Source organism: Haloplanus natans DSM 17983 (assembly GCF_000427685.1).
Classification (GTDB): Archaea; Halobacteriota; Halobacteria; order Halobacteriales; family Haloferacaceae; genus Haloplanus; species Haloplanus natans.
On the sequence record NZ_KE386573.1, the window covers coordinates 1213387 to 1658647 of the forward strand.

Consider the following 445261-nt stretch of genomic DNA (forward strand, 5'->3'; position numbering starts at 1 on the left):
CGATCCGTGGACGTACTTTCCGTACGGGACGAACGCCGCCCAGTTCGGCACGCTGTACGACCAGTTCGTCGCGACGGCGGCGCTGGTCGTCGGTCTCGGGAGTCCGTCGAGCGATCTGATCGCCAAGACGCTGCTCGTCGCCCCCGCGGTGTTCGGCGCGCTGGTCGCGGTGCCCGTCTACTACGTCGGCAAGCGTCTCGCCGGCCGCATCGCCGGCCTCTTCGGCGCCGTCGTCCTCATGCTCCTGCCGGGCCAGTTCCTCCAGCGCGGTCTCGTCGGCTTCGCCGACCACAACATCGCCGAGCCGCTCTTCCAGACTATCGCCGTCCTCGGTCTGATGGTCGCCCTCGCGGTGGCCACGCGCGAGAAGCCCGTCTGGGAACTCGTCCTCGACCGGGACGTGGAGGCACTCCGGACGCCGCTCGTCTGGAGCGCGCTCGCCGGCGTCGCCGTTGCCCTCTACATGTGGGTGTGGCCCCCCGGCGTCCTGCTGGTCGGCGTCTTCGGCACCTACCTCGTCTACCAGCTCGTCAGCGACTACGTCACCGGCGGCACGCCGGAACCGGTCGCGTTCGTCGGCGTCGTGTCGATGGTCGTGGCCGCGCTGTTGATGCTCCTCCAGTTCGAGCAGGCGACGTTCAGCCCGACCGACTTCGGCCTCCTCCAGCCCGCCGTCGCCCTCGGCGTCGCCGTCGGTGCGGCGTTCATGGCCGGGCTCGCACGGTTGTTCGACGACCGGGGGCTCGACCGCTCGCTCTACCCGGTCGCCATCGTCGGCCTCGTCGCCGTCGGTGCCGGCGTCGTCGCCGTTGCGCTCCCCGACCTGTTCCGGACCATCCAGACGAACTCCCTCCGCTTCATCGGGTTCAGTGCCGGCGCGGCGACGCGTACCATCTCGGAGGCCCAGCCGTACCTCTCGCCGACCGCCCTCAGGCAGAACGCGACGGACGCGACCGGGCGGATCCTGCTTGATTACGGGTTCACCCTGTTTACCGGCGTCGTGGCCGTTATCTGGCTGATCGCGAAGCCGCTGGTCGAGGACGGCGAGACCGAACGCGTCGGCTACGCCGTCGGGTCGCTCGCGCTCCTCGGACTGCTCTTCCTGATTCCCGGCCCCTTCCGAGCGATCGGTGACGCGTTCGGCATCGTCTCCGAACTCGTCGGCGTCGCGCTGGTGGCGCTGATCCTGCTGGGAGCGGTCCTCCAGACCAACTACGACGCGGAGAAACTGCTGTTCGTGATCTGGGCGGCGTTCATGACATCGGCCGCGTTCACGCAGGTCCGGTTCAACTACTACCTCGCCCCGGTCGTCGCTATCGCGAACGCCTACCTGATCGGGCAGGTCCTCGCGTATCTGGACCTCGACGGGGCCTCGATCGAATCCTCGATGGCGTCCCTGCGCGACCTGCAGGGCTATCAGGTGATCGCGGTGGTCGCGGCCGCTATGCTGATCGTCACGCCGGTGTTGCTCGTGCCGATGAACGTCCGCAACACCGGGAACCCACAGTTCGATCGGAGTAACACGGCCTGGGAGGCGGCCGGGAACACCGGCCCCGGTGCCGTCACGGAGTGGGACGGCTCGCTCCAGTGGGTGGAGGCCAACACCCCGACGCCGGGAACGTTCGGCGGCGCGAACAACGGGATGGCGTATTACGGCAGCTACGAGTTGACGAACGACTACGACTATCCCGCCGGCGCCTACGGCGTCCAGTCGTGGTGGGACTACGGCCACTGGATCACGGTCCGCGGGCACCGCATCCCGAACGCCAACCCGTTCCAGCAGGGGGCGACCGGCGCCGCGAACTACCTGCTGGCGCCGAACGAGTCGGCCGCCCAGAGCGCTCTGGGTGAGCGGGATACGGAGGCCGCGGGCACCCGTTACGTGATGGTCGACTGGCAGATGGTCAATCCCAACTCGAAGTTCGGCGCTCCGGTCGTCTTCTACGACGCCTCGAACGTCTCCGCCTCGGACTTCTACGGGCCGGTGTACACCAGCAGCCTCCGCGGGAGCTTCCAGCTCCGCGAGCAGCGGTACTACGACAGCCTGATGGTGCGCCTGTACGCCTACCACGGGAGCGCGATGGAGCCCCAGCCTATCGTCGTCGACTGGGAGCGCAGACAGGCCCAGACCCAAAGTGGGCGGACCATCACCGTCCGCACGGGTCCGCAGGGTAACCGGCCGCTAGTCCGGCAGTTAGACAATCTCTCCGCCGCCCGGGCGTACGTCGCCAACGACAGCACCGCCCAGATCGGCGGCGTCGGTCACTACCCAACCGAGCGGGTGCCCGCGCTCGAACATTACCGGCTGGTGAAGGTGAGCGAGTCGTCGGCCAACCAGTCGCGGTCGTATCGGGCGGCCACACGCCGTACCTTCGCCGTCACCGGAGTGCCGCCGTCGTCACAGACGGTCAATCGCCCCGCGTTCGTGAAGACGTTCGAGAAGGTACCCGGGGCGACCGTCACGAGCACCGGCTTGCCGCCGAACACGTCCGTCCGTGCGACGGTGCCGATGCGGGTGCCCACCTCCGGCGAGACGTTCACGTACACCCAAGAGACCCGGACCTCCCAGAACGGAACGCTGACCATGACGCTCCCCTACGCTACGACGGGCTACGACGAGTACGGCCCGTCGAACGGCTACACGAACGTGAGCGTCCGGGCGACCGGTCCCTACGTCATCGAGTCGGCACTCGCCGCTCAGAACGGGTCGATCGTCCAGTACCGCTCGGAGGTGCAGATCCGCGAGGGTCGCGTCAACGGCGACGTGACGGGCGAGCGGCAGGTGACGCTGAATCGGACCAACCCGTTCCAGAACCTGACGCTCGGCGGCGGTAACAGCTCCGAATCGCTCACTCCGGTCGATCCGGCCGACGGCGCGACCGACGACGGCACGAGCGACGGATCGAGTGACGCGACGGCGACGGCCTCGGCCCTCCACGCCGACGTCGCTGTCGCCCGCAGCTAACCCCGATGCGGCCCCTCCGATCCCTGCTGATCGTCTACTGCAAGGGCGTCTGCATGGGGGCGGCCGACGCCGTCCCCGGCGTCTCGGGGGGCACCATCGCGCTCATCACGGGCATCTACGAACGCCTGATCGCCGCTATCACAGCCGTCACGCCGACCCGAATCGTCGAGGTGCTGGCCGCTCCGCTCCCCGGTCGGCGCGACGACGCCCGCACGGCCTTTCTCGCCGTCGACGGCCCCTTCCTCCTCGCCCTCGGCGCCGGCGTCCTCTCCGCCGTCCTGGTCGCGACGCGCCTCCTCCACGTCGCGCTCGAATCGGAGCCCATCGTCACTTTCGGCTTCTTTTTCGGCCTGATCGCCGCGTCGGCCGTCGTCCTCCGGACGCAGGCGTCGCTCGACACGCCGGGACGGGTCGGCGCCGCCGTCGCCGGCTTCCTGCTTGCCTTCCTCTCGGCCGGCCGGGCCGCCGCCGCCCTCCCCGCCTCGCCAGTCGTCACCGTCGCCGTCGGCGCCGTCGCCATCAGTGCGATGGTGCTTCCCGGCATCTCCGGGTCGCTCATCCTCGTCATTCTCGGGCAGTACGAATTCCTCGTCTCCCGGCTGACGGCCTTCGTCGACGGCCTCCTCGGCCTCCTGGTCGGCGGGTCGGTCGAGGCGGTGCTCGACCCCGCGACGACGGTGGTTGCCTTCCTCGTCGGCGCCGTCGTCGGTCTCTTTACCGTCGCCCACGCCGTCCGCTGGGCGCTCGTCCACTACCGCTACGCGACGCTCGCCTTTCTGGTGAGTCTGGTCGTCGGCGGTCTACGCGCCCCCGTGGTGAAAGCGGGCGAGAACTTGTCGGCCGGGTGGACGGCCGACGCCCTCCTCGCGTTCGGCCTCGCGGCCGTCGTCGGTGCCGTCCTCGTCGGCGTCCTCGAGTATTACACCGACAGCATCGAAATCTGAGCTGGGGCCGCGCTGCCCGCGTGCCGCCCCCGCCGGCACCGACGGACCGCTCCCGGTCACTCCCTCGATACGGCGATGTTTCGCACGTCGCCCCCACACGCCGAACACGCCGTCAGCCGGGTTTCGCTCGCCTCGCGATGTGTACAGGCGCGGCACTCGTAGTACCCTTGGCCCGGACTGTACGGGTCTATGAGATTGTGTCGCATACTCACGATGATCGTACACCGTTCACCTAAATTACTGTTTCGCTCGGCGGAGAATCGGCCCGTACGGTGTTCATGTGGACTACGACGCTCGGTCCCGTCCGGCTTGCTGTAGGTCAGCACCGGCGGTTCGCCGGAACGGATCGGCGGCCCACCGGCACACAGTCACGGCAATCCGTATCAGTCGGCCAACCGGGCGACGGTGACGAACGTCTCCGGTCGGCGCTCGGCGCGTTCGACGAGCAATCCCGCGTCGGTCTGGAGAGCCACGGCGTCGTCGAGAGCGTACGTCTCGTCGCGAGGCGGCCCGGCGTCGCCGGCGCCGTCGTGGTCCCAGTCGACGGTGATCAGGCGCCCGCCCGGCCGGAGGACCCGTGCCACCTCCGCCAGCGCCCTCGCGTCCGCGAACTCGTGGAAGGTCATCGTCGAGAACGCGGCGTCGAGGTCGTTCGCCCCGAACGGCAGGTCGGCCGCGTCGGCCTCGACGAGTTCGACGGTCTCCGGCAGGCCCTTCTCGCGGTACTGTTCGTGCATGGTGGCCTGCACGTCGACGGCGTACACCGTCCCGACGTGCGGGGCGAGGTCGTCGGTGTAGAAGCCGGTGCCGCTTCCGAGGTCTGCGAGGCGCATCTCGGCGTGGGGCGCCACGAGGCCGTGGAGTTCCTCCCGCGAACAGTAGCGATACCGCTCGGCGGCGTCTTCCAGTCGCTTCGCCCGGTCGCTGTCGAAGGTGTGAAATCCCATGTGGTCCCCTGCCGCCGCGTGGCCATAAGTGCCGCGCGACGGGTAGGGTTAAATCCCCGGCCGGTGCTACTCGATCCATGGGCGTCACGATCAGAAAGCCGACCGCCCGGCAGTGCGAGGACTGCGGGCGGCGGGAGGTCTGGAACGACGCGACGAGCACCTGGCAGATCGCGCGCGACGACGACGGCGAACGCGTCGTCGGCGAGGTGTACTGTATCCACGAGTGGGACATCAATGGGACGTTCGTCCCCATTGAACGGGACGGCAACGGCGGCGTGGCCGACGCGTAAGGCGGATGCCCGATTCCGTCCTCGACGCCGCCCCGGCCCCGGTGACCGCCTACGTCACCGCTCCGCCGGCGGCGGCGTCCGACCTCGCGCGCCGCCTCGTCGACGCGCGACTCGCCGCCTGCGTCAACGTGGTCGACTGTACCTCCACGTATCGCTGGGACGATGCGATTCACGAGGACGCGGAGTCGATTCTGCTGGCGAAGACGACCGCCGACCGCTACGACGAGTTGGTCGATCGGATCGTCGACTGGCATCCCCACGACGTCCCCTGCGTCGAACGGATCGACGCCCGGGACGCGTACGGGCCGTTCGCGGCGTGGTGTGCCGACGCCGTCTCGGATTAATCCGAGTTTCGGGTCCGTGCCGACCCCCGGACGCGCTCGCTCCCCGCCACGACGGTGCCGTGGACGGCGACGAGGACGACGACGCTCCCGACGATGATGCCGACCTGGATCGGCGTCGAGAGGAGTCCGAGCGAGACGATGAGCGTCGTCGCACACGCCGGTGCATGGGTCGCGTCGGCGGCGATCATTCCCCAACTCGTCAGCACGACCGAACAGATGCCGCTGGCGACGAGGTGGAGGCCGGCGGCCGACCCCGGCGGCGGCGTCGCCGTCAGCGTCACGCCCGCGCCGAGGGCGGCGTACGCGAGGAGGCCGGCGACGCCGCCGATGGCGTGGCTGGCGACGACGCGGGAGAGTCGCTCTCGACTCCCCCTCCGTTCGAACGCGAGGAGAAACGCCGATGGTCCGAGACTCGGAAAGACGAACGGCTGGCCGCTGAGCCACCCGATGGCGCCGAGGACCGCAAGCAGGACCCCGCATAGAGGCTCGTGGTGACGGCTCACCGGAGCGACGCGAGCGCTTCGAGCGTGCCGTCCATGTGCGCCTCCTCGGTGACGTGGTCGGCGGCGGCGCGCGCTCGGTCGTCCGCGTTCGCGACGGCGAAGGACTCGCCGGCCACCGCGAACGTCGACACGTCGTTCTCGCTGTCGCCGACGGCGACGAAGTCGGCGGGGTCGACCCCGAGCGCCGCCGCCACCGACCGCAACCCGTCGCCTTTCTCCACGCCCGGCGTCACGAGGTGGTAGGCGTAGCCCGTATCCACCACGTCGAGGTCGAACTCCTCGGCGACGGCACGGAGGAGGGCCTCGTCCGCGTCGAGACTGATCGCAACCTCCGTCTCCCGCCAGCGGTTGACGGTGTCGGCCGCCCCCCAGCCCAGATCGCCACCCCGGTCGAGAAACGCCTCGGCCGCCGCCCACGGGCGCTCGGAGTCGACCGTCACCCGAACCTCGTCGTCGGCGTAGACGACGCCGCCGTGTTCGGCGATGACGCGTTCGGGGAGATGGAGGAAGTGACAGAGCGCGACCGGATACGGAAACGCCTTGCCCGTCGCGAGGACGACCGGGGCGTCCCACGCCGGCAACGCCTCGAAGACCCGGGGGTCGATCCCGCCCGACGACTGCGTCAGCGTTCCGTCGATGTCGAGCACCAGCGGCGGCACCATACCCGACCCAGCGGCGCGAGGGTCATAAACGGCGCGTCACGGGGCGAGCGCCGGTCCCGACGACCGTGCAGTAAACTACCCTACCCTACTTCGCTCACCACATACCGGGTTCGCTCGTTGGGGGTAGGGTTTTGATGTGGACTCCCGGTAATCAGTCGCCAGCAAGAGGCTGGTGACTCTCACCGCTCAATATCCCACCATTCACACGCACGTCTACTTGTGCGTCTCCGCTCCCCGACTTGGGCGAGGAACGGAGTTTGTGTTGCCGCTTCCGAGCGTACCGCACGCCAATATTCTTTGCAGCGTTATAATCCGCGTTCACTTCATACCCACACTTCTGGCACTCGAACTGTTCGCCGTGCCGGTTGCCCTCGTGCGTAAAGCCACAGTCCGTCCGGGAACACCGTTGGGATGTCTGGCTCGGCTCGACCTGCTCCACGGAGACCCCCCGTTCAGGGGCCTTGTAGGAGACGTATTCAAACAGGCGTCGGAACGCCCAGACGTGGTGCCACTTCGCGTCCGGAAGCCGCTCACGGATGTCCGTTAGGTCCTCGAACGCGATCACATCGCAGTCGTGTTCGACGGCTTCCGAGACGAGTTCGTTGGCGATCGTATGGCTGTACTGTTTGCGCCAGGCTTCCTCTCGCTTCCCGAGGCGAAGCAGGGCCTTGTGTGCGGCCTGCGTGCCGCGTTGTTGCATCTCACCACGCCGCTTCTCGAACTCACGACACCAGTGGTCGTAGTCGTCCCCCTGCCAAAACGTGCCAGTTGAGGACACAGCGAGGCTGTTGACGCCGAGGTCGATACCGAGGACCGTTTGCTCGGAGTGCCCGGTATCTTCCGAAACCCCATCGTCACCGTCTGTCCGCCGCGTCGAAATGTTGAGGTAGAACTCGTCAGTGGCCGCGTCGTACCGAAGCGTACTCTCGCGGAACTCGTAGTTCTCGGAGAGTACGTACCGCTCGTAGGGCGTCGGACTGTCTGCCGGGAGAACGAACGACGGTTCGACTCGGTCCTCAACAGTTGCCAGCGACACCTTGTTCCGGTAGAACGTCGCGCTTCGCGTGTCGTAGTCCATCGTTTCAGCGGTGAACGTCGGTTGAGAGACACGCTGTCCCTTTTTCCACCGTTCGACACACGCTTTGATGGCTTCGACAGCGCGTTTGATGGCGGCTTGGACGAGTTGGGCCTGTAGGTCCGTCTCCTCTCGAAGTTCGGCGTAGAGCGCGTCACGAACCTCTCGCTTGTTGGTCTTACACTCGGCGTAGGAGGTGTCGGACCAACAGTAGTCGGCGGTTTGGTTCGCGCAGTACAGGTATTGCTCGGCGGTTCGGTGGAGTGCGTCGCGTTGCTCGTCGGAAACGGCGAGTTTCACGACGGCGGTTCGACGCACACCCATAGTTTCAGAGAGTACCCGACGGTACATATACGCTTGGGAGTCAGTCGATCGCTGTGTGGCGGTTGTGTCCTCCCTTGTCGGTTTCCTCCCTGACCTACTCGCTCACTCCGTTCGCTCCTTGAGGTCGGGGGCTCTACTTCGAAAATGCTGAAGTGATCCGCCCGCCATCCTCGCCCATGCAGACGACCGTCCTCGTGATCGGCGGCGGCGCGACCGGCGTCGGCGTCGCCCGCGACCTGGCGCTCCGTGGCGTCGAGGTGGCGCTCGTCGACCGCGGCCGCCTCGCCGCCGGTACCACCGGTCGCTCGCACGGCGTCCTCCACAGCGGCGCCCGGTACGCCGAGGCCGACGCCGACGACGCGGCGGCCTGCCTCGCGGAAAACCGGATCCTTCGGGGGATTGCCACGGCCTGTATCGAGGAGACGGGTGGCTACTTCCTCCAGCTCGACGACGACGACCCCGACTACTTCGAGCGCAAGCGCGCGGCCTGTGAGGGCGTGGGGATGTCCGTCGAGACGCTCTCGGGCGCCGAATGCCGCGAACGCGTCCCCGCGGCTGCCGAGGCCGTCGAGCGCGCCCTCGCCGTTCCGGACGCCGTGGTGTCGCCGTCGCGGCTCGTCGTCGCGAACGCCGCCGCCGCACGCGAGGCGGGGGCGACCATCCACCAGCGGGCGCCGGTCGAGGACATCCACGTCGCGGAGGGCACCGTGGCCGGCGTCGATATCGGCGGGAATCTCGACACGACGATCCGTGCCGACGCCGTGGTGAACGCCACTGGCCCGTGGGCCGGGCGGTGTGCGGCGCTCGCGGGCGTCTCGGTCCCCATGCGCCCCACGCGGGGCGTGATGGTCGGCGTGTCGAACCCCGGCGTCGACGCGGTGCTCAACCGGTGTCGGCCGCCCGCCGACGGCGACATCGTCGTCCCCCGCGGCGACGAGGCGGTGCTCGGCACGACGAGCGTCGCCGTCGACGACCCCGACGACTTCGAGCGGAGCGAGGCGGAGGTGGAACGGACCGTCGCGGAGTGTGCCGCGATGGTACCCGGCGCCGACCGGCCCGTCCGGCGCACGTACTGGGGCGTCCGCCCGCTCTACGCGCCGGACGAGGCCGACGACGCCCGCGCCATCTCCCGCAACTTCGCCCTCCTCGACCACGGGGACGACGCCGACGGTCTGTTCACCATCGTCGGCGGCAAACTCACCACGTACCGGCGGATGGCCGAGGCGACGGCGGACCGGGTGTGTGACCGCCTCGGGGTCTCGAAGCCCTGTCGAACCGCCGACCGGCCGCTCCCCGGCGCCGAGGACCCGGCGCGTCTCGACGCGCTGGTCGACGAGTTCGGCGTCGACGCGCCGGCCCGCTAGCGGTCGCGGTCCCGCCGTACCGTCTCACCCGGCTCCGTCCGCGCGCCGGTGCCGAGGACGACGCCGGCGTTCAGCGCCGTATCGATGCCCGTCTTCACCGTATCGCCACAGACGACGCCGAACTTGCGTCGCCCCGTCGAGGTCGGCTTGCCTTTCACCCGCACGATAACCGGCTCGTCGTCGTGGCGGAGGTTCGCGACGGTCGTCCCCGCACCGAAGTTCACGTCGCGCCCGAGGACGCTGTCGCCGACGTAGGAGAGGTGGCCGACCGTCGCGCCCGCCATCAGGATGCTGTTTTTGATCTCGACGGCGTGACCCACCGTCGCCTCCTCGCCCACGAGCGTCGCGCCGCGGACGTAGGCGTTCGGGCCGACGCTCGCGCCCGAGCGGACGAGCGCCGGCCCCTCGATCACGACGCCGGCGTCGACCGTCGCGCCCGCCTCGACGACGACCGATCCGCGGCAGTCGGCGTCCGGGTGCACCTCGCCGTCGAGCCGACGCTTCAGGTCGCCCAGCTTCCACTCGCTGGCGGCGAGGAGCTCCCACGGACGGCCCACGTCGAGCCACCGGTCCACGGTCACCGCCCGCACGTCCATCGTCTCGCAGGTCCGTTCCAGTACGTCGGTGAGTTCGTACTCGCCGCGGTCGCTCTTGCCCACGTCCAGCCAGTCCCGCGCCGCCGCGGGGAAGACGTACGCGCCGGCGTTGACGAGGTTCGAGGCCGGGTCCGCGGGCTTCTCGACGACGCCGCGGACGTGATCCCCGTCCGCGTCCGTCTCCAGCACCCCGTAGTTCTCGGGGTCGTCGACGCGACAGGCGCCGACGGCGGGGCCGCCCTCGTAGAGGGCGGCGAGCGAGTCCCGGTCGTAGAGCACGTCGCCGTTCAGGACGGCGAAGGGGGCGTCGTCGAGACACTCACGCGCCGCCCGCACGGCGTCGGCGGTGCCGCGCTGGCGCTCCTGGACGGCGAACTCCACGTCCCGGTCGTCGAGGGCGTCGCGGACGCCGTCGGCGGCGTAGCCCACGACGACGACGACGCGGCTCGCTCCCGCCGCGCGGGCGCCATCGACGACGTGTTCGACGAGCGTCCGGTCCGCGACGGGGAGGGTCGGCTTCGGTCGACGGTCGGTGAGCGGGCGCATCCGCGTCCCCTCCCCGGCCGCGAGCACGACGGTCTGCATAGTGGGGACGTGAACGAGCGCCGACAAAGCCGTTGCGGGCTACGATCCGTCGACCAGCACCGCCCACCAGCCGTCGATGGCCCCGTCGAACATGTGTTCCGGGACGAGCGGTGCGGGGACGGGCCGGAAGCCGCCGTCGCGCATCGCCCCGATGCCGGTGTAGCGCTGGACCGGCCGCCCGGCGAAGTCGACGACGCGGATCTGTTTGTCCCCGTCGCGTCGGTAGGCGTACGGGAACCGCGCCCGGGGCGGACAGCCGAGCCCGTCGACGCCGTCGAGGCGAGCCACCACCGACCCGTCGGCACGCAGGTCCAGCCACGGCCCTACCGTTTCATCGGCAGCGGTGCCACTCCCATCCGCACCGCGCTCCACCGTGAGCCCGACTGCCTCCCGCGGCGTCTCGGATTCGCGCCACTCCAGCTCCGTCCCCACCGGCACGGCGGCGTACCCGCCCTCGGCCAGCGACACGCGGTCCGGCCCGGCGTGGAACGTCCGGCCCTCAGCGTCGACGGCGCGGACGCCGACCGGCGGCGCGAGCAGCGTCTCGATCCGGTCGGCCGTTTCGCGGTCGGGGACGACGAACAGCGCCGCTCGACCGTTGTTCCGGTCGTTCCACAGTCGGGAGAGCACGAGCGTCGGGTCGGCCTCCCGAACCCCTTCGATGGCGACCGATCGGCCACTCGACAGGAGCGCCGACACCGACGGCGAGTCCACGGACTCGGTGCGCTCCGGCTCGAACGGCCGGCTGTCGTCGTCGTGCGACGGCGATTCGGGTCGGGCGACGCCCGGAGGCTCCGCGGAACTCTCCGGGCGCGTGACGGTCAACCCCGCCCGGCGACAGCGGGCGACGCCGGCTTCCAGCAGGCTGTCGGTCATCACGGTCGGTACGGTTCGGTCGATCAAGTGGATTCCGCCCCTGCCCTCATTCTACCGTTACGCTCTTGGCCAGATTCCGCGGCTTGTCTATTGATCTCCCCAACCGCGCGGCCATGTGGTAGGCGACGAGCTGGAGCTGGACGTTCGCCAGTAGCGGCGCCAGCCGTTCGTCGGTCGTCGGGACGTCGAGGACGTAATCGGCGTACCGTCCGGCATCGGCGACGCCGTCGGTGACGACGACCACCGGCGCGTCCCGCGCTTCGACCTCTTTGACGTTGCCGATGGTCTTCCGGGCCGCCTCGCCCTCGCCGGTGACGACGGCGAACACCGGCGTGTCCGCGGTGACGAGCGCGAGCGGGCCGTGTTTCAACTCGCCCGCCGCGAACCCCTCGGCGTGTTCGTAGGTGATCTCCTTGAACTTCAGTGCTCCCTCGAGCGCGACGGGGTAGTCGAATCCCCGTCCGAGGAAAAAGAAGGCGTCGGCGTCGACGAACGTCTCGACCACGTCGGCGGCGGTCGACTCGTCGAGGACCGCCTGCACGTCGCTCGCCACCCCCCGGAGCTCGTCGACCAGTCGGCGCTCGGTGCCCCCGTCGGTGAGGTAGGCGGTGAGCAGGTTCAGTCCGACGAGCTGTGAGGAGAAGGTCTTGGTCGCGGCGACGCCGATCTCCGGCCCGGCGCGAATGTAGAGGACGTGATCGCTCTCGCGAGCGGCGGTGCTGCCGACGACGTTCGTGAGCGCGAGCGTCTCTGCGCCCCGCCCGCTCGCCTCCCGGAGCGCGCTCAGGGTGTCCGCCGTCTCGCCGCTCTGGGTGATGCCGACCACGAGGTCGTCGCCCGAGAGGGGCGCCGGCGCCGTCGCGTACTCGTGAGCGTAGTACGCGTTCGCCGAGACGCCGGCCGCCCGGAGCAACTGCGCCCCGTAGAGCGCGGCGTGATACGAGGTGCCACAGGCGACGAACTGCACCGTCTCGGGGCTGCCCAAATCGTCGAGTTCCTCGACCGTGACCCGGCCGTCGAGTTCGTCGACCCGGCCGCTGATGCACTGGCGGAGCGAGACGGGCTGTTCGTGGATCTCTTTCAGCATGTAGTGGTCGTAGCCGCTCTTGCCGGTCTGTTCGGCCTCCCACTCGACCGTCCGTACGTCCTTGTCCACTACGTCGCCGTCGGCGTCGGTGACGGTCCAGCCCGTGGCGTCGAGACGGACGAACTCGTCGTCGTCGAGGTAGATCACGTCGCGCGTGCGTTCGAGGAAGGCGGGCACGTCGCTGGCGACGAACGACTCGCCCTCGCCGACACCGAGGACGAGCGGCGAGTCGTGGCGGACGGCAAAGAGGGCGTCCGTCCCCGCGACGACGACGGCGAGGGCGTAGCTCCCCGCCAGGCGCTCGGTCGCCGTGCGCACCGCCGCCTCGGGCGCCCGGCCCGCACGGAGTTCGCGGGCCACCAGATGTGGCACCACCTCGGTGTCCGTCTCGGAGGTGAAGGCGACGCCCTCGGCTTCGAGTTCGTCGCGGAGTTCGCGGTAGTTCTCGATGATGCCGTTGTGGACGACGGCGACCCGCCCCGTCTCGTCGGTGTGGGGGTGGGCGTTTTCGTCCGTCGGCGGGCCGTGCGTGCTCCATCGGGTGTGGGCGACCCCGACTGGGCCGTCGATGGCGTCGCCCGTCTCGCCGTCGAGTGCCGTCTGCAACGCGTCGAGCTCTCCGGCCCGCTTCTCGACCCGGAGGCCGTCGCCGCCGACGGCGATTCCCGCGGAGTCGTAGCCGCGGTACTCCAGGTTCGAGAGCCCGTCGAGCAGGACCGAGAGCGTCTCGTCGGCGTCGCCGACGTAGCCGATGATGCCACACATCAGCGACGCACCTCCGCGCCCTCGGGGACGATGTCGTCGGCGTACGCCCCCGTCTCCACGCTCGCGTCCGGGCCGATCAGGGTGCCGGGCTCGACGGCCGCGCCGCCGCCGATCGTCGCGCGGTCCGCGGCGATACAGCCGAGGCGACGCCCTTCGTGGATCGTCGTCCCCACGCGCACGTCGGCCTCACCGCCGGGGATCGTCGCCCCCGGGCCGACGGTCACACCCTGCCCGGTCACGGTGTCGACGACCGTCGCGTTCGCGCCGAGACGGGTGTCGATGTCCAGCACCGAACCGTCGACGACGGCACCGGATTCGACGGTCACGTTTCGACCCAACGCGGTGTCGGGACCGACGACGGCGCCGGGGCCGACGACCACGTCCGGGCCGACGACGACCGGCGCCCGGAGGGTGGCGTCCGCGTGGACGCTCGCCGTCTCGTCGACGTAGACGCCGCGCGAGCGTTCGGGTTCGTCGACGAGGCCGGCGGCCAGCAGATCACGCGCGACCGTCAGGAGATCCCAAGGGTACGTCGCGGTCGACCACAGCCCCTCGATCCTGACGCCGCGGACGGCGTTGCCCGCGCGGATCTGATCGTCGATGGCGTCCGTCAGGTAGAGTTCGCCCGCTCGCCGTTCCGTCGATTCGATGTCGGCCAGAAGCGAGGGGCCACAGGCGTAGATGCCGGCGTTGAGGAGGCGGTAGGAGTCGTCGTTCGGTCGCTCGACCAGTTCGACGATGCGGTCGCCGTCGAGGCTCACGGCGCCGTACTCGGCCGCGCGGTCGCTCTCGACGACGCCGAGTGTCGCCGCGTCCGTCGTCGAGTGGGCGTCCATCACCGCCCCGACCATCCCGGCGGTCACCACCTCGTCGCCGTTGACGACGAGGAAGTCCGCGTCGATGGCGTCGCGGGCCTGTAACACCGCGTGACCGGTTCCCAGTTGTTTCTCTTGGACGTGGTAGGTGACGGTGCGGCCGCGGTAGGTGGGGCCGACGTGGTCCTGCACCCGGTCGCGCTGATACCCGACGACGAGGTGGAGGTCGTCGACGCCGGCGTCGATCAGCGCGTCCAAGACGTAGGAGAGTATCGGTCGGTTCGCGGCCGGTAACAGCGGTTTCGGCCGGTGTTTCGTCAGCGGCCGGAGGCGTGTTCCCTCCCCAGCCGCGAGAACTACCGCGGAGTCGAGTCGCATGAACCTGTGTTCGCGGTGACGACTAATAAGCTCCCGTGGCCGCGGCGTCGTGCATCCGAATCCTCTTTGCCCCGGCCCACGCCAACGCTACACGATGAAGATCGGTATCGTCGGTAGCGGCTACGTGGGAACGACAATCGCAGCCTGTTTCGCCGATCTGGGCCACGAGGTCATGAACGTCGACGTCGACGACGCGGTCGTCACGGCGCTGAACGACGGACAGGCGCCCGTCTCCGAACCAGGGCTGGACGACCGGCTCGGCCGATATGCCGGGGAGACGCTGTTCGCGACGACCGAGTACGCGGACCTCGTCGATTTCGCCCCCGACGCCGTCTTCCTCGCGCTCCCCACGCCCGCAACGGAGGACGGGAGCATCGACACCGCGATCATCGAAGCCGGCGCCGAATCGCTCGGCGAGGTGCTCGTCGACATCGAGGGCTACCCGACCGTCGTCGTCAAGAGCACGGTCGTCCCCGGCACGACCGAGGACACCATCGGCCCGATCCTCGAACGCGAATCGGGCGGCCAGATCGGGGTCGACTTCGGCCTCGCGGTCAACCCCGAGTTCCTGCGCGAGGGGAGCGCGGTCGCCGACTTCACCGACCCCGACAAACTCGTCTTCGGGACGGCCGACGACGACCGCGCCCGCGAGGCGCTCGAAGCGGTGTACGCGCCGCTCACCGACGAGGCCGACGTGCCGATCGTCCACACCGGCCGCCGCGAGGCGGAGCTGATCAAGTACGCCAACAACGCCTTCCTCGCCGCGAAGGTGAGCCTCATCAACGAGCTCGGGAACATCTGCAAGGAGTACGGCGTCGACGCCTACGAGGTGGCCAACGCCATCGGCCTCGACGACCGCATCGGCGAGCAGTTCCTCCGTAGCGGCGTCGGCTGGGGTGGGAGCTGCTTCCCGAAGGACGTAAACGCCATCGTCGCCGCCGCCCGCGAGGCGGGCTACGATCCACAGCTTCTACAGGCCGCCATCGACGTGAACGACCGCCAGCCCGAGCGTATGCTCGAACTGATGGACGACCACGTCGACGTCGAGGGGAAGCGCGTGGCCGTCCTCGGCCTCGCGTTCAAACCCGGGACCGACGATATCCGCAACTCGCGGGCCATCCCGATCATCGAGGGATTGCAGGCACGCGGCGCGGAGGTCATCGCCTACGACCCCAACGACGGGGCGCAGTCGGCGATGCGCGAGCGCTTCCCCGACGTGACGTATCTCGCCTCCGCCTCGCCGACGCTCTCGGGCGCCCACGCCGCCCTGATCGTCACCGACTGGCCCGAATTCGGCGATCTGGATCTGGAGTTCGACCTGATGTCGAACTCGGTCGTCGTCGACGGCCGGCGGGTCGTCGACCGCCGCGAGGGGATCACCTACGAAGGGTTGACGTGGTAGGTGGGGCGCTTATCGGACCCGCTGGACGCCGGTACCGGTGTGGAACCGAACGAACGGCGCGGATATATTTATATACTCCGGAGGCATATATATATTTGATTCTCAGCGGACCGCACCTCGGAGCCGCTGGCGGGGCTGGGCGACGATTCCTTGAGAAGCTACGGAGCAAATAATGTCAACACACACACAACCGGAAGCGAAGCAACCAGTCCACGGCATCGATATGGCGGCCCACGAGGAGTTCCTCACGTACGCCGAGGAGAACCCGGAAGCCGTCCAGTTCGTACTGAGCGCGGTCGGTACCGACGAGGGTCGCGTGCTGCACACCCGCTCGCAGACGCAGTCGTATATGCTCGGCGGGCAGGAGTTCGACCGCGTCGCTCGCGGGTACACCCAGCATTTCGGCGGCCACAAGGAAGTCGAGGAAGCCGTCGGATTCGTCGATCCGACCGACAGGGAGGAGGCCATCGAAGTCGCCCTGGCCGCCCTGACCGCCTGCATCAACGGATCGATTTCGCTGAGTTCGGCACAGGCCGGCGTCGACATCGACGAACTCGAGACGACGGTTTCGGTCGAGTTCGATCCGTCGGTCTTCCTCGGGCTGGAAGAACCGCGGGACTCCGACGGAACCCCCACGAACATGTACGGTGATCTTCGGATCGACATTCGGGTCAGCGGAGAGGACCTCGGCGACAACATCGTCGACCGAGTCGGGGAGTGGGTCACCCGTTCGCCCGTCTACAATCTGATGACGCTCGGGCACGAGGGCACCCCGCAGGTGTCCCGGATGTCCGACCAGGCACGCTGAGCAGTACCGACGACTGCCCCACCCGATTTTTAATTGACCTCGATTCGACGAAATCAGGCCGCCCGCTGCTCCGCTTCCAACCGCTCGATACCGATCGTGACGCCGATCCCTTCGACCTCCCACTCCTCGACGAGGCCGTCGGCGTCGGCGTCGAACTCCGCCGTCCGCGTCTCCTCCGCGATCAGGTCGCGGTGATCGTCGACGAAGCCGGCCACCCGGTCGTCGTCGACTTCGACCCGGGTGCGGATGCGCTCGTCGACGTCGAGGTCGAGTCGCTTGCGCATCTCCTGAATCCGCCGCACCACATCGCGGGCGTAGCCCTCCGACTCGATGTCGTCGGTCAGCGACGTATCGACGTAGACGGTGCCGCCCGTCCGGTCGTCGTCGACGGTCAGATCGAAGTCGGCGCCAGTGACGTTCTCGGGTGGTTCCGCACGGAACGAGACCATCTCGTCGGTCAACTCGTACTCCTCGCCGTCGACGGTGACGACGAAGCCGTCCGCGTCGAGGTCCTCGCGTCGCTGGCCCTCGACCGCAGTCATGACTTCTTGGGCGTCGCCGCCGAAGGCCGGCCCGACCACTCCCATCTCCGGTTCCGCGAGTTCGACCAGTTCGTCGAAGGCGTCGACCACCTCGACCGCGCGGGCGTTCACCCGGTCGGCGAGCAGGTCGGTGAGCGAGCGGACCGACTCGGCCACCGCGTCGTCCTCGGTCTCGACGATCACGCGCGGGACGGGCCAGCGGAGCTTCCGACCGCCCTGCTGACGGGCGTTCGCGGCCGCTTCCTCCACGGCACGGAGGACGGCCACGTCGGCTTCGAGGTCCGGATCGTGGTGTGTGTCGTCGACCGTGGGGTACGACAACTGGTGGACCGTCGTCGCCTCGCCGTCGAGGGTCTGGTACATCTCCTCGGCGAGATACGGTGTGACGGGCGCGAGCAGTCGGATCGTCTCGTCGAGCACCGTCGCGAGCGTGGCGTAGGCGCCGCGCTTGGAGGCCGAATCCGCCTCTTCCCACATCCGCTCCCGGATGGCCTTCACGTAGAAGCGGGAGACGTCCTCGGTGACAAAGTCGAGGACTGTGTTGAGCGCGTCGTGGACGGCGTAGTCGTCCCACGCCTCGTTCGCCACCGCCTTGACCGACTGCAGGCGCGAGAGCACCCACTCGTCGACGACGGTCAGTTCGCCCTCCGACAGGTCGGCGTCGGCGGGATCGTAGTCATCGAGCGCCATGTACTGTAGCGGGAACCGGAAGACGTTCCAGAAGATGTTGAGCGTCGACTGCGTCTCGCCGAGTCCCTCCCACTCGAAAGAGAGGTCGACCCCGTGTTGGTCGTGGCTCATGAGATAGGCCCGAAGGGGGTCACGGCCGAAGCGGTCGATGGCCTCCTGGGGCGTGACGATGTTGCCGAGCGACTTCGACATCTTCCGCCCGTCGCTGTCGTTGGCGAACCCGTGCATGACGACCTCCTCGTACGGAATCTCGCCGAGAGCGGCCGTGCCCATGCCGAGCTGTGACCAGAACCAGCCACGCGTCTGGTCGTGGGCCTCGACGATCAGGTCGGCGGGCCAGAGTTCGTCGAACCGGGACTCGTCGCCCGGGTAATCGAGCGTCCCCCACGTCGCAACCGAGGAGTCGATCCACACGTCGAAGACGTCCGGGACGCGCTCGTAGGTGGTGCCGTCCTCCGTGATGGTGAGGGGGTCGACGCTCGGGCGGTGGAGATCGATCGTCTCCGGATCGACCTCTTGATCGGCCCGCTCGGCCAGTTCCTCGCGCGTCCCGACGACGAGGATGTCCTCGGCGCTCGGATTCGGGTCGTCTTCGGGCACCCAGACGGGGAGCGGGATGCCCCAGTAGCGCTGGCGGGAGACGTTCCAGTCCGGCGCGTCCTCGACGAAGTTTCTGAACCGGTTGTCCCGTGCCCACTCCGGATGCCACTCGCTGTCCTCGATGTTGTCGAGGAGTTCCTCTTTCACGTCGGTGACGGTGATGAACCACTGGTCGGTGGCGAGATAGACGATGTCCGTATCACACCGCCAGCACTGCCCGTATCGATGGCTGGTGGTGCCCGACGCCAGCAGGTGGCCGTGTGCGTCGAGATCCGCGATGATGTCGTCGTTGGCGTCGCGGACGAACTGGCCGGCGTACGTCCCGGCCTCGTCGGTGAAGGTGCCGTCGCCGGCGACGGGCGAGAAGACGGGGAGGCCGAGTTCGCTCCCGCGTTCGAAGTCCACCTCACCGTGACCCGGCGCGGAGTGGACCAGCCCGGTTCGGTCCGCCTCGACGTAGTCGGCGGCGTACACCTGTCCGGTGCCCTCGCTATCGGCGTGGTCTGGCACCTCCTCGGCGAGCGGGTGATCGTAGGTCCAGCCGAGCATCTCCTCGCCCGACAGCTCCGCGACCACCTCGTAGTCCTCGTATCGCCCCTCGCGGAGCACGTCCTCGACGCAGGGTTCGGCGACGTAGAGCGTCTCCGTCTCGCCGCCTTTCGTCGCTTCGACCGCCTGATACGTCATCTCGGAATCGACGGCGACGAACTCGTTTGCCGGGACGGTCCACGGGGTGGTCGTCCAGACGACGAGCGAGCCCTCGCGGTCACCGAGTGGGAATTTGACGTAGATCGACGGGGATTCGATCTCGTGGTACTCCACTTCGTTGTCGGCGATAGCGGTCTCACACCGCGGGCACTGGTTGATCGCCCGCTTGCCGCGTTCGACGAGGCCGTTCTCGTGGACGCGCTGGAACGCCCACCACGTCGCTTCCATGTACTCCGGCGACACCGTGCGGTAGGGATTCGACCAGTCCATCCACGCGCCGATGGACTGGAAGTCCTCGTCCATCTTCTCCCGGTTCTCCTCGGCGAACGACTTGCACTCCTCGATGAACGCCTCCATCCCGTACTCCTCGATGTCCTTCTTGGAGTCGAAGCCGAGTTCCTCCTCGACTTTCACCTCGATGGGGAGACCGTGCATATCGTAGCCGGGGCGGTCGGTCACGTCGTAGCCCGACATCCGCTTGTAGCGGAGGATGGCGTCTTTCAGCGTCTTGTTCCACGCGGTTCCGAGGTGCATCTGCCCGCTCGTGTACGGCGGGCCGTCGACGAAAAAGAAGGGCGGATCGTCCGCGTGTGCCTCTTTCGCGGCCTCGTAGGCGTCGTGGTCGTCCCAGTACGCGTTCACCGAAGACTCCACGTCCTCGGGGGCGTACTGGTCGCTGACGTCGTCGGCGTCGTCCATACCCGACCCAATTCCCGCGCGTATATCAAAACGGTGGTCGCGCGCCGGCCGTCACATCTCCTGTTGGGTCGGTCGGATCAGGAGTTCGTTGAGGCTGACGTGCGGGGGCTGGCTGGCCGCGAACCGGATCGAACGTGCGATATCCGCCGGCTGGAGGGCGTCCATGGATGCCACCCACTCCTCCGTCTGTGCCTTGATTTCGGCGTCGGGGATGTGGTCCTGAAGCTCCGTCTCGACCAGCCCCGGCTCGATGAGTGTCGTACGAACGCCATCGTCGGTTACCTCCTGTCTGAACGCCTCGGTGAAGCCGTTGAGGCCGAACTTCGTTGCGTTGTAGCCGCTGGCGGTCGCGCTCGCTCGTCGACCTGCAACCGACGAGACGTTCACGATGTGGCCCCCTCCCTGCTCTTGCATGACCGGCAAGGCGGCCTTGGTCGCGTTCATCGGTCCGAGGAGGTTCACTTCGAGCATCTGCCGCCAGTCGCCAGTGTCTGCGTCCTCGACGGCTTCGAGGAGCATCACGCCCGCGTTGTTGACGAGGATGTCGAGTCCGCCGAGTTCGGAGACGGTTGTCTCGATCATCGCCGCCACCTGCGCCTCGTCGGTGACGTCCGTCGGGACGACCAGCGCCTCGCCACCGTCGGCGGCGATGCGGCCGGCGACCGTTTCGAGTTCGGACTCCCGCCGGGCGGCGAGGGCGACGCTCGCGCCCGCGTCGGCGAGCGCCTCTGCCGTCGCCTCGCCGATGCCCGACGACGCGCCAGTCACGAGTGCGATGTCTCCGTCGAGTGCGTTGGATACCATCGAGTCCGCGTCGGGGACAGTCCCCGAAAAGGCTGTTCGAACCGGAACGCGTGTGTGACGTTACCGAACGGTTTTAGCGCCGTCGTCGCCCATCCGTAGCTATGACGCTGGATGTCGAGGTGCCCCCACCCCCCGAACTGAACCAAGTCGATCCGAACGAGTACGAGGACGCCGACGTGGTCGGCGATACGGACTACAAGCGCGACGAGATCGAGGCGTTGCTCGAAGACGGCGCGTGGACCGAGGCGTTCACCGAGTGGACCGCCGAGACCGACATGGACGAGCGAACGTTCGGTATCGTCACCGATCTGGAGATGCTCCGGCAGTTCGACTTCTTTTGGGACTCCTTCGCGGAGCGTGTGGGCTACCACGCCCCCGGCATCCCCGAGGACTGGAAGGAGCGGGGGTACCACCCCGAGTTGGACTCGTGGGGGACCGTCTCCACGATCAACGCGGGGCTGACCGAACTCGGGCAGATCGTCTGTGACGTGTTGCTCGACGACTACATCGACTGGGAGACGGAATACGAGGCGCCGGACGACCTGCCCGACTTCGGGTAGTCGCCACCTCGGGTGGCTACGACACGCACCCGCCGTTCAGACCAGCGGGACCGACATCGTAACCACGCTCCCGCCCGCCGCCGACTCGCCGACCTCGAACCGCCCGCCGGCCTTGGTGACGGCCCAGTACATCAACCAGATGCCGAGTCGGTCCGCGTGATTCAGCGGCGTCTCGCCGCTTTCGAGCACCTGTATCTCCTGCTCCGGGATGCCGGGCCCCTCGTCGGCTATCTCGATGTCGACCCAGTCTCTCCGCGTCTCGACGCGAACGTCGACCGTCGGCGTCGACGACTCGTCGTGTTTGATGGCGTTGTCGATCGCCTCCTCGACGGCGGCGATCAGGCCCGTCGCCTCGACGCGACAGGGCTCCTCGGGGAGCGCCGTCGTGATGGTCGCGCCCGGGTAGCGATCCTCGAACACGTTGACCAGTCGGACGACGTGTTCGGTCAGTTCGAGCGGCCCTCGTGGCGATTCGTCGGCGGCGATGATGTGCTCGGTCTCCCGGACGGCTTCCGCGAGTCCCATGAGATCACGCGCCGCGTCGGTGATCGCGTCGAGCGACGCGGGTGGGTCGCCGCCGAACTCCTCTTCGAGCAACGCGACGTGGCCCTCGATGACGTTCATCTTGTTTTTCAGGTTGTGGCTGAGCACGCGGTTCAACACCTCCAGTCGGCGCTCCCTGAGCTTTCGGTCGGTGATCTCGGTCTGGAAGCCGACGAAGTTCGTCACGGCGCCGTCCTCGTCGCGGACGGGAGCAATATCGAGTTTCTGCCACATCCGTTCGCCGTTCTTGCGGTAGTTCACGATGTCGACGGCGACCGGCGTCTCGGCGCCGATCCGTTCTCGCAGTAGGCGACGGGTCCGTGGATCAGTGTCCTCTCCCTGCAGGAACCGGAAGCTACGCCCCAGCGCTTCCGAGCGGTCGTAGCCCGTCAGCGACTCGAACCGGTCGTTGACGTACACCATCGGGTTGTCCTCGCGGTCCGGATCGGTAATCGTGATCCCGACGGGCGCTTCGTCCATGGCGCGCTCTTTCAGACGGAGGTCGGCCACCGTCGCCGCGAGTTCCTGCGACCGCTCGTCCAGTTCGACGGCGGTCCGACGGCGTTCGACCAGGTTGCCGACCCGGGCGTGAAGCTGTGCTTTCCCCGCCGGCAGTTCGATCACGTCGTCGACGTACTCCCAGGGCGTCCCGCCCACGTCGGTGTCGGCGGGGACCAGCAACACGAACGGGAGGAAGACGCTCGTCCCCTCACGCACCGCCTCGATGGCGTCGGTAGCGCGGCCGAACTCGTCGTGGCCGAGCACACAGCAGTCGAACCCCGTCTCGAAGTCGGGGGAGTCGGTCGCCGTCTCGACGTGGTACCGTTCTCCGAGGGTCTCGGCCAACAGTTCGCGATTCCGCCCGGGGCCCATAAACAGCAGCACTCGCGGCTCGTCGACGACGGGAGAATCGCCGTCTCCGTACTCGGTCGACTCGCCATCTGTCAGTTTTTCTGACATTTATTCCCTGAACAGGTGCCTCGTTGTCGGTAGAGTACACCCGGACAAGTAACTGTTCGCCCCGTCCGATGTATCGTTCGACAGGTCACTCGGCAATTTATGTAGGTGACGACCGAACCATTCGTCATTCATGACGGTGACCGGTCGCCTCTCGACGGGTATCGAGGGCCTAGACGAAATCCTGCACGGTGGGTTTCTGCGCCAGCGGAACTACATGATTCAGGGCTCCGCCGGCTCCGGCAAGACAATCCTCGCACTCCACTTCCTCCAGGCCGGGGTGGCCAAGGGCGAGGCCTGTCTCTTCATCAACATCGAGGAGGACCTCGATGACCTCCGGTCGAACGCCGCGGCGCTCGGATTCGACACCGACGCCATCGAATTCCTCGATCTGAGTCCGACCGCGGACGTGTTCGTCGAGGACCGAACGTACGACGTATTCGACGCCGCCGAAGTCGAACAGGAGCCGCTTCGGGAGGCCATCGTCGACCGTGTCGACACGGTGGATCCCGACCGCGTCGTCGTCGATCCGCTGACGCAGTTCCGGTATCTCTCCGCCGACGACTACCAGTTCCGCAAGCAGGTCGTCGGGTTGATGCGATTTCTCGAACAGCGAGGGGCGACTGTCGTCTTCACCGCTCAGGACGCCCGGAACCAGCCGACCGAGGAACTCGAGTTCGTCGCCGACGGGACGATCCGGCTGGGGTCGGCGCCGTACGGCAAGACGGTACGGGTCCCGAAGTTCCGCGGGTCGAAGACGCAGGGAGGTGCCCACGCCTACCGGATCACCGACGAGGGGATGGTCGTCTTCCCGGCACTGGACCCGCACGACCACCAAGAGACGTTCACGACCGAACCGGTCTCCTCGGGTCTGCCCGCGGTCGACTCGCTCCTCAACGGCGGGCTGGAACGCGGGACGGTCAGCGTCATCAGCGGGCCGACGGGCGTCGGGAAGACGACCCTCGGGACGCAGTTCATGAACGCTGCCGCCGAGCGGGGGGAACGGTCGGTCGTCTACCTGTTCGAGGAGAACGAGCAGACGTTCCTGACGCGCTCGGAGGCCATCGGCATTCCCGTCCGCGGGATGATCGAGCGCGGCACGCTGAAGGTAGCGGAAATCGACGCGCTCGAACGGTCGCCCCAGGAGTTCGCCCACACCGTCCGGAAAGACGTCGAGGACGACGACACCCGAATCGTCATGATCGACGGCATCGCCGGCTATCGGCTGACGCTGAACGGCGAGACCGATATGCTGCTCCGGCGACTGCACGCGCTGGGCCGGTATCTCAAAAACATGGGCGTGACGACGATTTTCGTCGACGAGACGGCGGGGGTCACCGGCTCGTTCAGCGCGACACAGGAGAACATCAGCTATCTGGCCGACAACATCGTCTTCCTTCGCCACCTCGAACTCCGGGGTGAGCTCCGGAAGGCCACCGGCGTGTTGAAAAAGCGGACGAGCGACTTCGAGCGCACCCTCCGCGAGTTCGAGATCACGGCGGACGGCATCGTGGTCGGCGAACCGCTCACGCGGATGCAGGGCATCCTGAGCGGGCTGCCGGACGTCGTCGACGACCCGGATTAGGACTCCATCCGCTCGACGAGCCGTTCCAGTTGGGCCGCCCGCTCGTCGAGCGCGGCGTCCCGAAGGCGACGCTCGCCCTCGGTCGGACAGTCGAGGTCCGGAACCGGCGTCGGGTCGCCGTCGTCGTCGACGGCGACGAACGTGAAAAACGAGGAGGTAGTGGCGTGTTCCGTGTCGGTCCGTGGATTCTCCGCGCGCACCTCGACGGTCACGTCGATACTCGTTCGGCCGGTTCCGTAGACGTACGCCTCGACCACCACCACCTCCCCGAGGTCGATGGGGCGTTTGAAGTCGACGTGTTCCATCGACGCCGTGACGACGCCCTCGTTGGCAAAGCGCATCGCTGCGATGGCACCGCAGACATCCATCCAGTGCAACACCGCGCCGCCCAGCGCCCGACCGTGCGTGTTCGTGTCGTTGGGGAGAACGATTTCGGTCATCTCCGTGTGCGACTCCGCGAGCGTCGCGGGTCCCGTCTCGTCTGCCATGCGGGATGGGTGGCCGCGGGTGGTGAAAAGTCCAGCTTATCGCTCGTCGAAGTCGTCGATCCGCTCGGGTTCGAACTCGTCTTCGTCGCGGCCGGCCCGGTCGAGGACGCCGTCGGAGACGGTGATGGGACAGTCGACCCGGACCGCGAGCGCGATGGCGTCGCTCGGCCGCGCGTCGAAGACGAACTTCCGGGATTCGCCGTTCTCGTAGCGCTCCACGTCCACCTTGGCGTAGAAGGTGCCGTCCGCGAGGTCGTCGATCCGGATGCCGTCGAGGGCGCCGCCGAACTCCGTGAGCATCTCGACCAGTAAGTCGTGTGTGAGCGGTCGCTCGAACGGCTCCCCGGACAGCCCGAGTTGGATCGCCCGTGCCTGATCGGCCGTGATGACGATCGGGAGGTACTCCTCGCGGGCAGCGAGGAGGACCGCGGGGACGTTCGAGCCGTCCTCGCTCGTGCCCACCCCGATGCCGGTCACCTCGGCGGTGTGCTCCATACAGCCGCTTCGGGCGGCAAGTATGAATAGCTACGGGCTTTTTAAGATCGTTCGACGCTCACAACGTCGGCCGTGGCCCGACGCTCACAACGTCGGCCAACGCTACCGCCGCACGTACTACGCCGCACCGGCGATGGCGAGGACGAGGAGACCACCGAGGAAAAAGAGGAGCCCGGGCGGCAGTCCCGCTCCGGCGGCGTCGGCGGCCGTCGGCGCCGCTTCGGTGCTCATCGTCCCCACTCCGCCGCCGTCACCACCCGCGTCGGCGCCACCCGTCCGCGCGCCGAACGGGGCGCCGTCCAGATACCACTGCACGAGAAGGCTCGCGATGCCGAGAACGCCGACGGCGCCCAGGAGGTTCTTGAGGGCGCTCTCTAACCCCCTGCTCTCCTCCTCGCGGCCGGCGAAGACGACCAGCGGCCGGTCGGCCGGCGCGTAGCGGTTCATCTCCCGGCCCTTCTCGGAGTAGACGGTGTCGATCACTTCGATCAACCCCGCGTCCTCGAGGTTGCCGAGGTGGTACTGCGTGTTCTGGAGGGAGGTGTCGACTCGCTCTGCGACGTTCGCGGGCGTGTCGGGTTCGTCGTGGAGGGCCGCGAGTACCTCGCGGGCGGTGTCGGAGGAGAGCGCCGACAGCAGGTCGTCGGCGTCCTCGCTGTCGAGGCCGATGACACGCGGATCGGCCTCCGCCGCTGCGGAGGTGTCGGGGCGCGAGGGCAACAGGTCTGCCATAGTGTCGGTACGGTAGTGGCGCGCCGGGTACAAAACTTCCTCTCTCCAAGACCGAACCGGTCGTGCTAGACGCCACGCTGATCGGCTATATACCCCAATTTCGGCCGTCTCAAACCGTGTGAACGGCTCACAGCGAAAACGGATAAGTGTCTGGAGACCCAACAGAAAACTGCAATGAGTACACAGAAATCAGTCCGACAGCAGGCCGACTCGGTCGAGGCTACAGACGCGCTCCGACTCGATCAGGAGAAAACCGAACAGCTCGTCGAGGCGCTCAACACCGACCTCGCGGCGACGTACGTCCTCTACCACCAGCTCAAAAAGCACCACTGGAACGTCGAGGGCGCGGAGTTCCTGAACGTCCACGAGTTCCTCGGTGAGGCGGCCGAAGACGCGGAGGAAGCGGCCGACGAAATCGCGGAGCGCGCACAGGCGCTCGGCGGCGTCCCGCTCGCCGGCGGCAAGCGACTCGAGGAGAACGCCCCCGTCTCCCCCGAGGGCGACGATGTCTACGACATCCGCACCTCGCTTCGCAACGACATGGAAATGTACGGCGACATCATCGAGACGGTGCGCGAACACGTCGATCTCGCACAGGGTCTCGGCGACCACGCTACCGCCGAGATGCTCCGTCAGAACCTCCTGACGATGGAAGAGCACGCCCACCACATCGAGCACTACCTCGAAGACGACACGCTCGTTCTCGACTCGGCGACGAAGTAGCGACCGCCGATCCTGCTGGCGGACGGTCCCCGCCCGTCGCCTTCCGCGTTCGTTTCCGCCACCCGCAGCGACGGCTACTCGACGACCAACGCCCGCAGATCGTTGACGTTCGTCCCCGTCGCGCCGGTGCTGAGTACGGCGCCACGGTTGCCGAGGTAGCCGTAGGCGTCGCTGTTGCCGAGTGCCTCCCGAGCCTCGCGCACGTCGTCGACGGTGTCGGCGTCGACGATGGCGCCCGCGAAGTCGCTACTCCCGTCTTTCCCGTCGGTGTCGACGCAGGCGAGTGTCGTCCCCGGCGGGAGTTCGACCGCGGCGGCGAGCGCGAACTCCGCGTTCGGGCCGCCGACACCGTCGCCGCGGACGGTGACCGTCGCCTCCCCGCCGGAGAGGACGACCGCCGGGGCGTCGAGGGGGTTCCCCGTCGCCTCGACTTCCTCCGCGACGGCGACGTGGGTCAGTGCGGCTTCCCGCGCCTCGCCCCGGATCGACGACGAGAGGATGCACGTGTCGTACCCCCGGTCGTCGGCCACCTCGCGCGCAGCGTCGATTGCGGTGAAGCTGTCCGCGAGGACGTGGTTGCTCACCCGGTCGAAGACGGGGTCGTCGGCCCGCGGCGTCTCGGACAGATCGCCCGCTGCGCCGGCAGACAGCCGATTCCCGACCGTTACCGGCGGATCGACGCCGTACCGATCCAGCGCGTCGAGGGCGTCCGCGTAGGTGGATTCGTCGGGTGCCGTCGGGCCGCTGGCGATGACGCTCAGGTCGTTGCCCACCACGTCGCTGAAAACGAGGCCGACCACGGCCGCCGGCGCGGCGAGTTCGGCGAGGCCACCCCCCTTGAGCGTCGAGAGGTGTTTGCGGACGGCGTTGAGCGCGCCGATTTCGGCGCCGGCGTCGAGGAGCGCGTCGGTCGTCTCCTGCAGGTCCGAGAGGGGGATGCCCTCCGCCGGCGCGGGGAGGAGCGCGCTCCCGCCGCCGGTGATGATCGCGAGGACGAGCGTCCGGTCGTCGGCGTCGGCGACGAGTTCGCGGATGCGGTCGGTGCCGTCGACCCCCGCCTGACTGGGGACGGGATGGTGGCCGCGCCAGCGCTCGATGCGGTGGTCCTCGTGCTCGGTCGGGTCGGGCGTCACGACGGCGCCGGCGTCGAGACGATCCCCCAAGACGCCTTCGAGGGCGTCGGCGACGCCGTCCGCCGCCTTCCCGCCACCGACGGCGACGATGCGGTCCACGTCCGAGAGGTCGTAGGTGGCGTCGGCGACGTGAAGCCGGTCGCCGTCGAGGCGAATCGAGTCGGCGACGACGCGGTCCGGTCTCGCGGCGTCGATGCCGGCCCGGACGCAGGCCAGCGCCGTCTCCCGTCCGGGAGTCGATGCCAGCGCGGTTTCGTTCTCGATGGAGACCATACCCCGCCTCTCTCCGACAAGGGTAAAAAGCGTGCCCCAGTAGCGGGCGGTGATGAGTGACGCCGCCGCCTCGACGGAAACCGAGGGTCGTGTCCGCGTCGTGGGCACGGCCCACGTCTCCGCCGAAAGCGTCCGCGAAGTCGAAGACGCAATCGAGGCCGACCGGCCGGACGTGGTCGCCGTCGAACTCGACGAGGGGCGGTATCGACAGATGCAAGGCGAGACGCCCGACGACATCGAACCCGGCGACCTCCTGCGGGGCAACACCGTCTTTCAGTTCCTCGCCTACTGGATGCTCTCCTACGTCCAGTCGCGACTGGGCGAGAAGTTCGATATCCAGCCCGGTGCGGACATGCTCGCCGCGGTGGAGACAGCCGAGGACCTCGGGATCGACGTGGCGCTGGTCGACCGCGACATCCAGACGACGATCCAGCGCTTCTGGGCGCGGATGGGGGGACTGGAGAAGTTCCGCCTCGTCGGCGGCCTCGCCTTTGGCCTCACCGACGCCCGTGGCCTCGGCCTCGCCCTCGGCGTCTTCGTCGGCGTGATCCTCGGCCCCCTGCTCGGCCTGTTCGGCCCCTCACTCGGCCTCACGACCACCCTCCTGACGCGGATCACGGGGGGCGTCCTGCTCGCCATCGCCGCGGGCGTCGCCGTCCACACGGTCGCCGACGCCGTCGTCGAGAACCCCGACGACCGCCTGCTCGCCGCCGCGGGCGTCGGCGTCGCGGTCGGTCTGATCGGCGGCGTCGGACTCGGCCTCGCCGACGGCGTCGTCACCTCGCTCGGCCCCTTCGTCGCCCGCGTGGTCGGTAGCCTCACGCTCGGCCTCGCCGGCGGCGTCGCCGTTGGCCTCCTCGTCGGCGTCGGCGCCGACCGCGCCGGCTACGGGGCGACCGCCGACGAGGAGTTCGAGGAGTTCGACATCGAGGAACTCACCGACGCCGACGTGGTGAGCGTCATGATGGAGGAGTTCCGGACCTTCAGCCCCGCCGGCGCCCGCGCCCTGATCGACGAGCGCGACGCCTACATCGCCCACGAACTCCTCAGGCTCCGCGAGGCCGGCCACCACGTCGTCGCCGTCGTCGGCGCGGGCCACAAGGAGGGGATCGAAACCTACCTCGACGCGCCGGAGACGCTGCCGCCGTGGGAGTCGCTGGTCGGTACGGATTCGGGCGGCGGCGGGATTCCGTGGCTGAAGGCCGCGGGCGTCCTCATCTCGCTCGGCTTCGTCGCCTTCTTCGCTCTGCTGGCGATGGCGGGGGTCCGTGACGGCTTCCTCCTTCGCCTCTTCGCCGCGTGGTTCGTCGTCAACGGTGTCTTCGCCGCCGGTCTCGCCCGCCTCGCGGGCGCCCGGTGGGATTCGACGCTCGTCGGCGGCCTCGTCGCGTGGATGACCTCCGTCAACCCCTTGCTCGCGCCGGGATGGTTCACCGGCTACGTCGAACTCCGGCACACCTCGGTCAACGTGAGCGACATCGGGACGCTCAACGAACTCCTGAGCGACGAGGAGACGCCGATCCGGACGCTCGTCGGGCGGATGTTCGACGTGCCGCTCTTTCGCCTGATCATGATCGTCGCCATGACGAACGTCGGGAGCATGATCGCGAGCCTCCTCTTTGCGGTGTACGTCCTGCCCCTGTTCGCGACCGAAATCGGGGGCGTCGAAGGGGTGTCGCGGCTCATGCTCGAAGGCGCGCGCAACAGCGCCGAACTCCTCTGGAGGACCGTCGCGTGAATCTGACCTTTAGTTCCCGCGAACTCCAGGATCTGGCCATCGCGTGGGTCGCCCTCGGCGTCGCCTTCGCCATCTTCTTCGCCGGCGGCGGGAGCCGCGCCCTCTCCATGCTCGCCGACCGAGGGATCGTCGGCCCGCTTCTCGTCTCCTTGGTCACCGCCGGCCTCGGCTTTCTCCTGCACGAACTCGCACACAAGGTCATCGCGGTCCGGTTCGACCAGATCGCCGAGTTTCGCGCCGACTACGGCATGCTCTTTCTGGCCGTCATGAGCGCGCTGGTCGGCTTCCTCTTTGCTGCGCCCGGCGCCGTCCACCACCGCGGGCGCCTCACGGAGCGCGAACACGGCCTGATCGCGCTCGCCGGCCCGGCGGTGAACGGCCTTCTCGCCCTCGTGTTCGCGCCGATCTACGTCGCCGGCGTCCTCGTCGGGTCGCCGCTGCTCTCCCTGGTCGGCGGGCGGGGCGTCGCCATCAACCTCTTTTTGGCGGCGTTCAACCTCGTCCCGTTCGGGGCGCTCGACGGGAAGACCGTCCTCGACTGGAGCAAAGCGGTGTTCGTCCTGACGTTCGTCCCCGCGGCTGCAATCACGGTGTTCGTGGTGTTCGTACTGGGCATCGGCTTTTAAGCCTCGGCGGGCCGTCCCGACACCGTGATCCGTGCCTCGTGGCTGCTGACCGGCCTTTGTTTCCTCCTCCTGGGGCTGTACGGATCGGCCCGCCCCGACGAGTTGGCTCGCTTCACGGAACGGGTCGATGCGCTCGGGAGCAAACGCGACATCGGTTCCGTCGAACCGACCGATCTGAACGTTCGCCTGACGCGCCTCGTCTCGCTGTTCTCGACGCTCTGTGGGGTGGCCATCGTCGGCCTCGCGGTCGCACCCGTGTGACGCCGCCGACTCACCGAACGACTGTCACCGTCGCCTCGCCCCGTCGGACGGCCACCCCGACTTCCGAAGCCTTTTGCTGACTGACCGGTCAGTTAGTGTGTGACCGGCGACTCGCCCTCCACTTCGACCGACGACATCATGTGCGCGACGTATCGCGCCCTCTGTCGGCACGGCTACGCCGACCTGACGATGCAGGACATCGCCGACGAGTGGGAGAAGAGCAAGCCCGCCCTCCACTACCACTACGACACCAAACGCGGCCTGCTGCTGGCCTTTCTCGATCATCTCTTCGACTCCTACACCGACCGCGTCGCGGACCCCGAAGACGGGTCGCCGCGGGAGCGACTCCACGCCCTCGTCGCCGCCGCCCTCGACCCGCCGCGGGCGGATACGACCCGCGAACTCCGGACGGCGCTGTTCGAGGTCAAGGCCCAGGCCCCCCACGACGACGCCTTCCGCGAGCGACTGGAGCGGTTCGACCGGTATCTCCACGACGAAATTCGTGGCGTCGTCGGTTCGGGCGTCGAATCCGGTGCGTTCCGCGCCGACGTGGACCCCGACGAAACGGCGACGTTGCTCGTTACCCTCGTCAACGGCGCCCACTCCCGACGGATCGTCCTCGGCGACGACGCGGGCGTGCCCGAGGCGATCCGGTCGTTCGTCGCCGACCGACTCGTCGCCAACCGAGGGGCGCCGACCGACAGATGAAGTTCCCCGACATCTTCAAATCCCGCGACGAGTTCGACCTGACCTCCGGCGACGTGGGGAAGCCACTCTTCTATCTTTCCCTTCCCATCGTCGTCACCAATCTCCTCCAGACGGCGTACAACCTCGCCGACACCTTCTGGATCGGACAGTACAGCACGGACGCTCTCGCCGCGATCAGTTTCGCCTTCCCGATGGTCTTTCTCATCATCTCGCTGGGGATGGGGCTGGCGGTCGCGGGGAGCATCCTCGTCGCCCAGTATACGGGCGCAGGCGAGGAGGGCGAGGCGGAGTACGCCGCCTCCCAGACCGTCGGTTTCGCGGCTCTCGGCGCCCTCGTCCTCGGCGCCGTCGCCTATTTCGTCGTCGGCGACATCCTCGCACTCCTCGGCGCCTCCGAGGACGTCCTCCCCCTCGCGACGGCGTACATGGAGATCATCTCGCTCGGCATCTTCTTCATGTTCGGCTTTTTCGTCTTCATTTCGCTCATGCGGGGGTACGGCGACACCATCACGCCGATGCTCGTCATGCTCGGCTCCGTCGCCCTCAACGTCGTCCTCGATCCCCTGCTCATCTTCGGCTGGTGGATCTTCCCGCGGTGGGGCATCGAGGGCGCCGCCATCGCGACCGTCTTCTCCCGTGGTCTCGCGCTCGTCGTCGGCCTCTGGATCATGCTCTCGGGACGGCGCGGCGTCCGCATCCGTCCTCGAGATATCGTCCCCGACCCCGAGTACGGACGCCGCCTCCTCCGCATCGGCGTGCCCGCATCCGTCGAGGGGACGGGCCAGGCCGTCGCCATCAACCTCCTCATGTTCATCGTCGGCACCTTCTCGACTCCCGTCGTGGCGGCGTTCGGCATCGGCGTTCGCGTGTTCTCGGTCATCTTTCTGCCCGCCATCGCCGTCTCGCGCGGCGTCGAGACGATGGCCGGCCAGAACATCGGCGCCGGGGAACCCGACCGGGCGGCGCTGACCGCACGCGTCGCCGCCAAGACGACGTTCGTCGTCCTCGCGGTTGCGGGTGTGTTCACGTTCTTTTTCGCCGACGCCATCGTCTCGCTTTTCACGAACGACGCCGCCGTCGTGGAGGTGGGTGCGACCTTCCTCCGGTACGTCGCCCCCTCGTTCGGATTCATCGGAATCATGCGCTCGTACAACGGCGGCTTCCGCGGCGCCGGCCGGACGCTCACCGCCGCCGCCATCGCCGTCTCGATGCTCGGCTTGATCCGCCTCCCCATCGCCTGGGTCGCCTCCGGCTTCATGGGCCCTCCCGGCATCTGGCTCTCCTTTTTCGTCTCGAACGTCGTCGGCGCCGTCATCGCCTACGTCTGGTTCCAGCGTGGGGGGTGGCGGTCGGCCGACGTGGGTGGATCGCCGGCCGGCGAGGTGTCCGAAGACCCGGCGACCGACTGACACCGATCGCTGTCCGGGTTCCGGTGAGTCGCCGGACCGTCGTGACGAACCACCGCTACCGGCCGACGACGGCCGGTACGGCCCGCGGCAACACCTAAGTGCGCCTTCGGCGTACCTCCGGTCATGTCAACGGATTCGGATAAGGGCCCGACCTTCAGCATCTCGAACAGTGCCGCCCCGTCCACCACCGTCGTCGCCGGCTTCTCGGCGTTCGGGCTCGCGGGCCTCACGGCCGTCGACTTCCTCGTCGACCACCTCGAACTGGAGGAGACGGGGCATCTCAGCGCCGAATACCTCCCGTCGATCACGCCGTTCGAATCGGGGCGCCCGCGACACCACTCCCGGTTTTTCTCGCGTCCGGATCTCGACCTCACCGTCTTCGTCAACGAACTGTTCCTACCGACGCCCGTCGCCGACTCCTTCGCCGACACCCTGCTCACGTGGACCGACAAACACGATGTCTCGGAGATTCTGGTGCTCTCGGGCATCCCCTACGCTCACGGCCCGGACGAGCACGACACCTTCTACGTCGCCTCCGACGACTACCGCGAGCGCCGACTCGACGACACCGACATCCAACCGATGGGCCGGGGCTTTCTCGACGGGGTCAACGGCGCATTGATGTACCGCGGCATCGAGTCAAACCTCCGAACCGCCGTCTTCATCACACCCGTCCACGCGCAGGTGCCGGACGTGCCGGCCGCCATCCGTCTCGTCGAGACGTTCGACCGGGTGTACGACCTCGGCGTCGACGCCGGCCCCCTCGAGGAGTTCTCCCGGACGGTCGAGCAGTACTACAAGGACCTCGCCGCCCGACTCGAAGCGGTCGACGACCGGCAGATGCCCGAGGATCGGATGTACATGTAGCTAGAGCCACCCTTCGCTCCGGAAGTACTGGAGCATGGCCGCCGCCGTGACCGCCATCCCGACGAGGACGGCGGGGTAGCCGAAGCGCCACCCGAGTTCGGGCATGTTGTACGGTCCGCCGCCGAAGTTCATACCGTAGACGCCGACGACGAACGTGAGCGGCAGGATGATAGTCGCGACGACGGTCAGGCGCTTCATCACCTCGTTGGTCGACTGCGAGAGCGTGTTGAGGTAGATATCGCGGGCACCGCTCGCCAGATCACGGTACGTCTCGACGAGTTCGACGTGCTGGACGAGGTGGTCGTACACGTCGCGGTAGTACTTCTCCGTCGACGCAGCCACGTGATCGGCGTCGCCGCGAGCGAGGACGCTCACGGCGTCGCGGGTGGGCCAGACGATTCGGCGGATCGAGAGCAGTTCGCGACGGAGGCTGTTGAGAATTTCCAGGGTTTCGGTGTCGGGGTCGTCGATGATGCGGTCCTCGACGGCCTCGATGTCGTGCCCGATTTCGTCGAGGATACTGAAGTACTCGTCGACGATGGCGTCGAGGACGCGATAGGCGGTGAAATCGGCGTTCCGCCCGAGGAGCCGTGGCTCCTCCCGAGTGATACGATCCCACACCGACCCGACCGCCGGCGTCTCCTCGCCGGTGAGCGTGACGATCCAGTCGTGGCCGAAGAAGAGTCCGACCGGCTGATCGCGGATCTCCTCCTCGAACGTCGTCTCGCCGCCACGCAGCCGGGCGGTCTTGATCAGGACGAACGCGTGGTCGGGGAACAGTTCGACCTTCGGACCGACGTTGCTCCGCACGTCCTCGGTTTCGAGCGCGTGGAGGTCGAACGCCGTGCTCAGCCGGTCGAGTTCGGCGTCGGTCACGTTCGAAGCACGAATCCAGGTCGTCCCGCGCGCCACGCGCGCCTCGCGGAGCGATTCGAGGTCCTCGCTATCGTGGGGTTCCACCGTACCGTCGGTGTAGACGAGCGTCCGGATCACGCGCCCGCCCTCCGGCCCTCGCCGATGGACGCGAGCGTGATGCCGATCATGATCGCCGTGAGCGAGAACGCCCGTCCCGGATAGGCGACGAGGACACCGACGACGTAGCCACAGACGCCGGCGACGGTGAGACCGGCGCCGGCGATGAACGTCCGATCCATGTGCCCCGTTCCCACGGCAACAGTCAAATACCCTCGGCCGTGTCCCGCCACGGTACCGTCCGGATCGATCACGCCCCTGCGTGCCCGTCGACGAGTCCCGACCGATGCGGTGTGCTTTTGCGTTCGGCCGACGGCGTGTCGCGCATGAACGACGAGGACGACGCGGAGGCCGAGGAACTGACGTACGCGGCGACCGGCGTCGATATTGCGGAGAGCGAGGCGGCGACGGCCGCTCTCGTCGGCGCGGTGGGCGAGAACACGGGCGACTACGCCGGTCTCCTCGACATCGGCGACCGCTATCTCGGGCTGGCGACCGACGGCGTCGGAACGAAACTCCTCGTTGCCGAGGCGCTCGGTGACTACTCCACGGTCGGTATCGACTGCATCGCGATGAACGTCAACGACCTCGTCGCAGCGGGCGTCCGCCCCATCGCCTTCGTCGACTACCTCGCAATCGACGACCCCGACGAGGGGATCGCCGAAGGGATCGGCGAGGGACTCGCCGAGGGGGCCGAACGCGCGGATATCGAACTCGTCGGCGGCGAGACGGCCGTCATGCCCGAAGTCGTCACGGGGCTCGATCTCGCGGGCACCTGTGCCGGCCTCGCGGCGAAGGACGCGCTCTTTCCCGGGACCGCCGAGGGGGGCGACGCCCTCGTCGGGGTGCCGTCCTCGGGCATCCACTCGAACGGGCTGACGCTTGCGCGGACGGCGGTTACGCGCGAGGGGGCGTACACCGACCCCTGTCCGTTCGGGGACTACGACACCCTCGGCGAGGCGCTTCTCGAACCGACGCGCATCTACACCGACCTCCTCGACCCGATGCGGACTCACGGCGTCCACGCGGCGGCCCACGTCACGGGCGGCGGCTGGACCAACCTCGACCGACTGGGTGACTACCGCTACGTGATCGACGATCCGTTCGACCCCCAGCCGGTGTTCGACTACGTGCAGGAGGCGGGGAACGTCTCCGACGAGGAGATGCACCGGACGTTCAACATGGGGACGGGCTTCGTCGCCGCACTGGAGCCGTCGGACGCCGAGGCGCTGGCGGACGCGGTCGACGGCCGGGTGATCGGGCGCGTCGAGGACGGCGACGGCGTCGCGATCCGCGGGTTGGAGTTGTAAACAGGCGCCCGAACCGATTCCGGGACGGGGCGGACACGACGGCGACCCCGTCCCGAACGGGGCGTCAGGGCACGACTCGGGCTGGCCGCGGTTTCGGTGAAAAATCAGGAGAGTTCGGCCGCGATGTCGGCTTCGGTGATGATACCGACGGCTTCGCCGCTCTCGGTCACGATGACGGCCTTGTAGTAGTCCAGCAGATTGCTGATCTTGTCGACGGAATCCTCGCGCGAGACGGTGGGGAACTGCTCGCTCATGATCTCGGCGACCGCTTTCTGCCCGACGTTCTCGCCGGCGCGGCGGATATCGCTGTAACTGATCGAGCCGACGGGGAGCCCGCTCTGCAGGACGGGGAGCTGTGAGAAGGCCGCCTCCTCCATCCGGTGTTCGGCATCGGCGACGGAGTCGTCCGGCGCGACGCTGACCAGTCCCTCGTTCATCAGGTCCTCGGCCCGGACGACGCCTCCTTCGGCCTCGTCGAGGGCGGCGACGATGCGCCGCAGTGTCGACAGGCGCGGGTCGACGTCGCCGCCCTCGATCCGCGCGATCAGTGGCTGCGAGACACCCGCCATTTCGGCGAGCGCGCTCTGTGTCAAATCCAGCGAGGTCCGCCGCTCCCGCAGATCCTGTGGCGTGGGTAGTTCCATGTGGTCTAATAACTATAGGTTATTAAAATGGCTTTCGACCGCGATAGCGGCCCGTGGCGGAGCGGCGACGAGGTAACGGACAGTCGATCTCGAATCGAGCGGGGAGGACCGAGCAGTTCGGGCCCCAAAACTTATGTAAAATCTGACGAGAACTCTCCGGCGTATGCCCGAGTGCCAGAACTGTGGTGCGTTCGTCACCCGTGATTACGCCCGGGTGTTCACGCCTGACGGCGTGGACGAACCCCGCGTATGCCCCCGTTGTGAAGATATGGTCCGTGACGGTGCGGACGTCCGTGCCGCTCGCTCTCCACGAAACTCCTGATTTCGCCCCGCCTCGAGTGGAAGGGGCGGGATTCGAACCACGCGAAGCCGTGTGCCGACCGAGAACCGGCCGACTTCCCCGCCGGCCGCCGTCGACCTATGGGGTCGCCCGCGGTCGGCGAAGACGCTCTACCACTGAGCCACCCTTCCAGTACACTCGTACGCCGACAAGTCACTAATACGCGTTGGTGGTGCGGCCACGACGCGTCGTACGGGCTGTTGTACGTCCGTTCGGACGGTAGCCCACGGAAGCGGCGACCGGTGAAACGCCGGTACGACCGGCCGTCTCACAGTGATTATCGTAAGTCACCACCGGTGGTTCGCCAGAACGGGTCGGCGGACCACCGGTAGACAGTTACAATACACACCGTCACTCGCCCGGCCGTAAACCGAGGATGACGACGCTTCCGCGCGGTTCGTTCTCCTCGAAGGAGATAGTGCCGCCCGCGGCGGTGACGGTCCAGTGGGCCAGCCAGAGACCGAGGCCACTGCCGTGTTTCAGCGGCGTCTCCTCTTCCCGTCGCAACGCCTCCAGCTCGGAGTCGGGGATTCCGGGGCCGTTGTCCGCGACACGGAGTCGCGTGTAGTCGTCCGATCCCGACGCGGGGTCGACCGTCACGTGAACGTGTGGTCGGTCGGTATCGTTGTGGGTGATGGCGTTCTCGAGGAGGGTCTGGACGCTGACCGTGAGCAGTTTGGCGTGGGGGACGCGCACCGTCGTGCCCGCCACCAGATCCGTCTCGATGGTTACCGACGGGTTGGCGTCACGGAATCGCTCTACGAGTGGCGTGACGTGCGCGCCGAGGTCGACCACTTCGGTCGTTTGGCCGACGTAGTCGGCCGTCTCCACCAGGAGCCGAACCTGCTCGCCGAGTTCGATCAGTTCGTCGGCCGTCGTCGTGATTCGCTGGCCGGCGGTTCGGATGTCCTCGGATTCGTCTTTGGCGAGTTCGTCCGCCCAGCCCGTGATGACGTTCATCCGATTGCGAAGGTCGTGGCGCAACACGCGATTGGCGACTTTCAGCCGTTGTTCGTAGGTGTGACGGTCCGTTACGTCCCTGAACCGGAGCACGTAGCCGACGATCCGGTCGTGGTAATCCGAGAGCGTCGAATGTGTCACGTCGTAGACTCGTTGCTGTCCCTCGACGACCGCCGTCAGCGTCGTCCCCTCGATACCGTCGAGGTCGAACTCGTCGGTGGGGAACTGCTCGCCGATAGGATGCCCCTCGACCGCTCCGCCGAGGAGTCGATCCGCGGTCGGATTCGCCGTCACGACGAGTTCGTCTTCATCGAGGACGACGAATCCGTCGTCGGCGTCGGCGATGATCCGTCTTCGTGCGACCGGGACGCGTTCCAGCAGGTCGAACCGGAACAGTGCGAGCCCGAAACACGGCGCGGTGATAATGAAGGCGAAGGCGGTGTAGTCGATCGAGGGGGGGCCGCCCGGTTCGATCCCCAACGTGAACGCGGCGTTCGCGATCAGCGGTGGGACGGCACCGACGACCAGCAGGCCGGCCTGCGTCCGGTAGAGCGTCGATCGAACGACCGCGAGTGCCAGGAGGCCGAACCCGATAGGCGTCACGACGTAGGTGAACAATAGGTGGAGCAGATACGCCGGTCCGAAGGCGAACTCGACCGCGTGGAGCGACCCCTCGACTACGAGCGTCGCGTCGGCCCAGACGAGTCCGTGGACCGGGTTCGTGAGCGTCAGGAGGCCGAACACGAGCGGATCGGTGATCAGGAGCGCTCGCACCGGCCCCGTGAGCCACTCGTCGCGGTTCGTATACTGGATCGCAAACAGGAACCAGAGGGACGGGACGAGCCCTCCGACCGCGAGTCCCGACCGCTGCCAGACGAGTTGGGCGTCGAGCGTCGTGAACCCGAGACCGACCGCGTAGCAGAATACCCACCCACCAAGCGCCGTGATGAGACCGAGAAACGCCTTCGCAGCGGGCTCGGATCGGTGTTTCCAGCCCGCGAAACCGATGAAGAAAAACAGGCCGGCAGCTGCGACGCCAACGAGCGTATACACCGTCGGATCCCAGACCACGCCGGTGATGGGCGCACCCGAAACAAAAATACTCCGGCGGACCGGCTACTGGAAGCCGATCCGACCGCCACCGCGGTTGGCGAAGCTCTCGCCGCCACCGCCCTTGAACTGCTCTTCGATCTGTTCGTAGTAGTCCATTATGTCGTCCGTGATGGTGGGGCGGACGTTCTCCATCGCCTGCCGGAAGTGACGCATCTCGACTTCTTCGGCGTCGTCGTCCTCACGCAGGGCGACCATCGCCGCCTCGCGGGCGATGCTCTCCAGGTCGGAGCCGACGTAGCCGTCGGTGATCTCCGCGATTTCGCGCAGACTCACGTCCGGCGCGAGCGGCGAGTCCCGCGTGTGAATTTTCAGGATCTGCTCGCGGCCCTCCTGTTCGGGTTCGCCGATGAACACGAGGCGGTCGAACCGCCCCGAGCGGAGGAGCGCGGGGTCGATCATGTCCGGGCGGTTGGTCGCGCCGATGACCATGACGTTGCCCATCTCCTCAAGCCCGTCGAGTTCGGTCAGGAGCTGGTTGACGACCCGTTCGGAGACGTTGTTCCCGACCTCGTTGCCCCGCGACGGCGCGAGGGAGTCGAGCTCGTCGAAGAAGATGACCGTCGGCGCCACCTGCCGGGCCTTCCGGAAGGTCTGCCTGATTGCCTTTTCGCTTTCGCCGACCCACTTCGAGAGCAGCTGCGGCCCCCGGACCGAAATGAAGTTGGCGTTCGTCTCGTTGGCGACGGCCTTCGCCATCAGCGTTTTGCCGGTGCCGGGTGGCCCGTACAGGAGGACGCCTTTCGGGGGTTCGACCCCCATGCGGTCGAACTTCTCCGGCGAGGAGAGGGGCCACTCGACCGCCTCCTTGACGTTCTGTTTCGGGTTGTCCAACCCGCCCACGTCGTCCCACGTGATCTTCGGGAGTTCGACCAGCACCTCCCGCATCGCCGAGGGCTCCACCTCCCCGAGGGCGCCGCCGAAATCGTCACGCTTGACGATCATCCGGTCGATGAGACTCGGAGGGATGTCCTCCTCGTCGAGGTCGATTTCGGGCAAGTAGCGCCGGAGCGCCTTCATCGCCGCCTCCTTCGTGAGGCTCTCGATGTCGGCGCCGACGAAGCCGTGGGTCTCGTCGGCGAGGTGGTCGAGGCTCACGTCGTCCGAGAGCGGCATGCCGCGCGTGTGAATCTGGAGGATCTCCTTTCGGCCCTCCTCGTCGGGGACGCCGATCTCGATCTCGCGGTCGAACCGGCCCGGCCGCCGGAGCGCGGGATCGACCGAATCGACGCGGTTCGTCGCCGCGATGACGATGACCTGCCCCCGCGTCTCCAAGCCGTCCATCATCGTCAGCAACTGGGCGACGACCCGGCGTTCGACCTCGCCGGTCACGTCCTCCCGTTTCGGCGCGATGGAGTCGAGTTCGTCGATGAAGATGATCGACGGCGACTCGTCTTTGGCGTCCTCGAAGATTTCGCGCAACTGCTGTTCGGATTCGCCGTAGTACTTCGAGATGATCTCCGGCCCCGCGATGGAGAAGAAACTCGCGGAGGTTTCGTTGGCGACCGCCTTGGCTAGCAGGGTCTTGCCGGTGCCCGGCGGGCCGTGGAGGAGAACGCCCTGTGGGGGTTCGATCCCCAGTTTCTTGAAGATCTGCGGGTGTTTCATCGGGAGTTCGACCATCTCCCGCACGCGCTGGATCTCGCCTTGCAGGCCACCGATATCCTCGTACGTGATGCCGCCGCCGGTCTTCTCGAAGCCGGAGATGGGTTCCTCACGCAGTTCGACTTCGGTGTCCTCGGTGACGAGACAGACGCCGTCGGGCTCCGTCTCGACGGCGATCAGCGGGATGGCCTGTCCCGGCGACCGCATGAAGGGATGGTTCGTACTGCTCATCACGGGGACGATGTCGCGTTCGACCACCGGTCGCTTGAGAATCTGGCGTTTCACCATGCCGGCGGCGTCGGAGCCGAACTGGACGCTCGCCTCCTCCGGCGGCGCGAGGACGAGTTTCTCCGCTTTCGTCGCCTCGGCCTTGCGGATGGTGACGCGTTCGCCGATACCCACGTCCGCGTTCTGTCGGGTGAACCCGTCGATTCGGACCGTGTCGGTGTTCCAGTCCTGTCGATCGGCACGCCACACCTTCGCCGCCGTTCGGTCGGCCCCCTCGATCTCGATGATATCACCTGGCGACAGCTTCAGGTGAAGGAGCGTGTCGGGGTCCAGTCGGGCGATGCCACGTCCCGAGTCGTTCGGGTACGCTTTCGCCACTTCGAGTTGCACTTCGTTCATGATATACCCGCGAGGATGGCCGTATCTCGGTGGTGCCGCGGGATAAGTTTGTTGTCCCGTCTGACGGTCGGGTACTGTGTCATACCGTAGCATACGCCGAGGACGTACAAACGCCTACCGATCCTTCGTCGGATATCGGTCCCGGTGACCACGGGTCGAGCGGTCCGTCCGTTCCGCCCGCGGTCGCAAGTCGTTTGCCCGTCGAGAGCGAGCGGCCGGTATGAAGACGCTCGCGTTCGACGGCCGCATGGGAGCGAGCGGCGATATGCTTCTGGGCGCCCTGCTCGCCGCCGGCGCCGACCCCGCCGCCCTCGACCCCGTGACGGACGCCCTCGGCGTCCGCTACGTCGTCGGGTCGACGACCAAAGCCGGTATCGCTGCGACGACCGTCGACGTGGTTATCGACGACGCCGAGGATCACTCCCACGACCACGCACACGCCGAGGGTCACGGCCCCAACCGAACCTACGCCGAAGTCGTCGCCCTCGTCGAGGGTCTCGACCTGCCGTCCGAAGTCGAACGCGACGCCCTCGCGGTCTTTCGCCGTCTCGGCGGAGCCGAGGCGTCGGTCCACGGCACCGACCTCGACGACACGCACTTCCACGAGGTCGGCGCCGACGACGCCGTCGCGGACGTGGTCGGGACCTGTCTCCTCCTCGATGATCTCGGCGTCGACCGCGTCGTGACGACGCCCGTCTCGGTCGGCGGCGGGACGGTCGAGATGAGCCACGGCACCTACCCCGTCCCCGCACCCGCGGTTGCCGAACTCGCCGCTGACGCCGACTGGTCGCTCCGGGGCGGCCCGGTCGAGCGCGAACTCCTCACGCCGACGGGGGCGGCCCTCCTCGCCGAACTCGCCGACGGGGTCGAACGGCTCCCTCCCCTCGACGCCGACGCCGTCGGCTACGGCGCCGGCGACGCCGACGTGCCCGATCACCCGAACGTCCTTCGCGTCCTCGTCGGCGACGGCGGCGACGGCCTGCGCCGCGAAAGCATCTCCGTTCTGGAGACGGCCGTCGACGACGTGGCGCCCGAGGTGCTCGGGAGTCTGCAGGAGACACTCGCCGACGCGGGTGCACGCGACGTATCCATCGTCCCGACGACGATGAAGAAGTCGCGGCCGGGCCACCTGATCAAGGTGGTCGTCGACCCGTCGGACGCCCACGCCGTTGCCCGCCGCCTCGCGGAGGAGACGGGGACTCTCGGCGTCCGCGAGGGAAGCGCCGGTCATCGCTGGGTCGCCGACCGATGGTTCGAGACCGCGACGCTCGAAATCGCGGACGGGACACACGAGATCCGGGTGAAGATCGGCTCGGACGCCGACGGCGTCGTCTACGACGTGAGCGCGGAGTACGACGACGCGCTGGCGGTGGCCCGCGAGACCGGTCTGCCGGTGCGCGAGGTGATACGGCGGGCGGAAGCGGCCGTCGCCGAGGACGTGGACTCGGTGGCGGAGTAAGCGTTTCGGGGGTGGACACGATCCGGGTGCATGGAACGCGAACGCGTCTCCTCCGGTACCGAGTGGGAGTCGACCGTCGGCTACTCACGGGCCGTCCGCGCCGGCGACGAGATGCACGTCTCCGGAACGACCGCCACGGACGACGACGGGCAGGTCGTCGTCGCCGGAGATCCATACGCCAGACGGTGCAGGCACTCGACGACATCGCCGCGGCGCTCGCGACGCTCGATGCGTCCCTGACCGACGTGGTTCGGACCCGGCTGTTCGTGACGGATATCGACGACTGGGAGGCTATCGGGCGCGCGCACGGCGAAGCCTTCGGGGACAGCGAGGAACGACGTTCCTCGGGAAGGCGGCCGGCGACGACGATGGTGCAAGTCGAGCGGCTGATCGACCCCGAGATGCTGGTCGAAGTGGAGGCGGTCGCGCGGGATTAGCTCCGGTGTTCGTCGAGCGCTTCCTCGACGGTCAGGTCGCCGGCGGCGACACGGCGCGCGAGGGCGTCGTCGATGGAGCGGTCGTCGCTCGACACCTCCCGTGAGCGGTCCTTGATCCGTTGGAGTTCCCCCGCAGTGGGATCGATTTTCCGTGAGTCGATCCGTTCGCCGGCCAGTTGGGCGATGTTGACCGCGGCGAGTACGTCGCCCATCCCCCGCGCGCCGCTGCCGAGGTAGGGCGTGGTCCCCGTCTCGTCGACGAGTTCGACCGTCACATCGTCGAGGTCGTTGACCAGGCGGGCGCTCCGGAGGCGTGCCCCGTCGCCGACCCGGACCAGCGGATCGACCGCGTCGGCGACTTCCCGGCGGATCGTCTCCACCGCGTCGCTCAGGGGCACCTGGAACGCGGCGACGACCGTCTCCCCCGAGAGGACGGCGATGCCCGGCCGGACGCCGGGGTCGACGCCGACGACCGTCCGTCCCTCGCCGCCCCGGAGGAGGGCAAGCGCCTCATCGACGGCGCGGCGGGCGTCGTCGGCCATCGCGACGACGTGGTCCACGTCCCCGTTCCAGTCGGCCGCGTCGTCCGGCGCGGTGAGTACCACCGACGCCCCCTCGGGCAGGTCGTCGCCGGGTTCGATGGTCGTAAACGCCACCCTACGATCCCGGAGCAGATCGACGACCTCGTGGTACAGTTCGAAATCGGCGGTGGCGACGACGATCACAGTCGAGCGTAGCTCCCGCAGGGGTAAAACGTGTCGTGCGGGCGGTGACGTGGCTCGGACGGTGACCGGACTGCGAACCCCCGGCGACCGCGATCCAAGAGGAACACGAACCGCTGGCGACCGCAACCCCTGGGTTGCGGTCGCGGTGTCGAGGGTTTATCACCTACACCGACCGAGGGAGAGTGTGTCCGAGTCAGAGCCAGTGCCCACCGGCTGTTCGCCGCTCGACGACCTGCTCGGCGGCGGGTTCGAGCGGGGCACCGTCACGCAGGTGTACGGCCCACCCGCCGCCGGCAAGACAAACCTCGCGCTCTCGGCGGCGGTGCAGGTCGCCGCTGCCGGTGGCACGGCAGTGTACGTCGACACCGAGGGACTCTCCGTCGATCGCTTCCGACAGCTCGCGGCGGCCGAATCGGACGGGGACATCGAGGGGGTCACTTCCCGTATCGTCGTCAGCGAGGCCCACGACTTCGAGGAACAGGAGGAGGCGGTCCGTGACGCCGCCGACTTCGCACCCCGGGCGGAGCTGATCGTCCTCGACAGCGCGACGGGGTTTTACCGGCTCGAACGCCACGACGACGACGAGGGCGAGACGCTCCGACGGGTGGGCCGGCAGGTGACGCATCTCCTCTCGCTCGCGCGGAAACACGACCTCGCGGCGGTCGTCACGAACCAGGTGTTCACCGATCCCGACGGCGACCGGTCCCGGGGGCTCGGTGGTCACACGCTCGAACACTGGACGGGGACGGTCGTTCGGCTGGATCGGTTCCGGGGCGGGAATCGACGGGCTACGCTGGAGAAACATCGGTCGAAAGCCGCCGGCGAGACGGCGACGTTCCGCATCACCGGCGAGGGGCTGGCGGCGGGCGAAAAGACGTTATAGCTCGCCGAGCTTCCGGAGAAGCTGCCCGCGGTACTGCTCGTCGGCGATGAGCCCTTTCAGTTCGAGGACGTTGCGTTCGAGCGTGTCGGCGGCGATGTTGAACGCGTGGTCGGCGCCGTATCCCTCGCCGGAGCCGGCGACCTGTCCGCGGTTGGTCCGCAGGCGAATCTGACACTGGATCAGGGGCGTTCCGCGGAGCTTCTCCTTGTGTTCGTGGAAGCGGACGTGGGCGTGGTGGACCTGCATCTCCTGGTACTTGTCCGCGACCCCGGTGATGCCCTCGACGATCTCCTCGCGGCTGATGGTGTCCAGCAGGGCGACGTTGGTGATCTGGACGTCCATCTGTCCCTCCTCGGTGAAGGTGAGCGCGCGGAGCACGTCGGTCTTCGTGAGGACGCCGCCGACCTCGTCGCCGTCGGGCGTCGTCGTGACGACGAGACCCGAGATGTCGTTGTCGAGCATCGTCCGCACGGCGTTCTCGACCGACTCGTCGTCGGTGGTCGTCAGCACGGGACTGGTCATGAGGTCGTAGACGGGGAGGTCGAGCATCCGGTCGATGTCGCCCCGGCGGTCGCCGCGACCCTGTCGGTCGGCGTCGCGGACGACGAACTCGACGATGTCGTGGGTCGTGAGGACGCCGACGAGGGACCCGTCCTCGTCGACGACGGGGAGTCGGGAGACGCCGTGTTCGCGCAGGCGGTTGATCGCCTGTCCGACGTGGGCCTTCTCGCCGATGGTGATCACGTCCTCCGTCTCGATCTGTTCGACGGTCAGCGCGTCGAGGCTGTCGAGGACGGCGTCGAGGATGGCGTCGGCCGTGACGATCCCCCAGAGCGCTTCGCCCTCGTAGACGGGAGCGACCTTCGTGTTCCCTTCGACGAGGACGCGAGCCACTTCGCGAACGTCCTCCGTGCGGTCGACGCGGGGGGCGGATTTCATCAACACACCCGCCTTGGTGTCGTCCTCGATCCGCGAGCGGACGAGGTCACGCTCCCCGATCACGCCGACGTACTCGCCGTCTCGCGTGACGATGAGGCCCTTGGGATTCTCGCGGTCGAAGATCGAACGGACTTTCCCCAGCCGCTCGTCCGCGTCGACTTCGATGTACTCGGAGGTCGCAATCTCGGCAATATCCATATCGACACATGCGTCACCGGCCGGCTTCAAAGTTGTTTCTTCACGCCGCCCGTCGAGATCCGTTCCGTGGGGGCGTCTACGCACCGTCCAGCGGGCCGGCCTCCGAAGTCACCGCGGCTCGCCTTTCATGTCTGCCTAATCCTATGGCCCATACATGACGGAGCAAGACGAGCGTGAGACACTCCCGTGTGGACGTTGTGAGGAGCCGATACCGAGAGATATCGAACGGTGCCCCCTCTGTGGCTACCAGCCAGCCGGCCGGTCCGAGGTGGCGATCCGTCTCGGCGAGTACGCCTTCGCCGTCGTGGCCGTCGTCTCCGTACTGACCTTCGTCGGCGGCGTCGCCGGCCGCACCTTCGGCCTGTCCGTCGGCCCACTCGCCCGTCTCGCCATCGTCACACCCTACACCACCGGCGTCTCGGCGTTTTTCGCGTACTACCTCCACCGAAAGCGGCGCGCGACACCGACCGACGACGACACCTTCGGATGATCGATGTCGCAATTGTGTTTGCCCTTTCAACCTGAATAACAACATATGATATTCTACCCGCATGAAAAGTGGCCCTCTGTCATTTTCGGAGTGAATCTACCCCTTTTATTATGAGGAGCACGTTCGTTCACGTGGGGGAAAGGTGCCTCTGACAAACGTAGGACGAATCGTTTTACCGTCCATTTCCCCCGCTTTGACGCGTACGCGTATCGACTTGGTTTTCCATAATTCGGCCCGGAAAGCGGGTCGGTCTCGACTGCTCACGAAACTGCGCTCTCCGACTCTCAGAGCGAGTCAGCTTGAGGCAGCTACTCCAACGAAAGACTGAGTAGCATTGCTGAGGTAGGACCGTCCATCTGGACGCTCAAATATGCTCGAATATGTGACTGAATCGGGTGTTTCTGGTGGCCTTGTTCTCGATCTCGGTACGAAGGACGGTCGAAAAACGGCGAATCTCGACGCCCGTGTGATCGGTGTTGATCTCGATATCGATGAGAACGCCGTCGAAACCGTCACATTCGTCGCCGGTGACGGTAGACAGCTCCCGTTCAGAGCGGATAGTTTCGATATCGTCATCGCCGACCAGATATTCGAACATGTTCAAGATACCGAAGCCGTCGTCTCCGAGATTGCGCGCGTCCTCAACCCAGATGGGCGGGCCTACGCCGCGTTTCCACACCGTTTTGCACCGACGAAGCCGCACGGGCTCCCGCGTTGGTTCTCGATGCCTCCCCTCGAGTGGCGTCATCGGATCGCGTCGCGCCTCTGGTCTGGTGGACGCGAAGAGTACGCTTGTCACGGAAATTACCCTCTGACGCCGTTAGAGGCCCGGCGGATATTCGAAGAGCACTTCGGCGATGTCCGCCACGGGACACTTTCCTTCCGCCGCGAGTGTGCCGATCGTTACGTTCGCGAAGGCGGGCCTGCGGCCACGGCATTCGAGACAGTCCGCCCGGTTATCGAGACGGTTGCGGAGACACGACTCGGTGGGCGCGTCTTCGAATCGCTTTGGCCGCATCCCGAGTACGTACTCCGAGAACCAGTGTAGGTGCACTCCGACGGTAATTGAGCGCTGAAAAAGTGAGTGGGGGGGGGTTGAGGCAGATTCGATCGATGCGGATGTAACTTCGCTCGCTCTCTTTACCCAGATCCACCAGAACCGTTTTGGATTCCGCGGACCCTCCACTCCGCTCGTCGTTGCGAGGAATCCGAAAATGGGTTGGGGCAGATTTGAACTGCCGGCCTCCTCCATGTCAAGGAGGTGTCATAACCAGACTAGACCACCAACCCAGTCGTGACACGCTTACTGACGCATCCCCACGTACCCTCGGCTGGTAATTGAACCTTTCGAAACGCCAACCCGCAGGGTGATTCCGGGGGAACTATTAGGGCTTCCCGGAAGTCGTCGTCGATTCGCGCCGGGACGGCCTGGCGAACATCCACGGACCAGTACGAGGCTTCCTCACGGAACCGCGACGACAGGTTTAAGAAGATGTATAGATTTGTTCATCGTAACCCGAACTCATACACTGGTGTTCATCCATGCAGGATTATATCGAACGCGTCACCGACGGCGAGGATTTGACCGGCGAGGAGGCACGGGACGCGGCCCGCGCCGTCTTCGAGGAAGCGACCGAGGCCCAGATCGGGGCGTTGCTGACGGCGCTTCGGGCGAAAGGGGAGACGGAGACGGAGATTGCGGGCTTCGCGAATGGCATGCGTGACGCGGCACGCACTATCGCTCCCGATCGGTCGCCGCTGGTCGACACCTGCGGTACCGGCGGCGACGACTACGACACGATCAACGTCTCGACGACGAGCGCCATCGTCGCCGCCGGCGCGGGCGTCGCCGTCGCCAAACACGGCAACTACTCCGTCTCCTCTACGTCGGGGAGTGCGGACGTACTGGAGGTGGCGGGCGTGGACGTCGAAGCCGAACCGCCCGCCGTGGAGGCGGCCATCGAGCGTGACGGCATCGGCTTCATGCTCGCTCCGGTCTTCCACCCGGCGATGAAGGCCGTCATCGGTCCCCGGAAAGAACTCGGAATGCGGACGGTGTTCAACGTGCTCGGGCCGCTGACCAACCCCGCCGGCGCGAACGCGCAGGTGGTCGGCGTCTACGACCCCGACCTCGTGCCGGTCCTCGCCCGTGCGCTCGCCCAGATGGACGTCGAGCGGGCGATGGTCGTTCACGGCTCCGGCATGGACGAAATCGCCCTCCACGACGCGACGACCGTCGCCGAGGTGGACGGCGGCGAGGTGACCGAGTACACGCTGACGCCCGCGGACATGGGCCTAGAGGAAGCGCCTATCGAGGCCGTCGCGGGCGGCGATCCCGAGGCGAACGCGGCGGATCTCCGGGGCATCGTCGAGGGCGACGTGACGGGTGCGAAACGCGACATCATCCTCGCGAACGCGGGTGCGGCCATCTACGTCGCCGGCGCGGCCGACGACCTCGCGTCGGGCGTCGACGCCGCCCGCGAGGCCATCGACACCGGCGCCGCCGCCGCGAAACTCGACGACCTGCGGGGTGTCTGAACGGATGGTCCGGTCGAAGGTCTGTGGCGTGACGAACGAGGCCGATCTGCGAGCGGTGGCCGACGCCGGCGCCGACGCCGTCGGCATCATCACCGAGGTGTCGGTCGAGACGCCCCGCGAGGTGCCGCCGGAGCACGCGGCCGACCTCGTGGCCGCTGCGCCCCCTTTCCTCTCGACCGTCCTGGTGTCGATGCCCGACACTGCGACGCGTGCGGTCGAACTCGCGGGCGCCGTCGCGCCCGACGCCGTCCAACTCCACGGCGACTTCGACGGCGAGGAGATCAGGTACGTCCGGCGCGAGGCGCGCGCGGACGTGATCGTCGCCCTCGACGCCGCCGCCAACCGCGTCCGCGAGTACGACGGCGTCGCCGACGCCATCCTGCTCGACTCGACGACCGAGTCCGGTGCGGGCGGGACCGGCGAGACCCACGATTGGAACGCCGCCCGCGCCCTCGTCGACCACCTGTCGACGCCGGTCGTCCTCGCCGGCGGGCTGACGCCGGAGAACGTCGCCGACGCGGTGCGGACGGTCGATCCCTACGCGGTCGACGTCTCCAGCGGCGTCGAGCGAAGCGGCGGGGAGAAAGACCACGACGCGGTCGCGTCGTTCGTTCGAAACGCGGCGCTGGAGGTGTCGGCATGAGGGTGCGCGGAACGGCCGACCCGATTTCGGCCGTCGTCCGCAACGTCGCGGAGGTGGTCGCGTGACGCCGGATCGCGACCGCGACGCGTTCGTCGGCCCCCTCGACCGGGCGGAGCCGGTGATCGCTCATCTCGCCGTCACGCTCGATGTCGAGTCGACGCCGCTCTCGGCGTACGCCGCCCTCGACGACGACAGCGACTACGGCTTCCTGCTGGAGAGCGCGGAGAAGACGCCCTCCAGCGACCCCGAGGGCGCGTTCACCGCGGACGGCGAGGGTGCCGACCGCCACGCCCGCTACTCCTTCGTCGGTTACGATCCAGAGGCCGTCGTCTCGGTGACGGGAAGCGAGACGACCGTCGAATCGCTCGGCGGTCCGGCCGCGAACCTGGTGGCCGAAGCGGCCGGCACCGTCGACCCCGACGCCGACGTTCTCGACGCCCTGCGGACCGCTTTCCCCGATCTGGACCGGGTCGGGTTCCCCGACATCGACCGCCAACACCTCGACGGCGGTCTGGTCGGCTTCCTCGCCTACGACGCCGTCTACGACCTCTGGCTCGACGAGGTGGGGGTCGACCGTCCCGAACCGATCGTCCCCGACGCGGAGTTCGTCCTCACAACACGAACCATCGCGTTCGACCACGCCGCGGAAACGGTCGAACTCGTCTTCACGCCCGTCGTCGATCCGGACGCCGACCCCGGAGCGGTGTACGACGCCCTCCTCGACGAGGCGGCGGACGTAGAGGAGACGCTCGCTGCGGCCGGCGACCCCGAACCCGGCGGCTTCGTCCGCGCCGGCGAGACGGTCGGCCCCCGCGAGGAGTACGAGGACGCGGTGCGGAAGGCGAAAGCGCACGTCCTCGACGGCGACATCTACCAGGGCGTCATCTCGCGGAAGCGCGAACTCACGGGCGAGATCGATCCGCTCGGCCTCTACGCGTCGCTTCGCGAGGTCAACCCCTCGCCGTATATGTACCTCCTGCGCCACGGCGACCGCTCCATCGTCGGCGCCAGCCCCGAGACGCTGGTGTCGGTGCAGGGCGAGCGCGTCGTCTCGAACCCCATCGCGGGCACCTGTCCGCGGGGTACCAGCCCGGTCGAGGATCGCCGCCTCGCGGGCGAGATGCTCGCCGACGGAAAGGAACGGGCCGAACACACGATGCTGGTCGATCTGGCCCGCAACGACGTGCGCCGGGTGTCGGAGCCCGGATCGGTCCGTGTCGAGGAGTTCATGAACGTGCTGAAATACTCCCACGTCCAGCACATCGAGTCGACGGTGACGGGGCGACTGGCGACGGGATCGGATCCCGGTGCCGGCGGCGAGCGCTCGCCCCCCTTCGACGCCTTCGACGCCACGCGCGCGACGTTCCCGGCGGGAACGCTCACCGGCGCCCCGAAGGTGCGGGCGATGGAGATCATCGACCAGTTGGAGCGGGACCCCCGAGGCGTCTACGGCGGCGGCGTCGGCTACTACTCGTGGTCCGGCGACGCCGAGTTCGCTATCGTCATCCGGACGGCGACGGTGGAATCCGGCGATCCGGACCGGGTTACCGTGCAGGCGGGTGCGGGCATCGTCGCCGACAGCGACCCCGCGAGCGAGTACGAGGAGACCGAACAGAAGATGGGTGGCGTGTTGGACGCCATCGAGCGCATCGAATCGGCCCCCGAACCGGAGGCTCGCCGATGAAGGTCCTCGTAATCGACAACTTCGACTCCTTCACCTACAACCTCGTCGAGTACATCTCGGAGCATCCCGACCCCGTGACCGGCGACCCCATCGCCGTCGAGGTGCTGAAAAACACCGCGACGCTGGACGAGGTGCGGGCCGTCGCCCCCGACGCCATCGTCATCAGCCCCGGGCCGGGGCATCCGAAAAACGACCGCGACGTGGGCGTGACCAACGCCGTCCTCCGCGAGGTCAGCGCGTCGATTCCGACCCTCGGGGTCTGTCTCGGCCTCGAAGCGGCCGTCTACGCCTACGGCGGCACCGTAGGCCACGCGCCCGAACCCATCCACGGCAAGGCCTACCCCGTCGACCACGACGGCGAGGGGGTCTTTGCCGGCCTCGACGAGGGGTTTCAGGCCGGGCGCTACCACTCCCTCGTCGCCACCGAGATACCCGACCCCTTCGAGGTGACCGCGACCACCGCCCACGACGGGACGGACCTCGTCATGGGCATCCGCCACCGCGAATACCCCATCGAATGCGTGCAGTTCCACCCCGAGAGCGTGCTGACAGCTGCCGGCCACGACGTCATCGACAACTTCCTGCGCGCGGCACGGGTGCCGGACGCGGCCTAAGCGAGAAACAGCGACGCGATCAGGAGGAGGCCGACCACGATGGCCGCGATAGTCACCAGCCGCCACGCGATTTTCAGGACGATGCGGCCGACGACGACCACGACGCCGATAGCGACAATGGCGAGGAGTAACTGGCCGAGCGGCCCTCCCAGAACCCCGCCCATCTGGAGGAGCATCTGCGACGTGAGCGACATATCCGTCCCGACTCCCAGCGGAGGCATAAGTCTGTGGGCGGGACTCCGCTGTTGACGCCGTTCAGCATCCTATCATAATCTGGAGACGTAATTCCGGCTCGCGGCGTTCGTCGACGTATGGACCGTGCCTCGTGGTGACACGTCGGGGAGTGTTTCGAAGCCCACCGCGCGTAACTAACCCCCCTTTCGTTCAACTGGACATCACGCTGCAGGCGGTCGATTTCGTCCGTCAGATTTCACTTTCGCTCCGATCTACATACCGTTATATGCGTTGGGAAGTGAACGTGGAGTCGTATAGCGGCGACACGCCGCCGCCAAAGTAGACAGGAATCGGATAGATTGGCGATCGGAACCCAAGCCTTTACACCACCGATTCCACTTACAGCAACCGTCACGAACGAGCGGATTCGAGCCAGCTACCGGGCCGTGCCTGACCTCCAGGGGTGGGGTGAGACGGGCCGCGAACCGACCACCACGACGACCAACACATGAGTACGCACGACATCGAGGCCGACGAACTGGAACGACCGATCAAGCGGACGGACGGGGACGCTCTGGAGGAGCGACTCACCGCCAACGCCTACCACAACATCCTCCCGGCACGCTACCTTCGCAAGGACGCGGACGGGGACCTGATCGAGGATCAGGAGGATCTCTTCCCGCGCGTCGCGAAGAACATCGCCCTCGCCGAAGCGGTGTTCGAGGCGCGCAAACGGGACGTAGAGATCACGGTCACGCCCGACCAGTTGAAACCCGACCACCCCCGGCGAGACGAACTCGCCGCCGAGGTGTTCGGTGCGGGCACCACCGCCGACGCGGATGTCGAGACGACGCTCACCGAGTACAACGTCAACAAGTTCGCCTACGAGACGGTCGTCCCGGACCTGCCCGCGGACGTCCGAACGGTCGTCGAGGAGACCCGCGAGGAGTTCGAGACGTTGATGACGGATCTCTCCTTCATGCCCAACTCGCCCACGCTGATGAACGCGGGCGACGAACTCCAGCAGCTTTCGGCGTGTTTCGTCGACTCCCCCGAGGACGACATCGACGACATCCACCAGACGGCCAAGGAGGCGGCCCAGGTGTTCCAGTGTTTGACCGAGGACACCGACATCTACGTCGAGGGCGAGGGTGTCGTCTCCATCGCCGACGTGGACCCCGGCGACCGAGTCGTCCAGCGGGATGGCGACGGGCATCGGACGAGGACCGTCGACGCGACGCATGCGTACAACGACGCCCCGGTCCACCGTATCAAGACGGCGGTCGGCGTCGAGATCACCGGCACGCCGAACCACGAGTTGCTCGTCGACGGCGAGTGGCGCCGGATCGATGCCGTCGATCCCGGTGACATGCTCTCGCTCCGCCTCGGGTGGATCGACCCCGAGGACGCCACGACCGAACTGACGACCGTCGCTGGCGGCGCACGGTGGTCCGACCGGCGAACCGTCTCCAACGACGAAATCCTCGAACTCCACGCCGAGGGGCTCAGCGACTACGAGATCGCCGACCGACTCGACAGTTCGGCCTCGACCATCCAGCGCCGCCGCTCGCTCGAACTCGGACTCGACCCGAACGGGACCGGTGGCCGTCCCGGCGGGACCGTCAGTTTCGACGAGAACGAGTTCGACGCCCTCTATGCTGACGGCCGGTCGGACGGCGAGATGGCGCGTGAACTCGGCGTCTCCACACGAACGATCGCGCGTCACCGCGAGAATCGCTCGCTCGAGGCAAACGGCGAGGCCGTCAAGACCGTCCGTCAGCCGACCGAACTCACACCCGACCTCGCGGAACTCGTAGGGATGTGGGTCGGCGACGGATCGACACACGAAGACGGGATTCGCTTCCACCTCAACCGCGACGAAACGCTCGAACGCGTCGAACGGCTCTGTCGTGACCTGTTCGATACCGGACTCGACTGGCGCTGGGAGGACGGATGTTACGACGCCGTCGTCCACAGCCACGAGGTCAAACGCTGGTGGCTCACCAACTTCGGTGACGCGAAACCCGACGCTACGTCGGCGAGCGTTCCCGATGCGGTGTGGTGTGCTGATCGCGGGACGATCGGTGCGTTCCTCCGCGGACTCTTTTCGACCGATGGCAGCCTCCAGAACGACGCGTACCCCCGGTTCTGGACATCGTCTCAGAAACTGGTTGACGGCGTTCAGCAGTTGTTGCTCGGGATCGGCATTCCAGCGGGGAAGTGGGAGTACGACGCGGACCACCGCGAGTACTACAACGTCGGTCCGACGGGCGAGCGCGGACTCGACACGTTCCTCGATACGGTCGGCTTCGTGGATTCACGCGGCGAGACGATGGCCGAGACGTTGGAACGCATCGACTCGCAGGGTCCGAGCGTCGGGACCGTGGACGGTTCGACGTGGCGGGTTCCGGTCGAAACGGTCGCCGAAGCGGGAACCGCGACCGTCTACGACGTGACTGTCGACGACGACCACGAGTACGTCGCCAGTTCCGTCGTCTCCCACAACAGTGGTGGCGGCATGGGGTATGCCTTCTGGCGGCTCCGCCCCTACGGCGACGCCGTGGGCTCCACCGGCGGCATCGCCTCGGGTCCGATCACCTTCATGCGCACGTTCGACCAGATGTGCGAGACCATCGCGCAGGGCGGCGCTCGACGAGGCGCCCAGATGGGTGTCATGCGCATCTCCCATCCGGACGTGATCCAGTTCATCCACGCGAAAAACAAGGACGTCTCGCTGGCTCACACCCTCCGGCTGAACGACCCCGACGACTTCACGCACAACTCCTTTGCCGCCGCGCTGGAGGAGGCCCGCGAACTCATCGACGACGAGGGGAAGGTCCCGAAACACCTCCGCAACGCCGTCGAGGGCCACCTCTCGAATTTCAACATCTCCGTCGGTATCACCGACGACTTCATGGACGCCCTGCAGGCGGGCGAGGAGTTCACGTTCACCAACCCGCGGACGGGCGAGCCCCACGTCGCCACCCCCGAGACGAGGGAACTCTACGAGATGTTCGGCCTCGGCGAGTACGTCGAGGTGGGCGAGGAACTGTCGATGCCCGCCGAGGTCATCTGGGAGGACATCGTCGAGGGCGCCCACGAGAACGGCGAACCCGGCGTGATCTATCTGGAGCGGGTGAACAAGCAACATTCTTTCGATGTAGAAGAAAATCCAAGTCATAGAATACTTGCAACAAATCCCTGTGGCGAACAGCCGTTGGAGGAGTACGAGGCCTGCAACCTCGGCCACATCAACCTCTCGACGCTCGCCGACTTCGACGCGCCGGACTGGCGGGTGTGGGCCGACGAACACGAAGACGAGTACGACTCGGAGGCCGACGCGGTCGACGCCTTCCTCGAGGAAGCCATCGACTGGGACGCGTTCGACCACCGCATCGACTACGGCACCCGATTCCTCGAGAACGTCGTCACGATGTCGGATTTCCCGGTCGACGAAATCGAGGAGAAGGTCCGCGAGATGCGCAAGATCGGCCTGGGCGTCATGGGACTCGCGCAGCTGTACGTCCAACTCGGCATCCGCTACGGCAGCGACACGGGCAACGAAGTCGCCCGGCAGCTGATGACCCACATCAACCACGAGTCGAAGTGGGCCTCCCACGAACTCGCGGCCGAACGCGGTTCGTTCGAGGACTGGGACGACTCGAAGTACGCCGACCCCACCCGCTACCGCGAGTGGTTCGAGCACCACACGGGCGAGGACGCCGACGAGTGGGCGGACGGCTTCCCGATCCGCAACCACAACACGACGACCATCGCCCCGACGGGCACCACCTCCATGGTCGGCAACACCACCGGCGGCTGTGAGCCCATCTACAACGTCGCCTACTACAAGAACGTCTCCGACGACGTGCAGGGCGACGAGATGCTCGTCGAGTTCGACGACTACTTCCTCCGGACGCTAGAGGCGAACGACCTCGACATCGACGCGGTCAAGCAGGAGGCCCAAGAGCAGATGGCCGCAAACGAGTTCGACGGCGTCGAAGGCCTGGAGACGGTGCCGAACGCCATCGGCGAACTGTTCGTCGTCACCGGCGACCTGACCGGGAAGGAACACGCGGCCGTCCAGTGTGCGTGTCAGGAGGGCGTCGACTCCGCCATCTCGAAGACCTGTAACTTCCCTAACAGCGCGACGGTCGAGGATATGGACGAGGCGTATCGGTACATCTACCAACACGGCGGCAAAGGCGTCACCGTCTACCGCGACGGGACGCGCTCGAAACAGGTGTTGACGACCCGCGCTCAGAACACGGAGTTCGCGGACGAGGGCGAGGCCGCGGCGGCGCTCGTCGAACAGATCGAAGACGTGTTCGGGGGCCTCGAGGGCTTCCTCGACAACGAGGACGTACAGGCCGCCCTCGACGCCGAACTGGAGGAACTGCTCGCGGCCGCCGACGGCGAGCGCGAACTCGGAACCAAGCGCCCGCGGCCGGACGTACTCCACGGCGTTACCCAGCGCGTCGACACGGGCTACGGGAAGCTCTACGTCAATATCAACGAGGACGAGGCGGGACAGCCGTTCGAACTCTTCGCCAACATCGGCAACTCCGGCGGCTTCACCGCCTCCTTCACCGAGGCGCTGGCGAAGACCATCTCGACGGCCCTGCGCTCGGGCGTCGACCCACGCGAAATTGCCTCCGAACTGCAGGGCATCCGCTCGCCGAAGGTGGCGTGGGACAAGGGCGAACAGATCAACTCCATCCCGGACGCCGTCGGGACGGCGATGCGTCGCTACCTCGACGACGAAATCGACCGGCCGTACCCCAAACAGCAGAACCTGACGGAACTCGAGGAGGCCGAAGCCGAGGCCGGGGCGACGCCGACGCCGGCGAACGACGGCCCCGAAGCCGACGGCGGCGCGGCGGTGGCGAACGACACCGACGATACCGCCGACCTGCTCGCCGCCGGCGAGAGTCCCGAGTGTCCCGAATGCGGTTCGATGAGCCTCTACTACTCCGAAGGCTGCAAGACCTGCGAGTCGTGTGGCTGGTCGGAGTGTTGATCGACTGACGAGTCCCGCGTCCACCGACTCTCCTCTCGGTTCAAAGATCGACGCCCTGCGGATCGAAATATTTCCATCTCGACATCGCTCGACCGACCGGCGGAACAGTCATGTCGATGTGGTGTGTATATAAGAGTATGTCTGCTCGGTGTCCCCGTTGCGAGACGGCGATGTCTCGCCGTCACTGCAAGTACGTCTGTCCGAACCACGGGGTCGTCTACGACTGCAGCGATACGTTCTGGTGACATGATAGTTCACGATTCAGTCACGATCACGGCCGATCACGTTCGCACTCGCCGCCCGGCGGGGGGGTACCGACGATGGTGAGCGACGACGGCGTCGCCCGCGGGAAAGAGATTCAGCGGCGCACGGGGAAGACGTTCCACCTCGCCACCCGGCTCCTTCCCGAACGGGTCCGTGAGTCGACGTACGTCCTCTATGCCTTCTTCCGAGTGGCCGACGAAGTGGTCGACGACGCCGAGGGCGTCCCGCCCGCGGAACAGCGGGCGGAGCTCGAACGCCTGCGTGCGGCAGCACTCGGCGAGGAACCGACCGACGATCCGGTGCTCGACGCCTTCGCCGACCTTCGTGAGACCCACGATATCCCCGAGACTGACGTGAACACGTTCGTCGACGCGATGTTGACCGATGTGACCAAGAGCCGCTACGAGACGTTCGAGGAACTCCGGGCGTACATGGACGGCTCGGCGGCCGCGGTCGGGCGGATGATGACTGCGGTGATGGACCCCGACGATCCGGAGCGTGCGCTCCCGCACGCGACGGCACTCGGCGAGGCGTTCCAGCTCTCGAATTTCCTTCGCGACGTGCGCGAGGACATCGTCGAACGCGACCGGATTTACCTCCCCCAGGAGACGCTCGACGAGTACGGCGTCAACGAGTCCGACCTCCGGAACTTCGAGGTGACCGACGAGTTCCGCGAGGCGATGGAGCGGGAACTCCGGCGGACGGAAGCGCTCTACCGCGAGGGCGTCGCGGGCATCGAGTATCTCCCCGACGACTGCCAGTTCCCGGTGCTGGTCGCCGCCGTCCTCTACGCCGACCACCACCGGCTGATCCGTGGGCGCGACTACGACGTGCTCTCCGCGACCCCGTCCATCGGCACGGCCCGGAAACTCGCGCTCGTCGCCCGGACGCGCTGGCACTGGCTCTGGAACCGCGACCCCGAAACCGTCTTCATGCGGGTGAGCTGCGTCCCCGAGATGTCCGGTGATCTGGACCCCGAGCGCGGACGCGACCCGAACCGTGGGGTCGGTCGTCGCCTCCTGCGTGGCGCGGTCGAGGGGCTCCGGCGGCTGACCTAGAGCCAGCGCGGCCGGGTCGGCACGTCGAACCGCGCCGTCCGAACCAGTCCGAGCGCGAACAGGCCGCCGACCGCCGCCGCCCCCCAGTTGCCGAAGTAGACGTTGACCGCGCTCCAGAGCAGAACGAAACTCACCAGATCGTCGAGCGCGAACTCGCAGGCCTTCAGTCGGTCGAGCAGTGCCGACCGGTCGAGGACGGCGTCGAGGACGAGTACGGTCACCGTCGCCGATAACACCCACCCCACGAAGTTCGAGAGCGGGACGCCGTAGACGGCGCCGCCGGCGGGGTAGGTCCAGAAGCCAAGCGCCACGGCGCCGGGGTCGAGGACCAGATCCATCGCCACGACGGTGCCGATGACGGTCGGGAGTCGGACGCTCGCCGCCCGCGCCCGCGGGCCGAGGAGGAGCAGACAGAGCAGGTAGGCGTTACAGACCAGCGGCAGGAAGAAGACGGGCAGGCCAACGGGGACGCCCGCGACTGTCGGGCCGAGGTCGATGGCGTAGTGGAACTCGCCGTAGGGCCACCCGGTCCGCAGCCCGACGAACTCGATGGCGTAGGCGTAGCCGGCGAGGCCGGCGATACCGACCGCAGCCTTGCGGTCGATCAGCGGCGCGATGCCCACCAGTAGCGGCGAGCGCATGACGAGCGTCCCGAGCAGGATGAGCAGAGGGTCGAACGCGAACGGTGGGGGGACGACTCCCTCCGCGCTCGCGACGAGGAGGACGGCACCGACGACGGGGAAGACGACGGCGACGGTGAACCGATTCTCGCGGATCAGGGCGTCGAGGCGGGCCTGCATCTCGGTCCGGGCGTCGCGGCGGGTGGTCGCGGGCGCCCCGACGGTGCCCGTCCCCGCCCCGCCGTCGCCGTCGCTCCCGTTAGCCATGGACGAGCCCCCAGAGGCCGCCCATCGTGATGAGCGCGCCGACGACGGTGTTGACGGCGGGGAACCACCAGTACGCCCGGTCGGCTGCCACCGACGACCGGGCAACGAGGACGACGCCGACGGGGTACAGACCGATGAGGACGCCGAGCCGAACGTCGAGCAGGCCGAAAGCGACGGCGGCGAGCGCCCAGCAGGCCGCGCAGTAGGCGTAGGTCGCCCCCTCGCCGAGCGCCGTAGCCGTCGTCTCGATGCCCGCCCGGCGGTCCGGTTCGATGTCGGGAATCGCGGAGAAGGTGTGCATCGCCATCGTCCACAGCCACCCGCCGACGACGGCGAGGAGTGGTGGGTGGGCGCCGGCGACGGCCGCGTAGGCCGCGGCGCCGGGCAGGACGTACAGCCCGTTCGAGAGGGAGTCGAGCGGCGGGTGGACCTTCAGCCGGAACGGCGGCGCGCTGTAGGCCACCCCGAGTGCGAGGAAGCCGGCGAGCCACGGCCACGCGAGCGGCGGCGTCAGCGCCGTCGGTGCGAGGACGAGGAGGCCGTTGACGCCGACGGCGACGGGGACGAGTCGGTTCCCGCCGTAGCGCACTTCCCGGCCCTCCTTTTTGGGGTTCTCCACGTCCACGTCGGCGTCGAACACGTCGTTGACGCCGTACAGGAGGACGTTCGCGGGGAGGAGGAAGTACGCAAAGAGGGTGAGCGTGGTCGGGGTAAAGAGGTCGGCCGTCGACGCCGCGCCGTAGACGACGCCGACGGCGACGGGACCGGCGAGGTAGAGCCAGAACCGCGGGCGCGACAGCTTCACCAGATACCGCGCCGCGGCCGCCGTCATCGTCGCTCTTTCGCCATCCGCTCGGCCGTCAGGCGGCCGCTGATGAGACACATCGGCACGCCGATACCGGGCGTCGTATAGGAGCCGGTGAAGTAGAGGCCATCTACCTCGGTCGAGGCGTGGGGCGGCCGGAGCAGCGAAGTCTGGCGGAGCGTGTGTGCGAGGCCGAGCGCCGTCCCCTGCGTGCTGTTGTACCGGTCGGCGAACTCGGAGACCGAGAAGGACTCCTCGAAGACGATGCGGTCCCGGATGTCGACGCCGGTGTGTTCGGCGATGTCGTCGAGCAACAGGTCACGGAACTGCTCGCGGCGGTCCGGCCCGTCGTCGAGGCCGGGGGCGATGGGCACGAGGGCAAAGAGGTTGCTGTAGCCCTCGGGGGCGACGGTGTCGTCCGTCTCGGAGGGGACACAGAGGTAGTACGCCGGCTCCTCGGGCCACGATGGGTCGTCGCCGAAGATGGTGTCGAAGTGGGCGTCCCAGTCGGTCGGGAGGACGAGCGTGTGGTGGGCCAGCGGGTCCACGTCACCCTCGACACCGAGATAGAGGAGGAAGGCGGAGGGCGCGTAGGTGCGTGAGTCCCAGTAGTCGGCGTCGTACTGGCGGTCCTCGGGGACGAGGAGTTCCTGTTCGGTGTGGGCGTAGTCGGCATCGGAGACCACCTCGTCGGGGAAGAACTCGCGGCCGTCCTCGGTACGGACGGCGAAGCCGCCCTCCCGTCCCCTGATCTCCGAGACCGAGTGGTCCGTGTGGAACGTGACGCCGAGTTCCTCGGCCATCGCGACGACACCGTCGACGACGCCGCCCATCCCCTCCTCGGGGTAGTAGACGCCGAGGTTGAAGTCGACGTGGCTCATCAGGTTGTAGAGAGCGGGCGTGTTCGACGGCGCGCCGCCCAGGAACACGAGGGAGTACTGGACGATCTGTTGTAGCTTGGGGTGGTCGAAGTAGTCCTCGACGTGCTCTTGCATCGTCCCGAGCAGGGAGAGGCCGTTGGCGTACCGGAGGACGTCGGGGTCGACGAAGTCGCGCAGGCGGGCGCGGTCCTCGTAGACGAAATGCTCCATTCCCACGTCGTAGGTGTATTCGGCCTGATCCAGATACGCCTGTAGCGCCTCACCGGCGCCGGGTTCGTAGGACTCGAACAGTTCGCGGTTGGCGTCGAACTCCGGCAGTAGATCGACCCGGTCGCCGTCCTTGAAGAAGATGCGGTAGTGGGGGTCGAGGCGTTCGAGGCCGTAGTACTGCTCGGGGCGCCGGTCGAAGTCGCCGAAGAAGTCCTCGAACACGTCGGGCATGAGATACCAGGAGGGCCCCATATCGAACCGGAAGCCGTCGGCGTGGAGGCGACTGGCCCGGCCGCCGAGCTGTTCGTTTTTTTCCAGGACGGTCACGTCAGCGCCAGCGTCGGCGAGATAGCAGGCCGTCGAGAGGCCGCCGAACCCGCTGCCGACAACGACGACCGACCGTCCGTCGGCCGCCCCCGTCGACGGAGTACCGTTCATGTCCTCCCCTAGGGACGTGATCCGTATATACTACCCGCCACGCTCGCGCGGTGATCGCCCGCCCGCGGGGTCGCGGACTGTTCGGACAAACCACCGATACACAGTTACAATAATCCGTATCACAGCCGTCCGTTCAGCACCTTCGCCGCGACGAGGACGGGGTCCCAGACGGGGCTGAACGGTGGCGCGTACGCCAGGTCGAGGCGTTCGAGTTCGGCGACGGTCAGGTCGGCCTCGATGGCCGTCGCGAGCGTGTCGATCCGAACGGCCGCGCGGTCTTCGCCGGCGATGGCACCGCCGAGGACCCGCCCGCTCGTGCGGTCGGCGACGAGCGTGACCACCGTCTCGTCGCCGCCGGGGTAGTAACCCGAGCGCGACCCCGCGGTGATCGTCTCGCCCACGGGGTCGAAGCCGGCGTCGGCCGCCGCCTCGGCGAGGAGCCCGACACGTCCGCATTCGAGGTCGAAAGCCTTCACGACCGCCGTCCCGGCCACGTCCCCGACGGGCGTCGGATCGCCGGCGACCGTCGAGCCGATGGCCCGGCCCGCGCGGTTCGCCGTCAGCCCGAGGGGGACCCACGTCTCCTCGCCCGTCACCGCGTGGCGCGCCGTCGCCACGTCGCCCGCGGCGTAGACGGCCGGGAGGTTCGTCCGCCCGTAGTCGTCGGTTCGGATCGCGCCGTTCGGCCCCCGGTCGACGCCCGTCCCGTCGAGGAGGGTCGCGTTCGGTTCGATACCGATGCCGACGACCGCCATGTCGACCGGGCGCGTCCCGCCGTCGACGCGCAGGGCGTCGATCCGACCCTCGCCGACGAGTTCCTCGACGCTCGTCCCGGTGTGGACCGTGACGCCCTGCGCTTCGAGGGTCGATTCGACCCGTTCGCCGGCCGCCGCGCCGAACGGCGGGAGGAGGCGATCGGAGCGCTGGTAGAGGTGGACCTCGACGCCGCGGGCGACGAGCGCCTCGGTCATCTCGACGCCGACGTAGCCGCCGCCGACGACGGCCGCCCGCTCCGGTGGGTCGAGCGCGACGTTGTGGTCGACGCGGTCGGCGTCGACCGGGCCGTCGCCGAGGCGGTCACGGTCGTACTCCTCCGGCGCCGCGACGTAGGCGTCGATGGCCGCGGCGTCGTCGAGGCCGTGGAGGGTGAAGGCGCCGTCGAGTGCGGTGTCGAACGGCCCGGCTGCGGCGCTCGCGCCCGTCGCGACGAGCAACTCGGCGTAGGGCTGATCGAAGCGCTCGCCGTCGGCGTGGACGGTAACAGTGCGATCCGCGGGCGAGACCGACACGACTTCGTGGCCACGGCGCAGGTCGATACCCCGCTCCTCGGCCGCGGGGGGCGAGAGCGAGAGCAGGTCCGTCAGCCGCTCGACCGACCCCTCGACGAAGTAGGGCGTCCCGCAGTGGGCATAGGAGATCCACCGCCCTTTCTCGAAGACGATCACGTCCCGGTCGGCCTCGCGGCGGAACTTGCTCGCTGCACTCAGGCCGGCGGCGTCGCCACCGACAACGACGAACGGGTCGCCTGTCATAGCACCCCTTCGACGGGTGGCGACAAAAGCGTGCGCCGCACCTGCAGCGACGGTGCGATGCCGTCAGATCCGGTACAGGAGGTACCCGAGCAGGGCCGCGAGCACCGTCTCGGAGGCGAGCGCGAGTGTCTCGACGGGACCGGCGACGACGTGTGCGGCCAGATACGCGAGCGTCGACCCGCCGTGGTGGGTGCCGGGGCCGAGGAAAAAGAGCGGGCGATGGCCGCTCGCGTGCCACGCGAAGTAGCCGCCGACGTAGAGAATCATCAGGACGATGCCGCCGACGTAGAGTGGGCGGCGCTTCGCACCTCCGACGGCGGCGAGTAGGCCAACGACGAGAGCCACCCCGGAGAGGACGAACAGCGGCCACCGCAGGTCGGGCGGGACGAGGATGCCGGCGCTCAGATACGCCAGCCAGTTACTGACGCCGAGTGCGAGATGGATCACGGCGACGAGAACGACCATATGCGCCGCGACGACGTGGGCCGGATCGAAGGCGCGGAGGTTCACCCCCGGTACAACGGGCGAGAGGATAAAAACGACGCGTGTTTAGAACCGACCGCGGCGCCGGAACAGGCGCGTGAGAAACTGCTCGACCGGACCGGGCTTCGTGGAGACGGACACGCCGGGGAGGTAGTAGTCGTCCGCTGACTGCTCGTCGGAGATGGTTGCTCTACTCATACTCACGGATTTGGCCCGGAACCAATTAAAAATTCCGAAATAAAGTTAGCAAAACACAAATTAACATCCGTTATTGACTAACGTTCACACGGTTCGTCGGCGCACCGTCCGGGGATTCATGCGGCTGCCACGCTAACGACGGCTATGGACGGAACAAACGCCGTCGTTACGGGAGCGAGTCGGGGAATCGGTGCGAGCGTCGTACGGAGGTTCGCGGCCGAGGGCGCCCACGTCACCTGCTGTGCTCGGACGCTCGACGACCTCGAGTCGGTCGTCGAATCGGCGGACGGTTCGGTGACGCCGGTGCGGGCGGACGTCCGCGACGAGTTCGACGTGGAGCGGCTGATGGAGACGGCCGCCGGTGAGGGCGCTATCGACGTAGTGGTGGCGAACGCCGCCGTCAACCACGGCCCACCCGGAGAGAGTCCGCTCGGGGAGGAGTCGTACACGCGCTTCGACGACACGATGCGCACCAACCTGCGCGGCGTCTTCACGACGATACGCGAGGCGCTGCCACATCTCGCACCCGACGCGCGAATCCTCGTCCCGTCGGGGAGCGTTGCCCGGGAGTCGACGCCGGGGATGGGTGCCTACGCCGTCTCGAAGGCGGGCGCCGAGGCGCTGGTTCGGGGGTTCGCGGCCGACATCGACGGGTCCGTCGCCGTCGTCGACCCCGGCTACGTCGCTACCGACCTCAGCGGCGGCAAGGGCCGCGACCCGGCCGACGTGGCCCCGATGTTCGTGTGGGCGGCCCGCGACGCCGAGGACGCCGACGGCGAGGTGCTCGACCTGCGGGCGTGGAAGTCGGCCACCCGGTAGCCGAACCGAACGTATTATTAATTGCGTCAGTTTAGTTGTTAATATGCGTGTCTCTTCCATCGTCGGTCTCGCCAGTACCGGCGTCTTCGTCGGCCTCTCGGCGCTCGCGACGACTCTCGGTGCCTGGAAACTCCTCGGTATCTCGTGGGTGGCTTTCGCCGCGATGGCGCTCGGCATCCCGCTCGGTCGGCGGACGCTCGGCGACCGGTCGTGGGCGCTCGTCTGGGGCTACGGGCTCGCCGCCGGCGCGATGATCACCAGCGCGGCCGTCTTTCTCGTCCCGCAGGCCATCGCCCACGACACCAACTTCGGCGGGTTCGGCATCGCGCTCGGCCTGCTGGTGGGCTTTGCCGGCCACACCGTTGGCCACCGACTCGCCCACTACGACCTGCCCCTTGACCGCACCGTCGCCGAACTCTCCGCGCACGCCTTCTCCGCGGGGCTGATCATCGGTATCATCTACGGCAACATGCCGACGCTCGGTCCCATTCTCGGCCTCGCCATCGTCTCGCACAAGGGACCGGCGGGCTACGCGGCGGCTCGACGCCTCGTCTCGAAGGGTCGGAACCCGACCGTGCTCCTCCTCCCGGCGGCGGGCGTAGGCATCGCGGCCATCGTCTCCAGCCTGATTCAGCTCCCGGCCTCCGCGGCCGTTCGGGGTGTCGTCTTCGGCTTCGCCGCCGGCATCTTCCTCCACGTCGCGATGGACTTCCTGCCGCGGTGTGAACTCGGGAGCGACGTGCACGAACTCCTGACGGTCACCGGCGACGCACACGAACTGCTCGACCGCCTCCGGGTTCACGCCGTCCTCAGCACGGGTCTCGGCGGCATCGCCGTGTTCGTCGCGTGGGTCGTCGTCACCTAGCCGTACAGCCGGCGGAGCTGATACGAGATGCCGAGCCCCGCCGCGAGCAGGACGACGAGATTGAAAGCCGCCTGAAACAGCGACCGGTACTCCGGCTCGATCCACGTCCGGATGGCGTTCGAGACGCTGAGATACAGTTGGATCACGGCGACGAAGGCGAGGACGCCGAGGACGAGCAGGACGGCGTAGTTGGCGTAGCGGCGGACGCGCTCGCCGCGACCCTCGCTCTCGTCCGCGTCGGTACTCTCACTCTCGGGGATGGTGTCTGTCTCACTCATTGGCTCGTCCTCCGTGCGAGTAGGGCCGCGGCGAGGAGCGCAACGACGGCGACGGCGGCGCCGAAACCGGGACCGCCACCCGAGGTGGGCATCCCCGTCGCCTCCGGCCGGGGACGCTCGTCGTCCCCGTCGCCGCGGGTGAAGTCACTCACGCGCAGTTCCACGTCGCGTCGCGTCTCGTTGACGCTGATCGTCTCCGTCGGGTCCAGATTCGCCGCCCCGCGGGCGCTGTCGATGACGACCCCGTCCTTCCAGAGCACGGCGTCGATGTAGTAGTTGTAGCCCGTCGGCACCGTCAGCCGCGTCTCGACCGTCTCCGTGCGGCCGGGGCGGATCGACCCCACCGGGACCGAGGTGCGGTTGGCGACGATGTTCGAGTCGGCCTGCCGGAGCGTCACCGTGACGCGCAGGTCCCCCGGCCGGTCGTCGCCCGCGTTGGTCAGTGCCATCTGCAGGGCGAGTGTCGTCCGGTTGCCCTCCGTCCCGGCGACGGAGAAGGCGACCGGCGGGAGGGCGTCCGCCTCGGCGAAGCCCACGGCGCTTCGGGCGTACGGCGGCTGGAGGGCTTCGAGGCCGCGGAGTTCGCGCGTCCCGCTGTCGACCCGCTGGTCGTCGCGGTAGACGACCGCACGAATCCGGTAGCCACCCTCGCGCTCGACGGTCAGGTTCGTCGGCACCGCTACCTCGCGTTCCCCGGTCAGGTCGCCGGCGGTCGTCGTTCGCGTCGTCTCGACGAGCCCCGACTCCGCATCGACCGCCTGTATCCGCACGGTCACGTTCCGCGCCGGCGGGCCACGATGGGACAGGCGCGTCACGACGTTCAGCGTCACCGTATCGCCGGTCACGTCGCCGGCCGAAATCTCCATGTCGGCGATGTCGACCGGGCCGGGACGAACCGGTCGCTCCTCGCTCGGATCGGCGAGGGCGCCGGGGACGAGGACGGCGGCGACGACGGCCAGGAGGGCAACGCCGGCCGCCCCGGCGGCCAGCGTGGTTTCGCGGCGCATACGCGGCCATCCTCGTGGACCGGGCAAATGTTTTGGGGAGGGTAAAACCCCGTTTTATGCTACTCCGCCTCGATGGGACGCGCATGACCGTCTACGTCGTCGGCACCGACACCGTCGATACGAGCGCCGCGCTGTGTGATTATCTCGACCGCCGCCTCGACGCCAGCGATACGGTCCACGCCGTCAACTCCCTCCCCGGTGGCGACGCCACCGACGCCACCGACGCCCGCGACGGCGAGGACGCGGTCACCGTCGTCCAGTCGCGTCTCGGGGCCGTCGCGACGGTCGAGACCCACCAGTTCGTCCGCGGCAACGACCCCCACGAGGACCTCCTCGCCCACGCCGACGCCGTCGACGCCGACGAACTCGTCATCGGCGTTCGCAAGCGCAATCCGACGGCGAAAATCGTCTTCGGCAGCACGGCCCAGGCGGTCCTCCTGCGCTCCGCGCGTCCCGTCGCCGTCGTCCCGCTGACCTGACCGCCTCCGCTACCGGTCGAGGACCTCATCGAGGAAGGCGATCTGGTGGGCTACGGCCGTCTCGAACGCCGGGCCGAGCGCGTCGGCGTGACCGATGGGGAGACGGAGGAACGTCGATCCCTCGATCCGGTCGGCGGCGTCGGCGACGACGGCTGGCGGGGCAACGTCGTCGTCGGCGGCAGCGAGGAGGAAGGTCGGACAGCGCACCCGCTCGGCGTCGGCGAGCGGGCGGTAGCGAAACAGGGAGAGGAGTCCGCGGGCGGGCGTCGCGTTGTGCCAGTCGCTCCGCGGCGGAACGAGATCCAGATACGCGTCGCCGGTCGGGCGCGGCAGGACGCCGAACTCGTCGCGTCCGCCCACGACGGGGACGGATCGGGACCGGCCGAAGGGGGCGAGCAACCGGTCACGGACGCCGGCACCGACCGCACGGGCGAGCGCGCGCGGCGAACGAGCGCGGGCGAACGCCCGCCCGTCGAGCAGGGGGGCAACGGCGACGACGGCCGCCACGCGCCGGTTCGCGGCCACACGGACCGCGTGACCGCCGCCGAGGCCGAACCCCCAGAGCACGACCCGTCGGCGCTCGCCGTCGAGACGGCGGACCCGGTCGACCGCCGCGTTCAAATCCGTGATCTGTCCCGCGGGGTCGACGAGATTTCGTGGCTCGTCCTCGCTCTCGCCGAAGCCGCGGTAGTCGAAGACGAAGGCGGCGTAGCCCGCACGGGCGAAGCGCTCGGCGTACCGCGGGTAGCCGAACGTCGCCTCGGCCGCGAACTCGGGGCCCAGCACGATCACCGGCGGCGTGGCGGGTCGGTCCGGCCGGTAGAGTCGACCGCGACACCTCCGGCCCTCGCTCTCGAAGCCGAGCGTCGTCGTCGCCACGTCGAACCGGCGGGCGGGTGTCGCGGTCACCGACATTACGGGTCTTCCTTGAGCGTCTCGAGGACGCGCGTCGAGAACTCCGTCTCGGAGATGCGGTAGTCGCGCAGCCCCTCGAACCACTCGCCTTCGACGTACCAGGTGTTCATCACCTCGTCCTCGAACCGGAGGACGGTCGCCTCGACGCGTTTCGGGTTCCACTTATCCTCCTCGTCGAGGTCGATGAAGGCGTTCAGTACTTTTCCCATCTCCATGTGGTTGACCTCGTCGCCAGGATAGCCGGTGATGTACGACAGTTCGACCGGTTCGACGGCCTCGATTTCGTGAATGTCGACCCCGAAGTTCCGCAGTTCTTCCTCCAGTGTGGATTCGTCCATCATATCCGGTCTTGCATCTCGGCGGTCAAAACCCTTGCCGGCCGGTCGCGCCGCTTTCCGTGGTGAAAATGTGGGAGGAGGTGAGGCCGTCAGTTCGTGGTGGGCTTCGGCCCGAGTCCGCCGCGATCGATCATCGGGATCGCGGTCGTCGGCCCCGGGGTCGGCTCCGGTTCCGGTCGATCCCGTCCTCCGTCGGTCGTCGGGCCGCTTCCGGATCGCGGCTGTAGGGGGATGACGGGATCGATCGTGATGGTGGAACGGTTCTTCTGTGTCGTGCGTCGGGACGTGCTCATTGGGATGTGTCGTATGCTGTGGTGGTTGTGGAACTGCACTGCGTCATCGGGCCACGATCAGCATACGAGTACGACGCGTTGCATCGTAGTTCGTTCATAGCTCCCATCCATAATAAACCTTCATGATCGTTACTGGGTAAGATACCACGGCACGCGGTTTCACCGCCCACCGTTCGAACGTCGGTATCTTGAATGTCTTCGACTGCTTCTATCCGCCGAAGACGTGTCTCGAGTTGGTCCTGCGGTCGATACCGTGCCCTTGGTGGCCGCCGCGGTGTCGACCGACACTCTCGTGGTCTTCGGCATCGTGTTGCTCGCGCTCGGCCTGTTCGTGACGGAGCTTCTGCCTATCGACGTGACGGCTATTTTCATCATGGTCGTCCTGATGGTGTTCGGGAGCGACGGCGTCGTGAATCTCACCCACATCTCGACCGCCGAGGGCGTGTCGGGCTTCTCGAACCCGGCGACCCTCACCGTCCTCGCGATGCTCATCCTGAGTTCGGGCATCAGCCGGACGGGTCTCGTCCAGATCCTCGGCCGGAAGATGGCCGCCTTCGCCGGCGAAGACCGTGACCGACAGCTTCTGGCCACTATCGGCGTCGCCGGCCCCGTCTCCGGGTTCATCAACAACACGCCCGTCGTCGCCATCCTCGTCCCCGTCATCACCGACCTCGCGCACGCGGGCAAGACGTCGCCCTCGAAACTCCTCTTACCCCTCTCCTATGCTTCGATGTTCGGGGGGATGCTCACCCTCATCGGCACCTCGACGAACATCCTCGCCAGCGACGTGTCGGCCCGCCTGCTCGGTCACCCCTTCTCCATGTTCGAGTTCACCTCCCTCGGCGTCGTCGTTCTCGTCGCCGGCAGCCTCTATCTCGTGACCATCGGCCACCGCCTCATCCCCGAACGCGTCCCCGTCGAGGACGACTACGTCCAGGAGTACGCCATCGAGGAGTATCTGACCGAAGTCGTCGTCGAGCCGGAATCGCCGCTCGTAGGGCGGACCGTCGGCACCGCAATCCACCACGTCGACTTCGACGCCGACATCCTCCAAGTCGTCCGCGACGGCGACGAGTTCATCCAGCCACTCGGCCAACTGACGATCCGCGCCGGCGACGTACTTCGGCTCCGGGCGGACCGCGACACGCTCCAGCAACTGGTCGAGCGCGATACGTTGACCCTCACCGGCCACCCGCCGCGGACGGGAGAGGAACTCGAACCCACGACCGAGACGGCACAGACCCTCGTCGAAGTCGTCATCCCGCGTGGCTCCTTTCTCGCCGGCAAGTCGCTCGCGAGTTCGACCTTCCGCCAGCGCTACGACGCGAACGTCCTCGCCTTCCGTAGCCGGGGGGAGACCGTCCGCGACCACATGGACCGCCGTCGCATCCGCGTCGGCGACACGCTCCTCATCCAGGCGGCACCGGACAGCATCGACCGCCTCTCCGACAACGAGGACTTCATCGTCGCACACGAACCGGCGGAACCCCACTACCGAACCGAGAAGATCCCCCACGCCATCGCCATCATGCTCGGCGTCGTCGGCGTCGCCGCCGTCCCCTGGGAGACGGTCGGGACGACCCTCGCCGGCGTGACCGGAATCGGCGCTTTCGGCGTACTCGGCGCGCTCTCGCTTCCGATCCTCGTTACCGCGCTCGCCGGCGTCGTCGCGATGGTCGCCACCGGCGTCCTCGCCCCAACCGAACTCTACGACGCCGTCGAGTGGGACGTGATCTTCCTCCTCGCCGGCGTCATCCCGCTCGGCATGGCGCTCGAACAGACCGGTGGCGCCGACGTGCTCGGGAGCCTCGTCGCTGCCTCGAGCACCGTGCTTCCAGTCGTCGGCGTTCTCTGGGTGTTCTACGTCGCGACCGGTCTCATCACGGGCGTCATCTCGAACAACGCCAGCGTCGTGTTGATGCTGCCCGTCGCCGTCGAGGCGGCGACGCTGATCGGTGCCGACCCCTTCTCGTTCGTCCTCGCGGTCACCTTCGCCGCCTCGACTGCCTTCATCACCCCTGTCGGCTACCAGACCAACCTCTTCGTCTACGGCCCCGGCGGCTACAGGTTCACCGACTACGTCCGGGTCGGCGCCCCCCTCCAACTGTTTCTCTCCGTCGTCACCGTCGCCGGCATCGTCGTGCTGTGGGGCGTGTGAGCGTTTTCGTCCCCGCCCACCCACGAGACGCCGGCTCAGGCGGTTAGCGCACCGCGTCCGCCGCCGCGACCAGTCGCTCGACACGCTCGACCGAGACGGGGTTCGGGGCGTCCCCGCCCGCCTTGAGCGCGCTCCCGACGATGGCGCCGTCCGCGACCGAGAGTGTCTCACCCACCGTCTCGGCGGTCACACCGCTCCCGACGAACACCGGCGTGTCGAGTCCCGCCTCGTCGCGGGCCGCGACCGCCGCCCGCAGGTCGTCGTCGTCGGTCGCCCGTCCGGTCGCCGCTCCGCTCACGACCACACCGTCCGCGAGGCCGCGTTCGACGGCGTCGCCGAAGGCTTCCGGCCCGACCGCCGAGTCCCGCCGACCCATCGGCGCCGAGTGTTTGACGCCCACGTCCGCCAACACCCGAACGTCCGCATCGAGGCGCTCGCGGAGTCGCATCGTCTCGTGGGCACGCCCCTCCAGCACTCCCTGGTCGGCTACGCGCGCCCCGACGTGGACGTTGATCCGGACGAACGCGGCGCCCGCCGCGGCCGCGACGGCGACCGCCGACGGACCGTCGTTGCGGAGGACGTTCACCCCGACGGGGCGGTCGGTCGCCTCCCGTACCGTCCCCACGAGCGCCGTGAGTTCCGCGACGACGTGACGCGGCACCGACTCCGGGTAGAACGGTGCGTCGCCGAAGTTCTCCACGATCAGTGCGTCGACGCCGCCCGCGTCTAGGCGTTCGGCGTCCCGACGCGCGGCCGCGTGAATCGCCGTGCGTCCCCCGTCGGCATCGAATCGAGGGGCGCCGGGGAGCGCCGGCAGGTGGACCATGCCCACGACCGGTCGGTCGGCGCCGACGACGGCTTCGGTGTCCATACGCGAAGGGCGGTCGGCGACGAGTTAAAATTACACCAGTCCCGCCGGCTCCACCCCCAGAATCCCCCACTCGTGGCCCGGTAGGAGACGATCAGCGCGGTCGACCACCTTGGTCGCGCTCTCCCACCACGCCAGGTCGTCCATCGGCAGTCCCGGCACCGGGTCGCCGTCGTCGGGGACGTTCTCGAAGGTCTGTACCGCGTCGACGGCGACGACAGTCGTCCCCGCGTCCGTCTCCACCGCCACCGACTGGTGGCCGACCGTGTGTCCCGGCGTCGGAAAGACGGTGACGCCCGGGCAGAGCGCCGTCTCCCCCCGCAGCGGCGTCAGATCGACCGTCAGCCACGGCGGCTCCCGCCCCAACGACGTAGCCTCGTACCGGTCCGCGTGCATCGGATACGGGGCGACGGCGTACGCCAGTTCCCGCCGCTGGACGTAGATGTCGGTGTCGGCGTCGTCGAAGGGGCCGAGGCCGTAACAGTGGTCCCAGTCGAGGTGGCTGAGGACGACGGCGTCGATATCGCCGGGCGCGTACCCCTCGTCGTCGAGGATGGCGTCCAGTTTCTGACCTGGCTCTCGGTGGCACGCGTAACTCGGGTGTAGCTCCGCCATCAGGTCGACCGGGCCGAACCCCGTGTCGACGAGTATCGTCTCCTCGGCGTCGATCAGGTAGACGATGGCGGGCGCCTCGACGACGCCCTCCGCGCCCGCGACGAGGAGGTCGGCACCGACGCGAAAGGAGCCACAGCAACGGGGCGTGACGGTTGGGGGCATACGGGATGCGTCGATCGGCGACGGGATAAACGTTAGACAGCCACCTGGATGGTAGTTTCTCGAAGATACGTTGTATACAAACGAAACCACAGTTTCGCCGACGAAACCTCGTGTCCCAACAGTCACATGATGGTTATGCTTCCGGCGCCCCTCGGGTGAGCTGTGATGACGGAAGTCAACGTCGAATACTGTGTGCCGTGTGGCCTGCTCGAATACGCCTCCTCGGGGTAGTGCTCGCCCTCGGAATCACGATTCGCTAACGACTCGATTCGATTCATGACACGACTCTCGAAACAGTGGGTACAGCACAATCAAGTCGGCATTTACGCCGTCGGTGTCATCCTCGCAATTGGTGTCGGCCTCGGTCTTCCAAGCGCGAGCACGGCGCTGGAGCCGCTGATCAACCCCGTGTTAGCGGTGCTGTTGTACGTAACCTTCCTCGAGATTCCGTTCGTCCGAATCCGTCGGGCGTTCCGGAACGGCCGATTCATGACGGCTGCGCTCGGGATGAACTTCGTTGTCGTGCCGGTCGTCGTGTTCGCCCTCACCCGAGTCCTTCCGCAGGAACCGGTGATCCTCGTGGGGGCGTTTATGATGTTGTTGACGCCGTGTATCGATTACGTCATCACGTTCACCGAACTCGCGGGCGGTGACGCAGAGCAGATCACGGCCGCGACGCCAGCGCTGATGCTCGTCCAGCTACTGTTGCTCCCGCTGTACCTCTGGCTGTTCATGGGCCAGCAGGTCGCCGAGTTCATCGAAGCCGGGCCGTTCATCGAGGCGTTCGTCGTCATCATCGCGCTCCCGCTGACGCTCGCGTGGGCGACCGAATACTGGGCGGAGCGCTCCGAACGTGGCGCCCAGTGGCAGGACACGATGGGCCGGTTGCCGGTGCCGATGATGGGGGCGACGCTGTTCGTCGTGATCGCCTCCCAACTCCCGCGGGTGCAGGATTCGATCGGACAGGTCGCGGCGGTCGTCCCCGTCTACGTGGCGTTTCTGGTCATCATGCCGCTGCTCGGTCGGTTCGTGGCGGGTGTGCTCGGGATGGAGGCCGGCGAGAGCCGTGCGCTCGTGTTCACCGCTGTCACGCGGAACTCGCTGGTCGTTCTTCCGCTGGCGCTCGCGCTCCCGTCGGGCTATGCGCTCGCACCAGCGCTCGTGGTCACCCAGACGCTCGTCGAACTGACGGGGATGGTTGTCCTCACACGAATCGTCCCGGCCTGGTTAGTCCCGGATTCTTGATCTCGATGCCGATCGGAGTGATTGAGTCACAATCGCGGGGGTGGGTTACCGGCGCTCGTGGTGTTCGCCAACGAAGCCGACCGTGAGGAGGAACTCGTCGAACCGCTCGACGGTCTCGGCTGCATCCAGTTGATCGAAGAGATCCGTCACGCCGACTATCGAGCGAAGGCGGAACGCGGGGCAGTCGCTCACGAGGGGTGAATACGTTAAAGAAGTCCAGATGTTCGTTACTCCGAGCCGAACATCTGGCGCATCATCGGATGCATCTCCATCAACTGCTCTTCGGCGATCTCCTCGTACAGTTTGTACGTGATGGAGACGGTGAGCAGGAGGCCGGTCCCGGAGACCTGCCCGATGGTACCGAGCATGTTGGCGCCGACGGCGAGCAAGCCGACGAGCGCGCCGCCGATGACGGTCACCTGTGGGATGTAACGCTCCATGACCTTCTCGATGACCTGCGGGTTGCGCCGGAAGCCCGGAATCTGCATCCCGGAGTTCTGGATCTGCTGGGCGGTCGCCTCCGGGCCCATCCCGGTGGTCTCCACCCAGAAGATGGCGAAGATGGCGCCGCCGACGACCATGACGAAGAGGTCGAGCCCCACCCGGATCACGATCTGCCACGGTTCGGCCGCGGTCCCGGCGAGCCACCACATCCAGTCGGTGCGCGATTGGATCGGTGCCAGGTAGTAGAACAGCCCGGCGGTGGGCTGGCCGTTACTGTACTGCCCGAGCCACGCTGGCATCGCGGTCCACGTGCTGTTGAGGATGCGCCCGGCGAACTGGATGTTCGCCTGCAGGGCGCGCACGAGGATCATGGGCAGGACGCTGGCGTAGATGAGTTTCACCGGGAAGCGACCGCGAGCGCCCTTGACGCGGGCGTGCGAGAGGGGAATCTCGACGCGAACGCTCTCGGCGTAGACGACGATACCGAAGATGAGCACCGTCGTCACCAGCGCGAGCAACTGCCCCTGGCCGAGCAGGAGTGCCTGAAGCCCCTGTGCGGTGAGGGGCGAGGCGATCTCCTGGGCGCCGGTCAGGATGGCGAACCACGTCGGGAAGAAGCCGGGCGTGCCGCCCAGGCCCTCCCACGCGAACAGCCCGCCGACGAGCTGTTGGCTCACGCCGGCGATGATGAACAGTCCAACGCCGGACCCGACGCCCCACTTGCTGACGATTTCGTCCATGAACAGGATGAGGATACCACCGACGGCGATCTGGACGAACAGCAGGGCCTGGACGCCGCCGAGACCGATATTCAGCGACTGGCCGACGGCGGGGTCGGCCGGCAGGAAGTTGCCGGCGAAGACCATCGGCAGCCCGGTCAGACAGATCATGACGACCACCAGCAGCTTCTGGAGGCCCTGATACAGCACCTGATCGCGGGGGTCGTCCGTGTCGAGGCCGAGCAGATCGGCCCCGCCGAGTAGCTGCAAAACGATGCTCGCCGTGACGATGGGGCCGATCCCCAACTGGAGGATCGAGCCCTGTGACCCGGCGAGGATCGACCGGAAGCGGCCGAACAGGTCGCTCTGCGTGCCGGCGTCCAGCCCGAACAGCTGGACGTTCGTCAGGAAAAAATACAACACGAGAATGCCCGCGGTCCAGCCGAGCTTCCGCCGGAAGGGGACGTGCCCCTCCGGCCGCGCGACTGACGGCATCCGCGTCAGCACCGGTTCGGCGGTCTCCTTCCATCCCATGGGTTACTCCTCGTCCGACTCCTCGGAGTCGTCCGCCTTCTCGGCTTCGGCCGCCTCGCCGCGTTCGGAGAGGGCCGCGCTTCCGCCGGCGGATTCGATCTTTTCGACCGCGCTCGCGGTGAACGCGTCGGCGACGACCGACAGTTCGTTGCGGACCTGTCCGTCACCGAGCACCTTCACCACGTCGGCCTCGTAGCCGTCGTCGACCACGTCGCGGGCGTCGATGTGGTAGCCGTCGCCCGTCTCCTCGGCAACCCCGTCGGCGACGTAGAGGACGGCGTTCTCGTCGAGTTCCTGCACCGTCACCTCGACGACGTCGTCTTTCGCGCTCTCGGGGCGCTTGAAGCCGTGTTTGCCGATCGGTTCGTAGTTGTGGAACTCGTGTTTGGAGCGGCCCGCGCGGCCGCGACCGCCACGGTGACCGGCGCCGCGCCGGTTCTTGTGGGTGCCGCCACCGTGTGTCCTGGAGCCGCGCTGGCGTTTTTTCTTGTTCGTCATCGCATGGCCTCCAGCAGTCGGTCGATCTCCTCGGTGGAGTGTTTGCCGAGTTGTCCGCTCTCGACGGTCGGGTGCTTGACGCCCTCGTGGCCACCACGCGGCGGGTGAAGCCGGATCGATGGGGAGAGCCCCTCGTCGCGGAGCGTCGTCTCCTCGTCGACCAGCGCCGCCGCCAACTCGTCCACGCCGTCGTAGTCGGTGTTGGCCGCGGTCCACTCGTCGTCGATGTCGACCGAGCCTTCGAGGGGTTCGGCACGACGACGGATGAGCGTCGCCACCACGTCGGCCGACGGTTCGCCGTGGGCGACGTAGTCGTTCACCTTCGTGATCATGCCGCGATAGGTGTCCGTCTCGGGCACCAGCGTACACTGGTTGACGGCGTGCAGGTTGAGCATCGAGAGCGTATCCTGCACGTCACCGGAGATGTTCACCTCGCCGCGGATCTGGACGAGCGCTTCCATCACTCGTTCACCTCGCGCTGCTTGCGTCGCGCCCGCTGGGGCGTCCGCGACTGCGACGCGTTCTGGAGCGCGTTGTACGTCGCCTTCGCGAGGTTGACGGTCGTCCGGGTGTTACCGTTGGACTTCGTCCAGGCGTCCTGAACGCCCGCGAGTTCGAGGATGTTCCGCACCGTGGGTGCGGCTGCCAGCCCCAGCCCCTGCGGGGCGGGAATGATCTCGACGGTGACCGAGCCGGCTTTGCCCGTCGCCTTCCGGGTCAGGGAGTTGACGCCGCCCGCGCGGTCCTCCCAGGACCCCGAGCCACGGTCGACCTCGATGATGTTCAGCTTGGCAACGTCGATGGCCTTCTGGATGGCGGAGCCGACCTGATCGTCACGGGCCTCGGCGTAGCCGAGGTAGCCGTCGCGGTTGCCCACTGCGACGACACACCGGAACTTCACCCGGCGCCCGGAGTCGGTCATGCGCTGGACCATGTTGATGTCGAGCACCTCGTCGTCCAGCCCCGGAAGGAGCTGATCGACGATTTCGGCCTCCTTCAGCGGGAGACCGGACTCCAGTGCTGCCTTCATCGACGAGATGTCGCCGTCCTGTACCTTGCGGCCGAGCCGCGTGCGCGGTTCCCAGCCGTCGCCGTAATCGTTACTGCTCATTGTCCTCCATCAGTCGTTCGCGCACTTCGTCGAAGTGCTCGGGAAGCGCCGTCGCGTCGAAGTCGCCGCCGTACAGCGGTTCGTCCAGCTGTTCGGCGTACTCGGCGATATGCTCGCCTCGGTTTCGCGACCAGTCCGCGAGGACGCTCTCGCTGTGCGGAATCTCGAGTCCCGCGTCGATTGCGCCTTCCTGTACTGCGAACACCTTGTTGCCCGGCGTCGCCGTGTTGAGACCGATGTCGAGGACGGCCTCCGTGAGGCCGGCATCGAGCGCCCGCATCCCCGCGAGATACCCCGTCAGGTACGCGCTGGGGAGGTTGCCCGTCGGGGCGTCCCAGCCGTACTCGGCGAGGTCCTCGGAGGAGGCGGCCGCGTGTGTCTCGTCACCGCTCGGACCGGGAGTGATCAGCTGCGCCCTGACGTGCCGGTTGCTCACGCGAGCAACCAGGCGTGGCTTGCCGGATTTCAGCAGGCGCAACCTCTGGTGGTAGTCGGTTCGGTCCTCGCGGCGGCGCCGCATCGGGACCTTGTATCGTGGGCCTGTTGCCATCAGTCGTTCACCTCAACGTCGTAGTTGTTCTCGATGTACGCTTCGAGTCGCGCCACGCTCTCGAACTCCCCACCGCCAGCCTTGTTGTAGAGCTCGCGGTACTGGGTGCGGTCGAGGGGGCCGTCGTCGCGCAACTCGCGCAGACGACGCCGCTGGGCACGGATTCGACTCGTCCAGTTCGCCTTTTCGTTCTCGCGCGCGCCGGCCGTCCCGCGACGGGTGCCGGCGCCGGTCCGATGACCGTACGCCTGCTTGTCCGCCCGTTCGCGGGCACGGCCACGCGAGTTGTTCGACGCGTCTTTCTGCTGGATCGTGCCCTGATCGACCAGGTCACGGATGTCCTCGCGGGTGATCGCGTCCGCGATTTCGCCCTGCGCTTCGGGGTCGAACCAGACGCGGTCCTTGCCAACGTCGAGTACGTCGGCCGCGAGCCGTTTCTGTGCGCTCAGATCCGTCATGCTTTGTCCTCCGTCTCGACTTCGACCTCGACGTACGTCGGGTTGAGGACGCGAATCTCGCGGTCCTCACAGACGTCTTCGATCCGCTCGCGCTTGCGTCCGCCCACGCCGCTCGCGATGCGAACGGCCTCGCTGTCGGGGTCGACCCCCTCCAGGTCGTCCGTGTTGTGGACTCGAACCTCCTCGAAGCCGCTCGGGTGCAGGCCACGGGCGGCCGCCGGCGAGCGGTAGCCCGCCTCGACGGTCGCGCCCTTGCCTTTGATCCCGCGGCGCTGTTTCGAGAGGTTCCCGCGCGGCTGTCGCCACGAGGTCGGGGTGCGCTTTTTCTTGTGGTAGTCTTGCCGGTTGAACTGTGGCTTGCCCTGCCGGCGCTTCTGAACGAGCGCCCGGGCGGCCTCGTCGTCGAGGTCCGGGGTCTTGTCGGCGTGGCCGCGGGGACGGAGTTCCGTCTCTACGTCCTCGCTTTCCTCGACGTCCTCCTCGATCTCCTCTTCGACTTCGGCTTCGGTCTCCTCGCTGACTTCGAGACCACCCACGTCCGCTTTGATCCGTGCGGCGAGGGCGTTGCCGACGCCGTCGATGTCGGCGAGTTCGGACTGGCTCGCAGCCTTGAGGTCCTCGATGGACTCGTAGCCGGCGTCGCGGAGCGCCTCGGCCTTCGAGGGGCCGACACCACCGATGTCTTCGATCTCTTGGATGTCGTCTTCTGCGTCGCTCATCTACGCGCCACCTGCCTTCGGTTTCTTCGTGATGTAGACGCCGTCCTGGAAGACGCGGGTGTCCTTGTCGTTGACCCGCGTCAACTGTTCGATGTCGGCGGCGGTCTGTCCGACGGCCTCCTTGTCGGGGCCGGAGAGGCTGATCTCCTCGCCGTCGACCTGTACCTCCGTGTCGCCGCGGATCGGAACCGTCCGCGGCGCGCGTTCGCCGAGGAAGTTCTCGATGACGACCTCGTCGCCCTCGACGGTGACCTGCATCGGGAAGTGAGCGTAGAAGATTTCCATCTGATACTCCCACCCCTCGGTCACGCCGTGGAGCATGTTCTGGACGTGGCTCTCGAAGGTGCCGACCGTCGAACGCGTGCTGGCGTCGTCGGCCTCACTCTCGATTACCACGTGGTCGCCCTCGACGGACACCGACACGTCGGGGTACCAGAGGCGTCGCGTGACGCTCCCGTTCGGTCCCTCGACGGTCAGGTCGAGATGGTCCATCTCGGCGGACACGTCGTCCGGAATCTCGAGTTCTGTTCGGTTCATTGTTAGTAGACGTACGCGATCACCTGGCCACCGATGCCCCGTTCGCGGGCCTCGTAGTGGCTCATGACGCCGTGACTGGTCGTGACGACGAGTGCCCCGTAGTCGCGGGCGGGGAGATACCGTTTCTCCCACTTTTCGTACTCGTCGGCGCCCGCCGAGTAGCGGGGCTTGACGACGCCACACTGGTTGATCGCACCTTTCAGTTCGATCTCGAAGCGACCGGACTTGCCGTCGTCGACGAACTCGAAGCCGTCGATGTACCCGCGGTCGTAGAAGACCTCGAGTACCGATCCGATCACGTTCGAGGCGGGCTGTACCGTGTGGGACAGATGTCCCACGCTCTCGGCGTTGTCGAGTCCCGAGAGCGCGTTCGAGAGGGGGTCGTTCCCTGCCATTGTTATCGATACTTCTTGAAGCCCATGTCGCGTGCGACCTCTCGGAAGCACTGCCGACACAGGAAGATGTCGTATTTGCCGACGAGTCCCTGCTTGCGCCCGCACCGACGACACTGGTGTCGGTCGCCGGTTCGGGGCGAGGCGTGCTCGCCGGTCACGTCCTGTTCGTCCTGTGATTCACTCATTCTGTCACCTCGACGTCGAAGTTGGATTCGAGGAACGACACCGCGTCCGCGGCGTCGAGGCGGTGCCCCGACGGGATCGAGCGCGACACCTTATCGCGCTTTGCGACGCGGTAGCCCGGCCGCACCAGGTTGACCGTCACGTCGAGCCCGTAGATCCCGACGTTCGGGTCGTACTCCTGACTCGGGAACTCGGTGTGTTCCTCGATACCGAAGCTGAAGTTGCCGGTCTCGTCGAACTGCGAGGCCGAGAGATCGACCAGCGCGAGCGCCGTCTCGAGGAACTCCTCGGCGGCCTCGTCGCGCAGCGTCACCTTCGCACCGATGGGGTCGCCCTCGCGGATGTTGAACTCCTGGACGGTCCGCTTGGCGCTCGTCCGTACGCTCCGCTGGCCGGTCACGGCCTCCAGAATGTCCTCGGCGTCCGCGAGTTCGCGACCGCCTTCGCCGACGCCCATGTGGACGACGACTTTTTCGATTCGCGGTTCGCGCATCTCGTGGAACTCGGCGGATTCGGCGTCGCTCATTCGTCAGCCTCCTCGGTGAAGTTCTCGTCGATCACGACGACGTACTCCTCGACCGTCTCGAAGCCCTCGTCGTCGTCCTGGGAGACGGTGACGACGTTGTCGCCGCTACCGGGCGTGACGGTGATGTCCTCGATCGTACCGATCTCGCCGGCGTGGCTGCCGGCGACGGCGGTCACGAGTGCACCCTCCTCGTAGACGAAGTGGGCGACGATGTCTTTGGTCTCGTTGTCGACGACGAGCGAGTCGCCGGTGGCGTACTCCGTCCCCGCGTCGACGCGAACGTTCGCGCCGTCGTGGAGCGTCAACTGGATGTCGCCGCCGGTGACCTGCGTCTTGCGGGCGATCTTGCCGAGGCGGCTTCCGGCCGCGTCGGCGTCGACGGGCGTCAGCGCCAGCCGACCGCCTTCGTCCGGGAACACTCGGTAGAACTCCTCACGCTCGGGGAACGCGAGGATGTCGAACATCCCGATGGGGCGTTCGACGCTCGACGGCACGTCGCCGTTGACGTAGACGCCGCCCTCGTTGAGCGCGTAGTTGGCTTCCTTCCGCGAGTCGACGTAGCCGAGCACGTCCCGCAGGACGATGAGCAGGGGAACCCCCGCCTCGCCGTGCGGACCGGCGTCGGCCTTGACCGTCCACGTCGCGGTCTTCCGTTCGACCGGCCAGGACTTCGGGACCGAGAGTCGTTTCTGATGTCGCGTCATTCGCTATCCTCCAGTCGCGCCCGTCTGCGGTCGTCCTCCAGATCGAGGTCGGTCACACGGAGGTTGCTCGCGTCGAGCGGCCGGGGCACTTCTTCGCCGTCGGCCTTCTCGACGGTCACATCCTCGACGTGGACGACGCCGTCTTTGAGATCCACCGCGATCACGTCGGCTTCCTCGCCGGCGTGGTCGCCGCGGAGCACTTCGACGGTGTCGCCCGCGTTGACGCGAACCGATCGCTGGCCGTACTCCTCTCGGAGGTCGTCCGCGAGCGTGGCCTTGACCTGTTCGTGTCGCTCGTGCAGGGGCGCCGTTCGTGTCTGCGTGCGCTGTTTGCGTGGCTGTCGAGTCATACGATCATCGTTGCCGTGGATGCGATGCTCCCGAAGCGTTCGGCGACTTCCCGCGCGACGGGACCCTTGATCTCGGTCCCGCGAGGCTCTTCCATGTCGTCGATGACGACGGCGGCGTTGTCCTCGAATTTGACGCGCGTGCCGCTGGGGCGGCGGATGGGCTTGCGCTGGCGGACGACGACCGCCTCCAGCACCTGCCGGCGCATTTCCGGCGTGCCCTTGGTGACCGAAACGGTCACCTTATCGCCGATGCCCGCTTTGGGGTGTCGGTTCTTGGTTCCGGAGTAGCCCGCGACGCTGATGACCTTCAGCTGGCGTGCGCCCGTGTTGTCGGCGCAGTTGATCAGCGATCCCTTGGCGAGGCCACGAGTGACGTCGGCTTTCAGCGCCTCCATCACGCGTCACCTCCCAGTTTCTCGACGACCACGTGTGATTTGGTCTTCGAGAGGGGTCGGGTCTCCGCGATGCGGACCGTGTCGCCTTCCTCCAGGCCCAGACACGGGGGTGCGTGGGCCGGAACGCGACTCCGGCGTTTCATGTATCGGTCGTACTTCGGAACGCGAACGTCGTATTCGCGCTCGACGACGACCGTCTTTTCCATTGCTGTGGAGGCGACCGTGCCCTCCAGCGTCTGCCCGCGCACGGACAACGAGCCGTGGAACGGACAGTGCTGGTCGGAACAGGCCTCCTCCGGTTCGGTTACGTTCAGTCCTATCGCCATGTGGATACACCTGCCTTCTCGGTTCGCAAGGCGGGTCGTGAGAGCAGTCGTGCGCCATCCACCGTAACGTAGGCCACGTCCTCGCAACCGGCAGACTGACCAGTTCGGCTGGCAGTTTCCGACGGAAGTTCGGACGCGGTCCCCGACGCCTTCTCGGCGTCGGCGGCTTCATCTGTACGCGGTAGGGCAAACTCGAATGTCGTCCCCTGCTTGGGGAGTCGCCACACCCGATCCCCCTCGACGACGAGCGTCCGCATCGTCTCGCTAACGACGCGGCCGTTGATCCCGACTGCGTCGGGATTCGTCGACTCGACGACCCGCGCGTGCAGGCCGACGAGTTCGTGTCGGGTCAGGGTCTCGGGTGTGAGCGCCATCAGATATCGCCCTCTTCGCGCTGGATCGTCTTGATCCGCGCGATGGTCTTTTTCAGTTCGCCGGGTCGAGAGGGGTTGTCGGGCATCCCGCCGGCGGCCTGGACGGCCTTGGCGTTCAGCAGTTCCGTCTCGAGTTCCTCGAGTTCCGCCTCGCGTTCGGCGGGCGTCATGTCGCGAATCTCCGCAACGTGTAGGATCGCCATTATGCGTCCTCCTCCTCGTCGGCGGCTTCCATCTCTTCGACGAGATCGGCCGCCTCGTCCATCGTCTCCTCGTCGACCTCTTCGTCGACATCCTCGTCGGACGCCTCGGCCTCGGCGTCGTCGGATTCGTCGGCGTCCTCGTCGGGCAGTTCCTCCTCGACGACTTCCTCGACGATCTCCTCGTCGAGGCTCTCCTCGATGTCGTCGGGCGTCTCGGTCGGGACGTCGACCTCCTCGCCTTCGCTGACGTCGGGGATCTCCTCGGGCTCTTCCTCGAGGAGTTCCTCGACGCCGCCGCCGGTTTCGGCCGCCTGCTCGACGGGTTCGATATCGGCGTCCTCGGCGATTTCGAAGTCGTCCGGGAGTTCGGCGCCCGGCGGGATGATCTTCACCGTCACGCCGATGGTGCCGAGTTTCATCACGGCGACGCCTTGGCCCTCGTCCACGATGGACTCGGCGGGTTCGCCGTTGTGCTTGATGTAGCCCCGGTTGAACTTCTCGACGCGGCTCCGCGCGCCGGTGACCTTCCCGGACAGGACGATCTCGGCGCCGAGGGCGCCGGCTTCCATGATTCGGTCGATGGTCGTGTGGCCCGCCTTGCGGAAGTACCAGCCACGCTCTAAGGCATTGGCCAGTCGGTCCGCGACGATGCGGGCGTTCAGATCCGGTTCGTCGACTTCCTGCACGTCGATCTGGGGGTCGTCGAGGTCGAACCGCTCCTCGAGTTCCGTGGTCACCTTCCGGATGTTCTTCCCACCCTTGCCGATGACCATTCCGGGCTTTTCGGCCTTGAGGACGATCTGGGTCCCCATCGGGGTCTTGGCGACGTCCATGCCGCCGTAGCCCGCGCGGCCGAGTTCGTCCGCGAAGAACTCGTCGATCTGGGAGCGCTGCAGTCCGTTCTCGATGAACTGGTGTTCGTCTGCCATTATTCCTCACCCTCCTCGATGATCAGTTCCACGTCACAGAGCGTCGTGTTCCACGGGTCCGCGCGACCGAACGCGCGGGGTTTCCGGCCCTGTCGTTCGCCGACCTTGTGGGCGGCGACGTGTTTGATCGTCATAGATTCGCCCTCGAAGCCCTGTTCGTCCGCGTTGTTGCGGGCGTTCTCGATGAGCTTCAGGAAGTCCTTGCTGGCCTTCTCGGGGTAGCGACCGGCGTCCCAGCCGTCGATGTCGCTCCGGTGACCGACCCCGGAGTTGTGCTGTTTGAACGGAACGGACCGTTCCTCGTCGACGACTGCCTGGAGATACTCCTCGGCGTCGGCGACGGTCTCTCCTTTGATCGCGCGGGCGACGGCCTTGCTGTGCTTGAGGCTGATGGGCCGCTCTCGGAGCATCGCCTTGGCGGTCGTCTCCGGGTCGGCCTCGACGCTGTAGTTGATTCCCATGTGTTACTTGAGTGGCACGAACTTCGAGGACCGGGTCGCGCCGATGCCGGCCTGGCCGTGCTCGACCGAGGTTCGGGTGAGCTGGAACTCGCCGAGGTAGTGGCCGATCATCTCGGGCTCTACCTGGACGCGCTGGAACTCCTGGCCGTTGTAGACCGAGAAGGTCAGTCCCACGAACTCGGGCACGATGGGCATATCACGGAGGTGGGTTCGGATCGGGTCGTTCGCCGTCTCCTCCTCGCCCGCGTCCCGTGCCGTCTCGAGCAGCTTCTCGTGTTCGACCGAGAGCCCTCGGGTGATGGTTCGCCGCATTCGAGCGGGGAGCAGTTCCGCAACCTCGTCGAGCGACATCGACTGCAGCTCGTCGAGCGTGTGACCGCGGTAGGTGAACTCACCTTCGCGGCCGGTTCGGTATTCCGAGCTCATTATTTGTTCCCTCCGCGTCCGGTTCGCTTCGAGGCGATGTCACCCACTTTCCGTCCCGGCGGAGCGTTCCGCGAGACGGATTTGGGTTTGCCGGGGTGTTGCCGGCCGCCGCCACCGAACGGGTGGTCGACGGCGTTCATCGCGACCCCGCGAACGCGCGGCCACTTCGTGCCGCGCGCTTTCATCTTGTGATGCTTGTTGCCGGCCTTGACGAACGGCTTCTCCGTCCGCCCGCCACCCGCGACCACGCCGATAGTGGCGCGACACTGCGGGTTGAGGCGCTTGACCTGGCCGCTCGGTAGCTTCACGACCGCCACGCGCTTGTCGTGGGTCATGAGCTGGGCGCTCGTGCCGGAGGCGCGGGCGAACTTGCCGCCGTCGCCAGGGCTGCTCTCGACGTTACAGACCGGGACTCCTTCCGGAATCTCGGCCAGCGGGAGCGTGTTCCCCGGCTTGATCTCCGCGGAGACACCGACCTGGATCGTCTCGCCGACCGTCACGCCCTCGGGGGCGAGCACCAGCCGCTGGTCCCCGTCCTCGAACTCCACCGCGGCGATGGGCGCCGAGCGGGCCGGATCGTGTTCGATGTCGACGATCTCGCCGCTGATCGTGTCGCGCTCTTCGTCCTTCTTGTGACTGAGTTCGGCCTTGTAGCGGTGGCTGGGGGCACGGAAGGTTGGCCCACCACGACCACGCCGCTGGCCCTGAATGCGTCGTCCCATCTTAGAACACCCCGATTCGCGAGGCGATTTCCTGTGCGTCGTCGTCGGCCGAGAGGGCGACGACCGCCTTCTTCTCGCCGCGAGCGGTGATCTGCGTGTTCACTTTCGTGATCGTCACGTCGTAGCGGCTCTCGATGGCCTCGCTGATCTCCGATTTGTTCGCGTCGATGTCGACGATGAACTGGAGCTTGTTGTCGAAGTCCATCTCGTCCATCGCCTTCTCGGTGACCAGCGGATGCTCGATGATCGAGCTCATCGGTCGGCCACCTCCGCGACGGCGCTCTCGGTCCAGATCGTCAAGCGGCCGGCGTGCGTGCCGGGCGCCAGTTCCTCGGCGTTGACCTCCGCGGCCGTCGTCACGTCCGCGCCGGCGAGGTTGCGGGCCGCCGTCGACGGCTCCTCGCTCGTCACGAACAGGATCGACTTGGGCTCGCGGTACTTCCGGCCACGGGCCTTACCCTGCCCGGCTTTGACCGTCCGGCCGTCGTCGGCGCGTTCGACGTCCGCGTCGACGCCGAGCGCTTCGAGGAGGTCGACGACCTCGCGGGTCTTGACCAGATCCTCGAAGTCGTCGCTGACGACGAGCGGGAGGTCGAGATCCGTATCGAACGCGTGCCCACGCTCGGCCACGCGCTCGGCGTCGGTCGTCGCCGCGATGGCCGACCGGATCGCGAGTTTGCGCTCCTTGTCGTTGATTCCCTTGCCCTGGTCCTTCTCCGCTTTCGGCGGGTGCGCCTTGCGCCCGCCGACCGTCTGGGGCACGCGGGCGCCCTGCCCGTTCTCCCGGGGCACGTGGGCCATCCCGCGGCCGCTGCCGAAGGACTCAGCCGGGGTTCGCAGCCCGGCGTAGGGGTCGGCACCGTACGCCTGTTTTCGGTTCGCCTGGGCGGCCAGGACGGCACGCTTGATGAGATCCGGCCGGTAGGCCGTCTCGAAGACCTCGGGGAGGTCCACCGTGCCCGCATCCTCGCCGTTCAGATCGCGTACTGTTGCTTGCATATGTTATCCCTGATTGGATGCGGTCGACACGTAACGCACCTCGGGGTCGAGGCGCGGCTGGTCGTTCGGTCGGACGGCCGGGCGAAAGCGCAGGAGGCGCTGGTCCGGCCCCGGCAGCGAGCCCTTGACGAGCGCGTACGGCCCATCGACCTCGCCGTAGTTGACGAAGCCACCGTCGACGGACGGCTCGCTGCCCTCACCGATATCGATGAGGCGCTTGTTGAGTTCCGTCCGCTGGTGGTAGCCCGTCTGGCCCTGCTGGGGGACGGTCGAACGCACGCGGGACGGGTTCCACGGCCCGAGGTTCCCGATGCGTCGCCGCCAGCCCTGCCGGGCGTGCTTGCCCTTCCGCTTCTGGACGCCCCAGCGCTTGACGGGGCCCTGAGTTCCCTTCCCTTTCGTGATGCCGCTCGCGTCCATGTACTCGCCGGCGCGGAACACGTCCGACATGGCGTGTTCGCCGCCCTCGGCGAGGAGGTCGAGCGCGAAATCGGCGCGCTCGGAGAGCGCTCCGCCGCCGATTCGCGTCTCCATCACGTCCGGCTTCTTTTTCGGGACGTTCGCCAGGTCGCTCGGGACCGTATGCGTGATCATCCGCAGGTCGTCGACCTCACCGTCCTCGACGGCCTCGCGGAGCGCGTCGGCGTCCGGCTCGAAGCTGTTGTCCGCCGGCAGGTCGAGCGTGCGCGAGAGTTCCGGATGGAACTCGTCGGTCCACACTTCGGTTGCCGGCTTCAGTCCGTACGACGTATCTTCGTAGGCTCGCAGGGCAACGGCGCGCATCGGCGGCGTCTCGACGACGGTCACCGGGACCGACTCCTCCATTCCTTCGCGGGGGGAGTTGGCCTCGTCGTTGACCATGACGACGTGGGTCATGCCGGCTTTGTAGCCGGCGAACCCCTGCAGCGCGGGGGCGCCGTCGTCGTCGGGCCACGAGCGAATACGCGGGACTTCACTGGTCACGCGTTTGCGCGGACCGAATCCCATCGAGCCTTTTCGTGGTCTGCTTGGTTGTGGCATGGATTTACTCCGTGAGTGTCAGGGGCGCGAGCGACGCGAACATCGCTTCCTCGGTTCGCACCGTCTCGCTTCCCTGTCGCGGAATCGTATTCAGCCAGAGATCGAACCCCGGATCGGGTTCGACGCCCTCGCCGCCGCCGGCGGCTACTTCCTCGACAGCCACGTCGAGGATGGCCGGAAGGCCGCGCCCGGGCGCCCCGAAGGCGACCGTCAGATCACCGTCGCCGATCCGCCCGACGAGTTCCGTCAGGCGACCGACCGACAGTTCCGTCCCGTGGACGGAGGTGGCGATCCGAACCCCGGCGTCGGGGCGGGCCAGCACGTCCGGCAGGTCCGCGCGTTGGACCTCGAACCCCGGCAGGGGTTCGTCGACGATCCGTGCGCGGACCGGCTCTCTCGAAGAGATCCTGATGGCGACGCGCTCCCCCTCCTTGACTTCCAGTCCGTCCGGAGTGAGGAGGGAGATCGGGTGTTGCAGTCCGCAATTGACCCGAACGCGGCCGTCAGGTCCGACCTCGGTCACGATTCCCTCTTGTAACGACCCCGGACGCTCCGGTCCGGAGCCGGTCCGTGACGAGACGCGAAGGGGCGGCAACACGCCGACGTACTCCAGTTCGTCCCGCGTCCCCCACGCCTCGGTTTTGAGGTATGGGGGCGTCGCGGCGTACCGCAGGACCGTCTCGACGAACCCGCCTCCCCATCGGCGCTCGCCGTCCCGATCCGGGAAGACGACCAGCCGATCCGCCCGAAACACCGTCGCCGCGCGGGCGACGTAACCGAGTTTGCGAGTTGCCTCGCGTTTGTCCTCGGCTTCCCGGACGAGGGAAGACGGCACGAGCACGCTGAACGTCATGCCGGGCCGTTTCGCGTCACGTCACTAGACTGTAAGGGTCGTACCGTATCCTCCGGTAAAAGGGTAGCGAAAGCGCGCGGGCGACTGTGAGGGCCTGACACGGCTCAAAACGGCATTTCGTGGGGGGCTGTCACACGGCATTCGTCCCCACGCAGGCGGCCATTCGAGGCGGGATTTCGGAACCCTTAATAATCCGTCCCGGCTTGGTCCCAATGCGAAGGGCGCTGGTAGTGTAGTGGTATCACGTGACCTTGCCATGGTCACAACCTGGGTTCAAATCCCAGCCAGCGCATTTTTCGGATTCTACGGTCGACGAGCGGAGCGAGTCTGCCGAATCCGAAAATCGCCTCCCGGGATTTGAATCGGGGAGTGACGCGAACGCAGTGAGCGAAACGACCGTGGTTCAATATCCCAGCCAGCGCATTTCTGCCGACGCCAACCAACGAGTAGCACGAGACGCGAACGACGTGAGCGTCTCGGAATGGCGAACGGCGCAGCCGTGAGCCAGCGACCCGCGTCACGAGGCGAAATCGTCTCCTGTGGATCTGACCTTCACCGCCCTATGTCACCAGCCTCGTAGCCCGGCCTCGAAGACGACCACGACGGTCCGGTTCGCGAGCAGGAGGCTCGCGTAGGCAACGGCGGGGACGAGAAGCGAGTCGGTGCGGTCGTAGGCCGCGGCGGCGACGGCGAGCGTCGCGAGTTGGGCGAGCGCGAACAGCCCACCGGCCAGCGTGTCGACGCCCGCGACGCCCGAGAGGACGACGAACGCGAGAGCGGGGGCGACGGCGGCGTAGCGTTGGGAGTTCCGATTCGCCCGTCGGCCCGCGAACGCGGCGGCCCCGAGGAGAACGGCGAAGACGGCGACGCCGGCGAGTCGCCCGCGGTCGGGCAGCGTCGCCAACCCGCCGGCGTCGCCCACCAGCAGGAAGCCGGCGACGAGCGTGGTCAGGACGACGGCCGCGTCGCCGTCGACGACGCGGGCAGCACTCCCCTGTACGAGGAGCTGACAGGTCACGACGAGTGCGGGCACGCCGACGAGGAGGCCGAGGCCGGCGACGAGCAGGAGCGGCCCGAGGGGCGCGTCGGCGGCGACGGCCGTCTTCGTCAGGGCGGTGTACGGGACGCCGGTGGCGACGCCGACGAGTTTGGTCGCGGCGACGAACAGGAGGGGGGTCAGCGCGGCGGCGGCGAGGGCGGGCAGGTCGCTCGCGGCCGGGAGTGTCCGGCCCACGTCGGCGTCGCGGATGCGGGCGTACGCGCCGGCAAACAGGAGGAGCCCGACGAGAGAGAGGAGCCCGCTCACGAGGCCGGTTGCCAGCAGGCCGCCGTCAACCGACGGAGCTACCACAGTGGAGAGGACCCCGCGGACGAGTCGCGCCCAGAGGGCCAGACAGACGAGCGCGACCGTGAGGGCACCGAATTCGACGGCCAGTGGTGTGGTGGGGAACGTCGACTGGGAATCGATGTGGAGGGACATGCGGTCGCCTTCCGCGGCGACGTACTTAGTCGTCGCCGTGGCAGTATCAGTCCGGATACTTGCCGCGGGGTTCGCGGACGGCTCCGTCCCTCGTGCGGATAGGTATCGTCTCACAGTTACAATAAACACTATCAGTCGAGCGCGTCGGCGTACGCGAAGTCGACCTCGGTGGCGTCGGTGCACTCACCGTCGAGCGAAATCCGCCACCCGTGCAGCGCCGTCGGGTCCTCCAGCGCCGCGCGGAGCCGTGCCCGCACGTCGTCGACGTCGACGCCGTAGAAGTCGCGGGGGATGCCGTGGAGATATTGCAGCGCCGTCTCGAACAGGGAGCGCATACCGTCGTCGTTCTCGAAGTCGAAGTGTTTGTACGCGCCCGCGGCCGCCTGCACCATGCCGTGGAGGAAGGCGCTCTCGGTGGTGCCGGAGCCGTAGTTGTACCACTTGTCCTTCGGGATTGTTTGGATAGGTGTAACTAATCCCTAGCTATAAGAGAGCAGAGTGACTCTCTTGGAGAGAGGCGTGCCACCATGGCGAAATCAATGCGGGAGCGATACGAAACCGCCCGAAAGCGAATCGAGAACGACGAGGACGTGAGCGACGAGGAGAGGCAGCTAATACTCGAATTTTTAGATGCGAACGACTCCCGTCGGAACACCTACCAAATGCCCGATGGAAAGGTCAAGGAAGACGGGACGCTCGCTCGCTACGCACGGGCGCTCTGCCGCGTGGCACGGGACTTGGAACCGGAGCTGACTGAAGCTACTGCCTACGACATCAACTCCATGATGGACGCCTATCTCAACGGTAATGTTGCTGGCGTCAAGGATGGGGGATTAAAAAGTAGCACTGTGCGGAACTTTCAGGGCCCTACTCGCCGCTTCTACCTCTACCACGATGAGTTAGGAGTTGACCGGGAGGAGATTCACTTTGCTGAACAAGACGAGTCTTCCGTCGACGAGCGGGATATGTTCTCCAAGGAGGATGTGCAGGCCCTCCGCGAAGAAGCCAAACGCCGCGGTTCTCGGGACATCTGTCTCGTCGATCTACTCCTCTACACCGGTCAACGACGGAGCGCGATTTTAAATCTCAGGCTCAAGGACGTGAAACCGGAAGATGGGATCTTCTATCTCAACGACGACGATGGTGACCTCAAGGGTGCGAAAGGCAAACGACCCCTCTTAGGTGCCAATAAGGCCGTTCGTGACTGGGTGCGACAACATCCGACCGGCGATCCGGACGATTATCTCATCACGCACAAACACGATCAGAGCAATCGTGACGGCGTGGAGCCGGGAGACAAGCTAGATCCGAGTACCTTGTATCGACAGCTCCAGCGAATCGGGGACGCAGCCGGTGTGGACAAGCCAGTGAACGCTCACAACTTCCGCCACTACTTCGTGACGGTGGGTAAGCGGGACTATGGCATGGACAACGACAATATAAAGCACCTGATTGGACACGAACCGGACAGCAAGGTGATGGAACGCACCTATGCTCACCTCACTGATGAGGATCACATTGAGGCCGCCGAGGTGGCTCAGGGACTCCGCGATCCCGACGAGGACAGTCCGCTCACGCCGCCAGTGTGTGATCGCTGCGGGGAACCATTAGAGGGAGATTGGAAGTCCTGCCCCTATTGTGGGTTGGTGTACTCACCGGATGCCAAAGAGGTGGAGGACAAGGTCAGCACCGATGTAAAAGAGTCCTACAAGCAAACAGACCCCGACGATACGGAGACGCAAGCGAAGATAGACAAGCTGGATGAACTGTTGGATGATCCCGACGTGAAAGCCGCCCTTCTGGAGAAATTAGCCGACGAGTGATCGGGTGAGCGTTACTCCGGACGGGGTCAATAGTTAGAGTAACTCATTCTTCGGAATCAGTTTCTGTTAGAGGGTGTCATAGAACGAGTAGCACACCAAAGAGCAGGGTGGACGCTGAGGTGGAATGAGTTCAGCGACCCTGCAAGACGACCCTTCGGTAGAGACGTTCTTCAATGTCGCGGAGACCGAGACCCTAGCGTTGTTTGAGCATCTCTCCTTCGAGTTTCTCGAAGAGTTCGACGTGTTCGCCCCGGCGGAGACGGGGCGAACACGAGAGCACGAGCCACCAGAGCTGATGCGTGGCTTCCTCCACTGCTACTACAAGGACATCTACGGGATTCGTCCGGTTGAACGAGAGCTTCGGAACACGGTTGTCTGGCTGAGTTGTGGGTTCGATCGACCGCCGTCCAGAGACGCGGTCGATCGCTTTCTCACCGACCTCGAACACGTCGTTGACGAGGTGTTCGACCACCTCGTCGAGCAGGCCGCTCGGCGCGGCCTGCTCGACTTGACCTACTGCATCGATTCGACCGATGTGAGGGCGATGCCCGCCGATCAAGATGCGTCGAAGTGCTACGATCCAACCGACGACGAATACTACTACGGCTACGGCTGTACGATCGTCTCGACCGGGCAAAAGATCCCGATCGCAGCGGAGTTCACAGAGAGTAAGCAAGCACCAGAGGAGACGGCGATGCGCGTCACGCGTGACGCGCTCGCCGTCGAACAGCCGATCTGGATGGTCGGTGACAGCGCCTACGACACGCTCGACTGGCACGACCACCTGCTGGCCGCAGGTGTCGTGCCAGTCGTTCCGTACAACCCACGAAACACCGACGACCCGAAAGACATCGAATACAGGGTCGAAGACCGCATTGAACAACACAGCGAGGACGTTCAACTGAAGCAGTCCACGTTGGATGAGACGTACAACCGCCGTACTGGAGTCGAACGAACCAATGAATCAGTGAAGGACCGCGGCCTCGGGCGAACGCACGCCCGAGGCCGCGTCCACGCACGGGCGTAAGTATTCCTCGCGCTGTGCCTTCGCCTCGTTGTCGCTATCACCAACTACGAACGCGGAGACAATCCGGGAAGCACGATCATCACGGTGTGAGAAGAGTTCTATGACACCCTCAGCCTCTACACCAAAAACGAGGGCGAAGGTGTTCCGAGGTACGGCCCCCCAACGTTCTTCGAAGGTGACGACACCCTCCCTCGTCTCTCCGACGTCGAACGGGTAAGTGATCGGTACGATCCGCAAGTCGGGAGGACTACTATCGGAGTGGGCGACGATATCCACGCTTCCGGGCTAGTCGGCAGTCCGATACCACCCAGTACGACCGATCTACTCGGGATACTTCGCGAGCCCGATGTCGAAGTCCAATCCGTAGAGTGTGGGGGGTTGTCCCGGTGGTTCGATGTAGCTACGGAGAAATGCGACGATCTGCATGACCACGGGGTAGAGCAAGCTGCCTACAAAGTGTACTCGGTCCAGAAGTTCTTCGAACGGCTGCCCGTGTTACCGCAGCAGTACAACGAGTGGATTCGCCGCGAGTACGCCGACGGAAAACGCTACCTCCCCGAGACCACCGACGGCATACTCGAAGATCTAGAGACGTACGGTGGTCAGATAGACGATCTCCAGGCCCCTGCTTCTATATTCGGCGCCGTGAAGGCCCTGACCGAAATTGAGGAGGGGCTTCGGAAGGAGAACCCGATGTTCGAACGAATCCGTGACGAAGTCTCCGACGCTGTAGACGAGGGGTACCGACTGGGAATCTTCTGCCCACGGAAGAGTTGGGTACACATGCTTGAGGAAGCGCTACGGGGAGAAGGATTCGCGGACGACGTAGTCGGTTGGAACGTCGTGATTCTGAACAGTGACACTGTCCGCGACGCCCCACCTTGTCGACGACTCTTATTCACGGGATCGCAGCGTCCACAGTACGCCGGATTCTATCTCCACCCACGAGCCAAAGAAACCGTGGTCCTCTCGTACGATGGTCGCTGGGCCGACACAGTCGAGAGACACGCCAAACAGTACGTCCGTCAACTGAACGTAGCGACGTCGGGGTCACGCGAGAGACCGTATCCCGTTCCGAGTTCGGATGCGGGCCGTCCAACCGAGGTCGAAACCGGCAGTGGTGGACAGCTCGATACTGGTGAAACGTCGGAGAGCGGTATTCCCCAGAAAGGCGAGGCAAACACTCCGAAGGTGGATGTCGGCGACCTAGACGGCGAGAAATTGCGCCGTCTAACACAGCTGGCGGAACTCGCACCAACGAAGAACAGCGAACTCGCCGATGCGTGGGGATGCGACTCGGGATCGGAGGTTTATCAGTATCTCTCGTCCCACCTGGAGGAGTACTACACGCGAAACGAAGACAAGCTCATCGTGCCGACGGAGAAAGGCGAGCGTATGGTTGAAGAGGTCGTAGACGACCAATAAGTCATCTCTTGATCTTGTCGGTGCCGATGGCTTGGATCACCGCGGACTACTTCGGACATAATCTCTATCAGCGGTCATGGCTCATCTCATTATCCGAGATATTGATAAACACCGATCATTTCGTCAACTTCCAGCTATCGCACCGAACTGAAGGTTCCGGCAGTCCTTCGGATTTGCGCTACCAGAAGTCGTCCGCCCGGCTCCCCGTGGCAATGATAAGCCGGTATAACTTAATCCCCCTCTTGTGTGGCTGTGGGTATGCATAGCACTCTGCGGATTCGCGACTACGTGTTCGACACGAGTGCGCTTCGCGGTGCGGTTGAAACGATCGATTTGAATGAAGCGTCAGTTGAGGAAGGGTACTCCGAAGACGCAGTCTACGCGCTTTTTGACTACTTCTGTGACTGGGGACCTGTCAGAGAGAGCGATATCAATGTATCCGTATCTGAGGAATTGGCCAGCGTATCCGGAGGAGAGCGGGAGGCGTTGTTCAATGACTGTTGTGATCGATTAGCGGAGAATTTGCGGGGACAATATTCGATGGGGACGGATGCAGAGTCAATCGCACGAGTTGCGTCGATACTCGCGTCGGACAAACCTGTTACGGGGAAGTACGACTTCTTGTTACGACATCTCTGGCAATTTTCGAAGCACCTTGCGGAGTTTGATCCGAAAGAAAATCAAGCGATCAGCGGGGTGCAAGAGTTTTTGAATGCGACTCGGAACCTGCCACAGGAGTTCTTGCAGGCGAAAGAGAGTCAGTATGCCGGATCAGTGAAGGTGAACAAGATCCGGTACCGGTTACTGAAGAAATTCCACGTCGACGGGAAAATCGACGTATCGGTATTGGACAACATCAAGACAGAGGTGAAACAAGAGGATGGTGAGTCGATTCTACAAAATTGGCGTGACTATACGATCCTCGGACAAATCTACTACGACTATTTCAAGCCCAGATTAGATCACTATCTCCAGACACTCGCGAATCGGATCGTGGACGAGTTCAGCGAGTTGGAACTCACCACCCACATCGTGAATTTCCAGGGTGCGCAGAGTTACCTCAACGATTTTGCTTGGATTGCAGCTCATACGCCGCCATCACGCTCGCAAAAGGACAAGTATCAACTCTATCTCGGCATTCACGCGTCTCACCTCCGGTACGGACTCCACGTGGGTAGTAATCTGCGAGAGGGAGACTGGGAAACCGGTCGAGATCTCGATCAGGTTGAGGACCCATCCACGATACGCTTTGAAGAAGTCGTCGACAAACTCCGATCCGTCGAACGAGACTTTCGCCGGTTAGAGGGGTTGGAGATGGGAGAAGGGGACGAGGAGATAGAAATCGAACGGCCGAGCCAAGCGGACGAGATCGCTCGCCAACTGAACACGAAGAAGCAGGTGGTCTTCTACGGTCCGCCGGGCACCGGTAAAACCTTCGTCGCACAGCAGTTCGCTCACTGGTGGACGGCCGAGCAGGACGTGGACACGACGACCGGCAAGCGCGTCCGCACAGTCACGTTCCATCCCTCGTTCACGTACGAGGACTTCGTTGAGGGGCTGTCGGCGGAAGCCACCGAAGAAGGCAACGTCGCTTACGAGGTACAAGACGGAATTCTCAAGCAAATCTGCAAGGCTGCTCGTGCAGACTATCAACAAACACCGGAAGGCGAGGAACCACTGCGGTACGTGCTGATCATCGACGAAATCAACCGCGGAAACCTCGCACAGATATTCGGCGAGACGATCACGCTATTTGAGGCTGACAAGCGTGGGGTCGTGTCGACACAGCTTGCACACTCCGGTCAAGAGTTCACGATCCCACCGAACCTCTACGTGATCGGCACGATGAATACGGCTGACCGGTCGATCGCGCTCGTCGACGCTGCGTTACGCCGTCGATTCCGATTTATCGCGTGCCCGCCGGAGTTCGACAAGATCATTGAGGAATACGACTTGCCGGCTGATCCGCTCCAAGAGAGTGACGGGTTTGAGTCGTTACTGTGGTTGTCGATTGTGGCACTCCGGGAAATGAACGATCGAATCGTCAGATCGGCTGATCTCGGGAAAGGAAAGCAAATCGGCCACACACGGTTGTTCGGGGTTGAGACGATCGATGATATCCGTGATGTATGGCGATTTGATATTTTACCACTGCTGGAGGAGTACTACTTTGGACAGTTCGACCGGATCCAACAGGAGCTCTTCGATAGTGCAGGTGGCGAGCTCTTCGACTGGGAGCGGAAACAAATTCGTGATTTCACGGTTCAGGATCTCAGTGATGCCCTAGCTGCGTTTGCTGACGGTGACGTTGAGATGACGTACACTGAATTGAACACAAATTCGTCGACGAACTCTCGCAAACGGTGGGATCAAGAATCATTCTTTGAGGAGGTCAAGTCTTCGTTTGACCAAGAGGTAGTGGATGTGTATCGCGATTTCTACGAATTTGGGACTGTTGAGGCGGATGTCGTTGGCTATGGATCCGGGAACCAAATAGGAGCGGTTCAGTTCTACTGGGACGAGTATCACCAAGGGGACTATCTCGTCTATGAACTTCGGACAGACGGCACGCTGCAGTTCCGGTTCTGGGGGCGACAGGATTACGATCCAGAACTCTTTGAGGGAATCGTACACGATATTAATCCATTACTTGACGAGCCGATCGATGTTGAGTACGTGATGTCGGATGAATTCACTCGCCTCCAGATTCCGATAGAACGACTACAAGGAGACGAAGATCGAGAATTAGTGAAGGAGGCGATCCGTGACTTCGTTCAAAATTGTGCGACCCGATCTTTGTGATATCATATGACATCCATCTCAGGTGGAGCGTCAACGATTGAACTCAAGGAGCATGACCAATCAGAACCACTCGACTTGTCTGAGGATGTTCTCGATACTATCGACTCTAGGATCAACGAGTCCACGACGCGATTGGATTACGAGTATACCGAGAATGGGTGTGTCCGGCTCCAGACATCGTCGTACGTGGGTCTCGTTGCGTTGCCGGACGGGAGACAGATCCGAATCAGACCGAAAGCTGCAGGTGGGAATTTCCTGCGGCTCTTGTTGTATGCTCATGGCGCGACAGCGGCAACGATAGATGATACAGTAACAGCGCTTCAAGGAGAATTGTTTTTAGATGCAATTGGGTCACTCTTTCTGGATCGTTTGCAGGAAGTCGTCAAGCGTGGGCTCGGAAAGGAGTATCTGACGACAGAAGCGCGAGAGGAGTATCTTCGTGGCCGCCTCGACGTCCACCGACAGTTGTCCCGTGGGAACGTGGCGACGACCAAGTTCGAGATTGAGTACGAGAAGTTGACACACGATACGGTTCAAAATCAAACGATCCTCTACGCGACACATCTGTTGACCCGGCTGGTAACTAATCGATCTCTACAAGGTGCGCTCAGACAACGGGAACAGCAACTTCGACGGGAAGTCACATTACGGCCGGTACAAGCCTCGGAGTTAGAGACGATCCATTTGGATCGTCTTGACGCGTACTACGAAGATATACTTCGCCTTTCGCGTCTAGTTATCCAATCAATATTCGTGGATAATCTGCAAGGTGGGGCTCAAGAAACCTATGGACTGTTAGTAAATATGAATCGCATCTTTGAGGCAGTCGTAGAGCGTGCTGCGATAGATGCGGTCTCAAGAAAAGACGAGTGGCAAGTCGAAGGGCAGGCGCAGGTTAACGGGCTCGTCACCGGGGGGCCGCCCAGCATAAATATGTATCCTGATTTTGTACTCCGCGATCAACAGGGCACGGTACAACTTGTAGGGGATGCGAAATGGAAAACGGGGCGACCCAGTCAATCAGACATCTACCAAATGACGTCCTACCAACTGGCGGACGACGTTTCAGGACTACTTCTCTATCCCTCACAGAACGGGGCTATGGAAACGGAATACCAAGTTGATGACCGATTATCACTGCATCTCCGAGAATTACCTACTGGACAAGATGCTGCAAATTTCACAACCTTCGTTGCAGAATTGTCAAATGCAATAGCACGTGAATTTGCACGACTTACCTCGTATCCGTAGTCTTGCTCGCTTAACACGCGAGTAAAAAAAACCAATATCACAGATAGCAGATACAGACCCCGTCCGTTTCGATGACGAGCGATTGGTCTGTTCTGACGATCTTTGAGAGGTTGTCTGTGGTATTGATCGGATATGGCGCTCGTTAGTCTAACTCTCGGCGGTCTTCACGGTCGGATTCGGTGTACTGACCGGATCCGGTTTCCGTGTATTCGACATCGTCTGCACGACAGTGAACGCAAGATGTTTGATGTGATCGAAGGAGACAGTATGGGCGAGTATTTAGGCACCGGCAGTCTCTTTTGAAAATCGCGAACGAATTTCAGAACCAGATAGATGTTCCCAATATCATCGAAGACGCACGACTCGACGTCGAAACAGCCGTTGACGACACCGGTGTTCTGTCTCGAGTCACGCGACTTGTCCGAGGATAGCATACATGTCTGACCATTCATCTATCCGGCAGTTCGACGGGACGCTAGTCACGGCACAGTTCGGGGACAAAAACGTCGAACGGACAGCACGGGACGAATACCGGACGCTTCTCGACGAGCACGATTCTGTGGATGTGCTCGTCATCACGGGTGCGCCGACGAGTACGGATACGTTCAGGGAGACGTTAGGTGAGGACCTCCCCGGTGCGGCGACGCCGTACGTGACCTCTCTCGTCGTTCAGGCGACCGATGTCCTCAATCAGACCGACGATCGCGTCATCCTCTCCGACGCGCTACGGCGAGAACTCCTTCACCGATTCCTCGAAGACTACGAGTGGGAAACAGAGTACCTTCAACGGGCGTCTGAACAGCCGCCGTTCATCGAGGACGTGGACGCCGTAATGAGCACGATCTCCTGGCAGACAGTCACACCCGAAGAAACCCCGGAACTCCGTGACATCACGGCTGCGCTCGATGCGTTCCACGAGTGGCTGGCCGAACACGGTCACATGGAACGCGGGCAACTCATCTCGGAAGCGCTCGATGTGCTCTCCGGCGATGCCCGCGGCGATGTCGTCGATTTCGAGGCGGTGCTCGCAGTCGAGTTTGAAGAGTTCTTTCCGCTCGACCGTGCGTATCTCGACGCGCTCGCAGGAAGCTGTGACCTCGTCTGTATCGCCGAAGAGAACGCGAGTGTACGCCGCACATGGGTCGAGACAGGGCCCGTTACGGACTACGTCTCCTTCAACGAGTCCCGACACGGAGCGTCAGAGACGCCGTCGACACGACCGGCTGCCACAGCAGCGTATTTCGCCGACGAGGCGGTCCCGGAAGACCCAGAAACTGGATCGGTGTCCGTCCTCGCTACGGACTCCAGTGACGAGCAACTCGCCGAGGTTGCCAACGAGATCGAAGCCCTCGTCGGGCAGTCGTGCTGGAAGTACGATGACATCGCTGTCGCCACGAAGCAAAGTGGGAGTACCGTTACGGACACCATCGAAGCACTCGAACGCGCTGGGATTCCGACGGAATCGACGACCGTGACTGGGTTCGGTGATGACCCAGCGATTCGGGAACTCCTCGCTGCCGTTCGACATCTCGCCGCAGATGGGGAAGATGAGAGACCCGATCATGGCCCGGACCTCGATACGGAGCGCTTGGATCGCGTCAGCGAGATAGACAGCCTCGAAGAGGGGGTCCGCTGGTGGGCGACGGATTCGGGGTTGAAAGAGCGAATCGCGGAGCGCGCGACGCCGCTGGACGCACGGGCGCAGTTCGGGAACGTCAAGCGGGCGTTCCGGATGGCGGAGTTCCTCGAAGATACTTCGTTCGTAGATGCGACATGGGCGTCCTTCGAGGAGATGCTCGAACGCGCCCACGAGTACGCACCGCAACAAAACCAGACGAGTGCGACGGAACTCGACGGTGGTGTCCGCGTAGACCATCTGCAGGCGATTAAGAACGAGTCGTTCCGTGCGGTGTTTCTCGTGAACCTCGTCGATAGCGAGTACCCGGGTGACCCGTTCCTGACGCGGTTGTTCCCGACCGAGCGGGTCGCGGCGATGCCGGACTACCCCGGTGTTACGGACCTCGACGAGCCGGACGTGGATTCGACGTTCCCGACGAGGTCAACGGCGTCGAGTCGACCGTTCGCGCGGTATCACACGGAACACGCGCGGCGACGCCTGGCGATTGGGGCTGGTGCTGCGGACGAGCATCTGTACTGTTGTCTGTACGAGTTCGAGGACACCGCACTCGAAGAGCGTGCGCAGGCGTCGCGGTTTCTCACAGAGGTGTACGACCGCCTGCCGTGGGTCACCGACGCCGACGATTCCCACATTACGAGCGAGCAAGCGGCAGAGGACTTCCTGTTGTCGCGGGTTGACGACGCGCTCGCGGCGGTTCGTCGCGCGAACAGTCAGGACGTGACGGTGTCGCTCGACGAGGTGGAAGCTGAACTCGGTGAGATTCAGGATCTGCTCGATAAGAGCGGTGCGCGCGGGGAGGACCTTCGGCGAGCGTTGCGTGCGCGTGTCGAGTTCGCTAACGGGGAGGTGCGGCGATGAGCCGGGAATCCCTCTCGCCGTCGCGGTTGGCGACCTACGCGACATGTCCCCGACTGTACGATTACCGGTACGTGCAGGACGTGAACGCGCCGGACCGTACCGAACTCTACCTCAACCAGGGGACGATTTACCACGAGACTATCGAGGACGTGTGCGAGGCGACCAGCCGCGACGACGACCCAGAAGTGATTCACGACCGGGCGCTGCGGATTTTCGACGCGAAGTGGGACGAACACAGCAGTGCGGACGACTACGAATCACGAGCACACCGGGAGTACCAACGTGCTGAGAACCGGGCTGCGATAGAGTCGTTCTTCGCTCCCGATGGCGGCGTCGGCATCGACCACGCTCGCCACTCAGTCGCTACGGAGTGCTGGGTCGAGTGCGAAGTAGATGGGCGAGGGCTCCACGGGAAAGCAGACAACGTTATCCGGACTGACGACGGCCTGCACATCTTCGACTACAAGCGGAACACACGCGGAATGCTCTCCGACGGGACAGCCGAGTACCTCGGCGACCATCTCGACGGGGAGGCGCACGAGCCGAAGCGCGTGCGAAACGCGTTCCAGACGGCAACGTACATCGAGGGTGTGAAGGACGAACCGTTCTACGAGGATGGGATGGAGGTTCGATTCAGTTTCTACGGCCTGCTCAACAAAACGTCGTTCGAGAGCACTCCCACCGGATACGACGTGTCCGCTCGCGGGTGGTCACGAGAAACGACTGAGATTTACGACGATCACTACGACACGATCTGGGCACTCATTCGCGCTACACACGACGGCATCACGAGCGAGGCCTACGAGCCGGAGCCGTTCGAGCTCATCAACGAGGAGGCATGCCCGGACTGTGACTATCGAGAGATGTGTGCGGACCGCTTGTCGACGGAGGTGCGCCGATGAGCGACGACAGTGACGAGCACCCGTCGTGGTTCCCGGTCCCGGAAGAGGACGTCTCCCCAGAGCCCCAGCAGCGGGCCATCATCGATTCGGACGCGTACCCGATGCGAGTGCTCGCCGGGGCAGGGACGGGGAAGACGTTCACGATGGTGCGCAAAATCGAGCACCTCATCGACGAGGAGGACGTGTCCCCCGACCGGATTCTCGCGTTGACGTTCACGAACAACGCCGCGGACTCGATGCGTGAGAAACTCAACGCGAAACTCGGCGCGGCCGGGTACGACATCGACGCGTACACGTATCACTCGATCTGCAACGAGATCCTCACCGACTACGCGTACGAAGCAGGAATCGACCCGGACTTCGAGGTCGCCACGGACGCCGAGAAGTACGCCATTGTGCTGGACGTTCTGGACGACATCAAGTATCGGTCGGTCAAACCCAACGTGTACGGGAGCGACGGGTACGCGTCAGGAGCCGCGTCGAAGCTGCTCGACTTCATCGGATCGATGAAACGCAGCGGCATCACGCCCGACGACATCGACGCTTTCCTCGGCCCTGCCGACCGCGTCTACGAACTCGCCGATCTCTCGGAGCGCGTCGAGAACATTGCCAGCGACCATCTCGGCGGCCGGTCCGTGTCGAGCGTGCTGGATTCGCTTCCAGACGCACGCGCTGACCTCGTCGCTGAGCGCGACGCGCTCGGGACAGACGGAATGGAGGCCAGCGTCCACGACTTCATCGACCGCCTCGTGGATCTCTGCGACGAGCTGGAAGCAGCGTTCGAAGCCCACGAGACAGGCGACCGGGAGTTACCGGAAAACGCGTACAAGCTCCCGAAATACCTGCTCGGAGGGTACGCGAGCGGTGCGCCGACAGGCATCCCGGACGACCTCGATCTCGAACTCACCGACCACCTCGACTCGTTCCTCTCGGACTGCCTCACGGCCCGAGACCTGACGGCGGGCTATGCGGCCTACGAGCGTGAACTCGACGAGCGGGACCTCATCGACTTCGACGGCCTCGTCGTGGAGACGGCCGCACTGATGGACTCGCCGGTTGGCGAGGAAATCGCTGACCGATGGGACTACGTGTTCTGTGACGAGTTCCAGGACACCGACCGGCTGCAGTTCGACCTCGTCACGTCGCTGGTCACCGACGACAACCTGTTCGTCGTTGGTGATGACGATCAGGCGATCTACGAGTGGCGTGGCGCGAACGTCGCCAACATCACTAACGAACTCGACCGCGCGTTCGCCGCGCTCGAAGATGAACCGTTAGAAGAGAACTTCCGGTCCCGACAGCCGATCCTCAACCTGGCGAACGAAGCAATTCAGAAGCTCGACCACCGCGAACGACACAAGACACTGCAACGCGTCGACGAACCCGAGTACGATGGCGACACCGTCGCCACCGTCGAGCTCCCGGACGATGACGATGCGGACGGCGCGATCCAGCTTCGCACCGTCGTCCAGAATCTGCTGAGCGGCGCAGCAGACAACCTCGACGAGGCGTACGACCCGGGCGACATTGCCCTGCTTGTCCGGAAGAACGACCACGCGAAGCCGGTCATCGAGGAGTTCGAGGATGCCGGCATCCCGTACCAGGTTGCTGGTGATCTGGCTACGGAATCAGTCGGCGTCGGCACCGTGACTGCCTACCTGAAGGCGCTCGCACGGCCCGAAGACGAGGTGAGCTGGAATCGCATCCTCCTGATGCGGTACCGGCTCTGCGATGCGGATCTCCGTACGCTCAACGCGGGCGACGACTCGCTCGTTGACACGCTCCGCGAGACGCCACTCGACGAGTTCGAGGACCCCGACCGCGTCGCGGAGGCCCGTGAGCACGTCACGGAACTGCTCGATATTCGAGACTCGGCGTCGCTCAGTCACCTATACCGCGAGCTTACGGACATCACGAACATCGAGTGGTACCTCAGCGAGCAGGAACGCCGAGACCTCGCCCAGCTGGAGGACGTCATCGAACAGTACGGGGACAGTGCCGTCCAACCACCGCTCACGCCGGCATTCATCGATTCACTCGAACACTACGACTCCCTGTTCGACGAGAGCGGCTCGACACCGACGAGTCAGCCGGACGTCGCCGACGACGCCGTCAACGTGATGACCATCCACAAGAGTAAGGGCCTGGACTTCCCGGTCGTCCTCATCCCGCAAGTCACCGCCGACGAGTGGTCACCGAGTTCACGTACCTACGACGCACTCGAAATCGGCCTCTCGGACGGCCCAGAGGTGGCGTTCGCAGAGGACTTCGTCGAACGTGACGCCCGCGAAACCCGTCGTGTGTTCCACGTCGGGATCACACGCGCCGAGGACATCCTCGTATTGCAGGGTGGACGAGAGGAAGCCGACCCCGACGAAACGCATCCGATGGTAGAGGCGGTCGACGGCATTCTGCCATCCCGAACCCCGTGGGGACCGGAGCGGGGGAACCTTCCGATCTGGACCGACGTGCAAGCATGCCTCCCGGACGAGGCGGTCGACTGGAGCGACACGCTGGCCAGCGAGACCGTCGGGAAGATCGGCGGCACAATCAGACACGACGGCGACGAACTCTCGGTCGAGGGAGCGCCCGACCGCCTGTTGAACCTCGCAACGGCATCCATCGACGGAGACCTCACGACGGACGGTGAGCGATCGACGCTCCAGGTCGAATCGTTGACTGGGGCCTCGGCACCGTATCCGTCGATCTCACACAGCTACACGTCGCTGACGGCCTACGAGGAATGCCCGCGCAGTCATTACCTCGAATACGTGGTCAACGCTTTCCCCGACTATCGGAGATCCACACGCGATGATGAAGACGGCGTGTCACAACGCGATATCGGCGTGCTCTTCCACGACACTGCGGAGCAAGCCGCGAACCGGTCGATTCGTGATCGGGACGCGTGGTACGAAATCTGCGAACGACTCGCCAGCCAGCGCCGAGCGGAAGACGCACTCCCGGCTGCGAACGCGTGCATCGATCGGTACTTTGAGTTGGCGTTGAGCGATTACGAAATCGTGGACGCGGAACGAGAGTTCGAACTCGATCTTGATGGACACGAACTCGTGGGATACATCGACGCCGTCTACCGGCTGCCAGACGGTGAGTTACTCGTCATCGATTACAAGGCGACCGAACGGTATCGGAACCTGCAGGAGGATAAGCAACTCCCGATCTACCTGTTGGCCTGCCGCGACCTGTACGACGAACCAGTCTCACGCGCAGGCTACGCCTACGTCGGCGACATCGGACCGAACGTCGAGACGCGTTCGTTCGACGAATCGGAACTTCGTGCGGTTGAGGACGACATCGTGACCAAGATGGATAGAATCTCGAATTCGTCGTTCGAAGAGTATCGCGACGGTGAACACTGCCAGTGGTGTCGACACAACCAGCTTCCGTGTGCCCCACCATCGCTACGGAGCGACTGATTGCTCTCCGAAGATAGGTATCTTCGGTTCTGCTGAACCTCTCAGAAACTGTTAGGAACAGCGTGCTGAGCAGTGAAATCGTATACAGCACCCAGCGCCCTGCGTATTTCAGCCGAAGAAACCTGACTCAAACTTAGCATGGAAGTATGAACGTAGTGCCCGACTGGAGAGAAAGATCTATGTAGTGACCCCCGTCCTGACGTAGGTTAATGGGAGTCACGCGAGATGAGGGTAGGTATGGGTGAGAATATCCTAGAGTTGGATACGGAACGGATAGAGAACTTCATCGACCGGTATCTGGAGCTCGAACGCCGAGCCCAGCAGCCGTATGGCGTGTTTTCGTTCCTATCCGGGCGTCGGGAGAAAAAATATCAACAGACACTCGAGTATTTCTTGGATCCGAACAAGCCACACGGTTTCGGGGACACGCTTCTGGAAGTGTTCTTGGAGGTTGTTGGTGCCCCTAAATTGAATCTTGCAGCCCAACATGTCGAAATCGAGGAAGAGGTACACGTCGCAGACGACGATTCCGAGGGTCGTATCGACCTCGTCATCTGTGGCGGGCAGGCTCTGGATGACCACCCAGACTGGGCAGTCTTCCTGGAACTGAAAGTCGGGGCCGATGAGAACGAGAATCAGACACCAACATACGCCGCAGCAGACAATTGGCAATTCACGTGGTTCGACAGAACCGAAATCACGGTCGACGAACTCGACGAAACCTATGTCTACGTGAAGAAAGCGCAGGCAAACCCGCCTGAATCCTGCGAATTCGACGCGGTTGATTGGAGGACAGTCGCAGAAACATTCGATCATCGACTCCAGGGCTCGCTGTTCCAGTACCCGAACCGAAGCGTCATCCAGCTCACCGATTTCATTCGATCGCTACAGGAGACTGAGAACATGGACTCACCACTCGACGAAGACGAACTCGCCGAACGCCTCAAACTGTTCTTCGAATACGACGACGTCATCCAGCAGGTGGAACAAGCGCACAGGCAGTTCGAGAACGATTTCGACGACGTCAGCACCCACCTCACAGCTCGGTGGGGAGACAGAATTCGGGACCGGTTCGATGTGGCGGAGTCCGGGTGGAAGATTCGGTCGAACGACAGCCCGAAGTGGCAAGGATTGATGCCGGAGTACTGGGATCAGGACCCGTTTGGCTGGGATAGTACCGTCGCACTGTACTTCCGGATCCCATCCACGACTGAGCACCTGCGAAAGCAAGAACTCTCGTTCCGGTTGCGGCTGCCACCGCAGCGCAAAGTCCACAAGCAGACTTTCGAAGGAGATAGATCGTTCAATAGCGTGTTCACTGGGAAGTGTACAGGGGAGTATGAAGAGGGCATCCGTGTAGAGCTAGAGAAACTGGACGTGGACGAGATTACCCTAGGGAGGGCTTCTACGCTGTTCACCAAGACCTACGACCTCGATCCAGAGAACTTGGTCTCGTCTTATTTCGCCCAGGTTACTACTGCCGTCGACGAGTTTTGCAGTGAGAGTTCACAGTTGTTGAGGCTCCTGAACTCGGTGTTCGAAGAATCGTACGAGGACGTGTTCGGTGAACCGCCGGCTGGTGAGTTCTCAGGTACTCTGTCGAAACGGGAGTAGTCAACAGAGAGTCTCTTCCACCTAGGCAAGGGCGGGATTACTATTCTTTCAGTTCCTCGTACGACTCGACGATCGAGAGATCGCCCACTAACTTCTCGTCGAGTTTCGGACTGCGCGCATCGAGCTCGACCCGCTCGTGTTGCCAATCCAGTTCGTCCTTACCGCGCCACACGCCGTAGACGGTCACGCTCGGCAGTTCGACGACGCCGAACACGATGGCCAGCATGTAGAGCAACAGTTCGACATCGCGCCACGTCGCCGTAGTTTTGTCGGGGAGCTGATCGGGAAAATCGACACGCTGACCGAGCAGTCGATGCGCCCGCGCCCGTTCGACGAAGTTTCGATCGTTGCTGAACAGCAGGATATCGCTCCGATAGTCGCGATCGTACTCGTCGTACGCAGCGATGATCTCCTCGTCCCCCTGCTCGCTCTGCACTTCGACCGCCTGCTCGATGTCCCGGATCCGCCGATACGTAAGCAAGCCGAGGCGGCCGATGCGCGCCGAACCCAGTGGCTGGTTCCAGTACTCCTCGTAGACGGGGCCGAACGCCTCGACGAACGGATCGGTGTCGTGGCACTTGTCGTCCCAGGTCAGTTCGTCGCGAACACCAGTGGCGAGCACGAACCCGTTCACGTCGCCGACGCTGTCGCCGCCGTGAAGACCGAGCACGCGGTCGATCCGCCACGGCATGAGGTTCGTGTCGAAGCCAGCGAACGCGGGGGGATGCCCGGCCATCAGATCCGGATCGCCGTAGCGATTTAGGAACGTCTCGACCTCGTCGCGATTGGCGATGTCGACGATCCCACTCGCCAGAATCGCCTTGAGATACTCGTCTACCGCAGGGAGATCCTCGTACACTCGTTCCGGGTACTGACGGCCGATCTCTTCCCGTGCCGTCGCGTACTTCTCGACACCACTCGAAAACTCGATCGTCGCGTCGTCGCTGCCGCCGAGATCGACTGTCAAGAGTTCGCCGAGTTCGTCTGAAGGGTGTTCGACGGCGAATCTCGCATCGCCGCGATCGGCGAGTCGGTTCAACAGGATCGTGAGGTGCTCCCGTTTGATCCGCATCAGAACACCTCCGTGAAGTCGATGAGTTCGATGGCCGGTCGGGGAATCGTCGGAAACGACTCGCCGAAGTACTCGCCGTCGACGTGCGTGTAGTAGAGGTGGTCGACGTCGTACTCGAAACCCGCCCGGAAGCTGATGATCGACCAGAACTTCCGCCCGGGCGTGACGTCGATGGCGACGCTCGCGGCCGCGTCAGTGCTGGCTTCGAGCGCCGTCTTCAGATACTCGATGATCGCCTGAAAGTCGCGCTCGTCGGCGATCGTCTCGACCGTGATCGACGGCTCGCTCCCGCCGTGAGCGGTCACGACCGTCTTCATGAGCGATGTCGCGGCGTCGGTCACGTCCGCGATCACCGGATTGTTGAGCACATAGATGTCGGTCGGCACGAACTCGTCGTGACACGCGGCGGCGAGTGGATTCACCACGGGTGCGACGCTCGTGCTTCCGTTCGTGATCCACACCCGTTCCATACGCCACTGCAGTACGGCGACTGTGTTAACGATTTTCACAGTGCGTTTCGACTGGCACTACCGCCCACGCCCCAGCTTGACCCTACTACTTTGTACGGCGGACACGATGACCCGACACCGGCGTGTCGACGGTGACGACACGCGGAGGATGATTCTCGATGAAAGCCACTGATCGTGCCGAAGGCGCCTTACTGGGACTCGCGTGCGGCGATGCCCTAGGTCGTCCGGTCGAGTTCCGATCACCACGGCGTATCGAACGGGAGTACGGACGACTCGACGAGATGGTGGGCGACGGCACCCATCGCAAACCACCAGGCACCATCACGGATGACACCGAACTGGCGCTTCGGATCGCCCGCAGTCTCGTCGAGACGGGCACGTTCGACGGCGCGGACGTCGCCGACCGGTTCGTCGAGTGGTACCGGAGCGACCCGTTCGACATCGGCGGGCTCACTGCCGACGCTCTCCGACTGATCGATCAGGGACACGCGTGGGACGATGCTGGACAAACCTGCTGGGAGGCGCGTCCGGAGGGACAGAACGCGGGTAACGGAAGCGTCATGCGCTGTGCGCCCTACGCACTCGCCTTCGATGACGACGCATCCGCGCTGGTGACTGCGAGTACGGCCTCCTCTCGGATCACCCACGCCGACCCGCGGTGTACGTACGGCTGTGCCGTGCTGAACCTCACGATCGCGAATTGTCTGCATGACCGCTCGCAACCGCTCGCGGCCGCGCTGGAAACTGTCCGTGCCGACGCCCCCGACGAACTCGTAGACGCGCTCGAACCGATCGTTGCGGGCGCGGAACCAGAGCCGCTCTCGAACAGCGGCTACGTCGTTCACACGCTCCAGACGGCACTCTACGAGGCATTCACAGCCGAGGAGGTCAGTGAGGCGATCGTCGCCGCGGTCAATCGAGGTGGTGACGCCGACACGCTCGGCGCCGTCTCCGGGACAGTCGCAGGAGCCCGATTCAGCGCGTCGTCACTCCCGCCTGCGTGGCGCGATGCGATCGACGAGGCCGCCGAGCTTCGTGACCTCGCCCGCGAACTGTTCGAGGGAACGTATAAACCGGCGTCGTCCTGAACGCCGCTCTGGGACTCTCGTGCCGGTACGCGTACCGCGGATCCCACACGGCCTCTGGTCTTATTACGTTGGCCGACGAACGAATCGGTTGTGACCGAACGTCCAGGAGAAGACGCCGACGCGGACGAAATAGCAGCGTGGATGGAGGCTGATTTCGGCGAAGCTCTGGCTGAGGGAGTAAAAAAGGCGCTCAGTGACGAGTAGCTACTGATCTCATCCGACCCGAAATCGAGGCCAATCAAAGGGCGTGGCACCCGCTACTCGGATTCTCGTTATCGATCACTCTTTCAACACGATGACTGCGTACATCCCCCACCCCAGAACCCACAGATAGCGGCTCGGCGGTAAGTAGCAGCCACCGGGTATCCCCCGGTCGGTCACCGTCCCCGAGCGACCCGGTGTGGGGGTTGGGGGCACCGTAGGGCGATCCTAGGATCGCCCTTGGATTCACCTAGGGCAGACGTAGGGAGAAGCTTGACTGGGACGTAGACCGAACTCCCTACATGGGGCTCGTCAATCGTCTCCGAGGACTGTTCAGCGACCACGACTCGGAGGAGAGCGTGCAGTACGAACTGCTTCGGATGACGAAAAACGGCGGCTGGGAGAAACCTGGCCAAGTCAAGGTCGTGGGAGAGGGTGAGATCTACATCGGCCCGGATATCGACAAGCCTCAGAGTGACGATGATTGGCCGATCGACGGCAACCCCGGTCGCTATCGCTTGGTTCGACGGGTGAACGGGCGAATTGACAGCGACGTGTGGAGCTACGAGACCGACGATGCGGATGCGTATTACCGGCGCGAGCGCGAGAAAGACCGGCAACGAGAGAAACTCCGGGAGATGAGCTTCGAGGAAGTGGAACGCGAGTTTTTCGATGGCCCGGAGGAGCTGGACAAACACGATTTCGACGAAATCAGGGAACGCTACGAGGAACTTCGAGAGCAGCGATCTGGCTAATTCGACCACCGGGTATCGAACAGTCCCCGATCGTCCTCGTTCTCATCTCTGCTCGTCACTCAGCGTGGCGTGCTTCGATCTCGTCGCGCAGCCGACCGAGAACCGTCGTTTGCCACTGCTGATGGATTTCCCATTCATCCATGGTTTCGAGGTCGAGCCCTTCCCGCTCGACGACCAGCTTGTATGGCGGCTCGCCGTCGGGCGTCGCCCACACCCACGTTCCGGTCGAACTGACATTGCGTTCGATCTCGTCTCGACTCTCGATGAGCCGCTGGTAGAGTGTGGGCGGCGCTGCTTTACGAAAGTGAATTCGTACTTTGGAAACCTCGTCGGTCGAATTGACGACGAGTTCTGGCAGTACCCCGCTGACCGGAATGGCTCGCCCTTGCTTGTGAACCGCGCCGGAACGGGGCCGTACGTTCGTGTCGATTACGTCGCTCGTCGACTCGTCGACGAGTTTTGCCCAGTAGCGTCGCTGATGTTGCTGGAGCGGCGATTCGTCATCCGAGCGTGCCGGCGTTTCGGGGACGACTCGATCAAAGCCGAGTGCACTGATATCGCCCGCATTGCTCCGTACGCTCGTCTCGACGACCTGCAAATCGAGCCCTCGCGTCTGCGGCGCAAGCCAAGCGACGGTCTCGTAGATACGTGAGTCGAGTTCGGCATCGGTCAGCCACACGAGGACGTCAGCATCAGCGAGGTTTCCGTAGTGGATGAGTTTCCCGAGATGGTTCAGAGCGCTCGTCTTGTTGCGGTCGAACTGGGCCTCAACGACCACATCGACGAAACGCTCACCATCGTATCCCCGGGCGACGATATCCGCTCGGTATCCGTCGTACTCTCCATCATACGGCACCTCTGGTCTCAGGTTCCAGAGTTCGACTCCGATCGTCCGTTCGAGTTGGTCGTGGTACGGCTGGTGCGCGTCGAGTGCTTCGAGGTTCGCTCGACCAGCCAGCCACTTGGTGAACGATTCCTCGTCGCAGTAGTCTCCGACGCGGGCGGCGTAGGGTTCTCGCCGTGTCATTCGTTCTGCAAAGCCAGCAATTCATCGATAAGACTGTACTGATCCAGCAGATTGGTCACGGTTCGCCCGGACTCCGTGAGTCCCTGCTCCGTATTCTGCAGGATCGGCGTCGCGTGTGCGACATCGTTGCGCAGTTCGGTGACCGCACTGAGCCGGCTGCTCGCTTGGTGACCGGCGTCGAATCCGAGCGCCTCCGAGCACCGCTCGCTACTGGCGACGATCGTCACCAATGTCGAGAACTGAACGTAGTGAATCGGGTCGAGTGCCACTCCGGCTGCCTTGGCGTCAGCCAGACGCGAATCGATGTCATCTAACACGTCAGGTGGGATCGGTGCCGTCTCCTGCCACTCGGGGGCGTGCTCGAGTATCATCTCGCGAAGGATCTGCTCCAGTCGCGAGAGTTTGGTGTACAGGTGCTGATACACCGGTTCGGTATTGAGATCGGCACGAGTGAGAACTCCCGTGACTTCGCTCCGGTCCGCGAGGTAGTAGAACGGGCGCTCGTACAACGCCTCCAACACTTCGTCCAGCGGCGCATCTCCGGCGATGAGTACGTCGACAGTAAGCGACTCTATGCTGTCATCGAGCGACGCATCTGCTGGGGCGTCTGCCACAGCATCTCGTGTCACGTACCCGACCGGACGGCCATCCTCGTACACCGGCGCCGAGTCGTAATCCCGGTCGTCGAGCCACTCCGCCGCCTGCGCCACATCACCCGCAATGGGACAGGATTCTGGATCCGGCGTTGCGATTACACCTGCAGTACAGGCATCCGGCATAGTTCGTCCTCTGTATGGATTCTTATAATAGCGACCCCAAAATTGATTACCTACAAAAATTAAATATGGGTTAGAAATGCTCAGTAGGAATACTTATCTCGTCTACGACTGTATCCCGTACGACGAGGTATCGGAACTGCTTCCTCTCTCTTCGCTCCCCAGTGAGGCAGTCGTCCGCGACGCGGCCGCTGTCGAACTGGTCGAGACGATATCCAACGAGAGGATCCTCGCGGTGTCGCCAGTGAGCATGGCGACGGGATATTTACTCGCTCAAAAACCGTTCACGGTGGTGAAGCTCCACCGCCTCTCCAAAAAAAATACGACTCCGGAACTCAGCGACGGATACGAGGTGCTAGTGCTGGGTCGTCCCCGAGATCGTCGGAACCATTCACTCAGCGAGTACGCCTGATACTGTCGTCCTGTCGCGTCGTCAGTAGCGTCACACTGCGATTGATCAGATGATGTCCTTAGAGGGAGCGGGTATGAGATGTTTCCACTTTGATCAGCATCGTGCCCCTCAGAATCAGCGCGCTGCCTGTCGTCGATCACTCGGTGTGTTTCGTGAACGACCTACCACCCCAACACGGCGTGTCCACAGACGATCCCCGACGATCAAGTGACCACTTTTCAGATTTTGGCTCTGTTGAAATCCTTAACAACTGATAGGAACCGCGTGCGGAATAGGGAGAGAGAGTGGATGCAGCAACACGACAATACCGGCCCTCTGTCAGCGCCAGACTCTGAGTTAGCTATTCGCCTCAACGAAGATCGGGTGAAACGTATCTGTAAGAGTCAGTAATTCATCCACGATCGCGTCAACATAGGTGTCAAAAGAACTATCTTGGATTACGGCTTCATGACCTATCTTCTTTGACCCGATATTCACCTTCCGGTCAAGACGCCATCTGTAGTCTGGAAGTGCCCCCCTATGCTCTGAAGCTATCGTTTTCAGCCACTCTCGTTCCGCCTCTGTAAGCTCGTCTAAACTTTTGATTTGTAAACGGACGGTCGTACGGCCTGTCGCCCCGGTTTCGCCGACAAAGACATCGTATCGGATCGCATCGTGATGCTCTGGATGTGTTGATTTGAACGAAGTACGTTTATTGTACCCTGTGTACTCGAGATCTCGTTCGAGATGTCGTATCTCCGTCTCACTCAGGAACTGGTCTTCAATTCTACGGAGCGTATCGGTTGCGTCGGCTGTATTCGACGTGCGTGATTTCGTCAGTGCCGCTTCAAACACAGACCCGAGGAAATCGCCACCATCGTATGAACCACTCTTGATTTGTTCAAGAACGTCCTCATAGTAGATGATCGAATCGAACTCTGCTTCATCTTCCGTTGATACGTAGCTCTCTGGGGCTAGCAAACAGACTGTGTACGAGTCCCAGCCGTCACGTTCGACACGGAACTCTCCCCGGTTGTAGTATCGTTCGATCTGGTTCGGTTGCTTCTCGGCGGAGATTTTGTTCTCCACCAGTACGATATGTCGATCTCCAGTCGATGTGAGGAATCCGAACTCAATATCGGATTCACCTTCTCCGGCGTAACTCGCGTGTAGGACTCCCCCAATGTACCCTACGATATCGAGAGCGGAATCGGTCTGGGAGACAAACCAATGCCTAAACGAATCAGAGGTCTCTACCAACTGAGCTACCGAAAAATCGACATCGTGCTCCCCCACACTTCCGAATGAGGTACCCTGTTCGATCTTCATGTGCGACAATGTAGAGAGACGGTTGATGATGATTTCCCCCGATTGATCCGGTAAGTCTCTCCGGCGATACGCTTGGCCGACACACACCCTGTATTCCGCACTCTTACTGAACCCTGTCAGTAACTGAGGTATTCAACAAGGCTCAGACTTTGGAATGTAGGGCACATAGGGAATTCATACTCGGAGGAGTGGGATGAGGTAGACGTACAGGAGTGCTAGCGATCGGAGCGCCGGTTAGCTGCGTTTCATAATCAGGTTCTACGACCGCAAGAACAGCGGTATCACGGAAATCGAGTAGCAAATGTCCCGTGACTGCGACGGTCGGGTTGTGGCCCCGTGTCCCGTAAGTGACCCGCTCGCCGTCGCTATCGGGCCATCTGCGACTGTTCTCAACGAAGCGATCAATCAGGCTTCCGTTGCGTGAAGCCAATCACCAGACGGGGACCAATTATGAACACGACGCTCAATCTGAGAGTGGGCGGTGTCGCATCGTCCCCTACGCTCGTCGGCGCTCACGACCCATCTTCCAGCCGATTTCGACGGTTGACTTCGTCAGCTGCCCGACCTAGTTCTGGTGTTAGCGGGTAGACCGATGCTTCTTGCGGATACTACGGACGAGTATGATACCATGTGAGCAACTCTAACCTTGATGGAAACGGCGCTTCACCCCGTTTTAATACCTGAATCCGATTATGAAGAAAGGTTCATTCGAGCCAATCGAAACGTGACGAAACTAAGATACTGAACACAGTCTGGGAATATAGTGCTAAGTGAATAACTATACTTCGAGACGCCATAGAGTCGTGAGCACAAAATCCAGTTGACTGATGTTTCCAACCAGTGGCCGTGGAGCACGAGAGGGCAAGCAAATCAGACCGTGGGCGAAGGAGGGGATGCCAGAGGCACTCTATTACCTCTCACAGATGGATTTACAGTACGCACTCTACGAGTGGCTCTCGCAATTCGGCACGTGCTACTGTGAAGTTGGCGGTATCGACGGTCGGATCGACCTTGTCTGGCAACAGAAACAGCGTGGCCCAAGGCGGACGGTTGGGTTGGAAGTCAAGAACCACATGGGCTCGCTCAACACAGTAAAGCGGCAATTGGAAAAATACGAAGACTGGTTGCTATCTGATGTTGTCGGTGGGAGGCCAATTACGCCTGACGGAACGGTTGCAAGGACATCAACGCCACTATTCGATGAGGTCTGGCTCGTCACAATGCGGCGCGAATCACTCCGTGAATACGAGTGGGCATCGGGACAACTTCACTACAATCATCAAGAGCGCAAGCTTGAATATGCGATTACACCCGATAACGGCAACGACACTGGCCTCTCGCAGGTCGAGTTAACCCCATATACCGGCGAACAGCAGACGACGGCACGAATTGCACAGTTCTACCGTCGGCATGGCTACTGGGTCTCTGCCGAAGTGCCGGTGACGAGACCAGCACAGCGCCAGATTCGTGATTGTGAGGTCAAACGACGAGATCCGAAGTCTCAAATCGATCTGATCGTCGTCAAACGCGACGCTGTTCCCCCGATCACACCAAATACCAGAATTCACGGTATCGAAGTCAAATCTCGGTTTGACGCCTCGACGCGGTCCCGACTTCGCGAGCAACTGGACACGTATCTTGAATCCGGCGTCTGCTCACATGTCTCGATTGCAGTGCCCTCCGAACACGTTGTGGCAGCTTGTGAGTTCGCTACCGAAGTCGACGAGCGTGTCGGTGTACTTGCAGTACGATCCAACGATCGAGTCGATGAGGTTAGCCCTCCCACCCGCCAGCCCTTCAGGAAGCTCCCTGTTCTAAAGCGAGCCCATGATGGGCGCTTCATATCTCATCTCTGGAACCCGTGATGAGCCGTAATGCGTCTGTAGAAGGATGACAAATACAGCTGATCGTCGAACTCTCGAGAGGCTAAGCTGATCTGCAGCCGACATCGGGACAGGCCTAGTGAGTAGACGCTCTGTATGCAGTACGACCGCAGGAACATATTAATTCCCGATCATTTCTCCGACAGTATTCGAGCATCGGACCCAATCTTAGCGCCACTTCTGATCACGTATCCGCCGAATACGAGGGAAGATTAAATTCACGTCCGATCCGAGGTGCGAGGAGCTGCTGGGCCATCTCCGGATCGAGATATGTCGGATCGTCCAAGAGTCGCGCCATCAGTACAAGCGATCGGCCAAGTGATAGGGTGTCGGATTGCTCTTCTTCGTTCACGACTGGAAGGTTGATATCTTCGAACGCCTCTAACAGCCGATCGAGATCACTCACGAGGAGGCGCTTGATCGCCTCGTACTCGACGGCAGATAACGAGCGCTCAGTCGCAATTTTCTCTGCAACTGCGTCGGGGTCGACCTGAGACTGCGTTTCGATCGTAACTGTCGCCGTTCCGCTGGTAAACGGCCCCTCCAGCTCCTGATCGAGCGCCCGAAGCAGGCCGTACTCAACGAGCTGTTCGAACGGAATGCCGATGTCTCGCGAACCGGCGTAGAGGAATGTGATTGCCCCAATAACACCGGACATCTCGTCTTCGCGGAGTGGCAAGTCGTCCGACTCGGCGTCATCATCCGTCAACGGATGAAGTTCGGCGAACACTTGTTTCCGATCTTCCGGATCGAGCTCCTTGGAGAGCAGTTCGAGATCCTTCAGCGAATTCCGGATGCGCTTCCGCATCCGGTAGCGAGTATTGGTCTCGGACTGTTCCACCTCGTACTCCACCTCTCCGCGAAGATATTCTCTCTGGGCGGACGTCAGGAGGGCAGGATCACGATTCATACACAGCTTTTGATTATTTACTAACTAAGTTTTTGTGACCATAGGTAGCAACCACGCAAGATGATCCGAGCAGTTGAATCGACACGAACAGAGAAGCGCCCGTCAAACCGATACCGTCGACGTACTCGGCGTGGCAAGTCAGTGGAACAGGCACCCAGTTACCGTACCGAGCGGCGTCTACTGATCTCCGCGCGATTCAGACGCTCTAATTCACAAGGGGGATCTGGTCATTTGACTCCAAGAGAGCAATCGTGTAGAACTGACGAGTGCGACCATGCAGCCACCGAGGTGAGCGACTGATGACTGCTGGCCTCAGTTGCCCAACTTGTGATCGGTCGACACTCGAATCAGTCTCTGAAGACGCTATGTACGAGTGTGCGAACTGTGGGCAACGGACTCACGTCGTCAGGGCTGCCCGCGAGGATCTAGAAGATTTAGCGACTTCCGATCTTCCCTGTTCAGATATCGCTGAAACGCTGTTAGCGATCGTTCAAGAGAATGGATAACCGTCGTCTGCGTGCTAATGAGGCCGTGTTGGGTCTGACCCGGAACGACAACTCTGCTTCCCTGTTTCGCTTTCGTAGCTGGTCAACACGAGATTCCACTAATCAGAAGCTGTCTTGGACGGCATCCATCTTGCACTGAACACAGAGGTCGTCGAAGATACAGCCGACGTTGTCGTAGGGGCAGACGTGGTCTTCAGTTTCGACCGAGAGGCGGCGTTTCTGCTGTCGCCATTCGACCTCCCAAGCGTCGATAGACATCTCGCTGGAGGTGAAGACGATCTCGCCATCACGGTTCTCGATTTTCGCAACCGTCCCTGGCGCGAGTTCCTCTTTCACGACCGCGATGGCTTCCTCGTAGGACTGACAGTCGCGCCGCTCTCGGTCCGTGTCGAGCAAGACGACCGTGATCGAACGATCAGTCGTCTCGGTCGGGTCAGGGCCTCGTGTCACCATGTACAGCCGTCTCTTAGAGAATAATAAATTCTCGCCTGCTGGGAGGGTCGGTCGAAAGGAGACGACAGGAGAAACAGAAATAATAGCTCAAGCGTCAAGCAACGGGAGACAGACGCCATAGATAGGTATTACACTCGAGCGGTCGATTCACGCACGATGTACAATTTCGCTCCAGCGGCCGAGGACGAACGGATCGTCTTCGGCGCCTGTCGTCCGAATCACCCACGACGAGCGCCACCGGACAGTTCGGTCGACGATTGGGTGCGATATATGCAGGAACGAGACGTCGAACGCGTCTGCTGTCTGCTCGACGAGACACAGCTGAGCGAGTACGACGACCCCCTCGACATCTACGTGGCGGCGTTCGGTGAGGATCGCGTGAGGCACGCGCCGATCGAGGATTTCAGCGTCGTCGACCGGCAGACGCTCCACGAGACGATCCTGCCGTTTCTCGACGCGTCGACCGCCGCCTCGGAACGAGTCGTCGTCCACTGTTCGGCGGGCTCGGGCCGAACGGGACACGTGCTGGCGCTCTGGCTGGCACACGATCGAGGCTGTAGCGTCGAGGACGCCGTCGCCGAAGTACGTCGAATGGGACGTCGGCCGCTCGAGGCCGCGAGTAGGGCAGACTTGCGCGCGTTGCTGTAGTAGACTGTCATACCGGATGCGGTAACGCCTCTCAGCTGTGAAATCCGATCTCCCGCCAACAGTGCTCACGATAGGATCGGTCGGTGCGATTAGGTAGCTTGGACGACTACTCACCCATATGGACGATCACACCCGAGACGACACTGTGGGCCCCCCAACCTCGGGAGATCCCTCCGGGTGGGATACCGGCCGTGGACCATCTAACGGGTGGGAACACGGCACGCTCCGACGAGCAGTAATTCACGGCGTCCGTCTCTACAACGCCGGCGAGTACCACGAGGCGCATGATTGTTTTGAAGCAGAGTGGTACAACTACGGAAGCGGGTCGACGGAGAGCGCCTTCCTCCACGGGATGGTCCAAGTTGCCGCGGGCGCCTACAAACACGTCGACTTCGAGAACGACGACGGCATGCGCTCGCTGTTCGAGACAGCGCTCCAGTATCTCCACGGCGTGCCTGGCGACTACTATGGTGTGAACGTCGACGACGTGCGGGCGACCCTACAGGCTGCGCTCGACGATCCGGACGCACTCGATGGCTGGAAAATCGAGCTCGATGGCGACCGCCCCGTCGCGATGGACCACGACCGTGAGTACGCCGAGCGGCTGGAGTAACCGCTGGGATTAATTGGTACTTCTGAAATCAATCTCGAAGCAGTCGTGAGATTCGTGAAACGCGCCGGAGTTGTAGAGCCGGACGCCGTGGACGACGGCCTTGCGGAGCGTCCCGTGTTCCCACCCGTTCGACTCGCCGCGGTCGGCCCGCCAGCCGGTCGGGTCGCCCGAGACGGGTGGGCCGACGGTGTAATCGCGGGTGTGATCGTCCATAGTGGCTGCAGGCGGTCCACGGAGGTAATGGCTACGGCGTGTGCCTGTGCGGCAATCACGCGCCGCGACGGGACGGAAACGCACTTGAACGCCCGCGGCTAGATGTCGGTAATGAGGATTCGAGAGTTCGGCGAGGACCCCGAGGTGGCGGTCGTTGCCGGGGTCCACGGCGACGAACCCTGTGGCCCGGACGCGGTCGAGTCGTTGCTTGCGGAGCCGCCGGCGTTCGAGCGGCCGGTGAAGTTCGTCGTCGCCAACGAGAAGGCTCTCGACCGCGGCGTGCGCTACCTAGACGAGGACCTCAACCGGGCGTTCCCGGGCGACGCCGACGCGGCGAGCCACGAAGGGCGGCTGGCCCGCCGACTCGTGACCGAACTCGACGGCTGTGCGACCCTCGCTCTCCACTCGACGCAGTCGTACGCGGGGCCGTTCGCGCTGGTGGATACGGTCGACCCCGAGACGGCGGGGATCTGCGCTCGCCTGCCGGTCGACGCGGTGGTGGAGACGGACGCGTACGCCGGCGGTCGGTTGATCGACTACCCCCGGACGGTCGAGGTGGAGTGTGGGCTCCAGTGGTCGGAGGGGGCCGTCGAAAACGCCGCGGAACTCGTCCGGGCGTTTCTGGCGGCGACGGGGGTGCTGGCGGACCCGGGCCGCGACCCCCGCGACGACGTGCCGGTCTTTCGCCTCGCCGGGCGCGTGTCGAAAGCGTCGGCCGACGAGTACGAGGTGTTCGTCGAGAACTTCGAGCGCGTGCCGGACGGCGTCCCCTTCGCCGCGGCCGACGGCGAGAAGTGTGTGGCCGAGGAGCCGTTCTATCCGATCCTGATGTCCGCGGGCGGGTACGAAGATGTCTTCGGGTACGCGGGCGAGCGTGTGGGCCGACTGGCCGATTACGAGGTGTCCTCGCGTGGCGCGAGTTCGACCAGCGTCAGGTCGCGGTCGAGCATACAGTAGTCGTGGGGCGGGTCGCCGAGCACCTCGTCGATGCGGTATTCGGCGTCGAAGTCGACCCCGTCCGGGACGCAGTAGGCGTGGCTGGGGCAGTCGGTGTACGGACACGAACCGGCGAGTGTCGCCTTGCTTCCGGCGTAGGCGACTTTCGATGGGACGTTCGCGGGGACGGGCGCCGGTTCGACTTCGACGGCGCGAACGCCGCCGTCGTGGACCGCACAATCGAGCGTCTGGGCGTTCTCGCGAACGTCCGTGATCCGGTACCGCGTCCCCGGTGAGAGATCGAGGCATTGGCTGCGGTACGGGCAGCCCTCGCACGCGCTCGATTCACCACGGAAGACGAACTCGCGGCCGACCTCGGCGAGACGCGTCCCGATGAGCGTGACCTCGGACATGGGGAGTCGTTCTCGGTCAGGGTGGTTAAGCCTCGCGACCGACGAGTTCGTCGAGGCGGTCGAAGTAGTCCTCACGGGGGACCTGGTAGGCGCCGCGGTAGTCGACATCGCCGGCCGCGAACGCGCGAGCGAGGTCGAGAGCGGCCTTGGCGCCCGCCTCGCGGGTATCGGCCGTCTCCACCCGCGCCTCGACTTCCGGTTCGAGAAACAGCGTGATCGTCCAGCCGTCGTCCCGACGGGCTCCGGGGCGGCGGCGGGGCGACCCCGGCGAGACGTATATCGTCGGGAGACAGGGGGCCGGGAACGCGTCGGTGTCGAACACGTCCGGCCGGTAGGCCAGGATCGCCCGACCGCCCGCCTCCTCGTGCCAGAGCGTCCACCCCGCGGGGAGGTCGTCGAAGCTCATATTTCCCTCTCGTCCCGGCGAGCGTATAGTCCCCCCGGCACGAGGGGCCGCGCGAACGACCTCCGATCCTAACCGTTCGTCTTCGCGCAGACGGCACGCCGAATGGTCTCGAATCGGGAGGCACCGTCCGAATCGGTCGTGACGGACATGGACGACTCCTCGGGTGGACCGAAACAAGATTTATGTATGCTGAATACTGACAGTGTTTATAGTCTCGGTTACCAGCGGACCGAGCAGCCGTCGGTCGGACGCCCCGCCATCCCCTCGCCGCTCCAACGACCAGCATCCCGCGGTCGGGCGTGTCTTGTGGTATGCAGTGCCACACCATGCGACGATCGGTGGCCGGGCGACTGACGGGCGCGCTCGGGTCCGAGACTTCGAGAGACAATGACGAAGGAAACCCTCGAAGACCTCAGCCAGCATTACAAGGAATCGGTTCCGGCGGACCTCCGCGAAGCGAAGGCGTTCGACTGGTATCTGGACGAGGTGTACGACGATCCGCGGATCGCCCGAAACGCCCACCAGCGCGTCGCCGACATGTTCGACTACTACGGGACGGAGTACGACGAGGATGCCGGCGTCGTCGAGTACCTCATGGCCTCGGAGGATCCCTTACACGACGGGGAGAACACCTTCTACGGCCGCGAGGTTCACGAGTCGATCCACGAGTTCGTCAACAAGGTAAAAAGCGGCGCCCGGGGGCTCGGCCCGGAGAAACGCATCAAGCTCCTGCTCGGCCCCGTCGGCTCCGGCAAGTCGCATTTCGACTGGATGGTCCGGCGATACTTCGAGGACTACACCATGGACGACGAGGGTCGGATGTACACCTTCCGGTGGACCAACCTCTGTGACATCGTCCGCGATCAGGACCCCGCGGACGATACGGTCGTCTCACCGATGAACCAGGACCCCATCGTGCTCCTCCCGCAGGAACAGCGCGACCGGGTGTTAGAGCGGTTGAACGAGGAACTCGACGCGCCCTACACCGTCCGCAACGAGCAGTCGCTCGACCCCGCGAGCGAGTTCTACATGGACCGCCTGCTGGCCCACTACGACGACGACCTGAAGGCCGTCCTCGACAACCACGTCGAAGTCGTTAGGCTGGTCGCCTCCGAGAACAAGCGCCAGTGTGTCGAGACGTTCGAGCCGAAGGACAAGAAAAATCAGGACGAGACGGAACTGACAGGCGACGTCAACTACTCGAAAATTGCCATCTACGGCGAGTCGGACCCGCGCGCGTTCGACTACTCCGGCGCCTTCTGTAACGCCAATCGCGGGCTGTTCAGCGGGGAGGAGTTGCTGAAGCTTCAGCGGGAGTTCCTCTACGACTTCCTGCACGCCTCACAGGAGCAGACGATCAAGCCGAAAAACAACCCCCGCATCGACATCGACCAGGTGATCGTCGGCCGCACCAACATGCCCGAATACCGGGACAAGAAGGGCGACGAGAAGATGGAGGCGTTCAACGACCGAACGAAGCGGATCGACTTCCCGTACGTCCTCGAGTACTCCGAGGAGGCCGAAATCTACCGGAAGATGCTCCGAAACGCGGACGTACCGGACATGCACATCGAACCCCACGCGATGGAGATGGCGGGGCTGTTCGGCGTACTCACCCGTATCACGGAGCCAAACGGCGAGAACGTCACACTCGTCCAGAAGGCCAAGGCCTACAACGGCGAAATCGACGAGGCGGACGACGTGGACGTAAAGAAACTGCGCGAGGAGGGCGAACAGTCGGCCGATATCGCCGAGGGGATGGACGGCGTCTCCGCGCGGTTCATCGGTGACGAAATCGCCGAGGCAATCATGGATGCCACCCACCGCGGTCGCGCGTACCTCTCGCCGCTCTCGGTGTTCACCCACTTCGAGCGCAACCTGGAAAATCACGGCTCCATCCCCGAGGAGAACGTCGAGCGCTACCACCGCTATCTCGAACTCGTACGCGAGGAGTACAAGGAGCGCGCCATCGAGGACGTTCGCCACGCCCTCGCGTACGACGTGGACGAAATCCAGCGCCAGGGCGAGAAGTACATGGATCACGTGATGGCGTACATCGACGACGCGACCGTGACCGACGAACTCACCGGACGCGAACAGGAGCCGGACGAGACGTTCCTGCGCTCCGTCGAGGAGAAGTTGGAGATTCCGAGCGACCGGAAAGACGACTTCCGCCAGGAGGTGTCGAACTGGGTCAGCCGGCGCGCACGCGAGGGCGAGGGCTTCGACCCGCAGGACAACGACCGGCTGCGCCGCGCACTGGAGCGCAAGCTCTGGGAAGACAAGAAACACAACATCAACTTTTCCGCGCTGGTGTCGGCGAACGAACTCGACGACGACGAGCGGAGTGCGTGGGTCGACGCGTTGATCGAACAGGGCTACTCCCGCGAGGGTGCCCAGGAAGTGCTGGAGTTCGCCGGCGCGGAGGTCGCAAAGAGCGAACTGGAAGGATGACGGACTACATTCGCGCGGGCGACGAGGAACTCTCCGGCGCGTACGAGGAGCCGATGAGCCTGGAGGCGTACGTCGAGCGGGTGCTCTCGAACCCCTCTATCGCCTCCCACGCCCCGAAATACCTCCTCGAAGCCATCGAGTCGATGGGGACGCGGACGGTGATCGAGGAGGGCGAGGAGCGCGAACGCTACCGCTTTTTCGACGACCCCGCCAACGACGGCGAACACGCCATCCTCGGCAACACGGCGGTGTTGAACGGGTTCGTCGACGATCTGCGGACCATCGCGGCCGACCGGGGTAAACGCGAGAAGATTATCTGGTTCGACGGACCGACGGCGACGGGGAAATCGGAGCTCAAGCGGTGTCTCATCAACGGCCTCCGGGAGTACTCCAAGACCGACGCCGGACGACGCTACACGGTCGAGTGGAACGTCGCCAGCGCCACCGAGGATCGCGGCCTGAGCTACGGCGACGGGATCGACCGCGAGGACGACTGGTACGAGAGCCCCGTCCAATCCCACCCGCTGTCGGTGTTTCCCGAGGGCGTCCGGTCGTCGTTGCTCGACGACCTCAACGAGGCGGACCAGCTCCCGACCCGCGTCGAGGCCGACCTCGATCCGTTCTGCCGCGAGGCGTACGACCTGCTCGAGGAGCGCTACCGGCGCAACGGGGGGACGAACCTCTTCTCCTCGCTCACCGATCCACGCCACCTCAGGGTGAAAAACTACGTCGTCGACGTGGGCAAGGGGATCGGGGTCCTCCACTCGGAGGACGACGGCTCGCCGAAGGAGCGACTGGTCGGCTCGTGGATGCCCGGGATGCTCCGCGAACTCGATTCGCGGGGTCGGAAGAACCCACAGGCGTTCTCCTACGACGGCGTGCTCTCGCAGGGCAACGGCCTGTTGACGGTCGTCGAGGACGCGTCCCAGCACGCCGACCTGCTCCGAAAGCTCCTGAACGTGCCCGACGAGGGGCGCGTCAAACTGGACAAGGGCATCGGAATGGACATCGACACACAGTTGCTCATCATCTCGAACCCCGACCTGGACGTGGAGCTCGACCAGTACGCGGACCGCAACGGGCGCGACCCGCTGAAGGCGCTCAAGCGTCGTCTCGACAAACACGAGTTCGGCTATCTGACCAACCTCTCGCTGGAGGCGGAGCTGATCCGTCGGGAACTGACCAGCGAGACGGCGGTCTGGGAGGCCGAGGGGTACGCCGACCTCGAATCGCGGGTTCGGGAGGGGCTGACGCTGTCGATGCGTGACGGGCGCGGCGGCGCCGTCGAGCGCGAACTCGCCCCCCACACGATCGAGGCGGCGGCGCTTTACAGCGTCGTCACCCGACTGGACGGCGAGGACACGCCGGGCAGTCGCGGGCTCGTCGACAAGGCGCTTCTGTTCGATCAGGGCTACCTGCAGGAAGGCGACGAACGGATCGACGCCGACGAGTTCGACTTCGACGGCGACGACGGTAGCCACGGCGTCCCCGTCACCTACACGCGGGACGTGATCGCCGACCTGCTCCAAGGGGACGCCGACCGCCAACATCCCGACCTGCCGGTCGAGCGGGTCGTCATGCCCGACGACGTGCTCGACGCGATGGCCGAAGGACTCTCCGATGCTCCCGTCTTCTCGCGGGCCGAGGCCGCGGAGTACGAGAACCGCCTCGCGATAGTCAAGAGTCACATCTACGACCGACAGGAGGCGGACGTGCTCGACGCGCTCTTAGCGGAGAAAGGCGTCGACGAGGCCACCGTCTCGGAGTACGTCGAACACGTCTTCGCGTGGGCGAACGACGAGCAAGTCGACGCCGACCGTGGCCCGGTCGACCCCGATCCGCTCCTGATGAAGGTGTTCGAGACGGAGCATCTCGGCCGGTTCGGCGAGGACGCCTACAGCGGGGCGGCGCCGACCGACCGCGTCGAGGAGTTCCGCCGCGAGAAGGTCATCACGGCCATCAACCGCTACGCGTGGGAGAATCGGGACGAGGATTTCGCCATCGAGAACGTCGACGTGAGCGAGATTCCGGTGATCCGGGCCGTCCTCGACGCTCACGACTGGGGCGACGTGAAGCGGCTGTTCGAGGGGTTCGACCCCGCGCAGTGGACGGACCCGCCGTCGGAGACTGAGACCGAACGGCGCAAGGAGCGAACGATCGAGCACCTGCAGGCACAGGGGTACACCCCCGCCTCGGCCGAACTGACCAGCCGCAAAGTGATGCGGGAGGTGAGCTACCGATGGGACTGAGAGAGGACCTCGACCGCTTCCGCGAAGTCGGCGAGCGACGGCGCGAGGATCTGAAGGAGTTCATCCGCTACGGTGACCTCGGCGGGAGCGATCCGGACAGCATCCAGATCCCGATCAAGGTGGTCGACCTGCCGGAGTTCGCGTACGATCCGCGTGACCGCGGGGGCGTGGGACAGGGACAGGGCGGCACACCCGACGTGGGGCAGCCGGTGGGCCAGCCCCAGTCCGACGACGGCGACGGGGAGGACGGCGACCCCGGCGACGAGGCGGGCGACCACGAGTACTACGAGATGGACCCCGAGGAGTTCGCGGAGGAACTCGACGAGGAACTCGGCCTCGACCTGGAGCCGAAAGGGAAGGAAGTCGTCGAGGAGGTGGAAGGCGACTTCACCGAACTCACCCGCGCCGGCCCGAACAGCACACTCGACTTCGAGCGCCTGTTCAAACAGGGGCTGAAACGCAAGCTGGCGATGGACTTCGACGAGGAGTTCGTCCGCGAGGCGATGCGGGTCGCGGGCGCGACACCCGGCGAGGTGTTCCGGTGGTGTCGCGAGGAGAACATCCTCGTCTCGCGGGCGTGGATCGAGGACCAGTGGGGGGACATCCCGGAGGACGAGCGCGGGCGCTGGGGGAGCTTCGAGGAGATGACCGAGTCCGTCGACCGGGAGACGACGCTCCAGCGCATCCGTCGCGAGGGGCTTCGCGAGGTGCCCTTCCGCCGCGAGGACGAGCGGTACCGCCACCCCGAGGTGATCGAGAAGACGGAGAAAAACGTCGTCGTGGTGAACATCCGCGACGTATCCGGCAGTATGCGCGAGCAGAAACGCGAACTCGTCGAGCGGACGTTCACGCCTCTTGACTGGTATCTCACGGGCAAGTACGACCGCGCGGAGTTCGTCTACATCGCCCACGACGCCGAGGCGTGGGAAGTCGAGCGCGACGACTTCTTCGGCATCCGTTCCGGCGGCGGCACCCGCATCTCCTCGGCGTACGAACTCGCCGCAGGGATTTTAGAGGAGCGCTACCCGTGGGCGGAGTGGAACCGGTACGTCTTCGCCGCCGGTGACAGCGAGAACTCCAGCAACGACACTCGCGAGAACGTCGTGCCGCTGATGGAGGAGATTCCGGCGAATCTCCACGCGTACGTGGAGACCCAGCCGGGCGGGACGGCGATCAACGCCACCCACGCCGAGGAGGTCGAACGCGCCTTCGACGGCTCCGACGGCGTCGTCGTCGCGTACGTCTCCGATCCGGCGGACGTGACCGACGCCATCTACGAGATTCTGAGCACGGAGGACGACTCATGAGAGACGACCGCATCGACGCACGGAAGGAAGCGACGCGCCTCACCGAACCGGTCGAGGAGGCGGGAAATCTGGCCCGGAAGCTCGGCCTCGACCCCTATCCGGTCAACTACTGGATCGTCGACCACGACGAGATGAACGAACTCATCGCGTACGGCGGGTTCCAGCGCCGCTACCCGCACTGGCGGTGGGGAATGGCCTACGACCGCCAACAGAAACAGGACCAGTTCGGCATGGGCAAGGCGTTCGAAATCGTCAACAACGACAACCCCTCCCACGCCTTCCTGCAGGAGTCCAACTCGGTGGCCGACCAGAAGGCGGTCATCACGCACGTCGAAGCCCACGCCGACTTCTTCGCCAACAACGAGTGGTTCGGCCTCTTCGGCGACGGGCAGGGCGACGACCGGTCGGATCTCGACGCCGCGGCCATGCTCGAACGCCACGCGGAGACGATCAAGGGGTACGTCGAGGACCCCGAAATCGACCGCGAGGACGTAGAGCGGTTCATCGACGCCGTGCTCTGTCTGGAGGATACGATCGACCAGCACCGGGCGTTCGCCCGGGCCGGCGATCGGCGGGAACGGGACGCGCCGACAGACCTCCGGGAGCGACTGGACGAACTCGACGTCTCCGAGGACGTGCGCCGGCAGGCCTTCGACGAAGAGTGGCTGGACGAACTCGCCGAGGCCGAGCGCGCGGAGGCACGGCTCGAAGACCCCCACGCCGACGTGCTCGCCTTCCTCATGGAACACGGCCGGCAGTACGACGAGGAGTCGGAGAAAGCCGTGGCGTTCGAGCCGTGGCAGAAAGACGTACTCGAAATCCTGCGGACGGAGGCCTACTACTTCGCGGGCCAGAAGATGACGAAGGTGCTCAACGAGGGGTGGGCCAGCTACTGGGAGTCGCTGATGATGGGCGACGAGAACTTCGCCGACGACGACGAGTTCGTCACCTACGCCGACCACATGGCCCGCGTCCTCGGCTCGCCCGGTCTCAACCCCTACAAACTCGGCATGGAACTGTGGCAACACGTCGAGAACGTGACTAATCGGCGCGAGGTGGCGGACAAACTCCTCCGGGTCGAGGGCATCTCGTGGCGGAACTTCCACGACGTGATCGACTTCGACGACATCGAGGACCTGCTCGCGCCCGACGCCGCCATCGCGTCGATCACCCCGGAGACGCTCGAGGACCTCGATCCCGCGGACCCGCGGGTCGACGCCGACGCCCTCGACGCGGCACTGAACGGCGACATCGATATCGAGCAGTATCCCTGGAAAGTGCTAACCACCGCGGGACTGGCCGAGCGCCACTTCTCGCTGTGTAAGCCACAGAACCGCGGCTTCCTCCAGCGGATTCGCCGCTCCGAACTCGAACGGCTGGCGCGGTATATGTTCGACGACGCGAAGTACGATTCGGTCGCCGCCGCCATTGCGGACGTGGATTACGAGGCGGGCTGGCGGCGGATGCGCGAACTCCGCGAGAGCCACAACGACGTCACCTTCATCGACGCGTTCCTCTCCGAGGAGTTCGTGAGCGAGAACAACTACTTCACCTACGAGTTCTCGCAGGCGACCGGCGACTTCCGCGTCGCTTCGGACGTCGCCGCCGACGTGAAGACGAAGCTCCTGCTCCAGTTCACCAACTTCGGCAAACCAACCGTCGCCGTCTACGACGGCAACTTCGACAACCGCAACGAACTCCTCCTCGGGCACCAGTACAACGGCATCAGTCTCGACGTGGAGCAGGCAAAGCGCGTGCTCGAACGCACCTACGACCTCTGGGGACGGCCGGTCAACCTCATGACCATCGTCAAGGAGTACGACGAACACGAACTGGAGATCGCCCGCCGACGGAATCGCGAGCCGACGCCGACCGAGGTGGGCAAGCGCATCCGCTACGACGGGGATCGATTCGAGACGCACGACCTCGATCCGGAACTCGAAGAGCGGATCGCCGCCAACGACATCGACTACGACACGAAACCCGAGGACTGGCTGGCCTAGCGCTTCTTTGGCCCTTCGATCGGCGCGTTCCCGCCGCCGATGTGGTTCCGCCGCGCGCGCCGCGAGTGGATGCCCGCGAAGACGGCAAAGAGTCCGACGACCCCGACCGCGAGCGCCAGGTCCGGCAGTGCCGCGAACGGGTAGACGCCGAGCCACGCCGCGAGGATGATCAGGGACGCCACCGCCGACAGGCCAAGATAGAAGTCACACCACGGTACGTCGTGTTCGCCGACGAGTTCGAGGTAAAGGTCGAGATCGGTCGCTCGATCCGCGAGCGTGATCGTCCCCTCGTCCCGGTCGTAGTCGACGATGCCGGCCTCGTCGAGTTTCGGGAGGTGGGTCTGGTGCAGCGAGGTGTAGACCCGCTTGCGCTGTTTGTAGTTTACGTCGTCTACGTCCACGTCGTTCTCCCACGCCGCGATCCGCTCGGCGAGGTCACGCAGAGACACCGACCCCGGGTTCCGATTGAGATAGTAGAGTACGTACCGCCGACGCTGATTGCTCAGCATCGAGAATATCGTGTCCTTCGAGAGCCGTTCCGGGCCGGATGGCCCCGACGGATCTGCGTTTTGAGTCGACATTTGTTGGCGTAAGGCCGCGACGCTCGACAGAGGTGTCCACGAGAGCGAGGCCACCGTCCGAAACGATCCCCCCCGTGTGGACGACGCTCCGGTGCGTCGCCCCGACCACGTTCACACTCCTATGTGTCCGTTCGTATCATAAAGTCATGGTTTGAGATTCACAGATCAATAATCCGTAACGAAGGGCGACATCTGTCGACACGCTCGGTCGGGGGTTCGAACCACGGCACCGCGGACCGTTCCCTGATTCGAATCCCTTTCTCCTGTTTTCACTCGCTCCGTTCAGAATCATGCTCGGTCAGGGATTTGAACCACGGTCGCGGCGACGCCGCTCCCTGATTCAAATCCTTTCCCTGCGCGCTTTCCTCACTTCGTTCGAAAAGTGCTCGGTCAGGGATTTGAACCCTGGTCGTCGGCTCGAAAGGCCAACATCCGCTTCCGCAGTTCTCACGGTGGATTGGCGTCACGGTCGGTTACTGTCCACTCCGATCAACGGGAGCGAACATCACAGTATCCCGACTTGGTGGTTTCAGAGTGAAAAAGATGCGTGCCGATGGCAGTCGGCCAATCGTGACTCAATGAGAAACGGGAGATAGGCAACATGGAGATTGGCAATCGTCTGCGACGGTAGGGCACGTCCACGCGGGGGATACCGAACGGGCAACGGGATACGGGACGGTCGGGGTACTCCACAGTAATGTCGGATTGTCCCTGATTAGTGGCTACGGACAGCTGAGTAGTTTTTCGCCAAGAACACATATTGTCTCGCCCACTTCCTCGCCTACCCCAATACGGTTACACTGGATCGACGGCGTCGGCTCAGAGTCGGTCGGGGTGACGCCGTGGCCCAGGCGTTAACCAACATCGACCGTCAATACTACCTGCGTGTTGGTTAAGATACGATTCAGTCGGGGTGCAGTGAGGAAAGTGGTCGTGGTCGACGGCGCGGGCTTGCCGCACACGCTACCGGGGATAGCGTGTACGCCTACGCCGCGCACGTCGCCCGCACCGCATGACGGTGAGGGATTGAATGAGTCGGTGAACGAAACCGATGCATCGGGGGAGTGACCTACCCGTGCCCGATCCCGTACATGGTTTGATTAGACGGGTCGGGTTCCCCTTCTGGGGAGGCATTACCCTACGGTTGTAGGTCACTACCCGTGATTTGGTAGGTAGTGACACGACAAAAATGTTAGCCAATCGCTACTAACCGACTCTGGATAATGGAACAGCCGCGAGAAAAAGGAGTTACGCGCCCGCCGTGACGTAGGTGGCCGTTTTCAACCGTTGGTCACGTCACAGAGGTGGACGGGGGTGTACGCCCCGTCGTGGGTCATTTCCAACAGCCACGACACCGACCGTCTCTCACCGCTCGGGCGGCCGTCGTCATCAAGGATGATTAACTCCTCACCTTGAATCACGCCCCGCTCGGTGTCAACGTCGGCCTTGTAGACCGCCTTGAGGCAGTCGGCGTCGGGTAGGGCGGGGTATCGGATTGTCTCGTCGTTAGCATGGACTTCCAGCACCGATTCCTGGCTACCATCTTGGGTGACGATGATCGGCGCGTCTCCCTCAGCATCGGGGCAAAGGACTCTGAACCCGAACTGCGCCCGCAGTCTGGTTTTCAGTACCTTCTCGGCTATTTCGGAGGGTCGTCAGTGTCGGGGCGGGCTGGTTCAATGAACACTTCCTCGGGGTCGGCGTCGACTGGGTCAAGCGACATTACAACCCCACATTGGACGCGGGAGATTGTAAAAATTGTCACCTAAGTTATCCGTTCGTGGCGAACTTATTAGAGTGTTTTGGAGAGGTGAGGTAATCGGTAGACTACGTGTGCCTCTGCCGTCAATCCCCCCGTGAAAATAAGCTCATTGGGAGGGTCGATATGTCACGGGGGGAGGGGTTCGGTGTCTCTCTGAAAACGGGATTTAGACCCACCCCGTCAACACTTACGCGGAGAGAGGCGCGGAGCCACCCGTTCCAAATAATAAAATTTCACCCAAAATATCTTTAATTTATCTGGTCTTCTCGGTCGCTTACCACCGTTCACTTCTTTTTATTTTCTTGTAAAATTTGTCTGCGAGAAAAATCGATCCCATAATCCACCCGAACCCAAACACAAATTCAATAGATGCTGGAATGTGCGGTACAAGCAATCCGCCAATTACCATTAATCCAAACCCTACACAAAACGAAAGAAAACCCTCCGCACTCCCGTATTGTGTTTCCTCCTCGCCCGTCCGTCTTTGCCCCGTCGCTCGACTTCGGCCCCCACTGCTCTCTCCAGTGGGAATACGGTGGCCGTGGATGCTCTCGTGACAGCTCTTACAGACAGTCACGAGGTTTTGTGTGCGGTGGCTCCCACCCTTACTGACAGGTTGACGATGATGGGCGTGCAATTCAGCATTGCCGTGCCGACCACCTTGACGACCACAGTTCTGACACTGGTAGTTATCCCGCCTGTAGACGCGCTTTCGTCGTTGATCCCAGTCGTCGGGGTACTGACCCATAGCCATATATCAACATGACAACTTTTCAATCTTAGTTTCAACTGGTATCGAACTTCGGGACTGCTCGGGTATCACCCGCCGTCTATCGACCGTCACTAATCCCCGAGTCGCGGGGTATCAGAGAATAGCCTTTTCAGTCGCTGTCGTTGCCACTCATCGCCTGTTATTTTGCCACGGATAGGGACTGCGTCGTCGGTTCTGTTTCAATCGCCCTGTATCACACTCCGTGGACCAAGAAAATAGATCGGAAATATCTCAGATTTAGCCGAAAAGGTTCGTTAAACGCTCTTTCAGCGGCTTGTACTGCCAGCCACATCGGTGACATGTGAGGTAGTCGTCTTCCTCATAGCGTCGGACGTACTCTTCACAATTGGGGCAGGTTCCTTCTTTTCGAGTCGTCTCAAAATACTCAGACTTCGGTTTTGAAAAAACGTGGACATCAGTACCGTGAACAGATGAGACGACCATATAGACGTAATTGTCACCATGGTAGACGTTCTGCGGTCCACTAAACCCTGCTCCGAAATGAAGACCGTCCGACTGTGCTACTTCGGTAATCCAGTCGTCAGGATTCGGATAATAATCCCAGCCCTCGCTCTCGACAGCCTCAATTAATTCTTCCTCGTCTTCTTGTCGTTTCCCGTGTCCGTTCGGCATTTGTATATCTATAACCACTACTCGTATTGTCTAAGTGAAATATTCTGTGGAAGGTTCAACTACCACTTCCGCCTGAAACGGGTGATCAAGTTGAAGAACACCCGTCTGACTCCATTCGGAGAGGGTGCGAGGTGGTTATGATCGTCAGGAGAGCGGTGTCGACCAAGTGCTTGCTCAGTTTGCCGCCACGCCTCGGCAGTCGTCGCCATGTCGGGGTCGAGGACTGTCCCTCGGGGTATATCGTACTCCCAGAGCATCGACCGTCGGTCAAGATTCGAGATTCGTGTCGCGTAGGCATCGAACTGTGGATTGTACTGCTCTCGAACGTATCGACGGATATCGTCGAACTGTTCGCCTACATCGCGGAAGGCAACAGTAATGTGAAACTCGTAGAACCAGTCCTTATCGTAGCTCGGATAGCCCTCACAGATGGGACGGAGTTGGCGAGAGATTGACCGACGGAGGGACCGTAATTCATGTGACGGGATGACGTTCGCGTAAATGACCTTCGTGTCGGGGAAAGTTCCGAAGCCGTCGATGCGGTACGGGACAGCGTCGAAGTCCTCAAAGGTATCCAAGAGGCGGCGTTTGACTTCGGGACCGTCGTTGGTGTCGTACGGCCCAAACAGCGTGATGTGTGGCACTGGACGGGGATCGACGGCCCCGCGAACACCGAACTCGTCGGCTACGTCGTAAATGGTGTCCCGAAGCCGTCGCTTCAGATGCCCGCCCGTGCGGACTTCGATCAAGTACCGTCCACCCATGCGTGGTAGTCTATCAGTCGTGAACACACGGGAGTTCTATGCTTCTTTCCCTGTGGTATCCCATAGTGAGCAGTCTCTCTGTCTTTACCTCCCTGTGCCGTCGAAAGAGAATAAGGTGGGGCTACCTGTCGCTGTCGACCGTCAGAACCATTCCTTCACTCTGTAGTCGCTCCCACGTTTTGGGATGAACCTTCGAGATGTGGTTACTGAGTCCGCGTTTTGTTTCCACTTCCCGATCACACTCGGGGCATCGGTATCTATCTTCCCGCTCGGCCAACGACTCACCGTGAGCGAGTTTATGATGTATCCGCATCCCACGCTCGTCCTCGAAGTCGTCACGTCCGCACGACGGACACCGAGTCGCGTCACGGAACTGCCCGAGGGTCTGCTGAGTCATGCGCCACCTCCGTCAGTGACGGCAGTCGACTCTTGGGGCGCATCTATGGACTGCACGACTCGCTCGAAGTCCGCTTTCGGGATGCGCCAAACCTTCTCCTTGGCGTCGAATCGCGCTGTCGGTAGCTCCGAAAAGAATCGGAGATACGTCTTGAACGAGTCGCTACGCATTTGGCCTGTGCTACTGAACTGGACTGTGGGAGCCGTCGCCTCGTCGTGGGCCGCATCGTGGCACTGGCGACAGAGGAGGGCAAGGTTGGACAGCCTATCGGACCCACCTCGGCCACGCGGCACGATGTGATGCACGTCGAGGGTCGTGTCGGGACCAGAGGCACCACAGTTGACACACTGGCCTTGATCCCGCTCGATGACGGCTTCCCGCTTGTTTCGATTCATCGTTGTTTCTACCACGGACGGAATGGAAACCCCCGTTTACCCGCGATCTGGCTGTTGTCAGGTCAACAGAGGCCATTCAACCGTGGTATTGAGTCAACTATTCGTTACCTTTTTCCAAAAGTCTATCGAAGGTAGAGACGACGAAAATAGATTAACGTCGTATTTAGAAACTATGGTAGCAGATAACAATAACACGTCCGATGACTTTGATGTTGAGACTCCAATTTGGAAACTTGACCCATCAGAACAGTTGATTGTAGGTAAGGTGATGCAAGCTAATGCAATCCGAATGCAAATCAACGGTATTTCAGATGACGTAGTAGAGCCCGAGGATGTCGAGTGGGTGGCTGCTGACAGGCAGAGGGGAATACTGACGACCCGTGATAGAAGGTACATAAAGGACGAACTGGAAATCGACAAACAAGCAGAAAGAGACTTGAGATACAGGATCAGACAAAGAATAAAACAATCAATTTACGATATTGAGGGAATATCTCAACTTTATGACCAAGACGAGATAGATACTATATTCAACAACTTGGGCCCGTCAAATGTACATTTAGCGAAGGAAATATGCTCTTTCGGTCTGCGCTGTTGCTTGGCGATAGCGAATAACACAGAGGGCTTGTCGGAGTCTGATCTGTTTGAGGCAATAATATCTTCTGCAATCAAGTCAAGTTACAGGTGGTCAAGTAAGGAGACAGTGGATTCTGCATCAGTAAACATAGATTTTGAAATCATAGAGTTTAGCCAACCAGAACTCAAAGAAAGAATACTAAACGGCGAAGCAAGTCGTGCCGAATTTGAGAAGTATAGAAATCATGGGTCTGTTGGTACACTGATAGCTGAAGCTGAGGAACGTGGTTTAGAAGAGATTCGCGTGGATGATATGGGAATAGATGCCGTATATGAACTGGACGAACTCAAAGATCAACGGAGAGAATTGAGAGGATCATCAATTTCACTCCAAACTTTAATTGATAATGTTGGAGACTATACTGAATAATTATAAAATATGAATAAAATCCGCATAGGTGGGTGATGATTAGTCATCTGAAATTTGTCCCCACGATCTACCCCTCTTGATCATCGATGATCACGTAGCGAGTAATATGAGCGAATCTTTGTATTTCTCCACAGAGCTTCCGCGATCTATATCTCAAACCCCACGCTACTGGATAGCCAGTCGTGGGAAGCCGCCCATGCGATTGCCCCACCTTCCAATTCAATTGACTGGGGATCACCCGTCTTGTCGTCCTCGCAGAAGGGCGCAAGCGACCAGTGTGGGCGTTGATTGGCGACATACTGCATGTCGCTGTCGTCACTGGGAACGGCTCATAGCCCCATTGCTCGGCTACATGGCACCACGTATCCTCGGAGACCTCGTCGGCCTTCGGGGGATGATGAAGCACGACCCCCGCGTCTCTTTCCCCTGGTTCAACGGGATGATCGTCCGCAAACGCGCCCTTTGTATTTCGGACGTGTGAGTCGACGGCGGCTTTCGCAATGTCCACGGACACCTCGTCCTCGGGAATCTCGTTCTCACTCATGAGTTGTTAGCGTGAGCTTGGCATTTCTCACTGCCGCCGTCCCTAACGTGGACACTCATCGGGAGGCGGATGCAGTACCTGCCGTTATCCAACTGTTCAGCACATCGGCCACACTCCTCGGCCCGTTCGCGGGTTTTAGCACCCAACTTGAACTTTCTCCCGTCGCGTTTCGATAAGCCGAATTGTTCTCTCTCCTCTGCTGTGAGGGGGGCGCAATTGCCGTACTCGCTCCTCCACCGTTCATAGGGGCTATCGTCCCGTGTAATCCCGTCCATTATTAACTGTCGTCGTCATCGGTTTCTTTGAATGCCTGTACGTCGCCGTAATCGGGGAAGCCCTCGGAAGTCGACACCCACTGCCTCGAAGACACCCACGCAGCCACGGCGCGGTCGATTTCCCATGGCTCGGTCGCTCCCGCAAGGGCAAGATGGGGCATCTGTTGGGCAACGTAGACAACACCGCGAGTCGGGGTTACGTCACGGAGTCCGTCGATGCCGTCCCCCTCATCGCCACACCTCGTCGCCAGCAGCGGATCGTGTTCGATTCGCACTGCATCGGTGTTGACAACGTCGTGAGCGTCCCAGGAAGCACGCGAACAGCGTTCAACGTGTTTGGCGACGGGGCGACGGAACATTTCGGGGCTTACGCTATCGTCGGGATCAGCAATCCAACAGTAGATGTGCAGGTGAGGCGTAACCCACTGTCGGGTTCCCGACGTGATGCGGGCATACTCGAAGTCGAAGTCGTGTTTTTGACCGAGGCTATACCGCAGGGAATCCATGACTGCTCCGACGTTGGCGTAGAGGTCTTCGGTGAGTTGCCACGGCGTCACCACCTTGCCGTTGTCGTCCGTGGGGGACAGTCGCAAGGACACCAACACCGTGGTTAGTCCTTCCATTTCGGCCCGCAGGTAGGCATCCCCGTCGAGTAGATTCGCGTACCACTGACGGGCACTTTCGACCTTGCTTGTTCGATTCGGTGTCTCACGGTTCGATCCGACCACTCGGCGGTACACTTCGCGGGCGGTCCCCCGCGTCATCGGTTGTGGAGTGGGGCACACCTCCGTCACGGGCGTTCCTCCGTTACCGAATGGGTCAACGTTGCAGTCACCACAGCCGCAACCGACGAAGGGAGCGGGGAGGCGTTCGGGATCGACACTCGGGGGAGCGATGAGTCCCTGATCGTACCTGCTCGGTGGGACTCGGTGGCTGTCGTCGCGGGGAGACGGTGGCTTTGGTGATGGTGGCTTTTCGGAGTAGGGACATCTTGGCCCGCCCCCTTTGTCGTCACCATCTCCGACACCGCTACGGCCATCGTTTTCTCCCTCTCGATCCACGAACCGCGTGGGTGGATCGAGGGGTTCAGCCCCGCCGCTATCGGCGTAGAGGTCTTCGAGGGCGTCAAGCATCCGCCGCGTCCCCTACCCATCGTCACCGATGATCCCTTCACCACGGAGTCGGCGCGACACCGTCGACTGACTAACCCCGAGGGCGTCGGCCATCTCGTCCTGGGTTAGACCCTCGTCGACATACAGGCGGTGGAGCAGGTCGGCGTCCCGTTGGGGAAATGGGTCATACCGTAACCGCTGTTGAACGTCGTCGGGTAATTCTGGATTCTGTTCATCGTCGGTCGCAGAGAGTCGTCCGAAAGACATACTCTAATCTCCTTGGAGACGCTATACCGACGACTAAGGCCGTGACGGATACCCGATTCAAAGCCTTTATCCGAATCCCCAGTGTAGGAACAGACGCAGTTAGGTTCCCACGTAGCTCGGTGCTCACAACACCGAGGGAGATCCCACGTCGGTATCTTTTGTAGCATCGTGTCGCGTAGACTCGTCTCTCGTTTACCCATAGGCCACCCCGTCACTTAAGACTTTTTATAAAGTTTGTGGTACTTACGTGAAATGGCCGAGACCACAACGAAAGTCATCTACATCGTCGAGTCGCCCATACTATCGTTTCTGAGCCATCCAACGGCGCTTCTGATAGCCTCCAAATGAAACAGAGGGGTTTCTATCGGTCACGGCAGGAGCCGCTTTATATGCTCTATTTGCCCCGTTCACGAGACGGCGTCGACGTGGGGTGTTTCGTGTCCTACTGTTCCCAACAGAAATTGAAATACTGTGGGTTGGTGGTCGTCTCGGATAGTCGGAGACGCCACGGCTCACGCCGCTGTTGAGTTACCCCACAGCCGAACGACAGTCTGAATCTGTGGGGTAACGGCTACTGTGGAGCCACCTACGGTCGTCGACGGCCACTCTCTCCACGGTCGCGCCATGTCCACGATAGGCCACCGACTCGTCTATAATCGTCGTGAGCGGCGCGTGATAGCCGTCTGTCGTCGTTGACGGGTAGGCACTGACCGAGGACACGACGGGAACAGCGGCCTATTTTCGTCCACACAATGGAAAAATAAAACCACTTCTTCAACGAGATATGCGGTGCGGTCTGCGGTGACTGTGGTGTACCCTGCTATCGTAGATAGTCAGTAACTCCACGACGGCTTGCGGAGTGAACCTACGTAGGGTATCAATCGAACAGTACCGAGACGTAGGTGACTGTCAGGCGTCGGTCCCTGACGGTTCGCTCCATCTCGGTCAAGATTCCCTCGATACATATAGGTACAGAACTACTCACTATTAAGCATTACCCAATAGTTATCTACTATGAGGTGGCGCGGGGGTTCCCCGAATCGAAAAAGAACAGCTACGGGGTTCGATTACTCCAAGCGGTCGAGTACGTCCCGTCGCTTTTCAGGTGGCGATTGATCGTAGCGGGCCGTCGTCTGCGGTGACTTGTGTCGTAGCTGGTTCTGTGCTGTGGATAGGTCCGATTCGTCGATGATGTACGTCGTCGTCGACCGCCGTATCGAGTACCACGAGAGGGAGCGATTCGTCGTGTCGATTCCCGCGATCTCACACAGTCTATCGAGGACATACGAGAGGGAATCGGACGTGAACGGGTTTCCCTCCCTCGTCTGCCACAGTGCCTCGGTCCCCTCGTATTTCGGTCGGTGCCGTCGTTCGGAAAGCCACCGTGAAAGCATCCGTGCCGTTCGGTCGGTCAATGCGGATGCCCACTCGTTGTCATCCTTTCGTGACCCTTCTTTCGGGACACGAAGCAGGTTTCGTTCGGTGTCGACCCACGCGACAGTAGCGCGTTCGACTTCCACGGGCCGAAGGCCACAGTCGAGAGCGGTGAACACCAACGACGGTATCTTGAATCCGTTGGCTTGCTCGAAGTGACGGGGGCCAATCTCGTCTTTCGGTATCTCGTAGCGTTGGGCCAGGTGAATCTTCCACCTGTCCCGTTCGTCGGGTGACAGTCCATTGTAGTTCGGGACCGTCCCATACTCCAAGGCGGCTTCGCGGATACGTCGTCGTTCTTCTTCTGTGAGAAAGTCCCGTGACGTAGTGGTGCTTTGATCGTTGCTGAACGTCCGTTCGGGGTCCCACTGTTCGTCTCCGATGGCGTGGTGACGCCACTTGAATAGCGTCTGAATGGCCTTCTGGACGTTCGCTTTCGAGTCGGGGGCTTTGTCCCCGTAGGCCAGTTCCTCCATGTACGCGTCAGCATCGGCGTGTGTGACCGTCGTGGTGTAGGTGTCCCGACGGTCCCACGTCCATTCGTAGAAGTCATTAGCACGGTAACTGCGTCCCCGTGCCGTCCGTCTCGCGTATCCTTCGCCGTCGTCGGGGGACTTACCCTCGGCAAGCATCCACTGAATGAACCGTCGTCTGTGTTCGGCGTAATCGACGACTTGGCGCGGGTTCAGATACTCCTCGGTGCCGTCAGGGACGATTGCGATACCATCTATCCGTTCGTCCAAGGGGTGAACGTCCGTCACGGCCCGTCACCGTCCACCTGACTGTCCACGTCACCGTCCACTCGACTGTCCACGTCACCGTCCACTCGACTGTCCACGTCACCGTCCACCTGACTGTCCACGAACGGGACCGTCACTATCCGTGACGTGGTGGTTAGTCGAACGATACAACGAATCGGGTTGGTTCTATTGTCGGCCATGGTTCGGGATTCACTGTGACGTTCGTCCCCGAACTAATCGGACAGTAACGGGACTGTGAGCCGTAATCCACGGTGAGAAAAGTGCTCGGTCAGGGATTTGAACCCTGGTCGTCGGCTCGAAAGGCCAACATGATTGGCCGGACTACACCAACCGAGCGCCGCAGTTCCGACGAGGAGTGGACCCTTGATAAATCCGTCTTTTTCGGGCGCGGTCAGGTGACGTTCCGGAATTCGAAGCGGGCGCCGCCGTCCTCGCTCTCGGTCACGGTCACCGTCCAGCCGTGTGCCGTCGCCACGTCCTCGACGATGCCGAGGCCGATGCCGGTTCCGTCGTCGGCCGTCGTGTAGCCGAACTCGATGACGTGGTCGCGCTCCGCCTCGGGGATGCCGACGCCGTCGTCGGCGACGTAGAACCCGTCGGGGAGCGGACCGACCGTGATCGAGAGGCCGGGTGTGTCGTCCGCGGTGTCGTCGCCACCGTCTTTAACCGAATCGTCGGACTGCGTCCGGTCGTGGATGGAGGCACGCACCACGCTACTGTCGGCCTCCGGCCGACTGCTCGTGGAACCATGCTCCACACAGTTCCGAAACAGGTTCTCGAACAGTTGCTGGATTCGGGTTCGGTCGCCGCTGGCGTCGCGGTCGAGGTCGACGGTCAACGTGGCCGTCGCCGTCTCGACCTGTGCCCAGGCGTCGGCCGCGACTTCCCCCAGTTCGAGGTCGACGGGGTCGTCGACGGCGCGGCCCGCCCGCGCGAGAATCAACAGGTCGTCGACGATAGTCAGCATCCGTTCGTGGGAGTTCGCGACGTTCCCGAGGGCCTCGCTCTTACACTCCTCGCGCGCCACCTCGAGCCACCCCTCGGCGACGTTGAGCGGGTTCCGGAGGTCGTGGGAGACGAGCGTCGCGAACTTCTCCAGCCGGTCGTTCTGGCGGCAAAGCCGGTCTTTGGTCAGCTTGCGTTCGAGCGCGGCGCTCACCCACCGACCCATCAGATCGACGAGCGTGACCTCCCAGTCGGAGAACTGTTCGGTCCGCGGGTCGCTGTCGTAGAAACAGAACGTCCCGTACACCTCGTCGCCGACGAAAACCGGCGTGCCGAGATAGCAGCTGATTCCCCAGTCCCGGTTGCCGGCCCGCTCGACGAGGTCCGGGGCATCCTCTGCGACGTTCCCGAGGACGAGCGTCTCCTCCGTGAGGACGATCCGCTCGCAGTTCGTCGCGGCCAGGTCGACGGTGTCGCCAGCCTCTAGGTCGCCGGGCGAGCGGACCACCTCGAAGACGTATTCGTCGCCCCGGACGCGCGAGAGCGTGCCGTAGTCCATGCCGAGAACGCGCTGGCCGATGCGCAGGAGGTCGTCGACCCGCTCCTCGAACGTCGATTCCCGGTCGGCGATCGTCTCGTATATTTCCCGAAGGACGGTTTCGCGGCTCGCGACGCGGTCGTGGCGCCGACGCCGCTCGGTGATATCACGGAAACAGACGGACAGCCCCGTCTCGGACGGCGAGGCCCGCACCGCCAGCCACGCGTCGAGTGGTTCGTAGTACGCGTCGAAGCAAACCCGTTCCCCCGTCCGCATCGCCTCCCGGTATCGCTGCTCGAACGTCGTACCGACCGCTTCGGGGACCACCTCCCAGATGTTCCGCCCGACGAGCTCCGACACGGAGACGGACTCGCCGGCGGCGTCACGGATGACGGCGCGCCCAGTCTCGTTCAGATACGTGAACCGCCAGTCGGTGTCGAGTCCGAAGACGCCCTCGCTCAGCCGGTCGAGGACCTCCGTCGTGGTCGAATCGCCGTCGTCTCGACCGTCAGCCATCCACACCCACCGACACCATCGTCATACGTATAAGTAGGCGACTGCGTTCAAAAGCTCACCGGCGGTTCGTACTGTCGACCGTCTCCGTTTCACGATAGTCGGTGGCCCGGAGTGGCGAACATCGCACCGCCAGCCCCAGTCGTGGCCGATCACGACGGCGTTATCTCGAACGTCGTCGATACGCCGTCGGAAGTGCGGTGGAGCTGGAGTTCGCCGATGGCGGCCGTCGCGGTCAGTTCCCCCGTGGGCCAGTCGCCCGTCTCGAAGGTCATGGCGTCTTCCCACGTGTGGAGCCCCGCGGTGTCGACGCGCCGGTCCACGTCGCGGAACCGCCGAACCACCAGGTCGCCGTCGTGAACCACGTCGACGCCCTCCTTGAGATTGATCGTCCCCTCGGGGACCCGGAGGCGGTACCGGAAGGCGACGACGGCTGGCTGGCCGCGCTGGATTCGCTCGACCCGGTTCGCGGTCAGATCGCCCGGCTCAGCCCACGTCGAGACGACTGCTACGTCGAGCAACTGCGGCAGATACTGTCGCTCCGGGGGCGTCATCGTCGGTGCCGGCGTCCCGGTTGGCGTCGGCGTGGCGGTGGCCGTCTCGGGCGGCGCGGCCGTCGCCGTCGGCGTCCCGTCGGTCGAGGGTTCGGTCCCCGTCGAGCCACAGCCCGCGAGTCCGGTGATCCCCGCTAGGAACGCGCGTCGATCCATAGCATCCGGTGGGGGAGTCAGCATTATAAGGATTCGTCATACACTCCGGCGCGTCCCAGCCCGGGCGTGTCGTCGTCGGATCGGTCGAGCGCGCGGAGGCCATCACACGCCGGGACGTAGAGCCGGCCGGCGTCGACGACGCTGTCGTCGTGGAGGCAGAGCCGGCGGTCGAACTGGTCCTCGTCGTAGCCGACCGTCCACCGTTCGGTGCCGTCGGCCGACGACAGGGCGAACGCCGGCGCGCCGCGGACGCTCTTCCGCCAGCGGATGCGGTTGGCGTCGAGACCGACCGCCGCGCCCACCGTCGCCAACAGGAAGCCTATAGTAGCTCACACCTGATCGCAGGATTGCTCTGACTTACAAAGGCTACTGTAGCTGCGACGACCAGCGATCCGATGACATATCGGATGATGGATAGCTCCCCCGCTTATCATCGCCCGTCGCCGTCCGGCGTGTGGTTCGACCGGCCCTACACCTGCGGACCTTCCTCGTGGGGTTGGATCACGACGAAGCCGTCGGTGCCGGTGAACTCCATCTGGATGGATTCGCCGGAGGTCTGGCCGATTTCGATGGCCTTGTTCGTCCCGACCGACGGCGAGAGGTCGGTGCTCCACGCGACGGTGGCGTCGGGATCGGTGACGACCGGCGGCGTCAACACCAGCGGGTCGCCGTGGGTCGTGACGGCGACCTGTCCGGGGCCGGAGAGATAGACGTTCGTCAATCCGCCGGCCGCGGCTTCGGAGAGGCCGCCGATGGTACTGATCTCGTAGTCGACCGACGACTCGAACGCGAGTACGTCGGTGCCGTTGACCGAGATGGCCTCCTCCTCGCGTAGGTCGAGGACCTGTACCTTCTTGCCCTGGTCGGCGACGTAGAGGTGGCCGTGGCCCTCGGCCTCCATGACCGGCGTGCCTTCGCTCGAGACGGCGTCCTTGACGAACCCGGTCAGTCCACCTTCGGCCGAGGACTTCCCAGTGAAGGTCAGATCGCCGGTGTAGCCGATCATCGATCCGGCCTTGACCATCACCGTCCCGTCGACCGGGATATCCAGAAGGCGCTTGTTCTCCCGCTGGAAGCCGTCGCCACCCTCGGCGGGTGCGTTGGACCGCGTGAACTCCTCCAGTTTCATAGCCGCTCGGTCGTTCGTCCACGGATCACATATCGGTGGTGGAGACTCAAATCCTCGTTTGAGGGTGTCGTGGGAGTTTAGCTGTGGTACAGCGCCGTCATCATCCGCTCAGACAGCGACACAATTATTGTCTGAACGCCCGTCGGTGGTGAGCAAAATGGGCGTTCCGTGTCACCGCTCCCGACTGATAGTGTTTATTGTAACTGGTTACCGGTGGATTGCCGGACCGTCTTGGCTCCCCACCGGTAATGACTTACAATGAACACTATCACTCGTCGTCCCGAGTGGGACGACTCGCTCCTTGTGGGAGTCGGACAACAGGCCGACATTCAAATGCGACAAGAAGCGTGTGTTAGTCAGTTGAATAGTCGCATCGAATCAATAGGAGTGGGACACTCCGAATCTACGCCTGCAGGGTCTGGAGCCGCTGTGTCCACGGCGGATGCACGCTCTGACACAGAAACAGGAAGCCCCACCTTCAGCGAGGCCGCCAGGCCGAGCAGGGTGGGGTAGTTCACACGGTCCGGTCCGCACCTGTCTACCGATGTCGCCCGCCCTGTACGACCACGTCCGGCCGGTCGACGCCGACATCCCCGCCGGTGTCTATCGGGTCGTCGGCGTCGGCGACGGGACGGTGACGCTCCTCCGGGTCACCGACGCCGACGGGAACCGACGCCACACCGGCCGGACGACCACCGTCGACGCCGGGACGTTCGCGGACTTCGCCCCCGCCGACCCGCCGACTCGCTCCCAGTCGGCCGTCGAGGCCACGGCGTCGGCGCTGGAACTGGGGTACTGGTCCCTCCGAGCGTTCACGAGGGAACTGGCGACTCGCCCGCTCCTGACCGCCCTCTCGTTCGCTCCGGTCCTGTTCGGCTTCGTCGGCGACGGGGCCGTCCCACTCCCCGACCCTGCGTTCGGCGGATCGATCCTCGTCGGCAGTCTCGCGCTTGCCGCCATCGGGAGCGGGCGGCTGTAATCGGCCCGATGGCTATCCGCGTGCGATGCCATCCGGCAAACCCCCGACTCGTGAGGAATGCCGACGCCCCGCCGCGAAATTCGGCAGTCTGCGACGTGTCATTTTCGAATCGAAAGTTGAACAGGGTTTGAATCACCTCCTTCGAAAGAGTAACCGAACTAAGTGTGGGTCACGTAGCACTACCCGAGATGGGAGCACGCACGACGCACCTCGACGTCACGGGGATGACCTGTGCCAACTGTTCGACGACGGTCGAGGACGCGCTGACGGCCCTCGACGGCGTGAGGGGCGCGACCGTCAACGCTGCCACCGACGGTGGGACCGTGGAGTACGATCCCGACGCGATCTCCCTTCGGGAGGTGGTCGACGCCATCGAAGACGCCGGCTACGGCGTAGTCACGGAGACGGTGACGGTCGCAATCACCGACATGACGTGTGCGAACTGCGCGCGGACCAACGAGGTGGCGCTCGAATCGGTCCCGGGCGTCGTCGATGCGGAGGTGAACTACGCCACCGACGAGGCGCGGGTCACCTACCTCCCCCGGGACGCCTCGATCGACGCCCTGTACGACGCTGTCGAGGACGCGGGCTACTCGCCGGTCCGTGAGGAGAGCGACGGCACCGACGCCCGCGACGCCGCACGACGGGGCGAAATCCGCAAACAGCGTCGGCTGACACTGTTCGGCGCGGTGCTGGCGACGCCGCTGCTTCTCGCCCTCGCCGAGAAGTTCCTGCTCGGCGGCGGCGTCTTCCCCGACCGAATCTTCGGCGTCACCGTCGGCTGGGTCATGTTCCTCCTCGCGACGCCGGTACAGGCCGTCCTCGGCCGGCCGTTCTACAGAAACGCCTACAAGGCCCTCGTGAAGAACCGCCGTGCCAACATGGACGTGCTCATCGCCCTCGGGTCGTCGACGGCCTACCTCTACTCCGTGGCCGTCCTCCTCGGCGCCGTCGCCGGGGGCCTCTATTTCGACACGGCGGCGCTCATCCTCGTGTTCATCACGCTCGGCAACTACCTCGAAGCCCGGTCGAAAGGGCAGGCGGGCGAGGCGCTCCGGAAACTGCTGGAGATGGAAGCCGACACGGCAACTGTCGTCCGCGACGGGCGTGAGGAGGAGATTCCCCTCGAAGATGTCGAGGTAGGTGATCGGATGAAGGTCCGTCCCGGCGAGAAGGTGCCGACCGACGGCGTCGTCGTCTCCGGGCAGTCGGCGGTCGACGAGTCGATGGTGACCGGCGAGTCCGTCCCCGTCGAGAAGGGCGTGGGCGACGAGGTGATCGGCTCGACGATCAACGAGAACGGCGTCCTCGTCGTCGAGGCGACGAAGGTGGGTGCGGACACGGCGCTCCAGAGCATCGTCCGGACGGTCAGCGAGGCCCAGTCCCGTCAGCCCGAGATTCAGAACCTCGCCGACCGCATCTCCGCGTACTTCGTTCCCGCGGTCATCGCCAACGCCGTCGTCTGGGGCGTCGGCTGGTATCTCGCGCCCGAGACCCTCGCCGAGGCCGTCGCGTGGCTTCCGGTCTGGGGCCTCGTCGTGGGCGGCCCCGTCGTCGCCGGCGGCGCGGTGTCGACTTTCGAGTTCGCGGTGATCGTCTTCGCCTCCGCCGTCCTCATCGCCTGCCCCTGTGCGCTGGGACTCGCGACGCCGGCGGCGACGATGGTCGGGACGACCATCGGCGCACGACACGGTGTGCTGTTCAAAGGCGGCGACGTGCTCGAACGCGCGCGCGACGTGGACACGGTCGTCTTCGACAAGACGGGGACGCTGACCCAAGGCGAGATGGAACTGACCGACGTGGTGGCGCTCGGGGAGGGGGCGCTCCCCGACGGCGGGCAGTTGAGACGCCCCGACAGCCGCACCGAAGACGACGTACTCCGCCTCGCCGCGACGGCGGAACGCGGGAGCGAACACCCCCTCGCTCGCGCTATCGTCGCCGGTGCCGAGGCCCGCGGGATCGAGGTGGGCGACGCCGACGGCTTCGAGAACGTTCCGGGCCACGGCGTGCGGGCGCGGATCGACGGAAGCGCACTTCCGGGGACGGGTGGTGACGGCCCCGTCGAGGTGCTCGTTGGCAACCGGAAGCTCCTCCGTGACAACGGGATCGACCCCGCGCCCGCCGCCGACACGATGGAGCGACTGGAGCGTGAGGGAAAGACGGCGATGCTGGTGGGACGCGTGCCCGCCGGCACGGATGGCGTGCCCGCCGGCACGGATGGCGTGCCCGCCGGCACGGATGGCGTGCCCGCTGGCACGTTCGACGCCGACGGGGGCGAACTCCTCGGCATCGTCGCGACCGCGGACACGGTCAAGGAGCGCGCGACCGAGGCCGTGAGCGGGCTCCGGGCGCGCGGACTGGACGTACTCCTGCTCACCGGGGACAACGAGCGCACCGCCCGCGCCGTCGCGGAGCGGGTCGGCATCGACCCCGCGAACGTCCGCGCCGGCGTGCTCCCCGAGGACAAATCCGACGCGGTCGAGGCGATCCAGTCGGAGGGACGGCGGGCGATGATGGTCGGCGACGGCGTCAACGACGCGCCCGCCCTCGCCGTCGCGTACGTGGGGTGTGCCATCGGTTCGGGGACGGACGTGGCCATCGAGGCGGCGGACGTGACGCTGATGCGGGCCGACCCGCTGGACGTGGTGAAGGCGATCCGGATCTCCGAGGCGACGCTCGCGAAGATCAAGCAGAACCTCGTGTGGGCGCTCGGCTACAACACCGCAATGATTCCACTGGCGTCGCTCGGCCTGCTCCAACCCGCCCTCGCCGCGGGGGCGATGGCCATCTCCAGCGTCTCGGTGCTGACCAACAGCCTCCTGTTTCGCCGGTACGTGCCGGACCACGACTACGAACTCCTCGGACGGCTGCGCTGACGACCGAGCGCCTTTAGACACCCCCCATCGAAAGCGGCGGCATGGTACTCAGAACTCTCGATGGCGTCGAACCGACCGTCCACGAGGACGCCTACGTCGACGACGACGCGGTCGTCATCGGCGACGTGACGCTCGAACGCGCGGCGTCGGTCTGGCCCAACGCCACGCTCCGTGGTGATCACTATCCCATCGTCGTCGGCGAGGAGTCGAACGTACAGGACAACGCCGTCCTCCACGAGGACGCCGTCCTCGGCCCGCGGGTCACCGTTGGCCACTCCGCCATCGTCCACGCCGCGACGGTCGAGGAGGAGGCACTGATCGGCATGGGCGCCATCGTCCTCGACGACGCCACGGTCGGCGAGGGCGCCATCGTCGCCGCCGGAAGCGTCGTTACCGGCGGGACCGACGTCCCGCCCGGGTCGCTGGTGGCGGGCACGCCCGCCGAGGTAATCAAAGAGGTCGACGGCGAGATGGGTTCGATCGCCGCCGACGAGTACGTGAAACGGGGCGCTCAGTACGCCGAGTCCTCGCGGGTCGTCGACGAGGACTAGCCTTCGCCGACCATCCGATCCTCGTCTTCCCACTCTTTCGATCGGAGTTCGTACTTCTGGATCTTTCCGGTTGCCGTGGTGGGGAGGGTGTCGACGAACTCGACCTGTTTGAGCGTCTTGAACCCCGCGAGGCGCTCGCGGGTGAACGCGATCAGTTCCTCGGCGGTGACGCCCGGATCGTCCGGATTCCCGTTCGCTGGCACGACGAATGCCTTCGGTTCCTCGCCCCACCGCTCGCTCGGGGCGGGGACGACCGCCACGTTTCCGACCGCTTCGTGGTCGAACAGCGTGTCCTCGAGTTCGATGCTGGAGACGTTCTCGCCGCCGGTGATGATGATGTCTTTTTTCCGATCCTGGATCGAGATCATGCCGTTCTCGTCGACGGTCGCGAGGTCCCCCATGTGGTAGTAGCCCTCGGCGCGTTCGGAGAAGGCCTCCTCGGTCGCTTCCGGCATCTCCCAGTAGCCTTCCATCACCTGGTTGCCGCGGACGACCACCTCGCCGATGGTCTCGTCGTCGCGGGGGACGTCCTCGCCGTCCTCGTCGACGACGCGCACTTCGGTGCCGAGGAAGCCGAGACCCTGTCTCTTTTTCACCCTGAAGCGGTCGCGGCTGTCGTCGTCGAAGTGGCGCCGGGCCTCGGAGGTGGTGATGAGTGGCCCCGTCTCGGTGGCACCGTAGACCTGCATGAGATACCAGCCGAACTCGTCCTCGACGGTCCGGATAGTCGCCTCCGGCGGCGCCGACCCCGCGGTGGCGATGCGCACGTCGTTGTCACCCTCCGTGGGTTCGTCGTGGTCCTCGTAGTAGTCGATGAGCATATTCAGCACCGTCGGCGCACCACAGAGATAGGAGACGTTCTCCTCGCGCACCGTCTCGAAGATCCACTCGGCGTTGATGCCACGCGTACAGACGTGTGTCGCGCCCATGCCGGTGATGGCGTAGATGTGTCCCCACCCGTTGACGTGGAACATAGGGAGCGTCCAGAGGTAGACGTCGTCGTCCGTGATCTTCTGGTGAATCGCGGTGAGATAGGCGTGGAGCGTCTCACACCGGTGAGTCCGCATCACGCCTTTCGGGTCGCCGGTCGTCCCCGACGTGTAGTTGATGGTGATGACCTCGTCCTCGCTCATCTCCGGTCGGTCGTAGTCGGCCCCCGCCGATTCGACAACGGCGTCGAAGCCCTCCCAGTCGCCGTCGACGGCGTCGGGGTCGTTCGTGACGAACGTGCTGGTCGGTACGTCGTCGCGGATGGCTTCGACCTTCTCGGCGTAGTCGTAGTCGGCGTAGATGGCGTCGACACCGGCGTCGTTCAGGATGTACTCGAAGTCGTTCGGCGTGAGCCGGTAGTTCAGCGGCGTGTGGATCGCGCCATTCTGCATGATGCCGTAGGCGGCTTCGAGGTGGTAGTGGGTGTTCGGATCGAGCACCGCCACCCGGTCGCCCTTCTCGATACCGCGGGACTGGAGGAAGGCGGCGAACCCATCCGCTCGCTCGCCGACCTCGTCGTACGTGTAGCGTTCCCCGGTCGTCGCCACGACTGCCTCCTCGTCACCGTAGTACTCGCGGGCCCTGTCGAGGAACTCCGTCACCAGGAGCGGTTTCTGCATGCTCTCACGGTCTCCGTGCGAGTCCATAATTGTTTTTGTGAATGGTTCGGCGCGACGGGAGTCGGCAGTCGCCGGACGGAGTTGAGAGTGTGACACGTACCCACAGGTTGAAGTCTGTCGGGGGCAGAGAGGTCGGTAAGCCGGTCGGATCGGCCGACGGAGCCGTGACCGGACGACTGACCGCACCCGTCTTCCACGTCCGTGGCGGACGACGACAACGAGATCATGAGCGATACGAGCGACACCCGATCCCGACTCGACCGTGCACAGCGCCGCGAACTACGCAGTCTCGGCTGGCGATGGCTCGGTCGGAGTCGGGCGAAACGCCCCCGATCGATCGACCGCCGCCACCTCCTCGACGCCGACGCCGAGGAGACGACGCTCGTCGACTTGGACGCGCGGCTTTAGACACAGGGTGATGGATCGGCATGCAATCAAAGGCCATGAAGTCATCGAAGGCGAAGTAAAAGCCACTGGCAATGGCGCACACGTCCTCGTCCCAAAACGGTGGCGTGGAGCAGACGTAAAAATCGTCAGAACCTCTGAGTCTGACGAGTAACCGATGAACTACAATTACAGGTATCGCCTCACGCCGACTGTAGACCAGCGCGAGACGCTGGACTACCACCGCGATACCTGTAGACAACTCTATAACCACGCCCTGTACCGCTTCAACCAAATCCCCGAAGACGAGGGTACCGTCAAACAGCGCGTCCGCACGATCCGTGACGAGCTTCCCGACCTCAAAGACTGGTGGGACGCACTTACCGACGTGTACTCGAAGGTGCTCCAGCCTACCATCATGCGGGTCGCCAAGAACATCAACGCACTGGGGAAGCTCAAAGAGCAGGGCTACAAGGTCGGTGAACTTCGGTGGAAGTCACCTCGGGAGTTTCGCAGTTTCACGTACAACCAGTCTGGCTTCGAGCTCGACAAGAAGGGCGGCCAGACTGTGCTGTCACTGTCGAAACTCGCGGACATCCCCATCGAGTTCCACCGACCGCTGCCCGACGACGCCACGGTCAAGGAAGTCACGCTCAAAAAGGAGAAGACTGGCGAGTGGTTCGCCATTTTCGGGATCGAGAGGGACACAGAACCGCCAGCGAAGCCATCGCTGGAGGAGATCGACGCCGAGGAGGTGGTCGGGATCGACGTGGGCATTCGGAAGTATGCCCACGATACAGACGGCACAGCGGTCGAATCACTCGACCTCTCGGAAGACCGCGACAGGCTCGAACGAGAGCAACGGACGCTCTCCCGGAAAGAGTACGAGTCGACCAACTGGGAGAACCAGCGCCAGCGAGTGGCCGAGTGCCATCTCGACATCAAACGCAAGCGGCGTGATTTCCTGCACAAACTCTCGAACTACTACGCTCGGGAGTACGACTTGGTCGCCGTCGAAGACCTCGACGTGAAAAGGATGCTCGAATCGCCGCGCAACAGCCGCAACACGGCGTCAGCGGCGTGGAATACCTTCACCGATATGCTCGAATACAAGTGTGAGCGGGAAGGCACACACTTCGTGGAAGTTGACCCGGACGGCACCACCAAAGAGTGCGCTCAGTGTAGTGTCGAAACCGAAAAACCGCTGTGGGTGCGTGAGCACTCCTGTCCTGCCTGTGGCTTCGAGGACGACAGAGACGCAAACGCGGCGTGGAACATCCTTTCTCGCGGACTCACCAAACTAGGAGTGGGTCACTCCAAAGGAACGCCTGTGGAGACTGCGCTCCCTGCGGGAACCTCCCCGGTTCCTGCAAAGCGCGTCGTGGAAGCAGGGAGCCCCACCCTCAGCGAGCGCGTCAGCGCGAGCAGGGTGGGGTAGTTCACGGCGCGCCGGCGATGACGAACAGCGAGTCGGCCTCGGCGTCGATCCGTCGGGTCGCATCGGGGTCGACGCGCAGGGCGTCGCCGGCCGCCATCGACACCGTTTCGTCCTCGACCGTGATGGTCGCCGCTCCCTCGACGAGGACGTACACCTCCTCCTCCCCGTCATCGGCGTGGTCGTGAGCCATACCGCTCCAGCCTGCTTCCACGTCCAGCACCGACACGCCGAGGTTCGCACAGTCCAGGGCGTCGCGCAGGAAGTGAAGCCCGTCACCGACCGGATCGACGTCGTCGTAGTTGACGAGTGCGTGTGCCATACTCCGACGGTCGGCCGCGACGGATAAAAAGGGTCTACTCCGGTTCGACCAGCGCGTCGAGTTCGGCCTGTTCCTCCCGCGTCCCGACCGCCACCAGCAGGTCGCCGGGTTCGAGCGCCGTCTCCGGTGCCGGGTTCGAGATGGTCTCCTCGCCACGCTGGATCGCGATGATCGAGGTGCCAGTCTCCGTTCGCACCCGTGAGTCCCCGAGGGTCTTGCCGGCGACCGGCGAGTCGGGCACCACTTCGACCCACTCGATGATGGCGTCCCCGAGGGGCACCGACAGTGAGTCCACGTCGACCGACTCGAAGTACGCACCTTCGAGAATCGAGCCCAGTCGGTTGGCCTGTTCGCCTTTCAGATCCAGGATTTTCTCGCCATCGGCGTCGGAGCCGTCCCGGCGGAAGAGTTCGCACCGGCCGTCGTGGTGGACGACCACCACCACGCTTCGCTCCCCCGTGAGTTCGAGTTCGAACTTCCGGCCAACGCCGGGCACCTCCGACTCGTACACCCGCATACCCCAACTCCTCGCGGTTTCGGGTTAAGCGTGTCGTCCATCAGACGGTCACGAACCGCTCGAACCATCCGGACGCCCCCATCAGCGTCGTCCCCAGCGCGCTCATGACGAGGACGTAACCCACGGCGGCGGCGTAGATGGTGCGGGCCGTCTCGGGGGCGAGCGTCCCGCCGGCCGCCGAGAGCGCCACCGCGGCGATGATGAGCGAGAACTCGCCACGGGTGACCATCGCCAGCCCGACCCGAAGCGAGCGGCGGTCGTCGAGGTCGTACGTTCGGCCGCCGAGGAAGCCGCTGAGAAGCTTGGTTGGGGCCGTGACGACGACCAACAACAGGATGACGCCTGTAGCCTCGACGACCACGAACGGGTCGGTGACGACGCCGATCCAGAAAAAAAAGACCGCGGCGAAGACGTCCCGAATCGAGGAGAGCGCGGTCTCTAGGTCGTGGACATACTCCGTCGAACTGAACGCCATGCCGACGAAGAAGGCGGCGACGGCCTCGCTGACGCCGACGGCGAGGGCCGCGCCCGCGAGCAGGACCGTCACCCCGACGGCCCGGAGGATGAAATACTCCGTAGAGGGGGTGTCGAGGAGGCGTTCGAACAGCGTCGTCCCCGCGGCGACGAGGACGAGGAGGAAGGCGATGAAGGCGAAGGCGACGCCGATGGCGCGGGCCGCCGACCACACGTCGCCGCCACCCGAGACCAGCGCGACGACGACGGCGAGGTAGACGGCGACGACGAGGTCCTCGAAGACGAGGGTGCCGAGCAGGGGGCTGCTCTCGGGGTTGGCGATCCACCCAAGATCGAGCAGCGATTTCGTGATGATGGCGCTGGAGGAGATGTAGACGACGCCGGCGAGCAGGAGTGCGGGCAGGGGGTCGCCGAACAGGTAGACGCCGAGGGCGAGTCCGACCCCGAAGTTGACGACGAGGTCGATCACCCCCGCGCGTCCGATGCGTTCCTTGTCGGCCAGCAGGCGCTCCAGGTTGAACTCCAGTCCGAGAAAGAACAGGAGGAAGACGATGCCGAGTTCGGCGCCGATGCCGACGAACTCGCTCGCCGACACGGCGGGGAGGCCGGCGGCCCCGAGGACGAACTCGTTCAGGCCGATGCCCGCGAGGATGTAGAACGGGATGGGCGAGAGGTCGAGTCGGGCGGCGAGTAAGCCAACGGCGCCGATGGCCGCGAACATCACGCCGACTTCGAGCAGGCTCGTCTCAGCGGCCATCGGCCCATCCTCCGTTCGATCGCTCGTCGTCGCGAACGGCGCCGACCCGTACCGGCCCACCCGGGGTCCGGCCCGCCTCCGTATGCATATCCTACGCCGACCCGTTCCAGGGGTATCAATCTCCCGCCATCGATGTCTCAAACGGCCGTCTGTGCCTTCACGAGTGATTTACTCGCGGCCGCCGACGGAGCGGCCATGCGCCGACACAGACACGCACTCGCCGCCATCGGCCTCGCACTGTTGCTCGTAGCCGCCGGCTGTTCGGCCGGCACCGACTCCCCGGGAGCGACCACGGAAACGCCGGTGGAGCGCACGCCAGCATCCGAGACGGAGAGCACCATCCACGTCGCCGGCAGCGGCAGCGCGGACGCCGAACCGAATCAGGCGGTCGTCCGGGTCGCCGTCGAGGCCGTCGGTGCCGACGCCGCGACTGCCCGGCGTCGTCTCGCCGCGAAAACCTCGCCTATGCGAGCGGCGCTCGACGACATCGGCATCGACGACGATCGAATCACCACGGAACGCTACGACATCTACCGGGATCGGCGGCGTCCGCGTGAGGACGGTGTCGACCCCCGCGTTCAGACCGCGCGCCCCACGACTTCGAGATCACGGTCGCCGACCCCGACCGCGTCGGCGAAGTGATCGACACCGCTGTCCGCAACGGCGCCACCGAAGCCGCCGACGTGTCCTTTACCCTCTCGACCGAGTGCCGCCGGACCCTCGAACGGCGGGCCCGGAGCGCCGCGATGGCCGACGCCCGGTCGAAGGCACGCGCCCTCGCGACCGACGCGAACCTCACCGTCACCGGGGTGCAGGTGATTCGGACGGCACGGAGCGGCGCGCCCCGTCCCGTCGACGCCGGGGCGGCGATGACGGAGACGCCCGTCCCGACCGGCGCGTCCCCGTCCGACATCGAATCCGGGCCGGTCTCCGTGACGGCGACGGTTCAGGTCGTCTACGAGGCCCGTCCTCGGACGAACGCGACCGCCCGATAGTGATATACGTCATCGCTGGTGGTTCGTCGGCACGGGTGGGCGAACCACCGGCACACAGGTACGATACACACTACGAGACGGACCGCCGGTACTGACGGACGACGATCCGTCTTGTCCGGTTAGTCGAGGAGGCGCCCGTGTTCGTCGATTTCGCCGTTTCGAATCCGGGTGCTGCTGATTCGGTCGCCGTCCTCGGCGACGACGAAGGGCGGAGTGTGGATTTCGAGGGGTCGGAGGCCGTCCGCCTGCCGTGCCCGGTTGAGTTCGTGGGCGCGATGCTGCGCCTTCGCCTCCGGTGAGACGACGAGGGCGTCCACGTCCGCCCGTGTCGCGGCCGGGCCGCGTTCGTCCGTCAACTCGACGATTTCGTAGGTGGCCGTGTAGGCCCCGGCCGTCTCGTCGAGTTCGGCGTCGAGGGCCGCCCGCCGCTCCTCGAAGGGGCCGAGGAGGTCGGCGTGAGTGGGGTCGCTCCGCGTCCGCTTTGCCAGTTCCGTCGCGGTGAGGCCGACGATCACGTGTCCGTCGCCGGGGCCGTCGTGGCTGGCCGTCTGGAACGCGTCGTGTAGGAGGGCACGATGCCCGTTGTGGATCGGCGTGAACGTGCCGCCGAGGATCACGGTTCGATCGGCTCGGCTCATACGTCGGCATCGCACCTGAGTCACGTCAACGTGCCGGACCCACGGGAAGAATGACAAATAGTTAATTGGTGTGCGGCTGTAGGGTGGATATGGGACCGATCTTACTGGCGACGGACGGGAGCACGGACGCACGACAGGCCGCCCGTGAGGCGCTTGACCTCGCCGAGGACCGTAACGCCACGCTCCACGTCGTCTGCGTCGTCGACGAGCGACGCTTCGACGACCCCGCTCTCAGTTCGGCCGAACTCGCGACCATCTACGCGGAGGATCACGCGGTCGTGTCCGTCGACGAGGTGGTCGGGATGGCAGAGGGTCGACCAGTGACGGTCGAGGGGGACACCCGCCACGGCATCCCGGACGAGATCATCGTCGAGTACGCCGACGAGGTGGACGCGGACACCATCGTCATCGGCGAACGCGGCGACCACGAGGAACACTTCTCCGGCGTGGGCCGGCACGTCAGGGCCGCGACCGACCGGGACGTGATGATCGTCAAGGCCGACTCCGAGTCGTAACCGCCGCCCCTGCGGCGCGTGGCTTTATTTGCCCTACCGACGGATATGCGACGGAATGGGGGAAGCCGTCGTCCGACCCGTCCGGCGCCCTCACGTCGAGCCATGAGCGCCTCGTCAGGCGATGATGTCGACGGCGACGTGGACTGGCACACCCTGTCCGCCGAGGAGGCGGTCGAGCGTCTGGAGACGGACGTCGCGGGACTCGACACCGACGAGGCCCGTGACCGCCTCGACGCCTACGGGCCCAACGAGATCACCGCGAGCAACGAGTTGTCGCCGTTCCGAATCCTCCTCGCGCAGTTTCAGGATTTCCTCATCTACCTGCTCCTCCTTACCGCCGCTCTGTCGCTCGGGATCGGACTACTTCCGGGGTACGACCCCGACTACGCCGACGCGACGCTGATTCTCCTCATCCTCCTCGCCAACGGCGTCTTCGGGTTCGTCCAGGACTACCAGGCCGAGAAATCCATCGCCGCGCTCCGCGAACTGTCGTCGCCCGAGGCGACCGTTCTGCGGGAGTGCGACCCGACCGTCGTCGACGCGACGGCCGTCGTTCCCGGAGATATCCCCGTGCTCGAAGCGGGGGATTCGGTTCCGGCCGACGCCCGTCTCGTCGAGACGACGGAGCTACGGATGGACGAGTCGGTCCTCACCGGCGAGAGCACGGGCGTCGCGAAATCGGCCGAGTCGGTCGCCGCCGAGACGCCACTGGCCGAACGGGCCGACATGGTCTACATGAACACCCCGGCCGTCGAGGGCCGGGCGCGGGCCGTCGCGGTGCGGACGGGGATGGACACCGAAGTCGGGAGCATCGCGACCCAGATTCGCTCGGCACCGGACGAGCCGACGCCGTTCCAGGCGGAGGTTGACCGCCTCGGCAAACGGATCGGCTACGGCATCGTCGCGCTCATCCTCGTCGTCGTTGAGGTGGTTTGCATCGAAGTGATCCAGTCGCGCTACGAACTCTCGTTGCACTCGAACCCCTGGCTGGTCGGCGCCATCGCGACGACGATGGCGATGGCGATGGTGATCTGGGCCGTCTCCGAGCCGACGATGTTGCCGACGACGAGGTCGCCCGCGCTGTAGTAGGCGGCGTAGACCGACGTGACCATCTCCGGGACCGACGTGCCGATCGACACGAGCGTCACGCCGATGAAAAAGGGTGAGACGCCGTAGTAAAGCGCCAGATCCCCCGCTCCAGTCACTGCCCGGTCGGCACCCAACACGAGCGCCGCCAATCCCCCGAGAAAGAGCGCGGCCTCGACGAGCATCAGGTCCACAGTCGATCCGGGGGTGCTAAAGCGTGGGCGCTCCTCGCCACGGTGTGACAACGTCCCGATGTTTATAGCCCGTGCCGCTCTCACTCCGAGCTATGCCCGCCGTCCGACGACTCGTCCTCGACGTACTCAAACCCGTAGGATTCGTTCGTCACCAAGAGTTGAAGCGGGCCGACAAGCCGGAACGGCCGGACCGATCGATTGGCTGTCTTCACCCACAATTTGGTTACTATGAGTCTTGTCCGGGAACGATGGAAACACCAACCGCCAAGACTCGCCGGGATTCTGAACCACGGGAGGACGGTCGCCTCGCGCCGCTCGGCGCTGCGACTTCCCTGATTAAAATCCCGCCTCGACCATTCTCACTCCCTCGCCACGGCTCGGTCGTTCCGATGGACTCGCCGGGATTTGAACCCGGGGCCTCTCCCATGCCAAGGGAGTGATCTACCCCTGATCTACGAGCCCGCGTCGCAACGAATCGTACCGCGGTCCGAATAATAAGGGCTTCGACTCGTCCGTATGCGGGGCGGTCACACCGGCCTCGAGGCCTTCGAAACGGTTTAGTGCTCGATTCCCGAACGGTTCGACGGGAACGGCGCGACCGCAAATCCGACTCGCCTTCGGGCTTGGGATTGCGGGAGTGCGTGTACCGATCAGGTGCACATACGCTTCTGCGGTCCGTGCAGTTCCAATCATCTATGGCACGAATGCACACCCGCCGCCGTGGCTCGTCCGGATCGGACAAGCCGGTGGCAGACGAACCCCCGGAGTGGAGCGACGTAGACGAGGCAGACATCGAGGAGCGCGTGGTCGAACTCGCCGAGCAGGGCCACGACCCGAGCGTCATCGGGATGAAGCTCCGTGACGAGGGCGTGAAGGGCACGCCGATCCCCGACGTGAAGTTGGCAACGGGGAAGAAGCTCACGGAGATTCTCGAGGAGCACGACGCCGACGGCGACCTGCCGGCGGACCTCCGGAATCTGATGGAGCGGGCGATTCGCCTGCGCCGGCACATGGAGACGAACCCACAGGACCACCAGAACAAGCGCGCGCTCCAGAACACGGAGTCGAAGATCCGTCGCCTGGTCAGCTACTACCGCGGCGACGCGCTCGACGAGGACTTCAGGTACAGCTACGACGTGGCCGTCGAACTGCTGGAATAAGATGTCGACCGCGCCCGCAACGCCGGCGGACGCCGTCGCCGCGAGCGACATCGCCGCCGTGCTCCGCGAGGCCCCGTTCGTTCGGGTCGTCGCGGCCGCCGACGGCGATTCGCTGGCCGCCAGCGGCGTTCTCGCGCGGGCGTGCAGGGAGTTATCGATCCCCTTTCAGGTGCGCGTCGATCCGGTGCCCGATCCGGCGCCCGGCGAGGGCGACGACCTCGTCGTCGGCGTCGGCGCGGCGGGCGGCGATATCGCGCTTGCAGGCGCCGAGGCGGCCAGTCTCGTCGCGGCCGCGGTGGCGCGCGAACTCGGCGTCGCGCCCGACCCGATGCTGGCACTCGCCGGCGTAGCGTCGGCGGGTCGGCCGCTGGATGCGGGTGATGCGGCGACGCTGCTCGATGCGGCCCGCGAGCGCACGACCGTCGACCGTCGCCCTGGCGTAGCGACGCCGACGGCGGAGCTCGCGGACGGGGTGACACACTCGACGCTCGTCCACGCGCCGGTTTCGGACGACCCCGAGGCGGCGGCAGCGGCGCTGTCGGCGCTCGGTATCCCGTCGACCCCGAGCGACGAGGACCGGCGACGGCTCGCGTCGTGGCTAGCCATCGAGGCGACGGCGTCGTCGGCGCGGGCCGCCGAGGCAGTCGAGTGGGCACTTCGCCCGCACGCGACGCCCGAGGCGCCGTTCGCGTCGATCGAAGGCTTCGGCGACGCTCTCGACGCGGTCGCACGCGAGCGGCCGGGGACGGGTGTCGCCCTCGCTATCCGCGACGACGACGGCCTGCGGACGGCGGTCCTCGACGCGTGGCGCGATCACGCGCGGGCGGCCCACGGGGCTGTGACCGCGGCGACGACGGGCCGGTACGACGGCGTCCTCGTTGCCCGCGTCGAGTCGGACGACCCCGGCCGACTCGGGACGGTCGCGCGGCTCCATCGGGATTATCGGTCGCCGGAGCCGGTCGTCTTGGCCGTCGGCAACGACGCGGCGGCGGCCGCGAGCGTCGACGACGCACGCCTCGGCGACGCGATGCGCGAAGCGGTGCGGTCGGTCGACGCGGACGGATCGAGCGCCGGCGACGCTCGGCAGGCGACGGCGCGGTTCGACGGAATAGATGTATCGAGGTTCAGCACGGCGTTCAGGGAGGCGCTATGAAACGCGCTTGCATCGAGACGACCCACGACGACGCGACGACGATTGCGGCCGCACTCCGGCCGGACAACACGCCGTCGATGTCGACGGACGTGACGGACGACGTCGTCCGTACGACGATCGAACGCGACACCGTGGGCGGCTTGCAGTCGACCGTGGACGACTACGTGGTGAACCTGACGGTCGCGGCGACCGTCACACGAACGGCACGCGGACACAGACCCAACCATGAGTGAACGCTCAGTATCCAAGCAGAAACGCGGCAAGCGCTGGTATACGATCTTCGCCCCGGAGCAGTACGACCGGGCGGAACTCGGCCAGACGGTTGCCGATGAACCGGACAAGATAATCGGACGAACGATCGAAACGACCCTCGGCGAACTCACCGACGACGCCGGGGCGAACAACACCAAACTCACGTTCAAGATCACGGACGTGGGGTCGGACTCGGCGTACACCGAGTTCGTCAAGCACGAACTCACGCGGGACTACTTGCGGAGTCTCGTGCGCCGTGGCGCCTCGAAAGTCGACGCGACGATCACGGTGCTGACGACGGACGACTACCGCGTCCGCATCCAGCCCGTCGCGTTCACGACGAAGAAGGCCGACCGCAGTCAGGAGCAGGCCATCCGTCGCATCATGATCGACATCATCGAGGACGCCGCCGCCGAACGCGACTTCCAGTCTTTCGTCGAGAGTGCCGTCGAGGGCCGACTCTCCTCGGCCATCTACGGCGACGCGAAGACGGTCTACCCGCTCCGCCGGGTCGAAATCCAGAAACTCACCCTCGAAGCGCGACCCGAAGAGGTCGCCGCCGAGGAAGAGGCCGCCGTCGACGTGGACGAAGAGGACGTCGCCGTCGACGAGGACTGAGTCCGAATCCGACTTTTTTGCCGTTCGATCCCGAGCCGAAGGCTTATCACCACACCTATTTTAGGCCAACCTAAAATGGAGGGATCGACCGACCAGGTCGCCGGCGCGGTGTTCCGTGCGCTCACCCGGCGCGGACACGACGAGGTCAGGCGGGCAGTCGTGGAGACGTACGCCGCGGCGGACGAGGGAGTGGTGTCGGATCGCGAGTATCTCTCGCGGACGCTGTTTGTCGAGTTGCTCGACGCGCTCGATCACTACCTGGACAGCGAGCAACAGGTGAACGTGCTCACTGCGGCCGTCGAGGGGTTGGTGGATCGGTTCGCGACGGTCGTCGACGCCACGCCGGTTCCCATCTGCGCCGTCGATGCCGAGGGGACGGTCCAGCTGTGGAACCCCGCGGCCGAACGGACGTTCGGTCGCGACCGCTCGTCGATGCTGGGGCGGCCCTTCCACACTGTGTGGGCCGAGGGTACCGATACGGTCACCTTCGAGTCGTGTTTCGACCGCCTTCGTGCGGGGGAGGGGGTCGACGGCGTCGAGACGCGCCATCGCCGCCCCGACGGCTCCCTCCTCGATACGCGGGTCTGGGCCGCCCCGCTCGACGACGGGCGTGACCGGCCCGCCGGGGCGACGTTCGTCGTCCTCGACGTGACCGAACGGCTGGGCCGCCGCCAGCAACTCTCCGTGCTCAATCGGGTGTTGCGCCACAACGTCCGCAACGACGTAAACGTCGCGACCGGCCACCTCGACCGCCTCGCCGAACGGCTCCCGGACGACGATCCGAGCCTTCGGATCGTCCGTGAGCGTCTCGATGCGATCCTCGAACTGAGCGACACCGCACGTCGCATCGAGCGAGTCGCCGACCCCGAGCGTGCGGAGACGGTTCGGTTCGACCTCGTCGACGTCGTGACCGACTGCGTCGACCGGCTCCGCCGGACCGATCCCGAGGTCGACCTGTGGCTGTCGCTCCCGGAGCGGGCGCCGGTCGTCGGTCACGAACTGCTCCCGTACGCCGTCGAGAACGTCTTCGAAAACGCGGTCGAACACAACGACGCCAACCCGAGCGTGTCGGTCGATCTTGTCCCTCCCGCGGCCGACGCAGACCGACTCGTGGTCCGTATCGCCGACGACGGTCCGGGGTTGCCGCCGGTCGAGCGACAGGTGCTCCGGACGGCCGACGAGACGCCGCTCGCCCACAGCACCGGGCTCGGCTTGTGGCTCACGAACTGGATCGTCCGGGCGTCGAGCGGCCGGATCGACGTTCACTCCGACGACGACGGGACGACCGTCGCGATCGAACTCCCGACCGCGTAGCTCACTCCTCGACGACGACCGTTCCGACCATCCCGCCTCGCTCGTGGGGGATACAGAAGTAGTTGTAGGTGCCGGGCACCTCGAAGGTGTGGGCGTACCGCTGGCCGTTGGTGATGGCGCCGTTCATGCCGTCCCACGCCTCGCGGGCGGCGGCTTCGGAGTCGTAGCCGCCGGTGGCGAAGTACGCCGCGTCCGCGGGGATGCCGTCCTCGTAGGCGGTGATGGAGTGTGCGCGGGCGCTGTTGTTGTACCAGACGACTTCGTCGCCCACGGCGACGGTGATCGTCGCGGGTTCGAACGCCACCGCGGTCATGCCCACGTCGCCGTCGACGCCGCCGAGCGATCCGACGGCGGTACAGCCGGCTCCCACCGTGGCGAACGCCGTTCCCAGCGCCGTGAGTACCCGACGTCTGCGCATATGTGGGTCTCAGGGGCCGACGGATAAATGTGGTCTGGTTCGGCAGTCGATACGGATCGTTGCACCGGCCGGCGCCGACCACGGGGACGGGACCGACCGTCCAGCCGTAGAAACGGGCGATATAAAGACGTAAATTCCCGGTGGCAGAGTGAGCGACTATGCAACCGCGGTTCGTGGGGCGACTCGGTCTCGCGGACGCCGTCACCGTCGGCAACGCGATGCTCGGCTTTCTGGCGGCGTTCGTCGCCACCCGTGACGCCGGCCTCGCCGCCAGAATCGTCCTGCTGGCGGCCGTCATGGACGGTCTCGACGGCGTCATCGCCCGCAAGCGCGGCGGAACGCTCGCCGGCCCCTACCTCGACTCGCTCGCGGACGTGGCCTCCTTCGGCGTCGCCCCCGCCCTCCTCGTCGCCTCGCGGGCGACGGATATGTGGTCGTTCGGGAACGATCCGCTCGCCTACGTCCTCGCCTTGCTTCTCCCGGCCGTCTACGTCGCGATGGCGGTCACCCGTCTCGGCCTCTACACCGCCTACGACAGCGACGCCTCGGAGACCAAAGGCGTGCCGTCGACGCTCGCGGCGACGGTCCTCTCGGCGGGCGTCCTCGCCGGTTTCGTCGGACCCGGCTTCCTCGTTGCGCTCTCCGGCCTGCTCGCGGGGCTGATGGTGACCCAGATCACGTACCCCGACCTCCACCCACAGGACGCACTCGTGATGGGTGTGGTGCAGGTGCTCGCCATCCTCCTCCGTGGGCGCCCCGGCGAGGTCTTTGCCTTCGCCCTCCTCTTTCTCGCACTCGCCTACCTGTTTCTCGGACCGCGATTTTATTGGGACTGATACCGATGTACGTCATCGTCGGTGGTTCGTCGACCCGTTCTGGCGAACCACCGGGACACAGGTACAGTAAACACTGTGAGACGGGTTATGATGGTCCAGTACCGGCAGGTCGCCGGATCGTTCCGACCGGTCCCCGTTCGCCCCCGACCGACGCTCACATCCCCATATCACGGGCCGCCTCCGGGATCGGCAGGTCGCCGACGCGAACCCCGAGGCGTTCGGCCGCGTGGTCGAGCGCCATGTCGAACCCGTAGTACTTCTCCAGTTCGTCGCCGTCGGCCGCGGGTCGGACGGTCACCATCGCGTACCCCTCGCTGTTCTGGGCGAGCGCCGCCGTCCGGCCGTCGCGCTCGAACGCGAGGACGCGTTCCTCGCCGGTCTCGTAGTAGCGTGCGGTGACGCCGTTCTCCGTCGTCTCGTCTCCGGAGTCGTTCATACGACCCCTTCGGGACGCCGGGGAGTCGAACGTTCCGGTTCGTGTCACCGGACCTCGTCCGCGATGGTGTTGCGCAGTATCTCGCTCGTGCCCTCGTAGATCTCGTTGAGTTTGGCGTCGCGGTAGAACCGCTCGACCGGGAAGTCCTTCGTGTAGCCGTAGCCGCCGTGGATCTGGATCGCCTCGTTGGCCACTTCCCGACTCACTTCGCTGGCGTAGAGTTTGGCCTGTGCCGCTTCCTTGACGAACCGCTTTCCCCGCATCTTCCGGTCGGCGGCGTAATGCATCAGCAGGCGCGCCGCCTCCACCTTCGTGTCCATATCCGCGAGTTTGTGCCCGATGGCCTGGAAGTCGCCGATGGCCTGCCCGAACTGCTCGCGCTCGGTCGCGTAGGCGGCGGCCTCGTCGAGGGCCGCCTGTGCGACGCCGACGCCCCGGGCCGCGATGGTGATGCGGCCGGCGTTGAGCGTCTTCAGCGCCTGGACGAAGCCGTCGCCCTCCTCGCCGAGCCGTCGGTCCGCCGGGACGCGGAGGTTCGAAAACCGAAGCTCCGCGGTCGGACAGCCCTTATCTCCCAGTTTGTCCTCCGTCCCCTCGACGTGGAAACCGTCGTCCTCGTCGGGGCGGATGATAAAAGAGGAGATACCCTTCCGGCCCGCGTCGGGGTCGGTCTTGGCGAACAGCACCACGGTGTCGGCGACCGAGCCGTTGGAGATCCAGAGTTTCTCGCCGTCGACGACGTAGTCGTCGCCGTCCCGGACGGCGGTCGTCTCCATCGCGGGCACGTCGCTGCCCGCGCCGGCCTCGGAGAGCGCGAACGCGCCGATGTCCGTCCCCTCGTTCAGCGGCGTCAGAAACCGTTCTTTCTGCGCGTCGTCGGCGAACGCGTCTAACATCCCGCCCGCGAGGCTGGTGTGGGCCGCGACGACGGTCCCGAGGCCGCCGCTTCCCCGACTGATCTCCGCGAGCGCGGCGGCGTAGGCGTGGTAGTCGAGCCCGGCGCCCCCGTACTCCTCGTCGAAGGGCATACCCATGAGGCCGAGCGTGGCCATCTCGTCGATCAGATCGTGCGGGAACTCGTCGGCTTCGTCGATGTCGCCGGCGACGGGAACGATCTCCTCGTCGACGAACTCGGCCACCATGTCTCGGATCTGCGCCTGCTCGGCGGAGAGGCTGAAGTCCATACCGGGCGTACGGTCCCCGTCGCTTATATCTTGGTCGTCGCCCCGTCGACAGTCGAAGGGGCTAAGTGGGCTCCCTCGGATCTGCCGTACATGGCACTCGACGCGGTTGGAACGGACAAGGGTGTGGGCTTCGGCGTGCTGTTCGGTATTCTCGCCGTTGTGGGTGCGATGGTGATGCTCGCCGCGCCCGGGCAGTTGGCGAAAGCCGCCGGCTTCGCGCTCGCGATGGTGGCCGCGCTGGGATCGGTCGTCGCCGTGCAGGCATACGCCTGATAGTGCTCGTTGTAAGTCAGTACCGGTAGTTCGCCAGGACGGGTCGGCGAACCACCGGTAAACAGTTACAATAAACGGTATGACACGGGGTGTCCGGAGTCAGTGTCGGTGGGGCGCCGGACTATCTCGGCGAACCGCCGGTGAACGGACACGGTCGCCCGCCGTGGAGAGCAGGTGAGACCGACCGCCGACTCGCCATCCGACCGCTTCGCCGATCGGGCTTGAAAGAGTTAAGACGCTGAATCACCTACGGAGCGTGAACGATGACCTCACTGACCGAAGAGGAACGGCGAATTCTCGCGTACCTCCACGACAGCGTCTCCCGGGGTGAACGTTACTTCCGCGCGAAGAACATCGCCGACGCAATCGGATTGACGGCCAAACAGGTCGGTTCTCGTCTCCCTCACCTGGCCGAGAAGTCCGAAGACGTCGAAATCGAGAAGTGGGGACGCGCTCGGTCGACGACCTGGCGTGTCACACAGGGGTGACCGGGGGAATCGCAACCGTCGAAATCGGCTCCATGCCGTCCGTGGGCGGCCGCTCCGGCGACGTGCGATCCCACGGCTTTTTTACGATTCGACGGGACCACACGGTATGACTGTACGTGTCCGGCGGGCGTTCGAGTTCGAGGCACCGGCCGAACGCGTCTGGGAGTTCATCTCCGACCCCGGTAAGCGTGCCGACGCCATCAGCGTCGTCCGCGACTACGAGGTCGACGGCAACGCCGCGACGTGGCAGATCGACCTCCAGTTACCCCTCGTCGACCGCACGGCGACCGTCGAAACCGAGGACATCGAGCGCGAGGAGCCCCGGTACGTGAAGTTCGTGGGCAAGTCCTCGGTGATGCGTGTCACCGGCGAGCACCGGATCGAGGACACCGAGATGGGCTGTCGGCTCCACAACGAGTTCGTCGTCGACGGCCGGTTGCCCGGCGTCGAGCGGTTCTTCAAGAAACGCCTCGATACCGAACTCGACAACCTCGAATCGGCGCTCCGCCGTGATCTCGAACTGCCGGCATGAAACTCGCACTCGCCCAACTCGACCAGACCGCCGGCGACGTGTCCGACAACCTCGACCGCGCGGCGACGGCCGTCGCCGACGCCACAGTCCGTGGTGCCGACTTGGTCGTCCTCCCCGAACTGTTCACGGTCGGTTTCTTCGCCTTCGAGTCGTACGCCCGTGCCGCGGAGGGGCTCGACGGCCCGACGTTTGCCCGCCTCTCTGAGATGGCAGCCGACCACGGCGTCGGGTTGTTGGCGGGTAGCCACGTTGAGGACCTGGAAGCCAGCGCCGACGCCGGCGTCGACGTGCCGACCGACGAGGGCTATGCGAACACCTGTGTCTTCTACGACCGCGACGGTCGCCAGCGCGCCGTCTACCGCAAACACCACCTCTTCGGCTACGATTCGGCCGAGGCGCGCCTGCTCACGGCCGGTGAACGTCTCCAGACCGTCGACTTCGAAGGATTCACCGTCGGCATGTCGACGTGTTACGACCTCCGCTTTCCCGAACTCTACCGCCGGCTCGCCGACCGTGGGGCGACACTCGTCTGCGTCCCGAGCGCGTGGCCGTACCCCCGCGTCGAACACTGGGAGACGCTGGCCCGTGCCCGCGCCATCGAGAACCTCGCGTACGTCGCGGCGACGAACGGCGCCGCCGAGTTCGAGGACGCGACGCTCCTTGGCCGCTCAACCGTCTACGACCCGTGGGGGACGACGCTCGCGAGCGCGGGCGACGACCCGACGCTCGTCGTCGCGGACCTCGACCCCGACCGGATCGAGGCGGTCCGCGAGGAGTTCCCCGCCCTGCGCGACCGGCGGGACTGATAGTGATCACTGCAAGTCCTCACCGATGGGTCGCCAGAACGGGTCGGCGACCCACCGGGATAATAAACACTACGAGACGCTGTGTCGGTCGCCACCGCCACACGACAGCCCGTGACACGGGATCGGCCGGGGTCGGTGGCTTTATAAATCAGAGAGCGTAAGCTGTGTGTGCCGACGCATCGACGCTTTTCTCGTCGAGAATCGGCACTCAAAACTCCACTCGCCGTCGCTCGCCCCGGCTTCGGCCCGGATCACCTTTCGCCCGGCAGGTCGATTCGGGCCCTCTTCGTCCCGTCGACTCACGACTCGCCGAACGCCAGGTCCGACGGTCCTTCCTCACGCGGCGCGTTTCTCGATTTCGCCCTTGAGCGCCGCGGCGTCGAAGTCGTGATCCGGGCGGATGTTGACGAAATCCAGGAACTCACGCGCCGCGAGGAGTTCGTCGGCCGTGTACACCGTCGCCGCGGCGTCGACGGTCGCCGCCGCGCCGATGAGGGGTTCGAGCGCCGCCAGACCGCAGGCGGCGTCGTACGACCACGCGTCGTTGCGGCTCTCCGAGCCGACGTTCGTCGCGTCGATGAAGTAGAGTTCGTCGTCGAGGATGAGGACGTTCTCGGCACGGAGATCACCGTGTGCGAGGCCGTGATCGTGCATCGCCCGGAGCGCTTCGAACAGACGGGGGGCGAGTTCGCGTTCGGCCTCCCGGTCCAGTTCGTCGAGCGGCCGGAACTCGGGGAGATACTCCAGAACGACCACGCCGAGACCGTCGATTTCGAGCGCTTCGAGCGGTTCGGGTGCGTTCAGGCCGACCTCGCGCATCCGTTCGGTCGCTTCGAGTTCGTGTTTCGCCATGCCGTACGGCGTCCCGAAATGCTCGAAGAAGCCCTCGGTGCCGGCGGAGAAGACGCCGATGTTGCGGCCGGTGGTGATCAGCGCGTGGACCAGCGAGTTCTGCTTCGAGATCACCTTCACGAACAGATCCTCGTCGAGGACGAGCGGCGTCGAGAGCCAGTTGTCGGCGTCGAGACAGCGGACCGACGGGTCCTCGCGGTCGTATCGCGCCGCGATCTCCTCGATCACCCGGTCGAGGCGGTCGTCGTCGATCCGACCGCGGAGGAACCGCCGAACTTCCATCGACCCCCCCTACGCCATCGGCGGGGATATATTGTCGGTCGGCACAAGAGCTTTCATAGTGTTTATTGTAAGTCATTACCGGTTGGTCGCCGGACCGTCTTGGCGACCCATCGGTAACCAGTTACAATAAACAGTATCAGTCCGCGTGTTCGTCTCCCCAGCCATGTCCAGCCACGCCCTCCTTCTGGTCGTCGCCCTCTTCTGGATCACCGTCGCCGTAGCCGTCGGAATCCACGCCAGCAGTCGCGGCCGCTCCGGCTTCGTCTGGGGCCTCGTCACGTTTCTTTTGGGTATCGTCGGCGTCGTCGTCTACCTGCTGGCACTGCTGATCATCGACGACCCGCCCCACGAGGACGACGGCGACGACGACTCCGAGCGCTTCCGGCGCTGTCCCGCGTGTGCGACCGACCACGACGGGGAGCCGAACTACTGTGCCGAGTGTGGCGAACCCCTCGACGCGGACGACGACGTGGTCGCGGCGCGCATCCTCCGCAGCGGATCACGGGGCTACTGTAGCAACTGCAAGTTACAGGTCGCCCTCGATGCGGACGGCTGTTCGGACTGCGGCGCCGTCTTCTAGTCACGACCGAGCGCCGCCGACAGCGCGTTCGCCGCCCGCTCGCCGTCCCCTCGTGGCGCCGGTAGCCGAACCGGGTCGTCGCCGAAGCGGTCGACCACGAGCGCCGGCCGGCGCGTTCGGAGGTAGCGAGCGAGGATGCCGAGCGATCCGACGACGAGGGCGATGCCGCCGAGCAGCAGCAGCGTCGTGAGGAGGGAGAGCGCGGCGGCGAGGGTGTCGGTCACCGCGAGGACGCTCCCGACGGGGGCGGCGCCCGCCCCCGCCTCGGCGCCCATCGACAGCGTCTCGCCGAGGTCCATCGCCCGGAGCGCGACGCCGCCGCCCAGTCCCGCCAGCCCGTAGACGGCGGCACGTAAGCCCCAGTCGAGGAGCCGTCTCTCGCCCGTGGCGTCGACGGAGACGCCGCTCACGTTCGGGCGGTCGACCGCTTCGAAGCGCCGGCCGTCGGCGGCCGGGTTGTACGCCAGCACCCGGTGTGTGGTGACGGCCGCCCAGCCGGCGCCGAGGGGTGCCCGCTCGAGGACCCGTTCGCCGTCGTAACAGAGCGCGTCGGGGTCGTCGCCGCTCGACGCCCCAGGCGAATCGCTCGGCGTCACCGCCGCGCCGTCGGGTCCGCCGGTCCCGGCGGTGACGCCCGGCGTGTGCCTCCGTCCGTCGCCGCCGTCCTGTGCCATCGAGCGTGTCCACGCCCGCCGCCGCCCTGACGCTTTCGGCCGTTCCGATCCGGTCGATTTTAGCGGTGAGTCGCCGGAACGGGTCGGCGACCCACCGGTACTGACGTACGAGGCAGGGCGCGTCCGTCGGAACTGACCGACCTCAGTTCGCGCGAGCACCGGTCAATTTTTTAGGATGGCCTAAACAGCTAGCGATGCTCGTCTGTTTTGGCAGGCCTAAAAATCGGAGGGATTTTGTATTTTTAGGCCAGCCTAAAATCTATGCGACACACCAGACGACGGTTGCTCAAGACAACCGGCATCGCCCTCGGCGGCGTCGGGTTGGCCGGTTGTGGTGGACAGAGCGGGACCGACGCGGACGAATCGACGGCGACGGAGACGGACGCCGGGACGGCGGCGCCGACGGAAACGCCCGAACCGCCGTCCGACGCCTCGGCTGCGACGGCGCTCGCCGCCGAGTGGAACGTGATGCGCGCCCGCCTCCACGACGCGATGGCGCTCGGCCACGCCGGTCGGAACGCCGCGGCGGCGACGCTCGTCGGCGACGTGTTCGCCCGCTTCGAGAACGCGGGCGGCGAGTGGGGCGCCCACGAAGGGTTGGAGTCGACCAGCGAGTCGGCCTACGAGTCCTTCGAGGAACACCTCGGATCGGCCCGCACCGGCTTCGAGGAGGGATCGACCGACGAGGCGATGGGGGCGCTCGCCGAGGCGGGGACGAACCTGCTCGCGGCCCAGCGCGGCCGCACCTCGGGCGAGGTGGCTCAGGTGTTCACCATCATGGTGTACGCCGCCCGCGTCCGCGACGTGGACGCGCTAGCGACGGCCGGCATGACCGATGCGGCGGCGACGGTGGGCCAGCAAGTCTTCGGCGACTTCGAGCAAGCGGCGGTCCACGACACCGTCGAGTCGGCGGGACAGGAGTATTACGAGGCCTTCGAGGGTGGCATGGAGGAGGCCGTCTCGGCGGCCCAGTCCGGCGACGCTGCGGCGGTCCACGAGGCCGCCCTCGCCTCGTCGCAAGGGGCCGTCGACGCGGCTTACGAACTCACGTCCGACGCCGTCGCCGGTGTTGCCCACCTCTCGCTGATGGGTACCGTCGGCTTCGACGCCGAGATGGCTGCGGGCATCGGCGGAGCAGGTGTCGGACTCGCCCACGCCGCCGGCCTGAACGGCTACCGGGTCCGCGTCCGCGACGCCGCGTGGCTCTACGACGCCGGCGCGACCGAGGCGGCGAAAACCGCCGCGCAATCCATCTTCCAGCATTTCGAGGGCGCCCGCGCCCACGAGGCGCTGGAATCCGCGAGTGAGGAGGCGTACAACCGGTTCGAACACGAGGGGCTCGAAGCCCTCATTTCGGCCATCGAGGACGGCGACGACGCCGGCGTCGACGAGGCCGTCACGACCGTCCACAACGGTCTGACGACGGGTATCGACGCGCTGGCCGGCGAGAACGCGGCCGTCCTCCAGTCCGGCTTCTTCCGTGCCCGCCTCGCCGACGCCCACGAGCGCTACCTGCAGGGCGAGGGGGAGGTGGCCGCGACCATCGCGGAGAACCTCTTTGCCCTGTTCGAGCAAAACCAGTCCGGCTTCCACGAGTCCTTAGAGGAGACCAGTGAGGACCTGTACGGGACGTTCGAGGAGGAGCATCTGACTGCCCTGCCGGACGCCTTCCGGAACGGCGACGACGAGGCGGTGCAGACACACGTCACGGGCGCGATGGACGCGCTAGTCGAGTACGAGGCGATGGCCGGATCGACGCCCGTCGCGAGCGCCGCCGCCGCGGGCTATATGACCGGCCGCGCCGGCGACGCGGGCGCCCTGGCGACGGTCGGTGCGACCGACCGCGCCGAAACCGTCGCCAGCGACGCCTTCGCCTACTTCGAGGCCGGCGCCAACGGCTTCCACGAGGCCGTCGAGGAGGCCAGCGAGGAGCGCTACCACGCCTTCGAGGAGGCGCTGGGTGCGCTCCGGTCGGCGACGACCGGCTCGGCCGACGCCTACGCCGCCGCGACGACGTTCGCCGACGAGGCGACCGCGGCCGTCTACGCCGTCGTCGAGAACGGCGGCACCGGGGGCGATGTGAACGCCGCACCTCTGATGGCCGACGTGTTCGCCACCTTCGAGAACGCGCGCGTCCACGAGGCCGTCGAGGAGGGCGACCAGGAGACCTACGAGACGTTCGAGTCGGCGCTCTCGAACTACGTCTCCGCCCTGGAGAGCGGCGAGGGGGTCGATTCGGCCGCCGAACGGTTCGCGCAGGCGACCCGGAATGCGGCTTTCGCCGTCGCCGGCGCCGCGAGCGAGGCGCCCGAAATCTCCGCGGGCGGCTCGGGTGGTGGAAGCAGCGGTGGTGGCTCGTCGAACCTCCAGGGCGGCCCCAACGTCGTCTCCGGCGTCCCCGAGGACGCCGATCACGTCGTCGACATGACGGCCGTCGCGTTCGAGCCGGCGGAACTCGCCGTCTCCGTCGGCGACAAAGTCGCGTGGAAACACGCCGGCGGCGAGGCCCACAGCGTCAGCGCCTACGGCGACGGGATTCCGGACGGCGCGACCTACTGGGCCTCCGGCGGCTTCGAGTCCGAGGAAGCCGCCCGGGCCGGCTGGGAGAACGGCAAGGGTGCCGTCCAGTCCGGCCAGTCCTACGTCCACACCTTCGAGACGGCGGGCGAACACGCCTACTTCTGTATCCCGCACGAGGCGGCGGGGATGGAGGGAACGGTCGTCGTCGAAGAGTGAGCCACCCGGCGGCGCCCTGACCGCCACTCCGACCATGCGGTCCCCGTACCGTGGGCAAACGGTAACGTACACTCCCTCCATTCCGTTCTCACCGCTCGCTAGCGACGGCGTCGCAGTCGGCGGCTTCGGCGTTCGCCTCGCGTGTCGACCGGTGCGTCACGTCGCTTCGTGGATACGGAATCTCGATGTCCGCGTCCGCGAGGGTGTGGTAGATGGCGCGGTTGAGTTCGTGGCGGGCCCGTGCCGCCCGAGTCGGGCCGTTAACCCAACAGAGGAGTTCGTACTCCAGCGCCGAGTCGCCGAAGCGCCGGAACCGTATCCGCGGCTCGGGGACGTCGAGCACCAGCGACTCCGACAGCGCGATATCGACCAGCAGATCCTCGAACGCATCGATGTCGGTGCCGTAGGCGACGCCGATGGGGACGCGGACCCGCCGTCGCCGGCCCGGCGCCGACTCGTTGGTGACGCGGGTGGCGTTCAGGACGGAGTTGGGCACCGTGACGAGCACCTCGTCGCGGGTCAGCAGCGTCGTCGAGCGGACACCCACCTTCACCACCGTCCCGGACTCGCCGGAGTCGAGGACGACGAAGTCGCCCGGTTTGTAGGTGTCGTCGAAGTAGAGGGCGATCCCGTCGTCGGACTATCCGACTGGCGGTCGAGCTTCGCTCGACGACCCCGAAGAAGTTGGCGACGGTGTCCTTGGCGGCGAAGCCGACGGCGATGCCGGCGATGCCCGCGCCCGCCAGCAGGGGTGACACGTCGTACTCCCAGAGTGAGAGGAGGACGGACTGCCGAAGGAGACGGCGAGGAGTCCGTCGAACACGGCTTCGAGAGGCGCCCGACGGCGATAACTATAGGCGTTATCGGAAGTTATCAGAGATTCTCGCCGGGACGGTCCGGCGAGAATCTATGGACAGTTACGATAACCCCTATATAATGGCGTCCGGAGCGATTTGCACGCCGTCTTGTGATCGGGCGTGGACTGGCTCACGGAGGCGACTCCATCCTCCGGCCGAAAGGTTCTGGTTCGTGCCCCGCTCACGACGCGGTATGTATCGCCGTGGTCACTGGGGCGTCTCCCTGCTCGTGTTCGCGCCGGTCGGTTTCGCACTCCTCTGGCTGGGCCGGCCCGACCTCGCGTTCGTCGGCGGCGGCGCGATGCTCTGGCTGTCGACGCTCCCCGACGTGGACCACCGGCTCCCCGGCATCTCCCACCGCGGTCCCACCCACACCCTCGCCTTTGCCCTCCTCGTCGGCGCCGTCGGCGCCGGTGCGGGCGCCGGCCTCGCGGCCGTCCTCGGCGGCGGCCGGACGACTCTGATCGCCTTCGGCTTCGGGATCGGAACGCTCGGGATTCTCGCGCACCTCCTCGCCGACGCGCTCACGCCCGCCGGCGTTCCGTTCCTGTGGCCGCTCTCCGGCCGGGACTTCTCCGTCTATCTCACCCGCGCCGACAACACGCTCGCCAACTACGCCCTCCTCGCGGTCGGGGTGTGTGCAACGGCGGCCGCGGGCGTCGCTGCCCTGCGGGTGGTGTGAGTTTTTGGTTCCGGGCGCCGTGGCCGACGTATGAACGACGACGCGATGCGCCGCTTCCCGGTGCCCGACTACGACGATCTGCCGGACGACCTGCGGGAACGGATCGACGCGGAGACGGAGCGTGCGGGCTTTACGCCCAACGTCTTCGCCGCCCTGGCGTACGCGCCCGCACAGTTCCGCGCGTTCGTCGACTACCACGACGCCCTCGTCGAGGAAACCGAACTCGACCGCGAGGAGGTGGAGATGATCGTCGTCGCCGTCTCGGGTGTCAACCACTGTTACTACTGCAACGTCGCTCACGGCGCACTCGTGCGCATCTACGCCGACGACCCACACCTCGCCGACCAGCTCGTCGCCAACTACCGGACTGCGGACGTGAGCGACGAGCGACTGCTCATGCTCGACGTGGCGGTGACACTCACCGAGCGCCCCTGGGAGGTGACGGAGGCGGACCTCGACGCCCTCGCCGAGGCCGGCTACTCCGAGCGCGAAATCTGGGATATCGGCGCTATAACGGCGTTTTTCAACCTCAGCAACCGGCTGGCGAGCTTCGCGGATATGCGACCGAACGCGGAGTTTCACACGCTCGGACGGGACGACTAGAACGTCGCTGTCGAGATTAGATATATACTGATCAATTATTCACAAACGGGCGATTTCGCCGAAACGCCCGGAAACCTTATGACTCTCCTTTTCGTCGTAGTGGACGCAATGGCGACAGGTACGGTTGCGTTCTTTAACGACACTGGCGGTTACGGGTTCATCGAGACTGAAGATTCGGACGAAGACGTCTTCTTCCACATGGAAGACATCGGTGGTCCGGACCTAGAAGAAGGGCAGGAGGTGGAGTTCGACATCGAACAGGCCGACAAGGGCCCACGAGCGACCAACCTCCAGCGGCTGTAGGACCGATCCGAGTCTCGGCTCGGGCGGTCGGTAGCGACGCAACAACGACGGGTTCACTTTTCTCGACGCCCCGAGCTACAGCGATCCCTCGGCGGCCCGTTCGCGCAGTCGCGCGGCCCGTTCGCGGATGGCCGTCCACTCCGCCTCGTCTTTCCGGTCGGCGTGGCTGTACATCAGCCCCATCCGTCCCGTCCCCCGAAGCGTCTCCTCGTGTTCGTCCAGGAAGTCCCAGTAGAGCGCGTTGAACGGGCAGGCGTCCGCGCCCGTCGTCGCGTTCACGTCGTACGGACAGGCCGCGCAGTGGTCGCTCATCCTGTCGACGTAGTTGCCCGACGAGACGTAGGGCTTCGAAGTGAAGGCGTCGGTGGCGAACGTCCCCATTCCGAGGACGTTCGGCGTCGTCACCCAGTGGTAGGCGTCGACGAACCCGAAGTGGAACCACTCGTTCAACTCCCCCGGATCGGCGCCGAAAAGCGTCGCGAAGTTCGAGAGAACCATCAGGCGCTCGATGTGGTGGGCGTAGCCGTGGTCGTAGACGTGGGAGACGGCCTCGTCCAGACACCGCATCCGCGTCTCGCCGTCGTAGTAGAGCGGGGGAAGGGCACGCGAGCGGTCGAGCAGGTCGCCCTCGACCAACTCGGGCATCGTCCGTCGGTAGACGTGACGCATGAACTCCCGCCAGCCGAGCACCTGCCGGACGAAGCCCTCGACGCTCTCGATCGGGGCGTCGTCCCGCTCCCACGCCCCGACGGCGGCGTCGATGGCCTCCCGTGGCTTCAACAGCCCGAGGTTCAGCGACGACGAGAGCAGGGAGTGAGCGAGCGTGGACTCGCCGCCGACTATCGCGTCCTGATACGGGCCGAACTCGGGGAGGCGGTGGGTGACGAAGTGATCGAGGGCGTCGAGCGCCTCGTCGCGCGTGACGGGCCACGCGAACCCCTCGGGGGCACCCCACGTGTCGAACCGCTCCGCGACCCAGTCGAGCGTCTCTCGGGTCAGTTCGTCGGGGTCGTAGCGCGGCACCGGTGGCGGCGACCAGTCGTCGGGCGGCGTCTCGCGGTTCGACTCGTCGAAGTTCCACTGGCCGCCCACGGGGTCGTCGCCGTTCATCAAGATGCCCTCGCGTCGGCGGAGCCAACGGTAGAAGTTCTCGTGGCGGAAGGAGTCGTCGCCGTGCCACTCGTCGAACGCGTCGGGCGAACACAGAAATCGGTCGTCGTCGACGAGCGTCAGCGATCCGCCCCGGGACTCGACGAGTTCGCGCAGGCGCGCCGCGGCGCCGTCGCTCGGCGGACACATGAGGCGGAGTTCGTCGCCCGGCGACGCCTCGAAGTGAGCGTCGAGGGCGTCGCCGAAGCTGTCGGCGCGGCGGTACTCCACGTCGTAACCCGCCTCGCGAAGGGCGTCGCGGGCGTGGCGCATCGCCGCGAAGACGAGGCCGAGTTTCTGGGGGTGGTACGGGCGCCGGTCGGCGAAGTCGGCCGCCTCGATCAGCAACACCCGATCCGCGCCGTCGAGGACGTGGTGTTCGGGGTGGAGTTGGTCGCCGAGGAGCCAGACGGTCATGGTCGGCGTTGGGAGCGGGCGAGCAAAACGGTGTGGGCCGATGCGCCGTAGCTTTTTATCACCCCACGGTCACCTGCCGGTATGGAGTACACCACCCTCGGAGACACCGGGGTGGAGGTTTCCCGCCTCTGTCTGGGCTGTATGAGCATCGGGACGAGCGACTGGCGCGATTGGGTGCTGGACGAGGCGGACGCGATGGAACTCATCGGCCTGTCGGAGAGCGACGTCGAGTTCCTAGAGGAGCCGTACGAACCCGTTCCCGTCTCCGGGCACGACTAGAGGAAGCCCCCGCCCGATCGAACCGTCTCCAGATCCTCGATATACCGGCCTTCCGTCCCCTCCTGCCCGCGATACGCGCGCTCGACGTAGCCGTCGGCGTTCACGAGGAGGACGAGGCCGATGTGAGTGAACATGTACTTCCCGCCGTCCTCCGGTTCGTTTCGCTGGAACTTGAACCCGAACTCCTCTTCGAGGACGGCCTTCGCCCGGTCACGGCCGTCGGGGCGGAGGAAATGCCAGTTGCCGGCCGACAGGTCGACGTTCATCGTCTCGGCGTACTCGCGTAAGGTCCCCGCGGTGTCGCGTTGCGGGTCGAACGTGATGGGGTAAAAGCCCACCTCGTCGGCGTACCCGTTCTCGACGCTGTGGATCTGCACCTCGCGGAGCGCGGAGATGAGCCGCGGGCAGACGCTCATGCAGTTGGAGTAAAAGAAGCTCACGAGCGCCGGTCGATCCACGCCGCGCAGGTCGACTCGCTCCCCCGTCAGCGGATCCGGAAGCGTCACGTCGGGCACCCGCTCGCCCCACGCGGGGTAGGCCAGCGCCTCGCTCGTGAGTCCCTCGGGTCGGTCCGGTTCGCCGAGCGTCGTGTTCGGATCACCGCCGCCGAGACAGCCGGCGGCTGCGCCGAGCGCCGCCGCACCCAGCGTCCCGACATACGTGCGTCGGTTCATATCGGCTGCAGGAACTCGACGCTCAAAGCGCGTCTGGTCCGGCCGTCGAATTGTAGCCGACTGCCACCGGTCCCGGTCACACGACGCCGAGATATCGGAACGAGGCGACGATCTGGGCCACCCCGGCCAGGATCATGACAGCGCCGGCGAGGCGCTGTACCGTTCCCACGCGCGCGCTCCACGCCCGGAGCGCGTCGTTACCGACGGCCGCGAGGAGCGTCACGCCGGTCAGCGGGAGCGCCGTCGCCGCCGCGTAGCTTCCGAGGGCGACGGCCGCCTGCGGCGGCGCGAGCGTGAGCGCCTGTGTGAACACGCCGAGCACGACGGGGACGACACAGCCCGCGGCAGCGAGGGCGTAGCCGCCGCCGAAGACGGCGGCGCCAGCCACCGACGACCGGCGCTCCGGGAGACGGAGGTGGAGCGTCGGCGCCCGATCGGCCAGTACGAGGACGCCGAGGACGACGAGCACGGCGCCCACCACCGGTTCGAGCAGCGGCAGCCGGCTGGCGAGTCGACCGCCGACGGCGAGAAGCAGCCCCCCGAGGGCCGCGAGAACGACGACGGCGCCGGCGGAGGCCGCGAGGCCGCGAAGCGTCGCCCCGCCAAGCCCCGTCCCCTCCTCCTGGAGCGCGTAGCCCACGTACCCCGGGAGCAGCGGGTAGGCACAGGGTGCGAAGAAGGTGGCGAGACCGGCGCCGACCGCGAAGGTGACGGTGCCGGCGAAGGCCGTCTCGATCATCGGAGGACCGACGTGATCTCCCGGTCCAGCGTCTCGACGGACGCGACGCCCCCGTGGGTCCAGACGATCGATCCCGCCCCGTCGGTCACGGCGAGGTAGGGGAGGCCGGTCGCGCCGAGGGCCGCCAGCAGGTCGCCCTCGGGGTCGTGGCCGAGTGTCCAGCGGCCGTCGTGGTCGCGCCACCACGCCCGCACGTCGTCGGGGCCGAGCCCCCCACCGAAGCGCTCGTTGGTGACGGAGACGAACGCCGCGCGGTCGCCATACCGGTCGTAGACCGTCCCGAGCGCGTCCATCTGCTCGACACAGGGGCCACACCACGTCGCGAAACAGTCGATCACGGTCGGCGTCTCCGGCACCGGCACCGCGGCGATGCCGGCGGTCGATCCGACGGCGTCGAGAGTCGTCACATCGATCGGGAGACGATCGGTATCGTCGCCGGCCCCCTTGGCGCCCCCGCTGCTCACTCCGACGTCGACGACGCCGCTGCCCACCACCCCGGCACTCACGAGGCCGGTGCCGACCAGTCCGGCGAGGAGGTGTCGGCGGCCGAGCGTCGGTCCACCGTCCGAATCGTCGCTCATCGGATTCGGATTGGGCGCCGATAAATAAGTGCCGCTTGGTTCGGGCGTCGAAGGCGCCGTGGCGCTACGCGTTCTCGATGGCTGACGCGATGGAATCGTACGTGGGGGAGACCGGCCGGCCGTCGACGTAGACGGCGGGCGTGCCCTGCGCCCCGAGGTCGACGGCCCGCTGGCGGTCGGCCTCGACCACCGGCCGGTACGTCTCGTTGACGGCATCGGCCTGAATCGCACACCCCGGTGCCCCAACGTCGTTCGCCAAATCCGTGATCAGTCCCGGCGAGAAGCTTCCCTGATTCTCGAAGAGCGCGTGGGCGTACTCGAAGAAGGTCGCGTCGTCCGTCTCGTCTTGCACGCCGCGGGCGGCGCTCGCGGCCTGCCACGACCACGTCTCGTCGACGGGGAGTGGGAAGTCGTGGAACTCGTAGTTTACGACGCCCGGATCGACGTACTCCGAGCGAAGCCGTGGGAACACCTCCAGGCTGTAGGTCGCACAGTGGGGGCAGGCGAAGTCCTCGAATGCCATGACCGTCACGCCGGCGTCGCTCGATCCGAGCGTCGGTGCCGGCAGTTCGCTCACCGTCGGTTCGTCTTCGATCGTACAGCCGTTCGCACCGCTGCTGCCGCCGCCGAGACAGCCGGCTGTCGCACCGAGGCCGACGCCCGCCGTTGCGGCGAGATACGCGCGCCGTGTTCGCTCCATACGTCCACGTGGCCCCTGCCGGACTTATCTTTTTGTGAGAGAGAATCCCGCCGTTCAGGGCGGGCGTGAATCCGACAACTCCTCGACAAACTACGTGCTGACGCTAATCCGGATATTTAATTGGTGTCGTGACGTAGCACAGCGTACACCGAGGCGGCACACCCGCCGTACTAATCGGACAATATCGGGACTCCGAGAACCAGAATGTTCGAGACACCATCTCGAACCGCTGTGGTGTCTCGGTTAGCAAGATAACTCCGAGTCCCCCTTCCGGGGATAGGAGAACGGCGGTGTGGCCCCGCCATCTGTTTGTCATACCGACAAGTCGTCAACTAGCAAATATCCCAACTCAGCGGCGCGGTGCCGTGGGAAGCTTCGCCGTTTACGGCGAGGAGGAGGTCACAGCCGTGGGCCTGCGTTCCCCCGAATCAGCGCGCTTAAATATGCGCCGGCGAAACGACGGATCATGAGCTTCGAGAAAGACGATGCGGTCGTGCTCCACGACAAACACAGCGAGTACGACGGCGAGACGGGGACGATCACCCAGGTGATGGAGACGATGTTCGGCGACGCCACGTACACGATCAGCTTCGAGGACGGCCAGGAGACCGGCGTCCCCGAGGACGCCCTCGAAGCCGCCGAGGGCGACGACGAGTAACGTCATCACCGCCCGCATGTCGAGTGTCCCCTTTCATTACGTCGACCTCCGCACCTTCTGTTACGACACCGAGGACGAGAAACGCGTCGAAGCCGCCCTTCGAACCTACCTCCCCGAGGAGTGCGAACTAGAGCGTCAGGTGACGACGGGACACCACGGCGACCGAATCGTCGTCCTCTCGGCGCGGCTGGAGAACGCCGACGACGTGCGGGTCGTCCTCGACCGTCTGGTCGAGCTTCCCGACTACGACACCTTCCTCGACGAACTCGACGACCGAGTGTCCGAGGACTGTTCGCTGTATCTCACCCTCGACAAACAGGCCGCTTTCCGCGGCGAACCACGCCAGGGCGACGGCATCACCCTTCGTGCGAAGGTCGAAGCCTACCCCGCGAAACGCGAGTCGGCCGTCGCGAACGCCCGTGAGGCGCTCGAAGCGCGGGCGGACCGTTAGCTCAGGAACTCGATCAGCCGCTCCGCTCCGACGAACCCCTCGGACAGCCGGTCGACCGCCTCGCCGTCCTCGAACCGGACGAGCGTCGGGACGCTCCGCACGTCGAAGCGCTCGATCAGAACGGGGTCATCGCGGGGGTTTATTACCACGACCGGCACGCCCGTCTCCGTCGCGACGACGCCCAGTACCGGCTCCATCGCGGCGCAGAGGCCACAGCCGTCGGTGACGAGTTCGACGAGGAGATGCTCGTGATCGTCGATCAGGGCGTCGAGTTCGGCGGCCGTCTCGACGCGGACGGGTTTCGTGTCGGTGTCTTGCATACGCTCCCTACGTGGTCGACCCTTCTGAACCGTTCGCCCCTACGGCCACTTGATCCCACAGCCACGGGATGGGCCGGGGTCGAGGGTCACGTCCTCGCCAGCGTGCACGCTGTCGATAGCCTGGCGGACGTAGAACTCCGTCGCTTCCTCGTCCGGGCCGAGGGCGTCGTCGAGGCGGCCGTGATACGCCAGCCGGTATTCGTCGCCCTCGCGCCGAAAGAGGAAGGGGTCGGGCGTGCAGACGGCGCCGTATGCGCGAGCCACGTCGGCCGTCCCGTCGCGGAGGTAGGCGTCGTAGGCGACGCTGCCCTCCTCGACTGCGTCCCGCATCTTCTCGAACGAGTCCTCGGGATACGCCTCGGCGTCGTTGGCGTTGATGCCGACCACGGCCACGCCGTCCTCGGTCGCGATGTCGTTCAACAGGTCGAACTTCGCTTGGGCGTACGGGCAGTGATTACAGGTGAACACGACCAGCAGGGCGTCGGCGTCGAAGGAATCGAGTGTGTACGTCTCGCCGTCGACGCCCGGCAGTTCGAAATCGGGGGCTGGGTCGCCGAGTTCGAGTTCGGAATCGGACTCCTGTAGTGCCATACGCCCGGTAACACCGCGACGGTAAAATACTCCCCGCCGGCAACGACGTACGGCACGCCGTCCATCGGGACGGTCTCATACTGATCATTGTAAATCAGTACCGGTGGTTCGCCGACTCGCTCTGTCGAACCACCGGTAAACAGTTACAATAAACACTATCAGTCCACCGTCGCCGAGCGGCGTCGGCCGGTCTTTTTCGACAGCCAGTCACCGAGGGCGACGCCGACGGCGCCGACCACCGCGGCCAGTGCGAACGCCAGCAGGGTGAAAAGTAGCGACGCGACGACGCCCACCCCGCCCGCGACGGCCCGGAACCACGCCGGGCCGTCGACGCCGGAAACGGAGCCGAGCGCGTCGGCCAGCAGATAGAGTGCGGGGAGGCCACCGACCAGGCCGTATCGCCACGTTTCGGGGAGGGACCCGATTCGGGTCACGCCCGACCGTTCGGCGAACCGACACAAAACCGTTGGGGACTACACCGAGACGAGGTAGATGCCGAGCATCGCACAGCCGATACCAGCCACTTTCCGGAGCGTGAGCGACTCGTTCAGGAAGACGATACCGACGACGGAGCTGATGACGAGGAAGGTGCCGAAGATGGGGACGACGGCGCTGACGGGGCCGAGCGAGAGCGCGCGGTAGTACGCGAGGATGCCCACCGCGAGGAAGACGCCGGCGAGGTAGAGATACGGCGCCTTGGGGTGGCCGAGATACGTCAGCACCGACTGGCCATCGTAGAGGACGACACCGATGGTCGCGACGAGGAGGAGCCCGTTCGTGATGAACGCGGCGACGAAACTCGGGATCTTCGGATCGCCGGTCGTCGCGAAGCCAACGAGCGGTGCGACCGCCGAGTACGCCAGCAGCGCGAGCACCGACCACTGCAGATATCCCATACGGAGGCCCCGGCCGGACAACAGTATAGGGTTTCGATTACGGCCGGTGGGCGCCGACGTGTGCCCGCAAGGCGTCGACACTGCCGGTGCCCTGGCCGGCGACGTAGTGGGCGGCGCAGGCGTTGCCCATCGCGACGGCGAGGTCCCAGTCCCACCCTGCCGCCAGCGACCGGGCGAGGCCGGCGCTGAAGCGATCCCCGGCCCCCGTCTCCGTCATCCCACGCGACACGTCGAGGGTGGGTACCCGGACGTACCCCGTCGGCGTCGACGCGACGGCGGCGTCGGCCCCGTGGACGACGACGCCCGTCGCGTCCGCGGCTCCCCGGAGGTCATCGAGTACCTCGGCGTCGGTCGCCGATCCCTCGCGCCCCGCCGCCGCGGCCAGCGCCCGCGCTTCGTCGTCGTTTACGCTCACGACTACGTCGTAGGCGCCCCCCAGCGGTTCGAGTGCCGCGAGCAGGTTGCCGGCCTGCGCCGTCGAGAGGGGGCCGGGGTCGACACAGCAGACGCCGCCGTCGGGGTCGTACGCCGCCACCTCACGGAGCGCCGCGCCCAGTCCCGGTACGGACGCCCAGTTGGTACAGCAGAGCGCGTCGCGTTCGAGGAAGGCGTCGATGTCGACGGCGGCGCGCAAGTCCGCGAACGCCCAGTCGGCGAGGTCCGCCGACTCCTCGACGAACATCACGTCGTCGGCCTCGAAGAGACAGACCCGGACGCGGGCGGGGTCGCCCATCGAGGCCGTCTCGAAGTCGAACTCGAAGACGGGGTGGTCGAGGTGGCCGGCGAGGGAGACGTCGTCGCCGAGCGCCGCCGCCTGTCGCGCCGCGTTGACTGCCTGTCCGCCGGCGTCGGTCACGACGTGGTCGAACGTAAAGGAGTCCCGTCCCGCCGTGACCGCGTCGGCGAAGGACGCCCGCGAGGTGACCGTCTCGTCGCCCTCACGGAGCCGGTAGTAGTCGTCGACGCTCCCGTCGGGGAAGGCGCCGACGGCGACGGGGTCGAGGCCGTCGGCCAGGCGGTCGACGAGCGCGTCGTACGGCATCCCGTCGGCGTAGGGCGGCCGGGGTCAAAACGCTAGCCAATCCAGACCGACGAGAAGGCGTCGAAAAAGTCCTGGTCGGTCGCGACGAGGGTGTGCGTGATCCGGAGGTCCTGGGCCCGGTCTTCCACGTCGTCGACGAACTCGTCGACGCGACTGCGGTACTGCTGGGCGAGACGGCCGCCGAAGTACGTCCGCCGCGTCAGGTCTGATTCGAGGTCCTCGAAGATGGTGTCGCCGCCGGTTTCGGGGTCGAGTTCGTCCGGCGAGAGGGGCTGAATCAGGACCACCTCGTTGCGCGCGAGCGACGCCAGTCCCGTTTCCAACCCGTCGAGGTCGCCGATACAGTCGGTGACGACGACGACCAGCGAGCGCGACCGGATCGACGCCGCGTACGTCGACAGCGCCGACTCGAAGTCGGCCTCGCCGTCGGGCGTCGTCTCGTTGAGTCGGTCGACGAGCGCCAGCACCTCCCCCCGCGTCGACTTCCCGGTGTCGATGCGCTCGGTCCGCTCCCGGAAGCAGGAAAACCGGAAGTCGTTGTGCTCCTCCGCGGTGAGGTAGGCGTAGCCGAGTCCCAACTTCGCGCCGAACTCGAACTTGTGTTCCTCATCCGTGCCGAAATCCATCGACGCGCTCGCGTCGAGTAGGACGTGGACGGTGAGGTTACGCTCCTCCTCGAACTGCTTGATAAAAAACTCCTCCGTGCGGGCGTAGAGCCGCCAGTCGATGAGGCGGGTGTCGTCGCCGGGGGAGTAGCGCCGGTAGTCGCTGAACGTGAGTCCCTCGCCGACGCTCGGCGACTCCTGTTCGCCCTTCTTGATCGCCGTCGTCTGCTGGTTCAACGACGCCTCGAAGCGATCGAGTTCGTCGAGAAAGTCGGGATCGATCGTCATATCTCGTCGACGAGATCGGCGATCACCTCGTCCGTCGAGAGGCCCTCACGCTCCGCGCGGAAGTCGAGGAGGATGCGGTGCCGGAGCACCGGCGCCGCCATCGCCGCCACGTCCTCCCACGAGACGTGATTCCGCCCTCGCATGAACGCCCGCGCCTTCGCGGTGAGGACGAGGCCCATGCTGGCGCGGGGACTGGCGCCGAACTCGACCGTCTCGGCCTCGCGGGTCGCCCGAACCAGTCGGATCGCCCGGTCGCGCACGTCGTCGGCGATGGGCACCTCCCGAACCAGCGACTGGATCTCCTTGATCTCCTCGCGCGTGAGCACTTTCTCGACCGGGGGCGTCGACCCCGATCCGCCGCCGGTGTAGAGGTCGACGATGTCGCGTTCCTCCTCGTAGGACGGGTAATCGAGGACGAGTTTGATCAGGAAGCGGTCGGTCTGGGCCTCGGGGAGCGGGTAGGTCCCCTCCTGGTCGATCGGGTTCTGGGTCGCGAGGACGAAGAAGGGCCGCGGCAGGTCGTACGTCTCGCCCGCCGCGGTCACCTGTTTTTCCTGCATTGCTTCGAGCAGGGCCGCCTGGGTTTTCGGCGTCGCCCGGTTGATCTCGTCGGCGAGGACGACGTTCGCGAAGATGGGGCCTCTCTCGAAGACGAACTCGCGTTCGCCGCCGGCCTCGCGGATGATCTCCGTCCCCGTGATGTCTGAGGGCATCAGGTCGGGCGTGTTCTGTACCCGCGAGAAGTCGAGGTCGGTCACGTCGGCGACGGTGCGGACCATCGTGGTCTTGCCGAGCCCCGGATTGCTTTCGAGCAGGGCGTTGCCGTCCGCGAGGATACAGACGAGGAGGCCTTCCAGCACCTCCGTCTGGCCGATGATACGTTTGCCGACTTCCTTGCGGACGTCGGCGAGTCGCTGCTGTAACCGATCGATGTCCGTCGTGGGTTCGCTCATTCGTTGTCGGTCTCCTCCCGAATCCGCAGGTTGTATTCGCGGATCAGCTCCGCGTCTTCGAGCTGTTCGCGCTCGCTAAAGCCCGCGCGCTGGCTCTCGACGGTCTCCGGCCCGGCGAAACCGCTATCCTCGTAGGACGCCGCCGACTCCGCGTCGGTGCCGTCGCCGCTTCCCGACCCGCTGGTGTCGATGGTCGCGTTCAGGTCCTCCGATCCTTCCGGCACGTCCTCGGGGTCGCCGAGGATCGCCGAGCCGTCCTGGAGGCCGGTGTAGTCGGGGTCGGTACCGCCGGTCTGGACGCCCGACTCCGACCCGCCGAGGCCGCCGAGCGAAATGTCGACGACGGCCACCTGGATGGTCGCGACGCTCACCGCGGTGATCAGGAGGACCGTCACCGCGACTCGCCGGAGGTCGAGGAGGCCGAGGCTCGACGCCCGCTCGAGGTCGGCGAGCACGCTCTCGTAGAGCCGGCGGGCCATCCGGGAGTGCCGGTCGGCGCGGACGGCGTCCCGTGCGGTCCGAAGCGACTCCTGGAGAGCGGGATTGGCCGCCTCGAACTGCTCGACGAGGGGGCGGTGCACCCGCAGGACCACGTCGGCGACGAAGACGACGAGGCCGACGGCGACGCCGACGACCGCCGCGCTCGACACCGTCGGCTCGGCGAGAGTCACGCCGGCCGTCTCGCGCAGGAACCGCAGGAGCGCCCGCGGGATGGGAAGCCGGGCTGGGAGCCGCGGGACGCCGCCAGCCACCGTCGCGGCGAGGTTCACGACGAGCGTCGCGAGCGTCGCGTCGATCACGGCGTAGATGGCGGCCACTTTCCAGCCCTCGCGTCGGATCTGGACGAGCGCGCGGCGGATCTTGCGCTCCTCCGTTGGCCGGTCGGGTTCGTCGTCACCGGCGTCGGAACCGCCCGGTGTCGCCGTTGCGGACATGGTCAGGCTAACTGACACCCCTGGGGCCGCTCGCTGGCGTTGAGCGCACGACACGCGTTCGCGAGCGCGTCGCGAAGGTTTCCGTTCTCGCGGCGCAGCCGTTCGTTCTCCGACCGCAGGCTCGAGATGTCGGACTCCAGTTGCGAGATTTCGTCGTTCAACTCCTCGACGTCCTGTTGTAACTGGTCGCGCTCCTCGCGGAGGTCCTGATTGGTCGACTCCAGATCGCTGACCTCGGAGCGAAGCTCGCTGTTCCGATCCTGGAGCGTGTCGACGCGGCTTTCGAGGCTCTGGACCTGCTGGCGGGCGGCCTGCAGGTTCTCACGTGTCGACGCGAGTTCCTGCTGTGTCGAGTCCAGTTGGCTTTCGGTCTCTTCGAGGTTCTCGGAGACCTGGCTCACGTCGCTCCGGGTGGTGTCGAGGGTCTGGTTTAGCTCCCGGAGCCGCTGGCGGGCGGTCTGTAGGTCGCTTCGCGTCGACTGGAGGTCTTCGCGGAGCTGTTCGTTCTGCTGGCGAAGCTGGCTGTTTTGGGTGTCGAGTTCCTCGACCGATTCCTGATAGAACAGGGTCGCCCCGGCGGTGCCCGCGACGGACACGCAGATGAGGAGGGCGAGCGCGAGGTTAATCGAGCGACCGATGAGGCTCATGGGAGACCACTCTCGCTCCGTGTACGCCCGTTGTACACTTGAAGCCGCCGGACGACAACCTCCGTCACGAAGAGGAGGAGGCCGGCGAGAAGGAAAGCCCAGTCCCACGTCTGACGCACGTCGCGGACGCGCGTCGCCTGCTGGCGGGCGAACGCGGCGATTTCGGCCGCTTGCCCGCGATCGAACTGTCGGCCGCCAGTCGCCCGCACGGCGTTGGCAAGCGCCGACGACGTGCCGAACCCGGCGTACTCGGCGGGGTAGTTCGCGGCGTACGTCGCCCCCACGACGCGCTTGAAGCCGACGCTCGTGGGCGTCACCTGCGCCCGGTAGACGCCCTCGTCGACGGCGGTGAAGGGGAGGTCGGTGTCGCTCGGCGGGCTCTCGCCGCGGTAGATGACCGTCGTCGGCTCGCCGACCCGGGTGTCCGCCACGTCGGTCACGCCGGTTGCCTTGCGCTCTGGGTCGCCGATGGCGTAGTTGACCGACTTCGTGACCAGCAGGGAGTCGGGTTGCTGGAGCAGGCCGTCCAGTCCCCCGTCCGGTCCGTAGGCGGTGATGGTGGCGACTCGGCCGAGGCCGTAGCGCCACGAGGCGACGGCCGGCGTGCCGTCCGGGGCGGCGACGAGGAAGTTCGCCCCGGGGCGAATCGACACGTCGTTGACCCGCCCGGGGTTCGACTCCAGGGTCACGCCGCTGGTGATGAAGTTCCCGGAGTCGACGATCGTCAGCCCCTCGCCCTGGAACTGTCGGCTCCCCCCGCCGAACAGGAGGCGAAGCCGATCCGTCTCGTCGGCGCGGAAGTAGTTACCCCCGGACTCCTCGGCGATCCGACGGAGGACGCCCTCGTTGACCTGCCGTCCGGCGCCGACGGCGACGACGCGGACGCCCTGCCGGCCGAGGGCGTCGGCGACCACCGCCGACGGGCTCTCAGTGTCGCCGCCGTCGCTGACGAGGATGATCGTCCCGCGCTGGCCGGCGAGCCTCTCAGCCGCGCCCCGCAGGCCGTTGGCGATGCTCGTCGCGCCGCCGGCCTGCAGGCGCCGGATGCTGTCCGCCACCGTCTCGCGGTTCCGGCTCAGCGGCGCCGGTTCGACGACGCTGTAGGCCTGGTAGTTGAAGCCGACGACGCCGACGGTGTTGTCGTCGTCGAGTTGCGAGAGGGCGTCGAGCGCGATGGCCTTCTGAATCCGCATCCCCGACCCCGCGCTCCCGGAGACGTCGATCAGCATGACGATCCGGGCGCTGCCGGGCGCCGACTCCCCGAACGTCACCGGAAGCGCCGCGGCGATAGAGGAGTTGGCGTACCCACCGTTCTCGAAGCTGTTCTGCCCGCCGACCATCAGGAGGCCGCCGCCGTCGATGACGAACCGCTGGAGTTCGTCGACGTTTCCGAGGTCACCCGCGGCGACGTTCTGCACCACGACCGCGTAGTACGGCGACAGGTCGTCGGGAACCGACGACGCCGTCTCCACGTCGTACAGCCGTTCCAGGTACGACTGCAGGGCGTAGTTGCCGCGGGTGACGTAGAGGATTCGCGGCTGATCGACGACGCGGACGGTCTTCAGCGCCCGGTCGTTGATCGGGTAGGCGTCGCTGCCGTCGATTTCGGCCGTGACCTCGTGACCCCCCGTCTCCTCGAACGTGTAGCTCACGGGGACGCTTCCGGTCCCGTTGTCGAGCCGTTCGGTCGTCACCGTCTCGCCGTCGACGGAGACGGTCACCTCGGTCGGGGTGTCGACCTGTACCCCCTGTACTTCCACCAGGAACCGGCTCTCGACGCCGACGCTGGCCTTGCTCGGCCCGGCGAGGGTCACGTACCGTTCGGTGCGGCTCGGCTCGGTCCTGACGGTGCTGATGGTGGCGTTGAGCGAGCGGGCGAACTCCGCCGTCTCGGTCAGGCTCTGCCCGCCCGTCACCTGTCCGTCGGAGACGACGACGACCGAGCCGTTCTCGCGGAGGTTGGCGGCGATGCCGTCGCCGATCCGGGAGTCCGTCCCCTGGGCGATGGTCGAGGTGGTGACCGGGACGCCCTGGTCCTCGATGGCCGTCGACAGGCTCTCGGCCACGTCGGGCGAGACGGTCGTGCTGTCCGAGCGGTCGACGAGGAGGGAGACGGTCGGGTCGCCCTGGGTCTCCATCGTGACGACGCTGAAGGGGCCGGCGGCGGCGACGACGATCAGCGTCGTGACGACGACCCGCGACGCGAGCAGGAGGCGACGGCTCCGCTTCGAGGCCGTCCCCGTCGCCCGGTAGCGGACCAGGAGGACGAACAGGACGGCCACGACGGGCAGCGCCACGACCAGTTCCGGGCGTTCGAGCCCGATCACGGTGCCGTCCGAGAGCGTCGTCCGGATGGCGAGTGGCAACATCAGAGATCACCCCGCCGGCGAAGGTAGGCGATTTCGCCCACGGCGACCAGCAGGGCCGCGAGGGCGACGAAGGGCGTCAGCGGCCGGGGCACCCGTCGCTCCTCTTGCCGCGTGGTGACGCCGGTCCCCTCGCTCCGACTCTCGAGCGGTTCGGCGGCCACGTCGGATTCGGCCTCGCTGTAGAGCGAGACGCCGATCCGGCGGGTCTCCGTGGCGTAAAAGCCCGTTCGGTCGAGCGGGACGACGCGGGCTGAGACGGTGCCGTCGGGCGTCCCCACCCGCGTCTCGTTCGCGAACTGGAGGCGGCCGCCGGTCTCGCGGTTCAGCGTCGGAAGCGGATCGCGTCCCGCGAGGTAGAACGTCGCTCGCTTCCAGAAGACGGGATACTGGTAGTTGAACCGGAACGGATCGTCGTTCACGACGTAGCCGTAGTAGAGGACACGGCCCGGGCCGCGTTGCTGGGTCGCCACGACCGGCGTCCCGTTGCGGGTCTGGACGAGGGCCGTGCCGGCGTCGAGCGAGCCCCGAAGGTACCGCTCCGGCGGCGGGAAGTCGATGCCGCGGGTGAGGTCGTCCGTCGCCACCGGGCCGAGCGAGGGGTTGGTGCCGACGCCGGACGGCGAGAGCAAGAGGAGGTCGCCGAGGAGAGCCGGCGGCGACGACTGCGCGAGGACGCCGACGCCGCCACCCGCTTCGAGCAGGTCACGGCCGGCTTCGACGTTGCCCCGGAGGAGGCGCTCTGGGTCGAGGTTGCTGTAGAGGATCACGTCGTAGTCGCCCTCGACGGTCGTCGGCGGCTGATCGACGGTGAGACGCACCTCGTCGACGACGGAGAGGGCGGTCGTGAGATATCGGTTCCGATCGTTGGTCAGGAGGAGCACGTCGACCGTCGGATCGGCGGGGGCGGCCAGATACGCCGCGTCGTCGGTGGGGAAGTCGTCGCCGGGGTTCAGTTCCGCCCGTCCGCCGCCCGCCGGGACGGTAAAGGACACGCGTTCGAGGGCGCCGGGACCGAGCGAGACGGACCGGCGCTGGTTTCCGAGCGTCACCGACCGGGTGACCCCCTCGGTCCCGAAGTTCTTCACCGACAGCGTGACGTTGCGCCCGGAGAACGCGCGGTCGACGATGCCGACGTTCGCCGTCCCGCCGCCCGCGAACTGCCGGAGGTCGACCTGTAGGTCGCGGGCGCGAGCGGAGCGGACGGCGTCGGTCCAGCCCGCGTCGTCCGCGAAGTCGCTGAGGACGACGATCCGGGCGTTCTCGCCGGCGATGGAGGCCGCCTGTGAGATGGCGGCGCCGAGGTCGGTCGGCGCGTCGACGACGGCGAGGCCGTCGAGCGTGGCGTCGACTTCGTCGCCGCCGCCGGAGCGGAGGGCGATCCGGCTCTCAGCGCCGGCGAAGACGACGGCGTTGGTTCCGGTCGTCACCTCACGGGCGGCGGCGACGGCGGCCGAAAAGCGCGTACCACCGTCGGTTTCGACGCCCATGCTCGCGCTACCGTCGAGGACGATGACCGTCTCCTCGACGGTCTGACTCTCGGAGACGGAGACGTAGGGGCCGGCGAGTGCGACGGCGAGGCCGACGACGACGAGCAACTGCAAGAGGAGGAGGAGACTGCGACGAAGCCGTTCGAGCAGGGGGTTCGACGCGTCCCGCTCGTCGTCGTCGAGCAGGAACCGGAGGGTGGGGAGTTCGATTCGGCGGGGGTCGGGCTGGACGAGATAGAGGACGACGATGGGGACCACGGCCAGCAGGGCGACCAACCCCAGCGGCGTGAGAAAGGCGTCCGAGAGGGCCATATCGGCACGTCGGCGTCGCTACCTATCGGTCTTTCGCCGGCCGCCGGCGACGGGATTGGGGATCGGCGGCGCGTCGAGGGGCAAAATATCATCAACGTTTCACATTGATACTGACGCGTAGACAAACCCTTTTAGGCAGGCCCCCGACCCCGAGGTATGGACGCGAAACGCGAACTGGTCGACTTGCTGCTGGAGGACGCCCGCGAGGACACGGAGACGATGGCGCGTCAGCTCGGCCGGTCGCAGGCCGAAGTCGAGGAGATGCTCGACGAACTCGAAGCCGAGGGCTCCATAGTCGGCTACCAAGCCGTCGTCGACTGGAGCAAGGTCGACGAGGACCACGTCACCGCCGAGGTCGAACTGAACCTCGAACTCGACCGTGACACGAAGTACGCGCAGGTTGCCCGACGGATCACGAAGTTCGACGAGGTGACGGCCCTGCATCTCGTCTCCGGCGACTACGACTTCGACGTGACCGTCGAGGCCGAGTCGATGCGCGCCGTCTCCATGTTCGTCTCCGAACAGATCGCGCCGATTCCGGAGGTGACACAGACGGTGACGCACTTCGTGATGAACACGTACAAGAACCGAGGTATCGAGTTCACCGACCGCGACGACGACGACCGGCTGTCGGTTTCGCCATGAAGCTGTCGGATCGCGCGGAGTCGACACCGCCCTCCGGCATCCGTCGGTTCTTCGAACTCGCCGAGGAGATGGACGACGTCATCTCGCTGGGCGTCGGCGAACCGGATTTCAGCGCCCCGTGGAAGGCCCGCACCGCCGCTATCCACTCCCTGGAGCGCGGGCGGACCTCCTACACCACGAATCGCGGGATGTACGACCTCCGGACCGCCATCTCCGAACACGTCACGCGGTACGACCTCGACTACGGCCCCGAGGAGGAGGTGCTGGTGACGACGGGCGCGAGCGAGGCGGTCGACCTGGCGCTCCGGGCCATCGTCGACCCCGGCGACACCGTGGCGGTCCAGTCGCCGGCGTACATCTCCTACGGACCCGGCGTACGCTTCTCCGGCGGCGAGCCACTGCCCGTCTCTACGCGCGCGGAAAACGACTTCGTGCTCACCTACGACGACCTGGAGCGGGCCGGGGCCGCCGACGCCGAGGTGCTGATGCTCTGTTATCCGAACAACCCGACGGGCGCGACGGCCACGGAGAGCGATCTCGCGGAGATTGCGACGTTCGCCCGGGAACACGATCTGACGGTGCTGTCAGACGAAATATACGCGGCGCTCACCTACGACGGCGACCACACTTCGATATCGACGCTACCCGGTATGCGCGAGCGAACGGTCGTCTTCAACGGCTTCTCGAAGGCCTACGCCATGACGGGGCTTCGCCTCGGCTACGCCCTCGGCCCGCCCGAGGCAATCGACGCGATGAACCGCATCCACCAGTATACGATGCTCTCGGCGCCGACGACGGCGCAGTACGCCGCCCTCGAAGCCCTGCAGTCGTGTGACGACGACGTCGAGGAGATGCACACCCAGTACGACCGCCGGCGGCGCTTCGTCATCTCGCGCTTTCGGGACATGGGACTCGACTGCTTCGAGGCGACCGGCGCCTTCTATGCCTTCCCCGAGGCGCCGTACGACGACGAACAGTTCGCCGAGGACCTCCTCCACGACCAGGGAGTCGCGGTGGTGCCCGGCCGGGTCTTCGGCGAGGAAGGGTACGGCCACCTTCGGGTCTCCTACGCCACCGGGATGTCGGAGTTGAAGGAGGCGCTGAACCGGATCGAGGCGTTCCTCGACGAGCGATGACGACGCGGTGGGAATATTACCAGTGATTCCGCGATAAGAAGTATTATTTGTGACCGTTCCCTTCGTCGAGTTGATGGTTACGGGTGGTGGGATGGGACCCGACGACGACGGCGTCAGCTTCGCCCACGCCCTGGCGACGCTGAAAGAGCAGGGTAGCGCGCTCCTCGTCGTGGGGTCAGTCCCCGAAGAGATGTTCGCAGACGCGTCAGCGACGATGCTGGGCGATCCGTCCGCCGACCCCCCGCGGCGGCGTCTCGTCGTGACGCCGGAACCGAATCGATCGAGCGCGATCCGTCGGCTCCGCGAGACCGGACCGCTCTCCTCGGAGTACGCCCGGCTCGTCACGCGCGGCGAGGAGGCACGCAGCGCCGCGGCCACCGAACGGTTGCTCGATCAGGCCAGACCACGAACGCACGTGATCGACGGATCGATCCGCGATCTCGGCACCACGATCGGCGAGGTGATAGAGGAGTTCGACCTGTTCGCGGGCGGCCTCGACGCCGCCGAATTCCGGATGGCGTTCGACTGCCTGCCGACGCTCCTGTCGGCGTACGGCCGGGAGACGGCGTTCAGATTCCTGCACGCCGTCGTGGCACAGGCCCGCGCGGTGTCCGGACTCGTCCACTTCCGGCTCCCACGGCCGTTCGACTCCGAACTCGTCCGCCTGTTTCGGCCGCTGTTCGACGCGACGGTCGAACTCCGGATCGATGGCGAGAGCCTGGATCAACGGTGGCACTTCCGGGATCGGGAGCTCACGTCCGATTGGCTGCCGATCGATCGTCCGTCGGGACGGTCGGAATGACAGTGAAACAACAATATCCTTTTGTGACCGACGACTGACTTACACACACGATGAGTCGTACCGAGCGGCCGCGCGGGGACTCCTCCGAATCGGGGAGTGACGCCCTCGAAGTGTCGTTTTCGGTGCTCGAAGACGGAACGGGGCTGGTCGTGTCGGATCTGATCGAGCGCAACCAGTTCCGCCTGTTCACCGACTGCCCCGTCGCCCCGACACCGGCCGATCCGGACGGACACCAGTTCCCCATCGACGCCGCGGTGGCGGTCGATGTCGCGGCGATCACGCTCCCGACGGTCGTCTCGGTCTGTGTCAGAAACGAGGCGGGCGATATGCTCGCCGAGACTGATCACTCCGCGTACGAGGAGTTTCCGCCCGGTAGTTACAGCCTCGAACTCTGTGGGCCGATCAAGATCTACCTCCGTGTCGACGGTTCGGTGACCGTCGCTTCGGACGTGGAGCGCACCCACATCGACTTCGACGGGGCTCGCGAGGTGCGTGTGGGCGCTCGATCCCACCACGAGGGGCCGGCGGCGACGCTCACCACGACGGCGGACCCCGTCGACGTGATGGGTGCGGTGTCGGAGTTCTCCTCGGCGCTGAAGACCACGTCGCCCGAGCGGTCGTATCCGACGCTCCGGGGCCACCCGCCGCTCGTCGAACTCGGCGATCGGTTCGAGGTGCCGGACGGTGTCGTCTCCCCGGAGACGGGCATCAGGATCGAACTCCCGCCGGAGTACGAATCGATCTACGTGGCGGCGCCGCTCGCGTACTATCTCGCGGCCGACGTGGTGCCCGGCGACCGACCGCGACTCGTGACCGACGACGGCTTCGAACACGATCTGGATACGGTTCGCGGGTTCGAGACGGAGGTCGAACGCGTCCTCAAACAGACGTTCTTCCTCGACTGTGTGACCCGGACGGAGGGGTACTACTCGGTCGACCTCCACGAACGGGAGGCGGTCGAAGCCGACCTCGACCTGGATTTCGAGTGGCTGTACGACCAGCCGCTTCGGACGCAGGTCGAGGAGTATCTCTCCCTCCCCTTCGGGACCGTCGAGGACGAACTCCCCGAGTGGCGGATGACCTCCCACGTCGCTCCCACCCCGGAGAACGTCGAACTCCTCCCGTTCGTCACGAACGACCTCGCGGTGGTACGGACGCCACAGGACCAGCCCGAACCGAGTTCGGAAGTGCAGACGACGGCCGCGAGCGAGTTCTTCCGCGACGCCTCCTTCACCCGGAGCGCGTCGGCGGACGCGGCGGCCCGGTCGTACGTCCAGCCGGAGGCGACGGACTCGCTCGAACAGTCATGGATCGGCGACGGCGCCCCCATCGGCGCCAGCAAGGCGACGACCAACGCCTTCTACAACCGCCTCGACCGGACGCCCACCGACGGCGACATCGGGATCACGGTGGTCTGTAACGACCCCCGCATGGCCGATGAACGGGACGTGGTCGACGAGGTGTACGCCTCCAGCGAGGAACTCCCCTTCGACGTGCGCGTCCACCACGACCTGACGCGGGCGGAGCTTCGCGAGGTGCTCTCCGTCGACGCCGACCTCCTCCACTACATCGGTCACATCGACGGCGAGGGATTCGAGTGTGCGGACGGCAAACTCGACGCGACGACGCTCACGACGGCCGGTCCCGACGCCTTCCTGCTCAACGCCTGCCAGTCGTACGAACAGGGGTCGGCGCTGATCGACGCGGGCGCCATCGCCGGCATCGTCACGCTGTCGGACGTGATCAACAGCGGTGCGGTCCGGATGGGGCGGATGCTCGCCCGCTTGCTCGACCGCGGCTTCACCGTCGGGAGCGCCCTCGAAGTCGCTCGCGACGACTCGATCATCGGCGACCAGTACACCGTCATCGGTGACAGTAGCCTGTCGCTCGCCCGCACGGACGGCGGCCCGCCGAACGTCTGTGTCGTCCGGCGACGCGGCGGCGACGAGTTCGAACTGGAGTGGCAGAGCCACCCCTCTACCTCCTTCGGGATGGGAAGTCTCGTGATGCCGTTTCTCGACGACGTGGACGAACATTACCTCTGGTCCGGCGAGGCTCGGACGTTCGACTTGACCCGCGAGGAGCTACAGCAGTTCCTTTCGCTGGAGACGGTACCGGTGAAAATCGACGGTTCGCTCGTCTGGAGCGACGAACTAGACTTCTCGAAGCTCTAGGGACCGGAGATACCGCTGCTGTTGCCGTCGGCGGTCATGGGGCCTGAAATGCCGGAGCTGTTGCCGTCGGCGGTCATGGGGCCTGAAATGCCGGAGCTGTTGCCGTCGGCGGTCATGGGGCCGGAGATACCGCTGCTGTTGCCGTCGGCGGTCATGGGGCCGGAGATACCGCTGCTGTTGCCGTCAGCGGTGTAGGAATCCGACTGCTCTTCGAGGGCCGTTACCATTGAATCGTTGTCACGTTCGGACATTGCAATTGGACCGTCGGGCGACAACAAAATATAATTTTTCGAGAATATCTGATATTAAATATAATCAATTAAAGCAGTTGATCACTGACATAAAATGTCGGTGAAAAAGAACCGGCGGACGGGAGCGGGATAGAGCGAAACGGCCGGCCGTCCGGCTACTCGTTGCGGTCCGTGTCGTCGCGTTCGAGGTCCTGATAGATCAGGGTGAGGTCGTCGCTCTCGCTGAGTCGAGCGAGTTTGTCGTCGAGTTGGGTGCGAAGGTCGGTCAGATCCGCACAGAGCTGCCGATACTCCGAGCTAGCCTCGAGCGCGTTGGACTCTTTCTCGGATTCGAGGAGTGCCTTCTTCGAGGCGAGAGAAAAGAGGCGTTTGACGCCGTCACTGTACGCGTCCCGGATTCGGAGGTTCTCGACCATCCGGACGAGTTCCTCCTCGGACACCGGCTTGACGAGGTAGTCGTCGAACGCCATGTCGACGATGTCGGTGTCGGGTTCGACGGCGGTGACCATCGCGACCCGGCAGTCGAACCCGCGCTCGCGGATTCGGTCGAGCACTTCGTCCCCCGAGAGGTCGGGCATCCGGCGGTCGAGCAACACGACGTCCACCTCGTCGTCGAGTTCGTCGAGCGCCGCTCGGCCGTCCTCCGCCGTCCGAACTCGGTACGAGCCGGCGAGCCACGTCCGGTAGAGATCCGACAGGTCGCGTTCATCCTCGACGACGAGGACGAGGGGGGTGTCGTCGCTCATGTGTACGCCCGACAAGGACTGGTGCCACTCACGGTTTCCAATGTGGGGTCGATGTATATCAAAATACCTCTTGCGGAAGGTCGATAGACGGTCGACCCCGCCCGATTCCTACTCCTGCGGGCTGTAGTTCGGTGCCTCGTCCGTGATCATCACGTCGTGTGGATGGCCTTCGGTCTGGCCGGCGGCGGAGACGCGGACGAACCGCGAGCGCTCCTTGAACTCGGGAATCGTCGCCGCGCCGACGTAGCCCATCCCCGATTTCATCCCGCCGACGAGCTGGTGGAGTTCCGAGGCGAGGGTGCCCTTGTACGGGGTGGCCGCCTCGACACCCTCGGGGACGAATCCCTCGTCCTCGTCTTCCTCTTTCAGGTAGCGGTCGCCGCCGCCCGAGCGCATCGCGCCGACCGAGCCCATGCCGCGGTACTGTTTGTACTTCTTCCCGTTCATCGTGATGACGCGACCCGGCGCCTCCTCGGTGCCCGCGAAGTAAGAGCCGAGCATGACGGCGTCGGCGCCGGCGGCGATGGCCTTGATGGCGTCCCCGGAGTAGCGGATGCCGCCGTCGGCGATGACCGGCACGTCGTGCTGGCTGGCAACGTCCGCCACCTCGGAGACGGCGGTGATCTGGGGCATCCCCGCACCCGTGACGACGCGGGTCGTACAGATCGATCCCGGCCCGATGCCGACCTTCACGCCGTCCGCGAAGTCGACGACGGCCTCGGCGGCCTCCTGCGTGCCGACGTTGCCGACGACCACGTCCGCGTCGACCGACTCGCGGATCGCCCTGGCGCTGTCGATCACGTTTCGGTTGTGAGCGTGCGCGCAGTCGATAAAGAGCACGTCCGCGCCGGCCTCGTCGGCGGCGCGCGCGCGGTCGTCCTCGAAGGGGCCAACGGCCACGCCGACGCGGAGGGAGCCGGTGTCGTCGCGGGCGGCGTTCTCGTGTTCCCGACGCTGGAGGATTCCCTGCATCGTCACCAGGCCGACGAGGCGGTTCTCGTCGTCGACGATGGGCACCCGTTCGATCTTGTGGTCGTACATGAGTTCCAGCGCGTCACGGGCCGTGACGCCTTCGCCCGCGGTGATGACCTCGTCGGTCATCGCCTTGCGTACCTCGTCTGACTCCCCGACCTCCAGATACGGCCGGATGTCCGTCCCCGAGATGATGCCGAGCACCGTGTCGTCGTCGTCGACGACGGGGGCGCCGCTGACGCCCTCGTGTTCCATCATCTCGTCCACCTCGCGGACGGTCTGGTCCGGTTCGGCCGTCACCACGTCCTCACGCCGGATCACGAGTTCGTCCGCGCGCTTGACGCGCTCGATTTCGACGATCATCTCGTCGACGGTCATGTTGCGGTGGAGCACGCCCAGCCCCCCGTTTCGCGCCATCGCGATTGCGAGGCCGCTCTCGGTCACCGTGTCCATCGCCGCCGAGAGGACGGGAATGTTGAGCGTGACGCTCGTCGATACCCGTGTCGACACGTCGGCCTCGTCGGGTTCGACGTGGCTCTCCATCGGTCGCAAGAGTACGTCGTCGAACGTCAGCGACTCCGGTACGCGCAGTTTCTCCGAGAAAGGTCCGGCCTCGGGAACGTCGTTCGCCATGTAAACCGTCGTCTCGCCGCCGGGAAAAACGTTGCGAGACGGCGTCTGCGGGTGTGTGTCGGTCCCACGCGCTACTCGTACCGCAACGCGTCGATGGGGTCGACCCGCGCCGCCCGCCACGCGGGGTACAGCCCGGCGACGACGCCGACAACGACGCCCACCACCACCGCAGTCGCCATCCACGTCGGCGCGAGCGCGAAGGTCACCTCGGCGTACCGGGTAGCGGCGTAGCCAACCGCGAGCCCGACCGGGAGCGCGAGGACCGCCCCGACGGTACCCAGCAGTCCCGATTCGACGAGAAAGAGAACGAGCACGTCACGGTTGCGCGCGCCGACGGCCTTCATCACGCCGATCTCTCGGGTCCGCTCCGTGACGCTCACGAGCATGATGTTCGCGATACCGATGGCGCCGACCACCAGCCCGATCACCGCGACGCCGGTCACGAAGCGCGTGATCCGTTCGATGACCGACGCCACCTGCGCCACGAAGTCGCCGCTCGTCCGCGCCGTCAGCTCCGCTCCCCCCGGGAGCAACTGTCGGGCGTCGGACTCCTCACGCAGGTACGACTCGACGGCCGTCCGCGTCGCCGCCGTCGTCGTCGGCTCGGTCACGACCGTCACCTGCGGATACGCCCGCTGGCGGACGCCGACGCTCGGGCTCTCGACGACCGTCCGGTAGAAGGGGTCGATCGGCACGTACACCCGCGACTCCTCCGCGAAACTGCTGACGGGCAACTCCCCTCTGGTTCCGTTGACGATTCCCACGACGGTGAGCTCGGCCGTCCGGTTCTCGGCCAGCGAGAGCGTCAGGCTGTCGCCGACGGTGACGTTCTCCTCGAACGACTCCGCCGCCCGCTCGTTGAGAACGACCTCGTTCGTTCCCGAGCGAAACCCACGGCCCGCGACTATCTTCCCCGCCTCGAACGTCTCGGGGGTCGTCGCCGTCACTCGCTGGCGAGCGATGGTGTCGCCTCCATGGGTCAACGAGTTGGCGTCGACGGTCCCCCGCGGGACGACGGTTATCACCCCCGCGAGCGACTCGAGTTCGGACACGTCCCGCTCCGTGAACACGGGCTGGATCACCCGGTCGAACCCCTCGTCGTCCTCGGGTGTCGCGAAGGCGTAGACGTTGTCGGCGTTCGACCCCTCGATGTCGCTGATCACTTCGGTCTTTACGCTCGCGCCGAAGGTGGCGAAGACGATGACCGACGCGATGCCGATGACGAGGCCGACGACCGTCAGCGTCGACCGCAGTTTGTGGCTCCGGATCGACCGGAGCGCGATCCGAACCGCCTCGGAGAGGTCCATCAACTCCCGCCCCCCGCGAGTTCCTCGATTCGCTCCAGTTTCCCGTCCCGGACGTGGACGATCCGCTCGGCCCGCTCCGCGACGTGGCGCTCGTGGGTCACGAGGAGGAGCGTGTTGCCGCGAGCGTGCAGGTCGTCGAAGACCCCGAGCACCCGGCTCCCGGTTTCGGTGTCGACGTTTCCCGTCGGTTCGTCCGCGAGGACGAGGGCGGGGTCGGCGACGAGCGCGCGGGCGATGGCGACCCGCTGGCGCTGGCCCCCCGAGAGCTCGGTCGGGAGGTGGTCCGTCCGGTCGCCGAGCCCCACGTCCGCCAGCAACTCGCGGGCCCGTGCCGTCCGCTCGGCGCGGGCGACGCCCTCGAAGACCAGCGGGAGCGCGACGTTCTCCACCGCCGTCAGCCGCGGCAGGAGGTTGAACGTCTGGAAGACGAAGCCGATGGCCGTCCCCCGGAGGCCGGCCCGCTCCGCCTCGGTGGCCGTGCCCACGTCCCGTCCGTCGACGACGACCCGACCCGCAGTCGGCGTATCGAGCGCACCGATCAGGTTCAGCAGCGTCGACTTACCGGAGCCGCTCGGTCCCATCACCGCGGTGTACGACCCCTCGGTGAGCTCGAGGGAGACGCCGGAGAGCGCCTCAACGACGCCACCCACGTCGTAGGTCTTCGTAACCTCGGACAGATCGACGACGGGGGACGCGTCGCCGTCCCGTGTGGTACCCATCGCTCCCCGTTTGGACGGGACGCTTATGAGTCGTGCGCCCGGTGCCGGCCGAGCGCGTTACTCGACTATGCGTGGCCCGTCTCCCGCGGAAGCTTCTTTGGAACCCGCCCGTAATGGGGGCCATGCAACCGACATCCGGCGGCGTGCGTCGGACGACGCTCGTGGCCGTCACGGTAGCCGCGCTCGTGGCCGTGGCCGTCGCCGGCGCCGCGATAACCTCCGGCCAGTCCTCCCAACCGTCCGCCGACGCGGTGCTCGACGATACGCGCGACCGGTACGCGGACGCCGAGAGCCTCGTGACGACTGCGGACGTGACCGTCGGCAACGACACGGCGAACGAGACGGCGACGGTCGAGTTCGCCGCCGCCGGCAACCAGTCCCGGACCGTCGTCGAGGCGCCGAACCGGACCTACCGCGCCGGCGTGAACGAATCCGTCGCGTGGTACGTCGGCCCCAACCGCACCGCGGCGTGGGACCGCAACGCGTCCGTCGGTCCCGCCGCCAACGCCATGCCGACCGACCTCGCGAATCGCTCCATCGACGACTGGGAGAACGGCAGCGCCGAGTATCTCCGGCGGGGGAGCGACGACGGCACCGACGCCCACGTGATCGAGGTGCGCCACGACGACGGCGAGGGGACGGCGACGCTGTGGGTCGCCACGTCGGACTCGCGCCTGCTCCGGGCGGAGTTGACCGACGGCACGAACCGGACGACCGTCGACTACCGCGACACGCAGTTCAACGTGAGCGTCCACGACAGCACGTTCGACCCGCCGGCGGACCGGATCGCGGTCACGTCGGTCGACCGCTACGACACCTTCGCGGCAGTGCAGGCGAACACCAGCCTCGACCTCCCCGAACTTGACGCCACCTTCCGTGAGGCGAGCGTGCTCACGCGGGCGTCGTCGACGACCGTCGCCCAGCAGTACCGCGACGCGGGGGACAACGTGACCGTCGTCTCGACGACCAGCGACCGCGAGTTCGGCACGGAGAACGCCACGGCGATCACCGTGAACGGCCACGATGCCAACGTCACCACGGTCCGTGACCGCGCCGTCGTCTACTGGGAGCACGATGGCGTGCAGACGGCCGTCGCCGTCGACGCGAGCGAGGACCGAGCCATCGAATTGGCCCGTCGGCTGGACGAGTGATCCCCTCGGCCGTAACGTCCGCCGGACGGTTGCGGCCGAACGTCACGTAGACCCCATCGAAACCGCCCGTTGTCCACCCGTGACGTGGGAACTCCGGTCGTGGGGTCCCGTCCCACGCAACGTTTATATTGTCAGTGGCCCACTTTTCGAACATGGCTTCGAAGCGTTCCACCGCCACGCGTACTGCCGCTCGGACGAGTTCCATCGAGGACTCCGGCATCTCCTTTACACGCGCGGGCAATTTCAAACGCTTCGGAACCGGGAACGTCGTCGACGCGGGCAGATCGAGGGCGTTACACCACCGTTCGGCCGATGGGTACGGCCGTTAACGTGGCATGAGCGTCTCACAGCATCCGGTCGCACTCCGCCTCGAGCGGCAGGTCGGCGGCGCGACCAAGCTCCTCGCCACGGTGATGGCCCTCCCGCTGATCGACGGTATCTTCCCGGCGTTGATCCTCGCGGGCGCGCTCACCTACCCGTTCGGCATCCTCGAAGCCGGCCTGCTCATCTTCGGCGGATCGGCGACCGTCGCGGTCGTCCTCGCGGAGATGGACGGCTCGCCCCGCGAGCGGATGCGCGCTATTGCGCTTCTGGGACTAATTTTGCTCCCCGCCGCCGCCATCGAGGCGGCGCTGGCGCCGACGGTCCAGACCGCCATCGACATGGCCGTCTTCCAGCGCTTCGCCGGCTTGGTCATCCTGACCGTCGCGGCGAAGACGGCGAGCGCCCGGATCGGCGAGTACCTGCCCCGGCCCGCGGTCATCATCGGCCTCGGCCTCGTCGCCAGTCTCCAGCCAGCCGGCGCGTCGCTGACCTTCGTCACCGACCCCGGCCTCGTCCTTCGCGGCGTCGCCGCCGCGGGCGTCGGCGTCGGCTTCGCCATGCTCGTCGCGGCGCTCGGCCCGACGCTGCAGGAGTCGGTCGACCTCGACCTGTTCCGGTTCGGGAGCGCCGTCGCCCTCGGGATGCTCGCGCTCTCGGTGCTCGGCCTGATGCCCACCGAGGCGCCCGTCGCCCTGGGCGTCCTCTGTGTGACCGCGGTGTTCTCGTTCGATCCGGACCGGGCGTCCGGAACCGAGGTGGATGCGGACGCGGCGGACGACGACGAACCGGCCACCGCCGACGAGGAGTCCGGCTCCTCGCCGTTCCCCATCGAAGAGGAGTCGCGGGCGCCGTGGCTGTAGCGACTGCGGATTTTTATTCATGGGCGGTAATGGACGGCCATGAGCGACCGAACGCGGGTCCGAGTGTACGTCTCCGGTCGGGTCCAGGGCGTCTACTACCGGGCGAACACCCGCGACGCCGCGCGGGCGAGAAACGTCGACGGCTGGGTTCGAAACCTGGACGACGGCCGCGTCGAAGCCGTCTTCGAGGGCGACGAGGACGCCGTCGAGGAAATGATCGAGTGGTGTCACACCGGCAGCCCCGCGGCCACCGTCCACGATGTCGACGTATCGTACGAGGAGCCACGGAACGAGTCGGGGTTCTCGGTCCGACGGTGACGGGTCGACGGTGACCTCGCTCCCGCAACTCGTCGCCGGCATCGTCGGCGGGGTCGGCCTGGTTCTGACCCTCGGCGCGGGCTATCTGGTCGTTCGCGGTCCTTTTCTGGGTGGTCCGACGCTCGCCCCCAGACCACTGCTCGCGACGCTCGCCGTCTTCATCGTCGGCGTCGCCGTCTTCGCGTGGGGGATCACGCAGTACGCGAGGCTCTGATCCGATCAGCGGTCGTCCGCACGATGGCCGCCTGAGATGGGGTGGAAGACGGCGGCGACGACGGCGCCCCCGGCGCCCGAATCGACGACGTGGTCGACGACCTTCGTCCCCCGTTCGCCCGTCCAGTCCCACTCGCGGATTCGCTTGGCGTCCGCCAGATTCGCGTCGAGGCGGCGCTCACACGCCTCGGCCGTCGGCGCGTCGTTCTCCATGAAGACGCCGCCCTCCGCGGCCAGTTCCCACCCGAGACCGGCGGCGATCCGTTCGCCCGGCGTCGACGACGTTCGCGACGCCAGCACGACCGCTACCAGGTCACCCGTCGCCCACCGCCCGGGGTCGAGCGCCCCGACGCGTTCTATCCTCGCCCCCTCGGGGACGATGGAGGAGAGTTCGACCAGATTGTAGTTGTGGACGTTCGCGTCGCTCAGCGCGGCGTCGAAGGCGCCGAGTTCGGTCCGGCCCGCCCCCGTCCCCCAGACGAGTTCAATCGGCATCCGTCCCTCCCTGGGGAACGAACGGGTGACCGACGGATCGCGTCATCGCCACGGGCTTTGCGGTTGGATCGTTTATGACTTGCTATCGTCGCTTCGGACATCCGGTCACGGGACCGCGGACCCTCCGTCCCATTCGGCGGCCCCGGACGCGGGACCGTCGCGGAATTCCCAACCAACTCACACGGTACGGTCTCGACGTGTACGTGGCATAATACCAGAACACAGGCTCCGGGCGCTGCATCGACATGGTGACGGCGCGGTACTACGAGGAGCACAACGCCGCCGTCGAGGACGGTTTGGTCGCCCCGGTCGTCGCCGGCGTGAGGGGTCTGGACCCAGACGGTATCGCGGCCGAGCGCGAACGGCTGACCGAGGCGGTTCGGACCGGTGACTACGCGATGGCCGACCTCCGAGGCGGGACGATCACCGTCTCGGACCTCGGTCCGCTCGGCGTGACGGATTCACGCCGATCATCAACCTCCCGCTGGATCTGAGCTTCGACCACTGGGTCGTCGACGGCGCCGATGCCGCCCGCTTTCTCGGGACGCTCGCCGAGGGTATCGAGGAGGCCGAGGCCGACGCCGCGTAGGGCGCCGTATCATCGGTGAACGTTTTGTGGGGGACCGAGTACCGCCGGTCGATGACCCTCGCCACCGGGGTGTGGTACGCCGCCGTCGGCTCCAGTATGCCGGAACTGTCGAGCACCGTCCTCGCGACGCTCCTGCACGGCCAGTTCGACCTCGGGGTCGGTGCCATCGTCGGCTCGGCCGTCTTCAACATCCTCGTCATCCCGGCGGCGGCGACCCTCTCGCGCCGGCGGGAACTCGAAGCGAGCCGAACGCTCGTCTACAAGGAAGCGCAGTTCTACATGCTCGCGGTGTCGGTCCTGTTTTTGACCTTTGCCTTCGCCGTCATCTACGATCCTGCGGCCGGAAACGGGCGCCTCGTCGGGACGAGGACCGACCGCTCGCGCTCGTCCCCGTCGCCCTCTACGGCTTCTATGTCTTCATCCAGTATCAGGACCTCGCGGACCACGACGGGGAGGGTGTCGACTCGGTCGCGGTCGGACGGCGGTGGCTGGAACTGCTCGTCGGACTGGTGCTGATCGTCGTCGCCGCCGAAGGGCTGGTTCGGGCGGCCATCGGTTTTGGCGACCTGCTCGGCACGCCCCCGTTCGTCTGGGGGCTCGTCGTCGTCGCCGCGGGGACGAGCCTCCCCGACCTGTTCGTGAGCCTCCGGGCCGCATCGGCGGAATCGGACGGCGGCGTCACGAGTATGGCGAACGTCCTCGGGAGCAACACGTTCGACCTGCTCGTGGCCGTCCCCGCGGGCGTCCTGATCGTCGGGACGACGACCGTCGACTTCGCCGCCGCCACCCCGATGATGGCCTGTCTGACCGTCGCGACGCTCGTGCTCTTCACCCTGCTCCGGACCGATCTCTCGCTCACGGACCGGGAGGCTTGCGTCCTGCTCGCGGCCTACGTCGCCTTCGTCGGCTGGATCGCGCTCGAAACCGTCGGGGTCGTGGGTTTACTCCCCGTCGGCTGACCGGCGGGACCTGGAGCGACGGATCGCCCACAACACGAGGAAGACGCCCTCGACCCGCGCGGCGGTGTACACCCACGGCCGGAGCGACACGTCGTCCTCGCGGGTCGCGAGACCCATCCAGAAGTCGACGACGCTTCGGGGACGGAGCAGTTCGAGGAGACCCAGGACGAACGCGGCAAGACGGAGGAACATACCGAAACCGACGGCGGCGACGGACTTAACTGTTATTGGATATCTAACAACAAGTCGGGCGGTGTCCCGTTCCTGTCCGCTGGGAACGAGGGAGCAATTAAACCGCCGTCGCCACGGACGTTCGGATAGCGCCTCGCTGTCGGATACACCATGTCACACACCAAGCGTATCATCGTCGCGGGTGGCGGACGCGTCGGTCTCCGGACGGCGCGCGAACTCGACGACCGCGGCCACGAGGTCGTGTTGATCGAGAAGGAGGTGGATCGGTCGGACCGCGCGGCCGACGAACGGATCGGCGTGGTCATCGAGGGCGACGCCACGTCGCCGGCGACCCTCGAACAGGCCGATCCGGAGCGGGCCGACGCCGTCGCCGCGCTGACCGACGAGGCCGGGACGAACCTGGCTATCTGCCTCGCGGCGAAGGACCTCGCCCCGAACGTCCGGACGCTCGCCCGGACGGACGCGGGAACAGAGGACGCCTACGAAGAGATCACGGACGCGACGATCCTCCCACCGGAGCTGAGCGCGTCGGCCGCCGCGGACGTCCTTGCCGGTGACGAAGTCAGGACCATCGTCGGCGATCACCATGAGTTGGAGATCCTAGAGGTCGAAGTCGCCCCCGGCGCGCCGGTCGCGGGACGAACGCTCGCCGATATCTCGCTTCCGAGGGGTAGTCTCGTCATTTCGGGCCAGGATCGCTGCTGTGTCGCCCACGGCGACACCGAACTCAGTGCCGGCGAGCGGTACGTCGTCGGCGTGGAGTCGGCCGTGATCGACGAGGTGTTGGCCCTCTTCAGAGGGTGACCGGACGGATCGACCCACGACCCCAGCCGCACCGCCAGCCAACCGCCAGACGGAACCCCACTCATGGTTGATCCAGTCATCGCCAGCCGACTCCAGTTCGCGCTTACGACCATCGTCCACATCGTATTTCCCGTGGTCAGTATGGGTCTCGCACCCTTCCTGATCTACTTCACGTGGAAGGACATCCGAACCGGTGAGCCGGTGTACGAGCAGTTACGCCGGTTCTGGACGCGCATCTTCGCCGTCAGTTTCGTCGTCGGCACGGTGACGGGCATCGTCCTCGAGTTCGAGTTCGGAACCAACTTCGCCGCCTTCGCGACGACGGCCGGCCCGCTGTTCGGCGGTCCACTCGCCGTCGAGGGGATGATGGCGTTCATGCTCGAAGCCACCTTCCTCGGCGTCTTCGTCTTCGGCCGGGAGCGCGTCGGCGACGCGCTCTATATGGCTTCTGCCGTCGCCGTCGGCCTCGGCACCTGGCTCTCCGCGGTCTGGATTCTCGTCGCCAACTCGTGGATGCAGATGCCCAGGGGCTACGAGATGGTCACCCGGAACGGCGAGCAGGTGATCCACCTCGTCGACCCCATCGCGGCCTACGCCAACCCCCGATTCTTCTGGATGTTCGTCCACATGCAGAACGCCTCGGTGGAGTCGGTGTCGCTCGCGATGGCAGGGCTGAGCGCCTACTTCGTCTTCAGACACCACGTCTGGGAACGTCCCGTCGACCACGTGACCTTCTGGGAGACGACGCTCAAAATCGCCGTCGTCGGCCTGCTGATCACCGCGCCGCTGCAGGTGTTTCACGGCGACCTCTACGCCCGCCACGTCTACGAGACCCAGCCCCAGAAGTTCGCGGCGATGGAGGCCGTCTGGGAGACGGACTCCTACGTCCCCGAGTATCTGATCGCGTTCCCGACGAGCGTCGAGAGCCTGCTTGACCCGCGGGCGAAGGAAATCTTCGGCATCGGCATCCCCGGCGGCGCCTCGTGGCTCGCAAGCGGCGGCGACCCGCAGGCGACCATCCGGGGTCTAGAGGAGTTCGAGGGGCCACAACCTCCCGTCGCCATCGTCTTCTGGTCGTTCCGCATCATGGTCGCGCTCGGATTCTGGTTCGTCACGCTCGCGTTCTGGAGCGGCTATCGGTGGTTCCGGGGCGAACTCTTCGCGGACGACCTGTTGCACAAGGCGCTGATGACGTCGGCGCCGCTGGGGGTTTTCGCCGTCGAACTCGGCTGGGTCGTCACCGAAGTCGGCCGCCAGCCGTGGATCATCCAGGGAGTGATGAAGACGAGCGAGGGCGTCTCGCCCGGCCTCACCGGCGCCGAGGCGACGGCCACGCTCGTCGGCTTCGCCGCCGCCTATCTCGGCTTGCTCACGCTCTATGGCTACGTGATCACCCGGCTGATTCGCGCCGGCCCGCCGGACCGGGCCGACCTCGTGACGACGGCGCCGACCGAACCGGCCGACAGTGAGGTGGCCGCCGATGACTAGCGTCGAAACGCTGTCGAGCGGGCCGCTGTTCGGCCTCCCGCTTCCGGACCTCTGGTTCGGTCTCCTATTTGTCATCTTTGCGACCTTTCTCTTTCTCGACGGCTTTGATTTCGGCGTCGGCGTCCTCTTTGCCACCCGCGAGGACGCGGCCGAACGGGAGCAGTTCCTCGCCGCCATCGGCCCGTTCTGGGACGGCAACGAGGTGTGGCTGGTCGTCTTCGGTGGCGCCCTCTTCGCCGCCTTCCCACCCGTCTACGCCAACCTGTTCAGCCGCCACTACCTGCTGATGTTCGCCATCCTCGGGGCGCTCCTGCTCCGTGGACTCGCACCCGAGATGTACGAACAGCGCCACGACGAGCGGTGGCAGCGCTGGTGGGGTCGGGCGTTCGTCGCCGGCAGCCTCGCCACCCCGTTTTTCCTCGGGCTGTTCACGGCGAACTGGCTGCTCGGCTCGACGGCGCTCGTCACGCTCCCGGGCGTCCTCGTCGGCCTGACCGTCGTCACGTTGACCGTCGTCGACGGCGTTGCTTTCCTGCGCTTGAAGACCCGCGGCGACCTGCGCGCCGATCTGCAGGCCGACGGCTACCGCGCCCTCGCGGCCTACCTCGTGTTGGTCGTCGCGACACTCCTCGGCGTCTACCTCCTCGAACCGGGTCTCCGGGGACGGCTGCGCTCGCCGCTCGTCCTCGGCCTCGTGGGCCTGACGCTCGTTTTCGCCGCCGGGTACGCGCTGGCGACGCGACGGGATCGGTACTACCTCGCGTTCGTCGCCGCCGCGGGCCTCGTGTTCACCCTCGTCGCCGTCGTCGCGTCGCTTCTCTACCCGTCGGTCGACCCCGCGACGGGGCTGACCGTCGAGGCGGCCGTCGTGCCGACGCTCTCGCTCAACCTCATGTCCATCGGCGCCGCGCTCCTCTTGCCGCTGGTGTTCGTCTACTTCGTCGTCCTCTACTCCGCGTTCAGCGGCCCGATCGAAGCGGGGGAGTCGTACTGATGGGCGAGACGCCGACGCTACGGCTCGGCTCCCGGATCCTGGTGACGTGGATCGAACTCACCGTCGTCGGCATCACCGGCGGCCTCCTCGGCGACGCCGTCGGCGGCCCGCCGGGCTTCATCGTCTACCTCCTGACGACGCTCGTTACCGTCGCGATCCTCTTTTATAACGTGAACGAACTCGTGGCGTGGTGGGTTCGGGCGGCCGGTGCCGAGACTGGCGCCAGCGGCGGCTGATACGGATTACTGCAACTGTTCGCCGGTGGATCGACGGGACGAGCCGGCAATCCACCGATAACGACCGACAGTAAACCGTATGAGGCGGACGCCACGCTCGTTCTCGCCGAGCGGAAACGAACTTCGGATATTTGAGCCTCCACGTCGTACGGTAGCGTATGCCAACTGGAGCGCGCTTCGCGGATCGAACCGATGCGGGCCAGCGTCTGGCGGCCGAACTCGTCGACCGCGGCGTCGACGCGGACCTCGTGTTGGCGATCCCGCGCGGCGGCCTCCCGCTCGGTCGGGTGGTGGCGGACGCGCTCGACGCGCCGCTCGACATCGTGGTCGCGTCGAAGATCGGTGCCCCCGGCAACCCGGAGTACGCCATCGGCGCCGTCGCGAGCGACGGGAGCGTCTGGCTCGACGACGAGGCGATCGCCTCGCTCGGCGTGAGCGACGACTACGTGAGTCGGGAGCGCGACCACGAGATCCGGGCAGCCCGGGAGAAGGCGTCGCGCTACCGTGGCGACCGCGAGGCGCCGGCGGTGGCTGGAAAGACGGTCGTCGTCGTCGACGACGGCGTCGCCACGGGATCGACCGCCACCGCCGCGCTCCGACTCGTCCGCGAGGGTGGCGCCGAGCGGGTCGTCCTCGCGGTGCCCGTCGGCCCGCCGGAGACGGTGTCGGAACTCGACGCCGTCGCCGACACGGTGGTCGTCCCGCTGACGCCGACTACGTTCGGCGCCGTCGGCGCCTTCTACGACCGCTTCGACCAGATGAGCGACGAGGAGGCGATGGCGTATCTGGACGGGACGGGCTGATGCAGTCCCCGTCGAGGTTGTTTGGCTCGCCCGTGATACAGAACGCGGTGTCGTAACTCACCTCGTCGAGGAGGTAGCGGGCGCCGTGGTGACCCCCTCGCTCCTCGTCCGTGACGACGAACAGGGCGAGCGACGGCGGCGACTCGCAGCGGGACACGCACGACCTGCATCATGGCCGCGAGGCCGCCTTTCATGTCGGCCGTCCCGCGGCCCGAGAGTTCGCCCTCGTCGATGTACCGCGTGGTGAACAGGGAGTCGACGGCGGGGACGACATCGAGATGGCCGTGGAAGGCACCGTCCGGCGACTGTGACCCGTCGAGCGAGACGACGAGCGACGGGACGCCCTCGTGGCGAAATCGGTCGATGTCGACCGCCGTGTCGGCGAAGAAGTCGACGACGTACGACAGCGCGGCCTCGATTTCCGCCGGTCGGTCCTCGGTCGTTCGGAACTCCACGAGGTCGATTGTCGTCGACGCCACCCGATCCCGGAGCGACGCCGCCGACTCCTCGGCGTACGCGAGCACCCGTGGACAGTTCGCGGCGTCGATATTTGTATCCGTTCCGCTCACTCCGCGGCCCGGAACGCCCGCACGTCGTCGAGGGTCGGAATCCCGCGACGGGCGCCCGCCGTCCGCGTCGACAGCGATCCGGCGACGACCGCCGTCTCGACGGCCTCCCGGAGCGACGCGCCGGCGGCGAGTCGCGCCGCCAGGAAGCCGTTCAACACGTCGCCGGCGCCGGTCGTGTCGACGGGGTCGACGGCCGGCGGCGTCACCGAGAACTGCTCGGCCGCCGTCTCCACGATCAGGGGATCGCCGCCCTGCTTGCGAACGACGACGCCGGCGAACTCCTCGAGAGCGTCCCCGAGCGCCGCATACTCGTGTTCGTTCGGCGTGAGGTAGTCGACGGCCTCGCGGCCGAGCAACGGTTCGGCGCCTGCGGGCGGCGCGGGATCGAGGATCACCGTCGGCCGCTCGGGGTCGTCGGCGATGTCGGCGAGCAGTCCCGCGACCGGGTCGACCGGAATCTCGTTTTGCAGGAGGAGACAGTCCGTGTCGCGGACGGCGTCGGCCTGCGCCCGGACGTACGCGTCGTCGACGGCCGCGTTGGCGCCGGGGTCGACGACGATCCGGTTGTCGCCGCTCGGCTCGACGAAGATGTACGCCGAGCCGGTGGGTTCGTCGGCGACCCCGACCCGGTCGGCGTCGACGCCGGCGTCGGTGAGCGCCGAGCGGGCGCCGAACCGGTCGTGATCCGCCCCGACCTTGCCGAGCATCGCCGTCGTGGCCCCGGCGCTGGCGGCCGCGACGGCCTGGTTCGCCCCCTTGCCGCCGTGGTGGACCTCCTCGGCGTCGGGCGCGAAATCGTCCGGCAACGTCTCGACGCGGGCCGTGTGTCCGCGCGGCGGGAACCAGTCGTAGCGTTCCTCCAGGGCGGCGAGTTCGGCGTCGGTCACCCGCCGGACGTGGTCGACGTTGATGCTCCCCAGACTGACGACTCGGCCCATCGTCTCCCGTCGCGGCTGGCAACAACCTATACGTTCGGGTGAGCGAGCGCGACGGGCCGTATCGGTCCGGAAACGGGTTCGTGAAAATATAGAATAGGATACATCACGTCGAGCCCACGAAGGTGGGCTGAGTCGGTCGATCGGCGGCGTCCCACGCACCGACTGGTGGGATATTACTCGAACATGATAATAATCACCAACGTTTATTTAAACGCCGATACGACAGACGTACGCTATGTCAATCCTGGCCGCCGTGGACGACGCGGAGAGTTCCCTCGTGGTACAGCGTGGCTACGAGCTCGCGCAGGCGTTCGACGAGGATCTCGTGGTGCTGCACGTCATGCCCGAGACGGAGACGACAGAGGAGGCCAAGTCGGTGGCGGAGAACGCCATCCGACTGTCGCTCGACGACCCCGAGAACGTCAGTGCGGCGGGTGCGCTCGGCGACCCGGCACCGCGTATCCTCCACGAGTCGGAGAGTCGTAACACGAGTTACATCGTCCTCGGACCGCACAAACAGACGCCCATCGGGAAGGCCCTGATGGGAAGCGTCTCGCAGCTCGTCCTGTTGAACGCCGACTGCACCGTCGCGTTCGTCGCCGAGGAGTAGTCGCCCACTGCCGACGACCGATCGTTCTTTTCGTGTCCGCCGAGCAGCGACCGTTCGACGCCCACACCAAGAGAGCTAAACGCGACACCGTCGTATCCACTGGTATGGGTGGAGACGCGTTCGGCGGTCCCTCGCGCCGTCGATTCCTCGTCGGAACGGCCGCGGCCGTCGGCCTCGCCGGCTGTCTGGGGTCGACGGACCGACCGGCTCCCATCTCGCTCACCGAGTCGCTGGGTTGCGATCAGTGTGGGATGATCATCGACCAGCATCCGGGGCCGTCCGGACAGACCTACTACCGCGACAACAGTCCGGAGGGACACGACCCGCCCGCCCGCTTCTGTAGCACGGTGTGTACCTTCCGCCACCGGTTCGCGACGGAACCCCGGGGCTGGCGCCCGCAGGTGACGTATCTCACCGACTACGCCACCGTCGACTACGAGGTTCGAGGGGAAGGGGGCGCGCGGGTCATCTCGGCGCATCTGGCCGCCGAGGAGTTCGCCGCCACCGAGGACCTGCAGGTGGTGGTCGGCTCGGATGTCGAGGGTGCGATGGGGCCGGCCATCGTCCCCTTCAGCGACGGCGACCTGGCCGCGGAGTTCGCGTCGGAGTACGGCGGCGACATCATCGCCGCGGAAGACGTCTCGCAGGAACTCGTCGCCCAGAGCTGATCCCGTCGCCCCCGGGATGGCGGCGCTCGTGTCACAGTACGGCCGACATCCGACGACGTTCCCAGCGTCCGGGAATCGTCGCGACAGAATTGTACTTCAAGAGCAATATTGCATCACATGACCGACGTTCGTCGACGGATACGCGAGCACGTCCGAACCAACCCGGGCGTCCATTTCAACGCCCTCGCGCGCAACCTCGACATCGCGACCGGACAGGCGCAGTATCATCTCCGGCGCCTCGGCCGAAACGACGAAGTCGTCGCCGAGCGGATTCGGGGGCGGACCCACTACTTCGACCCCGAGTACGACGCCTGGGAGCGCCGGTTGCTCGCGCTCTACCGGCGGGAGACGGCCCGGGAACTGCTGACGCTCCTCCTCGACGAGGGGCGGCTCCCGGCCGCGACGCTCGCCGACCGACTCGACCTCGCCCGGAGCACCGTCTCCTGGCATCTCGACTCGCTCTCCGAGGCGGGCGTCGTCGAGACACACCGCGGCGCCCGTGGACGGGTCGAGGTGACGCTCGCCCGTCCCGAGGAGACCGAACGGTTCCTCCGCGAGGTGTCGCCCTCCCTCGCCGATCGGCTCGTCGATCGGTTCGTCACTCTCGTCGACGGCGCGGGCTACGGCGCCGCCGACGCCGACGACTGATACGGATTAGTGTAACTGTTCACCGGTGGGTCGCCGACCCGTCCTGGCGACCCACCGGTAATGACTTACACTAAACCGTATGACGGCCGAGTCGCCACCACGCCGGCCACCCGGTCCGTTCGGTCGACCGCACGCGATCAGGCGCGGAGCCACTCCAGAAGGCCGACGGTTGCCTGGCGCCCTCGCACCGAAAGCGTCGCGACGAGCAGGGAGCCGACGCTCCAGCCGAGGAGTCCGGCCACGGCGGCCGGCGGCGAGACGAAGCCGGAACGCTCCGAGAACGCGACGTAGAGCACCGTCTCGAACACCAGCCCGCGGTAGGCGCTCGCGGGCGAGACGCCGAGGAGCGTGCCGAGGTCGGCGTCGACGAGGCCGCCCGAGAGTATCCGCAGGATGGTCACGTCGGCGCCGACGACCACCACTAGCAGGCCAACGAGCGCCAGGAGGATGGCCCGTCGACGGGAGTCGGCGAGCGCGGAGACGGCGACGGCCATCGCGAGCGTCGTGAGCGCGAACGCCGCCGTGAGCGCCAGAAAGCGGACAAAAAGGAGCGGCGAGTCGACGCCGCGGTGACTGGCAAAGACCGTCGTGGCGGGGGCCGCACTCGCCGCGACGACGGCGCCGAGGAACAGGAGCGGTACCAGTACGACCGAGAGGAGCGCAACGGCGCGGCCGGCGTAGACGCCGAGTACGTACGCCCACGGCGGGAGGGGGTAGGTGGCTAGTACGTCGAGCGTCCCGCGGATCGCGTCGTCCGTGATCGATCGGTAGCCGACGGCGAATGCGACGGCGGGCACCAGCACTTCGACGACGAGCAACACGTCCACCACCGTCGGGATGTAGCCCGCCGAAGGGCCGTTCCCCGCCCGGGCGAGGCCGAAGACGACGAGCGTCAGCGCGGCCGCCAGAAGGAGATACGTCCGGTTCCGGATCGCGCCACGGATTTCGCGGGCGAAGACGGCCCAGAACGCGCCGACCCGTCCCGTCATCGCGTCGCCTCCGTGCGAACCGAGACGGCATCGCCGACGTCGACGAGGTTCGTGAACGTCTCGTGGAGCGGTCCCCCCGTCCGCTCTCGCAGCGCCCCCGGCGTGTCGCTCGCGACGACCGAGCCACGGTCGAGAACGACGACCCGGTCGGCCGCCCGCTCGACCAGCGGCAGGTCGTGGGACGTGACGACGACGGCGTGTCCGTCGTCGGCCAGCGTCTCGACGATGTCGAACACCCGCCGACTCATCACCGGATCGAGTCCGCTCGCGGGTTCGTCGAGCGAGAGCACCGGCGGATCGCCGGCGAGCGCCTGGGCGATGCCGAGCAGGCGCGTCATCCCGCCCGAGAGCGCCTCGACGCGGCGGTCCGGGACCGCCCCGAGCCCCACCCGTTCGAGCAGTTCGGTCGGGTCGTCGTCGACGAGGCGCGCGTAGAACGTCGCCGTCTCGGCCGTCGTATATCCGGGCCGGAACGTCGGCGCCTGGGGGAGGTAGCCGAGCGGCCGGGTCGCCGACGGCCCCTCGTACGTCACGTCGCCGTCCGTCGGCGACAGGAGCCCGGACAGGATGCGCAGGAGTGTGGTCTTGCCCGACCCGTTCGGACCGATCAGCGCCACGACGCTCCCGCCCGGTATCTCGACGGACACGTCCGCGAGCGCGGTCACGTCGCCGAAGGTACGGCTCACGTCGGTCGCGCGCAGATACGCGTCCGTCACGCGGCGCGTTCCTCCGTGTTCACGGCCGTCTCGTTGCGGGCCTGCGCGAGCAAGTCGGGGTTCGCCGGCCGCCGAAGCGGCGCGAGGTCGATGATGCTTGCCTTCCGGAAGCCGGGCGTCGTCCCGCGGAACGCCCGCAGGCCGCGCACGGTCGGGGCGGCACTCAGCGTCACCGCTGCGTCGGTCCGGTGGAGCCGACGGTCCAGGTCGTCGGTCGGCGAGTAGGCGCGGTCGAGCGTCGGCGATCCACCCCCACCGAGGGTCATGTCGTACGCCCCCTCCCAGTAGTTGCCACGGCCGTTTTCGGTGTAGATCCGGAGCGGGCCGGGGCCGGCGGTGGCGTGGCGGTCGTTGCCCACGAAGTCGTTGGCGACGACCCGGTTCGACGGGACCACCGTCGAGGCGGCAAAGCCCACCTCGTTCCCGTAGAGGACGTTTCCCTCGAACGTCGACTGCGTGGCGTACGTTACCAGTCCTCGATCGGTGTCGACGACGACGTTGCGGGCGACGTAGCTCCGCGACCCACCCGCGAAGATTCCGCCGTTGGCGTGGCGCACGTCGTTGCCGACCACCGCGTTCTCGGTCGGACGGGTCATGATGACCACCCCGCTTCCCTCCTGTCCGCGGGCGACGTTGTCCGCGATCAACGTCTCCGAGGTGTACATGAGGTGGACGCCGAAGCGGTGGTCGAGGAACGTGTTGTTTCGGACGACGGTCCCGTGGGCGCGGTGGAGGTAGACGCCGTCGCGGCCGCCCTCGATCCGCGAGTTCTGGACTACGACCGACTCGTACATCGCCATGACGCCCATGAACCCGTCGAGCCACTCCTCGGAGCCCTCGACCCGAAGACCGTCGACGACGGCGCCCGGCGTCCCCCGGAGCAACACGCCGTTGGCTGGGGTGTGGATCGACACGTTTCGGACGTAGGTCCCGGAGACGTTCACCGCGGCGATGCCGGCGTCACCCTCGCCGTACCCCTGCTGAATCGGGGCGTCCCAGTCGTCACTCGCCGACGCGTTCGCCGCGCGGGTCGCGTTGCCGACGCCGCGGATCGTCAGTCCAGTCACGGCCACGTCGTCCGCCCGAACCTCGATCACCGTCCCCTCGTCGCCACCGTCCATCGTCGCCCCCTCGCCGCGGAGGGTGAGTGGCTTCTCGATCGTGACGCGTTCGGCGTACGTCCCCGGGGGCACGACGACGGTCGTGTTCGGTGGCGCGGCGGCGACGGCGGCACTAATCGTCGGCGCGTCGCGGCCGACCACGGTCGACACCTCGCGATCCAGAAGCGTCGCCGCCTCGGCGACGCGGCGGTCCGCACGCGCCCGCCGGTCGTCTACGTCCGACTTCACGCCCGCCGCGCTCGGAACGGTGGGCGGATCGGCGCGGAGCGTTGCCCAGTCGACGACCCGGCCGCCACACGCCTCGGCGAAGTCCGCGGCGTCGCCCGCGTCCGAGAAGGGGACGACGACCGACGTGCCGGCGAGTGTCGCTCGGCTCCCGACGACGAACTGCGCCTCGGTCACCGACACCCAGTCGGGGTTGGTGGCCACGGTGAGCGTGCCGCCCTCACATCGCGGTGACCGGTCCGCGTAGTCGGAGGCGTAGACGGCGAGCGGGTAGCCGAACTGCTGTTCGCGGCCGGGTTCGTCGAGTGCCGAAATCGCGCCCGCTACCCCTGCATAGCCGACGACGTAGCGGTACTGCGAATAAAACACCTCGACGCGGGGGATGGTGGCACCCTCCTGTTCGGCGGTCTGTTCGGCCTCCGCGGTGACCCCAAGCTTGACCGTGTCCGCGTACGGGACGGGGTCGGGTCGGGCCGACCCCAGATCGACGGCGAAGGCGCCGACAGCCGTGGTCAACAACAGGACCGAACACGCGGCCGCCACGAACTGCCACGTCCGCGTCTCCCCGTCGTTCATCGACCGATCGTTGGCCGGGGGCGTATTTACCTCGTGTGGTGTGGCCGTCTAGCCCGAATACTCCGCGTAGCTCACACAGTAGCCTTCGGGATCGATGTTGCCGGCGACGATGGCACACGCCCCCATCCCGTCGCCGTTCTTGTCCTCGATGTAGAACTGGCAGCTCGAACACTGCTGGCCGTTCTTCGGTTGCTCCTGGTAGTTCACCGCCGACTTCGCCGAGAGCGTGTCGGGATTCCGCTGGGTGCCACCCAGACTCGTCGCCGTCTCGTATTCCGCGGGGACGGTGTCGTCGCCGCCGGAGTCCATCGACCCCTCCGTCGCGGTCGCGGTTGCGGTCGCCGTGGCCGTGGCCGTGGCCGTGTCTTCACCGCCACCGCCACCACAGCCGGCCAGGCCGGCCGTGAGTCCGCTTCCGATCAGCGCGAGCAGTCGGCGTCGGTCAGACTTCGTCAGTCGTTTACCCATGATCGTTCGTTGCCTCTCCACCGACCAATAAGCTCTGGTGTCCCCGTCGAAATCCGCGATCGGCGGATACCGACCTTTTTGTCGGCGTCCCGTCTACGGCCGTCGGGGCGTGTGGCCTAGCGGATAGGGCGAGAGGTTCCTAACCTCTCGATCGCGGGTTCGAATCCCGCCACGCCCGTTCCGGAATCGAACGGTGTGGAGTCACAGGACGGCGTCGGGGTTCTTATAAACCCGACGCTCAGACCGCGAGCACGATCGTTCCATGTGTGAGCGGGGGTCGTCGCTGTCATGCGATTCGCTAAGAGCTAATTGGTGGATTGGTGATATAACCGTTGGGGTGGACCCGTGATTGTGTGAGCCACTTGCATACTGAAGAATAAAAGAAAAAAGTCGCACAATCCGCCCCAACCCATCCGTAATCCGCACGACTTGTAACCGTCCGGTTTTCTTCCGTTTTAACGCTTGTAGCGGCGGAATTGAATTTTCAGCCGGCGTTTGAGCGCTCGCTGAATTTCCGGAACCCATGCGGATCGTGTGCGGCTCTCGCCTCCGTCCGGGACTCGCACCAATCGAAATCGTGGAGGGTTATAAGTTTAGGGGACAGGAAGGCTCTTTCAGGTGGGGTAGAGATCATCGAAATCTGCCACCAAAACGGTCGAATTATCACATCGTCTCATCGCCATATAGTGAAAAATCTCAGCGAGGAAGCTGAACCGAAGTCGAGGGCTATGAGAGGACTCAGTTAGTCCAGCTCGATCGCCTTGCTGGCAGCGTCAAGAGGGTCCGTATAGAACACGAGTTGCAGCTGGTCCAGCAGCTCATCTGGTATTTTTGGCAGGTCTTCCTTGTTCTTAGCTGGCAACAACACCGTTTTCGCTCCTGAATCAGCTGCCAGCTGCAGCTTGTCAACTAGTGAACTCACAGCGACGAGTTCGCCCATCAAACTCATCGCACCCAATACTATCGTCTGGGGGCGGACTGGTCTGTCAAGAATTCCTGAGACGATGCCGACGAGAAGCCCAACGCTTGCCTCGCCTCCCTCGTCGGCATCAGACGGGTTGAGTACCTGCACATTGATGTCGTATTCATCTAACGTCTCATCACGCCGAAGATCACGCATATTCGCCTGCAAGTAGTCGCACGCCGTCTCGAATGACTCCTTCATCTTGCTCCCGGGAGTCCCCGAGATGTTTGTTTTTCCAGACCCGGGGAGCGCTTGTGTTTCGATTCGGAATGGAGCATGCCGTCCCTCACTTTCACCGATCGTGTAGACTGTCCCTGCCTGCTGGGTTCCAGGTGGAATTAGAGCTTCGTCGGCCTCTTCGGGTACGGCGACGTAGTTCTCCTCTTTCGTCCCTAAGTCCAAATACGAGAACTCAACTGCTCGATATTCCATTCCGCCCATCCGCTTCAGTTGCTCTTTTACGCGCCGCCGACCTTCCATCGCGAATTCGAGGTACTCCCGAAGCTCCTCCTTGCTGTACTCTCCATGCGGATGGAGTAGCTTGAGGAGTCCAGATGTAGTTTTGCGAACCGCTTTTTCGTCACGCTGGTTCAGGTGGTCTCCGAACGCAAACTCTTCGTTGATTGCATCTCCGTAGGATTCTTTTCGGAGCTCTCGAACGAACTCCGCGAAATAATCCACGATAAAGCCGAACTGGTCGCCGAAGAATTCGGAGCGCATCTTCGGGACTTCCCACCCGGGGAGATAGTAGTGGAAGCGGTCGATGAGGGCAAGGTCCTGCATCTCTTCTGGGAATGGCTCAAAGAGGTGAGAGCTCTTGAGAACGCCCTCAACATCTAGGTCGATGTTTCCAACGTAGACCATGGATGCCTGCGCTGTGAGCTCTTCAGTACCGCGTGAGAAGCTCCCAGATTCCATGTAGTCTTTGAGCATCTGCACCGCCTCTGAATCACTGAATCGGAGTCCTCCGACCTCGTCGAAAGCAACGACATCCCATCGACCGACGAGGCCAATTCGACCAGTATTCAAATTCAGGAACAGCTTCGCAACGGTCGTTTTGCCGCCCGAAATGAGTATGGAGTGTGGGCTGATTTCTCGATATAGATAGCTCTTACCGGTTCCGCGTGGCCCCAATTCGACGTAGTTGTAGTTTGACTCGACGAGCGGGATACAACGAGCCAAGAAGAGGAGCTTCTCGCGCTCGTCGAACGAAGATGGGTCATAACCCACCGTTTGGAGCAGGAGATCCATCCATTCGTCCCGCGTGAATTGGCGTCGACGATCCTTCAGTTGGTCAAGGTCGAGGTTCGACACCTGGATCGGCTTGAACGACTCGATGCCGAACAGACTCTTGGGGCTGTTTGCGTTGTCCGGGATATACTCCAGGTCGATGATAGCCCAGACACCGCCACCCAGAAGCTTGGGATGTTTGCTGACTAGGTGTTCGCCGACTTCGACATCGTTCAATCCGAGATTTACGAACGATCCAATATATGCGTCCTGCTGCTCATCGAGTTTGACGGTTACCTTGTCGATAACACGATAACGACCCCGCTCGCGGACCTCGCTTTTGACGAATTCGGCTTCGTCGGGGCGAACATAATGCTTCGACAGAATCTCTTTGACTTTTTCGAGGCCCTCCTCAAGCGATTCCTCATCGTCCGTAGCGCAGTATTGTCCGATGAGGTATTCAAGAACATAGGTAGGAACGTTCACTCCAGATTTAATGTCTTGAACGAGATCCTTCCGGACCACGCGGCCGGGAAAGACGTCGAGGGCTTTCTCGTCGACGTCCTCGGTTGTCATTAGTTACGGGGAGTAGAGCCGGGTGCATATTGGTGTCGGTCAAAAGAGACAGCACCGAGCACCGACAGACTCAGTAGTTACTGAAAGCTCGGCAGAGTTCAGACATCGAATCGCATATCATCATCGCCGAAGAGCAGGTCGAGCCCAACTGTCCTTTTGACGATTGTCTCTCGGGTATCGGTGTCGATGACCTCGAACTGAACAGAGTTTTCTCCAGAGATAGCCCCTTGCTTGAGCCGGATTCGGGTGCTATTGGAACCAGGAGAGATCTCCAAGGTGGCGGGATCGGCAACGGACTCTCCATCGATATTCGCACGGATCTCCAGAGTCGGTGCTCGATCAAACGACACCTGCTCGCTTTTCGCTTCGATATCGACCGAGATAATCGAGTTCGTAATTGGATCTGGAATCGAAACATCGTAACTGATCGTCGCACTCTCTTCGATTTCGCCTGTCGTCACGGTGAGACACGGAACGAGCAATTCTTGGAGCGAGATTCCACCGTGGAAGTATCGCATGTTCCCACCCTGTGCTTTGAAGCACGCGACGCTCCGAGGAAACAGGAGCTTGAGGTCCGGGGCGTTGATTCCGAGGTCCGACAGCGCATCAGGCCCAATTTCGATGAATTCGTCCGTATCGACGAGTGAGGTCTTACTGTCAGTCGCCGCGAATCGCCGTTTAACGACTGGAGCGAGGTCCGGAGATTCGACCTTGAGGTCATCGGTCAGTCGATCCGTATAGAGGAACCCGTGGTCGCTCGTAATCACGAATCGGGTGTAACCAGCCTGTTTCAAGCGCTGAACGGTTCGCTCGACGTCGTCTATGTGCGAGGAGACCTGACTAAATGCAGCATCGTCGTCGAGATTCTCTCCGAGTTTGTCTATCGTTCCGGAGTAGACAACCCGAGGAATGGGGTCGGATTCGGCCAGCTCCTCCAGCGCGATGTTGCTCACTCCGTCCATATCGACGACCTCGAAGCCTGCGGCGCTGAGCCGGTCAACACGATCGGCTTTCCCGCCCATCACTTCCCCGCCACTAGTCACAACGAGGTCGTCGTTTTCAAGTGATAGCCCGAGTTCTCCGGGAAGGTGTGCAGCCATCCCGACTTCCGTAATCGAAGGCAACGCAGCGCTGACTGCGCTTAGGCTCTGCTCGAAGTCGGTTCGTAGTCCGAGATTCTCTTTGATGGCCTCGGCCAGTTCGTACCGTAGCCCGTCACAGACGATGATTGCAGTGCCTTTCTCAAGGTCTGCAAACTCCTCGTAGAACGAGGTCTGCGGTGTTCCGAGCGTCGGGTCCTCACTCAGAATATCGGCAAGTGGTCTGTTCACCCCTTGGAGGAAGGACATGTAGTGTTTGGTGACCCGCTTTTTCACCGTGGTTTCCTTGGGGTAGGGGAATGTAGCCTCCTGTGTTGCGTTGATATAGTTCCGATAGGATGAATCGACTTGCCACCAGCCGTCGTCACTGGTGTATTTCTGGGCGAGTTCCTCTGAGGAGAGTGTCTTTGCCTCGTCCGTGTCGATGGTCCCGACTCGCTGTAGCGTTTCTACCGCCAAAGCTGGGACCGACCAGTCGACGAGGTCTTCGTTGCTCCAGAAGCTATTCTGGCGGGATTTGACGGTTCGTTCGAGATCCGTTGCGATTTCAGGAAGGTCAGCATACGTCTCTTCCGCGAGTCGCTCCATCACGAGCCGGATAAGGCCCATGTCGATGCCCTTGAACGCCGTCGCGTCCCAGCTGGTCCGGTCGGAGTCGATGACAGCCTTCGCCAGATCGTAGTCCGTCTCGATTTTTTCGGCGTAGCGCGTGAACTCGGTCGGGGCGTACTGCTGCCACTCGTCACAGAACGTTGCAGCAGCACGAGGCTCATCCGGAGCGAGTTCGTCGTATCGTGTCGTCGGAGCCCGGCTAGCTACCTCGCCAAACAGGAACTGTGTAGCTATCTCCTTCGGGTCGAGTCCGGCGTCGACGCCATATTCCTCTCGGAGCTGTGCGTCCCAGGCGTCGGCCATCGCGTTGTCCTCAATTGTCTCACGATACGCTTCCGGCTCTGAGAGGTACGCTCGCACCCAATCATCCGTATCCGGGCCAGCGGTATCGAAGAGAACGCAGAAAAACGCCAGGCGCTGAACCTCGCGGTTCTGGCCCCAGTCTTCGTACGCGTCGGGAATCTCTTCGTCGTGCTCGACGAGGAACTGCGTCACAGGAGTGTCGTCGATATCTTGGCCGACGCGGTACTGTTTTCCGAGTGCGTGGACGTCACGGAACCACTCGGCGTCATTGCGGGACTCAGGGATGTAGAACAGCCAGTTCTGCTCGTAGTTCGGGTCCTCCTCGTGGAGGCGGCGCTTCAGTTCGAAGTAGCTGCCGTCGTAGCGAGCGAGCGTGACGTCGTTGAGTGCAGCTTCGACCTCGTCAAGGACGCCCTTGTACTTCTCCTGGGCGTCGTACCACACCCAGACTGGGTGTCGGTCGAACTTCTGCCGGAGTTCCGTGATAATACTGTCCGCAAGATCTCCCATTGGTTTCTTAAAGTCTATCTGTCCTGATTGTTGTTTCGGAGATGGTCTGATTCAAGAAGAAGTTATAGTCCAGTTGCTTTCAACTCAGAACAAAGTCCTCAATAGCCTTTTTACAATATCTCTTTTTAGATTTGTTATCATGATTTGTTTCTAGATAGATGCCCTCATCCACTTCGTTAGGACGAATCATTTGATGATCCTCATGTGATGGCTCTGTATTTAGGATATATCGAGTCTGAGCTCTCTTTGCAGAGAAGGGTAGATCGGATTTAGAAATAAATCCATTATTGACAAGATATTCAAATAAAGAGACAAAATGGTCCGTGCTATTTCCAGATCCGGAAAATGAGATAGTTTCCTCATCTGGGTCATACAATACCCCAGTTTGTTCCTCGATCGACGAAATGATGGATGAGTTTGAATTGCTCATTCCCGTACTCTTCGAAGGCTTCGAACAACCATCCAATAAAGATTGCTCAGATCCGGTGGAGAAGTCTGTCGAAAGGATGCTTCCACGCCTACCGTGAATAGCTTGATTTCAATTTCGGCAATCCGGTTTCAAGAACTTCATACTGATCCCATTCTTTGATATTTTCCCAAATTCCATCCTCGACGTCAACAGACAACCCATCATTAATCATCTGGTCGATTATTTCTTGGAATGATCGGATGTCATTAAGATCATGCTCAACTTTTTCTTTCCGGTTTAGCATATTCTTATCTGGATTCTCCTCCTCAATCTGTGCACTCAGTACTTGGAGTTCGTTTTCAAGCTCTTCAATCCGTGAATCGATATATTGACCTCGAAGCTTCGGCAACGTATTCTGGTCAATATCATGATAGTAGAGGAAGCAGCTAAATGCCCCACCTGGGCTTTCAAGCTGCCAATAGACCGGAATCCGTTGACCTCTCCTCTTATAGTTGTTCGTATGATGGTATCTGAAGAATCGATTCCGAAGCCAATCTTCAATCGATCTCCCTAAATTAGATTCAATGAAGGTTCTAGCAGTGTCAGCGTCCATGAAGTAGTCATTAAGAATCTGTTGTATTTGGCTATCAACCGCCTCTGAATCATCTTCAAATACAAAGATTAACTCCTCGCTTTCATTATTCCAACGTCCAAGAAGTTCGCCGAGCAGGTAAGATACAATTCGTTCCGTTATTTCTTCGTCACTTGTGACATCACATTCCTCCTCGTTCAGGAAAATGTTGACGACTGTATATGGCGATATCTCGTGATCTTCGCAAATTTCTCGGAAATCATCAGATTTTGAGTTGGAGACTGACTTAACTAGTGACTGGTATTCTTGTTCGTCAAGTCTGACGGGGTCTATCTCATCTTTTAGCAATTCGTGGCGAATCTGCCCACTATTCTTGACATGAGGGAATCTACTCGGGTTAGATAGAATTTCTGAGTAAATCCTCTCACGAGTATCTTCATTGAGATCATATACATCCATGACCTCCTCGTCGATTAATCCGCCCGCAACCAACCTAGCTGCTTCTGCGAGTTTATCCTTCTCCCAGATCTGCGATATGGTATTTTGTATATTACCGTCGAGCGCCGCAGAAAACTTTGAAGACGAGAATTGAAGAGTCTCTTCCATCTGAGCACTCTTCTTATCAATCTCAGTCACGATGAGATTATGTAGTGGCTCTACCCTTGCGAATGAAATGTCGTCTTCTTTGAATGGCAAGCGCTTCACGTCGTATTTCTGGAAGTTCGCAGAAGGATTGAATCCTTCAATTACATATCTTATGAGGGCAGAGTTCATCCATCCATTAATGTAAGGTATATCACCGGAATCAGGGTGAACTCTGTACATTTGATTATCTGGGATCTCTCCCTCTTTCACGTACCTTGACACGAAATATTTGCTATTCTTCTGGAAGGCGGCACATTCTTCGCCGATGCGGGACTTATCGCCGAAGAAATACTGGTTGCCATGCTTTTCTCCCTGCTTTTCAATATACGATCCCTCACCCTTCCAGTCAACTAGATAGGTTGTTTCGTCATGATAAGGCAGCGAATTCTCCGACCGAATAGAGGCTCGATACCGGTCGCCGATCTCTGAAGGAGGGACTTCCCACGACTTTCGAAGGAGTTTGTCGTTATTGCCCGTTTTCACACCAGATTCAATATCCACTATCTCATCAAAATTCTTTGAGTCATCAAAGATAGAGAGAACATCTGCACCATACCAATAGGTGAAGGGTGATCCTCGAATTCCAGCGAAAGTCGATTGAGATACCTCAAATACCCGTTCGCTTGCGCCTGTATTTCTATATTTAGAGACCATTGAATTTAGGCCACTCCGTTTATCCTCCATTCCAACCACTCTGTCAAACTTAGCATATTCTAACTTCGTCTTTTGATCGGGATTAGAAAGGTGACAAACGTTCATATAGTCCTCATCTCTATTTGAGAGATGGGCAGATTCAATAATTGTTGTTTCATCTAGCAAGTAATCGCGGAGATCTTCAAAGCTTCGCAGATACATAAATGTTTCTGGGGTGATTGTTACAGAATATCCAGAATAAGTTGTCAATTCTGGCACACGCTGTAAAAAGCAAGAGTACAAATCACGATATCCGTGATAGTTATCTCGGGTGAAGCTTTTCAGCTCCTCCGACATTTTACTGCTGTTGAGATAGGGTGGATTACTGACAACGATCTCGTATTGGCCGACGAGTAGGTCGAGCAATTCAACTGTTTTCCCTACTTCCTCAGCAAACATCTCCTCAATAGGGTTATTACGATCAAGAGCTTCAGAGGCCAAATCACTAATTTCTTCCAACAGTCTGTTTTTCACTTGGTTCCATGATTCTTCACCTCCTTCTTCAGAAACAAATGCTGTTTGTGTTGCAAAGGATCCCTCATTAGTGAATTTCACTTGGCCAGATTCCTGAATGGCTTCTTTATGCTGGTCTAGGATTTCTTCAATTCGCTCCTCTACACGAACCAAGCTTCCGAATTCCCGAATATTGCTGAAACTCCGCCAAATCTGCTCCAGAATTTCTTTCTCTAAATCAGAACGGGCCCTATCTAAAATATCCTGTTTTCTGTCCCCGTTGATGAGTACTGCATCGGCTGAGACAATATTTATTTGAGGGATAGCAACATCTGGTGACTGTTCTTTGGCCTTCAGATACAGTGACAGGGCAGCAATCTGTGCTGCACCAGAGTCAATATCGATTCCATAGAGATTATTCTTCAGGATCTCACGAGGGATGTATTTTTCAGGCGTTTTTCCCTCTTCCAGATACATTTGGTATAGCACATCGAATGCATAGAATAGCATATGACCACTACCACAGGCAGGGTCAAGCACCGATATATCCTCTACCGCCTCTGTCTCCCGATCAATCAAGGAGTCTTCCAGGGGGGCAAGGTAGAAGCAATTCTCTTCATCGTCAATATTCGTCTGTTCACCCTGCATTTCGAGCCACGTTCGCCCGAGAGAGTTATCGACCATCCACTCGACGATGTATCGCGGAGTGAATAGCTGAGTTTTCGTAGCGATATCTGTTCCAGCTATCTTGTAGTTCTCCTCATCGACACGTTCGTCAATATCTTCACGCTCCTCCTCACCGAAGTACTGGTACACCCAACCCAGAGCTTCGTCACTTTCCCAGGCTTCGTCGTCAATTGCGTCCAGTTCGTCAAGAACCTCTTCTCGAACCTGCGCGTCGAGGTCGATAGCAGTGTGTTCGGACTCCTCGAAAATCATCCGAATCTCCGCACCGATCTCCTGATACGCAAGGTCAAGTGTGGCACCGAAGCCGTCGTCGGGAGCATTGGTTAGCTCGCCGGCGATCTCCGCCACAGTGTGATGCATGTACGACCGGTTGCCGTACTCCGGGCGTTCGGTGATGGTTTCCTCGACGAGGCCCCGAACCTCGATGGTTTTCAGCGCGACAAAGCGGTTGAGGTAGGTCTTCGTCGCTTCGCGGACGTAGTTGGTGATCGAGCGCTCTAGGTCGCCTTCGGTGGATTCGAGTTCCCGTTCGATGGCAGCGTCCAGCGTTCGTCGAGTATGGCGCTCTTCAACGGATAGGTGAGAGAGATCTTCGAGCGGGAGACGCTTGTCCTCGTAGATGCCATACTTTTCGAGCTGCCGTCGAAGTTCATCTTCGAGGGTGTGGCGCGTACTGAGGATGGTGCTTCGAATCGTCGAGCGACGTTCCGAGGAAAGGCCTGGTTGACCGTGTGTTGTGGACATGGATTAGAGAGGTGCGTACAGCCACGAAGCGGGCGGGATGACAGCACGCTGTGTCGTGGTTCCCGCCCGCGATGACATACCACCGTCAAGCGGTCGGTGAGTCTTATACTTGTGGGAAGGGAATATCTTAGCTCGCTCGTCGCGAGATATTGAAGAACGAAGGTATCCCATTGGTCCCCAGCCGATGTTACGGCAGGTTCAATCCATCTGAACCTGCTCGTAGTCTAGAGTGACGTGATACCGGTGAAGAGTGATATCGTGGTCGCCGATTTCATCTTCAATTCCTTCGTAGTCATAGAACTCTTCCGCGATTAGGACTCCTCGTACGTGTCCATCGTGTTCTGCCTGCAGGTCTTCGATATATTCGCGGAGCTGTTTTGCAGCCTTAGGGCCTGCAGCATCAATTTTTGTTTCGGCGACTGTAATCTCCTCACCACTCGGAAGTACAACGAAATCAGCGAAATCGCCGCTTTTCGTGCGGTACTCTTGTTCAATCTTTCCCGAAGAGATTTCAAGATCTTCTTGGAATTGCTCTGGATGGTCGGCGATATGCTCTTGGATAACTCGTTCACTAAACTCGAAATCGTACGTCTTCGGCTGGATCAATGGTGCGTCTTTGAGATCCTCAACTAGCTCCTGCAACGCTGTATGGGCATCGCCGTCCGGGTTCCATTCCTGAATCGTGCTTGGCAGATGAGTTGAGGCACTGCCTCCCATCTGGAATTTTGTGGAAAGTTCCTTTTTTGCCACGGGTCCATCATTGTAGCACCATTCTACCTCACGGTAGAGAAGATGCGGGAACTCGTCGTCGATTCGAGTGTCCCACTTTTTGATTTCTCCTATTTCAGCAATTCCTCGAATCACACTTTCCCCCCGGATATCCTTTTGTCCGTCAACGATGACGATATCACCTTCACTCATTGGTGTCCTATCCCCACCAGAGCGACCGGCAAAGCATTTCAGCACGTTCAAGATGTATCCCGGACTCTGGTGGTACTTTTCACAGACTTCGCGTACGTCACTGTCTGGTGCGCCTTCATACACCAGTTTTGAAGCATCTTCCCATCCGATGGAGATGATATTTTCCTGATTCCAGTACGGGAAGAACTCTTTGTGGCCGGATTTTAATAGGTGATAATCTGTCATCCAATATTTGAACACACGCCAATTGACATAACGTTTGTCGCAATTGCTCCGTTCTCGGCAGAGAGGTCTCTTTCGAGATTTCAGTGGGTGGATAACTAGTGGTTATCGAAACCGAATCTCCACATCGCCCTCTTGATCGAGGAGATCCTCGACCTCGTCTCGGAGTTCGCCGATCGGAGCTTCGATATCCGCTGGTTCGGTCACGACGATACTCCCGAAGATATCGTCGACGTCTATGCTTTCGCGGATCGTTCCATCACCGCCACCGCCTCCACCCAGATCATCGATTTCGGTTTTCGCACCGTTCTCGTACGAATCGGCCGTCTGAATGTGCTCGATGAGCCGTGTGAGCGAGGGATTCGGGTTGATGTGCTCCTTGTTCGAGATATCCAGATCGACCGACCCGTCCCCCTGGCGTTCTTTCAGGTCAGAGAGCGCCGAGTCGAGGTCAGCGTCATCGATATCGTCGCCAGCATAATCCTTGACCGTCTTGATTGACTGGGTGTACGTCTCGTATCGTTTCTCGTACAGCGCTTCGTACGTCGAGGCGAAGGCCTCAGCTGCCGTTCGATAATCCGTCTTGACGTCGGTCCACTGGTCGATAACACCCTCCGTGTCCAATGTGTTCTTGACCCGGTTAGCGGCCTCACGAGCGTCATCTCCGACGTCGATATGTGCGGTGTGGTCATCCGCCTCGTCAATGAGCGTCTCCCATTCGGTCGACATGAACCGCTGGATCGTCTCGTACTCCTTGAGGTGGTTCTCTCCGCTTGTCTCGCCGCAGAATTCGGCGACATCCTTTGCCGTTTTGGCGAGTCCCTCTAATTCGCTCTCGAACTCGACGAACTTCTTGATTCGCTTGGCCGAAGTGGGCTGTTGAATCAGGTTGTTCAACCGTGTTTGGAACTGGTCAACCTCGTTAGTGAGCGGGAAATCTACCCGCCGAAGTTGTGAGAGGAGGGTGCTCGTCGTCGATTCCCAGTCGTTTGCTTCCTCCCGAATGCCTTCGTCGACTGCTTGGTCGGTTGATTTGACCTTGCGGTCGAACAGCCGGTCAAGCAGATTTTTCGCAGCTGTCCGCGTGTCTATGTCGACGGTTTCCCGTTCGTCGAACGAGGTCGACTTGAACTTCGTGACTTGGGTGAACAGTTCCTGTGCTCCGTCTTCGGTGTACGTGCCGTACGTCCGCTCTTTGTAGGTCGGGATAATCGACCCGTTCCGGAAGAGGACCGCAGCGGCAAGCCTGACGACCTCTCGGCTCCATCCATAGGGTGGCTCTGCGAAGTGGTCGATCAGGTCGCTACCGGTCCGGTTTTCACCCGCTTTCTCGCGGCTCTGGATTTCGTCTTCAACTTCCGACGCAATCCGTGCCTCGGCGATGAGTTCGCCGTCCTGAACGACTCCCAGTTCGGTGAACACCGAGGGGTTCGACGAGCCCTGAAGATCGCCGAATATCTCCGAGATATGTCGATCCTTGACTGACGCGGACCCGTGCTTGAAGTCGGTGAATACTTTCGGGATGGCACTGTCCGCCTTCCGCGAAACGAGAGAGCTTAGCGAGGTATTGGTTTCGTCGAACTCATCGGTATCACCGTTGTAGATAAGTGTCCCCTTCTGGAAACTGCGTTTGAACTCGCGTTCGGCCTCGTTGCGGAGACGCTGCAGATCCTCCTGTTTCTGTCCGAGGGCCTCCTGTTCCTCTTGGCTGAGTTCGTTGCCTCGCTTTTCTTTGACAACGGTGTTAATCTGGAATATCGACTTGAGTTTCTCGTAGATGTCGTGTTGCTTCTCGTCGTCAGCAATCCAGTAGAGTGTCCCGTCCTCACTGAAGCTCTGTGTCTTCAGTCTGTCTGGATCAACGTCTTCGTACCGCTGATAGATCGGTGAGTAGGTTTTCAGGTCAATATAGCCCTTCGAGCTGATTTCCTCGTCGTCTATATTGAGATTCAGCTGGAAGGTTTGACCCTGGTAGTTGACACGCGAGGTTTCGTCGAGAATGTCGTTCAGGAACCGTTTGGATGAACGACGGATATCGCCGGGACCGACTTCGATTCCCTTGATTTCGTTTTCGAGCTCACGCTCGGTTTCTCGAAGGAACCGATACCCCTCCTCGCTTCGACCGACGTACCCGGCGTCGACGAGAGCGTCGAGCGTGTCTTCGACGTCACCCTCCAGCTGCTGGGTCGGGCCGAGTTCACGCTGGAGTGACGTCGCAATATTGTCCGCAGTGTTCGGAATCCACGACAGTTGCTGGAGGAGATAGAGCGATTTGAGAACGCGTCGTGAGATTTCCGGGTCGGCATCCTTCGGTTTGGCTTCGCGGATAGATTTGACGTCACTGCTGGGGATGTCATTGCTAATCTCGTCGAAAATCATATCCAGCGTGACGAGGGCCCCGAGTTCGTCGTTATACAGATGTTCCTCATCTTTGAGAACGCTTTGCGTGACGTCAATCAGCGTCCGTTCGCTCCCAGCGAGCTGGTCGTCCGATCCTTTGCCGAGAGCCTTGAACATCTCTGGAAGGATGTCAAGTTGGTAAGGAAGGAACGGATAGCAGTCGATGAAGTTCTCTCGGGTGATCGGTTTCAGACTCTGACTAGAGTCTAGTTTGTATCGGGCCGAAAGAATGCCTTCGTGCTCGTCGTAGAGATTGCCTATTCTACCTCTGAATTCGCCTTTCTTGCTGAGGACACGGTCCCGGACGACTTTGTCGAGGTTTTCGGAGGTGAGGTCGAACCGGTGCGGGAAGCGGTCGATGACCTTCGATTCCTCGGCTTCTTTCTCAAGGACGCCTGGAATCAGCTGCTGGAGTTGTTCTTGGGAGGTAACGCCGAGGAAGACCTTCCCCTTCCCTTTGAGACCGAATTGCTCGACGATGCTCTGTAGTTCTAAGAGAAGTTGGCCGTCGTCACCGATGAATTGGGAAATCTCGTCGATGAAGACGAAGTAGCGACAGTTGTCCCCTGTCTCCTTTTCTCGTTGTTCGACGTGGTCGACGATGTCACCGGCAAGTGTGGAGGCATCGATTCGGACGTTCTCCTTGACATCGTCAACCGCACGGGCGGCGTCTTCTTCGTTGTCGAATTCGTTGGTCGCTTCGGCTAACGCGGTTTCCATATCCGAGCGAACGAACATGGCGTCCTTCCGGGCCTCTGTCCAGTCTTTCCCAGTGTTTGCCTCGATAGCCTGGACGAAGTCGTCGTAGACTCCTCGGGATTCGAGTTCTTGCTCCATCTCCGCGACCCAAGGCATCGACGCGTAGCCACGTGATGTGTTGAACTCTCGGTGAATAATCTCGGTGATAGATTCACTGCCGGACGCATCGGCTTTTGCGCCGATCTGGAACATCAACACCTCCGAGTCGAATTTCTGCGTGACAGAGGAGACCGCACCGTCGAGCATCTCGTTGCCTTCGATGCGATCTCGGAACATATCGGCTGCTTGAGCCTCCTCGAATTCATGGTTTTCCAAGACGTGGCCGAGGATCTTCATGAAGTGACTCTTCCCAGAGCCGAAGAACCCCGAGACCCACATGCCGACGTCTTCCGTCTGTGTGTGCTCGGTATCGATGACGGCTTCTAGAGCGTCAGAGAAGTGCCGTTCAAGTTGCGGGGTGAGGATGTACTCTTCGAGTTCTTTCTTGACGACGCTCGGATCGTCATTATCGACTTTGACGACACGGTCAATCTTCCGATTAATCGGTCGATAGAAGATTTCGTGAATCTGATCGGAGGAGGTTGTGTCACTCATGTCCAATTACCCTTGCGCGGTAATATGTTCCCTCAGATTCATCGAGGAATCTTAAACTCTTGTCATCGACCCTCGCCGGATAACAGAACACAATGGGGGTGTCGTCTGGGGTATTCGTCTCCAGTTGCCCCATCAGTGTGGAGGCACTGGCAAATGGGTAGAGGATACCCATTCGGTAGACGACTACGGTATCAGCGTCTTCTGCCTGTGTTGCAATCTCGGATGCCAACTTTCCCATCTTGCCATCATCTAATAGCGACGATTTCAGCCCGTCAAGTAATTGCTCTCTATCACGTCGTTCGAGGTCAATCACGTTCTCCAAGATGCCACGGTCTTCGAGTGTCGCAAACACTAGCTCTCGCATATCGATTGCCGCGATATCCTGGTCGTGAAATTCAAGTTTGCTGATGAGGTTTCGAACCTCCTCGTCCACCTCGATTTCATCGGCAGGGTCGTAGGTGAAGACAATGAATGGGACGCCCGCTCGCTTCCCGACCTCGTCTCTGTCATCCCGAACAAGTCGTTCGACCTCTTCAAGCCGTTCTTGGAAATCAGAAGGCATCAATCAGTTCCTCCATGCTGTCGTACTTTCGAATCAGTCGTTCTGTGGACCCGCGTTTCTCGTAGGACACGTATTCGGGGGAGATGTCACGAAGTCGCCGTTGCACCTCAGATTCGTTCATGAGGAGGAGCTTCCAGTCCTCGTGCTCAATAATTTCTGACGCGGATTTCGCTCCTTTTTCGAAGAGGCGGTAGACGACATACGCAATAGTCTCATCCGGAACGTAGGTGACGGCAAACTCCTTTCGTTGAGTGCCTTCTAAGAGACCGAAGTTCCGGAGAGAAGTGAGGTATTTCGTAGCAGCTTCGTTTATCGTCGATTCTGAGCGCTCCTGTAAGTCCGTGTAGTTCGCTTGTATCGATTGGATGAACTCGACGATATCCACTGCCTGGACCGAGAGAGTCCCCCGTTCGAATTCTGGATAGAGGAAATCCTCGGTGACGAGGCGGATGAATGGGTCTTGTGCGAATTCGTAGTAGAGGCACCAATCAGTCACGTCGCTACGGATATCGGCCGACATGACCTTCATTAGCGGTGTTTCGGTGTATTCCTCTTTGTCAGGAATATGTCGACGCGTGACTTCGCGGAGGATGTTCGTTCGATACTCATCGGTGTTCTTATTCAGAATGTTTTCCTCGACGACCCGGTGCTCCAGTTCATCATACGACTCACATTCGGCGTAGGTGCGCAGGATACGCTTTGTTTCGTCGATATACGTACTGTGATGCGCGATTTTGGGGTCGAGGCTTTCTTCGGGTTCAGATTCTGTCTCGTCTTCTGGATCGAGGTGTTCGTTACTCATACGAATCCATCACGCGTTTTCCGGTTTAACTTCTGACTCAAGTGGATAGTACGCTACTTGTAAGCTGTTGGTACAGCGGCCATACCCTCGCAAAAACGCCACAAGAAGTCTCCACTTTTCCAGGTCTATTTTATCCTGGGTATAGCCGTCTTCGTCGACCAAGATGGTATCACCTGCATCCGATTCGGGAAGGGAATGGGAACCAGCTTCTCCTGAAATATTTGCTTCCGTCTGTTCAATGACGGGGTCTGTCCACCCTTCCTCTAAGGTCGATACGGTTAGATTCTCAAGCTCCTCAAACGAGACGTTCTCATCGGCTTCGATCTCATCGATCGCAGCAGTAAGCCGAGATTCCATCTGTGGCCCAAACGAGAAGAGAGAGATGGAATCTTCTGGGAGCCTATCCGACTCTGCTTTCCGCCCAACCTTCAGTGCGAGGTCGATCTGTGATTTCAGACGCGTTTTTGGCGCGACCTCTGATAGCCGAATACGTCCTGTCTCTGAGAGGATGCGAGATTCCCACCAGCCTTGGTTATTCGTCTCGCCGATGCGCTCTATCAGAAGTCGAGATGCCACGAGGTCGAGAAAAAAGTCGTCAGTGAGTCCGCACTCATAGAGGATTTTTTTTGTTGAGGTGAATGCCTCAACGACGTCCGTAGATGCCATACACTCCGACACGATTGGAGAGGGTTTAGAACCAACGCCTCACGGGTAAATATCCCCGAATTCATATCATGGGGTAGTGTTCTTGATTAGAGCTAATGGTAGTTTCTCCGGACAAAGAACTAATCGAGCTGTATGACGGTCTATCAGTCCTGTACGATTCGCTACCAGCGCATACCAACCCGGAGTGGAAACTAGCATTAGAGTCGGTGCTGTACGGGGGCGAGTTACTGGCGGAGGATGCAACGTGTTACGGCAAGCAGCAGAATCGCCGGAACGACGAGTACCGCAGAGACCGAGTCAAAACACATGGCAATGGGACTCGAATCACGGAATTTTCCGCGATTCAGGTTGAACAGCCCCGTCCCCAAGACAGGGAATATTTCCCATCGGGCGCGATGGTCCCGATTGCACCGAAATCTGAGACGGTCCTACCTGCGGAAGTCAACGAAACAACTGTCGACAAAGCAATTGCACTTCTCGCAGAATTCCCCGCTGAACCATCTGCTGAATCTCCCGGTGTTGGCGTCACAACGTTGCTTGACCCGAGTCAAGTTTCACAAGTGTCCCCCGGACAATCTCGGAAGAGTAAATCGTGTGGGCAAGCGAAGCTCCTCTTCGTCAGCGACACGCACCTCGGGTACGAGAACCGGATAACAACCGGCAGCGGCGCTACTGTGTCGTGGATTCGAGAGCTGTCAAGTACAGATACCTTCAAACAGATTCGAACAAATGCTATCGATTTGGGCGTCGACGCAGTTGTACACACAGGGGATATTCTCGACCATGAAGTCGATCAAGAAACGCTCGATGCTATCGAGTTTGAGTTGACGCTACTGGCGACCCATAACATCCCGGTATACTGTATTATCGGCTCACATGATCACGATGCTTACCGACCTCAATATCAGGATTCCGTCAACGGAATTGCATGGCTAAAGAAGCAAATCCAGCGTGGCGTACTAACAGAACTCTCGACCCGGCCCTCGAAACTCGGTGACACTGGACTGAATCTGTACGGGATTTCGGCAGGAAACGTCGGCATCGACGATGTTGGGTCATATCAGTCACGATCATGGGAAGCAACCGAGGTCGCATTCACTCCATCGCAGGATGGGCTGAATGTGTTATGTCTTCACGACAGCTTCCCGCCGTATCGGCGCTCTAAGGCCGATATTGATCTCGATTTGCTACTGTCACAGTCCGAGGTCTCGTTCGATTGTGTTCTGATTGGCGACGAACACCGGCCGAAGAATGGGGATTTCAGCAACGGATATACATTCCAATCGAAGAACGGAACGCCAGTATACTATACTGGACCCGCGATGCGGATTAGCGAACCGTATCGCAACCGAGATGCGTTTGTGACTGAACTCACGATGTCCGATAGGGGTATTTCATCAGCACGGCATTTCCTGTGAACGGGACAGAATTGCGAGCGCCACGTTGATTCTCTCGTCCCTGAGGTGAAGACCACTCGGCGGGTTCGTCGTCTTTTCTTTCCAATTAGGAATAGGATTCCTATTGGGAATATATCGGCATAAAGCTAGAATCCCGGGAGTGATGATTCCGAATTCGGATATAGTGTTCAGCTAGTTTTTGCGATAAATTCAACTCACGCTTCAGCTGCCGGTACATTCATCTCTTCACTTTCAGATGTCAACACAGTGTACCTCTACACCCCTGATGACGTCGACCGCAAACGCGCCCACCACCAAGCCGTGAAGCAGGACGCCGACGACGTCCCCACCAAACGCCGCGGCAACCTCGGGGAACTCGCGTTCGAACAGTTCTGTCGGGAGTACCTCCCCGTCGAAATGTGGGAGTGGGAAAACGAGGAGGCGATTCGCAAGTGCAACCCGGAGAGCTTCTCGGCCTACGACTTCGAGGTGTTCGGCTACGAAATCGACGTGAAGACCTCCCGCGACGTCTCCGCCTTCCGACCGTCGAAGCTCCTCGACCAGGACCCCGACGACGAAATCATCGTGATGGTGTGGCATCGGGACAACGAGGACGGGCTCATCCTCCTCGGCTGGGAGCGCGTCGAGACGCTCAAGTCGAAAGTATCGACCCAGGAAGCGTACTCGGGCGACGAACCGACGAAGCTGGACCACCTCGCTGCTCGCCCGATGAACGAGCTAATGGATCTCGGTCCGAACACGGCTCACATGAATCAGAAGCCACAGAATCCGTTTTCGCCGGGCGATCGTGTCATCAAGTCCGGTGATGAGGACGCGTCTGTGGCGGTCGTTGTCGAGGTCCTGCCTCCGGAGAAGGATGTGGGCGTCTACGGTCAGTCGATGGACGGTGAGGCCGTGTGTGTTGCGTTCCCCAGTAGCCTCGACCAAGGGCCGAGCAACTGGCGAGATATCGATCCGGCCATTCTCTCGTCGTACTGTGACGACCAGGACATCCAGTTGTACAACTACAAACACACGAACTTGGAATTCGCCGAGAATCCGTTCACACCGGGCGATCGGGTCGTCAAAGCGAGTCACGATGACCCCGATGAGGCGATTGTAGTCGCCCGTGCAGATGATTCCGGGTCCGAGACGGTGTCGGTGGTCTACACCGGACAGCTTGAGGATCCAGAGATGTTTCCGGGTGCCCTCGAATCACACTGTAACGACGGGGGAATCAAACAGTACTCGTACGCCCCGTCTGATTTGGAGTGGGCCGAGTAGGCGCCCGTATGGAACTCGCTCGGAATACCGATGCACGGGCTCACAGAGGAAGGGGAATTTATCCGTTCTCCGCATGTACATATGGGCATGAGTATCGATTCCGGGCACGGATCCGGCCGGGAACCGCGAATCACCCTGACCCACAACGAGGACGGGACCTGGACCGCCCGAGACCTCGAAGTCGAGGTGTCCGCTCAAGGCAAGACGCGAGACGAGGCCCTCGAAAATCTCGATGCCGTCGTCGACGCGATCGAAAACGACGGTGGGCATGAACCCACCGAGGAGGAGCTGCGAGAACTCGGAATCGATCCCGACGAGAACACGCCGGGTCGCGGCGAGCTGCCGGACGTTCTCAAGTAATTCGAATGGTCACGCGGGATTTCTCCGGGAAGGATATCGTCAAGGTCCTCTGCAACAAGGGGAATTTCTGGGTCGATCGGATCGCCGGCGATCACTACATCCTCAAGTGGGAACACCCCGATGGATCAGATATCGAATCCCGCACTGTTTCGGTTCCCTATCACGATAGCGTGAGTATTGGGACGCTCCACGATATCGCCGACGACGCAGGCGCCAAGGACTTCGAAGAGTTCTGTCGGTGGATCGATCGGAACCGGTGAACTCTTAGATAGGAAGTTTGGCGACGCATAGCGGTCCCTTGGCTATTGTAATCACTAATTGAGGATATCAGCACGTTCTGACTCTTTCAGATTCAAGCCCGGTTCAGATAGGTGTCTGGAGCGATTCCCTGTTCCGTGAGGAGTATTCGCGCGTCCCGACGCACTGTCTGGTTTTCCGGGCGATCCTCGTGAGTTCGAATGTGCTTTTTGATGGACTCTGCAACCCGATCCACCAATTCACTATTCCCACAGTTAGCGACACTCCGGAGTGTTTTTTCGTAGCCACTCACCGACATTGGCAGCCCCTGTTCCGACCCGAGCACCTCTTCGTTGACTTCCGTAATCTCGTAGAGGTGGCCTTTGATTCGCAGTTCCAAATCTCGATGCACATGGTGAACCCCAATTCGAGGCCGTATATAATCGTGGACTGCCAACATTAGCAGTCCCGCGTTTGCCATCACCAGCAATCCCGGGATTGCCAACATCTGGATTCCGGGAGTGCCAATTACTGGATCACCGGGATCACTTCGATAAGCAAAGTCGTAACTCATCAGGGCGACACATCGCCGGGTCACGACCTAATCCACAAGTGAAACAGCGAATAGCATGACACCAACCACCCGATAGCAAATAGAGACCGGCGCTAAATAGAACAGCCTGTCCGAGAAGCCGACGTTCCTGAATCGAATCCACCAATTATTCCATTCAGTCACCAACCCCGCCAATTCCACCAATCCCAATTAATTGGACCGTATTTACGATAGGGGTGTATCGAGGCAGGTGATGGCCGGCAGAGAACTGGAACCAATCACACCGGAAGACGCGATCGACTGGTACCTCGAACACCGTCGCGACGAACTCCGAACGGCGACCCGACGCACGCATCGCTCCGCGCTCAACATCTTCCACGACTGGACGGAAGAAGCAGGTATCGCCGATTTGACCGACCTCCGTGGGCGGGGTCTCGTAGCGTTCAAGACCTGGCGCAAGTCCGAGACCGATATCAACACAGTCAGTCTGAACGGGACGCTCGCGGTTATCCAACGCTTCCTCCGGTTCTGCGAGACCATCGACGCCGTCGAGGAGGACCTGGCCGACCGCGTCCCACTGCCCAACGTGCCACCTAACGAGGAAGTCCGCACCGACGTCCCCGAGGACGAAGCGGTCGAAGCCATCCGTTCGTTCTATCACCGCTTCGAATACGCCTCCCGACGTCACGCACAGTTCGAACTCGTGGCCGAGGTCGGCATCCGACTCGGGGCGCTTCGAGCAGTCGACCTCGACGACCTGGAGACAGAGGAGGCAGTCATCCATCTCCAGCACCGTCCTGAATCATCGGACGCGTACGGGACACCCCTGAAGAACGGCGCGGACGGCGAGCGAATCATCAACATCCCGCCGGAGTTGGTGGACCTGCTTCAGGCCTACATCGACCACCACCGTCACGGTGTGACCGACAAGTTCGACCGCGATCCTCTCTTCACGACGACCAACGGGCGAATCTCGACGACGACTATTCGACGGGATTTCTACAAGCTGAGTCGGCCGTGCGAGTACGCGTCGGAGTGTCCCCACGACCGGGAGATTACCGACTGCGACGCGGCACAGAACGCCGAGGCTGCCAATTGTCCCTCCTCGTTCAGTACACATCCGCTCCGAAAGTGGGCGATTATGTCCCAGCTCGACGCCGGCCTTCCGAAGGAGCTGCTCAGTGACCGCGTCGACGTCTCCGTGCCTGTTCTGGACAAGTACTACGACCAGCGAACGGAAGAACGGAAATCACGGCGTCGGCGGGAAGCGCTCGAAGCGAGCATGTCGCAGTACGCCATGACGGATGGTGGTCAGCCGGTGGACGAAGATGATGGCTGATGCGATTTGCATACTGGATGTAGAAGCGGAACGTCTGGGTGGTGTTTCATAATTGGTCTAGCAGCGTGAGGACGGCGAAGACGGTGGCTCGAACTGATAGCGCCGACTATTGATTGTTCATAATCGGTCTGTACGCCCGCAAGAAGAGGTCTACTTCCGAAATCAGTCTGCGTGTCTACCGGATCTGTGTTTCTGTGTACGCATCCCAGATTTTCAGCGATCGGCACGGACCGCCCCGATTTCGGCCGTGTTATCACTGCTTTTGAAGCCAGTCCGTGCGCAGTCCCGTCGACTTTCCCATCGAATCGCCCGACAGCAACCGATTATGAAACTCACAACGACTGTCTGGATGGTCGGCTCCGTATCGTTCGCTCCTCGCCGTCCCTGCTTTGCTGCCGTCTTGTTCCGAATACTGCTGCTTGGGAGCTTGCTGTGGCTGTTGGCTCCGTGGCCCAATATTGGCGAGCTCTGGTCTGTGTGATTCTTTCTTGCGGCGTCGGGATCCGATTATGATGGCTGTGAAACGGATCGATACGTATTCAAACACCGTATTGTAGGTTCTCACGCCCCAAATCCAATCATGAAAGCAGAATCATGCCGGATGCACAGTTGTTGACATGTTTTGACTGGCTTGCTGAATACAGGGCCCGAATGTAGGACAAACCGAAGTCAAAAGTCTGAATTACTGGGATAGAATACCCCTCTGATCTTATTCCCTGCAAGCACTGAAATACAAAGAGGTATAGCATAGAAACATGGCCCGTGATTGGCTTAAAGAATACATTTCTGATAGGAATGAAAGCTTGCTCAGAAGCTTTGTTCGATGGCCAAATTCACTTCTCGCTGGTCTTTTGTGTATATCAGTCGTCGTTTGGCTCGGGACCACCTATTTACCCCGTCTCATCGCCATGTTTCCCTTCTTATCTAACAACTGGGTATGGGATCCTCAAACTGGGAGCGCAGATCGAATACGTGACTTCACTGTGATATATACGCCATCGATTGTAGTTTCTTATCTAACTGCTGTGATCGTTAGAGAATCTTTCCTGGAGAAAGCTCGTCGTGATCAACGGGACACGAGCAGCGAGCTCAGACGTGCCTTATTACCTTGTCTAAACGCTCATGTAAGCACCTTATCCTCGATATATACAGAAGCAGTGGACGAAATAGATGTTGACAAATATGAGGGCTTTATCGATATCTTAAAAGAAGACTATACTGAGAATATAGAGGGCTTGGATCTGAATACCAAACAGGGAAAGAGCGGTGAGACCTATCTAAGGGCACTCAATCGATCTAATGAGAACTTGGTAGACAATTTCGAAGAATATATTCAGAGTTATGCTCCTCACGAAGAGGGCCAGTTCATACGTGATCTTCGAACTCTCAAGGACGACAAATTTATTGACATGATGCAAACATTGGAATCAGAATTTGACAGCTCGTCAAATGCTATTGACCCAGCGATAAAACAGGTTTTTTCTGACCATGTTGATCAGTTTGTGACTATTTTGAATCATTTTGAAGAGGAAGACATGCCAGATGTCTCTGAACTCGCCCTTCGTCGGCATCTTCCGCGATCGAAAATTGATGTAGTCGGCGCCGATTCCTACTCAGAATTTGATAGGGATATATCAGATATCGGTCCAGAACACAGACGATTTGAGGACTCATAAGCAGATGACTGAGTTACTGAATCATTGGCTACTCCCGTCGATATGCCAATAAATGCAGCCATCATACTGGACTCATCCTCTGTATTCAGTACGCGGATCCTACTACATACAGAGTACCTCTATAGCACATACTACTCTAAAAACCGGATCCGCTGCACCGACAGAGCCTCAGATATTTTCGAGATACCCCCGTCGCTGCTCTAGTTTCACCTGCTCAGTGCGCTGGTCGTAATGCTTGTCGAGCACGTCACGACTCACGTTCATCCGGTCACTCACGACCTCGACGGGGATGTCCTGGGTCAGATAGTGGGTGATACTCCCTCGGCGAACTGCATGCGGATTCACGGCTTCGGGACACTGCGCCGAGCGCGTCTCGGTACAGTCCGGGCAGGGTTCGTTCCGGAAACACGGTGAGGTTACTTTGTACACGATCCGGCGTATCGACGTCCGGGACATTCGGCCATGAGAGGTCGTGAATAGCGGATCACGCCCGTGGTCGTCGGGCACGTCCTTCCGGATTCTCTCGATGTAGGCGTCGAGCACGTCGGCGAAATCGGAGGTGATGGCGATGGGTCGCTCACCACCGGTTCCGTTTTTCAGGGTCGTCCCTTCGCTGGGCCTGTGGACGAGTTGTAACTGCTCTTCGGCGAGATCGACGTCGTCGACATCCAGTCCGTTGGCCGCGCCGATCCGCATTCCGGACTCCCAGAGGAGCCCCAGCATCGCGTGTTCCACTGAGGCGTAGTGAAAGGTCGACAGGTACGCTAGAATCTCCTTGGCCGTCTCGGCGTCGAGCGTCTCGTCGGCCTGCTGATCCTCGGGTGAGACCCGCGGCACCATCACCTTATCGTAGAGATTCTCCGGTACGGCCTCAATGGAGCCACACCACTTGATGAAGACGCGCAACGAGCACATGTAGTTGTTGAGCGTCATGAGATTGATGTCGCCTTCCTCCTTGCGCCAGAGCCGGAGTGCCTGGAGGTCGCGACCGGTGAGGTCGTTCAGATTGTCGACGTCGTTCTCCTCACACCACTCGACGAACTTGGTCGTGTGATACCGATGATTGCGCACCGTCGACTCGGTGCATTCGGTCTCCTTGTGGTCGAGGAACAGTTGCTGCGCGGTTCGGGGTTCAATCGGTTCTAGCCTGACTTCTCGGGATACCATGGGTATTCTGGAGTCCCGTTAGAAAGCTCGAAACGCCTGGAATCGGGCGCGAAGGGAACCAGCGCGGTGCGTTATCTTCCCGCCCCAACCCATTCGTAATTCGTACGGTTCGTAACAACTCAGTCTTACAGCGTCATAGAACTCTCCACACGGATCTGCGTTCCTCCCCAAGCTGGAGAGACAGCTGTTCGGATGAGTCTTGTCCGTTAGTTGGTTATCTCAATCTTCGTTAGACCTCGACTCAGATATCAAATACAGCAATCAAGACGAGGATCGTACCAACAATCCCGAGAACGAGTGCGACGATATCGAACGGAGACACGTCTCCGAACACCGTCCCGAGAAGCAAGCCGACGAGAGTGACCTGAACACCAAGTATACCTCGCTGTATATTGTTCATAGTCCGCACTTACGATGCAGGCCAATCAAACACGGGTGCGTGTGACCCGTTCTGCGGCACCCGTTATATTGGCAATGCTGGGTTTGCCATCATCAGCAATCCCGGGATTGCTAACATCAGAGTTCCGGGAGTACCAATTACAGGGTAGCTGCGATCACTTCCACTAACAGAGCCGTGGCCCTGGGAGGCCTAACAGCGCGAGCCATTACTGAGTTAGCGAGTAGCCTCGTGTCTCGGGTGTGTGCATACAAATATCAGAGGCCCGAGCCACCAGTCCAACTGGAGGCGACAGTGTTTCGAAACAGGATTCACCAATTATTCTACTCAGCCACCAACTCCGCCAATTCCACCAATCCCAATTAATTGGACCGTATTTAGGTGTCGGAATTAACGCTCAGATATGAGATCTTCATCCTCAGCAACGTCCGCACCTCGTCCGCTAGCCGCCGACATCGTCCGACGATCGAAGTGGTACCGTGCAGGGGATCGTCCGACGAATCTCTTGCCACGACGTGTAGTGAATCTCCTGACAGCGTGGCCAACAAAACAGGGGATCTCTCGGGGTAGCCATGAGTAACGAGGTCCCCGATATCGCGGGGGAGGCAAATCTCGAAGACCGCCTCGCAGACCTGCTGGATCAGACCACCGACCCACTCGAACCAACCACGCCCGAACACGCGCTCGAACTCTATCTAAACGACAAGGTCCGAGGCTGCCAGCAAGCGACAGTCACCTCTCATCGGTCGCGGCTCGGATTCTTGGTCGACTGGTGTGAGGAAAACGGCATCGACAATCTCAACGACCTCACTGCCCGTGATCTCCACGAATTTCGCGTGTGGCGTCGGCAAGATTTGAAGACTGTCAGCGAAAAGACCCAGATGGACACACTTCGCGTGTTCATCCGCTGGTGTGAGAGCATCGGTGCAGTGACTCCCAACCTCTATCGCAAGGTCGACTCACCGGACCTCGAAGCCGGCGAGAACGCCCGCGATACTGTGCTCCACGCGGAGCGGGCCCGAGAGATACTGACGTACTTAGAGCAGTACGAGTATGGCACCGTCGACCACATCTGCTGGCTCACCCTTGCCGAGACGGGGATGCGACTCGGTGGTGCGCGAGCGCTCGACCTCAGAGACTTCCATCCAGACGCTGAGACGCCCCACTTCGACGTTCGGCACCGACCGGAGTCCGATACTCCAATCAAGAACAAATCCCGTGGCGAGCGGCGAATCGCCGTCTCGGTGGAAGCCTGCAAGATTATCGAGGACTATTTGCAGCACCAACGGCCGGACGTGGAAGACGAGTACGGGCGGGAGCCGCTCCTCGCGACATCACACGGTCGCGTCGCCCGCTCAACGATACGAACGTACATCTACCGGTGGTCACGGCCCTGTGTCCGTGATACTGAGTGTCCACACGACCGTGACCCGGACAAGTGTGAAGCGGCCACCGACCGCGACAGCGTCGCACAGTGCCCGTCGAGCGTCACACCCCACCCGATTCGGCGGGGGTACATTACGCAACTCCTCCGTACCGGCGTCCCAGTCGAGACCGTAAGCGAGCGGTGTAATGTCTCGCCGGCGATTATCGACCAGCACTACGACGTCCGATCCGAGGAGGACAAAATGCGCCAGCGCCAGCAAGTTCTCGACGACGTGCAGGGAGGCGACACTGGGTATACGTGACTCCTGCTCCGCAGCACGCAGCGACTGGCCAACGAGAAAAATAATAGTTCTCGGCTGAAGGCGGACTTAGAGGTCGTCGAGATACTGCCGGCGGAGTTCCATCTTTTCGCGGTCGGTGCGCCTGTCGTAGTGCTGGTCGAGGACCTCTTGACTGACGTTTGCCCTGTCGCCCACGGCGGTCTCGGGTACGTCTTGGTTCAGGGAGTAGGTGATACTTCCCCGCCGAATCGCGTGCGGGCTGACGCTCGACGGACACTTCGATGCGTGCCCGTGCTGGACTGCGTCACACGTTTCTGGATCACGGTCGTGCGGGCACGGTTCGTCGTACCTGCACGGCTGCGTGTATTGATAGCAAGCCCGCGCAATCGTGGTTTTCGAAACGCGTCCCTGTGCAGTCGCCAGCAGCGGTTCGCGCCCGTACTCATCGGTCACGTCCGGACGCTTGTTCTGAATCCAGTCGTCGAGGAGCGCACACATCCGATCCGAAAGCGCAATCAGCCGCTCGCCGTTCTTGCCATTCTTGATTCGGGTCCCCGTCTCCGGGCGACTGACGACCGACAGGCACTGCTCCTCTCGCTGGTAATCCTCGACGTCGAGGGACCGCGCACCGCCACGACGCATCATCGTGTGCCAAAGAAGCGAGAGCGTGACGTGCCGGCGGGAGGCGTACTCGTACTTCTCCAGATGGTCGAGCACCGCCTCGGCGTCCTCACTTTCGAGCATGACGTGCCGAGTGTTCTGCTCCGCCGAGACACTCGGTGACTGGACCTTTTGATGCAGTTCGGGCGGAACACCGTCGATGGACGCCAGCCACCGCGTGAAGACGCGCACGGTGTCCATCTGGGTCTTCTCGCTCGCCACGGAGAGGTCGCCCTCGTTCCGTCGCCAGATGCGGTACTCGTGAAGCCGCCGACCGGTGAGGTCGTTCAGGTTGTCGATGTCGTTCTCCTCGCACCAGCGGACTAGGTGGCCGAGTCGCGACCGATGCGAGCGGACTGTCGCGTCCGCGTACTGGGTTTCTCTCTCTGCGAGGTACAGTTCGACTGCTTTCTCGGGTTCGATTGGTTCCAAATTCATGGTTCGCTCGGTGGCGAACCGCATGGCTATCGACCCCGACCACGCGCACCGGCCTGAATGGCCAATTTTCCCGGTACACGCCCTGTCTCCCGCCACGCCCGTCTCACTCACTCCGTTCGTTCGACGCGTGTGGCGTAGTCCCCCTCGCTCACTGCGTTCGCTTGCGGGACTCCCGCCACGCCCGTTTTCTGACCGAGCAGCGAGAGTCGAACCCGCGTCGAGTTGGTTGGCTCAGTCTGGCGTTCGTATCGAACCCTCTCCTACCACGTTCCATGCCATCGGTCGGAGGGTTCCGTGATGGGACCGGAAACGAAGATTCGGATCTTGGAGGCTCCGGACGGGAAGTAAGCGCACGGGTATCTCCTCGTAGAGCGCCGTACTCCCTCATGGGTGTAGCTGTCCATCGCCTCGCTCGCTACGTCGCTATGGATCTTCTGGCGGACGTACTGCTTTCAACAGTGCAGTGAAAACGACACCTCTTGAAAAACGGCTGGCACACGGAGAGATAGTGTGGACGTTACATCGAAACCGTCGAATCGAGTTACCCTACTCTTCGTCGTGTTGCGTTCTCCACGCGGAGCGGGCATATCCGCCGACTGCTATCGCAGTAAGTCCAGTCATGACCCCAAGTCCAGGTCCAGACGCGCCAGTCGTCTCCTGCTCTGCGCTGTCTACTGGCTCGGATTGCTCGGTCGACGACTCGGTACGCTCCGGGGATGCAGCCTCTTCGGGAGTGTCGTTCGACGCGACACCCTCGAATCGAATCGTCCGCTCGTGATCCGGTGTCGAGACCGTTAGCTCAGTAGGATCGTCAGTGAGCAGTTGCTCTCCAGGGAAGTCGATGCGCGCCGCTCCACCAAAATACGTCTTCGCCGAAGTGGTCGCACTCCCCGACCGGACATATTCGGGCGTCGCCGCGCGACTCTCAAACAAGTACAGTGACCCAATGCCAAAGCCCTGAATGGGAATCGTCGTTTCGAATGTCATCTCTCCGAGAGTCACCTCGACAGGCTTCTCGGCCGTCTCTCCCCCAATGTTGTGGATCTGAACGATGAGACCAGCGGTCTCGCCATGTTCAGCTCGGAACGCCTCCAGCGCGTCCCGGGGAACGACGATCCGGCCGTTAGCGTCGACCTGACCGACGAGTCTGTCATACGTGGCGTACGCTAACCCGTCATCCCGCGGTTCGTCAGCGGTGTACATCCGCGGTTCGATGTCATTGCCCGGGAACAGGTACTCATCCCCATGCGCGAGTCCAGCGGCGGAGAGTTGGCCACCACTCACCCGGAAGGAGGCCGGACGTGTCCCGAGCATGTCGTGGTGGTTGAGTGTCTGATGACGAATCCGCTCGTCGATGCTGTGACCTCGCTTCGGGGTCGCCACGACAGTCGGGGCCGTGACGATGCGACTCTCCACCGCGTCGGACGACCACCGCTCCGTCCCATCTCGTAGGTCCAGCGCGGTGAGCTCCGCGCCGCCGATGTACGCGGTCCGTCCCGCGACTGTCGGGTTCACGAGCGCCGGTTGCTCGTACGTCCACTCGGGGTCGGGGGCCGCGATCGCCGGATTCATCGACGTCGCTTGGAACCGAGCGTTGGACGCCCCCTCCGCACCGCCGTCCCCTTCGAATCGCTTGGCCCCGACGACCAAATATGGATGCCGTCCCAGTGCCGGCCGCCCGACGGCGAACGAGGACTTCACGCCCTCCAGTTCCCCGACGGTATCGAACGGGTACACCCCTCCCTGTGTCGTGCCCGGAACATCTTCCTCACTCTCGGTCACCGGCAGGAACCGATCCAGCCTGTCCCCGTCAGCGGAGAGCAGCGTGCTCCCGTAGGCCGACAACTTCCCACGAGAGGGGGTGTACGGCGTGTCTACCAGTGTTCCATTAGCCCCCGCACGGCTGACACGCTCACCCGTGTCCGGGTCGAATCCCAAGATCCCACCCTGTGCCCCCATGATGTAGATGATCCCGTCGACTTCGACGGGGCCGTACCGTGGAATGCGGAGCTGGAGGTCGCCGTACGGAGACACCCGCCCCCACTGCTTCGCACCGGTCCCGACATCGTACGCTGACATCGTCCCACCGATCAGCGTCCCCCCGAGTACAAACACGGTACCGTCGTATACCAGCGGCGCCTGGCACGAGATCGAGAGCATCGGGTTGGCCGTCCGCCACAGTTGTTCGCCCGTCTCGGCATCGAGCGCGTACAGGTATCCATTCCCCCGGGCCTCAAGATCCCCTTGTTCTCGGAGAGCGGTCCCAGTCCCCACGTAATTCACGAGGTAGACGACCCCACCGTGGACAGTCGGCAAGGCTGTACCCCCGTTTCGCCCCTCGAACACCCACTCTCGGTCACCGGTTGCAGCATCAACGGCGTACAATCGTCCCTGGGCAGTGAGATAGACGGTCCCGTTCCAGACCAGCGGCGGTCCCCCCTTCTGAGATACTATCTCGGGATTGGTCGCGAACTCGAACCCCCACTGTCGCTCTCCGGTGGCTGCGGAGAACGCGACTAACTCTCCCGTCTCGGAGGTGACGTAGACGAGCCTATCAGGGGGCTGTTGTGCCCTGACGCGTCCGGCGACGGTGGTCCAGCCGAGTGTCACACCGATCGATGACAGTATCCGCCGACGAGTTAGTTCCCCCGTAATATCGAGAGACAAGGTAATCTCCACTCAAAAAGTTATGCCCGTGTGACAGCGGTAGTGTTTAGATAAGCCTGTGAAGTTGGGACCACCTCGAAAGCCCCTAATCTAAACAGTGCCTGTGACAGCAATTGTGAGAGGTCCACATCGTAGTTTCGGGGATTGAGTAAGCGCCCCTCTGTCGGGGGTCGACGGATACGAGAACGGAACTGGAGGACTCTCAGAGCTAGCGTGAGTCGATCTTTCGAGAGTTCGTGATGGGAGTGAAGGCCACGTCGTGGTAACTTCAGCCTCACACTGCTCAAGTCGCCGTATTCCTGTTTCCAGAGCTTGTATCGGTGCACGTCGCGTCCGATCGGTCATTGAGCTTGTCTACACGTTCCTGTTCGAACCATCGGAGGAGGTGCTTGAGGCGGTACTCGTGGGACTGGAGCGTCGAGGATGCGACTTCGGGACGACGCTCGTGCAGGTACATCTGTACGGCTTCGTCGGGTTCGATGGGTTCGAGTTCGTCGGACATGGTCTGATCCCGTCGAACGCCAGAGGGTCCGTACCTCTCGACCGCGCCACCGCGAGCGAAGCGAGCGGTGGTTAGTCGGGCCGTCAGGCCCGACGCAAGGTTCGAATCCCGCCACGCGCGTCTCGTTCACTTCGTTCACTCGACGCGCGTGGCGTAGTCCCCCTCGTTCGCTTCGCTCACTCGCGGGACTCCCGCCACGCCCTCCTCACCCCCTTCGTTCACTCGACGCGCGTGGCGGAGTCCCCCTCGCTCCGTTCGTCGTGCGTTCGCCGGCCGTGCGGCGCGCTACAGCACCTCGTCGTCGACGGTCTTCGGGACGACCTCGGCGTCGGCGAGCGGCGTGATGTTGATCTCGACGCCGTGTTTGTGATTCGGCCGGTAGCCGGCCGTGGTGATCTCCGAGAGGGCGCGGTCGGCCCAGTCCGAGGCTATCTCGTCGGTAATCCCGTCGCAGGCGTCACCGATCTCGTCCGCGAGCGCCTCGTATTCGTCGAGGTCGCTCGCCAGGTCGGCACAGAGACGCTGTGGTTCGGTGCCGCCGTCGCCGACGCGTGACTGGTCGGCGTCCGCAAACCCCTCGAAGTAGTAGGTCATAAACAGGATGCCGTTGCTCGCGTAGTGTGTGGAGCCGACGAGGTCGTGGTAGTATTCGAAGCGGTCGTACAGGTGGGCGGCGACCGGTTCGGAGCCGTCGCGGGCGTACGCCTCGAACGCGGATTCGAGGTCGTCGAGCGCGTCGAGCCACTCCTCGCGGGCCTCCCGGACGGTGTCGTAGAAGGTGGGGCTGAACAGGTCGGCCATCGTCACGTCGTCGCGGTCGGCGAGCGTCTCGACGGTGTGCAATCGCGACGCCGTCCGCTCCCGAAACTCGGCGACTCGCTCGGCGGCCGCCTCGGCGAGCGCCCGATTCCCGTCGGCCCAGTCGCGTGGCGCGGGGCGAGCGAGGTCGGTCAGTCGACGTTCGAAGGCCTCGATCTGTTCGAGGCCGCTCTCACAGCGGGTGGTCGTCTCGGCGGCCGCGGCCCGTTCGGCGGCCGACAACGAGTCGTCGCTCCGGCGTCGATTCGCGGCGCTCCGGCGTTCCCGGAGGTCGGCTTTCCGCGGTTCGAGATAGCGATTCTGGAGGCGGTCGAAGACGTTCGGATCTAGCTGGTGGTAGTCGACGAGGCAGGCAAAGCCCTCGCCCGCAGGATCGGGGACGAGTCGGTCGGTCGTCAGGCGCCACAGAATCGGCGTCCGGTCGAATTTCGAGACGTGGTAGTCGAAGAGGTCGTCTTCGAGCCACGCCCGGAGGTTGGGGTAGGCTTCCTCGTCGGCCGATTCGCTGCCGAGGACCGCGTCGACTTCGGCGAGGCGGGGGTCGGCGTGGTTGCCCCAGAGTCGCTCGAACGCGTCCTCGATGTGGTCGAGGAGGTCGGCCTCGCCGTCGATATCGGAGAGGGGGACGATGCCGTCGTCGGCCTCGTCCACCGCACGGATCGCGAGGTGGAGGAGCAGATCCTTCACCATCGCCGGGAAGTCGTCGGTCGGCCCGGTGATCGACGCGGGGTCGTGTTCGGTCCGTTCACGAGGGTCCGCGATTGTTCGCAGCGCTATCTCCCGACGGATCGTCTCCCGCTGTTGCTCGGTGATGTCGAAGCAGTCGAACACCGCGCCGTCGATGGCCGTCGCACACGCCTGGAGGCGCTCCTCGATACGTTCGAGGTGGCGGGCCGCTGCGGTCCCCACCGCTTCGAGGGACGCGGCCGGCGACACGGTCTCCGTGGGGTCGTCGAGCGCGAGCGTCTCCCGGAGTTCGCGATGCGGGTGGTCGTACCCCGGTAACGGGTCGCCGACGCCGAGGACGGCGAGCAGCACGGGACCGTCGTAATACGGTGAGACGAAGTCGTACTGGCGTTTCGAGACGAGGTGGCCGACGGCCTCGCGTGCAAGCGCTTCGAGTTCGTCGAGCGCTTCGAGTTCGTCGCGCCAGGGCACCGCGGAGACGAAGCCGACCTCCCACATCCGCTCCGAGGTCTGGGTGAGCATCAGATACGTAAACAGGTCGCTGTTCGTGTACGCGAGCGCGTGCCAGATGGCTCGATCCGGGATCAACACCGACCCTTTGTGGCCGAACACGGAGGAGTCGTGGAGATAGCCAAAGCGGCGACCGCTACGTTTCGCGACGGTGTACGTCAGCGATTCGTGGAAGTAATGCTGTGTGTTCTGTGGCCGCGACCCCCAGTACCGTTTTATTTCGGCCCCGTCGTTCGCCCACAGGACGGTGTGTTTGATGCGTGGCAGCAGCCACGCGTCGGCGCCGCCTTTGGCGAAGGGCGGCCACGTATCGGGATCGGACGCTTCCCAGAAGCCGCGGACGAACCGGGAGTCGTCCGCCGTCGCGAGTCCCTGCTTGATGACGCCGTACGCCTCCCGGTCGTCCAGACCCGCATTGTCGGCGTCCAGGACCGTCTCCGACTGGTAGAGTTTCCGGAGAGCGGGCGGGACCCAGTAGGAAAGCGGCGTCCCCGGAACCATCTCGAACTCCGAGAGCGGCCGCTGGTAGCGTCGCTGCACGTCGGCGTCGGTGTGGTCGAAGGCAGCGTCCAGAAACGCCCGCTCTTTCTCGGCTTTCGCCACGTCGGGAAGCCGGATAAACGTGCCAGTCTGCACGCTTTCGACGCCGGACCGGACGACGGTTCCGACGGTCCCGACCGTCGCATTGTCGAGGATGTCGTAGCCGAACTCCGAGACGAAGTCGAACGCCCCGCGGTCGCCGACGAAATCCTCGCGAAACGCCCGGAACGACCGGTTGAACAGGAACGACCACGGGACGAGCATCCCCACGCGGCCGTTCGTCTTCACGAGCCGATCGCACGCCTCGAAGAAGTTGATGTAGTACTCGCTGGTGTACTCGTAGTGTGTCTCGACGTAGTCTTGGACGCCGTCCGGCATCCGACCGCCCGAGCCGTACGGCGGATTCATGAGTGCCACGTCGTAGTCCTGGGTCAACACCACGAGCAGGTGCAGGAAGCTTCGAAGGTTCCGCTCGCCGAAGGCGTCGGCGGTCCGTGCCTCGACGGCGTCTTCCAACCGCTCGAAGAACCCGTTGAGCGTCTTCGGGGCGTCGCCGTCCCAGCCCACGACGTCCGACTGGCCGGTCTCGAACTCGTCTTCGAGCGTCCCCTGGACGTCGAGGAGACTCCCCAGCGCGTCGGTGTGTTGGAACTCGTGGATGATTCCGTCGAGCGCGTCGCGAACTTCGGTTTCCTCGCCCGTGATGTCGTCGAGGACGCCGACCGCCTCCTCGAGTTCCGCGACACGGGCGTCGGCACAGACGACCCCCAGCGTCGGCATCTCGAAGCCAGCCGCACCTTCCGCCTCGGCACGCGTCCGCGCCTTGAGATAGAGGTTGAACGCGGCGAGTTGACAGGCGCGGAGGTCGATGTCGACGCCGTAGAGGTTGTGTTCCAGCACCTTCGCGGGTATCTCGGCCCGGTCGAGGTCGGTTTCGGCCCACCAGATGCGTTCGAGGATGTCGAAGGCATAGAGGAGGAAGTGCCCGCTCCCACACGCGGGGTCGACGACGCGGAGATCCCGCGGATGCTCGAAGTCGGGCGCGTCGCGGTCCTCGTCGTCCGGAATGAGGTACGTACAGAGGTCGGCGACGGTCGGCGCGCCGTCGGGCGTGACGCGTCTGTCGGTTCGCTCCTCGGGTGCGAGCGCTTCCGCCCCGGGAACGTCCCGTCCGGTGGCTTCGAGATAGAGCTTTCCGAGCGAGTTGTCGGCGAGCATCCGGACGACCCAGTGGGGCGTATAGAACTGGTTCGCCGGCCCGATATCCGCTGGTTCGAGCGCGTTCTTGGCCTCGAGCGCCTCGACGACCGGTCGGTTGTAGTACTCGTACACCCACCCGAGCACGTCGTCGGCCCGCCACACTGCATCGGGCACCTCGTCGAGCAGCCCGCAGAGATCCGCGAACGCGTCGGCGTCGGGATCGAGCAGGCTGTAGGCCGACGAGCGATCGAAGAGGATCTCTATCTCCGCGGCCAGCCGGTCGCATTCGCGGTGGTACGCTTCGAGGATGGCCTCCTCTTCCAGCAGGAACTCCTCGTGGACGAGCGTCTCGGCTGCGGGTGTCAGGCCGTCGTCGGTAACGACCGTGACCTCCTCGTCGACGAAGCCGCGGATCTCCATACAACGCAGCGCGGCGAGGCGATTGACGACCGTGTAGCCGACGCCGGTGACGTACTCCTCGACGGCCGTCGACCACGAGTCGCCGTCTTGGCCTTCGAGTTCGATGGCGTCGGCGACTCTCCGAGCCTCCCCGTCCAGCGCGTCGCGGGCTTCGGGCGCCTCGTCGAGTCCCAGTCGGCCGAGCCGATACGCGACGTTGTCCTCTACGCGGTCACGCATCTCGGCGACGACGGCTTCGAGATGGTCGCGCTCCGCCTTGTCGAGTTGCGCCGTCCGGTCCGCTGGGCTCTCCTCGGTCATGTTCGGACGTGAATACCGTCCCAACAGCGGCCGCTGGTTTCAAAGTTGCCGATGGACGGTCGAGACGGCGGGCAACGACCGACGACGGCCAGTGTCAGTCGCCGTCACCGAACGCCGCCGACGCACGAACACCACCCCGTCGTAGACGGCGCCGGGCGACGCCGACAGCGGGACCGCACCGCGCTCCGCGGCCCGCGGCAGGGAGAACTGCACCCGCTCGACGCCGCCGAGCCACGTCCGGAGCGTCGCGTTCTCGCGAGCGGCGCCGAAATCGAGAAACAGGTTCGGGTGGGCGGCGTCCGCGAGGGTGGCTTCGAGCGTCCCTTCGACGGGGCCGTCGACGGCGTACGTCTCGAAGGCCGTTCGCTCGTGGGTCGTCGGCGCCGCGAACGTACCGGTGCCGAACAGCAGTCCGAGCGAGTAGTAGTCCGCCCCGAACCGGTCGGTGAGATGCTGACCCATCCGTGTTGCCCCCGCGTCGCCGTCGTTTCGCATCGCGTGATTCGCGTTGCCGAGGACGACGGCCCGGTCCGAGTCCGTCCAGTCGCGCAGCTACGCGACGGTGTCGGCCATCGCCGCGTCGCGGACGCGCTTGCCACGCGTGTACGCCTCGGCTTGCAGATGTTTCCGGAACCGTGGAGAGTGTTCGAGGGTTCAGACGCGCCAGTGCGCGAGTCGCCACTCCGACTCCGAACTCCGCTCGACGTAGGCGGCCCGTCTCGCCCGCGGTCGGTTCCGGAGCGATTCGACGAGCGACTTCTGGCCAGGGATCAGATACGCCGGATCGGGCCTTTCGTGGCGAGGCTCCGTGAGCGGATCGAGGTCGACACCGGTCCCGGTGTCACGCGTCGTGAGCACGCTCCGAAGCGAGTCGACCAGCACCGTCGACTCGCTTGCCTCCAGTGCCCCGCTGCCGTCGTCGACCCAGGAGATGGCCGGCGTCTCGTCCAGCGACTCGACGGTCGCCGTCTCCTCGTTCGAGGCCTGACCGTCATGTCGAGCGTTCCCGCCGTCATAGTGTTTATTGTAACTGGTTACCGGTGGGTCGCCGGACCGTCTTGGTGACTCACCGGTACTGACTCACAATAAACACTATCAGACGGTCGTTCTCGAACGTCTCCCGATCGCTGAAGACGGCGCTCGTCCCTACCCCACCCGTGCTCGAGATGCTCCCTACGGTCGCCTCGCTTGCTCACGGCTCCGCCGTTCGCCGTCCCGGGATGCTCACTACGGTTGTCCCGCTGTCGCTCGGCGTCGTAATGTCGGCAGAAGCGTCCCGACGGAGTCCAACGCGAGTGAATACGAGCATGGGGCACGTCGGGGCCGACCGAAGGGAGCGTCCCGACGGAGTCCAACGCGAGTGAATACGAGCATGGGGCACGTCGGGGCCGACCGAAGGGAGCGTCCCGACGGAGATTCGAACTCCGGTCCCTGGCTCCGGAAGCCAAGAGGATAGTCCACTACCCTATCGGGACACGCGGTCCGAAGTTGGCCGGAACGACGTATATATGTATTGATCGCGGTTCCCCCGTCCCGGGGTGTCGGCAGTACGCCCGTCAGCGACAGCGTGTAGTGAGGTTTATGCGGGCGTAGGGGCGAGAACGGGACAAGAATGCTTGCATCTGCGAGGCGCGGGCTCGTCGAGGGGCTCCGCGCTGCCGTCGGCGAGGCGGGCTACGATCACGATGTCGACCCAACGGATATCGAACTGGAGGCGTTCGACGACGAGGAGAAAGGGGAGTTCTCCGCCGCGGTGTCTTTCGCCATCGCCGCCGACGCCGGCGAGAACCCGACCCTCGTCGCGGAGTCCATCGCCGAGGCCCACCGCGCATACGGCCTTCCCGACGGCGTGGCCGCCGTCACCGTCGAGAACGGACACGTCAACTACCACCTCGATCCGGAGCGGATGGCGGGCCTGACGCTCGGCGAAATCGACGCCGACGGGGCGTCGTACGGGTCGCGCGACCTGCCGGCGCCGGACCGGATCATCGCGGATGTCTCCTCGCCGAACATCGCCAAACCCCTCCACGTCGGCCACCTCCGCAACACCATCCTCAGCGACGCGCTGATGAACATCCTGGAGGTGCGCGGCCACGACGTGACCCGCGACAACCACCTCGGCGACTGGGGGACCCAGTTCGGCAACCTCCTCCACGAGTACGTCGAGTACGGGGACAGGGAGGCCTTCGAGGCCGACCCCATCGCCCACCTGCTCGATCTCTACCAGCAGTTCGAGCGACGCGACGGTATGCTGGAGGACGTAGCGGAGTTCGGCGCCCTGACCGACGAGTTCGAGGCCGCCATCGCCGAGGAACGCACGTACCACACCGACGACGGCAAGGCGTGGTTCGCACGGTTGGAGGAGGGAGACCCCGAGGCGGTCGACCTGTGGGAGGGGTTCCGCGAGGCGAGCATCGAGCGCTTCGAGGGCATCTACGCCGAACTCGGCGTCGATTTCGACTGCTGGCTCGGCGAGAGCTTCTACGCCCGCGAGGGGTGGAACGACGTGGTGATCGAGACGGCCCTCGAGAACGACGTGGCCATGCGCGGCCCGGACGACTCGGTGTTCATCCCCATCTACGACGACGACTACGACGACGCGGGCGACCCGGACGCGGCCGACGTGGACGGCTCGCTCGACCGCGCCCGCGAGATGCTGGAGGAGGCCGAAAGCGTCGAGGACGCCGACTTCGACGCCTTCTACATCGTCAAGTCGGACGGCTCGACGGTGTACGGCACCCGGGATCTGGCGACCATCGAGTACCGGACCCGGGAGTTCGACGCCGACCAGTCGGTGTACGTCGTCGCCAGCGAGCAGAACCGCTACTTCCAGCAGTTGTTCGTCGCGGCACGGAAGATGGGCTACGCCGACGTCCGTCTCGAACACGTCGACTACGGGATGATCAGTCTGCCCGAGGGGAGCATGTCGACCCGCGGCGGGCAGATCGTCACCGTCCGGGAGGTGCTCGACGCGGCCCGCGACCGCGCCCGCGACATCGTCCGCGAGAAGGGGCGCAACGTCGCCGACGACGAGGTGGACGCCATCGCACGGAAGATCGCGCTCGCGACGGTAAAATACGGGATGGTCGGTGCCAACCGGGGCAAGGACATCACGTTCGACATCGACGAAGCGGTGTCGCTGGAGGGCGACACGGGGCCGTACGTCCAGTACGCGACGACCCGGGCCTACAGCATCCTCGATTCGGCGTCGAGGGTTCCCCCGGTCGACGACATCGACGCCTCGGCGTTCAACGACACGGACTACGACCTGATCTACCATCTCGGGCGCTACCCGATCGTTCTGGACCGCTGCGAGGAGCGATACGACGCGGCGCCGCTCGCCCACTACCTCCTCGAACTCGCGCACGTCTTCAACTCATTCTACCACAAAAACCGGGTGCTCGACTCGGAATCGGCGGCCGCGGAGCGTCTCGTCCTGACCGACGCCACCGCACAGGTGTTCGAGAACGGCCTCGATTTGCTGGGCATCGAGACGCTCGCGGAGATGTAGCGGTGTGGGCCGACGCGACGCGGCCCTCGTCTCGTTGTGTCTGCTCGCCGTGAGCGCCGGCTGTCTCGGCGGCGGCGTGGACACGACGGCGCCGACGCCGACGCCGGGGGCCGAGGTCACCGTCCGCGTGACCGATGTGGTCGACGGTGACACCGTCGACGTGCGTTTCCCCGGCGGCCGCGCGGACACGGTGCGACTCCTTGGAGTCGACACGCCGGAGGTCCGCGCCGAGAACGACCCCGCGGAGTTCGAGGGCGTGCCCGACACCGAGGCGGGGCGGTCCTGTCTGCGCCGGCACGGCGAACGGGCAAGCGCCTTCGCCGTTTCCCGCCTCGCCGACCGCAGGGTGACGCTCCGCTTCGACGCCGCCGCAGGACGACGGGGCGGCTACGACCGACTCCTCGCGTACGTCGTCGTCGACGGCGACTCGTTCAACGCCGCGCTCCTCGAACGCGGGCACGCCCGCCTCTACGACTCGTCGTTCCGCGAACGCGACCGCTACGCGGCGCTCGAACGCGAGGCACGCGAGGCGGGACGCGGCGTCTGGACCTGTGCCCGCTGAAGGGAATGGGGGTGGTGGAGCGTGTGACCTCTGCATGTGATACGTTCTCAATACACATGAGTTTCGTGGCAAAAAGATTACTATCGGGCATTTACAAAGACTTTAGTATAACCGGAGAATATCCGATAGCGAGAATGACACCCACAGGGCTCCGGGCGGACGTAGCGGCGCACGGACGGACGAGGTGGGGGAGGGCGGCGGGACGATGACGGCGACCAAGTCCGGTCTCGCCGGGCAGTTGGCGGTGGTCGCCGGCTTCGAGAACCCGCAGGCCGCCCTCGAACAGTATCCGACGCCGCCGGAACTCGCGGCCCACGTCGTCCACGTCGCCGACCTCAACGGCGACATCGAGGGGCGCACGGTCGTCGATCTGGGTGCGGGGACGGGTATGTTCACGCTCGGCGCCGCCCTCCGTGGGCCGAGGCGGTCGATCGGCGTCGAGATCGACCGCGGCGCGCTGGATACTGCCCGCGAGAACCGGCGACGGGTCGGCACCCGGACGGCGATCCACTGGGTGCAGGCCGACGCGACGTGCGCGCCGCTGTGTCCCGACGGTCCCACGACGGTCGTGATGAACCCGCCGTTCGGCGCTCAGGACGGCAACGAACACGCCGACCGCGCCTTCCTCGTCACCGCCGCCGACATCGCGGATGTCTCCTACTCCGTCCACAACGCCGGGAGTCGGGAGTTCGTCGAGGCCTTCGCCGCCGACAACGGGGGCGAGGTGACCCACGCTTTCGCCGCGGAGTTCGACCTGCACCGGCAGTTCGACCACCACGCCGCCGACCGCAAGGAACTCGACACCGAAGTGTTCCGGATCGTCTGGGCCTAATTGTACGTCTCCGCGCGGGCGACGCGGACCCGCGTCGCGCCGGTGATCGCGTATAGGCCTCGTTCGGAGTTGATGAAGTCCAAACCACCGACCGACGCCGTCCCGTTGACCGCGGGGATGGGGGCCGTATCGGATCGGTTCTGCACCGAGACGTTGATCCGGAACCCCTCGGGCGTGGCCTCGATGGAGACGTTTCGACCGGCAACGACGGGGTCGGCCTGCACGGGGTCGGACGCGTACGCCGTCACGTTTCGCTCGCCGTAGACGAGGTTGACTTTGTAGACGGTGCCGCCGCCGATGGCGCTCCACCCGCGTCGCTCGACCCGGACCGTCTCCCGCCAGCCGACCCCGCCGAGACGCACCGTCGTCGTCCCGGCGAAGTTGAGTCGACCCTTCGAGACGGCGGTCAACCAGATGCCGCGCTCGCGGTTCCGGACGATCACCCCCGAAGTGTTGACCTGCGTCGTTTCGCCGAACGCCTCCACGTCGACGACCGACACCATCCCGTTGGGCACGTTCTCGGCGTACGTCACCTCGTAGCCGCGCACCTCGATCGGGTCGCCGTCGCCGGGCAGGTCGCCGCTCGCCGTCGTGGTCAGGTTGATGGGGACGGCGGGACCGGCGAGCGCCGCCGTACAGAGCAGGAGGACCGTCGCGCCGACCTGCCAGCGGGGGACGGCGCGGACGGCGTCGGGGTCGTCGGGCGTCGGGATCAGCGGCCGATCCGACGCGACAACCGTCGCGGCCACCAGCGTCGCGAGCGACACCACGAGCGCGACCCCGGCGGCACGGTAGAGGACGTACGTCTCGCCGCCGCGGTACCAGTACACGGCCCAGAGTGACTGTGCGATACTGAACAGGACGACCCCGACCACCAGTCGCGCCGCCGAGGGGCGCTCGTCGCCGCGAGCGCGGATCAGCCACGTCCCGAGGAGGACGCCCGCGAGGAGGCCGATGGCGTGGCCTTGGATCGCGATATCGGCCCACCACGGCGAGAAGTACGACGGCCCGGCGCTCGTCGAGACGGTCGGCTGTCGGAGCGCGCCGTAGAGCGTGCGGAGGGCGTTACCGGCGGTGACCGCGACGACCGTTGCGATGGGGTACCGCACCAGTGCGAAGCCGGCGAACGCGAAGACGACACCCGAGAACCCGATGACCGGGCCGAGGGCAAAGATGGCGGTAAAGAGGCCGACGCAGACGACGGCGGCCGGGAAGACGACCAGCGCCCGCACGTACGGGTTCGTCAGCGGCGAGGTGAACGTCTGGACACCACGTCTCCGCGGGTAGTGTCCCCACGCGTACTCGGCGATGGGAGCGAGGACGAGTGTCCCGACGAGATTGCCGATCAGGTGGCCGGCACCGGAGTGTGAAAAGGCCGCCGTCGCCATCCCCAGCGGGTAGAAGTACGACCACGCACGGAAGGGGATCGTGACCGGGGCGTACCAGTTGGCCCATCCGCCCTGGACGAACAGGTAGACGGCGAGGACGCCGGCGACGGAGACGAGCGTCCCCCACGGAACGCCGGCGACGAACCGCGAGCGGAGCCGTCGCCCCCAGCGACCCCGGGGTCGATCGAGGACGACGACCGCTACGAAGGCGACCAGAACCGACGAGAGGATCGCTAGCCGAAAGAGCGTCGCCGCGTCGGGAAGGCCGGGCATACCACCCGTTCACGGGCCACCGGTAATGAATCCGACGGGCCGGACGGTGCGACCGCCCGCAGGTCCGTTCGGGGGAGTCCGTCGAGTCGCCGTTTAGAGCTTGTTTTCGGCGTCCTCGGCGAGTTCGGCCATCCGTTTGCCGACCCGGCCGGCGTCGGAGAACTCGTCTTCGCTCATCGCCGTCGCGAGTGCGTTGCCGAGGACGAACACCGCGTGTTTGTGCTCGCTTTTCGACTTGTGGACGTGCGAGGGGTCGACGCTCAGGGATTCGTAGGGGTCGAAGATGCTGTCGTCGACCGACTCCTGGCTCCGGAAGTAGTTCATGATCGTCACCATCTGTTCGTGCAGTTCGAGGAGTTCTTCCTTGTGCATACGTCCGCCTACGGACGTAGCCCGGTTAAGGATTATTGCGTCGGTCTGGCATGGTGACTGTCGGATGACGTGTTCGAGTGACCTCTATCCGTGTGTCAGTTCCGGTCCTCGCTACCCACCGTCGCCGGCCAACGACCCGTCTCATAGTGGTTTATTGGAAGTCAGTACCGGTGGGTCGCCGGCCCACCGGTACCCAGTTACAATAAACACTATCAAAAGACGTACTCGTCCTCGTGACCCATCATGCCCTCGTCCTCGAACCCCGGCTCCTCCTCTTCTATCGGTCCGCTCGTTTTGTACGCGCGCAGCCCGGTCGAGAGCAGTTCTTGAATCGCCTCCTCCCGATTCACGAACTCACCCTGCTCGATCAACTGGGCAATCTGCATCTCCAGGTGTTCCGGGACGGTTATTTCCACGTTCGGCATTTGAACGCTCGACGGTTTGGAAGGGGCGTATTTAAATTCTGCGGGCCGGTTTCGGAATTCGATAACCAACAGTTCGATCGGACGAGTAAATTCCCCCCGAATACAAACTGGAGTTCGGGAATCGTGTAGCCGACCGACAGCCATACTTCGGTCGAACGTTCACGACAGGTATGGACAGGGATGTCACGGACGTCTACCGGGAGTTCGGCGACGAGCGATTACCGCCGGGACAACACCGCACGGAGTCGTTTCCGGTGCTCTCGAAGGGCAATGTTCCGCGCGTCGAGCGCGAGGCGTGGACGCTCTCGGTCGGCGGTGCGGTCGAGACGCCGGTCACGCTCGACTGGGACGCGTTCACCGACCTCGGCGTCGAGACGCAGCGACAGGATTTCCACTGTGTCACCGGCTGGAGCAAGTTCGACTGCGCGTTCACCGGCGTACCCTTTACCGCCATCGCGGACCACGTCGGCGTCGATTCGGACGCGGTCCACGTCATGTTCTCGGCCGCGGACGACTACACCACGGACCTCCCCCTCGACGCCTGCCGCCATCCCGGGACGCTTCTGGCGTTCGAGTTCGACGGCGACGCCCTCCCGCGGGACCACGGCGGCCCCGTTCGCGTCGTCACGCCCCACAAGTACGCCTACAAGGGCGCGAAGTGGGTGACAGGTATCGAGTTCCTGACCGAACGGGAGCGCGGATTCTGGGAGCGTCGCGGCTACTCCGTCACCGCGAACCCGTGGCGCGAGGAGCGGTACGATAGTTAGGTAAAAGAGTGCGGCGCCCCGAGGAGGGGTAATGGGTGTACCGCGAAGTGACGAGACGGGAACACGTCTCGTCAGTCGGTCGGTCCGGGTGTCGATCCCGACGCTCCGGGCCGTTCTCGACGCCATGCCCGCCCCGCGAACGTTCTGGACCGCCCCCGACGAGGCGACGGCCGTCGCCGGAGGTGCCGCCGCCACGCTCACCGCCAACGGCCGTGATCGGTTCGGGGCGATCAAGGAGGGCATCGACCGGGTGTTGCGCTCCGGTGACGTTCACGCCGGCACCGAGGCCGCCTGTCCCCGCCTGTTCGGCGGCTTCGCCTTCCACGACGAGGGGACCGACGACGCCACCTGGGCGGGCTTTCCCGGCGCGCAGTTCGTCCTCCCGCGGGTGCAGGTCACCGACACCGACCGCGGGACGTGGCTGACCGTTAACGCCGTCGGCCCGGACGCGACTGCCGAGGCGGTCGAGGACCGTCTCGACGCCGAACGGGAGCGCTTCGAGACGCTCGACGATCCCGCCCCCACGCCGGCTCCCGAAATCGTCTCCCGGACGCGCACGACCCCGCGGGAGTCGTGGCGTCGCTCCGTCGAGGCCGCCGTCTCCCGCATCCACGCCGGCGACCTGCGGAAAGTCGTCCTCGCGCAGGCGCTTGCAGTGACGCTCGACCACCCCCTCTCGGTTCCCGACGTACTCGCCCGACTCGGCGAAACCTACCCCGACTGCTATCGCTTCCTCGTCGAACCGACCGCGGGGAGCCCCGACCGCCCGGCCTTCTTCGGCGCGACGCCGGAGCGACTGGTCACCCGCCACGGCCGCACGGTGACGACGGACGCGCTGGCGGGCACCACCGGCCGCGGCGACACGCCCGCCGAGGACGACTGGCTCGCGGAGGAACTGCTCGGCGACGAGAAAAACTGTCACGAACACGAACTCGTCGCGGAGACGATCCGCGAACAGCTCGCCCCCTTTGCGTCGTCGATCTCCGCCGGCCAGCGCCGGGTCCGCCGGCTGGCGACGGTCCAGCATCTCTTCACTCCCATCACCGCCACCCTCGACAGCGACACGCACGTCCTCGATCTGGTCGAGGCGCTCCACCCGACACCCGCCGTCGGTGGCCTCCCGCCGGAGCGTGCGCTCGCGACCATCCGCGAGACGGAGCCGTTCGATCGGGGCTGGTACGCCGCCCCGGTCGGCTGGATCGACGCCGCCGGCAACGGCACCTTCGCCGTCGCCATCCGCTCGGCGCTCGCCCGCGGGGGCGAGACCACCCTCTTTGCCGGCGTCGGCGTCGTCGCCGACTCCGATCCCGACCGCGAGTGGGACGAGGTACAGCTCAAATACCGGCCGATCCTCGACGAACTCGAACGCCGATGAGCGCGCCCAACCGAAACGTCCTCTGGGGGCGGGCGCTGGTCGACGAACTCGCGCGCGGTGGCGTCGGGGCCGTCGTCGTCTCGCCCGGGAGTCGGTCGACGCCGCTGGTCACGGCCGTCGAGGAACACGACGACCTGCACGTCTTCTCGGTCCTCGACGAGCGGTCGGCCGCCTACTTCGCGCTCGGGCGTGCCCGGCGTACCGGCGAGGTGACGCCGCTGATCTGTACCTCCGGTACCGCGGCCGCGAACTACCACCCCGCCGTGATCGAAGCGGACCGCGGCCGCGTTCCCCTGCTTCTCCTCACCGCCGACCGGCCGCCCGAACTCCGCGACAGCGGCGCGAACCAGACCGTCGATCAGGAGAAGCTGTACGGCGACGCCGTCCGATGGTACGCCGACCTTCCCGAACCCGAGGCCGACGAGCGGAAACTCCGCTCGCTCCGGACGACCGTCGGTCGCGCGCTCGCGGACGCGACGGGGACGCCCTCGGGACCGGTTCACCTCAACTGCCCGTTCCGCAAGCCGCTCGAACCGACGCCCGTCCCCGGCGACGTGCCCGCTGATCTCGACTCCCTCGCCGTCGCCGGCCGCGACGGCGGCCGACCGTTCGTGACGACGACGGCGGGTGTCCCACGGCTCGACCGGGCCGACCTCGGGCGGGTGGCCGAGGCGCTCTCCGTCGAGCGTGGGCTCATCGTCGCCGGTCCCGCCGATCCGCCGGGCGTCGACGCGCAGGCTCTGGCCGCCCTCGCCCACGCCACCGGCTTCCCCATCGTCGCGGACCCGCTCTCCGGCCTGCGCTTCGGCGGCCACACCCGCGTGACGACCACCGTCGGCGGCTACGACGGCTACCTCGATCCGCGCGTGACCGACAGCTGGCCCGATCCCGAAGTCGTGCTCCGAATCGGGGGCTCTCCCACCTCCAAACGCCTCCGGAACTACCTCGCACGAGTCGACGCCCGGGGATTCGTCGTCGATCCCGCGGGCGAGTGGCGCGAGGCGTCGTTCCGGGCGACCGACCTGGTCGTCGCCGATCCCTCGCGGCTGGCGGCCCGCCTCGCCGAAGTCGTGAGCGGTGCCGGCGACCCGGACTGGCGCGAGCGCTGGGCGACCGCCGACCGGACCCACCGCGATGTCGTCGCCGACGCGACCGACGACGGCGCGGGCGGCTACTTCGAGGGCGCGATCCTCGCCGACGTGGCCGACCTCGCACCCGAACCCGCGACGCTCGTCGTCTCGAACTCGAACCCCGTCCGCGACGCCGACCGCTACATGGCACCCACCGACGCCGGCTACACCGTCCTCGGCAACCGCGGCGCGTCGGGCATCGACGGCGTCGTCTCGACCGCCCTCGGCGCCGGCAGTGCCACGACCGACCACCTCTCGCTCGTGATCGGTGACCTCGCCTACTACCACGACGGCAACGGTCTCCTGTCCGCGCTCCGATGTGGCGTCGACGCCACCATCGTCCTGATCGACAACGACGGCGGCGGCATCTTCCATCGCCTCCCCATCGAGTCGTTCGACCCGCCCTTCACCGAGGCGTTCCGGACGCCACACGGCCTCGATTTCGAACCCACGGCCGACTTCTACGACCTCGGCTACGCCGCCGTCGAGGACCGCGCGGGCTTTCGCGACGCCTACGCCGAGTCGGTCGCGAGCGACGGAACGGACGTGATCGACGTCCGCACGGACGGCGAGGCGAGTCAGCGCACCCGTGAGCGACTGGTCGAGGAGACGGTCGCAGAACTGGCGGAGTAGTCGCCGGGATTTATTGACTCCCGGCGACCTGCCCGAGACGATGCCCTCCACCTACTGGGAACGGGTCGGCGTCGTCCTCGCCGCCCTCGTTCTCGGCTACGCCGTCGTCGTCGCACAGAACGTCCTCATCGGCGTCCTCCTCGCGGCCGTCGTCTACCTGCTCGCGTGGTTGATGCACCGCCTCTCTCCCGGCCGTCCGCTCGACAACATGAGCCGAGAGCGGACGGTCGTGGCCGGCGTCATCTCCCTCGTCGCCGTCGCCTACTCGGTGCTGATCGCGGCGAACGTCCTCCTCGGCGTCGTCGTCGCGGCGGTGGTGGTGTTCGTCGCGTGGGTTACCAGCCCCCGCGGTCCGGTCGCGCGGTGGCTAGACCAGCGGGCGTGACGCCGCGACGTGAATCTTTTTGCGCGCGCCGCACCCGTCTCCGGGTATGGTTTCCGAGATCTTCGATCCCAGCCGGTGGACGGCCGTCACCGACGACTTCGACGACGTGACCTACCACCGCGCCGACGACGTGCCCGCCGTTCGCATCGCCATCGACCGTCCGGCGGTGCGCAACGCCTTTCGCCCGAAAACCGTCGACGAACTCTACGCGGCGCTGGATCACGCCCGCCAGCAGGCTGACGTGGGAGCGGTCCTCCTGACCGGCAACGGCCCGTCGCCGAAAGACGGCGGGTGGGCCTTCTCGGCCGGCGGCGACCAGGCCATCCGCGGCGAGTCGGGGTACGAGTACCGCGACGACGGAAGCGAGGATGCGGCCGACGGTGACGGCGTGGAGACGGGCGACACCGACACCCCGACCGTCGGCCGCCTCCACATCCTCGAAGTCCAGCGACTCATCCGCTTCATGCCGAAACCCGTCGTCGCCGTCGTCCCCGGGTGGGCCGTCGGCGGCGGCCACTCCCTGCACGTCATCTGTGATCTGACGCTCGCGAGCGAGGAGCACGCGAAGTTCCTCCAGACCGACCCCGACGTGGCCTCCTTCGACGGCGGCTTTGGCTCCGCCTACCTCGCCCGACAGGTCGGACAGAAGAAGGCCCGCGAAATCTTCTTTCTCGGCAAGACCTACGACGCCGCCGAGGCGGTCGACATGGGGATGGCGAACGAGGCGGTGCCCCACGAGGAGTTGGAGACCGTGGCACTGGAGTGGGCCGAGACGATGACGGGCAAGAGTCCGACAGCGATGCGGATGCTCAAATACGCGTTCAACCTCGCCGACGACGGGATGGTGGGCCAGCAGGTGTTTTCCGGCGAGGCGACCCGGCTGGCGTACATGACCGACGAGGCGAGCGAGGGACGGGACGCATTCCTCGACGGGCGGAACCCGGACTTCTCGGACGTGCCGTGGCACTACTGATCGGGGTCATCGTAACTGTCCATAGATTCCCGCCGGACCGCCTCGGCGAGGATCGCTGATGACTTCGGATACTCCCTCTGATGTCGGGCCGGCACGTAGAGACGGGACGCCGAACGGCCACTCGACCGAGGACGGAAGGGGAGGGCGTATATGTCCGGACGACAAACTCGATACACGTGGTAACCGATGAATCCTAATCGTGTCGATTTTCTGGTCGATCTCGCGTACGGCCTCGTTATTCTGTTGTCCGTCGCGCTCATCCTCCTCGTCGGCACCGGCGTCGGCGTCGCGTTCGGCATCGGAACGCTGGTCTCGTACGCGATTCACGTCGTGTGGAAGATGGCGCGGTTCGACCCCGAGTGGATGACCGAGGAAGTGACCGAAAAAGTCGAGGAGACGATCACCGAGGAGGTGACCGAAGAGGTGACCGAGAGCGTCGAGCAGACGGTCGCGGAGGAGGTGACCGAAGAGGTGACCGAGAAGGTCGAACAGACGGTGACCGAGGAGGTCACCGAGAATGTCGAGCGGACCATCACCGACGAGATGAACGACATCATCGAGCAGTTGGAGGAAGTGAACCAGCGCGTCGACCGACGACCCCGCAGCGACGAACTCGACGAGATGCAGCGCGAGCTGACGACGGACAAAGACGGGAACGAGGACGAGGCGAAGCGATGAGGGGAATCACGGCCACCGACCGACAGCGGGCCTGCGATAGCCACACATGATCGGTGGCCTCCTGCTCGTCGGCTTCGGCGTCGCGCTGTTCGTCGGGTTCAACATCGGTGGCTCGAACACCGGCCCGGCGTTCGGCCCGGCCGTCGGCGCTGGCGTCATCTCGAAGCTCTTCGCGGGGGCGCTCATGTCCGTCTTCTTTTTCGTCGGTGCGTGGACTATCGGCCGACGGGTCGTCAACACCCTCGGCCGTGACCTGGTGACCGACCCCGGCGTGTTCACCATCGAGACGAGCATCGTCGTCCTCTTTTTCATCGGCGGCGCGCTCTTCATCGGCAACTACGCGGGCGTCCCGGCGTCCACGTCGATGACGGCCGTCGGCGCCATCGCCGGCCTCGGCGTCGCCGCCGGCGAACTCAACTGGGCGGTCATGGGCGAAATCGCCGTCTGGTGGATCGTCGCTCCCCTCGTCGGATTCTGGGTCTCCGGGGTCGTCGGCCGCTACTTCTACCCGACGATCAACCGCTGGATCGCCATCGAGCAGACCGACGGCTCGCTCCTCTCCCTCGATCGATCGGGAGCGATCCCGCGGCCCACCGCCGGCCCGAACTCCACCCGTCGCGAAATCGTCGGGACGGTGGTGGTCATCAGCATCGGCTGTCTGATGGCCTTCTCCTCCGGCACCTCGAACATCGCCAACGCCATCGCGCCGCTGTACGGCGCCGGCGTCGATCTGAACCTCCTGATCCTGCTCGGCTGTGGCGCCGTCACGGTCGGCGCCTTCACTATTGCCCGACGCACCCTCGACACCCTCGGCAACGACATCACGGATCTCCCGCTCACTGCCGCCATCGTCGTCGCCATCATCTCCTCGGGCATCGTCATCGGCCTCTCCGCCATCGGCATCCCTGCCTCCTTCGTCATCATCGCCACCATGTCCATCGTCGGACTCGGCTGGGGGCGGGCCACCCGCTCGACCACCGTCTCCGAGGGCGTGCGCGGCGAGAAGACGCCGAACGTCTCCGTCGGCGCGCTGACCACCGAGGACCCCGGCGAGGAGGCTCCCGACATCGGCGAGGAGGACCCCGAAGACACGCCCAGCGCCGCCGACCTGTTCAACCCCGAGACGACGGGGCGGGTCGTCCTCATGCAGAACGTCGTCCCTCTTCTCTCGACGGTGGGCGCGTACGCGACCTTTCGGCTCCTGTTCGCGTTCGTGTGGTGACGACGGATCGGGGGGCTTTACGCCCTAGAACCCCGACCCGTAGCTAATGAGCACGGAGGTCAGTCGCTCGAAGGCGTGGCTGATGGCCGCCCGACCGCAGACGCTCCCGGCCACCGTCGCACCCGTCGCCGTCGGCACCGGTCTCGCCGTCGGCCGCGGCGTCGACCATCCGCTCGCCGCGCTTGCGGCCTTCGTCGGCGCCGCTCTCATCCAGATCGGCACCAACTTCGCCAACGACTACTACGACGCCGTGAAAGGCGCCGACACCGAGGACCGGGAGGGGTTCACCCGCGTCACGCAGTCGGGACTCATCGCCCCCGAGTCGGTGAAACGCGCCACCTATCTCACGTTCGCCGCCGCCATCGTCGTCGGCACGACGCTCGTCTACGTCGGCGGCCTCCCCATCCTCGTGATCGGTCTCCTTTCGGTTGCCGCCGGCCTCGCCTACACCGGCGGTCCCTATCCGCTCGGCTACCACGGCCTCGGCGACCTCTTCGTCTTCGTCTTCTTCGGCGTCGTCGCCGTCTCCGGCACCTACTACGTACAGGCGGCGGCCGTCCTCGCCGGGCCGTTCCCACTCGCTATTCCGCCGGGGACGCTCCCGTCGGTCGCTCTCGTTGCCAGTCTTCCCGTCGCCGCCCTCTCGACGAACATCTTGGTCGTGAACAACGTCCGCGACATGGAGACCGACGCCGAGACGGGCAAGCGAACCCTCGCCGTCCGAATCGGCTACCGCTGGAGTCGCGTCCAGTACGTCGCCCTGCTTGCACTCGCCTATCTCGTCCCCGTTGCCCTGTGGTTCGTCGGTCCCGCGTCGCCCGCCGTACTTCTTCCGCTGTTGACGATTCCGCTCGCCGTCGCCGTCTCCCGCACCGTCTGCACCCGGACTTCGGGCGAGGCGCTCAACCCCGCGCTCGAACGCACCGGCAAACTGCTCGCGGCCCACGCGCTCTGTTTCGCCGTGGGCCTCGCGGTCGGCGTCTGATGGATCGACGCGAATTCTCGCTGGCGCTCGCCCGACCGCTCGGCACCGCGAAAGGGACGATCCACCGGCGCGAGGGCGTCCTCGTCCGCGTCGACGCCGACGGCATCCTCGGCGTCGGCGAGGCGACGCCGTTGCCTGGCTGGACCGAATCGCTCGCGGACTGTCGGGCGGCGCTCGACGCGGTGAGTGACCGTGACGCCGCCCTCCGCACCGCCCTCGACGCCGACCCCCGCGACCCCCTCGCCGAAACGCCGTCGGCGGTGACTGCCGCCCTCGACGACGCGCCCGCGGCCCGCCACGCGGTCGAATCGGCGGTGCTCGACGCGCGGGGCCGCCGCGACGACCGTCCGCTCGCGACGCTTCTCGCCGCCGACCCGGCGACGGGCGTCCCCGTCAACGCCACGCTCGGCGACGGCTCCGTCGCGGAGACGGTCGACGCCGCTCGCGCCGCCGTCGACGACGGCTTCGACTGTCTGAAACTGAAAGTCGGTGCCGGCGACCTGGACCGCGACGTGGCGCGTCTGCGGGCGGTCCGGGAGGCGGTCGGTCCCGACGTGACCCTCCGCGCCGACGCCAACGCCGCGTGGGACCGCGAGACGGCCAGCGAGGCCGTCGACGCCGTCGCGTCGCTCGATTGCTCCTATCTCGAACAGCCGCTCGCGGCCGACGACCTCGACGGGCACGCCGCGCTCCGGGGACGAGGGGTGGATATCGCCCTCGACGAGACGCTGGCGACGACGGCCGTCGCGGACGTACTCGCCGCGGACGCCGCCGACGTGCTGATCCTGAAGCCGATGGCGCTCGGCGGGCCGGCGCGGGCCCACGCCGTCGCCCGGCGTGCCCGTGCGGCGGGGGTTGTGCCCGTCGTCACCACTACGATCGACGCCGCGCCGGCGCGGACGGCGGCCGTCCACGTCGCAAGCGCGATTCCCGACGTGCGCCCCTGCGGGCTGGCGACTGGCGACGCTCTGGACGGGGATTTGGCCCCCGATCCGGCGCCCGTCGAGGGCGGGGTCGTGGCCGTTCCCGTCGGTCCGGGCGTCGCGGGCGACGCCTTCGACACCCTGTTTTGATAGTGTTTATTGTAACTGGTTACCGGTGAGTCGCCAAGACGATCCGGCGAGCCACCGGTAATGACTTACAATAAACACTATGAGACCTGCGTGCGAACTCACATCCCACGCAGCGAAAGCACCCCGCTCCCGAACCCAACGAGGACGAGTCCCACGACCGCGAAGAGCCCACCGAACGCCCCGGGAATCGCGAGCGCAATCAGCGGCGTGGTCCGTTTTACGAGGAAGCCGTTGGACGGTTCGCTGGGCGGATAGTACGCCCTCACGGTCGCGTTCTCGGGATAGTCAGCGAGGAACGCCTCGGCCGCAGACTGGTTGTCCACTCGTACGTTCGTCCCGGTCTCAGCGGTCCCCGGCGGCGTGACGTGCCCGCTCTCGTACGTCGTCCCGTCGACGGTGTAGCGGAACGTGACTCGAACTGACCAGTAGGGGTCGGGCGACTCTTCGCGATCCATTCCGCCACCGAGTTCGCGCGTCGCGTTCGTCGAGAGCACCGTCGCATCGACCGGTTTCGCGCTGGTGACGTACTCGTTCGTCTGGAGTTCGTTAGCTATCGGGAGGCCGCCGAAACCGATACCGGCCAGGAAAAAAACGAGGCCGGCGACGCTCACGATCACTCGGAGGACAGTTCTCATCACCGGGAAGGGACACGGGAGCTACTGTAAAACTACTCCCGGCGAGTCGTACTGGAACCCGTAGCACACCTGATTCGGACGACCGTCGGAGCTATACGAATCGCCTCCCTAACGCCCCCATGTCGACTGGACGGATGCTCTACGTGCTCGCGCTGTTTGCCGTCCTCGTGTTCTCGGCCGGCTTCGTCGTCATCTGGGCGCTGTCGTACGGACCGCTCTAATCCTCGTCCCCGTGGGTGACGCCCTCCTGTCGGTCGGCCTGCAGTCGCCGGATCGTCGCCGCGGCGTTGCTCGCGTCGTAGCCGAAGTAGACGCCGTCGGCGTACGCCTCCGCCACTTCCGTCGCGTGTGCGAGGGCGTCGATGTCCACCTCGACGGCGTAGAGTTCGATCCCGAGGCGGGTGTCGAGGCCGGCCAGTCGGCTCTCGAACCCCTTCACGATGGTTTCGAGCCAGTAGGTCGTCCCGTACGCGGTGTCGTAGATGGGGACGACGAACTCCTCGACCATCGGGGCGAGGGCCTCGATGTCGACGCCGCTTCGCGCGCGGAGGTGGCCGGGGTAGGGGTCGGGATACAGGGTGAGAGACAGGTCGCCGGGGACCCGCTCTCGGATCGTCGACACGAAGTCGGTGACGACCGACGCGCGCCAGTCCTCGCGATCCGTGAACTCGCTCTCGGCGAAGCGGCGGTCACACCGCTCACACCGGCAGTAGCCGTCGCGGGGAAAGCCCACGTCGTCGAGGCGGAGGTCGCCCCGTTCGGCGACACAGTCGTCGACGATTTCGAGCAACCCCTCGCGGTAGCGGTCGTGGGTCGGACAGACGGACGACCAGTCGAAGTAGGGGCGCTCCCGCGTCGCCGGGCGGCCCTCGGCGTCGACGGCGGCGAGGCTCGGATCGTCGCCGACGGCGGCGTTGTCGCCGAACAGAGACACCATGTTGACGCCCGTCGAGAGCGGCGCCGCGGCACGGCCGGTCACGTCTTTCACCTCGTAGAACCCCCGGTCGAACGCCGACCACTCCAGTTCCTCGGCGTTGCGGGTGACGACACCGTACATACTCGGCGGGTAGAGTCGGGCGGGGGTAAGTGATTCGGATGGTTAGGGTTCGGGCGGCGGCGGCCCGTCTCGTGACACCTCGTCGGTGCCCGTGAGGCGCCACAGCCCCACCGCGGCGATCGCTCCGATGCCGAGGGCGACAGCGAGGAACGTCCCGCCGGAGCCCACGTTGTCTACCGAGATGACGGAGAACCCGTAGTAGCGGCCACGATAGCGGACGTAGTCGTACGACGCGAGCCGTTCCGTGTCGGTGTCCGCTGGCAGACGAGCGGTTCTATCGTCGCCGTCGAACGCGCCGCCGTCACCGCCGTCGAACGCCCGTTGGAACGCGTCCTGCGTCGCTGGCAGGAGATCCTCGAACGCGACGACGCTCGCGCCCTCGGGGACCGAAGCCCGCGGCTCCTCGTCGAGGGAGACGGTGAGGCCGCCGGGCGACGGGTCGATGGACCCGGATGCGACGAGGAGTCCGAGTCCCACCAGTAAGAGGGCGAGTTGGCCCACGGTGGCTCGGTTCACGGCAGCGAAAGGACCACGGACGCGTATATGGTTTGTGACCGGTGCGTGAGGTAGTGTTCAGATAAGCTGGAGAAATTGGGACCACCTCGAAAGCCCCGCCTCGCTGGAGTCGGGGGCCTTGCTGCGCGCGCTCCCTCCGGTCGCGTGCTTGTGTCGGCCGCCTTCCTCCAGCGAGGCGCCCCTTTCAGTCCCACCCGAGTCGGCTGGCCAATCGGCCGCCGCCGGGCGGGACTGAAAGGGGCCGTCGTCTCGGCATACCCGGACGATGCAAGCACCGCAACGGAGTGAGGAGCGCAGCGGGTCCCGGGAGCCGAGACGACGGGGGCTTTCGAGGTGTTCTCAATCCAAGCCCTCTAATCTGAACAGTATCGGTGCGTGACGCCGACGCTCTCGGCGTGGCGGCGGAAGAATGGAGTCACGGGGCGGGGCGGCCTGCGAGTCGACGACTGTCGCGCCGTCGCGGCTACTCCTCGACGTCGACTTCCACCGGCTCCTTGTCGCCGGACATGAGGACGTAGCCGATTGCGATCAGTGCGAGCACTAGGATGAACTTCGTCTTCCCTGACATACCCTTTCGTTGGACCACCGGTCACAAAGCGGTTTCGCCCGCCCCACGGGTGTCGATGTGTTCGGCCACGTCGCCCTCGCGGATGATGGTGTCGCAGTACGTACACCTGACGCCGTCTTCGAGCACCTCGAACGCCGTTTGGACGGGTTCGTCGGCGTTCGTGATGCAGTTGTGGTTGGGACAGACGAGGATGCCCGTCACCGACGCCGTCCGCTCCACGCGGTTCTTATCGACCACCTCGAAATCCCGGATGATGTTGATGGTCGCCTCCGGGGCGATCAGGGAGAGTACGTCCACCTCGGACTGGCTGAGTTCCCGGCCCTCGACTTTGACCACGTCCTTTCGCCCCAGTTTGTCGCTGGGGACGTTCATGCCGATGCTGACGCTCTCGCCGCCACTGCCGTCGATGCCGAGGATGGCGAGGACGTTGAGCGCCTGACCGCCGGTGACGTGGTCGATTACGGTGCCGTCGCGAATCTTGCTGACGCGGAGTTCCTTGTCGGTCATTGCTCGCCTCCAAGCAGGATATCGAGCAGCGCCATCCGGACGGGCACGCCGTTGTGGGCCTGCTCGAAGTATTTCGCGCGCGTCGTCTCGTCCACCTCGGGCGCGATTTCGTCGACGCGCGGGAGCGGGTGCATCACGGTCAGGTCGTCGGACGCGTCCGCAAGCACCTCGTTGTTGATGCGGTACTCGCCGGCGACTTCGCGGTACTCCCGTTCCTCCGGGAAGCGCTCGCGTTGGATGCGGGTGACATAGAGCACGTCGAGTTCGGGGAGCACCTCCTCGAGGTCGGTGTGTTCGCGCACCTGCGCGCCCGCTTCGTGCAGGTCGTAGCGCACGTTCCGGGGCAGGCGCAGGCTCTCGGGGCTGATGAACTGCTGGCGCACGTCGAAGTTGGTGAGCGCGTGGGCCAGCGAGTGCACCGTCCGTCCGTACTTCAGATCGCCCATGATCCCGACGGTGATGTCGTCTAGCCCCGCGGTCTCGCGGATGGTGTAGAGATCGAGCAGCGTCTGACTCGGGTGTTGCCCGGCGCCGTCACCCGCATTGACCAGCGGCACGCCGACGAACTCCGAGGCGAGTTTCGCCGACCCCTCGCTCGGATGCCGGAGGACGATGGCGTCGGCGTACCCCTCGACGACCCGCATCGTGTCCGCGAGGCTCTCGCCTTTCTTGACCGACGAGGATTCGACCGAGCCCATATCGATCGTTTCGCCGCCGAGGCGTTTCATCGCCGACTCGAAGCTCATCTTCGTCCGCGTGCTCGGCTCGAAAAAGCAGAGCGCGAGGACGCGGCCGTCGTGGCGACCACGGACGAGGTCGGGGTCGGCATCGACCGCCGCCGCGTGGTCGAGCACCGCCTCGATGTCGTCCCGTGAGAGGTGGGCCGCACTGATGAGGTGGTCCTGCAACATTACGTGTGTGAGCCACCCGTGGCGTCTTCAATCCCTCGGGACCGATCAGGGCCAGTTCCCGCCGTCGTCGAACGCGTCCGCCACCCGCTCGATGGCGACGACGTAGGCCGCCGTCCGGAAGTTCGGCACGTCGGACGCCTCGAACGTCCGGACGAGGCGGTCGAACGCCTCCGTGATGATCCGTTCGAGTTCGTCGTTGACGCGCGCTTCGGTCCACGAGAACCGCTGGCGGTTCTGCACCCACTCGAAATAGGAGACGGTGACGCCGCCCGCGTTCGCCAACACGTCGGGGAAGACGTAGACGTCGCGCTCGGTGAGCACGTCGTCGGCGTTCGGCGTCAGCGGGCCGTTGGCCGCCTCGACGATCACGTCGGCCCGCACGTCGCGGGCGATATCGGCCGTGACCGCGTTTTCGAGTGCCGCCGGCACCAGCAGATCCACGTCCGCCGTCAACAGTTCCTCGTTCGTCAGTTCCTCGTCCGCGCCCTCGTAGCCGACGACCGACCCCGCCTCGCGTTTGTGCGCCTTGACCGCCGCCGTATCGAGGCCGTCGCCACAGTAGACGCCGCCCCGCGAGTCGCTGACTGCGACGACCGTCGCGCCGATATCCTCCAGCAACCTCGCGGCGACCGATCCGGCGTTGCCGTATCCCTGCACCGCGACCGTCGCGCCCTCGATGCCGCGGTCGAGGTAGTCGAAGGCCTCGCGCGCGGTGAGCATCACGGATCGGCCGGTCGCCTCGACCCGGCCGGCACTCCCCCCGGAGGACGGCGCCTTCCCCGTGACGACGCCGGGTTCGGTCGTCCGCTCCAGCGTCTCGTAGGTGTCCTTGATCCAGTTCATCTCCCGTTGCCCCGTGTTCACGTCGGGCGCCGGTATGTCGCGGTCCGAGCCGATGATCGGCCGGAGTTCGACCGCGAACGCGCGCGTGATCCGTTCGAGTTCGTCCGCGGAGTAGTCGCGGGGATCGAACGCGATGCCACCCTTCGCGCCGCCGTAGGGGATGTCGACGACGGCGCATTTGTACACCATCCAGCCCGAGAGCGCCTTCACCTCGTCGCGGGTGACGTTCGGGTGATAGCGGATGCCCCCCTTGTACGGCCCCCGGTCGCCGTTGAACTGCGAGCGGTAGGCGCGAAACTGCTCGATCGAGCCGTCGTCCATGTCGACCGAGAGCGTCGTCGACAGCACCCGCTCCGGTCGTTTGAGCCGCTCGATCACGTCGTCGTCGACCTCGGAGTAGGCGGCCGCATCGTCGATCTGTTCCTGAAGACTCTCGAACGGGTTGATGTCCGCCATTCCTGTACTGGTTCCCCCTCCGGGAATACAGACTTTTCGACACCGATCACCCGTCGTCGGGTACCCGATCCAGGATGCGCTCGGCGCGCGCGATCAGCGGCGCGTCGATCATCTCGCCGTCCACCGCGAAGACGCCGCGGCCCTCGCGGTCCGCGTCCTCCCGCGCCGTCAGTACCCGCTCTGCCCACGCCACCTCGTCGGGGTCGGGCGCGAGGGCGTCGTGGACCACCGCTACCTGTCCCGGGTGGACGACCATCTTTCCGTCGTAGCCGAGCGTCGCCGCGAACCGGGTTTCCTCGCGCAACCCCTCGTGGTCGTCGAGATCCGTATACACCGTGTCCACGGCCTCGACGCCTCCCGCTCGCGCCGCCACCACGACGCGTTCGCGGGCGTAGAGCACCTCGGTCCCCTCGCCGGTCCGGGTGGCGCCGAGGTCGGCCGCGAGGTCCTCCGCGCCGAAACAGAGCGCGTCGACGGCGGGCGTCGCCGCCACCTCGCGGGCGTCGAGGACGCCCGTCGCCGTCTCGATCAGGGCGAGGATGGGGATCGACAGGCCGCGGGCGTCGAGGGCCTCGGCCACCCGCGGCACCGTCTCGGCGTCCGCCTTCGGGACCATCACCGCGTCGAGGCGGTCGGCGCCCGCGAGGGCGTCGAGATCCGTCGCGGGGTCGGCGTCGACCCGGACCGCCACCTCGGCCTCGGGATCGAACGACCCGTCGGCGAGGAGGTCGGCGACGGCCGTACGGGCCTCCGCTTTCCGGGGCGGCGCCACGGCGTCCTCGAGGTCAAAGACGACGGTGTCGGCGCCGGTCGATGGCGCCTTCCGGCACATATCGGGGCGGTCGCCGGGCGAGAACAGGACGGTTCGGCGGGTCATGGCGAATCGAGGGCCGCCGGGGAGATGAAAGTTGGTAGCGTCCGAACCCCCCGTTCGATCGGGTGGGCGCCGCTCAAGCGGACAGAGCGAGGCCGACAGCCACGACGTTCACGACCGACGCGAACGTCCACGGAAGCGCGAGGCCGGCGGGAACCAGTCCACGGTAGTCCGCGGGCATGACCGTCCAGCCGACGACGGCGACGGCGACGGCCCCGACTTTCAGGAGTGCAAGCGCGCCGACGACGCCCACGTCGGCGATGAGGCCGGCGGCGACGGGATTGACCTCGGTCAGGCCGAGACGGAGGCCGTAGACGGTGAGGGCGCTGTCGGCGACGAGGCTCGCCAGCGCGGCGACCCAGAGCCACCCGGCGTACGTCGTCGTCAGGGGGGCGATGGCATCGAGTCCGCCACCGTGGACGGCGATCCAGGTCGTCTCCCGTGATCGGGACTCCGCCGTATCGGTCGACATACACTTAGGATGGACGACGACCCCCGTGAGTATACGCCGCATACGCGAGTAAATGACCGATTATCGGGGCGAAATCGCGGACAGAAAGGCCCGGTCAGTCGAGCGCGGCGTCCAACCGGTCGATCAGCCCCTCGTTGCCGAGATACACCGGCGTTCGTTGGTGGAGCCCGTCCGGTTCGATGTCCAGCACCGACCCCGCCCCGTCCGAACTCCGGCCGCCGGCGCACTCGATTACGTAGCCGACGGGGTTACACTCGAACTGGAGGCGGAGTTTCCCCTCGGGCGCCGACCGGAGCGCCGGGTAGGCGAACACGCCGCCGTAGGTGAGCACTTGGTTCACGTCGCCGATCATCGCCCCGCCGTACCGGAGTTTCAGCTCCGACTCTATCTCGTCGACGTAGGCGGCGAAGTCGTCGGGCCAGTCGGGGACGCGCCCGCCGAAGCCGTACACCGTCGGGTCGTCGGGCAGGGTTACGTCCTCGTTCAGCACGGTCGGCTCGCCGTCCTCGATCAGATACTCGGTCACCGAGCCATCGCGGGCGAAGGCCATCGTCGTGATCGGACCGTAGAGGACGTAGCCCGCGGCGACCAACTCGCGGCCGCTCGCCGGGAGTGGAGCGTCGTAGACGCCGACGATGGTGCCCATGACGTTGTTGGGTTCGAGATTCGAGGAGCCGTCGAGCGGGTCGACGGCGACTGCGTAGCCCTCGCCCGTGTCCACGACACCCCCGCGTTCCTCGCTGGCGTAGGCACCGACGCCGTCGACGCCGCCCAGCCGCGTTTCGAGCAGTTCGTCGGCGTACTCGTCGGCCGCCAGACGGCGCTCGCCGGAAGGGTTCTTTGCGTCCGCCTTCTCGCGGCGACCGGGGAGCCCCGTCCGAATCTCGGGGGCCGCGCCCGCGACGGCCGCACGGATCGCGGCGACGGTGTCGGTCATCAGTCGCTCGCTTCGAGACCCGCGGTGGCCGACAGCGCCTCGTCGACCGTGGCGTCGTCGAAGATGACCGCCTCGAGCCCGTCGAGGATCGCCTCGGGGTTCTCGCGCTGGAAGACGTTGCGCCCGACCGCCAGGCCGGAGGCGCCGGCGTCCATCGCCTCGCGCACCGTCGAGAGGAACGCCTCGTCGCTCGTCTTCGACCCGCCGCTCATGACCACTCGCATGTCGCCCGCGCTCCGGACGGCCCAGTCCATCGCGTCCGCCGAGCCGGGGTATTTCACCTTCGCGATGTCGGCGCCGAGTTCGAGACCGAGACGGGTGGCGTAGGCGATGGTGTCCGGGCTCGTGTCGTCTTTCAGCCCCTGTCCGCGCGGGTAGGACCACATCACGACGCCCATATCGTGTTCGCGGGCTTTCTCCTGGGCCTGCCGGAACTCCTCGGCCATCTCGACTTCGTTGTTCGAGCCGCCATAGAGCGTGAAGCCGATGGCGTCGGCGCCGACCTCGGCCGCGTAGTCGACCGACCAGTTGACCGCGGAGTCGGGTTCGCCCATCCAGAGGTTGCTCGTCCCGTTGAGCTTCGCCAGGAGTGTCACGTCGTCCTCGTAGGACGGGTAGTACGCCTCGGCGACGCCTTTCTGGACGGCGACGGCGGTCACCGCGTCGTGGGTCCCCACGTCGAACACCGTCGACGGGTCGGTCGTCTCCGGCACCGGTTCGAAGTCGACCGGCCCGTGTTCGAGGCCGTGATCGTACGCGAGAATCAACGCCTTGCCGTCGCGAGTGATCGCGTCGTCAGCACCGGGAATCATGTGTGTAGACCTACCGGCGAAATCACACATAAAGCGTGTGGTCGGCGGCGGACGGTCGTCACATCGACTCGCCGCAATCAAAAACAGGACGCAGGTGGCGACCGAGGATTGAAACACGTCCACGGCTCGAGCAGAACTACCGACCGTGGTCGTTTCCCTCCTGGTCGCCGTCACCACGAACGGCCGTGCCCTCGAAATCGAGGCGACGTGCGATACACCGGAGCAACAGTCACGTACCTACGGCTAGGCGGCCATCGGCGAGACGATAGTCGAGCGGCCGGCGTGGCTGTCGCGAGCGTGCGACGCGGAGGGTCGACGCTCAGTCCGGACGCCCGGCGAGGTATTCGTTGATCGCCTCGATGATGTCGCCGACGAGCGTGTTCTGGTCGACGAAGTGGTCCCTGTCGATGGCGATTTCGAGCCCCTCGCCCTCGGCGACGGCGAAGTTCATCTCGACGGCGTTCTCGAACACGTCGATCCGACAGTCGAAGTCGCCGTGCATCTGCTTGAAGAGGTTGTTGATATACTCCTTCTCCAGCGTTTCGAGCCTGAGCTCGTCGATTGCGCGCTCGATGTTTCGCTCGTCGTACGTTTGGCGTACGTCGGAACGGAGATAGTGAATCGTGTGGGCGTCGCGCGTGTAGCCGATGATCGAACGGAGGCTGTCGTCCGTCTGTGCACGGATCACCGACTCGATTCGTTCGCCGAACTCGGTCGAATCCATGAGGGCCGATCACTGGTGATCGGCGGACGTGAATAAAGCTTTGTGCCCGGGCGGCCACCTCACCAGTCGAACTCGCGGTGAACGTCCCGACCCTCGTCGTTCAGCACGGGGCCGACCACCTCGGTCACGCCGTCCAGAATCGTCGCCGATCGAACGGTCGGCTCCCGGCCGGTGAACGTCGCCACTTCCTCGCCGCTCACGCTGTAGACGACCCGCCCGAGACCGGCGGTCCGCATCCCGCCGGCGCACATCGGACACGGCTCCGTGCTCGTGTACATGACCGTCTCGGCGCGCTCTTCGGGGTCGTACCCCTGACACGCGCGGTACGCGAGGTGGAGTTCGGGGTGGCGCCGCAGGTCGTCTTCGGTGTTGATGCGGTTCGACTCGCGCATGATGACGGCGTCGTCGCGGACGAGCACGGAGCCGAACGGCTCGTCGCCGCGGGCGGCGGCCTCGTGGGCCAGGGAGAAGGCCTCGCGCATGTGTGAGGCGTGATCGAAGTCGTCGAGATCGGTTGTCATGGCTGGAGCACCGACCCGGGGGAGTATCATAGTGTTTATTGTAACTGTTTACCGGTGGTTCGCCGACCCGTTCTGGCGAACCATCGGTACTGACTTACAATGATCACTATCAGTCGGTCGGATCGGGCGCTACCCTTACAACCAATGACCGCACAGGAACTGGCATGCGAGGATTCGATCAGATCGACACCGTCGGGGTCGTCGGCGCCGGGACGATGGGTAGCGGAATCGCGCAGGTGGCCGCCACGGCCGGCTACGACGTGGTGATGCGCGACATCGAGGACGAACTCGTCGCCGACGGCTTCGACCGCATCGACGACAGCCTCTCCCGATTCGTCGAGAAGGAGCAGCTCTCGCGCGAGGAGGCCGACGCGGCCGTCTCCCGGATCACCGGCACGACCGACCTCGACGACCTCGGGGACTGCGACTACGTCATCGAGGCCGCGGTGGAGAACATGGACATCAAACAGGAGATCTTCGCGGATCTGGACGCCGCCGTCGACGACGACGTGATCCTCGCGACCAACACCTCCACGCTCTCGATCACGACCATCGCGTCCGCGACCGAGCGCCCGGAACTCGTCGTCGGCCTCCACTTCATGAACCCCGCCCCGATCATGGAGGGCCTCGAACTCGTCGTGGGCGAGAAGACGAGCGACGACGCCGTCGAGTGCTCGCACACGCTCGCCGAGGACCTCGGCAAGACGACGTGGGAGTCCGACGACAAACCCGGCTTCGTCGTCAACCGGGTGCTGATGCCGTGGATCAACGAGGGCATCCGCGCCTACGACGAGGGCGTCGCCAGCAAGGCCGACATGGACGCGGGGCTAAAACTCGGCACGAACGTCCCGATGGGGCCGCTTGAACTCGCCGACCACATCGGCCTCGACGTCTGTCTCGACGCCAGCCAGACGCTCGCCGACGAACTCGGCGACCGCTACAAGCCGCCGTACCTGCTCAAGCGGAAGGTCGACGCCGGTGATCTGGGTCGGAAGACGGGGACGGGCTTCTACGAGTACGACTGACGTCGTCACACGGGTTCTTTTTACGCGTCCCGCCCGCAGGGTCACCGATGGAAGTCGCCATCCTCACCGTCGGCGACGAGGTGCTCGCGGGCGATACGCAGAACACGAACGCGACGTGGCTCGCGAGCCAGTTGACCGACGCCGGCGCGACGGTTACCCGCATCCTCACCATCCCCGACGACCGCGCGCTGATCCGCGAGACCGTCGAGGAGTGGCGCGAGACTTTCGACGCCGTCATCGTCACCGGCGGCCTCGGCGGCACTCACGACGACGTGACGGCGGACGCCATCGCGGAGGCCTTCGGCCGCGAACTCGTCGTCCACCCCGCCGTCCGAGAGGACGTGATCGAAACCGTGGCGGCCTACCGAAATCGGAATCCGGATCTCGTGGAGGCCCACGACCTGGACATCGACGTGGACGCGTGGGCGGCCCTGCCGGAAGGGAGCCGTCCCCTCGTAAATCCCGAAGGCCTGTGTCCCGGCTGCGTCCTCGGAACCGTCTACGTTTTCCCCGGCGTCCCGGCGGAGATGCAGGCGCTTTTCGACCTTGTCGCGGGCGAGTTCGACGGCGACGCCGTGTCGGCGACGCTCTACACCCCCCAGCCGGAGGGGTCGATGGTCGAGGCCATCGCGGGAGTTCGCGACCGATTCGACGTGACCGTCGGCAGCTACCCCAGTACCGAGGCGCGCAACCGAATCAAGCTGACCGGCACCGACCCCGCCGCCGTCGACGCGGCCGCCGACTGGCTCCGCGACCGGATCGAGGTCGTTGCCGGACCCTGATACCGCGTGTGGTAACCGTGTCCCGGCGGGTCGCCAGGACGGGTCGGCGACCCACCGGGACTGATACCGTCCGCTGTAACTCGATCGAGACAGTACGACTCACGACACACCGTCCGGCTCCCTATCACGAGTGATTCTGTGAGCCGTGCGTTTAACCCCCCACCTGCCCTCGCTCCGACCGGATGATCCAGGTCGAAGGCCTCCGCAAGACCTACGGCGACTTTCCCGCCGTCGTCGGCAGCACGTTCGACGTGGACCGCGGCGAGATTTTCGGGATCGTCGGGCCGAACGGCGCGGGCAAGACGACGACGCTGAAGATGATCGCCGGCCTCGTCGACCCGAGCGCGGGGTCAGCTACCGTCGCCGGCTTCGACGCCAGCGACCCCGAGATGCGCCGGTGCTTGGGCTTTCTCCCCGAGGAGTCGCCGCTCTACGAGGATATGACCGCCCGCTCATATCTCGACTTCTTCGCCGACCTCTACGACGTGCCCGCGGACGCGGCGACCGAACGGATCGAGGGGACGCTCGACCGTCTCGAACTCGACCACCGCGATCGGCGCCTCGGCGACGTGTCCAAGGGCATGAAACGCAAGGTCGCCATCGCGCGGTCGCTGGTGAACGACCCCGACGTGTTGATCTACGACGAACCCGCGAGCGGACTCGACCCGCTGACGACCAACTACGTCCTCGAGTTCGTGCGCGAACTCAGCGACGCGGGCAAGACCGTCCTCTTCAGCGCGCACAACCTCTATCACGTCGAGTCGGTCTGTGATCGCGTCGCCATCATGAACCGGGGCGATATCGTCGCCCGCGGCACCGTCCCCGAGATTCGCGAGGAGTACGGCACCACCGACTACCGCGTGTTCACCTCCGTCCCCGTCGACGGCGCGGAACCGGCGGGCGACCGCCACGTCGTCACCGTCGCGGACATGGACGCGGTCGAAGGGGTTCGTGATCGGGCGGCCGCCGCCGGGGGCGAGGTGGTCGACATCCGAACCCGGGAGCCGAGCCTCGAGGACATCTTCCTCGACCTGGCGGCGGACGCTGACCCGGACCCACGAGGTGGGGCGTGAGCGGCCGGCTCGACCGACTCCGCGACGGCCTGCGGTCCGTCGCTCGCATCGCCCGCTGGGAGACGGGTCGGAGCGTCGGCGTCGTCGACCGCCGGACGGCGACCCTCGGACTCGTTGCCCTGCTTCTCGCTGGCGCCGTCGGCGGCGCGGCAATGGCGACGGGCGGCGTCGCCCTCGACCGTGACGTGTATCGAATCGGTATCGACGACGACAGCCGGTACTACGACGTGGTGCAGGAGAGTCCCGCGCTCGCGGCGCGGGCGCCCGACGTGAACCGGCTGGGACGCGGTATCGAAGTCGTCGTCCGCGACGACCGCTTCTACGTCGCCGACTCGACGAAAGCACGCGCGGCGCTGTCGACGTTCCGGAGCGCCGTCCGCCGTCACAACCTCGCCCGGATGCGCGAGGAGTCCAACGGGTCGGCCGCGTTTCCGGTCGTCGTGACGCTCCGGTACGCCGACCGAACGCGCGGGGACACCGTCGTGTCGGGTGGCACCGACGGCGGGAACGGGGGCGGGGACGACGCCGGTGGTGTGAGCGGTGCGAGCGGTGCGGGCGGCGCGGGTGGTGCGGGCGGCGCCGACGACGGGTCCGGGACCGACGGCGGCCTCGACGGCAGCGGTGCCGGCGGCGTCGACGCCGCGGGCGGATCGACCGGCGACGGGCCGCTTGGCGTCCCCGGCCTCGGCGGCGCCGCGGGCGGCCTCCTCGGTGGGAGGACCTCCGGATCGCCCGCCGACATCTCCCCACCCTTTCCCTTCGGGGCGCTGGTCCTCGCGTTCGTCTTTTTCGTCCCCATGAACTTCGTCATCCAGCCCTACGGATCGAGCATCCTGAACGAACGGATCAACCGTCGGGGCGAACTCCTGCTCGTCGCGCCCGTCTCGCCGGCGGCCATCGTCGCCGGCAAGACCCTGCCCTACCTCGCGACGCTCGTCGGGATCACCGCCGTCGTCGCCCTCGCCATCGGCGGCGGGCCGGTCAGCGTCGCGGCCGTCGCCCCCATCGCGACGCTCTATCTCGCCGCCACCTTCGTCGGCGCCATGTTCGCCCGCTCGTTCAAGGAACTCACGTTCGTCACCGTCTCCATCTCCGTGTTCCTCACCTCCTACGCCTTCGTCCCCGCCATCTTCACCAACGTCACGCCAATCGCGCTCATCTCGCCGCTGACACTCGTCGTTCAGGATCTGCAGGGAGCGGGCGTGACGGCCGCCGAGTACGTCTTCTCGACCGGCCCCTTCTACGTCGGCTCCGCAGTCTGCTTTCTCCTCGGCGTCGGCATCTACCGCGAGGAGGATATGTTCACCCAGCGGCCCGTCCCGCTGAAGTTCCTCGACGCGCTCAACAGCCGGATCAGTGGACGGCGGTCGATGGCGGTCCTGAGCGCGCTTTCGATCCCCTTCGTCTTCATCGCCGAACTCCTCGCCATCGCCGTCCTCTTCGTTCTCCCCGTCGAGGTGTCGGTGCCGCTCCTGTTGGTCGCCGTCGCGGCGGTGGAGGAGGTGGCCAAGAGCGTCCACGTCTACGCGGGCTTTCGGGGTCCCTTCGCCGGCCAGCGCGGGTGGCGGACGGCGCTCGTCCTCGGCGCTCTCTCGGGACTCGGCTTCTTCCTCGGCGAGAAACTGACCGCCATCGTCCAGTTCGTCGGGCTCCCGAACCTCACGCTCGGGCGCGCGGCCTTCTCCTCTGCCGGCGTCGCGACGACGCCCGCCCTCGGCCTCCTGTTCCTGCTCGCTCCCCTCGCCCTCCACGCGACGACGACGAGCATCGCGTCGCTCGGGGCGACCCGCGGCCGAACGAGCTATCTGGCGGCGCTCGTCCCCGCTATTGCCGTCCACGCGGCCTACAACCTCGCGGTGGTGAGTCAGCTTGGCTGATCCGCGATTGACCATCGCCCGACGGGAGCTCTCCGTCCTCCGGTCCGAGAAGACCATCGTCCTCGCCTTGCTCATCCAACTGTTCATCGCCGCCTTCTCCTCGTTTCTCGTCGTTGGTCTCGTCTCGCTGTACGATCCGGGGAGCGTCGAGGGCTACGAGACCACGGTGGGTGTCACCGGCGACGCCGCCGACGACCTGTTGCGCGTGGTCGACGATCAGCCGTCGATGGCGGGGGTGAGCTACGCCTCGCAGTCGTCGGCGCGGGCGGCCTTCGAGCGCGGGGAGGTGGACGCCGTCCTTCTCGCGGATCGGCGGGCTGGCCGGGTGTTCGTGACGGCGACGGTGCCCGACGGGTCGGTCCGAACGACGGTCATCGTCGTCCAGTTGCGGAACGCGCTGTCGACGTTCGAACGGGTGGAACGCGACGCGCGCGGACCGTATCTGTCGGCGACGCCGCTCGAACTCCCGCCGCGGACGGGGTCGACGCCGTACTACGGCTTCAGCTACACCGTCCTGTTGCCCCTGCTGTGCTTTCTTCCCGTCTTCATCAGCGGGTCGATGGTCGTCGACTCGGTGACCGAGGAGGTGGAGCGTGGGACGCTCGAACTCCTCCGGGTCGCCCCCGTCACCACCGTCGACATCGTCGACGGCAAGGTGTGGGCGGCGGCGGCGCTCGCTCCCGGTCAGGCCGGCCTCTGGCTGCTCCTCCTCGATTTCAACGGGACGACCGTCGGTCACCCACTCGCGCTCCTCTCGGTGGTCGGCGCGCTCGCCCTCTTGGTGGTGACACTCGGCGCCACCATCGCCCTCCTCTCGCCGGATCGGCGCGCGGCGCAGTTCCTCTATGCCGTCGGTGTCCTCGTCGCCTTCGGCGGGACGACGCTCCTGCCGTACAACCCGGTCAACACCGTCGCGCGCCTCGCCGTCGACAGCGTTGGGTCGACCTACCCGGCACTCGTCGCGGGCTATGTCGCCCTCGGCGTCGGCGCCTACCTCCTGCTCCGGCGGGCGGTACCGAAGGTCGGGTTAGGGGGCTGAGCGGTCGACGCCCGTCCGATCGCCCGCCGTGTCTACGTCCACGTCGTCGACGACGATTCGAACGCCGGCCCGGAACGCCGGATCGAGTTCCATCGTCCAGCCGTGGGCCCGGGCGATGGTTTGCATCGTCGGAAACAGCGTCCCCGTCTCGGCGGACGGCACGGGATCACCGTACTCGAAAGCGCGGTCGATCGACTCCTCCGGAAGCGGTTCGCCGTCGACGGTGATGACGATACGCCTCGCCTCCGCGTGAACGGCGACAGAATCGGCCCCGTACAGGTCGGCGAACTCGAAGGCTTTGGCGAACAGCCCATCTAGCCGGCCTCGATCCGCCACGATGGTCGCCTCGCCGTCGACGGTCAGCGAGAGGTCCTCGGGGGCGATACCGTCGAACGCGCGCTCGGCGGCCTGCCGCAAGTCGCAGTCGTCGACCCGCTCTACCGTCTGTCCGTACTTGGCGAGCGCCCACAGATCGGTGACGATCCGATCCATTCGCGCGTGCGCTTCGTCGACCCGGCGGTACGCTTCCATCGCCGCGTCGTCGTCGAGCGCCTGGCTGCTGGCGACGGTCTCGAAGTAGCCGTTGGCGACGGTCAGCGTGTTCCGCAACTCGTGTGTGATGGCTGCAGCCAGGTCGTCGAACTGGTCGTTCCGGCGTTCGAGTTCCCGCCGTTGTCGTTCGACTCGCGTCACGTCCGTGCAGATGATCGCGCGTCCGACCTCGACGGTCCCGCTCACGAGTGGGGTGCTGTTCACGAAGTAGTACCGCCTCGAACGCCGGCGCTCGTCGTCGACCGCGAGGATGTCCTCGTGGTCCACCACCGCATCGGCGAGGTCGGGGACGACCGCCGACAGTTGCTCGCCGGTCGCCCCGTCGAGTGCGGGGAACCGCTCGATTGCCCGCCGGTTGACGTCCCTGATCGTCGACGCCTCGTCGATCAGGACGACCACCTCGTCGACCGCGTCCATCACCTGTGTTCGCCAGAACGGGGGCACTGCCACGAAGTCGTCGTCGACGACGTAGAGCACGCCGACCGCGAACACGGCGACGCCGAGGGGTTCGTAGTGGAGGGTGAGTAGGCCGTCGTCGCCGAAGCTGAGCAGGTAGAGACCGACCGGGAGGGCGGTCACGGCGACGAGTCCACCGAGCACGCTCACGTCCAGTTTCGACTCGCTCAACATCTCGTAGAGCAAATAAAAGCCGATCGCCGACAGCGTGTACGAGAGCGCCGTGACGATCCAGTGCACCGTTCCGAGTTGCATCACGGCGTGGGGAAACGGGGCGGTCGCCGTCGACGTGGTGAAATACAAGTGATGCAGCGGGTTGGTGAGCTTTACGGCAACGATCGCGAGATAGACCGCGAGGGCGCTTTGCCGGATCACCGGCTGCCGGTGGTAGCTGTGGCCGGTGTATGCCGAACAGAAGTACAGCCACGCCCCGATGGTCGCCAGACCGACGACCAGTCCGACGAGATAAAAGCCCGCCTGCACGTCCGGCGCGAGCGGCAGCAGCCGACCGACGTGGGTGGCCGCCCAGGCGCCGGTGAGTCCGAGCAGTCCGGCGAGTCCGCGTCGCGTATCCGGATCGGAGATCCGCGAGATCCGACGAAGACCGGCGACACAGGCCACCGCGGCGACGACGAACGATGTCAGGTAGGCAACACGAAGGCAGTCCATCGATTACGTGGACTGAAGAGTGTCGTCGAAATAAATCCGCGCCCAGTTACGACCGCGTGGGAGAGCGGGGCGCCGTCGACACGATCCGAACGCCGTCGTCCCCGAAACACACTCAAGGCCGGCGGTGAAGCCACACGTATGGGACTTGGAAGTACGGCGAAGAAGCTCCAGCAGATCGCCGACATGGCCGAGGACGTGTACGCGCGGCTGAACCAGCTTCGCGAACAGGTCAACGAGACGCGGGCGACCGTCGACGAGACGAAAGCGCGGGTCGACGACATGGACCACGAACTGGCCGAACAGCGGGCGCTCGTCGAGGCCCTCGCGGAGAAACAGGGGATCGACGTCGAGGCGATCACCGCCGAGGTTCACGTCACGGACGCCGAGTCGACCGCGGGTGACGCCGACGAGTCGACGACCGACGCGTAGCCCACGGTCGCTGTCCGTCACTGCACGCCCGCTGGACGACGTGTGCCCGGGCGTCCGAACCTACGACAGCCGGCCGTGTTCGACCTTGAGACACCGATCCTGAACGACGGCTAGCCCGGCGTCGCGGGCGCGCGCGGTCGCCTCGTCGTCACGGATGCCCAACTGGAGCCAGATTCCCCGAACGTCGTCGTGGCGCTGGACCCGCTTCAGCACCGCGTCGACGATGGTGCTGACCTCCTCGCTCGGCCGAAACACGTCGACCAAGTCGACGCGTTCGGACACGTCACCGAGGCTGTCGTAGGCCCGTCGCCCGAGCACCTCCTCGCGGTTCGGATTGATCGGGACGACGTCGTAGCCCTGGTCTTGGAGGTAGGCGGGCACGTCGTGGGCGGCCTTCCCCGGCGTCCCGGAACAGCCGACGACGGCGATAGTTTCGACGTCGAGCAGGTCGCGCATCTCGGCCTCGGTGGCGTCGGTCATACGTCGGGCAGGTTCGCGGTCGGCTCGCCGTCCTCGTGGGTTTCGATAACGCCGTCGAACAGCTGTTTGAGGGTGTTCATCGTCTTGTCGTCGTGGGCGGAGGAGTCGATGGCGTAGAGACCGAGGCCGTCGACGCTCTGGACGCGGCCGGTGAACACGTGGAGGAATCGGAACACCGTCTGGAGGTCGGAGTACATCAGGAGCGTCGACAGCGAGTCGAGAAACACGCGGTTGCGCTCGATGGACTGGCGCTCGTAGAACTCCTCCAGAATCTCGGAGAACTTGATCCCGACGCCGGTCATGTCGACCGGCGAGGAGGTGTAGCGAACCCGGGCGTCGTCGTGGGTCTCGCTCATCCCCTGCTGTCGGGTGACGCAGTCGACGACGGCGACAGGCCGGTCGACGTAGTCGACCCGACCGTCCAGCGCCTCGAACACCCGCTTGGCGCCGTCGGTGTTGCTGACGACGATGGCGCCTTCGCCGTTGCGGACGCCCGCGGCGAGCATGTCGAACGCGAGCCGTTTCTTACCGGTGAGGGCGGGGCCGGAGAGCAGCAGGTTCGACCCCGGCTCGATCTCGACATCTAGCGGCGGACCAAGGTCATACATCACCAACCCTCGCAGGGGCGAACTGACGGGAGACACTCTCCCTGCGAACGACACGACTCACCGGAGATCATGAGATAGTAGAATCATATGGTGAGCCGGTAATATTCTTTTTGATTGCGCAGAATCGAGGGATGACGCGCCGACATTCTGGACGCCACCGTTCGGCCTCCGGCGACACCGATCCGACCGACCCCGTCGGGACGCCACATTTACCATAGTCGGTCGCTTCGATGTGGATACCGAATGACGTTCGCCGTAGCCGAGTCGGATATCGAGGTTCTCCTGGTCGAACCGACCGGGGAGGACACACTGGGACTCGGTGAGCAACTCGCCGAGGCCAACGAATCGCTGACGATCCACTCGGTGACGGATATCGGGCGGGCACGGGCGGTGTTGCGCGACACCGTGGTCGACTGTGCCGTCTGTGTTCACGACCCACCCTCGATCGACGGACTGGCGGTGCTCTCGGCGATCCGCGAGCGAACTCCGGAACTGCCGGTCTTGCTGGCCGTCGACACCGAGTGCTCCGCTCGGAGCGTACTCGATACGGGCGCGACCGACGTGGTGTCGCTAATCGACGGCCGGATCGACCGGGACATCGTCACGAACCGGATCGAAAACGCCGTCGCCGGGAGCCGCGACCGGGGCAAGTTCGAGCAGGTGTTCGAGCAGGCAACCGATGGGATCGCGATCCACGACCCCGGGACCGGGGCCGTCCTCGAGTCGAACGCCCGACTCGCCGAACTGCTCGGCTACGATCCCGACGACCCGGAGTCGGTCGGGATCGAGGAATTCGCGGCCGGCACGGAACCGTACACGGTGGCCGAAGCCCGCAATCGGATCCGGAACGCCGTGGCCGACGGGCCGGCGACCTTCGAGTGGCTGATGGACGACGGCGACGAGCCGACCTGGGTCGAGATCAGCCTCAAACCCGCGACGATTGTGGGTCGGGACTGTGTGCTCTCGTTCGTCCGGAACGTCGCGGACCGGAAAGAACAGGAACGTCTCCTCCGGGACCGCCAGCGACAGTTCGAAGCCGTCTTCGACCACCCGGCGTCGTTCACGACCGTCCTCGACACCGCCGGCCGGGTCAGGCGGGTGAATCGGCCGGCGCTCGACCTAATCGACGCGGTCGAGGGCGACATCGAGGGGCGCCCGTTTCCGGAGACTCCCTGGTGGGCCGGCGACACGGACGGCCGCCGGCGGATTCGGGAGGCGATCGACACCGCGGCGGCCGGCGAGTCGACACGACTCGAGATCGAGGTGTGCGGCGCGGCCCAAGAACACGTCGTCGACCTCTCCTTCCAGCCCGTCTCCGACGGCGACGACACCGCGGTCGACAGCATCATCGCCGTCGGCTACGACATCACGGAACGGAAGCGACGTGAACGGGCGTTGCGCGAGAGCCGCGAGGCGCTGGAACGGCTCCACCGGATCACCGCCGATCCGGACCGCTCCTTCGAGGACCAGATCGACGACCTGCTAGCCTTTGGCTGTTCGTATCTCGGCACGAGCGGCGCCTTCCTCTCCCGGATCGACGAGGCGACGGATCACTTCGAGATCGTACGGAGCCACGGCAATCACCCGTCCGTCCAGCCCGGCGTCGAGACCGACCTCGGTTCGACGTACTGTCGACACACCATCGCCGCTGACGAGGACGACACGATGACGGTCGCCGACGCCGCCGAGGAGATGGCGGACGATCCGGCCTACGACGCCCACGGTCTCGGCTGTTACGCCGGGGGCGAGGTCCACATCGACGGCGAACTGTACGGCACGCTCTGTTTCGTCGACCCCGACGCCCGCGAGGCGCCCTTCTCGACGACCGAGACGACGGTGATCAACGTGATCCGCCAGTGGTTGCAGTACGAACTCGAACGGGACGACTACCGGCGCGAGATCGAGGAGACCCGGGATCGACTCGAACGCATCCTCGAACGCGTCGACGACGGCTTCTTCGCCCTCGACGACGACTGGCGGATCACGTACGCCAACGAGGAGGGGGCGACGGTACTCCGCGGTGCGATGGGGGCGAACTACGACATCGAGAGCCTGCTCGGACGACGCCTCTGGGACGAGATTCCGGAAGCGGTCGATACGCCCTTCTATCGGCATTACACCGAGGCGATGGAGACACAGGAGCCGATCGCCTTCGAGGCCTTTTTCGAGCCGATGGGGCGGTGGTTCGACGTCAACACCTACCCGGACGAAGACGGCATCTCGGTCTACTTCAAGGATATCACCAACCGGAAGCAGCGCGAGCGCATCCTCGATGACCTGCTCGAGACGACCCAGGAGTTCGTCCAGTCACGGACGGAGCGCGAACTCGCCGACCTCGTCGTCGAGGCGACGGTCGACGTGCTTGGCTACGATTCGAATATCGTCCGCCTCCACGACGCCGACGAGGGGACGCTTCCCCCGGCCGCCCTCTCCGATGCCGGCGCCGAACGACTCGCTACCCCGCCGATGTACGACGCCGACGAGGGGATCGCCGGTCAGGTGTTCCAGTCGGGCGAGTCGCTCCTCGTCGACGATCTGACGGCGGAGACCGAGGCGGACTACGGCCCCTTCCGGTCGGCCATCGTCCTCCCCTTGGGCGAACACGGCACCCTCGGTATCGGCTCGCAGGAGCCGAACGACTTCGACCACGAGGACGTCGCACTCGCGGAACTCCTGGCGACGACGGCGCGTGTCGCCCTCGACCGTATCGACCGCGAGACGACGCTTCGGCGGTTCCGGCGCGTCGTCGAACACGTCGAGGAGATGGTCCTCCTGCTCGATCCGGACGGCGAGTTCACCTTCGTCACGGAGCCGTTCGCCGACTTCCTCGGCTACGACCGGGACGAACTCGACGAACGAGCGTTCGAAACCGTCGTCTCGGCGCCGGAACGGGAGCGGTTCGCCGAGACGCTGGCGGCGCTCGACGACCGGTCCGGCGAACGAACCGTCACCTTCGAGACGACGCTCGTGACGGCGAGCAGCGACGACCGGCCGGTCGAACTCGCGCTCTCGACGTTTCCCGACGAGGTGGAGGAGTCGGGCATCGTCGGGACGGTCACCGACATCCACGAACTCACCGAGACCCGCGCCCAGCTCGAAGTCGAGCGCGACCGCTTCCGACATCTCTTCGAGAACCTGCCGGACCCGGTGGTCGAAGTCGAGATCCGGGACGGGGTGGCGGTGGTCCAGCACGTCAACCCGGCGTTCGCCGAGGTGTTCGGCTACGACCCCGACGCCATCCGAGGGCGCGCACTCGACGAGTTGATCGTCCCCGCCGAGGAGTCGGGGGCCGCGTCGCCCGTCGAGATCGGTGACGAGACGAGCGTGGAAGCCCAGCGCGAGACGCCCGACGGCCGCCGTGACTTCCTGATCCGCGGGATTCCGTACCACCGGGACGCCACCCAGTACGGATTCGGCATCTACACCGACATCACCGACCAGAAAGAGCGCGAGCGATATCTACAGGTTCTCAACCGAGTGTTGCGGCACAACCTCCGCAACGACCTGAACGTCATCATGCTCTCGGCGGAGTGGCTGGTCGACCGTCTCGACGGTGAACTCGCCGCCCAGGCGCGAACCCTCCGCGACAACGCGAACGAACTCGCCGGGTTGAGCGAGAAGGCAAAGGAGATAGAGCGGATGATCGGCCGGCGGGGCGAGGCGACCAGCCCCGTCGACGTGGTGCCAGTCCTGCACCGGCTCACCGAGAGGTATCGCGAGCGCTACCCCGAAATCGACCTGTCGCTCGACCTGCCGGACTCGCTCCGGGTGCACGCCGACGACGACATCACCAGGGTGTTCGAGGAACTCGTCGAGAACGCTGTCGTCCACAACGACGGGCCGTCGCCGACCATCCACATCGATGCGTCGACGAACGACGACTGGGTCACCGTCCGCCTCCACGACGACGCCAGCGGCATCCCGGACGACGAGTGGCGGGTCGTCACGGGCGAACGGGAGATCACACAGCTCACCCACAGCAGTGGGCTCGGCCTGTGGCTCGTCCGGTGGGTGATCGACTCCTACGGCGGGGAGGTGCGGCGCCGAGGGACGGACGACGGGACGACGATCGAACTCCGCCTCAGATCGGCGGCACCCGAACGGCTGCCCCTCGACGGCGCGTGAGCGGGGGGTGCGCCCGGGCGCGACCGGCGCATCCAGCCCGAGGTTTTAACGGGTCTCGGTCGCTCGTTCGGATCGCGTATGGACGACTACCTCATCCTCCGCGAACTGCCCGAACCGATCAGCCGTGACGACCTCCACGACGCCGCCGAGAAGTCGGGCGAGACGCTCGACGAACTCCGTGACGAAGGCGTCGACATCCGCTGGGTCGACTCCGAGGTGCTGACCAACGACGACGGCGACGTGACCGGGACGTTCTGTCACTATCAGGCCGAGAGCGAAGACGCAGTGCGCGAACACGCCGACCGCGCGGGCCTGCCGGCGACGCGAATCGATCAGCAGGGCGAACCCCTCGCCGGTGAGGACTGATACGGATTATCGTCACTGTTCATCGGTTCGGTTTCGCCCGAATCGGAGACAACGGCCAGTCGAGGATCGCTGGACCTCCGCTGGCTACGACACTCCCTATGATAGTGTTTATTGTAAATCATTACCGGTGGATCGCCAAGACGGTCCGGCGACCAACCGGTACCCAGTTACGATAAACGCTATGAGCGTGGCTCCGTGTGCCGGCGGTCGCCACCCGCATCGTCGGTACTGACCGACAGCGGCCCCTACGAGGGCGCAACGATCCGCCTTCGGCGCCGAAAGGCATCCTTCAAGTCCCCCCACAACAAAACTGTGGCCGACTATGCCCGAGTGCGTCGAATGTGGGGCCGAGGTAACCCTACACGAGGATCTGGAAGTTGGAGAGATCGTCGACTGTGGAACCTGCGGTGCCGAACTCGAAGTGATCAGTGTCGATCCGGTGGAACTGGACGCCGCCCCCGAACTCGAAGAGGACTGGGGCGAGTAACGACCCCACTCGTTCTATCGCCTGTACCCCGTCAGCGCCGCCGCTCGGTCGACGACGTATCGAACTCGTTACAGGTGTGCCTCCGAGAACACGTCGTCGATAAAAGACCTGCCGCAGGCGTTCGGGGACCGAAAGTACCCCTACCAACTGCCCCCGAATCCCTGCGTCTCGTTACGAAACCCGGTCTGTAATAATATATATCTTGTGTCAGACGCAAGTCGGACGTGCCGGTTCGACCGGGTGAACGGCTCACACACGGTCGAACTGGGGCTGTCGGAATCGGAGTAAAGAGTTTTGCCGGGGTCGCCCGTACGCCGCGACATGACCGACTACACCGTCGAGTTCGTGGGCACCGGCGAGACGATTCAGGTGCCCGAGACACGAACGATTCTGTCGGCGTGTCTCGACGCCGGCATCGCCCAAGAGTACTCCTGTCGCGTCGGGATGTGTCTCGCGTGCTCGGCCGAGATTATCGAGGGCGAGGTGACTCAGCCGGCCGCACGGGCGCTGACCGAGGACGAGGCCGCGTCGTACGCCCTGACCTGCATGGCCCGCCCGCAGAGCGACCTCAAACTCCACCGCGGCAAGTATCCGCCGAGCATCGAGGACGCGAAGGCGGCGGCCACCGCCGCGGACGACGATTGATGGACGCCGACGGTCTCCGGGCGGCGGTCGAAGCCGAACACGCCGACGCGCTCTCCCTGCTCGGCTCGCCGGAGCTACTGGTGGCGCTCTCCGGCGACGACGACCCCGATCCGGCTGCGCTGTTGGGCGCCGCCGCCGACAGCGAGTACGCCGCCCGGGAGACGTTTCGCGAGTGGGCGGCCGATGCGGCCGACCCCGACCTCCACGAGACGTTCGCCGCGGTGGCCGACCAGGAGGCGGACCACCTCCGGCGGGTTCGTGCCGCGATGGACGACCCCAGCGATGGGGGCGCCGAACGCGCCGGCCCGATGCACGCCTACCTCCGGGGTCGCGAGGAACCGATCCAGCAAGTCGCCGCCGGGATGGTCGGCCGGACGCTGGTAAGCCTGCGCACCCACGAACGCCTGCTCGAGTTCTTCGCGGCCGACCCCGATCGCGCCGCGCTCTTTCGTGACCTGCGCGACGAGACGGCGGCCTGTCTCGACGACGGCCTCGCGACTCTCGACGCCCGGGCCGAGGGCGACGACTGGGCGGCGGCCGAGGCCGTCGCCGGCTACACCGTCCGTCTCGCGGCCGACGACCTTCGGGACGCCCTGCGGGACCGATAGACCGTCTGGCACTGCGTCAGAACCCGTTCGGCGCTGTGTGCACGCCGCGCATTGCCGTGGTACCTTTTTTGATGTCGCACCCCTGTTCGTGGTATGAAGTCACGACACACACGGCGTGGGATGCTGGCGCTCGGCGTGGGTGTCACCGGCGCGCTGGCGGGCTGTCTCGGCGGCCTGGGTCCGGGATCTACGTCACCCTCCCCGACGCCGTCCCGGAGTGCCGACGCCCGGGTGGCGCCCCCGGCCGCCGACCGCGCCCCGGTCGTCCCACACGACGCGGGCCGCCTCCGCGAGGCGACGGTTTCGGGTGGGGTGCCCAAGGACGGCATCCCAGCCGTCGACGACCCAACCGTCGTCGACGCCGACGCCGCGACCTTCCTGCGCGACGACGACCTGGTGTTCGGCGTCGTCGCCGGCGGGACGGTCCGGGCCTACCCACGGAAGATCCTCGTCCACCACGAAATCGTCAACGACCGCCTTGACGGGACGCCGGTGAGTGTTACCTACTGCCCGCTCACCGGCACGATCCTGGGATTCGAGCGCGGGGAGACCACCTTCGGCGTCTCCGGGAATCTCGTCAACAGCAACCTCATCATGTACGACCGCGCGACCGACAGCCGGTGGCCACAGGTGCTCGCGACGGCTATCGACGGCTCACTCGCCGGGCAGGCGCTCCGGGAGTTCGACCTCGTCTGGACCTCCTGGGGTCGGTGGCGACGCCGCCATCCCGACACCGAAGTGCTCTCCGAGGAGACCGGCTACGTCCGTAACTACGGCGTCGATCCGTACGGCTCCTACGCCCCGAAGCGCGGCTACTACGCCCGCCAGGCCACCATGTTCGACCCGCTCGTGACCGACGACCGCCTCGAGCCAAAGACCGTCGTCCTCGGCGTCCGTACCGGGACGGGCGCGACGGCGGTCCAGATGGCGTGGCTCGCGAGGGAGGGCGTCGTCGACACCGCCGTCGGCGACGACCGCTTCGTCTTCGTCCACGACCCGGCGCTCGATTCCGGCTACGCCTACCGCGCCCCGGCCGGAGCGACCGCCGAGGCGACGGGTGACGGCGCCCTCGTCGTCGACGGCGAGCGCTACGCCCCCGGTTCCCTCCCGTTCGACCGCGCCCACGGCGTCGAGGCGATGTGGTTCGCGTGGGCGGGCTTTTACCCCAACACCGAGCTCCATGCCTATCCCTGATCGTCGCCGTCGGACGGTCCGGACGGTGACCGCCGCCCTCCGGCGCCGCGACGGGCGGGCGGCGTTTCTGGTCGGTGTCGCCGGCTACCTCCCGCTCTATCTCGCCGCTATCGGCCACCTCGCGCTCGGCGGCCGGGGGTGGGCCGTGCGCGTCGTCGACGACCCGTTCACCCGGGCGCTCCGCCGCACGCGGCCGTTCTCGTTCGAACCCGTCGCCCGGGTCGTCGCCGAGCCGATCAGCCTCCTCGTCTCGCCGCTGGACGTGACCGTGGCGTTCGTCCTCGCCGTACTGGTGGGGGCAAACCTCGCCGTCGCCGTGGTGGTGTGGCGGTCGCCGGCGACCTGTGGCGTCGGGGAGTCCGCCGGCCTGCTAGCGGGCGTTCCCGCGCTCCTCACGGGCGCGGCCTGCTGTGGGTCGGCGGCGCTGTTTGCCGTCGGCGTGAGCGCGAGCGGGGCGCTCCTGACCGTCGTCGGGTACGCGACGCCGGCGACGGCGCTGTTGCTCGGTGGCAGCCTGGTTCTCGCCGCCCGGTCGCTCGACGCGAACGCGGTCAGGAGCGGCGGCTGACTTCCGGCGGCTCGCTGGCGGCGTCGAGCCCCGACGAGCGGTAGTTGTGGATGGTCGCCGAGATGGCAAAGAGGCCGACGACGAACGTCAGCCAGAGGAGTGGCGAGACGGCGCGAAACGGCGGGAGTTCGAGCCAGACGGCGGCGACGATGCCGACGGCCACCGCCGAGAGGCCGAGGTAGTACTGGTCCCACGACAGCTGCTCCTCGCCGACGACTTCGAGGTAGATGTCCATCTCGCCGACGACGTTGGTGGGATGGACCCGGCCGCTCTCGCGGTCGAAACTGATCAGCCCAGTCCGCTCCAGTTTGGGGAGGTGTGACTGCTGGAGCGCCGTGTAGACGCGTTTTCGCTCCGTCGGTGTCACCTCGGGAACGGTGCAGTCGTTCTCCCAGGCGGCGATCTGTTCGGCGAGCGAGCCGATGGTCGCCGCATCGTCGTCGAGCAGGGCGTACAGCGCGTACCGACGCCGGCGATTCGACAGGATATCGAACACTTCCTGTTCCGTCGGCTCCGTGGGGCGATCCGTCTCCTCTGCCGACGTGTCGGGATCGCTTGGCGGCGCCGTCCCCGTCTGGTTACTCATCACTCAGTGGATGCAGATAGGCGGACTACCAGCATCTTAAAACTCGCGGCCGAATTATCCGGGATGATACATACCGCGCCGACGAACCACAAGACACGAGGCACTCGACGGCCTGTGGCACGTATGAGCAACTACCTCGTCGCTATGGAGGCGGCCTGGCTGGTACGTGACGTCCAAGATGTCGACGACGCCATCGGCGTCGCAGTCAGCGAAGCGGGCAAGCGCCTCAACCAACAGGACAAGGAGTACGTCGAAGTCGAAGTCGGCGTCACTCCGTGTCCGGCCTGTGGCGAACCGTTCGACTCCGCCTTCATCGCCGCCAACACCGCCCTCGTCGGCCTCCTTCTCGAAATCGACGTGTTCAACGCCGACGGGGAGAACCACGCCACCCGCATCGCGAAAAGCGAAGTCGGAGGCGCCCTCCGCGACGTGCCGCTGTCGGTCATCGACGTCGTCGAAACCGAGGACGAGGACGACGCGTCCTGATACGACGGCCCGTCACTCCTCTCGCGTCTTCAGCCACTCGTCGAGCAGCGTCCTGATCGCCGCGGCACGGTTGTCCCGGTGGTCCGAGAAGGCGATGTCGTCGACTTCGTCGAGCGTCTCCGCGTCCAGTTCGATTGTTACCGTCTCCATCCCGGCGAATCCGTCTCCCTCGTCCATGGAGTGGATGTCACGCGTGAGGCCTACAAATAGCTCCGTCAGACGGTCGTCCGGCACGCGTGTGACTCCGTTCGGTCCCCGTATCGATACGGCTTTGTCGCCGGCCGCCCGCCGGGACGACGTGACCAGTCCCGCCCCCCATCACTTCGGTGTCACCGTGGCCGACCTCGACCGCGCGGTCGAGTTCTATCGGGAGACGTTCGATCTCGGTCCAGCCGAGCGGTTCAGCGTCTCCGGCGAGGCGTTCGCCGACGGTGTCGGCGTCGACGACGCGACGGGCCGGTTCGCTCACTTCGTCTTCGACGGCGCCCGGATCGAACTCGTCGAGTACGACCCCGACGGACCGGATGCGACCGGCACGGCCGTAAACCAGCCCGGCGCGAAACATCTGGGCCTCGCCGTCGACGACCTGGACGCGTTCTACGCCGACCTCGATCCGAGCGTCGAGACGGTGAGCGAGCCCCGGACGACCGAGAGTGGCACGCGAATCCTGTTCGTCCGCGATCCGGAGGGGAACCTCGTCGAGGTGCTGGAAACCGGCTAACCGGCCACAAGGTATATTCTCCCGAGACGGTAACTTCTCGGCGGACCCACGAGTAATCGGTCCGGTACCCACATGTGCATACGACGCGGGTCACACCTGCGACGAGCCAACCCGTCGGATCGCGTCGGTCGGCCGGCCGCGCCAATGGGAGGGCCGAGCCGATGATCGACACCGCGGGCGTGTCGTGGAGCGAGGAGCGTGGCGCATACATCACCCGGTTCGACGACGAGGACGGCGACTACTCGCCGAGCGTCGCCGTCGCCGAGGCGGTGGCGTCGGCGCTCGAGGACTGCGAGCGACCGCTGTTCGACTACGTCGATCCCGACGCGTTGGACGCTCTGGTCGCCGGGTCCTCGGAGACGACAGTGTCGTTCGAGGTCGAGTCGACGACCGTGACCGTCCACGGCGACGGCCGCGTGCTCGTCCGTATCTAAGCCTTCGGCTCGATCTTGCCGGCGAACGTCTGCCGGGTGATCACGTCGTCCTCGACGACGAACGTGTCCGTACAGAACTCGTAGTCGTTGTCCGGAGTCGCTCCGTGCCAGACGATGTAGGCGTACTCGTCTTCGACCGTCTTCCGGTCGAGTTCGATCGTCGATCCGTCCTGCGAGAACTCCTCGAACAGCCCGGCGAATAGCTCTTCGATTTCGTCGAGTCCCCGGAAGGTGCCCATGTTGGTGATGATGACGGAGTCGTCGGTGTAGTCGACGAGGCATTCGTCGAGGTCCTGTGCGGTGAACGCGTCGAGGTGGTGGTCCAGTACGGATTCGGTCGTCATGGCTACACGCTCCGTTTCGCCCACACTATGATGAACGTTACCCGACCGAACGGGGTCGCTACGCACCGAAATAGAGGATGGCATACGCTAGCACCGCCGCGAGCAGGAGAAACGCCATCAGATACTCGAACAGGCCGTCGGGCGTGGTGCTGGAAGGCAAGTTCATGCCCGTGTTATACGGTGTCGCGGATTAAGAGCGTACCGCCCGTCTCACCGCTGGAATTATCAACGGCGAGACCACGGCCACAAGCGCTAACTGCTCGCTTCGTCTCGTCACGACCGAATGTCCGTTACGCGACGGGGCGTCCTCGCGGCGGTTGCACTCGCCCAGTCGAACCTGCTCGGCGGCTGTTTCGGCGGCGGAGCCGACGGGACACGAGCCAGCAGTGGGTCGACTGGCGACTCCGAACCCACCGCGACGGCGACGCCCGAACCCACGACCGACGCACCGACGGCGACGGCGACGGCGACACCCGTCGCCAACGCCGAGATGGCCGCCGCGACGGCGAACGTCCTCTCGGAGTTCGAGTGGTTCGAGGCCGAGTACAACCCGGCGATCACCCAGTTCCGGGTGCAGGCCAATCGGGTTCTCACCGTCTTCACCGAACTCGCGGCGGCGGAGACCCGAACCGAATCGGACGTGGCGGCGGTCCGTGAGGCGACGACGGAACTCGCCGAGTTCGTGCAGTCGGCCCTCGTTCCGCATTTCGCGGTCGATCCGGCGCTTCGAATCCCGGACAACGTCTACGTCCGCGACTTCGAACGCGGTGTCAGACGTGGTGACCGACAGTTCCAGGACGCCGCCATCTCCCGCGCACAGTCGTTTTACAGACGCGTCACGACCAAGGAGTACGTCTCGAACGAACTGTCGCGTCGCCCCGTCTACGGCCCGCTGTACGACATGCTGGTGCCGGGCGGGGCGAGCGACCGTATCGTCGCGCTCGTGAGCGAGGACGACGACTTCCAGACGCTGGCACATCCCGACATCGACGAATCGACGGCCGGCGACGGTATCGACCAGCACACCCACGAGTTCCCGAGCGGTCACCGCGTCTTCACCCACGCCCACAGCCACCCGACGAGCCATCCCGTCCGCGACCATACGAACGAACCGCGGCTGAACGAACTCTACGCCTACGGAGACGATGGCGTGGCCCTCCTCGAAGACACGACGTCCTACCGCGAGCGACTCGACGACTTCGAACCCGCGTTGACCGGCCTGTTCGAGCCGGTCAAATCCAGCGGCCGGACGACCGGCGTGACCCTCATGTTCGGCACGGCCAACGCCGGTTGGGACTCGTCGCCGGTGTACGTCGAGGCGTTCGACTCCGTCGACGCGGCGCGGGCGGCGACCGAACCGACCGACACAATCGGCTCCGAGGGCGTCGTGTCGTTCGCCGGGCGGAAATGGGAGCGCGTCTTCTACGACGCTGCCGGGACGACCATCTACGCCTACCGCCTGCGAGCCGGATCGGCCGTCGTCACCGCCCTCCCCTCCAACGTGCCGTGGGAGCGACGCCCGGAGTGGGCGTCGGGTCTGGCCGGCACCTGGCTCGCGGCCGAGTGAGCGGCGTTCGGTCACGAATTTTTGCACGCCTCGGTACCTTTTATCAAACGACATGCCGTGACGTGGGTATGGGACTCGACGAAGACGCACTCGACTACCACCGGCGCGATCCGCCGGGGAAAGTCGCTATCGAGACGACGAAACCGACCAGTACGCAACGCGACCTGAGCCTGGCCTACTCGCCCGGCGTCGCCGCGCCCTGTCGCGCCATCGCGGACGACCCGAGCGACGCCTACACCTACACCTCGAAGGGGAATCTGGTGGGCATGGTGTCGAACGGTTCGGCCGTCCTCGGCCTCGGCGACATCGGCGCACAGGCCTCGAAACCCGTCATCGAGGGGAAAGGCGTCCTGCTCAAGCGCTTCGCCGACATCGACGTCTTCGACTTCGAACTCGACACCGACGACCCCGACGCCATCGTCGAGGCCGTCTCGCTGACCGAACCCTCCTTCGGCGGCATCCACGTCGAGGACATCAAGGCGCCCGAATGTTTCGAAATCGAGGAGCGCCTGCGGGAGCGGATGGACGTTCCGGTCTATCACGACGACCAGCACGGCACCGCCATCGTCTCCGGGGCGGCCCTGCTCAACGCCGCCGACATCGTCGAGAAGGACCTCGACGATCTGGAGGTGGCCTTCGCGGGTGCCGGCGCGAGCGCCATCGCCACCGCCGACTTCTACGTCTCGCTGGGCGTCCCCCGCGAGAACGTCACGCTCGTCGATAGCGAGGGCATCGTCACGACCGCTCGCGCCGACGCGGGCGACGTGAACGATTACAAGGCGGCGTTCGCACAGGACTGCCCCGACGGCGACCTGACCGACGCCATCGAGGGAGCGGACGCCTTCGTCGGCCTCGCGGTCGGTGACCTCGTCGATCAGGAGATGGTGGCGTCGATGGCGCGGGACCCCATCGTCTTCGCGATGGCGAATCCGACCCCCGAAATCGGCTACCACGAGGCCCGGGCGGCCCGCGACGACACCGTCATCGCCGCCACCGGGCGGTCGGACTTCCCGAACCAGGTGAACAACGTCCTCTGTTTTCCCTTCATGTTCCGGGGCGCCCTCGACGTGCGCGCCACCGAGATCAACGAGGAGATGAAAGTCGCCGCGGCCCGCGCCCTCGCCGCCCTCGCCCGGACGGACGTGCCCGACGCGGTGGCGAAAGCCTACGGCGACGAACCCCTCCAGTACGGCCCGGAGTATCTGATTCCCAAGGCGCTCGACCCGCGGGTGCTGTTCGAGGTGGCGCCCGCCGTCGCCGAGGCGGCCGTCGAGAGCGGCGTTGCCCGCCTCGACCGTGACCTCGACGCTTACGTCGAGGAACTGGAGGCACGACTGGGGAAGGACCGCGAGATGATGCGGATCGTCCTCAACAAGGCGAAGACGGACCCCAAGCGCGTCGCCCTCGCCGAGGGGACGGACGCGACGACCATCCGCGCCGCGTCGCGGATGGTCGAGGAGGGAATCGCCCGTCCGGTTCTGCTCGGTGATCGCGAGACCATCGAGGCTCGGGTGACCGACCTCGGCCTCGATTTCGACCCCGCCGTCGTCGACCCCGCCGAAGCCGACCGCCTCGATTCCTACGCCGACCACCTCTACGAGGCGCGCCGGCGCAAGGGGATCACCCGCGTCGAGGCCGAGGACCTCGTCCGCACCCACCCCGACTACTTCGGGAGCGTGATGGTCGAGATGGGCGACGCCGACGCCCTCCTCACCGGCCTCACCCACCACTACCCCTCGGCGCTTCGCCCACCCCTGCAGGTCATCGGCACCGCCGAGGACGCCGACTACGCCGCCGGCGTCTACATGCTCGCCTTCCGCAACCGGGTGCTCTTCGTCGCGGACACGACGGTGAATCAGGACCCTGGTGCGGCAGAGTTGGCCGAAATCGGCCGGCACACGGGCGAGTTAGCCCGCCGGTTCAACGTCGACCCCCGCGCCGCGTTCCTCTCGTATTCGAACTTCGGGAGCGTCGACAACCCGGGGACGCGCAAACCCCGCCGGGCCGCCGAGTTGCTCCGCGACGACCCCGCGGTCGATTTCCCGGTCGACGGGGAGATGCAGGCAGACACCGCCGTCGTCGAGGATATCCTGACTGGGACGTACGACTTCGCCGATCTGGAGGAGCCGGCGAACGTGTTGATCTTCCCGAATCTGGAGGCGGGCAACATCGGCTACAAACTCCTGCAACGGCTCGGCGGCGCCGACGCCATCGGCCCGATGCTCGTCGGCATGGACAAACCCGTTCACGTCCTCCAGCGTGGCGACGAGGTAAACGACATCGTCAACCTCGCGGGCGTGGCCGTCGTCGACGCCCAGGAACGCGACGACGAGGCGTAGCGTCGCTCGTACCGCCGGCAGTCTCACTCCTCGCCGCCGATGTTGACCACGAACACCGGGACGGTGGCGTTCTCGACGACCCGATCCGTGACGCTCCCGAGGTGAGCGAGGCGGTCGCGGCCGGTCCGACCGTGTGTCCCCATCGCGATCACGTCGATGTTGGCCTCCTCGGCGTAGTCGAGAATCGTCTTGTACGGGATGCCCTCGCGGACGCTGGTCACGGCGTCGACGCCGGCCGCCTCGGCCGTCTCGGCGACGGCCGCGACGGCCCCCTCACCACGATCGATCAACTGCTCGATCAGGTCCTCGCGGTCCTCGTCGGCCGCGAGTTCAAACCGCCGGTCGACCACGTACAGCGCGTGCACCGTCGCGTCGTGGTTGCGCGCCATCTCGACGGCGTGTTCGAGCGTCCGGTCGACCCCCTCGCTCCCGTCGGTCGGGACGAGTATCGCGTCGTACATGAGCGCCCGTTGGCCCCCGAGTCACTTCAAACGATACGCCCCGAGACGGCCGTAACGTACATCACGGTTCCCGTCACTGGTGTGAACGTATGCCGAGCTGTCAGAACTGTGGCTCGTTCGTCACCGACGACTACGTCCGAGTGTTCGCCCCGACCGGCATGACCGAACCGCGCGTCTGTCCGAACTGTGAGGATCTCGTCCGCGACGGCGGGGACGTTCGACAGGCACGCGCGAGACGCACCTGATTTATTGCCCCGCGCCCCACGGCCCGTATGCTCACTTTCGTCGGCCTCGGACTCTACGACGAGCGGTCGATCACGGTCGAGGGGCGTGACGCCCTCCGGGCGGCCGACCGGGTGTTCGCCGAATTCTACACCAGCCGTCTCGTCGGCACGGACGTGTCGGCGCTCGAATCCCACCACGGGATCGATATCGACGTCCGTGACCGTGCGGGCGTCGAGCAACACCCCGAACCGATCCTCGACGCCGCCGAGCGCGAAGATGTCGTCTTCCTCACCGCCGGCGACACCATGATCTCGACGACTCACGTCGACCTCCGTCTGCGCGCCATCGACCGCGGGGTCGACACCCGGGTGATCCACGGCATCTCGGCCGCTCAGGCCGCGAGCGGTCTCACCGGGCTTCAGAACTACCGCTTCGGGAAGGCCGTCACCCTCCCCTTTCCGCGGGCTCACGGCGGGGATGGAGTGCCCGCGTCCGTCGTCGAGAGCGTCGAGACAAACCGTGAGCGTGGCCTCCACACCCTCGTCTATCTCGACATCAAGGTCGACGACGGCCGCGGGACCGACGCCGGGGAGACGTACATGACCGCCGACGTGGCCGCCGATCTACTGACGACGGTGTGGCCCGACCGCCTCGCCGTCGCCGTTGCCCGTGCGGGGAGTCCCGACCCCGTCGTCGTCGCGGACCGCCTCTCGGCGCTCGCGACCCGCGAGTTCGGCGACCCGCTTCACCTGCTGGTTCTTCCGGGCGACCTCCACCACGTCGAGGCGGATGCACTCCGGACGCTCGGCGGGGCGCCGGCCGACCTACTGCCGGAGTCGTGATCAGAGTGCGAACGCCAAGGCGATGCCGATCAGCAGGCCGAGAAGGAGGATCAGTACTCCCCAGAGCATGAACCGATCGGCGCCGTCCATACGGTCAGTAGGTGCGGCGGGCAGTTGACGCTAACGATGATCGGCCGGCGACGCTCGGCCTACCCGTCCCGACGGGCGACGAACTACGGCCGAACTCCGGTGTGTGCATTCATCTCAGAAATAGCGGGATAGTTCAACATAGTCAAATTAATATGGTCAAGAACGAGACGATAGTGCAGAAAACGATCCGGAAAATGGCATAAAAATTTAAATACAACCCAGCAAATATCGATCACGAGGGGACGGCCGGGGTCGGCAGGCACTGCGGTTGGGTGACGCCCGCCGATGCGACATGCCAGATCAGGAACACGCACCCTGCCCACGAAAGCATTGTGGCCGTCTCCCGTCCAGTACTGCCACGCCGACGCCCCGACCCGTCAGTCGGCTCCGGGGCCGATCTCACTCCGGTCGGGCAGATCCAGCGCCTCGCGGAGGTCGTACTCCTCGCGTGTGACGATGTAGAGCACGTCTTCGACGATGGTGAGGAGTTCGGGGAGTTCCCGGACTACGAGGTAGGTGACGCCGACGAGGGCGACGACGGCCAGTACCTGACTGATCACCCGATCCGAGAGGTAAAAGGAGACCTTGTAGGGGTCGGTGCCGCCGAACAGAAAGAGCACCTCGTCGACGAACCACTGCATATACTGCTTGCCGAACATCAGCCCGATGAACGTCGTCCGGGCGATGTTGAGGACGTAGATGACCGGAACGGCGATGGCGAGAGCACGGAGCTTCCGCCCCAGGGGCGCCTCGACGGCGGCGATCAGGCCGACGAAGATGGCGATGCTCCCCAGCCCCGTACAGGCGAGGATGATCGAAAAGAGGATGATGTGCCCGCCGTCGGTGACGAATTTGAACGTGTTGAGATAGCCCTGGTCGCCCTCGACGAGCGTCGGGGTGTAGCCGAGCAGTTCCATCGCCCACTCGGTCTGGGCCGTGGTGTGTGAGATGAGGACGTGACGGGGCGAGGGCAGCGAGAGGCCGCCGACCGTGAGCGCCGGAATCGTCTCGAAGGGGAGGTAGACGACGCCCATGACCGCGATGGCCCGCGAGAGGACGAACAACGAGTCACGGCCCCGATAGAGCAGGTAGCCGACGTACAGCGAGGCAGGGACGGCCGCGAGCGAGAGAAACCCCTCGACGAAGCTCTTCTGGACGAACGCGAAGTGGGGGACGAGGGCGGCCCAGAAGGCCGCGAAGACGCCCCACGCCGATATCATCACCGTGCGTGCGTACTCGCTCTCTCGCCACCGGAGGAGCGTGCCGACGAGAAAGAGCGCGACGACGGCCCATGCCAGGGCGTCGGTGAGAGGGCCAGCCATTGACCGACACAACGGTCCCGACCGATAAATTCCTTGTCGTTCGTACTGTCGGCCGTGAGTCAGTAGCTCGAAGCGGGACGGCCGACGGTATCAGCGCACGCTGATCGACACGTCGGACATGCCACCCATGAGGCCCCCGAAAGCCGTCTCGTATCCCTCGTGACGCGCGGTTTGGGGCTGTACGTCGACCGAGAGGGTGAGTCCGTCGCCCGACTCGACGCCGTCGACGACCGCGCCGTAGTGGTAGCCGAGCCCCGGATCGAGCGTCCGGTCGAAGGCGCCCTCGTACACCGTCTCGCCGTCGCGCGTGAGCGTGCCCGACAGCGCCATGGCCGGAATCACCATCCGGTTGTACTGGGTGCGCGCCGAGACGGCAAGGTAGGTGCCCTGCAGTGTCCCCGATCCCTCGCCTTCGATCCCCGCCGGCGGCGACTCCAGCGCGGTCACGACGAGGCGGGCGCCGTTGCTCGTCCCCGACCCCAGCACGGTCCCCGGGAGGTTGGACTCCAGCGGGGCGAAGGAGTCGGGCAGCACCTCCATCGGCATCGGTTCGACGGCGCCCGGCGTCGCCACCGCCTCGTCGAACTGCTCGAACGACAGTTCGTTTTTCGCCGCCTCGCTGTACTCGAACGGGATTTCGACGGTCGCGGGCTCGGCGAAGCGCCCGGCGAACGCGCCGGTCCGTCGGGTCGACACCGCGCCGACGCTCAGCCGGACGTCGTAGGTGCCGTCGCCGTCGAGGCCGAAGTTCGCGCCGTAATGAAAGCCCATCGGCTGGGAGAGCATGGGGTAGATAGCCTCCTGGGAGACGAGCGAGCCGTCGCGGTACACTTCGAGCGAGAGCCCGGTGTCGGGGATGACCGTCATCGTCTCGGGGTCCCAGACGCTCGCCATCAGGTGGACGGCGTCGTCGCTCTCTATTTTCGTCAGCGAGACGGAGTCGCCGTTGACGTTCCAGAATCGGTGGGGGTAGCTGTACATCAGCCCGACGGCGTAGTCGCCACCCGTGCCCGTCCCGATCATCGACATCCCCTCGACGTGGCTCGGGTGGTAGATCCCGTCCGGGCGGTTCTCGGGAACCGGTGGGACACCGGCCGCCCGCGTCTCGATCAGGCTGGAACAGCCGGCGAGCGAGAGCGACCCTGCGAGGGCGCCCGTCCGAAGCAGTGCACGGCGCTTCATACCCCGGCTCGGGGCTCGCGGTCAAAACCGATTCTGGTCCGGTCGTCGAACGGGCTACCCGGGACGGGGAGTCGGGAGGACCCGATGGCGCCGCGGCGGGACGAGGAAGTTCCCCCGCCGGCGCACGAAGATGTACTCCAGAATCCCGTTGTTGACCCGCTGTCGAACCGCAGGCGTCACCGCAGTCAGGTCCGTCCCGTTCATCGCTCGGCGGACCGCCTCGAACTCCGAGATGTGCCGCTGGAGGGAGGGGAAGTGGAGACTCGCCACCTTCTGATCCGACCCGATGTCGTCGGTCGACTCGAAGTGACGGCGCAACAGGCGGACGTTGCCGTCGGCGTCCCGGTTCGCTCGCGCGGCCTTCTGGGCGTGGCCTACCCGACCGTACTCCCGGGCATCGGCCTCGATGTCGTCGACGAACTGATCGATCCCGCTCTCGGAGCCGAGGTTGTCGCCGACACCCTTGACCAACCCCTCCGCGGCGTGGCCGGGGCTGAACATCTCCATCACGCGCTCCTCGTGGGACTGCTCGTCGTACCAGTCGGCGAGTCGCTGCCGGAGGTTGGCGATGACTTTCGTCGTCCCGCCGGCGAAGGGCCCGTCGTCGATGGTGACGTAGTCCTCGGTGGCCTGGTTCCCGCGGAAGCCGGCCGCAAAGCCCATAAACAGCGGCGACGCCTCCGGGACGGGCTTCGAATCGGGGATGCCCGCCGCGTCCTGGTGCTGGGCCGGTAACCCCGCGCCGACGAAGCCGGTCCGCCGCGAGTCGACGGTCAGTGCGTCGGTCAGCGGCGGCACCGTGACGCCGTTGGCGTCCGCCCGTTCCCCGCGCAGCGCGCGGTCGGCTTCGAGGACGGCGTCGGCACGGTCGCTTGCCAGATGGAGCACTGCGTCTTGACGGTCGAAAGTCGGGGATTCGAACGGTGAGAGCGCCCGCGGCTCGGGGAGGTCGACCCCGTCGGGGAGCGACTCTTCGAAGCGGTCGAAGTACGCCGGGGAGTAGGCGATGGAGTAAAGTAGCCCCTCGTGGCTCCACGCGTACGCCCGGTCCAGCGCGTCGAGCGTCGCGGCGAGGGCGTCCCGGTCGTCAGCCGACGGTGGCCCGTCGGCGTCGAGGGTGAGATAGAGCAGGATCTGGTGACTCGGCAACTGCGAGTTGCCGTGCTCGTCGTGGCGGACGTACTCGCGCCAGGCGTGCTGTCGGGTGGGTTTGTCGTTCGGGTCGCCGGCCGGGACCGGCTCGTCGCTCGTCCGGTCGAGACAGGCACTCAGCGCGCTCGCCCCACCGAGCGCGACGGCGGCTTTCAGTACGGCACGGCGCGAACGGTCGATGTCGCCGTCGAGCGGCATTTCCCGGCTCTTGGACCCTCGAAGTCAAGCGGGTTGTGGTTCGGCTCTCGAACCACTCACTCGGTCACGAGGCTATCGACCAGGCGGGTGAAGCGATCGACCAGCCGCTCGGGAACCGACGGCTCGACCAGCCGGAGCAGTTCGGCGGTGTCGTCCGGGCGGGCGAGCGCGAGGGTCACGCGGCGGCGCTCGTCGCGCCGTTTCTCGACGAGGTTCTGCTCGATCAGGTGGTCGAGATGCCACTCCAGCGTGCTTCGGGCGATGCCGAGGTCGTCAGCGACGGGCGTGGGCGCGCTCGGACCCTCCTCGACCAGGTAGAGCAACACGTCACGGGCCGTCTCGCGGCGCAACACTGCAACGGCGCCGCGTTCCCAGTCGTCGTACTCCGGCGTGAAGTAGTGGGTCCGACCGTACAGCGACTCGGAAACCACGTCGTCCGCACGCCGGAGTTTCTTGAGGTGGTACTGGAGCTGTCCGGTCGCGAGGTCGAGTTCGCGGGCGAGTTGGTTGAAGTGGATGCCCGGGTGCTCCGAGACGTGTCGGTGGATGCGCTCGCGCTGGGCCGTCACGACGCCGGCACCTCCCGTCGAACGGTCCGGGCGTAGTACACCGCGGCGACGACGAGGGCGACGAGCACCACGTCGAGGCCGTGTTCGAAGAAGTGGTGGTTGGTCGGGGAGAGCATCCCGAGCGCGCTGACACCCACCACGGCCGAGCGTCCGAGCAGCGCTGCGAAGGCGGCGACGAGCAGGAAGTACGGGCGCGAGCGCCGCCGGACGAAGGCGGCGAACGCGAGCCCGAGCAACACTGCCGTCCCCAGTGCGGCGAGGCTCACGACGGCGAGCAAGCCCAGCGATGTCACGCCGACGACGGCGTGTAGCGGAACGATCATACGCGGCGTTCGTGGGCAGCGTACCTGAACGCTTCGGCGACGTGGCCGTCACTCGGCACCTGGCGTCGAGAGAAGTTGTGCGTGGGTGATGTCCTGGAAGGGAATCACCTGCATCTTCCGGCGCTCACGTTCGTTCGCGCCGATGCGATGCGTGGGACCGGATTTGAACCACGGTCGAACGCTCGTGCGTTCTCCCTGATTCGAACCCTGCCGTGCACCGTCCGGCGCTCACGTTCGTTCGCACCGATGCGATGCGTGGGACCGGATTTGAACCGGCGGACCTCTACAGGACAGCGCCCTCAACGCTGCGCCGTTGGCCTGGCTTGGCTACCCACGCTCGCGGGGGTTTTCTTGTACGCACTCATTCGTTGACGGGGGTATTTGAAATGGCTTTCCTTTTCCCCGCCGTCGATCACGTGGTCTGATACGGATTATAACGAACCGTATGACACGGTGTGGGCACCGATCGGGTGTCGGTTAGACTCGCCGTTGTTTTGTGGATCGCCCGCCGAGAGTGAGGTATGCTCCCCGACACACGCAACCGTGTCCCGGAACTCACGGCCGTCCTCTCGCTCGTGTCGCTGGCGCTCGTGTTCGGCGCGGCCCTCGGCGCCGTCCCGCGTGGCGCCATCCCGCGTGCGCCCGACGCGGTACTGTCGGCCATCCCCCACGTCAACGCCGTCATCAGCACGCTCGCCGTCGTGACCATCCTGGCCGGCGTCGTCTTCGCCCGCCGACGCGAGTTCGACAAACACCGCGTCATGATGCTCTCGTCCGCCGCGCTCTTTGCCGTCTTCCTCGTCCTCTATCTCTACAAGGTGGCGCTCGAAGGGCCGGCCGAGTTCCCCGGCCCCGACGCGATCTACCGGCAAGTGTACCTCCCGCTTCTCGCCATCCACATACTCCTCGCTATCGTCTGTCTCCCCCTCCTCTACTACGTGTTGTTGCTGGCGGCGACCCGCCCCGTCTCGGCGCTCGTCGACACCGCCCACGCCCGCGTGGGGCGGGTGGCGGCGAGCCTCTGGGTGATCTCTTTCGTCCTCGGAAATGTGGTCTACGCGCTGTTGTACGTGGTGTACTAGTCGGCGTACAGGGAGTAGACGATGACTCCGAAGCCGACGAGGGTGAGCGCGCTTTCGATAACCACCGACTGCGCGAGCGATAGCGACGTGAACTGGTGGCCAACGCCCGCGAGGAGAGCGCCGACGGTGACCAGTCCGAAGCCGATAGCGAGCGCCCGGAGCGACCGCGCCCCGGTCCGTCGGTGTGCCTTGAACGAAAGGAAGGTGATGAGACTCCCCAGAAAGAGCGTCCCGGTCTTAACCGCGACGAGAGCGATGTCGAGGTGACTCATGTCTCCTTGCGCACCTCCCCCCACAGCGACGCGAGTCGTTCGTCCGCGCTCCGGGCCGGACGGCCGACCGACACGTCCAGGCTTCCCTCCTCGGTCAGTCCGATTTCGACCTGCTCGAAGTCGACCCGATACCGGGTCGCGTGGTGACCGTCGGATCGGATCTCCGTGCCCTCCGCGAGCAGCGACGCCTCCGTCAGTAGGTCCAGTTTTCGGTAGGTCGTAGACATGGGAATCTCACACTCCTCCGACACCTCGCTCGCCGTCATCGGTTCGTCGAGGTGCTGGATAATGGTCCGGCAGTCGGGGTCGTCGAGCGCGTCGAGAACCGACTGCAGGTCGGGCGGATCGTCGCCCGACAACGGATCGCGCACCATACGCCACCTCACCGAGGCAGTCACTTATACTACGCGTTGGCGAGTTCTGCGGCCGGACGCTCGTCGGGGACCGAACATGTTCGCACATAGCTTTTCGGATGATCCCGGCCTATCGTAAGATGTCATGAGCACGACAGCCGAATCCGAATCCACGACCGACAGGACGACCACGACGGTCCATCTGCGCGCGACGGGACACGTCCGGGACGCGATGGAGCAGCCCCACCAGGAGTTCACGTTCGAGGGCGACACCCTGCGTGATCTCCTTGAAGCTTTTTTCGAGGAGCGACCGGATCTCGCGGAGATGCTGATCGCCGAGACGGAGGCGGAGGCGACGACCGACGGGTGGGCCAAACCCCCCGAGAACCTGCCCGGCACCTGGCACAAGAACCCCGAGGGCGAACAGACGAAACCCTACGCTCGGGTGTTGGTCAACGGGAAGTTCAACGAAGTCCTCGACGGCTTCGACACGAAAATCGATGACGGCGACCGCGTGAGCTTCGTCTATCCTTTCATTTTCTGTTGCTGATACTGTCGGCTGTTGGCCGACCGAGCCTCGTCTCCTCGGGGTGGCGAGCCGTTCGAAACAGTCCGAGACGACCCGCCGGTCGGACCGCGTGCTATCGATCCCTCCGTCGGCCGTGGGCTTTCGGTCCGGTTTCGCTTTTTACGTGTCACTCGAACCAGTTCGCCCTCGAAACCACCGCCAAGGAATCGGCTGGGCGGTTCATACGGCTCGCTCCCGACGATTCAGGTAGAGGTGACAGCCAATGTTCGATACGACCCGACGCCGGGTGATGCAGGCACTCGGCATCGGTGGGACGGCGGCGGTGGCAGGGTGCAGCGTGGAGGCCCCGACGGCCTCTGAAACGACGACGGAGCGGCGACAGGTCGAGCAAACGTCGACGCCGACGGTCGACCAGGTGGCGGCCGATCCGACCGACATTCCCGATCCGATCGATCGGAGTCAGCCGACGACCCACGAGGTGACGCTCACGATGGAGGAGGTGACCGCCGAAATCGAGCCCGGAGTCACCTTCGACTTCATGACCTTCGGCGGTCAGGTCCCCGGCCCGATGATCCGCGTTCGGCAGGGCGACACGGTCGATCTGACCGTCGAGAACTCCGAGGGGAACGCCCTCCCACACAACGTGGACCTTCACGCCGTCTACGGAACCGGCGGCGGGTCCGTGGCGACGACTGCCGCGCCCGGGCAGCAAAACGCCATGACGTTTCAGGCGACCTATCCGGGCGCGTTCATCTACCACTGTGCCGTGCCGAACCTCGATATGCACATCAGTGCCGGTATGTTCGGCATGATCCTCGTCGAGCCGAAAGGCGGGTTGCCGGCGGTGGACCGCGAACTCTACTTCGGCCAACACGAGGTGTACACCGACGGCGAAGTCGGTCAAGAGGGTAAGCACAGCTTCGACATCGAATCGATGAAAAACGAGAACCCGACGTACGTCCTCCTGAACGGGGAGAAGTACGCGTGGGCGGCTGCCAACCGCGGTCCCCTCGAAGTCCAGCAGGGCGACCGCGTCCGGGTGTTCATGGTCGACGGCGGCCCGAACTACTCCAGCAACTTCCACCCCATCGGCAACGTCTGGAAGCGGGCCTACCGCGACGGCGGCGTTCCCGAGGACGGGGACTTCGACGCCTACGCCGACAAGAACATCCAGACGGTGAAGGTGCCGCCGGGAAGCTGCATGATCGGCGAGATGGACACGCCGGTCCCCGAGCGGATCAAACTCGTCGACCACGCGCTCAGCCGCGTCGCGCGGCGGGGGATGCTCGCCGAAGTCGACGTCCTCGGCGAGGAGCGCGAGGAAATCTTCGACCCCGACGCCGGCGGAACGAGTCACGAGGGGCCGCAGTACGCCTGATCGGTCGGTCGGCGTTCCCGGCCCGTTATGTTCGTGGGCGCCGAGGGTTCGGGCATGCCCACGGCCCGACTCGCGGTCACACTCCCCGCGGACATCTGGATCGCGGATCTCTCGACGCGGTACCCGGACGCAACCTTTCGCGTGCTGGCAGCGCTTCCCGACGCGGACACCGGCGTCGGCCTGGTCGAAATCGTCGCATCCGACGTGGACGACGTGCTCGCTCGCCTCGACGGGACCGACGGCGTCCGGGTGTTCGAGACCCTCTACCGTGGCGACGACCGGGCGCTCGTGCAGTTCGAGACCGACGATCCCCTGTTGCTCATGTCGATTCGGAACTCGCGGGCGCCGTTCGAACCGCCGGTCACCATCGTCGACGGCGTGGCCGACATCGAACTCACCGCCCCGCGCGAGCGGCTGTCGTCGCTCACCGACCAGTTCCGGGCGCTCGGTCTCCAGTTCGACGTCCGCTCCATCCGCACCACCATCGACTCGGAGTCGGTGGTGAGCGACGGTCAGCGACGACTGATCGAGACGGCCGTCGCGGAGGGGTACTACGACACGCCCCGGGCCTGTACGCTGACGGAACTCGCCGAGCAGCTCGGGATCGCAAAATCGACAGCGAGTGAACGCCTGCACCGTGCAGAGGGGGCGATCATCCGGGCGTTCGTCGCCGACGGTGCGGCGGGAAGCGAACGGCGCTAGTCCTCGTGACTCGGCTCGCCGTGTTCGGCGCCCGCCTCCGACGGCGGCCCACCGGTCTTATCACGGAGTAACAACACGAGACCGAAGACGATGGGGGAGAGAAATGCCGCGACGAGGGAGCCACCGACCACCAACGACATGGTCACACCGCCCTGATTGAGGCCGCCGCTGCTGCCGTCGCCCTCGCTCCCGCCGCTGCCGCTGCTACCGGTTTCACCACCACTCCCACTGCCACCGCCACCACCGCCACCGCTCCCGGCGACGACTTCGGCACCGTCGGGAACGGCGTCGCCGACGACGACGACGCCTTTCATCCCGAGCGCCTTGTGGGGTTGGCAGAAGTACTTGACGGCGCCACTGGACTCGAACGTGTGTTCGAACGTGAAGCCCGCTTCCTGCTTCAGTTCGCTGGAGAAGTTACCGGAGTCGGCCGCGACGTTGTGGACGCCGCCCTCGCCCGTCCACTCCCAGACGACGGTCGTTCCGGGATCGACCTGGATGGCCGCCGGGCCGAAGCCGAACGCGCCCTGATTGGCCTCGACACCGACTTCGACGGTCACTTCGCCCGACCCCGTGTGGTCGTGGACGCCGTCGTAGTTGCTCACGTCACTCATCCAGCCACCGAACGGCCCGGACTGTGCCACCGCCGTTCCGGCCGCCCCCGTACCCACGAGTCCAGCCCCGACGGCACCGGCACCGGCCCGTAGCAGCCGTCGCCGTCCCAGCCGAGCGTCGCGTTCCTCGCTCATTGTCGCTTGGCCGTACACACGACCCCCTCAAAAATATTGCCGGTTTCGCGTCCACTTGCCGCTTTATCGGTCATCCGGCCGACGGTTAGTCGTCCGCTGGCGCCGATTCGCTCCCGACGACGGGCCGGGACACGTCACGGTCGGTCGACTCCCCCTCGATGTCGTAGGGGTACTCGCCGGTGACACAGCCGAGACAGAGGTCGCCTTTCGTTCGCCCGAGTACGTTCGCGATGGCGTCGATGGAGAGATAAGAGAGGCTGTCGGCGCCGATGACTTCCCGGATATCCTCGATGCTCTTGTCGGCGGCGATGAGTTCGTCCCGGCTGGCCATGTCGATGCCCATGTAACACGGCGCGACGATGGGTGGCGCGCCGATGCGGACGTGCACTTCCTCGGCGCCGGCATCGCGGATCAGATCGACTAACTGTGTCGAGGTGGTGCCGCGGACGATGCTGTCGTCGATGATGGTCACCGTCTTGTCCTCGACGGTGCTTCTGATCGGGTTGAGCTTCAGGCGGACGGCGCGTTCGCGTTCGTCCTGTGTCGGCATGATGAACGTCCGGCCGACGTACCGATTTTTCATCAGCCCTTCGGCGAACTCCACGTCGGCGCCGTCGGCGTTGGCGGCCTCGGCGTAGCCGGAGGCAAAGGAGCGCCCGGAGTCGGGGACGGGCATCACCACGTCCGTATCGATGCCGCTCTCGGCCCAGAGTTTGCCCCCGAGTTCGCGGCGGGCGTCGTAGACGAGTTCGTCGTCGATGACCGAGTCCGGGCGGGCGAAGTAGACGTGTTCGAAAAAGCAGTGGGCCGTCGCGTCGCGCTCCACGAGTTGATAGGAGTCGAAGCCGCTTCCGTCGGGTTCGAGGACGACCAGTTCTCCCGGCGCTACGTCGCGGACGAGGTCGCCGTCGAGCGTGTCGATGGCCGCCGACTCCGAGGCCAGCACGTAGCCGTCGTCGAGTTTCCCGATACAGAGCGGCCGATTCCCCTCCGGATCACGCACCCCGAGGACGGCCTCGTCGTGCATGATCGTCAGCGCGTAGGAGCCGTGAATGCGGCTCATCGTTCGTTTGACCGCGCGCACGAGGTCCTCTTCCAGGAGGTTGCGCGCGAGGTCGTGGGCGATCACTTCGGTGTCGCCGTTGGAAGTGAAGGCGTGACCGAGCCCCTCCAGTTCCGAGCGAATCTCCGCGGCGTTGACGAGGTTGCCGTTGTGTGCGAGGCCGAGCGACCCGGACTTGAACGAGACGGAAAACGGCTGGGCGCAGGAGGCGTTGACGCCCCCGGAAGTGGGGTATCGGACGTGCCCGATACCCGTCTGGCCGTTCAACTGGTCCAGTGCGTCGGCGTCGAACGCGTCGCCGACCAGGCCCATCTCGACGTGGCTGTGTTGCTGGAATCCGTCGTGTGTTACGATACCTGCCGACTCCTGTCCCCGGTGCTGGAGCGCGTACAGGGAGTAATACAGGGGGCGCGCGGCGTCGCGGTCGGACAGCGAAACCCCCACGACGCCACACTTCTCGGTCATCCCGTTCGGGGTACGGTGATCCCGCCCGTGTGCCATGAGCGTTGCTACTGTGCCGTGGGGTAAAAAGGCACGCTATTGCGGTTCGTCCGGCGGTTCGGCATTCCCGCGTCTTGGCGGGTGAGACGCCCCGTCGGCGGTCGATATCGGCGATTCCGTCGACCCGCAGTGGCGACCGACCGGTGGACGGTCACAGCGGCCGTACGAAACCGCAGTAAACGAGGAGTCCAACGGAGAGGTGACGCGTTATTCGCCGGCCTTGCTCTGCCACTCGTAGTCCCGGCGCTTGGCGGACTTGCCGAAGCCGCACGACGAGCAGACTTTCTTGCGGACGTGGTAGGATTTCTCACCGCAGCGTCGACATTTGACGTGGGTCGTCTTGTTCTTCTTTCCCTGACTCGGCGTTCCGGCTCCCGTCATGTACTTATCGTCACGACGTTGTCGCCGCGTATAATCGTTGTGTTGTCGACCGACTCGATCTCGGGTTCGGCGAGGATGCCCTCGCTGACTTCCTCGATCGGTTCGAGCACGACGTTCATATGCTGGTCGTAGCCCGCGAGGAGGCCGTGAAACGCCCGGCCGTCCTTGAGATGTACCGTCACGTCCTCGTCCAACGAGGCCTCCAGCACGTCGAGGGGTCGTCCGCCCATGCCAACAAAGGCTACGGGTAGGAATAATAAACGTACCGGACACGCCGTCCGGGGCCGTCGGCCCTTTCGTCGACAGTCTTTTGTATATTGCACACTCTTTACAACATACAATGCCCGACACGTGTCACTTCCAGGTTCGGCGGCTCGGCGGAACGGTCGTGTTGATCGGTCTGGTGCTCGGGGTGCTGGTCAACCAGTGGTTCCTCGCCATTTCGGCGTTCGCCGGCGTCAATCTCCTCCAGAGCAGTTTCACCGACTCCTGTCCGGCGGAGTATTTCCTCCCCGGTTGTTCGGATGAGGACGGGACGGCGGCGGAGGACCCGGTGGCCGACTGACGACCGGATAGCGATGTAATTCCAAAACAAAACTCTGCCCGGTGAGGTGGCACCTCGCCGATGACGGGCCGTCGCCAATGATGGGGCCGCGATGGTCCTCGCGCTCGGATGACTTCGAGGAAGCGGCCGAGGCACGCGCTAGCGACACCCTTGACCGCGCCCGCGACATCGCCGCGGAGTACGGCGTTGACGTCGGCACCGACGTGTGGTGAGACGCGGAGTATAAGTCCGTCTCGGCCTTACTCCGGGTATGAGCTACCCCGTCACCTACTACTGCCCGCGGTGTGAGGCCGTCGTCGAACTCGAACGCGAGGGCTACCTCGCCGACCGCTCGGTGACGCCCTACCCGCTCGAAGGGTGGACGTACGTCGACGCCGACGAGGACGTGGAGTCGGCCGACGGCGTCCGCTTCGTCTGTGGCGAGGACGGCACCCTCCGAGACGACGAGACCGGCTGTGGCGAGCCCTTCTACCTGAGCTACGTCCGGTTCGAGAACGGCGAGGAGGTCGAACCCGTCCCGGAGAGCGAGTACGTCACGATCGGTCGGTAGCTACCCTTTGATGTTACAGACCGGATACGTCCGGGCCACCTTGTCGCCGATGCCGAGGGCGTCCGAGACGCGCACCACCTCGTCGACATCCTTGTAGACGCCGGGCGCCTCCTCGGCCACCGTTGCGCCGCTCTGGGCTTTGACGTACACCTGGTTTTGCTCCCGGAGTTCGTCCTGTACCGTCTCGCCCCAGTACTCCCGTTTGGCCTGCGTTCGGCTCATCAGCCGTCCGGCGCCGTGGGCCGTCGAGCCGAACGTGAGGTCCATCGACGCCTCGCCGCCCCGGAGGACGTAGCTCCCCGCACCCATGCTCCCGGGGATGATGATGGGTTGGCCAACGTCCCGGTACGCGGCGGGGACTTCGGGATGGCCGGCCGGGAACGCCCGCGTCGCCCCCTTGCGGTGGACGTACAGTTCGCGCTCCTCGCGGTCGGCGGTTTCGCCGCCTCCCACCGGTCGCCCCTGCGGGTCGACCCCCACCGTATGCGTCTCTTTTTTCGCGATGTTGTGGGCCACGTCGTACAGCAGGTGCATATCCATCGACTCCCACGAGCGGTCGAAGACGCGTTCGAACACCTGCCGGACCCGGTGCATGATCAACTGGCGGTTCACCCACGCGAAGTTGATGCAGGCACACATCGCGCCGTAGTACTCCGTGGCCAACTCGGAGCCCGCGGGGGCGGCTGCGAGTTCCTTGTCCGGCAGTTGGTCCAACAGGTCGCCGTGTCGCTTCTCGATTTTTCGCAGGTAGTCGGTGCAGGTTTGGTGGCCCAGCCCCCGGCTCCCGCAGTGGATGAGGACGACGACCTGGTCGGGTTCGAGGCCGTAGGCGTCGGCCACGTCGTCGCGGTAGATGTCGGTCACGCGCTGGACTTCGAGGAAGTGGTTGCCGCTTCCGAGACTCCCCAACTGGTTCTTGCCGCGGTCTTTTGCCTTCTGGGAGACGGCGCTCGGGTCGGCGTCCGGCCGGTAGCCCTCGTCCTCGCAGTGGGTCAGGTCGTCCGCGACGGCCCACCCCGCTTCGAGTGCCCAGTCGACGCCGCGGGAGAGGACCGCCTCTACGGTGTCCATATCGCCCTCGACGATGCCGCCCCCGCCGAGCCCCGAGGGGACGTTCGCGAACAGGGCCTCGACGAGTTCCTCCTCGCGACCCTGCACGTCGTCGTAGGTGAGACTTGTTTTCATCATTCTCACGCCGCAGTTCGACACGACGAATCCGTTCGCGAGAAATGTGTGTGCGTCGTGGGTCACACCGATGTCGTAGACGGGTTTTTCGCCGACTTCCCGGATCGCCTCGATTTGGACCTCTATGGCACCGTCAGCCCTCACTTCGACGGTTTCGCAGAACTCCTCGAATCCCGGGAAATCGTCGCCCGGCCGCGGGCGCCCGGTCCGCCCGGTCCAAATGCTTCGCTCGATGAATCGGCCGTTGATGTCGAATCGTTGCTTGATTGTGGAGACCGTACTTCCGCCATCGGCCAGTGCTTCGGCTTCGTCGGCAATCCGTTCACGTCGAGTGATCTCTCGCTCCTTGGTTCGGAGATACTGGACTGCTTGCATCGCCTTCCGCTGTTTTCCGGGGTGGTATCGGTACCCGACGCGGGTGAAGAAGTTCAGGAGGTTCTCGGTGTCGTTTTTGATCCCCAGTCGGAAACGAATCGTCGATGACGTGCTGTTCGAATCCGTCTCGAATGCCTCGATTTCGTTCGTCTCGATGCCAATGTCGTCAAGGAACGCTGCCATATCTTCCATGAACGCTCGGCCTGCCGACCTCGTGCCGACCGTTCTGGTCTGGGAAACTTTCGGGCAGTAGAGATTCTTATCGTGTTGTGCCGCTGGCGTGTTCATCTCGGCACCGAAATATGCCGAATAAAAGAGCGCCCGCTGCCAGTCGGTTAGGCGGTGGAGGTAGTCGGGTGTCGTGAATTCTGACTCGACTTTCGGGCCTTCGAGGACACCGAGTTCCACGAACACGCGGCGCAACGCCTTCGAGGTTGTCTTGAAGCTGTATTCGGTCCGCTCGAACGTCTTCCCGTCGATATCGTGATCTCGGTCGCGTTCGTAGATTTTCGACGGGGTGAATCCGATTGCACGGATATCTTCCCGAATTTCCGCCAGTTCCTCCGGTTCGCCGTAGAACCACGTCTGTCCCGGATCGCCGTACGACCCATCCCCGAGCAGGAATCCGACGACTTTCAACAGATGGTTGAACGTCTCGTCGGTCGACCGAAGCGGAAGGAGCCCTCTGTCTTTCAAGACTTGCCGAATCTGCGGGTTGTCATCCACGAAGTCGTTCTCGGAGAGGACGGTGAACTCGTTCGGGTCTTCGTGTTCGAGTCCTTCGAACGGCTGGACGTACACCGAGTCGCCCGGCCCCAAGTCCTCGACTGTGACCATCCCTTCCGGCGTCTCGAACTCGTGATCGGCGGTCGCTTCGATCCGCCTTCCGGTCGCCGTTTCGAGTTCGAACACGGGCTTTGGACCGGATTCGGTGAACAGCCGGATGTCGGACGCGGCCACCTCGTCACCCGTCGCGACGGAAGCACGCTCCGTTTCGAATCGTTCTTCGAGCGTTTCGAGCGGTAGCGTACGCCCGAACGAGAGTCGGACCTCCGTGTCACCGGTCAAGCAGTTGATGTCGTAACCCACAGAACCGGGCGAGATACAGCCGTCCTCCACGTCCGTCGCCCCTACGCCGCCGACGGGGAAGCCGTAGCCCTGATGGCCGTCGGGCATACAGATGGCGTGGCCGGTGATCCCCGGCAGATGCGTCGCGTTTCGCAACTGCTGGAGCGTCTTGTCCCCGCCGATTTCCTCCAGCAGCGCCTCGCTCGCCAGCACTCGCGCGGGAGCGCGCATGTCACCCTCGCGTGGCATCTCCCAGACGAACTCCCGAACCCGTTCGAGTTGGATGCCGTCGAACTCGCGTGTGGTCATACGCGAACCGACGTGACCGACGCGGGAATACGTTACTACACGTCCAGCACGACGTATGCCTCCCAGCCGCCGCCGTCGTCCGCCGACCGGCCCTCACCGGACTGTGCTCGACTGCTCGGGGACCGTTCCACGCGCTTCTCGACGCGCATCTCGGAGTACGTGACGGCCTTTACATCGCGTGCGGTCACGTCCGAGAAGGGGACGCCCCGGGTGCTCGCCTTGATCACCCACTCCTCGCCCGTCTCGCGGACGGTGGCCTCGTTGTCGACGGGGAGGACGCCCCGTACGTCGCGCTCGTAGATGAGTTGGTCGAGGTAATCGAAGAGGAGGGCCTCCAGTCCCTCGGCACGGACGGTGAGGGAGAACCGCTCGCCGGAGTCCGGAATCCGGTCGCAGGTGGCGGCCGCGAGGCCGTCGGCGACGGCGGCGAACGTCTCGCCGAGGTCGACGCCGGTCGCCGCGACGGCCACGTCGGCCGTATGCGGGCGGAGTTCGTAGCTCATGGCGTTGGAGACGGGGTGGACGGTGAAAACCGTTGGTCCCGACGAAGCCGGCGACGATGGACGCCGACGGTGAAGTTATATTGCACGGCCGCGTTAGAACTGCGGTAGTGAGCGTCACCGTCGAGAAACGCGTCGATGGCCCCGGCGCGACGGATCACGCCGACGGGGCCTGGAAACTCAAAGAGCGAATCCGTCGGGAGGAGGGCGTCCTCAAGCAGCGAAAGCGGTTTTTCATGGACGCCTACCGCCGCGCGACGACCCACCTGCTCTATCTCGACGACGACCTGGTCGGGTTCGCGACGGTTCGACGTGACGGCTACATCCTCTTTCTCGCCGTCTCGCCCGACCGTCGCGGCGAGGGGTTCGGCCGGCGACTCGTCGCCGAGGTGGCCGAAGAACACCGGACCGTCACCTGTCACGCCCGGGCGACGAACGAACGGGCGCTCGACTTCTACGAATCCGTCGGCTTCGAGATCAAGCGCCGGATCGACGGCTACTACGAGGACAACGGCGACGCGTACTACCTCCGCCTCGGCCCCGACGAACGGCTCCGCGACCGGCTCTCGGAACTGATTCGGCGGTAGTGCCGTCGGCCGTAACTGCCGGTACGACGGTGTGGTGTGGCGGCGGCCCGTATCGACGGACGGCCGACGGTTAGTGCTCGAACTGCTTCCGGTCGGTGACGACCGTCGAGATCAGATCCATCGGCGTCGCGTCGTAGGCGGGGTTCTCGATGGTGACGCCCTCGATTGGCTCGCGGATGACTTCGGTGGGTTCGCGCTCGTCGTTCTCGAAGACGAAGTCGCTCTCGATGATCTTCGACTCCGAACCGACGACGACGACGGGCACGCCGACGACGTTCGCGGCGGCGACGAGCGGAAAGGTGCCGACGCGGTTGTAGAGCGTGTCGCCGACGATGCAGGTCATGCCGACGACGACGCGATCACAGCGGTCGAGAATGGTGCCCGCCGCGCTGTCGACGAGGAGGTGTGGGTCGACGCGGTCCATCTCCGCGAGGCGGCGGGCGGTCTTGCGGCCGAGGTGACGCGGCCGAGCCTCGGTGGCGTAGGCGGTGAGGTGACAGCCCTCGGCGGCGGCCACCTCGACGGCCTCTAAGACGGTCGTCGAGAAGTCGTGTGTGAGGATGGTTTCGCCGTCCTCGAAGGTGGTCGCGGCGCGGGCGGCCGCCTCGTGTTTGCCCGTCTCGATCGTCTCGACGATCCGGCCGATCTCCTCGCGGGTCAGGGCTTTCGCCCTCTCGACGGTATCGGCCCCGCCGAGAACGCCGTCGACGACCTCCCGCATCGCCTTGTGGAGGGAGGCGTGAGAGGGGTTGGCCCGGCGGAGCGCCCCCGCGTTGCGTTCGAGGTCACGCTCGTAGGCCTCGACGTTCCGGTACTCCCGGTCGAGGAGTTCGGCGAGCGCCTCGGTCGCCTTGACCGCGACCACCGACGAACTGTGGGTCTGCATCCGGCGAATCTCCTCGATGGTCTCGTCGATCATACGGGGAGGTGTCGTGTCGGCGGCAAAGAGGTTCCGGCTACGTGTCGACCTGCCGCCGGGCGTACGCGTACGCGAGAAGTGCAGTGACGAACCAGACGACCGCCCCGACGCGGACGGCGAAGGCGGCGCGGGCGCCCCACGTCGGGAGCGTCGTCGTCGTCGATAGGGCGGCGACGAGGGGCGCACCGGCGACGATGGTGGCGACGAACGTCACCTGCATCACCCACCCGAAGTCGACGCCGTCGGGATCGGTTCGTTCGACGCGGTGTGGCACGCCTCCTGATTCGCAGTCGATCGGGTAATGTGTGGCGGTTTAGCGGCCGAGGAAGTCGACGAGCGCGTCGTTGAACGCGTCGGGCCGTTCGAGCATGGCTAGGTGGGCCGCGTCGTCGACGGTCGTCCACTCGGCGTCGGGGATGCGTTCGGCGAGGGCCTCGTGGTACCACGGCGGCGTGAGCGCGTCGTACTCGCCAACGACGGCGAGGGTCGGGACGGTGACATCGTCGAGGCGGCCGCGCACGTCGAACGTGTGGGCGGTTCGGAAGTCACGCTCGGTGACGGCCTGCCCCGCCGCGTGGAAGGTCGCGGTCGAGGCCGCCACCAGTTCTTCGCCGGGGTCGTGAAAGAGCCGATCCGGGCCGTGGAGGAACTCGATCGCCCGCTCGAAGTCCGTCCGGAGCCACCGGAGCAGGTCGTCGAGGACGGCGAGTTTGGCGCCCGTCCCCGCGAGCACGAGTCCCGACGGCTCGAAGTCGCGCTCGAGGGCGATAGAGAGGACGACCGCCCCACCAAGCGAGTTGCCACACAGGACCCGCGACCCGGTCGCCTCGGCGACGGCGAGAACGTCGTCCGCGTACGCTGACAGGGTCTCGTAGCCGGGTTCGGCCGTCACGTCCTCACTCTCCCCGTGGCCGCTCAGGTCCACGGTGATCACGGGCCGGTCGTCGGCGAGTCTGGCCTGGGACTTCCAGACTGCGTGCGATCCCCCGCTCCCGTGGACGAACAGGACGGGGTCGGCCTCGCCGCCGCGGTCGTGCCGGCGGTACGACGTCTTCCGCCCGTGGTGGGTTACGGTCTCCATACGCTCGGTAGCGTGGGGAGAGATATAAAGCCGACCGACGGCCAGATGGTGACTGTGAACCGCAATGTGGCTTATTTTTGTGGTACCCGCTTGCGTACTGCGATTTGCTGAAGAAAGATTTATATACTTAGATAACTAACTTGGGGTTAGGAATTGATATGGTGAGACAGCAATACGCTGGTGAGGACGAGCGGTTCGTCCGCCGGTACGACTACGACGACGAGTGGGTGATCGCCGCAGACCTGGGCGTCGACGGCGATCGTCTCGACGTCGACGTCGTCGGCGAGACGGCCATCGTCCTTGTCGACGAGGAGACTGCGATGGAGTTCGATCTCCCCGGTACGGTCGAAAGTGTTGACACGAACAACGGCGTACTCGTGGTGAGGGGTAGCCAATGAAACTCGTAGTCAAACCACTGAAACAGAAAGACGCCGGCCGCGGACTGGCCGCCATCGACCGCGCCGCGGTCTCGGAGATGGGCCTGGAGGTCGGCGATTATATTCGCATCGAAGGAAAAGAGGGCACCGCCATCGCGCGCGTCTGGCCCGGTCATCCCGAGGATCAGGGTGCGGGCGTCATTCGCATCGACGGTCAGCTTCGTCAGCAGGCGAACGTCGGCATCGACGACCGGGTCGAGGTCGAGAAAGCCGACGTGAAGCCGGCCGAGCGGGTGACGGTCGCGCTCCCCCAGCAGATCGGTATCCGGGGCGACATCGGTCACTACCTCCGTGACAAACTCACGGACAAGCCGATCACGAAAGGACAGACCCTCCGCGTCCCGTTCGGGTTCGGCTTCATGAGCGGTCGTCAGAGCCAGGCGCTCCCGCTGAAGGTGGCCGATACGTCGCCGTCGGGGACCGTCGTCGTCACCGACTCGACCGAGATCACGGTGAGCGAGAAGCCCGCAGAGCAGATCCGCGAGACCGGCGGCGAGGGCGGAGCCGAGACGCCCGACGTGACCTACGAGGACATCGGCGGCCTCGACCGCGAACTCGAACAGGTCCGCGAGATGATCGAACTGCCGATGCGCCACCCCGAACTGTTCCGGCGCCTCGGCATCGACCCGCCCAAGGGCGTCCTCCTGCACGGCCCGCCCGGCACGGGGAAGACGCTGATCGCCAAGGCGGTGGCGAACGAAATCGACGCCCACTTCCACACCATCTCCGGCCCGGAGATCATGTCGAAATACTACGGCGAGAGCGAGGAGCAACTCCGCGACGCCTTCGAGGAGGCCGAGGAGAACGCCCCCGCCATCGTCTTCATCGACGAGATCGACTCCATCGCGCCCAAGCGGGGCGAGGCCGGCGGTGACGTGGAACGTCGCGTCGTCGCCCAACTCCTCTCGCTGATGGACGGGCTAGAGGAACGCGGCGAAGTCGTGGTCATCGGCGCGACCAACCGCGTCGACGCTATCGACCCCGCGCTCCGCCGCGGCGGTCGCTTCGACCGCGAGATCGAAATCGGCGTCCCCGACCGCGACGGGCGCCGCGAGATCCTGCAGGTCCACACCCGTAACATGCCGCTCACCGACGACGTGGACATCGACGCCTTCGCCGAGTCGACCCACGGCTTCGTCGGTGCCGACATCGAGGGACTCGCCAAGGAGGCCGCGATGAACGCGCTCCGGCGCATCCGGCCCCAGATCGACCTCGAGGAAGAGGAGATCGACGCCGAGATCCTCGAGAACTTGGAGGTCGACCAGGACGACTTCCAAGAGGCGATGAAGGGAATCGAGCCCTCCGCGCTACGGGAGGTGTTCGTCGAAGTCCCCGACGTGACCTGGGAGGACGTGGGCGGTCTGGAGGACACGAAAGAGCGCCTCCGCGAGACGATCCAGTGGCCGCTCGACTACCCCGAGGTGTTCGAAGCGATGGACATGGAGTCCGCGAAGGGCGTCCTCATGTACGGGCCGCCCGGAACCGGGAAGACCCTGCTCGCCAAGGCGGTGGCGAACGAGGCCGAGTCAAACTTCATCTCGATCAAAGGCCCCGAACTCCTCGATAAGTACGTCGGGGAGAGCGAGAAGGGGGTCCGCGAGATATTCAGCAAGGCCCGCGAGAACGCGCCGACGGTGATCTTCTTCGACGAGATCGACGCCATCGCGACCGAGCGCGGCCGTAACACCGGCGACTCGGGCGTCTCCGAGCGCGTCGTCTCGCAGCTCCTGACCGAACTCGACGGGCTGGAGACCCTAGAGGACGTGGTCGTGATCGCCACCTCGAACCGGCCCGACCTCATCGACTCCGCGCTGCTGCGTCCCGGCCGACTCGACCGGCACGTCCACGTGCCCGTCCCCGACGAGGAGGCCCGGCGCGCCATCTTCGAGGTGCACACCCGCGGCAAACCGCTCGCGGACGACGTGGACCTCGACAGTCTCGCCCGGCGGACGGAGAACTACGTCGGCGCCGATGTCGAAGCCGTCTGTCGCGAGGCTTCGATGGCCGCCAGCCGCGAGTTCATCAACAGCGTCTCGCCCGAGGAGATCGGCGAGTCCCTGGGGAACGTCCGCATCACGATGGACCACTTCGAGCAGGCGCTCGACGAGGTGACCGCGAGCGTCACCGACGACACCCGCGAGCGCTACCGCGAGATAGAGAAGCGCTTCACGAACGAGGACCCCGAGGTGGGTCCCGAGACCGAAGCCAGCCGGACGTTCCACTAGCGCCGGCTCCCGCGGCAGTTTTCACCTCCGAGCGGTTCCAACACGCTATTCACCCACCCCCGTAACCCGTTTGTATGTCCCTCTCGATCCGGCAGCGCCGGGCCGCCCTGTGGACGCTTCTCGCGGCCGGCTTCCTCTTTGTCAACTTCCACCGGACCGCGACGGCCGTCCTCGCCGACTCCCTCGCCCGGACGTTCGACGCCACCGGCTCCCAACTCGGTCTGCTGCACGCGTCCTTTTTTTACATCTACGCCGCGCTCCAGTTGCCGGCGGGGCTCGTCGTCGACCGCTACGGATCGCGGTGGGTGGGCGCGACTGGGCTGGCCGTGCTGAGCGTCGGCACCGTCTGGTTCGCGCGAACCGACACGCTCCTCGCCGCCTTCCTCGCCCGGGCGCTGGTCGGCTTCGGCGGGAGCGTCTGCTACATCGCCACCTTGCGGTTCTGTGCGAACTGGTTCCGGGCGGACGAGTACGCGACCATGACGGGCTACACCGTCGCCGCGGCGGGCGCGGGTGGGATTCTCGCGACGACGCCGCTGGCGCTCGCCATCGACCGGGTCGGCTGGCGACTCGCCATCCTCGCGACCGGGATGGTGACGGCCGTCGTCGCCGTCGGTATCGCGGGCGCGGTGCGCGATACGCCGGCCAGGGCGGGGTATGCGGACGCGTCGGGGGTCGACACCGGGCGCTCGACCGCCTCGCTCGCCGATATCGCCGCCAACACCCGTGCCGTCCTCCGCGAGGCCGAGACGTGGTTGATGGGACTGCTCCTCTTCGTCGTACTCGGCGTCAACTTCACCGTCCTCGGCCTGTGGGGCGTGCCCTTCATCGCCGACACCTACGGCGTTTCGGTGGCGCGGGCGTCGACGTATCTCCTCGTCGGTAACGTCGGGTTCGTCCTCGGCTCGCCCGCCATCGGCGCGCTCTCCGACCGGACCGGCCGGCGGACGGAGCTCATCGTCGTGACCGTCGCCGCCTTCGCGCTGTCCTACGCCGCGCTGGTCACCGTCCCGCCCCTCCCCGTCGTCGGCGTCGCGCTCTTCGTCGCTCTGCTCGCCAACGGCGGCGTCTCCCTCGTGTTCACCGTCGGCAAGGAGCGACACGAACCGGCCGTCGCCGGCACCGTCACCGGCGTGATCAACAGCCTCGGCTACGTCGGCGCGGCGACGCTGCCGGCGGTCATGGGGGTGGTCCTCGACGCCTACTGGACGGGAGAGATCATCAACGGCGCGCGGGTCTACACCGTCGCCGGCTACCGCGTCGCCTTCGGCATCGCGACGGCTGTTGCTCTCCTCGCCGTCCTCGCCGCGCTCTGGCTCCACCGCCGCGAAACGCGGACGGCGGGCGGGCCGACGTCCGTCGTGGGCGACGACTGATAGTGTTTATTGGAAGTCATTACCGGTGGCTCGCCGAAACGGGTCAGCGACCAACCGGTAACCAGTTACAGTAAACACTATGGGCCGGGACGGCGACACTACCTCTCCGAGGCGCCCCGGTGATACCGTCGCCAGCCCGTGAGCAGGACGCCCGCGACGAGGAGGACGAGTCCGAGGCCACGGGGCGCGAGTCCGACGAACAGCGCCGCGACGTTGACCCCCGCGCTCTCCCGTTCGGTCCGGAGCGAGTAGAGCGTCCCCCTGTACCGGATCGAGTAGAGCCCCTCGCCGACGGCGACGTGGTCGCTCGTGTAAGCGAAGTCGGGGGCGGTCGCCGACTCGTTCTCGACGACGTACGCCGAGTCGGCCCGGGGCCGGCCGGACCCCCGCCGCCGACGAGAGTGGCGGCGAGAGGACAGAGCACACCGACCCCGAGTAGTGCGTGCTGGAGGGCTGGACGAGGCGCCATACCTCGACGTGTTTCGCCGGCACCATGTATCGGTAGGTCGGCCTCCCCGTGACGCGTTCGGCCCTCCTCGTCCGGCGATATAAAAATAAAAGGAATTTTTATTGATGAGGAGAAAGTTACAAAATACTGGAAATTAATGGCCAAAATATCGGATGATTGATTTAAAAAATCGGATTTAGCTGGAATTTGTTACAAAACTATTAGTGGCCTCGGCGACACTACCGAGCCATGATCGACGTACCCGTCTCCGCGGTCATGACCGAGGCCGCCCCGACCGTCCCCCCGGACACGACTGCCACCGATGCCGCGTGTCGGCTCCGGCGGGCGGACGTTCACGCTGTCGTCGTGTGCAACGGCGACGGCATCGTCGGCATCGTGACCGAGTCTGACATCGTCGCCGTCGTCGCCGAAGGGGGCGAGAATCCACCCGTGCGGTCGTTCATGTCGGCGCCGGTGGTGACGGTCGGGCCGAACACGCCGGTCGGCCTCGCTGCCGACCGGATGCGCGACGCGGGCGTGGCCCGGCTCCCGGTCGTCGAGGACGGGACGTACCGGGGGCTCGTCACGGGAGCCGACGTGGCGCCGTACCTCTCGCGACACCGCCTCGACGTGGACTGGCAGGGCGACCCACTCTCGCTCGACGGCGCGGGGACGCCGGAGCGGTCGGCGGAGTGATACGGAATACCGTGTACCGGTGGGTCACCGACCCGTCCTGGCGACCCACCGGTGAACAGTTACACTAATCCGTATCAGTCGTCGCCCCCGGCTTTTTCCACCCCCGGCGCCGGTGTGTGGATATGCGACACACCGGCCCGCTCGCACTCGTCGCCGCCGCCGTCCTCTACGCGGGGTCACGCGTCGTGCGTCGCTTTGGCGTCGACGAGACGCTTTTCGGCGTGGCGCTCGGTCCGCCGACGCTCCTCGTCCTGACCGTCGCCGCGACCGTTCTGGCCACCTACGGCGCCTACCGACTCGTCGCAGGCGTTCTCCTCGGTCACACCGCGAGCAAGCGCCGCCGTCACGACGTGCGGAACGTCCTCCGTCTCGCCTTCGGGGTGCTCGGTCTGATCGCCGGCTTCGGCGTCGTCACCCGTGACTGGGTGAGCGTCCTGTTCTCGCTGGGGGTCGTCGGCTTCGCGATCACCTTCGCCCTCCAAGGAGCGCTCGCCTCCCTCATCGGCTGGCTCTACATCGTGACCAAGCGGCCGTACGGCGTGGGCGACCGGATCGCCATCGAGGACACTCGCGGCGACGTGGCCGCCATCGACCTCTTCGTGACGGAGGTGTGGGAAATCGACGGCGATCTGGTCTCCAGCAACCAGCCATCGGGGCGTATCATCACGGTGCCGAACAGCGTGGTGCTCTCCTCGCACGTCGTCAACTTCCACGGCGAGGGCGTCCCGCACGTCTGGAACGAACTCTCGATACAGGTGGCCTACGAGACGGACCTCGATTTCGCCGCCGCGGTGATGGAGGAGGTGGCGGAGGAGTATCTCGGCGACGAGATGGCGGCGGGGGTCGCCGAGTACCGCGAGCGACTCGCCGAGACGCCCGTCGAACTCGACGTGACCGACCGGCCGACGGTCAACGTCGTCCAGAAGGAGTCGTGGGTCGAACTCCACCTGCGCTATCTCGTCCACCCGCGGCGCGGGACGCGGACGCGCAACGCCCTCTACCGGACGATACTCGACCGCTTCAACGACAACCCCGATCGGGTTGCCTTCCCCGTCAGTCGTAACCGTTAGTGGGTGTGGCCCTCGTCGACCGCCTCCACATCCACGTCGCTCACGTAGCCGACGTACACCTGTCCCAAAAAGATGAGCGTGAAGGCGGTGTTGAGGTAGGTGGTGTAGTCGCCCGGTGCGGTGCCGCCCGCCTCGCCAGCGGGCGGGATCAACCCTGCGCCCGCCCATATGTAGTGAATGGCGACGCCCGACACCACGGCGGTGACGAAGATGCTCACGAACAGGACGGCCGCCATCCGGAGGCCGTAGTAGCGGCGGTAGGCGTCGACGATGGTCGGCACGATCAGATCGGCGAAGATGAAGCTCATGACGCCGCCGAAGGCGATGCCGTTCGACCAGAGGATCAGGGCGAACGGAACGTTCCCAACCGAACAGACGAAGGTGATCACGCCGACGGCGACGCCGACGACGGCGCTGGCGACGACCCACGTCAGGGTTCCCTCGGCGCCGACGCCGAACAGCGTCGTCCACCACGCCCGCGGGACGGCGGCGCCGATGAGACCGGCGATCAGGAAGCCCGCCACGATATCCGTCCACAGCATACCCCACTCGCCGAGGGCGTTCTTCGAGGCGAGTCGCCAGCCGTCGCGGGTGAGCAGACGGTCGCGCCACGTCGCGTCGAACTGTCGCCGGGATTCCGCGTAGGCCGCTTTGCACGACTCCGAGCAGAAGTACTCCCTGCCGCGCTCCGTCTCAAGCGTCACGGTGTCGTCGTCGGTAGGGTCGACTTCCATCCCACAGGACGGGTCGCGGACGCCCTCGGAGGCGTGCAGGTGCTCTCGCGCCCGGTCGAACCACGCGTCCGGGACGACGGACTCGAAGGTGAGTGCGAGGAGGCCGATGAGAAGCAGGCCCGCGACGTAGTCGGCGAGGACGAACTCCCAGCCGAGCAGAATCCACATCACCAGGCCGAGTTCGATCACGAGGTTGGTCGAGGCGAACTGGAAGGCTGCGAGGCTAGCGATCGGCGACGCACCCTTCTTGAACAGGGACTTCGTGGTCGCGACGGCACCGAACGAACACGAGGAGGAGGCGGCGCCAAAGAGGGTCCCGAGGCCGAGTTCGCGCCACCCGCTCCCGCCGAGGACGGCCGACATCCGCTCCTCGCTCACGAACGTCTCGACGGCACCCGCGATAGTGAACCCGAGGACGAGCGCCCACCACGTCTCCCAGCCCATCTCGGCGGCGAATCGAATCCCCTCGGTTAGCGTCCCGACGACCGTCACGGATACCACCTCCCCGTAGTTGTCGCTCTCGGAGCCATCGTATGCTTCCTACGGGCCCTCGACTCAACTGGGTTGTGGGCACGATTCCGGTGTCTGTGCCAACCGGAATTTTGGAATCGAAAACGAACGGCAGCCACCCCCGGATCGTCCGATTCCCCGATACTGGGAATCGACGCCCCCGTCTATGCATCGTGGCCGACGATGCTTACACGTGAGGTGTCCACTATGGCGTACGACCTTTCGAACCCGCTGGCTGGCGAGTTCGAATTCGGCCGTGTCGGCTCGGTTGCGCCCGTCTGGATCGCACTCCTTCGGGCCGTCGTCGGCTGGTGGTTCTTCCACGCCGGCGTGACGAAGCTCATCGAGTCGGGACTGCAGTTCACGTTCGGCCCGGCGTACCTCCGTGGGATGAGTGACACCGTCCTCGGGCCGCTCGCGGTGTGGATGGGGACCGCCATCCCCGGCGTCATCGAGGCCGTCGTCCCCCTCGCGGAGACGCTGATCGGCCTCGCGTTGCTCGTCGGTGTCCTCGTCCGCCTCGCGGCGTTCGGAGGCGCCGTCTTCATGGCGTTCTTCTGGGTCGGCAACGCGGCCTTCGGCCACGGCGTCGTCAACGGCGACCTGATGGGCCTGCTGTTGTTCGTGACGCTGATGGTCCTCGACGCTGGCCGGTACTACGGCCTCGACGGCGTAATCGAGCGACTGGCACCCGTCGAGAACCACCCGCGGCTCGGATATCTGCTCGGCTGACGAGGTGACAGTCCATGACTGACATCATCGACACGGCGGCGATGGTGCTGAGTAGCACTCTGCTGCTCGCCGGCATCGTCGTCCTCGGCGTGGTAGAGATTCTCGACGGGGCGCCGTACGGTGCGGCCCCGACGACGAACGACGCGGGCGAGGTCATCGCACAGCCCGGTGTCGACCCGGCCGTCCGAGTCGGCCTCGTCCTCGCCGGGCTGGCGGTCCTCGGGCTCTGGGGCCTGTACCGGCTGGCCGTCCCGGCCAGGAAGGCCGAGCGACGGGCGGCTGCCGACACGACCGCGGGGTAGTCGGTCGCCCCCTCCCGAAGGATTATGCGGTCGGCGCACCCGGTGAGTGGATATGCACGCCGACCCTCAGCCGCTCGTCCCGCTCGCTCGCTCGCTCCGGGTAGGCGACCGGCGACCGACCGCGCTGGTCGACGACCTGTGTGACCGGCTCGACGCCGTCGACGACGAGGTGTCCGCCTTCCTCCCCGAACCCGGCCGCCGCAACCGGCTGATCCGGGAGGCAACCGCACTCGACGCCCGCCACGACAACCCCGCCGGCCGGCCGCCGCTGTTCGGCGTCCCCGTCGGTGTCAAAGACATCTTCCACGTCGACGGCTACCTCACCGAGGCGGGGTCGTCGGTGCCGCCGGCGGCCATCACCGGCGCCGAGTCGACGGCTGTCACCCGCCTCCGCGACGCCGGCGCGCTCCACATGGGCAAGGCCCACACCACCGAATTCGCGTACTTCGACCCGCCACCGACCCGGAACCCGAACGACCTCGAGCACACACCGGGCGGCTCCTCGAGCGGGTCGGCCGCCGCCGTCGCCGCCGGGTGCTGTCCGCTCGCGCTCGGCTCCCAGACCATCGGCTCCGTGATCCGGCCGGCGGCGTTCTGCGGTGTCGTCGGCTACAAACCCAGCTACGGTCGGATTCCGATGGACGGCGTCGTCCCCTTCGCGCCCTCCGTCGATCACGTCGGTACTTTCACCGCCGACGTGGCCGGCGCGGCCCGCGCCGCGAGCGTGCTCTGTGACGGCTGGGAACCGGTCGCTCCCGACGACCCGCCGGTCGTTGGCGTGGTCGAAGGGCCGTACGTCGAGCAGGCGACTCCGGCGGGGCGGGCGGGTGTCGACGTCGGCGCCGACGCCCTCGACGCGGCGGGCTACGAGGTTCGGCGCGTCCCGATGCTTTCGGATATCGACGACGTGAACGAGAGTCATAACGCGCTCGCGGCGGCGGAGTTCGCGCTCACGCACGCGGAGTGGCATGCCGAGTACGGCGAGGCGTACGCTCCGGAGACGGTTGGACTGATCGAGGAGGGTCGGTCGGTCGGCGTCGACGAACTCGCCGACGCCCGCGCCGCCCGTCTCGAACTTCGCGACCGGATCGGCGAGCGCGCTCGCGAGGCGGGGGTCGACCTGCTGTGTTCGCCCGCCGCCCCCGGTCCGGCGCCCGAGAGCATCGACGACACCGGCGATCCGATCATGAACTTGCCGTGGACCAACGCCGGCGTCCCCGCGCTGACGGTCCCGTGCGGTCGGGTGGGAGACCTGCCGCTTGGCCTGCAGGTTCTCGCGCCCTTCGGCGGCGACGAGTCGTTGCTGGCGTGGGGAGAGGATATCGCCGCCGCCGTCGCCGACATCGGCGACTTAAGTGGCTGATTACGCCGTTTCCGTTCCGGTGCCGCCCGCCGTCCCCGTCCCGGCCTGGGCCTGCGCTTGCTCGAACGTCGCCGCCGGGAAGAGGCCGCTCACCTCCTCGAACGCGAGCGTCTCGATCAGCGCGGCCGGGTCGCCCGAGACGAGCAAGACGCCGAACTGTGCAACGGTGTTGTCGACGCTGACCGAGACGTTGCCCGTCCGGTTTCGGAACGTGTCGACGGCGTTCCGGGTCAGTTCGGTCCGCCGGCGCTGAAACTGGGCCTGTGCCTGCTGTGGGTCGAGTTCACCCGACTGGACCTGCGACTGAATCTCGGACTGGAGCTCTTGGAGCGACTGCCGGTCGGGCCGGACCGCGAGTGTCACCGTCGCCGGCTCCGCACCGCCGCCACCCTCGCCTTGATGGTTCGAGAGCGCGCTACAGCCAGCCAACGAGGCGGCAGTCCCCGTGCCGGCGAGTTGGAGAAACTGTCGTCGGCCCGTATCGTCGAACATGCCCCGGATGTTAGTGACGAGGAATAAAATCCCCCGGCTCTTGGGTTCGTGGCCGTGTCGAACCCCGGTTTGGACCCGGACGGGAGACGTTTTCCACGACCCTTACGGCTGTGCTGGGGGTACCAGGTTCCCGAACCCCGTTCATACGAGGTCCGGTAGTTGGCCTTCACGCCCTCCCGCAGATGGCGGTCGGGTAGTGGGTCGCTGCGGTTCTCCGTCGAGGCGTGTTCCTCGGCCCCGTGTTACCGGGACTTCGGTCGTACCTCTCGTCCGATCCGCTCCGTTCGGAGCGGGCCGGTCGTCCGGTGAGTCCCCGTGGCTCTCCCCGTACAGCGGTGTACGTTACCGAATATCATAACCGTTTCGACGGTCGATCCCGGCGACGGAAAATCGGTGGCTTGAACCCCGGTGGTCGTCTACGACCGCAGTGCGTGCGAGGGTAGCCAAGCCTGGAAACGGCGGCGGACTCAAGATCCGCTCCTGTAGAGGTCCAAGGGTTCAAATCCCTTCCCTCGCATGTTGGACGCGAGCGATACGCGAGCGCCCCGCTGCGACGAGGGGATTTGAAGCAGGGAGGACGCACGTCCGACCGTGGTTCAAATCCCTTCCCTCGCATCGCTCCGGTCCACACCGGAAGATGCGGAAGACCGCCCTCGGAGCGCTCTTCCCTCGCAACACTCTACCAGACACCCTCCGAGCGGCGACGCCGAACAGCCCCCCGATTCATACTTTCCGCATCCGTACGCGTCAGGTGATGAAATTCGCGCTCGTCGGCGTCGGCCAGGCTGGAGGGAAAGTGATGGAGGCGATCATGGCGTACGACGACCGGACGGGGGTGGGCTTCGTCGCCGACGCCATCGCCGTCAACACCGCCCGGGCGGACCTGATCGGCCTCGAAACGACGCCGCTCGACCGTCGAATCCTCGTCGGCGGCACCCGTCTCAAGGGCCACGGCACGGGCGCGGACAACGAACTCGGCGCCGACGTGGCGAGCGAGGATCTGGACGAGGTGATGCGCGCCGTCGATGGCGTCGCGGTCCACGACATCGACGCCTTTCTGGTCGTCGCCGGCCTCGGGGGCGGGACGGGAAGCGGCGCGGCACCCGTCATCGCGCGCGAACTGCGGCGCCGATACACCGAACCCGTCTACGGTCTCGGCATCCTCCCCGGTCGCACCGAGGGGAGCATCTACTCGCTCAACGCCGCCCGCTCGTTCGTGACGTTCGTCGATCAGGTGGACAACCTGCTGTTGTTCGACAACGACGCCTGGCGCGAGGGCGGCGAGAGCCTTCGGACGGGCTACGACCGACTCAACGACGAACTCGCCCGTCGGTTGGGCGTCCTCTTCTCCGCGGGCGAGGTGCGCGAAGGGCAGGCGGTCGGCGAGTCGGTCGTCGACGCCAGCGAGATCATCAACACGCTGGGAAGCGGCGGGATCTCGACGATCGGCTACGCCGCGACGGCAGTCGATCGCCCGAAGGCGCGCCTGTTCGCCCGACGGACGCCGGCACCCGACGTTGGCGACGCGACCAACCGAGTGCTCTCGACGGTCCGCCGGGCGGCGCTCGGCCGCCTGACACTGCCCTGTGAACTCGCGGGGGCCGAACGCGCCCTTCTCGTCGTCGCCGGCCCGCCGGAGTATCTGGACCGTCGCGGCATCGAACGCGCGCGCCGCTGGATCGAGGAGACGACAGGGAGCATGGAGGTTCGGGGCGGCGACTACCCCCTCGACTCGGACTACGTCGCAGCCGTCGTGCTGTTCTCGGGGCTCTCCAACGTGCCACGGATCGAGGAACTGAAAGGCGTCGCCGTCGAGACGCAGCGCCGAATGCGCGAAATCGAGGCCGAGGCGCCCGAAGGGTTGCGTGACCTCACCTGGAGCGGCGACGGCGACGAGGGGGACCTCGATCCCCTGTTCTGACACGGTTGTCAGTCGTCGGTCCCGGCTATCGTCGACCACGGGACCGGCGTCCGCCGGGACGCAGTCACCACGATCAGTCCGAGGGGAAGGGCTATGCCCTCAAATGTCATTGTATTGGTGTATGAGGGACGGGGACGTGAGCAAGACGGACGGTCGTCTCCCGGAGGGGTGCAATCCCCGGGAGACGCCAGGAATCAAGACGCGGGTAGTGAACTGGTGGCACGACCGCGGCAGTAGCGGAGCGTACGATCGTCTCGACGGCGCGCTGACGGCGTACTGTGTGGAGTTCGGCGCGTTGCTGGACGACCTGGATCGGCTCGAAGCGGCGTCGGACGGCGGGTCGACGGCGGTCGACCGGGACTTCGCGGCGCACGTCGAGGCGTTGCTCGACCAGTCGTCGCGGAACCTCCAGCGGGGACACGTCGATCAGGCGTGGGTCTGCTTTCACGCCGCACGACGGGTCGATCTCTACGGCTACGCGGCGTGTGACCGACTGAGCGACGGGGAGACGACGCTGGTTCGGGAGCGAGCGATGGAGATCAACCGCGAGGCGACCGAGCGCCTGAGCGGCTGGCGGGCAAGGGCCGTCTCGGACCTCCTGCTCGACCGGAGCGGACAGGTTCGGCGGGACCCGTCGATCCACGCGGTGATGTGGGCCCGCCGGCTCGTCGACGAGGCGAATCAGGCAAACCACGCGAAGCGACGCTATCTCCAGCGGCAGTTGCGCTACTTGCTCGGGTTCGGCATCGTCGCGCTGACGGCGTTCATGTCCGGCGTGACGCGGGTGAACCCCTTCGTGTCGCCGGATGTGACGCTTCCGGTCTTTGCGCTCTACATCCCGCTGGTCGGTGCGCTCGGCGCGTCCCTGTTCGGCGTGCGCTCGGCATCGAAGACCGCCACGTCGGCGAACGTTCCCCAGAATTTCACGCCGCTCGGAGTGGTGTTAGCCCGCGTGTTCATCGGCAGCCTCTCGGCTGTCGCGCTGTATCTGGGACTGACGGCGGGGATCATCGACGTGGTCGACGGCGGGACGCTCTCTCCCGCGCTCCTGTTGCTCGTGGCGTTCGCCGCGGGCTACTCCGAGCGGCTGGCGCCGCAGGCGGTCGAGCGGGTGGCGGGGATCACCGGTCGCACGGAGTCCACCTGACGCCCCCGAAGCGCGGGTCTTAACCTCCCACGCCGGTAACGGTGGATAATGAGTCAGGACGCGTCTACCGAGGGGGACCTCCGGAATACGGGGATGTCGCTCAAACACGACCGGGAGTGGGACTACGAACTCGACCGCATCGTGGAGGCGGTCGAGGAGCGCAACGCCACGAAGGTCGGCCTGCAGTTCCCGGAGGGCCTGAAGCGTCGCGGCCCCGCCGTCGCCGACGACCTTCGGGCGCTCACCGACGACGACGTGACCTACATGCTCTCGGGCCAGCCCTGTTACGGCGCCTGCGATCTTGACACCTACCTCATGCGCCGGACGGACGTGTTCGTCCACTTCGGCCACTCGCCGATGAAGGAGTCGGACAAGATCATCTACGTCCCCCTGTTCTCGAACGTCGATCCGTTCCCGATGATGGAAGACGCCGTCGCGGAACTCCCCGAGGACGACGTGGGTCTGGTCACGACGGCCCAGCACATGAACCTCTTCGGTGACATGAAGGCGTGGCTGGAAGACGAGGGCTACACCGTCCACACCCGCAAGGGAGACGACCGGCTCACCCACGAGGGTCAGGTACTCGGCTGTAACTACGCCTCCGCCGACATCGACGCCGATCAGGTGCTCTACGTCGGCGGCGGGAAGTTCCACCCGCTCGGACTGGCGATGGAACATCCAGACAAGAAAGTCGTCATCTGTGATCCCGTCAACAACGTCGTCACCGTCGCGGACACGGAGAAGTTCATGAAACAGCGCTACGGCGCCGTCCACCGCGCGATGGACGCCGAGAAGTGGGGCGTCATCTTCTGTACGAAGATCGGGCAGGGCCGCTGGGACATGGCGGAGGAGATCGTCGACGACAACGACGACGCCTACCTCATCACGATGGACGAGGTGACGCCGGATCGCCTGCGCAACTTCGATATGGACGCCTTCGTCAACACCGGCTGTCCACGCATCACGACCGACGACGGCCCGCAGTTCCACAAGCCGATGCTCACGCCGGGCGAGTACCGCATCGCCGTCGGCGACGAACCCCTCGACTCCCTCTCGTTCGATACGTTCCACGGCACCTGGTGAGCGCGGCCACGCTTTTTAGGTCACTGTCCTTCCTTCCGGTATGGAGTGTGACCCCATCGGCACCGTGTCCACCCCCTTCGAGACGACGAGCGAGGCACCCCGGCAGGGATTTCGCGACGCGGCCGAGGGCGTCGTCACTATCGACCCCGCGTACCGCGAGGGACTGAGCGGCTTCGACGGCGACCGGATCGTGGTGGTGTGGTGGGCCGACCGCGCCGATCGATCGGTGTTGACGCTCGACCGGAACCCCGTCCGCGGCGTCTTCACATCGCGCTCGCCGGCCCGGCCGAACCCGGTCTGTATCACCGAGTGTGCCGTCGAGACGGTCGACCCAGCGGCCGGCCGTCTCCGCCTTCGTGGCGTCGACATGGCCGACGGCAGTCCCGTGATCGATCTGAAAGTCCCCGTCGACGTTCAGTGTTGGGCAGCCGACGGGGCCGACGACTCCACGTAGTCGACGGCGTCCCCCGGCGTGTCGACGGCTTCGACGCCGGGCGCGTCGTGGGTTCCCAGGCCCGCCACGGGCCGGTCGAAGACGCCCGCGAACCCGAGTTCCGAGAGCGTCCCCGCACCGCCGTCGATGGCGATGACCGCGTCGCCGTTCATGACCACGAGCGCGTTCCGGGCGTGGCCCAGCCCCGTCGCCACCGCGGTGTCGACGTACTCGTTGGCGTCGCTCCGGTCCGCCGTCGGGAGGATGCCGATCGTCTCGCCACCGGCGTCGTGAGCCCCCGCACAGACCGTCTCCATGACGCCGCCGAGGCCGCCACAGACGACGACGTGCCCCCGCTCTGCGAGCAGGCGACCGACCGTCCGGGCGCGCTCGGCCGTCGGTTCGTCGATGCGACTCCCGCCGATGACGCTGACGCGCATGGGTGGTCGTCGCCGAGCGTCGGGGTATAGCTTTGGCCCTCCGTCCGGTCGTCTCACCACTTTTATCCGTTCGGTGCGCCCCTCGTTGGGTATGTCAGCGGTTCAGTCCCTCCGGACGGCGGTCGACGCGCTCTCGCGCAACCCCGTCCTCTTCCTCGGTGGCCTCGTCTACGCGCTCGTCGTCCTGCCACAGCGCGCCCTCCAGCTCGCGTCGGTTCCGCTCGCGCCCGCCGCGCTCCAGTTACTCACCTTCTTGATGACGCCCTTCGTCGTCGCCGGGGTGGTCGGACTGGCCCGTGAGGCACTCGACGGCGACGCGTCGTTCGGGACGCTCACCGAGACGGGGACGGCCCGGTACGTCGACCTCCTGCTCGGCACCCTCGTCGAGTTCGGCATCCAGTTGCTCTTCGGCGTCGCGTTCGTCGTGCTTGCCCTCCTCGTCGTCGCCGCCGGCGGGGGATCGGTCGGTCCGGTCGGCATCCTCGGCGCGGTCCTCGGGGTCCTTCTCGCGCTCGCGTACCTCGTCGTCCTCTTTCTCATCCAGTTTTACCCCGTCCTCGTCGTCGTCGACGGCGCGGGTCCCGCCGACGCGGTCACCGGGAGCGTCGGGTTCGTCCGGAGCAACGTCGTGAGCACGCTCGGCTACAGTGTGATCACGGTCGTCCTGGGTGGCCTCGCGGCCCTCCCCGTCTCCGGTTTCGCCGCCTATCGCTTCCTGACGACAGGGCCGGGTGCGGGGGACAGCCCCGGCCCCATCGGCGGCGGGATGAGCCCCGGCGGGCCTGGAGCGGACGGGACGCCGGAGCTAGCCGAACTGTTCGCCGGCGGGGGGCTCGGTCTCTCGACGCCCGAGGTGGTTGCGCTCGCTCTCGTCTCCGCGGCGACGACGACGCTGTTTTTCGCCCTCCGACACACCTACGCCACGGCGTTTTACCGGCGACACGGGCGCTCGGTAGAAGAGCGGGTACTCGACGACGACTGGGACTAAAGCAGGAACGTCTCCTCGCGCTCCGCGAGGTCGAGAAAGGAGTCAGCGGCGTCGACGAGTTCGTCGGCGGTCGAGGAGCCGAAGGCCATCACCTCGACCCGGACGCCCTCGTGGCGGAGGTGTGAACAGAGCCGCGAGAAGTCGCCGTCGCCGGTACACAACACCACGACGTCGGCGTGGTTCGCGAGCGTTACGGCGTCGAGGCTGATCCCCACGTCCCAGTCGGCTTTTTTGCTGCCGTCGCCGAAGGTTTTGATGTCCTTGATCTTCGTCTCGAAGCCGATCTCCTGGAGTGCCTCGAAGAAGCGCTCCTCCTCGGGGGAGTCGGCGCGGATGACGTAAGCGATGGCGCGCACGAGTTCGCGGTCGGAGACGCCTTTCGAGAGGAGCGCGGAGTAGTCGATGTTTCGGGAGTAGAGACTCTGGGCGGAGTGATAGAGGTTCTGCGCGTCCGCGAGCATCGCGACGCGCTGATTCTGGTGTATCTCGGTCACGTTGGCCTCAGTGGACGGCGCGCGACTAAATTCCTTGCTCATCGATCCGCAGGGCGATACGAGCGATTTAACCCGGCGGCGGCGACAGGACGGTGTATGCGCACCGATCAGGCCGCCCCCGCGCTGGGCATCCTCGGCTGTCTCGCGGTCGTCGTCACGCTCGCCCTCCCCTATCTCGTCTCGACCGGCTGGGGGAGCCAACTCGGGCGGTACTACGCCGCCGGTCCCCTCGGCGTCGGCGCGGTGCTCTTTTTCGCCCTCCTCGGGGTCGTGGTCTTTTCCGCGGGCGCGCGCGGTCGAACCGACGCGACGACGGCGGCGGGTATCTCGCTCGCTCTCGGCGTCGTTGCCCTCCTCGTCGCGCTCCTGTGGGCGGTGTCGGTGTCGCTCCAGCCCCTCTTCGGGTTTCCGGCGTCGTGGATCACCGATCACCGCTGGTACGTCGTCGCCGTGACGGCGATCATACCCGCCGCCGCCGCCCTCTACGCGCGGTCGGTGCTCTAGTGTCGTCGGGTATTGCCCGTTCCATCGCCAGACGAGGTTCGATCGGGCGTGCGAGCCGTTCCAAACGCGACGATAGCATCGGCCCGGTTAACCCGGCGCCGACGGACCACCGAGTCGAAAGGCCCTTAAGAAGAACCGGCATACGGTAGGATGGACTAGGTCGGGCAGTTAGGCCCTGCTCTTTCACCCGCACTACGGTCTTGAGCGGGGACCGAACCCGGGGGCGTCCGGTCAGACCGGTTCGGGCCTCGGGAGCCAACGTGGAAGCCTCGTCCTTCGGGGACAGCGGTCCGCGGCGCGCGTCCGCAGGGACGCTCCGTCGCGGTTCGTCGACGGCACCGGGCCAGGCGCGGAAGCGAGCAGCCCACCGCCGAACGCCAGTCGCTCGAAGGATCGCGGGGTGGAGGAGGCGACCGGGATTCCCCGCACCGGAACGCCGGGCAATCCCGCTGTCCACATTCCTATCATCCAAGAGCCCCGGCAGTGGCCAGCGTTGCCTCATAGCAAAATATGAATATCATGCGAACCGATATCATGTATGAGGTTAACACTCATGGTACGAGACGACGCGATACTCCTGAAACTCCGCGAGAAGTGTAGCGAGGGAAGCGACAACGCCTGCCGGACGCTCGAACGACTCTGTGACGACGGCCGAGACGACGCCTGCGAGTACGTTCTGAAGTAACCGACGACGTTTCTCGGCGCTCTCACCCGATCAGCCGTGGCCGTAGATGTCGGTACCGGCCGCCCCCCCATCGTCTCCGATCCAACTCCGCCGTCGCGTCCGGGCGAGCACTCGTCACGTTTTAGGCCGACCGAAAAAACTTTTATTCTTTAGGCTAGCCTAAACAATATGCCAATCGATACGATCCACGCCGGACCCGTCGGCCGCCCATCCGCTACGGCTGGGAGGTAGGGATGGTTGGACGAACGCTCGGCGACCTCCGGGAACGGATCGACGCCCTCGCGAGCAGCGACGGGCCCTTCTATCTCCGTTGTGCGCGTACGGGCGACCGACCCGTTCCCGCGGCGGGACGCCGGTTCGCGGCGCGCACCGACGCCCGGAAGGCCGCCCACGTCGTCGAGCGATACCGAGAGACCCTCCGTCGGTACGATCCGAACGTACCGTACTACGACGTGATCGTGTGTCAGGTCGTCGCGTCGGACTCGCTCGGCGTCCCCTCCGATCGAACGTTCGAGGCAACGCTCTCGACGCCCGTCCTCGACGCCGCGACGCCGCAGTCGTCGAACCGTGCGCTGGTCGAGTTCTGCCACCGGGTGGCTGCGGCGGTCTTCGAGAGCCTATCGGCCGCCGGGCACGACGCCGTCGAGGCGTCGACTATGGATGCGTACGCCCACCTCGCGGACGCCGTCACCGATCCCGACCGACTCTGTCTTCAACTGCTCGAACGGCTAGCGGCGGACGTGGACGCGAGGCTGACCGCCGACGAACAGGCGGCGCTTCTCGATGCCGCCGCAACGCGTCTCGGGTCCCACCGATCAGCGACGGCGGAGCCGGTTTCGGCGACACTCAGCCACCTCGAAGACCACGGGGTGGTCGGAGCGCATCTCCGCTCCCCGTGGTCGATCGACCTCGACGACGGACGACGAGCCGTCGACGTTCGGCTCTCGGGATACGCGCTCTCACCTCGCGACGGCCGACTGCCCGTGCTTCCGCTGGCGGTCGACCTCTACCGCCGCCGGCCGGACTGGCCCCTGTCGTCGATTCGTGTCGTCGACATCGGCGACGCGTGGCGAGTGTCGTTCGTCTTCCGACAGGCGTCCGATCCCGATGGCCTGGCGACGGCCCCGATCGACGAGGGGTAACGTGGCGGTGAACACGATCGTTCGGCAGGCCCGAACGCGGGTGCGTGCCGAACGCGAGGCGGTCGACGCCAAGGCCGACGCGGTCGAGGCGTTTGCCGACCGTATCGCCGATCTCACGGCGACGCCCCCATCGCCGCCACCGCTCGCCGCCACGGTAACCGCGGGCACGCCCCGCTCCCGCCAGTCCGACGACCGCTGTCGCGCGGTCCGGCAGGCGTTCGCCGACACGATCCGTCCCCACAGCGTCGCCGACGTGGCCGACGACGAACCCCTCCTCGAAACCGTTCGCGCCGAACTGTCCGACTCGATCGCCGTGGCGCTCGCTCCGACGACCGACCGATCGTTCTCGCCCGGCCTCAAGCGAGCAATCGTCTCGGCCACGAGCGACCGGCGGACCGAACTCGCGACCCTGGCCCGGGCGCTCGAACGCGAACGGACCGCCCTCGACGACGCCCAAGCGACCGTCGAAACCGTCACCGACTGGCTCCTCGACGCCGACGAAACGCCGCTGACCGGCCTCGGGTTCGACGCGCTCCGGACGCGACACGAGACGCTCGCGACACACCGCAACCGGTGTACCGACCTCACCGACCGGCGGCAGGCGTTCCTCCGGGCAGCCACAGAGCGCTCCACGGGAACGCGGATCTCCCACCGCTCGCTCGGCCACTATCTCTACGAGGACTTCCCGGTCGACCATCCCGTTCTGGCTACCGCCACCCGCCTCGACTCGGTGTGTGTGTCGTGTCAACGAGCCGTCCGCGACCATCTCGTACGGAGGGCCTGATGCGGCGACGACGAGGGTGTCTGTGGGCGGGTGTCTACGTCGGCCTCTTCGGGGCTCCGGACGACGACACGGACTCCGAAACGGAGCCGGCGGCGGAGTCGTCCGAGTGAGCGGTGTCACCGGTGCCGGGCGGGTTCGTGAGTGCACGTCGCGAGTGGGACGACATCGTGTCCACTGGCCTGTACGAGCGACGCGAGCGCAGTCGGAGTCCGCTGGCTGGGATACATTCGCTCATCACACCCGTTCCTCAAAGGATGCGCCGGCCGGGATTTGAACCAAAACCAGACGTGCTCGCTCCCTACGGTCGCTGCGCGCGACTGGTAGGGCTCAAATCGCCAGCGTCGCGCATACACGTCTCTCACGTCCGTTCGAGACGGTATGCGCCGGCCGGGATTTGAACCCGGGCCATGAGCTTGGAAGGCTCAGGTCCTACCACTAGACCACCGGCGCGCAACGACCGATTCAGGATGCGGGGATAAGGCAGTTACGTTTAGTCGTCCGCGGCCGACTCCGCCGCCTCCGCCTCCCGGAACGCCCGTGCCGTCTCCCGCAGCGACTGCGAGATACCGGGCACCTCGTCGGCGTCGACCGGGCCCCGTGCCTCGATCTCCTCGACGCTCCGCGGGAACGGCCGCAGGTCCATGTGGATGGCGATGCCGGCCTTCGCGCCCTGACCCATGGCGACGGGAATCTGGTTGTGTCCCTGTACGAGGTCGCCAACGGCGTAGACGCCGTCGACGCTCGTCCGACCGTGGTCGTCGGCGACGACGGTGCCGTCGTCGTTCAGGTCACAGCCCAGGTCGGCCGCGAGGGCGTTGTTGTACTCCGAACCGTACATCGGAAAGCCGCCGCGGTACTCGCGAACGCGGCCGTCCTCGAACTCGAAACTCTCCAGCCAGCCGTCGGGGCCGCGGTTCATGCCCGTGATCTCCTCGTGGATCACGTCGATGGGATGGGCCCGGAGCATGCGGTCGGTCTCGTCACTCCAGGTCGGTTCGTCGCCCCGGGTGAGCAGGTCAACCTCGTCGGTGAAGTTGAGCATAATCATGGCGACGTAGGCGGCGCTGTCGCCGTGGCCCATCACGTACACCGACTCGTCGACGAACATGTAGGCGTCACAGTGGAGACAGTAGTGGAGGCCACGACCCGTGGGTGGGAGCGGCGGGTCGGGACGCGCGTCGCTGAACCCCGTCGCGAGGACGACTCGTTCGACCAACAGGTCGTCCTCGCCGTCGACGGTGAGGTAGAAGCGACTGTCCGCGCGGTCGATGTCGCTCACGAACCCGCGTCGGTAGGTGGCGCCGTAGTCCTGCACCTGTTGCTGAGCGGTCTGGAGGAACTCGCCCCCGGAGACGTCCTCGGTGATTCCGATGACGTTGTGAGTGTCCTGCATCATCGCGGCCCGACCACCGCCGCGGTTCACGATCACGGTGTCGTGGCCGAGGCGGGTCGTATAGAGGGCGGCGGTCAGGCCGGCCGGTCCCCCGCCGACGACGGCGACGTCGTACGTAGTCCGATCGCTGTCGGTCATCGGTGTGACGTAACGGCTCCGGCGGGTTAAGTGTACTACGTCTGTGCGCTCCGATGCCCGGACCGCCGGGCGCCGACGACGGCATAACAGTTCCCACTCGACCGGAACCGCTCGTGGACGGCGAGGGCGCTGGCCGCCAGGTCGCGGTCGAACTCCGCGGGATCGTAGATGTGGTAGTATCGCGGCACCGTCTCGCCGTCCGGGAGCGTCCAGTCGACGGTCGTATCGAACCCCGTCTCCGCGTCGAAGCGGTCGTGGATCGTGCTCCAGACGCCGACGAGCGCCCGCCCACCGGGTTCGAGGACGCGCGCGAGTTCGCCGAGGCTCGCGATCCGTCGCTCCCGTGACCGGAGGTGGTGGAGCGTCGCGACGTAGACGGCGAGGCCGACCCGCCCGTCCCGGACGGGCAACGCTCCGGCGTCGCCCTGAACGAGGTCGGCGTCGAACCCGCCGTCGGCGCCACGCTCGCGGGCGGTGCCGAGGAGGCCGCGGCTCGCGTCGAGGGCGACGACGCGGTCCGCACGCGTCGCGAGCACCTCGGCGTGGCGCCCGTTGCCACAGCCCACGTCGAGCGCGATGGCGGCCCGCTCGGCGTCGGCGACGAACGACTCGACTTCGGGCCACGGATACGCCCGCGTCTTGGCGAAGTGGTCCGCGATGCGGTCGTAGGTCGTCCGTGGATTTGGCCGATCCATAGCTTCCCTCGGTAGTCCGGGGGTTTAGGTGTCGGTGTCGATCACAGCAGCGCGAACGTGAAGACGAGGTAGGTGAGCGCCAGGAGGCCGGTCGCGTGTTTGACGCCGTCGGCGACGCCGCCCTCGGCGAGTTGCCCGGCGATGAGGCCGGAGCAGACGGCCTGGACGGTCGAGATGTGGAAAAAGAGGAGTTCGTAGGCGTCGGTGTCGACGTCCGTGCCGGTGAACGCGCCCGCGACGCCGCTCCCGGGGGTCCCACCGGGCGTCGCCGCCCCGCCCGCCCCCGCTTCCTGTACGGCGGGGATGAACGCGACGGTCAGCGCGGCGATGATACCGAGGAAGACGAACACCGAGATGTAGATGACGAGGATGTAGGTGAGCATCTCTTGGCGTCGCTCGCGTCGGAGGCGGCGGGTCTCCTGGGCCTCGTCGGCGGCGATGCGGAGGACGGGCGCGATGTCGCCGCTCGCGCTCATGGCGTTCGTGACGAGCGTGACCGCCTGGGCGACCATCCGGACGCGGGTCCGAGCGGCGAACCGCCGGAACGCGGTGCCAACGTCCGCCCCCCAGCGCACGTCCTGCCAGGTGCGGTCGACCTCCGCCTCGAGCCCCCCGAGGTCGGTGTCGGCGACTCGCTTCAGGCTCTCGACGACGCTCATCCCGGCCTCGTTGACGCTAGCGAGTCGGTCGAGGAAGTCGGGGACCGCGCGTTCGATGGTCCGTACCCGTCGCTTGTGCACCTCGTGGAGGACGGCGAAGGTCGTCATGGCGACGATGGCGGCCTCGATGACGGGCGTATCGAGCGTGCCGAGCGCCGAGGGGCCCAGCGGAATCGGGACGGCACGGTAGAGCACCCAGACGACGCCGAGCGGAACCGTGACGACGAAGCTAATCCACGGCCGTTCGAGGACGCTCCGGAGCGGTTCGTTCAGCCACGCCCGCACGGCCCGGAGTCGGTCGTAGGCCGCGAGGCGTTCGGCGTTGTGGCGCCACGCGGCGCCGTCGACGGCCGTCCCGCCGTCGGCACGGGGCAGCGCCGAGCCCGCCGCGTCGTCCCCACCGTCGGGGACGCCGATCACGTCCCCCACGTCGCGGCTCACGTCCGTCAGCGCCGTCTCGTGCTGGGTCAGGCTGTCGATGTAGACGACAAAGCCGGCACTCGCCAGCGGGATGCCGGCGTATCCGACGACCCGGACGACGGTGATGGTGTCCTCGATGACGAGACCGATGACGACGAGGACGGTGATAAAAAAGAGCGGCCCCGCGACGAGGATGGTTACGTACACCTCGGCGAGCGTCGCGACGAGTTCGAGATACTGCTCCTGCTGGGCCTCCGCCTCCTCCTGGTACCGTTCGTACTGATCCCGCAGGAACGAGGAGAGGTTGCGGCCGCTCCCGAGGACGCTGGCGAGGTTGTCGGCGAACTCCGCCAGCCCCTCGCTCGGCGTCCGCTCGGCGGTCCGCTCGACGGCCGTCAGGATGTCGGTGGAGAAGGCGTCCATATCCCGAACCGCGACCCCGACTTCGCGGGCGGCTTCGCCGTAGATGGCGTCGTTGCGTGCGAGCGTGTCGAGCACCTTCGGGAACGGCATACCGCTTCGAGAGAGCGCGTAGACGAAGGCGATGGTCCGCGGGAGCGTCGCCTCGATTTCGCTCGCTCGCGCGTTCGACAACTGGTCGAGATACGCCCACCGAGCCCAGTAGGTGCCGAGAGCGAGCGTCGTTCCGACGGTCGCCCCGAAAAACAGGAAGAGGACGAACAGGCCGAGGAGGGTCAGATCCTGCAGGCGCGTGAGGCCGGCGAGAAAGGAGAGCGCCGGGGGGACGATTTCCAGGATCGACGCCCGGCTGATCGAGAGGAGATCGACCAGCCAGACGGCGACGTAGACGCCGAGGATGGCGCCGACGACGCCCGCGACTCCGCTGATGAGGAGGGTTCGAGAGGCGAACACGCGGTGGGTGGTGCCGACGTGGGTCGCGCGCAGCCGCTCCAGTTGCCAGCTCCGCCGGTCGCTCCGGCCGACGTAGTCGCCGAAGGTGGGGACGGCCAGCCGCGAGAGGAGGAGGTCGGCTCGGGGGCTGATCGGCGCGAGGAGAACCGGGAGCGCGAGGACGACGACCAACAGCAGGGGCAACAGGGGCCCGATCACGGCGTGGCTCCGTCGGTAGCGATGCGTTCGAGGACCCGTTCCGGATCGGCGTAGTACTCGTTGACCAGCGCGGTGAACTGCCGGTAGTCGGTAATACCGCGGTCCTGAAGCGTGGTCAGGAACTGCCGGCGGTTCCGAAGCTCTTCGAGGAGCTCCGATCGGGTCCACCCGCGGTCGTCCTGAATCTCGTCGAGGAGGGAGCTGTCCTGTCGTTCGAAAGTGTCGGTGTCGGCGTCCCACTTGAACGCGTTCGAGTAGTCGAGTTCGCCCGTCCGCTGGTCGATGTCGCCGACTTCGCTGATGGCGCTGGTGCGGCGCACCCGCTCGCCGTCGAGACGAGTGAGTCGCTGGATCGAGAGCAAGTCGAGCGACTGGATCATCGCCCGGGGGACGTTGATGGGTTCGTTCTCCAGCCGGTTGATCACCGTCTCGATGCTGTCGGCGTGCATCGTCGAGAACGTGGTGTGGCCGGTGTTCATCGCCTGAAAGAGCGTCACCGCCTCGTCGCCACGCACCTCGCCGACGATGATGTACTCCGGCCGGTGGCGGAGCGCCGAGCGCAACAGGTCGTACATGTCGATGTCGGCGCCCTCGTGGAGGCGTTCGCGCGTGACACTGGAGAGCCAGTTGTCGTGGTACAGGGAAAGTTCGCGGGTGTCCTCGATGGAGAGTACCTTCGAACGCGGGGGGATGAACATCGACACCGCGTTCATCGAGGTGGTCTTCCCCGAGGCTGTCCCGCCGGCGAAGATGAGCGACTTGTTGTGCTCGATGGCGAGCCACAGGTACGCCATCTGCTCGACGTTGAACGTACCGTAGTTCAGGAGGTCGATGGGGGTGAACGGCTCGTCGGCGTACTGGCGGATGGTGAAAGCCGAGCCACGAGGCGTCACTTCCTCGCCAAGCGCGAGTTCGATCCGGGAGCCGTCGGACAGCGTCGTCCCGATGACGGGGTCGCCGACGCTGATGTGGCGGCCGGACTGCTGGGCCAACCGGACCACGTAGTTGTCGAGTTCGTCCGCGTCCTCGAAGACGACGTTCGTTTCGATATCCGTGTACTCGTCGTGATAGACGAAGATGGGCAGATCGTAGCCGTCACACGACACGTCCTCGATGTGTGGGTCGTGCATCAGCGGGTCGATACGGCCGAACCCGCGAAACCCCCGGATCAGGTAGTAGAGGAGCTTGTAGAACGTGTGCATATCCACGTCGACGCCGTACTCCTCCAGGAGGGACTCGAGTTCCGTCGCGAGCACGGACTCGTCGGCCGGGTCGTCGTCGCGCCGGTAGAGCAAGGGGTCGCGGATATCCTCGAGCACCCGGTTGCGGAGGGTGGCCTCGAAGTCGTTCAGGTCGGGTTCGACGGCGTGGTACTTGTTCGTACTCTCCGCGATGTCGCGCGTGATGACGACGTAGGCGAATGGAGCGTTCACCCAGTAGCGGTCGAGTTCGTCGTGGTCGGCCGGAACGTCGAAACTCGCGAGTGGCCCGTCCTCGCCCGGCCGGAACGGACGCACGTCGAGAGTCGACCCTCGGAGCATCTCGTAGGTCCGGACGAGTCGTCGACGGAGGCCGTCGAACGTCCCGTCGCTTCCCGACGCCGCGTCCTCGGACATCGTTCGTCGGCGCTATGCGAGGCGCTAACTTAAACGTGCGCCCGTGGTTAGCGTTCCTGATAACCACAGCTTGAACATTCGGCGTCGGCACGGGCACCGACAACGATACGTTTGTGCCACCGTCGGCGGACGAGGCTCGCCCCGCGGCCGTCACCACCGATTGTGTTGTACTGGTGTGACAATATCGGTTGCGACGACTGTCCAGGACGATACGGACGGTGACGCCGTCGCCGCCGCCGATGGCACACGGAAGCGAGGCGGTCACCGCCCTTCCCCTGCGCAGGGCGTCGCGCGACGGCGTCGCCGGGAGGACCGGCTCCTGGGCCGGCCGGCTGCGGTCGAAATTGTGAACTGTCCACACAAATATTTTAAGTACGTAGTGCCTACCTCCTACGGATACCAATGCCGGATTCGATGTCCGAACAGCTCCAGCGGGATATGGAGTGTGAAGGACTCCTCGAGTGTTTCCACGGGCTCAAGCAACTGGATAAGGCGTGTTTCCGGGCACTCGTCGAGGCGAACGAACCGCTGACCGTCGACGAAATCGCCGCCGCGGTCGATCGCGAGCGGTCGACGGCGTACCGCTCCGTCCAGCGGCTGCTCCAGACGGGCTTTATCGGGAAAGAGCAGGTCAACTACGAGCAGGGCGGCTACTACCACGTCTACTCCCCGACCGATCCCTCGAAGATTGCCGACGACATGCAGCGTATGCTCAACGATTGGTACGCGAAGATGGGCCAGCTCATCCAGGAGTTCGAGGACAAGTACGACCCCGTCGAGACGAACGCGGCGGCCGAAGGCTGACGCGAACGGGACCGGTGACCCGGCCGTGCCGACGGTCGACGATCCTCTCGTTTCTCCAATAGTTACCGGACGGCGGCGACCTTGATGGTTTTTCGACACCGATTAGCCAAAGGTTTAAATAAGAGGTTCGCCACGACACTTATAATGGAACGTCCGAGCCGCCAACGCCAGCGGAGCCAGGAAACGGAACAGGAAGCGGACGAATCCGTCGACTGCCCCGAGTGCGGGTCAGACAACATCGTCACGGACGCCGACCAGGGTGAACTCGTCTGTGACGACTGCGGACTGGTCATCGACGAACGCCAGATCGATCGCGGGCCGGAGTGGCGGGCGTTCAACCACTCCGAGCGACAGAGCAAGTCCCGCGTCGGCGCGCCGATCACCGAGACGATGCACGACCGCGGGTTGACGACGACCATCGACTGGAAGGACAAGGACGCCTACGGCCGGTCGCTCTCCTCCGAGAAACGCTCGCAGATGCACCGCCTGCGGAAGTGGCAAGAGCGGATTCGGACGAAGGACGCGGGCGAGCGCAACCTGCAGTTCGCGTTGAGCGAAATCGACCGGATGGCCTCCGCGCTGGGCGTTCCCCGTTCGGTGCGGGAGGTGGCGTCCGTGATCTATCGGCGCGCGCTCAACGAGGACCTGATCCGCGGGCGGTCCATCGAGGGCGTCGCCACCGCCGCCCTCTACGCCGCCTGCCGCAAGGAGGGCATCCCCCGATCGCTAGAAGAGATATCCGAGGTCTCACGCGTCGAACGCAAGGAGATCGGTCGCACCTACCGTTACATCTCCCAGGAACTCGGACTGGAGATGAAGCCCGTCGATCCGAAAAAGTACGTTCCGCGCTTCTGTTCCGAACTCGACCTGACCGAGGAAGTGCAGGCGAAAGCCAACGAAATCATCGAGGAGACCGCGGAGAAGGGTCTGCTCTCGGGCAAGTCGCCGACGGGGTACGCGGCCGCCGCCATCTACGCCGCCTCCCTGCTCTGTAACGAAAAGAAGACTCAGCGCGAGGTGGCCGACGTGGCCCAGGTGACCGAAGTCACCATCCGGAATCGGTATCAAGAACAGATCGAGGCGATGGGCTTTCGCTAGCGGACGAAGACGACGACTTCTCGGTTCCAGAGCGACAGGCGGTACGTGCTCGACTCGTACCCGTTTAGCCTCGCCGCCAGCGCGGACCGCTGGCTCGCGTCCGCGACGATCACCGGCGGGCGCGACGCCAGGTTCGACAGTTCGGCCTCGCCCCGGACGCCGTCCGTCTCCGCGCCCATCCGCTCCAGATACCACGGCAACGGGAGGCGGTTGCCCCACGTGTCGCTCACGGGCGGTCGGGCCGGCGTGTCGTCGTAGGTCGGCACGAACGCCGGACCGTAGAAGAGCACGTCGACGCCGTCGTTACCGTCGATGGCCGCGGCCACGTCGGAAACGAACGGGTCGAGGTCGTCACCCGGTTGCGCGTGGTGGACGAGCGGATTTTCGGGCGTCGTCGGGCCGTAGGCCGTCCCCATCACCGCGACGCCGAGTTGGCCGCCGACCGCGAGCGCGACCAGAACCGCGACGGCGACGCCAACCGCGTCGTCGCGCGCGAGCGACCGCGACGCGTAGCGAGCGAGGAGTCCGAGCGCCGCGGCCGCGGGCACGACGGCCGGCGCGACGGTGTGGACGGTCAGCCACGCCGCGCTCTCCTCCGTGATCATCGGAACGACGAGCAGTGACGCCCCCGCCCAGTAGGCGTGGAAGGCGATCACCGGCCGCGTCGGTCCCCGGCCGTATCGGTCGGCGAGGAAGCCGACCGCCGCCAGTCCGACGACGACGGCCGACGCCGCCAGTAGCGTCTCCGCGTGTGCGCTCAGGTAGGGAAGCAGTTGATGTTCGCCGCCCTGTCGACGGCCGACGACGCGCACGCCGTAGAACGCCCGCGCCGCGCCGAGAAACGCCGTCTCGACCGTCGCGACCGACGGGCGGATCGAGCCATCGACACGCGGAGCGTAAAAAAACAGGTGGCCGACGAGGAAGACGCTGACGGCGCCGAGCGCGGAGCGGGCGGTCCCGCGGAGGCGGTCGATCGCCGCGTCGATGTGGCCCCGGGCGTCGCGCCCCGTGCCGACGAGGCGTCGCTGATCGACGGTGAGCGCGGCCGCGATCAGCCAGCAGACGAGGTAGCCGACGGCGAAAGCCGACGTGGCAACCGCGCAGGCGAGCGCCGCCGCGCCGAGATAGCGGTACGGACGGGCGCCGGCCTCGGTGTCGGCATCCAGCACGCGGCGCCCACACCCGACGACGACGAGGCCGAAAACCGCGAGCGGCAGGTCGCCCCGCAGGAAGCGGCCGTAGTAGAGAAGTACGGGGCTGACGGCGAGGAGGCCGGCCATCGCGACCGTCTCGGCGTCGGTCAGACCGAAGCGGGGCGGCGCCGCATCGGCCGGTTCCCGGCGACGGAACAGCAGGGCGACGAGCGGCGAGAGTCCTCCGACGACGGCGACGACGCCGCGGGCCGTCGCGTCCGTCGCGCCGACGACGCCGAGGACTGACCGCTCGACGACATAGAGGAAGGGGCCGCCGGCGATGGGGCGGTACTCGAAAGTTCCGGTGTCGAGGAATCGGAGGCTCCAGTAGCCGACGCGGGCCTCGTCCCAGTGGAAGGGGCGGTCGCCGAGGCCGACGAGGCGGGCAGCCAGGGCGAGGAGGGTGACGACGACGACGGCGAGCGTGACGAGGGTCGGTCGCCGGAGGCCGTCGGACGAATCGGCCGCGGACATATCGGTCCATCCCCCGGTGTCCCGGTGAAACTTTCGATACCGCCACCGACCGATACAAACCGCTGGGGGTCGGAGCACCGGTATGGATCTCTTCGGGACTGCGGGGGTTCGTGGCGACGTACGGACGGCGGTGACGCCCGAACTCGCGGTGGCAGTGGGGCGAGCGGTCGCCCGCGACGCCGTGGACCGGGCATCGGCGACGCCGCGGGACGGGGTGGTGGTCGGCCGCGACGGTCGGACGACCGGCGGGGCGCTCGCCGCCGCCGTCGAGGCGGGCGCTCGCTCCGGCGGGGCGTCGGTCCGCCGTCTCGGCGTCGTCCCCACGCCCGCGCTCGCTTTCGCCTCCCGCGGGCGCCACGGCGTGATGCTCACCGCCTCGCACAATCCGCCGGGCGACAACGGCATCAAATGCTTCGTCGACGGCGTGGAGTACGACCGAGCGGCGGAGGCGGCAGTCGAACGGCGCGTCGACGCCGACACCCCACCCGTCGACTGGGACGCGTGGGGCGGGCGTCGGGACGAATCGGTACTCGACGCCTATCGCGCGGCCGTCGTCGACTACGCCCGCGGGTTCGGCGCCCCCCTCGACGGCCTCGCCGTCGCCGTCGACTGCGGCAACGGGGTGGGGGCGCTCGCGACGCCGACGGTCCTCCGCGAACTCGGCGCGTCGGTCGAGACGCTGGAGGGAAACGTCGACGGGCACTTCCCCGGCCGCGAGAGCAAGCCGACGCCCGAATCGCTCACCGCGCTCCGCCGGTTCGTCGCCGACGGCGACGCCGCCCTCGGGATCGGACACGACGGCGACGCCGACCGCATCGTGATCGTCGACGGCGACGGCGAGGTGATCCACGAGGACACCGTCCTCGCGGTCCTCGCCGAGCGCTACGTTCGCGCGAGCGACGCCGCCGACCCGGTGGTCGTGACGACGCCGAACGCCTCCGCGCGGATCGACGAACGCGTCGCCGCGGCCGGCGGGCGGGTCGAACGCGTCCGCCTCGGCGCTCTCCACGAGGGAGTGGCTCGCGTCCGCGACGGCGCGGGGACCGTCGTCTTCGCGGCCGAACCGTGGAAACACCTCCACCCCGCCTTCGGCGGGTGGATCGACGCCGTCGTCAGCGCGGCCGTCTTCGCCCGCCACGTCGCTAGCGAGGGGCTCGACGGTCTGTGTGATCCCGTTACGGAACGGCCCTATCGGAAGGTGAGCGTCCCCTGCCCCGACGACGCGAAAACCGGGGCGATGGAGCGACTGACGACGACGCTTCCCGAGGCGTTCCCGGACGCGAGTGTCGACACCGACCACGGCGTTCGCCTCGAACGCCCCGACGGCTCGTGGCTCCTCGTCCGTCCGAGCGGCACCGAACCCTACGTCCGCCTCTACGCCGAGAGCGGGGACGTGGACGCCCTGGTGGCGACGGCCCGAACGGTCATCGAACGGGCGGTCGAGGCGGCGGACTGACGGTGCGTACACCGACCGCTTCGACTTCCGTCGTCGCGTTCCCGACGAAACGGGGATAAAGAGTTTTCCCACCGCGGGAGCGACACCAATCAATGACCACCCACGAGTGCGATGTCGTCGTCGTCGGGGCGGGCACCGCCGGGTGTTACGCCGCGGCCAGCGCCGCCCGCGCCGGCCTCGATGTCGTCGTCGTCGAGCGGAAAGACGAGGCGGAGGCGGGCCACATCGCGTGTGGCGACGCGCTGAAGGGCGCGAACACGTTCCCGGACGCCATCCCGAAATCGAAAATCGAGGACTCCTTTACCAACACCGGAGTCGACCACGGCCGGTTCGAACTCCCACAGCACGATACGGTGCTCGACATTCCCGTGCCCGGCGAACTCGCCGTCATCGACCGCCACGCGTTCGGCCGGCGCATCATCGAGGGTGCGGCGGACGCGGGCGCCGACTTCCACTACGACACCGTCGTGCAGGACGTGTTGCAGGACGGCGCCCGCGTCACCGGCGTCCGCGGGGTTCGAAACGGTGACCCCGTCACCTACGACGCCGACGTGACCGTCGACGCCGCCGGCGCCCTCTCGATCCTGCAGGATAAGACCGACTTCGACGACACCACCTTCGACACCAACGTCTCCTACTCCCAGTTCTGTTCCGCGTACCGCGAAATCGTCGAGGTGCCCGAGGCAGTCGAGTGGGACGACGCTCTCGTCTTCAAGCCCACCCAGCGCGCCGCCGGCTACCTCTGGTATTTCCCGCGGACCAGCACCACGATCAACGCCGGTCTCGGCTTCCAGATGACCGAGGAGCCGATGAAACTGGTCGACGACTTACGGCGTGACCTCCAGCGCCGCCCCGAGTTTCAGGGGGCCGAGGTCACGGACAAACTCGGCGCCGCGCTCCCGACTCGCCGCCCGTACGACTCGGCCGTCGCGCCGGGGTTCGTCGCCGTCGGCGACGCCGCCGGCCACGTCAACCCCACGACCGGGGGCGGTATCGCGGGCGCCGCCTACGCCGGCACCTACGCCGCCGAGGCCATCGTCGACGCCCTCGGGGACGGCGGCCCCACCGAGGCCGCGCTCTGGGAGTACAACGAGCGCGTCATGGACCACTTCGGCGGCCGCTACGCCGGCCTCGACGTGTACAACGTCCTTTCGACCGCGGTCGACGTCGACGACTTGATGGGCCTTCTGGCATCGCTCCCCGGCGAGAAACTCGCTGAGGCCCTGTATTCGGGATCGACCTCGATGAGCCTCGGTCTGAAGCTCAAAAGCGCAATCAAGAGCTTCGGTTACTGGGGGACCATCCTCGATTTCTACCGGACCAAGCAACTCGCCGAAGAGCTGATCGGGCGGTACGAGGCGTATCCGTCCTCGCCGTCCGGCCTCGACGTGTGGCAAGCCGAGCGCGACGGCCTGATGGAGCGGGTGTACGAGACGACTGGCGCGGAGCCGAAGTACTGACCGACGGCGCATCGCCGTCATCGAACGCGCCGGGCGGGTCGGTCACTCCGGGTGGTATGGATCGGTCGCGGTATCGAGGCGGTAGATGTCCTCGGCAACGTCGAAGTCGTCGTCGAACGCGTAGAGGTAGCCGAGTCCTTCGGTCCGCATGTAGGCGACGATGCAGGCATCGACGAAGGAGAGCGGCCCGTACTGCCGGAAGAGCGCTTTTCCCGTAGCGAAGGCATCCCCAGTTAGGGAGTCGATGTGGAACCGAGCGTTCTCCTCGATTCGGTCGAGGAAATCGGTCGCGGCAGCGTGGCTTGCGTGAGCCGTCAACCCGTTCAGTGTCTCCGCGAGGACGTGATCGAGGATCACCCCCTCTGGGAGGTCGGCAGTATCGATGCCCCGGAGAATCGGGAACGCGTCGTCGTGTGCACCGTTGCGACGATACGCCGCTGCAAAGAGGACCGTCGTATCGACGAGTGCCCGCGGCATCTATTCGACGTCTACGCCCCACGCGTCGTGCTCGGCCGTGACCGCCGTTTCTCGATCACCGTCGTAGCCGTCGAACTCGTCGAACGTGTCGCGACGCTGTTGGACGACGTGGACGCGGATCGTTCCGTCGTCCTCGATGCGCCAGCGGAGTTTGTCGCCGTCGTCGATATCGAGCTCTCGGCGGATGTGAGCGGGAATATTCGCCTGATTTCCCGACACTTTGCTCTCGGAGTCGACGCGCTCACTACTCACACTCGGCAGTACACGACCGTCCCTGATAAATTGTAGTGTGAGCGCACACTACTCTGGCTGGCGTGGTGCACACTCCGATCGATTCGGCGCGCCGTTGGTCCCGACTCACGACGACTCCGAGGGCGTCGACGGCCCGTCTCACACCGCCTCCCGCCCCAACCGCTCGATCGTCCCCGTGAACACGTCGATAGCGATGCGGATCGTCTCCTCGTCCACGTCGAAGGTGGGGGTGTGGTGGCCGCCGGGGTGGTCGGTGCCGACGCCGACGTAGGCGGCGAGGCCGCCCCGTTCCTGGACGTGACGCATGAGGTAGGTGGCGTCCTCGCTGCCGCCGAGGTCGTCGCTGTCGAGGACGGAGTCGACGCCCGCGACGCCGCCGGCCACGTCCGCGACCACCGCGGCGAGTTCGTCGTCGCTCTGGCCGCCCGGTGCCCGGCCCGCGTACTCCACGTCGACCTCGCAGTCGTGCATCTCGGCGGCTGACCGGAGAACCCGCCCCGCGTGGTCGTCCATGTACTCCATCAACTCGGTCGTGTCGCCGCGCACCTCGCCCTCGATGAACGCCTCCTCGGGGACGATGTTCGAGGCGGTGCCCCCGCCGACGAGGCCGGCGTTCACGCGGGTGGCTCCCTCGTCGTGACGGGGAATGGAGTAGAGGTTCTGTACGGCCGTCGCCATCGCCTGCACCGCGTTGCGGCCGCGTTCGGGGTGGCCGCCGGCGTGGGCCGACGCCCCCGAAAAGTCGGCGCGGAAGTGACTCACGGCGAGGAAGCCGTCGACGCCCGCCACCACCTCGCCGGTCGGGTGATCGAGGCCGACGTGGAGCGCGAGGAGGTGGTCCACGTCGTCCAGATGTCCACCTTCGGCCATCGGTTCGCCGCCCGACACCGTCTCCTCGCCTGGCTGGAAAAACACCTTGAGCGTGCCGGTGAAGTCGCTCTCGGCGATGGCGTCGACGACGCCGACGCCGACGGTCGCGTGGGCGTCGTGCCCACAGGCGTGCATGAAGCCCTCGTTCTCGGAGCGAAAGCCCCCGTGGGCGGGCGCGTGATCGTCGCCGTCGGCCTCGGTGATCGGGAGGGCGTCGATGTCGACCCGGAGGCCGACGGTCGGCCCCTCGCCCCGGCGGAGTACCGCGACGAGGCCGGTGTAGCCGCCAGTTAGTTTCTCGATCACGTCCTCGCGGGCGCCGGCCTCGATCGCCCGGCGTGCCCACTCGTCGAGTTCGGCGTCGTCCGGGACGCCTCGGCGATCGTCGGCGAGGACTTCGGGACCGACGTGGAGTTCGTCCAGCGGCCGGGTCTCCAGTTCGTCGACGAGGCGGGCGGTGGTGTAGAACTCCCGCCACGCGGGTTCGGGGTGTCGGTGAAGGTCGCGACGCAGATCGAGCAACTCGTCGGTGACGCTCATATCCTCCCCAAGGTGTGGCGGGTGGGATAAGTTGTCGCCCCGGTCGGGCGCGTTTCGGTTCCTTTTACTCAGTCCATCGGGCAGGTGCGACTGCATGAGCGAACACGACCTCCCTGATGATCCGCCCGACGCCTCGCGCGTCCGATTTTACGGTGGCCGGGGCATGAGTGCCCTCCCACTGGCCGTCTTCATCGTCTGGGCTATCGTCCAGAGCGGCCTCCTCGGTATCGGCGACACGTCCGGACTCGTCATCGGGATGCTCGTCGGCCTCGTCGTCGGGATGCTGTTCGTAAAGGGTAACTGGAAGAGCTATGCCGACGTCATCTTCGACGGGATGACCCAGCGCGTGGCGGCGACGGCCGTCGTGGCGTGGCTCTGGGCCGGCATGTTCGCCGACACCATCCAGGCCGGCGGCTTCGTCGACGGCCTCGTCTGGGCGTCGGCCGCCGCCAACGTCGGCGCGGGACTGTTCCCCGCACTGACCTTCATTTTCGCCGCCCTGCTGGCGACGGGCATCGGCACCGGCTACGGCACCGCCGTCGCCTTCACCAGCCTCGTCTTCCCCGCGGGCGTCCTGCTGGGCGCCGACCCCGTTCTCCTGTTCGGCGCCATCCTCTCCGGCGCCGTCTTCGGCGACAACCTCGCGCCCGTCTCCGACACCACCATCGTGAGCGCGGTGACCCAGGACGCCGACATCGGCGGGGTCGTCGCCTCGCGGTTCAAATACGCCCTCGTCGCCGCCGTCCTCGCGCTGGCGAGTTACGTCGTCGCCGGGCAGTCGATGGCGGGCGAACCGCTCGATGTGGGCACGAACGCCGCCGCGGGCGTCGGTCCCCTCGGCCTCGTCCACCTCCTCTCCATCGCCGTCGTCATCGTCACCGCCGTCCAGGGCCGTCACATCATCGAAGCCGTCTCGTGGGGGCTGATCGTCTCTATCGCGCTCAACCTCGTCCTCGGCCTCGCGCCGGCCTCTGCGATGCTCGTCTTTCGCACCACGTCCGAGTCGGGTATCGCGGCGACGCTTTCCGGACTGCCCGTCCTCGGCGCGCTGATCGAGGTGTCGCCCGACGCGTCGGCGACGGTCGGCGGCAGCCTCTACACCGGCGCGCTCGGCTTTTTCCCGCTGATCGTGCTCGTCCTCCTCATCGTCGGCGCGGCGCAGGTGATGCGCGCCGGCGGTGGCTTCGCCGCCATCGAGGAGTGGCTCCTCGACAACGTGGCGACGACGGTCCGTCGGGCCGAGACGACGATGGTCATCGGCACCGCCATCGTCAACGCGACCATCACGATCAACACGGCGGCCGAAATCGCCATCGCGCCCTTCATCCGGACGCTCGGCCAGCGGTTCAACATCAACGGCTACCGCCGCGCCAACATCCTCGACGCCAACACCTCCGCGCTCGGCTACATCTTCCCGTGGGGCGGCGGCGTCCTCGCGGGCTACGCGGCCATGATCCAACTGCCCCAGCAGTTCGACTGGTTCACCGAGGCGATGCTCGCCAACCCCGCCGCGGTGTGGCCCTACGTCTTCCACGGCTGGTTCCTCGTCGCCGTTTTCCTCGTCGCGGCGTGGACCGGCTACGGGCTGGAGTACGTCCCCGACCGGCAGAGCGAGGAGGTGGCGCGGGTATGAACGTCCGCAAACTGCTCGCGGGCTTGACGTTCCGGACGAATCGGCCGTCCTACAGCGCCGGCGACGAACTCACGGCGTTCGTCACGGGGTACGAGGACGGTGTCGCGCAGGTGCGGGTCGGCGATACGATCATCACGCTCCCGGACGCGGAGGGAGGATTGGCGGACCGACTCGTTCGCCTTCGAGTCACCGACTTCGACGCCACGGACGCGACGGGCAGTGGCGAGTTGCTGGGCGTCGTCGACGAGAACTAGTCCTTCCGGTGGCCGAGTGGCTTCTTGCGGTCGACTTCGATTTCGACGTGGACGTGGTCCGGGAAGTCCATGTGGCCGACGCGCCCGGCAACCTCGTCGTTGCCGTGGATCTCCAGTCGGCGGGTGTAGGTGGTGTAGGTCCACGACGGAAACTGGTCGCCGGGGCCGAGCGTGCGATACTGCGGGACGGTGAGTCGATCCGGCGGCGCGGAGTGGGGACCCTTGCATTCGGCGCCTTTTCGTTCGACCATCCGCTTGATGTCGGTGACGAGGGCTTCGAGGGCGTCCCGGTCGCCGCTCTGGAAGCTGAGTTTCGTGACGAAGGCCATGGTTACCCCTCCCTGCGCGCTCGACACTCATACGGTTTGCTGTAAGTCGGTACCGGGGAGTCCCGTCGATCCACCGGTACGCAATTACAGCAATCCGTACAGTGGGGGTCTCGTCCCGATCCGTCGTTTCTCGCCGACCCGTCACGGTGAGAATCGATGACCACCTCGGAGCAAAAGCGCACCCGCTCGGCCGGGCGCGGTCCAGCTTGAAATCTTTATACGTTATGACCGTTTACTGCCGGTAATGACGGTCGAAGCGACCAGTGCTGGAGCCATCCTCTTCCGCGACACCCGCGGCCACCGGGAGTATTTGCTCCTGAAGAGCCGACCGGGGGACTGGGAGTTCCCCAAAGGCGGGGTCGAAGGCGACGAGGAGCTTCAGCAGACTGCGATCAGAGAGGTTAGCGAGGAGGCTGGCATCGAGGACTTCCGACTCATCGACGGCTTCCGCGAGGAGTACGACTACGTCTTCGAGGCCGGTGGCAACACCATCCACAAGACGGTGCATCTGTTCATCGCCCGTTCGTTCGAGGCCAGTGCCGAACTCTCGAACGAACACCGCGACCTGCAGTGGCGCGACTACGACCAGGCGATCAACACCATCACGCAGGACGGCCCCCGCGACATCCTCGAACAGGCCCACGACTACCTCGACGAACTCGTCGACGAGGCCGAGGCCGCCGAGGGCGGACGGACGTATCTCGGGTAGCGATAGTGGTTATTGTAACTGCGTACCGGTGGTTCGCCGCCCCGTTCTGGCGAACCACCGGTCCTGAATTACAATACTCACTATGAGACGGGTGGCCGTCCCGTCCCCGTGGGCCGCCGAACAGCCGTCCCGACCCGTCGGGACCGGCCGACGACCCACCGTATGACCGCTCCCGGCGACACCGAGTTCGGCTTCGAACTCGTCACCTGCCGCTGGGCGGAGCGCGCGTGGCCGCCGGACCGCGAGTCGACTGCGGTACCAGTCGTCGCCCACCAACTCGGCACGCAGCGGCGGCGCTGGGACACCATCGTCGTCGAGGCCGACCCCGACGCACTCGACGCCCGCGCCGCCTTCGGCGAACGAGCGCTCGATTCCGACCTCCTGCACGTCGTCCGCAACGCCCCCACCGGGTGGGCCTGGTATCGTGACGCTCTCCCCGACCCCGGCTATCCGTGGCGCTACGTCCGCGCCGCCGTCCACCGTGCCGACGCCCGTGGCGTCGTCGAGACGCGCCGTGACGGCAACCGAATCGAGATTCGGCGGGTGGCGCCCTACCCCGACTGGGTGCGACGGATCGTCGCGATAGAGAACAAACCCGACCTATCGGCGAGCGCGGCGCGAGCGCTCGCCGACCAGCTCGCTCACGACGTGACGACGGCGCTCGCCGACGAGGTGTGGGTCGCCACCGCCGCCACGGGCGCGACGGTCGAACCCGCCCTCCTGGAGGACCTCCCCGTCGAGGCCGGCGTGTTGGCGCTCGATTTCGGCGACGCCAGCGCCGGCGACGTGCCCGAAGCGCGGGTGGCGTGGCATCCCGCGCGGCTCGACCCGACGAGCGACACGTCGCTCTCGGCCGAGGAGAAGGCCGCCAAACGCCTCGAAATCGCCGAGCGCGCGTACGGCTCCGGGTGGCGATCCTACGTCGACACGATGCGTCCGGACTGCCGGTGGTTCGAGCTCCGGGACCGGGCCGGAGCGTTCGTCCCCTGGTGTGCGGCGAAGGCCCGTCACCAGACGGCCGCGGAGTGTGCGGGCTCCTGTCCCGAGTTCCAGCCCGAACCCCCGGCGTGGCGCACCCGCGGCTGGCCCATCGAGGGCGGGCCGGGCAAGGGACTCAAGCGGCTGCTGGCGGCGCGACGACGACGACGTCGTTAGACGACTTCTACGTCCACGTCGTCGCGCTCGACGGCGAGTTTGAACGTCGGGACCGTTCGGTAGACCACCTCGACGACACCTTTCCGCCGGAGGCTCTGGAGCGCCTCGCGTACCGCGTCGACCTCGGGGTCGGCGTCGAACGCCGAGCGCACCTTCTGGAGGACGCTCACGACGCTCTCGGACCGTTCGTCGGGGCCCGCCACCACCTCGAACACCTGTGCTTCGAGTTCGGGGACGCGGATGATTTCGACGCCGTTCTCGTCGCCTTCGAGGCCGGGGTCGGCGCCCGTTAGCTCCGCCGCCTCCGGCGTCGCGCAGATGTAGCTGTCATCGTTGCGGTAGTAGTAGTCGGCCAGGTGATCCTCCAGATAGGAGTGGACCTCGCTACCGCTCTCCATCCCCCACCGCTCCTGTAGTTCCTTGTTCTTCGTCGGCTGGAGGCGGACGATGTCCGCCAGCCGCTCGCGTTCCTCCTCCGACAGTATCATCGGCCGGCGGTTCGGGCGTCCCCCATATCGGTGTTCCGCTCCGCCGCCCAGTCGACGTATCGCGCCCAGAGGACGAGGATCGACGGCAGAACGAGAATCGAGGTGAGGTAGGCGTACAGCACGCTCAGGGCGATCAACACCCCGAAGACGCCGACGGCCGGATTGAGCGCGAGCGCCAGAACGCCGACACCGAACACGGTGGTCAGCATGCTGCCGGTGAGCGCCCCGCCCGTGCCGACGACCGTCCGCCGGAGCGCGGGGTAGAGAGCGCGCTCCTCGTACTCGTCGACGAACCGGTGGACGACGTGGACGGAGTAGTCGACGCCGAGGCCGACGGCGATGGCGAGGATGGTTCCGTTGATCGCATTGAAACTGATGCCGAACGCGCGCATCGACGCGACGAGCGCGACGACGGTGACGAGAATCGGGACGACGTTGGCGACGCCGAGCGACGGCCGACCCTCCACGACCCAGTAGACGAACACCAAGAACAGCGCCGCCCCGACGAGCGTCAGGACGAGGCTCTGGATCACGGTTTCGAGGACGAGCGATAGCGCTTCGTCGAAGATGACGGCGTTACCCGTCGGCTGGGCCTCGTACGCCAGGTCCTCGGCCACGCGGTACGCGTCGTCGGTGATGGCGTCGTTCGGTTCGTCGCCGTCGACGGTGTAGACGACGAGCGCGCTGCGTCGATCCTCGCTCAGAAAGCCCGAGAGGTCGTCCTCGCCGGTCGACTCCTCCATCGCGTCGTACACCTGCGGAAGGTCGTCGTCGGGGATGCCGTTTCCGTTTCGGTCGTTGCGCTCGACGACCCGTCGCACGTCCGGGTCGGTCCGCGTCCGCGACCGGATCAGCGTCGCGATGCTCTGGGAGTCGGCGTACCGCCCGTCGCGCTCGAACGTGGGCGGGGGATCGCGCCCCGCCCGGTAGAGGCGTTCGAGGGCGGTGTCCTCCCGCATCGGCCCCTCGACGTACAGCAAGACCCTGTCCTCCTGTTCGAAGTTCTCCTCCCGGAAGTCGTCGATTTTCACGTATTCGAACTCCGCCGGTGGCCGGATGGGTTCGGGGAGGGACTGGAGATAGCCCGGCGTCTCCGCCGCGGGCTGGAAGTCGTCGGGGCTGAAGCCGGTGTCGACGCCCGTGGCGTAGACGCCGCCACCGACCGTCACGAGGAGCACGAACACCACGAACAGCGCCGGCGCGCGCTCCGCGACCGTGACGCCGCCGGCGAGGACGCGTCCCAGCGGCGACGACGCCGACCCGAACGGCGTCTGTGTGATCGTGGGGATCGGATACCGTTCCCGGAGGCGGTCGACGGTCACCTTCGTCGCCGGGACGAAGACGCCGAAGATGAGGGCGGTGAAGACGATCCCCGCCGCCGCGGTGACGCCGAAATCCCGCGTCGGCGGGAAGGCGCTGACGACGTTCGAGAGGAAGCCGATAGCGGAGGTACCCATCACGATAACGAAGGCGACGCTCACCTGGTCGGTGGTCCGTCGCATCGACTCTTCGACGCTCCGGCCCTCGACGCGCTCCTCGCGGTAGCGGTTGATCGCGTGGATGCCGAAGTCGATACCCACCGCGATCAGGATGGGAGGAACGGCGATCAGCAGGACCGCGAAGGGAATACCGACGAGGCCGATGAAGCCGAACGTCCAGATCAGCGTCATGACGATGCCCGTGAGGCCGATCAGCAGGTCGACGAGGTCACGGTACGCGACGGCCAGCATGACGACGATCAGGACGAGGGCGATGGGCAACACCACCGTCAGCGTCGTCGTCGTCGTGTCGGGCGGCGTCCCCTGGACGCGAATCGTCGACGCCGTCGCCGCACTCCCCACGAGTCGTTTCATACGATCCTCCTTGTTCGGGGGGAACTCCGACGCCCCGCCGGGGCCGCCCTCGCTGCCGGCGCCCGGCCCGGCGCGATGGGTGACCGTCGCCTCCATCGCCGACGCCGACGCCGACCCCCGGTTGAAATCCGTGCTCAGCCGCGACCGGAAGGTGCCGCGCCCGCTCTCGGCCGCCCGGCGGACGGCAGCGTCGATTTCGCCCGGAGTCGCCCGTTCGACCGCCCGAATCTGCTCGTCGAGCGTCCGCGCGCCGGGGTCGAGGCTTCGGGCCACCCGTCGGGCCGGGCTCTCCGTCTCTTCGACCCGGAGGGGGTCGCTCTCGCGGATTCGCTCCTGTGCGCGGAGCATATCGAGCAGAGCCGAGCGGGAGAGGACGTTCTGATCGCTCTGGACCAGCGTCGTCGTCGTGTTCACCCGTGAGAAACTCGTGTCGAAATCCTCCTGCACCCGCTCCAGCGCCTGGAAGGAGGGGAGTTCCTCGACGAACTGCTGTTGGCCGCTCTCGGTTTCGATGCCGCCGAGGCCGCCGGCGAACACCATCGTCGCGACGAGAAAGAGGAGGATAACCCGCCGCGAGTGATCGACGATATACCCGTCGATGCGGTCGATCAGCCACTGATAGTTCATCGGTTGGGGAGTGTCGGTCCGGTGTCGACGCCAGTGTCGCATAGTCAATCCCGAGACGGATAACTGCGACGGCGCTCGCGACAGTAGTGTTTAGATAAGCCTGTGAAACTGGGACCACCTCGAAAGCCCCGACTCCCTGGAGTCGGGGGCCTCGCTGCGGTCCTCGGCCTCCGGCCTGCGGTCCTTGCGTTGGCCGCCTTCCTCCAGCAGCGAGGGAGCAAAGCTCCCTCGGGCAATCGGGCGGCTCCGCCGCCCGATGACGAGTCGCCCCTTTCAGTCCCGCCCGGCGGCGGCCGGTTGGCCAGCCGATGCGGGTGGGACTGAAAGGGGCCGGCGTCTCGGCGAACCCGGACGACGCAAGCACCGCAACGCAGTGAGGAGCGCAGCGAGTCCTGGGAGCCGAGACGCCGGGGGCTTTCGAGGTGGTCCCGGTTTCACAGGCTTATCTAAACACTACTGTCGGGTGGCGGCCACAGGTTGAAGCCCGGCCGCGCCAAGCGTGAACTATGGCGACGACGATCGACATACTCTGTTTCGACGGGGTCGAGGAACTGGACGCCGTCGGCCCGTACGAGGCGTTCGGGATCGCGGCGGCACAAGGCGCCCCGTTCGACGTATCGCTGGTGACGACGGAGGCGCGTGATCGGGTGACTGCCGCCCACGGTCTCCGTTTCGAACCCGACGGCGTCCTCTCGGTCGCGGCGCCCCCGGATCTGGTCGTCGTCCCCGGCGGCGGGTGGAACGACCGCGATTCGGCGGGCGCGTGGGCCGAGGCGGAGCGCGGCGCGATCCCGACGGCGCTTGCCGACCTTCACGACGCCGGGACGACGGTCGCCGCCGTCTGCACCGGCGGGATGTTGCTGGCGCGGGCTGGCTTGCTCGACGGCAGACGGGCGGTCACACACGCCGGCGCTCTCGACGACCTTCGCGAGGCGGGCGCCGAGGTGGTCGACGCCCGGTACGTCGACGACGGTGACGTGCTCACCGCCGGCGGCATCACCGCGGGATTGGATCTGGCGCTCCACCTGATCGAGCGACTGGCGGGCGCCGAGGCGGCCGCCGACGTGGCGACCCACATGGAGTACGACCGGCAGGCGTAGTCGTCCGCGGACGGGCCGGCGTACCTGCACGGTGGGCGGTGACGGCCGGAACTGAGTTCTGGCGGTCGTCTCACACCCGCGTCAGCATCGCCAGCCGCCCAGCAAAGCGCCGCGACGGCGACGCCAGCGGCGCCCATGACGAACAGCAGGAGGGTGTAGCCGAGCATCGTCACGGTGTGGCGACGCCGACGAGGGTTCGCGAGAGGTCGAATTCGGCGCGAAGAAACGCCGTCGCGACGAAGATAGCCTAAAAACAGAGGCTGGCGACCGTCCGCCACCCGGCGACCAGTCCCACGCCGTGCCAACCACGCATTCGTCGAGTGATCCGCCGGCCCAACGGAAGACCCTAGCCATCCGCTCGCTCCGGTGTGGGAGCCGTTATCGTACGGTTCCTCAAAGCTTAACAGCGTCCCGATACATCCTACGTGTGGAGGTTATATCATGAGCTACGAACTCGATCCACTGCCGTACGACTACGACGCTCTCGAACCGCACATCTCCGAGCAGGTGCTGACCTGGCATCACGACACCCACCATCAGGGCTACGTGAACGGCTGGAACAGCGCCGAGGAGACGCTCGAGGAGAACCGCGAGTCGCACGACTTCGGCTCCTCCGCCGGCGCCATCCGGAACGTAACCCACAACGGCTGTGGGCACATCCTGCACGACCTGTTCTGGAACTGCATGTCGCCGGAGGGTGGCGACGAGCCGAGCGGTGCCCTCGCCGACCGGATCGAGGAGGACTTCGGCTCCTACGAGGCCTGGAAGGGTGAGTTCGAAGCCGCGGCGGGTGCGGCCAGCGGCTGGGCACTCCTGGTGTACGACAGCTTCTCCAATCAGCTTCGCAACGTCGTCGTCGACAAGCACGACCAGGGCGCGCTCTGGGGTAGCCACCCCATCCTCGCGCTCGACGTCTGGGAGCACTCGTACTACCACGACTACGGTCCGGCCCGCGGCGACTTCGTCGATAACTACTTCGATGTCGTCGACTGGTCCGAGCCGAGCGCCCGCTACGAGCAGGCCGTCGAACTCTTCGAGTAACTGCGGCCGTCGGCACGCGACGACTCGGCCGATCCGACATTTCTTTCGCACCTACCCGACAGCGGTGCTGATGCCGGTATCCACCCGTCCGTTTCGACGTGCCAACCAGACGGCACAAGCCGGTCAACCGCGTATCGCGTGGCGTGACCCCCCGACTCTCCCGTCGCCGCTTCGTCGCCGTCGCGAGCGTCCTGACCGCCGGCCTTGCGGGCTGTGCAGGTGGTGACAGTGACGCGACGCCGACGGCAACGCCAACCGCATCGGCGACGGCTACCGCCGCCCGCACCGACCCCGCGTCAGTCCCCGACGACGCCTCCTGTGCGGTCTGTAACATGGTTCCCGCGAACTTCGCCGACTACAACGCCCAGTTGACCGTCGAGGGGGGCGGTCGCGTCTTTTTTTGTTCGTCGGGCTGTCTGGGCGCGTACTACGTCGATCCAGGTCACTTCGCGCCGTCCCACGAAGGGGCGACGTTCGCGGGAATCTGGGTGCACGATCACGAAACGACGGACCTGATCGACGCTACGGCGGCGTGGTTCGTCCGCGAGACGAACGCCGACCGGGTGGACGATCCGATGCGACGCAACCCGCTTCCTTTCGCCGACCGGGCCGACGCCGAGGCGTACGTCGCCGAGTACGACGGCCTCACCGACGCGGCCATCCTCCGGTTGACCGACTTCGATATGGAACTGGCGGGGTTCTACCGCGGTCGCTTCTTCGAGTAGTTCGACACCGTTTACGTGCGTCCCCGCCTACCGGCGCCCATGCCCCGACCGAAAGACGCGTTCGACGGGATCTACCCCTGTGACTTCTATACGCCCGAGGAGTTGCTCGACGCCGACCAGATGTACACCATCTACGAAATCGCCCGGCTGTTACAGGGCCTCGAACCGGACGCCGACGTCGACGAGGGGACCGAGGCCGTCCTCGTCGACTGGGCGGTTCCCTGGGTGATGAAAAACGCCGCCGATCTGGTGGTCGGCGAACCGCCGACCGACGAGGACCCGGGCTACTACGGGTTGAAAACGGACTAGGACTGCCGCGCCGCCCGCGCCGCGTACTCGACCGTCTCGTACGCGCCGTCGGTCACGCTCGGCCCGTGACCGGTGTGGAGGGCGGCGAGATCAGAGTCGAGGCGTTCGAGAAGTCGGTCGATGCTCCGGATCAGCGTCGCCCGGTCCCCTTCATCCAGATCCGTCCGACCGAACGAGCCTCCGGCGAAGACCAGGTCACCCGCGAAACAGACCTTCGCGTCGGCCGCGTAGAGACAGACGTGGTCGTCCTTGTGGCCGGGCGTGTGGAGGACCCGGTAGTCGTCGTCGCCCAGTCGGACCGTCCCGCCGAGTTCGTCGTCGACGGCGGGGTGGCTGGGGTCGTAGCCGACCGTCTCGACGCCGAACGACTCGCGGACTGCGTCGACGTTGCCGACGTGGTCGCGGTGGGTGTGGGTGAGGACGACGGTGTCGAGGCCGTCGACCCGTTCCTCGATCCGCGAGACGACGTCGAAGTTGGCGCCGGTGTCGACGAGCGCCGTCCGGTCGCCGGTCACGAGGAAGACGTTGCTCGTAAATGCCTGCACGCCGGCTGCGAGATTCCCGATGGTGTCCATACGCGGACCTATCGGCGCGGAGGGCTTTACATTGTCCAATACGTTTAGGTGGGCCGGCGCCCCCGTCGAACGCATGGAGGTCACACTACTGGAAGCGACGCCCGATCCGGAGCGAGTGGTCTGTTCGGCGGCGCGAAACGACTATCTCACGGAGTTCGTCGGCGACATCCCGTTCGCGGAGGCGATGGACGGTATCGAGGGGGAGGACATCGAGGAAAAAAAGCGGACGCTCATCGGCCACCTGCTCGATCACGGTCACTTCGGGCCGTTCGAACACCCGCAGGCCACGTTCGCGATCGAGGGCGTCAGCCGGTCGTGTATGGCCCAGATCACCCGACACAGACACGTCAGCTTCGATATTCAGAGTATGCGCTACGTCTCCTTCGACGACGTGGACCCCGACGACGTGGAGGACGGCACGATGGTCGTGACGCCGCCCTCGGCGATAGATCCCGACTGGATCGGCCGGAACCAGTCGAGCGGCGCCGTCGACGAGGAGACGGTCGCGGAGCGCGAACGGGTCTTCCGCGAGTCGGTGCGGGAGTCCGTCGAATCGTATCAGGAACTCCTCGATCTGGGAATGCCGCCCGAAGACGCCCGCTTCGTCCTCCCCATCGGCACCGAGGTCAACATCGTCATGTCGCTGAACGCCCGGATGCTGATGCACGTCGCCGACATGCGCGCCGCCGCCGACAGCCAGTGGGAGATACGCGAGATGACCGAGGACATCCTCGACCTGGCCGCCGAGTGGTGCCCACTCACCTTCGAACACTACGAGAAGCACATGAAAGGCCGGAAGAACCGCCTCGCGCCGTAGCGACCTGTCACTACCACAACTACTATCCATCCATGTGTGGTACTGTCAAGCATGGCCGAACGACCCGTTACGACCGGCGAAACACACGTCGTCGCAATCGAGGAGCTCGGTTCGGAGGGCGACGGCGTCGGCTACGTCGACGACTTCGCGGTCCTCGTCGGTGACGCGACCCTTGGGGAGACGGTGCAGGTGAAGATCACGGACGTGGACTCGACCTTCGCGCGCGGCGAGGTGGTCGGCGCCGAGTTCGGCTACGAGTAGCACCCGAACGACTTTGACCGCCGGCGCCACATCCCCGCTATGCGTCTCACCTTCCTCGGGACGGGAAGCGCCATGCCCCTCCCGGAACGGGCACAGACCGGTCTGTTGCTCGAACGCGACGACCGTCGGCTACTGGTCGACTGCGGCGCGGGCGTTCTCGGCCGCCTCGCCGCCACCGACGCGGGCTACGAGGGGGTCTCCACGGTCCTGCTCACCCACCACCATCTCGACCACGTCTCGGATCTCCTTCCCCTGGTGAAAGCGCGATGGCTGGCCGGGGCGGGCGGCCTCGAAGTCGTCGGTCCCACGGGGACGAAAGCGCTCGTCGACGACCTGTTCGGGGTCTTCGACTACCTCGACGGCCGGGCCGAAATCCGTATCCGCGAGGTCGGCACCCACGACTTCTCGGTCGCCGGCTTCGACGTGCGCGCCCACGAGACGCGCCACTCCGTTCACGGCCTCGCCTATCGGTTCGCCGGCGACGACGGCGAGGGCGACCTGACGATCAGCAGCGACACCGAGGCGTTCGAAGGGCTCGCCACTTTCGCCGACGGCTCCGCCATCTTCGTCCACGACTGCTCGTTCCCGGACGACGTCGACGTGTCGAACCACCCGACGCCGACGACACTCGCGGCGGCCCTCGACGGTCACGACTACGGTCGGGTCTATCTCACCCACCTCTACCCGCACACCGAGGGGCGCCACGGGGAGATGCTCGACGCCGTCGAGGCGCGATACGACGGCGACGTGCGGTTCGCGCGCGACGGGTTGCGGGTGGAGTGCTGATCGATCGTTGTCCGCACGGCCGATCACGAGAGATCGACCGTGCAACGACTTACAGATACTCATGTCGATAATAGCGGCGTGCGAGATACAGAGGGTGTATGCAGCAAATAGAGAACAACCTGACCGAGGTTGGAGAGTCGAACCCCCTCACAGAGAAAACGATTTACAGATACGTCCGCAACGATCAGCAATGGGTGGCTACGCAACACCACCGAATTGGACGGACGGCTCGTCCGACGATGACGAACCACGACCACGGCTTGGCGACCTACTTTCAGGCCGACTTGCAGACGTGGATGTCGACTCTGTTGCAGCGGTACGTGACGAACGAAGACGAGAATGAAGGTCTTCGTCGATACAAGCGTCTTCATCGCTAGTTTGACTGATGAACCGGGTCGTAGCAAAATCGCGACACGGTTGCTCAACGAGGACCACGAGTTCTGTACGTCCATTCTAAACCTCATGGAGATTCGATCAGTGATGACGAAAAAGAAGCGCGTCGAGCAAGACCGAGTCGAGACGGTGTTATCGGACATCTACAGTAGTGTGGATATCTACGCGCCCGAAATCAGCGACCAGATTGCCGCGTATGAATTACAGCGAGACAATCTACTCTATACAATGGACTGTGTGCTTCTCGCATTAGCGAACGATGTTGATGCGACCATGATCACCTTCGACGGAGAGTTGCTTGATCACGGTGGCGTTGCACCGGAAGAACTGATTGGCTGACCGCACAGACGAAGTTCTCCGACCTCGATGCCAACCACTGTTCCTCCGAGAATGAAAGAGCAACGGAGGACAGCGACTGGCTCAAAAACGAGACTGAATCCTGAACTCCCCGTTTGGTCTCAAAAAATACATTATATCTACTAGAAAATTTCTCGTGCTACCGAGTAGAGGTTGTTGCTCTGCTGACTATATCACGTCGCCGGGGTCGTGTTCGGCCGCCATGCGCCGCGCCTCGGCCGCGTACGCCTCGCGGTCGTCGGGGTCCGTCGTTCCCAGGTTCCCGGGGTCGGCGTCGACGGCGGCAATCGTGTCACGAACGTCCGAAAAGGAGGTTAGCGACCGTTCTTTCCGGAAGTACCGCTTCCCGTCCGGCGTCGCGTAGGTGAGGATGATGATGTTCTGTTCGTCGTCGGAGTAGGTTCGTTCGACCAGCCAGACGCGCACGGTGTCGTCGGTCATCGCCGTGAAGTAGACGCGAGCGCCGTTTGAGTTGCGGGGCTACGCGGCCCGCCCGCGGTTCAGCGCGGCCAGGCCGTCGGCGCGGACGACCACGTCGAATTGGTTGAACCACTCCTCGGAGACGAACGCCGTCTCGACGACCGGCTCCCCATCGACGCCGGCCGTCACCCGGTAGCGCCCCCGACGCCACGGAGCCGTCCCGAGTTCCGCGACGCCTTCGGCCTCGGCAGTGACGGTGTTCTCGATCACCCTCTGCCCGTCGCGGACGATTCGCACCGCGACGGTGTGGCTCGTGTCGTCCCGGTTGACAGCGAGCGACGTGATCGGGTCCCCCGGCCCGCCGGTACAGCCGGCGACGGGGAGCGCCACCAGAAGGCCCAGCAGACGGCGCCGGCGCACCGTCACCCGATCCGCGTCCCCGGTTCGCCGCCGGCGAGGAAATCCGCGAGGCCGTCGGCGCCGAAGACGTACGCCGGCGCGTCCAGGTCGAGGAGCGTCCGCACCTTCCCGGCCATCCCGCCGGTCACGTCGGTGGCGTCGCTCCCGCCGAGGACGTCGGCGACGGCGTCGAACGACTCGATCCGGTCGATCACGTCGCCGTCGGCGTCGTAGACGCCGTCGACGGTCGAACAGAGGCCCACGCGGCCGGCGTCGAGGCTCTCGACGAACCGAACGACCACCTCGTCGCCCGAGATGATGGTCGTCCCGTGGCCCTCGTGGGCGAGCACATCGCCGTGGCTCACGGGGACGAAGCCCTCACCGAGCATCGTCCGGACGGCCGGAATCGGCATATCGAGCGTCGCGCCGGCGTCGCGCGCGCCCGCCGAGAGCGGATGGACCGGCAGGGCCGGCACGTCGCGGTCGTGGAGCCGCGAGAGGACGAAGCGGTTCAGGGTCGTCATCGATCCGTGGATTTCGAGGGCGGCGCCCGCGTCGGTCGTCCCCTCGCGGACGCTCACGCCGTGTTTCTCGGCGTAGTGGTGGCCGAAGCTCCCGGCGCCGTGGACGAGGGCGAGCGGATCGGCGCCGCCACCGACCGCGCCGGCGACGGCGTCGGCCGCCACCGACAGCGCCGCGTCGTCGAGTGTCTCCCGGCGCTCCTTGTTGGTGATGAGGCTCCCGCCGAGTTTGAGGACGGTCGTCATTCGAGCCTCCGGACGCCGTCGGCCGCCAGTTCGGCGCGGAACGCCTCCTCACAGCCCGGCGTGAACCGGAGCGCGGTCAGCGTCTCCGGCGTCGGGTCGAGGGCGGCGATACAGCCACCGCCGCCCGCGCCGGTGAGTTTCGCGCCGTGGGCACCCGCCTCCCGCGCCGCCCACACCATGCTGTCGAGGGAGCGCGAGGAGACGCCGAGCGACTCCAGCAGTCCGTGGTTGAAATCCATCAGTCGACCGATCTCTTCGATCCGCTCGGTCTCGTCGAGGGTCGCCGCGGGGCCCTCGGGGTCGGGGTCGAGGTAGCGCTCGCCCGTCCGGACGATGTCGCCGATAGTGCCGATCGTGTCGTTCGCGAAGCCGTACTGCTCTTTGAGCGCGCGGACGCCGGCGACGAGTTCGCCGGTGTCGCCCGCGCCGCCGTCGAACCCGACGACGATGGGGAGATCGGGCGCGTCGATCCGCCGGCAGTCGTCGCCCTCGACGCGGACGGCGCCGCCGACGGCCGAACAGAAGGTGTCCGCGCGCGACGCCTGGCCCTCCTGGACGTTCGACTCGGCGCGGTAGGCGCGGTCCGCGATCTCCTCGATTGGGATGGCGTGACCGAGTTCGCGCGTCGCGGCGTCGATACCCGCCACCGTCACCGCAGCCGAGGAGCCCAGGCCGGCGCCGAGGGGTATCTCGCTTTCGACGGTGATGTCGAAGCCGGCGTCGGGGGCGTCGGCGGCGTCGCGGGCCTGTTCGACCGCGGCGTCGATATACCCCATCGCCGCCTCGACCAGCGACGCCGGCACGTCCACGTCCGGGCGGTCGTCGGTCGATCCCGCGTACTCGACGGTGAAGCCATCGAGGCTGAGATCCGTCGCCGAGACGCGTACGTGGTCGTCGTCGCGGGCCTCGACGCGCACCGTCGCCCGGCGCTCGATGGCACAGGGCACGGCTGGTTCGCCGTAGACGACGGCGTGTTCGCCGAACAGGTACACCTTGCCCGGGGCGCTCGATACCGTCATACGAGGTTCATGCCACGGCCGTCGCTTAAGCGGTCCGGATACTAGGCCTCGTCCTCGTCGAGTTCGGCGAGGTCTTCGAGTTCGTCGAGGTCCTCGCCGCCGCCGAGTACTTTCTTGAGTCCCAGCACGAGGAGGGCAAAGACGAGGACGACGACGAGGAGTGTGCCCGCCTTGCGAGCGGGGCAGCCACAGCCGTCGGTGTCGTCTTCGGGCCCCGGTTCGGTGCTCTCGTCGTCCCCGGTGCCGAGGACCGACGGGCCGACCTGAACCGATCCGTCGTCGAGGTGGAGTTCTAGGAGGGTGAACTTCTTGTCTGCCATACCGACTGTAGCCCGAGCGGCGACTTTACCGTTGTGTCTCCCCGTGGCCATCCACAATCAGGCGTGGCGTTCGACGACCCGCTCCAGATCCGCCCGCACCGTCTTCCGGTCGGCCGACTCGATCGATGTCCGCGTCTTGCGCTCGTCGGTTTCGGCCATCTCGCTCAGGAGGCCGCCGCGGCGGTCCACCTCGACGAAGAGGTCGAGTTCGTCGGCTCCCGGGAGCGCAACGAGTTCCACCTCGTCGAGTTCGTCCCGAAAGCGTCCGGCAGTAGCCCGGAACTCGAACTCCTGGACGAACCGCCGTCCGCTCGCGTACCGGCCGTAGGGATCGGCTTCGCAGGCAGCACCGTGGAGCGAGAAGCCGAGGTCGTCCATCGCGTCGAAGACGGCCTGCAGACGTGGCGTCGGGCGCACGTCGAGGTAGTCCGTATCCTCCGGATCGACGGCCATCTCGATGTCGAGTTCCGTCTCGATCCAGACCTCCACCTCCCCGGTCGTGACGGGCGTCCCGTAGGGTACGTCGAACGACACCGAGCGCGTCTCCTCCTGTCCGGGTTCGATGGTGAGCCCCTCGGCGAGGGTGAACCGGTCGATGTCAGCCGTCTCGTAGCCCTCTTCGGTTCGATAGCGGGTCTCGATTTCGAAGCGGACGGTTCCGACCTCCTGCTCGGCGTCGCCGCCGGTGATCTGTACGTCGGCGTCGACGGTGTCGCCGGGGCGGACGGTCTCCGACGGCAGGACGGTGTCGACGCTGGCGTTACCGATGCCGATGCTCGCGAGGACCTTCTTCATATGCATCCGGCGTCTCAGCCGCGAGAACAATAACGGTGGTGTGGGACTCGTACACACGACCCGGACACAACCCACTTGGTCGTCCGCACCAACCTCCAGTCGATGGATGGGGACGCCGACGCTCCGGCCGGTCTGCCCCTCCCCGACGGCGTCGATGCGTCCGACGCCGCCGACGCCGACGTACTCTCGCTTCTGGACCCCGCCGTCCGGGAGTGGTGGGTCGACCAGTTCGGCGCCTTCGTCCCCCAGAACGGCGGCTTCTTCACGCCGCCACAGCGCGAGGCCATCCCCCTCGTCCACGAGGGCGAGAACACCCTCGTCTGCGCACCGACGGGGAGCGGCAAGACACTCGCCGCCCACATCGCCATCATCAACGAACTGTTCCGGCGGGAGCGACGCGACGTCTTGGACAACGCGGTGTACTGCCTTTACGTCTCGCCGCTGAAGGCGCTCGCCAACGACGTACACCGAAATCTCGCCGACCCGCTCGACGGCATCCGGGAGCGACTGGCCGAACGTGGCGAGTCGACGGAGGTGCGCCACGCCATCCGCCACGGCGACACCGACGACGCGGCGCGTCGGAAGATGCTCGACGAGACCCCACACATCCTCAACACGACACCCGAGACGCTCGCCATCCTGCTCAACTCGCCGAAGTTCCGGGAGAAACTTCGAAGCGTCGAGTACGTCGTCGTCGACGAGATTCACGCGCTCGCGGCGAACAAGCGCGGCACGCACCTGTCGGTGTCGCTGGAACGGCTCGAACGTCTCGCGGACGGTTCACCGACCCGTATCGGCTGTTCGGCGACGGTCGACCCTCTCTCGACGATGGCCGACTTCCTCGTCGGCCGTGACGGCGGCGAGGCGCGCGACTGCGAACTCGTCGACGCCCGCTTCGCCCGCGAGTTCGACCTGCAGGTGGACTGCCCGGTCGACGATCTCGTTGGGACGCCGGGCGAGGCCGTCCGGGATCGGTTCTACGCGGCGTTGGACGACCTGATCGAGGACCACACCAACACGCTGGTCTTTACGAACACCCGATCGGGCGCGGAGCGCACCCTCCAGGCCCTTCGCGAGCGGTTCGGCTACGACGAGTCGAACTCGGGCTGTCACCACGGGAGCCTCTCGGCCGACCGCCGGAACGCGGTCGAGGCGGGACTCAAACGCGGCGACCTCGACGTGGTCACCACCTCGACCAGCCTCGAACTCGGCGTCGACATGCCCCACGTCGATCTGGTGGTGCAAGTCGGCTCTCCGAAGTCCGTCGCGGCGCTTCTCCAGCGGGTCGGGCGCGCGGGCCACCAGGTCGGCCAGGTGGTCGAGGGCCGGGTGGTCGCACTCGACCGCGACGACTTAGTCGAGGCGGCGGTGATGGTCCGCAAGGCCGAATCGGGCTTCGTCGACCGCGTGTTCGTCCCCGAGAACGCCTACGACGTGGCCGCACAGCACGTCTACGGCATGGCGATCAACGCCGTGCGTCGGGAGAGCGAGGTGAAGTCGATCCTCCGTGGCGCCTACCCCTACCGCGACTTCGACGACGACCAGTTCGAGACCCTGTTTCGCTACCTCACCGCCGACTACGAGGGGTTGGAGGAACGCAACGTCTACGCCAAAATCTGGCGGGACACGAACGACCCGCCCGAAGGCGAGCACCACCACCCCGACTTTCCCGTGGGCGAGCCACTGATCGGCAAGCGCGGCCGCCTCGCGCGGATGATCTACCTGACGAACGTGGGCACCATCCCCGACTCGTTCTCGTGTACCGTGGTCGTCCGCGGCGGCGACGAGTGGGTGGGCGAACTCGACGAGGACTACCTCGACACGCTGGAGCCCGGCGACGTGTTCGTCATCGGGGGCGAGCGCTTCGAGTTCGTCTACCGCCGCGGGTCGAAGGTGTACGTCGATCGGACGAGCGCCCGCCCGACGGTGCCGTCGTGGTACTCCGAGCGCCTGCCGCTCGCCTACGACCTCGCCCGGGAGATACTCGCCTTCCAGCGCGACCTGCTGGATCGCCTCGATTCGGGCGGCGCGCCGGCCGTCAGGGTGTGGCTCCGCGAGTCGTCGCTCTCGGAACGGGCGGTGCGGGCGCTGACCCGCCTCTACGACCAGCAGGTCGCCTTCGCCGGCGCCGAGAGCGTGTCGACGCCGACTCGGATCGCGGTCGAGGAGGAGCGCGACCGCGAGGAGTACCGCCGGCGCTACTACGTCCACACCCTCTACGGTCGCCGGTTCAACGACGGCCTCTCCCGACTGCTGGCCGCCGCCTGTGCGAGCGAGTCGAACGCGAGCGTCACCGTCGCCGTCGCGGACAACGGGTTCGTCCTCTCGATGCCGCTGAACCGCCGGGTCGACGCCGCGGGGCTGCTCAGGGGACTGGACCCCGACGACGCCCGCGCGGACCTCCGGGCGGCGCTCCGGGGGACCGACCTCCGCCAGCGCTACTTCCGCATCGACGCCACGCGCTCGCTCATGATCCTGAAACGGTACAAGGGAACGGAGAAGTCGGCGGCGCGCCAGCAGGTCGAAAGCGAGACGCTCCTCTCGCTCGCGGACAACCTGGACGACTTCGCGGTCGTCGAGGAGACGGACCGCGAGTTGCTGGAGGACAAACTCCACGTCGCGGGGATCGAAGCGGTGCTCGAACGGATTCGCGACGGCGAGGTCGACGTGGTCGAACACACGGTGGAGACGCCGACGCCCCGGGCGTTCGGGCTAGCGACGCTCGCGGCCACCGACACCGTCCTCGCCGAGGACGAAAGCACCGCCCTCCGCGAGTTCCACGAGCGGGTGGTGGCCGAAATCGAGGGCGAGGACTAACCGAGCAACGTGTTCAGCGCGTCCGGGACCACCAACACGTCGCTGCCCGGTTCCACCGCGTCGTCCACCCGTTCGGCGGCGTGGAGCAGACACTCCTCGACCACTGCGGGATGCTCGCTGTTCGTGATCCACAGGTCGGCTTCGCGGAGGGCGCGGGCGACGACGAACGCCCGCTGGGCGCCGGGGTCGTAGCCGGCACGCATCGCCTCGTACAGCGACTCCGCGCTCGTCGCCGTCCGCAGGCGCTCGTAGAATCGGCGCTCGCCCGTCCCCTCGCCCGCGCCCTCGGTCAAGCGCGCGGGGGTGATCACCCGCCCGCCGGACCGGACGGGGTTGTGCTCGCCGAGGACGAGATAGGTGGCACCCCGGGTCGCCTGGTAGAGGGTCGCGTCTTTCGGCGCGCCGACGCCGCCGACGACGGCGTCGAAGGTGTCCTCAAGGGGCACGGAGAGCGCCTCACGCGCCGTCTCGGCGAGGTCGGCGACGACCGCACGGGGACGGCCGGCGCTCGCGCCGAGAAAGCCGTCCGGCCCCTTCGTCACGTTGAGGCAGAACTCGACGCCGACGGCGTCGCCCGCGCGGTCGACCGTCTCGCGGAAGGGGTTCCCGTCCACGCGGCCGAGGCGGACGTCCGGGTGTGAGAGCACGTCCGGGCCGTGGGTGTAGCCGATGAGCGAGCCGTCGCCCGCGCCGACGACGACCGTCTTGGAGCCGCCGGAGAAGCCCGCGTACTGGTGGGGTTCGACCATGCCCGTCGAGAGCACGTGATCGGCCTCGGCGACGAGGGGGTGGACGCGTACAGGGACCCGGTCCGAACCGACTCCTCGAACCGTCCCCACCTCGACCGCCTCGTCGGGGTCGTGGTTGGTTGCCAGAGTGGCGTACTCGCCGAGCGCCGTCCGTAGCTCCGACTCGGTCATCGGGCGGTGCAGACCGAGGCCGACGAGGATGGAGACGTTGCAGTCGGGGAGGCGCTCCAGCATCGCGGCGACGAGTACCTCGTCCGGGGTCGCCCGCGTCACGTCGGTGACGACGACCGTCACGTCGTCGCCGGGGTCGACGAGCGAAGGGAGCGCGGGGCCGTGCGGGTCGTCGAGCGCCGCCCGTGCCGCGACGGCCGGATCGACCGTCTCGCCGCCGGGGAGTTCGACGGTCCGCACCGCACAGTCCGGGAGCGACACCTCGACCGTGCCGGTGCCGAGCGGGAGTTGCATACCCCCGCTGGCGTGGCAACGTGCCTCAAGCTGTCGATCGGTGATCGCGTCGCCGAACGCTTTTGCGGGTCGGTGCCGGAGTCGACCCATGCGACCGAAGACGTGCGTCGTTACGGGAGCATCGAAAGGGATCGGCCGGGGTATCGCCGAACGCTTCGGCGCGGACGGCTGCGAAGTGGTTGTCAACTACCGGAGTTCCGGGGAGGCGGCGGCGGAAACCGTCGACCGCGTCGAGCAGGCCGGCGGATCGGCACTCGCGGTCCAGGCCGACGTGACGGATCTCGCCGCAGTCGAGGCGATGCGCGACGAGGCCCGGGACGCGTTCGGGTCGGTGGACGTGTTGGTGAACAACGCCGGCATCACGCAGGACGTGCAGTTCAAGGAGATGTCCCACGAGGAGTGGGACGTCGTCCTCGACGTCCACCTCGACGGGACCTTCCACTGCACGCGGACGTTCTACGACGACCTGGCCGCGGCCGAGAGCGGCCGCCTCGTCAACATCTCCAGCATCATCGGGAAGGAGGGGAACTTCGGGCAGGCGAACTACGCGACGGCCAAAGCGGGGATTTTCGGATTCACGCGGACGCTCGCACAGGAACTCGCACGCACCGGATCGACCGCCAACTGCGTCGCCCCCGGGTTCGTCCGGACCGCGATGGTCGAGGAGCTCCCCGAGGAGATCAAAGAGACCATCCGCGGGGACACGCCGCTCGGCCGACTCGGGACCGTCGAGGAGATCGCCGAAGTCGTCGCCTTTCTCGCCAGCGACGGCTCCTCGTTCATCACGGGCGAGGTGATCGACGTGAACGGGGGCAAGGATCTGTGACCGCGTGCGCCCTCATAGTGATCGTTATAAGTCAGTACCGGTGGTTCGCCGACCCGTCCTGGCGAACCACCGGTAAACAGTTACAATAAGCACTATCAGCGCCGTGCCCAGTCGAGCATCCGGGCGTAGAACGGCTCCGATCCCAGTGCGTCGGCGTCGCCGACGAGGACGAGCGCCCGCTTCGCCCGGGTGAGCGCGACGTTCACCCGGCGCGTGTCCTCGAAGATGGGGCCGTCCAGGTCGTCGGTGGCGACGAAGGAGACGACGACCACCTCGGCGCTCGACCCCTGGAACCGGTCCACGGTGTCGACGGCCACGTCGACCCGACGGCCGATTTCGGCCACCTGCGCGCGGAAGGGGGCGATCACCACGATGTCGTCGGGGTCGACGCCGGCATCGAGATACTCCTCGACGACCGCGGCCACCCGGTCGGCCTCGATGGGGTTGGCGTTGCCCTCGCGCCGGCCGTCGGGGTCGACGAATCGGACGCCCCGACTGAGGTGGGTCGGAACTGGGTCGACCACCCCCGGCAGATCCGCGAGCGTCCCGCCCGCCACTTCGGGCGTGGCGGGGCGGAGCGCGCCGTCGTAGAACTCCCGCGAGGCGAAGGCCTGGATTCGCTGGCTCATGCGGTACTGCCGGTCGAGCATGACTGCTGCGTCGGGATGTTCGTCGTGGAGGCGTTCGAACAGCGACGTGGCGAGGCGCTCGTCGCCCGACTGGACGACCGGCGGAAGCTGTTGGTGGTCGCCGACGAGGACGAACCGCTCCGCGAGGTTGATGGCCGCGAGCGTCCCCGGCTCCGTCAACTGCGACGCCTCGTCGACGACGGCGGTGTCGAACTCCGCCTCGCGGAGGACCCGGGAGCCACAGGTAGCGGTGGTGGCGGCGACGACGGGTGCCGACCGGAGCGCCGCCGCGCGTTCGTTTGGCTCCCCGCGCCGGTCGAGGCGCACGTCGAGCATGTCCTCGCGGACGCCCGTCGTCGTCCCGACACGCGCCACGTCCTCGAACCCCTGTTCCCGGAGGGCTTCGAGCGCGTTGTCGACGGCGCGGTTCGTAAACGCCGAGAGGAGGACTCGCTCGCCGCGTTCGACCAGGGCGCGGACGAGGCGGGCGATGGTGTAGGTCTTGCCCGTCCCCGGCGGCCCGTGGATGAGCGCGAAATCGGCGGCGCCGACGGCCCGCTGGACGGCGGCGTTCTGGGATTCGTTGTTGTCGATGAACGTCTCCGGGGTGTCGGAGAAAGTCGGCGCGCGCCGTCCGAAGAGCACGTCCTTCCGGTCGGAGTCGCCTTTCAGCAGGGCGTCGTGAAGCGCCGTCAGCTGGCGCGAGACGGAAATTTCGGAGGGGTAGACGTCGAGTCGGCGCAGGTCGAGGGGTTCGTCCACCGTGACGACCGCTTCGTCGTCGAGCGACCGGATACGGCCGAGTTCGGACTCGCCGTGAACCGGATCGCCCGAACTCGCGAGCGCCACGTCGCCCTCGCGGAGCTTCGACACCGCGCCGTCGGGCACCCGCGCCCGAAGTTCCCAGTCACCGCCCGACAGCTCCCGCCGACCGAGCGGTTCGAGGTCGATCAGCGCGCGGTCCGCGTCCGCCCGTTCCGTGGCGGTTTGCTCCCAGAGCTTCCGGTATTCGTCGTGGACGGCGCGGCGTTCGTCCTCGACGGCGCGGTAGAACTCCGCGAAGTAGTCACGCTCCACCTCGGGGAGGGTGGTGCCGACCTGCCCCGCCTTCGACTCCTGATCGAGGCGGCCGGAGACGACCATGCAGGTGTCCTGCTCGAAACACCACTCGCATTTGGCGTCGGCCTCGTAGCCCGTCGGCACGTCCCGACGCGCCTCCATCGCCGCGATTTCGTTTCGCGTGCGAACGACGAAGGCCAACAGGCCGCGCCCGACCGAGAACTCCTTGGCCGGCGAGAGATCGCCGCTCGCCTCCGATCGGTCGAGCGCCGCGTTCTTCGTGTACAGCAACGTGCCCGTGTTCGGCGGGTCGCCCGACTCGCCGAGCAGGAGCGCGTACGTCGCCGCCTGAATCTTGTCGTGAAACCGGGGTTCGCGCTTCGTGTTCTTTCCCGTCTTGAGTTCGACGGGGCTGCCACGCCGGAGGGCGTCGGCGCGGCCCTTGATGCCGAAGGTGGGGCTGATGAGGGTGTACTCCGAGCGCCAGTCGTCTTCCTCGGTGAGCGTGCCCTGTTCGAGCCACCCCTCGATGGCGGCGGCGTTGCGCCGCACCTCGTCGCGCACCTCGCTCGCCTCGCGGCCCAGCAGTCCGAGTTCGAGGCCGGCCGCCTCGACGTGGTCCGCGACGGCCGCGTCCAGGTCCCGCCCCCGCAACAGGTCGCCGAACACCTCGTGGACGATGGTCCCTTTCACCACCGGGTACGCGAGCGGCACCCCCGAGAGCTTGTTCAGGTAGTACATCCGCGGACACTGCACCCACGAGCGCACGTCGGTCACGTCGACGAGGAAGTCGGGTTCGATCACGACGTAGGAGTCGCCGGTGGTGGCGTACCCCTGCTCGCCCCGGAACTCCGTCTCCTCGGCGTCTGTCACGAGGAGGTCCATGCCCGCGGCCGCGTGGTCGGCGGTGTGGGTCCACTTGCCCCAGAGTGTGACGGTGACGCCGTCGGCGCCGTCGTCCGGTCGGACGGTCACCTCGACCAGGTCCCGGTTCCCGTGTCGTGTCGAGACGGACCGCACCTCGCCCACGTCCAGAATCGTCCCGCGGAGGTTCACGCCCGAGGCTAGTGGCCGGGAGCGAAAAACCCTGTGTTACTCCCCCTCGCGCACGTCGCGCAGACGCTCGACCGCGTCGTCGTCCGCCGTCGACGCCGCGGTACGGCGGGCGTGTGCGGGGGTCCCTTCCTCCGCCTCGGACGGCGCGTCGGCGACGGGCACCACGTCCGTCGACCGACAGAGCGGACAGGCTGCCGACGGGTCCTCGACCGTCGTACCACACACCGAACACGCGACGGCGGCGTCCGTCTCCGGGCCGTCCGCAGGCGGCGCCTCGGCGTCGTCGTGGCCGGCCGTCCCCGGCGCCTCGGCGCCCGGAATCGACGCGTCCGCCGGCGCCGGGCGGCCGTCCACGTGCGCCTCCGACTCCGCCTCCGCGTCGGGCACCTCGACCCGCGCCGGCCGGTCCATCGTACTCGGCGTCTCCAGCGGGCGGTCGTCGCGGTGGACGACCCGCCGGTCGGGGGCGTCCGACTCCGCGGTGTCGCCGTCCGTATCCGTCGTTTCGCCGCCGAGGACGGTTCCCAGCCACGCCCGTAGCCGGTCGAACACGCCCGTCATCGGTAGTGTTTGAATAGCAGTGCCTTCACGTCGTCTTTCGTTCGCACCTGCTCGGTCGAGCCGTCGGGCAGGTCGACCGCGTACCGTTCGTCGCCCGAGGCGTCGCCCCACTTGTCGCTGTGGGTGTCGAGGAGGCTCATCATCTCGTCCAGCATGGCGTCGTTGCCGTCGCCGTCGGCCGTGTCGGCCGCGTCGTCGTCCGCCGGGTCACCGTCGTCGGTCACGACGCGTGCCGTGGCGCCGTTCGTGGCCGCCGCGTCGTCGGGCGTCGTCTCCGTCTCACCTTCCGCCGGTTCCCCGTCGTCCTCGTACCGATCGAGGAGGTATTCGACGGCGTCGCGGGGGCGGACGTGGCCGTACTTCCCGACCACGTCGCGCGCGATGTCCTCTTGGAGGGCGCGCAGGCGCTCCTCCTGTTCGGGCGTGATCTCGATTTCGGGCATGGTCGAGGATTGCGGCCCGCGGAGTATCAATGTGCGTCATCCGTGTGACCGACAGGCTCACTTGGGCCGATGCCCAACGCCCGCCCATGCGGGTCAGAGACTGGCAGGACATCCTCGACGACGTGACCGACGCGGGCGCCGACCCGGACGGCTGGCGGGCCATCGCCGGGCAGCGACAGGGCGGCGTCGGCGAGGACCTCTATCTCGGCCACCCCGGCGTCGGGGTTTACCACCTCAAGACGTACGCCAAAAACCCATACGACGTGCGCGGGGTCGGCGCGAGAGTCGCCCGAAAGATCGACGATGGGATCGATCCCCTCCTCCCGACCGAGGACGGCCGCGGGCGCTTTGCCGTCCAGTCGCCGCCCGAAGACGAAGCCGACGCCGAGTCGGCGGCCCGACGGCTGGCGGAGACGATCAAGGTCCACGCCGAGGCGCCGACCACGCCGGACGATCTGTTTCGGGACGTGATGGACGCCATCGACAGCCCCGCCTACGGGCCGATGGAGTTCGAACTCTCCGAGCGGCCGGACGACCTCGACGCGCTCTCGGAGACGTTCGAGGAGGCAGAGGAGTTGCTCTCGGCGGAACTCGACGACCTCATCGAACGCGACGACGTGGATCGCGGCTTCCAGTAGCTACGCGTCCGCCGCGCCCTTCGCTTCCAGCAGTTCCTTGTAGCGGTTGCGGATCGTCACTTCGGAGATGTTGGCGACCGTCGACACCTCGCTTTGGGTCACCGTCTCGTTGGTGAGGAGGGCGGCGGCGTAGACGGCGGCGGCCGCGAGGCCGACGGGGCTCTTGCCGCTGTGGACGCCGGCCTCGCGCGACGCGCGGAGGAGTTCCCGTGCCTGGCGGGTCGCCTCCTCGGAGAGGCCGAGTTCGGAGGCGAAGCGGGGGACGTACTGTTCGGGGTCCGCGGGCTGAATCTCCAGTTTGAGTTCGCGGACGACGTAGCGGTACGTCCGCGTCAGCTCCATCTTGTCGACGCGGGAGACGGTGGCGATTTCGTCGAGGCTCCGGGGCGTGCCGGCCTGTCGGGCCGCGGCGTACAGCGCCGCGGTGGCGACGCCCTCGATGGAGCGGCCGGGGAGGAGGTCCTCGCCCAGCGCACGGCGGTAGACGACACTCGCCGTCTCGCGGACGTTCTCGGGGAGGCCGAGCGCGGAGGCCATCCGGTCGATTTCGCCGAGCGCCTGCTTCAGGTTGCGCTCCTTGGAGTTGCGCGTCCGGAAGCGCTCGTTCCAGGTGCGCAGACGCTGCATCTTCTCGCGCTGGCGCGAGGAGAGCGTCCGCCCGTAGGCGTCCTTGTTCTGCCAGCCGATGTTGGTCGACAACCCCTTATCGTGCATCATCGTCGTCGTCGGCGCCCCGACGCGTGATTTCGAGTCGCGCTCGCTCGAATCGAAGGCGCGCCACTCGGGGCCGTGGTCGATTTCGTCTTCCTCGACCACGAGGCCGCAGTCGGCACACACCGTCTCGCCGTGTTCCTCGTCGGTAACGAGGCTGCCGGAACACTCGGGGCAGGTGGTCGTCTGCTCACTCTGTTCGCTCTCAGTCTCTACCCGCTCCTCTTCCCGTTCCGCCGTATCCGTTCGGTAGGTCGTGGTGTCGCTCATTGTGACTATCGAGGCACCTCCACCGAGAGAGAATAGCGAGACGAACGGCGGAGGCGTCCTTACCATAGGTATGCGCGCGGCATTTATAAACTTTTTGATCGCAGTTCCGGAGTCTGTAACGGTTTTACGGGTTATTACCGCGCGTTCCGGCCCGGAGCGGCGTCGGTGGAGTATTTAAATACGTTCCGGTGAACCACCGAGGCGTCGGGGTCGCCAGTATCGAACTCGGTCGTGTCCCCGACGAAGGTACTCACGGGTTCGTGGACTGCGATGCTTCCGGCCAACCGACGGCGCAGTTGGAGACGGACCGTTCGAAGTCGTCGTGGCCGAGACGTGCGACAGGGTCGAAGACGACGTCCGCTTCCAGACCACCCAGCGGGGACTCGACGAGAGGCCGGCGACGCCGTCCGTCCTCGACGGGGGCGTCACGGACCGGGACGCCGACCGACGCGCGCCCCGTCAGCCGAGGCGTTTGACCGCGACGCGGTGTGGACCGTCGGCAGTCGGGAGCGCCACCGCATCGACGATACCCCGGCGGACGGCCGCCCGCCACTCTTCGACGGCCGCGGCGTGGCGTTCGTGGTGTCGGTCGGTCGTGTACTCGTCCGCCGCTCGCAGTCGGTCCGCCGTCTCGTCGGGATCGGGATACGGCGGTGGGTTGGACACGAGGTCCGCCGGGTCGACGTGGACGGCGTCCGTCGCCTCGTCGCCGGTCGGCCGGTGGAGGCGGGCGCGCATCCGCCCCGAAAAGGGCGGCGTGATTCGGAGGACGGTCCGGCGGCCACTCCGACGCGTCGCTTCGAGCGCGGTCACCACGTCGTCGACGGTCACGGCGATAGCGCGGATGGCCGTCGGATCGCGGTCGCTCGACGCCGCGCCGTTCCCGTGCGTGGTCATCGCGTAAGCACAGGGCCGCCGCGGACGAAAGGGTGTCGCCTACTGTACCCGTCGACGGCGGAGCGTCCCGCCGCAGTCCGGGCACGCCGATCGGTACGAAATGGGGCTCACACGCTGGTCACAGGACTCACATTCGAACGACGGTCGTTCCGGCATCGACGAACAGTTCGACCCAATTCGTGTTAAATGTTACCGTGCCACGAATGTGTGGCCAGTACGGCGTCGGTGCTCGTATCCGGACGACATGGGCAGAATCAGTCGTCGAGGGAGGGGTCCGTAATCTCGAAGCGGGCGCCGCCGTCGTCGCTCTCGGCGACGGTGACCGTCCAGCCGTGTGCCTCGACGATTTCGCGGACGATGTCGAGGCCGAACCCCGTCCCGTCCTCGTTCGTCGAGTAGCCCGCCTCGAATACGTCCGATCGCTCCGATTCGGGGATGCCCTGCCCGTCGTCGGCGACGTAGAAGCCGCCGTCCAAGTCGCCGACGGTGACGGTGACGCCGGGGTCCGCGTGGCCGTTCGTCGTCCCGCCAGTGGTGGCCCGGGGCTGGCCGTGTTCGACCGAATTCCGAAACAGGTTCTCGAACAGTTGTGTGAGTCGTCCATCGTCCGCCGTGACGGCCGTCGACGCGTCCACCCGGAGGTCACTCGCCGGCGTCTCGACGTTTCGCCACGCCGAGCGGGCAATTTCGGCCACGTCGACCGACGCCGTCGCCTCGACTCGCTGCCCCTCCCGAGCCAGGGTGAGGAGGTCGTCGACGAGTTCTTCCATCCGGTCGAGGGCGTCGACGGTGGCGTCGAGGTGTTCGGCCGTTTCGCCGGCCTCGACGTGTCCTAGCCGTCCCTGTGCAACCTGTAACGGGTTACGGAGGTCGTGCGAGACGATGCTGGCGAACCGCTCCAGACGCTCGTTCTGTCGTTCCAGCCGTCGCTCCTGTCGGTGGCGTTCCAGCGCGTATCGGACGGCGCGTTCGAGGAGTTCGCCGTCGAGGCTGTCCTTGAGGAGATAATCCTGTGCGCCAGCCTGGATCGCTCGCAGCGCCGTCTCGTCGTCGGTCAACCCGGTCAGGACGACGATCGGAAGCGGCGAAACGTCGGCGTCGTCGATCCGGTCGGTCAAGCGTTCGAGCGTCTCGATACCGCGGCTGTCCGAGAGCCCGAGATCGAGCAACACGAGGTCGAACGGCGACGTTTCGAGCCGATCGACGGCGGCATCGAGGGTTTCGACGTGGGTCACCGACGGGGCGACGAACGTACTCGAACTGTCGGTGCGGAGGTGGTGTCGGATCAGGCGGGCGTCGCCGGGGTTGTCCTCGACGAGCAGGAGCCGGATTTCGTCGCTCAGGTTGGCGGCCATCGTTACTCGGGCGGGAGTTTCACGACCTGCAGCCAGAACTCCTCGAGTTTGCCGACCACGTCGATGAAGCCACTGAAGTCGACCGGTTTGGTCAGGTAGGCGTTGGCGTGCAGTTCGTAGGATCGGAGTACGTCCTCCTCGGCTTCCGAACTCGTCAGGACGACCACCGGAATCCGCTTGAGGTCGGCGCTTTTCTTGATGTCTTCGAGCACCTCCCGGCCGTCCTTCCGCGGCATGTTGAGGTCGAGAAGCACTAGATCCGGCCGCGGCCGACCCTCGTACTCGCCCTCGCCGCGGAGGAACTGCATGGTTTCGACCCCGTCGTTGACGACGTGGAGGTTGTTCGCCAGCCGGCCTTTCTCCAGGGCCTTACGCGTCAGCTTCACGTCACCGGGATTGTCCTCGGCGAGGAGGATTTCGACGGGTTCCCGCTCTGCCATGCCGAGTCAGTTACGACCACAGGCTGTTGATCCTTGCGGCTACCGTTTCGGGAGGGAGACGTGAAACGTCGTCCCCTCACCGGGCGTCGATTCGATCCAGATGTCGCCCTCGTGGCGGTTGACGATGCGCTGACAGATGGCGAGGCCGATACCGGTGCCCTCGTCGCCGCGGTCGGACTGTTCGAAGAGTTCGAAGACGCGCTCCTGCTGGTCGGCCGGGATGCCCGGCCCGTCGTCGGCGACGGTGAAGACCACGTCGTCATCGCGCTCCTCGCCGCTCACGTGGACCGTCGGCGGGTCGTCGTCACCGGCGTGGTCTAGGGCGTTGGAGAGCAGGTTCTGAAACAGTTGTCCGAGCTGTTCACCGTCGGCGACGACGGACGGCAGGTCGTCGTGGGTGATCGTCGCCGACCGATCGGCGATCAGGAGTTCCAGATCCTGTATAACCCGGTCGAGGACGGCGTCGGCGTCGACCGTCTCGAACTCCTCGCCCTGGGTGTGGACCCGCGAGTATTTCAGGAGAGCGTCGATCATCGCCTGCATCCGCCGGGCGCCGTCGACGGCGAAGCCGATGTACTCGTCGGCCTCGTCGTCGAGTTCGTCGCCGTACTCCGTCGCCAGCAAGTCGACGTAGCTGGAGACCATCCGGAGCGGTTCCTGCAGGTCGTGAGAGGCGACGTAGGCGAACTGCTGAAGCTGTTCGTTCGAGCGTTCGAGCTGTTCGACCGTCCGTTCGAGTTCCGCTTCCGCCTCCCGAATCTTGGTCACGTCCTGATAGAGGACGTAACTGCGGGTATCCTCTGTCTCCAGATCGGTGCCGTAGGGCACTAGTTGCACGAGGAAATGGTTCGGTCCGTCGGGTGCGTAGTGGGTCGTCTCGACCGTGCGTCGCTTCCCGGAGGTGATCGCCTCGCGGAACGACCGTCCCGTCTCGTCGTCGAGGCCGGGGAGGACCACCTCGTCGTCGCTCACCGCCCCGAACTGCGTTTCGTACTCCGGGTTGACCGCCTCGACGACGAGTTCGTCCCCGTCGAGGCGGAGGTCGACGACCGCCGACGGATCGTTCTCGAACAGCGACTCGAAGCGGGCCTTCTCGCGCTCGCTTCGATCCCGCGCCCGCTCGACGACCGCGGTTCGGCGGCCGACGACCAGACCCGCAGCCGCCCCGATCACCGTCGTCTGCAGGACGATGATCCACGGCTTCAGCTGGTTCTGGACGGTCTGGATGCCGACCACCCATCCCACCAGTACCGCCGTCACCAGCGTCCCGCCGACGGTCCACACCGTCACCGATTCGACGAACGCCTCGCCGTACTCCCCGCGCCACAGCTCAACCGCGGTGTAAAACAGCACGAACAGAAGCCCGAACGGGAGGGCGTTCTCCCCGAGCGTCGATGCGAGAGAGTTTCCCTGCCGAACCCAGTCCTCGTACACGTCGAAGCCGAGGACACCGGTCAGCGCCAGCCCGATCCCCGACAGGACGGCCAGTGACATCCGCCGAGTGGGTCGCATGCGGTCGTACCTGATCCGCACGGTCACTTAGTCCTTCGTCGCCCGTTTCTCACGACTGGTAATCCAAGGCGACGTATTTTGTTTCTATGTGTCCCACGGTGATCCGTGACACGTTCTATCGACCACACGCCTCCCGCGACCATCGTATGAGTCCGGCGATCGATTCGTGTCGACTCCTCCACGTCGACGACGACCCGTCGATACTGAGCCTGACCGAGGCGTTCCTCGATCGGGAACTCGACTGTACCGTCACGACCGTAACCTCTGTCGAGGCGGCGCTGGATCGCCTCGCGGCGGACGACGTCGACTGCATCGTCAGCGACTACGACATGCCCGAGATGGACGGGTTGGCCTTCTTCGAGACCCTCCGGGACCGCGAAGTGGACGCCCCCTTCGTCCTCTACACCGGCAAGGGGAGCGAGGAGATAGCCAGCCAGGCACTCAACGCCGGCGTGACCGGCTACTTCCAGAAAGGGGGACCCGAACAGTTGCGTCGCCTCGCGAACCGCGTCCGGCAGGCCGTCGAGGAGAGTCGAACGCGGACCGTCGCCGACCGCTACTCGACGGTCATGGCGGCGCTCGGCTATCCGATCTACGTGGTCGACGAGACCGGCCACTTCGAGTTCGTCAACGAGCCGTTCGCGGAGTTGACGGGGTATGACGTGTCGACGGTCGTCGGTAGCAAACCGGGGCTGGTCAAAGACGACGACGCCGTCGCCCGCGCGGCGGACGAACTCGGGTCGATCCTGTCGAGCGAGGGGCCGTCGATCAGCCGCTTCGAAGTCGACATCGTGCCGAAGGAGGGCGAGCCGATCCGGTGTCGCGACCACATGGCGGCCCTACCCTACGAGGGGGACTCGTTCGAGGGGAGCGTCGGCATCCTCCGCGACATCTCGACCGAGCGCCGACGAGCGCGCGAACTCGGCTACCGAACCCGCGCGATGGACGAGGCACCGGTCGGGATCACGATGAGCAACCCCGACCGGCCGGGCACTCCCCTGATCTACGTCAACGACCGATTCGTCGAGATGACGGGCTACGACCGCGAGGCGATGCTCGGCCGTGACTGCCTGTTCCTCCAGGGGGCGGAAACGACCGACGAGCGGATCGACGAACTACGGGCAGCCCTCGCCGCTGGCGACCCCGTTACGGCCACGCTCCGCAACTACCGGCGCGACGGCGAGAAGTTCTGGAACCGGCTGAGCCTCGCTCCACTCGAAGACGAGGGCGGCAACGTCGCTCGCTGGGTCGGATTCCAAGAGGACGTGACGGCGCACAAACGGTATCAACGACGGCTCGAACGACAGAACGCCCGTCTCGAACGGACCGCGGGCGTGCTCTCGCACGACCTCCGGAACCCGCTGACGGTCGCGAAAGGACGGCTCGATGTCGCCCGCGACGAGGTCGACAGCGACGACCTCGACGCCGTGGCGGACGCTCACGGACGGATCGAGGCGCTGGTCGACGACCTCCTCGCGCTGGTTCGTAACGACGACGACATCGACACCGAACCGGTGTCGCTGGCGACGGTCGCCGAGACGTGCTGGGCGGGCCTCGATACGGGGACCGCGACGCTCCGGATCGAAACGGATCGGACGCTCCTGGCCGAGCCCGGTCGTTTCGAGCGACTGCTCACGCATCTCCTCGGGAACGCCGTCGAACACGATTCGACGGGCAGTCAGCCGTCGGCAGACAACGCCGTCGACCCGAGCGGAGACGGCGGCCCCAGTGCCCGGATCACCGTCGGCGGGATGCCCGACGGGTTCTACGTCGCCGATGACGGCCCGGGCGTCGAGTCGGCGAAGCGCGAACGGATCGTCGAACTCGGGGGCTCCGACGGCGACGGGGCCGGCTTCGGGCTCTCCATCGTCGAGGAGTTCGCTGGCGCTCACGACTGGACGGTCGGCGTGACGACGAGCGAAACCGGCGGGGCGCGGTTCGAGGTGGTTGGCGTCGACACCGCGTAATAGGGGTTATCGTAACTGTCCATAGATTCTCGCCGGACCGTCCCGGCGAGAATCTCTGATGACTTCCGATAATCCCTATAAGTAACCGCTGCCGTGATCGCCCGATCCCGCGACGGGACGGACACGAGCGACCGATGCTCTCTCCCCGGAACACCGGGACGCATATACGAGTTCGGACGCAGTTCTCCGAGTATGGCCGACGACACAGCGGAATCGGGATGGTTCGAATCCGTCCCGCCCGACGACCCCGACGCCGTCCGCGACGCCATCGATAATGGTAGCGCTGACACGCCGGACGACTGGCCCGCCCTCGCCGTCGACGCCGGCTTCGCCGACGACGCGGACGACTACTATCGTCGACTCCACGACGCGACGGTGCACGCGACTCGGGAAGCGGTCCGGGAGCGAGAACGGGCAGACGACCAACAGTTGAAGTACGGTATTCGCGCCATGGACGACGCCGACCGGACGGCGAACGAACTCGCCGAACGCGTCGCGGAGTGGGCGGGTGCGCTGTTCGACGAGGCCGGAACCGGCGTCGACGGGGCGCGGGCAGTGGCCGAGCGGACCCCCGAGACGGCCGCCGAGGAGCGTATCGTCTCGTTGGCGACCCGGGTCGTCGATCTGGCGGACGAGGCCGCGGACTGCCGGGCGTTCGTCGAGCGGACGGCGCCGGCGGTCGCCCCCAACCTCAGTCGGATGGCGGGTCCGGTGCTCGCCGCGCGCCTGATCGCCCTCGCCGGCGGGCTGGGCGAGTTGGCGAAGAAACCCTCCGGGACGGTGCAGGTCCTCGGTGCCGAGGACGCCCTCTTTGCCCATCTGGCCGGGCGTGCGCCCTCGCCGAAACACGGCGTCATCTTCACTCACGACTACGTGCGCAACACCCGCCCCGAGGACCGGGGATCGGCCGCCCGCGCGCTGGCGGGCAAACTCGTCATCGCGGCGCGGATCGACCACTACGCGGGTGACCTCCGACCCGAGGTCCACGAGGAACTCGACGAGCGCATGGCGACCATCCGCGCGAGGGTGGAGTCGTGAGCCTGCCCGACGGGGTCGAACGTCGCTCCTTCGACGGGCGCGACCGACTCGCCACGCGTGGGGAGCCGGTGTACGGCGAGCCGACGGACGGTCCGTGGCGGCTGTGGGACGCCGGCCGATCCAAGCTGGGCGCGACCCTCGAACTCGGGCTCGACACCGGCCTCGACGGCGGCGAATCGGTCCTCTATCTCGGCGCCGCCAGCGGGACGACCGTCAGCCACGTCGCGGACTTCTGTGGGCCGACGTACGCCGTCGAGTTCGCGCCCCGCCCGACCCGTGACCTCGTCGACGTGGCCGCGGGCCGGTCGAACCTCTTTCCCCTGCTGAAAGACGCCCGGAAGCCCGAGACGTACGCCCACGTCGTCGAATCGGGGCTGGACGTGCTGATACAGGACGTGGCGACCCGCGGGCAGGCGCGCGTCGCCGCGCGGAATCGACAGTTCCTCGACGAGGACGGCCGCCTCCTCGCGGCCATCAAGGCCCGGAGCGAGGACGTGACGCGGGAGCCCGACGCCGTCTTCGCGGACGTACTCGACGAACTACGGGGGAGCTACGAGATGCTGGAGACGGCGCGGCTGGACCGCTACCACGACGACCACCTCGCCGTCGTCGCCCGGCCGCGTACAACCGACTGATACAACCGCAAAAAGACTCTTTGCGCCCGCCGTCGGAGGGCGAGTATGGCCTTCACCGACGATCTTCAGTCCACTGCCGACGACCTGTGGAGCGCCATCGTCGCTCACCCGATGTTGTCGCGGCTCGGCGACGGTACGCTCGAGACGGCCCCGTTCGAGTACTGGGTGCGACAGGACTACGTCTACCTCGTCGACTACGCGCGGGTGTTCGCACACGGGGCGGCGTCGGCGCCGACGCTCGATCACATGGGCACGTTCGCCGAACTACTCTACGAGACGATCGACACGGAGATGGACCTGCACCGGGCCTACGCCGCCGAGTTCGACATTAGCGAGGCCGAACTGGAGGCCACGGAGCCGTCGCCGACGACCCAGGCCTATACGGATTTCCTCGTTCGCACGGCCGCCACGGGGACGTTCGGTGGCCTCGTCGCCGCCCTGTTGCCCTGTATGTGGGGGTTCAACGAGACGGCGAAACGGCTCGAAGCGGACGGGATGCCCGACGACGAACGCTACGCCGAGTGGATTCGGACCTACGCAGGCGAGGAGTTCTCGGAGCTCACGCGGTGGTGTATGGATCTGATGGACGAGGTGGCCGCGGACGCGACGGCGACGGATCGGGAGCGATATCGCGACCGGTTCGTCACGTCGGCGCGCTACGAGTATCGATTCTGGGACGCCGCGTGGAACCAGGAGGCGTGGACGGTCGGATGACGGCCGTCCGCGAACTCCACGACCATCTCGAAGCGACCGAGGAGCTTCCGGTCGAGCGGGGTGCGAGCGTGCGGCTGGGCGAGGCAGCGGCCATCGCGGCGGACCTCGTCGACGCCGACCTTCCGCGGGATGTCGTCGTCGAACGCGTCGGGAGAGTGGCGGCGCTCCTCGACGAGATAGAGACGACGGGGAACGACGAGGCGGACCACCACGTCAGCGCCGCCGAACGGGTCGCCGAACGGATCGTTACGCGGCCGGAGGACGGTTGAGTGGCGGCTGTACACACCACCACGAGGTTGATATCGACGAGGCGCTTATGAAGTGCGCCGCGTCAGAGGCACGGTGCCGGCTGAGAGTCCCTCCTCTCTCGGCGGGCGCGGCGTTTTTTGATCGTGACTCTCTCGATGGTTTCCCGTCCGTTCGGCGACGTACCACGCGATCCGACGGACCTGCTCATAGTTGTAACTGTTTACCGGTGGTTCGCCGACCCGTTTTGGCGAACCACCGGTGGTGACTTACAATAAGCACTATCAGGCCGGCGTCGCTTCTTCGATCAGGTCCGCGACGTACTGATCTTCCCACTCCCGACGCGCTTCGAGTTCGCGTCGCCCACGACGTGTCAGCGTGTAGTAGTTCGTGCGTCGGTCACGTTGACCCTTGTCGATGAGGCCTTTTTCGACGAGCGTGTCGAGATTCGGATACAGTCGACCGTGATGGATCTCGCTCTCGTAGTAATCTTCGAGCTCCTCCTTGATTGCCAGTCCGTGGGGTTCGTCGAGGCCGGCGATCACGTACAGGAGATCTCGTTGGAAGCCGGTCAGGTCATGCATCGTCAATAAGATCATTGTATCTCGATACTTATATGTCTGTCGCGGAGGGACACGATTTCCTTCGGTCGACCAAAATTCGGCTCGTAGTGGCGTCGCGGTGTGGGAACGCCCGTGATGCTCGTTCGGCGACCTTCCATGACACGGCGGCGTGACGGCACAACGTCACCGTCCGTTGATACTGCTACGTTCGATGAGAAATCGGACCGAAAGAACCCGCAACCGGGCCACTCGTCGGAACGGGCCACGGTGTCGTGCGGTCGGTCGGTGACACTGTGTCAGAGGCCGGTCGATGCCAACGACCGAGGGCGGATACGGCGTATCATAGCCTAATCGTATCGGTTCAATTAATCGATTTCACCCGCCAGGAGTCGACGATCGATACGGAGTATTTATCATAAATTCTATATTAATGTCGCCGCCGGACGCGGTCCACGACTTATTTAATCGGCGGCGTCGAACGATGCGCCGATGGATCTCGGGTCCCGGGACGCGTTCGCGCGGATGGGTACGCTCGGCATCGAGGAGGAGTTCTACGTCGTCGACGACGTGGGGCGGCCAACTCCCGGCATCGACGACCTGATCTACGGGAGCGAGCCACCGGAACCGCTGGTCGACCGCCTCGATCACGAACTGTTCCAGTTCACGATCGAGACGCAGACGCCGCTAATCGAGCGACTGGGCGACGCTGGCGACGAACTGGCCCGGGTTCGAGCGGCACTGCTCGACCACGCGACCGACCACGGTTACCGGGTCGCCGCCGCCGGCCTCCATCCTTCCGCGAAGTGGCGGGAACTCGATCACGCGACCAAACCCCGCTACCGTGCCCAGCTCGACCGCATCCAGTATCCGCAACACCGGAACACCACCGCTGGCCTGCACGTCCACGTCGGCGTCGACGACGCCGACAAGGCGACGTGGATCGCCAACCGCCTCCGCTGGTATCTCCCCCCGATTCTCGCCCTTTCGGCCAACTCCCCGTTCTGGAACGGCTTCGACACCGGTCTCGCCTCGGCCCGCGCGAAGGTGTTCGAGAACCTGCCCAACACCGGCATCCCGACCGCATTCGAGGACTTCGAAGCCTACCAGCGCTTCGAACGGCAGATGGTCGAAACCGGTTCGATCAACGATCGGGGCGAACTCTGGTACGACGTGCGCCCGCACACCGGCCACGGCACCGTCGAAGTACGCACGCCGGACGCCCAGTCCGATTCCGACTCCGTCCTCGCCATCGTCGAGTACGTCCACGCGCTCGTCCTCGATTTGGCCGACCGCTACGCCGACGGCGAGTCCCTACCGGCGCTCCGTCGGGAACTTCTGGACGAGAACAAGTGGCGCGCCATGCGCTACGGCCACGACGCCGAGTTCGTCACCCGTACGGGCGAGGATACGGTGTCGCTGGGAACCCTCGTCGACCGCGAATGTGACCGCCTCGGCGTCGACGGACTCCGTGATCTGTACGAAGCCCCGAGCGGCGCCGCGAGACAGCGACGGATCCACGACGAGGGCGGCCACGAGGCGCTCCGCGAATCGCTGCTCCTCGCTCGCTGACCGGGGAAGGGTTTTTATCCGCCGCGTTCTGACCTACTGCAGAGAACACATGTCTGACGGTAACGGGTCCGAGAGTCTCGACGTCGACGAGGGATCGGACATAGACGGCGACGCATCCGACAGCTTGGTGGAGCCAGGCGATGACGAGGGCGTCTCGGCGCGCGATCGGCTAGAGGCCGAAGCCGACCGGGCGGTCACGGAGTTCGACGAGAGCGTCGTCGACCTGTTGGCGTGGGTGCTCGACACGGAGACCCGTGCACGCATCTACGTCTACCTCCGACAGCATCCGAACTCGACGAGCGACGAGGTGGCCGATGGAACTGGCCTCTATCCCAGTACGGTCCGCGAAGCGCTGGCACAGCTCCACGACGAGGGGACCGTCGACCGGCACAAACGCGAGAGTGCGGGCGCCGGCAACAACCCCTACGAGTACGAGGCAATCGCCCCGAGCGCGCTCGTCCGCGGCGTCGTCGGCCAGGTTCAAGAGCAGTTGAACGCGGTGTTCAACCTCGATCGAGAACTCGGCGATACGGACGAGGACGCAGCCGAAACCGAACCGGTTCGCATCACCGTCGAAGACGACGAGGAGTGATACTGTTTATCGTAACTGTTTACGGGTAGTTCGCCAGAACGGGTCGGCGAACCACCGGAGATGACTTACAGTAATCACTATGGGGCGGCCGGCCGCCGCCCGAGCCGACCCGTTTAAGTCGCACGGATTCGTGGCCCCGGACATGAAGGTCGCGCTTGGTGGAACGTTCGATCCGATTCACGACGGACACCGAGCGCTGTTCGAACGTGCGTTCGAACTCGGCGACGTGACCGTCGGCCTCACCAGCGACGAACTCGCCCCGGAGACGCGTCACGAACCGCGGCGCGTCCGGCCGTTCGAGGAGCGTCGGGCCACCCTCGAAGCCGAACTCGAATCCTTCGCGACGGCCGCCGACCGCGAGTTCGCGGTACGAGCGCTCGAGGAACCGACGGGTATCGCGACCGAACCGGGGTTCGACGCCATCGTCGTCTCGCCCGACACCCACGATGGCGCCGAGCGGATCAACGAAATCCGGACGGAGCGAGGGCTCGATCCGCTCCAGGTCGAACTGGTCGACTACGTCCCCGCCGAGGACGGCGAGCGCATCTCCTCGACGCGAATCGTCCGCGGCGAGATAGACGCCCACGGCAACCTCACGCCCGAGCGAACGCCCGGGACCGAGTGAGCAGGGCCGTACCGACTACCACTCCGGCGGCTGGAATCCGGACTCCTTCAACAACGCCTTCCAGCGGTTCTGCACGCTCAGTCGTGTCACGTCCATCGCCTCGGCGACGGCGCCCTGGGGCCGTTCCTCGCCCGCGATCAACGCCCCGGCGTAGAGGCTCGCGGCCGCCACGGCCGGCTTCGAGCGCTCCTCGCTCGGCACGTTCGAACAGAACAGGTCGACGGCGTTCGACCGTGCCTCGCTCCCCAGGTCCAGGCCGTCGGCGGCGCGGGTGAGTCGGGCCACCCACTCCTCGTTGTCGATGCGGTCCCGCGCCCGGTACATGCCGGGGTCGAGGGGTGCGAGATATTTAAATCACGCCCGGAGCGACAGCTACTTGACCGTCTCGACGGCACATGCAATCGAGCGCGGGTAGCCAAGCCAGGTCAACGGCGCAGCGCTTAGGACGCTGTCCCGTAGGGGTCCGCCGGTTCAAATCCGGTCCCGCGCATCAGAAACCGCGTTTACAGGCGTTGTAACGCTCGTTTTTGCCTCGGCTGGTACGCAATGGAAAACGAGCTACCTTTGACACTCTCGCGCTGTCCAGAGATGGAGGGTGCGGAGATCGACCTCGATCGTGGAATAGTGGTAATACCGAAATCGCACGAGGGCTGGCTGAACAACAAGCAATTTATCAACTACAGACAACACCGCGTCCGATTCTTGTCATGGCTGTGGAATGTTGGGAAGGATACTGAGAGTGCGACTGGCTACTCAGAGTACACAGTCTACGGAACTGCGTATCGAACTGCTCGCTTCGATAAGTGGCGGTGGGAGCACTGTGGCGGCTACTCGATGCCGCCGTCAGAGGACGAGGCGCAGGCGTTCGTGGAGTGGCTGGCGTTCGAGTACGATCAATCGGAGACGGCGAAAGGGAAGCTACAGGAGGGCGTCAGGCGGTACAACAAGTGGCTCCGACACGAGAAGAACTACGACGAGTGGGAGTACGACTACCGGTTCGACAGTTCCGGTGGAAACCATCAGCCACAGGACTTCCTGTCGCGTGAGGAGCGACAGAAGATACGCCAAGCCGTTCTCACCATCGGAGAGATTCCATCTCCAGGAGACGTACACGGCGACGAACGCGAGGGGTGGCTTACCCATCTGGGTCATCTGCTGAACAAACCTCGGGATGCGATTAACGACGATGACTGGGAGACGATCGAGGGTTGGAAGGAACCATCGTTGGTGAGTGCAAGCCTCGATACTGGCCTCCGACCGGCTGAGGTGCGTAATGCCTCTATCCACTGGGTGGACGTACAGAACAGCGTCTTGCGTATTCCGAAGGAGGATTCCTCAAAGAACGTCGGTAACTGGACAGTCAGCCTGAAAGATGAGACGACGGCCTATCTCGAACGGTGGTTAGACGAACGTGAGCGGTACGACCACTACGACGATACCGATGCGATTTGGCTCACCGCTCGCGGTAACCGCTACGGATCAAAGAGTCTCCGTCGACTTCTCCACCGTCTCTGCGACGAGGCGGGGATCGAGACCGCGAATCGGAAGATGAGTTGGTACACGATCCGTCACAGTGTCGGGACGTACATGGCCAAAGAGCGGGGGTTAGCTGCGGCAAAGGCCCAGCTTCGACATCGGAATCCGATGACGACGATGAAGTACGATCAAGTGCCGGTGGAAGATCGGCGAGACGCGCTTGATCGGATGGGATAGCAAGGGTCGGCGGAGAGCAGGGCTCCGCTGGTGGTGGCACCCGCCCCCCCTATTCGGGCTGTGGGTTCGACTACATCTTCAGACGGTCTCAATGTCGGTGACAACCACAACTCTCCTAACACTCCCTTCTCTCTCAGTCGTATGGAGTATCGGCCTCTAACGGATCATCAGAAGGGCGGGATTAGTGAAGCTATCGTGACGACACATCGCTACGAGATGTACGATGTCTTCGGAGAGTGGGCTGTCGATGATCTTCGTGAACACGAGGGTGAACCGGTCACCGCATCCGACGACGTTCGTGTCCGCCAACGGGAACTGGAGAAATGGGATAAGAGACTTGCAGGGGATGACGACGAGTACACTTGGATGCCTGATTGTCGATACGAAGTTACTGTTTTGACCCGTCAGACCGACCTCGGTGATGGGGAGAAGCTACGAATGGGTCCTCCCAGCTATAACTATCTCTTTGAGGTCAAGACGGGCCAGTACGGATCTCTGAAACGTGATCAGCGGGACGTAATGGAGGCCATTGAGGCTGCGGAGGATCGAATTATTCCGGTGCGCGTTCGTGTAGACGTTTCAAAGCTACCAGACAAGTACGGGATTCATTTTACCCGAATACACGGACGGCACTGACTCTCACCAAGTCTCAATCTCCTCACAGTCCGGAGGCCATCCGGCTTGAAAATACTCTGGACCTTGCTACTGCATTCAAGTTAGATAGGTCAGATTCAACATCCTCCGTCTTCGGAGAGGATGCTGCTCGTACAACCACAAGAGCTGCTGGATCGATCTCTTGGTTCTCCATGAACACCAGAGTCATACCGTTCAGTTACCCACTCTACAAGTTCACCTAACTGTTCAGTTGGCTTTTTTCGGCCGGAACGGCTCGAGCTTTGGTATCCCTTAATCACCTTGTCGCGGAGAGATGACGGTAACTCCGGACCCTCATCACCGAAGTACCAGAAACGACGGGACACGAGAACACCGGTTGATTTGAGATCCTTCTTGCGGCATTCATCATCATCGTGGGCGGGAGGATTCTCAACTTGGACTATTGCTCCCTCGTCGTTCCGGTAGTAGATATTGTCACCGACGGGGTCATTTTCCGGCTTCTTGAAATCAAATCGCCCGCTACGGTAGTATTCATCGTACGTTATCTTCTCGTCCACCTCCATGAGGTACGTAATGCGTTCTTCTCCGGCATCTTGCGGATTCGTTCCAAGTATCCAGTCTCCTTCCTTAGCCTCGTCTCGGATCACTTGCTTACAGGTAGCTAAGGTGCAAACTCCCCCAGTTACATTTGGTGCGAACCCTGTATCTACCGCCACAACGTATGAGTGGAGTTCCGCATTACTCGTCGCAGTTGACATCGGACTCCAGAGAACGGATTAAGCGGGTAAGTAGTTGCTGGCCGACAGTAACTACTCTACTCAAGATTTGAGTTGTAGAGTCGTAGTTCGTAGATCTTTAGCGGCGTCCCGCATCCGCTTCATACAGCACGAGATTCCCTTCGACGTCAGCCATCGTGTACCGATGAATGATCTGGTCGAACTCCTCAACGCGCTCCCAGTCTCCGTCTTCGACCGCCTGCAAGTACTCCGGGGCCAGAGATTCACCGAACATCGTATTGGTGAGCTCCTCTCCACGCCACTCGGTCGGTTCGACGGTGATGCCGTGAGACGACAGGACTTCCTCGAGACTGGGCCACTTCTGTCCCACTTCGTCGGCGTGTTCTTTCCGTGGGAGGAAGCGGTCGATGTGATGGTCCGCACAGGACAGCTCTGGCCTCTGATCGAACGAGAGGCGGTCGATACGCTCGCGGAGGTAGGGGAGATCGAACTCTTTGCCGTTGTACGTCACCAGGGCACGGGGCTCGAAGTCGTTGATCCGCTCGAACGCCCGCCGGATTAGCGTCCGTTCACAGCCCATCGCTCCTCCATAGGTTAGAACGTCGACCGACTGGTGTTGGTTGAGTTCGTCATATAGTCCAACGCCTATTGCTACCGTCTGGCTCGTCGTCGGGTCTATCCCACTGGTTTCGATGTCGAGGCTGGCATACCGAGTTATGATGTTCTCTGGAGACAGTTGATGTTTCCAAGTTCCTGTCGTAGCCATACCTATATCACAGTGCCCACGGACATCAATCTGTTTAATTCCAAACAAGTACGTATCTTATCAGAAATGTATCCTGCAGGAAGGCTGTGGGAGTTAAGTTGATGATCAAACTGCTATCTCTGTCTTAATATAAGAAATCTTATACTTGTATCACGTCTATCTCTAATCGGGGAAACTACCCCAGAGGTAGAGCGCCGGTAATCGCTCAACCGAGAGAACACCGTTGAGCGTAGCGTCTCCCGGTTACTCACCGCTCCAACCTGCTGAGAGACATCGAAATCATGTACCAAACATCCGCACCAGAAACGAGACGAATCGAACAGCAACCAAGTACGGGCGACTCAAGCAACGGAAACAGGATGAGGCTGAGTCACCGATGACTGACGATCAGTCGGCCGAGTTCGCCTACACGCTCGGCCTCATCTGTGGTGAGGGTTCTTTCTTCGTCGCCATCAGCAAAGACCCTCGATACCGTCACGGCGTGTGTTGTACGCCGAAGTTCGCGATGACGATGGGGGAGTACACCGAGACGATGCTCAAGCGACAGCGTGACCGCTATGATCTCGGGACGGTAAACGAGAGCTCGAAAGGCTACCAATGGGTGCTATCGAGTCGAGAAGACTGTCACGCTCTCCGTGACCTCATCGACGGCTACTTGGAACGACTGGACGGCTCGGAGTTCTCGGAGTCCCCGAAGTTCGAGTCGTATCAAGCGTGGTGCGACGCGCTGGAGATTTTGCAACCAGGGACTCGGCTCTCGAAGGCGGATGTTCTTGAGTTGGCCCGAATCCGGACAGACATCAACTACGTTTCTTCGCCGAGTCGACTCTCGGTTGAGGAGATACAGGACGCCGTAGAGACGGCTTACGAGGAGAGTGATTGAATAGACGGTTAAAGCTCTCTTCGCCGGTAGGACTTGGAGGCCGTATAGTTCGATCAAGCCATGTGGAAGCCTGACGGATGAACGATTTTATCGAGGGTATAGAATACGTATCCAGCAAGAATTGGCCGACCTCCTTATTATAAAGAATCGATTACTACGCTGGGGACAGGGTCTGAAGATTACGAATACGCAGTCATCTAACAAGCCCGCTTGTGTAATCATCCCTATCGTCGGGTAATGTATCCAATTGAGATTTGGAGACTTGCATCTCAAAGACCGCTTTTGATGAGCCCAGCTCATCTATTTCAGATACCATGCCGGTTAGCGGGTAATCTTTCATCTCCTTCATGGTAGTTACTGCTGAACCAGTTGAATAGGTAAGGTCGCGCTCAGGATCATACAACTCTGTAGCACTGATGTTGGAAATAGGAGGCCGGTCGCTCGTTTTCCATTTTTTAACTGTGAACTTGTTTCCTATGTCGATTTGGGGGCGATCTTGAATCGTCACCGTAATCGATTCAAATTCTGTCCGCGAATCTTCTTCTGAATTTGCTCCTCCAGCCCAATCTCCGCTCAATTGCTCCGGTTCCTGTTTAACCACGTTGTAGATCTCTTGAACGCGGTCTTGAATCATGTCGGGCGCAATAGGGCGAGAGACAAGATCGGAGAGTAAGGGGTAGGAATCTACAATTGCTTGATGGGGTATCTCATACCGCAACGGCATTATTCCGACATCATCCTGCTGGAATCGTTGCATCAACGCCTTCAGCTCTGATTCGGGCCAGTTCTTGTCGATAAAGTTCTCGGAGAGGACTATCACACCGTACTGTGACCCACTCAGTCCTTCGTCAAGTGAGTCCATGAGACTATCACCGATCTGGATTTGATCGTCGTCGTACCAGACATCTACACCCAGGGCCTCTAACTGTTGTGCGAGTGCATCCACGACTGCATCCTTGTCCTCGTTAGCATGCGAAATGAAAACATCGTATTCTCCGGTACTCATGTCATCAAATCAAATCTATTGAAATAAAAACTTGTGGCGGTCAGAGTGGCAAATCTGTATTTGAGGAATTAATCGATAAGCTGTGGCGCCCTTGCTGCTATACGATCACTAACATTCGCTTGGCACCTATCTTCATATGGGGTTCACTCACCCCAACAGAGGACGAGATCTGGGGAGGTTTCGACGCCGGGTAGCCATCGCTATCCGGTCCCTCTGGACCGTGGCAACGCTCAGGTCAGTCTGTGCGAGGACTGACCAAGCCACCTCCGAAGGTGATCCTCCAGTATGTCGTGTTGATTAAGTAGATAACCAGCCTCCGGTCAATCGCTCTGATGTTTTCTCGAGACGAGATTCCCCAGAATGACCGTCTTTCTGGGTCCATTATCGCCGTGGTCAGGGATGTCTCGCCCAGTCGTAATAATAAGCTCGACTACAAGGTGACGGTTGAGGACACTGACGGTCATTCGATTCCACTGAAGATCTGGTCTACCCACGGTCTGACCACTTCCTTGGAGGAGGGCCACCGGTACGAGCTCGACGACGTCCGAGGGAGATATTGGTCACAGGATGGAACGCGGCGGTACCAACTCGATAGCACGAGCGATTTTACTGCAACCGACCTCGGTTCAGCTGCGGACACAGCAACGCGTCTCCTCCTCGTAGGCGACACACACGTCGGATACCGCCACCGTCATCAAGACGATAAGGTGGCTGGTGCAGGCAATCTCGATGCACGTGAGAGCTTCCGTAGCGTACTGGAGCAAGCAGACACGTTGAGCGTGGATGCGATCGTCCACGCCGGGGACATCTTCGATCACGGAGCCACAGGCTATGACCGGACGTTCGTAATCGAGCAGATCACCGAGAATCTCGATATTCCGTTCTACTACATCTACGGCAATCACGACAAACAGGCGAGTCGGCGTACGGTCGATGGGGACACTTCGAATATCCCACGCGTGCATCGAATCTCCGCGGACACTTGGCCAGTCAGATTCGCTGATGTGGCGCTGTTTGGTATCGACGACAAGAACAGCGCGTTTCCCGGTAAACCGCTGGAACAGTCTGTCGACTCAATCAATTCGTCGGCGAACGTGTTGGCCGTACACGACACGCCCTACCCGGTTCGTGACGAACAGGGCGTTCTCCTGCACAACGAGGGTGAGGCCGACTTCCGGGACGCCGTCAAACAAAGTGATGCTCGGATTGATCTCATAGTTTCAGGACATATGCATGTCGGCCAAAAAGGCATCCTCGACGACTTCGAGATACCAGTCATCGTCACCGGTGCTCCAGCGCCGATCAACAAGGGAAAGAAAAGTAACAATTCCTCGACGTGGCTACTCCGGGTTACTGGTGGTGGGATAGAGGACATTACGCGACAGCCTCTTTGACGCGTGCGCAGTCGTTGGCTCACTTTTGCTATCCGAGAGAAGGTTGCCCCGGTATGCTTCACGCTAATTGCGGGACACAGCGCAGAAACCCGGTAAGGAGAGCGGTGATTCGGAGCGTGGGTACGTAAAGACGCGCAAGTACGTACAGACGAATTGATGGCTCCCTCCCTGCGACGTCTCCTCAAGGCTGTTATTTGAGACCGAAAATGGATGGCCTACTCTGTGCCGCACACCCCTGGTGAGAGATGCGATCAATGGGCTACAGGCAACTCATTATGCCTGAGATTGACTCCTCCACGTAGAGCTGCGACGATTGTGGTGGCATGTCAAGATTCTATGGTTTATTCCGGTGGAGAGCATTAGCGATCACCTTGATTGACCAAGACATCGTGTCCGAGGTGTACGAGTAGAGCATACTGGTCGGCCACTTCGTCAATCACGTCATGGATGTCTTCGGGGTTATCGAGATTCCAGTCGGCGACGACAACGCGGTACGTCTTGTTCCCACTCACCGTGAAGCCACTTTCCGAGAACCGGGTTTCCTGTTCTGCTATCTGCTCATGGACTCGGTCGTCGTCCCCTTTGACATCAATACCGATCAGGACGGTATTGCTATCGGGTTTCACGTCGAGTCTGTAGACGACATCCTCCGGGTGGGCCGGATTGTTCGAAATCAACCGATGCTCACGGGTGTCGAGTCCGTTGGGGAGAAGCTCGGTAACAGAATCGGCCTCGACGAGGGATTGAAATTCTGGGAACGCCCGCTCAAGGATCTCACTGGCAAGCTCTGGATGCGTGGGGCTCAGTCGACGTTTCGGCCGGACACGGCGAGAACTGTAATCCACGATGACGGAACTCGTGAGAAGGTTGCGGTCGGTCGCATCCTCCTCAGGTAGCGTGAACCGTTTGACCTCGGTGGCTTGGAAGTGGAGTCCCTGTTCGAGGAGATACCGAGCGTTGGCCGCGGTCCGCTGCGTAATGTCCTCCGCCACGACTACCAATCGTTGTTCTGTATTGAATTGGTGCTCCTCCGGTGCGCTCCCGAAGACCGTTTCCATGGCTTGGAGGAGATTGCCACCAGCGGCGTAGGACCGCTCTACGCCCCATTCTCCGCCGTTTATCCGAGACGCATACTCCTGGAAAAGCTCACTCAGATCGTCGAACTCGAAGTTACTCAAGGAGCTCGCGTAGGTCTGTGGCTGACTCAGGATGGTTTCTTCGCTGGCTGAGCCGGTCCCCGACCGTCCGATCTTGACTTCGACCACGACTACGTTCCCATGACGATCGCACGCCAGCAAGTCGGCTACACCGCTGTCTAATCGAACTTGGCGGCCGATGATGAGTAGCGGCTCGTCTGCGATGAGCTGGGGATTCGCATGCAGAATCGATTCGAGAGCCGCTTCTGGCCGAATCGGATCCTGCTGAAGTGCCGTCACGCTACTCGACACGGGGTCGTCGTTGACATCATAGAGGTGCACACGACCCCTGTCACAATCCAACAGGTAATTCTTTCGTACCGGTATGAAATATAAACCGGTTCAAATTTCGTTTATATATGTCTTGACCCATCGGTATGCGTTTTTAGCCGATGAGTCTCGTCGGAGAAACCAAGGTTTCCATTCTACTGGAACTTGCCGATGGCCCGAAACACGGCTATCAGATAGCAGACAACCTCGACATCTCCAAGGGTGGAGTGTACAACCACATTCAGGATCTCAAAGAGGAGGGGATGATTACGCTACTGGAGAAACAAGAGGGTGGCCGAGGTCAGAAGACGTACGAGATCACCGAGAATGGACGATTACTACTTGAAGCTCTTGGTGAGCAATAGTGTCTGGTTAATGAATATTTTTGTTGACATGGGCATCCACGTGAGGGGATGTTATATCCGATAGCAATCTGGATAGAAAATACATTTTTGACACATGATTTACCGCCGTCGTTACCGGATGTTATTCATATAGTTACCAACTTTTTTACGTCTATAGTGTGCAATCACTATACACTGATGAAGCAGCGTCGAATATCAATCGAAGAACATCAATATGAGTTCCTCCAAGACCAGCGAACCCTGACGCTTGCCCCGATGGTTCGTAGTGCCCTTGACGAAGTAATGACCGGTGAGCGAGACATCCCAGACAGTAGCCGGCGAACTGACGTTGATGTCGTCAAGACGACTGTCCTTCTTCGTGAGGATCAGTACGAGTTCCTGAACGAAACGGAAATGAACTTCTCCGCCTTCGCCAGCCAAGTGATTGACGAGCGGATGGAGATCGAACGTCAGCTCTCGGAGATGGGAGAGTGAGCGAGAGTCCAACTATTGCTGGAAGTGGACACGGATGTACGATTCGTGTTATTCCAACTGACACCGACTACGTTCAGATCACCGCCGAGTATGAAAATGACACCGCTGAAACCACATCCATCCCGAAGAACCGATGGGTTGGTCGGTCAGGGTTGAAGCAGTACGCCACCGACATCTCCGACCAACTTGACGCCGACTTCGACGTGGTCCATGAAGTTCTGAACGACGTCAGGATCCAAGCTCTCCTCGCGTGGAACTGGAAGACATTCATGCAAGTGGGAGCGGTAACCGCCCCGAGTTTCGAACATCTCCGGTCTTTAACAGTGCCTGACGAACAGACTGGTGACTACCCGACGACTGAGGAAGTCCGTGATACACTCAGTGAGTTAGTCGAGGACACGATGGAGACGTGTACCTACCCAGTGTGTGACTCCCCGACTGGCTCCGGAAAGTCGTACAAAATCTCGACAACTCGGTGGCTCGACAAGCCAGATGTGACTGGTGGGCGGCAAGTGGTTCATCTGTCACCCACACAAAATGCCCGCGACGATGCCGTTAAACACTCTAAGAAGGCGGGACTGGACTACTACGTACTTTTGGGCCGTGAGGAAGCCTGTCCGATTTGCCGTGGCGACCATGACCCGGATGGCAAGGAGGACACCATCACCGTTGACGGCGAACCAGTGAGTGAGTGGGTAGCTCGGATGTGTAATGGAAAGAGCCTCTCCCTCCACGACGCCAAGGCTATCCTTCTTGAAGAAGCCGACCAAGGCTTAGACCACATTCCATGCGGTGGTGAGAATAGTAAGTGCCCCGCCAGCGAACAGTGGAAAGACATCCGCGACTCTATCGACGGTGAGCCAGAGTACGACGTGATCCACGCCACTCACAAGTTCTCGTTCGCTCTCACCCTCCGCCACAAAAACAACGTCGCCTTTGACGAGCAACCCTCGTTCTACGTGATCGGTCCTGGTGATATGACTGGTGGACGCACTGAAGATGGTGGTCTCGACTCAGAGCGCGTGAAGAACGCCGTTACTGCACTCTTGGACGACGCTAATGTGGACATCGATACAGCTGAAGAACTGATGTCTGTGGCAAAGCGGGAGGCTTCCGACGCGGAGTCATCCATGCACCTTCGCGACAGGTTCCCCGAAGTCTACGATCTGTTCAATCACCGACCGGGCAAGGAGTGGTACTACCACCATCCCGACGCGCACACGGCGGCGAGCACCTTCGCTGAGTTGCTCTGGGATGCCGCCCGCCAGCCCGATGACGCTAATGGTCGTCGCCATGCTAAAATGAGATATGTCCCGCCATCACTGACGAAGACCTCCGAAAACCCAGAAATCGTGAATGTCCACCGTGCATCTGTCGTGATCAACAACAACAACACGATTACCACCCTCCGGATTGGTCCTTGTATGTCAAATTCCCGATCAGTCATTGGGCTTGACGCCCATCCTAATCAAAAACTCTGGGAGCTCAACGTAGGCCCCGCGATGGACGTGGAGAAGCTCATGTCCGACAAAGAACGTCGTCTCTGGCGGCGGTACGAGCGCCGTCTTCTCACGATTCAGGTGGGGAATAGTGCCTACTCGTACACCAGTGAGGAACGGTACGACACGGACAAAAATCGAGTGCTGGTTGAAACACTCCGGGAACAGTATGGTGAAGACTTCCGCACAGCCGTCGCCCCCATTGCTGCGGAAGACAACGTCAGGCGTGCCCTTGTCGGCGCGGGAGTCGATGACTTTGGTACAATGCACCACGGGAACGTACAGAGTCGGAACGGCTTCCAAGGCGAGCGTATCGGGGCCGAACTCGGGTGCATCGATCCCGGTGACGACTACATACTCGATCTCTTGGCCGAGCTCGGACTGGACGCAACCGTCGAACGAAAGGATACGCTCTGTGATTCCTGTTCCGGTGATGGATGTAACCAGTGCAATCAGTCGGGACACCAGCGAGCGTTCGGTCGTGGCTTCGTCGGTGAGGACTCACAGGCCGCCGAATCCCTCCTTGAATCCGTGCGGGCGAACGAGGTTGCTCAATCAATTGGTCGGTACGCCCGGAAGGCCGATGATCCCGACGATTGGGCCGCCGTGTTCACTCGAACCACCGCTGTCCCCGACAACATGGTGGACTTCGAAGGCCCGCGAGTCTGGAAGTACAAAGACAAACAGAAGGCGATTGCCGCCTACTTCCAAGAGCACACCGAGGGGACCGCCAAAGGTGTCAAGGAGTGGATAGATAATGAGTACGATGCCGTGAACAAGTGTACGAAGCGACACGTTCACGACACGGTCACCGAACACGTCAAGGATGGAAATATTGAGGAGCACGAGGGTGTCGGCTACAATGGAGCAACGGTCTACGAGTGGACCGCAACCGACACCGTGTCGAAACACGGGGGACTCAAGTTCGAAATCACCGAAGTCGATCACTCTGAAAACCAGACAACCACCGCTGAGGCTAAGTCCGGAGCAGGGGTCCTAAGATCGGAATAAGGGTCACCATTTCCACCATGTTGTGTGCTAACATAGAATGAAACCACGAACTATTCCTCTTTATACTGTAAAGAGAGAAAATTCGCGGTTGGAAACCCCTGTTAACACACCACATCATTCATCACGGAGATAAGAGAGAAATGCCACCAAAAACGGCTATAGGTCTTCTGATCTCCATAAAACACTCAAACGGTACAGAGTGAGCGAATCGATGTGGAAAGCACCCCGAGCGTTTCCCATCCATCGTCGGTTTCGATAATCGTCCGTCCGCCGTTGGTTCCAGCAATCACTTGTCCATCCGCAACCGTCCACGCGAGAATGACTTCTTGGGGTCCGCCCGGGTACGAAGGCGTGCTGAACGTTTCTCCGTCGTCGTCAGAGACGAACAGCGCCGCATCAGCACCTGACTCGCCTCGCCACGTTCCCGGTGATGATCGAGCAGCGGCGGCGTATAGTCGGCCATCATGGGCAATCGCTTCGCGGAAGTACCGATGGGACAGTTCCTCGTCCAGCCGTATCCAAGACCGGCCAGCGTCCTCTGTACGGTAGAGGCCACCGCCACAGGACGCAATGTACTCCTCCGGGCTTCGAACCAGCACGTGGTGGATGTCGTCGTGGACGCCGTCTCGACGTTCAGTCCACGTTTCCCCACTATCGTCGCTGACGTGGACACCGCCGACCTCGACACCAGCGATGACTCGGTTCGGGGCGTCCGGATGCGTGTCGAGGCTTCGGATGTGTGCCTCGTTTCGGTGACGGGGCGTATACCACTCGTCCCGCGACGGGAGTTCCTGAAATCCGTCGAGTTCCCGCCACGATCCACCGTCATCGTCGCTGACATAGAGGTGTGCTGGGTGGGTGCCGGCGTACAGTTGCTCTCCGTCAGGACTCGCACAGACTGAGTACACCTCCTTGAGAGGGACACCGAGGTCGCTCCACGTTCGCCCCGAATCAGTCGAACAATACAAGCCAGTCTTCGTGCAGGCGTACACGGCCTCCCCGAACTGTCGCACTCGGATTGCTCGTCCGGCATCCAAAACCTGTGTAGCGTCTTCGAGCTGGACGTCTGGGGCTCGGTACACGCCGTCTTCGGTCCCCAATAGGAGAGTCATAGCTGGTCGTTGTACCACGAGAGCGTTTCTCCATATTGGAGGCCGTCGGTCGGGGTCTCGATTTCTACGGAGGTATCCTCGAGCAACGGGATCAGTTCGTCGTAGTAGTCGCGACCAGCGTGGAATACCAGTCGAGTGCCTTCAGTGAGTAGCCCTTCCTCACGGAGTTGATCGTAGACGGTCTGTGACCAGTCTCGTTTTCGGTCGACTGGCGCACCACTTAGTGTCTCATCGTAGGGTTCGATAGGTGGTCCGTCGGGTTGGAGCAGATGGTGCTTTGCCGAGAGGATGTACCACGTATCATGATTCGCTTCGGCGTACTGGCGTGCCTTTCTGAAAAACGCGGACTCCATGTAGAGCTCCGCAGGCATCGCGGCCTGCTCGCGTTTGCTCTTGGTGCAGCTCACGAGCCCGATGTCCATAGCTAACTGAGGGATCGCCAGCAAGAAATAGATAATCGTGTTAACCAGTCACAACCAGTTAACCGAGCTCTTGCTATTCCTTCCCACGGAGGCTTTTGGCATTCCAGTGGATGGACTCTACTATGTCGGAGTTCGCCTCGCTTGAGCCCCAAGATGTCCGCGATCACTGGACATACAAGAAGCGTGAGTTTGATCCGTTAACCAGTGGTGCCGCGATATCTACTCAATTAATAAGGAGGAAATGGCTTAATGATGCAGTTGCCCATCAAAGTAATTGCCCGCATTGGTAAGGTCTATACCAGTAGCCGGTTTGTTACGGTTAAAAGTAAGAGAGTTTATAGTTATCCGCTTTTATCATAGCTGACGTCGATGGTCTCAGGACAAGTGTATTCTGTGGTTTCCGTTGTCTCAGGAGCGATTGTTGGATTGTGCTTACCGGCTGTTATTCAGGCCGCCCTTGCGAAGATATTTGGTGGAGATGTTTCATTGGAATACGCTGTCTCATTTCGACCATTAGAGGTCGAGTTTCGTAATATAAGCCAGATGTCTGACCGGCAAATTAGGGTCGCTTCTGGATTTAAGCTGCTGATTCCTGTCCTATTATTCATTTATTTGATTGTATTATTTCCTCAGCAGAACAGAACAGAATATGCTGTTTTAGCTGCATTAATTTCTGGGACATCCGGAATATCCGGGAAAGATCTTTTAGCCTTGGAGAATCCACGAGATTGGTCATTACTAACAACTAAGGCCTATTTTAGCCAAGAGAAGTCCTCGGTTTTCCCGGAATATTTGCCAGGAATACGATCTCGTCCGATAACATACCTATCTCTCTTGATCATCTCAATTTTTATCCTAATAGGTGTGCTTGAACTTCAGGGGACATTTGATTATATATCCAACAGTGATACGCCTCCTTACACTGTGAGTACAATCAGCCAGATTATTGGTGGGGCTGGTTCTTTGATATTTTCAATTTTATTGGTCATTCTGTACGATAAGCAGGCATCCATCTCCGGTTTTCAATCTGTAGTTCAAGACGAACAAAAAGATTTGATGCGGCGGGATCGGGAACCGAGATTAAGCGGTCCATATAATTTCAGATTCTGGGGTGCTTACCCATCAACTCAGTCGGACCAGAATCCCTCAACTAAGATTGATGCCCGCGAAATAGAGCGAAGTCCCAATCCAAACAGTGTACAATTTTTCCAAACAAATGCTGGTGAAGGACTTGCACAAAATTTCAGATTACGGGTTTCATTGAATATTGAGCATGGTCCACATGAAGGACTGACAGCAGTTTGTGCTGTCCAACGAATGGATCGATTTCCCTTGCATAAATTCGGTGAGAGCGATATACAGGGTGGCGAAAAAGATGTTGAATTTATGACTGAAGAACTTAAACTATCTTTTACAGATCCAGAATCAGATATGGACTATTCGTTTGATACTTTTGATTTCAGACAGGGGATAAACAAGTTATACGACCAAGGAACGTATAAAATAACGATTATACTTGAGCTTGAATGGGAAGATGAATTTGAGGAAAAATATGAGGAGCAAGTATATCATATTACTTCAGATATTACACCTGGAATGGACCTTCTTGATTTTATCCAGTGAGGACTTCATCGTTCGGGGCACCCATCGAGTGAGTGGGGACCGTCCGATCGAACGTCTGCTCAGGACTATTGGTGTTGACAGCTAACCGTATTTTTGCACCAGAACCCATCGAAGCCTTGCTCTAATTACTCGAATGCTACCAGCAACGGGTGGGAATCTCCCGACCTACAGGTGGGATATATTGCGAATACCGCATAGAGACCGCTAATCGCTCCCTGAATTAGGACCAGAGTGGATTAGTGAGTCGTACTCTCCTCGAAGGTACTGAAAAGAGACGGGCGGGCGGAAATCATCGACCCGCTGCTGTGGATCAACAGGTTCCGTGAACCGCTGAACATCTGCGACCTCGAAAGCGTATCCAGTATCCGTGTCTGCGAAGTAGTCCATGAACCGTGAACGTTGGTCAATCCCGGAGTCGGAGCCGAACTTCCGCCAGAGCTCGGCTGGGGTGCCCTCGGATACGCTGTTTAGTGAGAACGACCCCACAATCTCTTGCACGGGAGAGGAAGCGTACATATAGACTGTCTCAATAATAGACGGATCACGGAATGGTGTCTTGCGGAACTCGTACCGCTTCTCGTGGCCGAGTATCTTCTCCGCAAACTCGGGCTTAATTGACAGTAAAACGTCCATCTATTCCACCATTGTCGCGTATATATTGATAACTTGATTCATCGATCTCTTGGATAGACTGGATTGCACCCGATAAAATTCCTTCATCCAGCAACACCTGATAGTGAAGTGGATTCTCGAGCTCGAAGTGCCATTTGAATAAGATCACCGTCGTAGGGGACTCTACCATCTTAGCTATCTCTCGCTCTGTGAATACGGATCGTTTGCCAACCAGTTCCTGTACAGTCTCGGTCTCGGTCACTTCGTACTCCACCTGCTCACAGACTCCTAAAGAGGTGATTTCCATATGGTCGTGTGTCCGGTAGAATAGTAGGATATCATCCGATTCGATCTGTCGAGTATTTGCGTGGGAGAGGTATGCCTTCTTGATAGCGTTACCTTCAGAGAGAAGTTGTCCAGAGAACTCGGTTAATTTCGGTTGGCGGTTCTCGTACGTCGGAAAGAGCCGTCCGTGGAACTTGGGTTGGGTCGGAATCAGAAATTTACTCACGGAGGGACCATCGTAGAAACTTGGATAAAACCGGAAGTGAACCTCTGATGGGTCGGGATTGTCTCCAGGTCCAGGAGTTAGCCGCTTGACGAAGACTGTCTCACCGTTGGCGGCCTGTGAAGCTCGCCCAAACCCGTACTGGGAAATCAGCTGTACGAGATAGTCGTCTTCCTTGATATAGTGTGTGAGGTATATTTCCTCGAGTTCGTGTTGGATGGCTTCGCGTATGGCGATGCTCACCAGGAGTTCCCCAATTTTCGAACCGCGCCGATGGGACGCCACTTTGAGCGTACAGATCTTCAGTCGATCTCGCTTGCCGAGCTCCGGTTCTTTGCCGATCGGCTCAGCCTCGTTTGGTTTTAGGATAAGAACAGCGCCGAGTGTGCCGTCCTCATTCCAGTTCACGTAGACATCTCGTTCGTCGGGGATGCTCTCGAACCAGTTTCGGAAGGCGTAGTCTTCTTTCAGCGAATCGAAAATCGGGTCGTCAACATCAAGATCTGCTACCTGTTGCTTCTGAATCGAGGGAGGGCCCTCGTAGGCCGCTGGTTCCTCTTTGAATTGCTCTCTGGCTTCCTCAATACTCAATACGCTCTCTTTGATGCCGAGTTCGTCGGCTTTCCGATGCATGTCTCCATCTTCGGTGATGAGAATATCGGTGCAGTCCTTGAACACCGTATAGAGGAGTGCGTTGTCTACTTGCTCGTTGAAGCTATCCGCTTTAGGGACGTGGTTGCGGAACGCTGTCGATGATGGATTCGGATACGGGGGAAATCCCAATTCGGCGTAAGTTTCGATCTTCGATTCGTCCGTTTCACGCCGTTCGTCGTTCTCGTAGTTGCGGATTTCCTGTTTCGAGTGAGGGTGGATCAGAATAGTGTGACCTTCCGTCTTCAGTAGCTTCTCAAGTTCTTGCAGTGGCTCGGGGACCGTCCAGTCCCCCTCTCGTTCGATGAATACGTTCGTATCGATGAGCACCTCCATCTGCTTCACCTATCTGACATCTGGTTAGAAACCGATGGATGGGACTGTAATAAACTGTTGGGCCGACAAGTTCAGTTCTCCACCGATGCTTCCGGCTCCGGTGTCTCACTCTCACGGTCGTCCTCGGTAATGTCACTATTGCGTAGATCATCCAGCGTGCGGCCGCCGAAGTCGGGATGGCACCAGTATTTGTAGCCGTTCAGAGCCTTCGAGTAGTCTCGGCCGACGAGCTCGTTCAGGGCTTCCTTGGCCAACCCCGTGAACGAGTAGACTTCGCCGTCGTGCTCCCACCGGACGTTGTCGCTTTGCCCTGTATCGCCCGTAACGGTCGCCCACCAGAAGTCATCGTCCTTGGAGTACTCACGGTCAGCCTCGGCTGGAACCCGCTCAGGGGCGAAGTAGACCCTCTCATCCGGTCGCAGAACTCCACTGTCAAGCAGGACGTTGATCGCCGCCGGACGGCGCGTCTTCTCCTCCTGTTTCTCCTGCTTCTCGCGGCGCTTGGTCATGTACTCCTCGGCCTCGGCGACCGGAATGACCTGTTGGCTATTGAGGAGCACCCGTCCTTGGTGCTCGTAGGCCTCGATCTTCGTGCAGGTGATGTCCATGCCGTACTCTTCGATCAACCACATCACGGGGGCGGTGATCTCGGTGCCGAAGCTCCCCGCCGCTAACAGGATACGCGGTTTCTGATCGAGTTCGAACTCCGCCCACCCTTCGCTCGTGACCGGCGTCTCCCCTTCGACCCCGTCCAGGAAATCGACGAAGGTTTGACCGATGTCTTCGGGCGTCAGCTCCTTATCGTCGCGCTCGTTCCAGAACTCACGGTAGTCCTTCTGAATGTCTTCAGCCGTCAGCGTCGCACAGTAACTGGCGTACTTAATTGCCTGGAGATCGGTCGTCCGGTCCGCTCGGTCGCGCTTGAGTTCGATTACGACCAGTTTTCCGGTTGGATCCAGGGCGAGGATGTCCAGACGATCACGCGTGTCCTGGAAGTTGGCGTACTCCGAGGTGACGACCAGCAGATCCTCCCCGAGGATGCGTGGTTGTTCGATGGTCCACTCTTGGAGATCTTGACGCTCCAAGACGCCTAACTCGGAGAGCGCCTGTTCCTCGAGACCTTCGAGTGTCCCATCGTCCTCGTCCACGCTGAAGATCATACACTGTAGTGCTCAGCGTGGACCTAAACCGCTTGCTCTGCTTAGAACGGGTCCAGCTGGTGACTATTCTGTTAGTCGCCGGCTTGCCGGAAGTGAGGTGAAATAGCCGTGGGCGAACTCAATGAGATCCAGATCAAGTTCCCTTCGATCCTCAATACGGAAGTGAAACAGACGGTTCCGATTTTCCCCGATTTTGTTGATCAGCTCTCGGACAAAGTCGCAACGCTGGTCGAAGTAGTCGTCAAACCCATCATCCCAATACCGCGAAATGAACTGTGTGTAGTGGCCGAAGGTACAGTTGTCAATTTCGCTCGCCGAACTCAATTGATCCGAGCTCTCACTGATGTGCTCAAGGGCTTCGGAGAGGTCGCCCTCGTAAACTGATTGGATGATGGCTCTGATAGCCAACTCCGTTTCTTCAATCAAAAGAAAGGGTTCTGTTGACCGCCGCCAGAACTCTCTGATGTCGTAGTCAGTAATCACCCGATGAGTCCCCTCGTCTTCCACCAAGACATACGATCGCTCGCCGAGTAAGTCGAACAGGTCGCTGAGGTTACTACCCGCCGAGACTACTTTTGGTTGCTCAACGGCTGTCTCAGCGGGCCTATCACTCATTTTCTTCGGAGAATCAAATAGTTCCTCAGTGACGAGCAGTGCCCGAGAAATGGACTTGAAGGATATGACCCCGATCAACTCACCATCCTTGGTTACGCCCATCTGTGAGTACTTCTTCGTGAGCATCTCCTCGACCACCGATTCAATATCGCGGTGAGAGGGAATTGTCTCGAACTCAGGCGCGTCTATCTCACGAATTTTGACCCGAACCATTACTCATCAGTCTTCTTGTAGAACGCGTAAAAGTTGGTATGATATGGGGAAGACCAACAGTCACAACTGTAGACATCATTGTGAGTTTTGAGGTGTCGACGTGGCTGCTGACAGTGACTGAGGAGGGAGCTAACTTGGTCCCTCTACTACTCAGATCTGACCGAGAACATGCCACCAGCAACGTAGCAGAGTCGTCAGGCTCGCTCTTGGGAGTCATGCTTCGCCCTGCTTGTTCTTCGATCTAACTCGTACCAAGATATATCACGCCGGAAGTTCGCATACCGCTATGGTCTCCGAATTTCTCGAATCCAGACAGGGCCGTCCGTGGACATACGATCGGACGGACGCGGACTTTGAGTTCTATCAGGGGGAGGGATCGAGTGCGCTGGAGATAGTCGTCGTCGACCACGGGGAACGGCCGACGAAGGAGTTCCTCCAGAAGACGTACTCCGACCGCCGCGGCGGACGGGTGAATCCGATTCTCATCGTTGCACTTGCTGAGAGCCAAGCTCACCTTTGCGGTCCAAGCGGTGAAGATCCCCCCGTCTTCCCTAATGTTGATCGAGGACAGGCTGAGCGCGTATGTGACGCCGCCCTGAGCAAGCCCAGCCGACACGCAGCCCAGCAGTTCCTCAGCGAAACGCTTCCTCAGCTCGACGAGGAACTCACTGGCCTCCGGAACCAGGGACTTCTCTCGACTCACGAGCTCCGGGAGGGTGTCCCAGACCGACCCGATTGGGCGGATGCCGTGGAAAAGGCTCAAGGAGCGTTCGCCGACGACCCCCGTGACCTCATGCGGGGGTTGGACTACGAGATTGACCGCCTCACCGACCAGAGTTACGTCCTGAAGGACACCAGCGATGGCCACGAACGGGCGGTCGCCGTCTTCCTGCAGGAGGACGAATCGTTCGATCACGCCCAAGATCGATTCGTCGGCCAGTCACCGGTGGCCTACGCGCTCAACGAAGCCGACAAGCGAAACTTGGAGTACGTCATCGGCAACAGCGGCGATACACTCCGACTGTACACCACGAATCCCGACGCTGGCTTCGGTTCGCGGGGTCGAACTGACACCTACGTCGAAGTCAACACAAACCTCCTCTCCGACGAAAAGGCGGGGTACCTCTGGCTACTGTTCTCGGCTCAGGCGCTCCGCGAGGACGGCACGCTCCACGACATCATGGAGGATTCGAAGGAGTACGCCGCCTCGCTCGGTGGCCGACTCCGCGAACGCATCTACGACGACGTCGTCCCCGATCTCGCGGAGGCCATCGCCCGTGCCCGCGACCTCGACGACCCGACGAAAGACGAACTCGACGAAACGTACCGGATGACGCTGGTACTGCTGTACCGTCTCCTGTTCATCGCCTACGCAGAGGACGAGAAGTTCCTCCCACGCCGGCGGAACGAGCGGTACGACGAGGACTCGCTCAAACGCAAGGCACGGAACCTGCATCAGTTCGTGCAGGACGACGGCGAGTTCGACGACTCCTTCTACGACCACTGGGACGACGTCATGCACCTCACGCGGGCCGTCCACCACGGTCACGAAGAACTCGGGCTTCCCGCCTACGACGGGACGCTGCTCTCCGAAGACCCCGACATCTCTGAAGCGGGGGCGAACCTCGCAGACATCCGTCTGAACAACGCCGAGTTCGGGCCGGTGCTGGTGAACCTCCTCATCGACGAGACGGAGGAAGGCTACCAGGGCCCCGTCGACTTCCGTAACATCGGCGTCCGTGACTTTGGCGTCATCTACGAGGGGCTCCTCGAATCCGAGCTCTCGGTGGCGGACCAGCCCCTGACGACGGACGACGAAGGGCACTACCAGCCCGTCGAAACCGGCGGTCAGCAGACGCTCGGTGATGATGATGAGGATGTCGTCGTTGAGGCGGGGGAGGTCTATCTCCACGGCCAGTCCGGAGAGCGGAAGGCTACGGGGACCTACTACACCAAATCGAGATTCGTCGAACACCTCTTGGATCATTCGCTGGAGCCTGCGCTGGACGACCATATCGACCGCATTAACCAGCTCCGTGAGGAGGAGGGCGAGAACGCCGCCGCGGACGCGTTCTTCGACATCCGCGTTTCTGACATCGCCATGGGGTCGGGACACTTCCTCGTTGGTGCGGTCGATCGCATCGAGTCACGCCTCTACACGTATCTCACGGAAAATCCACTCCCACCCGTCGAAGAAGAACTGGACAACCTGGAGGACGCCGCGCTGGACGCGTTCGACGACGAGGAGTACGCCCCACCCGTCGAGCGTGGTCAGCTTTTGCGACGTCAGGTTGCTCGACGGTGTGTCTACGGTGTCGACCTAAATCCCTTGGCGACGGAACTTGCACGGCTATCTATTTGGGTGCACACGTTCGTTCCGGGGCTTCCGCTCACATTCCTTGACTACAACCTCGTGTCTGGTGATTCGTTAGCTGGGATCGGGACTCTGGACGAGGTAACAGATCTCCTCGACGCCGAACAGTCGTCGTTGGGGATGTTCATGGGTGGTCAGAGTGTAATGAACGAGATTCGCGGCGATATTGCTCAACTTGGAGACTTTGCAGACGCCAGTGCCGAACAGGTCGCGGAGGCCCGTGAGACGCGGGCGGAAATCGAATCGAAGCTTGAGGAGGTTCGTGCCCGATTCGACGTTCTTGCGGCATCGCGTATCAACGATAACATCGACACAGAACCGGTTTCGGACACGAGTATCGACATCACCGAGAAAGAGTGCTACAAGCAGGCACAGGATACGTTGGAATCGACTGATCCGCTCCATTTCCCCGCGGCCTTCCCGGAAGTGTTCGATGGAAATGAATCGGGTTTCAACGTTATTATTGGAAATCCTCCATGGGAGGAAGCTACATTAGAGGAAGATGAATTTTGGATGCGTTATGAACCAGGTCTACAAGCCAAATCACAGTCAGAGCAGGAGAAAATCAAGACGAGGCTTCGTAACGAGAGACCAGACCTCGTGAAAAAATATGAGGAGGAATTAGCGGAACAAGACAAACGGCGGGCTCTCCTTCGAAATGGCCCATTCCCTGGAATGGGGACCGGTGACCCGGACACGTATAAAGCATTTTCTTGGAGATTCTGGGCCCTAACAAAGACGGGAGGTCACTCGGGTGTTGTTCTACCAAGGAGTGTTTTCAGTGCGGCTGGATCGGAGGAGATCCGGAGGAAACTACTTGACGAAGGCATCGTGCGAGATTTAACCTTCCTTGTGAATAATCGTCACTGGGTCTTCTCAGCGGTGCACCCACAATACACGATTGCGCTCCTGAGCTTTGAGAAGACTGAACCGACGGAAAAAGATGTCTTGTCGATACGTGGACCATTCCCGAGTAAGGAGAGTTTCGATAAAGGGCGGGAGAGCCCCCCACATACGTTCTCTATTGAGAGAGCGAAAAATTGGACCGGATCAGCGGCTTTCCCCTTGCTTCCTCCAACCCCCGAATCAGGTGATGTTTTCGAAGTTCTAACCGACAACCCCTCTCTAAATAGAGACGCCCCGGACGAGTGGCGTGCAAGACCCAATACAGAACTACACGCAACGAACGACAAAAAGAAAGACGACGACACCGTCTTGATGCACTTTTTTGACGAAGGTGAGATGCCTCCCAGTGATTTCTGGCCAATATTTAAAAGAAGCTCATTCGACATCTGGACTCCTGATACGGGTGAGCGATATGCATGGGCTGACCCCGATGTTATGATAGATTATCTCCAAGAAAGCCGCGAAAATTCCTATCAGTACGCTGGGAAGCGATCCGCGTTCTACGAGATGCCCGAGGAGTGGATACATAACAAAGATACACTGTCATGTTTTTCACCACGGGTTGTATTCCGCGACGTTACCAGAGCAACTGATAGCCGAACTGTTCGGTCGGCACTTGTACCTCCCAAAATCTTTCTGACAAACAAAGCTCCGTACTTCCTATGGCCCCGAGGTGATGAACGTGACCAGTCCTATCTTCTTGGAGTTTTGTGTTCAATACCTCTTGACTGGTATGCTCGGAGGTTTGTTGAAACCACGCTCAACTATCATATCCTCAATGGGTTCCCAATCCCCCGACCAGGTCGAGATGATTCCCTCCGCCAACGTGTCGTTGAGCTTTCTGGCCGTCTTGCCGCCGTTGATGACCGCTATGCTGACTGGGCCAACGCCGTCGGTGTCGATTACGGGCCACTTGATAAGGATGAGAAACAGGACAAAATCTACGAACTCGATGCAGTCGTAGCCCACCTCTACGGTCTCTCTCGTGAGAATGTTGAAGTCATCTTCGAAACATTCCATGACAACTGGGATCACGAAGAACGCTTAGAGCGCGTCCTCGACTACTACGCCAGCTGGGCGGATCGACTCGATCTCGATCACGCCAACCGCGAGGAGGCACGGAAGGCGGGTACCCGAGACGATGACTGAGCGACCCCAGTTCGTCGATAACCGGAATGGCAACACGCTCGCCCGCGCCATCGACGAGTACCTTGGCTATCTCGACGGCCGGCTCGCCGACGAACCCGACCTCGACGTGGTGACGGGCTACTTCAATCCACGCGGATACTTCTCCATCGCCGATGGCCTGGAACACGTCGACGACGTACGCCTCCTCATCGGCGCACAGCCCGATCAAGAGGGCATCGAGCGGTGGCGACGGCCCGAGGAACCACGTGGGGAGGCCTACGAACGAAAGCGAATAGAGGAGGCGCTCCAGTCGCTGGACGAGAACCTCGAACGTGACCGCAACCTCCTCGGATTCTCCCGTGACGTCGACGAGGGACTCCAAGATCTGGTCGACTTCCTTCGGAGCGAACGGGTTGAAGTGCGCCGTCACGAGGACAGTTTCGTCCACGGGAAGGCCTACCTGTTCTCCGACGCCGAGGGCGTCATCGCCGGGTCGTCGAATTTCACCGGCGCGGGGCTCAACTCGAACTTGGAGCTGAACCTCGGCACGTACGACCCGCACGTGACCGACCAGGTTCACGAGTGGTTCGAGGAACTCTGGGCCGAGAGCGAACCCTACGACCTCGCGTCTCTCTACGAGGAACGATTTGAACCATACGACCCGTATCTCATCTACCTTCGGGTACTCTACGCACGGTACGGCGACGAGCTGGAGGCGGAACGAGGGGACGGGGATGGTGCCATCACGCTCACGAACTTCCAGCAAGACAGCGTCCGGCGAGCCAACCGATTCCTCGACGAGCACGACGGCGTCATCATCGCCGACGAGGTCGGACTGGGGAAGACGTACATCGCCGGCAAGCTCCTCGAACAGTACGTCCAACAGAACCGTCAGCGGGCGCTTGTGGTGGCACCCGCCTACCTCCGGGATGGGATGTGGCAAAGTAAGCCCGCGGAGTGGGGGATTCAGTTCGAGACGGTCTCCTACGCCGAACTGCGGAACGACCGTCAGCTCGGCGGCGACGCGAACAATCTGAACCTCGCAGTCGACGACTACCAGCTGGTCGTCATCGACGAGGCGCACGCGTTCCGTAATCCGGGGACACAGCAGTCACACGCGCTTCGGACGCTCCTCCGCGGTGATCCACCGAAGGACGTCGTCATGCTCACCGCGACACCGGTCAACAACTCGCTGTGGGACCTGTACTACCTGCTGAACTACTTCATTCGGAACGACGCGGCGTTCGCCAACGAGGGGATTCGGTCGCTCCGCGATCGGTTCAAGCAGGCGCAGTCCGAGGACCCGTCCGACCTCAGCCCCGATCTCCTGTTCGATGTCCTCGACGAAACGACCGTCCGGCGGACGCGGCGGTTCATCAAGAATCACTACGAGAACGCCACGATGCCTGACGGCGAAGGCGGCGAGATACGGATCAACTTCCCCGATCCGCAACCCAAACGCGTCGACTACACGTTCACCGATACGTTCGGTGACGAGTATTTCCACGACGTCGCTCAGGGATTGGCGGCCGGCGACCACGAGGAAGCCGAACTTACGCTGGCCCGCTACCGTCCTTCCTACTACCTGGAAGGCGAAGAGGACGCATCCGAACTGTCACTCGTCGGCCTCCTGCGGACGGGGCTCCTCAAACGATTCGAGTCCTCCAGCTACGCGTTCGCAAACACACTGAGTCGGATGATCGCCCAGAACCGTGCCGCACTCCGGTTGATGGAGGAGGGCTACTTCCCCGAAACCGATGCCATCGAGGAGTGGGTCGAGGTGGACAACGACGAGGCGATGGATGAGATCTTCGGCGAAGCCCACGACGGCAATATTCCACTCGGTGCCGCTGAAGCTGATCCGGCTCGACTTCGTGCCGATCTGGAACACGACATCGAGATATTGGAGCGGTGGCGTGACGGCGCAGAGGCCGTCAGCCGGGACGAGGACGAGAAACTCCACGCGCTCCGTGATACCCTCCAAGACATCGTCCAGCAGGCACACGACGACGCTGAAGCAGGGGAGATTTCCGACGAGGACATCGAGGCGACCTTCCGCCGGAATCGCAAGGTACTGCTGTTCTCCTACTACGAGGATACGGTCGACTGGATCTACGAGTACCTTGAGGATGTAGTCGACGAGGACGAGTCACTGTCGTGTTACGAGGGACGGATCGCCGCCGTCTCCGGCGACGGATCGAAATACGGTGTCACACGCGAGGAAGCTGTCCATGGGTTCGCCCCGAACTCAGGGGATGCACCGCCGGGTGCGACCGACGACTTTGACATCCTCATCACGACGGACGTGCTCGGCCAGGGTGTCAACCTCCAGGAGGCCCGGAACGTCATCAACTACGACCTCCCCTGGAACCCCATGCGTGTGGTCCAGCGGAACGGTCGGATCGATCGGGTGAACTCGCCCCACTCCGAAATCTACCCGTTCTCGTTCTTCCCCGAGGATCGACTCGACGAACTGCTCGAGTTGGAACACCGTGTCCGACAAAAGCTCACCCAAGCGGCGCGATCCATCGGGGTCAGTGGCGGCGTCATCCCGGATATGGAGACGCTCAACCAGAACTTCGCCGAGAAGGTGAAGGACATCGACTCGATCCACGAGGAGGAAGATGAGTTCTACGAGCAGGGTGGCGCTGATGCGGCGGCGTACTCGGGTGAGGAATACCGTCAGGAACTCCGAGAAGGACTCGAAGACCGCGAGGAACAGATCACGTCACTCCCGTGGGCCGCTGGATCGGGATTCCGCGGCGACGAGCCAGGGTATTTCTTCTGTGCACGGGTTGGCGACGAGGTCTTCATGCGGTTCGTTCCGCGGGAGATGGACGAAGACGACGAGATCGTCCAAGACACCCTGACGTGTCTGAAGCGAATCGAGTGTACCCGCGATACAGAACGCGCACTACCTGACTCGATGCGTGAGCGTATCTACGACGCGTGGGGGACTGCACAAGAAGACATCTTCCGTCAGTGGCAAGAGCAGACCGACCCACTGAACGTCCAGCCCGACATCCGACGGCTGTTCCGCGAAGTGGGTCAACACCTCCGTGATCACTGGCCTGCGGACATGACTCAAGACGAACTCCAAGAGACCGTCGAAGCGGTCGAGGCTCCATGGGGCCGGCGTTACGAGCGCGAGCTCCGCGAGATCTACGAGGACGAATCGCTCGGACCAATCGAAAAGTCTCGTGCGCTTGTCGACAAGGTCGAAGACTTGGGTCTCCAGCCGTTCGAAGCTCCCGACCCACTTCCGCCGATCGAAGAAAACGAGGTGAAACTGGTTTGTTGGATGATCGTTGCCCCCGAGGAAGACGAGAGTGAGCAGGACGACCGGCCAGGACTGATGTCTCAGGTGACTTTCGACACGTAGGGAACGAATTGGTTTCATTTCGACTGACCGAGGAGGTGCCACCAGAGCCGGGAGAGGAGTTTCGTTCGTGATTAACGGTCGGTGAACACCTCATATAGACCGCGCCAAGGAGACCATTGAGGGAAGAATCATGCAGTGACGAGATCGTGAGCCACGTTTATGCATCAATTCGGGGATTTTCACCCCTTCCAACCCTGCGTATGTATGTACGTACGCGTCTTTATGTACATACAGGACCCGTCCTGCGGTTTTGAATATCGTTTATAAGCCTGCTATTTGGAGAAATTCCCTGTCGAGGTATTGTTGTTCAATTGGGTTCCGTTGCCTACTGATAATATAACTATAAGACATTAATTCGGTGCCACCACCAGCTTCTGTCGAGTTCCGATCGTGAATGCCTTAACTCGAATCTCCCTCAGTTGTTTTTGGATAGTTAGTGACACAGAAATGACTGATCAAAAACAGCAATACAGCCAGTCGTTACTGTAGTTTTATACACAACAATGTCAAATTGAGGAACATCCAGATGTCGCACGATTCTCTCGTCAAAGCGTTCATCAAGTCGGATAGCGCCCCAGACGGCAAGTGGTGGGTTGAGGTTCCTGTCGGAATTTCACTTGAGGAGACTACGGCTGTCAAACATGTTGACGCGGTATGCCTGACGTCACGAGAGTTTGATCTCCCAGAAGTCTATCCTGAACGCTCCGGAACGGTAGAGTACGTTAATCCGGAGGTGCCGGAATCGGGCGTCAATAAAACAGAACTGTTCCGGCGCGTGAATGATCAAGGTCTGTTCGAAGACGAAACCGTAACCCTCGTCGAATGCAAGTCCGGTAAACTATCTCTGAGGGGTGTTGGCCAGCTTGTTGCCTACGAGACACTTATTACTCAGGACTGGAACTGGGAAGTTGACGGCCGGATCTTAGTCTGTGAGGAGGTTGATCCCTTGATCCACGAGGTATGCAAATCGCGGAATATCAGTGTCGTAGAGGTATCGCCGTAGATTATCACTGTAGACACAGTGGGATTACCTGACGCGAAGGACCCGTAGTCGCCCCGCTACCAACCCCAGACAGAAGCCAGTAAAGTGAGCGACGAGCGCGACACCGGGGCCGGCGGTGACGATCGTCATGACGAGGGCGATGCCCACGATCAACACCACTTTCGCGCGTCGACTGAGCTCAACCAGCCCGAGCAAGCCACCGGCAATCGGGTTCCCGGCCAAGACGTACCCGTACAACGCGAGGATCGCGCCGCTCGCGCCGAGCACCGCGACTGGAGTGGCCAAGAGTATCCCGACGAGCAGTTGCGTGAGCGCGGCGAGCACCCCCGTCACGAGTACGAAGCCGTGGAAACGAGCCCGGGTCGTGAACTGTTCGAGCGCGATACCGACGATACCGAGGGCGATGGCATTCGCAAGGAGGTGGCCGAGACTGGCGTGTGCGTATACGTTGGTGACCAGCGTCCACGGACGCGCGACGGGTGCGGCCAGAGCGAACCACGCCGTCCCCAGTCCGAAGACGCCGCCGAGCTGCTGAAACAGATAGACGACACCGAACAGGATGAGGAGATCTATCGTCGGACTGTTCGGGCGGCGCATACCCAGGGGTCGGGTCGGCAACGGCAAAAGGCGACCGTACGGGCTGGTGGAGTCGGATGGCCCACTGGATAGCTATCGTTTCGGAGGAACATCATCTCAGGCTGGTGAATCAGGCGATTGTCGTCGCGTAGCTGGGTATTCAGACCTATTTCGTCCTGACCGAGCTCATGCCAGAAGAAGCGTTGCCCGCCGGAGCTCACACACCAGTGTTTTATTCAGTCTGGCCTCGTCCGTGTAGTGGTTGGAGTTCCAGAGAGAGTATGTCGGTAATAATTGATGTTCGCGGCCGATACGTTCGCGAAGCACGTGATCGCGCGAGAGATCGAAATGAATCGTACAAGCAACGGGAAAGCTATCAGAGGCGTATTGAAGAACTTGACCGACATCCAGAGATAGACAACATGATCGGTGTCGTGGGGGAAGTCGCGTTTGCGGAATACGCTGATCTTCAAATAGATTCGGGCGTCTACACCACTGGAGACGGAGGAATCGATTTTCGCGCACAGATTGGGGGTGAAAAATTGACCATCGACATGAAGGCCCGAACGGGGGATCTGTCCTATTTCTGGGTAAAGGAAGACTCACTTGAGGCGGATTACTACGTTCTCGGCCACCTAACGGCACCCATAGATTTCGACGAGACCACCCTCGATGAAATTGACACTCTGGAGGGATGGACGGTAGAGCTGATCGGTACTGCGACGAAAGACGAGTTCCTCGAGGCCCGAAGAATCGATTCCGATTTCGGCTATGTTAACCGGTCTATTCTTTTGGAGGATCTTCATCCCGTTCCATCTTCAGACGATATTGTCGAATACGACTAACCGCTGTGACATAGCATACGGGACGCACTCTATCTCACAGAACTCGGGCCGAACCTGATTGCGTTCTACGCTGTGGACGTAGCGGGTTGGCCCGAGAGTGATGAAAATGCGAACTCTCGACTGGCGCTGTGCCGTAGGTAATTTTATAAATTTTGCCCCCAATTTGCACTCCGTCGAGGATTGAAACGGGCGTATTTGGACGCTTAGGGCCCTGATGGGCCGGTCTGGCTTAGGACGCTGTCCCGTAGGGGTCCGCCGGTTCGAATCCGGTCCCGCGCAGTGAGGAGCGAAGCGACGAGCGAGCAGGAGCGGTTTGAACCAGGGAGGACCCGCGCAGCGGAGCGAGCACGTCCGACCGTGGTTCGAATCCGGTCCCGCGTCGTCCCACGCTTGGACCGTACATTCAAACCGGGAATCGTCACCAAACCCTCTGTGCCCTTCCGACAACATCGCGAGTCGTGTCGATGCTGCGGTGGAACACTTTGGTACGATGTGAAAGAAGAGCCGTCCGGGTGGAAAGTATTCTACGCCTGTCTCGATACAGAAGGGTGTGGTCAAGAGTGGCATGTCGGTCGAATTCCTCGTAGGCGTATCGATCATCATGACGAGGTGTTCGTTGAAGCGCAGGAGATGGTCTCGAAGATATAATCAAATCCGACTTGGTTGATCCACTGGCTCAGAGGAGTCGTTGGAGGATAGTCTGCAACTGGTTCTCGACCTCGGAGGCTTGCAGTATTCGAATGTATCGCTGGTCCTCTATCGCTGCAGTCTTCGCCTCTGGAAGGTCTTGAATCACGAGTACTCCGCTCCACCCCGAGCCGAAGATATCGGGCTCGTCGTGTACGAGTTCGCCATCCTGTCGAAGGAACGCGAGGTATTCCAGCGTCTCTTTGATGCCTGCGCGTATCGTTTCGGGACGCTCGGAATACTTGATTTCAGTTATCAAATACTTGTATTGCTGCCCTTGTTGGACTTCCAATACGATCACGTCCGGTCGGCCCGTCGCAATCCTAAACTCCTCTTCGGTGAAATAGGCGTCCGCAATTTCTTGTGCCTCTCGATGGATACGCTCCGTTCGGGAGAGGCTTGCTTCCGATTTATCAAAAATATTGGATATGAACGAGACATCTCTATCTCGCGCGGAGTTGTCGTGATAGAGTACCACCTGTTCGTCGTTTTCCTCGCTAGTCAGTCGAGCCACTTCCTGAGATCCGGACTCTATCGTCCGCAGAGTGAACTCCTCGTCGGACAGGTTCTCGATTGCCGACACGTATCGGAACAACACGTACAACTCGAACAGCGTCTCGTCGTCACTAGGTGTGATCGCGGTCTGTTCGAGGAGTTCGCGGAGTGCATCGGCATCGCCAGCTACCGTCTCACGATACCGGCTGAGAAGCTTCGCCGCTTCTCGATAGATTTCCTGCCGCGAGGTCGCAGATCGCTCGATCATTCGATCCGTCGGTTCATATTCCCGTGGTTGTCTGATCCGTCGAACGTGGACGTTCCGTTCGAAGATGTTCGTCATCATCTCGACTAAATCGAGATTGTCCTTCCAGCGGTCGGTTACCCACTCGTAGTCACGTTCGAAATATCGGCTACACTCTTCGAGTGTGTGATAGATGAGGGATAAGAGCGCTTTCAGGACGAGATTTTCCTCAATATCGTAGTTTTCCGAACGGTGTTCGCAGACGAACAAGGCCTTATCGCGTGGATTTCGGGAGTACCGCTCCTGTATCGTCCCGTGCCAGTCGATTCGGCCGCCAGCAGTTCCACGCGAGACGGACGAAATGCTCTTAGTCTGCGTTTTGATACTCCGTAGCCGGACGGATAGCTCCTCGACGAAATCGACGACATCCGGACGGAGAATGAAGTGAAGGCGCATGAGCATCTCGAAGTCGTCGAAACGGTGATCAAGCTCGTCCGGTTTGATACGCTCCATCACGTGTTGCTCCGGGAACGACCCGTGCATCACGTACGCCAGAATGTCGGAGGTGAGTGTACGAAGGAGTTGTTGCCTATCCATCTACCTTCACCTGGAGAATATCTTCCGCGAGACGCCGTAACCGAGATTCGTCGACTGACCCGACACCCGCGAGTTCGGCGACTACTCGCTCACGTCCACGGACTCCCTCCAGTTGCGGGAACACGTAGCTCGCAACGGCTTGTGTGACCGCTGTGGTAACTGGCGCTGTACTGTTCGAAACGTGTGAAAGCATGTCCATGATGATTGCCGGGCCGATTTTCCGGTTGCCGACACTGGTGTTCGTGACGTACCACACGTCACCGATTGCCTCCGTAACGGCTCGTTCCACGTCGATTTCCCACTTGGAGGCATACTCTCCGATCATCTGCCTTCGGTCCGTATCGTCGGATGGGACAGTCGGTGCGGCGATGTATATGAACGCGAATCGGCGCATGAACGCATACGACATCTCGTAGAGAGATGTCTTGTCGTAGCTGTTCATCGTCGCTAAAATCCGCCACGAATCGGGGACGACGAACTGATGTGGTTCGAGAGGGCCTGACCAGTTCGCGGCAGGCGTCACTTCGACCGCCTCTCCTTCCCGAGTGAATGGAAGTTGGATACGCTGTCCGGACAGGAGCGTGAACAACTGCCCGAACGATTTGTCGATGTCCGACCTGTTGATCTCGTCGATGATGAGGAGATCGTTGCGCTGTGATTCGCTTTGCTTGAAACACCGAAGTATCTGTCCCGCGTTGAAATCCAACGAATCGCCGGTTCCTTCGGGCATATATCCACCAACGGTGTCGAACGTCGACCAGTCCGCAGTTGCGGTCGTGGTCTGGTGGCCGGAGTACACGTCGGGATGCTCCGAGCAGAGGTGACGGGCGACCCGCTGAGCGATTTCCGTCTTGCCTGTCCCCGGTGGCCCCGTGAAAATCACGTGTTTGCCGGCGTTCAATGCGGACTGTGTCTGATCGACGACATCCTCGACCGTAGTGTCACTGGATTCGGGGAAGTGGAGACCATCCAAGATAGACCGTGGAATACTGATCTCCGGAGTCTTACTAAGACCAACTGACGAATCGGCGTCACCGTACACGAAGGATTCGACCGACCCGTACTTTCCACGAATCCCGCCAATCCCCATCTCGTTGAGCGGAGAGAATCCCATCGGATAGTCGATGTCATATCCGGCTAATCCGTGGATTTCACTCGAAGCGACGCCCAGTTCCACTGGCTCGTTCAGGTAAATAATACACAGCCACGGTGCCCCCTCTTCGTAGTTTGGCCAGACGGATTTCCCACGAGATTCGTTTTCCTCGGTAGCGATTACTTCGACAGCATGAGTGTACTCCGAATCGCGGTAGAAAATGAGGAAATCACCAGGCTCAATGTCCGACCAAGTTCCTCGTATCGTCCCTTTGGTTCCCCAGAGATGGGCAGTCCGATCCGACGCGCAGTAGTCTTGATCGATCCCGTACTTGTCGGCTGAGACCCCTTCAACGACTGTCCGTCTGAAATTCTCGTACGCGACATCATTTCCATATGGGGCGAGAAAAATCCGGGGACCCTCGTACGTCATTGGGTGGTATCGCGTAACGGTATGATAAATAAACTGGGGACGCTTACTGCTCCTTTCATCAACGAACTTCCGGAATCGAGCCGTTACTCCAACCCCAACACCCCTTTCGGATTCTCGTACACCACCTGCCGAACGTCGTCCTCGGCAACCCCTTCGCGCACCAGATCCAAGATGGCCCGCTTCATCGCGAACGGCTGGGTCCGATACATCCCGGCCACGTCGGAGTCGATGATAACCCGCTCCGGCCCGTACTCCTCGATCACCGCCGCCACGTCTTCGACGGTCGTCGTCCGAATCCACTGCCCGATGCTGAACGCGAGATAGCAGTCGGTGTTCTCCATGACGAACTCGACCATCGACGGGTAGGCGTGGTCGAGGACGACCTGCTCGTCGGCGAGACCCACCTCGTCCATGATCGCCACGTCCATCTCGGTCGCGTCGAGTTTGGCCGTCGCGGGGTCGAGCACCGGATCGGCGAGGTCGTGGCCCTCCTCGGTTTTGCCCGTGAGCCACTTCTCGCCCTCCGCTTTCGTGATCGAGGGGGTGTGAATCAGGATCGGGAGCCCCTGGTCGTCGGCGACGCGCATCTGCTCGCGGACGACGGCCTCCTGATCCGGGAGCGCCATCGGTTCGCTGTACTGAGTCATGGAGATACCCGTCTCGCCCAGCGCGACCACCTCGTCGAGAGCGGCATACTCCGGGAGCACGTCGAACAGTTCCTCGTAGTCGACCTTCGGGCCCGTGGTGTGGATGCCGATGGCGACGTACGGGTCGAAAAAATGGCTCCGGCCGATGGCGTGGGCACGCCGGATGGCGTCGTCCCAGAGGAAGCGAACGTCCTCGGGGCGCATGGGACGATAGGGCGCGTAGTGGGCGGCGGCGGCGACGAAGACGGCCGCCTCGGCGCCGGAGAGGTCGAATCGCTCCCGGTCCCCCCAGGACAGCGTGTGGCCGTGCTGGTGAACGTCGATCCAGGGCATCCGGGTGACAGACGAGGCGGGCGGGTCGTCCACGCCGAGGTCGGCGTTTCGGAACGCACCCATATGCCGCACGAACGGTGACGTGTCGGGGTCGTCCATGCGGCGGGTACTGCGGGGGACGTGATATACGTATAGGGCGCACACAGCCCGAACGATTAGGCGTCGAACTCGACGCCCGTGATCTCGAACCGTGCGCCGCCCCCGTCTCTCTCCAGCACCTCGATATCCCACGCGTGGGCCTCCGCGACCTGTTCGACGATGCGCAGGCCGAACCCGGTGCCGTCCTGTGACGTGGTGTAGCCGGCGTCGAAGATCCGGTCGCGCTCGGCTTCGGGAATGCCGGGACCGTCGTCCGCGACGTAGAAGCCGTCGGGAAGGTCGCCGACGGTGACGGTCACGCCGTCGTCCGTGGTGCCGTGCTCGACGCTGTCACCGGACTTCGTCCGGTTGCCCGTGGAGCCGTGCTCCACGCTGTTTCGCACGAGGTTCTCCAACAACTGTTGCAGGCGGCTCGGGTCGGCCCGGATCGTCCGGTCGGTGCGGAGATCGATCGTCGCGCCGTCGGTGTCGACGTTCCGCCAGCAGCGCTCGGTGATGGCGGCGAGATCGACCGCTTCGAGGTCGCCGACTTCCTCGCCCTCCCGGGCCAGCGTCAACAGGTCGTCGATGAGGGCGTTCATCCGGTCGTGCGCCCGTGACACGGCGTCGAGCCGGCCGCGGTCACACTCCTGCTGGAGGAGGTCGAGATGTCCCTCGGCGACGTTGAGCGGGTTCCGGAGGTCGTGGGAAACGACGCTCGCGAACTCTTCGAGGCGCTCGTTCTGCCGCGCGAGCTCGCGCTCCCGGAGCTTGCGCTCGGTGATATTCTGCGAGACGGCGATGCCGGAGACGATGTCGCCCGCGTCGTCGCGAACCGGGATGGTCTGGATGCGGTACTGCTCACCCTGATACTCCTGTTCGAAGGTGTTGCTCCGCCCCTCTAGGGCCTCGTGGTAGTAGTGGATGGTCTCCTCGGCGATGTCTGCCGGGAACAGGTCCCGCGGCCCGACATCCTCGAAGTCGGTGGCGGACAGCCCGACCGACGACAGTTCGGCCCCGCCGGCGAGGACGTACTGCAGGTCGTCGTCGAAGAGGAAGACGGCCCCGTCGGGGAAGTTCTCGACGAGCGTCCGGTAGCGGCGCTGGCTCTCCCGAAGCGTTTCCTCCCGCTCGATCCGCGAGAGCGCCTGCTCGGCGTTGGCGGCGAGCGTCCGCGCCAGCGTGACGTCCGCGTCGTCGAACGCCCCCGGCTCCGTCGCGGCGACGTACATCACGCCGTAGTCGCCGAGTGGGAGGATGATCTCCGCGCCAAACGCCGTCTCGGGGTTGTACCGACCGGGCTCGGCGGAGACGTCCTCGAACACCTGCACCTCGCCGGAGGTGAACGCCTCCCAGGAGAGACTCTCTCCGGGCTCGTAGACGGGTGGCTCGCCGATCAGATCGAGGGCTTCTTCGGTCGTCGCGGCGGGGACGAGCGCATCGGCGGCCCCGTCGTAGAGGTAGACGCTGTTGATCGGGAGTCCAAGGACGTTGCGCGCCGTCTCGACGGCTCGATCCGCGACCGCCTCCTGCGAGGACGCCGCCATCAACTCGCGGGTCGCCTCGTGGAGCGCCTCGATGCGTCGGCGCCGCTCCTGTCGCTCGGTCACGTCCTGAAACTGCGAGAAGACGGCGACCACGTCGTCGCAGTCGTCGGTCACGACGCGGTTGTGCCACTCACAGACGATCCGTTCGCCGTCCTTGCGAACGTTCTCGTCGATGCTGTGGTAGCCGCCCTCCGCCTCCGCCAGCGCCGAGGTCACTTCGTCGACGTTCTCGTAGCTGGTCTCGGTGACGAGTTTCGTCCACGTCTCGCCGCGAAGCTCCGCCTCGGAGTACCCAAGGATTTCCTCGCCCGCCTCGTTCAGGCCGACGATTTCGAAGTCGCTGTTGTACTCCAGAACGCCGAGGGGAGACTGCTCGACGAACAGGGAGAGTCGTTGCTGGCTGGCTTCGAGTTCCCGCTGTGAGCGATACTGGGCCACCGCATTCCGGATGCGGTTGGCGAGGACGGCGTACTGCCCGGTGCCGACCTCCTTCTGGATGTAATCGGTCACGCCGGCCGAGATGGCCTGGCTCGCGATTTCCTCGCTCCCCTTGCCGGTAAAGAGGACGAACGGCAGATCGGGGTGGTCGTCGCGCACGGCGGCCAGAAACTCCAGCCCGTCCATCTCGGGCATGTCGTAGTCGCTGACGATGCAGTCGACATCCAGATCGGCGAGGCGGTCGAGCGCCGCGGCGGCACTGGTCGCCGTCTCGACGACGAATCCGTCGCCTTCGCGCTCGAGGAAAGTTGCGGCTATATCGGCGAAGTCCGGGTCGTCGTCGACGTGTAGGACCTGAATCGCCTCGCCTGTCGTGCTCATCGTTTCCGAATACCACCGACTAGCGCCACTGGCTGATAAGTGACAGGGCAGTGGCGAACTTTCGTCCCGCTACTCGGTGTGGTGGCCCCAGAACCCACCGTATTTCGTGACTCGGAGGTCGTCGGTGACTCGCACCCGACAGGCGAGGCGAAGCCCGCTCTCGACCGAGTGGGGCGGAACGCCGAGGCGGGCACGCTCGCGGGGCGTGGGGTCCGCCACGTCGCCCTCGATCTCGACCGCGCAGGTGCCACAGGTGCCCAGTCCATGACAAGAGAGGGCCGTCGGCCCGTTGTGCGGCGACAGGCCGGCGTCAAGCAGGACCCGTCGAAGGCGGGCGTCGGACTCGCATTCGATCCGCTCGCCGTCGAACGTGACGGTCGGCATCGCGAGTCAGTCGCCCCCGTCTGTCGTATCGATGCCGAGCACGCCGTTCAGCCCGCAAAAACACGTCGTGGCGTTGAATCCGAAGCCGAGCGCACCCACTCCCGCGAGGAGGCCGAGCGTCCGCCGCCCGGCGCGGAGCGAGCGTATCGCGACGACGGTAAGGAGGGCGGCGAGTGCTGCGCGGGCGAGTCGGTCACGGCCGCCGACGTTTTGCTCGAGGTCCATATGCCGGTGAGAGGACTCGATGGGCTTGTACCTTCGGTCCGGCAGCCGGGCCGTCGGTGTGTGGCTCGATTCGACACGCTGGACTGCCAAGTCGATCCGCCGCCGCGTACAGCCGACAGTATTAGAAGGCGACGACCCCCACGTCCGGTATGCGTCTGTTCCGGTCGAGCGAACTCCTCGGCATCGCTCGGGAGACTCTGGATTTCATCCTCGAAGCCAGCGAGGAGACCCACCCCAACGAGTACATGGGCTTTCTCCGGGCGGAGGACGCGCGCAAACTCGGCCTCGACCGGCACGGACAGGTCATCACGGACGTTCTCGTCATCCCCGGCACCACGTCGAACTCAGTCAGCGCAACGGTGCGGACGGAGATGAAGCCCAACGACGTGCAGTCCGTGGGATCGGTCCACTCCCACCCGAACGGTGTTCTCCGGCCGAGCGACGCGGACCTCGCCACCTTCGGTCAGGGCGAGGTCCACCTCATCGTCGGCGCGCCCTACGACCGGGGCGACTGGCGGGCCTTCGACAATCAGGGGGATTCGACGACCCTCGACATCCTCGACGTGGACCTCCCCGAGGAACGGTTCTTCGATTTCACACAGGAGGACATCGACGCCGAACTGTTGGCCGAGGGCCGGCGCCGGGGAGTCGTCTCGCCGGCGGAGATGGACGACGACGACGGCGGCGGCCTCTTCTCCTGGCTTCGATGACCGGCGACAGGTCCGTGTTCCACGTCGGCGTGACCCATCGCCGCCTACGTCGTTGCCTACCCTTCGTCGGTGCGAACGCGACCCGGCCAACCCCGCGTTCTGGATGGCCGTCGAGGCGCTCGTCCCGAACGCCCGGACGAGCGGGCGGTGGTTCCGACGGAACGGGGCTTGGCTGCGGATCTAAGCGGCGCGTCAGTTGGCGTCGTCGTCCTCGTCCTCGACGTCCACCGGCGCCCGTTCGCGTGCCGCCGCGACCGTCTCCCGCGCCGTCTCCTCCAGTCCCTCGATGCCCACCATCACGTCCGCGGCGTCGAGTCGGCGCTCGAAGCGGTCGAGCATCCCCTCGGTGAACTCCTCTTCCGACCGCTGCCCGGTGGCGACGCCGCTGGTCACGATGGACTGGATGCCCTCCTCGACGGTCATGTCCACGTCGAAGACGTACTCCTCGGCGACGTGGAGGACGTGTCCGCCCATCACGGGGTTGGGCGCCATCGGGAGGAAGACGGTCACCATCTCCCCGCTCTCGTCGACGCCCTCGCGAACCACGTCGGGCGTCTCGGCGGTCAGGAAGGCGAAGGCGTACGACCCCTGATCGGGGAATTCGACGAGTTTTACCTCCTGAAAGCTGTCGGTGTCGCTGTCGAGGAGCAGGCCACTCATTTCGTCGATGCTCTGATAGAGGGAGCCGACGCCGGGAATGCGGGAGACCAGCGTATCGAAGAAGGCACCGAACCCGGAGCGACTGGGCTGGCGTTCGGTCCAGGCACCGATACAGAAGATGGCCGCCAGCAACGACAGGATGGCGACGAGTTTGAGCGCGGTGTCGGAGGCCGGTTGGAGCCCCGTGACCGAGGTGAAAACGCCGACGATCGGATCGAGTTGCTGGGAGACGAAGTCGACGACTGCGCCGAGGATCACGAGGGTGACGATGAGCGGGAGGGTCACGGCCGCACCGGTGACGAACGCCTGGCGAGCGAAGCCGCGTGGCCCGTCGTACTCCTCGAAAGTGTCCATCTCGCGGGGACGGTCCATGGTGCCACCTTGGCACGGTCGGCGGAAAACGTTCCGGCGACCGACGGCGAGAGACGGCCCGGCGGCTCAGCTCACTCGAGGTCGAAGCGGTCGAGCTGCATCACCTTCGACCACGCGTCCACGAAGTCCTGCACGAACTTCTCCTCGGCGTCGCCGGCGCCGTAGACCTCGGAGATGGCGCGAAGTCGGGAGTTCGACCCGAACACGAGGTCGACGCGGGTCGCTTCCCACTCGACCGCTCCCGTCTCGCGGTTGCGGACCTCGAAGACCCGCTTGTCCTCGGAGACGGGCACCCACTCGTGGTCCATGCCGAGCAGGTTCACGAAGAAGTCGTTGGTCAGCGTCCCTGGGCGGTCGGTGAAGACGCCACGGTCGGTGTCCTCGTAGGTCGCGCCGAGCGCGCGCATGCCGCCGACCAGGACCGTCATCTCGGACGCCGTCAGGTTCAGCAGGTCGGCTTTGTCCACCAGCAGTTCCTCCGGTAGGTCCTCGTATTCGCCGCCGAGGTAGTTGCGGAAGCCGTCCGCGTCGGGTTCGAGCACCCCGAAGGACTCGACGTCGGTCTGCTTCTGGCCGGCGTCCACGCGACCGGGCTCGAACGGCACTTCGACGGTGTAGCCGGCGTCCGCCGCCGCCCGCTCGACGGCCGCGTTGCCGCCCAGCACGATGAGGTCGGCGAGCGACACCCGCGTTTCGTCGGACTGCGAGGCGTTGAACTCCTCTTGGATGTGTTCGAGTGTTTGCAGCACGGTCGTCAGCTCCCCGGGCTCGTTTACCTCCCAGCTCTTCTGCGGTTCGAGGCGGATACGAGCCCCGTTCGCGCCGCCGCGCTTGTCGCTGTCGCGGTACGTCGACGCCGACGCCCAGGCGGTTTTGACCAACTGGGAGATGGAGAGCTCCGAATCGAGAATCTCCGCTTTGAGCTCGGCAGCCGCTTCGTCGCCGATGTGGTCGTAGTCGGCGTCGGGGAGGGGGTCCTGCCAGATCATCGTCTCCTCGGGCACCTCGGGACCGAGGAACCGCTCGGGCGGGCCCATATCGCGGTGGATGAGCTTGTACCACGCCTTCGCGAAGGCCTCCTGGAACTCCGCCGGGTCCTCTTGGAACTCCTCCAGCACTTCCCGGTAGTCGGGGTCTTTTTTCAGCGCGATGTCGGTCGTGAGCATCATCGGGTCGACGAACTCGTCCGGAATGTGAGCGTCCGGGACGGAATCGGGGATGTCGGCCCCCGGTCCGTCGCCGGCCGGTCGCCACTGCCACGCGCCGCCGGGGCCCTTGTGGGCCTCCCACTCGTAGTCGAGCAGGTTGTCGACGTAGCCCATGTCCCACTGGGTCGGCGCGCTGGTCCATGGCCCCTCGATACCGCTGGTGATGGTGTCGGGGCCCTTACCCTCGCCGTACTCGTTCTCCCAGCCGAGACCCTGCTGTTCGATGGGGGCGGCTTCGGGCTCGGCACCGAGGTTGTCGCCGGAGTCGGCGCCGTGGACCTTCCCGAACGTGTGACCGCCGGCGATGAGCGCGACCGTCTCCTTGTCGTTCATCGCCATGTTGCCGAACGTGTCGCGGATGTTCTTCGCGGAGCCTTCGAGGTCGGGTTCGCCGTTCGGCCCCTCCGGGTTCACGTAGATGAGGCCCATGACGGTGTTGCCGAGCGTATCGGAGAGCCGACCGTCCTCGTCGAACCGTTCGGCGGACATCGTCTCCCACTCCTCCTCGGGCCCCCAGTCGACGGCGTCGTCGCCCTCGAAGTCGTCCTCGCGGCCACCGCCGAAGCCGAACGTCTCGAAGCCCATCGACTCCAGAGCGACGTTCCCGGCCAAGACGATCAGGTCGGCCCACGAGAGCTGCTTGCCGTATTTTTGTTTGACCGGCCAGAGCAGTCGACGCGCCTTATCGAGGTTCACGTTGTCGGGCCAACTGTTGACCGGCGGGAGGCGTTGGTGACCCCCGGCCGCCCCACCGCGGCCATCGTGCGTGCGGTAGGTCCCGGCGCTGTGCCACGCCATCCGGATGAACAGCGGTCCGTAGTGGCCGTAGTCGGCCGGCCACCAGTCCTGTGAGGTCGTCATCACCTCCTCGATGTCCGCTTTCACCGCGTCGAGGTCGAGGTTCTGGAACTCCTCGGCGTAGTCGAACTCCTCGCCCATCGGGTCGGTTTGGCGAGCGTTCTGGTTGAGGATATCCAGCGGCAGTTGGTTCGGCCACCAATCTTGTGTGGAGCCAGTCATCGGCTAGTAATTGCATCTTTCGCCTGTTAAGATTGTCTAATTCGGAAACGAAGATGGCTCTGGCACCAACCAATCTACCGTATTCGCGAACTTTCGTCGCGAGGGTCGGGCCCGCTACTCGGCACGGAGTCGGAGCTCGTTTCGGGAGGATCAGTTCTAAGTGATACACCCGTCACACACCGTCTATGGACGACGCACTCGAAGTCGTCGACGTGCTCGCCGATTCGGGGTTCGAAGGGGCGATTACGTGGCTCCTTCGGCTCGTCGGTCTCGTCGCCGTGCTCGCCGGCCTCGGCCTCTGGTCGCTCACCGACATGGGACTCCTCGTCGTCCCCGCGGCGCTGATCGTCCTCGGACTCGTCTTGCTGGTCGTGCCGAGCCTCCTCCTCGCCCTCGCGGAACTCGCCTGATCGGAGGCGAGGACCGGTCGTCGGGACGGCACCGGGCGAGCGGGCGCGATAGTTTTAACGCCCGCGGCGAAACGGTGGCGCATGACCGGACACGCACAGACGCTCCGGCCGTTCCTGTCGCGGGCGGCCGGGCTGTATCCGGACCGCGAACTCGTCGCGCGGACCGCGACGGGGACGGTCCGCTATACGTACGCCGACTACGCCGAGCGAGTCGGCCGTCTGGCGAGTGCCCTGCGGACGGCCGGCGTCGACCGCGGCGACCACGTGGCGACGATGTGCTGGAATCACGACCGCCACGCCGAGGCGTACTTCGCGGTGCCGAGCCTGGGTGCGGGGTTGCACACGATCAACCCGCTGTTGCCCGCGAGCGACGTGCGTACCATCGTCGACGAGGCCGCGGACCGCCTCCTGTTCGTCGACGCGTCGCTCGCGGGAGCACTGACCGAGGCGTACGACCCCGACGCCTTCGAGTCGGTCGATCGGGTCGTCGTGGTCGGCGCCGAGACACCCGACCTGCCGTTCGAGTCGGTCGTCGGCGTCGACGACTTCGTCGCCGGGAACGACTCCGACCCGGACTACCCCGCTCTCGACGGCGACGACGCAGCCGGCCTCTGTTACTCCTCGGGGACGACGGGCGCGCCGACGGGCGTCCGCTACACCCAGCGGATGCTCTGGAGTCACACGATGGCGATTCTGACGCCCTCGGGACTCGACATCTCGCATCACGACGCGGTGATGCCCGTCGTCCCGATGTTCCACATCAACGCGTGGGGGCTCCCCTACGCGGCGACCGCGGCGGGCGCGAAACAGGTCTATCCCGGCCCCGCGCCCGACCCCGCCGACCTGGTCGGCCTGATCGAGCGCGAAGGCGTCACCCTCACCGCGGGCGTGCCGACGGTGTGGCTGGGCGTCCTGGAGTATCTACGGGACCACGACGCCGACCTCTCGACCCTGGAACGCATCGTCATCGGCGGCGCGGCGCCGCCCGACCGGCTGATCCGCGCGTTCGACGACCGGGGTGTCGAGGTGGTCCACGGGTGGGGCATGACCGAGACGGCGCCCGTCGGCGCCGTCTCCCACCTCAAACCCGCGTTGCGCGACGCCGACTACGAGACGCGACTCGACAAACGGACGAAACAGGGGTTGATCCTCCCCGGTCTGGAGTTCCGCGCCGTCGACGACGATGGGGACGAAATCCGCCACGACGGCGAGGCGATGGGCGAACTCCTGGTCCGTGGGCCGTGGGTCACCACGTCGTACTACGGCCGCGACGACGACGACGCGTTCGAGGGGTCGTGGCTCCGCACCGGCGACGTGGTGACCGTCGACGCGGACGGATACATCGAACTCGTCGACCGGGCCGCGGACGTGATCAAATCCGGTGGCGAGTGGATCTCCTCACAAGCGGTGGAGAACGCGATCATGGGCGTCGAGGGAGTGCGCGAGGCCGCCGTCGTCGGCGTCCCCCACGAGCGGTGGGGCGAGCGTCCAGTCGCCTACATCGTCGCGGACGCCGACCGGGACGGGGTGATCGACGCCGTGACCGACCGGATTCACGATGCGTATCCGGACTGGTGGGTGCCGGATCGCTTCGAGTTCGTCGACGAGATTCCCAAGACAGCGACGGGGAAGTTCGACAAGGTCGATCTCCGAAACCAGTTCGACGGCTCGCTCGACGGGGCCGCCGACGCGTCGCCGCCGGACGAGGCGGAGTGAGCGGAGCCAACGGAAAACACTTGCAAGCGGCCGACCCAGGGCAGTCCATGCGGCCCCGAACTGCCCTCCCCGCAGTGCTGGTTCTCGCGCTCGTGACGGCTGGCTGCACCGGCGCGCCGACGGACGGATCGACGGCGACGGACACGCCCACCGCCACGCCGCTTCCCTCCGGCGATGCCCACTTTCCCGACGGGCCGAAGGAACGTCCCGACCGGCCGTCGACGCTGAACGCCGCGACCGTGCGCGAGTACGTCCGGACCCACGAGTACCGCTACGCCTACAACTCGTTGTGGTTGACATCCTCCTCCGCGTAAACACGGAGGAATCCCGAGCGGTGTGAGTTTCAGGTTTGGAGTCCGATCACCGAACTACCAGTCCTTTCGGGCACGGGTAGTCCCACAGCATCGAACTGGTGGACTGCTGGCGGTGCAAACCCGCCGTTACCCCTATCCTCGACCGTGTTTGGCGTCCCGATGTTGTTTTTGCCAGCGGGACGCCGGCAGGTGTCAGGAGAGTCGGGGGTATCCTGGTGCTCGTTTTGAGGAGTCGGCACGGGCACATCCTTCTGGAATATGCGTTCACCGACTGCCTTTTCCGACACTGCCTCGTTTTGTGGGCGGACAGGCCGCCTCCGAAGGACGGTTCGGAATCCGCTCCGTTCCGACCGATTCCTACTCTACGGTAGGTCGGCCTGTCGCCTAAACGTCACTGTGGGAAACTCGGGGGTGGCGTTTGAACGGCGATTGTTACCACAAGTGACGGCGTGGTATTGCGCCTGTTCAGCCTATAAACGAGTACACCGACGTGACCCTCGACTGCCGCGTCGACGACGTGACACGGCGCGAGTGGGGGTACGAGGCCGTCGTCACATGTACGGGCCACTCGAACACCGAGGTTCCCGAGAACACGACGGCGACATCGGCGCCACACGCCGACTGGTTCACGCAGTCGTTCCGCTACCGCGTGGGCCAAAACGCGACGAAGCGTGACGCCGCGGAGACCCGCGATGCGGCTCAGGACCGCCGCGGGCTGTCCGGCGCCAGCGCGTCGTCGTAGATGGTCGTATAGAGGTCGGCGATTTCGTCGCGGGTCGGCTTCCGCGGGTTGTTGTCGGGCGAGCCGGAGTCGATGGCGTCCTGTGTCATCTCGTCGACGACGTCGAGGTAGGCGTCGCGGCTCGGTACCTCGCCGAAGTCGTCGAGGTAGCCGGTGAGGTCCACGTCCCGACAGAGCCGGAGGATGCCCTCGGCGGCGGCGTCGGCGGCCTCGCGGGTCGGGGTGTGGGCGTCCGCGACGCCGAGGATGCGCGCCACCTCGGCGTACTTCTCCGGCGCGGCCATCGACGAGAAGTCGACGACGTAGGGCAGGATGAGCCCGTTCGCCAGCCCGTGCGGGATGTGGAGTTGGGCGCCGAGGGGGCGGGCGAGGCCGTGAACCAGCGCGACCGAGGCGTTGGTGAACGCCTGCCCGGCCTGCAGTTGCCCGACCACCACGTCGGCGCGGGCGTCGAGGTTGTCGCCGTTGGCCCACGCGACGGGAAGCGAGCGGACGATGCGCTCCATCGCCTCCTCCGCGTAGCCGTCGGGGACGCTGTAGGACTTGACCGAGACGTACGCCTCGATGGCGTGGGTGAGCGCGTCGATGCCGGTGAAGGCGGTGTGGCTCTTGGGCAGGGAGACGGTGAGTTCGGGGTCCTCGATGGCTACGTCCGGGACGACGTTCGCGGAGACGATGAGGAACTTCGTCGACGTGGACTCGTCGCTGACGACGACCGAGCGGGTGGCCTCGCTGCCCGTCCCGGCGGTTGTGTTGACCGCGATGAGCGGCGGCGAGGGGTTGGGGACGCCCTCGTAGCCCGCGCGGTCGACGCCGAAGTCGCGGATCGACCCCTCGTTGGCGGCGAGGATGCCCACACCCTTTCCGGTGTCTATCGACGACCCGCCACCGAGCGTGACGATCAGATCACAGCTCTCTCGCTCGTACAACTCGTGGGCGCTCTCGATGTTCTCGACGGTGGGGTCGGGGCGAACGTCGGTGTAGACGACCGACTCGACGCCCGCGGCGTCGAGAACGTCGACCACGGTGTCGCCGTGGAACTCGAAGATCTGTTCGGTGGCGACGACGAGCGCCGTGTCGCCGTAGCGCGCCGCGTGGCGCCCGATAGTGTCGACCGCGCCGACGCCGAGTTCGATCCGTCCCGGCGAGACCACCGTGCGCGTCCCGCTCGATAGTACGGTGTCGTGCATGACACGACTGACGTCGGCCGTGACGGTCTTATAGATTGGCAGCGTCCGGACCGCCGCACGTCGCCCCGGCCGTATCGCCGAAGGTTTATCCCCGCCACTCCTGGTGAGGGACATGACAGCAGTCACCGTCGAGGCCGTCGAGGAAGTCGGCACCCGGACCGTCGCGCTCACGCTCGAGACGCCCGGGGGGTTCGACGCCGAACCCGGGCAGTTCCTGCTCGTTCGCGCGACGATCGATGGCAGCGAGGAGCGACGCTCCTCTGGAAACCGGTCGGAGACCGGTGGCGTCGAGGAGACGGGCTACTACACGCTCTCCTCGCCCGACACCGACGGGACGATGGAGATCACCGTCGAGTACGTGCCGGAGGGGACGCTCGCGCCGTGGCTGGCCGAGCGAACGGCGGGCGACGAGATATCGATCGAAGGTCCCTTCGGCGACGTGCGCTACACCGGCGAGGGGGACGCGGTCGTTCTCGCCGAGGGCCCCGGCATCGGTCCGGCGGTCGGTATCGCCGAACGCGCCCGCGAGGGCGGCCACGACGCGACGGTCGTCTTCTGGGGCGAGGACCCGCCCCACCGCGACCGGCTGGACGCCCTCGAGGCCGACGGCGCGACCGTTCTCGTCGTCGAATCGCTCGACGAAGCGGTCGACTCCCTCACCGGCTCCGACGCGACGGTGTACGTCTTCGGCTTCGAATCCTTCGTCCGCGACGCGAAGACGGTCGCCGAGGCGACCGGCGCCGCCGACGTACGCGCCGAGAGCTTCGGGCCGCGCTGACGGGAGCGACGACCCTACCACGCCGCGGCAAGCACCGCCCGCACGTCCCCGACCGTCGGATCGAGGCCGTCCGGAACCGTCGCCATCAGCGAGTCGTCGACGATACGCTCGGCGATGTCGTCGAGGTCGGCGCGTGCGAGGCCGTCGATCGACCGTAGACGCTCCGGGAGCCCCAGGTCGTCGCGAACGGCCGCCACCGCGTCGACGACGGCCTCGGCAGTCGCCTCGTCGGTGTCGGAATCGACGCCCAGCGCCTCCGCCAGCAGGTCGCGCCGGCCGTCGACGTGTTCGAACAGGTAGCGCAGGACGTGCGGGGCGACGATGCCGTGGACGACGCCTTGGTGGGCGTCGGTGTTTCGCGAGAACCCGTGGCCGAAGGCGTGAACGATCGAGAGCTTGTACGCACCGGGTTCCGAGACGCCGTACTGGACACAGACGATGCCCGCGAGGACGTCGTCGAGTCGGTGGGCGTCCATCGGGTCCTCGCAAAGCGTCGGCAGCCCCGACCGCAGGAGGCGGAGGCCGCGCGCCGCCGTGCCGTCGGTGATCGGCGTCGAGTTGCTGGTGTACAGCGCCTCCACGCCCTTGTCGAAGCCGTTCATCGCCGAGGCGGTCAGCACGGATTCGGGCGTCGTCCGGAAGAGGTCGGCGTCGTAACACACCGCGGCGGGCATCAGTCGCTCGTCACCGACGCCGCCGCTCGGCGGGCGGTCGGCGTCCGGTCCCGCGGCGAACGTGACGCCCGCGACGGTCGAGAGGTCGGCGCCCGCGAGCGTCGTCGGCACGGCGACGACGGGAAGCGGGTCGCCGTCGGAAAACGAGAGCGCGGCGTCGTCGATGGCCCGGGTCCCGGCTCCGACCGGGTCGTCGTGGGTCGACAGCGTCGCCATCACTTTCGCCACGTCGAGGGAACTCCCGCCGCCGACGGCGACGAGAACGTCGGCGTCGACGGCGTGGGTGCGCCGCATCCCCTCGACGGCGGTGCCGAGATACTTCTCGGGTGTCGTCCCGTCGAAGACGCCTGCGAGCCGGTCGCCCAGCCCCTCCCGGACCGGGTCGATCACCGCCGGCGTCGACCCGACGGTGGTGCCACAGACGACGAGCGCCCGCGGCCACCCGTGGCGCTCACAGATCGAACCGAGGTCGGCCACACAGCCCGGGCGACACGTGATCGCTCCCGGTCGGTACGCGAACTCGAATCGCCGTCGGTCGTCGGTCATCGTGCCTATCAGGGACGGGCCGGGAATAAGCGTGGTCGTTACCGCGCCGCGTCGATCTCGTCGAGCGCGTCGGGGTTCTCGATGCTGCTCATGTCGCCCAGGTCCTCGCCCCGGTAGATGCCCGCGATGGCCCGGCGGATGATCTTCCCGCTCTGGGTCTTGGGGAAGGCGTCGACGAACAGTACCTCGCGCGGCCGGAACGGCTTGCCGAGTTCCTCGCCGACGGTGTCACGGATCGCCTCGCGGAGGTCGTCGGTCTCCTCCTCGCCCGCCTCGAGGACGGTATAGAGGACGACGGCCGTCCCCGTCGTGTCGTCGGGGGCGCCGACGGCGGCGGCCTGGTTCACCGCCGGATGTTCCATCGCGGCCCCCTCGACTTCCGCGGGGCCGACCTTCCGGCCCGCGACGTTGAGGGCGTCGTCCGCGCGGCCGTGGAGGAACCAGAAGCCGTCTTCGTCCTTCTGGGCCCAGTCGCCGTGGTCCCACAGGTCCTCGAACGAACTCCAGTACTCCTCCAGATAGCGGTCGTCGCCGCTCCACAGCGACTTGGTCATGCTCGGACAGGAGTCGCGAGCGACGAGAAAGCCGCGTTCGTGGGTGTCGGCGATGGAATCACCCGTCCGGTCGACGATGTCGATGTCCATTCCCAGCCCCGGCCCGCCGAGCGTGCAGGGCTTGAGCGGCGTGATTGGCATCGGCATGAGAAAGCAGCCCATGATCTCCGTGCCCCCGGAGATGTTGATGATGGGCGTGTCGCCGCTGCCGACCTCCTCGTAGAACCAGAGCCACGACTCGGGGTCCCAGGGCTCGCCCGTCGAACCGAGGAGTCGGAGGCTGGAGAGGTCGTAGTCCTCGACCCACTCGTCGCCCCGCTTGCGGAGCGCACGGATCGCGGTGGGGGAGATGCCGAACTGCGTGATGCCGTGGTCGTCGATCAACTGCCAGAAGCGGTCGGGTTCGGGGTGGTCCGGTGCCCCCTCGTACATGACCATCGTCCCGCCGTGGGCGTGGGTGCCCATCAGCGTCCACGGCCCCATCATCCAGCCGATGTCGCTGACCCAAAAAAAGCGGTCGGCGGGCTTGAGATCCATCCCGAAGTACACCTCCTTGGCCGCCTGCATCAAGGCGCCGGCGTGGGTGTGGACGATGCCTTTCGGCTTTCCCGTCGTCCCCGAGGAGTAAAGCAGCATGGACTCCTGATCGGCGGGGAGGGACTTGGTGTCGTAGTCGTCGTCGGCTTCGGCGACCGACTCGGCCCACAGTTCGTCCCGGTCGTCGTCCCACGGAATCGACCCATCGCTCGCGAGACCGAGGCGGTCGTAGACGACGGTGTGTTCGACGTGGCCGGCCTCTTCGATGGCCGCGTCGGCTGACTCCTTCAGCGTCACCTGGCTTCCGCGGCGGTAGAAGCCGTCGCCGGTGAAAAGCACCGAGGGCTCCGCGTCGCCGATGCGGGTGGCGGTGGCGTCGACGCCGAATCCCGAGAAGATGGGGACGGCGACCGCACCCACCTTGAAACAGCCATAGAGGATGGCGACGACTTCGGGCACCATCGGCATGTAGAGGCCCACGGTGTCGCCCGTCTCCACCCCCTTCGATTCGAGGTAGTTCGCCACCCGGTTTGCCTGCCGCGCGAGTTCGTGATAGGTCACCTCGCGCACGTCGCCGGGTTCGCCCTCCCAGATGCAGGCGACCTTGTTGCGCGTCTCCGCGTCGGGGGCGGCGTACCGATCCACGGTGTTGTGGGCGGCGTTGAGGCGGCCGCCGGGATACCACTCCGTGAACTGCGGACCCTCGGCGTCGTTTCGAACCGCATCGTACTCCTCGTAGAAGTCGATGCCGAGGTAGTCGACGAGTTCGTCCCAAAACCAGGTGACGCCCGAACGGGGTTCGCCCGGCACCGCCGTGGTCGTCCGCTCGATCAACTCCTCGTAGTCGTCGATGTCGTAGGTTCGCATGAAGTCGTAGACGTTCGTCGACTCG

At 64.7% G+C, this 445261-nt stretch carries 442 protein-coding genes, 11 tRNA genes, 1 other RNA gene and 14 pseudogenes (2 of these 468 running past the window's edge); 223 read left to right on the plus strand and 245 right to left on the minus strand.

Features of this window, described 5'->3' with window-relative positions:
- Both HALNA_RS08405 and HALNA_RS08410 read left to right on the plus strand, forming a co-directional pair.
- Positions 1-2965, plus strand: the 3' portion of a protein-coding gene (locus HALNA_RS08405; RefSeq protein ID WP_049935938.1) for an oligosaccharyl transferase, archaeosortase A system-associated. It extends 227 nt beyond the left edge of the window; only the last 2965 of its 3192 coding nucleotides appear in the window; its start codon lies beyond the left edge, outside the window; the stop codon is at positions 2963-2965.
- A 5-nt stretch (positions 2966-2970) separates the two neighbouring features.
- A complete protein-coding gene (locus tag HALNA_RS08410) occupies positions 2971-3909 on the plus strand; it encodes a DUF368 domain-containing protein (protein WP_049935939.1) in 939 nt (312 codons plus the stop codon).
- 56 nt (positions 3910-3965) lie between these two features.
- Here the strand turns inward: HALNA_RS08410 and HALNA_RS19910 are convergent, their stop codons facing one another.
- Both HALNA_RS19910 and HALNA_RS08415 read right to left on the minus strand, forming a co-directional pair.
- The gene (locus HALNA_RS19910; protein WP_245576016.1) at positions 3966-4115 is read right to left on the minus strand and encodes a rubrerythrin-like domain-containing protein; all 150 of its coding nucleotides are present in this window, start codon (positions 4113-4115) and stop codon (positions 3966-3968) included.
- A gap of 177 nt (positions 4116-4292) precedes the next feature.
- Positions 4293-4856: a class I SAM-dependent methyltransferase gene (locus HALNA_RS08415; protein WP_049935940.1), complete on the minus strand. Its 564-nt coding sequence runs from the start codon at positions 4854-4856 to the stop codon at positions 4293-4295.
- Between the two features lie 77 nt (positions 4857-4933).
- On the opposite strand from HALNA_RS08415, the gene HALNA_RS08420 reads away from it, so the two are divergent.
- Together HALNA_RS08420 and cutA are read left to right on the plus strand one after the other, a co-directional pair.
- Positions 4934-5146: an HEWD family protein gene (locus HALNA_RS08420; RefSeq protein WP_049935941.1), complete on the plus strand. Its 213-nt coding sequence runs from the start codon at positions 4934-4936 to the stop codon at positions 5144-5146.
- 5 nt (positions 5147-5151) lie between these two features.
- On the plus strand, positions 5152-5490 hold the full coding sequence (gene cutA, locus HALNA_RS08425) for a divalent-cation tolerance protein CutA (RefSeq protein WP_049935942.1): 339 nt from the start codon (positions 5152-5154) through the stop codon (positions 5488-5490).
- Here cutA and HALNA_RS08430 read toward each other — a convergent pair.
- The 3 genes from HALNA_RS08430 to HALNA_RS08440 form a co-directional block, all read right to left on the minus strand.
- Positions 5487-5993 carry an HPP family protein gene (locus HALNA_RS08430; RefSeq protein ID WP_049935943.1) on the minus strand — a complete coding sequence of 169 codons (507 nt, stop codon included), beginning with the start codon at positions 5991-5993 and terminating at the stop codon, positions 5487-5489. The genes cutA and HALNA_RS08430 overlap by 4 nt on opposite strands.
- On the minus strand, positions 5990-6655 hold the full coding sequence (locus tag HALNA_RS08435) for a phosphoglycolate phosphatase (protein WP_049935945.1): 666 nt from the start codon (positions 6653-6655) through the stop codon (positions 5990-5992). Before HALNA_RS08435 ends, HALNA_RS08430 begins: the two co-directional genes overlap by 4 nt.
- Positions 6656-6806: 151 nt before the next feature.
- Positions 6807-8054, minus strand: coding sequence for an RNA-guided endonuclease InsQ/TnpB family protein (locus tag HALNA_RS08440; protein WP_049935947.1), 1248 nt, complete (start codon positions 8052-8054; stop codon positions 6807-6809).
- Positions 8055-8230: 176 nt separating this feature from the next.
- Between HALNA_RS08440 and HALNA_RS08445 the strand changes: the two genes are divergently transcribed.
- Entirely contained in the window at positions 8231-9418 is a 1188-nt protein-coding gene (locus tag HALNA_RS08445) for an FAD-dependent oxidoreductase (protein ID WP_049935948.1), read from the plus strand.
- On the opposite strand, the gene glmU is transcribed toward HALNA_RS08445, so the two are convergent.
- Genes glmU through HALNA_RS08465 form a run of 4 tightly spaced genes read right to left on the minus strand, consistent with a single transcriptional unit; the run spans position 9415 to position 14520 of the window.
- On the minus strand, positions 9415-10599 hold the full coding sequence (glmU, locus tag HALNA_RS08450) for a bifunctional sugar-1-phosphate nucleotidylyltransferase/acetyltransferase (protein ID WP_049935949.1): 1185 nt from the start codon (positions 10597-10599) through the stop codon (positions 9415-9417). The genes HALNA_RS08445 and glmU overlap by 4 nt on opposite strands.
- Before the next feature lie 39 nt (positions 10600-10638).
- Complete coding sequence (locus HALNA_RS08455; protein ID WP_049935950.1) at positions 10639-11475, minus strand: hypothetical protein; 837 nt, start codon at positions 11473-11475, stop codon at positions 10639-10641.
- A 46-nt stretch (positions 11476-11521) separates the two neighbouring features.
- The gene (gene glmS / locus HALNA_RS08460; protein ID WP_049935951.1) at positions 11522-13327 is read right to left on the minus strand and encodes a glutamine--fructose-6-phosphate transaminase (isomerizing); all 1806 of its coding nucleotides are present in this window, start codon (positions 13325-13327) and stop codon (positions 11522-11524) included.
- On the minus strand, positions 13327-14520 hold the full coding sequence (locus tag HALNA_RS08465) for a sugar phosphate nucleotidyltransferase (RefSeq protein WP_049935952.1): 1194 nt from the start codon (positions 14518-14520) through the stop codon (positions 13327-13329). Before HALNA_RS08465 ends, glmS begins: the two co-directional genes overlap by 1 nt.
- A 94-nt stretch (positions 14521-14614) precedes the next feature.
- On the opposite strand from HALNA_RS08465, the gene aglM reads away from it, so the two are divergent.
- Both aglM and HALNA_RS08475 read left to right on the plus strand, forming a co-directional pair.
- Complete coding sequence (gene aglM, locus HALNA_RS08470; protein WP_049935953.1) at positions 14615-15922, plus strand: UDP-glucose 6-dehydrogenase AglM; 1308 nt, start codon at positions 14615-14617, stop codon at positions 15920-15922.
- A gap of 172 nt (positions 15923-16094) precedes the next feature.
- Entirely contained in the window at positions 16095-16730 is a 636-nt protein-coding gene (locus tag HALNA_RS08475; protein WP_084509952.1) for an OsmC family protein, read from the plus strand.
- A gap of 53 nt (positions 16731-16783) precedes the next feature.
- Here HALNA_RS08475 and ileS read toward each other — a convergent pair whose 3' ends face one another.
- Both ileS and HALNA_RS08485 read right to left on the minus strand, forming a co-directional pair.
- Positions 16784-19969 carry an isoleucine--tRNA ligase gene (ileS, locus tag HALNA_RS08480; protein WP_049935955.1) on the minus strand — a complete coding sequence of 1062 codons (3186 nt, stop codon included), beginning with the start codon at positions 19967-19969 and terminating at the stop codon, positions 16784-16786.
- 51 nt (positions 19970-20020) lie between these two features.
- On the minus strand, positions 20021-20773 hold the full coding sequence (locus HALNA_RS08485; protein ID WP_049935957.1) for an SDR family NAD(P)-dependent oxidoreductase: 753 nt from the start codon (positions 20771-20773) through the stop codon (positions 20021-20023).
- Positions 20774-20874: 101 nt separating this feature from the next.
- On the opposite strand from HALNA_RS08485, the gene HALNA_RS08490 reads away from it, so the two are divergent.
- Positions 20875-21333 (plus strand): hypothetical protein, encoded by a 459-nt coding sequence (locus HALNA_RS08490; RefSeq protein WP_049935958.1) that lies wholly within the window; start codon positions 20875-20877, stop codon positions 21331-21333.
- Between the two features lie 36 nt (positions 21334-21369).
- Here the strand turns inward: HALNA_RS08490 and HALNA_RS08495 are convergent, their stop codons facing one another.
- The gene (locus tag HALNA_RS08495; protein ID WP_084509953.1) at positions 21370-22836 is read right to left on the minus strand and encodes a PAS domain-containing protein; all 1467 of its coding nucleotides are present in this window, start codon (positions 22834-22836) and stop codon (positions 21370-21372) included.
- 130 nt (positions 22837-22966) lie between these two features.
- On the opposite strand from HALNA_RS08495, the gene HALNA_RS08500 reads away from it, so the two are divergent.
- On the plus strand, positions 22967-24418 hold the full coding sequence (locus tag HALNA_RS08500) for an ATPase domain-containing protein (protein ID WP_049935959.1): 1452 nt from the start codon (positions 22967-22969) through the stop codon (positions 24416-24418).
- Here the strand turns inward: HALNA_RS08500 and HALNA_RS08505 are convergent.
- The 3 genes from HALNA_RS08505 to HALNA_RS08515 all read right to left on the minus strand — a co-directional run bounded on the left by HALNA_RS08505 (position 24415) and on the right by HALNA_RS08515 (position 26133).
- Positions 24415-24906 (minus strand): acyl-CoA thioesterase, encoded by a 492-nt coding sequence (locus HALNA_RS08505; RefSeq protein ID WP_049935960.1) that lies wholly within the window; start codon positions 24904-24906, stop codon positions 24415-24417. The two genes, HALNA_RS08500 and HALNA_RS08505, sit on opposite strands and share 4 nt — an antisense overlap.
- A 36-nt stretch (positions 24907-24942) precedes the next feature.
- Positions 24943-25401, minus strand: a complete 459-nt coding sequence (locus HALNA_RS08510) for a bifunctional nuclease family protein (RefSeq protein ID WP_049935961.1) — start codon at positions 25399-25401, stop codon at positions 24943-24945.
- Positions 25402-25518: 117 nt separating this feature from the next.
- Positions 25519-26133, minus strand: a complete 615-nt coding sequence (locus HALNA_RS08515; protein WP_049935963.1) for an ArsR/SmtB family transcription factor — start codon at positions 26131-26133, stop codon at positions 25519-25521.
- A gap of 174 nt (positions 26134-26307) precedes the next feature.
- Between HALNA_RS08515 and dpsA the strand changes: the two genes are divergently transcribed.
- The gene (gene dpsA, locus HALNA_RS08520; RefSeq protein ID WP_049935964.1) at positions 26308-26856 is read left to right on the plus strand and encodes a DNA starvation/stationary phase protection protein DpsA; all 549 of its coding nucleotides are present in this window, start codon (positions 26308-26310) and stop codon (positions 26854-26856) included.
- 74 nt (positions 26857-26930) lie between these two features.
- Here dpsA and HALNA_RS08525 read toward each other — a convergent pair whose 3' ends face one another.
- Positions 26931-28253 carry a glycerate kinase type-2 family protein gene (locus HALNA_RS08525; protein WP_394324595.1) on the minus strand — a complete coding sequence of 441 codons (1323 nt, stop codon included), beginning with the start codon at positions 28251-28253 and terminating at the stop codon, positions 26931-26933.
- A gap of 61 nt (positions 28254-28314) precedes the next feature.
- On the opposite strand from HALNA_RS08525, the gene HALNA_RS08530 reads away from it, so the two are divergent.
- The 6 genes from HALNA_RS08530 (at position 28315) to HALNA_RS08555 (ending at position 33871) form a co-directional block, all read left to right on the plus strand.
- Positions 28315-30000: a TraB/GumN family protein gene (locus tag HALNA_RS08530; RefSeq protein WP_049935967.1), complete on the plus strand. Its 1686-nt coding sequence runs from the start codon at positions 28315-28317 to the stop codon at positions 29998-30000.
- Entirely contained in the window at positions 29997-30626 is a 630-nt protein-coding gene (locus HALNA_RS08535) for a zinc metalloprotease (protein ID WP_049935969.1), read from the plus strand. The genes HALNA_RS08530 and HALNA_RS08535 overlap by 4 nt, the downstream gene beginning before the upstream one ends.
- A gap of 24 nt (positions 30627-30650) precedes the next feature.
- On the plus strand, positions 30651-30887 hold the full coding sequence (locus HALNA_RS08540; RefSeq protein ID WP_049935970.1) for a hypothetical protein: 237 nt from the start codon (positions 30651-30653) through the stop codon (positions 30885-30887).
- Between the two features lie 99 nt (positions 30888-30986).
- Entirely contained in the window at positions 30987-31595 is a 609-nt protein-coding gene (locus tag HALNA_RS08545; RefSeq protein WP_245576017.1) for a TetR/AcrR family transcriptional regulator, read from the plus strand.
- A complete protein-coding gene (locus HALNA_RS08550) occupies positions 31592-33004 on the plus strand; it encodes an MATE family efflux transporter (protein WP_049935971.1) in 1413 nt (470 codons plus the stop codon). Before HALNA_RS08545 ends, HALNA_RS08550 begins: the two co-directional genes overlap by 4 nt.
- Positions 33005-33127: 123 nt before the next feature.
- A complete protein-coding gene (locus HALNA_RS08555; RefSeq protein WP_049935972.1) occupies positions 33128-33871 on the plus strand; it encodes a proteasome assembly chaperone family protein in 744 nt (247 codons plus the stop codon).
- Here HALNA_RS08555 and corA read toward each other — a convergent pair whose 3' ends face one another.
- Both corA and HALNA_RS20580 read right to left on the minus strand, forming a co-directional pair.
- Entirely contained in the window at positions 33872-34864 is a 993-nt protein-coding gene (corA, locus tag HALNA_RS08560) for a magnesium/cobalt transporter CorA (protein ID WP_049935973.1), read from the minus strand. It abuts the gene before it with no gap.
- The gene (locus HALNA_RS20580; protein ID WP_169719027.1) at positions 34861-35025 is read right to left on the minus strand and encodes a hypothetical protein; all 165 of its coding nucleotides are present in this window, start codon (positions 35023-35025) and stop codon (positions 34861-34863) included. Before HALNA_RS20580 ends, corA begins: the two co-directional genes overlap by 4 nt.
- A gap of 144 nt (positions 35026-35169) precedes the next feature.
- On the opposite strand from HALNA_RS20580, the gene purM reads away from it, so the two are divergent.
- Positions 35170-36153, plus strand: coding sequence for a phosphoribosylformylglycinamidine cyclo-ligase (purM, locus tag HALNA_RS08565; protein WP_049935974.1), 984 nt, complete (start codon positions 35170-35172; stop codon positions 36151-36153).
- 104 nt (positions 36154-36257) lie between these two features.
- Here the strand turns inward: purM and HALNA_RS08570 are convergent, their stop codons facing one another.
- A complete protein-coding gene (locus tag HALNA_RS08570) occupies positions 36258-36797 on the minus strand; it encodes a CBS domain-containing protein (RefSeq protein ID WP_049935975.1) in 540 nt (179 codons plus the stop codon).
- Between the two features lie 163 nt (positions 36798-36960).
- Here HALNA_RS08570 and HALNA_RS21765 point away from each other — a divergent pair, with 163 nt between their 5' ends.
- Positions 36961-37119, plus strand: a complete 159-nt coding sequence (locus HALNA_RS21765; protein WP_449404865.1) for a DUF7563 family protein — start codon at positions 36961-36963, stop codon at positions 37117-37119.
- A gap of 17 nt (positions 37120-37136) precedes the next feature.
- Here HALNA_RS21765 and HALNA_RS08575 read toward each other — a convergent pair.
- The 3 genes from HALNA_RS08575 to HALNA_RS08585 form a co-directional block, all read right to left on the minus strand.
- Positions 37137-37268 (minus strand) — tRNA-Glu (locus HALNA_RS08575).
- Between the two features lie 220 nt (positions 37269-37488).
- Positions 37489-39168 carry a histidine kinase N-terminal 7TM domain-containing protein gene (locus HALNA_RS08580; protein ID WP_049935976.1) on the minus strand — a complete coding sequence of 560 codons (1680 nt, stop codon included), beginning with the start codon at positions 39166-39168 and terminating at the stop codon, positions 37489-37491.
- A gap of 45 nt (positions 39169-39213) precedes the next feature.
- A complete protein-coding gene (locus HALNA_RS08585; protein ID WP_049935977.1) occupies positions 39214-41439 on the minus strand; it encodes a CDC48 family AAA ATPase in 2226 nt (741 codons plus the stop codon).
- 220 nt (positions 41440-41659) lie between these two features.
- Between HALNA_RS08585 and larC the strand changes: the two genes are divergently transcribed.
- Complete coding sequence (gene larC, locus HALNA_RS08590; RefSeq protein ID WP_049935978.1) at positions 41660-42898, plus strand: nickel pincer cofactor biosynthesis protein LarC; 1239 nt, start codon at positions 41660-41662, stop codon at positions 42896-42898.
- A 30-nt stretch (positions 42899-42928) separates the two neighbouring features.
- A pseudogene (locus HALNA_RS21625) lies at positions 42929-43335 on the plus strand (RidA family protein).
- Here the strand turns inward: HALNA_RS21625 and HALNA_RS08600 are convergent.
- On the minus strand, positions 43332-44060 hold the full coding sequence (locus HALNA_RS08600; protein WP_049935979.1) for a hypothetical protein: 729 nt from the start codon (positions 44058-44060) through the stop codon (positions 43332-43334). The pseudogene HALNA_RS21625 and the gene HALNA_RS08600 sit on opposite strands and share 4 nt — an antisense overlap.
- A 184-nt stretch (positions 44061-44244) precedes the next feature.
- Here HALNA_RS08600 and radB point away from each other — a divergent pair, with 184 nt between their 5' ends.
- Positions 44245-44943: a DNA repair and recombination protein RadB gene (gene radB, locus HALNA_RS08605; RefSeq protein ID WP_084509954.1), complete on the plus strand. Its 699-nt coding sequence runs from the start codon at positions 44245-44247 to the stop codon at positions 44941-44943.
- Here the strand turns inward: radB and HALNA_RS08610 are convergent.
- Entirely contained in the window at positions 44938-46080 is a 1143-nt protein-coding gene (locus HALNA_RS08610) for a CBS domain-containing protein (protein ID WP_049935981.1), read from the minus strand. The two genes, radB and HALNA_RS08610, sit on opposite strands and share 6 nt — an antisense overlap.
- Before the next feature lie 154 nt (positions 46081-46234).
- On the opposite strand from HALNA_RS08610, the gene HALNA_RS08615 reads away from it, so the two are divergent.
- Positions 46235-46570, plus strand: a complete 336-nt coding sequence (locus tag HALNA_RS08615) for a hypothetical protein (protein ID WP_049935982.1) — start codon at positions 46235-46237, stop codon at positions 46568-46570.
- Positions 46571-46940: 370 nt separating this feature from the next.
- A complete protein-coding gene (locus HALNA_RS19335) occupies positions 46941-47618 on the plus strand; it encodes a class I SAM-dependent methyltransferase (RefSeq protein ID WP_084509955.1) in 678 nt (225 codons plus the stop codon).
- Positions 47619-47785: 167 nt separating this feature from the next.
- Here HALNA_RS19335 and HALNA_RS08630 read toward each other — a convergent pair.
- Positions 47786-47860: transfer RNA gene (locus HALNA_RS08630), tRNA-Val, on the minus strand.
- A 252-nt stretch (positions 47861-48112) separates the two neighbouring features.
- On the opposite strand from HALNA_RS08630, the gene trpD reads away from it, so the two are divergent.
- From trpD to trpG, 4 genes are all read left to right on the plus strand, one after another.
- Positions 48113-49108 carry an anthranilate phosphoribosyltransferase gene (trpD, locus tag HALNA_RS08635; protein ID WP_049935985.1) on the plus strand — a complete coding sequence of 332 codons (996 nt, stop codon included), beginning with the start codon at positions 48113-48115 and terminating at the stop codon, positions 49106-49108.
- A 4-nt stretch (positions 49109-49112) separates the two neighbouring features.
- On the plus strand, positions 49113-49751 hold the full coding sequence (locus HALNA_RS08640) for a phosphoribosylanthranilate isomerase (protein WP_049935986.1): 639 nt from the start codon (positions 49113-49115) through the stop codon (positions 49749-49751).
- 61 nt (positions 49752-49812) lie between these two features.
- Complete coding sequence (gene trpE / locus HALNA_RS08645; RefSeq protein WP_049935987.1) at positions 49813-51435, plus strand: anthranilate synthase component I; 1623 nt, start codon at positions 49813-49815, stop codon at positions 51433-51435.
- The gene (gene trpG, locus HALNA_RS08650) at positions 51432-52049 is read left to right on the plus strand and encodes an anthranilate synthase component II (protein WP_049935988.1); all 618 of its coding nucleotides are present in this window, start codon (positions 51432-51434) and stop codon (positions 52047-52049) included. The genes trpE and trpG overlap by 4 nt, the downstream gene beginning before the upstream one ends.
- Here the strand turns inward: trpG and HALNA_RS08655 are convergent.
- Entirely contained in the window at positions 52046-52243 is a 198-nt protein-coding gene (locus HALNA_RS08655) for a hypothetical protein (protein WP_049935989.1), read from the minus strand. The genes trpG and HALNA_RS08655 overlap by 4 nt on opposite strands.
- Before the next feature lie 488 nt (positions 52244-52731).
- Here HALNA_RS08655 and HALNA_RS21630 point away from each other — a divergent pair.
- The 5 genes and pseudogenes from HALNA_RS21630 to HALNA_RS08665 all read left to right on the plus strand — a co-directional run.
- A pseudogene (locus tag HALNA_RS21630) lies at positions 52732-53334 on the plus strand (ribonucleotide reductase N-terminal alpha domain-containing protein); the annotation flags it as partial.
- A 60-nt stretch (positions 53335-53394) separates the two neighbouring features.
- Positions 53395-54669 (plus strand): annotated as a pseudogene (locus HALNA_RS21635) (LAGLIDADG family homing endonuclease); the annotation flags it as partial.
- Positions 54670-54672: 3 nt separating this feature from the next.
- Positions 54673-57243: pseudogene (locus HALNA_RS21640) on the plus strand (adenosylcobalamin-dependent ribonucleoside-diphosphate reductase); the annotation flags it as partial.
- Positions 57244-57359: 116 nt separating this feature from the next.
- Positions 57360-57488 carry an HVO_2523 family zinc finger protein gene (locus tag HALNA_RS21465; protein WP_342665018.1) on the plus strand — a complete coding sequence of 43 codons (129 nt, stop codon included), beginning with the start codon at positions 57360-57362 and terminating at the stop codon, positions 57486-57488.
- Positions 57489-57563: 75 nt separating this feature from the next.
- Positions 57564-58565 (plus strand): phytoene/squalene synthase family protein, encoded by a 1002-nt coding sequence (locus HALNA_RS08665; RefSeq protein WP_049935990.1) that lies wholly within the window; start codon positions 57564-57566, stop codon positions 58563-58565.
- Here HALNA_RS08665 and cruF read toward each other — a convergent pair.
- The 6 genes from cruF to HALNA_RS21355 all read right to left on the minus strand — a co-directional run bounded on the left by cruF (position 58562) and on the right by HALNA_RS21355 (position 63999).
- Positions 58562-59452, minus strand: coding sequence for a bisanhydrobacterioruberin hydratase (gene cruF, locus HALNA_RS08670; protein ID WP_084509957.1), 891 nt, complete (start codon positions 59450-59452; stop codon positions 58562-58564). The two genes, HALNA_RS08665 and cruF, sit on opposite strands and share 4 nt — an antisense overlap.
- On the minus strand, positions 59445-60284 hold the full coding sequence (locus HALNA_RS08675; protein WP_049935991.1) for a prenyltransferase: 840 nt from the start codon (positions 60282-60284) through the stop codon (positions 59445-59447). The genes cruF and HALNA_RS08675 overlap by 8 nt, the downstream gene beginning before the upstream one ends.
- Complete coding sequence (locus tag HALNA_RS08680) at positions 60281-61786, minus strand: phytoene desaturase family protein (protein WP_049935992.1); 1506 nt, start codon at positions 61784-61786, stop codon at positions 60281-60283. Before HALNA_RS08680 ends, HALNA_RS08675 begins: the two co-directional genes overlap by 4 nt.
- Before the next feature lie 119 nt (positions 61787-61905).
- The gene (locus HALNA_RS08685; RefSeq protein ID WP_049935993.1) at positions 61906-63318 is read right to left on the minus strand and encodes an FAD-dependent oxidoreductase; all 1413 of its coding nucleotides are present in this window, start codon (positions 63316-63318) and stop codon (positions 61906-61908) included.
- A gap of 63 nt (positions 63319-63381) precedes the next feature.
- Positions 63382-63828 (minus strand): hypothetical protein, encoded by a 447-nt coding sequence (locus HALNA_RS08690; protein WP_049935994.1) that lies wholly within the window; start codon positions 63826-63828, stop codon positions 63382-63384.
- Positions 63829-63867: 39 nt separating this feature from the next.
- Complete coding sequence (locus tag HALNA_RS21355) at positions 63868-63999, minus strand: hypothetical protein (RefSeq protein WP_281172106.1); 132 nt, start codon at positions 63997-63999, stop codon at positions 63868-63870.
- A gap of 144 nt (positions 64000-64143) precedes the next feature.
- On the opposite strand from HALNA_RS21355, the gene HALNA_RS08695 reads away from it, so the two are divergent.
- Positions 64144-64818: an SDR family oxidoreductase gene (locus tag HALNA_RS08695; RefSeq protein WP_049935995.1), complete on the plus strand. Its 675-nt coding sequence runs from the start codon at positions 64144-64146 to the stop codon at positions 64816-64818.
- Between the two features lie 43 nt (positions 64819-64861).
- Positions 64862-65683: a ZIP family metal transporter gene (locus HALNA_RS08700; protein ID WP_049935996.1), complete on the plus strand. Its 822-nt coding sequence runs from the start codon at positions 64862-64864 to the stop codon at positions 65681-65683.
- Here HALNA_RS08700 and HALNA_RS08705 read toward each other — a convergent pair.
- On the minus strand, positions 65680-65961 hold the full coding sequence (locus HALNA_RS08705; RefSeq protein WP_049935997.1) for a hypothetical protein: 282 nt from the start codon (positions 65959-65961) through the stop codon (positions 65680-65682). The genes HALNA_RS08700 and HALNA_RS08705 overlap by 4 nt on opposite strands.
- Positions 65958-66968: a DUF7490 domain-containing protein gene (locus HALNA_RS08710; protein ID WP_049935998.1), complete on the minus strand. Its 1011-nt coding sequence runs from the start codon at positions 66966-66968 to the stop codon at positions 65958-65960. Before HALNA_RS08710 ends, HALNA_RS08705 begins: the two co-directional genes overlap by 4 nt.
- An 83-nt stretch (positions 66969-67051) precedes the next feature.
- Here HALNA_RS08710 and HALNA_RS08715 point away from each other — a divergent pair, with 83 nt between their 5' ends.
- Positions 67052-67447 carry a universal stress protein gene (locus HALNA_RS08715; RefSeq protein ID WP_049935999.1) on the plus strand — a complete coding sequence of 132 codons (396 nt, stop codon included), beginning with the start codon at positions 67052-67054 and terminating at the stop codon, positions 67445-67447.
- A 9-nt stretch (positions 67448-67456) separates the two neighbouring features.
- On the opposite strand, the gene HALNA_RS08720 is transcribed toward HALNA_RS08715, so the two are convergent.
- Both HALNA_RS08720 and HALNA_RS08725 read right to left on the minus strand, forming a co-directional pair.
- Complete coding sequence (locus HALNA_RS08720; protein WP_049936000.1) at positions 67457-68362, minus strand: alpha/beta fold hydrolase; 906 nt, start codon at positions 68360-68362, stop codon at positions 67457-67459.
- Positions 68362-68703: a hypothetical protein gene (locus tag HALNA_RS08725; RefSeq protein ID WP_049936001.1), complete on the minus strand. Its 342-nt coding sequence runs from the start codon at positions 68701-68703 to the stop codon at positions 68362-68364. The genes HALNA_RS08720 and HALNA_RS08725 overlap by 1 nt, the downstream gene beginning before the upstream one ends.
- A gap of 564 nt (positions 68704-69267) precedes the next feature.
- Between HALNA_RS08725 and HALNA_RS08735 the strand changes: the two genes are divergently transcribed.
- A complete protein-coding gene (locus HALNA_RS08735) occupies positions 69268-71151 on the plus strand; it encodes an SLC13 family permease (RefSeq protein ID WP_157573489.1) in 1884 nt (627 codons plus the stop codon).
- 43 nt (positions 71152-71194) lie between these two features.
- Here the strand turns inward: HALNA_RS08735 and HALNA_RS08740 are convergent, their stop codons facing one another.
- On the minus strand, positions 71195-72022 hold the full coding sequence (locus HALNA_RS08740) for a BtpA/SgcQ family protein (RefSeq protein WP_049936004.1): 828 nt from the start codon (positions 72020-72022) through the stop codon (positions 71195-71197).
- A 30-nt stretch (positions 72023-72052) separates the two neighbouring features.
- The gene (locus HALNA_RS08745; RefSeq protein ID WP_049936005.1) at positions 72053-72796 is read right to left on the minus strand and encodes an N-acyl homoserine lactonase family protein; all 744 of its coding nucleotides are present in this window, start codon (positions 72794-72796) and stop codon (positions 72053-72055) included.
- 276 nt (positions 72797-73072) lie between these two features.
- Here HALNA_RS08745 and HALNA_RS08750 point away from each other — a divergent pair, with 276 nt between their 5' ends.
- Entirely contained in the window at positions 73073-74041 is a 969-nt protein-coding gene (locus HALNA_RS08750; RefSeq protein ID WP_049936006.1) for an arsenic resistance protein, read from the plus strand.
- Positions 74042-74098: 57 nt separating this feature from the next.
- Positions 74099-74242, plus strand: coding sequence for a hypothetical protein (locus tag HALNA_RS19920; protein ID WP_157573490.1), 144 nt, complete (start codon positions 74099-74101; stop codon positions 74240-74242).
- Between the two features lie 26 nt (positions 74243-74268).
- On the opposite strand, the gene secY is transcribed toward HALNA_RS19920, so the two are convergent.
- The 25 genes and pseudogenes from secY to HALNA_RS08875 form a co-directional block, all read right to left on the minus strand.
- The gene (gene secY, locus HALNA_RS08755) at positions 74269-75738 is read right to left on the minus strand and encodes a preprotein translocase subunit SecY (RefSeq protein ID WP_049936007.1); all 1470 of its coding nucleotides are present in this window, start codon (positions 75736-75738) and stop codon (positions 74269-74271) included.
- A gap of 3 nt (positions 75739-75741) precedes the next feature.
- Positions 75742-76236, minus strand: a complete 495-nt coding sequence (locus HALNA_RS08760) for an uL15m family ribosomal protein (RefSeq protein ID WP_049936008.1) — start codon at positions 76234-76236, stop codon at positions 75742-75744.
- Positions 76233-76697: a 50S ribosomal protein L30 gene (gene rpmD / locus HALNA_RS08765; protein WP_049936009.1), complete on the minus strand. Its 465-nt coding sequence runs from the start codon at positions 76695-76697 to the stop codon at positions 76233-76235. The genes HALNA_RS08760 and rpmD overlap by 4 nt, the downstream gene beginning before the upstream one ends.
- Positions 76697-77347 (minus strand): 30S ribosomal protein S5, encoded by a 651-nt coding sequence (locus HALNA_RS08770; RefSeq protein ID WP_049936010.1) that lies wholly within the window; start codon positions 77345-77347, stop codon positions 76697-76699. The genes rpmD and HALNA_RS08770 overlap by 1 nt, the downstream gene beginning before the upstream one ends.
- A complete protein-coding gene (locus HALNA_RS08775) occupies positions 77337-77897 on the minus strand; it encodes a 50S ribosomal protein L18 (RefSeq protein ID WP_049936011.1) in 561 nt (186 codons plus the stop codon). The genes HALNA_RS08770 and HALNA_RS08775 overlap by 11 nt, the downstream gene beginning before the upstream one ends.
- Positions 77897-78355, minus strand: coding sequence for a 50S ribosomal protein L19e (locus HALNA_RS08780; protein WP_049936012.1), 459 nt, complete (start codon positions 78353-78355; stop codon positions 77897-77899). Before HALNA_RS08780 ends, HALNA_RS08775 begins: the two co-directional genes overlap by 1 nt.
- Positions 78352-79074, minus strand: coding sequence for a 50S ribosomal protein L32e (locus HALNA_RS08785; protein ID WP_049936013.1), 723 nt, complete (start codon positions 79072-79074; stop codon positions 78352-78354). The genes HALNA_RS08780 and HALNA_RS08785 overlap by 4 nt, the downstream gene beginning before the upstream one ends.
- Entirely contained in the window at positions 79075-79611 is a 537-nt protein-coding gene (locus HALNA_RS08790; protein WP_049936014.1) for a 50S ribosomal protein L6, read from the minus strand. It abuts the gene before it with no gap.
- 2 nt (positions 79612-79613) lie between these two features.
- Positions 79614-80006, minus strand: a complete 393-nt coding sequence (locus tag HALNA_RS08795) for a 30S ribosomal protein S8 (RefSeq protein WP_049936015.1) — start codon at positions 80004-80006, stop codon at positions 79614-79616.
- Positions 80007-80008: 2 nt separating this feature from the next.
- The gene (locus tag HALNA_RS08800) at positions 80009-80191 is read right to left on the minus strand and encodes a 30S ribosomal protein S14 (protein ID WP_049936016.1); all 183 of its coding nucleotides are present in this window, start codon (positions 80189-80191) and stop codon (positions 80009-80011) included.
- The gene (locus tag HALNA_RS08805; RefSeq protein ID WP_049936017.1) at positions 80188-80715 is read right to left on the minus strand and encodes a 50S ribosomal protein L5; all 528 of its coding nucleotides are present in this window, start codon (positions 80713-80715) and stop codon (positions 80188-80190) included. Before HALNA_RS08805 ends, HALNA_RS08800 begins: the two co-directional genes overlap by 4 nt.
- Positions 80712-81419, minus strand: a complete 708-nt coding sequence (locus HALNA_RS08810; protein ID WP_049936018.1) for a 30S ribosomal protein S4e — start codon at positions 81417-81419, stop codon at positions 80712-80714. Before HALNA_RS08810 ends, HALNA_RS08805 begins: the two co-directional genes overlap by 4 nt.
- Complete coding sequence (gene rplX, locus HALNA_RS08815; protein WP_049936019.1) at positions 81416-81769, minus strand: 50S ribosomal protein L24; 354 nt, start codon at positions 81767-81769, stop codon at positions 81416-81418. The genes HALNA_RS08810 and rplX overlap by 4 nt, the downstream gene beginning before the upstream one ends.
- On the minus strand, positions 81766-82164 hold the full coding sequence (locus HALNA_RS08820; RefSeq protein WP_049936020.1) for a 50S ribosomal protein L14: 399 nt from the start codon (positions 82162-82164) through the stop codon (positions 81766-81768). The genes rplX and HALNA_RS08820 overlap by 4 nt, the downstream gene beginning before the upstream one ends.
- Entirely contained in the window at positions 82164-82490 is a 327-nt protein-coding gene (locus HALNA_RS08825; RefSeq protein ID WP_049936021.1) for a 30S ribosomal protein S17, read from the minus strand. The genes HALNA_RS08820 and HALNA_RS08825 overlap by 1 nt, the downstream gene beginning before the upstream one ends.
- Positions 82481-82864, minus strand: a complete 384-nt coding sequence (locus HALNA_RS08830) for a ribonuclease P protein component 1 (protein WP_049936022.1) — start codon at positions 82862-82864, stop codon at positions 82481-82483. The genes HALNA_RS08825 and HALNA_RS08830 overlap by 10 nt, the downstream gene beginning before the upstream one ends.
- Positions 82864-83067: a 50S ribosomal protein L29 gene (gene rpmC, locus HALNA_RS08835; RefSeq protein ID WP_049936023.1), complete on the minus strand. Its 204-nt coding sequence runs from the start codon at positions 83065-83067 to the stop codon at positions 82864-82866. The genes HALNA_RS08830 and rpmC overlap by 1 nt, the downstream gene beginning before the upstream one ends.
- The gene (locus HALNA_RS08840) at positions 83067-83996 is read right to left on the minus strand and encodes a 30S ribosomal protein S3 (RefSeq protein WP_049936024.1); all 930 of its coding nucleotides are present in this window, start codon (positions 83994-83996) and stop codon (positions 83067-83069) included. The genes rpmC and HALNA_RS08840 overlap by 1 nt, the downstream gene beginning before the upstream one ends.
- Positions 83996-84457, minus strand: a complete 462-nt coding sequence (locus HALNA_RS08845) for a 50S ribosomal protein L22 (protein WP_049936025.1) — start codon at positions 84455-84457, stop codon at positions 83996-83998. Before HALNA_RS08845 ends, HALNA_RS08840 begins: the two co-directional genes overlap by 1 nt.
- Before the next feature lie 3 nt (positions 84458-84460).
- Positions 84461-84883, minus strand: a complete 423-nt coding sequence (locus HALNA_RS08850) for a 30S ribosomal protein S19 (RefSeq protein WP_049936026.1) — start codon at positions 84881-84883, stop codon at positions 84461-84463.
- Positions 84883-85614, minus strand: a pseudogene (locus HALNA_RS08855) (50S ribosomal protein L2); the annotation flags it as partial. The pseudogene HALNA_RS08855 and the gene HALNA_RS08850, both read right to left, overlap by 1 nt.
- The gene (locus HALNA_RS08860) at positions 85607-85861 is read right to left on the minus strand and encodes a 50S ribosomal protein L23 (protein WP_049936028.1); all 255 of its coding nucleotides are present in this window, start codon (positions 85859-85861) and stop codon (positions 85607-85609) included. The pseudogene HALNA_RS08855 and the gene HALNA_RS08860, both read right to left, overlap by 8 nt.
- A complete protein-coding gene (rpl4p, locus tag HALNA_RS08865; RefSeq protein WP_049936029.1) occupies positions 85858-86604 on the minus strand; it encodes a 50S ribosomal protein L4 in 747 nt (248 codons plus the stop codon). The genes HALNA_RS08860 and rpl4p overlap by 4 nt, the downstream gene beginning before the upstream one ends.
- A gap of 3 nt (positions 86605-86607) precedes the next feature.
- Positions 86608-87624 (minus strand): 50S ribosomal protein L3, encoded by a 1017-nt coding sequence (locus HALNA_RS08870; RefSeq protein WP_049936030.1) that lies wholly within the window; start codon positions 87622-87624, stop codon positions 86608-86610.
- 4 nt (positions 87625-87628) lie between these two features.
- The gene (locus HALNA_RS08875) at positions 87629-88477 is read right to left on the minus strand and encodes a putative RNA uridine N3 methyltransferase (protein ID WP_049936031.1); all 849 of its coding nucleotides are present in this window, start codon (positions 88475-88477) and stop codon (positions 87629-87631) included.
- Between the two features lie 221 nt (positions 88478-88698).
- Between HALNA_RS08875 and HALNA_RS08880 the strand changes: the two genes are divergently transcribed.
- Positions 88699-88769: transfer RNA gene (locus tag HALNA_RS08880), tRNA-Gly, on the plus strand.
- A gap of 273 nt (positions 88770-89042) precedes the next feature.
- On the opposite strand, the gene HALNA_RS08885 is transcribed toward HALNA_RS08880, so the two are convergent.
- Positions 89043-89957 (minus strand): hypothetical protein, encoded by a 915-nt coding sequence (locus tag HALNA_RS08885; protein ID WP_049936032.1) that lies wholly within the window; start codon positions 89955-89957, stop codon positions 89043-89045.
- Between the two features lie 131 nt (positions 89958-90088).
- Positions 90089-90406, minus strand: a pseudogene (locus tag HALNA_RS08890) (DUF309 domain-containing protein); the annotation flags it as partial.
- Positions 90407-90547: 141 nt separating this feature from the next.
- On the opposite strand from HALNA_RS08890, the gene HALNA_RS08895 reads away from it, so the two are divergent.
- The 9 genes and pseudogenes from HALNA_RS08895 (at position 90548) to HALNA_RS08935 (ending at position 106732) form a co-directional block, all read left to right on the plus strand.
- Positions 90548-91780 (plus strand): tyrosine-type recombinase/integrase, encoded by a 1233-nt coding sequence (locus HALNA_RS08895; protein ID WP_169719028.1) that lies wholly within the window; start codon positions 90548-90550, stop codon positions 91778-91780.
- Between the two features lie 124 nt (positions 91781-91904).
- Positions 91905-92897: pseudogene (locus HALNA_RS08900) on the plus strand (transposase).
- A gap of 168 nt (positions 92898-93065) precedes the next feature.
- Positions 93066-94232 (plus strand): DUF5797 family protein, encoded by a 1167-nt coding sequence (locus tag HALNA_RS21645; RefSeq protein ID WP_157573491.1) that lies wholly within the window; start codon positions 93066-93068, stop codon positions 94230-94232.
- A 258-nt stretch (positions 94233-94490) separates the two neighbouring features.
- The gene (locus tag HALNA_RS08910) at positions 94491-97034 is read left to right on the plus strand and encodes an McrB family protein (RefSeq protein WP_049936035.1); all 2544 of its coding nucleotides are present in this window, start codon (positions 94491-94493) and stop codon (positions 97032-97034) included.
- Between the two features lie 6 nt (positions 97035-97040).
- Positions 97041-98285, plus strand: a complete 1245-nt coding sequence (locus HALNA_RS19345; RefSeq protein WP_084509959.1) for an McrC family protein — start codon at positions 97041-97043, stop codon at positions 98283-98285.
- A 436-nt stretch (positions 98286-98721) separates the two neighbouring features.
- Entirely contained in the window at positions 98722-100782 is a 2061-nt protein-coding gene (locus tag HALNA_RS08920) for a PD-(D/E)XK nuclease family protein (protein WP_049936037.1), read from the plus strand.
- The gene (locus HALNA_RS08925; RefSeq protein WP_049936038.1) at positions 100779-101684 is read left to right on the plus strand and encodes a RecB family exonuclease; all 906 of its coding nucleotides are present in this window, start codon (positions 100779-100781) and stop codon (positions 101682-101684) included. Before HALNA_RS08920 ends, HALNA_RS08925 begins: the two co-directional genes overlap by 4 nt.
- A complete protein-coding gene (locus tag HALNA_RS08930) occupies positions 101681-105118 on the plus strand; it encodes an ATP-dependent helicase (protein WP_049936039.1) in 3438 nt (1145 codons plus the stop codon). Before HALNA_RS08925 ends, HALNA_RS08930 begins: the two co-directional genes overlap by 4 nt.
- Positions 105119-105355: 237 nt before the next feature.
- Entirely contained in the window at positions 105356-106732 is a 1377-nt protein-coding gene (locus HALNA_RS08935; RefSeq protein ID WP_049936040.1) for a PD-(D/E)XK nuclease family protein, read from the plus strand.
- Positions 106733-106772: 40 nt separating this feature from the next.
- On the opposite strand, the gene HALNA_RS08940 is transcribed toward HALNA_RS08935, so the two are convergent.
- Both HALNA_RS08940 and HALNA_RS08945 read right to left on the minus strand, forming a co-directional pair.
- Complete coding sequence (locus HALNA_RS08940; RefSeq protein WP_049936041.1) at positions 106773-107804, minus strand: hypothetical protein; 1032 nt, start codon at positions 107802-107804, stop codon at positions 106773-106775.
- On the minus strand, positions 107804-108274 hold the full coding sequence (locus HALNA_RS08945; protein WP_049936042.1) for a hypothetical protein: 471 nt from the start codon (positions 108272-108274) through the stop codon (positions 107804-107806). The genes HALNA_RS08940 and HALNA_RS08945 overlap by 1 nt, the downstream gene beginning before the upstream one ends.
- A 158-nt stretch (positions 108275-108432) precedes the next feature.
- On the opposite strand from HALNA_RS08945, the gene HALNA_RS08950 reads away from it, so the two are divergent.
- Positions 108433-109362, plus strand: a complete 930-nt coding sequence (locus HALNA_RS08950) for an ADP-ribosylglycohydrolase family protein (RefSeq protein WP_049936043.1) — start codon at positions 108433-108435, stop codon at positions 109360-109362.
- A gap of 503 nt (positions 109363-109865) precedes the next feature.
- Positions 109866-110318 carry a hypothetical protein gene (locus tag HALNA_RS08955; protein WP_049936044.1) on the plus strand — a complete coding sequence of 151 codons (453 nt, stop codon included), beginning with the start codon at positions 109866-109868 and terminating at the stop codon, positions 110316-110318.
- A gap of 55 nt (positions 110319-110373) precedes the next feature.
- Here the strand turns inward: HALNA_RS08955 and HALNA_RS08960 are convergent, their stop codons facing one another.
- On the minus strand, positions 110374-111096 hold the full coding sequence (locus tag HALNA_RS08960; protein ID WP_157573492.1) for a hypothetical protein: 723 nt from the start codon (positions 111094-111096) through the stop codon (positions 110374-110376).
- A gap of 245 nt (positions 111097-111341) precedes the next feature.
- Positions 111342-112124: a CBS domain-containing protein gene (locus HALNA_RS08965; RefSeq protein WP_049936046.1), complete on the minus strand. Its 783-nt coding sequence runs from the start codon at positions 112122-112124 to the stop codon at positions 111342-111344.
- 76 nt (positions 112125-112200) lie between these two features.
- Here HALNA_RS08965 and HALNA_RS08970 point away from each other — a divergent pair, with 76 nt between their 5' ends.
- A complete protein-coding gene (locus HALNA_RS08970) occupies positions 112201-112533 on the plus strand; it encodes a hypothetical protein (RefSeq protein WP_049936047.1) in 333 nt (110 codons plus the stop codon).
- Positions 112534-112869: 336 nt separating this feature from the next.
- On the opposite strand, the gene HALNA_RS08975 is transcribed toward HALNA_RS08970, so the two are convergent.
- Positions 112870-113841 carry a PD-(D/E)XK nuclease family protein gene (locus tag HALNA_RS08975; RefSeq protein ID WP_049936048.1) on the minus strand — a complete coding sequence of 324 codons (972 nt, stop codon included), beginning with the start codon at positions 113839-113841 and terminating at the stop codon, positions 112870-112872.
- Positions 113842-114734: 893 nt separating this feature from the next.
- Between HALNA_RS08975 and HALNA_RS19925 the strand changes: the two genes are divergently transcribed.
- Positions 114735-115706 carry a hypothetical protein gene (locus HALNA_RS19925; RefSeq protein ID WP_157573493.1) on the plus strand — a complete coding sequence of 324 codons (972 nt, stop codon included), beginning with the start codon at positions 114735-114737 and terminating at the stop codon, positions 115704-115706.
- Positions 115707-115908: 202 nt separating this feature from the next.
- Here the strand turns inward: HALNA_RS19925 and HALNA_RS08980 are convergent, their stop codons facing one another.
- Complete coding sequence (locus HALNA_RS08980) at positions 115909-116634, minus strand: hypothetical protein (RefSeq protein ID WP_049936049.1); 726 nt, start codon at positions 116632-116634, stop codon at positions 115909-115911.
- A 608-nt stretch (positions 116635-117242) separates the two neighbouring features.
- Positions 117243-117590 (minus strand): hypothetical protein, encoded by a 348-nt coding sequence (locus tag HALNA_RS08985; protein ID WP_049938020.1) that lies wholly within the window; start codon positions 117588-117590, stop codon positions 117243-117245.
- 159 nt (positions 117591-117749) lie between these two features.
- Here HALNA_RS08985 and HALNA_RS08990 point away from each other — a divergent pair, with 159 nt between their 5' ends.
- Both HALNA_RS08990 and HALNA_RS08995 read left to right on the plus strand, forming a co-directional pair.
- Positions 117750-118241 (plus strand): protein-tyrosine phosphatase family protein, encoded by a 492-nt coding sequence (locus tag HALNA_RS08990; RefSeq protein WP_049936050.1) that lies wholly within the window; start codon positions 117750-117752, stop codon positions 118239-118241.
- Between the two features lie 118 nt (positions 118242-118359).
- The gene (locus HALNA_RS08995; protein ID WP_049936051.1) at positions 118360-118854 is read left to right on the plus strand and encodes a DUF309 domain-containing protein; all 495 of its coding nucleotides are present in this window, start codon (positions 118360-118362) and stop codon (positions 118852-118854) included.
- Between the two features lie 24 nt (positions 118855-118878).
- On the opposite strand, the pseudogene HALNA_RS09000 reads toward HALNA_RS08995, so the two are convergent.
- A pseudogene (locus HALNA_RS09000) lies at positions 118879-119067 on the minus strand (DUF309 domain-containing protein); the annotation flags it as partial.
- A 111-nt stretch (positions 119068-119178) separates the two neighbouring features.
- Here HALNA_RS09000 and HALNA_RS09005 point away from each other — a divergent pair.
- The gene (locus HALNA_RS09005) at positions 119179-120024 is read left to right on the plus strand and encodes a M14 family metallopeptidase (protein ID WP_084509963.1); all 846 of its coding nucleotides are present in this window, start codon (positions 119179-119181) and stop codon (positions 120022-120024) included.
- On the opposite strand, the gene HALNA_RS09010 is transcribed toward HALNA_RS09005, so the two are convergent.
- The gene (locus tag HALNA_RS09010; protein WP_049936052.1) at positions 119961-120416 is read right to left on the minus strand and encodes a UPF0179 family protein; all 456 of its coding nucleotides are present in this window, start codon (positions 120414-120416) and stop codon (positions 119961-119963) included. The genes HALNA_RS09005 and HALNA_RS09010 overlap by 64 nt on opposite strands.
- Before the next feature lie 25 nt (positions 120417-120441).
- Positions 120442-120822 (minus strand): DUF5820 family protein, encoded by a 381-nt coding sequence (locus HALNA_RS09015; protein WP_049936053.1) that lies wholly within the window; start codon positions 120820-120822, stop codon positions 120442-120444.
- Positions 120823-121209: 387 nt separating this feature from the next.
- Between HALNA_RS09015 and HALNA_RS09020 the strand changes: the two genes are divergently transcribed.
- The 4 genes from HALNA_RS09020 to HALNA_RS09035 are packed head-to-tail and all read left to right on the plus strand — an operon-like array spanning position 121210 to position 128835.
- Positions 121210-123276 carry a PrkA family serine protein kinase gene (locus HALNA_RS09020; RefSeq protein WP_049936054.1) on the plus strand — a complete coding sequence of 689 codons (2067 nt, stop codon included), beginning with the start codon at positions 121210-121212 and terminating at the stop codon, positions 123274-123276.
- Positions 123273-125525 carry a PrkA family serine protein kinase gene (locus HALNA_RS09025; protein WP_049936055.1) on the plus strand — a complete coding sequence of 751 codons (2253 nt, stop codon included), beginning with the start codon at positions 123273-123275 and terminating at the stop codon, positions 125523-125525. Before HALNA_RS09020 ends, HALNA_RS09025 begins: the two co-directional genes overlap by 4 nt.
- A complete protein-coding gene (locus HALNA_RS09030) occupies positions 125516-126832 on the plus strand; it encodes a YeaH/YhbH family protein (RefSeq protein WP_049936056.1) in 1317 nt (438 codons plus the stop codon). The genes HALNA_RS09025 and HALNA_RS09030 overlap by 10 nt, the downstream gene beginning before the upstream one ends.
- On the plus strand, positions 126829-128835 hold the full coding sequence (locus HALNA_RS09035) for a SpoVR family protein (protein WP_049936057.1): 2007 nt from the start codon (positions 126829-126831) through the stop codon (positions 128833-128835). The genes HALNA_RS09030 and HALNA_RS09035 overlap by 4 nt, the downstream gene beginning before the upstream one ends.
- Here the strand turns inward: HALNA_RS09035 and HALNA_RS09040 are convergent.
- The 7 genes from HALNA_RS09040 to HALNA_RS09060 all read right to left on the minus strand — a co-directional run bounded on the left by HALNA_RS09040 (position 128832) and on the right by HALNA_RS09060 (position 134139).
- Positions 128832-129344, minus strand: a complete 513-nt coding sequence (locus HALNA_RS09040; RefSeq protein ID WP_049936058.1) for a DUF7344 domain-containing protein — start codon at positions 129342-129344, stop codon at positions 128832-128834. The two genes, HALNA_RS09035 and HALNA_RS09040, sit on opposite strands and share 4 nt — an antisense overlap.
- Before the next feature lie 1352 nt (positions 129345-130696).
- Positions 130697-130942 carry a hypothetical protein gene (locus HALNA_RS09050; protein WP_049936059.1) on the minus strand — a complete coding sequence of 82 codons (246 nt, stop codon included), beginning with the start codon at positions 130940-130942 and terminating at the stop codon, positions 130697-130699.
- A gap of 510 nt (positions 130943-131452) precedes the next feature.
- Complete coding sequence (locus tag HALNA_RS19350) at positions 131453-131932, minus strand: HNH endonuclease (RefSeq protein WP_342665020.1); 480 nt, start codon at positions 131930-131932, stop codon at positions 131453-131455.
- A 255-nt stretch (positions 131933-132187) separates the two neighbouring features.
- Positions 132188-132601 carry a hypothetical protein gene (locus HALNA_RS19930; RefSeq protein ID WP_157573494.1) on the minus strand — a complete coding sequence of 138 codons (414 nt, stop codon included), beginning with the start codon at positions 132599-132601 and terminating at the stop codon, positions 132188-132190.
- 41 nt (positions 132602-132642) lie between these two features.
- Positions 132643-133332 carry a 2'-5' RNA ligase family protein gene (locus HALNA_RS09055; protein WP_169719030.1) on the minus strand — a complete coding sequence of 230 codons (690 nt, stop codon included), beginning with the start codon at positions 133330-133332 and terminating at the stop codon, positions 132643-132645.
- Between the two features lie 136 nt (positions 133333-133468).
- On the minus strand, positions 133469-133744 hold the full coding sequence (locus tag HALNA_RS21650; protein WP_157573495.1) for a C2H2-type zinc finger protein: 276 nt from the start codon (positions 133742-133744) through the stop codon (positions 133469-133471).
- Positions 133741-134139 (minus strand): HNH endonuclease, encoded by a 399-nt coding sequence (locus HALNA_RS09060; protein ID WP_049936061.1) that lies wholly within the window; start codon positions 134137-134139, stop codon positions 133741-133743. The genes HALNA_RS21650 and HALNA_RS09060 overlap by 4 nt, the downstream gene beginning before the upstream one ends.
- 172 nt (positions 134140-134311) lie before the next feature.
- Here HALNA_RS09060 and HALNA_RS19940 point away from each other — a divergent pair, with 172 nt between their 5' ends.
- The gene (locus HALNA_RS19940) at positions 134312-135145 is read left to right on the plus strand and encodes a hypothetical protein (RefSeq protein ID WP_157573496.1); all 834 of its coding nucleotides are present in this window, start codon (positions 134312-134314) and stop codon (positions 135143-135145) included.
- Between the two features lie 821 nt (positions 135146-135966).
- Here HALNA_RS19940 and HALNA_RS19945 read toward each other — a convergent pair.
- From HALNA_RS19945 to HALNA_RS09105, 8 genes are all read right to left on the minus strand, one after another.
- Positions 135967-137097, minus strand: coding sequence for a hypothetical protein (locus HALNA_RS19945; RefSeq protein WP_157573497.1), 1131 nt, complete (start codon positions 137095-137097; stop codon positions 135967-135969).
- 12 nt (positions 137098-137109) lie between these two features.
- Positions 137110-137343, minus strand: a complete 234-nt coding sequence (locus HALNA_RS09075; RefSeq protein WP_049936064.1) for a helix-turn-helix domain-containing protein — start codon at positions 137341-137343, stop codon at positions 137110-137112.
- Between the two features lie 1067 nt (positions 137344-138410).
- Positions 138411-139538: a tyrosine-type recombinase/integrase gene (locus HALNA_RS09080; RefSeq protein WP_245576021.1), complete on the minus strand. Its 1128-nt coding sequence runs from the start codon at positions 139536-139538 to the stop codon at positions 138411-138413.
- Between the two features lie 261 nt (positions 139539-139799).
- Positions 139800-139874, minus strand: a tRNA-Glu gene (locus HALNA_RS09085).
- Positions 139875-139929: 55 nt separating this feature from the next.
- Positions 139930-141537, minus strand: a complete 1608-nt coding sequence (locus tag HALNA_RS09090) for a sensor histidine kinase (RefSeq protein WP_049936065.1) — start codon at positions 141535-141537, stop codon at positions 139930-139932.
- Positions 141538-141686: 149 nt separating this feature from the next.
- Positions 141687-142244, minus strand: a complete 558-nt coding sequence (locus HALNA_RS09095; protein WP_049936066.1) for a hypothetical protein — start codon at positions 142242-142244, stop codon at positions 141687-141689.
- A gap of 23 nt (positions 142245-142267) precedes the next feature.
- Entirely contained in the window at positions 142268-142555 is a 288-nt protein-coding gene (locus HALNA_RS09100; RefSeq protein WP_157573498.1) for a hypothetical protein, read from the minus strand.
- A 158-nt stretch (positions 142556-142713) separates the two neighbouring features.
- A complete protein-coding gene (locus tag HALNA_RS09105; protein WP_049936068.1) occupies positions 142714-143373 on the minus strand; it encodes an AIM24 family protein in 660 nt (219 codons plus the stop codon).
- A 544-nt stretch (positions 143374-143917) separates the two neighbouring features.
- On the opposite strand from HALNA_RS09105, the gene HALNA_RS09110 reads away from it, so the two are divergent.
- The 3 genes from HALNA_RS09110 to HALNA_RS21360 all read left to right on the plus strand — a co-directional run bounded on the left by HALNA_RS09110 (position 143918) and on the right by HALNA_RS21360 (position 147779).
- On the plus strand, positions 143918-144352 hold the full coding sequence (locus HALNA_RS09110) for a hypothetical protein (RefSeq protein WP_211226012.1): 435 nt from the start codon (positions 143918-143920) through the stop codon (positions 144350-144352).
- A gap of 188 nt (positions 144353-144540) precedes the next feature.
- Positions 144541-147228 (plus strand): heavy metal translocating P-type ATPase, encoded by a 2688-nt coding sequence (locus HALNA_RS09115; protein ID WP_049936069.1) that lies wholly within the window; start codon positions 144541-144543, stop codon positions 147226-147228.
- 41 nt (positions 147229-147269) lie between these two features.
- Positions 147270-147779, plus strand: coding sequence for a gamma carbonic anhydrase family protein (locus tag HALNA_RS21360; protein WP_049936070.1), 510 nt, complete (start codon positions 147270-147272; stop codon positions 147777-147779).
- Here the strand turns inward: HALNA_RS21360 and HALNA_RS09125 are convergent.
- Positions 147776-149389, minus strand: coding sequence for a long-chain-fatty-acid--CoA ligase (locus HALNA_RS09125; RefSeq protein ID WP_049936071.1), 1614 nt, complete (start codon positions 149387-149389; stop codon positions 147776-147778). The genes HALNA_RS21360 and HALNA_RS09125 overlap by 4 nt on opposite strands.
- 201 nt (positions 149390-149590) lie before the next feature.
- On the opposite strand from HALNA_RS09125, the gene HALNA_RS09130 reads away from it, so the two are divergent.
- Genes HALNA_RS09130 through HALNA_RS09135 form a run of 3 tightly spaced genes read left to right on the plus strand, consistent with a single transcriptional unit; the run spans position 149591 to position 151211 of the window.
- Positions 149591-149797, plus strand: a complete 207-nt coding sequence (locus HALNA_RS09130) for a hypothetical protein (RefSeq protein ID WP_049936072.1) — start codon at positions 149591-149593, stop codon at positions 149795-149797.
- 10 nt (positions 149798-149807) lie between these two features.
- Complete coding sequence (locus tag HALNA_RS19950) at positions 149808-149948, plus strand: DUF2080 family transposase-associated protein (protein ID WP_157573499.1); 141 nt, start codon at positions 149808-149810, stop codon at positions 149946-149948.
- A 3-nt stretch (positions 149949-149951) separates the two neighbouring features.
- Positions 149952-151211 (plus strand): RNA-guided endonuclease InsQ/TnpB family protein, encoded by a 1260-nt coding sequence (locus tag HALNA_RS09135; RefSeq protein ID WP_049936073.1) that lies wholly within the window; start codon positions 149952-149954, stop codon positions 151209-151211.
- Position 151212: 1 nt separating this feature from the next.
- On the opposite strand, the gene HALNA_RS09140 is transcribed toward HALNA_RS09135, so the two are convergent.
- The 3 genes from HALNA_RS09140 to HALNA_RS09150 are packed head-to-tail and all read right to left on the minus strand — an operon-like array spanning position 151213 to position 153278.
- Positions 151213-151530 carry a cupin domain-containing protein gene (locus HALNA_RS09140; RefSeq protein ID WP_049936074.1) on the minus strand — a complete coding sequence of 106 codons (318 nt, stop codon included), beginning with the start codon at positions 151528-151530 and terminating at the stop codon, positions 151213-151215.
- 34 nt (positions 151531-151564) lie between these two features.
- Positions 151565-152047, minus strand: coding sequence for a cation:proton antiporter regulatory subunit (locus tag HALNA_RS09145; protein ID WP_049936075.1), 483 nt, complete (start codon positions 152045-152047; stop codon positions 151565-151567).
- Positions 152048-152087: 40 nt separating this feature from the next.
- Positions 152088-153278, minus strand: coding sequence for a cation:proton antiporter (locus HALNA_RS09150; protein ID WP_049938023.1), 1191 nt, complete (start codon positions 153276-153278; stop codon positions 152088-152090).
- A gap of 195 nt (positions 153279-153473) precedes the next feature.
- Here HALNA_RS09150 and HALNA_RS21365 point away from each other — a divergent pair, with 195 nt between their 5' ends.
- Positions 153474-153920, plus strand: a complete 447-nt coding sequence (locus HALNA_RS21365; protein WP_049936076.1) for an SIMPL domain-containing protein — start codon at positions 153474-153476, stop codon at positions 153918-153920.
- A complete protein-coding gene (locus HALNA_RS21370) occupies positions 153917-154273 on the plus strand; it encodes an SIMPL domain-containing protein (RefSeq protein WP_049936077.1) in 357 nt (118 codons plus the stop codon). The genes HALNA_RS21365 and HALNA_RS21370 overlap by 4 nt, the downstream gene beginning before the upstream one ends.
- Before the next feature lie 119 nt (positions 154274-154392).
- Here the strand turns inward: HALNA_RS21370 and HALNA_RS09165 are convergent, their stop codons facing one another.
- A complete protein-coding gene (locus HALNA_RS09165; RefSeq protein ID WP_049936078.1) occupies positions 154393-154911 on the minus strand; it encodes a phosphopantetheine adenylyltransferase in 519 nt (172 codons plus the stop codon).
- 89 nt (positions 154912-155000) lie between these two features.
- Between HALNA_RS09165 and HALNA_RS09170 the strand changes: the two genes are divergently transcribed.
- Together HALNA_RS09170 and HALNA_RS09175 are read left to right on the plus strand one after the other, a co-directional pair.
- Positions 155001-155426, plus strand: a complete 426-nt coding sequence (locus HALNA_RS09170; RefSeq protein WP_049936079.1) for a universal stress protein — start codon at positions 155001-155003, stop codon at positions 155424-155426.
- Positions 155427-155528: 102 nt separating this feature from the next.
- Positions 155529-156512: a P-type ATPase gene (locus tag HALNA_RS09175; RefSeq protein WP_049936080.1), complete on the plus strand. Its 984-nt coding sequence runs from the start codon at positions 155529-155531 to the stop codon at positions 156510-156512.
- On the opposite strand, the pseudogene HALNA_RS21165 reads toward HALNA_RS09175, so the two are convergent.
- Positions 156479-156697: pseudogene (locus HALNA_RS21165) on the minus strand (sodium:calcium antiporter); the annotation flags it as partial. The gene HALNA_RS09175 and the pseudogene HALNA_RS21165 sit on opposite strands and share 34 nt — an antisense overlap.
- A 399-nt stretch (positions 156698-157096) precedes the next feature.
- A tRNA-Ala gene (locus HALNA_RS09180) sits at positions 157097-157168 on the minus strand.
- A 233-nt stretch (positions 157169-157401) separates the two neighbouring features.
- On the opposite strand from HALNA_RS09180, the gene HALNA_RS09185 reads away from it, so the two are divergent.
- The 5 genes from HALNA_RS09185 (at position 157402) to HALNA_RS09205 (ending at position 161203) form a co-directional block, all read left to right on the plus strand.
- On the plus strand, positions 157402-157866 hold the full coding sequence (locus HALNA_RS09185; protein WP_049936081.1) for a 30S ribosomal protein S15: 465 nt from the start codon (positions 157402-157404) through the stop codon (positions 157864-157866).
- Position 157867: 1 nt separating this feature from the next.
- Positions 157868-159019, plus strand: a complete 1152-nt coding sequence (locus HALNA_RS09190) for a hypothetical protein (RefSeq protein WP_049936082.1) — start codon at positions 157868-157870, stop codon at positions 159017-159019.
- Positions 159016-159252: a KEOPS complex subunit Pcc1 gene (locus HALNA_RS09195; protein WP_049936083.1), complete on the plus strand. Its 237-nt coding sequence runs from the start codon at positions 159016-159018 to the stop codon at positions 159250-159252. The genes HALNA_RS09190 and HALNA_RS09195 overlap by 4 nt, the downstream gene beginning before the upstream one ends.
- Complete coding sequence (locus HALNA_RS09200) at positions 159245-159889, plus strand: 30S ribosomal protein S3ae (RefSeq protein WP_049936084.1); 645 nt, start codon at positions 159245-159247, stop codon at positions 159887-159889. The genes HALNA_RS09195 and HALNA_RS09200 overlap by 8 nt, the downstream gene beginning before the upstream one ends.
- A gap of 75 nt (positions 159890-159964) precedes the next feature.
- Positions 159965-161203 carry a PAS domain S-box protein gene (locus tag HALNA_RS09205; protein WP_049936085.1) on the plus strand — a complete coding sequence of 413 codons (1239 nt, stop codon included), beginning with the start codon at positions 159965-159967 and terminating at the stop codon, positions 161201-161203.
- Position 161204: 1 nt separating this feature from the next.
- Here HALNA_RS09205 and HALNA_RS09210 read toward each other — a convergent pair whose 3' ends face one another.
- On the minus strand, positions 161205-161621 hold the full coding sequence (locus HALNA_RS09210) for a cupredoxin domain-containing protein (RefSeq protein WP_049936086.1): 417 nt from the start codon (positions 161619-161621) through the stop codon (positions 161205-161207).
- Between the two features lie 158 nt (positions 161622-161779).
- Between HALNA_RS09210 and HALNA_RS09215 the strand changes: the two genes are divergently transcribed.
- Positions 161780-162457 carry a protein sorting system archaetidylserine synthase gene (locus HALNA_RS09215; RefSeq protein ID WP_049936087.1) on the plus strand — a complete coding sequence of 226 codons (678 nt, stop codon included), beginning with the start codon at positions 161780-161782 and terminating at the stop codon, positions 162455-162457.
- A gap of 154 nt (positions 162458-162611) precedes the next feature.
- On the opposite strand, the gene HALNA_RS09220 is transcribed toward HALNA_RS09215, so the two are convergent.
- Together HALNA_RS09220 and HALNA_RS09225 are read right to left on the minus strand one after the other, a co-directional pair.
- Positions 162612-162893 (minus strand): DUF7111 family protein, encoded by a 282-nt coding sequence (locus HALNA_RS09220; protein ID WP_049936088.1) that lies wholly within the window; start codon positions 162891-162893, stop codon positions 162612-162614.
- A 44-nt stretch (positions 162894-162937) separates the two neighbouring features.
- The gene (locus tag HALNA_RS09225) at positions 162938-164077 is read right to left on the minus strand and encodes an acyl-CoA dehydrogenase family protein (protein WP_049936089.1); all 1140 of its coding nucleotides are present in this window, start codon (positions 164075-164077) and stop codon (positions 162938-162940) included.
- A 90-nt stretch (positions 164078-164167) separates the two neighbouring features.
- On the opposite strand from HALNA_RS09225, the gene HALNA_RS09230 reads away from it, so the two are divergent.
- The 4 genes from HALNA_RS09230 to HALNA_RS09245 all read left to right on the plus strand — a co-directional run bounded on the left by HALNA_RS09230 (position 164168) and on the right by HALNA_RS09245 (position 166176).
- Positions 164168-164350 (plus strand): DUF7525 family protein, encoded by a 183-nt coding sequence (locus tag HALNA_RS09230; RefSeq protein WP_049936090.1) that lies wholly within the window; start codon positions 164168-164170, stop codon positions 164348-164350.
- A gap of 263 nt (positions 164351-164613) precedes the next feature.
- Entirely contained in the window at positions 164614-164838 is a 225-nt protein-coding gene (locus HALNA_RS09235; RefSeq protein WP_049936091.1) for a DUF7123 family protein, read from the plus strand.
- A 106-nt stretch (positions 164839-164944) separates the two neighbouring features.
- A complete protein-coding gene (locus tag HALNA_RS09240; protein ID WP_049936092.1) occupies positions 164945-165370 on the plus strand; it encodes an SRPBCC family protein in 426 nt (141 codons plus the stop codon).
- On the plus strand, positions 165367-166176 hold the full coding sequence (locus tag HALNA_RS09245; RefSeq protein ID WP_049936093.1) for a carbon-nitrogen family hydrolase: 810 nt from the start codon (positions 165367-165369) through the stop codon (positions 166174-166176). Before HALNA_RS09240 ends, HALNA_RS09245 begins: the two co-directional genes overlap by 4 nt.
- A 336-nt stretch (positions 166177-166512) precedes the next feature.
- Here HALNA_RS09245 and HALNA_RS09250 read toward each other — a convergent pair whose 3' ends face one another.
- Positions 166513-167310 carry an RIO1 family regulatory kinase/ATPase domain-containing protein gene (locus HALNA_RS09250; protein ID WP_049936094.1) on the minus strand — a complete coding sequence of 266 codons (798 nt, stop codon included), beginning with the start codon at positions 167308-167310 and terminating at the stop codon, positions 166513-166515.
- 163 nt (positions 167311-167473) lie between these two features.
- On the opposite strand from HALNA_RS09250, the gene HALNA_RS09255 reads away from it, so the two are divergent.
- Complete coding sequence (locus HALNA_RS09255) at positions 167474-167890, plus strand: double zinc ribbon domain-containing protein (protein WP_049936095.1); 417 nt, start codon at positions 167474-167476, stop codon at positions 167888-167890.
- On the opposite strand, the gene HALNA_RS09260 is transcribed toward HALNA_RS09255, so the two are convergent.
- Complete coding sequence (locus HALNA_RS09260; RefSeq protein ID WP_049936096.1) at positions 167887-168564, minus strand: hypothetical protein; 678 nt, start codon at positions 168562-168564, stop codon at positions 167887-167889. The two genes, HALNA_RS09255 and HALNA_RS09260, sit on opposite strands and share 4 nt — an antisense overlap.
- Before the next feature lie 261 nt (positions 168565-168825).
- Between HALNA_RS09260 and HALNA_RS09265 the strand changes: the two genes are divergently transcribed.
- Positions 168826-171300: a DUF5059 domain-containing protein gene (locus HALNA_RS09265; protein ID WP_049936097.1), complete on the plus strand. Its 2475-nt coding sequence runs from the start codon at positions 168826-168828 to the stop codon at positions 171298-171300.
- Positions 171301-171388: 88 nt separating this feature from the next.
- Here the strand turns inward: HALNA_RS09265 and HALNA_RS09270 are convergent.
- Positions 171389-172082, minus strand: a pseudogene (locus HALNA_RS09270) (mechanosensitive ion channel family protein); the annotation flags it as partial.
- A 268-nt stretch (positions 172083-172350) separates the two neighbouring features.
- Here HALNA_RS09270 and HALNA_RS09275 point away from each other — a divergent pair.
- The 3 genes from HALNA_RS09275 (at position 172351) to HALNA_RS09285 (ending at position 173745) form a co-directional block, all read left to right on the plus strand.
- The gene (locus HALNA_RS09275) at positions 172351-172839 is read left to right on the plus strand and encodes a metal-dependent hydrolase (protein ID WP_049936099.1); all 489 of its coding nucleotides are present in this window, start codon (positions 172351-172353) and stop codon (positions 172837-172839) included.
- Between the two features lie 30 nt (positions 172840-172869).
- Positions 172870-173442 carry a peroxidase-related enzyme gene (locus HALNA_RS09280; RefSeq protein ID WP_049936100.1) on the plus strand — a complete coding sequence of 191 codons (573 nt, stop codon included), beginning with the start codon at positions 172870-172872 and terminating at the stop codon, positions 173440-173442.
- A 108-nt stretch (positions 173443-173550) separates the two neighbouring features.
- Entirely contained in the window at positions 173551-173745 is a 195-nt protein-coding gene (locus HALNA_RS09285; protein WP_049938024.1) for a cold-shock protein, read from the plus strand.
- Between the two features lie 75 nt (positions 173746-173820).
- Here the strand turns inward: HALNA_RS09285 and HALNA_RS09290 are convergent, their stop codons facing one another.
- On the minus strand, positions 173821-175311 hold the full coding sequence (locus HALNA_RS09290) for a cryptochrome/photolyase family protein (RefSeq protein ID WP_049936101.1): 1491 nt from the start codon (positions 175309-175311) through the stop codon (positions 173821-173823).
- Between the two features lie 81 nt (positions 175312-175392).
- Here HALNA_RS09290 and HALNA_RS19955 point away from each other — a divergent pair.
- A pseudogene (locus HALNA_RS19955) lies at positions 175393-175518 on the plus strand (aldo/keto reductase); the annotation flags it as partial.
- A gap of 68 nt (positions 175519-175586) precedes the next feature.
- On the opposite strand, the gene HALNA_RS09300 reads toward HALNA_RS19955, so the two are convergent.
- The 4 genes from HALNA_RS09300 to HALNA_RS09315 form a co-directional block, all read right to left on the minus strand.
- Positions 175587-176264 carry an SCO family protein gene (locus HALNA_RS09300; protein ID WP_049936103.1) on the minus strand — a complete coding sequence of 226 codons (678 nt, stop codon included), beginning with the start codon at positions 176262-176264 and terminating at the stop codon, positions 175587-175589.
- A 76-nt stretch (positions 176265-176340) separates the two neighbouring features.
- Positions 176341-177003: a cytochrome c biogenesis protein CcdA gene (locus tag HALNA_RS09305; protein ID WP_049936104.1), complete on the minus strand. Its 663-nt coding sequence runs from the start codon at positions 177001-177003 to the stop codon at positions 176341-176343.
- Positions 177000-177584, minus strand: coding sequence for a TlpA family protein disulfide reductase (locus HALNA_RS09310; protein ID WP_049936105.1), 585 nt, complete (start codon positions 177582-177584; stop codon positions 177000-177002). The genes HALNA_RS09305 and HALNA_RS09310 overlap by 4 nt, the downstream gene beginning before the upstream one ends.
- Before the next feature lie 64 nt (positions 177585-177648).
- Complete coding sequence (locus HALNA_RS09315) at positions 177649-178284, minus strand: thioredoxin domain-containing protein (RefSeq protein WP_049936106.1); 636 nt, start codon at positions 178282-178284, stop codon at positions 177649-177651.
- A gap of 466 nt (positions 178285-178750) precedes the next feature.
- On the opposite strand from HALNA_RS09315, the gene HALNA_RS09320 reads away from it, so the two are divergent.
- Both HALNA_RS09320 and HALNA_RS09325 read left to right on the plus strand, forming a co-directional pair.
- Entirely contained in the window at positions 178751-178942 is a 192-nt protein-coding gene (locus HALNA_RS09320; protein WP_049936107.1) for a hypothetical protein, read from the plus strand.
- Between the two features lie 16 nt (positions 178943-178958).
- Positions 178959-179393, plus strand: a complete 435-nt coding sequence (locus tag HALNA_RS09325; RefSeq protein ID WP_049936108.1) for an RNA-binding protein — start codon at positions 178959-178961, stop codon at positions 179391-179393.
- Here the strand turns inward: HALNA_RS09325 and HALNA_RS09330 are convergent.
- From HALNA_RS09330 to HALNA_RS09380, 11 genes are all read right to left on the minus strand, one after another.
- Positions 179390-179713 (minus strand): thioredoxin family protein, encoded by a 324-nt coding sequence (locus HALNA_RS09330; protein ID WP_049936109.1) that lies wholly within the window; start codon positions 179711-179713, stop codon positions 179390-179392. The genes HALNA_RS09325 and HALNA_RS09330 overlap by 4 nt on opposite strands.
- Before the next feature lie 39 nt (positions 179714-179752).
- A complete protein-coding gene (locus HALNA_RS09335) occupies positions 179753-180304 on the minus strand; it encodes a thioredoxin family protein (RefSeq protein ID WP_049936110.1) in 552 nt (183 codons plus the stop codon).
- 158 nt (positions 180305-180462) lie between these two features.
- Positions 180463-180738: a hypothetical protein gene (locus tag HALNA_RS09340; RefSeq protein ID WP_049936111.1), complete on the minus strand. Its 276-nt coding sequence runs from the start codon at positions 180736-180738 to the stop codon at positions 180463-180465.
- 39 nt (positions 180739-180777) lie between these two features.
- Positions 180778-181200 (minus strand): EamA family transporter, encoded by a 423-nt coding sequence (locus tag HALNA_RS09345; RefSeq protein WP_049936112.1) that lies wholly within the window; start codon positions 181198-181200, stop codon positions 180778-180780.
- 37 nt (positions 181201-181237) lie between these two features.
- The gene (locus tag HALNA_RS09350) at positions 181238-182242 is read right to left on the minus strand and encodes a PfkB family carbohydrate kinase (RefSeq protein ID WP_049936113.1); all 1005 of its coding nucleotides are present in this window, start codon (positions 182240-182242) and stop codon (positions 181238-181240) included.
- A 32-nt stretch (positions 182243-182274) separates the two neighbouring features.
- Positions 182275-183135, minus strand: a complete 861-nt coding sequence (locus HALNA_RS09355) for a DUF58 domain-containing protein (protein ID WP_049936114.1) — start codon at positions 183133-183135, stop codon at positions 182275-182277.
- Positions 183132-184088 (minus strand): AAA family ATPase, encoded by a 957-nt coding sequence (locus HALNA_RS09360; RefSeq protein WP_049936115.1) that lies wholly within the window; start codon positions 184086-184088, stop codon positions 183132-183134. Before HALNA_RS09360 ends, HALNA_RS09355 begins: the two co-directional genes overlap by 4 nt.
- Entirely contained in the window at positions 184085-185023 is a 939-nt protein-coding gene (locus HALNA_RS09365; RefSeq protein WP_049936116.1) for a DUF7502 family protein, read from the minus strand. Before HALNA_RS09365 ends, HALNA_RS09360 begins: the two co-directional genes overlap by 4 nt.
- Before the next feature lie 2 nt (positions 185024-185025).
- Positions 185026-185670 carry a chromosome partitioning protein gene (locus tag HALNA_RS09370; protein WP_049936117.1) on the minus strand — a complete coding sequence of 215 codons (645 nt, stop codon included), beginning with the start codon at positions 185668-185670 and terminating at the stop codon, positions 185026-185028.
- Positions 185667-188039: a vWA domain-containing protein gene (locus HALNA_RS09375; RefSeq protein WP_049936118.1), complete on the minus strand. Its 2373-nt coding sequence runs from the start codon at positions 188037-188039 to the stop codon at positions 185667-185669. The genes HALNA_RS09370 and HALNA_RS09375 overlap by 4 nt, the downstream gene beginning before the upstream one ends.
- On the minus strand, positions 188039-189838 hold the full coding sequence (locus tag HALNA_RS09380) for a vWA domain-containing protein (RefSeq protein ID WP_049936119.1): 1800 nt from the start codon (positions 189836-189838) through the stop codon (positions 188039-188041). Before HALNA_RS09380 ends, HALNA_RS09375 begins: the two co-directional genes overlap by 1 nt.
- A gap of 156 nt (positions 189839-189994) precedes the next feature.
- Here HALNA_RS09380 and HALNA_RS09385 point away from each other — a divergent pair, with 156 nt between their 5' ends.
- The 4 genes from HALNA_RS09385 (at position 189995) to HALNA_RS09400 (ending at position 194595) form a co-directional block, all read left to right on the plus strand.
- On the plus strand, positions 189995-190483 hold the full coding sequence (locus HALNA_RS09385) for an Lrp/AsnC family transcriptional regulator (protein ID WP_049936120.1): 489 nt from the start codon (positions 189995-189997) through the stop codon (positions 190481-190483).
- Positions 190480-191619, plus strand: coding sequence for a pyridoxal phosphate-dependent aminotransferase (locus HALNA_RS09390; RefSeq protein ID WP_049936121.1), 1140 nt, complete (start codon positions 190480-190482; stop codon positions 191617-191619). Before HALNA_RS09385 ends, HALNA_RS09390 begins: the two co-directional genes overlap by 4 nt.
- Positions 191620-191692: 73 nt before the next feature.
- Positions 191693-192421 (plus strand): DUF7504 family protein, encoded by a 729-nt coding sequence (locus HALNA_RS09395; protein WP_084510147.1) that lies wholly within the window; start codon positions 191693-191695, stop codon positions 192419-192421.
- A 50-nt stretch (positions 192422-192471) separates the two neighbouring features.
- Positions 192472-194595 carry a hypothetical protein gene (locus HALNA_RS09400; protein ID WP_049936123.1) on the plus strand — a complete coding sequence of 708 codons (2124 nt, stop codon included), beginning with the start codon at positions 192472-192474 and terminating at the stop codon, positions 194593-194595.
- On the opposite strand, the gene HALNA_RS09405 is transcribed toward HALNA_RS09400, so the two are convergent.
- The 5 genes from HALNA_RS09405 to HALNA_RS09425 form a co-directional block, all read right to left on the minus strand.
- Positions 194592-194846 (minus strand): hypothetical protein, encoded by a 255-nt coding sequence (locus tag HALNA_RS09405; protein WP_049936124.1) that lies wholly within the window; start codon positions 194844-194846, stop codon positions 194592-194594. The two genes, HALNA_RS09400 and HALNA_RS09405, sit on opposite strands and share 4 nt — an antisense overlap.
- 155 nt (positions 194847-195001) lie before the next feature.
- Positions 195002-195592: a response regulator gene (locus HALNA_RS09410; RefSeq protein ID WP_049936125.1), complete on the minus strand. Its 591-nt coding sequence runs from the start codon at positions 195590-195592 to the stop codon at positions 195002-195004.
- 108 nt (positions 195593-195700) lie between these two features.
- Positions 195701-197197 carry an IMP dehydrogenase gene (gene guaB / locus HALNA_RS09415; protein ID WP_049936126.1) on the minus strand — a complete coding sequence of 499 codons (1497 nt, stop codon included), beginning with the start codon at positions 197195-197197 and terminating at the stop codon, positions 195701-195703.
- Positions 197198-197268: 71 nt separating this feature from the next.
- A complete protein-coding gene (locus tag HALNA_RS09420; protein ID WP_049936127.1) occupies positions 197269-198504 on the minus strand; it encodes an ABC transporter permease in 1236 nt (411 codons plus the stop codon).
- On the minus strand, positions 198504-199223 hold the full coding sequence (locus HALNA_RS09425; RefSeq protein ID WP_049936128.1) for an ABC transporter ATP-binding protein: 720 nt from the start codon (positions 199221-199223) through the stop codon (positions 198504-198506). Before HALNA_RS09425 ends, HALNA_RS09420 begins: the two co-directional genes overlap by 1 nt.
- A 122-nt stretch (positions 199224-199345) precedes the next feature.
- Here HALNA_RS09425 and HALNA_RS09430 point away from each other — a divergent pair, with 122 nt between their 5' ends.
- From HALNA_RS09430 to HALNA_RS09445, 4 genes are all read left to right on the plus strand, one after another.
- The gene (locus HALNA_RS09430; RefSeq protein ID WP_049936130.1) at positions 199346-200374 is read left to right on the plus strand and encodes a LolA family protein; all 1029 of its coding nucleotides are present in this window, start codon (positions 199346-199348) and stop codon (positions 200372-200374) included.
- Between the two features lie 335 nt (positions 200375-200709).
- The gene (locus HALNA_RS09435) at positions 200710-201558 is read left to right on the plus strand and encodes a DUF5794 domain-containing protein (RefSeq protein ID WP_049936131.1); all 849 of its coding nucleotides are present in this window, start codon (positions 200710-200712) and stop codon (positions 201556-201558) included.
- Between the two features lie 39 nt (positions 201559-201597).
- Complete coding sequence (locus tag HALNA_RS09440) at positions 201598-201876, plus strand: acylphosphatase (protein ID WP_049936132.1); 279 nt, start codon at positions 201598-201600, stop codon at positions 201874-201876.
- 10 nt (positions 201877-201886) lie between these two features.
- Positions 201887-202090, plus strand: coding sequence for a hypothetical protein (locus HALNA_RS09445; RefSeq protein ID WP_049936133.1), 204 nt, complete (start codon positions 201887-201889; stop codon positions 202088-202090).
- 5 nt (positions 202091-202095) lie between these two features.
- On the opposite strand, the gene HALNA_RS09450 is transcribed toward HALNA_RS09445, so the two are convergent.
- Positions 202096-202584 carry a pyruvoyl-dependent arginine decarboxylase gene (locus tag HALNA_RS09450; RefSeq protein WP_049936134.1) on the minus strand — a complete coding sequence of 163 codons (489 nt, stop codon included), beginning with the start codon at positions 202582-202584 and terminating at the stop codon, positions 202096-202098.
- Positions 202585-202829: 245 nt separating this feature from the next.
- Between HALNA_RS09450 and HALNA_RS09455 the strand changes: the two genes are divergently transcribed.
- The 4 genes from HALNA_RS09455 to HALNA_RS21175 are packed head-to-tail and all read left to right on the plus strand — an operon-like array spanning position 202830 to position 204132.
- Positions 202830-203078, plus strand: coding sequence for a 2-oxo acid dehydrogenase subunit E2 (locus HALNA_RS09455; RefSeq protein WP_049936135.1), 249 nt, complete (start codon positions 202830-202832; stop codon positions 203076-203078).
- On the plus strand, positions 203075-203173 hold the full coding sequence (locus tag HALNA_RS21375; RefSeq protein ID WP_281172127.1) for a 2-oxo acid dehydrogenase subunit E2: 99 nt from the start codon (positions 203075-203077) through the stop codon (positions 203171-203173). The genes HALNA_RS09455 and HALNA_RS21375 overlap by 4 nt, the downstream gene beginning before the upstream one ends.
- A gap of 51 nt (positions 203174-203224) precedes the next feature.
- On the plus strand, positions 203225-203689 hold the full coding sequence (locus HALNA_RS21170; protein ID WP_049936136.1) for a hypothetical protein: 465 nt from the start codon (positions 203225-203227) through the stop codon (positions 203687-203689).
- The gene (locus HALNA_RS21175; RefSeq protein ID WP_049936137.1) at positions 203683-204132 is read left to right on the plus strand and encodes a sodium:calcium antiporter; all 450 of its coding nucleotides are present in this window, start codon (positions 203683-203685) and stop codon (positions 204130-204132) included. The genes HALNA_RS21170 and HALNA_RS21175 overlap by 7 nt, the downstream gene beginning before the upstream one ends.
- Here the strand turns inward: HALNA_RS21175 and HALNA_RS09470 are convergent.
- The gene (locus HALNA_RS09470; RefSeq protein ID WP_049936138.1) at positions 204115-204324 is read right to left on the minus strand and encodes a hypothetical protein; all 210 of its coding nucleotides are present in this window, start codon (positions 204322-204324) and stop codon (positions 204115-204117) included. The two genes, HALNA_RS21175 and HALNA_RS09470, sit on opposite strands and share 18 nt — an antisense overlap.
- Positions 204325-204474: 150 nt before the next feature.
- Here HALNA_RS09470 and HALNA_RS09475 point away from each other — a divergent pair, with 150 nt between their 5' ends.
- The 5 genes from HALNA_RS09475 to HALNA_RS09495 all read left to right on the plus strand — a co-directional run bounded on the left by HALNA_RS09475 (position 204475) and on the right by HALNA_RS09495 (position 208649).
- Entirely contained in the window at positions 204475-205128 is a 654-nt protein-coding gene (locus HALNA_RS09475) for a potassium channel family protein (protein WP_049936139.1), read from the plus strand.
- A gap of 63 nt (positions 205129-205191) precedes the next feature.
- On the plus strand, positions 205192-206616 hold the full coding sequence (locus tag HALNA_RS09480; protein ID WP_049936140.1) for a cytochrome ubiquinol oxidase subunit I: 1425 nt from the start codon (positions 205192-205194) through the stop codon (positions 206614-206616).
- Positions 206609-207610, plus strand: a complete 1002-nt coding sequence (cydB, locus tag HALNA_RS09485; protein ID WP_049938025.1) for a cytochrome d ubiquinol oxidase subunit II — start codon at positions 206609-206611, stop codon at positions 207608-207610. Before HALNA_RS09480 ends, cydB begins: the two co-directional genes overlap by 8 nt.
- The gene (locus tag HALNA_RS09490) at positions 207610-207846 is read left to right on the plus strand and encodes a hypothetical protein (protein WP_049936141.1); all 237 of its coding nucleotides are present in this window, start codon (positions 207610-207612) and stop codon (positions 207844-207846) included. The genes cydB and HALNA_RS09490 overlap by 1 nt, the downstream gene beginning before the upstream one ends.
- A 158-nt stretch (positions 207847-208004) precedes the next feature.
- On the plus strand, positions 208005-208649 hold the full coding sequence (locus HALNA_RS09495; protein ID WP_049936142.1) for a phosphoribosyltransferase: 645 nt from the start codon (positions 208005-208007) through the stop codon (positions 208647-208649).
- On the opposite strand, the gene HALNA_RS09500 is transcribed toward HALNA_RS09495, so the two are convergent.
- Both HALNA_RS09500 and HALNA_RS09505 read right to left on the minus strand, forming a co-directional pair.
- A complete protein-coding gene (locus tag HALNA_RS09500; RefSeq protein WP_169719032.1) occupies positions 208586-209218 on the minus strand; it encodes a M20/M25/M40 family metallo-hydrolase in 633 nt (210 codons plus the stop codon). The two genes, HALNA_RS09495 and HALNA_RS09500, sit on opposite strands and share 64 nt — an antisense overlap.
- Entirely contained in the window at positions 209215-210156 is a 942-nt protein-coding gene (locus HALNA_RS09505; protein ID WP_049936144.1) for a PfkB family carbohydrate kinase, read from the minus strand. Before HALNA_RS09505 ends, HALNA_RS09500 begins: the two co-directional genes overlap by 4 nt.
- A gap of 235 nt (positions 210157-210391) precedes the next feature.
- On the opposite strand from HALNA_RS09505, the gene HALNA_RS09510 reads away from it, so the two are divergent.
- The 3 genes from HALNA_RS09510 to HALNA_RS09520 all read left to right on the plus strand — a co-directional run bounded on the left by HALNA_RS09510 (position 210392) and on the right by HALNA_RS09520 (position 212082).
- On the plus strand, positions 210392-210766 hold the full coding sequence (locus HALNA_RS09510) for a universal stress protein (protein ID WP_049936145.1): 375 nt from the start codon (positions 210392-210394) through the stop codon (positions 210764-210766).
- Between the two features lie 104 nt (positions 210767-210870).
- Positions 210871-211434, plus strand: coding sequence for a nitrous oxide reductase accessory protein NosL (locus HALNA_RS09515; protein ID WP_049936146.1), 564 nt, complete (start codon positions 210871-210873; stop codon positions 211432-211434).
- 117 nt (positions 211435-211551) lie between these two features.
- On the plus strand, positions 211552-212082 hold the full coding sequence (locus tag HALNA_RS09520; protein WP_049936147.1) for a winged helix-turn-helix transcriptional regulator: 531 nt from the start codon (positions 211552-211554) through the stop codon (positions 212080-212082).
- Positions 212083-212219: 137 nt separating this feature from the next.
- Here HALNA_RS09520 and HALNA_RS09525 read toward each other — a convergent pair whose 3' ends face one another.
- Genes HALNA_RS09525 through HALNA_RS09540 form a run of 4 tightly spaced genes read right to left on the minus strand, consistent with a single transcriptional unit; the run spans position 212220 to position 216177 of the window.
- On the minus strand, positions 212220-213071 hold the full coding sequence (locus tag HALNA_RS09525) for an ABC transporter permease subunit (RefSeq protein ID WP_049936148.1): 852 nt from the start codon (positions 213069-213071) through the stop codon (positions 212220-212222).
- Complete coding sequence (locus HALNA_RS09530; RefSeq protein ID WP_049936149.1) at positions 213068-213787, minus strand: ABC transporter ATP-binding protein; 720 nt, start codon at positions 213785-213787, stop codon at positions 213068-213070. The genes HALNA_RS09525 and HALNA_RS09530 overlap by 4 nt, the downstream gene beginning before the upstream one ends.
- The gene (locus HALNA_RS09535) at positions 213784-215709 is read right to left on the minus strand and encodes a NosD domain-containing protein (protein ID WP_049936150.1); all 1926 of its coding nucleotides are present in this window, start codon (positions 215707-215709) and stop codon (positions 213784-213786) included. The genes HALNA_RS09530 and HALNA_RS09535 overlap by 4 nt, the downstream gene beginning before the upstream one ends.
- A 48-nt stretch (positions 215710-215757) precedes the next feature.
- Positions 215758-216177: a high-potential iron-sulfur protein gene (locus HALNA_RS09540; RefSeq protein WP_049936151.1), complete on the minus strand. Its 420-nt coding sequence runs from the start codon at positions 216175-216177 to the stop codon at positions 215758-215760.
- Between the two features lie 105 nt (positions 216178-216282).
- Between HALNA_RS09540 and HALNA_RS09545 the strand changes: the two genes are divergently transcribed.
- Positions 216283-216355 (plus strand) — tRNA-Arg (locus HALNA_RS09545).
- Positions 216356-216919: 564 nt separating this feature from the next.
- Here the strand turns inward: HALNA_RS09545 and brxL are convergent.
- From brxL to HALNA_RS09585, 8 genes are all read right to left on the minus strand, one after another.
- Positions 216920-218947: a protease Lon-related BREX system protein BrxL gene (gene brxL, locus HALNA_RS09550; protein WP_049936152.1), complete on the minus strand. Its 2028-nt coding sequence runs from the start codon at positions 218945-218947 to the stop codon at positions 216920-216922.
- Positions 218948-219045: 98 nt separating this feature from the next.
- A complete protein-coding gene (locus HALNA_RS09555) occupies positions 219046-221472 on the minus strand; it encodes a PglZ domain-containing protein (protein WP_049936153.1) in 2427 nt (808 codons plus the stop codon).
- A 518-nt stretch (positions 221473-221990) separates the two neighbouring features.
- A complete protein-coding gene (gene pglX / locus HALNA_RS09560; RefSeq protein ID WP_049936154.1) occupies positions 221991-225695 on the minus strand; it encodes a BREX-1 system adenine-specific DNA-methyltransferase PglX in 3705 nt (1234 codons plus the stop codon).
- Between the two features lie 198 nt (positions 225696-225893).
- Positions 225894-226841, minus strand: a complete 948-nt coding sequence (locus tag HALNA_RS09565) for a PDDEXK family nuclease (RefSeq protein ID WP_049936155.1) — start codon at positions 226839-226841, stop codon at positions 225894-225896.
- A 102-nt stretch (positions 226842-226943) separates the two neighbouring features.
- Positions 226944-230591, minus strand: coding sequence for a BREX system P-loop protein BrxC (brxC, locus tag HALNA_RS09570; RefSeq protein ID WP_049936156.1), 3648 nt, complete (start codon positions 230589-230591; stop codon positions 226944-226946).
- Entirely contained in the window at positions 230584-231153 is a 570-nt protein-coding gene (locus HALNA_RS09575; RefSeq protein WP_049936157.1) for a BREX protein BrxB domain-containing protein, read from the minus strand. The genes brxC and HALNA_RS09575 overlap by 8 nt, the downstream gene beginning before the upstream one ends.
- On the minus strand, positions 231143-231955 hold the full coding sequence (locus HALNA_RS09580) for a BrxA family protein (protein WP_049936158.1): 813 nt from the start codon (positions 231953-231955) through the stop codon (positions 231143-231145). Before HALNA_RS09580 ends, HALNA_RS09575 begins: the two co-directional genes overlap by 11 nt.
- A gap of 9 nt (positions 231956-231964) precedes the next feature.
- Positions 231965-232621: a BrxE family protein gene (locus HALNA_RS09585; protein WP_049936159.1), complete on the minus strand. Its 657-nt coding sequence runs from the start codon at positions 232619-232621 to the stop codon at positions 231965-231967.
- Positions 232622-232716: 95 nt separating this feature from the next.
- Here HALNA_RS09585 and HALNA_RS19365 point away from each other — a divergent pair, with 95 nt between their 5' ends.
- The 6 genes from HALNA_RS19365 (at position 232717) to HALNA_RS09615 (ending at position 239467) form a co-directional block, all read left to right on the plus strand.
- A complete protein-coding gene (locus HALNA_RS19365; protein ID WP_245576022.1) occupies positions 232717-234039 on the plus strand; it encodes a metallophosphoesterase in 1323 nt (440 codons plus the stop codon).
- Positions 234040-234285: 246 nt separating this feature from the next.
- Complete coding sequence (locus tag HALNA_RS09590; protein WP_049936160.1) at positions 234286-235302, plus strand: hypothetical protein; 1017 nt, start codon at positions 234286-234288, stop codon at positions 235300-235302.
- Positions 235303-235389: 87 nt separating this feature from the next.
- Entirely contained in the window at positions 235390-235662 is a 273-nt protein-coding gene (locus HALNA_RS09595) for a type II toxin-antitoxin system HicB family antitoxin (RefSeq protein ID WP_049936161.1), read from the plus strand.
- Between the two features lie 5 nt (positions 235663-235667).
- Entirely contained in the window at positions 235668-235922 is a 255-nt protein-coding gene (locus HALNA_RS09600) for a type II toxin-antitoxin system HicA family toxin (protein ID WP_049936162.1), read from the plus strand.
- A 783-nt stretch (positions 235923-236705) separates the two neighbouring features.
- Positions 236706-237791, plus strand: a complete 1086-nt coding sequence (locus HALNA_RS09610; protein WP_049936164.1) for a tyrosine-type recombinase/integrase — start codon at positions 236706-236708, stop codon at positions 237789-237791.
- A gap of 1157 nt (positions 237792-238948) precedes the next feature.
- Entirely contained in the window at positions 238949-239467 is a 519-nt protein-coding gene (locus HALNA_RS09615; protein ID WP_049936165.1) for a hypothetical protein, read from the plus strand.
- A gap of 168 nt (positions 239468-239635) precedes the next feature.
- Here the strand turns inward: HALNA_RS09615 and HALNA_RS09620 are convergent, their stop codons facing one another.
- On the minus strand, positions 239636-240634 hold the full coding sequence (locus tag HALNA_RS09620; protein WP_049936166.1) for a tyrosine-type recombinase/integrase: 999 nt from the start codon (positions 240632-240634) through the stop codon (positions 239636-239638).
- A gap of 969 nt (positions 240635-241603) precedes the next feature.
- On the opposite strand from HALNA_RS09620, the gene HALNA_RS09625 reads away from it, so the two are divergent.
- Positions 241604-242719: a tyrosine-type recombinase/integrase gene (locus HALNA_RS09625; protein ID WP_049936167.1), complete on the plus strand. Its 1116-nt coding sequence runs from the start codon at positions 241604-241606 to the stop codon at positions 242717-242719.
- Positions 242720-242785: 66 nt separating this feature from the next.
- Here the strand turns inward: HALNA_RS09625 and HALNA_RS09630 are convergent, their stop codons facing one another.
- The 6 genes from HALNA_RS09630 to HALNA_RS09655 form a co-directional block, all read right to left on the minus strand.
- A complete protein-coding gene (locus HALNA_RS09630) occupies positions 242786-243796 on the minus strand; it encodes a tyrosine-type recombinase/integrase (protein WP_049938026.1) in 1011 nt (336 codons plus the stop codon).
- A gap of 546 nt (positions 243797-244342) precedes the next feature.
- Positions 244343-246406 (minus strand): outer membrane protein assembly factor BamB family protein, encoded by a 2064-nt coding sequence (locus HALNA_RS09635; RefSeq protein WP_169719033.1) that lies wholly within the window; start codon positions 246404-246406, stop codon positions 244343-244345.
- Between the two features lie 340 nt (positions 246407-246746).
- On the minus strand, positions 246747-246965 hold the full coding sequence (locus tag HALNA_RS09640) for a hypothetical protein (RefSeq protein ID WP_049936169.1): 219 nt from the start codon (positions 246963-246965) through the stop codon (positions 246747-246749).
- A 285-nt stretch (positions 246966-247250) separates the two neighbouring features.
- The gene (pglX, locus tag HALNA_RS09645; RefSeq protein WP_049936170.1) at positions 247251-251441 is read right to left on the minus strand and encodes a BREX-5 system adenine-specific DNA-methyltransferase PglX; all 4191 of its coding nucleotides are present in this window, start codon (positions 251439-251441) and stop codon (positions 247251-247253) included.
- Between the two features lie 39 nt (positions 251442-251480).
- Entirely contained in the window at positions 251481-251993 is a 513-nt protein-coding gene (locus tag HALNA_RS09650) for an erythromycin esterase family protein (RefSeq protein ID WP_281172128.1), read from the minus strand.
- A 102-nt stretch (positions 251994-252095) separates the two neighbouring features.
- Entirely contained in the window at positions 252096-252299 is a 204-nt protein-coding gene (locus HALNA_RS09655; RefSeq protein WP_049936172.1) for a hypothetical protein, read from the minus strand.
- Here HALNA_RS09655 and HALNA_RS19960 point away from each other — a divergent pair.
- A complete protein-coding gene (locus tag HALNA_RS19960) occupies positions 252292-252429 on the plus strand; it encodes a hypothetical protein (protein WP_157573500.1) in 138 nt (45 codons plus the stop codon). The two genes, HALNA_RS09655 and HALNA_RS19960, sit on opposite strands and share 8 nt — an antisense overlap.
- Before the next feature lie 78 nt (positions 252430-252507).
- On the opposite strand, the pseudogene HALNA_RS21655 reads toward HALNA_RS19960, so the two are convergent.
- Both HALNA_RS21655 and HALNA_RS09660 read right to left on the minus strand, forming a co-directional pair.
- Positions 252508-252612, minus strand: a pseudogene (locus HALNA_RS21655) (SipW-dependent-type signal peptide-containing protein); the annotation flags it as partial.
- Between the two features lie 231 nt (positions 252613-252843).
- Positions 252844-252916: transfer RNA gene (locus HALNA_RS09660), tRNA-Arg, on the minus strand.
- Positions 252917-253053: 137 nt separating this feature from the next.
- Here HALNA_RS09660 and HALNA_RS09665 point away from each other — a divergent pair.
- The 3 genes and pseudogenes from HALNA_RS09665 to HALNA_RS09675 all read left to right on the plus strand — a co-directional run bounded on the left by HALNA_RS09665 (position 253054) and on the right by HALNA_RS09675 (position 256346).
- Entirely contained in the window at positions 253054-254952 is a 1899-nt protein-coding gene (locus HALNA_RS09665) for an arginine--tRNA ligase (protein ID WP_049936173.1), read from the plus strand.
- Between the two features lie 4 nt (positions 254953-254956).
- Positions 254957-255536 (plus strand): annotated as a pseudogene (locus HALNA_RS09670) (thermonuclease family protein); the annotation flags it as partial.
- Positions 255537-255719: 183 nt separating this feature from the next.
- Positions 255720-256346 carry an METTL5 family protein gene (locus HALNA_RS09675; RefSeq protein WP_049938027.1) on the plus strand — a complete coding sequence of 209 codons (627 nt, stop codon included), beginning with the start codon at positions 255720-255722 and terminating at the stop codon, positions 256344-256346.
- On the opposite strand, the gene HALNA_RS09680 is transcribed toward HALNA_RS09675, so the two are convergent.
- From HALNA_RS09680 to HALNA_RS09690, 3 genes are all read right to left on the minus strand, one after another.
- Positions 256343-258007: a rhomboid family intramembrane serine protease gene (locus HALNA_RS09680; protein WP_049936175.1), complete on the minus strand. Its 1665-nt coding sequence runs from the start codon at positions 258005-258007 to the stop codon at positions 256343-256345. The genes HALNA_RS09675 and HALNA_RS09680 overlap by 4 nt on opposite strands.
- Before the next feature lie 93 nt (positions 258008-258100).
- Complete coding sequence (locus HALNA_RS09685; RefSeq protein WP_049936176.1) at positions 258101-258379, minus strand: UPF0058 family protein; 279 nt, start codon at positions 258377-258379, stop codon at positions 258101-258103.
- Positions 258380-258591: 212 nt separating this feature from the next.
- Complete coding sequence (locus HALNA_RS09690) at positions 258592-258804, minus strand: ribbon-helix-helix domain-containing protein (RefSeq protein WP_049936177.1); 213 nt, start codon at positions 258802-258804, stop codon at positions 258592-258594.
- Positions 258805-258974: 170 nt separating this feature from the next.
- Between HALNA_RS09690 and HALNA_RS09695 the strand changes: the two genes are divergently transcribed.
- From HALNA_RS09695 to HALNA_RS09735, 9 genes are all read left to right on the plus strand, one after another.
- Positions 258975-259571: a molybdopterin-dependent oxidoreductase gene (locus HALNA_RS09695; protein ID WP_049936178.1), complete on the plus strand. Its 597-nt coding sequence runs from the start codon at positions 258975-258977 to the stop codon at positions 259569-259571.
- 31 nt (positions 259572-259602) lie between these two features.
- Entirely contained in the window at positions 259603-260946 is a 1344-nt protein-coding gene (locus HALNA_RS09700) for an isochorismate synthase (RefSeq protein WP_049936179.1), read from the plus strand.
- Positions 260943-262709: a 2-succinyl-5-enolpyruvyl-6-hydroxy-3-cyclohexene-1-carboxylic-acid synthase gene (menD, locus tag HALNA_RS09705; RefSeq protein WP_049936180.1), complete on the plus strand. Its 1767-nt coding sequence runs from the start codon at positions 260943-260945 to the stop codon at positions 262707-262709. Before HALNA_RS09700 ends, menD begins: the two co-directional genes overlap by 4 nt.
- A gap of 40 nt (positions 262710-262749) precedes the next feature.
- Positions 262750-263094 (plus strand): hypothetical protein, encoded by a 345-nt coding sequence (locus tag HALNA_RS09710; protein WP_049936181.1) that lies wholly within the window; start codon positions 262750-262752, stop codon positions 263092-263094.
- Positions 263095-263140: 46 nt separating this feature from the next.
- Entirely contained in the window at positions 263141-264067 is a 927-nt protein-coding gene (locus HALNA_RS09715) for a 1,4-dihydroxy-2-naphthoyl-CoA synthase (protein WP_049936182.1), read from the plus strand.
- Positions 264068-264253: 186 nt separating this feature from the next.
- The gene (locus tag HALNA_RS09720; protein WP_049936183.1) at positions 264254-264745 is read left to right on the plus strand and encodes a hypothetical protein; all 492 of its coding nucleotides are present in this window, start codon (positions 264254-264256) and stop codon (positions 264743-264745) included.
- A gap of 46 nt (positions 264746-264791) precedes the next feature.
- Positions 264792-265967, plus strand: a complete 1176-nt coding sequence (locus HALNA_RS09725; protein ID WP_049936184.1) for an inorganic phosphate transporter — start codon at positions 264792-264794, stop codon at positions 265965-265967.
- Between the two features lie 46 nt (positions 265968-266013).
- Positions 266014-266952 carry a 1,4-dihydroxy-2-naphthoate polyprenyltransferase gene (locus HALNA_RS09730; protein WP_049936185.1) on the plus strand — a complete coding sequence of 313 codons (939 nt, stop codon included), beginning with the start codon at positions 266014-266016 and terminating at the stop codon, positions 266950-266952.
- Complete coding sequence (locus HALNA_RS09735; RefSeq protein ID WP_049936186.1) at positions 266952-268025, plus strand: mandelate racemase/muconate lactonizing enzyme family protein; 1074 nt, start codon at positions 266952-266954, stop codon at positions 268023-268025. Before HALNA_RS09730 ends, HALNA_RS09735 begins: the two co-directional genes overlap by 1 nt.
- Positions 268026-268123: 98 nt before the next feature.
- Here the strand turns inward: HALNA_RS09735 and HALNA_RS09740 are convergent, their stop codons facing one another.
- The 12 genes from HALNA_RS09740 to HALNA_RS09795 form a co-directional block, all read right to left on the minus strand.
- A complete protein-coding gene (locus tag HALNA_RS09740) occupies positions 268124-268660 on the minus strand; it encodes a DUF3592 domain-containing protein (protein WP_049936187.1) in 537 nt (178 codons plus the stop codon).
- A gap of 217 nt (positions 268661-268877) precedes the next feature.
- A complete protein-coding gene (locus tag HALNA_RS09745; protein WP_049936188.1) occupies positions 268878-269717 on the minus strand; it encodes a hypothetical protein in 840 nt (279 codons plus the stop codon).
- 42 nt (positions 269718-269759) lie between these two features.
- Entirely contained in the window at positions 269760-270233 is a 474-nt protein-coding gene (locus HALNA_RS09750) for a hypothetical protein (RefSeq protein WP_049936189.1), read from the minus strand.
- 589 nt (positions 270234-270822) lie between these two features.
- Positions 270823-271308 (minus strand): aspartate carbamoyltransferase regulatory subunit, encoded by a 486-nt coding sequence (pyrI, locus tag HALNA_RS09755; protein WP_049936190.1) that lies wholly within the window; start codon positions 271306-271308, stop codon positions 270823-270825.
- On the minus strand, positions 271305-272219 hold the full coding sequence (gene pyrB, locus HALNA_RS09760; RefSeq protein WP_049936191.1) for an aspartate carbamoyltransferase: 915 nt from the start codon (positions 272217-272219) through the stop codon (positions 271305-271307). Before pyrB ends, pyrI begins: the two co-directional genes overlap by 4 nt.
- 45 nt (positions 272220-272264) lie before the next feature.
- The gene (locus tag HALNA_RS09765; protein ID WP_049936192.1) at positions 272265-273518 is read right to left on the minus strand and encodes a Glu/Leu/Phe/Val family dehydrogenase; all 1254 of its coding nucleotides are present in this window, start codon (positions 273516-273518) and stop codon (positions 272265-272267) included.
- Positions 273519-273564: 46 nt separating this feature from the next.
- Positions 273565-274395 carry an HpcH/HpaI aldolase/citrate lyase family protein gene (locus HALNA_RS09770; RefSeq protein ID WP_049936193.1) on the minus strand — a complete coding sequence of 277 codons (831 nt, stop codon included), beginning with the start codon at positions 274393-274395 and terminating at the stop codon, positions 273565-273567.
- A gap of 73 nt (positions 274396-274468) precedes the next feature.
- The gene (locus HALNA_RS09775) at positions 274469-274864 is read right to left on the minus strand and encodes a DUF5658 family protein (RefSeq protein WP_049936195.1); all 396 of its coding nucleotides are present in this window, start codon (positions 274862-274864) and stop codon (positions 274469-274471) included.
- A 94-nt stretch (positions 274865-274958) separates the two neighbouring features.
- The gene (locus HALNA_RS09780; RefSeq protein WP_049936196.1) at positions 274959-275801 is read right to left on the minus strand and encodes a class 1 fructose-bisphosphatase; all 843 of its coding nucleotides are present in this window, start codon (positions 275799-275801) and stop codon (positions 274959-274961) included.
- Entirely contained in the window at positions 275801-276613 is an 813-nt protein-coding gene (locus HALNA_RS09785; RefSeq protein WP_049936197.1) for a class I fructose-bisphosphate aldolase, read from the minus strand. Before HALNA_RS09785 ends, HALNA_RS09780 begins: the two co-directional genes overlap by 1 nt.
- Before the next feature lie 319 nt (positions 276614-276932).
- Positions 276933-277337, minus strand: a complete 405-nt coding sequence (locus HALNA_RS09790; RefSeq protein WP_049936198.1) for a DUF7522 family protein — start codon at positions 277335-277337, stop codon at positions 276933-276935.
- A 59-nt stretch (positions 277338-277396) separates the two neighbouring features.
- Positions 277397-277858 (minus strand): nucleoside deaminase, encoded by a 462-nt coding sequence (locus tag HALNA_RS09795; protein WP_049936199.1) that lies wholly within the window; start codon positions 277856-277858, stop codon positions 277397-277399.
- Positions 277859-278022: 164 nt separating this feature from the next.
- Between HALNA_RS09795 and HALNA_RS09800 the strand changes: the two genes are divergently transcribed.
- The 5 genes from HALNA_RS09800 (at position 278023) to HALNA_RS09820 (ending at position 283654) form a co-directional block, all read left to right on the plus strand.
- Positions 278023-278883, plus strand: coding sequence for a 3-hydroxyacyl-CoA dehydrogenase family protein (locus tag HALNA_RS09800; RefSeq protein ID WP_049936200.1), 861 nt, complete (start codon positions 278023-278025; stop codon positions 278881-278883).
- Between the two features lie 47 nt (positions 278884-278930).
- A complete protein-coding gene (locus tag HALNA_RS09805) occupies positions 278931-279665 on the plus strand; it encodes a competence/damage-inducible protein A (protein WP_049936201.1) in 735 nt (244 codons plus the stop codon).
- A 182-nt stretch (positions 279666-279847) separates the two neighbouring features.
- Positions 279848-280738: an ABC transporter ATP-binding protein gene (locus HALNA_RS09810; protein WP_049936202.1), complete on the plus strand. Its 891-nt coding sequence runs from the start codon at positions 279848-279850 to the stop codon at positions 280736-280738.
- Positions 280735-282615 carry an ABC transporter permease family protein gene (locus tag HALNA_RS09815; RefSeq protein WP_049936203.1) on the plus strand — a complete coding sequence of 627 codons (1881 nt, stop codon included), beginning with the start codon at positions 280735-280737 and terminating at the stop codon, positions 282613-282615. Before HALNA_RS09810 ends, HALNA_RS09815 begins: the two co-directional genes overlap by 4 nt.
- Positions 282608-283654, plus strand: a complete 1047-nt coding sequence (locus HALNA_RS09820) for an ABC transporter permease (RefSeq protein WP_049936204.1) — start codon at positions 282608-282610, stop codon at positions 283652-283654. The genes HALNA_RS09815 and HALNA_RS09820 overlap by 8 nt, the downstream gene beginning before the upstream one ends.
- On the opposite strand, the gene HALNA_RS09825 is transcribed toward HALNA_RS09820, so the two are convergent.
- Complete coding sequence (locus HALNA_RS09825) at positions 283643-285331, minus strand: two-component sensor histidine kinase (protein ID WP_049936205.1); 1689 nt, start codon at positions 285329-285331, stop codon at positions 283643-283645. The two genes, HALNA_RS09820 and HALNA_RS09825, sit on opposite strands and share 12 nt — an antisense overlap.
- Positions 285332-285469: 138 nt before the next feature.
- Here HALNA_RS09825 and HALNA_RS09830 point away from each other — a divergent pair, with 138 nt between their 5' ends.
- Positions 285470-285760: a DUF5798 family protein gene (locus HALNA_RS09830; protein ID WP_049936206.1), complete on the plus strand. Its 291-nt coding sequence runs from the start codon at positions 285470-285472 to the stop codon at positions 285758-285760.
- A 60-nt stretch (positions 285761-285820) separates the two neighbouring features.
- On the opposite strand, the gene HALNA_RS09835 is transcribed toward HALNA_RS09830, so the two are convergent.
- Positions 285821-286240, minus strand: a complete 420-nt coding sequence (locus HALNA_RS09835) for a CoA-binding protein (RefSeq protein ID WP_049936207.1) — start codon at positions 286238-286240, stop codon at positions 285821-285823.
- Complete coding sequence (locus tag HALNA_RS09840; protein WP_049936208.1) at positions 286237-286848, minus strand: RAD55 family ATPase; 612 nt, start codon at positions 286846-286848, stop codon at positions 286237-286239. The genes HALNA_RS09835 and HALNA_RS09840 overlap by 4 nt, the downstream gene beginning before the upstream one ends.
- Before the next feature lie 243 nt (positions 286849-287091).
- On the opposite strand from HALNA_RS09840, the gene HALNA_RS09845 reads away from it, so the two are divergent.
- The 7 genes from HALNA_RS09845 (at position 287092) to HALNA_RS09875 (ending at position 294841) form a co-directional block, all read left to right on the plus strand.
- Complete coding sequence (locus tag HALNA_RS09845; protein WP_049936210.1) at positions 287092-290973, plus strand: PAS domain S-box protein; 3882 nt, start codon at positions 287092-287094, stop codon at positions 290971-290973.
- Between the two features lie 78 nt (positions 290974-291051).
- Positions 291052-291339 (plus strand): DUF4242 domain-containing protein, encoded by a 288-nt coding sequence (locus HALNA_RS09850; RefSeq protein ID WP_049936211.1) that lies wholly within the window; start codon positions 291052-291054, stop codon positions 291337-291339.
- Between the two features lie 322 nt (positions 291340-291661).
- On the plus strand, positions 291662-291826 hold the full coding sequence (gene lysW / locus HALNA_RS09855) for a lysine biosynthesis protein LysW (RefSeq protein ID WP_049936212.1): 165 nt from the start codon (positions 291662-291664) through the stop codon (positions 291824-291826).
- A 321-nt stretch (positions 291827-292147) separates the two neighbouring features.
- Positions 292148-292471 carry a 2Fe-2S iron-sulfur cluster-binding protein gene (locus HALNA_RS09860; protein ID WP_049936213.1) on the plus strand — a complete coding sequence of 108 codons (324 nt, stop codon included), beginning with the start codon at positions 292148-292150 and terminating at the stop codon, positions 292469-292471.
- On the plus strand, positions 292471-293079 hold the full coding sequence (locus HALNA_RS09865) for a ferritin family protein (RefSeq protein WP_049936214.1): 609 nt from the start codon (positions 292471-292473) through the stop codon (positions 293077-293079). The genes HALNA_RS09860 and HALNA_RS09865 overlap by 1 nt, the downstream gene beginning before the upstream one ends.
- A gap of 93 nt (positions 293080-293172) precedes the next feature.
- Positions 293173-294273 (plus strand): DUF3179 domain-containing protein, encoded by a 1101-nt coding sequence (locus HALNA_RS09870; protein WP_084509973.1) that lies wholly within the window; start codon positions 293173-293175, stop codon positions 294271-294273.
- Positions 294260-294841 carry a hypothetical protein gene (locus tag HALNA_RS09875; protein ID WP_049936216.1) on the plus strand — a complete coding sequence of 194 codons (582 nt, stop codon included), beginning with the start codon at positions 294260-294262 and terminating at the stop codon, positions 294839-294841. The genes HALNA_RS09870 and HALNA_RS09875 overlap by 14 nt, the downstream gene beginning before the upstream one ends.
- Here HALNA_RS09875 and HALNA_RS09880 read toward each other — a convergent pair.
- A complete protein-coding gene (locus HALNA_RS09880; RefSeq protein WP_157573501.1) occupies positions 294825-295427 on the minus strand; it encodes a DUF7344 domain-containing protein in 603 nt (200 codons plus the stop codon). The two genes, HALNA_RS09875 and HALNA_RS09880, sit on opposite strands and share 17 nt — an antisense overlap.
- A gap of 123 nt (positions 295428-295550) precedes the next feature.
- On the opposite strand from HALNA_RS09880, the gene HALNA_RS09885 reads away from it, so the two are divergent.
- Positions 295551-295913: a DUF555 domain-containing protein gene (locus HALNA_RS09885; RefSeq protein ID WP_049936218.1), complete on the plus strand. Its 363-nt coding sequence runs from the start codon at positions 295551-295553 to the stop codon at positions 295911-295913.
- Between the two features lie 12 nt (positions 295914-295925).
- On the opposite strand, the gene HALNA_RS19375 is transcribed toward HALNA_RS09885, so the two are convergent.
- Positions 295926-296090, minus strand: coding sequence for a ribbon-helix-helix protein, CopG family (locus HALNA_RS19375; protein ID WP_084509975.1), 165 nt, complete (start codon positions 296088-296090; stop codon positions 295926-295928).
- Positions 296091-296211: 121 nt separating this feature from the next.
- Between HALNA_RS19375 and HALNA_RS09890 the strand changes: the two genes are divergently transcribed.
- Both HALNA_RS09890 and HALNA_RS09895 read left to right on the plus strand, forming a co-directional pair.
- On the plus strand, positions 296212-296634 hold the full coding sequence (locus HALNA_RS09890; protein ID WP_049936219.1) for a VOC family protein: 423 nt from the start codon (positions 296212-296214) through the stop codon (positions 296632-296634).
- Positions 296635-296795: 161 nt separating this feature from the next.
- Positions 296796-297068: a HalOD1 output domain-containing protein gene (locus HALNA_RS09895; protein ID WP_049936220.1), complete on the plus strand. Its 273-nt coding sequence runs from the start codon at positions 296796-296798 to the stop codon at positions 297066-297068.
- Here the strand turns inward: HALNA_RS09895 and HALNA_RS09900 are convergent.
- A complete protein-coding gene (locus HALNA_RS09900; protein ID WP_049936221.1) occupies positions 297065-297412 on the minus strand; it encodes a nuclear transport factor 2 family protein in 348 nt (115 codons plus the stop codon). The two genes, HALNA_RS09895 and HALNA_RS09900, sit on opposite strands and share 4 nt — an antisense overlap.
- A gap of 283 nt (positions 297413-297695) precedes the next feature.
- Here HALNA_RS09900 and HALNA_RS09905 point away from each other — a divergent pair, with 283 nt between their 5' ends.
- Both HALNA_RS09905 and HALNA_RS09910 read left to right on the plus strand, forming a co-directional pair.
- The gene (locus tag HALNA_RS09905) at positions 297696-298979 is read left to right on the plus strand and encodes a hypothetical protein (RefSeq protein ID WP_049936222.1); all 1284 of its coding nucleotides are present in this window, start codon (positions 297696-297698) and stop codon (positions 298977-298979) included.
- 68 nt (positions 298980-299047) lie between these two features.
- Entirely contained in the window at positions 299048-301318 is a 2271-nt protein-coding gene (locus HALNA_RS09910; protein ID WP_049936223.1) for an NADP-dependent malic enzyme, read from the plus strand.
- Between the two features lie 23 nt (positions 301319-301341).
- Here HALNA_RS09910 and HALNA_RS09915 read toward each other — a convergent pair whose 3' ends face one another.
- Positions 301342-301779, minus strand: a complete 438-nt coding sequence (locus HALNA_RS09915) for a universal stress protein (protein WP_049936224.1) — start codon at positions 301777-301779, stop codon at positions 301342-301344.
- An 89-nt stretch (positions 301780-301868) separates the two neighbouring features.
- Between HALNA_RS09915 and HALNA_RS20585 the strand changes: the two genes are divergently transcribed.
- Together HALNA_RS20585 and dph5 are read left to right on the plus strand one after the other, a co-directional pair.
- Positions 301869-302024, plus strand: coding sequence for a DUF7563 family protein (locus tag HALNA_RS20585; protein ID WP_169719035.1), 156 nt, complete (start codon positions 301869-301871; stop codon positions 302022-302024).
- 27 nt (positions 302025-302051) lie between these two features.
- Positions 302052-302846 carry a diphthine synthase gene (gene dph5, locus HALNA_RS09920; protein ID WP_049936225.1) on the plus strand — a complete coding sequence of 265 codons (795 nt, stop codon included), beginning with the start codon at positions 302052-302054 and terminating at the stop codon, positions 302844-302846.
- A 467-nt stretch (positions 302847-303313) separates the two neighbouring features.
- Here the strand turns inward: dph5 and artA are convergent, their stop codons facing one another.
- The 6 genes from artA to HALNA_RS09950 all read right to left on the minus strand — a co-directional run bounded on the left by artA (position 303314) and on the right by HALNA_RS09950 (position 308019).
- Complete coding sequence (gene artA, locus HALNA_RS09925) at positions 303314-304258, minus strand: archaeosortase A (RefSeq protein WP_049936226.1); 945 nt, start codon at positions 304256-304258, stop codon at positions 303314-303316.
- A 90-nt stretch (positions 304259-304348) separates the two neighbouring features.
- Positions 304349-305440 carry an iron transporter gene (locus HALNA_RS09930; protein ID WP_049936227.1) on the minus strand — a complete coding sequence of 364 codons (1092 nt, stop codon included), beginning with the start codon at positions 305438-305440 and terminating at the stop codon, positions 304349-304351.
- Positions 305441-305494: 54 nt separating this feature from the next.
- Positions 305495-306790, minus strand: coding sequence for a DUF7405 family protein (locus tag HALNA_RS09935; RefSeq protein WP_049936228.1), 1296 nt, complete (start codon positions 306788-306790; stop codon positions 305495-305497).
- A gap of 56 nt (positions 306791-306846) precedes the next feature.
- Positions 306847-307359: a winged helix-turn-helix transcriptional regulator gene (locus tag HALNA_RS09940; protein WP_049936229.1), complete on the minus strand. Its 513-nt coding sequence runs from the start codon at positions 307357-307359 to the stop codon at positions 306847-306849.
- Complete coding sequence (locus tag HALNA_RS09945; protein ID WP_049936230.1) at positions 307356-307682, minus strand: DUF7471 family protein; 327 nt, start codon at positions 307680-307682, stop codon at positions 307356-307358. Before HALNA_RS09945 ends, HALNA_RS09940 begins: the two co-directional genes overlap by 4 nt.
- A 252-nt stretch (positions 307683-307934) precedes the next feature.
- Positions 307935-308019 (minus strand) — tRNA-Leu (locus tag HALNA_RS09950).
- Positions 308020-308203: 184 nt separating this feature from the next.
- Between HALNA_RS09950 and HALNA_RS09955 the strand changes: the two genes are divergently transcribed.
- Complete coding sequence (locus tag HALNA_RS09955) at positions 308204-308764, plus strand: DUF420 domain-containing protein (protein ID WP_049936231.1); 561 nt, start codon at positions 308204-308206, stop codon at positions 308762-308764.
- Here the strand turns inward: HALNA_RS09955 and HALNA_RS09960 are convergent.
- Positions 308761-309036 carry a DUF7521 family protein gene (locus tag HALNA_RS09960; RefSeq protein ID WP_049936232.1) on the minus strand — a complete coding sequence of 92 codons (276 nt, stop codon included), beginning with the start codon at positions 309034-309036 and terminating at the stop codon, positions 308761-308763. The two genes, HALNA_RS09955 and HALNA_RS09960, sit on opposite strands and share 4 nt — an antisense overlap.
- Positions 309033-309410, minus strand: coding sequence for a winged helix-turn-helix domain-containing protein (locus HALNA_RS09965; protein WP_049936233.1), 378 nt, complete (start codon positions 309408-309410; stop codon positions 309033-309035). The genes HALNA_RS09960 and HALNA_RS09965 overlap by 4 nt, the downstream gene beginning before the upstream one ends.
- Before the next feature lie 124 nt (positions 309411-309534).
- Here HALNA_RS09965 and HALNA_RS09970 point away from each other — a divergent pair, with 124 nt between their 5' ends.
- From HALNA_RS09970 to HALNA_RS09980, 3 genes are all read left to right on the plus strand, one after another.
- On the plus strand, positions 309535-309939 hold the full coding sequence (locus HALNA_RS09970; RefSeq protein WP_049936234.1) for a ubiquitin family protein: 405 nt from the start codon (positions 309535-309537) through the stop codon (positions 309937-309939).
- A 241-nt stretch (positions 309940-310180) separates the two neighbouring features.
- Positions 310181-311296: a copper-containing nitrite reductase gene (nirK, locus tag HALNA_RS09975; RefSeq protein WP_049936235.1), complete on the plus strand. Its 1116-nt coding sequence runs from the start codon at positions 310181-310183 to the stop codon at positions 311294-311296.
- 54 nt (positions 311297-311350) lie between these two features.
- Positions 311351-311998 carry a helix-turn-helix domain-containing protein gene (locus HALNA_RS09980; protein WP_049936236.1) on the plus strand — a complete coding sequence of 216 codons (648 nt, stop codon included), beginning with the start codon at positions 311351-311353 and terminating at the stop codon, positions 311996-311998.
- On the opposite strand, the gene HALNA_RS09985 is transcribed toward HALNA_RS09980, so the two are convergent.
- The 4 genes from HALNA_RS09985 to HALNA_RS10000 all read right to left on the minus strand — a co-directional run bounded on the left by HALNA_RS09985 (position 311995) and on the right by HALNA_RS10000 (position 314922).
- Positions 311995-312747: a halocyanin domain-containing protein gene (locus HALNA_RS09985; protein ID WP_049936237.1), complete on the minus strand. Its 753-nt coding sequence runs from the start codon at positions 312745-312747 to the stop codon at positions 311995-311997. The genes HALNA_RS09980 and HALNA_RS09985 overlap by 4 nt on opposite strands.
- An 85-nt stretch (positions 312748-312832) precedes the next feature.
- Positions 312833-314311 carry an amidophosphoribosyltransferase gene (purF, locus tag HALNA_RS09990; protein ID WP_049936238.1) on the minus strand — a complete coding sequence of 493 codons (1479 nt, stop codon included), beginning with the start codon at positions 314309-314311 and terminating at the stop codon, positions 312833-312835.
- Between the two features lie 207 nt (positions 314312-314518).
- Positions 314519-314692, minus strand: coding sequence for a 50S ribosomal protein L37e (locus HALNA_RS09995; protein ID WP_049936239.1), 174 nt, complete (start codon positions 314690-314692; stop codon positions 314519-314521).
- Positions 314689-314922 (minus strand): LSM domain-containing protein, encoded by a 234-nt coding sequence (locus HALNA_RS10000; protein WP_049936240.1) that lies wholly within the window; start codon positions 314920-314922, stop codon positions 314689-314691. The genes HALNA_RS09995 and HALNA_RS10000 overlap by 4 nt, the downstream gene beginning before the upstream one ends.
- A 110-nt stretch (positions 314923-315032) precedes the next feature.
- Between HALNA_RS10000 and HALNA_RS10005 the strand changes: the two genes are divergently transcribed.
- The 3 genes from HALNA_RS10005 to HALNA_RS10010 all read left to right on the plus strand — a co-directional run bounded on the left by HALNA_RS10005 (position 315033) and on the right by HALNA_RS10010 (position 315807).
- Positions 315033-315257 carry a YgaP-like transmembrane domain gene (locus HALNA_RS10005; RefSeq protein WP_049936241.1) on the plus strand — a complete coding sequence of 75 codons (225 nt, stop codon included), beginning with the start codon at positions 315033-315035 and terminating at the stop codon, positions 315255-315257.
- Positions 315258-315334: 77 nt separating this feature from the next.
- Positions 315335-315469: a hypothetical protein gene (locus HALNA_RS21380; RefSeq protein ID WP_281172107.1), complete on the plus strand. Its 135-nt coding sequence runs from the start codon at positions 315335-315337 to the stop codon at positions 315467-315469.
- Positions 315470-315507: 38 nt separating this feature from the next.
- Entirely contained in the window at positions 315508-315807 is a 300-nt protein-coding gene (locus HALNA_RS10010) for a hypothetical protein (protein WP_049936242.1), read from the plus strand.
- Here the strand turns inward: HALNA_RS10010 and HALNA_RS10015 are convergent, their stop codons facing one another.
- From HALNA_RS10015 to HALNA_RS10020, 3 genes and pseudogenes are all read right to left on the minus strand, one after another.
- The gene (locus HALNA_RS10015; protein WP_394324596.1) at positions 315808-318456 is read right to left on the minus strand and encodes an RtcB family protein; all 2649 of its coding nucleotides are present in this window, start codon (positions 318454-318456) and stop codon (positions 315808-315810) included. It abuts the gene before it with no gap.
- A pseudogene (locus HALNA_RS21660) lies at positions 318436-318744 on the minus strand (RtcB family protein); the annotation flags it as partial. The gene HALNA_RS10015 and the pseudogene HALNA_RS21660, both read right to left, overlap by 21 nt.
- Before the next feature lie 35 nt (positions 318745-318779).
- On the minus strand, positions 318780-319247 hold the full coding sequence (locus tag HALNA_RS10020; RefSeq protein ID WP_049936244.1) for an archease: 468 nt from the start codon (positions 319245-319247) through the stop codon (positions 318780-318782).
- 107 nt (positions 319248-319354) lie between these two features.
- On the opposite strand from HALNA_RS10020, the gene HALNA_RS10025 reads away from it, so the two are divergent.
- Positions 319355-319831 carry a GNAT family N-acetyltransferase gene (locus tag HALNA_RS10025; protein WP_049936245.1) on the plus strand — a complete coding sequence of 159 codons (477 nt, stop codon included), beginning with the start codon at positions 319355-319357 and terminating at the stop codon, positions 319829-319831.
- A 70-nt stretch (positions 319832-319901) separates the two neighbouring features.
- Here the strand turns inward: HALNA_RS10025 and HALNA_RS10030 are convergent, their stop codons facing one another.
- Genes HALNA_RS10030 through HALNA_RS10040 form a run of 3 tightly spaced genes read right to left on the minus strand, consistent with a single transcriptional unit; the run spans position 319902 to position 321831 of the window.
- Positions 319902-320750, minus strand: a complete 849-nt coding sequence (locus HALNA_RS10030; protein WP_049936246.1) for a translation initiation factor eIF-2B — start codon at positions 320748-320750, stop codon at positions 319902-319904.
- A 37-nt stretch (positions 320751-320787) separates the two neighbouring features.
- A complete protein-coding gene (locus HALNA_RS10035; protein ID WP_049936247.1) occupies positions 320788-321024 on the minus strand; it encodes a DUF5822 domain-containing protein in 237 nt (78 codons plus the stop codon).
- 39 nt (positions 321025-321063) lie between these two features.
- A complete protein-coding gene (locus tag HALNA_RS10040) occupies positions 321064-321831 on the minus strand; it encodes an alpha/beta fold hydrolase (RefSeq protein WP_049936248.1) in 768 nt (255 codons plus the stop codon).
- Between the two features lie 158 nt (positions 321832-321989).
- On the opposite strand from HALNA_RS10040, the gene HALNA_RS10045 reads away from it, so the two are divergent.
- The 5 genes from HALNA_RS10045 (at position 321990) to HALNA_RS10065 (ending at position 328083) form a co-directional block, all read left to right on the plus strand.
- The gene (locus HALNA_RS10045) at positions 321990-322229 is read left to right on the plus strand and encodes a DUF7127 family protein (RefSeq protein ID WP_049936249.1); all 240 of its coding nucleotides are present in this window, start codon (positions 321990-321992) and stop codon (positions 322227-322229) included.
- Positions 322226-324493 carry a CDC48 family AAA ATPase gene (locus HALNA_RS10050; protein ID WP_049936250.1) on the plus strand — a complete coding sequence of 756 codons (2268 nt, stop codon included), beginning with the start codon at positions 322226-322228 and terminating at the stop codon, positions 324491-324493. Before HALNA_RS10045 ends, HALNA_RS10050 begins: the two co-directional genes overlap by 4 nt.
- A 74-nt stretch (positions 324494-324567) precedes the next feature.
- The gene (locus HALNA_RS10055; RefSeq protein WP_049936251.1) at positions 324568-325869 is read left to right on the plus strand and encodes an MFS transporter; all 1302 of its coding nucleotides are present in this window, start codon (positions 324568-324570) and stop codon (positions 325867-325869) included.
- Between the two features lie 697 nt (positions 325870-326566).
- Positions 326567-327013: a CBS domain-containing protein gene (locus HALNA_RS10060; protein WP_049936252.1), complete on the plus strand. Its 447-nt coding sequence runs from the start codon at positions 326567-326569 to the stop codon at positions 327011-327013.
- 122 nt (positions 327014-327135) lie between these two features.
- Positions 327136-328083 carry a mechanosensitive ion channel family protein gene (locus HALNA_RS10065; RefSeq protein WP_049936253.1) on the plus strand — a complete coding sequence of 316 codons (948 nt, stop codon included), beginning with the start codon at positions 327136-327138 and terminating at the stop codon, positions 328081-328083.
- On the opposite strand, the gene HALNA_RS10070 is transcribed toward HALNA_RS10065, so the two are convergent.
- A complete protein-coding gene (locus HALNA_RS10070; protein WP_049938028.1) occupies positions 328080-329309 on the minus strand; it encodes a permease in 1230 nt (409 codons plus the stop codon). The two genes, HALNA_RS10065 and HALNA_RS10070, sit on opposite strands and share 4 nt — an antisense overlap.
- A 225-nt stretch (positions 329310-329534) precedes the next feature.
- On the opposite strand from HALNA_RS10070, the gene HALNA_RS10075 reads away from it, so the two are divergent.
- From HALNA_RS10075 to HALNA_RS10085, 3 genes are read left to right on the plus strand one after another with little or no spacing between them, the layout of a single operon-like run.
- A complete protein-coding gene (locus HALNA_RS10075) occupies positions 329535-330059 on the plus strand; it encodes a DoxX family protein (protein WP_049936254.1) in 525 nt (174 codons plus the stop codon).
- A gap of 14 nt (positions 330060-330073) precedes the next feature.
- The gene (locus HALNA_RS10080; protein ID WP_049936255.1) at positions 330074-330361 is read left to right on the plus strand and encodes a hypothetical protein; all 288 of its coding nucleotides are present in this window, start codon (positions 330074-330076) and stop codon (positions 330359-330361) included.
- 52 nt (positions 330362-330413) lie between these two features.
- Entirely contained in the window at positions 330414-331724 is a 1311-nt protein-coding gene (locus HALNA_RS10085; RefSeq protein WP_049936256.1) for an amidase, read from the plus strand.
- Here the strand turns inward: HALNA_RS10085 and HALNA_RS21180 are convergent, their stop codons facing one another.
- Positions 331725-332216 carry a hypothetical protein gene (locus HALNA_RS21180; RefSeq protein ID WP_049936257.1) on the minus strand — a complete coding sequence of 164 codons (492 nt, stop codon included), beginning with the start codon at positions 332214-332216 and terminating at the stop codon, positions 331725-331727. It lies immediately after the preceding gene.
- Positions 332217-332649: 433 nt separating this feature from the next.
- Here HALNA_RS21180 and HALNA_RS10095 point away from each other — a divergent pair.
- The 5 genes from HALNA_RS10095 to HALNA_RS10115 all read left to right on the plus strand — a co-directional run bounded on the left by HALNA_RS10095 (position 332650) and on the right by HALNA_RS10115 (position 336821).
- A tRNA-Leu gene (locus tag HALNA_RS10095) sits at positions 332650-332733 on the plus strand.
- 237 nt (positions 332734-332970) lie between these two features.
- Positions 332971-334137 (plus strand): tubulin/FtsZ family protein, encoded by a 1167-nt coding sequence (locus HALNA_RS10100; protein ID WP_049936258.1) that lies wholly within the window; start codon positions 332971-332973, stop codon positions 334135-334137.
- A 121-nt stretch (positions 334138-334258) separates the two neighbouring features.
- Positions 334259-335284: a hypothetical protein gene (locus HALNA_RS10105; RefSeq protein ID WP_049936259.1), complete on the plus strand. Its 1026-nt coding sequence runs from the start codon at positions 334259-334261 to the stop codon at positions 335282-335284.
- 48 nt (positions 335285-335332) lie between these two features.
- Positions 335333-336367, plus strand: a complete 1035-nt coding sequence (gene dph2 / locus HALNA_RS10110) for a diphthamide biosynthesis enzyme Dph2 (protein ID WP_049936260.1) — start codon at positions 335333-335335, stop codon at positions 336365-336367.
- 40 nt (positions 336368-336407) lie between these two features.
- Positions 336408-336821: an SAM-dependent methyltransferase gene (locus tag HALNA_RS10115; protein ID WP_049936261.1), complete on the plus strand. Its 414-nt coding sequence runs from the start codon at positions 336408-336410 to the stop codon at positions 336819-336821.
- Here the strand turns inward: HALNA_RS10115 and HALNA_RS10120 are convergent.
- Positions 336782-337240: a TIGR00725 family protein gene (locus HALNA_RS10120; protein ID WP_049936262.1), complete on the minus strand. Its 459-nt coding sequence runs from the start codon at positions 337238-337240 to the stop codon at positions 336782-336784. The two genes, HALNA_RS10115 and HALNA_RS10120, sit on opposite strands and share 40 nt — an antisense overlap.
- Before the next feature lie 91 nt (positions 337241-337331).
- Here HALNA_RS10120 and HALNA_RS10125 point away from each other — a divergent pair, with 91 nt between their 5' ends.
- Positions 337332-338228, plus strand: a complete 897-nt coding sequence (locus tag HALNA_RS10125; RefSeq protein WP_049936263.1) for a DUF7847 domain-containing protein — start codon at positions 337332-337334, stop codon at positions 338226-338228.
- On the opposite strand, the gene HALNA_RS10130 is transcribed toward HALNA_RS10125, so the two are convergent.
- Positions 338225-338722, minus strand: coding sequence for a LabA-like NYN domain-containing protein (locus HALNA_RS10130; protein WP_049938029.1), 498 nt, complete (start codon positions 338720-338722; stop codon positions 338225-338227). The two genes, HALNA_RS10125 and HALNA_RS10130, sit on opposite strands and share 4 nt — an antisense overlap.
- A gap of 96 nt (positions 338723-338818) precedes the next feature.
- Between HALNA_RS10130 and HALNA_RS10135 the strand changes: the two genes are divergently transcribed.
- The 5 genes from HALNA_RS10135 to HALNA_RS10145 all read left to right on the plus strand — a co-directional run bounded on the left by HALNA_RS10135 (position 338819) and on the right by HALNA_RS10145 (position 341837).
- Positions 338819-339226: a DUF7548 family protein gene (locus tag HALNA_RS10135; protein ID WP_049936264.1), complete on the plus strand. Its 408-nt coding sequence runs from the start codon at positions 338819-338821 to the stop codon at positions 339224-339226.
- Between the two features lie 148 nt (positions 339227-339374).
- An RNA gene (ffs, locus tag HALNA_RS19380) (signal recognition particle sRNA) lies at positions 339375-339685 on the plus strand.
- Positions 339686-339779: 94 nt separating this feature from the next.
- Positions 339780-339911 (plus strand): hypothetical protein, encoded by a 132-nt coding sequence (locus HALNA_RS21385; RefSeq protein WP_281172108.1) that lies wholly within the window; start codon positions 339780-339782, stop codon positions 339909-339911.
- A gap of 233 nt (positions 339912-340144) precedes the next feature.
- Entirely contained in the window at positions 340145-341053 is a 909-nt protein-coding gene (locus tag HALNA_RS10140; RefSeq protein ID WP_049936265.1) for a DUF7551 domain-containing protein, read from the plus strand.
- 1 nt (position 341054) lies between these two features.
- Positions 341055-341837 (plus strand): DUF7260 family protein, encoded by a 783-nt coding sequence (locus HALNA_RS10145; RefSeq protein WP_084510153.1) that lies wholly within the window; start codon positions 341055-341057, stop codon positions 341835-341837.
- A 379-nt stretch (positions 341838-342216) separates the two neighbouring features.
- Here the strand turns inward: HALNA_RS10145 and HALNA_RS10150 are convergent.
- The 5 genes from HALNA_RS10150 to HALNA_RS10170 all read right to left on the minus strand — a co-directional run bounded on the left by HALNA_RS10150 (position 342217) and on the right by HALNA_RS10170 (position 347829).
- Positions 342217-342287: transfer RNA gene (locus HALNA_RS10150), tRNA-Gly, on the minus strand.
- Positions 342288-342327: 40 nt separating this feature from the next.
- Entirely contained in the window at positions 342328-343368 is a 1041-nt protein-coding gene (locus HALNA_RS10155; RefSeq protein WP_049936267.1) for an NAD(P)/FAD-dependent oxidoreductase, read from the minus strand.
- A 35-nt stretch (positions 343369-343403) separates the two neighbouring features.
- A complete protein-coding gene (locus HALNA_RS10160; protein ID WP_049936268.1) occupies positions 343404-344063 on the minus strand; it encodes a class I SAM-dependent methyltransferase in 660 nt (219 codons plus the stop codon).
- Between the two features lie 41 nt (positions 344064-344104).
- Positions 344105-346213, minus strand: a complete 2109-nt coding sequence (locus tag HALNA_RS10165) for a type II secretion system F family protein (RefSeq protein WP_049936269.1) — start codon at positions 346211-346213, stop codon at positions 344105-344107.
- A complete protein-coding gene (locus HALNA_RS10170) occupies positions 346210-347829 on the minus strand; it encodes a type II/IV secretion system ATPase subunit (RefSeq protein WP_049936270.1) in 1620 nt (539 codons plus the stop codon). The genes HALNA_RS10165 and HALNA_RS10170 overlap by 4 nt, the downstream gene beginning before the upstream one ends.
- Before the next feature lie 402 nt (positions 347830-348231).
- On the opposite strand from HALNA_RS10170, the gene HALNA_RS10175 reads away from it, so the two are divergent.
- Both HALNA_RS10175 and HALNA_RS10180 read left to right on the plus strand, forming a co-directional pair.
- A complete protein-coding gene (locus tag HALNA_RS10175; protein WP_049936271.1) occupies positions 348232-348633 on the plus strand; it encodes a helix-turn-helix domain-containing protein in 402 nt (133 codons plus the stop codon).
- 144 nt (positions 348634-348777) lie between these two features.
- Complete coding sequence (locus tag HALNA_RS10180; protein ID WP_049936272.1) at positions 348778-349731, plus strand: transcription initiation factor IIB; 954 nt, start codon at positions 348778-348780, stop codon at positions 349729-349731.
- On the opposite strand, the gene HALNA_RS10185 is transcribed toward HALNA_RS10180, so the two are convergent.
- Positions 349728-351398, minus strand: a complete 1671-nt coding sequence (locus HALNA_RS10185; protein WP_049936273.1) for a flippase activity-associated protein Agl23 — start codon at positions 351396-351398, stop codon at positions 349728-349730. The two genes, HALNA_RS10180 and HALNA_RS10185, sit on opposite strands and share 4 nt — an antisense overlap.
- Positions 351399-351480: 82 nt before the next feature.
- Between HALNA_RS10185 and HALNA_RS10190 the strand changes: the two genes are divergently transcribed.
- Positions 351481-352854, plus strand: coding sequence for a phosphohexomutase domain-containing protein (locus tag HALNA_RS10190; protein ID WP_049936274.1), 1374 nt, complete (start codon positions 351481-351483; stop codon positions 352852-352854).
- Positions 352855-352946: 92 nt separating this feature from the next.
- Positions 352947-354314 carry a geranylgeranyl reductase family protein gene (locus tag HALNA_RS10195; protein ID WP_049936275.1) on the plus strand — a complete coding sequence of 456 codons (1368 nt, stop codon included), beginning with the start codon at positions 352947-352949 and terminating at the stop codon, positions 354312-354314.
- 42 nt (positions 354315-354356) lie between these two features.
- Here HALNA_RS10195 and HALNA_RS10200 read toward each other — a convergent pair whose 3' ends face one another.
- The 3 genes from HALNA_RS10200 to HALNA_RS10210 all read right to left on the minus strand — a co-directional run bounded on the left by HALNA_RS10200 (position 354357) and on the right by HALNA_RS10210 (position 356453).
- Positions 354357-354791: a PIN domain-containing protein gene (locus tag HALNA_RS10200; protein ID WP_049936276.1), complete on the minus strand. Its 435-nt coding sequence runs from the start codon at positions 354789-354791 to the stop codon at positions 354357-354359.
- Complete coding sequence (locus HALNA_RS10205) at positions 354792-355043, minus strand: AbrB/MazE/SpoVT family DNA-binding domain-containing protein (protein ID WP_049936277.1); 252 nt, start codon at positions 355041-355043, stop codon at positions 354792-354794.
- A 138-nt stretch (positions 355044-355181) separates the two neighbouring features.
- Positions 355182-356453: an amidohydrolase gene (locus HALNA_RS10210; RefSeq protein ID WP_049936278.1), complete on the minus strand. Its 1272-nt coding sequence runs from the start codon at positions 356451-356453 to the stop codon at positions 355182-355184.
- A gap of 94 nt (positions 356454-356547) precedes the next feature.
- On the opposite strand from HALNA_RS10210, the gene HALNA_RS10215 reads away from it, so the two are divergent.
- Together HALNA_RS10215 and HALNA_RS10220 are read left to right on the plus strand one after the other, a co-directional pair.
- Entirely contained in the window at positions 356548-358086 is a 1539-nt protein-coding gene (locus HALNA_RS10215; RefSeq protein ID WP_049936279.1) for a Na+/H+ antiporter NhaC family protein, read from the plus strand.
- Positions 358083-358340: a DUF7513 family protein gene (locus tag HALNA_RS10220; RefSeq protein WP_049936280.1), complete on the plus strand. Its 258-nt coding sequence runs from the start codon at positions 358083-358085 to the stop codon at positions 358338-358340. The genes HALNA_RS10215 and HALNA_RS10220 overlap by 4 nt, the downstream gene beginning before the upstream one ends.
- Here HALNA_RS10220 and HALNA_RS10225 read toward each other — a convergent pair.
- Positions 358337-358669, minus strand: a complete 333-nt coding sequence (locus HALNA_RS10225; RefSeq protein WP_049936281.1) for an uS10/mL48 family ribosomal protein — start codon at positions 358667-358669, stop codon at positions 358337-358339. The two genes, HALNA_RS10220 and HALNA_RS10225, sit on opposite strands and share 4 nt — an antisense overlap.
- A 244-nt stretch (positions 358670-358913) precedes the next feature.
- On the opposite strand from HALNA_RS10225, the gene HALNA_RS10230 reads away from it, so the two are divergent.
- Both HALNA_RS10230 and HALNA_RS10235 read left to right on the plus strand, forming a co-directional pair.
- Entirely contained in the window at positions 358914-359378 is a 465-nt protein-coding gene (locus HALNA_RS10230; RefSeq protein ID WP_049936282.1) for a bis(5'-nucleosyl)-tetraphosphatase, read from the plus strand.
- A gap of 162 nt (positions 359379-359540) precedes the next feature.
- Positions 359541-360533 (plus strand): DUF5787 family protein, encoded by a 993-nt coding sequence (locus HALNA_RS10235; RefSeq protein ID WP_049938030.1) that lies wholly within the window; start codon positions 359541-359543, stop codon positions 360531-360533.
- Here the strand turns inward: HALNA_RS10235 and HALNA_RS10240 are convergent.
- Together HALNA_RS10240 and HALNA_RS10245 are read right to left on the minus strand one after the other, a co-directional pair.
- On the minus strand, positions 360530-361021 hold the full coding sequence (locus HALNA_RS10240) for a DUF5797 family protein (RefSeq protein WP_049936283.1): 492 nt from the start codon (positions 361019-361021) through the stop codon (positions 360530-360532). The genes HALNA_RS10235 and HALNA_RS10240 overlap by 4 nt on opposite strands.
- A complete protein-coding gene (locus HALNA_RS10245) occupies positions 361018-363501 on the minus strand; it encodes an efflux RND transporter permease subunit (protein WP_084509977.1) in 2484 nt (827 codons plus the stop codon). The genes HALNA_RS10240 and HALNA_RS10245 overlap by 4 nt, the downstream gene beginning before the upstream one ends.
- A 506-nt stretch (positions 363502-364007) precedes the next feature.
- On the opposite strand from HALNA_RS10245, the gene HALNA_RS10250 reads away from it, so the two are divergent.
- From HALNA_RS10250 to HALNA_RS10265, 4 genes are all read left to right on the plus strand, one after another.
- Positions 364008-364601 carry a DJ-1/PfpI family protein gene (locus HALNA_RS10250; protein WP_049936284.1) on the plus strand — a complete coding sequence of 198 codons (594 nt, stop codon included), beginning with the start codon at positions 364008-364010 and terminating at the stop codon, positions 364599-364601.
- A 441-nt stretch (positions 364602-365042) separates the two neighbouring features.
- On the plus strand, positions 365043-365642 hold the full coding sequence (gene sod, locus HALNA_RS10255; protein ID WP_049936285.1) for a superoxide dismutase: 600 nt from the start codon (positions 365043-365045) through the stop codon (positions 365640-365642).
- A 143-nt stretch (positions 365643-365785) separates the two neighbouring features.
- Complete coding sequence (locus HALNA_RS10260; RefSeq protein ID WP_049936286.1) at positions 365786-366367, plus strand: nitrous oxide reductase accessory protein NosL; 582 nt, start codon at positions 365786-365788, stop codon at positions 366365-366367.
- 39 nt (positions 366368-366406) lie between these two features.
- Positions 366407-366676 carry a DUF5827 family protein gene (locus HALNA_RS10265; RefSeq protein WP_049936287.1) on the plus strand — a complete coding sequence of 90 codons (270 nt, stop codon included), beginning with the start codon at positions 366407-366409 and terminating at the stop codon, positions 366674-366676.
- Here the strand turns inward: HALNA_RS10265 and HALNA_RS10270 are convergent.
- Positions 366673-367251 (minus strand): MBL fold metallo-hydrolase, encoded by a 579-nt coding sequence (locus HALNA_RS10270; protein ID WP_049936288.1) that lies wholly within the window; start codon positions 367249-367251, stop codon positions 366673-366675. The two genes, HALNA_RS10265 and HALNA_RS10270, sit on opposite strands and share 4 nt — an antisense overlap.
- A 73-nt stretch (positions 367252-367324) precedes the next feature.
- Here HALNA_RS10270 and thyX point away from each other — a divergent pair, with 73 nt between their 5' ends.
- From thyX to HALNA_RS10290, 4 genes are all read left to right on the plus strand, one after another.
- On the plus strand, positions 367325-368068 hold the full coding sequence (gene thyX / locus HALNA_RS10275) for an FAD-dependent thymidylate synthase (protein ID WP_049936289.1): 744 nt from the start codon (positions 367325-367327) through the stop codon (positions 368066-368068).
- Between the two features lie 51 nt (positions 368069-368119).
- Positions 368120-368329: a TRAM domain-containing protein gene (locus HALNA_RS10280; RefSeq protein WP_049936290.1), complete on the plus strand. Its 210-nt coding sequence runs from the start codon at positions 368120-368122 to the stop codon at positions 368327-368329.
- Between the two features lie 39 nt (positions 368330-368368).
- Positions 368369-369115, plus strand: coding sequence for an MBL fold metallo-hydrolase (locus HALNA_RS10285; protein ID WP_049936291.1), 747 nt, complete (start codon positions 368369-368371; stop codon positions 369113-369115).
- A 339-nt stretch (positions 369116-369454) separates the two neighbouring features.
- A complete protein-coding gene (locus tag HALNA_RS10290) occupies positions 369455-369847 on the plus strand; it encodes a putative toxin-antitoxin system toxin component, PIN family (RefSeq protein WP_049936292.1) in 393 nt (130 codons plus the stop codon).
- 186 nt (positions 369848-370033) lie between these two features.
- Here the strand turns inward: HALNA_RS10290 and HALNA_RS10295 are convergent, their stop codons facing one another.
- The 6 genes from HALNA_RS10295 to HALNA_RS10320 are packed head-to-tail and all read right to left on the minus strand — an operon-like array spanning position 370034 to position 373585.
- Positions 370034-370306: a hypothetical protein gene (locus HALNA_RS10295; RefSeq protein WP_049936293.1), complete on the minus strand. Its 273-nt coding sequence runs from the start codon at positions 370304-370306 to the stop codon at positions 370034-370036.
- A gap of 39 nt (positions 370307-370345) precedes the next feature.
- The gene (locus HALNA_RS10300) at positions 370346-370705 is read right to left on the minus strand and encodes a hypothetical protein (RefSeq protein WP_157573502.1); all 360 of its coding nucleotides are present in this window, start codon (positions 370703-370705) and stop codon (positions 370346-370348) included.
- Between the two features lie 2 nt (positions 370706-370707).
- Positions 370708-371451 carry an isopentenyl phosphate kinase gene (locus HALNA_RS10305; protein ID WP_049936295.1) on the minus strand — a complete coding sequence of 248 codons (744 nt, stop codon included), beginning with the start codon at positions 371449-371451 and terminating at the stop codon, positions 370708-370710.
- The gene (gene mvk, locus HALNA_RS10310; protein WP_049936296.1) at positions 371448-372470 is read right to left on the minus strand and encodes a mevalonate kinase; all 1023 of its coding nucleotides are present in this window, start codon (positions 372468-372470) and stop codon (positions 371448-371450) included. The genes HALNA_RS10305 and mvk overlap by 4 nt, the downstream gene beginning before the upstream one ends.
- 41 nt (positions 372471-372511) lie before the next feature.
- Positions 372512-372790: a hypothetical protein gene (locus tag HALNA_RS10315; protein ID WP_049936297.1), complete on the minus strand. Its 279-nt coding sequence runs from the start codon at positions 372788-372790 to the stop codon at positions 372512-372514.
- A 57-nt stretch (positions 372791-372847) separates the two neighbouring features.
- Positions 372848-373585 carry a sporulation protein gene (locus tag HALNA_RS10320; protein ID WP_049938031.1) on the minus strand — a complete coding sequence of 246 codons (738 nt, stop codon included), beginning with the start codon at positions 373583-373585 and terminating at the stop codon, positions 372848-372850.
- A gap of 102 nt (positions 373586-373687) precedes the next feature.
- Here HALNA_RS10320 and HALNA_RS10325 point away from each other — a divergent pair, with 102 nt between their 5' ends.
- Entirely contained in the window at positions 373688-376402 is a 2715-nt protein-coding gene (locus HALNA_RS10325; RefSeq protein ID WP_084510154.1) for an ATP-dependent helicase, read from the plus strand.
- Here HALNA_RS10325 and HALNA_RS10330 read toward each other — a convergent pair.
- Positions 376399-377616, minus strand: coding sequence for a lactate racemase domain-containing protein (locus tag HALNA_RS10330; protein WP_049936298.1), 1218 nt, complete (start codon positions 377614-377616; stop codon positions 376399-376401). The two genes, HALNA_RS10325 and HALNA_RS10330, sit on opposite strands and share 4 nt — an antisense overlap.
- A gap of 88 nt (positions 377617-377704) precedes the next feature.
- On the opposite strand from HALNA_RS10330, the gene HALNA_RS10335 reads away from it, so the two are divergent.
- Positions 377705-378442, plus strand: a complete 738-nt coding sequence (locus tag HALNA_RS10335; protein WP_049936299.1) for a beta-ketoacyl-ACP reductase — start codon at positions 377705-377707, stop codon at positions 378440-378442.
- Positions 378443-378537: 95 nt separating this feature from the next.
- Here the strand turns inward: HALNA_RS10335 and HALNA_RS10340 are convergent, their stop codons facing one another.
- From HALNA_RS10340 to HALNA_RS10350, 3 genes are read right to left on the minus strand one after another with little or no spacing between them, the layout of a single operon-like run.
- Positions 378538-381186, minus strand: a complete 2649-nt coding sequence (locus tag HALNA_RS10340; RefSeq protein WP_049936300.1) for an AAA domain-containing protein — start codon at positions 381184-381186, stop codon at positions 378538-378540.
- Between the two features lie 36 nt (positions 381187-381222).
- Entirely contained in the window at positions 381223-381747 is a 525-nt protein-coding gene (locus tag HALNA_RS10345) for a hypothetical protein (RefSeq protein ID WP_049936301.1), read from the minus strand.
- Complete coding sequence (locus HALNA_RS10350) at positions 381744-382190, minus strand: hypothetical protein (protein ID WP_049936302.1); 447 nt, start codon at positions 382188-382190, stop codon at positions 381744-381746. The genes HALNA_RS10345 and HALNA_RS10350 overlap by 4 nt, the downstream gene beginning before the upstream one ends.
- 86 nt (positions 382191-382276) lie before the next feature.
- Here HALNA_RS10350 and HALNA_RS10355 point away from each other — a divergent pair, with 86 nt between their 5' ends.
- Positions 382277-382828 (plus strand): hypothetical protein, encoded by a 552-nt coding sequence (locus HALNA_RS10355; RefSeq protein ID WP_049936303.1) that lies wholly within the window; start codon positions 382277-382279, stop codon positions 382826-382828.
- Here the strand turns inward: HALNA_RS10355 and HALNA_RS10360 are convergent, their stop codons facing one another.
- The 6 genes from HALNA_RS10360 to HALNA_RS10380 form a co-directional block, all read right to left on the minus strand.
- Positions 382829-383809 (minus strand): transcription initiation factor IIB, encoded by a 981-nt coding sequence (locus HALNA_RS10360; protein ID WP_049936304.1) that lies wholly within the window; start codon positions 383807-383809, stop codon positions 382829-382831.
- Between the two features lie 459 nt (positions 383810-384268).
- Positions 384269-384706, minus strand: a complete 438-nt coding sequence (locus tag HALNA_RS10365) for a hypothetical protein (protein WP_049936305.1) — start codon at positions 384704-384706, stop codon at positions 384269-384271.
- 39 nt (positions 384707-384745) lie between these two features.
- Positions 384746-384862: a rubrerythrin-like domain-containing protein gene (locus HALNA_RS21665; RefSeq protein ID WP_157573503.1), complete on the minus strand. Its 117-nt coding sequence runs from the start codon at positions 384860-384862 to the stop codon at positions 384746-384748.
- A gap of 98 nt (positions 384863-384960) precedes the next feature.
- On the minus strand, positions 384961-386061 hold the full coding sequence (locus HALNA_RS10370; RefSeq protein ID WP_049936306.1) for an ATP-binding response regulator: 1101 nt from the start codon (positions 386059-386061) through the stop codon (positions 384961-384963).
- A 2-nt stretch (positions 386062-386063) separates the two neighbouring features.
- Positions 386064-386501: a response regulator gene (locus tag HALNA_RS10375; RefSeq protein ID WP_049936307.1), complete on the minus strand. Its 438-nt coding sequence runs from the start codon at positions 386499-386501 to the stop codon at positions 386064-386066.
- 39 nt (positions 386502-386540) lie between these two features.
- The gene (locus HALNA_RS10380; RefSeq protein WP_157573504.1) at positions 386541-388013 is read right to left on the minus strand and encodes a sensor histidine kinase; all 1473 of its coding nucleotides are present in this window, start codon (positions 388011-388013) and stop codon (positions 386541-386543) included.
- Between the two features lie 146 nt (positions 388014-388159).
- Between HALNA_RS10380 and HALNA_RS10385 the strand changes: the two genes are divergently transcribed.
- The 5 genes from HALNA_RS10385 to HALNA_RS10405 all read left to right on the plus strand — a co-directional run bounded on the left by HALNA_RS10385 (position 388160) and on the right by HALNA_RS10405 (position 392636).
- Complete coding sequence (locus HALNA_RS10385; protein WP_049938033.1) at positions 388160-389980, plus strand: PAS domain-containing protein; 1821 nt, start codon at positions 388160-388162, stop codon at positions 389978-389980.
- Positions 389981-390172: 192 nt separating this feature from the next.
- Positions 390173-391018, plus strand: a complete 846-nt coding sequence (locus HALNA_RS10390; RefSeq protein WP_049936309.1) for an NOP5/NOP56 family protein — start codon at positions 390173-390175, stop codon at positions 391016-391018.
- Complete coding sequence (locus tag HALNA_RS10395; protein ID WP_049936310.1) at positions 391015-391653, plus strand: fibrillarin-like rRNA/tRNA 2'-O-methyltransferase; 639 nt, start codon at positions 391015-391017, stop codon at positions 391651-391653. Before HALNA_RS10390 ends, HALNA_RS10395 begins: the two co-directional genes overlap by 4 nt.
- A 45-nt stretch (positions 391654-391698) precedes the next feature.
- Positions 391699-392367 (plus strand): thiaminase II, encoded by a 669-nt coding sequence (tenA, locus tag HALNA_RS10400; RefSeq protein WP_049936311.1) that lies wholly within the window; start codon positions 391699-391701, stop codon positions 392365-392367.
- Entirely contained in the window at positions 392364-392636 is a 273-nt protein-coding gene (locus tag HALNA_RS10405; RefSeq protein WP_049938034.1) for a hypothetical protein, read from the plus strand. Before tenA ends, HALNA_RS10405 begins: the two co-directional genes overlap by 4 nt.
- Positions 392637-392897: 261 nt before the next feature.
- Here the strand turns inward: HALNA_RS10405 and HALNA_RS10410 are convergent, their stop codons facing one another.
- Positions 392898-393197, minus strand: coding sequence for a PadR family transcriptional regulator (locus tag HALNA_RS10410; RefSeq protein WP_049936312.1), 300 nt, complete (start codon positions 393195-393197; stop codon positions 392898-392900).
- Positions 393198-393665: 468 nt separating this feature from the next.
- Here HALNA_RS10410 and HALNA_RS10415 point away from each other — a divergent pair, with 468 nt between their 5' ends.
- The 3 genes from HALNA_RS10415 (at position 393666) to HALNA_RS10425 (ending at position 395962) form a co-directional block, all read left to right on the plus strand.
- Positions 393666-394745 carry a glutamate--cysteine ligase gene (locus HALNA_RS10415; protein ID WP_049936313.1) on the plus strand — a complete coding sequence of 360 codons (1080 nt, stop codon included), beginning with the start codon at positions 393666-393668 and terminating at the stop codon, positions 394743-394745.
- A gap of 49 nt (positions 394746-394794) precedes the next feature.
- Positions 394795-395337 carry a helix-turn-helix domain-containing protein gene (locus tag HALNA_RS10420; protein WP_049936314.1) on the plus strand — a complete coding sequence of 181 codons (543 nt, stop codon included), beginning with the start codon at positions 394795-394797 and terminating at the stop codon, positions 395335-395337.
- A 142-nt stretch (positions 395338-395479) separates the two neighbouring features.
- Positions 395480-395962 carry a phosphopantetheine adenylyltransferase gene (locus tag HALNA_RS10425; RefSeq protein ID WP_049936315.1) on the plus strand — a complete coding sequence of 161 codons (483 nt, stop codon included), beginning with the start codon at positions 395480-395482 and terminating at the stop codon, positions 395960-395962.
- Between the two features lie 15 nt (positions 395963-395977).
- Here the strand turns inward: HALNA_RS10425 and HALNA_RS10430 are convergent, their stop codons facing one another.
- Positions 395978-396286: a cyclin family protein gene (locus HALNA_RS10430; RefSeq protein WP_049936316.1), complete on the minus strand. Its 309-nt coding sequence runs from the start codon at positions 396284-396286 to the stop codon at positions 395978-395980.
- Between the two features lie 81 nt (positions 396287-396367).
- On the opposite strand from HALNA_RS10430, the gene HALNA_RS10435 reads away from it, so the two are divergent.
- The 3 genes from HALNA_RS10435 (at position 396368) to HALNA_RS10445 (ending at position 398311) form a co-directional block, all read left to right on the plus strand.
- Positions 396368-396452: transfer RNA gene (locus HALNA_RS10435), tRNA-Leu, on the plus strand.
- 56 nt (positions 396453-396508) lie between these two features.
- On the plus strand, positions 396509-397675 hold the full coding sequence (locus HALNA_RS10440) for a tyrosine-type recombinase/integrase (RefSeq protein ID WP_049936317.1): 1167 nt from the start codon (positions 396509-396511) through the stop codon (positions 397673-397675).
- Positions 397676-397816: 141 nt separating this feature from the next.
- Positions 397817-398311, plus strand: coding sequence for a hypothetical protein (locus HALNA_RS10445; protein WP_049936318.1), 495 nt, complete (start codon positions 397817-397819; stop codon positions 398309-398311).
- 95 nt (positions 398312-398406) lie between these two features.
- Here the strand turns inward: HALNA_RS10445 and HALNA_RS19970 are convergent, their stop codons facing one another.
- Complete coding sequence (locus HALNA_RS19970; protein WP_157573505.1) at positions 398407-399048, minus strand: Nmad2 family putative nucleotide modification protein; 642 nt, start codon at positions 399046-399048, stop codon at positions 398407-398409.
- A gap of 97 nt (positions 399049-399145) precedes the next feature.
- Complete coding sequence (locus HALNA_RS10455) at positions 399146-399793, minus strand: ribonuclease H-like domain-containing protein (RefSeq protein WP_084509979.1); 648 nt, start codon at positions 399791-399793, stop codon at positions 399146-399148.
- 376 nt (positions 399794-400169) lie between these two features.
- Here HALNA_RS10455 and HALNA_RS10460 point away from each other — a divergent pair, with 376 nt between their 5' ends.
- Positions 400170-400676 (plus strand): LAGLIDADG family homing endonuclease, encoded by a 507-nt coding sequence (locus tag HALNA_RS10460; protein WP_049936321.1) that lies wholly within the window; start codon positions 400170-400172, stop codon positions 400674-400676.
- Between the two features lie 193 nt (positions 400677-400869).
- Here HALNA_RS10460 and HALNA_RS10465 read toward each other — a convergent pair whose 3' ends face one another.
- Positions 400870-401682: a toll/interleukin-1 receptor domain-containing protein gene (locus HALNA_RS10465; RefSeq protein ID WP_049936322.1), complete on the minus strand. Its 813-nt coding sequence runs from the start codon at positions 401680-401682 to the stop codon at positions 400870-400872.
- A gap of 332 nt (positions 401683-402014) precedes the next feature.
- Between HALNA_RS10465 and HALNA_RS10470 the strand changes: the two genes are divergently transcribed.
- A complete protein-coding gene (locus HALNA_RS10470) occupies positions 402015-403076 on the plus strand; it encodes a metallophosphoesterase family protein (protein ID WP_245576023.1) in 1062 nt (353 codons plus the stop codon).
- 359 nt (positions 403077-403435) lie between these two features.
- Here the strand turns inward: HALNA_RS10470 and HALNA_RS10475 are convergent, their stop codons facing one another.
- The gene (locus tag HALNA_RS10475) at positions 403436-404554 is read right to left on the minus strand and encodes a PDDEXK family nuclease (RefSeq protein WP_049936324.1); all 1119 of its coding nucleotides are present in this window, start codon (positions 404552-404554) and stop codon (positions 403436-403438) included.
- A gap of 110 nt (positions 404555-404664) precedes the next feature.
- Between HALNA_RS10475 and HALNA_RS10480 the strand changes: the two genes are divergently transcribed.
- From HALNA_RS10480 to HALNA_RS20875, 4 genes are all read left to right on the plus strand, one after another.
- Positions 404665-404907, plus strand: a complete 243-nt coding sequence (locus tag HALNA_RS10480; protein ID WP_049936325.1) for a PadR family transcriptional regulator — start codon at positions 404665-404667, stop codon at positions 404905-404907.
- A gap of 177 nt (positions 404908-405084) precedes the next feature.
- Positions 405085-405381 (plus strand): hypothetical protein, encoded by a 297-nt coding sequence (locus HALNA_RS10485; RefSeq protein ID WP_049936326.1) that lies wholly within the window; start codon positions 405085-405087, stop codon positions 405379-405381.
- Positions 405378-407891, plus strand: a complete 2514-nt coding sequence (locus HALNA_RS10490) for a hypothetical protein (RefSeq protein WP_157573506.1) — start codon at positions 405378-405380, stop codon at positions 407889-407891. Before HALNA_RS10485 ends, HALNA_RS10490 begins: the two co-directional genes overlap by 4 nt.
- Before the next feature lie 491 nt (positions 407892-408382).
- Complete coding sequence (locus tag HALNA_RS20875; RefSeq protein WP_211226013.1) at positions 408383-408793, plus strand: hypothetical protein; 411 nt, start codon at positions 408383-408385, stop codon at positions 408791-408793.
- Positions 408794-408999: 206 nt separating this feature from the next.
- Here the strand turns inward: HALNA_RS20875 and HALNA_RS10500 are convergent, their stop codons facing one another.
- Positions 409000-409425 carry a DUF6884 domain-containing protein gene (locus HALNA_RS10500; protein WP_049936329.1) on the minus strand — a complete coding sequence of 142 codons (426 nt, stop codon included), beginning with the start codon at positions 409423-409425 and terminating at the stop codon, positions 409000-409002.
- Positions 409426-409794: 369 nt separating this feature from the next.
- Here HALNA_RS10500 and HALNA_RS19975 point away from each other — a divergent pair, with 369 nt between their 5' ends.
- The gene (locus HALNA_RS19975; protein WP_157573507.1) at positions 409795-411048 is read left to right on the plus strand and encodes a hypothetical protein; all 1254 of its coding nucleotides are present in this window, start codon (positions 409795-409797) and stop codon (positions 411046-411048) included.
- Between the two features lie 204 nt (positions 411049-411252).
- On the opposite strand, the gene HALNA_RS10510 is transcribed toward HALNA_RS19975, so the two are convergent.
- The 4 genes from HALNA_RS10510 to HALNA_RS10525 all read right to left on the minus strand — a co-directional run bounded on the left by HALNA_RS10510 (position 411253) and on the right by HALNA_RS10525 (position 415143).
- A complete protein-coding gene (locus HALNA_RS10510; RefSeq protein WP_049936331.1) occupies positions 411253-411681 on the minus strand; it encodes a hypothetical protein in 429 nt (142 codons plus the stop codon).
- Positions 411659-413155, minus strand: a complete 1497-nt coding sequence (locus tag HALNA_RS10515) for a GNAT family N-acetyltransferase (RefSeq protein WP_049936332.1) — start codon at positions 413153-413155, stop codon at positions 411659-411661. The genes HALNA_RS10510 and HALNA_RS10515 overlap by 23 nt, the downstream gene beginning before the upstream one ends.
- A gap of 71 nt (positions 413156-413226) precedes the next feature.
- The gene (locus HALNA_RS10520; protein ID WP_245576024.1) at positions 413227-414303 is read right to left on the minus strand and encodes an endonuclease NucS domain-containing protein; all 1077 of its coding nucleotides are present in this window, start codon (positions 414301-414303) and stop codon (positions 413227-413229) included.
- 75 nt (positions 414304-414378) lie between these two features.
- Entirely contained in the window at positions 414379-415143 is a 765-nt protein-coding gene (locus HALNA_RS10525; protein WP_049936334.1) for a CBS domain-containing protein, read from the minus strand.
- A gap of 286 nt (positions 415144-415429) precedes the next feature.
- On the opposite strand from HALNA_RS10525, the gene HALNA_RS10530 reads away from it, so the two are divergent.
- The 3 genes from HALNA_RS10530 (at position 415430) to HALNA_RS10540 (ending at position 423936) form a co-directional block, all read left to right on the plus strand.
- Positions 415430-419572: an Eco57I restriction-modification methylase domain-containing protein gene (locus tag HALNA_RS10530; protein ID WP_049936335.1), complete on the plus strand. Its 4143-nt coding sequence runs from the start codon at positions 415430-415432 to the stop codon at positions 419570-419572.
- Positions 419565-422933 (plus strand): helicase-related protein, encoded by a 3369-nt coding sequence (locus HALNA_RS10535; RefSeq protein ID WP_049936336.1) that lies wholly within the window; start codon positions 419565-419567, stop codon positions 422931-422933. Before HALNA_RS10530 ends, HALNA_RS10535 begins: the two co-directional genes overlap by 8 nt.
- Positions 422934-423459: 526 nt before the next feature.
- Positions 423460-423936 carry a hypothetical protein gene (locus HALNA_RS10540; protein WP_049936337.1) on the plus strand — a complete coding sequence of 159 codons (477 nt, stop codon included), beginning with the start codon at positions 423460-423462 and terminating at the stop codon, positions 423934-423936.
- A gap of 24 nt (positions 423937-423960) precedes the next feature.
- Here HALNA_RS10540 and HALNA_RS10545 read toward each other — a convergent pair whose 3' ends face one another.
- Complete coding sequence (locus HALNA_RS10545) at positions 423961-424533, minus strand: rhomboid family intramembrane serine protease (RefSeq protein WP_049936338.1); 573 nt, start codon at positions 424531-424533, stop codon at positions 423961-423963.
- 260 nt (positions 424534-424793) lie between these two features.
- Between HALNA_RS10545 and HALNA_RS10550 the strand changes: the two genes are divergently transcribed.
- The gene (locus tag HALNA_RS10550) at positions 424794-425357 is read left to right on the plus strand and encodes a hypothetical protein (protein ID WP_157573508.1); all 564 of its coding nucleotides are present in this window, start codon (positions 424794-424796) and stop codon (positions 425355-425357) included.
- A 676-nt stretch (positions 425358-426033) separates the two neighbouring features.
- Here the strand turns inward: HALNA_RS10550 and HALNA_RS10555 are convergent.
- The 6 genes from HALNA_RS10555 to HALNA_RS10580 all read right to left on the minus strand — a co-directional run bounded on the left by HALNA_RS10555 (position 426034) and on the right by HALNA_RS10580 (position 432938).
- The gene (locus HALNA_RS10555; RefSeq protein WP_245576025.1) at positions 426034-427296 is read right to left on the minus strand and encodes a hypothetical protein; all 1263 of its coding nucleotides are present in this window, start codon (positions 427294-427296) and stop codon (positions 426034-426036) included.
- Between the two features lie 76 nt (positions 427297-427372).
- Positions 427373-428905 carry an AAA family ATPase gene (locus HALNA_RS10560; RefSeq protein ID WP_049936341.1) on the minus strand — a complete coding sequence of 511 codons (1533 nt, stop codon included), beginning with the start codon at positions 428903-428905 and terminating at the stop codon, positions 427373-427375.
- Between the two features lie 83 nt (positions 428906-428988).
- On the minus strand, positions 428989-429984 hold the full coding sequence (locus HALNA_RS10565) for a TatD family hydrolase (protein WP_049936342.1): 996 nt from the start codon (positions 429982-429984) through the stop codon (positions 428989-428991).
- Positions 429985-430040: 56 nt separating this feature from the next.
- Positions 430041-432329 (minus strand): hybrid sensor histidine kinase/response regulator, encoded by a 2289-nt coding sequence (locus HALNA_RS10570; RefSeq protein ID WP_049936343.1) that lies wholly within the window; start codon positions 432327-432329, stop codon positions 430041-430043.
- Positions 432330-432398: 69 nt separating this feature from the next.
- Complete coding sequence (locus tag HALNA_RS10575; protein WP_049936344.1) at positions 432399-432713, minus strand: 2Fe-2S iron-sulfur cluster-binding protein; 315 nt, start codon at positions 432711-432713, stop codon at positions 432399-432401.
- Between the two features lie 6 nt (positions 432714-432719).
- On the minus strand, positions 432720-432938 hold the full coding sequence (locus tag HALNA_RS10580) for a YgaP-like transmembrane domain (RefSeq protein ID WP_049936345.1): 219 nt from the start codon (positions 432936-432938) through the stop codon (positions 432720-432722).
- A 149-nt stretch (positions 432939-433087) separates the two neighbouring features.
- On the opposite strand from HALNA_RS10580, the gene HALNA_RS10585 reads away from it, so the two are divergent.
- Positions 433088-433648: a Mov34/MPN/PAD-1 family protein gene (locus tag HALNA_RS10585; protein WP_084509983.1), complete on the plus strand. Its 561-nt coding sequence runs from the start codon at positions 433088-433090 to the stop codon at positions 433646-433648.
- Positions 433649-433840: 192 nt separating this feature from the next.
- Here HALNA_RS10585 and HALNA_RS10590 read toward each other — a convergent pair whose 3' ends face one another.
- Both HALNA_RS10590 and katG read right to left on the minus strand, forming a co-directional pair.
- On the minus strand, positions 433841-434680 hold the full coding sequence (locus HALNA_RS10590; protein ID WP_049936346.1) for a DUF502 domain-containing protein: 840 nt from the start codon (positions 434678-434680) through the stop codon (positions 433841-433843).
- A gap of 71 nt (positions 434681-434751) precedes the next feature.
- Positions 434752-436908 carry a catalase/peroxidase HPI gene (gene katG, locus HALNA_RS10595; protein ID WP_049936347.1) on the minus strand — a complete coding sequence of 719 codons (2157 nt, stop codon included), beginning with the start codon at positions 436906-436908 and terminating at the stop codon, positions 434752-434754.
- 185 nt (positions 436909-437093) lie between these two features.
- Between katG and HALNA_RS10600 the strand changes: the two genes are divergently transcribed.
- The 4 genes from HALNA_RS10600 (at position 437094) to HALNA_RS10615 (ending at position 440090) form a co-directional block, all read left to right on the plus strand.
- Positions 437094-437318, plus strand: coding sequence for a hypothetical protein (locus HALNA_RS10600; RefSeq protein WP_049936348.1), 225 nt, complete (start codon positions 437094-437096; stop codon positions 437316-437318).
- An 81-nt stretch (positions 437319-437399) separates the two neighbouring features.
- The gene (locus HALNA_RS10605) at positions 437400-439034 is read left to right on the plus strand and encodes a long-chain fatty acid--CoA ligase (RefSeq protein ID WP_049936349.1); all 1635 of its coding nucleotides are present in this window, start codon (positions 437400-437402) and stop codon (positions 439032-439034) included.
- A 47-nt stretch (positions 439035-439081) separates the two neighbouring features.
- Positions 439082-439348 carry a hypothetical protein gene (locus HALNA_RS10610; RefSeq protein WP_157573509.1) on the plus strand — a complete coding sequence of 89 codons (267 nt, stop codon included), beginning with the start codon at positions 439082-439084 and terminating at the stop codon, positions 439346-439348.
- A gap of 490 nt (positions 439349-439838) precedes the next feature.
- Positions 439839-440090, plus strand: coding sequence for a hypothetical protein (locus tag HALNA_RS10615; RefSeq protein WP_049936351.1), 252 nt, complete (start codon positions 439839-439841; stop codon positions 440088-440090).
- On the opposite strand, the gene HALNA_RS10620 is transcribed toward HALNA_RS10615, so the two are convergent.
- Entirely contained in the window at positions 440048-441280 is a 1233-nt protein-coding gene (locus tag HALNA_RS10620; RefSeq protein WP_049936352.1) for an iron-containing alcohol dehydrogenase, read from the minus strand. The two genes, HALNA_RS10615 and HALNA_RS10620, sit on opposite strands and share 43 nt — an antisense overlap.
- 112 nt (positions 441281-441392) lie before the next feature.
- Here HALNA_RS10620 and HALNA_RS10625 point away from each other — a divergent pair, with 112 nt between their 5' ends.
- On the plus strand, positions 441393-442058 hold the full coding sequence (locus HALNA_RS10625) for a ferredoxin--NADP reductase (RefSeq protein ID WP_049936353.1): 666 nt from the start codon (positions 441393-441395) through the stop codon (positions 442056-442058).
- A gap of 14 nt (positions 442059-442072) precedes the next feature.
- Here HALNA_RS10625 and HALNA_RS10630 read toward each other — a convergent pair whose 3' ends face one another.
- Entirely contained in the window at positions 442073-443278 is a 1206-nt protein-coding gene (locus tag HALNA_RS10630; protein WP_049936354.1) for an iron-containing alcohol dehydrogenase family protein, read from the minus strand.
- A gap of 38 nt (positions 443279-443316) precedes the next feature.
- On the minus strand, positions 443317-445261 hold the 3' portion of the coding sequence (locus HALNA_RS10635) for an AMP-binding protein (RefSeq protein ID WP_049936355.1). Its footprint extends 62 nt past the window's final position; only the last 1945 of its 2007 coding nucleotides appear in the window; its start codon lies off the right edge, out of view; its stop codon occupies positions 443317-443319.

What these genes read in the sequence shown, in the direction of transcription:
- HALNA_RS08410 (WP_049935939.1), top strand. Translation starts at nt 2,971, where the DNA reads ATGCGGCCCCTCCGATCCCTGCTGATCGTCTACTGCAAGGGCGTCTGC.
- HALNA_RS19910 (WP_245576016.1), bottom strand. Translation starts at nt 4,115, where the DNA reads ATGCGACACAATCTCATAGACCCGTACAGTCCGGGCCAAGGGTACTAC.
- HALNA_RS08415 (WP_049935940.1), bottom strand. Translation starts at nt 4,856, where the DNA reads ATGGGATTTCACACCTTCGACAGCGACCGGGCGAAGCGACTGGAAGAC.
- HALNA_RS08420 (WP_049935941.1), top strand. Translation starts at nt 4,934, where the DNA reads ATGGGCGTCACGATCAGAAAGCCGACCGCCCGGCAGTGCGAGGACTGC.
- cutA (WP_049935942.1), top strand. Translation starts at nt 5,152, where the DNA reads ATGCCCGATTCCGTCCTCGACGCCGCCCCGGCCCCGGTGACCGCCTAC.
- HALNA_RS08435 (WP_049935945.1), bottom strand. Translation starts at nt 6,655, where the DNA reads ATGGTGCCGCCGCTGGTGCTCGACATCGACGGAACGCTGACGCAGTCG.
- HALNA_RS08440 (WP_049935947.1), bottom strand. Translation starts at nt 8,054, where the DNA reads ATGGGTGTGCGTCGAACCGCCGTCGTGAAACTCGCCGTTTCCGACGAG.
- HALNA_RS08445 (WP_049935948.1), top strand. Translation starts at nt 8,231, where the DNA reads ATGCAGACGACCGTCCTCGTGATCGGCGGCGGCGCGACCGGCGTCGGC.
- glmU (WP_049935949.1), bottom strand. Translation starts at nt 10,599, where the DNA reads ATGCAGACCGTCGTGCTCGCGGCCGGGGAGGGGACGCGGATGCGCCCG.
- HALNA_RS08455 (WP_049935950.1), bottom strand. Translation starts at nt 11,475, where the DNA reads ATGACCGACAGCCTGCTGGAAGCCGGCGTCGCCCGCTGTCGCCGGGCG.
- glmS (WP_049935951.1), bottom strand. Translation starts at nt 13,327, where the DNA reads ATGTGTGGCATCATCGGCTACGTCGGCGACGCCGACGAGACGCTCTCG.
- HALNA_RS08465 (WP_049935952.1), bottom strand. Translation starts at nt 14,520, where the DNA reads ATGCGACTCGACTCCGCGGTAGTTCTCGCGGCTGGGGAGGGAACACGC.
- aglM (WP_049935953.1), top strand. Translation starts at nt 14,615, where the DNA reads ATGAAGATCGGTATCGTCGGTAGCGGCTACGTGGGAACGACAATCGCA.
- HALNA_RS08475 (WP_084509952.1), top strand. Translation starts at nt 16,095, where the DNA reads ATGTCAACACACACACAACCGGAAGCGAAGCAACCAGTCCACGGCATC.
- ileS (WP_049935955.1), bottom strand. Translation starts at nt 19,969, where the DNA reads ATGGACGACGCCGACGACGTCAGCGACCAGTACGCCCCCGAGGACGTG.
- HALNA_RS08485 (WP_049935957.1), bottom strand. Translation starts at nt 20,773, where the DNA reads ATGGTATCCAACGCACTCGACGGAGACATCGCACTCGTGACTGGCGCG.
- HALNA_RS08490 (WP_049935958.1), top strand. Translation starts at nt 20,875, where the DNA reads ATGACGCTGGATGTCGAGGTGCCCCCACCCCCCGAACTGAACCAAGTC.
- HALNA_RS08495 (WP_084509953.1), bottom strand. Translation starts at nt 22,836, where the DNA reads ATGTCAGAAAAACTGACAGATGGCGAGTCGACCGAGTACGGAGACGGC.
- HALNA_RS08500 (WP_049935959.1), top strand. Translation starts at nt 22,967, where the DNA reads ATGACGGTGACCGGTCGCCTCTCGACGGGTATCGAGGGCCTAGACGAA.
- HALNA_RS08505 (WP_049935960.1), bottom strand. Translation starts at nt 24,906, where the DNA reads ATGGCAGACGAGACGGGACCCGCGACGCTCGCGGAGTCGCACACGGAG.
- HALNA_RS08510 (WP_049935961.1), bottom strand. Translation starts at nt 25,401, where the DNA reads ATGGAGCACACCGCCGAGGTGACCGGCATCGGGGTGGGCACGAGCGAG.
- HALNA_RS08515 (WP_049935963.1), bottom strand. Translation starts at nt 26,133, where the DNA reads ATGGCAGACCTGTTGCCCTCGCGCCCCGACACCTCCGCAGCGGCGGAG.
- dpsA (WP_049935964.1), top strand. Translation starts at nt 26,308, where the DNA reads ATGAGTACACAGAAATCAGTCCGACAGCAGGCCGACTCGGTCGAGGCT.
- HALNA_RS08530 (WP_049935967.1), top strand. Translation starts at nt 28,315, where the DNA reads ATGAGTGACGCCGCCGCCTCGACGGAAACCGAGGGTCGTGTCCGCGTC.
- HALNA_RS08550 (WP_049935971.1), top strand. Translation starts at nt 31,592, where the DNA reads ATGAAGTTCCCCGACATCTTCAAATCCCGCGACGAGTTCGACCTGACC.
- HALNA_RS08555 (WP_049935972.1), top strand. Translation starts at nt 33,128, where the DNA reads ATGTCAACGGATTCGGATAAGGGCCCGACCTTCAGCATCTCGAACAGT.
- HALNA_RS20580 (WP_169719027.1), bottom strand. Translation starts at nt 35,025, where the DNA reads ATGGATCGGACGTTCATCGCCGGCGCCGGTCTCACCGTCGCCGGCGTC.
- purM (WP_049935974.1), top strand. Translation starts at nt 35,170, where the DNA reads ATGAACGACGAGGACGACGCGGAGGCCGAGGAACTGACGTACGCGGCG.
- HALNA_RS08570 (WP_049935975.1), bottom strand. Translation starts at nt 36,797, where the DNA reads ATGGAACTACCCACGCCACAGGATCTGCGGGAGCGGCGGACCTCGCTG.
- HALNA_RS21765 (WP_449404865.1), top strand. Translation starts at nt 36,961, where the DNA reads ATGCCCGAGTGCCAGAACTGTGGTGCGTTCGTCACCCGTGATTACGCC.
- HALNA_RS08585 (WP_049935977.1), bottom strand. Translation starts at nt 41,439, where the DNA reads ATGAACGAAGTGCAACTCGAAGTGGCGAAAGCGTACCCGAACGACTCG.
- larC (WP_049935978.1), top strand. Translation starts at nt 41,660, where the DNA reads ATGAAGACGCTCGCGTTCGACGGCCGCATGGGAGCGAGCGGCGATATG.
- HALNA_RS08610 (WP_049935981.1), bottom strand. Translation starts at nt 46,080, where the DNA reads ATGGATATTGCCGAGATTGCGACCTCCGAGTACATCGAAGTCGACGCG.
- HALNA_RS08615 (WP_049935982.1), top strand. Translation starts at nt 46,235, where the DNA reads ATGACGGAGCAAGACGAGCGTGAGACACTCCCGTGTGGACGTTGTGAG.
- HALNA_RS19335 (WP_084509955.1), top strand. Translation starts at nt 46,941, where the DNA reads ATGCTCGAATATGTGACTGAATCGGGTGTTTCTGGTGGCCTTGTTCTC.
- trpD (WP_049935985.1), top strand. Translation starts at nt 48,113, where the DNA reads ATGCAGGATTATATCGAACGCGTCACCGACGGCGAGGATTTGACCGGC.
- HALNA_RS08640 (WP_049935986.1), top strand. Translation starts at nt 49,113, where the DNA reads ATGGTCCGGTCGAAGGTCTGTGGCGTGACGAACGAGGCCGATCTGCGA.
- trpG (WP_049935988.1), top strand. Translation starts at nt 51,432, where the DNA reads ATGAAGGTCCTCGTAATCGACAACTTCGACTCCTTCACCTACAACCTC.
- HALNA_RS08655 (WP_049935989.1), bottom strand. Translation starts at nt 52,243, where the DNA reads ATGTCGCTCACGTCGCAGATGCTCCTCCAGATGGGCGGGGTTCTGGGA.
- HALNA_RS21465 (WP_342665018.1), top strand. Translation starts at nt 57,360, where the DNA reads ATGTGGTGTGTATATAAGAGTATGTCTGCTCGGTGTCCCCGTTGCGAG.
- HALNA_RS08665 (WP_049935990.1), top strand. Translation starts at nt 57,564, where the DNA reads ATGGTGAGCGACGACGGCGTCGCCCGCGGGAAAGAGATTCAGCGGCGC.
- cruF (WP_084509957.1), bottom strand. Translation starts at nt 59,452, where the DNA reads ATGGCTAACGGGAGCGACGGCGACGGCGGGGCGGGGACGGGCACCGTC.
- HALNA_RS08675 (WP_049935991.1), bottom strand. Translation starts at nt 60,284, where the DNA reads ATGACGGCGGCCGCGGCGCGGTATCTGGTGAAGCTGTCGCGCCCGCGG.
- HALNA_RS08680 (WP_049935992.1), bottom strand. Translation starts at nt 61,786, where the DNA reads ATGAACGGTACTCCGTCGACGGGGGCGGCCGACGGACGGTCGGTCGTC.
- HALNA_RS08685 (WP_049935993.1), bottom strand. Translation starts at nt 63,318, where the DNA reads ATGACAGGCGACCCGTTCGTCGTTGTCGGTGGCGACGCCGCCGGCCTG.
- HALNA_RS21355 (WP_281172106.1), bottom strand. Translation starts at nt 63,999, where the DNA reads ATGAGTAGAGCAACCATCTCCGACGAGCAGTCAGCGGACGACTACTAC.
- HALNA_RS08695 (WP_049935995.1), top strand. Translation starts at nt 64,144, where the DNA reads ATGGACGGAACAAACGCCGTCGTTACGGGAGCGAGTCGGGGAATCGGT.
- HALNA_RS08700 (WP_049935996.1), top strand. Translation starts at nt 64,862, where the DNA reads ATGCGTGTCTCTTCCATCGTCGGTCTCGCCAGTACCGGCGTCTTCGTC.
- HALNA_RS08705 (WP_049935997.1), bottom strand. Translation starts at nt 65,961, where the DNA reads ATGAGTGAGACAGACACCATCCCCGAGAGTGAGAGTACCGACGCGGAC.
- HALNA_RS08710 (WP_049935998.1), bottom strand. Translation starts at nt 66,968, where the DNA reads ATGCGCCGCGAAACCACGCTGGCCGCCGGGGCGGCCGGCGTTGCCCTC.
- HALNA_RS08715 (WP_049935999.1), top strand. Translation starts at nt 67,052, where the DNA reads ATGACCGTCTACGTCGTCGGCACCGACACCGTCGATACGAGCGCCGCG.
- HALNA_RS08720 (WP_049936000.1), bottom strand. Translation starts at nt 68,362, where the DNA reads ATGTCGGTGACCGCGACACCCGCCCGCCGGTTCGACGTGGCGACGACG.
- HALNA_RS08725 (WP_049936001.1), bottom strand. Translation starts at nt 68,703, where the DNA reads ATGATGGACGAATCCACACTGGAGGAAGAACTGCGGAACTTCGGGGTC.
- HALNA_RS08740 (WP_049936004.1), bottom strand. Translation starts at nt 72,022, where the DNA reads ATGGACACCGAAGCCGTCGTCGGCGCCGACCGACCGGTCGTGGGCATG.
- HALNA_RS08745 (WP_049936005.1), bottom strand. Translation starts at nt 72,796, where the DNA reads ATGCCCCCAACCGTCACGCCCCGTTGCTGTGGCTCCTTTCGCGTCGGT.
- HALNA_RS08750 (WP_049936006.1), top strand. Translation starts at nt 73,073, where the DNA reads ATGACACGACTCTCGAAACAGTGGGTACAGCACAATCAAGTCGGCATT.
- secY (WP_049936007.1), bottom strand. Translation starts at nt 75,738, where the DNA reads ATGGGATGGAAGGAGACCGCCGAACCGGTGCTGACGCGGATGCCGTCA.
- HALNA_RS08760 (WP_049936008.1), bottom strand. Translation starts at nt 76,236, where the DNA reads ATGACGAACAAGAAAAAACGCCAGCGCGGCTCCAGGACACACGGTGGC.
- rpmD (WP_049936009.1), bottom strand. Translation starts at nt 76,697, where the DNA reads ATGGAAGCGCTCGTCCAGATCCGCGGCGAGGTGAACATCTCCGGTGAC.
- HALNA_RS08770 (WP_049936010.1), bottom strand. Translation starts at nt 77,347, where the DNA reads ATGAGCAGTAACGATTACGGCGACGGCTGGGAACCGCGCACGCGGCTC.
- HALNA_RS08775 (WP_049936011.1), bottom strand. Translation starts at nt 77,897, where the DNA reads ATGGCAACAGGCCCACGATACAAGGTCCCGATGCGGCGCCGCCGCGAG.
- HALNA_RS08780 (WP_049936012.1), bottom strand. Translation starts at nt 78,355, where the DNA reads ATGACGGATCTGAGCGCACAGAAACGGCTCGCGGCCGACGTACTCGAC.
- HALNA_RS08785 (WP_049936013.1), bottom strand. Translation starts at nt 79,074, where the DNA reads ATGAGCGACGCAGAAGACGACATCCAAGAGATCGAAGACATCGGTGGT.
- HALNA_RS08790 (WP_049936014.1), bottom strand. Translation starts at nt 79,611, where the DNA reads ATGAACCGAACAGAACTCGAGATTCCGGACGACGTGTCCGCCGAGATG.
- HALNA_RS08795 (WP_049936015.1), bottom strand. Translation starts at nt 80,006, where the DNA reads ATGGCAGGGAACGACCCCCTCTCGAACGCGCTCTCGGGACTCGACAAC.
- HALNA_RS08800 (WP_049936016.1), bottom strand. Translation starts at nt 80,191, where the DNA reads ATGAGTGAATCACAGGACGAACAGGACGTGACCGGCGAGCACGCCTCG.
- HALNA_RS08805 (WP_049936017.1), bottom strand. Translation starts at nt 80,715, where the DNA reads ATGAGCGACGCCGAATCCGCCGAGTTCCACGAGATGCGCGAACCGCGA.
- HALNA_RS08810 (WP_049936018.1), bottom strand. Translation starts at nt 81,419, where the DNA reads ATGACGCGACATCAGAAACGACTCTCGGTCCCGAAGTCCTGGCCGGTC.
- rplX (WP_049936019.1), bottom strand. Translation starts at nt 81,769, where the DNA reads ATGACTCGACAGCCACGCAAACAGCGCACGCAGACACGAACGGCGCCC.
- HALNA_RS08820 (WP_049936020.1), bottom strand. Translation starts at nt 82,164, where the DNA reads ATGGAGGCGCTGAAAGCCGACGTCACTCGTGGCCTCGCCAAGGGATCG.
- HALNA_RS08825 (WP_049936021.1), bottom strand. Translation starts at nt 82,490, where the DNA reads ATGGCGATAGGACTGAACGTAACCGAACCGGAGGAGGCCTGTTCCGAC.
- HALNA_RS08830 (WP_049936022.1), bottom strand. Translation starts at nt 82,864, where the DNA reads ATGGCGCTCACACCCGAGACCCTGACCCGACACGAACTCGTCGGCCTG.
- rpmC (WP_049936023.1), bottom strand. Translation starts at nt 83,067, where the DNA reads ATGGCGATCCTACACGTTGCGGAGATTCGCGACATGACGCCCGCCGAA.
- HALNA_RS08840 (WP_049936024.1), bottom strand. Translation starts at nt 83,996, where the DNA reads ATGGCAGACGAACACCAGTTCATCGAGAACGGACTGCAGCGCTCCCAG.
- HALNA_RS08845 (WP_049936025.1), bottom strand. Translation starts at nt 84,457, where the DNA reads ATGGGAATCAACTACAGCGTCGAGGCCGACCCGGAGACGACCGCCAAG.
- HALNA_RS08850 (WP_049936026.1), bottom strand. Translation starts at nt 84,883, where the DNA reads ATGAGCTCGGAATACCGAACCGGCCGCGAAGGTGAGTTCACCTACCGC.
- HALNA_RS08860 (WP_049936028.1), bottom strand. Translation starts at nt 85,861, where the DNA reads ATGAGCTCGATCATCGAGCATCCGCTGGTCACCGAGAAGGCGATGGAC.
- rpl4p (WP_049936029.1), bottom strand. Translation starts at nt 86,604, where the DNA reads ATGCAAGCAACAGTACGCGATCTGAACGGCGAGGATGCGGGCACGGTG.
- HALNA_RS08870 (WP_049936030.1), bottom strand. Translation starts at nt 87,624, where the DNA reads ATGCCACAACCAAGCAGACCACGAAAAGGCTCGATGGGATTCGGTCCG.
- HALNA_RS08875 (WP_049936031.1), bottom strand. Translation starts at nt 88,477, where the DNA reads ATGACGTTCAGCGTGCTCGTGCCGTCTTCCCTCGTCCGGGAAGCCGAG.
- HALNA_RS08885 (WP_049936032.1), bottom strand. Translation starts at nt 89,957, where the DNA reads ATGTCCCTCCACATCGATTCCCAGTCGACGTTCCCCACCACACCACTG.
- HALNA_RS08910 (WP_049936035.1), top strand. Translation starts at nt 94,491, where the DNA reads ATGCATAGCACTCTGCGGATTCGCGACTACGTGTTCGACACGAGTGCG.
- HALNA_RS19345 (WP_084509959.1), top strand. Translation starts at nt 97,041, where the DNA reads ATGACATCCATCTCAGGTGGAGCGTCAACGATTGAACTCAAGGAGCAT.
- HALNA_RS08920 (WP_049936037.1), top strand. Translation starts at nt 98,722, where the DNA reads ATGTCTGACCATTCATCTATCCGGCAGTTCGACGGGACGCTAGTCACG.
- HALNA_RS08925 (WP_049936038.1), top strand. Translation starts at nt 100,779, where the DNA reads ATGAGCCGGGAATCCCTCTCGCCGTCGCGGTTGGCGACCTACGCGACA.
- HALNA_RS08930 (WP_049936039.1), top strand. Translation starts at nt 101,681, where the DNA reads ATGAGCGACGACAGTGACGAGCACCCGTCGTGGTTCCCGGTCCCGGAA.
- HALNA_RS08935 (WP_049936040.1), top strand. Translation starts at nt 105,356, where the DNA reads ATGGGTGAGAATATCCTAGAGTTGGATACGGAACGGATAGAGAACTTC.
- HALNA_RS08940 (WP_049936041.1), bottom strand. Translation starts at nt 107,804, where the DNA reads ATGCGGATCAAACGGGAGCACCTCACGATCCTGTTGAACCGACTCGCC.
- HALNA_RS08945 (WP_049936042.1), bottom strand. Translation starts at nt 108,274, where the DNA reads ATGGAACGGGTGTGGATCACGAACGGAAGCACGAGCGTCGCACCCGTG.
- HALNA_RS08950 (WP_049936043.1), top strand. Translation starts at nt 108,433, where the DNA reads ATGAAAGCCACTGATCGTGCCGAAGGCGCCTTACTGGGACTCGCGTGC.
- HALNA_RS08955 (WP_049936044.1), top strand. Translation starts at nt 109,866, where the DNA reads ATGGGGCTCGTCAATCGTCTCCGAGGACTGTTCAGCGACCACGACTCG.
- HALNA_RS08965 (WP_049936046.1), bottom strand. Translation starts at nt 112,124, where the DNA reads ATGCCGGATGCCTGTACTGCAGGTGTAATCGCAACGCCGGATCCAGAA.
- HALNA_RS08970 (WP_049936047.1), top strand. Translation starts at nt 112,201, where the DNA reads ATGCTCAGTAGGAATACTTATCTCGTCTACGACTGTATCCCGTACGAC.
- HALNA_RS08975 (WP_049936048.1), bottom strand. Translation starts at nt 113,841, where the DNA reads ATGAAGATCGAACAGGGTACCTCATTCGGAAGTGTGGGGGAGCACGAT.
- HALNA_RS19925 (WP_157573493.1), top strand. Translation starts at nt 114,735, where the DNA reads ATGCCAGAGGCACTCTATTACCTCTCACAGATGGATTTACAGTACGCA.
- HALNA_RS08980 (WP_049936049.1), bottom strand. Translation starts at nt 116,634, where the DNA reads ATGAATCGTGATCCTGCCCTCCTGACGTCCGCCCAGAGAGAATATCTT.
- HALNA_RS08990 (WP_049936050.1), top strand. Translation starts at nt 117,750, where the DNA reads ATGTACAATTTCGCTCCAGCGGCCGAGGACGAACGGATCGTCTTCGGC.
- HALNA_RS08995 (WP_049936051.1), top strand. Translation starts at nt 118,360, where the DNA reads ATGGACGATCACACCCGAGACGACACTGTGGGCCCCCCAACCTCGGGA.
- HALNA_RS09005 (WP_084509963.1), top strand. Translation starts at nt 119,179, where the DNA reads ATGAGGATTCGAGAGTTCGGCGAGGACCCCGAGGTGGCGGTCGTTGCC.
- HALNA_RS09010 (WP_049936052.1), bottom strand. Translation starts at nt 120,416, where the DNA reads ATGTCCGAGGTCACGCTCATCGGGACGCGTCTCGCCGAGGTCGGCCGC.
- HALNA_RS09015 (WP_049936053.1), bottom strand. Translation starts at nt 120,822, where the DNA reads ATGAGCTTCGACGACCTCCCCGCGGGGTGGACGCTCTGGCACGAGGAG.
- HALNA_RS09020 (WP_049936054.1), top strand. Translation starts at nt 121,210, where the DNA reads ATGACGAAGGAAACCCTCGAAGACCTCAGCCAGCATTACAAGGAATCG.
- HALNA_RS09025 (WP_049936055.1), top strand. Translation starts at nt 123,273, where the DNA reads ATGACGGACTACATTCGCGCGGGCGACGAGGAACTCTCCGGCGCGTAC.
- HALNA_RS09030 (WP_049936056.1), top strand. Translation starts at nt 125,516, where the DNA reads ATGGGACTGAGAGAGGACCTCGACCGCTTCCGCGAAGTCGGCGAGCGA.
- HALNA_RS09035 (WP_049936057.1), top strand. Translation starts at nt 126,829, where the DNA reads ATGAGAGACGACCGCATCGACGCACGGAAGGAAGCGACGCGCCTCACC.
- HALNA_RS09040 (WP_049936058.1), bottom strand. Translation starts at nt 129,344, where the DNA reads ATGCTGAGCAATCAGCGTCGGCGGTACGTACTCTACTATCTCAATCGG.
- HALNA_RS19350 (WP_342665020.1), bottom strand. Translation starts at nt 131,932, where the DNA reads ATGGCTATGGGTCAGTACCCCGACGACTGGGATCAACGACGAAAGCGC.
- HALNA_RS21650 (WP_157573495.1), bottom strand. Translation starts at nt 133,744, where the DNA reads ATGACTCAGCAGACCCTCGGGCAGTTCCGTGACGCGACTCGGTGTCCG.
- HALNA_RS09060 (WP_049936061.1), bottom strand. Translation starts at nt 134,139, where the DNA reads ATGAATCGAAACAAGCGGGAAGCCGTCATCGAGCGGGATCAAGGCCAG.
- HALNA_RS19940 (WP_157573496.1), top strand. Translation starts at nt 134,312, where the DNA reads ATGGTAGCAGATAACAATAACACGTCCGATGACTTTGATGTTGAGACT.
- HALNA_RS19945 (WP_157573497.1), bottom strand. Translation starts at nt 137,097, where the DNA reads ATGCTTGACGCCCTCGAAGACCTCTACGCCGATAGCGGCGGGGCTGAA.
- HALNA_RS09075 (WP_049936064.1), bottom strand. Translation starts at nt 137,343, where the DNA reads ATGTCTTTCGGACGACTCTCTGCGACCGACGATGAACAGAATCCAGAA.
- HALNA_RS09090 (WP_049936065.1), bottom strand. Translation starts at nt 141,537, where the DNA reads ATGGCTGACGGTCGAGACGACGGCGATTCGACCACGACGGAGGTCCTC.
- HALNA_RS09095 (WP_049936066.1), bottom strand. Translation starts at nt 142,244, where the DNA reads ATGGATCGACGCGCGTTCCTAGCGGGGATCACCGGACTCGCGGGCTGT.
- HALNA_RS09105 (WP_049936068.1), bottom strand. Translation starts at nt 143,373, where the DNA reads ATGAAACTGGAGGAGTTCACGCGGTCCAACGCACCCGCCGAGGGTGGC.
- HALNA_RS09110 (WP_211226012.1), top strand. Translation starts at nt 143,918, where the DNA reads ATGTCGCCCGCCCTGTACGACCACGTCCGGCCGGTCGACGCCGACATC.
- HALNA_RS09115 (WP_049936069.1), top strand. Translation starts at nt 144,541, where the DNA reads ATGGGAGCACGCACGACGCACCTCGACGTCACGGGGATGACCTGTGCC.
- HALNA_RS21360 (WP_049936070.1), top strand. Translation starts at nt 147,270, where the DNA reads ATGGTACTCAGAACTCTCGATGGCGTCGAACCGACCGTCCACGAGGAC.
- HALNA_RS09125 (WP_049936071.1), bottom strand. Translation starts at nt 149,389, where the DNA reads ATGCAGAAACCGCTCCTGGTGACGGAGTTCCTCGACAGGGCCCGCGAG.
- HALNA_RS19950 (WP_157573499.1), top strand. Translation starts at nt 149,808, where the DNA reads ATGGATCGGCATGCAATCAAAGGCCATGAAGTCATCGAAGGCGAAGTA.
- HALNA_RS09135 (WP_049936073.1), top strand. Translation starts at nt 149,952, where the DNA reads ATGAACTACAATTACAGGTATCGCCTCACGCCGACTGTAGACCAGCGC.
- HALNA_RS09140 (WP_049936074.1), bottom strand. Translation starts at nt 151,530, where the DNA reads ATGGCACACGCACTCGTCAACTACGACGACGTCGATCCGGTCGGTGAC.
- HALNA_RS09145 (WP_049936075.1), bottom strand. Translation starts at nt 152,047, where the DNA reads ATGCGGGTGTACGAGTCGGAGGTGCCCGGCGTTGGCCGGAAGTTCGAA.
- HALNA_RS09150 (WP_049938023.1), bottom strand. Translation starts at nt 153,278, where the DNA reads ATGGCCGCTGAGACGAGCCTGCTCGAAGTCGGCGTGATGTTCGCGGCC.
- HALNA_RS21365 (WP_049936076.1), top strand. Translation starts at nt 153,474, where the DNA reads ATGCGCCGACACAGACACGCACTCGCCGCCATCGGCCTCGCACTGTTG.
- HALNA_RS09165 (WP_049936078.1), bottom strand. Translation starts at nt 154,911, where the DNA reads ATGAGCCGAGCCGATCGAACCGTGATCCTCGGCGGCACGTTCACGCCG.
- HALNA_RS09170 (WP_049936079.1), top strand. Translation starts at nt 155,001, where the DNA reads ATGGGACCGATCTTACTGGCGACGGACGGGAGCACGGACGCACGACAG.
- HALNA_RS09175 (WP_049936080.1), top strand. Translation starts at nt 155,529, where the DNA reads ATGAGCGCCTCGTCAGGCGATGATGTCGACGGCGACGTGGACTGGCAC.
- HALNA_RS09185 (WP_049936081.1), top strand. Translation starts at nt 157,402, where the DNA reads ATGGCACGAATGCACACCCGCCGCCGTGGCTCGTCCGGATCGGACAAG.
- HALNA_RS09190 (WP_049936082.1), top strand. Translation starts at nt 157,868, where the DNA reads ATGTCGACCGCGCCCGCAACGCCGGCGGACGCCGTCGCCGCGAGCGAC.
- HALNA_RS09195 (WP_049936083.1), top strand. Translation starts at nt 159,016, where the DNA reads ATGAAACGCGCTTGCATCGAGACGACCCACGACGACGCGACGACGATT.
- HALNA_RS09200 (WP_049936084.1), top strand. Translation starts at nt 159,245, where the DNA reads ATGAGTGAACGCTCAGTATCCAAGCAGAAACGCGGCAAGCGCTGGTAT.
- HALNA_RS09205 (WP_049936085.1), top strand. Translation starts at nt 159,965, where the DNA reads ATGGAGGGATCGACCGACCAGGTCGCCGGCGCGGTGTTCCGTGCGCTC.
- HALNA_RS09210 (WP_049936086.1), bottom strand. Translation starts at nt 161,621, where the DNA reads ATGCGCAGACGTCGGGTACTCACGGCGCTGGGAACGGCGTTCGCCACG.
- HALNA_RS09215 (WP_049936087.1), top strand. Translation starts at nt 161,780, where the DNA reads ATGCAACCGCGGTTCGTGGGGCGACTCGGTCTCGCGGACGCCGTCACC.
- HALNA_RS09220 (WP_049936088.1), bottom strand. Translation starts at nt 162,893, where the DNA reads ATGAACGACTCCGGAGACGAGACGACGGAGAACGGCGTCACCGCACGC.
- HALNA_RS09225 (WP_049936089.1), bottom strand. Translation starts at nt 164,077, where the DNA reads ATGGACTTCAGCCTCTCCGCCGAGCAGGCGCAGATCCGAGACATGGTG.
- HALNA_RS09230 (WP_049936090.1), top strand. Translation starts at nt 164,168, where the DNA reads ATGGCACTCGACGCGGTTGGAACGGACAAGGGTGTGGGCTTCGGCGTG.
- HALNA_RS09235 (WP_049936091.1), top strand. Translation starts at nt 164,614, where the DNA reads ATGACCTCACTGACCGAAGAGGAACGGCGAATTCTCGCGTACCTCCAC.
- HALNA_RS09240 (WP_049936092.1), top strand. Translation starts at nt 164,945, where the DNA reads ATGACTGTACGTGTCCGGCGGGCGTTCGAGTTCGAGGCACCGGCCGAA.
- HALNA_RS09245 (WP_049936093.1), top strand. Translation starts at nt 165,367, where the DNA reads ATGAAACTCGCACTCGCCCAACTCGACCAGACCGCCGGCGACGTGTCC.
- HALNA_RS09250 (WP_049936094.1), bottom strand. Translation starts at nt 167,310, where the DNA reads ATGGAAGTTCGGCGGTTCCTCCGCGGTCGGATCGACGACGACCGCCTC.
- HALNA_RS09255 (WP_049936095.1), top strand. Translation starts at nt 167,474, where the DNA reads ATGTCCAGCCACGCCCTCCTTCTGGTCGTCGCCCTCTTCTGGATCACC.
- HALNA_RS09260 (WP_049936096.1), bottom strand. Translation starts at nt 168,564, where the DNA reads ATGGCACAGGACGGCGGCGACGGACGGAGGCACACGCCGGGCGTCACC.
- HALNA_RS09265 (WP_049936097.1), top strand. Translation starts at nt 168,826, where the DNA reads ATGCGACACACCAGACGACGGTTGCTCAAGACAACCGGCATCGCCCTC.
- HALNA_RS09275 (WP_049936099.1), top strand. Translation starts at nt 172,351, where the DNA reads ATGTATCGCCGTGGTCACTGGGGCGTCTCCCTGCTCGTGTTCGCGCCG.
- HALNA_RS09280 (WP_049936100.1), top strand. Translation starts at nt 172,870, where the DNA reads ATGAACGACGACGCGATGCGCCGCTTCCCGGTGCCCGACTACGACGAT.
- HALNA_RS09285 (WP_049938024.1), top strand. Translation starts at nt 173,551, where the DNA reads ATGGCGACAGGTACGGTTGCGTTCTTTAACGACACTGGCGGTTACGGG.
- HALNA_RS09290 (WP_049936101.1), bottom strand. Translation starts at nt 175,311, where the DNA reads ATGACCGTCTGGCTCCTCGGCGACCAACTCCACCCCGAACACCACGTC.
- HALNA_RS09300 (WP_049936103.1), bottom strand. Translation starts at nt 176,264, where the DNA reads ATGAACCGACGCACGTATGTCGGGACGCTGGGTGCGGCGGCGCTCGGC.
- HALNA_RS09305 (WP_049936104.1), bottom strand. Translation starts at nt 177,003, where the DNA reads ATGATCGAGACGGCCTTCGCCGGCACCGTCACCTTCGCGGTCGGCGCC.
- HALNA_RS09310 (WP_049936105.1), bottom strand. Translation starts at nt 177,584, where the DNA reads ATGAGCGACGATTCGGACGGTGGACCGACGCTCGGCCGCCGACACCTC.
- HALNA_RS09315 (WP_049936106.1), bottom strand. Translation starts at nt 178,284, where the DNA reads ATGGAGCGAACACGGCGCGCGTATCTCGCCGCAACGGCGGGCGTCGGC.
- HALNA_RS09320 (WP_049936107.1), top strand. Translation starts at nt 178,751, where the DNA reads ATGAGCTTCGAGAAAGACGATGCGGTCGTGCTCCACGACAAACACAGC.
- HALNA_RS09325 (WP_049936108.1), top strand. Translation starts at nt 178,959, where the DNA reads ATGTCGAGTGTCCCCTTTCATTACGTCGACCTCCGCACCTTCTGTTAC.
- HALNA_RS09330 (WP_049936109.1), bottom strand. Translation starts at nt 179,713, where the DNA reads ATGCAAGACACCGACACGAAACCCGTCCGCGTCGAGACGGCCGCCGAA.
- HALNA_RS09335 (WP_049936110.1), bottom strand. Translation starts at nt 180,304, where the DNA reads ATGGCACTACAGGAGTCCGATTCCGAACTCGAACTCGGCGACCCAGCC.
- HALNA_RS09345 (WP_049936112.1), bottom strand. Translation starts at nt 181,200, where the DNA reads ATGGGATATCTGCAGTGGTCGGTGCTCGCGCTGCTGGCGTACTCGGCG.
- HALNA_RS09350 (WP_049936113.1), bottom strand. Translation starts at nt 182,242, where the DNA reads ATGCCGTACGACGCGCTCGTCGACCGCCTGGCCGACGGCCTCGACCCC.
- HALNA_RS09355 (WP_049936114.1), bottom strand. Translation starts at nt 183,135, where the DNA reads ATGACGATCGATCCCGACTTTCTCGACGAACTCGATCGCTTCGAGGCG.
- HALNA_RS09360 (WP_049936115.1), bottom strand. Translation starts at nt 184,088, where the DNA reads ATGAGCGAACCCACGACGGACATCGATCGGTTACAGCAGCGACTCGCC.
- HALNA_RS09365 (WP_049936116.1), bottom strand. Translation starts at nt 185,023, where the DNA reads ATGTCCGCAACGGCGACACCGGGCGGTTCCGACGCCGGTGACGACGAA.
- HALNA_RS09370 (WP_049936117.1), bottom strand. Translation starts at nt 185,670, where the DNA reads ATGAGCCTCATCGGTCGCTCGATTAACCTCGCGCTCGCCCTCCTCATC.
- HALNA_RS09375 (WP_049936118.1), bottom strand. Translation starts at nt 188,039, where the DNA reads ATGTTGCCACTCGCCATCCGGACGACGCTCTCGGACGGCACCGTGATC.
- HALNA_RS09380 (WP_049936119.1), bottom strand. Translation starts at nt 189,838, where the DNA reads ATGGCCCTCTCGGACGCCTTTCTCACGCCGCTGGGGTTGGTCGCCCTG.
- HALNA_RS09385 (WP_049936120.1), top strand. Translation starts at nt 189,995, where the DNA reads ATGGACGCGAAACGCGAACTGGTCGACTTGCTGCTGGAGGACGCCCGC.
- HALNA_RS09390 (WP_049936121.1), top strand. Translation starts at nt 190,480, where the DNA reads ATGAAGCTGTCGGATCGCGCGGAGTCGACACCGCCCTCCGGCATCCGT.
- HALNA_RS09395 (WP_084510147.1), top strand. Translation starts at nt 191,693, where the DNA reads ATGGTTACGGGTGGTGGGATGGGACCCGACGACGACGGCGTCAGCTTC.
- HALNA_RS09400 (WP_049936123.1), top strand. Translation starts at nt 192,472, where the DNA reads ATGAGTCGTACCGAGCGGCCGCGCGGGGACTCCTCCGAATCGGGGAGT.
- HALNA_RS09405 (WP_049936124.1), bottom strand. Translation starts at nt 194,846, where the DNA reads ATGTCCGAACGTGACAACGATTCAATGGTAACGGCCCTCGAAGAGCAG.
- HALNA_RS09410 (WP_049936125.1), bottom strand. Translation starts at nt 195,592, where the DNA reads ATGAGCGACGACACCCCCCTCGTCCTCGTCGTCGAGGATGAACGCGAC.
- guaB (WP_049936126.1), bottom strand. Translation starts at nt 197,197, where the DNA reads ATGGCGAACGACGTTCCCGAGGCCGGACCTTTCTCGGAGAAACTGCGC.
- HALNA_RS09420 (WP_049936127.1), bottom strand. Translation starts at nt 198,504, where the DNA reads ATGGACCTCTCCGAGGCGGTTCGGATCGCGCTCCGGTCGATCCGGAGC.
- HALNA_RS09425 (WP_049936128.1), bottom strand. Translation starts at nt 199,223, where the DNA reads ATGGGTACCACACGGGACGGCGACGCGTCCCCCGTCGTCGATCTGTCC.
- HALNA_RS09430 (WP_049936130.1), top strand. Translation starts at nt 199,346, where the DNA reads ATGCAACCGACATCCGGCGGCGTGCGTCGGACGACGCTCGTGGCCGTC.
- HALNA_RS09435 (WP_049936131.1), top strand. Translation starts at nt 200,710, where the DNA reads ATGAGCGTCTCACAGCATCCGGTCGCACTCCGCCTCGAGCGGCAGGTC.
- HALNA_RS09440 (WP_049936132.1), top strand. Translation starts at nt 201,598, where the DNA reads ATGAGCGACCGAACGCGGGTCCGAGTGTACGTCTCCGGTCGGGTCCAG.
- HALNA_RS09450 (WP_049936134.1), bottom strand. Translation starts at nt 202,584, where the DNA reads ATGCCGATTGAACTCGTCTGGGGGACGGGGGCGGGCCGGACCGAACTC.
- HALNA_RS09455 (WP_049936135.1), top strand. Translation starts at nt 202,830, where the DNA reads ATGGTGACGGCGCGGTACTACGAGGAGCACAACGCCGCCGTCGAGGAC.
- HALNA_RS21170 (WP_049936136.1), top strand. Translation starts at nt 203,225, where the DNA reads ATGACCCTCGCCACCGGGGTGTGGTACGCCGCCGTCGGCTCCAGTATG.
- HALNA_RS09470 (WP_049936138.1), bottom strand. Translation starts at nt 204,324, where the DNA reads ATGTTCCTCCGTCTTGCCGCGTTCGTCCTGGGTCTCCTCGAACTGCTC.
- HALNA_RS09475 (WP_049936139.1), top strand. Translation starts at nt 204,475, where the DNA reads ATGTCACACACCAAGCGTATCATCGTCGCGGGTGGCGGACGCGTCGGT.
- HALNA_RS09480 (WP_049936140.1), top strand. Translation starts at nt 205,192, where the DNA reads ATGGTTGATCCAGTCATCGCCAGCCGACTCCAGTTCGCGCTTACGACC.
- cydB (WP_049938025.1), top strand. Translation starts at nt 206,609, where the DNA reads ATGACTAGCGTCGAAACGCTGTCGAGCGGGCCGCTGTTCGGCCTCCCG.
- HALNA_RS09490 (WP_049936141.1), top strand. Translation starts at nt 207,610, where the DNA reads ATGGGCGAGACGCCGACGCTACGGCTCGGCTCCCGGATCCTGGTGACG.
- HALNA_RS09495 (WP_049936142.1), top strand. Translation starts at nt 208,005, where the DNA reads ATGCCAACTGGAGCGCGCTTCGCGGATCGAACCGATGCGGGCCAGCGT.
- HALNA_RS09505 (WP_049936144.1), bottom strand. Translation starts at nt 210,156, where the DNA reads ATGGGCCGAGTCGTCAGTCTGGGGAGCATCAACGTCGACCACGTCCGG.
- HALNA_RS09510 (WP_049936145.1), top strand. Translation starts at nt 210,392, where the DNA reads ATGTCAATCCTGGCCGCCGTGGACGACGCGGAGAGTTCCCTCGTGGTA.
- HALNA_RS09515 (WP_049936146.1), top strand. Translation starts at nt 210,871, where the DNA reads ATGGGTGGAGACGCGTTCGGCGGTCCCTCGCGCCGTCGATTCCTCGTC.
- HALNA_RS09520 (WP_049936147.1), top strand. Translation starts at nt 211,552, where the DNA reads ATGACCGACGTTCGTCGACGGATACGCGAGCACGTCCGAACCAACCCG.
- HALNA_RS09525 (WP_049936148.1), bottom strand. Translation starts at nt 213,071, where the DNA reads ATGACGGGACGGGTCGGCGCGTTCTGGGCCGTCTTCGCCCGCGAAATC.
- HALNA_RS09535 (WP_049936150.1), bottom strand. Translation starts at nt 215,709, where the DNA reads ATGAACGACGGGGAGACGCGGACGTGGCAGTTCGTGGCGGCCGCGTGT.
- HALNA_RS09540 (WP_049936151.1), bottom strand. Translation starts at nt 216,177, where the DNA reads ATGGGTAAACGACTGACGAAGTCTGACCGACGCCGACTGCTCGCGCTG.
- brxL (WP_049936152.1), bottom strand. Translation starts at nt 218,947, where the DNA reads ATGACAACCGAGGACGTCGACGAGAAAGCCCTCGACGTCTTTCCCGGC.
- HALNA_RS09555 (WP_049936153.1), bottom strand. Translation starts at nt 221,472, where the DNA reads ATGGGAGATCTTGCGGACAGTATTATCACGGAACTCCGGCAGAAGTTC.
- pglX (WP_049936154.1), bottom strand. Translation starts at nt 225,695, where the DNA reads ATGTCCACAACACACGGTCAACCAGGCCTTTCCTCGGAACGTCGCTCG.
- HALNA_RS09565 (WP_049936155.1), bottom strand. Translation starts at nt 226,841, where the DNA reads ATGACAGATTATCACCTATTAAAATCCGGCCACAAAGAGTTCTTCCCG.
- brxC (WP_049936156.1), bottom strand. Translation starts at nt 230,591, where the DNA reads ATGAGTGACACAACCTCCTCCGATCAGATTCACGAAATCTTCTATCGA.
- HALNA_RS09575 (WP_049936157.1), bottom strand. Translation starts at nt 231,153, where the DNA reads ATGCCTTCTGATTTCCAAGAACGGCTTGAAGAGGTCGAACGACTTGTT.
- HALNA_RS09580 (WP_049936158.1), bottom strand. Translation starts at nt 231,955, where the DNA reads ATGAGTAACGAACACCTCGATCCAGAAGACGAGACAGAATCTGAACCC.
- HALNA_RS09585 (WP_049936159.1), bottom strand. Translation starts at nt 232,621, where the DNA reads ATGGCATCTACGGACGTCGTTGAGGCATTCACCTCAACAAAAAAAATC.
- HALNA_RS19365 (WP_245576022.1), top strand. Translation starts at nt 232,717, where the DNA reads ATGGTAGTTTCTCCGGACAAAGAACTAATCGAGCTGTATGACGGTCTA.
- HALNA_RS09595 (WP_049936161.1), top strand. Translation starts at nt 235,390, where the DNA reads ATGAGTATCGATTCCGGGCACGGATCCGGCCGGGAACCGCGAATCACC.
- HALNA_RS09600 (WP_049936162.1), top strand. Translation starts at nt 235,668, where the DNA reads ATGGTCACGCGGGATTTCTCCGGGAAGGATATCGTCAAGGTCCTCTGC.
- HALNA_RS09610 (WP_049936164.1), top strand. Translation starts at nt 236,706, where the DNA reads ATGGCCGGCAGAGAACTGGAACCAATCACACCGGAAGACGCGATCGAC.
- HALNA_RS09620 (WP_049936166.1), bottom strand. Translation starts at nt 240,634, where the DNA reads ATGGTATCCCGAGAAGTCAGGCTAGAACCGATTGAACCCCGAACCGCG.
- HALNA_RS09625 (WP_049936167.1), top strand. Translation starts at nt 241,604, where the DNA reads ATGAGTAACGAGGTCCCCGATATCGCGGGGGAGGCAAATCTCGAAGAC.
- HALNA_RS09630 (WP_049938026.1), bottom strand. Translation starts at nt 243,796, where the DNA reads ATGAATTTGGAACCAATCGAACCCGAGAAAGCAGTCGAACTGTACCTC.
- HALNA_RS09640 (WP_049936169.1), bottom strand. Translation starts at nt 246,965, where the DNA reads ATGTCCGACGAACTCGAACCCATCGAACCCGACGAAGCCGTACAGATG.
- pglX (WP_049936170.1), bottom strand. Translation starts at nt 251,441, where the DNA reads ATGACCGAGGAGAGCCCAGCGGACCGGACGGCGCAACTCGACAAGGCG.
- HALNA_RS09665 (WP_049936173.1), top strand. Translation starts at nt 253,054, where the DNA reads ATGCTTGCATCTGCGAGGCGCGGGCTCGTCGAGGGGCTCCGCGCTGCC.
- HALNA_RS09675 (WP_049938027.1), top strand. Translation starts at nt 255,720, where the DNA reads ATGACGGCGACCAAGTCCGGTCTCGCCGGGCAGTTGGCGGTGGTCGCC.
- HALNA_RS09680 (WP_049936175.1), bottom strand. Translation starts at nt 258,007, where the DNA reads ATGCCCGGCCTTCCCGACGCGGCGACGCTCTTTCGGCTAGCGATCCTC.
- HALNA_RS09685 (WP_049936176.1), bottom strand. Translation starts at nt 258,379, where the DNA reads ATGCACAAGGAAGAACTCCTCGAACTGCACGAACAGATGGTGACGATC.
- HALNA_RS09690 (WP_049936177.1), bottom strand. Translation starts at nt 258,804, where the DNA reads ATGCCGAACGTGGAAATAACCGTCCCGGAACACCTGGAGATGCAGATT.
- HALNA_RS09695 (WP_049936178.1), top strand. Translation starts at nt 258,975, where the DNA reads ATGGACAGGGATGTCACGGACGTCTACCGGGAGTTCGGCGACGAGCGA.
- HALNA_RS09700 (WP_049936179.1), top strand. Translation starts at nt 259,603, where the DNA reads ATGGGTGTACCGCGAAGTGACGAGACGGGAACACGTCTCGTCAGTCGG.
- menD (WP_049936180.1), top strand. Translation starts at nt 260,943, where the DNA reads ATGAGCGCGCCCAACCGAAACGTCCTCTGGGGGCGGGCGCTGGTCGAC.
- HALNA_RS09710 (WP_049936181.1), top strand. Translation starts at nt 262,750, where the DNA reads ATGCCCTCCACCTACTGGGAACGGGTCGGCGTCGTCCTCGCCGCCCTC.
- HALNA_RS09715 (WP_049936182.1), top strand. Translation starts at nt 263,141, where the DNA reads ATGGTTTCCGAGATCTTCGATCCCAGCCGGTGGACGGCCGTCACCGAC.
- HALNA_RS09720 (WP_049936183.1), top strand. Translation starts at nt 264,254, where the DNA reads ATGAATCCTAATCGTGTCGATTTTCTGGTCGATCTCGCGTACGGCCTC.
- HALNA_RS09725 (WP_049936184.1), top strand. Translation starts at nt 264,792, where the DNA reads ATGATCGGTGGCCTCCTGCTCGTCGGCTTCGGCGTCGCGCTGTTCGTC.
- HALNA_RS09730 (WP_049936185.1), top strand. Translation starts at nt 266,014, where the DNA reads ATGAGCACGGAGGTCAGTCGCTCGAAGGCGTGGCTGATGGCCGCCCGA.
- HALNA_RS09735 (WP_049936186.1), top strand. Translation starts at nt 266,952, where the DNA reads ATGGATCGACGCGAATTCTCGCTGGCGCTCGCCCGACCGCTCGGCACC.
- HALNA_RS09740 (WP_049936187.1), bottom strand. Translation starts at nt 268,660, where the DNA reads ATGAGAACTGTCCTCCGAGTGATCGTGAGCGTCGCCGGCCTCGTTTTT.
- HALNA_RS09745 (WP_049936188.1), bottom strand. Translation starts at nt 269,717, where the DNA reads ATGTACGGTGTCGTCACCCGCAACGCCGAGGAACTGGAGTGGTCGGCG.
- pyrI (WP_049936190.1), bottom strand. Translation starts at nt 271,308, where the DNA reads ATGACCGACAAGGAACTCCGCGTCAGCAAGATTCGCGACGGCACCGTA.
- pyrB (WP_049936191.1), bottom strand. Translation starts at nt 272,219, where the DNA reads ATGTTGCAGGACCACCTCATCAGTGCGGCCCACCTCTCACGGGACGAC.
- HALNA_RS09765 (WP_049936192.1), bottom strand. Translation starts at nt 273,518, where the DNA reads ATGGCGGACATCAACCCGTTCGAGAGTCTTCAGGAACAGATCGACGAT.
- HALNA_RS09770 (WP_049936193.1), bottom strand. Translation starts at nt 274,395, where the DNA reads ATGACCCGCCGAACCGTCCTGTTCTCGCCCGGCGACCGCCCCGATATG.
- HALNA_RS09775 (WP_049936195.1), bottom strand. Translation starts at nt 274,864, where the DNA reads ATGTCGACCGATACGGCGGAGTCCCGATCACGGGAGACGACCTGGATC.
- HALNA_RS09780 (WP_049936196.1), bottom strand. Translation starts at nt 275,801, where the DNA reads ATGACCGACACCGTCGCCGCGATCCGTGCGGCCGTCGCGGGCGCGGCC.
- HALNA_RS09785 (WP_049936197.1), bottom strand. Translation starts at nt 276,613, where the DNA reads ATGATTCCCGGTGCTGACGACGCGATCACTCGCGACGGCAAGGCGTTG.
- HALNA_RS09790 (WP_049936198.1), bottom strand. Translation starts at nt 277,337, where the DNA reads ATGGATTCGACCGAGTTCGGCGAACGAATCGAGTCGGTGATCCGTGCA.
- HALNA_RS09795 (WP_049936199.1), bottom strand. Translation starts at nt 277,858, where the DNA reads ATGACAACCGATCTCGACGACTTCGATCACGCCTCACACATGCGCGAG.
- HALNA_RS09800 (WP_049936200.1), top strand. Translation starts at nt 278,023, where the DNA reads ATGCGAGGATTCGATCAGATCGACACCGTCGGGGTCGTCGGCGCCGGG.
- HALNA_RS09805 (WP_049936201.1), top strand. Translation starts at nt 278,931, where the DNA reads ATGGAAGTCGCCATCCTCACCGTCGGCGACGAGGTGCTCGCGGGCGAT.
- HALNA_RS09810 (WP_049936202.1), top strand. Translation starts at nt 279,848, where the DNA reads ATGATCCAGGTCGAAGGCCTCCGCAAGACCTACGGCGACTTTCCCGCC.
- HALNA_RS09825 (WP_049936205.1), bottom strand. Translation starts at nt 285,331, where the DNA reads ATGGACTGCCTTCGTGTTGCCTACCTGACATCGTTCGTCGTCGCCGCG.
- HALNA_RS09830 (WP_049936206.1), top strand. Translation starts at nt 285,470, where the DNA reads ATGGGACTTGGAAGTACGGCGAAGAAGCTCCAGCAGATCGCCGACATG.
- HALNA_RS09835 (WP_049936207.1), bottom strand. Translation starts at nt 286,240, where the DNA reads ATGACCGACGCCACCGAGGCCGAGATGCGCGACCTGCTCGACGTCGAA.
- HALNA_RS09840 (WP_049936208.1), bottom strand. Translation starts at nt 286,848, where the DNA reads ATGTATGACCTTGGTCCGCCGCTAGATGTCGAGATCGAGCCGGGGTCG.
- HALNA_RS09845 (WP_049936210.1), top strand. Translation starts at nt 287,092, where the DNA reads ATGACGTTCGCCGTAGCCGAGTCGGATATCGAGGTTCTCCTGGTCGAA.
- HALNA_RS09850 (WP_049936211.1), top strand. Translation starts at nt 291,052, where the DNA reads ATGGACGACTACCTCATCCTCCGCGAACTGCCCGAACCGATCAGCCGT.
- lysW (WP_049936212.1), top strand. Translation starts at nt 291,662, where the DNA reads ATGCCCGAGTGCGTCGAATGTGGGGCCGAGGTAACCCTACACGAGGAT.
- HALNA_RS09860 (WP_049936213.1), top strand. Translation starts at nt 292,148, where the DNA reads ATGACCGACTACACCGTCGAGTTCGTGGGCACCGGCGAGACGATTCAG.
- HALNA_RS09865 (WP_049936214.1), top strand. Translation starts at nt 292,471, where the DNA reads ATGGACGCCGACGGTCTCCGGGCGGCGGTCGAAGCCGAACACGCCGAC.
- HALNA_RS09870 (WP_084509973.1), top strand. Translation starts at nt 293,173, where the DNA reads ATGAAGTCACGACACACACGGCGTGGGATGCTGGCGCTCGGCGTGGGT.
- HALNA_RS09875 (WP_049936216.1), top strand. Translation starts at nt 294,260, where the DNA reads ATGCCTATCCCTGATCGTCGCCGTCGGACGGTCCGGACGGTGACCGCC.
- HALNA_RS09880 (WP_157573501.1), bottom strand. Translation starts at nt 295,427, where the DNA reads ATGAGTAACCAGACGGGGACGGCGCCGCCAAGCGATCCCGACACGTCG.
- HALNA_RS09885 (WP_049936218.1), top strand. Translation starts at nt 295,551, where the DNA reads ATGAGCAACTACCTCGTCGCTATGGAGGCGGCCTGGCTGGTACGTGAC.
- HALNA_RS19375 (WP_084509975.1), bottom strand. Translation starts at nt 296,090, where the DNA reads ATGGACGAGGGAGACGGATTCGCCGGGATGGAGACGGTAACAATCGAA.
- HALNA_RS09895 (WP_049936220.1), top strand. Translation starts at nt 296,796, where the DNA reads ATGATCGACACCGCGGGCGTGTCGTGGAGCGAGGAGCGTGGCGCATAC.
- HALNA_RS09900 (WP_049936221.1), bottom strand. Translation starts at nt 297,412, where the DNA reads ATGACGACCGAATCCGTACTGGACCACCACCTCGACGCGTTCACCGCA.
- HALNA_RS09905 (WP_049936222.1), top strand. Translation starts at nt 297,696, where the DNA reads ATGTCCGTTACGCGACGGGGCGTCCTCGCGGCGGTTGCACTCGCCCAG.
- HALNA_RS09910 (WP_049936223.1), top strand. Translation starts at nt 299,048, where the DNA reads ATGGGACTCGACGAAGACGCACTCGACTACCACCGGCGCGATCCGCCG.
- HALNA_RS09915 (WP_049936224.1), bottom strand. Translation starts at nt 301,779, where the DNA reads ATGTACGACGCGATACTCGTCCCGACCGACGGGAGCGAGGGGGTCGAC.
- HALNA_RS20585 (WP_169719035.1), top strand. Translation starts at nt 301,869, where the DNA reads ATGCCGAGCTGTCAGAACTGTGGCTCGTTCGTCACCGACGACTACGTC.
- dph5 (WP_049936225.1), top strand. Translation starts at nt 302,052, where the DNA reads ATGCTCACTTTCGTCGGCCTCGGACTCTACGACGAGCGGTCGATCACG.
- artA (WP_049936226.1), bottom strand. Translation starts at nt 304,258, where the DNA reads ATGGCTGGCCCTCTCACCGACGCCCTGGCATGGGCCGTCGTCGCGCTC.
- HALNA_RS09930 (WP_049936227.1), bottom strand. Translation starts at nt 305,440, where the DNA reads ATGAAGCGCCGTGCACTGCTTCGGACGGGCGCCCTCGCAGGGTCGCTC.
- HALNA_RS09935 (WP_049936228.1), bottom strand. Translation starts at nt 306,790, where the DNA reads ATGCCGCTCGACGGCGACATCGACCGTTCGCGCCGTGCCGTACTGAAA.
- HALNA_RS09945 (WP_049936230.1), bottom strand. Translation starts at nt 307,682, where the DNA reads ATGATCGTTCCGCTACACGCCGTCGTCGGCGTGACATCGCTGGGCTTG.
- HALNA_RS09955 (WP_049936231.1), top strand. Translation starts at nt 308,204, where the DNA reads ATGCTCCCCGACACACGCAACCGTGTCCCGGAACTCACGGCCGTCCTC.
- HALNA_RS09960 (WP_049936232.1), bottom strand. Translation starts at nt 309,036, where the DNA reads ATGAGTCACCTCGACATCGCTCTCGTCGCGGTTAAGACCGGGACGCTC.
- HALNA_RS09965 (WP_049936233.1), bottom strand. Translation starts at nt 309,410, where the DNA reads ATGGTGCGCGATCCGTTGTCGGGCGACGATCCGCCCGACCTGCAGTCG.
- HALNA_RS09970 (WP_049936234.1), top strand. Translation starts at nt 309,535, where the DNA reads ATGAGCACGACAGCCGAATCCGAATCCACGACCGACAGGACGACCACG.
- nirK (WP_049936235.1), top strand. Translation starts at nt 310,181, where the DNA reads ATGTTCGATACGACCCGACGCCGGGTGATGCAGGCACTCGGCATCGGT.
- HALNA_RS09980 (WP_049936236.1), top strand. Translation starts at nt 311,351, where the DNA reads ATGCCCACGGCCCGACTCGCGGTCACACTCCCCGCGGACATCTGGATC.
- HALNA_RS09985 (WP_049936237.1), bottom strand. Translation starts at nt 312,747, where the DNA reads ATGAGCGAGGAACGCGACGCTCGGCTGGGACGGCGACGGCTGCTACGG.
- purF (WP_049936238.1), bottom strand. Translation starts at nt 314,311, where the DNA reads ATGGCACACGGGCGGGATCACCGTACCCCGAACGGGATGACCGAGAAG.
- HALNA_RS09995 (WP_049936239.1), bottom strand. Translation starts at nt 314,692, where the DNA reads ATGACGGGAGCCGGAACGCCGAGTCAGGGAAAGAAGAACAAGACGACC.
- HALNA_RS10000 (WP_049936240.1), bottom strand. Translation starts at nt 314,922, where the DNA reads ATGGGCGGACGACCCCTCGACGTGCTGGAGGCCTCGTTGGACGAGGAC.
- HALNA_RS10005 (WP_049936241.1), top strand. Translation starts at nt 315,033, where the DNA reads ATGCCCGACACGTGTCACTTCCAGGTTCGGCGGCTCGGCGGAACGGTC.
- HALNA_RS21380 (WP_281172107.1), top strand. Translation starts at nt 315,335, where the DNA reads ATGATGGGGCCGCGATGGTCCTCGCGCTCGGATGACTTCGAGGAAGCG.
- HALNA_RS10010 (WP_049936242.1), top strand. Translation starts at nt 315,508, where the DNA reads ATGAGCTACCCCGTCACCTACTACTGCCCGCGGTGTGAGGCCGTCGTC.
- HALNA_RS10020 (WP_049936244.1), bottom strand. Translation starts at nt 319,247, where the DNA reads ATGAGCTACGAACTCCGCCCGCATACGGCCGACGTGGCCGTCGCGGCG.
- HALNA_RS10030 (WP_049936246.1), bottom strand. Translation starts at nt 320,750, where the DNA reads ATGATCGACGAGACCATCGAGGAGATTCGCCGGATGCAGACCCACAGT.
- HALNA_RS10040 (WP_049936248.1), bottom strand. Translation starts at nt 321,831, where the DNA reads ATGGAGACCGTAACCCACCACGGGCGGAAGACGTCGTACCGCCGGCAC.
- HALNA_RS10045 (WP_049936249.1), top strand. Translation starts at nt 321,990, where the DNA reads ATGGTGAGACAGCAATACGCTGGTGAGGACGAGCGGTTCGTCCGCCGG.
- HALNA_RS10050 (WP_049936250.1), top strand. Translation starts at nt 322,226, where the DNA reads ATGAAACTCGTAGTCAAACCACTGAAACAGAAAGACGCCGGCCGCGGA.
- HALNA_RS10055 (WP_049936251.1), top strand. Translation starts at nt 324,568, where the DNA reads ATGTCCCTCTCGATCCGGCAGCGCCGGGCCGCCCTGTGGACGCTTCTC.
- HALNA_RS10060 (WP_049936252.1), top strand. Translation starts at nt 326,567, where the DNA reads ATGATCGACGTACCCGTCTCCGCGGTCATGACCGAGGCCGCCCCGACC.
- HALNA_RS10065 (WP_049936253.1), top strand. Translation starts at nt 327,136, where the DNA reads ATGCGACACACCGGCCCGCTCGCACTCGTCGCCGCCGCCGTCCTCTAC.
- HALNA_RS10075 (WP_049936254.1), top strand. Translation starts at nt 329,535, where the DNA reads ATGGCGTACGACCTTTCGAACCCGCTGGCTGGCGAGTTCGAATTCGGC.
- HALNA_RS10080 (WP_049936255.1), top strand. Translation starts at nt 330,074, where the DNA reads ATGACTGACATCATCGACACGGCGGCGATGGTGCTGAGTAGCACTCTG.
- HALNA_RS10085 (WP_049936256.1), top strand. Translation starts at nt 330,414, where the DNA reads ATGCACGCCGACCCTCAGCCGCTCGTCCCGCTCGCTCGCTCGCTCCGG.
- HALNA_RS21180 (WP_049936257.1), bottom strand. Translation starts at nt 332,216, where the DNA reads ATGTTCGACGATACGGGCCGACGACAGTTTCTCCAACTCGCCGGCACG.
- HALNA_RS10100 (WP_049936258.1), top strand. Translation starts at nt 332,971, where the DNA reads ATGAAATTCGCGCTCGTCGGCGTCGGCCAGGCTGGAGGGAAAGTGATG.
- HALNA_RS10105 (WP_049936259.1), top strand. Translation starts at nt 334,259, where the DNA reads ATGAGGGACGGGGACGTGAGCAAGACGGACGGTCGTCTCCCGGAGGGG.
- dph2 (WP_049936260.1), top strand. Translation starts at nt 335,333, where the DNA reads ATGAGTCAGGACGCGTCTACCGAGGGGGACCTCCGGAATACGGGGATG.
- HALNA_RS10115 (WP_049936261.1), top strand. Translation starts at nt 336,408, where the DNA reads ATGGAGTGTGACCCCATCGGCACCGTGTCCACCCCCTTCGAGACGACG.
- HALNA_RS10120 (WP_049936262.1), bottom strand. Translation starts at nt 337,240, where the DNA reads ATGCGCGTCAGCGTCATCGGCGGGAGTCGCATCGACGAACCGACGGCC.
- HALNA_RS10125 (WP_049936263.1), top strand. Translation starts at nt 337,332, where the DNA reads ATGTCAGCGGTTCAGTCCCTCCGGACGGCGGTCGACGCGCTCTCGCGC.
- HALNA_RS10135 (WP_049936264.1), top strand. Translation starts at nt 338,819, where the DNA reads ATGCGCACCGATCAGGCCGCCCCCGCGCTGGGCATCCTCGGCTGTCTC.
- HALNA_RS21385 (WP_281172108.1), top strand. Translation starts at nt 339,780, where the DNA reads ATGGTACGAGACGACGCGATACTCCTGAAACTCCGCGAGAAGTGTAGC.
- HALNA_RS10140 (WP_049936265.1), top strand. Translation starts at nt 340,145, where the DNA reads ATGGTTGGACGAACGCTCGGCGACCTCCGGGAACGGATCGACGCCCTC.
- HALNA_RS10155 (WP_049936267.1), bottom strand. Translation starts at nt 343,368, where the DNA reads ATGACCGACAGCGATCGGACTACGTACGACGTCGCCGTCGTCGGCGGG.
- HALNA_RS10160 (WP_049936268.1), bottom strand. Translation starts at nt 344,063, where the DNA reads ATGGATCGGCCAAATCCACGGACGACCTACGACCGCATCGCGGACCAC.
- HALNA_RS10170 (WP_049936270.1), bottom strand. Translation starts at nt 347,829, where the DNA reads ATGTCCGAGGACGCGGCGTCGGGAAGCGACGGGACGTTCGACGGCCTC.
- HALNA_RS10175 (WP_049936271.1), top strand. Translation starts at nt 348,232, where the DNA reads ATGCCGGATTCGATGTCCGAACAGCTCCAGCGGGATATGGAGTGTGAA.
- HALNA_RS10180 (WP_049936272.1), top strand. Translation starts at nt 348,778, where the DNA reads ATGGAACGTCCGAGCCGCCAACGCCAGCGGAGCCAGGAAACGGAACAG.
- HALNA_RS10185 (WP_049936273.1), bottom strand. Translation starts at nt 351,398, where the DNA reads ATGTCCGCGGCCGATTCGTCCGACGGCCTCCGGCGACCGACCCTCGTC.
- HALNA_RS10190 (WP_049936274.1), top strand. Translation starts at nt 351,481, where the DNA reads ATGGATCTCTTCGGGACTGCGGGGGTTCGTGGCGACGTACGGACGGCG.
- HALNA_RS10195 (WP_049936275.1), top strand. Translation starts at nt 352,947, where the DNA reads ATGACCACCCACGAGTGCGATGTCGTCGTCGTCGGGGCGGGCACCGCC.
- HALNA_RS10200 (WP_049936276.1), bottom strand. Translation starts at nt 354,791, where the DNA reads ATGCCGCGGGCACTCGTCGATACGACGGTCCTCTTTGCAGCGGCGTAT.
- HALNA_RS10210 (WP_049936278.1), bottom strand. Translation starts at nt 356,453, where the DNA reads ATGAGCGTCACCGACGAGTTGCTCGATCTGCGTCGCGACCTTCACCGA.
- HALNA_RS10215 (WP_049936279.1), top strand. Translation starts at nt 356,548, where the DNA reads ATGAGCGAACACGACCTCCCTGATGATCCGCCCGACGCCTCGCGCGTC.
- HALNA_RS10220 (WP_049936280.1), top strand. Translation starts at nt 358,083, where the DNA reads ATGAACGTCCGCAAACTGCTCGCGGGCTTGACGTTCCGGACGAATCGG.
- HALNA_RS10225 (WP_049936281.1), bottom strand. Translation starts at nt 358,669, where the DNA reads ATGGCCTTCGTCACGAAACTCAGCTTCCAGAGCGGCGACCGGGACGCC.
- HALNA_RS10230 (WP_049936282.1), top strand. Translation starts at nt 358,914, where the DNA reads ATGACGGTCGAAGCGACCAGTGCTGGAGCCATCCTCTTCCGCGACACC.
- HALNA_RS10235 (WP_049938030.1), top strand. Translation starts at nt 359,541, where the DNA reads ATGACCGCTCCCGGCGACACCGAGTTCGGCTTCGAACTCGTCACCTGC.
- HALNA_RS10240 (WP_049936283.1), bottom strand. Translation starts at nt 361,021, where the DNA reads ATGATACTGTCGGAGGAGGAACGCGAGCGGCTGGCGGACATCGTCCGC.
- HALNA_RS10245 (WP_084509977.1), bottom strand. Translation starts at nt 363,501, where the DNA reads ATGAACTATCAGTGGCTGATCGACCGCATCGACGGGTATATCGTCGAT.
- HALNA_RS10250 (WP_049936284.1), top strand. Translation starts at nt 364,008, where the DNA reads ATGGCGACGACGATCGACATACTCTGTTTCGACGGGGTCGAGGAACTG.
- sod (WP_049936285.1), top strand. Translation starts at nt 365,043, where the DNA reads ATGAGCTACGAACTCGATCCACTGCCGTACGACTACGACGCTCTCGAA.
- HALNA_RS10265 (WP_049936287.1), top strand. Translation starts at nt 366,407, where the DNA reads ATGCCCCGACCGAAAGACGCGTTCGACGGGATCTACCCCTGTGACTTC.
- HALNA_RS10270 (WP_049936288.1), bottom strand. Translation starts at nt 367,251, where the DNA reads ATGGACACCATCGGGAATCTCGCAGCCGGCGTGCAGGCATTTACGAGC.
- thyX (WP_049936289.1), top strand. Translation starts at nt 367,325, where the DNA reads ATGGAGGTCACACTACTGGAAGCGACGCCCGATCCGGAGCGAGTGGTC.
- HALNA_RS10280 (WP_049936290.1), top strand. Translation starts at nt 368,120, where the DNA reads ATGGCCGAACGACCCGTTACGACCGGCGAAACACACGTCGTCGCAATC.
- HALNA_RS10285 (WP_049936291.1), top strand. Translation starts at nt 368,369, where the DNA reads ATGCGTCTCACCTTCCTCGGGACGGGAAGCGCCATGCCCCTCCCGGAA.
- HALNA_RS10290 (WP_049936292.1), top strand. Translation starts at nt 369,455, where the DNA reads ATGAAGGTCTTCGTCGATACAAGCGTCTTCATCGCTAGTTTGACTGAT.
- HALNA_RS10295 (WP_049936293.1), bottom strand. Translation starts at nt 370,306, where the DNA reads ATGACCGACGACACCGTGCGCGTCTGGCTGGTCGAACGAACCTACTCC.
- HALNA_RS10305 (WP_049936295.1), bottom strand. Translation starts at nt 371,451, where the DNA reads ATGACGACCGTCCTCAAACTCGGCGGGAGCCTCATCACCAACAAGGAG.
- mvk (WP_049936296.1), bottom strand. Translation starts at nt 372,470, where the DNA reads ATGACGGTATCGAGCGCCCCGGGCAAGGTGTACCTGTTCGGCGAACAC.
- HALNA_RS10315 (WP_049936297.1), bottom strand. Translation starts at nt 372,790, where the DNA reads ATGGCAGACAAGAAGTTCACCCTCCTAGAACTCCACCTCGACGACGGA.
- HALNA_RS10320 (WP_049938031.1), bottom strand. Translation starts at nt 373,585, where the DNA reads ATGAAGAAGGTCCTCGCGAGCATCGGCATCGGTAACGCCAGCGTCGAC.
- HALNA_RS10325 (WP_084510154.1), top strand. Translation starts at nt 373,688, where the DNA reads ATGGATGGGGACGCCGACGCTCCGGCCGGTCTGCCCCTCCCCGACGGC.
- HALNA_RS10330 (WP_049936298.1), bottom strand. Translation starts at nt 377,616, where the DNA reads ATGCAACTCCCGCTCGGCACCGGCACGGTCGAGGTGTCGCTCCCGGAC.
- HALNA_RS10335 (WP_049936299.1), top strand. Translation starts at nt 377,705, where the DNA reads ATGCGACCGAAGACGTGCGTCGTTACGGGAGCATCGAAAGGGATCGGC.
- HALNA_RS10345 (WP_049936301.1), bottom strand. Translation starts at nt 381,747, where the DNA reads ATGACGGGCGTGTTCGACCGGCTACGGGCGTGGCTGGGAACCGTCCTC.
- HALNA_RS10350 (WP_049936302.1), bottom strand. Translation starts at nt 382,190, where the DNA reads ATGCCCGAAATCGAGATCACGCCCGAACAGGAGGAGCGCCTGCGCGCC.
- HALNA_RS10355 (WP_049936303.1), top strand. Translation starts at nt 382,277, where the DNA reads ATGCGGGTCAGAGACTGGCAGGACATCCTCGACGACGTGACCGACGCG.
- HALNA_RS10360 (WP_049936304.1), bottom strand. Translation starts at nt 383,809, where the DNA reads ATGAGCGACACCACGACCTACCGAACGGATACGGCGGAACGGGAAGAG.
- HALNA_RS10365 (WP_049936305.1), bottom strand. Translation starts at nt 384,706, where the DNA reads ATGACCACGCACGGGAACGGCGCGGCGTCGAGCGACCGCGATCCGACG.
- HALNA_RS21665 (WP_157573503.1), bottom strand. Translation starts at nt 384,862, where the DNA reads ATGCCGGAACGACCGTCGTTCGAATGTGAGTCCTGTGACCAGCGTGTG.
- HALNA_RS10370 (WP_049936306.1), bottom strand. Translation starts at nt 386,061, where the DNA reads ATGGCCGCCAACCTGAGCGACGAAATCCGGCTCCTGCTCGTCGAGGAC.
- HALNA_RS10375 (WP_049936307.1), bottom strand. Translation starts at nt 386,501, where the DNA reads ATGGCAGAGCGGGAACCCGTCGAAATCCTCCTCGCCGAGGACAATCCC.
- HALNA_RS10380 (WP_157573504.1), bottom strand. Translation starts at nt 388,013, where the DNA reads ATGCGACCCACTCGGCGGATGTCACTGGCCGTCCTGTCGGGGATCGGG.
- HALNA_RS10385 (WP_049938033.1), top strand. Translation starts at nt 388,160, where the DNA reads ATGAGTCCGGCGATCGATTCGTGTCGACTCCTCCACGTCGACGACGAC.
- HALNA_RS10390 (WP_049936309.1), top strand. Translation starts at nt 390,173, where the DNA reads ATGGCCGACGACACAGCGGAATCGGGATGGTTCGAATCCGTCCCGCCC.
- tenA (WP_049936311.1), top strand. Translation starts at nt 391,699, where the DNA reads ATGGCCTTCACCGACGATCTTCAGTCCACTGCCGACGACCTGTGGAGC.
- HALNA_RS10405 (WP_049938034.1), top strand. Translation starts at nt 392,364, where the DNA reads ATGACGGCCGTCCGCGAACTCCACGACCATCTCGAAGCGACCGAGGAG.
- HALNA_RS10410 (WP_049936312.1), bottom strand. Translation starts at nt 393,197, where the DNA reads ATGCATGACCTGACCGGCTTCCAACGAGATCTCCTGTACGTGATCGCC.
- HALNA_RS10415 (WP_049936313.1), top strand. Translation starts at nt 393,666, where the DNA reads ATGGATCTCGGGTCCCGGGACGCGTTCGCGCGGATGGGTACGCTCGGC.
- HALNA_RS10420 (WP_049936314.1), top strand. Translation starts at nt 394,795, where the DNA reads ATGTCTGACGGTAACGGGTCCGAGAGTCTCGACGTCGACGAGGGATCG.
- HALNA_RS10425 (WP_049936315.1), top strand. Translation starts at nt 395,480, where the DNA reads ATGAAGGTCGCGCTTGGTGGAACGTTCGATCCGATTCACGACGGACAC.
- HALNA_RS10430 (WP_049936316.1), bottom strand. Translation starts at nt 396,286, where the DNA reads ATGTACCGGGCGCGGGACCGCATCGACAACGAGGAGTGGGTGGCCCGA.
- HALNA_RS10440 (WP_049936317.1), top strand. Translation starts at nt 396,509, where the DNA reads ATGGAAAACGAGCTACCTTTGACACTCTCGCGCTGTCCAGAGATGGAG.
- HALNA_RS10445 (WP_049936318.1), top strand. Translation starts at nt 397,817, where the DNA reads ATGGAGTATCGGCCTCTAACGGATCATCAGAAGGGCGGGATTAGTGAA.
- HALNA_RS19970 (WP_157573505.1), bottom strand. Translation starts at nt 399,048, where the DNA reads ATGTCAACTGCGACGAGTAATGCGGAACTCCACTCATACGTTGTGGCG.
- HALNA_RS10455 (WP_084509979.1), bottom strand. Translation starts at nt 399,793, where the DNA reads ATGGCTACGACAGGAACTTGGAAACATCAACTGTCTCCAGAGAACATC.
- HALNA_RS10460 (WP_049936321.1), top strand. Translation starts at nt 400,170, where the DNA reads ATGACTGACGATCAGTCGGCCGAGTTCGCCTACACGCTCGGCCTCATC.
- HALNA_RS10465 (WP_049936322.1), bottom strand. Translation starts at nt 401,682, where the DNA reads ATGAGTACCGGAGAATACGATGTTTTCATTTCGCATGCTAACGAGGAC.
- HALNA_RS10470 (WP_245576023.1), top strand. Translation starts at nt 402,015, where the DNA reads ATGTTTTCTCGAGACGAGATTCCCCAGAATGACCGTCTTTCTGGGTCC.
- HALNA_RS10480 (WP_049936325.1), top strand. Translation starts at nt 404,665, where the DNA reads ATGAGTCTCGTCGGAGAAACCAAGGTTTCCATTCTACTGGAACTTGCC.
- HALNA_RS10485 (WP_049936326.1), top strand. Translation starts at nt 405,085, where the DNA reads ATGAAGCAGCGTCGAATATCAATCGAAGAACATCAATATGAGTTCCTC.
- HALNA_RS20875 (WP_211226013.1), top strand. Translation starts at nt 408,383, where the DNA reads ATGGGACAGTTCCTCGTCCAGCCGTATCCAAGACCGGCCAGCGTCCTC.
- HALNA_RS10500 (WP_049936329.1), bottom strand. Translation starts at nt 409,425, where the DNA reads ATGGACATCGGGCTCGTGAGCTGCACCAAGAGCAAACGCGAGCAGGCC.
- HALNA_RS19975 (WP_157573507.1), top strand. Translation starts at nt 409,795, where the DNA reads ATGGTCTCAGGACAAGTGTATTCTGTGGTTTCCGTTGTCTCAGGAGCG.
- HALNA_RS10510 (WP_049936331.1), bottom strand. Translation starts at nt 411,681, where the DNA reads ATGGACGTTTTACTGTCAATTAAGCCCGAGTTTGCGGAGAAGATACTC.
- HALNA_RS10515 (WP_049936332.1), bottom strand. Translation starts at nt 413,155, where the DNA reads ATGGAGGTGCTCATCGATACGAACGTATTCATCGAACGAGAGGGGGAC.
- HALNA_RS10525 (WP_049936334.1), bottom strand. Translation starts at nt 415,143, where the DNA reads ATGGTTCGGGTCAAAATTCGTGAGATAGACGCGCCTGAGTTCGAGACA.
- HALNA_RS10530 (WP_049936335.1), top strand. Translation starts at nt 415,430, where the DNA reads ATGGTCTCCGAATTTCTCGAATCCAGACAGGGCCGTCCGTGGACATAC.
- HALNA_RS10535 (WP_049936336.1), top strand. Translation starts at nt 419,565, where the DNA reads ATGACTGAGCGACCCCAGTTCGTCGATAACCGGAATGGCAACACGCTC.
- HALNA_RS10540 (WP_049936337.1), top strand. Translation starts at nt 423,460, where the DNA reads ATGTCGCACGATTCTCTCGTCAAAGCGTTCATCAAGTCGGATAGCGCC.
- HALNA_RS10545 (WP_049936338.1), bottom strand. Translation starts at nt 424,533, where the DNA reads ATGCGCCGCCCGAACAGTCCGACGATAGATCTCCTCATCCTGTTCGGT.
- HALNA_RS10550 (WP_157573508.1), top strand. Translation starts at nt 424,794, where the DNA reads ATGTCGGTAATAATTGATGTTCGCGGCCGATACGTTCGCGAAGCACGT.
- HALNA_RS10555 (WP_245576025.1), bottom strand. Translation starts at nt 427,296, where the DNA reads ATGGAGCGTATCAAACCGGACGAGCTTGATCACCGTTTCGACGACTTC.
- HALNA_RS10560 (WP_049936341.1), bottom strand. Translation starts at nt 428,905, where the DNA reads ATGACGTACGAGGGTCCCCGGATTTTTCTCGCCCCATATGGAAATGAT.
- HALNA_RS10565 (WP_049936342.1), bottom strand. Translation starts at nt 429,984, where the DNA reads ATGGACGACCCCGACACGTCACCGTTCGTGCGGCATATGGGTGCGTTC.
- HALNA_RS10570 (WP_049936343.1), bottom strand. Translation starts at nt 432,329, where the DNA reads ATGAGCACGACAGGCGAGGCGATTCAGGTCCTACACGTCGACGACGAC.
- HALNA_RS10575 (WP_049936344.1), bottom strand. Translation starts at nt 432,713, where the DNA reads ATGCCGACCGTCACGTTCGACGGCGAGCGGATCGAATGCGAGTCCGAC.
- HALNA_RS10580 (WP_049936345.1), bottom strand. Translation starts at nt 432,938, where the DNA reads ATGGACCTCGAGCAAAACGTCGGCGGCCGTGACCGACTCGCCCGCGCA.
- HALNA_RS10585 (WP_084509983.1), top strand. Translation starts at nt 433,088, where the DNA reads ATGCGTCTGTTCCGGTCGAGCGAACTCCTCGGCATCGCTCGGGAGACT.
- HALNA_RS10590 (WP_049936346.1), bottom strand. Translation starts at nt 434,680, where the DNA reads ATGGACCGTCCCCGCGAGATGGACACTTTCGAGGAGTACGACGGGCCA.
- katG (WP_049936347.1), bottom strand. Translation starts at nt 436,908, where the DNA reads ATGACTGGCTCCACACAAGATTGGTGGCCGAACCAACTGCCGCTGGAT.
- HALNA_RS10600 (WP_049936348.1), top strand. Translation starts at nt 437,094, where the DNA reads ATGGACGACGCACTCGAAGTCGTCGACGTGCTCGCCGATTCGGGGTTC.
- HALNA_RS10605 (WP_049936349.1), top strand. Translation starts at nt 437,400, where the DNA reads ATGACCGGACACGCACAGACGCTCCGGCCGTTCCTGTCGCGGGCGGCC.
- HALNA_RS10610 (WP_157573509.1), top strand. Translation starts at nt 439,082, where the DNA reads ATGCGGCCCCGAACTGCCCTCCCCGCAGTGCTGGTTCTCGCGCTCGTG.
- HALNA_RS10620 (WP_049936352.1), bottom strand. Translation starts at nt 441,280, where the DNA reads ATGCACGACACCGTACTATCGAGCGGGACGCGCACGGTGGTCTCGCCG.
- HALNA_RS10625 (WP_049936353.1), top strand. Translation starts at nt 441,393, where the DNA reads ATGACAGCAGTCACCGTCGAGGCCGTCGAGGAAGTCGGCACCCGGACC.
- HALNA_RS10630 (WP_049936354.1), bottom strand. Translation starts at nt 443,278, where the DNA reads ATGACCGACGACCGACGGCGATTCGAGTTCGCGTACCGACCGGGAGCG.